Source organism: Litoreibacter sp. JB4-2 (genome assembly GCF_055693445.1).
This window is the reverse complement of record NZ_CM146334.1, coordinates 282,732-739,135: the sequence shown is the minus strand read 5'-3', so window position 1 is coordinate 739,135 and position 456,404 is coordinate 282,732. Positions and strand designations below refer to the sequence as shown.

411 protein-coding genes, 8 tRNA genes and 26 pseudogenes (1 of these 445 only partly in view) are annotated in these 456,404 nt (G+C 57.2%); 194 read left to right on the top strand and 251 right to left on the bottom strand.

From position 1 onward, the window contains the following. Both lptG and lptF read right to left on the bottom strand, forming a co-directional pair. Positions 1-484, bottom strand: the 5' end (the start) of a protein-coding gene (gene lptG, locus ACZ1G7_RS03690; protein WP_472662395.1) for an LPS export ABC transporter permease LptG. It extends 611 nt beyond the left edge of the window; the window shows 484 of its 1,095 coding nt (coding positions 1-484); it begins with the start codon at positions 482-484; its stop codon lies off the left edge, out of view. Next, on the bottom strand, positions 481-1,608 hold the full coding sequence (gene lptF, locus ACZ1G7_RS03685; protein WP_472662393.1) for an LPS export ABC transporter permease LptF: 1,128 nt from the start codon (positions 1,606-1,608) through the stop codon (positions 481-483). Before lptF ends, lptG begins: the two co-directional genes overlap by 4 nt. Before the next feature lie 129 nt (positions 1,609-1,737). Here lptF and ACZ1G7_RS03680 point away from each other — a divergent pair, with 129 nt between their 5' ends. Together ACZ1G7_RS03680 and ACZ1G7_RS03675 are read left to right on the top strand one after the other, a co-directional pair. Beyond that, a complete protein-coding gene (locus tag ACZ1G7_RS03680) occupies positions 1,738-3,210 on the top strand; it encodes a leucyl aminopeptidase (protein ID WP_472662391.1) in 1,473 nt (490 codons plus the stop codon). Next, on the top strand, positions 3,210-3,668 hold the full coding sequence (locus tag ACZ1G7_RS03675) for a DNA polymerase III subunit chi (protein ID WP_472662389.1): 459 nt from the start codon (positions 3,210-3,212) through the stop codon (positions 3,666-3,668). The genes ACZ1G7_RS03680 and ACZ1G7_RS03675 overlap by 1 nt, the downstream gene beginning before the upstream one ends. A gap of 13 nt (positions 3,669-3,681) precedes the next feature. Here ACZ1G7_RS03675 and ACZ1G7_RS03670 read toward each other — a convergent pair whose 3' ends face one another. From ACZ1G7_RS03670 to ACZ1G7_RS03655, 4 genes and pseudogenes are all read right to left on the bottom strand, one after another. Next, entirely contained in the window at positions 3,682-4,176 is a 495-nt protein-coding gene (locus ACZ1G7_RS03670; protein ID WP_472662387.1) for a DUF6505 family protein, read from the bottom strand. A gap of 1 nt (position 4,177) precedes the next feature. Further along, positions 4,178-4,882 (bottom strand): biotin/lipoate--protein ligase family protein, encoded by a 705-nt coding sequence (locus ACZ1G7_RS03665; protein ID WP_472662385.1) that lies wholly within the window; start codon positions 4,880-4,882, stop codon positions 4,178-4,180. Further along, positions 4,879-5,933 (bottom strand): annotated as a pseudogene (locus ACZ1G7_RS03660) (Mrp/NBP35 family ATP-binding protein). Before ACZ1G7_RS03660 ends, ACZ1G7_RS03665 begins: the two are co-directional and overlap by 4 nt. Further along, positions 5,934-6,125, bottom strand: a complete 192-nt coding sequence (locus ACZ1G7_RS03655) for a DUF6494 family protein (RefSeq protein ID WP_472662383.1) — start codon at positions 6,123-6,125, stop codon at positions 5,934-5,936. Positions 6,126-6,220: 95 nt separating this feature from the next. Here ACZ1G7_RS03655 and ACZ1G7_RS03650 point away from each other — a divergent pair, with 95 nt between their 5' ends. Further along, the gene (locus ACZ1G7_RS03650) at positions 6,221-6,946 is read left to right on the top strand and encodes a hypothetical protein (RefSeq protein WP_472662382.1); all 726 of its coding nucleotides are present in this window, start codon (positions 6,221-6,223) and stop codon (positions 6,944-6,946) included. On the opposite strand, the pseudogene ACZ1G7_RS03645 reads toward ACZ1G7_RS03650, so the two are convergent. Further along, positions 6,940-8,888: pseudogene (locus ACZ1G7_RS03645) on the bottom strand (4Fe-4S binding protein). The gene ACZ1G7_RS03650 and the pseudogene ACZ1G7_RS03645 overlap by 7 nt on opposite strands. A 292-nt stretch (positions 8,889-9,180) precedes the next feature. On the opposite strand from ACZ1G7_RS03645, the gene ACZ1G7_RS03640 reads away from it, so the two are divergent. The 14 genes and pseudogenes from ACZ1G7_RS03640 (at position 9,181) to ACZ1G7_RS03575 (ending at position 19,856) form a co-directional block, all read left to right on the top strand. Continuing rightward, on the top strand, positions 9,181-9,783 hold the full coding sequence (locus tag ACZ1G7_RS03640; RefSeq protein ID WP_472662380.1) for a DUF3305 domain-containing protein: 603 nt from the start codon (positions 9,181-9,183) through the stop codon (positions 9,781-9,783). Next, entirely contained in the window at positions 9,780-10,400 is a 621-nt protein-coding gene (locus ACZ1G7_RS03635) for a DUF3306 domain-containing protein (RefSeq protein WP_472662378.1), read from the top strand. Before ACZ1G7_RS03640 ends, ACZ1G7_RS03635 begins: the two co-directional genes overlap by 4 nt. Continuing rightward, positions 10,397-11,002: a TorD/DmsD family molecular chaperone gene (locus ACZ1G7_RS03630; protein ID WP_472662376.1), complete on the top strand. Its 606-nt coding sequence runs from the start codon at positions 10,397-10,399 to the stop codon at positions 11,000-11,002. Before ACZ1G7_RS03635 ends, ACZ1G7_RS03630 begins: the two co-directional genes overlap by 4 nt. Positions 11,003-11,059: 57 nt before the next feature. Continuing rightward, the gene (locus ACZ1G7_RS03625) at positions 11,060-11,248 is read left to right on the top strand and encodes a twin-arginine translocation signal domain-containing protein (RefSeq protein WP_472662375.1); all 189 of its coding nucleotides are present in this window, start codon (positions 11,060-11,062) and stop codon (positions 11,246-11,248) included. Between the two features lie 114 nt (positions 11,249-11,362). Next, positions 11,363-14,255, top strand: a pseudogene (locus ACZ1G7_RS03620) (formate dehydrogenase subunit alpha). A gap of 12 nt (positions 14,256-14,267) precedes the next feature. Beyond that, the gene (fdh3B, locus tag ACZ1G7_RS03615) at positions 14,268-14,861 is read left to right on the top strand and encodes a formate dehydrogenase FDH3 subunit beta (protein ID WP_472662374.1); all 594 of its coding nucleotides are present in this window, start codon (positions 14,268-14,270) and stop codon (positions 14,859-14,861) included. Positions 14,862-14,944: 83 nt separating this feature from the next. Continuing rightward, positions 14,945-16,141, top strand: coding sequence for a formate dehydrogenase subunit gamma (locus ACZ1G7_RS03610; protein ID WP_472662372.1), 1,197 nt, complete (start codon positions 14,945-14,947; stop codon positions 16,139-16,141). Further along, positions 16,142-16,495 (top strand): annotated as a pseudogene (locus ACZ1G7_RS03605) (WD40 repeat domain-containing protein); the annotation flags it as partial. A 104-nt stretch (positions 16,496-16,599) separates the two neighbouring features. Further along, a pseudogene (locus ACZ1G7_RS03600) lies at positions 16,600-16,647 on the top strand (hypothetical protein); the annotation flags it as partial. A 75-nt stretch (positions 16,648-16,722) separates the two neighbouring features. Then, positions 16,723-17,469 carry a c-type cytochrome gene (locus ACZ1G7_RS03595; protein ID WP_472662371.1) on the top strand — a complete coding sequence of 249 codons (747 nt, stop codon included), beginning with the start codon at positions 16,723-16,725 and terminating at the stop codon, positions 17,467-17,469. A gap of 1 nt (position 17,470) precedes the next feature. Beyond that, positions 17,471-17,599, top strand: coding sequence for a hypothetical protein (locus ACZ1G7_RS03590; RefSeq protein ID WP_472662370.1), 129 nt, complete (start codon positions 17,471-17,473; stop codon positions 17,597-17,599). Between the two features lie 46 nt (positions 17,600-17,645). Next, on the top strand, positions 17,646-18,350 hold the full coding sequence (locus tag ACZ1G7_RS03585) for an ABC transporter permease (protein ID WP_472662368.1): 705 nt from the start codon (positions 17,646-17,648) through the stop codon (positions 18,348-18,350). 88 nt (positions 18,351-18,438) lie between these two features. After that, positions 18,439-19,062, top strand: coding sequence for an energy-coupling factor ABC transporter ATP-binding protein (locus tag ACZ1G7_RS03580; RefSeq protein ID WP_472662366.1), 624 nt, complete (start codon positions 18,439-18,441; stop codon positions 19,060-19,062). Beyond that, entirely contained in the window at positions 19,059-19,856 is a 798-nt protein-coding gene (locus ACZ1G7_RS03575) for an ABC transporter substrate-binding protein (RefSeq protein WP_472662364.1), read from the top strand. The genes ACZ1G7_RS03580 and ACZ1G7_RS03575 overlap by 4 nt, the downstream gene beginning before the upstream one ends. 58 nt (positions 19,857-19,914) lie before the next feature. Here the strand turns inward: ACZ1G7_RS03575 and ACZ1G7_RS03570 are convergent, their stop codons facing one another. From ACZ1G7_RS03570 to ACZ1G7_RS03545, 6 genes and pseudogenes are all read right to left on the bottom strand, one after another. Next, on the bottom strand, positions 19,915-20,910 hold the full coding sequence (locus ACZ1G7_RS03570; RefSeq protein ID WP_472662362.1) for an ABC transporter substrate-binding protein: 996 nt from the start codon (positions 20,908-20,910) through the stop codon (positions 19,915-19,917). A 46-nt stretch (positions 20,911-20,956) separates the two neighbouring features. Next, entirely contained in the window at positions 20,957-21,799 is an 843-nt protein-coding gene (locus tag ACZ1G7_RS03565) for an ABC transporter permease (RefSeq protein ID WP_472662361.1), read from the bottom strand. After that, positions 21,796-22,716, bottom strand: a complete 921-nt coding sequence (locus tag ACZ1G7_RS03560; RefSeq protein ID WP_472662360.1) for an ABC transporter permease — start codon at positions 22,714-22,716, stop codon at positions 21,796-21,798. The genes ACZ1G7_RS03565 and ACZ1G7_RS03560 overlap by 4 nt, the downstream gene beginning before the upstream one ends. Before the next feature lie 12 nt (positions 22,717-22,728). Then, positions 22,729-23,514 (bottom strand): ABC transporter ATP-binding protein, encoded by a 786-nt coding sequence (locus tag ACZ1G7_RS03555; protein ID WP_472662358.1) that lies wholly within the window; start codon positions 23,512-23,514, stop codon positions 22,729-22,731. A 15-nt stretch (positions 23,515-23,529) separates the two neighbouring features. Further along, positions 23,530-24,983: pseudogene (gene hydA, locus ACZ1G7_RS03550) on the bottom strand (dihydropyrimidinase). Between the two features lie 59 nt (positions 24,984-25,042). Beyond that, a complete protein-coding gene (locus ACZ1G7_RS03545; protein WP_472662356.1) occupies positions 25,043-26,293 on the bottom strand; it encodes a Zn-dependent hydrolase in 1,251 nt (416 codons plus the stop codon). A gap of 154 nt (positions 26,294-26,447) precedes the next feature. Here ACZ1G7_RS03545 and ACZ1G7_RS03540 point away from each other — a divergent pair, with 154 nt between their 5' ends. Next, on the top strand, positions 26,448-27,053 hold the full coding sequence (locus ACZ1G7_RS03540; RefSeq protein WP_472662354.1) for a TetR family transcriptional regulator C-terminal domain-containing protein: 606 nt from the start codon (positions 26,448-26,450) through the stop codon (positions 27,051-27,053). Between the two features lie 5 nt (positions 27,054-27,058). On the opposite strand, the gene preA is transcribed toward ACZ1G7_RS03540, so the two are convergent. The 5 genes from preA to abc-f form a co-directional block, all read right to left on the bottom strand. Then, on the bottom strand, positions 27,059-28,363 hold the full coding sequence (gene preA / locus ACZ1G7_RS03535) for an NAD-dependent dihydropyrimidine dehydrogenase subunit PreA (RefSeq protein ID WP_472662352.1): 1,305 nt from the start codon (positions 28,361-28,363) through the stop codon (positions 27,059-27,061). A 2-nt stretch (positions 28,364-28,365) separates the two neighbouring features. Then, positions 28,366-29,700 (bottom strand): NAD(P)-dependent oxidoreductase, encoded by a 1,335-nt coding sequence (locus ACZ1G7_RS03530; protein WP_472662350.1) that lies wholly within the window; start codon positions 29,698-29,700, stop codon positions 28,366-28,368. Between the two features lie 234 nt (positions 29,701-29,934). Beyond that, a complete protein-coding gene (locus tag ACZ1G7_RS03525) occupies positions 29,935-30,516 on the bottom strand; it encodes a retropepsin-like aspartic protease family protein (RefSeq protein WP_472662348.1) in 582 nt (193 codons plus the stop codon). A gap of 34 nt (positions 30,517-30,550) precedes the next feature. Next, on the bottom strand, positions 30,551-31,168 hold the full coding sequence (locus ACZ1G7_RS03520; protein ID WP_472662347.1) for a MarC family protein: 618 nt from the start codon (positions 31,166-31,168) through the stop codon (positions 30,551-30,553). Continuing rightward, positions 31,168-33,021, bottom strand: coding sequence for a ribosomal protection-like ABC-F family protein (gene abc-f, locus ACZ1G7_RS03515; protein ID WP_472662345.1), 1,854 nt, complete (start codon positions 33,019-33,021; stop codon positions 31,168-31,170). Before abc-f ends, ACZ1G7_RS03520 begins: the two co-directional genes overlap by 1 nt. Positions 33,022-33,125: 104 nt before the next feature. On the opposite strand from abc-f, the gene ndk reads away from it, so the two are divergent. Continuing rightward, positions 33,126-33,548 (top strand): nucleoside-diphosphate kinase, encoded by a 423-nt coding sequence (ndk, locus tag ACZ1G7_RS03510; protein WP_472662343.1) that lies wholly within the window; start codon positions 33,126-33,128, stop codon positions 33,546-33,548. Between the two features lie 17 nt (positions 33,549-33,565). Here ndk and ACZ1G7_RS03505 read toward each other — a convergent pair whose 3' ends face one another. Next, positions 33,566-33,958: a DUF4112 domain-containing protein gene (locus ACZ1G7_RS03505; RefSeq protein WP_472662341.1), complete on the bottom strand. Its 393-nt coding sequence runs from the start codon at positions 33,956-33,958 to the stop codon at positions 33,566-33,568. Then, a complete protein-coding gene (locus ACZ1G7_RS03500; protein ID WP_472662340.1) occupies positions 33,955-34,284 on the bottom strand; it encodes a TfoX/Sxy family DNA transformation protein in 330 nt (109 codons plus the stop codon). The genes ACZ1G7_RS03505 and ACZ1G7_RS03500 overlap by 4 nt, the downstream gene beginning before the upstream one ends. 338 nt (positions 34,285-34,622) lie before the next feature. Here ACZ1G7_RS03500 and pseB point away from each other — a divergent pair, with 338 nt between their 5' ends. After that, a complete protein-coding gene (gene pseB, locus ACZ1G7_RS03495; RefSeq protein ID WP_472662338.1) occupies positions 34,623-35,639 on the top strand; it encodes a UDP-N-acetylglucosamine 4,6-dehydratase (inverting) in 1,017 nt (338 codons plus the stop codon). Here pseB and ACZ1G7_RS03490 read toward each other — a convergent pair. The 5 genes from ACZ1G7_RS03490 to ACZ1G7_RS03470 all read right to left on the bottom strand — a co-directional run bounded on the left by ACZ1G7_RS03490 (position 35,626) and on the right by ACZ1G7_RS03470 (position 40,246). Then, positions 35,626-36,513, bottom strand: coding sequence for a glycosyltransferase (locus ACZ1G7_RS03490; RefSeq protein ID WP_472662337.1), 888 nt, complete (start codon positions 36,511-36,513; stop codon positions 35,626-35,628). The two genes, pseB and ACZ1G7_RS03490, sit on opposite strands and share 14 nt — an antisense overlap. Before the next feature lie 71 nt (positions 36,514-36,584). After that, positions 36,585-37,979, bottom strand: coding sequence for an ATP-binding protein (locus ACZ1G7_RS03485; protein ID WP_472662335.1), 1,395 nt, complete (start codon positions 37,977-37,979; stop codon positions 36,585-36,587). Further along, positions 37,979-38,638 carry a response regulator transcription factor gene (locus tag ACZ1G7_RS03480; protein ID WP_472662334.1) on the bottom strand — a complete coding sequence of 220 codons (660 nt, stop codon included), beginning with the start codon at positions 38,636-38,638 and terminating at the stop codon, positions 37,979-37,981. Before ACZ1G7_RS03480 ends, ACZ1G7_RS03485 begins: the two co-directional genes overlap by 1 nt. A gap of 644 nt (positions 38,639-39,282) precedes the next feature. Beyond that, positions 39,283-39,357: transfer RNA gene (locus ACZ1G7_RS03475), tRNA-Asn, on the bottom strand. A gap of 61 nt (positions 39,358-39,418) precedes the next feature. Beyond that, the gene (locus ACZ1G7_RS03470; protein ID WP_472662332.1) at positions 39,419-40,246 is read right to left on the bottom strand and encodes an MBL fold metallo-hydrolase; all 828 of its coding nucleotides are present in this window, start codon (positions 40,244-40,246) and stop codon (positions 39,419-39,421) included. Positions 40,247-40,383: 137 nt separating this feature from the next. Here ACZ1G7_RS03470 and ACZ1G7_RS03465 point away from each other — a divergent pair. Next, positions 40,384-41,686 (top strand): annotated as a pseudogene (locus ACZ1G7_RS03465) (ATP-binding protein). A gap of 10 nt (positions 41,687-41,696) precedes the next feature. Here ACZ1G7_RS03465 and ACZ1G7_RS03460 read toward each other — a convergent pair. Continuing rightward, positions 41,697-41,773, bottom strand: a tRNA-Ile gene (locus tag ACZ1G7_RS03460). A 131-nt stretch (positions 41,774-41,904) separates the two neighbouring features. Here ACZ1G7_RS03460 and purM point away from each other — a divergent pair. From purM to rnd, 3 genes are all read left to right on the top strand, one after another. After that, positions 41,905-42,954, top strand: coding sequence for a phosphoribosylformylglycinamidine cyclo-ligase (gene purM / locus ACZ1G7_RS03455; RefSeq protein WP_472662331.1), 1,050 nt, complete (start codon positions 41,905-41,907; stop codon positions 42,952-42,954). 38 nt (positions 42,955-42,992) lie between these two features. Beyond that, the gene (gene purN / locus ACZ1G7_RS03450) at positions 42,993-43,544 is read left to right on the top strand and encodes a phosphoribosylglycinamide formyltransferase (RefSeq protein WP_472662329.1); all 552 of its coding nucleotides are present in this window, start codon (positions 42,993-42,995) and stop codon (positions 43,542-43,544) included. A gap of 91 nt (positions 43,545-43,635) precedes the next feature. Continuing rightward, positions 43,636-44,805: a ribonuclease D gene (rnd, locus tag ACZ1G7_RS03445; protein ID WP_472662327.1), complete on the top strand. Its 1,170-nt coding sequence runs from the start codon at positions 43,636-43,638 to the stop codon at positions 44,803-44,805. On the opposite strand, the gene ACZ1G7_RS03440 is transcribed toward rnd, so the two are convergent. Then, complete coding sequence (locus ACZ1G7_RS03440) at positions 44,806-45,261, bottom strand: hypothetical protein (protein WP_472662325.1); 456 nt, start codon at positions 45,259-45,261, stop codon at positions 44,806-44,808. Between the two features lie 149 nt (positions 45,262-45,410). Between ACZ1G7_RS03440 and ACZ1G7_RS03435 the strand changes: the two genes are divergently transcribed. Then, positions 45,411-45,818 (top strand): SufE family protein, encoded by a 408-nt coding sequence (locus ACZ1G7_RS03435; protein WP_472662324.1) that lies wholly within the window; start codon positions 45,411-45,413, stop codon positions 45,816-45,818. Here ACZ1G7_RS03435 and ACZ1G7_RS03430 read toward each other — a convergent pair. From ACZ1G7_RS03430 to ACZ1G7_RS03420, 3 genes are all read right to left on the bottom strand, one after another. Next, complete coding sequence (locus ACZ1G7_RS03430) at positions 45,815-46,441, bottom strand: DUF1638 domain-containing protein (protein ID WP_472662322.1); 627 nt, start codon at positions 46,439-46,441, stop codon at positions 45,815-45,817. The genes ACZ1G7_RS03435 and ACZ1G7_RS03430 overlap by 4 nt on opposite strands. Beyond that, a complete protein-coding gene (locus tag ACZ1G7_RS03425) occupies positions 46,431-46,622 on the bottom strand; it encodes a hypothetical protein (protein WP_472662321.1) in 192 nt (63 codons plus the stop codon). The genes ACZ1G7_RS03430 and ACZ1G7_RS03425 overlap by 11 nt, the downstream gene beginning before the upstream one ends. 93 nt (positions 46,623-46,715) lie before the next feature. Further along, entirely contained in the window at positions 46,716-47,420 is a 705-nt protein-coding gene (locus tag ACZ1G7_RS03420) for a corrinoid protein (RefSeq protein WP_472662320.1), read from the bottom strand. A 136-nt stretch (positions 47,421-47,556) separates the two neighbouring features. Between ACZ1G7_RS03420 and ACZ1G7_RS03415 the strand changes: the two genes are divergently transcribed. Next, entirely contained in the window at positions 47,557-48,639 is a 1,083-nt protein-coding gene (locus ACZ1G7_RS03415) for a PA0069 family radical SAM protein (protein ID WP_472662318.1), read from the top strand. On the opposite strand, the pseudogene bmt reads toward ACZ1G7_RS03415, so the two are convergent. The 3 genes and pseudogenes from bmt to ACZ1G7_RS03400 form a co-directional block, all read right to left on the bottom strand. Continuing rightward, positions 48,636-49,648 (bottom strand): annotated as a pseudogene (bmt, locus tag ACZ1G7_RS03410) (betaine--homocysteine S-methyltransferase). The gene ACZ1G7_RS03415 and the pseudogene bmt overlap by 4 nt on opposite strands. Further along, a complete protein-coding gene (locus ACZ1G7_RS03405; protein ID WP_472662316.1) occupies positions 49,581-51,590 on the bottom strand; it encodes a phosphatidylglycerol lysyltransferase domain-containing protein in 2,010 nt (669 codons plus the stop codon). Before ACZ1G7_RS03405 ends, bmt begins: the two are co-directional and overlap by 68 nt. Positions 51,591-51,748: 158 nt before the next feature. Continuing rightward, the gene (locus ACZ1G7_RS03400) at positions 51,749-52,063 is read right to left on the bottom strand and encodes a DUF1476 domain-containing protein (RefSeq protein WP_472662314.1); all 315 of its coding nucleotides are present in this window, start codon (positions 52,061-52,063) and stop codon (positions 51,749-51,751) included. 159 nt (positions 52,064-52,222) lie between these two features. Between ACZ1G7_RS03400 and purC the strand changes: the two genes are divergently transcribed. The 7 genes and pseudogenes from purC to ACZ1G7_RS03365 all read left to right on the top strand — a co-directional run bounded on the left by purC (position 52,223) and on the right by ACZ1G7_RS03365 (position 60,905). Then, on the top strand, positions 52,223-52,984 hold the full coding sequence (gene purC / locus ACZ1G7_RS03395; RefSeq protein WP_472662312.1) for a phosphoribosylaminoimidazolesuccinocarboxamide synthase: 762 nt from the start codon (positions 52,223-52,225) through the stop codon (positions 52,982-52,984). A gap of 20 nt (positions 52,985-53,004) precedes the next feature. Then, positions 53,005-53,238, top strand: a complete 234-nt coding sequence (purS, locus tag ACZ1G7_RS03390; RefSeq protein ID WP_472662311.1) for a phosphoribosylformylglycinamidine synthase subunit PurS — start codon at positions 53,005-53,007, stop codon at positions 53,236-53,238. 3 nt (positions 53,239-53,241) lie between these two features. Further along, on the top strand, positions 53,242-53,910 hold the full coding sequence (purQ, locus tag ACZ1G7_RS03385) for a phosphoribosylformylglycinamidine synthase subunit PurQ (RefSeq protein ID WP_472662310.1): 669 nt from the start codon (positions 53,242-53,244) through the stop codon (positions 53,908-53,910). 64 nt (positions 53,911-53,974) lie between these two features. Beyond that, positions 53,975-55,771, top strand: coding sequence for a sensor histidine kinase (locus ACZ1G7_RS03380; RefSeq protein WP_472662308.1), 1,797 nt, complete (start codon positions 53,975-53,977; stop codon positions 55,769-55,771). Between the two features lie 22 nt (positions 55,772-55,793). After that, complete coding sequence (locus ACZ1G7_RS03375; RefSeq protein WP_472662306.1) at positions 55,794-57,131, top strand: sigma-54-dependent transcriptional regulator; 1,338 nt, start codon at positions 55,794-55,796, stop codon at positions 57,129-57,131. A gap of 569 nt (positions 57,132-57,700) precedes the next feature. Further along, positions 57,701-60,473: pseudogene (locus tag ACZ1G7_RS03370) on the top strand (Rne/Rng family ribonuclease). A gap of 75 nt (positions 60,474-60,548) precedes the next feature. Continuing rightward, entirely contained in the window at positions 60,549-60,905 is a 357-nt protein-coding gene (locus ACZ1G7_RS03365; RefSeq protein ID WP_472662305.1) for a VOC family protein, read from the top strand. Here ACZ1G7_RS03365 and ACZ1G7_RS03360 read toward each other — a convergent pair. Further along, positions 60,902-61,513, bottom strand: a complete 612-nt coding sequence (locus tag ACZ1G7_RS03360; RefSeq protein WP_472662304.1) for a tetratricopeptide repeat protein — start codon at positions 61,511-61,513, stop codon at positions 60,902-60,904. The genes ACZ1G7_RS03365 and ACZ1G7_RS03360 overlap by 4 nt on opposite strands. Beyond that, the gene (locus ACZ1G7_RS03355) at positions 61,510-62,229 is read right to left on the bottom strand and encodes a M48 family metallopeptidase (protein ID WP_472662303.1); all 720 of its coding nucleotides are present in this window, start codon (positions 62,227-62,229) and stop codon (positions 61,510-61,512) included. The genes ACZ1G7_RS03360 and ACZ1G7_RS03355 overlap by 4 nt, the downstream gene beginning before the upstream one ends. A 78-nt stretch (positions 62,230-62,307) precedes the next feature. Between ACZ1G7_RS03355 and ACZ1G7_RS03350 the strand changes: the two genes are divergently transcribed. The 5 genes and pseudogenes from ACZ1G7_RS03350 (at position 62,308) to prfB (ending at position 68,552) form a co-directional block, all read left to right on the top strand. Further along, positions 62,308-63,447 (top strand): pyridoxal phosphate-dependent aminotransferase, encoded by a 1,140-nt coding sequence (locus ACZ1G7_RS03350; protein ID WP_472662301.1) that lies wholly within the window; start codon positions 62,308-62,310, stop codon positions 63,445-63,447. 69 nt (positions 63,448-63,516) lie between these two features. Further along, positions 63,517-63,996, top strand: a complete 480-nt coding sequence (locus tag ACZ1G7_RS03345) for an AMIN domain-containing protein (RefSeq protein ID WP_472662299.1) — start codon at positions 63,517-63,519, stop codon at positions 63,994-63,996. Continuing rightward, positions 63,962-64,687 carry an N-acetylmuramoyl-L-alanine amidase family protein gene (locus ACZ1G7_RS03340; protein ID WP_472662298.1) on the top strand — a complete coding sequence of 242 codons (726 nt, stop codon included), beginning with the start codon at positions 63,962-63,964 and terminating at the stop codon, positions 64,685-64,687. The genes ACZ1G7_RS03345 and ACZ1G7_RS03340 overlap by 35 nt, the downstream gene beginning before the upstream one ends. Positions 64,688-64,808: 121 nt before the next feature. Beyond that, positions 64,809-67,341 (top strand): annotated as a pseudogene (locus tag ACZ1G7_RS03335) (penicillin-binding protein 1A). An 89-nt stretch (positions 67,342-67,430) separates the two neighbouring features. Further along, on the top strand, positions 67,431-68,552 hold the full coding sequence (gene prfB, locus ACZ1G7_RS03330; RefSeq protein WP_472662297.1) for a peptide chain release factor 2: 1,122 nt from the start codon (positions 67,431-67,433) through the stop codon (positions 68,550-68,552). A 7-nt stretch (positions 68,553-68,559) separates the two neighbouring features. On the opposite strand, the gene ACZ1G7_RS03325 is transcribed toward prfB, so the two are convergent. From ACZ1G7_RS03325 to bcp, 5 genes and pseudogenes are all read right to left on the bottom strand, one after another. Next, positions 68,560-70,074 (bottom strand): MFS transporter, encoded by a 1,515-nt coding sequence (locus ACZ1G7_RS03325; RefSeq protein WP_472662296.1) that lies wholly within the window; start codon positions 70,072-70,074, stop codon positions 68,560-68,562. A 5-nt stretch (positions 70,075-70,079) separates the two neighbouring features. Continuing rightward, complete coding sequence (locus ACZ1G7_RS03320) at positions 70,080-70,583, bottom strand: bactofilin family protein (RefSeq protein ID WP_472662294.1); 504 nt, start codon at positions 70,581-70,583, stop codon at positions 70,080-70,082. Continuing rightward, positions 70,573-71,919 (bottom strand): DUF5930 domain-containing protein, encoded by a 1,347-nt coding sequence (locus ACZ1G7_RS03315; protein WP_472662292.1) that lies wholly within the window; start codon positions 71,917-71,919, stop codon positions 70,573-70,575. Before ACZ1G7_RS03315 ends, ACZ1G7_RS03320 begins: the two co-directional genes overlap by 11 nt. 176 nt (positions 71,920-72,095) lie before the next feature. Next, positions 72,096-72,921, bottom strand: a pseudogene (locus ACZ1G7_RS03310) (ferritin-like domain-containing protein). After that, positions 72,918-73,379, bottom strand: a complete 462-nt coding sequence (gene bcp / locus ACZ1G7_RS03305; RefSeq protein WP_472662290.1) for a thioredoxin-dependent thiol peroxidase — start codon at positions 73,377-73,379, stop codon at positions 72,918-72,920. Before bcp ends, ACZ1G7_RS03310 begins: the two are co-directional and overlap by 4 nt. Before the next feature lie 303 nt (positions 73,380-73,682). Here bcp and ACZ1G7_RS03300 point away from each other — a divergent pair, with 303 nt between their 5' ends. From ACZ1G7_RS03300 to uvrA, 7 genes are all read left to right on the top strand, one after another. Then, positions 73,683-76,844, top strand: coding sequence for a YhdP family protein (locus ACZ1G7_RS03300; protein ID WP_472662289.1), 3,162 nt, complete (start codon positions 73,683-73,685; stop codon positions 76,842-76,844). Between the two features lie 9 nt (positions 76,845-76,853). Then, a complete protein-coding gene (queA, locus tag ACZ1G7_RS03295; RefSeq protein WP_472662288.1) occupies positions 76,854-77,891 on the top strand; it encodes a tRNA preQ1(34) S-adenosylmethionine ribosyltransferase-isomerase QueA in 1,038 nt (345 codons plus the stop codon). Between the two features lie 110 nt (positions 77,892-78,001). After that, a complete protein-coding gene (locus ACZ1G7_RS03290; RefSeq protein ID WP_472662286.1) occupies positions 78,002-79,300 on the top strand; it encodes an MFS transporter in 1,299 nt (432 codons plus the stop codon). Between the two features lie 126 nt (positions 79,301-79,426). Then, positions 79,427-80,005 (top strand): DUF924 family protein, encoded by a 579-nt coding sequence (locus ACZ1G7_RS03285; RefSeq protein ID WP_472662284.1) that lies wholly within the window; start codon positions 79,427-79,429, stop codon positions 80,003-80,005. Between the two features lie 141 nt (positions 80,006-80,146). Next, positions 80,147-81,544 carry a dihydrolipoyl dehydrogenase gene (lpdA, locus tag ACZ1G7_RS03280; RefSeq protein WP_472662282.1) on the top strand — a complete coding sequence of 466 codons (1,398 nt, stop codon included), beginning with the start codon at positions 80,147-80,149 and terminating at the stop codon, positions 81,542-81,544. A 134-nt stretch (positions 81,545-81,678) separates the two neighbouring features. After that, positions 81,679-82,818: an MFS transporter gene (locus tag ACZ1G7_RS03275; RefSeq protein WP_472662280.1), complete on the top strand. Its 1,140-nt coding sequence runs from the start codon at positions 81,679-81,681 to the stop codon at positions 82,816-82,818. Between the two features lie 90 nt (positions 82,819-82,908). After that, the gene (uvrA, locus tag ACZ1G7_RS03270; RefSeq protein WP_472662278.1) at positions 82,909-85,782 is read left to right on the top strand and encodes an excinuclease ABC subunit UvrA; all 2,874 of its coding nucleotides are present in this window, start codon (positions 82,909-82,911) and stop codon (positions 85,780-85,782) included. Between the two features lie 77 nt (positions 85,783-85,859). Here the strand turns inward: uvrA and ACZ1G7_RS03265 are convergent, their stop codons facing one another. Next, on the bottom strand, positions 85,860-87,077 hold the full coding sequence (locus ACZ1G7_RS03265) for a bifunctional alpha/beta hydrolase/OsmC family protein (protein ID WP_472662276.1): 1,218 nt from the start codon (positions 87,075-87,077) through the stop codon (positions 85,860-85,862). Positions 87,078-87,187: 110 nt separating this feature from the next. After that, entirely contained in the window at positions 87,188-88,528 is a 1,341-nt protein-coding gene (dddP, locus tag ACZ1G7_RS03260; RefSeq protein ID WP_472662274.1) for a dimethylsulfonioproprionate lyase DddP, read from the bottom strand. A 269-nt stretch (positions 88,529-88,797) separates the two neighbouring features. Between dddP and ACZ1G7_RS03255 the strand changes: the two genes are divergently transcribed. The 4 genes from ACZ1G7_RS03255 to ACZ1G7_RS03240 all read left to right on the top strand — a co-directional run bounded on the left by ACZ1G7_RS03255 (position 88,798) and on the right by ACZ1G7_RS03240 (position 90,792). Continuing rightward, on the top strand, positions 88,798-89,223 hold the full coding sequence (locus ACZ1G7_RS03255) for an HU family DNA-binding protein (protein WP_472662272.1): 426 nt from the start codon (positions 88,798-88,800) through the stop codon (positions 89,221-89,223). 176 nt (positions 89,224-89,399) lie between these two features. Further along, positions 89,400-89,475, top strand: a tRNA-Val gene (locus ACZ1G7_RS03250). A gap of 199 nt (positions 89,476-89,674) precedes the next feature. After that, the gene (locus tag ACZ1G7_RS03245) at positions 89,675-90,613 is read left to right on the top strand and encodes a pirin family protein (protein ID WP_472662270.1); all 939 of its coding nucleotides are present in this window, start codon (positions 89,675-89,677) and stop codon (positions 90,611-90,613) included. Positions 90,614-90,715: 102 nt separating this feature from the next. Further along, positions 90,716-90,792: transfer RNA gene (locus ACZ1G7_RS03240), tRNA-Asp, on the top strand. A gap of 154 nt (positions 90,793-90,946) precedes the next feature. Here ACZ1G7_RS03240 and mmsB read toward each other — a convergent pair. The 5 genes from mmsB to ACZ1G7_RS03215 all read right to left on the bottom strand — a co-directional run bounded on the left by mmsB (position 90,947) and on the right by ACZ1G7_RS03215 (position 96,268). Beyond that, positions 90,947-91,819 carry a 3-hydroxyisobutyrate dehydrogenase gene (mmsB, locus tag ACZ1G7_RS03235; protein WP_472662268.1) on the bottom strand — a complete coding sequence of 291 codons (873 nt, stop codon included), beginning with the start codon at positions 91,817-91,819 and terminating at the stop codon, positions 90,947-90,949. Then, a complete protein-coding gene (locus tag ACZ1G7_RS03230) occupies positions 91,816-92,859 on the bottom strand; it encodes an enoyl-CoA hydratase/isomerase family protein (RefSeq protein ID WP_472662266.1) in 1,044 nt (347 codons plus the stop codon). The genes mmsB and ACZ1G7_RS03230 overlap by 4 nt, the downstream gene beginning before the upstream one ends. Further along, the gene (locus ACZ1G7_RS03225; protein WP_472662264.1) at positions 92,856-93,998 is read right to left on the bottom strand and encodes an acyl-CoA dehydrogenase family protein; all 1,143 of its coding nucleotides are present in this window, start codon (positions 93,996-93,998) and stop codon (positions 92,856-92,858) included. The genes ACZ1G7_RS03230 and ACZ1G7_RS03225 overlap by 4 nt, the downstream gene beginning before the upstream one ends. An 81-nt stretch (positions 93,999-94,079) precedes the next feature. Beyond that, the gene (locus ACZ1G7_RS03220) at positions 94,080-94,661 is read right to left on the bottom strand and encodes a L,D-transpeptidase (protein WP_472662262.1); all 582 of its coding nucleotides are present in this window, start codon (positions 94,659-94,661) and stop codon (positions 94,080-94,082) included. A 107-nt stretch (positions 94,662-94,768) separates the two neighbouring features. After that, complete coding sequence (locus ACZ1G7_RS03215) at positions 94,769-96,268, bottom strand: CoA-acylating methylmalonate-semialdehyde dehydrogenase (protein ID WP_472662261.1); 1,500 nt, start codon at positions 96,266-96,268, stop codon at positions 94,769-94,771. A 193-nt stretch (positions 96,269-96,461) separates the two neighbouring features. Between ACZ1G7_RS03215 and ACZ1G7_RS03210 the strand changes: the two genes are divergently transcribed. The 5 genes from ACZ1G7_RS03210 (at position 96,462) to ACZ1G7_RS03190 (ending at position 99,723) form a co-directional block, all read left to right on the top strand. Continuing rightward, a complete protein-coding gene (locus ACZ1G7_RS03210; RefSeq protein WP_472662260.1) occupies positions 96,462-96,896 on the top strand; it encodes a CBS domain-containing protein in 435 nt (144 codons plus the stop codon). Between the two features lie 69 nt (positions 96,897-96,965). After that, positions 96,966-97,457 (top strand): pantetheine-phosphate adenylyltransferase, encoded by a 492-nt coding sequence (gene coaD / locus ACZ1G7_RS03205; protein ID WP_472663657.1) that lies wholly within the window; start codon positions 96,966-96,968, stop codon positions 97,455-97,457. A gap of 63 nt (positions 97,458-97,520) precedes the next feature. Continuing rightward, positions 97,521-98,027, top strand: coding sequence for a peptidylprolyl isomerase (locus ACZ1G7_RS03200; protein WP_472662259.1), 507 nt, complete (start codon positions 97,521-97,523; stop codon positions 98,025-98,027). After that, positions 98,020-98,571: a peptidylprolyl isomerase gene (locus ACZ1G7_RS03195; protein ID WP_472662257.1), complete on the top strand. Its 552-nt coding sequence runs from the start codon at positions 98,020-98,022 to the stop codon at positions 98,569-98,571. Before ACZ1G7_RS03200 ends, ACZ1G7_RS03195 begins: the two co-directional genes overlap by 8 nt. Positions 98,572-98,769: 198 nt before the next feature. After that, entirely contained in the window at positions 98,770-99,723 is a 954-nt protein-coding gene (locus ACZ1G7_RS03190; RefSeq protein ID WP_472662255.1) for a DUF3179 domain-containing protein, read from the top strand. On the opposite strand, the gene ACZ1G7_RS03185 is transcribed toward ACZ1G7_RS03190, so the two are convergent. Together ACZ1G7_RS03185 and tyrS are read right to left on the bottom strand one after the other, a co-directional pair. Next, positions 99,684-100,526, bottom strand: coding sequence for a GNAT family N-acetyltransferase (locus tag ACZ1G7_RS03185; protein WP_472662253.1), 843 nt, complete (start codon positions 100,524-100,526; stop codon positions 99,684-99,686). The genes ACZ1G7_RS03190 and ACZ1G7_RS03185 overlap by 40 nt on opposite strands. 36 nt (positions 100,527-100,562) lie before the next feature. After that, on the bottom strand, positions 100,563-101,813 hold the full coding sequence (gene tyrS / locus ACZ1G7_RS03180) for a tyrosine--tRNA ligase (RefSeq protein ID WP_472662251.1): 1,251 nt from the start codon (positions 101,811-101,813) through the stop codon (positions 100,563-100,565). 95 nt (positions 101,814-101,908) lie between these two features. Between tyrS and ACZ1G7_RS03175 the strand changes: the two genes are divergently transcribed. Next, positions 101,909-102,979 carry an anhydro-N-acetylmuramic acid kinase gene (locus ACZ1G7_RS03175; RefSeq protein ID WP_472663656.1) on the top strand — a complete coding sequence of 357 codons (1,071 nt, stop codon included), beginning with the start codon at positions 101,909-101,911 and terminating at the stop codon, positions 102,977-102,979. Positions 102,980-102,981: 2 nt separating this feature from the next. On the opposite strand, the gene ACZ1G7_RS03170 is transcribed toward ACZ1G7_RS03175, so the two are convergent. Then, complete coding sequence (locus ACZ1G7_RS03170) at positions 102,982-103,401, bottom strand: cupin domain-containing protein (protein ID WP_472662250.1); 420 nt, start codon at positions 103,399-103,401, stop codon at positions 102,982-102,984. Positions 103,402-103,403: 2 nt separating this feature from the next. Then, positions 103,404-104,681 carry a phosphopyruvate hydratase gene (gene eno / locus ACZ1G7_RS03165; RefSeq protein ID WP_472662248.1) on the bottom strand — a complete coding sequence of 426 codons (1,278 nt, stop codon included), beginning with the start codon at positions 104,679-104,681 and terminating at the stop codon, positions 103,404-103,406. Positions 104,682-104,956: 275 nt separating this feature from the next. Between eno and ACZ1G7_RS03160 the strand changes: the two genes are divergently transcribed. Beyond that, positions 104,957-106,963 carry a hypothetical protein gene (locus ACZ1G7_RS03160; protein ID WP_472662246.1) on the top strand — a complete coding sequence of 669 codons (2,007 nt, stop codon included), beginning with the start codon at positions 104,957-104,959 and terminating at the stop codon, positions 106,961-106,963. Positions 106,964-106,976: 13 nt separating this feature from the next. Here ACZ1G7_RS03160 and ACZ1G7_RS03155 read toward each other — a convergent pair whose 3' ends face one another. After that, on the bottom strand, positions 106,977-107,399 hold the full coding sequence (locus ACZ1G7_RS03155) for a Fur family transcriptional regulator (protein WP_472662244.1): 423 nt from the start codon (positions 107,397-107,399) through the stop codon (positions 106,977-106,979). A 281-nt stretch (positions 107,400-107,680) separates the two neighbouring features. On the opposite strand from ACZ1G7_RS03155, the pseudogene ACZ1G7_RS03150 reads away from it, so the two are divergent. Further along, positions 107,681-109,032, top strand: a pseudogene (locus ACZ1G7_RS03150) (DEAD/DEAH box helicase). A 23-nt stretch (positions 109,033-109,055) separates the two neighbouring features. Here the strand turns inward: ACZ1G7_RS03150 and ACZ1G7_RS03145 are convergent. The 6 genes from ACZ1G7_RS03145 to ACZ1G7_RS03120 all read right to left on the bottom strand — a co-directional run bounded on the left by ACZ1G7_RS03145 (position 109,056) and on the right by ACZ1G7_RS03120 (position 114,448). Continuing rightward, complete coding sequence (locus ACZ1G7_RS03145; protein ID WP_472662242.1) at positions 109,056-109,373, bottom strand: DUF533 domain-containing protein; 318 nt, start codon at positions 109,371-109,373, stop codon at positions 109,056-109,058. Between the two features lie 17 nt (positions 109,374-109,390). Then, positions 109,391-109,741: a hypothetical protein gene (locus ACZ1G7_RS03140; RefSeq protein ID WP_472662241.1), complete on the bottom strand. Its 351-nt coding sequence runs from the start codon at positions 109,739-109,741 to the stop codon at positions 109,391-109,393. A gap of 68 nt (positions 109,742-109,809) precedes the next feature. Continuing rightward, on the bottom strand, positions 109,810-110,697 hold the full coding sequence (locus ACZ1G7_RS03135; RefSeq protein ID WP_472662239.1) for a zinc transporter ZntB: 888 nt from the start codon (positions 110,695-110,697) through the stop codon (positions 109,810-109,812). Between the two features lie 96 nt (positions 110,698-110,793). Then, positions 110,794-112,209 carry a protein adenylyltransferase SelO gene (locus ACZ1G7_RS03130; protein WP_472662237.1) on the bottom strand — a complete coding sequence of 472 codons (1,416 nt, stop codon included), beginning with the start codon at positions 112,207-112,209 and terminating at the stop codon, positions 110,794-110,796. Continuing rightward, positions 112,206-113,144, bottom strand: a complete 939-nt coding sequence (locus tag ACZ1G7_RS03125) for a nucleoside hydrolase (protein ID WP_472662235.1) — start codon at positions 113,142-113,144, stop codon at positions 112,206-112,208. The genes ACZ1G7_RS03130 and ACZ1G7_RS03125 overlap by 4 nt, the downstream gene beginning before the upstream one ends. Further along, positions 113,141-114,448, bottom strand: a complete 1,308-nt coding sequence (locus ACZ1G7_RS03120) for an HlyC/CorC family transporter (RefSeq protein ID WP_472662234.1) — start codon at positions 114,446-114,448, stop codon at positions 113,141-113,143. The genes ACZ1G7_RS03125 and ACZ1G7_RS03120 overlap by 4 nt, the downstream gene beginning before the upstream one ends. Positions 114,449-114,530: 82 nt before the next feature. Between ACZ1G7_RS03120 and ACZ1G7_RS03115 the strand changes: the two genes are divergently transcribed. Next, a complete protein-coding gene (locus ACZ1G7_RS03115; RefSeq protein WP_472662232.1) occupies positions 114,531-115,322 on the top strand; it encodes a metallophosphoesterase family protein in 792 nt (263 codons plus the stop codon). On the opposite strand, the gene ACZ1G7_RS03110 is transcribed toward ACZ1G7_RS03115, so the two are convergent. From ACZ1G7_RS03110 to ACZ1G7_RS03100, 3 genes are read right to left on the bottom strand one after another with little or no spacing between them, the layout of a single operon-like run. After that, the gene (locus tag ACZ1G7_RS03110) at positions 115,319-116,272 is read right to left on the bottom strand and encodes a site-specific tyrosine recombinase XerD (RefSeq protein WP_472662231.1); all 954 of its coding nucleotides are present in this window, start codon (positions 116,270-116,272) and stop codon (positions 115,319-115,321) included. The two genes, ACZ1G7_RS03115 and ACZ1G7_RS03110, sit on opposite strands and share 4 nt — an antisense overlap. Further along, positions 116,269-117,768: a hypothetical protein gene (locus ACZ1G7_RS03105; RefSeq protein ID WP_472662230.1), complete on the bottom strand. Its 1,500-nt coding sequence runs from the start codon at positions 117,766-117,768 to the stop codon at positions 116,269-116,271. The genes ACZ1G7_RS03110 and ACZ1G7_RS03105 overlap by 4 nt, the downstream gene beginning before the upstream one ends. 46 nt (positions 117,769-117,814) lie before the next feature. After that, positions 117,815-117,949, bottom strand: a complete 135-nt coding sequence (locus ACZ1G7_RS03100) for a hypothetical protein (RefSeq protein ID WP_472662228.1) — start codon at positions 117,947-117,949, stop codon at positions 117,815-117,817. Positions 117,950-118,078: 129 nt separating this feature from the next. On the opposite strand from ACZ1G7_RS03100, the gene ACZ1G7_RS03095 reads away from it, so the two are divergent. Continuing rightward, positions 118,079-118,630 (top strand): shikimate kinase, encoded by a 552-nt coding sequence (locus ACZ1G7_RS03095; RefSeq protein ID WP_472663655.1) that lies wholly within the window; start codon positions 118,079-118,081, stop codon positions 118,628-118,630. Next, complete coding sequence (gene aroB / locus ACZ1G7_RS03090) at positions 118,627-119,733, top strand: 3-dehydroquinate synthase (protein ID WP_472662226.1); 1,107 nt, start codon at positions 118,627-118,629, stop codon at positions 119,731-119,733. Before ACZ1G7_RS03095 ends, aroB begins: the two co-directional genes overlap by 4 nt. Before the next feature lie 106 nt (positions 119,734-119,839). On the opposite strand, the gene rpsI is transcribed toward aroB, so the two are convergent. From rpsI to ACZ1G7_RS03075, 3 genes are all read right to left on the bottom strand, one after another. Then, complete coding sequence (gene rpsI, locus ACZ1G7_RS03085; RefSeq protein WP_472662224.1) at positions 119,840-120,352, bottom strand: 30S ribosomal protein S9; 513 nt, start codon at positions 120,350-120,352, stop codon at positions 119,840-119,842. A gap of 2 nt (positions 120,353-120,354) precedes the next feature. Then, complete coding sequence (gene rplM / locus ACZ1G7_RS03080; RefSeq protein WP_472662223.1) at positions 120,355-120,816, bottom strand: 50S ribosomal protein L13; 462 nt, start codon at positions 120,814-120,816, stop codon at positions 120,355-120,357. 148 nt (positions 120,817-120,964) lie between these two features. Beyond that, positions 120,965-121,384 carry a PaaI family thioesterase gene (locus tag ACZ1G7_RS03075; RefSeq protein WP_472662222.1) on the bottom strand — a complete coding sequence of 140 codons (420 nt, stop codon included), beginning with the start codon at positions 121,382-121,384 and terminating at the stop codon, positions 120,965-120,967. A 59-nt stretch (positions 121,385-121,443) separates the two neighbouring features. Between ACZ1G7_RS03075 and ACZ1G7_RS03070 the strand changes: the two genes are divergently transcribed. Then, entirely contained in the window at positions 121,444-122,229 is a 786-nt protein-coding gene (locus tag ACZ1G7_RS03070; RefSeq protein WP_472662220.1) for an enoyl-CoA hydratase, read from the top strand. On the opposite strand, the gene ACZ1G7_RS03065 is transcribed toward ACZ1G7_RS03070, so the two are convergent. Then, positions 122,226-122,825 carry a lytic transglycosylase domain-containing protein gene (locus ACZ1G7_RS03065; protein WP_472662218.1) on the bottom strand — a complete coding sequence of 200 codons (600 nt, stop codon included), beginning with the start codon at positions 122,823-122,825 and terminating at the stop codon, positions 122,226-122,228. The genes ACZ1G7_RS03070 and ACZ1G7_RS03065 overlap by 4 nt on opposite strands. 162 nt (positions 122,826-122,987) lie before the next feature. Here ACZ1G7_RS03065 and ssb point away from each other — a divergent pair, with 162 nt between their 5' ends. The 5 genes and pseudogenes from ssb to ACZ1G7_RS03040 all read left to right on the top strand — a co-directional run bounded on the left by ssb (position 122,988) and on the right by ACZ1G7_RS03040 (position 126,327). After that, on the top strand, positions 122,988-123,497 hold the full coding sequence (gene ssb / locus ACZ1G7_RS03060) for a single-stranded DNA-binding protein (RefSeq protein WP_472662217.1): 510 nt from the start codon (positions 122,988-122,990) through the stop codon (positions 123,495-123,497). A gap of 116 nt (positions 123,498-123,613) precedes the next feature. After that, on the top strand, positions 123,614-124,432 hold the full coding sequence (locus ACZ1G7_RS03055) for an ABC transporter permease (RefSeq protein WP_472662216.1): 819 nt from the start codon (positions 123,614-123,616) through the stop codon (positions 124,430-124,432). 10 nt (positions 124,433-124,442) lie between these two features. After that, complete coding sequence (locus ACZ1G7_RS03050) at positions 124,443-125,252, top strand: ABC transporter permease (protein WP_472662215.1); 810 nt, start codon at positions 124,443-124,445, stop codon at positions 125,250-125,252. Then, a pseudogene (locus ACZ1G7_RS03045) lies at positions 125,249-125,670 on the top strand (ABC transporter ATP-binding protein); the annotation flags it as partial. The gene ACZ1G7_RS03050 and the pseudogene ACZ1G7_RS03045, both read left to right, overlap by 4 nt. 24 nt (positions 125,671-125,694) lie before the next feature. Further along, a complete protein-coding gene (locus ACZ1G7_RS03040; RefSeq protein WP_472663654.1) occupies positions 125,695-126,327 on the top strand; it encodes an ABC transporter ATP-binding protein in 633 nt (210 codons plus the stop codon). Here the strand turns inward: ACZ1G7_RS03040 and ACZ1G7_RS03035 are convergent. From ACZ1G7_RS03035 to ACZ1G7_RS02995, 9 genes are all read right to left on the bottom strand, one after another. Further along, the gene (locus tag ACZ1G7_RS03035) at positions 126,324-126,779 is read right to left on the bottom strand and encodes a hypothetical protein (RefSeq protein WP_472662214.1); all 456 of its coding nucleotides are present in this window, start codon (positions 126,777-126,779) and stop codon (positions 126,324-126,326) included. The two genes, ACZ1G7_RS03040 and ACZ1G7_RS03035, sit on opposite strands and share 4 nt — an antisense overlap. Positions 126,780-126,886: 107 nt before the next feature. Next, positions 126,887-127,504, bottom strand: coding sequence for a TetR/AcrR family transcriptional regulator (locus ACZ1G7_RS03030; protein ID WP_472662213.1), 618 nt, complete (start codon positions 127,502-127,504; stop codon positions 126,887-126,889). Further along, positions 127,497-128,366, bottom strand: a complete 870-nt coding sequence (gene ppk2, locus ACZ1G7_RS03025; RefSeq protein WP_472662211.1) for a polyphosphate kinase 2 — start codon at positions 128,364-128,366, stop codon at positions 127,497-127,499. The genes ACZ1G7_RS03030 and ppk2 overlap by 8 nt, the downstream gene beginning before the upstream one ends. Positions 128,367-128,412: 46 nt before the next feature. Continuing rightward, entirely contained in the window at positions 128,413-129,303 is an 891-nt protein-coding gene (locus ACZ1G7_RS03020) for an alpha/beta fold hydrolase (protein ID WP_472662209.1), read from the bottom strand. Between the two features lie 73 nt (positions 129,304-129,376). Beyond that, positions 129,377-130,297, bottom strand: coding sequence for a homoserine O-acetyltransferase MetA (gene metA / locus ACZ1G7_RS03015; RefSeq protein ID WP_472662207.1), 921 nt, complete (start codon positions 130,295-130,297; stop codon positions 129,377-129,379). 42 nt (positions 130,298-130,339) lie between these two features. After that, complete coding sequence (locus tag ACZ1G7_RS03010; RefSeq protein WP_472662205.1) at positions 130,340-131,200, bottom strand: ATPase; 861 nt, start codon at positions 131,198-131,200, stop codon at positions 130,340-130,342. A gap of 55 nt (positions 131,201-131,255) precedes the next feature. Next, positions 131,256-132,167 (bottom strand): DMT family transporter, encoded by a 912-nt coding sequence (locus ACZ1G7_RS03005; RefSeq protein ID WP_472662203.1) that lies wholly within the window; start codon positions 132,165-132,167, stop codon positions 131,256-131,258. A gap of 110 nt (positions 132,168-132,277) precedes the next feature. Continuing rightward, entirely contained in the window at positions 132,278-133,447 is a 1,170-nt protein-coding gene (locus ACZ1G7_RS03000) for an OmpP1/FadL family transporter (protein WP_472662201.1), read from the bottom strand. 167 nt (positions 133,448-133,614) lie between these two features. Further along, complete coding sequence (locus tag ACZ1G7_RS02995) at positions 133,615-134,499, bottom strand: DMT family transporter (protein WP_472662200.1); 885 nt, start codon at positions 134,497-134,499, stop codon at positions 133,615-133,617. A gap of 66 nt (positions 134,500-134,565) precedes the next feature. Between ACZ1G7_RS02995 and ACZ1G7_RS02990 the strand changes: the two genes are divergently transcribed. Continuing rightward, positions 134,566-135,201 carry a hypothetical protein gene (locus ACZ1G7_RS02990; protein WP_472662198.1) on the top strand — a complete coding sequence of 212 codons (636 nt, stop codon included), beginning with the start codon at positions 134,566-134,568 and terminating at the stop codon, positions 135,199-135,201. 3 nt (positions 135,202-135,204) lie between these two features. On the opposite strand, the gene guaA is transcribed toward ACZ1G7_RS02990, so the two are convergent. After that, a complete protein-coding gene (guaA, locus tag ACZ1G7_RS02985) occupies positions 135,205-136,767 on the bottom strand; it encodes a glutamine-hydrolyzing GMP synthase (RefSeq protein WP_472662196.1) in 1,563 nt (520 codons plus the stop codon). Positions 136,768-136,924: 157 nt separating this feature from the next. On the opposite strand from guaA, the gene ACZ1G7_RS02980 reads away from it, so the two are divergent. Beyond that, positions 136,925-138,469: a trimethylamine methyltransferase family protein gene (locus tag ACZ1G7_RS02980; protein WP_472662195.1), complete on the top strand. Its 1,545-nt coding sequence runs from the start codon at positions 136,925-136,927 to the stop codon at positions 138,467-138,469. Positions 138,470-138,481: 12 nt separating this feature from the next. Here ACZ1G7_RS02980 and ACZ1G7_RS02975 read toward each other — a convergent pair whose 3' ends face one another. After that, positions 138,482-138,772, bottom strand: a complete 291-nt coding sequence (locus ACZ1G7_RS02975) for a DUF6477 family protein (protein WP_472662193.1) — start codon at positions 138,770-138,772, stop codon at positions 138,482-138,484. Positions 138,773-139,253: 481 nt separating this feature from the next. On the opposite strand from ACZ1G7_RS02975, the gene ACZ1G7_RS02970 reads away from it, so the two are divergent. The 3 genes from ACZ1G7_RS02970 to ACZ1G7_RS02960 all read left to right on the top strand — a co-directional run bounded on the left by ACZ1G7_RS02970 (position 139,254) and on the right by ACZ1G7_RS02960 (position 141,614). Then, positions 139,254-140,129, top strand: a complete 876-nt coding sequence (locus ACZ1G7_RS02970) for a DUF6456 domain-containing protein (protein ID WP_472662192.1) — start codon at positions 139,254-139,256, stop codon at positions 140,127-140,129. 136 nt (positions 140,130-140,265) lie between these two features. Then, on the top strand, positions 140,266-141,222 hold the full coding sequence (gene lipA / locus ACZ1G7_RS02965) for a lipoyl synthase (RefSeq protein ID WP_472662191.1): 957 nt from the start codon (positions 140,266-140,268) through the stop codon (positions 141,220-141,222). Then, positions 141,222-141,614: an acyl-CoA thioesterase gene (locus ACZ1G7_RS02960; protein WP_472662189.1), complete on the top strand. Its 393-nt coding sequence runs from the start codon at positions 141,222-141,224 to the stop codon at positions 141,612-141,614. The genes lipA and ACZ1G7_RS02960 overlap by 1 nt, the downstream gene beginning before the upstream one ends. Positions 141,615-141,711: 97 nt before the next feature. Here ACZ1G7_RS02960 and ACZ1G7_RS02955 read toward each other — a convergent pair whose 3' ends face one another. Beyond that, complete coding sequence (locus ACZ1G7_RS02955; protein ID WP_472662187.1) at positions 141,712-141,849, bottom strand: hypothetical protein; 138 nt, start codon at positions 141,847-141,849, stop codon at positions 141,712-141,714. A gap of 481 nt (positions 141,850-142,330) precedes the next feature. Then, positions 142,331-142,867 carry a hypoxanthine phosphoribosyltransferase gene (gene hpt / locus ACZ1G7_RS02950; RefSeq protein ID WP_472662185.1) on the bottom strand — a complete coding sequence of 179 codons (537 nt, stop codon included), beginning with the start codon at positions 142,865-142,867 and terminating at the stop codon, positions 142,331-142,333. Between the two features lie 66 nt (positions 142,868-142,933). On the opposite strand from hpt, the gene ACZ1G7_RS02945 reads away from it, so the two are divergent. Further along, positions 142,934-143,377, top strand: coding sequence for a type II toxin-antitoxin system RatA family toxin (locus ACZ1G7_RS02945; RefSeq protein WP_472662184.1), 444 nt, complete (start codon positions 142,934-142,936; stop codon positions 143,375-143,377). Here the strand turns inward: ACZ1G7_RS02945 and ACZ1G7_RS02940 are convergent. From ACZ1G7_RS02940 to mnmA, 3 genes are all read right to left on the bottom strand, one after another. Then, on the bottom strand, positions 143,374-144,258 hold the full coding sequence (locus ACZ1G7_RS02940; RefSeq protein WP_472662182.1) for a c-type cytochrome: 885 nt from the start codon (positions 144,256-144,258) through the stop codon (positions 143,374-143,376). The genes ACZ1G7_RS02945 and ACZ1G7_RS02940 overlap by 4 nt on opposite strands. A gap of 6 nt (positions 144,259-144,264) precedes the next feature. Beyond that, positions 144,265-144,729, bottom strand: coding sequence for a c-type cytochrome (locus tag ACZ1G7_RS02935; protein ID WP_472662181.1), 465 nt, complete (start codon positions 144,727-144,729; stop codon positions 144,265-144,267). Positions 144,730-144,817: 88 nt separating this feature from the next. After that, on the bottom strand, positions 144,818-145,966 hold the full coding sequence (gene mnmA, locus ACZ1G7_RS02930; protein WP_472662179.1) for a tRNA 2-thiouridine(34) synthase MnmA: 1,149 nt from the start codon (positions 145,964-145,966) through the stop codon (positions 144,818-144,820). 141 nt (positions 145,967-146,107) lie between these two features. On the opposite strand from mnmA, the gene sciP reads away from it, so the two are divergent. The 5 genes and pseudogenes from sciP to ACZ1G7_RS02905 all read left to right on the top strand — a co-directional run bounded on the left by sciP (position 146,108) and on the right by ACZ1G7_RS02905 (position 151,824). Then, positions 146,108-146,401, top strand: a complete 294-nt coding sequence (gene sciP, locus ACZ1G7_RS02925) for a CtrA inhibitor SciP (RefSeq protein WP_472662177.1) — start codon at positions 146,108-146,110, stop codon at positions 146,399-146,401. A gap of 97 nt (positions 146,402-146,498) precedes the next feature. Further along, on the top strand, positions 146,499-147,218 hold the full coding sequence (ctrA, locus tag ACZ1G7_RS02920) for a response regulator transcription factor CtrA (RefSeq protein WP_472662175.1): 720 nt from the start codon (positions 146,499-146,501) through the stop codon (positions 147,216-147,218). Between the two features lie 140 nt (positions 147,219-147,358). Then, positions 147,359-149,492: pseudogene (gene ligA, locus ACZ1G7_RS02915) on the top strand (NAD-dependent DNA ligase LigA). Beyond that, complete coding sequence (gene recG, locus ACZ1G7_RS02910) at positions 149,489-151,579, top strand: ATP-dependent DNA helicase RecG (protein WP_472662173.1); 2,091 nt, start codon at positions 149,489-149,491, stop codon at positions 151,577-151,579. The pseudogene ligA and the gene recG overlap by 4 nt, the downstream one beginning before the upstream one ends. 122 nt (positions 151,580-151,701) lie before the next feature. Further along, positions 151,702-151,824: a hypothetical protein gene (locus ACZ1G7_RS02905; protein ID WP_472662171.1), complete on the top strand. Its 123-nt coding sequence runs from the start codon at positions 151,702-151,704 to the stop codon at positions 151,822-151,824. 194 nt (positions 151,825-152,018) lie between these two features. On the opposite strand, the pseudogene ACZ1G7_RS02900 reads toward ACZ1G7_RS02905, so the two are convergent. Further along, a pseudogene (locus ACZ1G7_RS02900) lies at positions 152,019-152,449 on the bottom strand (iron-sulfur cluster assembly scaffold protein). Between the two features lie 67 nt (positions 152,450-152,516). Between ACZ1G7_RS02900 and hisI the strand changes: the two are divergent. Next, a complete protein-coding gene (hisI, locus tag ACZ1G7_RS02895; RefSeq protein WP_472662169.1) occupies positions 152,517-152,876 on the top strand; it encodes a phosphoribosyl-AMP cyclohydrolase in 360 nt (119 codons plus the stop codon). 114 nt (positions 152,877-152,990) lie between these two features. Here the strand turns inward: hisI and gluQRS are convergent, their stop codons facing one another. The 8 genes from gluQRS to ACZ1G7_RS02855 form a co-directional block, all read right to left on the bottom strand. After that, positions 152,991-153,869 (bottom strand): tRNA glutamyl-Q(34) synthetase GluQRS, encoded by an 879-nt coding sequence (gene gluQRS / locus ACZ1G7_RS02890; protein ID WP_472662167.1) that lies wholly within the window; start codon positions 153,867-153,869, stop codon positions 152,991-152,993. Then, the gene (locus ACZ1G7_RS02885) at positions 153,866-154,477 is read right to left on the bottom strand and encodes a class I SAM-dependent DNA methyltransferase (protein ID WP_472662165.1); all 612 of its coding nucleotides are present in this window, start codon (positions 154,475-154,477) and stop codon (positions 153,866-153,868) included. Before ACZ1G7_RS02885 ends, gluQRS begins: the two co-directional genes overlap by 4 nt. A 21-nt stretch (positions 154,478-154,498) precedes the next feature. Beyond that, a complete protein-coding gene (trmFO, locus tag ACZ1G7_RS02880) occupies positions 154,499-155,851 on the bottom strand; it encodes a methylenetetrahydrofolate--tRNA-(uracil(54)-C(5))-methyltransferase (FADH(2)-oxidizing) TrmFO (protein ID WP_472662163.1) in 1,353 nt (450 codons plus the stop codon). A gap of 39 nt (positions 155,852-155,890) precedes the next feature. Then, positions 155,891-156,613: a porin family protein gene (locus tag ACZ1G7_RS02875; protein ID WP_472662161.1), complete on the bottom strand. Its 723-nt coding sequence runs from the start codon at positions 156,611-156,613 to the stop codon at positions 155,891-155,893. 127 nt (positions 156,614-156,740) lie between these two features. Then, positions 156,741-157,106: a DoxX family protein gene (locus tag ACZ1G7_RS02870; RefSeq protein WP_472662159.1), complete on the bottom strand. Its 366-nt coding sequence runs from the start codon at positions 157,104-157,106 to the stop codon at positions 156,741-156,743. Further along, positions 157,103-159,847, bottom strand: coding sequence for a DNA gyrase subunit A (gene gyrA / locus ACZ1G7_RS02865; RefSeq protein ID WP_472662157.1), 2,745 nt, complete (start codon positions 159,845-159,847; stop codon positions 157,103-157,105). The genes ACZ1G7_RS02870 and gyrA overlap by 4 nt, the downstream gene beginning before the upstream one ends. A 108-nt stretch (positions 159,848-159,955) precedes the next feature. After that, on the bottom strand, positions 159,956-160,420 hold the full coding sequence (locus tag ACZ1G7_RS02860; RefSeq protein WP_472662155.1) for a disulfide bond formation protein B: 465 nt from the start codon (positions 160,418-160,420) through the stop codon (positions 159,956-159,958). Then, positions 160,417-160,995: a YqaA family protein gene (locus ACZ1G7_RS02855; protein WP_472662154.1), complete on the bottom strand. Its 579-nt coding sequence runs from the start codon at positions 160,993-160,995 to the stop codon at positions 160,417-160,419. Before ACZ1G7_RS02855 ends, ACZ1G7_RS02860 begins: the two co-directional genes overlap by 4 nt. An 87-nt stretch (positions 160,996-161,082) precedes the next feature. Between ACZ1G7_RS02855 and ypfJ the strand changes: the two genes are divergently transcribed. From ypfJ to ACZ1G7_RS02840, 3 genes are read left to right on the top strand one after another with little or no spacing between them, the layout of a single operon-like run. Then, positions 161,083-161,940 carry a KPN_02809 family neutral zinc metallopeptidase gene (ypfJ, locus tag ACZ1G7_RS02850; protein WP_472662152.1) on the top strand — a complete coding sequence of 286 codons (858 nt, stop codon included), beginning with the start codon at positions 161,083-161,085 and terminating at the stop codon, positions 161,938-161,940. A 30-nt stretch (positions 161,941-161,970) separates the two neighbouring features. Then, on the top strand, positions 161,971-162,552 hold the full coding sequence (locus tag ACZ1G7_RS02845) for a TRAP transporter small permease (protein ID WP_472662150.1): 582 nt from the start codon (positions 161,971-161,973) through the stop codon (positions 162,550-162,552). Then, a complete protein-coding gene (locus ACZ1G7_RS02840; protein ID WP_472662148.1) occupies positions 162,552-163,904 on the top strand; it encodes a TRAP transporter large permease in 1,353 nt (450 codons plus the stop codon). The genes ACZ1G7_RS02845 and ACZ1G7_RS02840 overlap by 1 nt, the downstream gene beginning before the upstream one ends. On the opposite strand, the gene ACZ1G7_RS02835 is transcribed toward ACZ1G7_RS02840, so the two are convergent. Beyond that, positions 163,901-164,419 (bottom strand): glutathione peroxidase, encoded by a 519-nt coding sequence (locus ACZ1G7_RS02835; protein ID WP_472662147.1) that lies wholly within the window; start codon positions 164,417-164,419, stop codon positions 163,901-163,903. The genes ACZ1G7_RS02840 and ACZ1G7_RS02835 overlap by 4 nt on opposite strands. Positions 164,420-164,576: 157 nt before the next feature. On the opposite strand from ACZ1G7_RS02835, the gene ACZ1G7_RS02830 reads away from it, so the two are divergent. The 3 genes from ACZ1G7_RS02830 to ACZ1G7_RS02820 all read left to right on the top strand — a co-directional run bounded on the left by ACZ1G7_RS02830 (position 164,577) and on the right by ACZ1G7_RS02820 (position 169,531). Beyond that, positions 164,577-164,660 (top strand) — tRNA-Leu (locus tag ACZ1G7_RS02830). A gap of 898 nt (positions 164,661-165,558) precedes the next feature. Then, positions 165,559-167,880, top strand: a complete 2,322-nt coding sequence (locus ACZ1G7_RS02825; protein WP_472662145.1) for a Hint domain-containing protein — start codon at positions 165,559-165,561, stop codon at positions 167,878-167,880. A gap of 214 nt (positions 167,881-168,094) precedes the next feature. Continuing rightward, on the top strand, positions 168,095-169,531 hold the full coding sequence (locus tag ACZ1G7_RS02820) for a Hint domain-containing protein (RefSeq protein WP_472662143.1): 1,437 nt from the start codon (positions 168,095-168,097) through the stop codon (positions 169,529-169,531). Positions 169,532-169,597: 66 nt separating this feature from the next. Here ACZ1G7_RS02820 and ACZ1G7_RS02815 read toward each other — a convergent pair whose 3' ends face one another. From ACZ1G7_RS02815 to ACZ1G7_RS02795, 5 genes are all read right to left on the bottom strand, one after another. Continuing rightward, the gene (locus ACZ1G7_RS02815) at positions 169,598-170,185 is read right to left on the bottom strand and encodes a nucleotidyltransferase family protein (protein WP_472662141.1); all 588 of its coding nucleotides are present in this window, start codon (positions 170,183-170,185) and stop codon (positions 169,598-169,600) included. Further along, positions 170,182-170,517, bottom strand: coding sequence for a DMT family transporter (locus ACZ1G7_RS02810; RefSeq protein ID WP_472662139.1), 336 nt, complete (start codon positions 170,515-170,517; stop codon positions 170,182-170,184). Before ACZ1G7_RS02810 ends, ACZ1G7_RS02815 begins: the two co-directional genes overlap by 4 nt. 56 nt (positions 170,518-170,573) lie before the next feature. Then, positions 170,574-171,188: a YitT family protein gene (locus ACZ1G7_RS02805; protein WP_472662137.1), complete on the bottom strand. Its 615-nt coding sequence runs from the start codon at positions 171,186-171,188 to the stop codon at positions 170,574-170,576. Positions 171,189-171,256: 68 nt separating this feature from the next. After that, positions 171,257-172,465, bottom strand: coding sequence for an NADP-dependent isocitrate dehydrogenase (locus tag ACZ1G7_RS02800; protein WP_472662135.1), 1,209 nt, complete (start codon positions 172,463-172,465; stop codon positions 171,257-171,259). 113 nt (positions 172,466-172,578) lie between these two features. Further along, the gene (locus ACZ1G7_RS02795; protein ID WP_472662134.1) at positions 172,579-173,073 is read right to left on the bottom strand and encodes a flavin reductase family protein; all 495 of its coding nucleotides are present in this window, start codon (positions 173,071-173,073) and stop codon (positions 172,579-172,581) included. A 74-nt stretch (positions 173,074-173,147) separates the two neighbouring features. Between ACZ1G7_RS02795 and ACZ1G7_RS02790 the strand changes: the two genes are divergently transcribed. The 9 genes and pseudogenes from ACZ1G7_RS02790 to ACZ1G7_RS02750 all read left to right on the top strand — a co-directional run bounded on the left by ACZ1G7_RS02790 (position 173,148) and on the right by ACZ1G7_RS02750 (position 180,852). Further along, a complete protein-coding gene (locus ACZ1G7_RS02790) occupies positions 173,148-174,527 on the top strand; it encodes an aminotransferase (protein WP_472662132.1) in 1,380 nt (459 codons plus the stop codon). Between the two features lie 2 nt (positions 174,528-174,529). After that, positions 174,530-175,495 carry an agmatinase gene (speB, locus tag ACZ1G7_RS02785; RefSeq protein ID WP_472662130.1) on the top strand — a complete coding sequence of 322 codons (966 nt, stop codon included), beginning with the start codon at positions 174,530-174,532 and terminating at the stop codon, positions 175,493-175,495. A gap of 55 nt (positions 175,496-175,550) precedes the next feature. Then, positions 175,551-176,456, top strand: coding sequence for a lysophospholipid acyltransferase family protein (locus ACZ1G7_RS02780; protein WP_472662129.1), 906 nt, complete (start codon positions 175,551-175,553; stop codon positions 176,454-176,456). After that, a pseudogene (locus ACZ1G7_RS02775) lies at positions 176,437-177,248 on the top strand (glutamate racemase). The gene ACZ1G7_RS02780 and the pseudogene ACZ1G7_RS02775 overlap by 20 nt, the downstream one beginning before the upstream one ends. Positions 177,249-177,305: 57 nt before the next feature. Further along, a complete protein-coding gene (argC, locus tag ACZ1G7_RS02770; RefSeq protein ID WP_472662127.1) occupies positions 177,306-178,334 on the top strand; it encodes an N-acetyl-gamma-glutamyl-phosphate reductase in 1,029 nt (342 codons plus the stop codon). A gap of 10 nt (positions 178,335-178,344) precedes the next feature. Beyond that, positions 178,345-178,794, top strand: a complete 450-nt coding sequence (ccmE, locus tag ACZ1G7_RS02765; protein ID WP_472662125.1) for a cytochrome c maturation protein CcmE — start codon at positions 178,345-178,347, stop codon at positions 178,792-178,794. A 94-nt stretch (positions 178,795-178,888) separates the two neighbouring features. Continuing rightward, on the top strand, positions 178,889-179,500 hold the full coding sequence (locus ACZ1G7_RS02760; protein ID WP_472662123.1) for a holin-associated N-acetylmuramidase: 612 nt from the start codon (positions 178,889-178,891) through the stop codon (positions 179,498-179,500). Then, positions 179,491-179,988, top strand: a complete 498-nt coding sequence (locus ACZ1G7_RS02755) for a holin family protein (RefSeq protein WP_472662121.1) — start codon at positions 179,491-179,493, stop codon at positions 179,986-179,988. Before ACZ1G7_RS02760 ends, ACZ1G7_RS02755 begins: the two co-directional genes overlap by 10 nt. An 87-nt stretch (positions 179,989-180,075) precedes the next feature. Continuing rightward, on the top strand, positions 180,076-180,852 hold the full coding sequence (locus tag ACZ1G7_RS02750; protein WP_472662119.1) for an enoyl-CoA hydratase-related protein: 777 nt from the start codon (positions 180,076-180,078) through the stop codon (positions 180,850-180,852). On the opposite strand, the gene ACZ1G7_RS02745 is transcribed toward ACZ1G7_RS02750, so the two are convergent. The 4 genes and pseudogenes from ACZ1G7_RS02745 to gltX form a co-directional block, all read right to left on the bottom strand. Continuing rightward, the gene (locus tag ACZ1G7_RS02745; RefSeq protein ID WP_472662117.1) at positions 180,849-181,409 is read right to left on the bottom strand and encodes a DUF2087 domain-containing protein; all 561 of its coding nucleotides are present in this window, start codon (positions 181,407-181,409) and stop codon (positions 180,849-180,851) included. The genes ACZ1G7_RS02750 and ACZ1G7_RS02745 overlap by 4 nt on opposite strands. Before the next feature lie 204 nt (positions 181,410-181,613). Continuing rightward, positions 181,614-182,267 carry an alternative oxidase gene (locus tag ACZ1G7_RS02740; protein ID WP_472662115.1) on the bottom strand — a complete coding sequence of 218 codons (654 nt, stop codon included), beginning with the start codon at positions 182,265-182,267 and terminating at the stop codon, positions 181,614-181,616. 146 nt (positions 182,268-182,413) lie between these two features. Next, positions 182,414-183,704, bottom strand: a pseudogene (gltA, locus tag ACZ1G7_RS02735) (citrate synthase). 124 nt (positions 183,705-183,828) lie between these two features. Next, on the bottom strand, positions 183,829-185,232 hold the full coding sequence (gene gltX / locus ACZ1G7_RS02730) for a glutamate--tRNA ligase (RefSeq protein ID WP_472662113.1): 1,404 nt from the start codon (positions 185,230-185,232) through the stop codon (positions 183,829-183,831). A gap of 75 nt (positions 185,233-185,307) precedes the next feature. Between gltX and ACZ1G7_RS02725 the strand changes: the two genes are divergently transcribed. Next, positions 185,308-187,389 carry a ComEC/Rec2 family competence protein gene (locus ACZ1G7_RS02725; RefSeq protein WP_472662112.1) on the top strand — a complete coding sequence of 694 codons (2,082 nt, stop codon included), beginning with the start codon at positions 185,308-185,310 and terminating at the stop codon, positions 187,387-187,389. Positions 187,390-187,401: 12 nt separating this feature from the next. On the opposite strand, the pseudogene lexA reads toward ACZ1G7_RS02725, so the two are convergent. The 6 genes and pseudogenes from lexA to ACZ1G7_RS02695 form a co-directional block, all read right to left on the bottom strand. Then, positions 187,402-188,107 (bottom strand): annotated as a pseudogene (gene lexA / locus ACZ1G7_RS02720) (transcriptional repressor LexA). 81 nt (positions 188,108-188,188) lie between these two features. Continuing rightward, positions 188,189-189,364: a molybdopterin molybdotransferase MoeA gene (locus ACZ1G7_RS02715; RefSeq protein ID WP_472662110.1), complete on the bottom strand. Its 1,176-nt coding sequence runs from the start codon at positions 189,362-189,364 to the stop codon at positions 188,189-188,191. Next, on the bottom strand, positions 189,361-189,834 hold the full coding sequence (gene moaC / locus ACZ1G7_RS02710; RefSeq protein WP_472662108.1) for a cyclic pyranopterin monophosphate synthase MoaC: 474 nt from the start codon (positions 189,832-189,834) through the stop codon (positions 189,361-189,363). The genes ACZ1G7_RS02715 and moaC overlap by 4 nt, the downstream gene beginning before the upstream one ends. Further along, entirely contained in the window at positions 189,835-190,650 is an 816-nt protein-coding gene (trpC, locus tag ACZ1G7_RS02705) for an indole-3-glycerol phosphate synthase TrpC (RefSeq protein WP_472662106.1), read from the bottom strand. Then, positions 190,647-191,666 (bottom strand): anthranilate phosphoribosyltransferase, encoded by a 1,020-nt coding sequence (gene trpD, locus ACZ1G7_RS02700; RefSeq protein ID WP_472662104.1) that lies wholly within the window; start codon positions 191,664-191,666, stop codon positions 190,647-190,649. Before trpD ends, trpC begins: the two co-directional genes overlap by 4 nt. Next, a complete protein-coding gene (locus tag ACZ1G7_RS02695; protein ID WP_472662102.1) occupies positions 191,663-192,244 on the bottom strand; it encodes an anthranilate synthase component II in 582 nt (193 codons plus the stop codon). The genes trpD and ACZ1G7_RS02695 overlap by 4 nt, the downstream gene beginning before the upstream one ends. Positions 192,245-192,360: 116 nt before the next feature. Here ACZ1G7_RS02695 and ACZ1G7_RS02690 point away from each other — a divergent pair, with 116 nt between their 5' ends. Then, positions 192,361-194,127 carry a divergent polysaccharide deacetylase family protein gene (locus tag ACZ1G7_RS02690; protein ID WP_472662100.1) on the top strand — a complete coding sequence of 589 codons (1,767 nt, stop codon included), beginning with the start codon at positions 192,361-192,363 and terminating at the stop codon, positions 194,125-194,127. 4 nt (positions 194,128-194,131) lie between these two features. Here the strand turns inward: ACZ1G7_RS02690 and trpE are convergent, their stop codons facing one another. From trpE to fabI, 6 genes are all read right to left on the bottom strand, one after another. Beyond that, a complete protein-coding gene (gene trpE, locus ACZ1G7_RS02685) occupies positions 194,132-195,643 on the bottom strand; it encodes an anthranilate synthase component I (RefSeq protein WP_472662098.1) in 1,512 nt (503 codons plus the stop codon). 5 nt (positions 195,644-195,648) lie between these two features. Continuing rightward, a complete protein-coding gene (locus ACZ1G7_RS02680) occupies positions 195,649-197,556 on the bottom strand; it encodes a peptidylprolyl isomerase (protein WP_472662096.1) in 1,908 nt (635 codons plus the stop codon). 75 nt (positions 197,557-197,631) lie between these two features. Further along, complete coding sequence (locus tag ACZ1G7_RS02675) at positions 197,632-198,813, bottom strand: aminotransferase (protein WP_472662094.1); 1,182 nt, start codon at positions 198,811-198,813, stop codon at positions 197,632-197,634. A gap of 29 nt (positions 198,814-198,842) precedes the next feature. Beyond that, complete coding sequence (gpt, locus tag ACZ1G7_RS02670) at positions 198,843-199,349, bottom strand: xanthine phosphoribosyltransferase (protein ID WP_472662093.1); 507 nt, start codon at positions 199,347-199,349, stop codon at positions 198,843-198,845. 60 nt (positions 199,350-199,409) lie between these two features. Next, a complete protein-coding gene (locus ACZ1G7_RS02665) occupies positions 199,410-200,156 on the bottom strand; it encodes a L,D-transpeptidase family protein (RefSeq protein WP_472662091.1) in 747 nt (248 codons plus the stop codon). Between the two features lie 5 nt (positions 200,157-200,161). Next, complete coding sequence (gene fabI, locus ACZ1G7_RS02660; RefSeq protein WP_472662090.1) at positions 200,162-200,968, bottom strand: enoyl-ACP reductase FabI; 807 nt, start codon at positions 200,966-200,968, stop codon at positions 200,162-200,164. A gap of 163 nt (positions 200,969-201,131) precedes the next feature. Here fabI and pdxH point away from each other — a divergent pair, with 163 nt between their 5' ends. The 6 genes from pdxH (at position 201,132) to ACZ1G7_RS02630 (ending at position 208,153) form a co-directional block, all read left to right on the top strand. Continuing rightward, a complete protein-coding gene (gene pdxH / locus ACZ1G7_RS02655; RefSeq protein WP_472662089.1) occupies positions 201,132-201,737 on the top strand; it encodes a pyridoxamine 5'-phosphate oxidase in 606 nt (201 codons plus the stop codon). Positions 201,738-201,909: 172 nt separating this feature from the next. Continuing rightward, positions 201,910-202,437: a cold-shock protein gene (locus ACZ1G7_RS02650; RefSeq protein WP_472663653.1), complete on the top strand. Its 528-nt coding sequence runs from the start codon at positions 201,910-201,912 to the stop codon at positions 202,435-202,437. A gap of 19 nt (positions 202,438-202,456) precedes the next feature. Then, positions 202,457-202,912, top strand: coding sequence for a DUF192 domain-containing protein (locus tag ACZ1G7_RS02645; protein ID WP_472662087.1), 456 nt, complete (start codon positions 202,457-202,459; stop codon positions 202,910-202,912). Between the two features lie 73 nt (positions 202,913-202,985). Further along, positions 202,986-203,063, top strand: a tRNA-Pro gene (locus tag ACZ1G7_RS02640). Positions 203,064-203,823: 760 nt separating this feature from the next. After that, the gene (locus tag ACZ1G7_RS02635) at positions 203,824-207,519 is read left to right on the top strand and encodes a vitamin B12-dependent ribonucleotide reductase (protein ID WP_472662085.1); all 3,696 of its coding nucleotides are present in this window, start codon (positions 203,824-203,826) and stop codon (positions 207,517-207,519) included. 412 nt (positions 207,520-207,931) lie between these two features. Further along, the gene (locus ACZ1G7_RS02630; RefSeq protein ID WP_472662084.1) at positions 207,932-208,153 is read left to right on the top strand and encodes a hypothetical protein; all 222 of its coding nucleotides are present in this window, start codon (positions 207,932-207,934) and stop codon (positions 208,151-208,153) included. A gap of 6 nt (positions 208,154-208,159) precedes the next feature. Here the strand turns inward: ACZ1G7_RS02630 and ACZ1G7_RS02625 are convergent, their stop codons facing one another. Together ACZ1G7_RS02625 and ACZ1G7_RS02620 are read right to left on the bottom strand one after the other, a co-directional pair. Beyond that, positions 208,160-208,378 (bottom strand): hypothetical protein, encoded by a 219-nt coding sequence (locus tag ACZ1G7_RS02625; protein ID WP_472662082.1) that lies wholly within the window; start codon positions 208,376-208,378, stop codon positions 208,160-208,162. After that, positions 208,365-209,519: an aromatic ring-hydroxylating oxygenase subunit alpha gene (locus ACZ1G7_RS02620; protein ID WP_472662081.1), complete on the bottom strand. Its 1,155-nt coding sequence runs from the start codon at positions 209,517-209,519 to the stop codon at positions 208,365-208,367. Before ACZ1G7_RS02620 ends, ACZ1G7_RS02625 begins: the two co-directional genes overlap by 14 nt. Before the next feature lie 15 nt (positions 209,520-209,534). Between ACZ1G7_RS02620 and ACZ1G7_RS02615 the strand changes: the two genes are divergently transcribed. Both ACZ1G7_RS02615 and ACZ1G7_RS02610 read left to right on the top strand, forming a co-directional pair. After that, a complete protein-coding gene (locus tag ACZ1G7_RS02615; protein WP_472662079.1) occupies positions 209,535-209,864 on the top strand; it encodes a hypothetical protein in 330 nt (109 codons plus the stop codon). Between the two features lie 9 nt (positions 209,865-209,873). Beyond that, positions 209,874-210,110: an EF-hand domain-containing protein gene (locus ACZ1G7_RS02610; protein WP_472662077.1), complete on the top strand. Its 237-nt coding sequence runs from the start codon at positions 209,874-209,876 to the stop codon at positions 210,108-210,110. A 270-nt stretch (positions 210,111-210,380) separates the two neighbouring features. On the opposite strand, the gene ilvN is transcribed toward ACZ1G7_RS02610, so the two are convergent. Next, positions 210,381-210,944 carry an acetolactate synthase small subunit gene (gene ilvN, locus ACZ1G7_RS02605; protein ID WP_472662075.1) on the bottom strand — a complete coding sequence of 188 codons (564 nt, stop codon included), beginning with the start codon at positions 210,942-210,944 and terminating at the stop codon, positions 210,381-210,383. Between the two features lie 173 nt (positions 210,945-211,117). Here ilvN and ACZ1G7_RS02600 point away from each other — a divergent pair, with 173 nt between their 5' ends. Beyond that, positions 211,118-213,151: an ATP-binding protein gene (locus tag ACZ1G7_RS02600; RefSeq protein WP_472662073.1), complete on the top strand. Its 2,034-nt coding sequence runs from the start codon at positions 211,118-211,120 to the stop codon at positions 213,149-213,151. A 4-nt stretch (positions 213,152-213,155) separates the two neighbouring features. On the opposite strand, the gene ACZ1G7_RS02595 is transcribed toward ACZ1G7_RS02600, so the two are convergent. Further along, complete coding sequence (locus ACZ1G7_RS02595) at positions 213,156-214,913, bottom strand: acetolactate synthase 3 large subunit (RefSeq protein ID WP_472662071.1); 1,758 nt, start codon at positions 214,911-214,913, stop codon at positions 213,156-213,158. Between the two features lie 288 nt (positions 214,914-215,201). Between ACZ1G7_RS02595 and ACZ1G7_RS02590 the strand changes: the two genes are divergently transcribed. Genes ACZ1G7_RS02590 through ACZ1G7_RS02580 form a run of 3 tightly spaced genes read left to right on the top strand, consistent with a single transcriptional unit; the run spans position 215,202 to position 216,314 of the window. After that, positions 215,202-215,624, top strand: coding sequence for a bleomycin resistance protein (locus ACZ1G7_RS02590; RefSeq protein WP_472662070.1), 423 nt, complete (start codon positions 215,202-215,204; stop codon positions 215,622-215,624). Continuing rightward, complete coding sequence (locus ACZ1G7_RS02585; RefSeq protein ID WP_472662069.1) at positions 215,599-215,949, top strand: Lin0512 family protein; 351 nt, start codon at positions 215,599-215,601, stop codon at positions 215,947-215,949. The genes ACZ1G7_RS02590 and ACZ1G7_RS02585 overlap by 26 nt, the downstream gene beginning before the upstream one ends. Next, positions 215,946-216,314 (top strand): Lin0512 family protein, encoded by a 369-nt coding sequence (locus tag ACZ1G7_RS02580; RefSeq protein ID WP_472662068.1) that lies wholly within the window; start codon positions 215,946-215,948, stop codon positions 216,312-216,314. The genes ACZ1G7_RS02585 and ACZ1G7_RS02580 overlap by 4 nt, the downstream gene beginning before the upstream one ends. A 27-nt stretch (positions 216,315-216,341) precedes the next feature. Here ACZ1G7_RS02580 and ACZ1G7_RS02575 read toward each other — a convergent pair whose 3' ends face one another. Together ACZ1G7_RS02575 and ACZ1G7_RS02570 are read right to left on the bottom strand one after the other, a co-directional pair. Beyond that, entirely contained in the window at positions 216,342-216,977 is a 636-nt protein-coding gene (locus tag ACZ1G7_RS02575) for a response regulator transcription factor (protein WP_472662066.1), read from the bottom strand. After that, positions 216,974-218,416, bottom strand: coding sequence for a cache domain-containing protein (locus tag ACZ1G7_RS02570; protein ID WP_472663652.1), 1,443 nt, complete (start codon positions 218,414-218,416; stop codon positions 216,974-216,976). The genes ACZ1G7_RS02575 and ACZ1G7_RS02570 overlap by 4 nt, the downstream gene beginning before the upstream one ends. Before the next feature lie 198 nt (positions 218,417-218,614). Here ACZ1G7_RS02570 and ACZ1G7_RS02565 point away from each other — a divergent pair, with 198 nt between their 5' ends. The 4 genes from ACZ1G7_RS02565 (at position 218,615) to ACZ1G7_RS02550 (ending at position 223,904) form a co-directional block, all read left to right on the top strand. Then, a complete protein-coding gene (locus ACZ1G7_RS02565; RefSeq protein WP_472662064.1) occupies positions 218,615-219,700 on the top strand; it encodes a TRAP transporter substrate-binding protein in 1,086 nt (361 codons plus the stop codon). Positions 219,701-219,851: 151 nt separating this feature from the next. After that, positions 219,852-220,775, top strand: coding sequence for a TRAP transporter small permease subunit (locus tag ACZ1G7_RS02560; RefSeq protein ID WP_472662062.1), 924 nt, complete (start codon positions 219,852-219,854; stop codon positions 220,773-220,775). A gap of 12 nt (positions 220,776-220,787) precedes the next feature. After that, positions 220,788-223,142 (top strand): TRAP transporter large permease, encoded by a 2,355-nt coding sequence (locus ACZ1G7_RS02555; protein ID WP_472662060.1) that lies wholly within the window; start codon positions 220,788-220,790, stop codon positions 223,140-223,142. A 183-nt stretch (positions 223,143-223,325) separates the two neighbouring features. Then, the gene (locus tag ACZ1G7_RS02550) at positions 223,326-223,904 is read left to right on the top strand and encodes a lectin-like protein (protein WP_472662058.1); all 579 of its coding nucleotides are present in this window, start codon (positions 223,326-223,328) and stop codon (positions 223,902-223,904) included. Positions 223,905-223,979: 75 nt separating this feature from the next. On the opposite strand, the gene ACZ1G7_RS02545 is transcribed toward ACZ1G7_RS02550, so the two are convergent. The 6 genes from ACZ1G7_RS02545 to ACZ1G7_RS02520 all read right to left on the bottom strand — a co-directional run bounded on the left by ACZ1G7_RS02545 (position 223,980) and on the right by ACZ1G7_RS02520 (position 228,081). Next, a complete protein-coding gene (locus tag ACZ1G7_RS02545) occupies positions 223,980-224,804 on the bottom strand; it encodes an arginyltransferase (RefSeq protein WP_472662056.1) in 825 nt (274 codons plus the stop codon). A 109-nt stretch (positions 224,805-224,913) separates the two neighbouring features. Continuing rightward, positions 224,914-225,369: an RDD family protein gene (locus ACZ1G7_RS02540; protein ID WP_472662055.1), complete on the bottom strand. Its 456-nt coding sequence runs from the start codon at positions 225,367-225,369 to the stop codon at positions 224,914-224,916. 73 nt (positions 225,370-225,442) lie between these two features. Beyond that, entirely contained in the window at positions 225,443-225,868 is a 426-nt protein-coding gene (locus tag ACZ1G7_RS02535; RefSeq protein ID WP_472662053.1) for a DUF2852 domain-containing protein, read from the bottom strand. 125 nt (positions 225,869-225,993) lie between these two features. Next, entirely contained in the window at positions 225,994-226,473 is a 480-nt protein-coding gene (locus tag ACZ1G7_RS02530) for a CinA family protein (RefSeq protein WP_472662052.1), read from the bottom strand. Beyond that, positions 226,457-226,942: a phosphatidylglycerophosphatase A family protein gene (locus ACZ1G7_RS02525; RefSeq protein WP_472663651.1), complete on the bottom strand. Its 486-nt coding sequence runs from the start codon at positions 226,940-226,942 to the stop codon at positions 226,457-226,459. Before ACZ1G7_RS02525 ends, ACZ1G7_RS02530 begins: the two co-directional genes overlap by 17 nt. Then, positions 226,936-228,081, bottom strand: a complete 1,146-nt coding sequence (locus ACZ1G7_RS02520; RefSeq protein WP_472662050.1) for a bifunctional 2-C-methyl-D-erythritol 4-phosphate cytidylyltransferase/2-C-methyl-D-erythritol 2,4-cyclodiphosphate synthase — start codon at positions 228,079-228,081, stop codon at positions 226,936-226,938. The genes ACZ1G7_RS02525 and ACZ1G7_RS02520 overlap by 7 nt, the downstream gene beginning before the upstream one ends. Before the next feature lie 203 nt (positions 228,082-228,284). Between ACZ1G7_RS02520 and dusB the strand changes: the two genes are divergently transcribed. The 10 genes and pseudogenes from dusB to ACZ1G7_RS02470 all read left to right on the top strand — a co-directional run bounded on the left by dusB (position 228,285) and on the right by ACZ1G7_RS02470 (position 240,494). Further along, positions 228,285-229,232: a tRNA dihydrouridine synthase DusB gene (gene dusB / locus ACZ1G7_RS02515; protein ID WP_472662049.1), complete on the top strand. Its 948-nt coding sequence runs from the start codon at positions 228,285-228,287 to the stop codon at positions 229,230-229,232. Next, entirely contained in the window at positions 229,229-230,296 is a 1,068-nt protein-coding gene (locus tag ACZ1G7_RS02510; RefSeq protein ID WP_472662047.1) for a two-component system sensor histidine kinase NtrB, read from the top strand. Before dusB ends, ACZ1G7_RS02510 begins: the two co-directional genes overlap by 4 nt. Next, positions 230,297-231,675, top strand: a pseudogene (locus ACZ1G7_RS02505) (response regulator). Positions 231,676-231,759: 84 nt separating this feature from the next. Next, on the top strand, positions 231,760-234,033 hold the full coding sequence (locus tag ACZ1G7_RS02500; RefSeq protein WP_472662045.1) for a sensor histidine kinase NtrY-like: 2,274 nt from the start codon (positions 231,760-231,762) through the stop codon (positions 234,031-234,033). A 16-nt stretch (positions 234,034-234,049) separates the two neighbouring features. Further along, positions 234,050-235,468 (top strand): nitrogen assimilation response regulator NtrX, encoded by a 1,419-nt coding sequence (gene ntrX, locus ACZ1G7_RS02495; protein WP_472662043.1) that lies wholly within the window; start codon positions 234,050-234,052, stop codon positions 235,466-235,468. 69 nt (positions 235,469-235,537) lie between these two features. Next, the gene (trkA, locus tag ACZ1G7_RS02490; RefSeq protein WP_472662041.1) at positions 235,538-236,914 is read left to right on the top strand and encodes a Trk system potassium transporter TrkA; all 1,377 of its coding nucleotides are present in this window, start codon (positions 235,538-235,540) and stop codon (positions 236,912-236,914) included. A gap of 4 nt (positions 236,915-236,918) precedes the next feature. Further along, positions 236,919-238,427 (top strand): TrkH family potassium uptake protein, encoded by a 1,509-nt coding sequence (locus ACZ1G7_RS02485; RefSeq protein ID WP_472662040.1) that lies wholly within the window; start codon positions 236,919-236,921, stop codon positions 238,425-238,427. A 138-nt stretch (positions 238,428-238,565) separates the two neighbouring features. Further along, positions 238,566-238,796, top strand: a complete 231-nt coding sequence (hfq, locus tag ACZ1G7_RS02480) for an RNA chaperone Hfq (RefSeq protein ID WP_472662038.1) — start codon at positions 238,566-238,568, stop codon at positions 238,794-238,796. An 8-nt stretch (positions 238,797-238,804) separates the two neighbouring features. Further along, on the top strand, positions 238,805-240,079 hold the full coding sequence (gene hflX, locus ACZ1G7_RS02475) for a GTPase HflX (RefSeq protein ID WP_472663650.1): 1,275 nt from the start codon (positions 238,805-238,807) through the stop codon (positions 240,077-240,079). A 151-nt stretch (positions 240,080-240,230) separates the two neighbouring features. Beyond that, the gene (locus ACZ1G7_RS02470) at positions 240,231-240,494 is read left to right on the top strand and encodes a DUF2177 family protein (RefSeq protein ID WP_472662036.1); all 264 of its coding nucleotides are present in this window, start codon (positions 240,231-240,233) and stop codon (positions 240,492-240,494) included. On the opposite strand, the gene ACZ1G7_RS02465 is transcribed toward ACZ1G7_RS02470, so the two are convergent. Beyond that, the gene (locus tag ACZ1G7_RS02465) at positions 240,483-241,022 is read right to left on the bottom strand and encodes a histidine phosphatase family protein (RefSeq protein ID WP_472662035.1); all 540 of its coding nucleotides are present in this window, start codon (positions 241,020-241,022) and stop codon (positions 240,483-240,485) included. The genes ACZ1G7_RS02470 and ACZ1G7_RS02465 overlap by 12 nt on opposite strands. Next, positions 241,019-243,493, bottom strand: a complete 2,475-nt coding sequence (locus ACZ1G7_RS02460) for a penicillin acylase family protein (RefSeq protein ID WP_472662033.1) — start codon at positions 243,491-243,493, stop codon at positions 241,019-241,021. The genes ACZ1G7_RS02465 and ACZ1G7_RS02460 overlap by 4 nt, the downstream gene beginning before the upstream one ends. A gap of 79 nt (positions 243,494-243,572) precedes the next feature. Between ACZ1G7_RS02460 and ACZ1G7_RS02455 the strand changes: the two genes are divergently transcribed. Continuing rightward, positions 243,573-244,445, top strand: a complete 873-nt coding sequence (locus ACZ1G7_RS02455) for an NAD(P)-dependent oxidoreductase (protein ID WP_472662031.1) — start codon at positions 243,573-243,575, stop codon at positions 244,443-244,445. Here ACZ1G7_RS02455 and ACZ1G7_RS02450 read toward each other — a convergent pair. The 3 genes from ACZ1G7_RS02450 to hemB all read right to left on the bottom strand — a co-directional run bounded on the left by ACZ1G7_RS02450 (position 244,442) and on the right by hemB (position 247,978). Further along, positions 244,442-246,082: a peroxidase family protein gene (locus ACZ1G7_RS02450; RefSeq protein WP_472662029.1), complete on the bottom strand. Its 1,641-nt coding sequence runs from the start codon at positions 246,080-246,082 to the stop codon at positions 244,442-244,444. The two genes, ACZ1G7_RS02455 and ACZ1G7_RS02450, sit on opposite strands and share 4 nt — an antisense overlap. Before the next feature lie 187 nt (positions 246,083-246,269). After that, positions 246,270-246,842 carry a lipid-binding SYLF domain-containing protein gene (locus ACZ1G7_RS02445; RefSeq protein WP_472662027.1) on the bottom strand — a complete coding sequence of 191 codons (573 nt, stop codon included), beginning with the start codon at positions 246,840-246,842 and terminating at the stop codon, positions 246,270-246,272. A gap of 149 nt (positions 246,843-246,991) precedes the next feature. Next, on the bottom strand, positions 246,992-247,978 hold the full coding sequence (gene hemB / locus ACZ1G7_RS02440) for a porphobilinogen synthase (protein ID WP_472662025.1): 987 nt from the start codon (positions 247,976-247,978) through the stop codon (positions 246,992-246,994). A gap of 146 nt (positions 247,979-248,124) precedes the next feature. Here hemB and ACZ1G7_RS02435 point away from each other — a divergent pair, with 146 nt between their 5' ends. Together ACZ1G7_RS02435 and mfd are read left to right on the top strand one after the other, a co-directional pair. Further along, positions 248,125-248,640 (top strand): component of SufBCD complex, encoded by a 516-nt coding sequence (locus ACZ1G7_RS02435; protein WP_472662023.1) that lies wholly within the window; start codon positions 248,125-248,127, stop codon positions 248,638-248,640. 39 nt (positions 248,641-248,679) lie between these two features. Continuing rightward, positions 248,680-252,138, top strand: a complete 3,459-nt coding sequence (gene mfd, locus ACZ1G7_RS02430) for a transcription-repair coupling factor (protein ID WP_472662021.1) — start codon at positions 248,680-248,682, stop codon at positions 252,136-252,138. On the opposite strand, the gene ACZ1G7_RS02425 is transcribed toward mfd, so the two are convergent. The 5 genes from ACZ1G7_RS02425 to ACZ1G7_RS02405 form a co-directional block, all read right to left on the bottom strand. Further along, positions 252,135-252,671, bottom strand: a complete 537-nt coding sequence (locus ACZ1G7_RS02425) for a peroxiredoxin-like family protein (RefSeq protein WP_472662020.1) — start codon at positions 252,669-252,671, stop codon at positions 252,135-252,137. The two genes, mfd and ACZ1G7_RS02425, sit on opposite strands and share 4 nt — an antisense overlap. Before the next feature lie 92 nt (positions 252,672-252,763). Next, entirely contained in the window at positions 252,764-253,885 is a 1,122-nt protein-coding gene (locus ACZ1G7_RS02420) for a multidrug effflux MFS transporter (RefSeq protein WP_472663649.1), read from the bottom strand. Positions 253,886-253,944: 59 nt separating this feature from the next. After that, positions 253,945-254,418, bottom strand: a complete 474-nt coding sequence (locus ACZ1G7_RS02415; RefSeq protein WP_472662019.1) for a metal-dependent hydrolase — start codon at positions 254,416-254,418, stop codon at positions 253,945-253,947. A gap of 2 nt (positions 254,419-254,420) precedes the next feature. After that, positions 254,421-255,071 carry a DsbA family oxidoreductase gene (locus ACZ1G7_RS02410; RefSeq protein ID WP_472662017.1) on the bottom strand — a complete coding sequence of 217 codons (651 nt, stop codon included), beginning with the start codon at positions 255,069-255,071 and terminating at the stop codon, positions 254,421-254,423. Beyond that, positions 255,055-256,545 (bottom strand): class I adenylate-forming enzyme family protein, encoded by a 1,491-nt coding sequence (locus ACZ1G7_RS02405; protein WP_472662015.1) that lies wholly within the window; start codon positions 256,543-256,545, stop codon positions 255,055-255,057. Before ACZ1G7_RS02405 ends, ACZ1G7_RS02410 begins: the two co-directional genes overlap by 17 nt. Positions 256,546-256,624: 79 nt before the next feature. Here ACZ1G7_RS02405 and ACZ1G7_RS02400 point away from each other — a divergent pair, with 79 nt between their 5' ends. After that, positions 256,625-257,245 (top strand): helix-turn-helix domain-containing protein, encoded by a 621-nt coding sequence (locus tag ACZ1G7_RS02400; protein ID WP_472662014.1) that lies wholly within the window; start codon positions 256,625-256,627, stop codon positions 257,243-257,245. Here ACZ1G7_RS02400 and ACZ1G7_RS02395 read toward each other — a convergent pair. The 5 genes from ACZ1G7_RS02395 to ACZ1G7_RS02375 all read right to left on the bottom strand — a co-directional run bounded on the left by ACZ1G7_RS02395 (position 257,229) and on the right by ACZ1G7_RS02375 (position 260,551). After that, positions 257,229-257,882 carry an aquaporin gene (locus ACZ1G7_RS02395; RefSeq protein ID WP_472662013.1) on the bottom strand — a complete coding sequence of 218 codons (654 nt, stop codon included), beginning with the start codon at positions 257,880-257,882 and terminating at the stop codon, positions 257,229-257,231. The two genes, ACZ1G7_RS02400 and ACZ1G7_RS02395, sit on opposite strands and share 17 nt — an antisense overlap. Next, complete coding sequence (locus ACZ1G7_RS02390) at positions 257,879-258,334, bottom strand: arsenate reductase ArsC (protein ID WP_472662011.1); 456 nt, start codon at positions 258,332-258,334, stop codon at positions 257,879-257,881. Before ACZ1G7_RS02390 ends, ACZ1G7_RS02395 begins: the two co-directional genes overlap by 4 nt. Before the next feature lie 81 nt (positions 258,335-258,415). Further along, positions 258,416-259,447 (bottom strand): patatin-like phospholipase family protein, encoded by a 1,032-nt coding sequence (locus ACZ1G7_RS02385; RefSeq protein WP_472662009.1) that lies wholly within the window; start codon positions 259,445-259,447, stop codon positions 258,416-258,418. Then, positions 259,440-259,781, bottom strand: a complete 342-nt coding sequence (locus ACZ1G7_RS02380) for a pentapeptide repeat-containing protein (protein ID WP_472662008.1) — start codon at positions 259,779-259,781, stop codon at positions 259,440-259,442. Before ACZ1G7_RS02380 ends, ACZ1G7_RS02385 begins: the two co-directional genes overlap by 8 nt. Then, the gene (locus ACZ1G7_RS02375) at positions 259,778-260,551 is read right to left on the bottom strand and encodes a 3-hydroxybutyrate dehydrogenase (protein WP_472662007.1); all 774 of its coding nucleotides are present in this window, start codon (positions 260,549-260,551) and stop codon (positions 259,778-259,780) included. Before ACZ1G7_RS02375 ends, ACZ1G7_RS02380 begins: the two co-directional genes overlap by 4 nt. 344 nt (positions 260,552-260,895) lie before the next feature. Here ACZ1G7_RS02375 and ACZ1G7_RS02370 point away from each other — a divergent pair, with 344 nt between their 5' ends. Further along, positions 260,896-262,704 carry an extracellular solute-binding protein gene (locus ACZ1G7_RS02370; protein ID WP_472662005.1) on the top strand — a complete coding sequence of 603 codons (1,809 nt, stop codon included), beginning with the start codon at positions 260,896-260,898 and terminating at the stop codon, positions 262,702-262,704. A 157-nt stretch (positions 262,705-262,861) separates the two neighbouring features. Here the strand turns inward: ACZ1G7_RS02370 and ACZ1G7_RS02365 are convergent, their stop codons facing one another. From ACZ1G7_RS02365 to ACZ1G7_RS02355, 3 genes are all read right to left on the bottom strand, one after another. Then, the gene (locus ACZ1G7_RS02365; RefSeq protein ID WP_472662003.1) at positions 262,862-263,581 is read right to left on the bottom strand and encodes a DUF502 domain-containing protein; all 720 of its coding nucleotides are present in this window, start codon (positions 263,579-263,581) and stop codon (positions 262,862-262,864) included. Between the two features lie 102 nt (positions 263,582-263,683). Next, positions 263,684-264,595, bottom strand: coding sequence for a pseudouridine-5'-phosphate glycosidase (locus ACZ1G7_RS02360; RefSeq protein WP_472662002.1), 912 nt, complete (start codon positions 264,593-264,595; stop codon positions 263,684-263,686). Then, entirely contained in the window at positions 264,592-265,473 is an 882-nt protein-coding gene (locus ACZ1G7_RS02355) for a PfkB family carbohydrate kinase (protein WP_472662000.1), read from the bottom strand. The genes ACZ1G7_RS02360 and ACZ1G7_RS02355 overlap by 4 nt, the downstream gene beginning before the upstream one ends. Positions 265,474-265,670: 197 nt before the next feature. On the opposite strand from ACZ1G7_RS02355, the gene rpsB reads away from it, so the two are divergent. Together rpsB and tsf are read left to right on the top strand one after the other, a co-directional pair. After that, positions 265,671-266,468 (top strand): 30S ribosomal protein S2, encoded by a 798-nt coding sequence (gene rpsB / locus ACZ1G7_RS02350; protein WP_472661999.1) that lies wholly within the window; start codon positions 265,671-265,673, stop codon positions 266,466-266,468. 80 nt (positions 266,469-266,548) lie between these two features. Beyond that, positions 266,549-267,424 (top strand): translation elongation factor Ts, encoded by an 876-nt coding sequence (gene tsf, locus ACZ1G7_RS02345; RefSeq protein WP_472661997.1) that lies wholly within the window; start codon positions 266,549-266,551, stop codon positions 267,422-267,424. A 348-nt stretch (positions 267,425-267,772) separates the two neighbouring features. Here tsf and ACZ1G7_RS02340 read toward each other — a convergent pair whose 3' ends face one another. Then, entirely contained in the window at positions 267,773-268,528 is a 756-nt protein-coding gene (locus ACZ1G7_RS02340; RefSeq protein WP_472661996.1) for a LuxR family transcriptional regulator, read from the bottom strand. Beyond that, positions 268,525-268,968 (bottom strand): type II 3-dehydroquinate dehydratase, encoded by a 444-nt coding sequence (gene aroQ / locus ACZ1G7_RS02335; protein WP_472661995.1) that lies wholly within the window; start codon positions 268,966-268,968, stop codon positions 268,525-268,527. The genes ACZ1G7_RS02340 and aroQ overlap by 4 nt, the downstream gene beginning before the upstream one ends. A gap of 438 nt (positions 268,969-269,406) precedes the next feature. Here aroQ and ACZ1G7_RS02330 point away from each other — a divergent pair, with 438 nt between their 5' ends. Next, positions 269,407-271,011, top strand: a complete 1,605-nt coding sequence (locus tag ACZ1G7_RS02330) for a GMC family oxidoreductase (RefSeq protein ID WP_472661994.1) — start codon at positions 269,407-269,409, stop codon at positions 271,009-271,011. Here the strand turns inward: ACZ1G7_RS02330 and ACZ1G7_RS02325 are convergent. The 9 genes and pseudogenes from ACZ1G7_RS02325 to ACZ1G7_RS02285 all read right to left on the bottom strand — a co-directional run bounded on the left by ACZ1G7_RS02325 (position 270,966) and on the right by ACZ1G7_RS02285 (position 281,218). Then, entirely contained in the window at positions 270,966-271,307 is a 342-nt protein-coding gene (locus ACZ1G7_RS02325; RefSeq protein ID WP_472661993.1) for an SUMF1/EgtB/PvdO family nonheme iron enzyme, read from the bottom strand. The genes ACZ1G7_RS02330 and ACZ1G7_RS02325 overlap by 46 nt on opposite strands. 498 nt (positions 271,308-271,805) lie before the next feature. Then, on the bottom strand, positions 271,806-272,717 hold the full coding sequence (locus ACZ1G7_RS02320) for a mandelate racemase/muconate lactonizing enzyme family protein (protein WP_472661991.1): 912 nt from the start codon (positions 272,715-272,717) through the stop codon (positions 271,806-271,808). An 11-nt stretch (positions 272,718-272,728) separates the two neighbouring features. Then, positions 272,729-274,149: pseudogene (locus ACZ1G7_RS02315) on the bottom strand (aldehyde dehydrogenase family protein). 34 nt (positions 274,150-274,183) lie between these two features. Further along, complete coding sequence (locus ACZ1G7_RS02310) at positions 274,184-274,957, bottom strand: SDR family NAD(P)-dependent oxidoreductase (protein WP_472661990.1); 774 nt, start codon at positions 274,955-274,957, stop codon at positions 274,184-274,186. Between the two features lie 7 nt (positions 274,958-274,964). Next, positions 274,965-276,680: a thiamine pyrophosphate-binding protein gene (locus ACZ1G7_RS02305; protein WP_472661989.1), complete on the bottom strand. Its 1,716-nt coding sequence runs from the start codon at positions 276,678-276,680 to the stop codon at positions 274,965-274,967. Positions 276,681-276,727: 47 nt separating this feature from the next. Beyond that, a complete protein-coding gene (locus ACZ1G7_RS02300; RefSeq protein WP_472661988.1) occupies positions 276,728-278,221 on the bottom strand; it encodes a sulfatase family protein in 1,494 nt (497 codons plus the stop codon). A gap of 4 nt (positions 278,222-278,225) precedes the next feature. Further along, entirely contained in the window at positions 278,226-279,725 is a 1,500-nt protein-coding gene (locus ACZ1G7_RS02295) for a tripartite tricarboxylate transporter permease (RefSeq protein WP_472661987.1), read from the bottom strand. After that, positions 279,725-280,183 (bottom strand): tripartite tricarboxylate transporter TctB family protein, encoded by a 459-nt coding sequence (locus tag ACZ1G7_RS02290; RefSeq protein ID WP_472661985.1) that lies wholly within the window; start codon positions 280,181-280,183, stop codon positions 279,725-279,727. Before ACZ1G7_RS02290 ends, ACZ1G7_RS02295 begins: the two co-directional genes overlap by 1 nt. Positions 280,184-280,255: 72 nt before the next feature. Continuing rightward, complete coding sequence (locus ACZ1G7_RS02285; RefSeq protein ID WP_472661984.1) at positions 280,256-281,218, bottom strand: tripartite tricarboxylate transporter substrate binding protein; 963 nt, start codon at positions 281,216-281,218, stop codon at positions 280,256-280,258. A gap of 441 nt (positions 281,219-281,659) precedes the next feature. Between ACZ1G7_RS02285 and ACZ1G7_RS02280 the strand changes: the two genes are divergently transcribed. Together ACZ1G7_RS02280 and ACZ1G7_RS02275 are read left to right on the top strand one after the other, a co-directional pair. After that, on the top strand, positions 281,660-282,946 hold the full coding sequence (locus ACZ1G7_RS02280) for an acetoin dehydrogenase dihydrolipoyllysine-residue acetyltransferase subunit (RefSeq protein WP_472661983.1): 1,287 nt from the start codon (positions 281,660-281,662) through the stop codon (positions 282,944-282,946). 31 nt (positions 282,947-282,977) lie between these two features. Next, complete coding sequence (locus tag ACZ1G7_RS02275; RefSeq protein WP_472661982.1) at positions 282,978-285,155, top strand: alpha-ketoacid dehydrogenase subunit alpha/beta; 2,178 nt, start codon at positions 282,978-282,980, stop codon at positions 285,153-285,155. 24 nt (positions 285,156-285,179) lie between these two features. On the opposite strand, the gene ACZ1G7_RS02270 is transcribed toward ACZ1G7_RS02275, so the two are convergent. From ACZ1G7_RS02270 to ACZ1G7_RS02260, 3 genes and pseudogenes are all read right to left on the bottom strand, one after another. Next, a complete protein-coding gene (locus tag ACZ1G7_RS02270; protein ID WP_472661981.1) occupies positions 285,180-285,899 on the bottom strand; it encodes a GntR family transcriptional regulator in 720 nt (239 codons plus the stop codon). A 171-nt stretch (positions 285,900-286,070) separates the two neighbouring features. Then, positions 286,071-286,190 (bottom strand): SDR family oxidoreductase, encoded by a 120-nt coding sequence (locus tag ACZ1G7_RS02265; RefSeq protein ID WP_472661980.1) that lies wholly within the window; start codon positions 286,188-286,190, stop codon positions 286,071-286,073. A 149-nt stretch (positions 286,191-286,339) separates the two neighbouring features. Then, positions 286,340-286,831, bottom strand: a pseudogene (locus ACZ1G7_RS02260) (SDR family NAD(P)-dependent oxidoreductase); the annotation flags it as partial. A gap of 337 nt (positions 286,832-287,168) precedes the next feature. On the opposite strand from ACZ1G7_RS02260, the gene ACZ1G7_RS02255 reads away from it, so the two are divergent. The 8 genes from ACZ1G7_RS02255 to ACZ1G7_RS02220 all read left to right on the top strand — a co-directional run bounded on the left by ACZ1G7_RS02255 (position 287,169) and on the right by ACZ1G7_RS02220 (position 296,348). Then, positions 287,169-288,014 carry a GntR family transcriptional regulator gene (locus ACZ1G7_RS02255; RefSeq protein WP_472661979.1) on the top strand — a complete coding sequence of 282 codons (846 nt, stop codon included), beginning with the start codon at positions 287,169-287,171 and terminating at the stop codon, positions 288,012-288,014. A gap of 363 nt (positions 288,015-288,377) precedes the next feature. Continuing rightward, on the top strand, positions 288,378-289,148 hold the full coding sequence (locus ACZ1G7_RS02250; protein WP_472661977.1) for an SDR family NAD(P)-dependent oxidoreductase: 771 nt from the start codon (positions 288,378-288,380) through the stop codon (positions 289,146-289,148). Positions 289,149-289,178: 30 nt separating this feature from the next. Further along, on the top strand, positions 289,179-290,123 hold the full coding sequence (locus ACZ1G7_RS02245; RefSeq protein ID WP_472661976.1) for a transketolase family protein: 945 nt from the start codon (positions 289,179-289,181) through the stop codon (positions 290,121-290,123). Next, on the top strand, positions 290,123-290,998 hold the full coding sequence (locus ACZ1G7_RS02240) for a thiamine pyrophosphate-dependent enzyme (RefSeq protein ID WP_472661975.1): 876 nt from the start codon (positions 290,123-290,125) through the stop codon (positions 290,996-290,998). The genes ACZ1G7_RS02245 and ACZ1G7_RS02240 overlap by 1 nt, the downstream gene beginning before the upstream one ends. 72 nt (positions 290,999-291,070) lie before the next feature. Next, entirely contained in the window at positions 291,071-292,144 is a 1,074-nt protein-coding gene (locus tag ACZ1G7_RS02235; protein ID WP_472661974.1) for a TRAP transporter substrate-binding protein, read from the top strand. Positions 292,145-292,232: 88 nt separating this feature from the next. Further along, a complete protein-coding gene (locus tag ACZ1G7_RS02230; RefSeq protein ID WP_472661972.1) occupies positions 292,233-294,251 on the top strand; it encodes a TRAP transporter large permease subunit in 2,019 nt (672 codons plus the stop codon). 104 nt (positions 294,252-294,355) lie between these two features. Then, positions 294,356-295,540, top strand: coding sequence for an acetyl-CoA C-acyltransferase family protein (locus ACZ1G7_RS02225; protein ID WP_472661971.1), 1,185 nt, complete (start codon positions 294,356-294,358; stop codon positions 295,538-295,540). Positions 295,541-295,556: 16 nt separating this feature from the next. Beyond that, a complete protein-coding gene (locus ACZ1G7_RS02220; protein WP_472661969.1) occupies positions 295,557-296,348 on the top strand; it encodes an SDR family NAD(P)-dependent oxidoreductase in 792 nt (263 codons plus the stop codon). On the opposite strand, the gene ACZ1G7_RS02215 is transcribed toward ACZ1G7_RS02220, so the two are convergent. The 8 genes from ACZ1G7_RS02215 to ACZ1G7_RS02180 all read right to left on the bottom strand — a co-directional run bounded on the left by ACZ1G7_RS02215 (position 296,345) and on the right by ACZ1G7_RS02180 (position 305,174). After that, entirely contained in the window at positions 296,345-296,668 is a 324-nt protein-coding gene (locus tag ACZ1G7_RS02215) for an NIPSNAP family protein (RefSeq protein WP_472661968.1), read from the bottom strand. The two genes, ACZ1G7_RS02220 and ACZ1G7_RS02215, sit on opposite strands and share 4 nt — an antisense overlap. A 106-nt stretch (positions 296,669-296,774) precedes the next feature. Continuing rightward, complete coding sequence (locus ACZ1G7_RS02210; RefSeq protein ID WP_472661966.1) at positions 296,775-298,547, bottom strand: PHA/PHB synthase family protein; 1,773 nt, start codon at positions 298,545-298,547, stop codon at positions 296,775-296,777. Between the two features lie 26 nt (positions 298,548-298,573). Further along, entirely contained in the window at positions 298,574-299,932 is a 1,359-nt protein-coding gene (gene gdhA, locus ACZ1G7_RS02205) for an NADP-specific glutamate dehydrogenase (protein ID WP_472661964.1), read from the bottom strand. 192 nt (positions 299,933-300,124) lie between these two features. Continuing rightward, positions 300,125-300,916 (bottom strand): SDR family NAD(P)-dependent oxidoreductase, encoded by a 792-nt coding sequence (locus ACZ1G7_RS02200; protein WP_472661962.1) that lies wholly within the window; start codon positions 300,914-300,916, stop codon positions 300,125-300,127. Between the two features lie 124 nt (positions 300,917-301,040). Then, positions 301,041-302,969: an acyl CoA:acetate/3-ketoacid CoA transferase gene (locus ACZ1G7_RS02195; RefSeq protein ID WP_472661960.1), complete on the bottom strand. Its 1,929-nt coding sequence runs from the start codon at positions 302,967-302,969 to the stop codon at positions 301,041-301,043. 32 nt (positions 302,970-303,001) lie between these two features. Beyond that, positions 303,002-303,625 carry a 3-oxoacid CoA-transferase subunit B gene (locus ACZ1G7_RS02190; protein ID WP_472663648.1) on the bottom strand — a complete coding sequence of 208 codons (624 nt, stop codon included), beginning with the start codon at positions 303,623-303,625 and terminating at the stop codon, positions 303,002-303,004. After that, positions 303,622-304,317 (bottom strand): CoA transferase subunit A, encoded by a 696-nt coding sequence (locus ACZ1G7_RS02185; RefSeq protein ID WP_472659765.1) that lies wholly within the window; start codon positions 304,315-304,317, stop codon positions 303,622-303,624. The genes ACZ1G7_RS02190 and ACZ1G7_RS02185 overlap by 4 nt, the downstream gene beginning before the upstream one ends. A 68-nt stretch (positions 304,318-304,385) precedes the next feature. After that, the gene (locus ACZ1G7_RS02180; protein ID WP_472661958.1) at positions 304,386-305,174 is read right to left on the bottom strand and encodes an SDR family NAD(P)-dependent oxidoreductase; all 789 of its coding nucleotides are present in this window, start codon (positions 305,172-305,174) and stop codon (positions 304,386-304,388) included. Between the two features lie 492 nt (positions 305,175-305,666). Between ACZ1G7_RS02180 and ACZ1G7_RS02175 the strand changes: the two are divergent. Beyond that, a pseudogene (locus ACZ1G7_RS02175) lies at positions 305,667-307,108 on the top strand (NAD-dependent succinate-semialdehyde dehydrogenase). A gap of 18 nt (positions 307,109-307,126) precedes the next feature. Further along, positions 307,127-308,011 carry a DMT family transporter gene (locus tag ACZ1G7_RS02170; protein WP_472661956.1) on the top strand — a complete coding sequence of 295 codons (885 nt, stop codon included), beginning with the start codon at positions 307,127-307,129 and terminating at the stop codon, positions 308,009-308,011. Between the two features lie 43 nt (positions 308,012-308,054). Here the strand turns inward: ACZ1G7_RS02170 and ACZ1G7_RS02165 are convergent, their stop codons facing one another. Next, positions 308,055-308,429, bottom strand: a complete 375-nt coding sequence (locus ACZ1G7_RS02165; RefSeq protein WP_472661954.1) for a winged helix-turn-helix transcriptional regulator — start codon at positions 308,427-308,429, stop codon at positions 308,055-308,057. A 211-nt stretch (positions 308,430-308,640) separates the two neighbouring features. Between ACZ1G7_RS02165 and ACZ1G7_RS02160 the strand changes: the two genes are divergently transcribed. Then, complete coding sequence (locus ACZ1G7_RS02160) at positions 308,641-309,651, top strand: zinc-binding alcohol dehydrogenase family protein (protein WP_472661952.1); 1,011 nt, start codon at positions 308,641-308,643, stop codon at positions 309,649-309,651. A gap of 105 nt (positions 309,652-309,756) precedes the next feature. Continuing rightward, the gene (locus ACZ1G7_RS02155; protein ID WP_472661950.1) at positions 309,757-310,485 is read left to right on the top strand and encodes a glucose 1-dehydrogenase; all 729 of its coding nucleotides are present in this window, start codon (positions 309,757-309,759) and stop codon (positions 310,483-310,485) included. Between the two features lie 3 nt (positions 310,486-310,488). Here ACZ1G7_RS02155 and ACZ1G7_RS02150 read toward each other — a convergent pair whose 3' ends face one another. The 3 genes from ACZ1G7_RS02150 to ACZ1G7_RS02140 all read right to left on the bottom strand — a co-directional run bounded on the left by ACZ1G7_RS02150 (position 310,489) and on the right by ACZ1G7_RS02140 (position 314,184). After that, the gene (locus tag ACZ1G7_RS02150; RefSeq protein WP_472661948.1) at positions 310,489-311,613 is read right to left on the bottom strand and encodes a mandelate racemase/muconate lactonizing enzyme family protein; all 1,125 of its coding nucleotides are present in this window, start codon (positions 311,611-311,613) and stop codon (positions 310,489-310,491) included. Positions 311,614-311,623: 10 nt separating this feature from the next. After that, positions 311,624-313,222: a GMC family oxidoreductase gene (locus ACZ1G7_RS02145; RefSeq protein WP_472661947.1), complete on the bottom strand. Its 1,599-nt coding sequence runs from the start codon at positions 313,220-313,222 to the stop codon at positions 311,624-311,626. 80 nt (positions 313,223-313,302) lie between these two features. After that, the gene (locus ACZ1G7_RS02140) at positions 313,303-314,184 is read right to left on the bottom strand and encodes a beta-keto acid cleavage family enzyme (RefSeq protein WP_472661946.1); all 882 of its coding nucleotides are present in this window, start codon (positions 314,182-314,184) and stop codon (positions 313,303-313,305) included. 397 nt (positions 314,185-314,581) lie between these two features. Here ACZ1G7_RS02140 and ACZ1G7_RS02135 point away from each other — a divergent pair, with 397 nt between their 5' ends. After that, positions 314,582-315,346, top strand: coding sequence for an SDR family NAD(P)-dependent oxidoreductase (locus tag ACZ1G7_RS02135; RefSeq protein ID WP_472661945.1), 765 nt, complete (start codon positions 314,582-314,584; stop codon positions 315,344-315,346). A 100-nt stretch (positions 315,347-315,446) separates the two neighbouring features. Here the strand turns inward: ACZ1G7_RS02135 and ACZ1G7_RS02130 are convergent, their stop codons facing one another. The 22 genes and pseudogenes from ACZ1G7_RS02130 to ACZ1G7_RS02025 form a co-directional block, all read right to left on the bottom strand. Next, entirely contained in the window at positions 315,447-317,327 is a 1,881-nt protein-coding gene (locus tag ACZ1G7_RS02130; RefSeq protein ID WP_472661944.1) for an SLC13 family permease, read from the bottom strand. A 65-nt stretch (positions 317,328-317,392) separates the two neighbouring features. Then, entirely contained in the window at positions 317,393-317,854 is a 462-nt protein-coding gene (locus tag ACZ1G7_RS02125; protein WP_472661942.1) for a hypothetical protein, read from the bottom strand. A gap of 533 nt (positions 317,855-318,387) precedes the next feature. Further along, positions 318,388-319,077 (bottom strand): D-lyxose/D-mannose family sugar isomerase, encoded by a 690-nt coding sequence (locus tag ACZ1G7_RS02120; RefSeq protein WP_472661940.1) that lies wholly within the window; start codon positions 319,075-319,077, stop codon positions 318,388-318,390. Positions 319,078-319,093: 16 nt separating this feature from the next. Then, the gene (locus ACZ1G7_RS02115; RefSeq protein ID WP_472661938.1) at positions 319,094-319,618 is read right to left on the bottom strand and encodes an ester cyclase; all 525 of its coding nucleotides are present in this window, start codon (positions 319,616-319,618) and stop codon (positions 319,094-319,096) included. A 6-nt stretch (positions 319,619-319,624) separates the two neighbouring features. Beyond that, positions 319,625-320,311, bottom strand: a complete 687-nt coding sequence (gene phoB, locus ACZ1G7_RS02110; protein WP_472661936.1) for a phosphate regulon transcriptional regulator PhoB — start codon at positions 320,309-320,311, stop codon at positions 319,625-319,627. 13 nt (positions 320,312-320,324) lie between these two features. Beyond that, positions 320,325-321,029, bottom strand: a complete 705-nt coding sequence (gene phoU, locus ACZ1G7_RS02105) for a phosphate signaling complex protein PhoU (protein ID WP_472661934.1) — start codon at positions 321,027-321,029, stop codon at positions 320,325-320,327. An 11-nt stretch (positions 321,030-321,040) separates the two neighbouring features. Beyond that, on the bottom strand, positions 321,041-321,841 hold the full coding sequence (gene pstB, locus ACZ1G7_RS02100; RefSeq protein ID WP_472661932.1) for a phosphate ABC transporter ATP-binding protein PstB: 801 nt from the start codon (positions 321,839-321,841) through the stop codon (positions 321,041-321,043). A gap of 11 nt (positions 321,842-321,852) precedes the next feature. After that, positions 321,853-322,641, bottom strand: a pseudogene (pstA, locus tag ACZ1G7_RS02095) (phosphate ABC transporter permease PstA); the annotation flags it as partial. Positions 322,642-323,208: 567 nt separating this feature from the next. Then, positions 323,209-323,604 (bottom strand): annotated as a pseudogene (locus ACZ1G7_RS02090) (DUF3333 domain-containing protein); the annotation flags it as partial. A 39-nt stretch (positions 323,605-323,643) separates the two neighbouring features. Then, positions 323,644-325,020, bottom strand: coding sequence for a phosphate ABC transporter permease subunit PstC (gene pstC, locus ACZ1G7_RS02085; RefSeq protein ID WP_472661931.1), 1,377 nt, complete (start codon positions 325,018-325,020; stop codon positions 323,644-323,646). A gap of 89 nt (positions 325,021-325,109) precedes the next feature. Further along, entirely contained in the window at positions 325,110-326,093 is a 984-nt protein-coding gene (locus ACZ1G7_RS02080) for a PstS family phosphate ABC transporter substrate-binding protein (RefSeq protein ID WP_472661929.1), read from the bottom strand. Between the two features lie 135 nt (positions 326,094-326,228). Then, entirely contained in the window at positions 326,229-327,272 is a 1,044-nt protein-coding gene (locus tag ACZ1G7_RS02075) for a sensor histidine kinase (protein ID WP_472661927.1), read from the bottom strand. Next, positions 327,269-328,453 carry a trans-sulfuration enzyme family protein gene (locus tag ACZ1G7_RS02070; protein WP_472661925.1) on the bottom strand — a complete coding sequence of 395 codons (1,185 nt, stop codon included), beginning with the start codon at positions 328,451-328,453 and terminating at the stop codon, positions 327,269-327,271. The genes ACZ1G7_RS02075 and ACZ1G7_RS02070 overlap by 4 nt, the downstream gene beginning before the upstream one ends. Beyond that, positions 328,450-329,715: a glutamate-5-semialdehyde dehydrogenase gene (locus tag ACZ1G7_RS02065; protein WP_472661923.1), complete on the bottom strand. Its 1,266-nt coding sequence runs from the start codon at positions 329,713-329,715 to the stop codon at positions 328,450-328,452. Before ACZ1G7_RS02065 ends, ACZ1G7_RS02070 begins: the two co-directional genes overlap by 4 nt. A gap of 42 nt (positions 329,716-329,757) precedes the next feature. Then, positions 329,758-330,864, bottom strand: coding sequence for a glutamate 5-kinase (gene proB, locus ACZ1G7_RS02060; protein WP_472661922.1), 1,107 nt, complete (start codon positions 330,862-330,864; stop codon positions 329,758-329,760). Next, complete coding sequence (gene obgE, locus ACZ1G7_RS02055) at positions 330,852-331,889, bottom strand: GTPase ObgE (RefSeq protein ID WP_472661921.1); 1,038 nt, start codon at positions 331,887-331,889, stop codon at positions 330,852-330,854. The genes proB and obgE overlap by 13 nt, the downstream gene beginning before the upstream one ends. A 32-nt stretch (positions 331,890-331,921) precedes the next feature. Then, the gene (locus ACZ1G7_RS02050; protein WP_472661919.1) at positions 331,922-332,458 is read right to left on the bottom strand and encodes a GNAT family N-acetyltransferase; all 537 of its coding nucleotides are present in this window, start codon (positions 332,456-332,458) and stop codon (positions 331,922-331,924) included. Next, positions 332,455-333,057 (bottom strand): LysE family translocator, encoded by a 603-nt coding sequence (locus tag ACZ1G7_RS02045; RefSeq protein ID WP_472661917.1) that lies wholly within the window; start codon positions 333,055-333,057, stop codon positions 332,455-332,457. The genes ACZ1G7_RS02050 and ACZ1G7_RS02045 overlap by 4 nt, the downstream gene beginning before the upstream one ends. Further along, entirely contained in the window at positions 333,054-333,611 is a 558-nt protein-coding gene (locus ACZ1G7_RS02040) for a GNAT family N-acetyltransferase (RefSeq protein ID WP_472661915.1), read from the bottom strand. Before ACZ1G7_RS02040 ends, ACZ1G7_RS02045 begins: the two co-directional genes overlap by 4 nt. Before the next feature lie 76 nt (positions 333,612-333,687). Then, positions 333,688-333,957, bottom strand: a complete 270-nt coding sequence (gene rpmA / locus ACZ1G7_RS02035; protein ID WP_472661913.1) for a 50S ribosomal protein L27 — start codon at positions 333,955-333,957, stop codon at positions 333,688-333,690. 12 nt (positions 333,958-333,969) lie between these two features. Continuing rightward, positions 333,970-334,683, bottom strand: a complete 714-nt coding sequence (locus tag ACZ1G7_RS02030) for a 50S ribosomal protein L21 (RefSeq protein ID WP_472661911.1) — start codon at positions 334,681-334,683, stop codon at positions 333,970-333,972. 169 nt (positions 334,684-334,852) lie between these two features. Next, positions 334,853-335,674, bottom strand: coding sequence for a hypothetical protein (locus ACZ1G7_RS02025; RefSeq protein WP_472661909.1), 822 nt, complete (start codon positions 335,672-335,674; stop codon positions 334,853-334,855). Positions 335,675-335,842: 168 nt separating this feature from the next. On the opposite strand from ACZ1G7_RS02025, the gene ACZ1G7_RS02020 reads away from it, so the two are divergent. Both ACZ1G7_RS02020 and ACZ1G7_RS02015 read left to right on the top strand, forming a co-directional pair. Next, positions 335,843-335,932: transfer RNA gene (locus ACZ1G7_RS02020), tRNA-Ser, on the top strand. Positions 335,933-336,459: 527 nt separating this feature from the next. Beyond that, a complete protein-coding gene (locus ACZ1G7_RS02015; RefSeq protein ID WP_472661907.1) occupies positions 336,460-337,287 on the top strand; it encodes a class I SAM-dependent methyltransferase in 828 nt (275 codons plus the stop codon). A gap of 123 nt (positions 337,288-337,410) precedes the next feature. On the opposite strand, the gene ACZ1G7_RS02010 is transcribed toward ACZ1G7_RS02015, so the two are convergent. The 7 genes from ACZ1G7_RS02010 to ACZ1G7_RS01980 form a co-directional block, all read right to left on the bottom strand. Then, positions 337,411-338,391: an ABC transporter ATP-binding protein gene (locus ACZ1G7_RS02010; RefSeq protein WP_472661905.1), complete on the bottom strand. Its 981-nt coding sequence runs from the start codon at positions 338,389-338,391 to the stop codon at positions 337,411-337,413. Continuing rightward, positions 338,388-339,392, bottom strand: coding sequence for an ABC transporter ATP-binding protein (locus tag ACZ1G7_RS02005; RefSeq protein WP_472661903.1), 1,005 nt, complete (start codon positions 339,390-339,392; stop codon positions 338,388-338,390). The genes ACZ1G7_RS02010 and ACZ1G7_RS02005 overlap by 4 nt, the downstream gene beginning before the upstream one ends. A gap of 3 nt (positions 339,393-339,395) precedes the next feature. Further along, the gene (locus ACZ1G7_RS02000) at positions 339,396-339,848 is read right to left on the bottom strand and encodes a DUF2059 domain-containing protein (protein WP_472661901.1); all 453 of its coding nucleotides are present in this window, start codon (positions 339,846-339,848) and stop codon (positions 339,396-339,398) included. Positions 339,849-339,860: 12 nt separating this feature from the next. Continuing rightward, positions 339,861-340,796, bottom strand: coding sequence for an ABC transporter permease (locus ACZ1G7_RS01995; protein WP_472661899.1), 936 nt, complete (start codon positions 340,794-340,796; stop codon positions 339,861-339,863). Continuing rightward, positions 340,793-341,770 (bottom strand): ABC transporter permease, encoded by a 978-nt coding sequence (locus ACZ1G7_RS01990; protein WP_472661897.1) that lies wholly within the window; start codon positions 341,768-341,770, stop codon positions 340,793-340,795. Before ACZ1G7_RS01990 ends, ACZ1G7_RS01995 begins: the two co-directional genes overlap by 4 nt. A gap of 73 nt (positions 341,771-341,843) precedes the next feature. Beyond that, positions 341,844-342,956: a TIR domain-containing protein gene (locus ACZ1G7_RS01985; RefSeq protein WP_472661895.1), complete on the bottom strand. Its 1,113-nt coding sequence runs from the start codon at positions 342,954-342,956 to the stop codon at positions 341,844-341,846. 360 nt (positions 342,957-343,316) lie between these two features. Further along, entirely contained in the window at positions 343,317-344,882 is a 1,566-nt protein-coding gene (locus tag ACZ1G7_RS01980; protein WP_472661893.1) for an ABC transporter substrate-binding protein, read from the bottom strand. A 176-nt stretch (positions 344,883-345,058) separates the two neighbouring features. Here ACZ1G7_RS01980 and ACZ1G7_RS01975 point away from each other — a divergent pair, with 176 nt between their 5' ends. Together ACZ1G7_RS01975 and ACZ1G7_RS01970 are read left to right on the top strand one after the other, a co-directional pair. Next, positions 345,059-346,327: a tetratricopeptide repeat protein gene (locus ACZ1G7_RS01975; RefSeq protein ID WP_472661891.1), complete on the top strand. Its 1,269-nt coding sequence runs from the start codon at positions 345,059-345,061 to the stop codon at positions 346,325-346,327. A 9-nt stretch (positions 346,328-346,336) separates the two neighbouring features. Continuing rightward, on the top strand, positions 346,337-347,002 hold the full coding sequence (locus tag ACZ1G7_RS01970) for a GDSL-type esterase/lipase family protein (protein WP_472661889.1): 666 nt from the start codon (positions 346,337-346,339) through the stop codon (positions 347,000-347,002). On the opposite strand, the gene ACZ1G7_RS01965 is transcribed toward ACZ1G7_RS01970, so the two are convergent. The 3 genes from ACZ1G7_RS01965 to gloB form a co-directional block, all read right to left on the bottom strand. Continuing rightward, positions 347,003-348,988, bottom strand: a complete 1,986-nt coding sequence (locus ACZ1G7_RS01965; RefSeq protein ID WP_472661888.1) for an acyltransferase family protein — start codon at positions 348,986-348,988, stop codon at positions 347,003-347,005. Between the two features lie 185 nt (positions 348,989-349,173). Then, positions 349,174-350,751: an ABC transporter substrate-binding protein gene (locus ACZ1G7_RS01960; RefSeq protein ID WP_472661887.1), complete on the bottom strand. Its 1,578-nt coding sequence runs from the start codon at positions 350,749-350,751 to the stop codon at positions 349,174-349,176. Between the two features lie 68 nt (positions 350,752-350,819). After that, complete coding sequence (gloB, locus tag ACZ1G7_RS01955; protein ID WP_472661885.1) at positions 350,820-351,575, bottom strand: hydroxyacylglutathione hydrolase; 756 nt, start codon at positions 351,573-351,575, stop codon at positions 350,820-350,822. A 256-nt stretch (positions 351,576-351,831) separates the two neighbouring features. Here gloB and ACZ1G7_RS01950 point away from each other — a divergent pair, with 256 nt between their 5' ends. The 3 genes from ACZ1G7_RS01950 to ACZ1G7_RS01940 all read left to right on the top strand — a co-directional run bounded on the left by ACZ1G7_RS01950 (position 351,832) and on the right by ACZ1G7_RS01940 (position 354,943). Then, complete coding sequence (locus ACZ1G7_RS01950; RefSeq protein ID WP_472661883.1) at positions 351,832-352,845, top strand: C4-dicarboxylate TRAP transporter substrate-binding protein; 1,014 nt, start codon at positions 351,832-351,834, stop codon at positions 352,843-352,845. Between the two features lie 71 nt (positions 352,846-352,916). Next, on the top strand, positions 352,917-353,546 hold the full coding sequence (locus ACZ1G7_RS01945) for a TRAP transporter small permease subunit (RefSeq protein WP_472661881.1): 630 nt from the start codon (positions 352,917-352,919) through the stop codon (positions 353,544-353,546). Continuing rightward, positions 353,546-354,943, top strand: a complete 1,398-nt coding sequence (locus tag ACZ1G7_RS01940) for a TRAP transporter large permease (RefSeq protein ID WP_472661880.1) — start codon at positions 353,546-353,548, stop codon at positions 354,941-354,943. Before ACZ1G7_RS01945 ends, ACZ1G7_RS01940 begins: the two co-directional genes overlap by 1 nt. A 63-nt stretch (positions 354,944-355,006) precedes the next feature. Here the strand turns inward: ACZ1G7_RS01940 and ACZ1G7_RS01935 are convergent, their stop codons facing one another. After that, the gene (locus ACZ1G7_RS01935) at positions 355,007-356,101 is read right to left on the bottom strand and encodes a PQQ-dependent sugar dehydrogenase (protein WP_472661878.1); all 1,095 of its coding nucleotides are present in this window, start codon (positions 356,099-356,101) and stop codon (positions 355,007-355,009) included. A 187-nt stretch (positions 356,102-356,288) separates the two neighbouring features. Here ACZ1G7_RS01935 and ACZ1G7_RS01930 point away from each other — a divergent pair, with 187 nt between their 5' ends. The 8 genes from ACZ1G7_RS01930 (at position 356,289) to ACZ1G7_RS01895 (ending at position 362,543) form a co-directional block, all read left to right on the top strand. After that, positions 356,289-357,485 carry an ABC transporter substrate-binding protein gene (locus tag ACZ1G7_RS01930; protein WP_472661877.1) on the top strand — a complete coding sequence of 399 codons (1,197 nt, stop codon included), beginning with the start codon at positions 356,289-356,291 and terminating at the stop codon, positions 357,483-357,485. 73 nt (positions 357,486-357,558) lie between these two features. Continuing rightward, positions 357,559-358,338 (top strand): ABC transporter ATP-binding protein, encoded by a 780-nt coding sequence (locus ACZ1G7_RS01925; protein WP_472661875.1) that lies wholly within the window; start codon positions 357,559-357,561, stop codon positions 358,336-358,338. Beyond that, positions 358,335-359,048 (top strand): ABC transporter ATP-binding protein, encoded by a 714-nt coding sequence (locus tag ACZ1G7_RS01920; RefSeq protein ID WP_472661873.1) that lies wholly within the window; start codon positions 358,335-358,337, stop codon positions 359,046-359,048. The genes ACZ1G7_RS01925 and ACZ1G7_RS01920 overlap by 4 nt, the downstream gene beginning before the upstream one ends. Before the next feature lie 2 nt (positions 359,049-359,050). Continuing rightward, positions 359,051-359,377 carry a hypothetical protein gene (locus tag ACZ1G7_RS01915; protein ID WP_472661872.1) on the top strand — a complete coding sequence of 109 codons (327 nt, stop codon included), beginning with the start codon at positions 359,051-359,053 and terminating at the stop codon, positions 359,375-359,377. Continuing rightward, positions 359,377-360,387 carry a branched-chain amino acid ABC transporter permease gene (locus ACZ1G7_RS01910; RefSeq protein ID WP_472661870.1) on the top strand — a complete coding sequence of 337 codons (1,011 nt, stop codon included), beginning with the start codon at positions 359,377-359,379 and terminating at the stop codon, positions 360,385-360,387. Before ACZ1G7_RS01915 ends, ACZ1G7_RS01910 begins: the two co-directional genes overlap by 1 nt. Continuing rightward, on the top strand, positions 360,384-361,682 hold the full coding sequence (locus ACZ1G7_RS01905) for a branched-chain amino acid ABC transporter permease (RefSeq protein WP_472661869.1): 1,299 nt from the start codon (positions 360,384-360,386) through the stop codon (positions 361,680-361,682). The genes ACZ1G7_RS01910 and ACZ1G7_RS01905 overlap by 4 nt, the downstream gene beginning before the upstream one ends. Continuing rightward, entirely contained in the window at positions 361,679-362,149 is a 471-nt protein-coding gene (locus ACZ1G7_RS01900) for a YdeI/OmpD-associated family protein (protein WP_472661867.1), read from the top strand. The genes ACZ1G7_RS01905 and ACZ1G7_RS01900 overlap by 4 nt, the downstream gene beginning before the upstream one ends. A 31-nt stretch (positions 362,150-362,180) precedes the next feature. After that, a complete protein-coding gene (locus tag ACZ1G7_RS01895; protein ID WP_472661865.1) occupies positions 362,181-362,543 on the top strand; it encodes a DUF1304 domain-containing protein in 363 nt (120 codons plus the stop codon). Here ACZ1G7_RS01895 and ACZ1G7_RS01890 read toward each other — a convergent pair. Then, complete coding sequence (locus tag ACZ1G7_RS01890) at positions 362,540-364,951, bottom strand: GcvT family protein (protein WP_472661863.1); 2,412 nt, start codon at positions 364,949-364,951, stop codon at positions 362,540-362,542. The two genes, ACZ1G7_RS01895 and ACZ1G7_RS01890, sit on opposite strands and share 4 nt — an antisense overlap. 132 nt (positions 364,952-365,083) lie before the next feature. On the opposite strand from ACZ1G7_RS01890, the gene ACZ1G7_RS01885 reads away from it, so the two are divergent. After that, on the top strand, positions 365,084-365,845 hold the full coding sequence (locus tag ACZ1G7_RS01885; protein ID WP_472661861.1) for an HpcH/HpaI aldolase family protein: 762 nt from the start codon (positions 365,084-365,086) through the stop codon (positions 365,843-365,845). A 71-nt stretch (positions 365,846-365,916) separates the two neighbouring features. Next, the gene (locus ACZ1G7_RS01880) at positions 365,917-368,325 is read left to right on the top strand and encodes a GcvT family protein (RefSeq protein ID WP_472661860.1); all 2,409 of its coding nucleotides are present in this window, start codon (positions 365,917-365,919) and stop codon (positions 368,323-368,325) included. A gap of 106 nt (positions 368,326-368,431) precedes the next feature. Here the strand turns inward: ACZ1G7_RS01880 and ACZ1G7_RS01875 are convergent, their stop codons facing one another. From ACZ1G7_RS01875 to recA, 3 genes are all read right to left on the bottom strand, one after another. After that, positions 368,432-368,722 (bottom strand): DUF1330 domain-containing protein, encoded by a 291-nt coding sequence (locus tag ACZ1G7_RS01875; protein WP_472661858.1) that lies wholly within the window; start codon positions 368,720-368,722, stop codon positions 368,432-368,434. A 3-nt stretch (positions 368,723-368,725) separates the two neighbouring features. Further along, positions 368,726-371,374 (bottom strand): alanine--tRNA ligase, encoded by a 2,649-nt coding sequence (alaS, locus tag ACZ1G7_RS01870; protein ID WP_472661856.1) that lies wholly within the window; start codon positions 371,372-371,374, stop codon positions 368,726-368,728. 183 nt (positions 371,375-371,557) lie between these two features. Beyond that, complete coding sequence (gene recA / locus ACZ1G7_RS01865) at positions 371,558-372,652, bottom strand: recombinase RecA (RefSeq protein ID WP_472661854.1); 1,095 nt, start codon at positions 372,650-372,652, stop codon at positions 371,558-371,560. 408 nt (positions 372,653-373,060) lie between these two features. Here recA and ACZ1G7_RS01860 point away from each other — a divergent pair, with 408 nt between their 5' ends. Beyond that, a complete protein-coding gene (locus ACZ1G7_RS01860) occupies positions 373,061-373,465 on the top strand; it encodes a hypothetical protein (RefSeq protein WP_472661852.1) in 405 nt (134 codons plus the stop codon). A 3-nt stretch (positions 373,466-373,468) separates the two neighbouring features. On the opposite strand, the gene ACZ1G7_RS01855 is transcribed toward ACZ1G7_RS01860, so the two are convergent. The 3 genes from ACZ1G7_RS01855 to guaB form a co-directional block, all read right to left on the bottom strand. Continuing rightward, the gene (locus tag ACZ1G7_RS01855) at positions 373,469-375,616 is read right to left on the bottom strand and encodes a hybrid sensor histidine kinase/response regulator (RefSeq protein ID WP_472661850.1); all 2,148 of its coding nucleotides are present in this window, start codon (positions 375,614-375,616) and stop codon (positions 373,469-373,471) included. 267 nt (positions 375,617-375,883) lie between these two features. Then, entirely contained in the window at positions 375,884-376,861 is a 978-nt protein-coding gene (locus ACZ1G7_RS01850; RefSeq protein WP_472661848.1) for an RsmB/NOP family class I SAM-dependent RNA methyltransferase, read from the bottom strand. 209 nt (positions 376,862-377,070) lie between these two features. Beyond that, positions 377,071-378,522 (bottom strand): IMP dehydrogenase, encoded by a 1,452-nt coding sequence (gene guaB, locus ACZ1G7_RS01845; RefSeq protein ID WP_472661847.1) that lies wholly within the window; start codon positions 378,520-378,522, stop codon positions 377,071-377,073. Positions 378,523-378,635: 113 nt separating this feature from the next. Here guaB and speB (ACZ1G7_RS01840) point away from each other — a divergent pair, with 113 nt between their 5' ends. Together speB (ACZ1G7_RS01840) and ACZ1G7_RS01835 are read left to right on the top strand one after the other, a co-directional pair. Then, the gene (speB, locus tag ACZ1G7_RS01840) at positions 378,636-379,595 is read left to right on the top strand and encodes an agmatinase (RefSeq protein ID WP_472661845.1); all 960 of its coding nucleotides are present in this window, start codon (positions 378,636-378,638) and stop codon (positions 379,593-379,595) included. Then, complete coding sequence (locus ACZ1G7_RS01835; protein WP_472661843.1) at positions 379,592-380,044, top strand: YaiI/YqxD family protein; 453 nt, start codon at positions 379,592-379,594, stop codon at positions 380,042-380,044. Before speB (ACZ1G7_RS01840) ends, ACZ1G7_RS01835 begins: the two co-directional genes overlap by 4 nt. 2 nt (positions 380,045-380,046) lie before the next feature. Here ACZ1G7_RS01835 and ACZ1G7_RS01830 read toward each other — a convergent pair whose 3' ends face one another. Together ACZ1G7_RS01830 and ACZ1G7_RS01825 are read right to left on the bottom strand one after the other, a co-directional pair. Beyond that, positions 380,047-380,781 (bottom strand): RlmE family RNA methyltransferase, encoded by a 735-nt coding sequence (locus ACZ1G7_RS01830; protein ID WP_472661841.1) that lies wholly within the window; start codon positions 380,779-380,781, stop codon positions 380,047-380,049. Between the two features lie 75 nt (positions 380,782-380,856). Next, positions 380,857-381,987, bottom strand: coding sequence for a Ppx/GppA phosphatase family protein (locus ACZ1G7_RS01825; protein WP_472661840.1), 1,131 nt, complete (start codon positions 381,985-381,987; stop codon positions 380,857-380,859). 245 nt (positions 381,988-382,232) lie between these two features. Between ACZ1G7_RS01825 and ACZ1G7_RS01820 the strand changes: the two genes are divergently transcribed. Genes ACZ1G7_RS01820 through ACZ1G7_RS01810 form a run of 3 tightly spaced genes read left to right on the top strand, consistent with a single transcriptional unit; the run spans position 382,233 to position 384,583 of the window. Beyond that, positions 382,233-382,532, top strand: a complete 300-nt coding sequence (locus tag ACZ1G7_RS01820) for a virulence factor (protein ID WP_472661839.1) — start codon at positions 382,233-382,235, stop codon at positions 382,530-382,532. A 20-nt stretch (positions 382,533-382,552) separates the two neighbouring features. Further along, positions 382,553-383,479: a methylenetetrahydrofolate reductase gene (locus tag ACZ1G7_RS01815; RefSeq protein WP_472661838.1), complete on the top strand. Its 927-nt coding sequence runs from the start codon at positions 382,553-382,555 to the stop codon at positions 383,477-383,479. A 12-nt stretch (positions 383,480-383,491) separates the two neighbouring features. After that, positions 383,492-384,583, top strand: coding sequence for a methyltetrahydrofolate cobalamin methyltransferase (locus ACZ1G7_RS01810; RefSeq protein ID WP_472661837.1), 1,092 nt, complete (start codon positions 383,492-383,494; stop codon positions 384,581-384,583). On the opposite strand, the gene ACZ1G7_RS01805 is transcribed toward ACZ1G7_RS01810, so the two are convergent. Then, a complete protein-coding gene (locus ACZ1G7_RS01805) occupies positions 384,580-385,005 on the bottom strand; it encodes an excinuclease ABC subunit A (protein ID WP_472661835.1) in 426 nt (141 codons plus the stop codon). The genes ACZ1G7_RS01810 and ACZ1G7_RS01805 overlap by 4 nt on opposite strands. Positions 385,006-385,114: 109 nt before the next feature. Here ACZ1G7_RS01805 and ACZ1G7_RS01800 point away from each other — a divergent pair, with 109 nt between their 5' ends. The 6 genes from ACZ1G7_RS01800 (at position 385,115) to ACZ1G7_RS01775 (ending at position 390,744) form a co-directional block, all read left to right on the top strand. Beyond that, the gene (locus ACZ1G7_RS01800; protein ID WP_472661834.1) at positions 385,115-385,873 is read left to right on the top strand and encodes a helix-turn-helix domain-containing protein; all 759 of its coding nucleotides are present in this window, start codon (positions 385,115-385,117) and stop codon (positions 385,871-385,873) included. A gap of 93 nt (positions 385,874-385,966) precedes the next feature. Then, positions 385,967-387,997, top strand: a complete 2,031-nt coding sequence (locus ACZ1G7_RS01795; RefSeq protein ID WP_472661832.1) for an ASKHA domain-containing protein — start codon at positions 385,967-385,969, stop codon at positions 387,995-387,997. After that, positions 387,994-388,836, top strand: coding sequence for a class I SAM-dependent methyltransferase (locus ACZ1G7_RS01790; protein WP_472661831.1), 843 nt, complete (start codon positions 387,994-387,996; stop codon positions 388,834-388,836). Before ACZ1G7_RS01795 ends, ACZ1G7_RS01790 begins: the two co-directional genes overlap by 4 nt. 37 nt (positions 388,837-388,873) lie before the next feature. Further along, a tRNA-Gly gene (locus ACZ1G7_RS01785) sits at positions 388,874-388,947 on the top strand. A gap of 75 nt (positions 388,948-389,022) precedes the next feature. Next, positions 389,023-390,249: a DUF2235 domain-containing protein gene (locus ACZ1G7_RS01780; protein WP_472661829.1), complete on the top strand. Its 1,227-nt coding sequence runs from the start codon at positions 389,023-389,025 to the stop codon at positions 390,247-390,249. A gap of 27 nt (positions 390,250-390,276) precedes the next feature. Next, complete coding sequence (locus tag ACZ1G7_RS01775) at positions 390,277-390,744, top strand: acyl-CoA thioesterase (RefSeq protein WP_472661827.1); 468 nt, start codon at positions 390,277-390,279, stop codon at positions 390,742-390,744. Here the strand turns inward: ACZ1G7_RS01775 and pgi are convergent. The 3 genes and pseudogenes from pgi to zwf form a co-directional block, all read right to left on the bottom strand. Further along, positions 390,741-392,338 (bottom strand): annotated as a pseudogene (gene pgi, locus ACZ1G7_RS01770) (glucose-6-phosphate isomerase). The gene ACZ1G7_RS01775 and the pseudogene pgi sit on opposite strands and share 4 nt — an antisense overlap. A 14-nt stretch (positions 392,339-392,352) precedes the next feature. Next, complete coding sequence (pgl, locus tag ACZ1G7_RS01765; RefSeq protein WP_472661826.1) at positions 392,353-393,018, bottom strand: 6-phosphogluconolactonase; 666 nt, start codon at positions 393,016-393,018, stop codon at positions 392,353-392,355. Then, entirely contained in the window at positions 393,015-394,472 is a 1,458-nt protein-coding gene (gene zwf / locus ACZ1G7_RS01760) for a glucose-6-phosphate dehydrogenase (protein WP_472661824.1), read from the bottom strand. Before zwf ends, pgl begins: the two co-directional genes overlap by 4 nt. A 222-nt stretch (positions 394,473-394,694) precedes the next feature. Between zwf and ACZ1G7_RS01755 the strand changes: the two genes are divergently transcribed. Then, positions 394,695-395,654, top strand: coding sequence for a radical SAM protein (locus ACZ1G7_RS01755; protein ID WP_472661823.1), 960 nt, complete (start codon positions 394,695-394,697; stop codon positions 395,652-395,654). Here the strand turns inward: ACZ1G7_RS01755 and ACZ1G7_RS01750 are convergent. From ACZ1G7_RS01750 to ACZ1G7_RS01725, 6 genes are all read right to left on the bottom strand, one after another. Continuing rightward, positions 395,651-396,601: an agmatinase gene (locus ACZ1G7_RS01750; protein ID WP_472661821.1), complete on the bottom strand. Its 951-nt coding sequence runs from the start codon at positions 396,599-396,601 to the stop codon at positions 395,651-395,653. The two genes, ACZ1G7_RS01755 and ACZ1G7_RS01750, sit on opposite strands and share 4 nt — an antisense overlap. After that, positions 396,598-397,194: an HNH endonuclease gene (locus tag ACZ1G7_RS01745; RefSeq protein WP_472661820.1), complete on the bottom strand. Its 597-nt coding sequence runs from the start codon at positions 397,192-397,194 to the stop codon at positions 396,598-396,600. The genes ACZ1G7_RS01750 and ACZ1G7_RS01745 overlap by 4 nt, the downstream gene beginning before the upstream one ends. A gap of 185 nt (positions 397,195-397,379) precedes the next feature. After that, positions 397,380-398,051: an alpha/beta hydrolase gene (locus ACZ1G7_RS01740; RefSeq protein WP_472661819.1), complete on the bottom strand. Its 672-nt coding sequence runs from the start codon at positions 398,049-398,051 to the stop codon at positions 397,380-397,382. Then, positions 398,052-398,675: a DNA-3-methyladenine glycosylase family protein gene (locus tag ACZ1G7_RS01735; RefSeq protein WP_472661817.1), complete on the bottom strand. Its 624-nt coding sequence runs from the start codon at positions 398,673-398,675 to the stop codon at positions 398,052-398,054. Continuing rightward, positions 398,662-399,399: a cobalt-precorrin-6A reductase gene (locus tag ACZ1G7_RS01730; protein WP_472661815.1), complete on the bottom strand. Its 738-nt coding sequence runs from the start codon at positions 399,397-399,399 to the stop codon at positions 398,662-398,664. The genes ACZ1G7_RS01735 and ACZ1G7_RS01730 overlap by 14 nt, the downstream gene beginning before the upstream one ends. Continuing rightward, positions 399,399-400,454 (bottom strand): cobalt-precorrin-5B (C(1))-methyltransferase, encoded by a 1,056-nt coding sequence (locus ACZ1G7_RS01725; RefSeq protein WP_472661813.1) that lies wholly within the window; start codon positions 400,452-400,454, stop codon positions 399,399-399,401. Before ACZ1G7_RS01725 ends, ACZ1G7_RS01730 begins: the two co-directional genes overlap by 1 nt. A gap of 97 nt (positions 400,455-400,551) precedes the next feature. Here ACZ1G7_RS01725 and cobA point away from each other — a divergent pair, with 97 nt between their 5' ends. The 3 genes from cobA to ACZ1G7_RS01710 are packed head-to-tail and all read left to right on the top strand — an operon-like array spanning position 400,552 to position 403,947. Beyond that, positions 400,552-401,403, top strand: a complete 852-nt coding sequence (cobA, locus tag ACZ1G7_RS01720) for a uroporphyrinogen-III C-methyltransferase (protein ID WP_472661811.1) — start codon at positions 400,552-400,554, stop codon at positions 401,401-401,403. Positions 401,404-401,415: 12 nt separating this feature from the next. Continuing rightward, on the top strand, positions 401,416-402,687 hold the full coding sequence (locus ACZ1G7_RS01715; protein ID WP_472661810.1) for a cobyrinate a,c-diamide synthase: 1,272 nt from the start codon (positions 401,416-401,418) through the stop codon (positions 402,685-402,687). Positions 402,688-402,714: 27 nt separating this feature from the next. Next, the gene (locus ACZ1G7_RS01710; protein ID WP_472661809.1) at positions 402,715-403,947 is read left to right on the top strand and encodes an MFS transporter; all 1,233 of its coding nucleotides are present in this window, start codon (positions 402,715-402,717) and stop codon (positions 403,945-403,947) included. Here ACZ1G7_RS01710 and ACZ1G7_RS01705 read toward each other — a convergent pair. From ACZ1G7_RS01705 to cysS, 3 genes are all read right to left on the bottom strand, one after another. Then, a complete protein-coding gene (locus ACZ1G7_RS01705) occupies positions 403,944-404,711 on the bottom strand; it encodes a squalene/phytoene synthase family protein (RefSeq protein WP_472661808.1) in 768 nt (255 codons plus the stop codon). The two genes, ACZ1G7_RS01710 and ACZ1G7_RS01705, sit on opposite strands and share 4 nt — an antisense overlap. After that, a complete protein-coding gene (gene cimA / locus ACZ1G7_RS01700; protein WP_472661807.1) occupies positions 404,708-406,324 on the bottom strand; it encodes a citramalate synthase in 1,617 nt (538 codons plus the stop codon). Before cimA ends, ACZ1G7_RS01705 begins: the two co-directional genes overlap by 4 nt. Positions 406,325-406,597: 273 nt before the next feature. Continuing rightward, positions 406,598-407,986, bottom strand: coding sequence for a cysteine--tRNA ligase (gene cysS / locus ACZ1G7_RS01695; RefSeq protein WP_472661805.1), 1,389 nt, complete (start codon positions 407,984-407,986; stop codon positions 406,598-406,600). Positions 407,987-408,170: 184 nt separating this feature from the next. Between cysS and ACZ1G7_RS01690 the strand changes: the two genes are divergently transcribed. The 6 genes from ACZ1G7_RS01690 (at position 408,171) to ACZ1G7_RS01665 (ending at position 414,158) form a co-directional block, all read left to right on the top strand. Next, positions 408,171-408,521, top strand: coding sequence for an MmcQ/YjbR family DNA-binding protein (locus tag ACZ1G7_RS01690; RefSeq protein ID WP_472661804.1), 351 nt, complete (start codon positions 408,171-408,173; stop codon positions 408,519-408,521). 74 nt (positions 408,522-408,595) lie between these two features. Next, positions 408,596-409,768: a pyridoxal phosphate-dependent aminotransferase gene (locus ACZ1G7_RS01685; protein ID WP_472661803.1), complete on the top strand. Its 1,173-nt coding sequence runs from the start codon at positions 408,596-408,598 to the stop codon at positions 409,766-409,768. Continuing rightward, a complete protein-coding gene (locus ACZ1G7_RS01680; RefSeq protein WP_472661801.1) occupies positions 409,765-410,568 on the top strand; it encodes an isocitrate lyase/PEP mutase family protein in 804 nt (267 codons plus the stop codon). Before ACZ1G7_RS01685 ends, ACZ1G7_RS01680 begins: the two co-directional genes overlap by 4 nt. A 58-nt stretch (positions 410,569-410,626) precedes the next feature. Beyond that, positions 410,627-411,679 (top strand): TPM domain-containing protein, encoded by a 1,053-nt coding sequence (locus ACZ1G7_RS01675; RefSeq protein WP_472661799.1) that lies wholly within the window; start codon positions 410,627-410,629, stop codon positions 411,677-411,679. 237 nt (positions 411,680-411,916) lie between these two features. After that, positions 411,917-413,473 carry a trimethylamine methyltransferase family protein gene (locus ACZ1G7_RS01670; protein ID WP_472661797.1) on the top strand — a complete coding sequence of 519 codons (1,557 nt, stop codon included), beginning with the start codon at positions 411,917-411,919 and terminating at the stop codon, positions 413,471-413,473. A gap of 79 nt (positions 413,474-413,552) precedes the next feature. Further along, a complete protein-coding gene (locus ACZ1G7_RS01665; protein WP_472661796.1) occupies positions 413,553-414,158 on the top strand; it encodes a DUF6778 family protein in 606 nt (201 codons plus the stop codon). 18 nt (positions 414,159-414,176) lie between these two features. On the opposite strand, the gene eda is transcribed toward ACZ1G7_RS01665, so the two are convergent. Next, the gene (gene eda / locus ACZ1G7_RS01660) at positions 414,177-414,812 is read right to left on the bottom strand and encodes a bifunctional 4-hydroxy-2-oxoglutarate aldolase/2-dehydro-3-deoxy-phosphogluconate aldolase (RefSeq protein ID WP_472661794.1); all 636 of its coding nucleotides are present in this window, start codon (positions 414,810-414,812) and stop codon (positions 414,177-414,179) included. Positions 414,813-414,866: 54 nt separating this feature from the next. Next, complete coding sequence (edd, locus tag ACZ1G7_RS01655; RefSeq protein WP_472661792.1) at positions 414,867-416,672, bottom strand: phosphogluconate dehydratase; 1,806 nt, start codon at positions 416,670-416,672, stop codon at positions 414,867-414,869. Positions 416,673-416,861: 189 nt separating this feature from the next. Here edd and ACZ1G7_RS01650 point away from each other — a divergent pair, with 189 nt between their 5' ends. Beyond that, positions 416,862-417,821, top strand: coding sequence for a glycosyltransferase family 2 protein (locus ACZ1G7_RS01650; protein ID WP_472661791.1), 960 nt, complete (start codon positions 416,862-416,864; stop codon positions 417,819-417,821). A gap of 3 nt (positions 417,822-417,824) precedes the next feature. Here the strand turns inward: ACZ1G7_RS01650 and ACZ1G7_RS01645 are convergent, their stop codons facing one another. From ACZ1G7_RS01645 to ACZ1G7_RS01625, 5 genes are all read right to left on the bottom strand, one after another. Continuing rightward, entirely contained in the window at positions 417,825-418,949 is a 1,125-nt protein-coding gene (locus ACZ1G7_RS01645) for an ABC transporter ATP-binding protein (protein ID WP_472661789.1), read from the bottom strand. A gap of 16 nt (positions 418,950-418,965) precedes the next feature. Further along, positions 418,966-420,624: an alpha-amylase family glycosyl hydrolase gene (locus ACZ1G7_RS01640; RefSeq protein WP_472661787.1), complete on the bottom strand. Its 1,659-nt coding sequence runs from the start codon at positions 420,622-420,624 to the stop codon at positions 418,966-418,968. A gap of 9 nt (positions 420,625-420,633) precedes the next feature. Then, positions 420,634-421,758 (bottom strand): carbohydrate ABC transporter permease, encoded by a 1,125-nt coding sequence (locus ACZ1G7_RS01635; RefSeq protein ID WP_472661785.1) that lies wholly within the window; start codon positions 421,756-421,758, stop codon positions 420,634-420,636. Continuing rightward, entirely contained in the window at positions 421,758-422,738 is a 981-nt protein-coding gene (locus ACZ1G7_RS01630) for a carbohydrate ABC transporter permease (RefSeq protein WP_472661783.1), read from the bottom strand. The genes ACZ1G7_RS01635 and ACZ1G7_RS01630 overlap by 1 nt, the downstream gene beginning before the upstream one ends. Before the next feature lie 70 nt (positions 422,739-422,808). Next, positions 422,809-424,164, bottom strand: coding sequence for an ABC transporter substrate-binding protein (locus tag ACZ1G7_RS01625; RefSeq protein ID WP_472661781.1), 1,356 nt, complete (start codon positions 424,162-424,164; stop codon positions 422,809-422,811). Between the two features lie 234 nt (positions 424,165-424,398). On the opposite strand from ACZ1G7_RS01625, the gene ACZ1G7_RS01620 reads away from it, so the two are divergent. The 3 genes from ACZ1G7_RS01620 to ACZ1G7_RS01610 are packed head-to-tail and all read left to right on the top strand — an operon-like array spanning position 424,399 to position 427,741. Further along, on the top strand, positions 424,399-425,436 hold the full coding sequence (locus ACZ1G7_RS01620) for a LacI family DNA-binding transcriptional regulator (RefSeq protein WP_472661780.1): 1,038 nt from the start codon (positions 424,399-424,401) through the stop codon (positions 425,434-425,436). Position 425,437: 1 nt separating this feature from the next. Further along, positions 425,438-426,763, top strand: a complete 1,326-nt coding sequence (locus ACZ1G7_RS01615; protein ID WP_472661778.1) for a GH1 family beta-glucosidase — start codon at positions 425,438-425,440, stop codon at positions 426,761-426,763. Positions 426,764-426,772: 9 nt separating this feature from the next. After that, positions 426,773-427,741, top strand: coding sequence for a glucokinase (locus tag ACZ1G7_RS01610; RefSeq protein WP_472661777.1), 969 nt, complete (start codon positions 426,773-426,775; stop codon positions 427,739-427,741). On the opposite strand, the gene ACZ1G7_RS01605 is transcribed toward ACZ1G7_RS01610, so the two are convergent. Next, the gene (locus ACZ1G7_RS01605) at positions 427,738-428,919 is read right to left on the bottom strand and encodes an FAD-dependent monooxygenase (protein WP_472661776.1); all 1,182 of its coding nucleotides are present in this window, start codon (positions 428,917-428,919) and stop codon (positions 427,738-427,740) included. The two genes, ACZ1G7_RS01610 and ACZ1G7_RS01605, sit on opposite strands and share 4 nt — an antisense overlap. Continuing rightward, positions 428,916-429,671, bottom strand: a complete 756-nt coding sequence (locus ACZ1G7_RS01600; RefSeq protein ID WP_472661775.1) for an SDR family NAD(P)-dependent oxidoreductase — start codon at positions 429,669-429,671, stop codon at positions 428,916-428,918. Before ACZ1G7_RS01600 ends, ACZ1G7_RS01605 begins: the two co-directional genes overlap by 4 nt. A 39-nt stretch (positions 429,672-429,710) precedes the next feature. On the opposite strand from ACZ1G7_RS01600, the gene ACZ1G7_RS01595 reads away from it, so the two are divergent. Next, positions 429,711-430,967, top strand: coding sequence for a winged helix-turn-helix domain-containing protein (locus ACZ1G7_RS01595; RefSeq protein ID WP_472661773.1), 1,257 nt, complete (start codon positions 429,711-429,713; stop codon positions 430,965-430,967). Between the two features lie 89 nt (positions 430,968-431,056). Here ACZ1G7_RS01595 and ACZ1G7_RS01590 read toward each other — a convergent pair whose 3' ends face one another. Further along, on the bottom strand, positions 431,057-432,217 hold the full coding sequence (locus tag ACZ1G7_RS01590; RefSeq protein WP_472661772.1) for a M20 aminoacylase family protein: 1,161 nt from the start codon (positions 432,215-432,217) through the stop codon (positions 431,057-431,059). 57 nt (positions 432,218-432,274) lie between these two features. On the opposite strand from ACZ1G7_RS01590, the gene mazG reads away from it, so the two are divergent. Both mazG and ACZ1G7_RS01580 read left to right on the top strand, forming a co-directional pair. Continuing rightward, on the top strand, positions 432,275-433,084 hold the full coding sequence (mazG, locus tag ACZ1G7_RS01585; RefSeq protein ID WP_472661771.1) for a nucleoside triphosphate pyrophosphohydrolase: 810 nt from the start codon (positions 432,275-432,277) through the stop codon (positions 433,082-433,084). Further along, the gene (locus tag ACZ1G7_RS01580) at positions 433,081-433,707 is read left to right on the top strand and encodes a LysE family translocator (protein WP_472661769.1); all 627 of its coding nucleotides are present in this window, start codon (positions 433,081-433,083) and stop codon (positions 433,705-433,707) included. The genes mazG and ACZ1G7_RS01580 overlap by 4 nt, the downstream gene beginning before the upstream one ends. Positions 433,708-433,745: 38 nt before the next feature. Here ACZ1G7_RS01580 and ACZ1G7_RS01575 read toward each other — a convergent pair whose 3' ends face one another. After that, positions 433,746-435,299 carry a helicase HerA-like domain-containing protein gene (locus tag ACZ1G7_RS01575; RefSeq protein ID WP_472663647.1) on the bottom strand — a complete coding sequence of 518 codons (1,554 nt, stop codon included), beginning with the start codon at positions 435,297-435,299 and terminating at the stop codon, positions 433,746-433,748. Positions 435,300-435,738: 439 nt separating this feature from the next. On the opposite strand from ACZ1G7_RS01575, the gene ACZ1G7_RS01570 reads away from it, so the two are divergent. Next, positions 435,739-436,371, top strand: coding sequence for an invasion associated locus B family protein (locus tag ACZ1G7_RS01570; RefSeq protein WP_472661767.1), 633 nt, complete (start codon positions 435,739-435,741; stop codon positions 436,369-436,371). A gap of 55 nt (positions 436,372-436,426) precedes the next feature. Here ACZ1G7_RS01570 and ACZ1G7_RS01565 read toward each other — a convergent pair whose 3' ends face one another. Then, positions 436,427-436,705, bottom strand: coding sequence for a hypothetical protein (locus ACZ1G7_RS01565; RefSeq protein WP_472661766.1), 279 nt, complete (start codon positions 436,703-436,705; stop codon positions 436,427-436,429). Between the two features lie 21 nt (positions 436,706-436,726). Next, positions 436,727-439,525 (bottom strand): [protein-PII] uridylyltransferase family protein, encoded by a 2,799-nt coding sequence (locus tag ACZ1G7_RS01560; protein ID WP_472663646.1) that lies wholly within the window; start codon positions 439,523-439,525, stop codon positions 436,727-436,729. A gap of 79 nt (positions 439,526-439,604) precedes the next feature. Between ACZ1G7_RS01560 and ACZ1G7_RS01555 the strand changes: the two genes are divergently transcribed. Beyond that, positions 439,605-440,078 (top strand): YbaK/EbsC family protein, encoded by a 474-nt coding sequence (locus ACZ1G7_RS01555; protein WP_472661764.1) that lies wholly within the window; start codon positions 439,605-439,607, stop codon positions 440,076-440,078. On the opposite strand, the pseudogene lpxB reads toward ACZ1G7_RS01555, so the two are convergent. The 15 genes and pseudogenes from lpxB to pyrH all read right to left on the bottom strand — a co-directional run bounded on the left by lpxB (position 440,075) and on the right by pyrH (position 454,506). Beyond that, positions 440,075-441,247 (bottom strand): annotated as a pseudogene (gene lpxB, locus ACZ1G7_RS01550) (lipid-A-disaccharide synthase). The gene ACZ1G7_RS01555 and the pseudogene lpxB overlap by 4 nt on opposite strands. After that, complete coding sequence (locus tag ACZ1G7_RS01545) at positions 441,244-442,113, bottom strand: LpxI family protein (RefSeq protein WP_472661762.1); 870 nt, start codon at positions 442,111-442,113, stop codon at positions 441,244-441,246. Before ACZ1G7_RS01545 ends, lpxB begins: the two are co-directional and overlap by 4 nt. Positions 442,114-442,119: 6 nt before the next feature. Continuing rightward, on the bottom strand, positions 442,120-442,905 hold the full coding sequence (lpxA, locus tag ACZ1G7_RS01540; protein WP_472661760.1) for an acyl-ACP--UDP-N-acetylglucosamine O-acyltransferase: 786 nt from the start codon (positions 442,903-442,905) through the stop codon (positions 442,120-442,122). Continuing rightward, positions 442,902-443,366, bottom strand: a complete 465-nt coding sequence (fabZ, locus tag ACZ1G7_RS01535; protein ID WP_472661758.1) for a 3-hydroxyacyl-ACP dehydratase FabZ — start codon at positions 443,364-443,366, stop codon at positions 442,902-442,904. The genes lpxA and fabZ overlap by 4 nt, the downstream gene beginning before the upstream one ends. A gap of 72 nt (positions 443,367-443,438) precedes the next feature. Further along, the gene (locus tag ACZ1G7_RS01530; protein WP_472661756.1) at positions 443,439-444,095 is read right to left on the bottom strand and encodes an OmpH/Skp family outer membrane protein; all 657 of its coding nucleotides are present in this window, start codon (positions 444,093-444,095) and stop codon (positions 443,439-443,441) included. 4 nt (positions 444,096-444,099) lie between these two features. After that, entirely contained in the window at positions 444,100-446,331 is a 2,232-nt protein-coding gene (gene bamA / locus ACZ1G7_RS01525; RefSeq protein WP_472661754.1) for an outer membrane protein assembly factor BamA, read from the bottom strand. Positions 446,332-446,568: 237 nt separating this feature from the next. After that, the gene (locus ACZ1G7_RS01520; RefSeq protein ID WP_472661753.1) at positions 446,569-446,694 is read right to left on the bottom strand and encodes a hypothetical protein; all 126 of its coding nucleotides are present in this window, start codon (positions 446,692-446,694) and stop codon (positions 446,569-446,571) included. Positions 446,695-446,809: 115 nt separating this feature from the next. Continuing rightward, positions 446,810-448,144 (bottom strand): RIP metalloprotease RseP, encoded by a 1,335-nt coding sequence (gene rseP / locus ACZ1G7_RS01515; RefSeq protein WP_472661752.1) that lies wholly within the window; start codon positions 448,142-448,144, stop codon positions 446,810-446,812. Positions 448,145-448,156: 12 nt separating this feature from the next. Next, entirely contained in the window at positions 448,157-449,320 is a 1,164-nt protein-coding gene (dxr, locus tag ACZ1G7_RS01510; protein ID WP_472661751.1) for a 1-deoxy-D-xylulose-5-phosphate reductoisomerase, read from the bottom strand. After that, positions 449,321-450,121, bottom strand: coding sequence for a phosphatidate cytidylyltransferase (locus tag ACZ1G7_RS01505; protein ID WP_472661749.1), 801 nt, complete (start codon positions 450,119-450,121; stop codon positions 449,321-449,323). A 4-nt stretch (positions 450,122-450,125) separates the two neighbouring features. Beyond that, positions 450,126-450,851, bottom strand: a complete 726-nt coding sequence (gene uppS, locus ACZ1G7_RS01500; RefSeq protein ID WP_472661747.1) for a polyprenyl diphosphate synthase — start codon at positions 450,849-450,851, stop codon at positions 450,126-450,128. A 57-nt stretch (positions 450,852-450,908) separates the two neighbouring features. Continuing rightward, positions 450,909-451,472, bottom strand: coding sequence for a ribosome recycling factor (gene frr / locus ACZ1G7_RS01495; protein WP_472661745.1), 564 nt, complete (start codon positions 451,470-451,472; stop codon positions 450,909-450,911). 104 nt (positions 451,473-451,576) lie between these two features. Next, positions 451,577-453,265 carry a B12-binding domain-containing radical SAM protein gene (locus tag ACZ1G7_RS01490; RefSeq protein ID WP_472661743.1) on the bottom strand — a complete coding sequence of 563 codons (1,689 nt, stop codon included), beginning with the start codon at positions 453,263-453,265 and terminating at the stop codon, positions 451,577-451,579. A gap of 81 nt (positions 453,266-453,346) precedes the next feature. After that, entirely contained in the window at positions 453,347-453,667 is a 321-nt protein-coding gene (locus ACZ1G7_RS01485; RefSeq protein ID WP_472661741.1) for a hypothetical protein, read from the bottom strand. Positions 453,668-453,774: 107 nt separating this feature from the next. After that, positions 453,775-454,506: a UMP kinase gene (pyrH, locus tag ACZ1G7_RS01480; RefSeq protein WP_472661740.1), complete on the bottom strand. Its 732-nt coding sequence runs from the start codon at positions 454,504-454,506 to the stop codon at positions 453,775-453,777. Positions 454,507-454,630: 124 nt separating this feature from the next. Between pyrH and miaA the strand changes: the two genes are divergently transcribed. After that, complete coding sequence (gene miaA / locus ACZ1G7_RS01475) at positions 454,631-455,497, top strand: tRNA (adenosine(37)-N6)-dimethylallyltransferase MiaA (protein ID WP_472661738.1); 867 nt, start codon at positions 454,631-454,633, stop codon at positions 455,495-455,497. Between the two features lie 93 nt (positions 455,498-455,590). After that, positions 455,591-456,376 carry a helix-turn-helix domain-containing protein gene (locus ACZ1G7_RS01470; protein ID WP_472661736.1) on the top strand — a complete coding sequence of 262 codons (786 nt, stop codon included), beginning with the start codon at positions 455,591-455,593 and terminating at the stop codon, positions 456,374-456,376. The last annotated feature ends 28 nt before the right edge of the window (positions 456,377-456,404 follow it).

The window sequence follows — 456,404 nt, the reverse complement described above, 5'->3', positions numbered from 1 at the left end:
TCACCACTTGCCCGCCTTGGCTGGCTTGGCGCAGCCACAACCCGCGGTCGCTGACCGACAAGGTGCTGGTCGTCCCCGCATAGCGTTGGGAGGCCAGTTCAAACTGCTTCGACGTGGCCGCCACAATCGGGTTCAACGCGGCAACGCCCAAAGCGCCAAACAATGCCGCCGTAAGCACCGGCGCAAACAGCGTGCGGATGGCTGACCGTCCAGAGGCACGGGTCACCACCATTTCGGATGTCCGCGACAGGTTCAAAAACAGCATGATCGTCGACAGCACGGTCAACAGTGGTAGCATCCGGTACATCGTCGCGGGTGATTTCAGCAGGGCAAGCTCACCGGCCTCGACAATGCCCACCACCTGGCTGTCAAACCGGCGCATCTGTTCGACCATATCGATCAGGTAGACGATCCCGAAAAACACCCCGAAGACCAAGACGAAAGACCGGATGAAAAGTCGCGCGATATACCAATCCAACCTCAAGGCGCGACCTCAATCGCTTTCGCGCGGCGCAGCCGAGGCATGGTTGAAAAGGCGATAAGCGTGGCCGTCAAAATGGCCCCGATCAGCGGCGCCAGATAGGCCATCCACCACAAGGACGCGTTTGAACGCGCGATATCCTCCGACGCATTCGCGATCAGTTGCACAAAGATGATCAACACCACCGCGATGATCACCTGCCGCCACACCCCGAAGCGCGAAAACCCTCCGATCATCAGCGCAGCAAACCCCATCATCGGCACCACAATCGACAACAGGGAACGCGCAAAGCGGTCATGTCCTTCATACAGAAAATCCGGTAGCTCGCCCGCAGCGGTTGCAACGTCCTCAGGCGTCGGGTTCAGCAAGGTTAGGGTCGGCAATTCGCGCAGATCGCGCAGCCGCGTGCCGCCCTCATTGATCAGCGCGCCGATGTCATAGGCGAAGTCTCGAAACTCCACCGTCGTCAGGCTGCCTGACTTGTGGCGCAGTGTTTGTGCGAGCCCGTCAAACATCACCAATCGCGGCCCGGTTTCGGCGCGTATCAGCAGCGCTTTTTCTGCCGTGTAGGTGATTGTCGCGCTCGGGTCGCGTTCATCTTCCAAAAACAGTTCCAGCATCTCACCGCGTTCCGTGATGTCGCGGATATAGACCGTGATGCCCGATGCGGGGTGGATGAACTGGCCCTCCTTCAGGAACCGCGCGGTGATATCGCGGCTGATCTCGGCGCTGCGCCCGGCCAGCTCGCTGCGCGCGGCGGGCACCAGAAGATGCGCCAGAATGCCCACCAAAACCGCAACGATCATGCCGAAATACAAGACCCCCCGCCCAATGCGCAGGGTAGAGGCCCCCGCCGTTTGCAACACCACCATCTCCGATTCCGCCGATAGCCGGTTGGTGACATACACCGCCGCGACAAAGGCCGATATCGGCAGCACGATCATGATCACGTAAGGCAGCGCCAGCAGGGTGAATTCCAGAAAGACCAAGGCGGTTTGGCCGTCCCCGATCAATTGGTCAAACAGCGAAATCGCGCGGTTGATCCAGTAGACTGACACCAAGACCAGCGAAAAGAAGCCAAATAGCAGCAACAATTGCGACAGCATGTATCTGTCAAATCGCGCCACATTGCCCTCCTGCTCGTTTTGACGCCAGCTTAGACCATATCGCACCGCCTAAAAAGGCCCTTCTGGTCATCGCCCCATCAGCGCGCTAGGTGTAGCGTAACGCAGAACGCTCAAAAGAAGAGGCCGCCCATGACCACCCCAATCGTCCCCAGTTTCGTGCTCACCGATATCGACCAGATCAAGGAAATGTCCGGCGTCATTGCGGTGTTTGTGCCCGAAGCCGGGACGCTCGATGCCACGGCAAAGCGGGTCAACAGACTGTCGCGCGGCGCGCTTGCGCGGTTGGTCGAAAGCGACGCGTTCGGCAAGCTCGATGCGGGCAAGGCGATGATGCTGGCCTATCCGCTGAACCTGGAGGCCGAGGGCGTCATCGTCGTCAAGCTGGCCCGCCGCCCAGAGATTTCTGAGGCGCGCGCCGCCGGTGCCACGATCGCCAAAATGGCCAAGGGCAAAGAAACCCACGTGCTCTGCGGCAACCTGCGCCGCGCCGAAGACGTGGCCCTGGGCCTCGCTTTGCGCATCTACGACTTCACCGACCACTTCACGAAGGACAGCGAAGAGGCGGGCGCGGTCAGCTTCATGGTCAACAAGCCGGTTGAAACCAAATCCGCCGCCGCCGCAAACGGCGCAATCGTCGACGGCGTCTTTTTCACCCGCGATCTGGTCAATGAACCCGCCAACGTGCTCACCACCACAGAATTCGCAGCCCGGCTCGACGCGCTGTCAAAACTCGGGCTCAAGGTCAAAATCCTTGAGGAAGCCGAGCTTGAAAAGCTCGGAATGGGGTCGCTCTTATGCGTGGGGCAGGGCTCCGATAGCCCTTCCAAAATTGTGGTCATGGAATGGATGGGCGGCAACAAGGACGACAAACCGTTTGCCTTGGTCGGCAAGGGCGTCGTCTTTGACACAGGCGGCATTTCGTTGAAGCCACCGGCTGGAATGGAAGACATGACCATGGATATGGGCGGCGCGGGCGTCGTGGCAGGCGTCATGAAAACGCTCGCCACCCGCAAAGCCAAGGCCAATGTCGTGGGCCTTGTTGGGCTGGTTGAGAACATGCCGTCGGGCAACGCGGTGCGCCCGGGCGACGTCGTGACCTCGATGAAAGGCGATACGATCGAGGTGATCAACACCGATGCCGAAGGCCGCTTGGTGCTGGCGGACGTGATGTGGTACGCGCAGGAAACCTACCAGCCCATCGGCATGATCGACCTCGCCACGCTCACCGGCGCGATCATCATCGGGCTGGGCCATGACAATGCCGGGGTTTTCTCAAACAATGATGCGCTCGCCAATGCGTTCCTAAAAGCGGCAGGGGCCGAGGACGAAGGCGCATGGCGCATGCCAATGGGCAAATCTTATGACGAGCAACTGAAATCGCGCGTGGCCGACATGAAAAACGTGGGCGGCAGGCCCGCCGGGTCCATCACGGCGGCGCAGTTCCTGCAACGCTTCGTGAAGCCGGAAACTCCGTGGTGCCACCTCGATATCGCAGGCGTCGCGGCGGTGAAAACCGAAACGGCCTTCGCCCCGAAAGGCGCAACCGGCTGGGGCGTGCGGGCGCTTGACCGCCTGATCGCGGATAACTTCGAAACCGAGTGATGTCAGAGGTCTATTTCTACCATCTTACCCGCCAGCCTTTGGAGCAGGTTTTGCCCACGCTCTTGGGGCTGGCGCGCAAAGCGGGCTGGCGGATCGCGATCAGGGGCGCATCAGAAGACCGGCTTGGTTGGCTCAATGGCAAGCTGTGGGAAGGTGACGGCTTTCTGCCGCACGGCTTGGCCGGTGGGCCGCATGACAGCGATCAACCTGTATTGCTAACAACGGGGCAGGCGGGCAACGATGCCGACTGCCTGATCTGCGTCGACGGTGCAGACCTGTCGCCCGCAGAAGTTGCGACCCTTAAACGTGCGATGATCCTGTTTGACGGCAATGATGGCGACGCGCTCACCCGTGCCCGCACGCAATGGAAAGCCATCACCGACGCCGATGTTGCCGCCAAATACTGGTCGCAGGAAAGCGGGTCATGGGAAATGAAGGTCGCGCATCCCAAAGCCTAGCGGCGCGGGGCGATCAATGGCTGTGCGGCTCTTCGTCCAACGATCCGTGAATAGCGAATTGATCAAGCCCCGCATCGCGCGGCTCGATCATGCGGAAGCTTTCTTTGACACCGGCCTCGGTCAGCTCACGTGAGACAGTCAGCAAGGTGTTCGGGTCCTGCTCGTCGCAAAGCTCGACCATATGGCGCAATTCCTCTTCTGCCACATGGGACGCCGCTTCAATCGACGGGGCGCCGTACATCTGGACGAAATGCTGCGCGAGGCTTGTTTTAAGCACGTCAAACTCGCCGGGCTCGACCTGGGTCACAGCTACGACTGACACCCGCCCGAACGTCTCCACGCCCAGCCAGCCATTCGCGAAGGCCTGGCGTGCTTTGCCCGTCAAATCCGCCTCTGACCAGTTGGAAAACTCGAACCCGCCTGAGATGCACCACTCGCCCGTCCGGGCCGGGGAATGAAAGATGTTCATGTCGCTTTCATCGAAGTGAATTGCGCGCGCCAGCATCATGTCAGCTGTCCTCCAGCAGTTTTGTAAGCGGGATCAGGTGGGTGGTCTTGTCGTCGCGAACCAGCATGCCGAACCGCTCGTCAACGCCCAAATAGGTGCCCGCGTGGCCACGCATTTCAATGCTTTCGCCGATGCCATGCGCCAGACCACGCCAGTCTTTATGCAACGCGGAAACGCCCGTATCCTGCCACGTGTTGATCCCAACGAGCGTATGTTTCACCCATGATTCCAGAAGGTTATCAGCGCTGACATCCGCGCATCCTTCCGCGTAGAGCGTGGTTTGATCGGGCGTGTCTCCCGGGTCATCGCTTTCGGGCCAAAGCGGCAAGGACAGACCGACAACCAGCCAATCGGGTTCTGCGTCGGGGTCGGTGCCTGATGCCGCAACCCGCAATGTCCCGCAGGATGCGCCGTTGATCCGCACCCCGCCATCCCAATCCAGATGCACTGCGACCTCTGGCGGGGCCAAAGCGCCAAGCGCATTTTGAAAGCCCACACCGCAGAGCGGCAGCATCGCCATTGCGTCTGCCAGCACCACGTCGGGGGCAAAGATAATCGCAGCCCGTAGCGCGTTTGCGCCCAGATTATAGACGACCAACCCGGCGTCGCATCCCCGCGCGGCCTCGACGCAGGCCTTGTCGAACGGATCGATTTGCCCCTCGACCGCAAGCCCGCTGAACAGCGGTGGGAAGCTGGGCGTGGTCATGCCTTGCCGGCCTCGATCAAGGTTTTGGCCACAGTACGGAACCCCTGCGCCTGCGCAGAGTCCGGCTTGGAGACGACAATCGGCGCACCGCCATCAGCCGCCAAGCGGATATCAAGATGCAGCGGGATTTCAGCCAGCAACGGAACGCCTAGCTTTTCGGCCTCCGACTTGACGCCGCCATGACCAAACATATGTTCCTCATGCCCGCATTGCGAACAGATATGAGTGCTCATATTCTCGATCATGCCAATGATCGGCGTGTTCATCTGGTTGAACATGTCGATCCCCTTTCGGGCGTCCAGAAGCGCCACATCTTGAGGGGTGGACACGATCACAGCGCCATCCAGATGCGCCTTTTGGGCCAGCGTCATCTGCACATCGCCAGTGCCGGGCGGTAGGTCAACGATCAGCACATCCAGAGCGCCCCATTGCACTTGCGTCAGCATCTGTTGCAACGCGCCCATCAGCATCGGCCCGCGCCAAACGACGGCCTGATCCTCATTGGTCATCAACCCGATGGACATCATGGTCACGCCGTAGTTGCGCAGCGGCAGTATAAGCTTGCCATCCGGGCTTTGCGGTCTGCCGGACACGCCCAGCATGCGCGGCTGGGACGGGCCGTACACATCCGCATCCAGCATCCCGACGCGACGCCCTTCGGCAGCGAGCGCGCAGGCTAGGTTGGCCGCGACTGTGGATTTGCCGACACCGCCCTTGCCAGAGGCCACAGCGATGATCCGGTCCACGCCCGGTATTTTGGCAGGCCCCGCGGGCTCTGCCTGCCGCGATGGTTTCAGGTCGGGGGCGGGGTCGGCTTGCTATGCGCCGTCATCACGATCGAAACGGATGTGGCGCCCAAGGCGGTCAGCTTTTCCTCCGCCTCCGCCTTGGCGGGCAGGAACGGATCGGGGCTGTCGACCTCCATCACAAACCGTATCGTGGTTTCGTCCACATTCAGGGCGCGCACCAATCCGGCCTCGACCAGATCAACGCCGGAGGGCGCTTTGATCTGTTTCAGGCATTCCAGAACGTCTTCGCGGGACAGCGCCATTTACGCGCCTTCGATCTTGCCGGTGACGACATGCTCAAGCTCAATCCCGTCGATGGTCAGCACCACCTTGGCATCGAAGCTCTTGCCGGCGCTGTCGCCCGCATTGCGCATCGCTTCTTCAATGGCCTGTTGCGAGGTCACGCCGACCTGTTTGAGAAATTTGCGCATCGACATGTTGAAGTCTTCGCTCATGGCCTGGCCCCTTGGTTTACCGAAATTGTTGACGCTTCGACCCTAGCGCCCCTAGGCTGACATGCAACCTGACGCGCTTGAACGGAGCGGATGGAATGTTGAAATATCTTGCCGTGATTGCGGCGATAAGTGCGACCCCGGCCTTGTCTCAGGACAAGCGCTTCACGTTGCAAACCCCCGATGCCTTGGTCGAGACGGGGTTCTTGAAACACCTGCTGCCACGGTTTTCGCTGAAGACCGGCATTCGCATCACGACCCAGGTCGATGGCGGCGATGCCGCGCTTGGCCTTGAGGGAACGCCCGTGTTCCGGCAAGGCGACGTCATCTGGCACTACGCCAAAACCGATGGCCCGTTCACCGACGCCTTCGGCGACTGGCTGACATCTGATGTCGGCAAACGCACCATCGAAGCCTTCGCTCCAGACGGGCAGGCGCTGTTCAGCGCCGATGTCAGCGTCAAGGCCGAGGTGAAGACCGCCGCTTTGACGGGCGACGCGGCGCTTGGCGAAAAGATCAGCCTGCAGCAATGTGGCCGTTGCCATGTGGTCAACGAAAGCAACAAGATGAACGCCATCGGGTCTTCGCCATCCTTTGGGCTGATGCGCACCTTCCCGGACTGGCAGGAACGGTTTGAGACCTTCTTCATGCTCAGGCCGCACCCCGCCTTTACGCAAGTCGCCGATGTGACGGAGCCATTTGCCGACCATCTGCCATCCCCCATCGCGCCCATCGAGGTGACCTTGGAACAGATCGAGGCCATCACCGCCTATGTCGGCTCCATCGCTCCGTCTGATCTTGGGGCGCCTATGCAAACTCAGTGATCCCGTCGCTTTGACAGGTAATCCGCGGTGGTGCGCACGCGGGGGCGCTCCCCGCTTTGGAACGGGTTGTCCGTCGAATGGTACTGCGCCTGCACCCGGCAATTGTCGCACATCTGGATCATCTTTGCGGCCTCGGACGTGGCGAACATCGCGTGGTTGCCGGCCAGCTTTTCGGTGATCCGCTCTACCGTCGATTTGACCCCGAACAGCGTGCCGCATTCGATGCAAGCGAAGGGCTCTTCTTCGTGCAAAACGCGTTGGTCAAACGCGGCATCTGTCAGATCCATCTGCGGCTTCAGGGTGATCGCCTTTTCGGGGCAGATATTGGTGCACAAACCGCATTGAAGGCAGGCGTCTTCCTGAAATCTCAGCTGCGGCATATCCGGGTTGTCGCCCAGCGCGCCAGACGGGCAAAGCGACACGCAAGACAGGCATAAGGTGCAGGCGTCAGTATCCACGACCACGGCGCCATAAGGCGCGTTTTCGGGCAAGGAAATGGTCTCCGCTTCCGGTTGCAGCGCTTTCGCAGCAAGCCGAGTGACCTGTCGGCGCGAACCCATTGGCAAGATCGGATCGCATCGGACCTGCGCGGCAGTCTCGGTATATAGTGCCTCTTCCAACGCATCCGGATCACCGGGGCGCAGCACGGCCACGGCATCTGAGGTGCCTGAAAGCGCATTGGCGAGGCTGGCCTGCGCGCCGATTACATCCAGGTCAGATTTGGGGGAGGCCAGCACATCGACATGGCCAAATCCGCAAGCCAAAGCAGCAAGTGCTTCTGCGTGGCCAAATCCAGACAGGGCGTCGACCTCCAACGGGATCACATCAGCGGGTAGACCGCGCCCGAACCGTGCGGACAGCGCAATCATTTCTGCGCCAAAATCTGCATCATGAACCAGCAGGCGCGGGTCCGCGCCGCCCGCCTTGCGGTATGTGCTGGCCAGCGTCGACAGGCGTCGGAACACCGTATCCACCGGCGGCGCGTCGTAGCTAATTGCGCCCGATGGGCACACGGCAGAACACGACCCGCACCCGGCACAGACCATCGGGTCGATGGCGACATGCTCGCCCGCTGATGTGATCGCGCCCGTCGGGCAGACATTCAGGCAATTGGAACAGGCCGGTTTCTCCGCGCGGCTATGGGCGCAGATGCTGGTTTCCAAACGCACATATAGCGGCTTTTCGAAGGTGCCGATCATCTGGGACGCGCTCAGCACGGCCTTGGCGACAGACGGCGCATGGCTCGGATCGGCGCGCAGGTAGCCTTCGCGCTTTTCGGGCGCGGGGACCATTGCGGTCCCACCGCTCAGATCAAGGATAATGTCGCAGTCCGACGCCACGCCATCGACCGGTTCGCTCAACGCGAATGCGCCCCGGCCGCCTGTGATAACCTGTTGTAATTTATCTAGTTTAACGGTGAAGCCGCCCAACGCGCCCGCAACGTTGCGCACCGTGCCCACAACGCAATCGAACCGGCGATCTGTGGGCAACTCGCTAGCCTCAGAGAGTAGCACCGTCACTGCCAGCGTGTCGCTTAAATCAGATGCAGCTTCCAGCGCGGCCGTGCCGCCAATGATCAGGCAGGTGCCTTCTGATACAACATCGACGGACTTGCCGACCTGCACCGACAAAGCGGCCTCCGCTGCAAGTGCTGCCATTTTCGGGGTGGCATTGCCTTCCCCCATCCCGCGCGGTCGCGCAGGTCTACAAATCCGGGGGTGGCGACCTCCAGCTCTTCCGCCAACTCCTCAAATTGCTGACGTTCTTGCTGACAGGCGATGATCGCATCGCCGCCGGACAGCTCTTTGGCTGCGGTATCGATCTGGTCCATGCACAAGCTGGAATATACGTTCGAGCAGGGGGTGCCGCAGGCAGCTTCAATGGCGGCTGCGTCGATAGATTGGCTGCCCAAACAGTCGCACAAGATCAGCTTTTTGGTCATCAATTTCCCCTGAGATCTGGCACATAAATCAGCATCACCACGCGCCACGGTATTCGCGATTCTATTGCGCCGTAAACCCAATTCATCCCGATTGGCCTAAGATCGCAAATGCTGCAGCTGCATCTCAAAAGCACGACTAAAACACTTGGAAAATAGGGGTGACCGTTTGCCCGGTGTTAATTTCCTGAGCTTTCCGGCGAAGGTCCGGGATGCGTTTCCTATGCTGCGTTGCAGAGTGCAAAAATGGCAATTGCGCGCGTCGTAAAAACCTCTTTGAGAATTCCCCAGCGTCATGCACGGTATCTCTATTCAGGGAGAAAACCGTCAGGGGACCGTGTCGGAATTTAGCCAAAAGTCGATTTCTATACCTTTGGGGATTGTCATCCGCAAAGTGCCGGGCGTGACGCGCTGGGTCGATCACGTTTGGAAAGCAGTTGCCGTATTGCCGGGCGCCGCAGATGCCTCCTGGAAAGAACTCCGCCGCGACGGCGACGCCGTTGAATTCCATGCCGCCACCTTACCGCTGGAACTGTTTCGCACTGATACCGAAGCCTACCTGCACGGGCTTTCTGCCAAAGTGCCGTCGATCTACGTCGTGATGCGCGAAAGCGAAGGCGAAAACCCGGTTGAGGTGGTTCTGGCCACAGCCTCCCCCTACGAGGCGCAGGATTACGCAGACACAGGTGAGGAACTGGTCGAGAAAGTGCCGATGCCCGAAGGGCTCATCGCCTGGATCCGCGACTACATCACGGTGCACCACGAAGACGAAGTGTTCGTGAAACGCAAACGCAAGAACACCCGCGTCGATCTGAAAGAAGACGGGATCGGCGACGCCCGCATCCGCCAAGCCGCCGACGTCTACCGCGCGCCCTCAACCAAGGAGACAGTGCATTGAGTGGCGAGCAGACCTTCTGGTCCCGCCGAAAGGCGGCCGTGCAAGCAGAGGCTGAGGCCGAACAGACAGCGCTTGAAGCCGAAGCCTTGGCCGAGGAACACGCTGAACTTGAACAGCTCACCGACACGGAGATTTTGGCCCAGCTGGACCTGCCAGACCCTGACACCTTGAAGATGGGCGACGACTTCAAAGCCTTCATGGCGCAGGCCGTGCCAGATCGCATCCGCCGCCGTGCGCTCAGAACGTTGTGGCGGTCGAACCCCGTTTTGGCCAATGTCGATATGCTGGTCGATTATGGCGAAGACTTCACCGACAAGGCGACGGTCGTCGAAAACCTTCAGACCGCCTATCAGGTTGGCAAAGGCATGATGGCGCATGTCGAAGAAATGGCGCGACAGGCCGCGGAAAAGGATAACCCGCCTGAGCCTGAGCCTGAGCCTGAGCCGGAGCTCACCGATAGCGACGAAGAAGACGTCCTTCTCGCCGCCGCTGAGGACGCGACCGAGGACGAACCCCAAGCATTCGAAGAAGACGCGCCCGAAGACGAGGGCGAGGAACTCTATACGCTCCCAACGCCCCGCCGCATGAAATTCCGACGTGAGGAGACCGCCGCATGAGCGCAGCCGAAGACACCAAGGTCGCCTCCGAGGATCGCCTGCGCGCCGACCTGTACAACTTTCTGGGCCTGATGCTGTCCGGTCCGCCCGATCAGGTGCTGCTCGATCAATGCGCCGCGCTGTCGGGCGACGACAGCGATCTGGGCAAGGCCATTGGTGGGCTGTCCCGCGTCGCCAAGGCCACCAAACCCAAGAAAGTCGAAAGCGAATTTAACGCGCTGTTCATCGGGCTCGGGCGCGGCGAATTGTTGCCCTATGCCAGCTATTACCTGACAGGCTTCCTCAACGAAAAGCCTCTGGCCGCGCTGCGCAGCGATATGGCGTCGCGCGGTATGACCCGACCACAAAATGTCTACGAGCCGGAAGACAACATTGCCTCCCTGATGGAGATGATGGGCGGCATGATCGTCGGCCGCTTCGGTGCGCCTGCGACGCTGCAGGATCAAAAGCTGTTCTTTAACAAGCACATCGCCCCTTGGGCGGGACATTTCTATGCCGATCTGGAGGCCGCCAAGAACTCGGTCCTCTATGCCTCGCTCGGCAGCGTCGGCAAGGCATTCATGGAGATTGAGCGCGAGGCGTTCAGAATGACAGCGGGTTAGCGACCCGCGCATAACCGGCGGGGATGCCCGCCATCAACAGGGAAGGGAGACATCCCAATGACCAAGAAAAGCGAAGGCGCCAATCGCCGCGATTTTCTGAAACTGGCCGGAACCACCGCGCCGGTTGCCGCTGTGGCACTCGCCACCGGCACAACAGAGGCTGAGGCACGACCTGCAGACCTTTCGTCCGACAAGATGCAGGACACCGCGCATACGCGCGCCTACCTCGACAGCGCCCGGTTCTAGGACGACGTCAAAGACGGCCCTTAGGCGACTGGTTGCGTGACGCCCGACTGACCTGAGGTTTTTAAAAACCAAGCAAGCAAGGGGATTGCCCCAAGCACGCAAGGGAGGAAAAACATGTTAAGGAAAAAGACCAACGGGGTTGCGCGACGCCCCCAGCGGACCGGTATCCTATCTGATATTGCCGATAAATCTGTAGATCGCCGCTCATTCTTGCGCGGTAGTGGTTTGGCCATTGGGGGCCTTGCCGCAATTTCGGCCACGGGTGGCTCGGTCACTCAGGCGACGGCCCAAACAGCTGCCAATGGCGCGGTTGAACTGGTCAAATCCGTCTGCACACACTGCTCGGTCGGGTGTACCGTCATCGCAGAGGTCAGCAACGGCGTCTGGACGGGGCAGGAGCCCGGCTGGGACAGCCCGTTCAACCTTGGCGCGCATTGCGCGAAAGGCGCTGCGGTGCGTGAGCACGCACATGGCGAACGCCGCCTGAAATACCCGATGAAGAAAGAAGGCGGGGAATGGAAACGCATCAGCTGGGAACAGGCGATCGACGAGATCGGCGACGGCATGATGAACATCCGCGAAGAAAGCGGGCCAGATTCCGTCTACTGGCTGGGCTCCGCCAAGCATAATAACGAGCAGGCCTACCTGTTCCGCAAGTTCGCGGCTTATTGGGGGACGAATAACGTCGACCACCAAGCACGGATTTGTCACTCCACTACGGTGGCCGGTGTAGCAAACACATGGGGCTACGGCGCCATGACAAACAGCTACAACGACATCCACAACTCCAAGGCGATCTTCATCATCGGCGGCAATCCCGCCGAGGCGCACCCTGTTTCCCTGCTGCACCTGTTGCGGGCGAAGGAACAGAACAACGCGCCTGTGATCGTCTGCGACCCACGGTTCACCCGCACGGCGGCCCATGCTGATGAGTATGTGCGTTTCCGTCCCGGTACCGACGTCGCTCTGGTCTGGGGCATCCTGTGGCACATCTTCGACAATGGCTGGGAGGACAAAGAATTCATCCGCACCCGTGTCTGGGGGATGGACCAAATTCAGGAAGAAGTTGCCAAATGGACCCCTGAAGAAGTCGAACGCGTCACTGGCGCACCCGGCTCGCAGCTCAAACGCGTTGCGCGGACCATGGCCAATAACCGCCCCGGCACTGTGATCTGGTGCATGGGTGGCACGCAGCACACCAACGGCAACAACAACACCCGCGCCTACTGTGTGTTGCAGCTGGCGTTGGGCAACATGGGCACAAGCGGGGGTGGCACGAACATCTTCCGTGGCCATGACAACGTGCAAGGCGCTACCGACCTTGGCGTTCTGTCCCACACGCTTCCCGGCTACTACGGTCTGTCAGCCGGTTCATGGGCGCACTGGGCCCGTGTCTGGGGCGAAGATGACGATTGGCTCAAAGGCCAGTTCGCCATGACCAAAGACGCGGACGGGAAGGACAAGTCGCTTCAGCAACTCACCGGGATCCCGGTGTCGCGCTGGATCGACGGTGTGCTTGAAGACCCCGACAACATGGACAACCCCAACAAGGTGCGCGCCATGGTGCTTTGGGGCCATGCGCCGAACTCACAGACCCGGATGAAGGAAATGAAGACCGCGATGGAGCAGCTCGATATGCTGGTCGTCGTGGACCCATATCCAACGGTCTCCGCGGTGCTGCATGACAGAACGGATGGCGTCTACCTGCTGCCGGCCTGTACGCAGTTCGAAACCCGTGGCTCTGTCACGGCGTCGAACCGCTCCTTCCAATGGCGCGACAAAGTTGTCGACCCGCTGTTCGAAAGCTTGCCGGATGAGGTCATCATGGCCAAATTCGCCAACAAGTTCGGCTGGGCAGATCGTCTCTTCCGCAATATCGAGATGGAAGACGCCGAGACGCCGGTTGTTGAAAGCATCACGCGTGAATTCAACAAGGGCATGTGGACGATTGGCTATACGGGTCAGGACCCTGACCGCATCAAGATGCACATGGCCAACCAGCACACGTTTGACCGCACCACGCTGCAAGCGATTGGCGGGCCAGCTGATGGCGACTATTACGGTCTGCCATGGCCGTCCTGGGGCACTGCCGAGATGAAGCACCCCGGTACGCCGAACCTCTATGACATGTCCAAACGTGTCTCTGAGGGGGGCTAACCTTCCGCGCCCGCTTTGGTGTGGAACGTGACGGTGACAATCTGCTGGCCGAAGGCGTCTACAGCTTGGATTCGGATATTCAGGACGGATACCCCGAATTCACCATGCAGATGCTGATGGATCTGGGTTGGGATAGTGAGCTGACGGCGGAAGAACGCGCCGTCATCGACGGCATCGCCGGGCCCAAGACCAACTGGAAAACCGACCTCTCGGGCGGCATCCAGCGGGTCGCCATTGCGCATGAATGTGCGCCGTTTGGCAACGCCAAGGCCCGCGCAGTTGTGTGGACCTTCCCCGATCCGGTGCCGGTCCACCGCGAACCGCTCTACACCAACCGCCGCGATCTTGTGGCCGACTACCCGACATATGAGGACCGGAAGTTCTATCGTCTTCCAACCATGTATGCCTCGATCCAGAAAAACGACTTCTCGAAGGATTATCCAATGATCCTGACATCGGGTCGTCTGGTCGAATACGAGGGGGTGGCGACGAGTCTCGGTCCAACCCGTGGCTGGCCGAGCTGCAGCAGGACATGTTTGTCGAGATCAACACCCGCGACGCCAACAATCTGGGCGTCAGGGACGGCACGCAGGTCTGGGTCGAAGGGCCCGAGGGCGCCAAGGTCAAAGTGATGGCCATGGTGACCGAGCGGGTCGGCGAGGGCGTGGCCTTCATGCCGTTCCACTTCGGCGGGCACATGGAAGGCGTTGATCTAAGGGACAAATACCCCGATGGGGCCGACCCTTATGTGTTGGGCGAAAGCACCAACACCGCGCAAACCTATGGCTACGATTCAGTCACCCAGATGCAAGAGACGAAAGCCACTCTCTGCAAAATCTGGACAGCGTAAGGAGGAAAGATCATGGCAAGAGCAAAGTTTCTCGTCGACGCCGAACGCTGCATTGAATGCAACGCCTGTGTCACCGCCTGTAAGAACGAGCACGAGGTGCCCTGGGGCATCAACCGCCGCAAGGTCGTCACCATCAATGACGGCTCTCCGGGGGAACGCTCCATCTCGGTCGCCTGCATGCATTGCTCGGACGCGCCGTGTATGGCCGTCTGCCCGGTGGATTGCTTCTACCAGAACGACGAAGGGGTGGTGCTCCATTCAAAGGACCTCTGCATTGGCTGTGGCTATTGCTTCTACGCGTGCCCGTTTGGCGCGCCGCAATTCCCGCAAGCGGCCAACTTTGGGTCCCGCGGCAAGATGGACAAATGTACCTTCTGCGCCGGCGGTCCTGAGGAAAACCACTCCACGGCTGAGTTCCAGAAATACGGGCGCAACCGGATCGCGGAAGGCAAGCTGCCCATCTGCGCCGAGATGTGCGCGACCAAGGCGCTTCTGGCAGGCGACGGCGACGTGGTCTCCGGCATCTACCGCGAACGCGTTGTGGCGCGTGGCTTCGGCTCCGGTGCTTGGGGCTGGGGGTCGGCCTACGGTCGCCAAGACGGCTAACCGGCCCGATCTGGCAATGTGAACAGAAAGGGCGATCCAAGCGGGTCGCCCTTTTTCGCCCATCTAAAATCTGAGGATACGACATGCTGCGCACCCTGATTGCTCTGATGCTGACCCTGTCATTCATCTCAACTGCCTCCGCGCAGGAGGCCGAGGCGCCGGATCGCAGCGCAACAGGTGGCGCGCAAACGCTCGAAGACATCATGGCCCGCCAGCGTGGCGAAGAGGTCGACAATTCCTTCCGCAGCGAAGCAACGGGTGATCCGGACAATGCCGCCGGTATCGCGGCGCAGCTGGGCACGCTGGGCGGGGCCTCTGATCCAGAGCTGTGGCGCGCGTTGCGTTTCGGCTCCGCCAAAATCACCGCAACCAATTCCGGGCCCGCCGCGACGACGCTTATTCAGGATGGCGGCATGAAATGGCTGCAGTTCCGCGAAGGGCCGCTGCTTACATATGGCGGCTGGTTGCTGGTGATCACGCTGGGGCTGCTTGCGGCGTTCTTGCTGTTGCGGGGCCGGATCAGGATTGACGGGCAAAAGACAGGTCGCACGATCGAACGCTTCAAAGCGGTAGAACGTTTCGGTCACTGGCTCCTTGCGGGCTCCTTCATTTTGCTGGGGGTCACGGGGCTGGTTTCGTTGTTTGGGCGCAAATTCCTGATCCCGGCCTTTGGTCATGAAACCTTTGCCTTCTTGGCGGTGGGTTCAAAGTGGATCCACAACAACGTCTCATGGGCCTTCATGATCGCGCTGGTGATGATCTTCGTGATGTGGGTGGTGCACAATTTGCCCAGCCGCACTGACATCAACTGGCTTCTCAAAGGCGGTGGCATCTTTGGCGGTGGCCATCCACCCGCAAAGAAATTCAACGCCGGTCAAAAGCTGATCTTCTGGTCCGTCATTGTGCTTGGCACGTCTATATCTGTCTCCGGCCTCGCTTTGATTTTCCCGTTTGAGATCAACCTCTTTGCGCCCACTTTTGCCAAACTCAATAGCATCGGCGTGCCCGGTCTGCTTGGCATCGCCGAGCTTCCAGAGGTCCTCGCGCCGCATGAAGAAATGCAATATTCGCAGCTGTGGCACGCCATTGTCAGCTTCGTTTTGATGGCGATCATCCTCGCGCATATCTATATCGGCTCTGTCGGTATGGAAGGCGCCTATGACGCCATGGGCTCGGGCGAGGTCGAAGAACAATGGGCGCGTGAGCACCATTCGATCTGGGCGGATGAAGAACTGGCCAAGGCCAACAAAGCCCCTGAAAGCGCGACCCCCGCCGAATAGATGTGGCGCGCGCTGGCCATAACATGCGTGATGGCGACCCCGCTGATGGCGCAGGACTTCTTCACGCTCAAAGGCCATGGCGGACCCATCATGGACATTGCCGTCGCCCCAGACGGAACCATCGCAACCGCAAGCTTTGACAACTCCGTGGGGCTTTGGGCCGGTGACACGCCGGTCTGGCGCGACGGCCATGCAGCGGCGGTGAACACTGTAGCTTACTTTGCCGACAACCTGATCGTGTCGGGTGGCGATGACTTCGCCGTCGCTCTCTGGGACGACGCAGGCGGCGCATCCATTCTGGGACGTCATGAGGCGAAGGTAACCTCGCTGGATACATGTCAGAAAGCCGGCAACCTGATTGCCAGCGGAAGCTGGGACGCGACGGTCGCGATCTGGGACATGGGCCGATCTGTCGGTGATGTTCTGGCAGGGTTGGGGGTTGGCCCAAACGACAAACGCTGCGCGGGCATGATCAAGGCATCAACGATGTCGCGTTTTCCCAGGATTGCCAGACGCTTTTCTCTGCTGCCGCCGATGGGACCATCCGGGTTTGGGATCTGGCCTCGGGCAGCGAAGAGCATGTGTTGGTCAAACACGGGTTTGGCGTCAATGAACTGGCGTTGAACGAAGATCAGGGCTGGCTCGCCTATGGCGCCGTCGATGGCGGCACCAGACTGGTTGATCTCGAAACCGGTGATCTGATCGCGGATTTCACGCTTGATCGCCGCCCAATCCTGTCGATGGATTTTCATGCCGAAACACAGCAATTGGCGGTGGGCGACGGCGAAGGTTTCATCATGGTGATCGACACCACGGCGCGCAAAATTGCCCGCGACTTCAGGGCGGCCAAGCGTGGCCCGATCTGGGCGCTTGCCTTTTCGCCCGATGGCCAAAACATCCATGCAGGCGGCATAGAGGACATCATGTATTCATGGCCCGTTGCCACGATGGATGAACACGGGCCAATGGGCGGCACCACGCGCAGCTTTCTGGAAGATCCCAAAACGCTGCCAAATGGTGAACGGCAGTTCAAACGCAAATGCTCCATCTGCCACACGCTCAGCGCGGGCAGTGCCCGCAAGGCCGGGCCAAGCCTGCATCAGCTTTTCGGGCGCTTGGCGGGCACGGTTCCCGACTACGCCTATTCCGAAACGCTGATCCAGTCCGAAATTGTCTGGTCCCCGTCGACGATCAATGCTTTGTTTGACGAGGGGCCGGATCACTATATTCCGGGGACCAAAATGCCTATGCAGCGGATCGTGAAGCAAACGGACCGCGACGACCTGATCGACTATCTACGCGTCGCCACGGCGCAGGGGGAGAAGTGATATGAAAGCCATGCTTGCAGCCTTTGTGGCAATCGCCGTCATAGCGGTCGGGTCGAACATGATCCTCAGCGATGCGGGGTTCTCCAGCAAGGATGCGGCCACCGGACCTGACGTGCGGCTTGATAACTGACTGACGCACCGGACAGGGGCAAGGACAGGGGCAGGGCCGCAGCGATATGAATGACATTTGGGCCGGCATACAGGCGGCATTTCGGCTGATCTTCACGCTGGATGCGGACCTGGTTGAGATCACGTTGCGCTCGCTTCAGGTCAGCCTGACCGCATTGGTGATCGCCTCCGCAATCGCGCTGCCTTTTGGCACCTGGCTGGCCATTCATCGGTTCAAGTTTCGCCGGGCCACAATCGCCACGCTCAATGCAATGATGGGCCTGCCGCCGGTGGTGGTCGGCCTGATCGTCTACCTTTTGTTGTCGCGGGCGGGCCCGTTCGGTGTCCTGGGGCTGCTCTTTACGCCCACGGCGATGATCATCGCACAGGTGATCATTATCACCCCGTTGATCGCGTCGATCACCCATCAGGCCATGCGCGAGCTTTGGGCCGAATATCACGACCTGCTGATTTCGCTCAACACCACCAAGCGGCAGCGCATTGTCGCACTCATCTGGGACGGCAGGCGCACGCTTCTGACCGCCGCCCTCGCAGGCTTTGGCCGCGCCATAGGGGAGGTCGGCGCGATCATGATCGTCGGCGGCAATATTGACCACGCGACCCGGGTGCTGACCACAGCTATCGCGCTGGAAACCGGCAAGGGCGACTTCGCCCTCGCGCTGGGCTTGGGCTTCGTGCTGATCGCGCTCGCGCTGCTGGTCAATTACGCCATCCACACCCTGTCACGCACAGAGCGGGAGGGGACATGGTAAGCCCCCGGAAATATCGGTCGCCCTCAAGGACGTCGCGGTCAAGCGGCGCGGCAAGGCCGTGCTGGGGCCGCTCAATCTGAGCTTGCAGATGGCGGGTTTCGCCATCGTGCTTGGCCCCAATGGCGCGGGCAAAACCACGCTGCTGAAGGTGTTGCACGGGGTCGAGCGGGTCTCCTCCGGCAAGGTGGATTGGTCGATGACCGCCGCTGAGGCGCGTCAGGCGCAGGCCTATGTGTTCCAAAGCCCGATCATGCTGCGCCGGTCGGTGCGCCAGAATCTGGCCTATCCGTTGCAGCTTTTGGGCCATGACAAGGCCGATATCGCCGCGCGGGTCGCGGATTGGGCGGCGCGCATCGGGCTGCAGGACGCCCTTGATCGCCCCGCGCCACGCCTGTCAGGCGGAGAGCGCCAAAAGCTGGCGCTGGGCCGCGCCCTGATCCGCCAGCCGCAGGTTCTGTTTCTGGACGAGCCTTGCGCAAATCTCGATGGCCGCTCGACGCGCGAAATAGAAGCCTTGTTGATCGATGCCAGCCAATCTGGCACCAGAATACTCATGACAACACACGATCTGGGACAGGCCAAACGCCTCGCATCCGACGTGGTGTTCCTGCTCAACGGCTCCGTGCTGGAACAGGGCGCGGCGGCGGATTTCTTCGCGCGCCCGGCAACGCCTCAGGCGCAGGCCTTCCTGAAAGGGGATATCGTCGAATGATCCGCGTTCTTCTGGCCTTGCTGGCGCTGTCAGGCGCCGCCGCGCAGGCCGAAACGATGAAGTTGGCCGTCACGACTAGTTTCCACAATTCAGGCCTATCGGATGTTTTGCTGCCCGTGATCAAGCGCGACACCGGGCTCGACGTGCAGCTGCTGGTCGTTGGCACGGGGCAGGCGCTGCGGCTGGGGCAGGCCGGTGATGTCGACGCGATTTTGGTCCATTCCAAAGTTGCGGAACAGGCCTTCGTGGCCGCAGGTCACGCGACCCATCGCCGCGAAATCATGTATAATGATTTCGTCTTCATCGGCCCCATCGCCGACCCTGCGCGGGTGATGGACGCAAAGACCGCAAGCGGCGCGTTGCAACGCATCGCCAAGCGTCAGCCACCCTATGTCAGCAGGGGTGATGACAGCGGCACGCATAAGAAAGAACGCGCCCTGTGGGAGGCCGCAGGCCTCGATCCGGCGGGGTTTGGTGCGTGGTACAAAGCCGTCGGCTCAGGCATGGGCGCAAGCCTGAACATAGCCGCCGGTCTTGAGGCCTATATCATGTCCGACCGCGCAAGCTGGCTGAATTTTGGCAACAAAGGCGGCTTGGCGCTGCTCTTTGCCGGTGATCCGGATTTGTTCAATCAATACGCCTATTTGCCGGTCAATCCTGCGCGTCACACGCATATCCGCTCAGATGCGGCGCAGCTGCTCGAAACATGGCTGACCTCGCCCACGGCGCAGCAGTTGATTGATGGCTATCAGATCAATGGCGAAACGCTGTTTGTGTTCAACGCAACACCCTAAAAACGCGTATGGCGCGGGGCCCACGCGCCCCAAATACGGGGCGCATGGGCTGTGTCGTTTACTTCAGCGCTTCATCGGTGATCGCATGTGTCCAGGCGCCGGTTGGGGGCGCCGAAATCACAGGGTCGGACCCGCCAGCCAGCAATGTAGCGACGGTGCGCTCATAATCAGCCGGATCAAGCGCGCCGTTTGAACCTGCGGTCAGCTTGGCAATCTCACCCATCATGCGGACTTGGGCGGCCTCAGTTTGCGCACCTGTTTCATCATTGTCCAAGACGATGCCTGCGGCCTCTTCCGGGTTGGCCTCAGCGTATTTCCAGCCTTCCATCGAAGCGCGCACGAAGCGCACCATTTTGTCAACAAAGACCGGGTCTTCAAGCTTCTCTTCAAGCACGTAAATGCCGTCTTCCAGTGTCGCCACGCCTTGCTGTTCATATTTGAAGGTGACCAATTCGTCAGGGTTCACACCAGCATCAAGGACCTGACCGTATTCGTTATAGGTCATTGTCGAAATGCAATCCGCTTCGCGGTTCAAAAGCGGGTCCACGTTGAAACCTTGCTTCAAAACGGTCACGCCGTCATCGCCGCCATCCGTCGAAATGCCCTCTTGCGACATCCATGACAGGAACGGGTACTCATTGCCAAAGAACCAAACGCCGATGGTCTTGCCCTTGAAATCAGCGACCGAGGTAATGCCGGTGTCCTTCCAGCATGTCAGCATCAGGCCAGATGTTTTGAACGGCTGCGCGATGTTGACCACGGGCAAGCCTTTTTCACGTGCAGCCAAGGCCGACGGCATCCAGTTCAGCATCGCATCTGCGCCGCCACCTGCCAAAACCTGCGGGGGCGCAATGTCGGGGCCGCCTGCCAGAATGCTCACGTTCAGGTTTTCCGCCTCATAGAACCCCTTGTCGAGCGCAACATAGTAGCCCGCAAATTGTGCTTGTGTGACCCATTGCAACTGAAGTGTTACATCATTGGCATGGCCATCTGCATAGGCTGCCGTACTGCCAAACGCTGCGGTGAGTGTCGCCGCGATCATAGTCTTTTTCATGTTTTTTCTCCGTGTTAAGTGAATGCGCCTTTTCGACGTCGTTTTTCTACCGCTGTGACGGATGCCAGAAGGTCACCCGCTTTTCGATCAGTGTGATCGCCCCATAAAACCCACTGCCCGCTAAGGCAGCTATGACAATCTCGGCCCAGACCATGTCCAGCGCAAGTTGCCCAAAGCTGGTTGAGATCCGAAACCCCATTCCAACCGTTGGCGAGCCGAAAAATTCAGCAACAATCGCGCCGATCAGCGCAAGTGTCGTCGCAATTTTAAGCCCGTTGAAGATGAACGGCATTGCGGCGGGAAGCCTCAGCTTGAACAGCGTTGGCCAGTACCCCGCGCCATAGGTGCGCATCAGGTCGCGCTGAATTGTGCTTGTGTCCTTAAGCCCCGCAACCGTGTTCACAAGGATTGGGAAGAACACCATGACGGCGACGACCGCCGCCTTGGATTCCCAGTCGCTGCCCAGCCATTTCACAAAGATCGGCGCCGTGCCGACAATCGGCAAGGCCGCGAAAAAACCGCCAACCGGCAGAATGCCCCGGGTCAGGAAGTCCGACCGATCCGCCAGGATTGCGACCCCGAACGCGGCCAGCCCTCCCAGCACATAGCCCGTCATCGCGCCTTTGAAGATCGTTTGTTGGAAATCCGCCCACAAGCGCGGCCCTTCCATCATCATGCGCGCCCAGATGGATGAAGGTGCCGGCAGGATCACAGGGTTGATCTCAAACGCCCAGACCAAAAGCTCCCAGACGATGATGATGGTGATCCCGAAAATCGCCGGGATCAGCACGCGCATAAAAGGGTGGTCCGAGCGCGGACCATTGGCCAGCCGCACATTCAGCCACCACCCGGCGCCCCAGACGCATAATGCTCCAAACGCCGCGGTCATGATGCGCTCATCCCCATGCGTTTCAGGGTGATCCGCTGCAAGATGCTGAACAGCCCAACCAGAGCCGCAGCGGTAATGGCGGCGCCAAACAGCGCGGCCCAAGAGACCAGAGGTTGCCCATATTGATCCCCCACCAGCATCCGCGCGCCAAACCCAGCCCGCGCGCCCGTCGGCAATTCCGACACGATGGTGCCCACCAGTGACGCCGCAATCCCGATCTTGAGCGAGGCGAACAGATACGGCGTCGACGCGGGCAGCCGCAGCGCCCAAAAGCCTTGCGCCTTTGACGCGCAATAGGTGCGCAGCAGGTCTAGCTGCATGCTGTCGGGGCTGCGCAACCCTTTGACCATGCCCACCACGACCGGGAAGAAGGACAGGTAGGCTGCAATGATGGATTTGGGCAAAAGCCCCTGAATGCCCATCGACCCCAGCACCACAATCACCATCGGCGCCAAAGCAAGGATCGGGATGGTCTGGCTGACAATCGCCCAGGGCATCACCGACAGGTCCATGACGCGGCTATACACAATGCCAACCGCCAGAATGATCCCAAGGCCGGTGCCAATCACAAACCCCAGCAGCGTCGGCGCCAGCGTCACCCATCCATGATACAGCAAGCTGCGCCGCGAGGTGATCTTTTGCCCAAACACCGACTTGCTCATCTCTGCCGCGACCTGATGCGGGGAGGGCAGGTTCGGCCGCACAAACGTATAGGTCAGCGGGATCAGATGCGGGTTGCGCGCCGCCAAACCAAGCCCTGACACTTCCTGACGCGCGCTTGGCGTGTCGGGCGCAACGCTGATCTGGTCGCGCTGGGCTTGGTCGGCCACAAGATGGATGTTCATCGGCACGACGCTGGCAACCCAAAACGCAAGGATCGCGGCCACCACGCTCAGGACCGGCAGGACAGACCTCATATCACGGCGCCCCTACAGGTCATCGGCATGCCCCGCGCGCAGCCCGTCGCGGACCCGGTGGGCAATCGCGATAAATTCCGCGCTGTCGCGAATGTCCAGCGGGCGGTCGCGCGGCAGCGGGCTTTCGATCACGTCCGAAATGCGCCCCGGGCGCGGGGACATCACGACAATCTTGGTCGACAGATACACCGCCTCCGGGATCGAATGGGTCACAAAGGCGATGGTTTTCTCGGTCCGCGCCCAGAGCTGCAACAGCTGCTCATTCAGGTGGTCGCGCACGATCTCGTCCAGCGCGCCAAACGGTTCGTCCATCAGCAAGATATCGGCGTCAAAGGCCAAAGCCCGCGCGATGGAGGCGCGTTGCTGCATGCCGCCCGACAATTGCCACGGGAATTTCTTGTCAAACCCCGCCAGGTCAACCAGTTCCAGCACGCGGGCGACGCGGCTTTCTTGCTCGGCCTTTGAATATTTCATGATCTCAAGCGGCAGCTTGATATTTCCGGCAATCGTGCGCCACGGGTACAGGCCCGCGGCCTGAAACACGTAGCCGTAAGACCGTGCTTGGCGGGCCTCGTCGGGGGTCATGCCGTTGACCGAAATCGTGCCCGATGTCGGTGTCTCCAGGCCCGCGATGCAGCGCAGAAACGTGGTCTTGCCGCAGCCCGAAGGCCCGATGAAGCTGACGAAATCGCCTTTGGCGACGTCAAGATTTACGTCTTTGAGCGCATGCACAGGCCCGTCGTTGGTCTGAAACGTCAGGTCCAGATCTCGGGCCGCAATTACGGGGGTATCAGTCACGTAAGTCTACCGTCCCTAAACGCCGGTGGCCGGGATGCCGGTGCGTTCCACGGGGCGCGGTGCCGTCAGCTCTTTCCACGATGACAGGGCTTTGTTGGTCGCGGTGTTTGCCTCGCGCTTGATGAATTTGCCATGGCCTTCCTGCGTGCGGATTTCGCCGTCATGCACCGCGACTTGCCCGCGCGTCAGCGTGAAGCGCGGCAGGCCTTTGACCTCTTTGCCTTCAAACACATTGTAATCAATCGCAGATTGCTGATCGCTGGCCGTGATGGTTTTCGACTTCTCTGGATCCCACACAATAAGATCTGCGTCGGCGCCCACCAGAACCGCACCTTTCTGCGGGTAGCAATTGAGGATCTTTGCGATGTTGGTCGACGTGACGGCCACGAATTCATTCATCGTCAGCCGCCCCGTGGTGACGCCATGGGTCCACAGCATCGGCATGCGGTCTTCAAGCCCGCCCGTGCCGTTGGGGATCTTGGTGAAATCACCCACGCCGTAGCGCTTCTGCTCCGTCGTAAAGGCGCAATGGTCTGTGGCCACGACTGACAAGGTGCCCGATTGAAGGCCCGCCCAAAGGCTGTCTTGATGTTGTTTGTTGCGGAAGGGGGCGACATCACCCGGCGCGCGGCGTGGTCCCAGTCTTTGTTGAAATACTCGGATTCGTCCAAGGTCAGATGCTGGATCAGCGGCTCCCCCCAGACGCGTTTTCCCTGCATCTTTGCGCGCCGGATCGCCTCATGCGCCTCTTCGCAAGATGTGTGAACCACATAAAGCGGCACACCGGCCATATCAGCGATCATGATCGCGCGGTTCGTGGCCTCACCCTCTACCTGCGATGGGCGGGAATAGGCATGTGCTTCCGGCCCGGTATTGCCCTCGGCCAACAGCTTCGCGCTCAGCTCAGCAACAACATCGCCGTTTTCTGCGTGCACCATCGCTATGCCGCCCAATTCGCCGATGCGCCCGAAGGAGGCATAGAGCTCGTCATCATTGACCATCAACGCGCCTTTATAGGCCAGAAAGTGCTTGAACGTCGTGATCCCGCGATCCTTGATCACCGTCTCAATGTCATCAAAAACCTTCTCTCCCCACCAGGTCACAGCCATATGGAAGGAATAGTCGCAATTGGCGCGGGTCGATTTGTTGTCCCACATTTGCAGCGCGTCATGCAGACCTTGCCCGGGGGAGGGCAGGGCGAAATCCACCACCATCGTGGTGCCGCCCGCCAAAGCCGCGCGGGTGCCGCTTTCGAAATCATCGCTGGAATAGGTGCCCATAAACGGCATCTCAAGATGGGTATGGGGGTCAATGCCGCCGGGCATGACATAACATCCCGTCGCATCAAGCTGCTCATCCCCGCTCAGGTTCGGCCCGATCTCGATGATCTTGCTATCCTCGATCAGCACATCGGCTTTATAGGTCAGGTCTGCGGTGACAATTGTCCCGTTCTTGATGACTTTGCTCATAGTCTTTGCTCCCTATTGGCCAGCATGCATGGCCTCGTTTTTATGTGCTCAACAGCCGCTCACCCGACGATCTCGGCAGTCTCGACAACAGCGTGAAACAGCACATCTGTGCCCGCCGTGGCCCATTCGGGCGAAATCTCTTCGGCTTCATTATGGCTCAACCCGTCCACGCAAGGGCACATCACCATTGCGGTCGGATAGAGGTCGTTGATCCAGCAGGCATCATGACCGGCCCCGGACACGATATCCATATGGCTGTAGCCCAGCCGTTCCGCCGCATCGCGCACAGCTTTGACGCAGCCCTCATCGAATGCAGGCGGGTCAAACTGCCCCACAATCTCGCAGGAAAAATCGACGCCGATATCCGCGCAAAGCATCGGCGCGCGGTCATTGAATTCTGCAACCATCGCATTCAGCTTATCCAGCAAATGCGTGCGCATATCGACGGTGAAGACCACCTTGCCGGGGATGATGTTGCGCGAATTGGGATAGACATCGATATGGCCGATAGCACCAACCGCATTGGGTTGGTTTTTCATCGCGATCTCATGCACCAGCTCCGTCACCAGCGCCAAGCCGCGGCCTGCGTTTTTGCGCATATGCATCGGTGTCGAGCCGGTGTGGCTTTCCTTGCCCGTCACCGTGCATTCAATCCAGCGCAGCCCTTGCCCATGCGTGACCACGCCAATGTCTTTGCTTTCCGCCTCTAGAATGGGGCCTTGCTCGATATGCAGCTCGAAAAAGGCGTGCATTTTCCGGTCGCCAACTTTTTCGGGGCCTTTCCAGCCGATCCGTTCCAGCTCGTCGCCAAAGCGCTTGCCGTCGGCATCGACGCGGTCATTCGCCCAGTCCAGGCTGTGCTTGCCCGCAAAAACGCCCGAGGCCAGCATCGCGGGGGCATAGCGCGTGCCCTCTTCATTGGTCCAGTTTGTCACCACAATCGGATGCTTCGTCTGGATATCCAGATCATTCAGCGTGCGCAAAATCTCGAGCCCGCCCAAAACGCCCAGCACGCCGTCATACTTGCCGCCCGTCGGCTGCGTATCCAGATGCGAACCCACATAGACGGGCAGGGCGTCCGGATCAGCCCCCTCGCGGCGCGCAAACATATTGCCAATCTCGTCAACGCCCATGGTGCAGCCAGCCTCTTCGCACCAAGTCTGAAACAGGTGCCGCCCCTCGCTGTCCTCGTCGGTCAGGGTCTGCCGGTTGTTGCCGCCCGACACGCCGGGGCCGATCTTGGCCATCTCCATCAGGCTGTCCCACAGCCGCTCACCGTTGATTTTCAGATTCTCGCCGATGGCAGGCATTGCGTGTCCCCTTCTCGCACGTGGTCACCGTATTTTTTGACCAACTGGTAAAATGAGGCTATCAGAGGCCCGTTGGCAGTCAAGAACATTGCATGCCGTGCCCAGAAAAAGGGGCTATACGTGTATTTTCACGTCCCAGGAAAGACCCGCCAAAATGCAAAAACCTGAATCCCGCATCCAAAAGAAAAATCAGGCCGCCATCTTGGCCGCCGGGTTGCAGGTCTTTTCGCAATTCGGGTTTCGCGGCACGACCCTTGACCAGATCGCTGAGGCGGCGGGCCTGTCCAAGCCTAATCTGCTGTATTATTTCGCGTCGAAGGAGGCGATCTACACCACCCTGTTGGCGCGCCTTTTGGACGATTGGATGAAGCCGGTCTACGAGATCAACCCGGCCGGAAACCCGGTCGAGGAGATCCTCAAATATGCCAAGCTCAAGCTGGAAATGAGCAGGCTCTACCCTGCCGAAAGCCGCCTTTTCGCCAATGAAATCATCCAGGGCGCGCCGCGCATCGGGGAGGTCTTGTCGGGGGAGCTGCACGACACGATGAAAAGCCTGTCCAAGCTGGTGAACGGCTGGGTCAAGCAAGGCAAAATCCAGCCCGTCCACCCGCTCCATTTGTTTTTCTCCATCTGGTCATTGACCCAGCACTATGCCGATTTTGACATACAGGTCCGCGCCGTCTTGGGCGACGAGGACCCGTTTCCCGGCGCGGAGGCCCATCTCGAAGCCATGATCCGCCGCATGCTCACCCCGCTTTAGCGCGCCTATTCGGCGGCTGTCGCAGACGGGTTGTTGGGGTGGGTGGTCCAGTTGGCGTAAGCCTCCTGCACAACCTTACCGGTGCGCGCGTCGGTGGTTCCGGCGGCTTGCTCGACCATCGTGATGCAGCCCTCAACGGGGCAGACCTCGACGCAGAGGTTGCAGGCCACGCATTCCGCCTCAATCACGCTGAAGGTCCGATCCGCAGACATCGCAATGGCCTGATGGGAGGTATCTTCGCACGCTGCATAACAGCGGCCACAGCTGATGCAGTCACTTTGATTGATCGAGGCTTTGGCGATGTAATTCAGGTCAAGATATTGCCAATCAACGACATTGGGCACCGCCTGGCCGATGAAGTCGTCAATCGATCTGTGGCCTTTCTCATCCATCCATTGCGACAGGCCGCTGATCATCTCTTGCACAATCTTGAAGCCATAGGTCATCGCTGCGGTGCAGACCTGCACATTGCCGCAGCCCAGCGAGATATATTCAGCCGCGTCGCGCCATGTCGTGATCCCGCCAATGCCCGAAATCGGCAGGTTGGCGGTTTCAGGCGATCTTGCGATCTCCGCCACCATATTCATCGCAATCGGTTTGACCGCCGGGCCGCAATAGCCGCCATGCGATCCTTTGCCGCCAATGCTTGGCATCGGCGACATCTGATCAAGGTCGACGGAGACAATCGAATTGATCGTGTTGATCAAGGACACCGCATCGGCGCCGCCGCGTAGTGCCGCCGCTGCCGGCTGTCGAATGTCGGTGATATTCGGGGTCAGTTTCACGATAACCGGCTTGGAATAATACTGTTTGCACCAGCGGGTCACCATTTCGATATATTCGGGCACTTGGCCGACAGCCGATCCCATACCGCGTTCGGCCATCCCGTGCGGGCAGCCAAAATTCAGCTCAATACCATCTGCGCCCGTGTCCTCGACCAAGGGCAAAATCGCCTTCCAGGCCTCTTCTTCGCAGGGCACCATGATCGACACGATCATCGCCCGGTCAGGGTAGTCCGCCTTGACGCGTTTGATTTCCTCAAGGTTGGTGTAGAGGTCGCGATCCGTGATCAATTCAATATTGTTCAGCCCCAGCACTCGGCGATCCGCCCCGTGCACTGCGCCGTAACGCGGTCCGTTGACGTTGACGACCGGCGGGCCTTCGGCTCCAAGCGTTTTCCAGACAACGCCGCCCCATCCGGCCTCAAACGCGCGCCGTACATTGTATTCCTTATCTGTTGGCGGGGCCGAGGCCAGCCAGAATGGGTTGGGGCTTTTGATGCCTAAAAAGTCAGTTGTCAGATCAGCCATAACTATGCCTCTCCTGTCAGGGTTGCATGAATGTTCATGGCCGCGTCGCGACCTTCGGCGACGGCTGTCACGGTCAGGTCATCGCCGCCTGACGCGCAATCGCCGCCCGCCCAGACGCCTTCTCGGCTGGTGCGGCCCATCTCATCGACCGCGATCTTGCGACCGTCCAGCGCCAGCCCGCCATCTGTCGTCAAAACCTGTCCGATGGCCCGGAATATCTGGTTGGCGGGCAGGCGGATCGTCTCGCCGGTGCCGGTCAGTTTTCCGTCAACGACGTCCGTGTATTCCAGTTCAATCTCCGCTGCCGCCCCGTTGCCATGCACGGCCTGGGGCATCACGTTACACATCAGTTTCACGCCATGCGATGCGGCTAGGTCTTGTTCATAGCGGCTTGCGCCCATGGCCTCGCGGCCTCGGCGGTAGGCGATGGTTACTTGTTCGGCGCCTAGCAGTTTCGATTGCACGGCCGCATCAACTGCCGTCATGCCGCCACCGATCACCACGACATTGCGCCCGACCGGAAGCTGCGTCAGGTCAGAGGCCTGTCGCAGATCCTCAATAAAGCTCACCGCATCCGCGACACCGTCCAGATCTCCGCCCGTGACACCCATCGCATTCACGCCGCCAAGACCAACGCCCAGAAACACTGCGTCAAAATCCTGCGCCAGATCATCAAGTTGCAGCGTCTCGCCCAGCGCCTTGCCGGTTTCCATCGTGATCCCGCCAATTGCCATCAGCCAGTCAATCTCGCGGGCAGCAAAATCATCGGTCGATTTATAGGCGGCAATGCCATATTCATTCAGCCCGCCAGCTTTTGGGCGTGCATCATAGATCACCACATCATGGCCCAACATCGCCAGCCTATGCGCACAAGACAGCCCCGCCGGTCCCGCACCCACAACCGCGACACGTTTGCCGCTCGCCGCTGCGCGCGAAAACGGATGCGCGCCGGATGCAATCAGCGTATCGGTGGCGTAGCGCTGAAGGCGGCCAATCTCGACCGGTTTGCCCTCGGCCAATTCGCGCACACATGCCTGTTCGCATAAATCCTCAGTTGGACAGACGCGGGCGCACATGCCGCCCAGAATGTTCATATCCAAGATCGTCTTGGCCGCGGCCTCCGGCGTATCCGTGCTGATCTGACGAATGAACATCGGAATGTCGATGTCGGTCGGGCAGGCGGTCACGCAAGGCGCATCATAGCAGAAATAGCACCGATCCGCCGCGACAGAGGCCTCATGCGGGGCAAGCGGTGCATGCAAATCAGCAAAATTTGTTTCGATATCCTCGGCACTGAGCCTCGCCGCAGCAAGGCCGGGTGTGAATGGACTGTTCATGACGTCTCCGAACCAGAATGTTTCAAATATCTTGGCACAGAAAATTATTTTATCAAATGGTAAAATTTTTTATCGCAAACAGGCGCAGTCCGGTGGTTAATATCAGTGTGACCGGCAGGGGCAGCGCCCCCGTTCCCGTGGGCTGCGCGGGAGAGATTAATGTCAGGTTAAAAATTTTTAGGAATAGTTTGTAATCAGAGACTTACAAGATTCCCCGCATGCGGGGCAGCAGTTTTATCGCTGCAAAATCAGCCGATCGCCCCGGATTTCGATGCTTTGAAACCGCTCAAGATAGCTCATCCCCAGCAACGAGCCGAACAGCTCACCCTCATTCACGGAGGCCCGAACCGTCCCCTCTTCAATATCCCCGATACTGACATCGCTCAGCCGAACCTGAGCCGTCCGAACCATCCCATTCGCCGTCATCGCGCGCCCCCCGAAGAACAGGCTTTCGGGATCAATCCCCACCCGCGCCGCATCTTCCTTGCTCAGCACAACATCGCTGGCCCCGGTATCAACGATGAATTCAATCGGCACGTCACCCACATCCAAAGTCAGGTAGAAATGCCCGTCCGGCCGCCGCGGCGCCTCGATCCGCCCCGCCTCTGAATTCACCGTCTGGCGCGACATGACCGTGTTTTCGACATCCGACCACAGCCCATACGCCACGATCACGCCCACGAAGATAAACAGCCAAAGCATCGCCGCGCGGGCTTTCTCGCCGATATTCTGGCGACCCGACAGAAAGAAGTACCCACCGATCACACACAGAAGGAGCACCAGATAGATCAATTGTCCGATATCGTCGCCGGTCATAACAGGCCTCCTGATCTCCCATATAGGTGCGCGTTCAGCCCGCTGCCAGTACGCCCAGATCGCGCATCCCGTCGACCACGAATTGCACCGACAGCGCCGCCAAAAGCATGCCCATCAGCCGCGTCGCGACAATGATGCCTGTCTTGCCCAAGAGCCGCTCAATCGGCGCGGCCAGTAAAAACAACAAAAAGACGATCAAAACGACAACTGTCATCACCCCGATGACAGTCAGCGTCACGTCCCATGGCGCCCCCGAAGCCAGCAAGATCATGGTCGCCATCGAACCGGGTCCGGCAATCAACGGCATGGCCAGCGGGAAGATTGAGGGGTCATCGACGACATCATCGGCCTTCTCCTCACGCCGCGCGGAACGGCGTTCAAACAGCATGTCGAGAGCGGTGATGAACAACAAAATGCCGCCCGAGATGCGAAACGCAGCCAACGAAATGCCAACAAAGTCGAGGATTTTCTGCCCGGCGAGCGCAAAGACCAGCAAAATGACGAAGGCGCAAACACAGGCCGTAGCCGCAATCTGAAACCGCCGCGTAGCGGTCATCCCGGAGGTCATGGCCACAAACATGGGCGCCATACCGATCGGATCGATCACGACGAATAGCGTGAAGAAGACAGTTATGGCGAAGTTCAGCTCCATCACTTTTCAGCCTTTTCAAGCTTGTCCTGAGCCTTCACCCACATCGCTTCGGCGCGGTCCATGGCGTCCATCACCTCGGAATACTTCTTCTGGTAGACCTCCCGTTTCGAAGCGTTTTGGTCTTCGTAGATCTTTGGGTCGGCTAGACGCTTGGCAAGCTCTTCTTGCATCTCGGACAGTTTCTCGACGCGGGCCTCGCATTTGCGAATCTCAGCGCGCATGGCGAGGATGTCGTCTCGGCTGGCCTGCTTCTTCTTTGGTTTTTCGATTTTGTTGCCGGATTTGTCCTTGTCAGGCGGCGCAAGGAGGAGCTTTCGATAGGCCTCCAAATCTTCTGTATAGGGCGCGACGCGGCCATCCTTGACGAGCCATAGTCGGTCAGCCACCAGGCTCAGCAAGTGCATGTCATGACTGACCAAGATGACGGCGCCAGAATAGGCGGTCAGCGCCTCGACCAGGGCTTCACGGGATTCGATGTCCAAGTGGTTGGTCGGCTCATCGAGGATCAGCAGATGCGGGGCCGGAAGGGTCGCGAGCAACAGGGACAAGCGCGCCTTTTGACCGCCGGAGAGGCGTCCGACTTCTGTCTCCGCCTGATCCGCACCCAGACCGAAACCGGCGAGCCGCGCACGCAGCTTCGCCTGACCTTCGTTTGGACGTTCCTTGATGAGGTGTTCGAGTGGGGTTTGATCGATTTGCAATTCATCGACCTGATGCTGGGCAAAAAATCCAATGCGCAACTTGTTGGATGCAGTAAGACGCCCGCCCATCAGTTTAAGTCTGTTCGATAACAGCTTGGCCAGCGTTGATTTTCCTTCACCATTGCGGCCCAACAGCGCGATGCGATCATCTTGGTCGATGCGCAGGTTCAGGTGGCTGAGAATGGCTTTTTCATCATAGCCGACGGAAGCACTTTCAGTGTTGATAATCGGCGGTGACAGCTCTTCAGGTTCTGGGAAGGTAAAAACGGTGCGCGCCTGATCTTCGGGCGCCGTGATGGTTTCCATCTTCTCGAGCATCTTGACGCGGGATTGGGCTTGTTTTGCCTTGGAGGCCTTGGCTTTGAACCGATCAACGAAGGCTTGCAGATGCTCGCGCTTGGCGTCCTGCTTCTTGGCAGCGGCGGCTTGGACGGCGCGTTTGGCGGCGCGTTGCCTCGCGAATTGATCGTAGGGACCGGTGTAATACGTGAGCTGGCGGCCTTCGAGATGCAGGATCGCGTTTACGGCACGGTTCAAGAGGCCGCGGTCGTGCGAGATGATGATGACCGTATGCGGGTATTTGGCGAGGTAGGCCTCTAACCAGAGCGCGCCTTCGAGGTCAAGATAGTTGGTCGGCTCATCAAGCAGAAGATAGTCTGGTGCAGAAAAGAGCACAGCGGCGAGTGCCACGCGCATCCGCCATCCGCCTGAGAAGGCAGAACAGGGTTGGTGCTGTTCGGCATAGGTGAAGCCCAAACCAGATAGGATGGATGAGGCGCGCCCCTCCGCGGACCAGGCGTCGATGTCTGACAATCGGGTCTGGATTTCCGCGATCCGGTTTGGGTCGGTGGCGGTGTCGGCCTCCGTCAGCAGCGATGCCCGTTCGGTATCTGCGGCCAAAACGGTGTTCAGCAGGGAGACCTCATTGCCTGGCACCTCCTGCGCCACACCACCGATACGGGCACGGTCGGGCAGGGAGATCGCACCGCTTTCCAATACAAGTTCGCCTCGTATCAACTTGAACAATGTGGTTTTTCCGGCGCCGTTGCGTCCGATAAGACCGACCTTGTGGCCGGTGGGAATGGTGGCGGATGCGCCCTCTAACAAAGGGCGGCCTTCGACCGAGTAGCGCAGATCTGACATACGTAGCATGGCGCACCTGTCGCCTATGCCCGAAGCCTTGTCAATCAAGCGCTTTTCAAGCGCCAAACCCCATGCTAGACGCGCGCCAAATCCATACGCAAAGGAGCCACTTCATGGCCATTCAACGTACCTTCTCCATCATCAAGCCTGACGCCACCAAACGGAACCTGACCGGCCAAATCGCCGCCAAGTTTGAAGAGGCGGGTCTTCGCATCGTGGCCTCCAAGCGCATTCAGCTAACGCTGGCCCAAGCCCAAACATTCTACGGCGTACATTCTGAGCGCCCGTTCTTTGGTGAGCTGTGCGAATTCATGATCTCTGAGCCCATCGTTGTTCAGGTTCTCGAAGGCGAAGATGCAATTGCGAAAAATCGTGAAGTCATGGGCGCAACCAACCCTGCAGAGGCCGCTGATGGCACAATCCGCAAAGAATTCGCTCTTTCGATCGGTGAAAACTCGGTTCACGGCTCCGACGCGCCTGAGACCGCTGCGGAAGAAATCGCGTTCTTCTTCTCCGGCCTTGAATTGGTCGGCTAAGCTACGTCGCAAAAATTTTAGGAAGGGCCGCACTGATCCGTCAGGGCGGCTTTTTCTTTGCCGAGGTCTTCGCGCAGAATGCGCGTGTTTCGAATATTGGCTTGCCAGCCGAAGTCGAACAGATCGCCGACAATCGGGACCATTCCGACAACATAATCGACGCCGATGTTAAACAGCATACGACCTATGGCGTGAGATGACGCCCCGAGCCGTTTTGCCTCAACGATCACATAGAGGGAGGGCGCGAGCGCCAGTGTGTCGCCGATGACAGGCAATAGGCCAAGCACCGAATCGAGCCCTAGCGTCATGCGTGTCCCTGGAATGCGCACCAGCGCATCCATTTGCACAGCAAACCGGTCGAGTCTGTCTAGATCAGCGTCAATTGTTGACGTTTGGGTAAGGCTCGTCATCGACGTTGACCTACACCAATCGCATCAAGTTCGGCTTCTAAGGCACTGAGGTCGCTGTTGAAATGTGTGTCTTTGAGCGTATCAAACCGCTTACGCAGCTTTGCCTTCTCGGCCCCTTTGCAATCATTCCATGGCCTGCCTTGAAGGCCCATCACCAGTACATAATAGCCAATGAAATGGGGGCGCTGCCCGGCTTCAAGCAGTTTCGCATATGCCGCGTCAGCGCCAACCTCGCGCAGCGCGTCTGCCGAGTGGATGCCCACAGCGGCAAGACTTTTCTCATAGGCAGGGCCCAGATTGCGGATCGAAGAAACGGGATCGCTCATATCTCAGATATAAACGTCGACCCGTCGGGATTAAACCTAAAAGCCCTGTCAGCTCTTCTTTAGAGACTAGCCCAGTCCGAAAAACGCCAAGGCGCTTCGTTGGGTTTTGATGGCGGATTTGCGGGGGCTGGGGCGGGTTTCGGATCAGGTTTTGGCATAACAAACGCCTTTCGTTACAAGGTTACTTTACTCTGTGCCTGAGCTGACCACCCAAACGGGGCGGAATTAAGGCTCAACAAACCTAACATAAAATCAGCGATTTGTTAACTGCTTCTGGGTTTAGTGCCGTTAGTACGTGATGTCTTGCGTGTTTAAGACACGAAAACCCAGGGGATGATATGCTGCGCGACAGTGTGATTTTCGTGACCGGTGGGACCGGATCTTTTGGCACAACATTTGTGCGCCGCACCCTCAAACGGCATCGTCCCAAGAAGATTATCGTCTTTTCGCGCGATGAAATGAAGCAATGGGAAATGGCGCGTGCTTTTGCGGACGACCTGCGCGTGCAGTTCCTGATAGGGGATGTACGTGACCGCGACCGGCTATATCGCGCATTGCGCGGCGTGGATTTTGTGGTGCATGCGGCGGCTACGAAAATTGTTTCGACCGCCGAATACAACCCATTTGAATGCATCAAGACAAATGTTGTCGGTGCAATGAATTTGATTGACGCGTGTATCGACCGCGGCGTGCGCAAAGTGGTCGCTCTGTCCACCGACAAGGCATCGAATCCGACGAGTCTCTACGGTGCTTCCAAGCTTTGCGCCGACAAACTGTTTGTGACTGGCAATGCTTATGCAGGTGAACATGATACGCGGTTTTCCGTGGTGCGGTATGGCAACGTAATGGGCTCGCGCGGATCTGTCATTCCATTCTTTCAATCGATCAAAGACACGGGCGTTCTGCCAATTACCGATCCGCGCATGACCCGGTTTATGAATACGCCCGATCAGGGTGTTGAGCTGGTTTGGCATGCTTTTGGCGATATGGTGGGCGGGGAGATTTACGTCAAGAAAATTGCCTCAATGGGGATCATGGATATCGCTCGGGTCATCGCACCAGACGCGCGCCATGACATTATCGGCATGCGGCCCGGTGAAAAACTACATGAGCAGATGATCAGCCGTGAAGATGCACCTTTTACCTTTGAATATCCTGAGCATTTCAAGATCCTGCCATCTATCTACGACTGGTCCCAAAGCGCTGAACGGATCAAAGATGGCACGCCGGTGAAGGAGGGTTTCGTATATGCGTCCGACACCAATCCTGAATGGATGAGCGAGTACGAACTGAGCCTGTGGCTATCGAAGCATCAAATGGAAGGCATAGTCGGTGGCAACGTCAGATTGAACTAACAGGGCGCGCCTGCTCAAGGCGGTCTTTTCCGTAAGTGGAAATGTCAAAGTCGACGACCGCCGACAGATAAGCCATGGCTTGGGCGCGTTTTCGTTTGGACATCAGCGTCAACGGTGAGGCGAGTTTTCCAACCGCGCGTAAGAGACCGCGGAGCTTTGGGTGCGCAATCCTATGTTTGTGTTCCACATAGAGGCGCGATTGGGCGATAGCACGGGATTTAAATGCCGCGCCAGCAATCGCGTTCCCGGAGGCCGCTCCGCCGATATGGGTGACCTGCGCGCTGTGTTCCAATCGCAAGCGCCAGTCCGCTTCAAATAGACGGACGCTTAGGTCATCATCCTCATGATAGAGAAAAATCCTGGCGTCAAAACCGTCAACTGCTTCGAACGCGTCACGACGGCAGAACAGTGCGGCACCGGAGAGCATGCGTACGTCGGCACTGACCTTCGGGTCATTTTTGGCGAGCGCTTTGTCTGTCCATAGCGCGCGCGGCAGAATGCAAGATCGACGGTTTAGCCGGACTTTGCCATTAGGAGACAGGATTGCCGGGTTAAAGGCGCCTGCTTGTGGATGGGCTTCACTGGCTGCAAGCAAACTTTCGCAGCAACCGACGCTGAGCTGCGCATCAGGATTGACGAAAAACAGAAATGGAGTTTTTGCGTGGGCCGCTCCTGCATTGCAAGCTGCGCCAAAGCCAAGGTTTTCGGGCAAAGCTACAAGGTTTGCGCCATGTGCAATGACCAAGTCGCGGGTTTCATCGTGGCTGGCATTGTCGACCACAATAAGTTCGGCATTGTCGGGAACGCTGTTGAGAAACGGTGCGATCACCTCCGCGCTGTTATAGGTGACAGTGATGATAGTGATCTTGCGCATGGGCTCCCGCATCGCTTCGCCTGATGCCGGTCGTTATGGCGTGATTGGGCGGGGATGCAAAGGGCAGGTCGTTATTCAGCGGGTGCGAGGTTGAAATTTGCCGTGGTGGGAAGCGGTTCGCCCGCCGTCCGGATAAGTTTTTGCGGGATTATCACGCTGACGGCCAAGCCGCCGAGTTTGGGCGAAGTCTGGAGGCGCAGCTCTGCCCCGTAAGCGTGCAGTAGGTCCATCGCAATCGCGAGGCCAAGGCCGGTCCCGGGTTTTGAACTGTCAAGCCGCCCGCCCGAGCTGAGTGCTTCGCGGCGCGCATCTTCGGGAATACCGGGGCCGTCATCTTCGATCAGCATTTCGATGCCCTCGGAGACTTTGTGCAAGGACAGTTTGACTGCGGTGGCACAGTATTTCAATGCGTTGTCGAGCAGATTGCCCATCACCTCCTCGATGTCTTGAGCATCGATGCGCACCATGAATCCGTTCTCGCATTCAGTTATCATCGTCTTGCCGTCGCGCTCTGCCATGGCGCCAAAGAGACGCGTGAATCGCCCGACCGAAGATGAGAGGCTGGTGTTGGTCGAAGCCGCGGCACCAGAGTTTGCAGCGCGCATCCGGGCCAGTGACCTGCCAAGCTGCGCATCGACGCGCCGTAAGGCTTCGAGCGACGCGTCTACTGGCAAGCCCTGTTCGCTGAGCGTCGTCAGCTCATTGCGTAAAATCGAACTTGGGGTCTTCAATGCGTGTGCAAGATCGGCGGCTTGCCGCCGGGCGCGGCTGACGACTTCGCGGTTGCGTTCCAGCAATTCGTTGATGTCGGCCACTAGGGGTGCGACCTCCTCAGGGTATTCGTCAGCATCGAGGCCTTCTTCAGATTCCCAGCGCTTACTGACATCTTTTCTCAGCCTGTCGATTGGGTGCATAATTGCCTTTGTTTGCAGAATTGTCCCGGCAATACCTAACATTCCGACCAGCGCAAAGGCGAGCATCAGGCTGCGTCCGGTTGCGTTATGCTCGACTGCCAAGCGCTCACGCGATTCGGCGACGGTCACGCTCCATGTGCTGCCATCTGACAAGCGCACGCTTTGATGGGCTGACCGCACAGGTTCTTCGGCCAGAGCAAGCATATCGCGCAACAACGCGCCTTCTGTGACGCCGCCTGGAACGTCGAGCGTTTCACTAAGCATGGACTCAGATGTGTAGATACGTCCGTCAGGCGCTGAAACCTGCCAGTAGCGCCCTGAAAACGGGGTCCGATAGCCCGGGTCAAAGACAAGTTGATTGAGCTTTTCCGGCGCATCACGCGTGTCATTCAGTGCGACAACGAGCTGTGTGTGCCGTTCCATCAGCGCTTGATCGAACCGCGAGACGGCAATCGTGCTCATCAAAGAATACAGCATGTAGGTGCCAACCGTCACTGCGACAACGGCGCTAAAAGCACCGCCTAGAATTGCGCGTCTGCGCAGCGAGAGCATCAGGCTGCATCCACCATGTATCCACGCCCGCGAATAGTTTGGATAAATTCGGTACCAAGCTTCTTGCGAAGCCGGGTGATAAAAACAGCAATCGTGTTGCTGTCACGATCTCCATCATAGGAATAGATATGCTCCGACAGCTCAGTGCGCGAAATCAAACGGCCATTATTGTGGACGAGATAGGACAAGACGGCCACTTCCTGACTGGTCAGGTCCACCGGCATCCCGCCGACTGTAACGCGCCCATTTCGGGTGTCGAAACTGATCTCGCCTTTTTCAAAGAGTGGATTGGTTTGGCCCGTTTTGCGGCGCAACATTGCGCGTACGCGCGCTGCCAGTTCAGACATGTTGAATGGCTTGGTCATGTAGTCATCTGCGCCTGCGTCTAATCCGTCAACACGGTCCGACCAGCCGTCCCTTGCAGTGAGAATCAGAACAGGTGTGTCGATCCCACTAGCGCGCCATTTTTTGAGCACCGAAATACCGTCGCGTCCGGGCAGACCTATATCGAGAATGATCATGTCATAGGGTTCGGTATCGCCAAGGAAATGCGCTTCCTCACCGTCATGGGCGACATCAACTGCGCGCCCTTCAGAAATCAGAAGGGTTTTGATCTGATCGCTCAGAACTTGTTCGTCTTCGGCCAGTAAAATTCTCATGATTCTTTGGTACTTGCTGATTACGGAGACTTTGTGACCAGTCTTGGACCAATTGAAGTCCAGAACGCCCTTTTTTATATGGCCCAAAAAAGGAAAAGGCCGCCCTGGTGGCAGCCTTTCCCTTTTGGAGGGGACGCGATGCGATCAGCGAGCGAAAGCGTCACGTGTTGGAACTTGTGTAGCGAGAACCAAACTCTATGTACGAAGCATTTTTGCCTGCCGGGCACCGGCTTGATCTTGCGTCCGCGCGTCTCCGGCAGGTCTGAGGGCCCTGCGGTGCTGCGGAAACAGAGGCGCACGGTATCAACGGGCGCGGCAGTCAATTTGCTTCCTATCTCGTCGAGCGGCCCCTTGGAGGGTTGGAAGACCGGGCTACTCAATTTCGATGAACCAAATATGTCTGAAATGCGTTTAACCGGGAGCGAACCACTCGTTCATATTCGGTTCATCTTCGGAAAAACCACATTAAGTTTTTGTATATAAACGAAAAAATAATATTGAGTGGTTGGATTTTTACAGCTTATTGGGGCCGGTACGAGGCCAAAACACGCCTTAGTTAACGCGAATCGTACGACTTTCGCGGCATAAATTCCAGTGACCTAAGATGCGCTGCCACATTCTTAGCTTAATCTTATTTGGGATATTGGCTCCGGCGGTAGGGATCGAACCTACGACCAATTGATTAACAGTCAACTGCTCTACCGCTGAGCTACGCCGGAACGGTTTGGGCGATATAGCAAGGGAGTTTTGGCTCGGCAAGTGGGTAAGTTTGGAAAAGTCCTAGCTAAGACGAAAAACTGATTCTGCGCTCAACTCGCCCTCAGGCACGACCTTGTCGCGAGTATTGAGGTCGATAAGATGCGCCAGCACGTTGCGTGCTGCGGCAGGCAGCAAATTCGGGTCGAGATCGACATAAATTCGCGCGGCTAAATCGGCCGCTGTTCCGGAACGTTTTCCTAAAGAATCGATGATTTGCGTTTCGCGCGCAATGCGGTGTTGCGCCAACCCGTTGACGCGACCAACAGGGTCATCGATCTGCGCGCCATGTCCCGGATGATAGGTGCTGTGACCCGGCCGAGCCGCGAGCATACGCAGCGATGCCATGAAATCAGTGAGGTGCCCATCGGGCGGTGAGACAATGGATGTGGCCCACCCCATAACCATATCGCCGGTGAAGACATGGCCGCTGAACTCCTCCCAGTCGAGTTCAAAACACAGGTGGTTGCCGAGATGGCCGGGTGTATGCAGCGCACGTAGTGTCCAATCGGAGCCGCTGATTTCCTCCAAATGTTTGATGGTCACGTCTGGCAAAAAGGTTTCATCCAAGCCTTCGCCGCCGCCCAATTTGCCAAAACATGACATGATGTCGGCGCGACCGGACCGGCTAGACCCAAAAGCATGCACTTTGGCGCCGGTGAACTGCGCCAATACCATCGCAAGCGGCGAGTGATCGATATGGCTATGGGTGACGAAGATGTGGCTGATGCGTTGATGCCCTTCGAGTGCTTCCAGAATCGCCTTGAGGTGGGTCTCGTCGGGCGGACCGGGATCGATCACCGCGATGTCGCGCGTGCCCACAAGATATGTGTTGGTTCCGCGATAGGTCATTGGAGACGCGTTGGGCGCCAAAACACGCTTAATGCCCGGTGCTAATTTTTCTGCTTTTCCAATAACGGGATCAAATGATGCCTGGTCTTCCATATGTCTTTCCCTCGCCCCCTCAGGCGCTTAGTCTTTGGCGCAATATGGCCATAGTCTCTTTAAAACGTTTTTTGCCGCGTAGCCTGTACGGGCGCGCAGCTCTAATTTTGCTGGTCCCCATTGTGACCATTCAATTGGTCGTCTCCTTCGCCTTTATTCAACGTCTTTACGAAGATGTCACCGTGCAGATGACCCAGAATATGGTCCCTCAGCTTCGACTGTTACTCAAAACGGCGGAAAATCAAAGCGCGCAGATGCAGAACCGATCAGTGGAGTTGGGGATTGATGCGTCGTTTAGCGACGAGCCGCTACGTGATCGAGCGCGTTTTTATGATCTGTCGGGGCGCGCCATCCGTGACACATTGAACGCGAGATCTATCCACTCTGGAGGCAGTGGACCTAGTTGCGGACCGCAAATGGGTGCACCTGAAATTGGGCAGCGACGCGGGGCCCATCGCGCTGTCTTTCCCGCGCAGCCGGGTTTCGGCCCGTAACCCGCATCAATTGTTGGTGCTGATGCTGGCGACGGGCGTGTTGATGACGCTTATCGCTTATTTGTTTTTGCGCAATCAGTTACGCCCGATCAAGCGTCTCGCCGTCGCGGCAGAAGCGTTCGGCAAAGGGCAAATATCGCCCTATCACCCAACAGGGGCAAATGAGGTCCGCTCCGCCGGCAACGCGTTCTTGAACATGCGCTCACGCATTGAACGCCAGACACAACAGCGCACGATGATGCTTTCGGGTGTCAGCCATGATCTGCGCACGCCCTTGACCCGCATGAAGCTGGGATTGTCGATGCAGGAACCGTCGGAGGAAACAGATGCGCTTATTAACGATGTTTCGGAGATGGAAAGCCTGATCACCGCTTTTCTTGATTTTGCTCGGGCTGACGCGACAGAAGAATTGGAAGAGGTCAACCCGACCGCATTGTTGCTCGAAATCGTGGAAAACGCCAAACGGGCAGGGCGCGCTGTTGCAGTTGGGGAGGTCCCCGATGACAGAGTAGAACTGAAGCTGCGTCCTTTGGCAGTGAAGCGCGCGCTTGAAAATCTAACCGGTAATGCGACGCGCTACGGCACTAAGGCCCGACTTTCTCTAGAGTTTTTGGAAAATTCTGTGCGGTTCAGCGTTGAAGATGACGGGCCCGGCATACCTGAAGACATGCGGGAAGAGGCTTTGAAGCCCTTCGCCCGTCTTGATGCGTCGCGCAACCAAAATCAGGGCTCAGGTGTTGGGCTGGGTTTGGCGATTGCAGCCGATATTGCGCGCGTTCACGGCGGTATTTTACGACTTGGCGAAAGCGACACATTGGGCGGGTTGAAAGCCGATTTGGTTCTACCAAGATAGCGGCAAGTTTTGGTAGGCCCGGCAGGACTTGAACCCGCAACCAAAGCGTTATGAGCGCTCTGCTCTAACCAATTGAGCTACAGGCCCCCAATTTGGCGTAGCGTTTTGCTAACAGAGTGCGCGCGCGCGTCAAGGGCGCAGGTGTGAGCGGTTGCCCCGACAGGCGCTTTGCGCTACCCGAAGCGTCAAAACACGGGGCGCGTTGCGAAGGGGCTGCTATGAGCGATACCAACAAGAACGGTTTGACCTACGCGGATGCAGGGGTCGATATTGATGCAGGCAACGCGCTGGTGGACCGGATCAAGCCTGCGGCTGCAGCCACAAAACGCCCCGGCGTGATGGACGGGCTCGGCGGTTTTGGCGCTTTGTTTGATCTTAAGGCGGCCGGGTATTCGGACCCAATTTTGGTCGGCGCAACAGATGGTGTTGGCACTAAGCTGCGCATCGCGATTGATACCGGGCACTATGAAACGATCGGCATTGATCTGGTTGCGATGTGTGTAAATGATCTGGTCTGCCAAGGGGCTGAGCCTCTGTTTTTCTTGGACTATTTCGCAACCGGCAAGCTGGAGCTCGACGCTGCTGCGACAATCATTGAAGGTATCGCGGAAGGGTGTAGACGCTCCGGTTGCGCGTTGATCGGCGGGGAAACAGCTGAAATGCCGGGCATGTATAGCGAGGGTGATTTCGACCTCGCAGGTTTTGCTGTCGGTGCAATGGAGAGGGGCATGAGCCTTCCTGCCGATGTGGTTGAGGGCGATGTCTTGCTTGGTCTTGGGTCTGATGGCGTGCATTCAAACGGGTATTCGCTTGTGCGCCGGGTCGTTGATCATTCGGGTCTTTCCTGGGACAGCGCGTCGCCCTTTAGCGAGGGTAGTTTGGGGCAGGCTCTGCTGGCGCCGACGCGGCTTTACGTACGTCAAGCTTTGGACGCGGTGAGGGCAGGGGGCGTGCACGGGCTCGCGCATATCACGGGCGGCGGTTTGACTGAAAACCTGCCGCGCGTTTTACCCGAAGGCTTGGGTGTTTCAATAGATCTGGACGCGTGGGAAGCCCCGGCCGTCTTTGGCTGGCTGGCGCAGGCAGGCGGAATTTCTGAGGCCGAGATGCTGAAAACGTTCAATTCGGGCATTGGAATGGTGTTGGTCGTTGGAAAAGACCGGGCCGAAAACTTAACCGCGCAACTGCGCGAGGCCGGTGAGCAGGTCAGCAACATCGGGCACGTCACGGCGACCCCCGGCGTCACTTACTCGGGCACTCTGCTTTGAAAAAGGTGGCCATTTTGGCCTCCGGAGGTGGCTCAAACATGGTTAAGCTCGTTGAAAGCATGACGGGTGACCATCCTGCGCGGCCCTGTTTGGTGTTTTCGAACGATCCGATGGCGGGCGCTCTAAACAAGGCGGCAGAGATGGGTGTAGCGACCGCCGCTATAGATCACCGACCCTTTGGGGGTGACCGGGTAGCGTTTGAAGCGCAGATCAACACGCATCTTGAAGCGGCTCAGACGGACATTATTTGTCTCGCTGGATTTATGCGCATTCTGACGCCAAGCTTTATGAAAAAGTGGGCGGGCAAGATGCTGAACATTCACCCTTCGCTGTTGCCCAAATATAAGGGGCTTTACACTCACGCACGTGCGCTTGCCGCAGGCGATACCGTGGCCGGATGTACCGTGCATGAAGCCACGGCTGAGCTTGATGGCGGCCCGATCCTGTGTCAGGCACAGGTATCGGTGGCCACGGATGAGGACGCGGATAGCCTCGCGGCCAAAGTTCTGGTCAAAGAACATGTCATCTACCCAGCCACACTGCGCCGTTTTGCGGCAGGCGACCGGACCCGGATCGACTACGCGGGGTAAGCATGGGTGCCTCTTCCCTTTTGGGCGGTAAAGGCGTATCGATAAGCATGCCGGGGGCAGCGAAAACAAGAAAAAGAACGACCGGAACCGAATGAAAACCATCACTACGACCGAAGAGTTGGCGTCATATTGCGCCTATGCTGCGAAATTCGCCTACGTCACCGTTGATACCGAGTTTCTGCGAGAACGCACTTATTACGCCAAGCTTTGCCTGATCCAATTGGCAGTGTCCGGCGATGACCCTGAAAATGATGCGGTACTGGTTGACCCGATTGAAGGGTCTGAAATGTCGCTGGAGCCGCTTTATGATTTGTTTCGTGATGAAGCTGTGGTCAAGGTTTTCCATGCAGCCCGCCAAGATTTGGAGATTTTCTACGTCGAAGGTGGTGTGATTCCAGCACCGTTGTTCGACACGCAAGTAGCTGCCATGGTGTGCAACTTCGGCGAGCAGGTCGGGTACGAAACGTTAGTGCGCAAAATCGCGAAATCTTCCGTCGACAAGTCGTCCCGCTTCACGGATTGGTCGCGCAGACCCCTGTCTGATGGGCAGAAGAATTACGCACTTGCTGACGTGACGCATTTGCGCGTGATCTATGAGTATTTGGCTAAACGGCTTGCCAGCACCAAACGCTTGCCTTGGGTTGAAGAAGAAATGGCAGTGCTGCGCGCGCCGGAAACTTACGTAATCGAACCTGAGCATGCATGGCGCCGGGTTAAGGTACGCACCAATGCGCCCAAATTTTTGGCAATCGTGCGAGAACTGGCGCAGTTTCGTGAGGATTACGCGCAGACCAAAAATGTACCGCGTAGCCGGGTTTTCAAAGATGATGCTATGTTGGAGCTGGCCTCCACCAAACCGAAATCGATCAATGATCTGGGCAAATCGCGGCTGCTGCTGCGCGAAGCCCGCAAAGGTGATATTGCAGACGGAATTCTTGCCGCGATCCAAGCCGGCTTGAACTGCGCGCCTGACGATATGCCCCAAGTGCCTGCAGCGCGGGACAAAAGTACGATCAATGCGGCTTTGGCAGATCTTTTAAGGGTACTTTTGAAAGCCAAGGCTGAAGAAGTTGGCGTCGCACAAAAGCTGATTGCGACGGCCTCCGACCTTGACGATATCGCGATGGGCGACCGGGACGGGTTGGCCCTGTCAGGCTGGCGCGGCGAGGTTTTTGGCGAGGATGCTTTGCGGCTCTGCCGGGGCGAGGTCGCGCTGACTGCTGCAGGTTCTAGCGTCAAAATTATCGCGTTGAACGGCTAACTAGCGCCGTACAACGCGCTGTGTGCGCTGACCGCGCACGATGATTTGTCGAATATTGGCCAAAGCTGTGTTGCTCAACGATGCTGCGGCGATGATTTCACGCGATTGCTGGGTCGAAACCGCGCGCCGTCCCAAGGGTGGTGAAACGCGAAAATCATAAACCGCTACGGTCGGGTCAACCGTTGTGACGCGCACCAGTTCGGCATCCCAGAACCCTTGGGTGGGTGGCAGGCCAACCGCGCGAATGATCGCGCCGCCGGGCGTACGGTCGACGGCAAGCTCAATCACGTCGCTGACCAGGCCGCGTCTCTCTTGCGGTATCGCCTCTGAAGTATCGACCGTTTCAGCGCGGTCGCGGCCAAACCAATTGAACGGGTTGAACCGGCTTTCGGCCACGCGCCCGCAGGCGCTGATCGTCAGACACGTCGCCAAAATCACAAGTATCGTTTTGTTCACTGTCGCCCTCCCGCTGCCGCGCTTTGAGACACGCAGCATGTCGCATTTAGGGGTAGCCTATCGTTTGTGGGTTGAAAAGCCAAAGATGGTGGACCCCGGACGAGCGGGCGCTATACCTCTGCGTGGCAGGAATGAAGGACGCGAGCCCCATGGCGCAAGAAAAGTTTGAAGAGATCGTTGAGACATTCGAGTTTCTTGATGATTGGGAAGACCGCTACCGTGAGGTGATCGACATGGGGAAGGCCATGCCTCCGCTGGAGGATGCGTTGAAAGTGCCCGCAACCAAGGTAGATGGCTGCGCGTCACAAGTTTGGCTTCATCCAACGATTGAGGGTGGGACTTTCATATTTGAAGGCGAGAGCGACGCAATGATCGTACGCGGCTTGATCGCCGTACTGCATGCGCTTTATTCAGGCTTGCCCGTGGATGAGGTCGTCAAAGTGGATGCGGCTGCGGAACTTGGGCGCTTGGGACTGAATGACCATCTATCAGCGCAGCGGTCCAACGGCTTGCGGGCGATGGTTGAGCGTATTCGTCTGGTGGCCGCGCAGGCCTAAAGTGCCGCAAGCGACGTTTCCAAATCGCCATACCCTGTGAAGCGGTATTCATAAACAAGGCCCAACGCGTCGGCACACTTTCTTGCCTTTGCTTCCAAGTCCGGGTCGCGAATTTGTGCCTGATAGACCAGTTTTTCGTAGTGCTCAAAATACATGTCACGCAGTTGCGGATGACGGTCCAGGCCCAGAGGGCGTGTGACGAAAGCGTCGAACTGACGGACCAGAAAGTCGGTGAGATAGAAGGCTGTGATCTCGTCACGCGCAGCGAAAGCGTCGTTGCCTTCGAAAAAGCTGTAGCAATGCGGGCCTTGCACCATCTCGACGCCTAGTTCCTCGCACGCTGCTTGCAGCAATCCCCCCGTGCCGCAATCGGCATAGACCACAAAAATCTGATCGAAATGGTCTTTGTGCTTTACGACCGCCGCGCGCACGGCCGGGACTATTTTGTCAGGCGTGTTGTGGTAGATCGCGGGTAGGCAGGACAAAACCATATGGTCCCACCCATTGGCTTCTTTGACTGCGATGATCTCTCGGGCCAGGGCGCCACAGGCCAATAGCAGGAATTGGCCCGCTCCTTGTACCTCCAAGCCTTTGTCCGTCAGCGCCGCGTCGTCAGGTATCATCCTTGTTTAGCCTTTTGTGGAGCGCGCGAATGGCAAGCCCTGCCAGCATTGCGAGGGGTAGCATCAGCGCGCTAATCTGAGCTGCATCGCCTTGTGGTGTCAGCTGCGCAAAAAGGAACACCGTAAGCCCAGCGGCGGCGATGACATAGGCGAGCAGCAATGCAAATTTGGTAAGGGGCATGGTGCGTCTCCGATCCGTTGAAACCTAAGTGGTCCTGATCCGATTGCAATGCTCTTCGCGCGCGGCGTTTGTCGCCACACGCATACGGTTTGTTTAGCCCGCAGCCATTTGGTTATGCTTGCGTGCCATGAGTTCCTTGGCGGTTTCCACGGCGACCGCAGCATCGCGGCAATAGGCATCAGCCCCAATTGCCTTGCCGAATTCTTCGTTCAGCGGCGCGCCACCGACAAGCACGGTGTAGTCGTCGCGTATCCCTTTTTCGACCATCGTGTCGATCACGACTTTCATATACGGCATGGTGGTTGTGAGCAGGGCTGACATGCCAAGAATGTCTGGCTTTTCGGTGTCTAACGCTTCGAGGTAAGCTTCAACTGCGTTGTTAATGCCAAGATCCACGATCTCAAATCCAGCACCTTCCATCATCATGCCAACAAGGTTTTTGCCGATATCGTGAATATCGCCTTTGACGGTACCAATGACCATTTTGCCGACGCGTGGCGCGCCGGTTTCAGCTAGAAGGGGCTTCAAGATTGCCATGCCGCCTTTCATCGCATTTGCGGCTAACAAGACTTCGGGAACAAACAAAATACCGTCACGGAAATCGTTGCCAACGATGGTCATGCCACCGACAAGGGCCTCGGTCAGAACGCGATAGGGTTCCCATCCGCGTTCAAGAAGGATGTCCACGCCTTCCTCAATTTCCTCTTTCAGACCATCATAGAGGTCATCAAACATTTGGGCGACAAGCTCTTCGTCGTCCAGCTCGCTGAGGATGATGTCGTCTTCTTGATCAGACATTGGCTTTACCCTTTGGCTCCCGATATTGAGGCAGTCTTTACCGCAACCCGCTGGCCTTGCAATTGAATTTACGACATGCGCGGCTTCAGCAACGACTTGCATTGCGGATGTTCGCGTTATGTTCTAAACTTGTTAAATGGAGATTGACCCCGCAATAAATCCGGATTTGAGGCGTGGGCGCGCTGCCGCAACAAACCACACAAACAGGTTCGAGCGTTTGGTCTCAGTCGGTATTGATGACGGTTGGGGCATGCCACAAGAAGGCAATACGTTGCGCACTGAGGTCGGCCTGGAACGACCGCGCAAAGTGATCAGTTACAATCGTTCTCCTGACCTGCCGTTTGATCGTTCGCTCAATCCATATCGGGGCTGCGAACACGGCTGCATTTACTGTTTTGCGCGCCCGAGCCATGCGTATTTAGGCATGTCGCCTGGTCTTGATTTTGAAACGCGGTTGATCGCGCGGCCAGATGCCCCAAAACTGCTGGAACGCGAGCTGTCGGCGTCAGGATACGTACCCCGCGTATTGGCCTTGGGGACTAATACGGATCCTTATCAACCAATTGAAAAACAGCATAAAATCATGCGATCTGTTATCAAAGTTCTAGCCGCATTCAACCACCCCGTGGCCATTGTCACAAAGGGAAGTTTGATCGAACGCGACATAGACATTCTGGGCCCAATGGCACGCATAGGCCTCGTGAGAGTGGGCATATCCGTCACGACTTTGGACCGGAAGATTGCGCGTAAATCCGAACCGCGTGTGCCGTCGCCAGAGCGGCGTTTGCAAACTATTCGGATACTCAGTGATGCTGGCATTGATGTGCGGCTGATGGCCTCGCCTTTGATCCCGGGATTGACCGATCATGAGTTGGAAGCACTGCTCGCAGCTGGCAAGGCGGCGGGTGCCGCCAGCGCGTCAATGATCCCTTTGCGGCTTCCTTTGGAAGTATCGCAGCTGTTCCAAGATTGGTTAGCGGAGCATTTTCCGGACCGCGCAAAAGCGGTTATGGCGCGGGTGCGCGACATGCATGGTGGTCAAGATTATGATGCAAAATTTGGGCAACGGATGAAGGGCAAGGGCGCCTATGCTGATCTGCTTCAAGCCCGCTACCGCCTTGTCTGCCGGCGTTTGGGGCTCGCAGAAAAGCGGCCCCGGCTTCGGTGTGATTTGTTTGAACGCCCGGCAAAACCGGGCGATCAACTGTCGTTTTTTTAGGCGCGTGCGCGTCTGCGCCCACCTGTGCGTTCGCGCCTTTTTGGACCACCGGCCTCGGTCCCATCATGTTCGGAGGAAAACCCTCCTAGCGCAGCGGCGATAGCTTCAAGGGTTGGGGGCGTACGCTTGCTATGCTGCTCCAACGCTTCCCGCATATGGCGTAGATGTTCTGGGGTCGTGCCGCAGCAGCCGCCAATGATACGGGCGCCCGCGTCACGCGCGAGCGTGGCGTATTCGGCCATCAGTTCCGGCGTGCCGTCATAGTGGATATGTCCGTCGTGATATTTGGGGATACCCGCATTGCCTTTTGCGATGATATGTTTTGGCGTCTCGCCGAAACCAAGCACCGTGCGTAACAAATCCGAAGCACCAACACCGCAGTTCGCGCCAAATGCGAGTGGTGGGTGTTTGAGGCGATCCATCTGTGCGGCAAGGGCCGGGGCCGTGACGCCCATCATGGTCCGCCCGGCCGTGTCGAAACTCATTGTGCCGCACCAGGGCATGCCGGTCAGTGCGATTGCTTCGGCTGCCGCTTTCATTTCTTCTGGCGCAGAAATGGTTTCGACCCACAGCACGTCTGCCCCCCGGCTTTGAGACCTTCTGCTTGTTCGTGAAACATCTCAACAGCATCCGAGTGAGACAGGTTTCCAACCGGCTCCATGATATCACCGGTCGGCCCTATAGAGCCCGCGACAACGACTGGACGACCGGATTTGTCTGCGACGTCGCGACCAAGTTCTGCGGCCAGTTTGTTCAGCTCAAAAACCCGCGACTGCGCGTCATGCAGTTTCAAACGCGAGGCGTTGCCACCAAATGAATTCGTGAGAAACAAATCGGAACCGGCGTCAACCGGCCCCTGATAGAGTGCCTTGATCCGATCGGGGTGCTCTGCATTCCATAGTTCTGGGGCGTCGCCGGACTGCAGCCCCATATTGAAAAGCTCAGTGCCTGTTGCCCCATCTGCCAAAAGCCAATCGCGGTCTTGAAGAAGTTTGCTCAACGCGTCCATGTTCGCGATCCCTTATTGTCATGCGCTGAAGCGCATGACACGGGACAAGCCTTGAGGCAAATTCATAAAATTTATAATGATTATGAGTTAAGCTTCGATTGGGCCGCGAGCTATGAATAATTCGAAACAGGTCCAGACAACCTAATACTGCGGCAAACGGACCGCTTGCCACAAAATACTCTGTTCGCCATTCCGGCGCGAATGATTTTTTAAACCTTAGTAAGCCCGTGAGCTTGGGGCTTCTATCGAGAACAGACTTTGCACAGCTTACCACCAATCCCGTTGTGTTCTCACCCAGGTAACATGGTGCTGAGGCGAGGGAAAATTCGCGAATGTGTTCTGATTTAGCAGCTTCTATCGCTGTCACGACCAGTGTGTGAACCGCGCCATCGGGGCAATTGTCAGTCATGCGGATCAGGTCGAGTGTCCATTTTTCGTGCGCGGTCATGATAGAAATGAATGCGACGGGCTCTCCGTCAATGGTAGCGCACCAGATGCGTTCATGTGCAAGAAGCTGGGCGTCAAATTTTCCCATGGAAAAGCTCTTCGCGGGTCCGTTGCGGGCGCGCCAGGCGGCGTCAATCTCTGCGAGCTGTTCTGGGAACGCGAAGAACGGGGTCGCGACGACACCAGCGCTATGAGCTTTTGCTAATTTGCGCCTTAGCTGCCGTCTTTTGGCGCCCTCAAGATTGAAAAATGATGTATCAATAATGGCTTCTGAGCCAATTTTTAGGCTAACCAATCCTCTGTGGTGAGACCAATCGGCCAAATCACTTGAACACTTATAGACGCAATATGGGCGTAGAGCATCTTTCAATATGCTGTTCATTGCTGCCTCAGATGCGTCTGCGTTAGTTGCAAAGGGCGCGCCAAGAATGAGGTCGCAGTGATGTGCGGGATAGCTCAGAAATCCAGCACCAAGCGGTGCTGAGGTTTTCAATTGCAACATGTCTTGTGAAAGCAGTTGTGCTTCCGGCGGGGCGTGTGGCTGTAGCCATGATGGCATGATCTGGTGTTTGGGAGTGTCCCAGATTTGCGGGGTTACCTGTTTTTGGATTGCGAGGCTCAAGCCGGCAAATATGGCCGGTATCGCATAGTAGACAACGCGATATGCTAGGATTGCTGACAGCAATGGAGCGGCGTCAGAGCCGCCCAATAGACCGACCAAACACATTTCAAATGCACCGAGGCCGCCGGGAAGGCCTGATGTCATCCCAACTGCGAGTGCGATGAGAAAGGCAGTATAAAATGTAAAGAACGGGATGTAACCGTCTGGCAAAAATATAAAAATAACTGCTGCAGCTGCCAACGTATCAAGCAATGTATAGAAAATGACAGGCAGACTAAATGTCACGCTAGGCAGGATGGTTTGGATGCGGTTGCGCGTGCAGATCGACCAAGCGAGAGCCGTTTCCACCATAAAAAGCCCACAAAACGCGAAGACTTGAACAAAATTGGGAAACATCGGTAAGGGGGCGATGATCACTGCTCCCGCCAAAACGATAGCCCAGCCGACGAAAAAGCTACCCGTGACGGTCGCCGTCATACGCGAACACGCCCACAGCGATAGTGAATAGCTTTGCCCCAAAGCCCACCACCGGGTTAGCGATCCTGTGATGAGCCCGTATCCCAAGACTTGCGAGATTGCCGTTGCGCGCCATCCACACGCCAAAGCGTCCCCTCGCGTGATATTGAGGCCAAGTATATGTGCCGCCAAGCGATCATATTGCGCCACGGCGTAGAAACTGACCAACGTAAACAAGCAAGCGCTCAGCCAAACTGCGGTTGAATATTGTGAAACGGTTTGCACCAGGGCAGAGGTATCAACAGTCAAAATTCGGTCGCGCAACAGCCATAAAACCACCAGCGAAACCAAAACGGGCAGCGCGGCGCGCCATGCGGGCAGCGAGCGTTCAGGACGCAGGCTGGGGTTCTTTGACATTGGTTTCTCCCAAACTTGTAACCGCTTTAAGTTGAGAAGGTTCCGTGCGAGTTAACATCTAAAATTCGACGTTTTTTATTGCCTGCGCGCATAGAGTGCGTAAAAAAACCGCTCCAAAATGGAGCGGTTCAAAAAGCTTTAATTTCAGATTTTAAGTCTCAGATTTCACTTAGGATTTGGGACTTAGCCTCTGCCAAAAGATCAGTCATTTGTGCGCGAATTGTAGCGTCATCGGCAAGGTTGCCCAAATCGCCGGAGACTTTGCGCAAGACGTCGTCGTCGCCAGCTTCTTCAAAATCGGCCTTCACGACCTCTTTGGCGTAATTGTCCGCCTCATCACCAGTTTTGCCCATCAGTCCAGCGGCCCACAGGCCAAGAAGTTTATTGCGGCGCGCTTCGGCCTTGAATTGCATCTCTGCATCATGAGCGAATTTGTTTTCAAACGCATCTGAGCGATCATCGAAGCTGGACATGGCTTTCTCCTGTAGCATGTGGTGTTGAGCAAGATATGACCTCGCACATGAGGGCGCGCAAGGGGGCATGCGCCTTTGCTTGTGCGCGCGCGCGGTGTCACGTATAGGCTGGCGCATGAAAGAGGTCGGGTGAGTCCCACGCCTCGGGGGATAAAACACATGTCGCGTCGCAAGAAGCTTTATGAAGGCAAGGCCAAGACCCTCTATGAGGGCCCGGAACCGGGCACCCTGGTGCAATATTTCAAGGACGATGCGACGGCGTTTAATGCTGAAAAACGCGATGTCATCGAGGGCAAGGGCGTGTTGAACAATCGCCTGTCAGAGTTCTTTATGACCGGCCTTTCACAAATTGGGGTTCCGAACCATTTCTTGAAGCGGTTGAACATGCGAGAGCAGTTGATCCGTTCGGTCGAAATTATCCCACTGGAAGTGATTGTGCGCAACTATGCGGCGGGTTCGATGGCCAAGCGCCTGGGGATGGAAGAAGGTACGGTGCTGCCGCGCCCCATCGTCGAATTCTCTTATAAAAATGATGACCTTGGTGACCCATTGGTGCCCGAGGAATACATTATTTCGTTCGGCTGGGCTTCTCAGCAGGACTTGGACGATATGGTGGCGCTTGCGCTGCGGGTGAATGACTTTCTGTCAGGCGTCATGTATGGCGTCGGCATTAAGCTGGTCGATTTCAAGATTGAGATTGGGCGGCACTATGAGGGTGAGTATCAGCGCCTGATCGTCGCCGACGAAATTTCGCCTGACAGCTGCCGGCTGTGGGATATCGAAACCGGTCAGAAGCTGGACAAAGACGTATTCCGCCGCGACCTTGGCAATCTGGCCGATGCTTACACTGAAGTGGCGCGCCGATTGGGCGTGTTGCCGCAAAACGCCCCTCAGCCGGGCAAACCGCAACTGATAAACTAGAGACGAAGGACCCGAGCGCGATGAAAGCCAAAGTACATGTGATGCTGAAAAACGGTGTGCTGGACCCTCAAGGGGAGGCCGTGAAACACGCGCTAGGTAGCCTTGGCTTTGAAGGCGTCGATGGCGTGCGCCAAGGCAAAGTGATCGAGCTGGACCTTGCGGAAGGCACCACAGAGGCCACCGTAAAAGATATGTGCGAAAAGCTTTTGGCCAACACAGTGATCGAGAGCTACTCCATTGAAATGGCGGGTTAAACCATGAAGGCGGGTGTCATAACTTTCCCCGGTTCCAACTGCGACCGCGACTTGGCTGAGGCGTTTCGCAAAGCAGGTGCCGATGTTACCATGGTCTGGCACAAGGAAACTGAATTGCCCGCGGCGCTTGATGTGATTGGCATCCCGGGCGGTTTTTCCTTTGGCGATTACTTGCGTTGTGGTGCGATTGCGGCGCAATCGCCGATTTGCAAAGCGGTGGTCGATTTCGCCCAAAAGGGTGGCTATGTCATAGGCATTTGCAACGGGTTCCAAGTTCTGTGCGAAACGGGGTTATTGCCGGGCGTTTTGATGCGAAACGCGACGCTAAAATTCGTGTGTCGCCAACAAAAGCTTATCGTAAACACGACGCAGAGTGCCTTCACGCGTGGTTATAGCGAGCAAGCTGATATCACGGTACCAATTGCGCACCACGATGGAAATTTTTCAGCCGACGCTGATTTGGTGGCCCGGTTGCGCGGTGAAGGCCGTGTAGCATTTTCCTATGTCGACAACCCGAACGGCTCAGCGGGTGACATTGCGGGCATTTTGTCTGACAACCGCCGAGTGCTGGGCATGATGCCTCACCCCGAGCGCGCCGTAGATGCCGCACAGGGCAATACCGACGGAGCAGCGCTGTTTGCCTCGCTGGTTGGTGAGATGCAGGCGGCGTAATTCCGCCGATATCCGGTCAGTTACGCGGCTTGAGCCTGACGGGGCAAAGCCTTAGCGTAGGGCGATGAAAGCGAAACCCACAGAGCGACAAGGCCCGCCACGCCCTATTGGCGCGAAGTGGCAGGTGCGCCTGTTCGCTGTGATGGTCATCGCATTGGCGGTGACGATTGTTTGGATTTCCAATCTTTGGCTTACAGACCGGTTCACGGAACGGACCCGCTCGGCCGCCGATTTGCGCGTCGCGCTTTATTCCAACGCCATTACATCAGAACTGCAACGAAACCGTGTCGTCCCACTGCTATTGTCGCGTGACCCGGTGATGGTGGCGGCGCTTAATTCCAATGATTTCTCGGCCACTTCGCAACGCTTGATCACCTTCACCGAAGAGATCGGAACTGGCGGCCTTAGGCTTCTTGATGAAGAAGGGCGTACGGTGGCCTCGTCGGACCGCACGCAGATCAGTGAGGTGCAGCGCAACCAAAGCTTCTTTGTCGACGCGCTACGCAGCAATGATACCGTGTTCCATGTCACGATGTTGGAAAGCGGCGCGTTTCAATTCACATATTCGCGGCAGATCTCCTTTGACCAACAAAGCATTGGTGTGATCGTCGTCGATGTTGATCTGCGCCAATTTGAGGCGAGGTGGCGGTCGCCCTCAGACGCCGTGATGATAACCAATAGTGAAGGGCAGATCGTGATTGCGACAGACCCTCGCTGGCGTGGGCTGACTGTCGAAGATGCGCTTGCAAACCAATCGCCGACAGGCGCATTTCAACGGGCGTTGGATGCGACCAATAGCTATTTTGAGCTCGGTCGCTCGCCAGATGCGTATTTGCTTGGGCAGGCCGTGATGCAGGTGGATCGTCGGATCCCGTTCCGGGGCTGGCGACTGATCAGCTTTTCCTCTTACGCTTCGGTTCGGGAACGAGTGAATGGCGTGCTTGCCCTAGAAATCATGGGCTTTGCGATTATGACGACGCTGGCCTTCTATATTCTCAAGCGTCGGGCACAGTCTGCGGCGGGTTTCTTCCGGCGCGAAAGCGAACAGTTGCGCGCACTGAACATGAGATTGAGCCGCGAAATTGCGGAGCGCAAGAAGGTGCAAGAAACCTTGGCCGTGGCTGAGCAATCCCTTGCGCAGTCGCAAAAGCTTGCGGCATTGGGGGAAATGTCGGCCGCCGTGAGCCACGAATTGAACCAGCCGCTGGCGGCGATGAAGACTTATTTGGCGGGCGCAAAATTGCTGTTGCAGCGCAAGCGACCCGATGAGGCGCAAAGTTCGTTCCAGCGGATTGACGATTTGATTGAGCGGATGGGCGCGATCACCAAGCAGCTCAAGTCATATGCGCGTAAAGGCGACGAAAAGATCGGGCTTGTGGACTTGCGCGACGCGGTGTCTGGGTCGCTGTCGATGATGGAACCGCAGCTGAAACGCGGCGATGTTCACGTGCTTGTGACCCTTCCGGATAAACCCGTGATGGTATTGGCGGACCGTTTGAGGCTGGAACAGGTCATTATTAACCTGTTTAGAAACGCGCTTGATGCAACCAAAACAGTGCGCGCACCCCGTGTTGAGATCATGCTGAATGTCGGTGAAACAGCGACGCTGTCCTTGCGAGATAACGGCGAAGGCATTGAAAACCTTGAAGATTTATTTGAGCCGTTCTACACAACCAAACAACCGGGCGAGGGCGTTGGGCTAGGACTTGCAATTTCATCATCTATTGTGAACGAGCTTGGCGGGACCCTGACGGCAAGAAATGGCCAATCAGGCGGGGCCGTATTTGAAATGCAGCTGCCCATGCACCACTCTAACGGCCAATTGGCCGAATCCGCTTCCTCGATTGAAGCGGCGGAATAGGCCGGAGCCAAGGAGCAGACCCATGCCAAGCGCAAGCGCCCTCAAAATTGCCATCGTTGATGATGAGCAGGATATGCGGCAATCGATCAGCCAGTGGCTGGCCCTGTCTGGTTACGATACGGAAACCTTTGGCTCGGCCGAAGAAGCCTTGAAGGGCATTGGGTCTGACTATCCGGGTATCGTTGTCTCAGACATCAAGATGCCGGGCATGGACGGGATGCAATTCCTGAAACGTTTGATGAGCGCTGATAGCTCGCTGCCTGTCATCATGATTACGGGTCACGGTGACGTTCCAATGGCCGTTGAAGCGATGCGTGTCGGCGCGTTCGATTTTCTGGAAAAACCCTTCAATCCGGATCGAATGACGGAGCTTGCCAAGCGCGCGACAACCAACCGCCGGTTGACCTTGGATAACCGCGCGCTGCGCAAAGAGCTGAGCGACGGCACGAAGCTGATGCAAAAGCTGATCGGTTCAAGCCCGGTAATGGAACGCCTGCGCGAAGATATCTTGGACCTTGGCCAAGCGGATGGCCACGTCCTGATCGACGGTGAGACCGGGACGGGCAAGACACTTACGGCGCATGCGCTACATGCCGTGGGGCCGCGCGCCGGTAAGAAATTTGTCGCACTTAGCTGCGCCGCTTTTGATGAAGCCGCTTTGTCGACCAAACTGTTCGAACCGGTGGAGGAGGGCGAGACCCTTCCATTGGTCGAAGAAGCGCGCGGCGGTACGTTGGTGCTGGAAGATATTGAAGCCCTGCCGACGACACTACAGGCCCGGCTGCTTCAGTTTATAAACGATCAAGGCAGCCCAGCGGAGACGCGGATCATCGCGATTTGTAACACGCAGGAACAGGACAAGACTTGCGAAGATTTGATCCGGGGCGATCTGTATTACCGACTTGCGGCGATGAAGATCACTATCCCACCGCTGCGCCAGCGGGGCGAAGACATTTTATCTCTGTTCAACCGTTTCGGAGAGCAGTTCGCAGATGACTACGGCTCAGACGCGCCCGAGGTTTCCGCGCAGGAAGCGGCGCAATTGCTGCAAGCGCCTTGGCCTGGGAATGTGCGCCAGCTTATCAACGTGGCTGAGCGCGCAGTCCTGCAAAACCGCCGTGGGTCCGGCTCCATTGCATCGCTCTTGATGGCCGACAATGCTGAGATGGGCCCCGTGATCACCACAGAGGGCAAGCCGCTGAAAGAATATGTAGAAGCCTTTGAGCGGATGCTGATCGACAACACAATGCGGCGTCATAAGGGGTCAATTGCATCTGTGATGGATGAGCTCTGCCTGCCACGCCGTACGCTGAACGAGAAAATGGCGAAATACGGATTGCAGCGGTCTGACTATCTGTAATCTAAATGTGCGGCTTCGCCGCGCCCGAAGCCAGAGATGAGGGGCGCTGCCCCTCAAACTCCCCGGAATATTTTCGAAACAATGAAGAAAAATCCGCGTGCCGTGATTATTTCCAATGCGGAAACATTGAAAATGAGACCGTTTCTGCGGCGCGGCGTGGATTGCGCATTGTAATCCTTATGTAAAACCCCCTAATACGAAGATACGTACCGGTGGCCTATAGCTTGGCGCATTGGACGGTAGAGTTTCGCTGACCCCCGCCCGTAGGACAAAACGGACGCATGGTGGCCAGGATTAACGGCCTCGATTTGTTATGGGGCCTCAGAGCCGCAGGTGGCCCAGACCGCCGGCACATAAACGGGCAGCTTCCAACGTGATGCTGTCGGAGACAAGAACGCGATGAGACGCGCCGCAGACAAACAGGCCACACGGGCAAGCGCACAGCGCCTGAGCCCGGCCATAGATGTCCGCGCGTCCCAGATCGCTCAGACAAGTCATTCCGCCAACACTATCGCTCCCCCCGGGTTACCGCCCGGGACCGATACCTTTGCGGGATGCGCACGGATAACATGGCAAAAAAGATGCTTATCGACGCCACCCACCCGGAAGAGACACGGGTTGTTGTGGCTGATGGAAACAAGGTCGAGGAGTTCGACTTTGAATCAGAAAACAAGCGCCAGCTCGCTGGCAACATTTACCTCGCAAAAGTAACGCGCGTTGAGCCGTCACTGCAGGCTGCCTTTGTGGACTATGGCGGAAACCGCCACGGCTTTTTGGCGTTTAGCGAAATCCATCCTGACTATTATCAGATCCCCGTAGCCGACCGTCAGGCGCTACTGGAAGAAGAGATGGAATATGCCCGCCAGCAGGCGGAAGAGGAAGAAAAACCGAAACGCAAGTCGCGGTCGCGATCCCGTTCCCGCAGCAAGGCGGCTGAGGCAAAGACTGACGACGTCGTTGTCAGCGAAGAGCTGGCCACTGAAGACGGCGTGGAAGTGGCGGAAGCTATTCCAGGCATGGATGTGGTCGATCTGGAAGAGACAGATACGCCAGCTGAAGTCGAGGAAGGTTCCTCGCCGATGGAAACAGTCGCCGAAACGCCGGTTGAGACACCGTCCTCAGATGAAGAAGCCAGCGAAGAGGATGACGATGACAAGCTTGAGGCGACTGAGAAAGACGCCAATATCGAGTCTGTCGCGCAAGAAGATGACGCCGATGAGGTGCGTCCGGCCCGTAAGCCACGCCCGAAGCGCTACAAGATTCAGGAAGTCATCAAAGTCCGCCAGATCCTTCTGGTGCAGGTCGTCAAAGAAGAGCGCGGTAACAAAGGCGCAGCACTGACCACCTACCTGTCGCTGGCAGGGCGCTATTGTGTTTTGATGCCGAATACGGCGCGTGGCGGCGGCATCAGTCGTAAAATTACCAACGCTGCTGATCGCAAGAAACTGAAAGAGATCGCAAATGAAATCGACGTGCCAAATGGCGCGGGACTAATTGTACGCACGGCAGGAGCTAAACGGACCAAATCAGAAATCAAGCGCGATTACGAATACCTACAGCGCTATTGGGAGCAGGTCCGAGCCCTGACGCTGAAGTCCATTGCACCGGCCCCGATTTATGAAGAAGGGGATCTTATCAAACGTTCGATCCGCGACCTCTATAACCGTGAGATCGACGAGGTGCTGGTCGAAGGCGAGGCGGGCTACAAAGAAGCCAAGGCCTTCATGAAAATGATCATGCCGAGCCACGCCAAGAACGTGAAGAACTACGCCGACACGATGCCGCTTTTTGCGCGCCATCAAGTTGAAAGCTACCTGTCCGGCATGTTCAACCCGACGGTTCAGCTTCCGTCAGGCGGCTACATCGTGATCGGCATCACCGAAGCGCTTGTGGCGGTCGACGTGAACTCGGGTCGTGCTACAAAAGAAGGCTCGATTGAGCAAACCGCGTTGAAAACCAATCTTGAAGCTGCGGAAGAAGTTGCACGCCAGATGCGGCTGCGCGACCTTGCTGGCTTGATCGTGATCGACTTCATCGACATGGAAGAACGGCGCAACAACAACGCTGTTGAGAAGCGTCTCAAAGACAAGTTGAAAACAGATCGCGCGCGCATTCAGGTGGGCCGTATCTCTGGCTTCGGTCTGCTTGAGATGTCGCGTCAACGCCTGCGCCCGGGTATGTTGGAAGCCACAACACAGCCTTGCCCGTCCTGTCATGGTACCGGATTGATCCGATCTGACGACAGTCTGGCGCTGACGATCCTGCGCCAGTTGGAGGAAGAGGGTACCCGCAAGCGTACGCGTGAGGTGCTACTGACTGGTCCGGTTGCGGTGATTAACTACCTTATGAACGCCAAACGCGAGCATATCGCTGAAATCGAAGCGCGCTACGGTATGGCAGTGCGGCTTGAGGCCGATCCACATATGGTCAGCCCCGATTTCAAGCTTGAAAAGTTCAAGACCGCGACGCGCAATCTTGCGCCGGTGGTGGCCAAGACCGCCGCCATTTCGATGGACAGCATTGATATGTCTGACATTGAAGACGCGATTGAGGATGAAGAAACGCCAGAGGACGCGCCTGCGCCACGCAACGCGCAACAACAATCTAACGAGCCCGAGCTCGATGAGGAAGGCAACCCACGCAAGAAAAAGCGTCGCCGGCGGCGGGGGGCGTGGACGCAATCGCAACCGTGACCGTGACGGCGAGCAGACAGACCAGCAAGAAGCTGAGGCCAAACCCGACCAGGACGAAGATGATGATCCGCGTCCGTCGATTGCTGAGGCCGAGGCTGCCGATCAGGCCAAAACTGCAGATGAGGCCCCCGAAGCCGATACGGGAGAGAAGCCAAAACGCGCCCGTCGTTCACGCGCTAAAAAAGCGGACGTGACGGAAGCGGATGCTGTACCTACGGAAGAGGCGGCTGAAGCGCTGGAAGAAACCAAGCCGAAACGCACGCGCACACGCAAAAAGAAGGATGCACCTGCGGAGGATGTATCTCAGGCACCAGTAGAGGCTGAGGTTGCTCCGTCAGAAGCCGCGCCATCAGACGCAGAGGCGACGTCCGAAGAGGTGAAACCTGCCAAGAAGCGCCGCTCTCGTGCCAAGCCGAAAAAGGCTGAAGAGGCTGTTAAATCCGTTGCAGACGCACCTGCGGAAGCCCCGGTGGATGAGGTTGCGGATGCTGAACCTCTAGTTGAAGCCGAAGCCCCAAAGCCCAAGAAGACGCGCACGCGCACATCTGGGACGACGCCGATGGCTGCCAGCGAAGAGCCGGCAGGCGAGGTCGCAACGGAAGAAAAGCCTAAGTCGAAACGCAAGGGCTGGTGGTCTTTGGGCCGCTAAGGAATGTTTGACTTTCAAATTCAAAAGGGCGCGCCGTTGGCGCGCCCTTTTTCGATTATGTGAAGGGGCCGCGCCATGATTGACCATATGAATCTACCGGTGCGTGGCCTCGTCAAGGCACGAATTTTCTACACGTCACTCCTGGCGACGCTCGATATTGGCGTGATCGCGGAAGACGGTCCCGCACTTGGCTTTGGGACCACGCATTGGGCATTTGGCCTCATCGAGACCAAAGAGGCCTTCGCGCCCTTGCATGTTGCGTTTAACGCGTGCTCAGAAGAAGAGGTCAAAGAATTCTACACGGCGGGTCTTGCGGCAGGGGCAAGGGACAATGGGGCGCCGGGGCTGCGCCCGATCTATGGCGAAAAATACTTCGCTTGCTACCTGATCGACCCAGATGGGCATCAGATAGAGGCTGTGTTTCGGGGCTAGCGCTTGCGGGCTTTGGCCCTTTTGGCGCTCGCTAGCACATCTTGCGCGCGCAGCCATCCGCTACTGCCGCGCGGCAATTGTCCTGAGGCCCGTTTGCCATGCAGTTCTGCCTCTTTGAAGCGACCGATTACAAGGTAACGCTCGGCGGTCGCCACTGAGGCGAGTGCGTTTTGCCCGTTGCGCGCGTGTGCAAGCGCGAGATTGCGCAACAGGTTTGGATCCCCCGGGTCGCGACCGCGTGCCGTACGAAGCACCTTCAAGGCTTCGGCGTTCGAACTACGGGTGTTTTGCGCCAGCAGCGCCTGACCAAGCCCACCAAGCAACAGCGCGTTGTTGCCCCCCAAAGTGACAGCGTTTCGGTACGATGTTACAGCGGGCGCCGCATTTCCGCTTTCCAGCAAAATCTGACCTCGGAGTTCATGGTAGTAGGGATCGCGAGGGCGCATTTTCAGAAGCGCGCCCATCTCGCTAAGCGCTTTCTTTGGCTCTGGTCGACGGTGGTAGGCCACAGCGCGGCGTAGCCGAGCGAGCTCGGAATTGCCTTTGGCGTCTTTTTTGCGCAGCACGGTGCGTGGGTTGGCGAGAAACCCATCGAGCTTGGCGTTCATCCGCCCAAACCAATAAGCGGTTTCGGGGGCGTTTTCCGGGTCTTGCCTTTGTAAGCCGCCGCAAAACCGCGAACGGCGCGCAGCCTGTCGGATGTTAGCGGATGCGTGCGGGCATACGGGTCTTGCCGGCCGGGGCGCAAAGCTTCTTGCCCGCGAAACAGATCCAACACTTCCGTCATAGCATTCGGGTCAATGCCTGCGCGAGCCAGATATTGCAGCGCGGATTGGTCGGCGGATGCTTCTTCGGCGCGGGTGTGTTTGAAAAAGACCCGTTGGGCCGAACTGATCGTGCCCGCAGCCAAACCTGCCGCTGCCTGACCTTCGCCTTTGGCTGCGGCAGCGACCGAAAGGGCGAGGCCAATCGCCGCAACCCTACTGGCGACACGGGCATTGCCCGCTCGGCGCACGAGGTGCCCGTTGGCCATATGTGCGACCTCATGCGCGATGACAGCTTGAAGCGCTTCAGGCGAATTTAACCTGCGGATCAAGCCGGAATGAAGGAAGACATGCCGCCGGTCCACAACGAATGCATTGAGCGAATTGTCGCGTATCACGATAAGTCGTACCGAATTTGTGCCAAGCCCGGCAGCGCGAAGTACAGGTTTCGCGATCTCGCTTAGGGAGCGTTCAATCTCGGCGTCTCGAATGACGGTTAGGGCCTGCGCAGGCAGTGCCAAGCTTAGCACAACGATCAACGCGAAAAACCGTGCAATCATGGGGTGATGCGTCCTTTTATTGACCTTTTCGCCGAGCTACGTCATCAGCGGATCGTGCCATCAGATTGCGAGGAAGCGATGCGAAGTTCAACCCGGGGCGAGGTCGATCCTTTTATTGTGATGGACGTGATGGAAGCTGCGCGCAAACGCGAAGAAGCCGGGCACCGCGTGATCCATATGGAGGTTGGCCAACCTGGGACGCCTGCGCCCAAAGCCGCACGGGACGCATTGGTGGCGGCGATGGAACGCGATGCGTTGGGCTATACTGTCGCTTTGGGCCTGCCTGAGCTGCGTGCCGGGATCGCAGCGCTCTATGAGGAATGGTACGGGGTCAAGCTGGACCCCTCGCGGGTTGTAATTACTGCCGGTTCATCAGCAGCTTTCGTTCTCGCGTTTACAGCGCTTTTTGACGCGGGTGAGACCGTTGGCGTCACAGAACCGGGCTATCCCAGCTATCGTCAGATTTTGAAATCGCTGGACCTAAAACCACTTGGTATCCCGACCCATTCTGAGGCGCGTCATGTTCCGTCGCTGCCTGTGGAGCCGCTGGACGGGTTGATCGTGGCCTCTCCCGCTAACCCGACAGGGACAATGCTGTCGAAGCGGGATCTGGAGGCATTGATAGCTGAGTGCAACGCGGCAGGCACAGCATTCATCTCGGACGAGATTTATCACGGTGTACACTATGATGGCCGCGCGGTCAGCGCACTGGAAGTCAGTGACGACGTTTATGTGATTAACTCTTTCTCTAAGTACTTCTCGATGACCGGCTGGAGGTTGGGCTGGATGGTGGTGCCTGAAACCCATGTCCGACAGATCGAGCGTTTGGCCCAAAACATGTTCATTTGCGCTCCGCATGCCGCACAAATTGCAGCGCTCGGCGCATTGCAGGCGCGGGACGAAACGGAGGCCATGTTAGAGGTGTATGCGGAGAACCGTCGCCTTATGTTGGACGGGCTACCCAAAGCTGGCTTCGACAAGATAGCGCCGCCCGATGGGGCGTTTTACATCTATGCGGATGTATCGGATTTGACGGAGGACTCGTTGGGGTTCTGCCGCAAAGTTTTGGATGAGGCGGGCGTTGCCATCACGCCGGGTCTAGATTTCGATCCTGTTCGGGGGCATCAAACCGTGCGTTTTTCCTATGCGAGGGCAACAACGGATATTATTGAGGGGCTGTCGCGGCTGAAAATATTCATGGATAGGTTCAAAAGCTAAAATCCGGACGCGACAGAATGCCAGTTTACCGGTAAGCTATTGCAAAACAAAAAAACGTCACAGGCGGACATGATCAGGCTTTTTTCGATAGCGATGCTGGCGTTGACGCTGGCAGCCGCGGTGCAAGCGCAAGACTTGCGCGCTTTGGCGCGTCTTGATCCGGTTGGGTCGGCGATTGTTGATACCGGAAACGATGTGTCCGTCACGCTCGCGTTGACGCAAGCGGTCCCCTACCGGGTCTACACACGTGACGCGCCACGTCGTGTTGTGATTGAGTTTCGTGAGGTAAGTCTCGGGCCCGATCTGCAAAAGCTTGATCAATCGAAACAGGTGACGCGTCTTGCAGGTGGCGTCGCGCGCCCCGGCTGGTCGCAAGTGCAGATAGAGCTGGCGTCGCCTATGGCGATCACCCAAGCCGCGCTAGAAACCGATCAACAAGATGGTGATGCCGTTGTTCGCATCATGTTGGCACCGACAAACGCAGAGGCCTTTGCGCAAGCGGCGCGCGCTCCTGATGATCGGGGGCGTAACGCCAGTGCAATCCGATGACGGACGGTTGGTCGTTGTATTGGACCCGGGTCACGGCGGCGTTGATCCCGGTGCGCAGCGCGGTGGGTATGACGAGGCCGACCTGATGTTGAAATTCGCGGTTGAGCTGAAAGAAGCGTTGTTGCGTGGCGGCGTCGACGATGTCGTTTTGACCCGCACCGATGACAGTTTTATATCGCTGCCCGCGCGCATCTCAATCGCGCGAGCAGTGGGTGCTGATCTGTTTTTGTCGCTGCATGCCGACGCTTTGGCCGAAGGGCGCGCGACAGGCACGACAATCTACACGCTGTCACAAGCAGCATCTGACCGCGCCAGTGAAATTCTGGCTGAGCGCCAGGACCGACAGGACATACTTGCAGGCGTCGATCTGCGCAAACAAGACGATCAGATCGCGACGATCTTGATGGACTTGGCCCGCACTAAAACGGCGCCACGAACCGATCGACTGGCAGATGCGCTTGTCACAGGCATGCGCGAGACTTTGGGAAGTCTGCACAAACGCCCGCGGCTTCAAGCCGGGTTTTCGGTGTTGAAAGCGCCCGATATTCCTTCCGTTTTAATTGAGCTTGGCTTCATGTCCTCGCAATCTGATCTGGACAACCTGCTAGATAAAGAATGGCGCAGGAAAGCCTCTGCCGGGGTTGTGAAAGCCGTGACCGCCTGGGCGATGGACGAACGGGCGCGCAGTTGATGCGCTTGCCGCAGCGTCATGCGCACATATGTGATGCAGGCGGGCGGAAATACCCCGCTGACTGGGTGTCTGGCGTTTTGACGGGGGACACAGCAACGCCTATAGTTAGGCTGAGTTTTTAATGGGGACCGACGTGGTTTTACGTGCGATTCTATCTTTCTTTGGCTCGATTTTTAGCCTGATCACGCTCGGCACTTTGGCCGTGGCCATTATGGTGGTTGCGATCTTTGTGATGTTTGCCAATGACTTGCCAGACACAGATGAGCTTGCGCAATATTCGCCGCCTACCATCAGCCGGATTTATTCGGGCCAGGGCGAGCTGATTGACGAATTCGCAGAGGAGCGGCGCTTGTTCGCGCCCGCCGAAGAAATCCCTGACATGGTGAAGCAGGCGTTTATTTCTGCGGAAGACAAGAACTTCTACACCCATGGCGGGTACGATCCGATGGGGATGGCCAAGGCTGCGATAGATGCGGCGCAAGGTGCGCGCTTGCGCGGGGCCTCGACCATCACGCAACAGGTGATGAAGAACTTTTTGCTGGGGGGAGCGCTCTGCGGAACGCAAGATCAAGGAGATCATTCTCGCCTCACGCATCGAAGGGACGCTGAGCAAGGATAAAATCCTTGAGCTGTATTTGAACGAGATTTTCTTGGGGCAAAACAGCTTTGGCGTTGCGGCAGCGGCGCAAACCTATTTCAACAAAAACTTGCCCGAGCTGAGCACGGAGGAAGCCGCCTATCTGGCAGTGCTGCCGAAAGCGCCTTCTAATTATCACCCTGTGCGCCAGAAAGAGCGTGCCATTGGTCGTCGTAATTTTGTGCTACGTGAGATGTATGAGAACGGCTATATCGACATGGCTGAGCTTGAACGCGCACGGGAAGCGCCACTTCTGACAGTGCAGAACGGGGATTTTGACGCGTTCAAAAATCAGATCCCTGATCGGGACTATTTTACCGACGAGATTCGCCGCCAATTGTCTTCAAACTTTGGCAAGGACGAGTTTTTCGGCGGCGGTCTGACAATCCGCGCCACCGTCGACAAAGAGCTTCAAACCGAAGCCGCGGCCTCTTTGCGCAAGGCGCTCGAAGACTATGATCGGGCGCAGGGTGTTTTCCATCAGGTTGCCACCAAGATCGAACCAGAGCTCCTTGAAGGCGAAGGTTGGCGCGAGGCTTTGAACGACACAGTTTTCCCGCGTGACGTCCAAGGGTGGTCTGCTGCGGTGGTCTTGGGCTTTGACGGCGCCGACGCACGGATCGGCATAGACGGGCAGGGTGCTTCTATCTTGCGTGGATCGACCGTCGCATGGGCGCGCCCGCGCCGCGAAGACGGCTCGCTTGGCTCTGCACGCGCATCGGCTGATAACTTGTTGAATGTGGGCGACGTTATACATGTCAGTGCGCGTGATGGCGGTGACTACGCGCTGCGCCAAGTCCCACAAGTGCAAGGTGGTTTCATGGCAATGGACGTGAACACCGGCCGGGTTCTGGCGATGCAAGGTGGGTTCTCTTACCAGCATTCGGTGTTCAACCGGGCCACGCAGGCAAAGCGGCAGCCTGGGTCGTCCTTCAAACCGTTCGTTTATGCTGCGGCGCTTGATTCAGGGTTCGCACCCAACACAATCGTGGTCGACGCCCCGATTGAGATCAACACGCCGCAAGGCTTGTGGCGCCCGAAAAACGCCTCGAACACGTTCTACGGTCCCGCGCCTCTGCGGACTGGGATCGAGCGGTCGCGCAACCTGATGACCATTCGTTTAGCCGAAGAAATCGGAATGGGCACAGTCGCCCAATACGCGGAGCGCTTCGGGGTTTATGACGATATGAATCCGTTCCTGTCGAACGCGCTCGGTGCGCAAGAATCGACCCTGTTTAAGATGGTTGCGGCCTACGCGATGTTCGCCAATGGCGGCGAGCGGGTGGAACCCACGCTTGTGGACCGCGTGCAGGACCGTTGGGGCCGCACGGTCTACCGGCATGACCAACGTTTCTGCGAGGATTGCCAACAAGCCGCGCTTGAAGCCGATTTCGCGCCTCGCATCTATTCCAACCGCGAACGCGTGATGAATGCGATTACGGCTTATCAGTTGACCTCAATGATGCGCGGTGTCGTGGAACGTGGGACCGCTGCGAAAACTGTCAGCCTTGGTGTTCCGACCGCAGGCAAGACAGGCACCACCAATGACGCCAAAGATGTTTGGTTCGTGGGTTTCACGTCCAACATCGTTGCAGGCTGTTATATCGGCTATGATCGTCCGCGTTCGCTTGGGCGCGGCGCGTCTGGCGGCGGTATGTGCGGTCCTGTATTCGATCGCTTCATGGAGAAGGCGACCATCAAATATGGCGGCGGCGCGTTTGAGGTGCCCCCCGGTGGGTACTTTGTTCCGATCGACCGGTTCACCGGCGCGGTTCTGCCGCAAGGTGCGGCGGGCGACTATGTCGTTAGCGAGTACTTCCGCGACGGGGAATTGCCTGCCTACGGTATCGGCAGCATTTTGGATGGCGGCTTTGCGATGGGACAGAACCTGAACCTGATTGCGCGCGGGGATACCAGCGTCAACGCGGTGACCGAGGTGACAACCACCACGGGCAAGAAAGCGGTGATCCCGAAGAATGCGAATTTGGGCACGATCAGCTCCGGCGGATTGTATTAGCCAATACCTGACCAATACCTGAAAATCCGGTTGGACCTCGGCGCGCTCAGTGCCTATTGAGGGTGACACGTTAAAGAAAGACCGTTCCAATGCGCGCAGACGCACAAAATGCCGTTGAGGCCATCTCTAAATCGCTGGAGCTCTTGAAGTCCCGCATGGATTGGGAAACAGCCGCGCATCGGCTGGAAGAGTTCAACGCGCGTGTCGAGGATCCGACGCTGTGGGACGACCCTGAAAAGGCGCAAAAGCTGATGCGTGACCGTCAATCATTGGTCGACGCGATGGGCGCCTACACCTCCATGCAGCAAGAGCTTGACGACAATGTTGAGTTGATCGAGCTGGGTGAAATGGAGGAAGATGAGGAAGTCGTGAGCGAGGCTGAGGAGGCGCTAAAAGCGCTGGTCGAGAAAGCCGCCGCCAAAGAGTTGGAAGCATTGCTAGACGGCGAAGCAGACGCAAATGACACCTTCCTTGAGATCAACGCCGGTGCCGGTGGGACGGAATCCTGCGACTGGGCGTCAATGCTGGCGCGCATGTATGTGCGCTGGGCAGAGAAGCGCGGGTTCAAGGTCGAACTGCAATCACAGTCTGCGGGGGACGAAGCTGGAATCAAATCTGCCGCCTATAAGATCAGCGGGCATAATGCCTATGGCTGGCTGAAATCAGAAAGTGGCGTGCACCGGCTTGTACGTATCTCGCCCTTTGATAGCGCGGCGAAGCGGCACACGTCTTTTACCTCGGTCTGGGTTTACCCGGTCGTGGATGACAATATCGATATTGAAGTGAACCCGAGCGATATTCGCATTGATACTTATCGCTCGTCTGGCGCGGGTGGTCAGCACGTCAACACCACGGATTCAGCTGTTCGGATCACGCATGAGCCGACAGGTATCGTTGTGACATCTTCCGAGAAATCGCAGCACCAGAACCGCGATATTGCGATGAAAGCTTTGAAGTCGAGGCTCTACCAGATGGAGCTAGACCGCCGGAACGCGGCCATCAACGAGGCGCATGAAAACAAAGGCGATGCGGGGTGGGGCAACCAAATCCGCAGCTATGTCTTGCAGCCTTACCAGATGGTCAAAGACCTGCGTACGAACCATGAGACCTCGGACACAAAAGGCGTGCTAGACGGCGATTTGGACGGGTTCATGGCTGAAACACTTGCGCAAAATGTGGCTGGGAAAAGCCGCGCCGACGCCCAAGGATAAGTTCGTTCTAGGAGACGACGCTCGAAATATCGGTTTCGCGTTTCATGTCCGGGCGACCTTTGGTTCCGCTGAACACTGAGATGGCCGCGCTGACCACGCAAAGCATGCATGCAACCCAGGTGAAACGCGAAAAAGCGTCGTTTGAGGCGAGGGCGTGGCTGGCAAGGTCTGATCCCTCTCCAAAGCTACCGCCGCCCTCGGACGCGCCATAGGTGACAGCGATCACACTGCCCATCACGGCGACAGAAATCAGTCCAGCCATACGGGTTACAGCGTTGTTCACGCCGGATGCGGTGCCGGTCTTATGACTTTCCACAGATCCCATCACTGCAGTGGACAACGGTGCCACCACTAAAGCCATGCCGATCCCTTGCAGGATCATGGCAGGCATCACGGCCCCCCAGAAATTGTGGCTATGGGCGACGTAGGACAGAGTGCCGTAGCTGGCCGCTAGCGTGAGCGAGCCGATCACCAGAAGTGGTGCAGGGCCGTAACGATCAGCGATTTTTCCTGAGAGCCCCGACAAGGCCGCGATAAAAAAGGACAGCGGCGCGTATGCGGCGGAGGCTTCTATTTCCGTGACGCCCCAGCCGCCAACAACCGCCATAGGCAGGTACATCGCAATGGTCGAGAATGAGAAATAGATGAAAAAGCTGACGATGTTGGCAATCGTGAAGCGCGGGTTTTGAAACAGCTCTAGCGGGACCATAGGGTGTGGGCTGCGTGCCTCGACGATCAGAAACACCGCCAATGTCAGAAGTCCGGCACCGACAAAGGCAACGCCGCGCGCATCAACCAGATCGCCATGCTCCGCCCCCGTCAATCCCCACGCCAATAGCCCCAATCCCAGCGTTGCCAGGACACCGCCCGGAATATCGACGCCGCGGTCGGGCTGAGGGGGATCGCGTTCGATCTTGGTCCACAGAACGAACAGCGCAAGGCCACCAAGTGGCAAGTTGATGCCAAAGATCCAACGCCATGTGTGTAGATCGCCGTAAGTCAGTGCGAGTCCACCTATGATGGGCCCCAACGCCGCCGTAATCGCTGAGGATGCGGCCCAGATCCCAATCGCGCGGCCGCGTTCTTTGGGCGGGTAGGCGCGCGAAATTAGGGCCAGCGACCCTGGAACCATGAAGGCGGCGCCGATGCCTTGCAGTGCGCGCGCTGCGATCAAAAATTCCGGTGTTGGTGCTAAGGCGCAAGCCATGGAGGCAACAACAAACAGCATGATGCCACCCGCGAAAACGCGCGCGAGCCCGAACCGATCACCAATCGCACCGCCGACCAAAATCAACGACGATAGTGTGAGCATGTATGCGTTTGAAATCCATTGCGCCTGGATCAGCGTTGCCACCAATGAGTCGCGCATACCCGGCAGCGCAATTGCCACCATAGAGCCATCGATGAACCCAAGGCCTGAAGCGAGAATTGCAGCAAATAAAATATATTTTCGCGCCTCAGGAGCGCATAAGGTGTAAGCCCCCGAGCCTAAATCTGGCTCGGGAACAGAAGAATTGCTCATTTAGCTTAGCTTTTTGCTGTCTCGGTCTTGGCAGGGGCCACGGCCTTTGAGCTGCCAGTGTTCAAAGGATCGTCCTGGCGTTGAACGGATCCTTCAAAATGGGCACCCGATTCAATAGCGATAGTCTTGTGAATAATGTCGCCTTCAACACGGGCAGTCGATGTCAGGCGCACTTTCAGTCCGCGCACGCGGCCCACGATGCGACCGTTTACAACAACATCATCGGCGATGATTTCTCCTTTGATCACGGCAGTCTCGCCAACAGTCAAAAGGTGCGCACGAATATCGCCCTCAACCGTGCCTTCGACCTGAATGTCGCCGGTCGTCTTTAGGTTTCCTGTGATCGTCAGATCGCTCGAAAGCGTGGAAGGAGCTGCCTTTGGGCGTGGCGCACTATTGGTCAATTCCATAGGTTTGCTCGCTTTTGCACCCGCGTCAGCTGCGGGTTTTCCGGCGTCACCATCCGCGGATCCTGAGTTCGGGTCATTGATTTTGCTTTTAGAAAACATCTCGTCCTGCCTTGATATAGGTCATAGGGTTAACGGGATTGCCATTGAGCCGCACCTCATAGTGAAGATGCGTCCCGGTCACCCGGCCAGTAGCTCCCATACCACCGATGCGGTCGCCGCGCGATACCCTTTCTCCTACCTTGACATTAATTTTCGATAGATGAGCATAGCGTGTTTCGATTCCATAGGCGTGTTTGATTTTGACCAAACGGCCATATCCTGACTGCCAGCCGGCATGGGTTACAACGCCGTCCGCTGAGGAATAGATTGGCGTACCCGTGCCTGCGGCGAAGTCCACGCCTGCATGCATACGTCGCCCGGCACCTTTTGGGTCATTGCGATAGCCAAACCCAGATGTGAAACGGAACGCCGATTTTACCGGTAGGCCGACAGGCGTTTTGTCTGCGGCGATGCGGAATAGGTTGATCCGGTCAAGTTCCTTGAGCAGCAGGTTGGCGCGGTCCGTCGTTGCGTCAGGGCGCGTGATGCCGCCCGAAGTGGATTTGGTCACTGGCAAAAGTGGGCCGCCTTGGCCAGAATATCCGCGGCGCACCTCGTTTAAGATACTCTCGGTGGGCATACCGGCAGCGCGGAACATTTTGTCCAAAGGCTCAAGCGAGACGGTGACTGCTTCCTCAAGGCGCTGAAAGATGCGGTTGTTGCGGTCTTCGTTGAGCTTCATTTCAAATTCAAGATCAGCGACGATTTGTTCTGCTTCGGACGAGAACTTTAGCGCCTCGTCGCGTTCTGCCGCAGTACGCTCCAAAGCGGCGGTCAGGAAGGCGACTGAACCATCGACGGACTTCGCCCGGGCTACAAGCGGTGCGTCACCGGCTTTTTCGGCTTCCAGTTCGGCAAGCATGGTTTCGTATTCACCGCGCGAGGTGTCGCGTTCTTTGATAGTGCGCCGTAGTGTTTTCTGGATGACTTCTATGCCGGTCTCAAGTTCTGTACGGCGATCTTCTGATGCAAGGATTTCACTTTGCATCTGTGAAATTTGTTCGAGTGCAACAAAGAAGCGGTCCTGTGCCGCGGCAGCTTCCGTGGCGCGGTCGTCACGTTCCTGGCTCAGCGCGTTGAGGCGTGCTTCATAGATTGCGCGCTCCCGTTGCGACTGTTCGCGCTGATTGCCAGAACTCAGCGTGTCCATCAGGAAAATCGCAGTAACAAGGATCGTCCAGCCCATCAGAACGCAGACCCCGCCAGCGATACCAGCCATGGTCAAAGGTCGCATTCGAATGAAACGCGTACCGGTTTCAGATTTAACGAAAATGCGCTGTTCCGGCAGCTTGCGCTCAAGCGCGTGGTTGAGCTTGTCTAGCAGTCGAGTATGCAATCTTACGCCCCGTTTTCTATATCCAGCATCTGGCAGCCCGTGTCCCCACACGTCCAAACGGCCACCCCCTTGCAAATCCTTACTGTAAGCAGGCTGAAAGCTCAACAATTAGGCGCGGATTTCATGCGCGCCACGCGGAAAACTGCTGACGAAATAAGCACTTCGAAGGACACGCATCAGCTCAATGCCGGAGGTGTTTCTGTCAAAGGCCAGTAGAAATCTGGCGCTATGCCCGCCTCTGCTCGTTTTTCTTCGTTGAAGGGTGGTCTGAGCTTCGAATGGAAATAGCGTTGGACAAGATCATGAAACGCCAATTTTGGGTCGCGGTTTTCGCGCCCGCACAAGAAGTGAAACCATTTCGAACCGTAAGCCACATGCGCAACCTCTTCAGCGTAGATGGTCTCAAGTGCTGAAACGGTCTGGTGATCTTTAGCTTGCTGAAACAACCGGATCATCCCCGGGGTGACGTCAAGCCCGCGCGCTTCAAGAACCATGGGAACGACAGCGAGCCGGCCAAGAATGTCATCGGCTGTATCAGACGCCGCCTGCCACATGCCGGCATGTGCCGGAAGTGCGCCATAGTAGCTGTCATAACTGACAAGGCAATCAGACAAGAGGTTGAAGTGTTTGAGACTCTTCGTCTGCGGCTTTGACCCAGTCATCATAGAAGCCAAGCGGAAAATCAGTCTGCGGGAAGCGCGCGATGATGTCCCAATGCAGGTCAACCGCGTTGAGCTCAATATGCGCAATCGCATGCAGCATAGCTGTGCGGCCTTCGGGTTTTCCCGGCTTTCGCTTTGGCACGTCGCGTGGGTCAAGTAGGGGCGGTGCGTCGGGGCGCGCTGGAAAATCAGGTGGCGATACTGAGCCCAATTCCACGTCGTCACCCGCAGCACGCGCTGCCTTCCAATGTGCGGCATGCGCACGGCTAAGGGCGGTTTTCGATTTGGGATCGGCTGTTGAAAGAACCTCAACCGCCATAGCCCGCAGACTAAGGGTCATGCGTTTTGTACAGCCTCAAGCACGGTTTCAACGTGGCCTGGAACTTTCACTTTGCGCCATTCTTTCAATATCTTACCGTCCGAACCTACTAAAAAAGTAGAGCGTTCAATCCCCATGTAAGTCTTGCCGTACATGCTTTTTTCTTTCCAAACACCATAGGCCTCGCAGATTTCACTTTCCGCATCCGATCCCAGAATGACACCTAAATCGTGCTTTGCGAGGAACTTGTCATGCTTCGCGGCCGTATCCTTGGAAATACCGATGATTTCTGCGCCTGCGGCTCTGAATGCTTCCAGATGTTCGGTGAAGCCGATGGCCTGCTTGGTGCAGCCGGGCGTGTCGTCCTTGGGGTAAAAATAAACTACCACCTTTGCGGGTCGCAGATCAGACAGGGTGACAGTGCCGCCGCCGTCGCGTGGCAAAGTGAAGTCGGGGGCCATATCGCCTTCGGTGATCATTTTCGCGGTTCCTTTTCGGGCTTTCGAGACAAAAGTGATGTGGCGCGTAAGCTAGGGCGCTATAAGAAAAGTTAAAGGCTTAAAAGAGAGCGCAGGCAGATAAGAATGAAACAAGGCGCGCCACATCAGGTTCCGGGCGAGCAGGACGGCTTCAACACCCCGCCGCCGTTGCCCGGTGGCGCAACGTTATCGCAAAAACGACGTCGGTTTTTTGGGGTTGGCAAGCGATGGGTCTTGGCGTCTGTTTTGACAACGCTTGTTAGTATCGTCTTGGCCCTTTGTGTGGTTAGCGTGGTTTTATTGATGGGGCGATCTGTAGCCTTGCCGAACAGTGTCGCCGAGATGGTCGAGACGCGCATTAACAAAGAGTTTGACGGGCCGAATGTTGAGCTATCCGGCCTGCGTATTGGTCTTCTCGACAATGAACTTAGGCCAACAATCGAATTGCAAGGCTTGCGGCTGTCTGGCGATACGACGACTCCGCTGATGGCCTTGCCCGTCGTACAGGTCAAGCTGGACACGTCTGAGCTGATCCAAGGGCGGCTCGCACTGGAAACGCTCGACATACGCAATGCGCGGATCAATTTGGTGCGCGGTTTTGACGGGCAATTGTCCTTCTCGTTTGGTGCAGAGTTGGAGGCGAGCGACATGCCCGCGCGTTCAGTCGCCGATGTGCTGAACCTCGTCGATCAAGCCTTTGCCCATCCTGCCGCGCGCGAATTGGAAGAAGTCACGATCGGCGGTGTTGGGCTGCGGTTGACAGATTTGGAGGCCGCGCGAGATCTTGAGGTGGCTGATGGCCGTTTGGTCTTGATCAATGGCGACAATTTTCTGGCGCTGACCGTCGCGTTTGAAGCTTCCCTCGATGGTGGGAAACCGGCGCAAATTGACCTGCGCGCCGACAAGGCCAAGGGCGGCGCCGGGGGACGATTCCAAGCTGAATTCTCTGATGTGCGCGTGCGTGACGTTGCCGCGCAGGTGCGCACGCTCGATTTTCTCAACATTCTGGACGCGCCCGTCTCTGGCAATCTAACCTCCGAATTTGGCGCCGATGGGCAGCTGGTAAGCTTCGCGGGGCGGCTCGACATCGGGAAAGGAGCGGTGCAACCGGCCCCGCAAGCCAAGGCATTGCCGTTGACAAGCGCGGCAACGCGCATCCGCTACAGCGCCGCGACGGGGCGGTTGCATCTTGAGGACATAACACTCGATGCGCCCGAACTGCGCTTTGCGGGCAACGGGCATGCAGACCTGCAAGACTTCGACGCTGGCATTCCTCAAACGCTTTTGATGCAGCTGCGTCTGGCCGATATCGAAATGGACCCAGAGGGTGTTTTTGAAAACCCGGTCAGGTTTGAAGCCGCGCAGGCCGATCTACGGTACAGCCCGTCAACGCTGCGCATGGACCTAGGGCAGGCGGTTCTTCGCAATGCGGACACCGAGATAGTAACGTCCGGCGGCGTCGCGGTTGAGGAGGACGGTTGGCGTGCCTCACTTGATGCGCGTATTCGCCAGATCACGCAGTCGGAGCTGATGGCGCTGTGGCCGACATCGGCTGTTGACAAAACTCGTGAGTGGCTGACGGACAATGTGGTCTCGGGCGATCTTCGGAATGCGACGGCTGCTATTCGGGTACGTCCTGACGGCCCGCCACAAGCGGCTGTTACCTTCGACTTTGTCGATGCCAATGTGCGCTACTTGAAGACTTTGCCAATCATTCAAGGTGGGCGCGGATATTTGTCCATCATAGACGAAGAAATGACGCTCGCGCTGCATGAAGGCCATGTGATCACGCCAAACGGGCAGCGATTGGAGATGGGCGGCTCGGTGATGCAAATCCCCGAAATTGATAATAGGATTCCTGACGCAGAGATCGCCATCAACGCACGCGGGCCGTTACAGGCCGCTTTGTCACTTCTGGACGAAAAACCGTTCGAATTCATGAGTAAATCGGGCCTGCCGATAGATTTGGCGGAGGGTGAAGCTGTGGTCACAGCTCGTCTCAACCTGCCTCTTGCAAAGGATTTGAAGGTCCGTGACGTCCGCTACGATGTGGAGGCAGAACTACGCGGCGTAAGGTCAGAAAAGATTGTCGAAGGCAATGCGCTGACCGCCAAACGACTGCGCTTGGCGGCCAAGGGCGATGCGCTGACAATCGCGGGTCCTGCGCGGCTGAATGATATTCCTTTGGATGTATCATGGGCGCGTGCATTGGGGCCAGAAAGCTCTGATGGGTCGACAGCAACAGGCACGATTGCCCTTTCGCCAGCGACGCTTGAAGCGTTTGAGATTGGGCTGCCGGATGGAATTGTATCGGGCTCTGGCACCGCGAATTTTGACCTGACGCTTACTCCGGACGCTTTTCCCAAACTACGACTGACATCGGATCTCTCAGGCGTTGGTTTGGCTATTCCGGAGGTTGGATGGAACAAGTCGCCGACACAGAAAGGCGAATTGTTGGTTGATGTGACGCTGGGGGGCGAGCCAAAGATCGACGCGATCAGCCTGACCGCGCCGGGTCTTTCGACAAAAGGTTTCGCTGCGTTGAACGACGGCGGCACCTTAGACCGCGCGGTGTTTGACCCGCTCGCGATTGATGGGCGTATCAATGCAAGGGTGGAATTGACCGGGCGCGGAAAAGGCGTACCAGTTGCAGTCGCTATACGCGGCGGGGTGGTTGATATCCGAAGTTTTACCACCAGTGGCAGCGGACGAAATGCCAGTGGTGCGCCATTGGACTTAGCAATTTCAAGATTGCGGATCACAGATGAAATCAGCATCGATGGGTTCCGGGGGCGGTTCCGCAATCAAGTAGGCCTCGATGGTTCTTTCACCGGAAAGGTCAATGGCGGCACAGAGATAAACGGGACGCTGGTGCCAACCAAAGAGGGCTTGGCGATCCGTGTGTCTTCGGCAAACGGGGGCGGCGTACTGGCCTCAACGGGGCTGTTTCAAAATGCGCGCGGCGGGGAAATGTCTCTTGTTCTAAGGCCGACAGGTGGCCCGGGGCGCTACACGGGCCAGTTACGTCTTGCAAATACGCGTATCAAAAAAGCCCCCGTGCTGGCAGATTTGCTCTCGGCCTTGTCGGTCGTCGGATTGCTTGAGCAGCTTAGCGGCGACGGCATTTTGTTTTCTGAAGTCGATGCGGTTTTTGACTTGTCGCCGGGCGGGGTGACGCTGCGCGAATCCCGAGCCGTTGGCCCGTCGATGGGCATCACGATGGACGGCGTCTACGCCACGCCGACCCGGCGGATGCAGATGCAGGGAGTGGTTTCACCGATTTACCTGCTCAACCGCCCGCTTGGCTTTTTGTTCTCGAAAAAGGGCGAGGGGTTGTTCGGCTTTACCTACCAAATAAACGGGTCCGCCGAGGCGCCGCGCGTTTCCGTAAACCCGCTTTCAGTCTTTACGCCGGGCATCTTCCGCGAGATATTCCGCCGCAATCCACCCAAGCCGCAGAACTGAAGCCATTCCATGAAGCTGGACGATTTTGATTTTGATTTGCCGGAACGGCTTATCGCGACACGCCCTGTTTCGCCGCGCAGTGCGTCGAAGCTTCTTGTGGCCGAACAGGCGACGCAACGTGATTTACACGTGCATGACTTACCGGCACTTTTGGGTGCAAATGACCTGTTGGTCTTGAACAATACCAAGGTGATCCCGGCCCGATTGTTTGGGGCGCGAGATCGCGACGGCAATGTTTCCAAGATTGAAGTGACGCTGTTGCATCCCAATAGCGACGGAAATTGGCGCGCTTTAATCAAGCCATTGCGAAAAGTGAAAGACGGCGAGACCATTGTGTTCGAGGCGGGTCTGATCGCCGAGCTGATCGGACGCGATGAGGGGCAGGGCATCCTTCGGTTTAACCTGCAAGGTGAAGCCTTTGACGCTGCTTTGGCGGAAGCAGGCCAAATGCCGTTACCGCCCTATATTGCTGCCAAGCGTGCCGCCGATGCGCGAGACAAGGAAGACTACCAGACCGCATTTGCCAAACACAAAGGCGCCGTCGCGGCCCCCACTGCGTCGCTACATTTCGACGAGGATTTGCTGAAGGCCTTGCGAGCGAAAGGCGTGCAATTTACTGAAGTGACGCTGCATGTCGGTGCCGGGACTTTCTTGCCGGTAAAAGTCGATGACGTTGCCAGCCATAAAATGCATGCTGAATGGGGCCAGGTGGAAGAAGCCGCAGCGGCCAAGATCAACGCCGTCAAGTCTGCAGGCGGTCGGGTGATCCCGGTCGGCACGACGGCATTGCGCCTGATCGAAACAGCGGCGACAGCCCAGGGACAGATTGTGCCTTGGGAGGGTGAGACCGATATCTTTATCTACCCGGGCTTCAAATTCCAACTCGCTGATGCGCTGATGACAAATTTCCATCTGCCCAAATCAACGCTCATGATGCTTGTTTCAGCACTTATGGGGCAGGAGCGGATGCGGGAGGTTTACGCCCATGCAATCGCGCAGGAATATCGGTTCTTTTCCTACGGTGATAGCTCGCTCTTGATCCCTTAGAATAGGGTCTAAAATCGTCGCTATTTTGGTCGTTGCGAGACGCGCGCAACGGGCGTAAGCGGGGCAAAATTTAAGTGTCTTTGCAGATCCTTTTTTTCGGAGCGGGCCCGATGTTAAGCGTGATAAATAATGCCTGGGCATTACTGCTCGGGATGATGCTGCTGATGGTCGGGAACGGCATGCAGGGCACCATGATGGGCGTACGCGGCGATATCGAAGGCTTCTCGACGCTGGACCTGTCGCTCATCACATCAGCTTATTTTCTTGGATTTCTGGGCGGTTCGCGCATGGCGCCTGACATCATTCGGCGCGTCGGCCATGTGCGTGTTTTCGCAGCTCTCGGCTCATTCGTTTCAGCCGCGCTAATACTTTACCCCGCAATGACGCATCCGGGCGCATGGATCATCTTGCGCATCGTCGTGGGGTTTTGCTTTTCGGGGCTTTATGTGACCGCGGAAAGCTGGCTCAACAATGCCACTTCGAATGAGACGCGGGGCCAAACGTTGTCGCTTTATATGGTGGTCCAAGTGATGGGGATCGTCTTTGCGCAAGGGATGCTTAACGTTGCTGATCCGGCAGGCTGGATGTTGTTCGTGATCCCGTCTGTCCTGGTCTCGATCTCCTTTGCGCCAATTTTGTTGTCCGTTGCACCGGCACCGAGGTTTGACACGACAAAGAACATGACGTTGCGCGCGCTCTATACGCAATCCCCGCTGGGGTTTGTGGGCATGTTTTTGCTCGGAAGCATCTTTGCTGCGCAATTCGGAATGTCGGCTGTCTATGCGACCCAAATCGGTTTGACAGTTGGACAGGTCTCGATCTTCATTTCGTCGATCTTTGTGGGTGCGATGCTGCTGCAATACCCGATAGGGCTGTTGTCGGATCGTATGGATCGTCGTTGGCTTATCATCTACGTCGCGGCTTTAGGCGGCGCGTCGGCGATTTTGGGCGCTGTGTCTGGCGGGAGCTTTTGGGCGATCTGTGTGGCAGGTTTTGGACTAGGCGGAATGGCCAACCCACTTTACGCGCTACTGATTGCCTACACGAACGACTATCTCGAGCCGGACGATATGGCCGCTGCCTCGGGCGGGCTCTTATTCGTCAATGGCTTGGGCGCAGTTGGTGGCCCGTTGATGATCGGATGGGTGATGTCGCGCTTTGGGCCGGATCGCTTTTGGTGGGTTGTTTGTGTGATGATGACGTTGCTCGCCGTCTACGGACTATACCGCATCACGCAACGTCCGTCTCTTTATGCCGACGAATCCGAGGACTACGAACCAGTGCCATATGCGCCAATTACTGCGGCCGGTACGGTCATGACGGCTGATGTCGCCACCGAGTATTATGCTGAAGGGGACGTCGAGGAGACGGAGACCTCAGAGGGAATAGAGGAAAACAAAGAAACGTGACCGCCCGCAACAGTTCGAAACTATTTTCAAAACCTGCGCAACTTCCGAAAAAAAACCTTGCGCGGCCTCCGTTTGATTGTAACGCTTTTATAACACGTTAGGCAAATCAGCACGAAAGGACGCGCTGTGGCAACGCCAGAGGAAGTACTGAGTTTTTGGTTGGACGATGTTGGCCCGCAAGGGTGGTATGAGGCCTCAGATGCTTTGGATGATCAGATAAGCGACAAGTTTGGCGCGCTTTGGGAAAAGGCGCGCGAGGGCGCTCTTTCCATGTGGATGACATATCCAAGCGGCGCGCTCGCCTATATCATTCTGACAGATCAGTTTTCGCGCAACATGTTCCGCGGGCAAGCAAAAGCGTTCTCGCTGGACGGGGCCGCCTTAGCGTTGTCGAAGATCGCGGTTGAACGTGACTGGGATATGAAGATCGATGAGCCCGCGCGTCAGTTCTTTTACATGCCAATGATGCACTCAGAATGCATTACCGATCAGGAGCGCTGCATCCGGATGTTTGCGACGCGTATGCCCGAATTTGGCGCACAATCGATTTTGCATGCGCAGGCGCATCGCGACGTGATCAGAAAATTCGGCCGGTTCCCATTTCGCAACGAAGCCTTGTCGCGCAAGACATCTGAGCCTGAGTTGGCGTTCTTGAAAAACGGCGGCTACGGTCAGACGGTACGCGAGCTTCAAGCGGCTTCCTAGTAGATAACGCATTTCAAGTGCGGTCATGCTATGCGTCCCCTGCAACGCGGGGTCGCATTTAGCCCAGTTGCTTTATTGCACGTGCGCAAATAGTTTAGCGTTAAACTAATTTAAACGTCGCTTTTCGGGAGACTTACAGACATGGCTGCACCTTCATATGATCTTATTGTAATCGGCTCAGGGCCAGGCGGTTATGTTGCGGCCATTCGCGGCGCGCAGTTGGGCTTGAATGTAGCGATTGTCGAACGTGAGCATATGGGCGGCATCTGCCTCAACTGGGGGTGCATCCCGACAAAGGCCATGCTGCGCAGCTCAGAGGTGTTCCATTTGATGCATCGCGCCAAGGAATTCGGCCTTTCCGCAGACAAAATCGACTATGATTTGGATGCGGTTGTAAAGCGGTCGCGTGGTGTCGCAAACCAGCTTTCAGGCGGCGTGTCTCACTTGATGAAGAAGAACAAAGTCACTGTCGTGATGGGCGAAGCAAAGATGGTTGGCAAGGGTAAGGTTTCCGTCAAGACCGACAAGGGCACTGAGGAGCTGACCGGCAAAAACGTGATCCTCGCCACCGGCGCGCGCGCGCGCGAATTGCCGGGGCTGGAAGCAGATGGTGATCTGGTTTGGACTTACAAACACGCTTTGAGCCCGGTGCGCATGCCCAAAAAGCTGCTCGTGATCGGTTCGGGCGCTATTGGGATCGAATTTGCCAGTTTTTACAACACGCTGGGTGCTGACACCACAGTGGTTGAAGTCATGGATCGGGTGTTGCCGGTTGAGGACGAAGATATTTCGAAATTCGCCAAGAAGCAGTTTGAGAAGCAGGGCATGACCATCATGCAAAAGGCGATGGTCAAGCAGCTTGATCGTGGCAAAGGCAAGGTTACCGCGCATATTGAAACAGGTGGCAAGGTCGAGAAGCACGAATTCGACACCGTCATCTCAGCCGTAGGGATTGTCGGTAATACGGAAAACCTTGGCCTCGAAGAGTTGGGCGTCAAAATTGACCGGACACATGTGGTGGTCGACGAATATTGCCGGACTGGCGTGGACGGCGTCTTTGCGATTGGCGATATCGCGGGCGCGCCGTGGTTGGCGCATAAAGCGTCCCATGAAGGCGTGATGGTAGCCGAACTTATTGCGGGCAAAAATAAAGTTCACCCGGTCCGTCCGGAAAGCATCGCTGGATGTACTTACTGCCACCCGCAGGTCGCTTCAGTTGGCTACACGGAAGCCAAAGCGAAAGAGCTTGGCTACGACATCAAGGTTGGTCGCTTCCCGTTCATCGGCAACGGCAAAGCGATCGCGCTTGGTGAGCCGGAAGGTATAGTCAAAACAATCTTCGATGTCAAAACCGGTGAGCTATTGGGCGCACACATGGTCGGTGCGGAGGTGACTGAGCTGATCCAGGGCTACGTCGTTGGTCGCCAACTTGAGACCACCGAAGAAGATCTGATGGAAACTGTCTTCCCGCATCCGACCCTGTCTGAGATGATGCATGAAAGCGTACTAGACGCCTATGGGCGCGCGATCCACTTCTGAGTCAACCGTGATCCAACGGCGCGCGCTGCCGCGCGCCCATGATTATTGATTTGGCACGCACATCTAGCGTGGGTGCCAAATCACTGTTGGTTGCAAGGGTTGCACTCCCATCTCAATAGGCGCAAAGCCACCCTATGCCGGATCGCTTGAAAACCAATTGGGGCCTCGTGTTCCTACTGCTTCTAGCGGGGCTTTTTGCAGCCGCGCAATTTGGCAAACTGGCCCTGACGCTTCAGCTGCTGCAGCAAACCTACCCCGGTGGCGGTCTCTTCGTACCTATTCTCATATCTATTGTCGGTATGGTCGGCATCGTTTTTGGGGCGGTCGCTGGGGGCGTCGTGGCCAGTCTCGGACTGTCACGCGTCTTGCCAATTGGGCTGCTTGCTGGCGGCGCGCTATCGCTTGCGCAAATACCGCTACCATCACTGCCCATCTTCGCAGTGTTGCGCGTCCTAGAAGGGTTCTCGCACCTTGCAATCGTTGTCGCGACGCCGACTTTGATGGCGTCACTCGCATCTGATGCGGACCGGCCTTTTGTCATGGGGATTTGGGCCGCGTTTTTTGGCATGACCATGGCGCTACTGGCAGCGATCTTACCCAGTGTACTGGCATTTGGCGGCTTGCCCTTTGTCTTCATGGGGCACGGACTTGGGATGATTGCAATGGCATTGATCCTGTTCGTAATGCTTCCCAAGGTCTCAAAGTCGGATCAACCGCGCCCAAGCTACATCGCAGAACATCGGATCATCTACACCAACCCGCGCTTGATATTTCCGGGAGCCGGTTTCGTCTGCTACACGGTGATCTACATCGCCTTGCTTGCGACATTGCCGATCGAACGAGAGCTTAGTGTATGGGTTCTTACGGCTCTTCCGCTCGTGTCGATTTTCGGGACTATTCTGGGCGGCTATGTTTCAAAGTTTATTGCGCCTGACAGGGTTGTCGTCGTTGGGTTCATCGCCACGATTGGCGCCATCTTCATATCATTCCTGTTTAGCAATGCTGTCTGGCCGTTGTTTTTGCTGTTTTTGGTCATGTCGTTTATTCCGGCGGGCTCTTTTTCTGCAATTCCCTACTTCAACGCTACGGCACCCGACCGCGCACGGGCTACGGGCGGGCTCGCGCAGCTTGGCAATGTGGGGACGACTTTGGGCACGCCGCTCTTTGTTTTGGCGGGGCAGTTGGGTGGATTTTCTATGATGTGCTTCCTGACGGCGCTGTTTTGCTTGTTGGGGATCTACGCCAGCCAGTCGCTTACACGGCAGATCAAATAAACCTGTGGATGTTCCCCAATTGTTCCGGTATTGGGGTGGAACTTGCCTGTGATGGGTTTATCTCTGGCGAGACCGCATTTGGGGTGGAACATGGCCGAGCTTAAAAACATCGAAGTGCGCGGCGCGCGCGAGCACAATCTTAAAAATGTTGACGTGGATATTCCACGTGACCAGTTGGTTGTGATCACCGGGTTGTCAGGCTCGGGCAAGTCATCATTGGCGTTTGATACGATCTATGCCGAAGGGCAGCGCCGGTATGTTGAATCGCTTAGCGCCTATGCACGCCAGTTTCTTGATATGATGGAAAAGCCCGATGTCGATCACATCGCGGGGCTGTCGCCTGCGATTTCCATCGAACAGAAGACAACGTCAAAAAACCCGCGCTCGACCGTGGGCACCGTGACCGAAATCTACGACTACATGCGGCTGCTCTTCGCGCGTGTGGGAACGCCATATAGCCCTGAGACTGGCCTGCCCATTGAGGCGCAGCAGGTGCAAGACATGGTCGACCGCACTATGGCGCTGGAGGAGGGGACGCGCGGTTATCTGTTGGCCCCCATCGTGCGCGACCGCAAAGGCGAATACCGTAAAGAATTCGCAGAGCTGGCCAAGACTGGCTTTCAACGCGTCAAAGTCGATGGGGAGTTCTATGAGCTCGACAGCCCGCCGACCCTGGACAAGAAATTCCGACATGACATTGATGTGGTCGTTGACCGGATCGTGGTGCGCGAGGGGCTGGAAACGCGACTTGCGGACAGTTTCCGCACCGCTTTGGATTTGGCCGACGGCATTGCCATCCTGGAAACCGCACCGAAGGAAGGCGATCCAGAGCGTTACACGTTTTCTGAAAAATTTGCGTGCCCTGCTTCTGGCTTCACCATTCCTGAGATCGAGCCGCGCTTGTTTTCGTTCAACGCACCATTTGGAGCCTGCCCATCTTGTGACGGCCTTGGGGTCGAGCTGTTTTTTGATGAACGTCTTGTGGTGCCGGACGGCGCTTTAAAGCTTTACGACGGCGCGCTTGCGCCTTGGCGGAAGGGCAAATCGCCATACTTCCTCCAGACCATTGAGGCGATTGCAAAACACTATGAGTTCGATAAGAACACGCCTTGGAAAGACCTGCCGAAATTTGTGCAACAGGTGTTCCTCTACGGGTCCGGCGAGGAAGAAATCCCGTTTCGCTATGACGAAGGCGGGCGCGTCTACCAAGTGACCCGTAGCTTTGAGGGTGTCATCCCAAACATGGAACGCCGTTATCGCGAGACGGACTCAAGTTGGATCCGCGAAGAATTTGAGCGCTATCAGAACAATCGCAAATGTGGGACCTGCGACGGCTACCGACTGAAACCTGAAGCGCTTGCGGTCAAAATCGGCGCTGCTGATGATTTGAAACATGTCGGACAAGTGGTCGAGATGTCGATCCGTGAAGCCTATGATTGGTGCAAAACCGTCCCCGAGCATCTGACCGACCAAAAGAACGAAATCGCCCGCGCGATCTTGAAGGAAATTCGCGAACGGCTTGGGTTCCTGAATAACGTAGGGCTTGAGTATCTGACGCTATCACGCAACTCGGGAACATTGTCTGGTGGGGAGTCGCAGCGCATCCGTCTTGCCTCTCAGATCGGATCAGGACTGACGGGCGTGCTTTATGTTCTGGACGAACCTTCCATCGGCTTGCACCAGCGCGACAATGACCGGCTACTGACGACGTTGAAAAACCTCCGCGATCAGGGGAATACTGTCATCGTTGTCGAACATGACGAAGAGGCGATCCGCGAAGCGGATTATGTCTTCGACATTGGTCCCGGCGCAGGTGTTCATGGTGGCCAGATCACTGCGCATGGAACACCTGCGGAGGTTGCTTCCAACCCCAATTCGATCACCGGTGAATACCTGACGGGCAAACGCGAAATAGCGGTGCCGGCCACGCGGCGAAAGGGCAACGGCAAAAAGCTGACAGTTAAGAAAGCGACTGGCAACAACCTGCAAAAGGTCACGGCTGATTTCCCACTTGGTAAATTTGTCTGTGTGACAGGTGTGTCAGGTGGTGGGAAGTCGACGCTGACGATTGAGACGCTCTTTAAGACTGCGTCGATGCGGTTGAACGGTGCCCGCCAGACACCCGCGCCCTGCGAGACCATCGAAGGGCTGGAACTGCTCGACAAGGTGATCGATATCGACCAGCGACCGATTGGCCGTACACCGCGATCCAACCCTGCGACCTACACGGGCGCCTTCACGCCCATTCGTGAGTGGTTCGCAGGCTTGCCGGAAGCCAAGACACGCGGCTACAAGCCAGGGCGCTTTTCGTTCAACGTAAAAGGCGGGCGCTGCGAAGCGTGCCAAGGCGACGGTGTTATTAAGATTGAGATGCACTTTTTGCCGGATGTCTACGTAACCTGCGAGACTTGCCAAGGCGCACGGTACAACCGCGAAACTTTGGAAGTGAAATTCAAAGGCAAAAGCATCGCCGATGTGTTGGACATGACCGTTGAGGACGCACAAGAGTTCTTCAAGGCCGTGCCCTCGATCCGGGAGAAGATGGACGCGTTAATGCGTGTGGGGCTTGGCTACATCAAAGTGGGCCAGCAGGCGACGACACTGTCAGGCGGCGAAGCGCAGCGGGTGAAGCTGTCCAAGGAGCTTGCGAAACGATCTACCGGCAAGACGTTGTATATTCTGGATGAGCCTACCACGGGCTTGCATTTTGAAGATGTGCGTAAGCTCTTGGAAGTGCTTCATGAATTGGTGGATCAGGGCAATTCGGTCGTCGTTATCGAGCATAATCTAGACGTGGTAAAAACGGCTGACCACATTATCGATATAGGTCCTGAAGGTGGTGACGGCGGCGGAAAAATCGTGGCGAAGGGAACACCGGAGCAGGTCGCGAAAGTGAAGGCCAGCCATACAGGCCACTACTTGGCGCCGATGCTGGCACCCAAAAAGACGATTGCTGCTGAGTAAGAAATTGATTTCGTCGCGCCTCTGGCGCGCCGATCCGTTGGAGTGTTCTTGATCAAGTGGACGGCGTGGCGTGGCGCTTATTCAACGCTCGCCAGTACCGTTTTGATTTCGGCCGAGCTTTCCAGCGTCTTGTGAACAGGGCACTTATCCGCAATTTCCAGTAGCCTTTGGCGCTGCGCATCATCTAAATCGCCTTCGAGATGAATTTCGCGCAGAAACGTGTCGATCTTTGAATGGCCACCATCTGCATCTTGCGCATGCATTGCGTCGTGTTTGACGTCGACCCAAACATGGGTGAGCGGGATCTTCTTGCGCCGCGCATACATGCGGATCGTCATCGATGTACAGGCACCAAGGCCGGCGGACAGAAAGCCGTAGGGCGTCATGCCCTTGTCTGTACCGCCATAGGCGACCGGCTCATCGGCCTGCATAAAAAACTTATGGCCCAGATTAATGTCTTGCAAAAAACCATCTGGATCAGCTTCGCGTACGCGCAAAACGCCCTCTGGCGCGCCGATGGGCGGGGCTGGTGGTTTGAGGTCCAGATATTTTGAGGACCAGCTCGCAATTACATCCGCCGCGTATTCTGCGTCCTGTTCGCGTGTAATCAGGTGATCCGCGTCGCAGAGCGTGACGAAGCTTTTGGGGTGCTTTGCGTGCATAAATATCTGGGTCGCGTTTTCGACCCCGACAACATCGTCTTTTGGGGCATGCAGAACCAATAGCGATTTCTTGAGATTGCGCAGTGCGGCGTCCAGTTTCGTGGCTGCTACATCTTCAAGGAAGTGGGCACCAATTTTTATGCCGCGCCCGCCCAGCTGCACTTCGGCGACGCCTTTGGTTTTGATTTCATCGACTTGTCCGCCAAAGTTGTGGGTCACATGGTCTGGATCAAATGGCGCGCCAATGGTCACGACTGCGCGCGCCTGCGGAATCTTTTCCGCTACGGCGATGATGGCAGCTCCGCCAAGGGAATGTCCTATGAGCATATCCGGGCCCATGCCGCGCGCCTCAAGCGCTTTGGCAGCGAGCGCCAGATCTTCCACGTTGGTGCTGAAAGTGGTGTTTTCAAATTCCCCTTTTGAGTGGCCGAGCCCGGTGAAGTCAAACCGCAGGACAGCAATGCCCATATGCGCCAGACGTGCCGATATGCGGCGCGCCGCTGGGATGTCCTTGGAACAAGTGAAGCAATGCGCAAACAGCGCAGTCGCCAGGTGTGGGCCGTCTGGCAGATCCAGACGCGCTGCAAGCGCCTCGCCGGAATGCCCGGTGAAGGTTAATCGTTCGGTGGCCATACTTCTATCCTTTGTTGACACCGACGATGGGGGCAGGGGCTGCGCAAAGCAATGCGCCTGCGGCTCATCTCACACGATGGTGAGCAAGCCTGATCCTATGTGAACATTGCTTATTCGCCCATCAAACGCGGGTCGAACGGGTATTTGGTCAGGTTTTCAAAGCCGTCATCCGTGATCAAAACCTGATCTTCGAGCTTGATGGAAAAGTCGCCACCAACTTCGCCTGCCAGTACCTCGACGCAAAGTGTCATTCCGGGTTCGAGCGCATAGTCGAATGCACCGTCAACATGTTTGTCTGGGTAGGCCACCAACGGCCACTCGTCGCACAGGCCAACACCATGCATGAGGCAGCCATATTTCTGCGCCTGAAATTTGTCGTGCAACTTATGCGTGTTTGCGCTGAGTTCCGGGATCGTCACGCCGGGTTTGAGCATCTCCATATTTGTTTGGATATGTTCGACGCTGTGCTTCATCGCCTCAATCATGTCGGGCCGCGGAGCCGCGTCGCCGATCCACCAAGTGCGCGAAATGTCGCAGCAAATGCCATAGGCGCCAACCAGATCCGTGTCGAATGCGAGGATTTCATTGTCTTGGCAAATGCGCGGGCCGCATTCCTGAAACCACGGATTGGTGCGCTGCCCAGATGACAATAGGCGTGTTTCGATCCATTCACCGCCGCGACGAATGTTTTCGGCATGCAACACGGCCCAGACGTCGTCTTCCGAAATGCCGCCGCCGGGGATTTTGTCGCGCGCAAAATCTTCCATAGCATACATCGCAGCTTCGCAGGCGTGGCAGGATGCGCGCATCGCTAAGATCTCATCCGGTCCTTTGATAGATCGCGCATGTTCGGTCAGCTCTTCGCCGGGGTGGACTTTAAAACCCTGCGCCTCCAAGGCGCGCAACCCGTGGATCATAAGCTTGTCGCCGGCCAGCCGCATATTGCCGCCACCATGTTCTATGACCAGATCGCGGACCTGGGCCGCAAACACATCTGCGGCCACGTCAATCTTGTCGCCACGATCAAAGTAGAACAGATCAGCACCGGAGCGTTGCTCCCGCACCAGCGGATTGAATTTCGACAGGAAGGGAGAGTTTTTGTAGTCCCAAATCACCATATATCCATCAGCGCAGACAAGCACGGCACGGAACGGGTTGTGGGTATTCCAGAGCTGCATGTTGGTGCTGTCGGTCGCATAACGGATGTTGAGCGGATCAAACATCAACAAACCACCCATGTCGCGTTGCACAATTTGTTGGATTAGGCGTTTCCAACGGAACTCGCGCATGGCCTCGAGGTTGGGTAGCGAAAGTCCCGCATTTTCCCACTCTTTATAAGCCAAAAGGGTCGGCCCAATCTCGATCCGGTCGTTGTCATTGAGGTTGCCGTCGCCCAAAAACGCGCCCTTGCTTGGGTCGATCTTGCGGGTGTCTCGGTAATGTCGGTTCATTTAGGGCCTCCCATTTGACGCGCTCAGGATGGAAGGCTGCCGGGGCACGCGCTCTTTTAAAAGCGGCATAAAAGATGTCGCTCAAGGGCCGGAAGGGCGATTTTGGAGTGGAAAAGAAGCTTGCAACAAGCCTTGCGTGGCTCGCGGCGAAAGATTCCCCGTGGCGCGGCAAGAGCGCGCCGCTATTTACCTTTTGGAAACAATGAAACTGGCTATTAGGGATTGTCTTCGATACCTTTGGTCAGGTTATGCAAAAAAAGGGGCACCCGGTGGCTATAAAAAAAACAACAGCTAAATCGTCTAGTCCTGCTTCGCCTAAACGGGCAGCGCCGAGCCGCTCGACGACCAAGGCTGCCACCAAGCGACCCATCGCTGCGACCAAAACAGTTAGTAACACCCCTTCGACGGTTGGGAATAGCTTGGCCAATAGCGAAGTGACAAAGAAAGAACTGGTTGAGCGAATTATGCGCGAAAGTGGCATGAAGAAAGGTCAGGCACGCGGAGCCGTGGACGCCGTATTTGGCGCTATGAACCAAGTGCTTTCAGAAGGTAAAAATATCTCTGCCGCGCCGCTGGGTAAGGTTAAGATCGCGCGTAAAAAAGACACGCCAAATGGCGAACTGGTTGTGTTGCGCGTCAAGTTGAAGAAGCCAATTGCCAATGAGCCGGGCGTAGTAGCTTCCGACGAAGACTAATATCTACTTGGAAAAAAACCGCTGAGATCGGCTTGTCTGGATCGAAAAATTGACGAGGCTGAACAGCAATTGACCAATCATGTTCATCTGCTTGAAACGTCATGCGCGATAGGTCGGAAAAAACATCAAACAGGGCTTGCACGTGTCGCGGATTTCGCGGTAAACGCCTCGCTATCGGGTCGTTAGCTCAGTTGGTAGAGCGCTTCGTTTACACCGAAGATGTCGGGAGTTCGAGCCTCTCACGACCCACCAAATTCCCTCTATGTAATAGTTCGCCCAACGGTTTGAACACATGACTGGTCGCGCTCAGAGTGGCCTAAGGATCTATGGGTATTGCTTGATTGGGTGATCTCCTTGCGCAAGCGCACAGAAACTGCGCCAATTCTCCGTATTTGCGCATTTGCTTGGCTAGACTACATTTTCATCAAAGCGATGTATTGGAGGCCGAACAATGAGCTGGAACCCTGCACTCGACCCGCATTGTCCGATTGGCGACGAAGTTGACGCCATTGAGACCGTAATTGTGCCGCGCGCCCGGGATCTGGGCGGCTTCGAGGTGCGCCGCGCTTTGCCCGCACCCAAGCGCCAGATGGTCGGACCGTTTATTTTCTTTGATCAAATGGGCCCGGCAGAGTTTTTACCGACCAAAGGTCTCGATGTCCGTCCGCACCCACATATCGGCTTGGCGACGATCAGCTATCTCTACCGCGGTCGAATGCATCATCGTGACAGCCTGGGGACAGATGCGTGGATTGAACCCGGCGCAGTAAACTGGATGGTTGCCGGGCAAGGGATCACCCATTCAGAACGCACAGACGACGCGACACAAACTGACCCGATGCCGTTTTTTGGAATTCAAACATGGGTTGCACTGCCCGAAGCGCATGAAGACAGACCCGCTCAGTTTGAACATGCCCCAAAGGAGGCGCTACCGTTTCTGGAAGGTGAGGGCAAAGAACTGCGCCTGATCCTCGGCGACGCTTACGGTGAACGGGCACCGGTGGAAACGGCATCTGAGATGTTCTACGCCGATGCGGTCTTAAGGTCCGGCGCGGCAATCCCGATGCCCGACAACCACGAGGACAGAGGCGCCTATGTTGTCTCTGGCAGTATCGAAATAGCGGGTCAGAGCTTTGAGGCTGGGCAGATGATGGTGTTTCGCCCTGGGGATCAAATCTCGGCGAAAGCCGGAGCACAAGGCGCGCGTTTGATGTTGCTGGGTGGAGCGACACTGGAGGGGCCGCGGCATATCTGGTGGAATTTCGTGGCCTCCTCCAAAGACCGAATTGACGCGGCAAAAGAGGCTTGGCGCGCTGAGGATTGGAAACATGGTCGCTTCCAGCTTCCACCCGGGGACGATGCTGAATTCATTCCTTTGCCGCCACGTTGAGCTGTGTTTGAAAAAACTGCGAAAGCGGTTGTGATCGCGCTTGACGGGGCAAGCCCGGGGCCATAATACAGCCAAACATTCTGGAAACGGGATGCGCAATGGGCGGTTGTAGCTCAGTTGGTTAGAGTACCGGCCTGTCACGCCGGGGGTCGCGGGTTCGAGCCCCGTCAACCGCGCCACCATTGCCTGAAAAAAGCCCTGAGCAGTGCTCGGGGCTTTTTTGGTTTCATGCGATCGGGGTTTGCATCGTTCTGGAGAGCGGCGTTTTAAAAGGGGGCTAGCCCCCTCGGTGCCGAAGCACCTCACCCCCAGAATATTTTTGAAACAATGAAACTAGGACCGCCTGCGCGAAGTAAAGCGCGGCAGCATTGCAGAGAAGTCTTTACCTTCGCCGCTCTCTTCTTCCACAAAACGCTCGTAAAGCGCTGTTGCGGCGTGCCCCATCGGGGTGTCGGCATCCACACCTTCTGCAGCTTGCTGGCTCAGGCGAAGGTCTTTGAGCATCAGTTCGGCCGCAAAGCCTGGTTTGTAGTCATTGTCGGCCGGGCTTTCGGGACCGACGCCAGGCGCGGGGCAATAGGCGTTCATCACCCAGCTATAGCCAGAGGAAGTTGAGACGACGTCGAACATTTTTTGCCGCTCAAGACCGAGTTTATCGGCCAAGGCGAAGGCCTCGCACGTGCCAATCATTGTGACGCCTAGGATCATGTTGTTGCAAATCTTGGCAGCTTGCCCGTTTCCGGACGGGCCACAATGTACGGCTTTTTGGCCCATGACATCAAAAAGTGGTTTGACCGTTTCAAAGGCCGCAGGGCTTCCGCCGGCCATAAAAGTGAGCGTGCCCGCGCTTGCGCCACCTATGCCACCTGAGACCGGTGCGTCCGCCGCCAAAAGGCCATTGGCCTCGGCTTGCGTGGCGACAGCACGCGCGCTTTCGACATCGACGGTTGAACAGTCGAGAAAAACCGCACCTGTTTTCATGGCTGGGATGATTTCCTCGGCGACAGCTTTCAGGATCGTGCCATTGGGCAGCATTGTTATCACAACATCCGCACCAGTCACTGCGTGAGATGCGCTGTCAGCCTTGCTGATGTTTTTGGGGCAGGGGGCGGTTAGGTCAAAACCCACAACAAGGTGGCCGGCGACCGCCAAGTTGACAGCCATTGGCGCGCCCATGTTTCCAAGGCCGATGAACCCGATCTTCATGGCATGTCCTCCCAATTCAATGCATTCGTTTTCAAAGGGCGCAGCATGTTTGATACATGGACCGCAGGTACTTTGTCTGGTCCGGCATGCGACCAGTTTGGTTGCCGATCGCGATCAATTATGGCGGCTCTTATGCCTTCGATAAAGTCGCCCTGTTCGACAGCGCGATAGGTGTAGCGGAATTCCATATCCAGGGCTTGCCGGATCGATGTGGCTTCGCGCAGGCGCCGTACGATCTGTATGGCGCATTCCATGGCCAATGGCGCATTGCGCTCCACCGGTTTGAGCGACGCGGTGGAAAACGCAGCTTCGTGCGCCAAAAGGTTGCGATAGATGTCGCCTAAACCATTGCCGCAAAACAATCCATCGATCAGGTTTTGCTGGGCTTCGAATATCCCGTCAAGTGGCGTTGATGCGGCCTCATCAACGCAAGCGACGTTGCCTGTACGGCAAAGATTTTCGATCAACGTAGGCCAATCATCTTGCGGCACAAAACGGTCAGCGAACCCAGCGTAGATTGCATCTGCGGGCCCCATACGTGTACAGGTAATCCCCAAATACTCGCCCAAATGTCCGGGACACAACGCCAGCAGCAGCGAACCGCCCACGTCGGGCACCAGACCAATGCCGCATTCCGGCATTGCGATCTGACTGCTTTCACCCACAATCCGGTGGGATCCGTGGCAACCCACGCCCACGCCGCCGCCCATCGTGAACCCTTGTAGCAGGCTCACAACGGGCTTGGGGTATTCAAAAATCTTTGCGTTCAGTCGGTATTCATCACGCCAAAACTTTCGCCCGTAATCCAGGTCGCCACGCTTTCCGCTGGCATACATCTCCGCAATGTCGCCGCCCGCGCAGAAGGCTTTATCACCCTCGGCATCAAGCAAGATCAGCGCGATCGTGTCGTCATTTCGCCACCTATCCAAAGCGCTCTCAATTGCCAAAACCATTTCATAGGTCAGGGCATTCAAGGCTTCTGGCCGTTGCAATGTGATGCGGCCTGCATGGCCATCGACGCGAATGGAAATCTCACTCATCTTGCAGCCAACATGTCGCGCGCCACGATCAAGCGCATGATCTCATTCGTGCCTTCCAGAATTTCATGGACCCGCAGATCCCGCACGAGTTTCTCGATCCCATAATCGGCCAAATAGCCGTAGCCGCCATGCAGCTGCAGACAGTCATTGGCAATCTTCGAGCCCGTCTCGGTGCAGAATTTCTTTGCCATGGCGCAATGCCGCATGGCGTCGGGCGCATTAGTATCCAGCTTTGATGCGGCTTGACGCAGCATGACCCGCGCGGCTTGAAGCTCTATTTCCATATCAGCGAGACGAAATTGCAGCGCCTGGTATTGGTTGATGGGTTTCCCGAAAGTGTGCCGCTCGGCCATGTAGGTCAGCGTTTGTTCCATTGCTGCTTGCGCGCCACCAAGCGAGCAGGCGGCAATATTCAAACGACCGCCGTTAAGACCTTTCATCGCGTATGTGAAACCTTGACCTTCTTCACCGAGCAGATTGTCAGTTGGAATGTTGCAATTGTCCAATTGCACTTGGCGTGTTGGTTGCGATCGCCAGCCCATTTTGTCTTCCAAGCCGCCGAACGACAGCCCCTCGGTTCCGTCTTCGACGATCATGGCGGAAATACCCTTTGGGCCCGCGTCACCTGTGCGCGACATCACGATGTAGGCGTCCGAGTATCCGCCGCCTGAAATGAAAGCCTTGGTGCCGGTCAGCGCGTAGCCTTCGTTTGTCCGTAGCGCGCGGGTTTTCAAAGCAGCTGCGTCAGAGCCGGAACCAGGTTCAGTGAGGCAGTAAGAAAACACGGTCTCCATCGAAAGAATGCCCGGCATGAAACGGGATTTCAGGTCATCAGAACCGAACCCGTCAACCATCGCGGCGCACATGTTGTGGATCGACAAAAACGCAGCGACTGAGGGGCAGGCGGCCGATAAGGCCTCAAACACAAGTGTGGCATCAAGGCGCGACAATCCGGATCCGCCGCTGTCTTCTGAAACGTAGAGACCGCCGAACCCCAGTTCCGCCAGTTTCGGCCAAAGCGTTTTGGGGATCGTGCCTTCCGCCTCCCATTCGCGTGCGAAGGGCGCAATGTGTTCCTGACCAAACGCATGCGCCATATCAAAAATGGCTTCCTGTTCCTCCGACAATTCAAAATCCATGACATGCCTCCCGTCACGCGCTCAGGAATTGAACGCATGTTTAATTCTTAGCAAGCTCAAGGAACTTGGCAAGGGGGAGGCTCAGATCAGGCGGACCTGTGTGCCAACTGGCGAGATCGAGAACAGCTCGGCGATTTGTTCGTTGTAAAGTCCGATACAACCTGACGATGACCGTCGCCCGATCTTGCGTGTGTCATGTGTGCCGTGGATCAGATATGCAGGCCAGTCTAGATACATCGCGTGCGTACCCAGGGGGTTTTCGGGCCCTGCATCCATAAAGCTTGGCAAAGACGGATCGCGGCGGCGCATATCGGCTGTAGGGGTCCATGTCGGCCCAACGCGTTTGCGCACGATCTTGGTATAGCCGCGCCGGGTCAGTTCATCCGATTTAGGAACAGACGTTGCGAAGACGCGATAATCAGATGCGTCCGCGTTCCAGTAATGCAACGCGCGGGAGCGGGTGTCGCAGATGATCGTGGCCACGCCAAGCGTAGGAAAATGGTCACGCCAGTCTTGCACCACGAAGCTCGACGCATTGCGGCGCGTCACTGTGCCTGAGGACACAAGTGCGGCGTTGGGCGATTGCTGTGCGCGCAATACCGTTGGTGTGAACAACGCGGCTGTGGCGCTGATAAGCAAATTGCGTCTGTTCGTTTTGGTCACGTGGCTTCTCCCAATCCGGGTGCTGTGCCGGCGTTATACAGAATCGGTGCATGAAAAAAGGGGACATTGCGTCGCAAATGCCCCCTCTCACGCAAATGTGTCGTGATTTACTCCATGAGCGGGATCGAGAATTCCCCGCCTTCCTTCAGGCCAGACGGCCAACGGGAGGTCACGGTTTTGGTGCGCGTGTAGAACTTAAACGCGTCTGGCCCGTGCTGGTTCAGATCACCGAAGACGGATTTTTTCCAACCGCCGAAGGTGTGATAGGCCAATGGAACCGGGATCGGTACGTTAACACCTACCATGCCCACATTCACACGGTTTGCAAAGTCACGTGCTGTGTCGCCGTCGCGGGTAAAGATTGCCGTGCCGTTGCCGTATTCATGGTCCATCGCCATCTTCAACGCGCTCTCGTAGTTGTCGGCGCGAACTGTGGACAGAACGGGGCCGAAAATCTCGTGCTTGTAGATGTCCATGTCTGTAGTCACGCCGTCAAACAGGTGTGGGCCCACAAAGAACCCGTCCTCATAGCCCTGCAGCGAGAAGTTGCGCCCGTCGACCACCAGCTTTGCGCCTTGATCGATCCCTGTCTGCACCAGGCGTTCGATGTTTTGCTTTGCCGCGGCAGTCACAACCGGCCCGTAATCCACGTCATTGCCAGAAGTGTAGGGGCCGACTTTTAGTGCTTCGACTTTGGGCACCAGTTTTTCCAGTAACCGGTCGGCGGTGTCATCTCCGACAGCCACGGCGACGGAAATGGCCATGCACCGTTCACCTGCCGCGCCGTAGCCCGCACCAACCAGAGCGTCGGCTGCTTGGGTCATGTCCGCGTCGGGCATAATGATCATGTGGTTCTTGGCGCCCCCGAAGCATTGCACGCGTTTTCCATTGGCGCAGCCTTCAGCATAGATGTAGGCGGCAATCGGGGTTGAGCCGACAAAACCTACAGACTGGATCACCTCGTTGTGCAAGATTGCGTCCACGGCTTCCTTGTCGCCATTTACGACTTGTAGGATCCCTTTCGGCGCCCCGGCTTCCTCCATCAACTCAGCCAGCATCAGTGGAACCGAGGGGTCGCGCTCTGATGGTTTCAGGATGAATGCGTTGCCGCAGACGATGGCGGGCGCAAACATCCACATCGGGATCATAGCAGGGAAATTGAACGGCGTGATGCCCGCCGTGACACCCAAGGCCTGCCGCATCGAATACATGTCGATACCGGGGCCGGCACTGTCGGTGAACTCACCTTTGAGAAGATGTGGCGCGCCGATGCAGTACTCGACAACTTCGAGGCCGCGGATCACATCGCCTTTGGCATCAGGCAGGGTTTTGCCATGCTCACGCGACAGCGCTTCTGCCAGTTTATCCATGTCGCGGTTTAACAAATCGACAAACTTCATCATCACGCGTGCACGGCGCTGCGGGTTCACCGCAGCCCATGCCGGTTGCGCGGCTGCTGCCGCTGCAACGGCTTGATCCATTTCGGCGACGGAGGCCAACGGGCATTTCGCTTGCACCTCGCCCGTGGCTGGATTGTAAACATCGGCAAACCGGCCGGACGTGCCTTTGACATGGGCGCCGTTGATGTAGTGTGTCAGCTCTTGCATGAGAGTCTCCCTGAAGTGTTGGTCGCACCATAGCGCCGCAAAATTTTGGGTAAAAGCGGATGTTTGTTGAAAGCGTTGAGCGGACAGAAACGCGACAAACGCTTGGGCCGGAAGCCCAGACTTGACCGCAAAACCCGTTTTCCTCCAAGCTGTGAGTATAAAAACAAAGACATATCCAAAAGTGAGGGCAAAAATGTTAGTCAGCCAAGTCTTGAAGTCGAAGCCCGCGACGGGTGTCGTGACCATCGCACCCAATGCCACCGTGGCAGATGCAGCTAGCCTTTTATCAAGCAAACGGATCGGTACGGTCGTTGTGACCTCAGACGGTAAACACGCAGAAGGTGTCCTATCTGAGCGCGATATCGTGCGCGAAATCGGTAAACGCGGTCCGTCCTGCCTGGAGGATAGCGTTGCGCAGATGATGACCAAAGACCCTGTGGTCTGCGTGGTCAGTGATACAGCAGACGCAATCTTGTCGCGCATGACAGAAGGCCGTTTTCGCCACATGCCCGTGGTCGAGGATGGCAAAATGATAGGTTTGATCACCTTGGGCGATGTTGTGAAATCGCGTCTGACGGAGTTGGCGATGGAAAAGGACGCGCTCGAGGGCATGATCATGGGGCACTAACGCCTGTTTTGACCCTTGCACTGACCGGCGCAATATTGTTGCGTAGAGCCGTGAATGAAAGGCCTGCCTATGCGCGTTGGATTGTACCCCGGAACCTTTGACCCGATTACCTTGGGCCATAGCGATATTATCCGGCGCGCTTGTTCGTTGGTCGACAAACTGGTGATTGGAGTTGCGATCAACCGTGACAAGGGCCCGCTTTTTTCACTTGATGAACGCGTTGCGATGATTGAGGCCGAATGCGTCGGGTTGTCGGATCAGACCGGCTGCGAGATCGTTGCCCACCCATTTGAAAACCTCCTGATCCACTGCGCCAAAGACGTCGGTGCCTCACTCATCGTACGTGGTTTGCGCGCGGTTGCCGATTTTGAATATGAATACCAAATGGTTGGTATGAACCGGGCGATGGACGACAGTGTCGAGACGGTCTTTTTGATGGCCGAGGCGCAACATCAAGCAATTGCGTCAAAACTGGTGAAGGAAATTGCACGGCTCGATGGTGACATTTCCGGCTTCGTGTCGCCCGCTGTGCAGCGCGCCTTGAAAGAACGTCTCGGATAACCGCTTTTCCTTCGTGGCGCGCCGCATTATGTGTTTCCCAAAGCATATGATAGGAGCAGCCAAATGGCCGAAATCAAAGACCCCGAAAACACCATCCTGATGGAACTCAAAGACGGTACCGTCACCATCGCGCTGCTGCCTGACGTGGCACCGCAGCACGTTGAGCGGATGAAAACACTGGTACGCGCGGGCGAGTATGACAATGTCTGTTTTCACCGCGTGATTGACGGCTTTATGGCGCAGACCGGCGATGTTGAGCATGGCGATATGGAAGATGGTTTCAACATTGGCCGTGCGGGCACGGGCGGTTCGTCCCATCCTGACGTACCTGCTGAATTTTCAAAGCTGCCGCATGCACGTGGATCAATCGGCGCGGCGCGCTCGTCCAACCCTAACTCCGCCAACTCGCAGTTCTTTATCAACTTTAAAGATAACGATTTCCTGAATGGGCAATACACAGTCTACGGACAGGTCATCGAGGGCATGGAGCATGTCGACGCTATCGTGCGTGGCGAGCCGCCTGCGAACCCTGACCGCATGATTTCCATGAAAGTCGCCGCAGATGCGTAATGCATTGATCGCGTCGCTGTTTGTGCTGGCGGCGCCTGCGCACTCGGCTGGTATTGAGATCACCGTTGAGGGTGCGCATACCAGTGGCGTCATCAAAGTCGATCTGCTGGAAGACGTCGCCCCTAACCATGTGGCTCAGATAACGCAGCTGGCCTCGGAAGGCTTCTATGACAACGTGTACTTTCACCGCGTGATCGACGGGTTCATGGCCCAAACAGGCGATGGTGAAATGGGCAAGGTTGGCGGCAATACGTCGCGCGCGGGCACCGGCGGATCGGAGCTTGATAATATTGAAGCTGAGTTTTCGGACATCCCGTTTGAGCGTGGCGTGGTCGGTATGGCCCGTTCGCAGAGCCCTAACTCAGCCAATTCGCAGTTCTTCATCATGTTCGATGAAGGCGCGTTCCTGAACGGTCAATACACTGTCGTTGGCCGCGTGACTGAGGGGCTCGACGTGCTTGACAATATCAAGCGTGGTGACGCCTCGACAGCTCAGGTCACCGGGGAGCCTGACCGTATGGTCAAAGTGATTGTCGCCGAATAGGCAACAGTCTTACAGTTTGTCAGTGAATGTTTCCAAAAGCCCAGCTGCGACTTGCGCGGCTGGGCTTTTGAATTTGGCGCTTAGAAACACAGTTCGCTCCTAGAGCAGAACCGATGACATCAGTTGAACCCTGCGTGAGGCGGGATGACTTATTGATACACTGCGGGCCATGATGCCCTCCAAAATAGGAGGTATTTTATGGCCCGTATCCTTTGTGTATTGCTCTTATTGCTCGCTTGTCCTGCGCTTGCACAAAATCCATTTCTGGGCGCGCAATGGCCCAATACGGATTTTGAAAAACGCACTGTAGACTTGCGCGAAATCCGCTCCGGTGGTCCGGGGAAAGACGGCATTCCGTCAGTTGATGACCCTCGTTTCATAAAAGTCTCAGACGAAACCCGGCTTTCACACCGAGAACCCGTCATTGCGCTTGAAATTGACGGTCCGGCGCGCGCCTACCCGATCCGCTATTTCATGGTGCATGAAATCGTCAATGACACGATCAACGGGAAGCCTGTCGCAGTCACATTTTGCCCGCTTTGCAACTCGGCTATGGTGTTTGATGCACGGGTCGGCGGCAAACACTTGCAATTCGGCGTGACGGGAAATCTGCGCAATTCCGATATGGTTATGTATGATCGTCAGACGGAATCGTGGTGGCAGCAAGCAGTCGGGCAGGGGATTGTAGGCCATTTCGCTGGTTCTGAGCTAAAGCAACTGCCCAGTTGGATGGAAAGCTGGGCGGAGTTCAAATCGCGCAACCCCGATGGGATTGTTCAGGACGCGCCAACCCGAAACCTCAACTACGGCTCAAACCCCTATGTCAAATATGACAGTGCCGCGCGACCTTTCCTGTATGATGGCGCGTTGCCGCCCGGTGGCATCGACCCGATGGAGCGAGTGGTGCGTGTCGGCGAAAATGCTTGGCCTTTGACACGCATTGTGGCGGAGAAGCGCATTTCAGAGGCTGGCGTTGTTCTGTCCTATACAGGCAATCAAGCGTCAGCCTTGGACACCCGCAACATAGGCAAGGGGCGTAGTGTTGCTGGAGTGCGCGTACGCGACACCCGGGGGCGTGACGTCCCGCATGACGTGATGTTTGCCTTCGCTTTTCATGCGTTCTGGCCGGACGGCACATGGCGTCTGAGGTGACGTCGCATTCGACCCATACCGGGCAATGACACCCAAGTACCGCCTAGCTGCCGAGCCTGCGCGCCGGTGCCCAGCTTGAATTGAGCAAGCCCTGGTGCTGACGCACGATCGATCGTGCCCAGATCAAGACGCGACACTCCGCGCATCTTGAAATGAGTCGCCGCGCGCCAAAGCATTGCGCGATGCGCATCGAACCGTTTGCCTAGATCGTTTGCGTGGGAAATATGGTAGCTTGCCACATCGCCATGCCGCAGGAAGACCATGCCACCCGCGATCTCACCCTTATGGCGCGCTTCGATTAAAACCGCGTCTTTCGGGTGCAGGCTGGCCCACGCGCGGGTGATCCAGAGTGGCAAAGCCTGATAGCGACGCTCTTTCGCTTGGGTTTGTTCGGCCCGCAACAGCCAGTGATCGGCGTCGCTGGGCATGTTGGTAACCGATAGCTTCAGCGCCGATACTTCTGCTTTGTTAAGCGCATGGCGCCACGTGTTGCGCATGGCTTGGGCCAGATCAGGTAGGGGTGGCTCCAAGGACCATTCCACGACCTCCATCCCAGCGCGTAGCTGCCGGTAGCCGCATTGGCTAAGCGGACCAATAAAGCCTTCTTCTGCATTAAAAATCTTGGTCGTCATGCGCGGGGCCGGGGCAGGCAACATGGCGCGCGATCCGCGGGAAATAAGCCCGACTTTCAACCCTGCAAAGCGGCGCATCAACATGTTGCCATGTTCGGTTTCAATGACGTCCTTACCGCCTGCGCGCAGGCAGGCGGAGAAATGCGGGTGTTGTTGAAGTGGTCTGAGCATGGGCGCAACTCTGTGCCCATGATGGTTAAACTGAGGTTAACCTAATTTCACCAAAGCGTGCCGTTTCTTGCCAGCTGAAAGCTTGATCGGCTCGGCCAAATCATTCGGTGCCATAAACAGCCCGGCATCGGTCAGATCCGCATCATTCAGTTTGGCGCCGCCCTCCGCAATAAGGCGTTTTGCTTCCTTGCCTGAGCCGGCAAGACCAGAGCGTACGATCAGCTGCACCACGGAAATCCCGTCGCCCAACTCGCCCGCGTCCAAAGTCAGTGTGGGGAGATCATCACCGGTGCCGCCCTTCTCGAACACCTCACGCGCTGTCGCTTCGGCGGCCTGCGCCGCGTCCGCCCCGTGCAAAAGCGTTGTCACTTCATTGGCGAGGATGATCTTGGCCGCATTGATCTCGGACCCTTCGAGCGCGCCCAAACGGTCGCATTCAGCCACATCCAACTCAGTGAATAGCTTCAGGAATTTGCCAGTATCCGCGTCCGTGGTGTTGCGCCAGAACTGCCAGAATTCGTAAGGCGAAAGCATGTCGCCGTTCAACCAGACAGCGCCACCCTGTGACTTGCCCATCTTGCGCCCGTCGCTGGTGGTTAGCAACGGTGTCGTCAGCCCATAAATCTCATGATCCAAGACGCGCCGTGTCAGGTCAATGCCATTGACGATATTGCCCCATTGGTCTGAGCCACCCATCTGCAGCAAACAGCCGTAACGCCGGTTCAGCTCAAGGAAGTCGTAGGCTTGCAGGATCATATAGTTGAATTCCAGAAAGCTTAGCGACTGCTCCCGGTCGAGCCGCGATTTGACGCTTTCAAAGGACAGCATCCGGTTGACGGAAAAATGCCGCCCGATATCGCGTAAGAATTCTAGGTAGTTGAGACCGTCCAGCCATTCTGCATTGTTGAGCATAATCGCATCAGTAGCCCCTTCGCCGTAGCTGAGGTATTTCGCAAAAACCTGCTGCATCCCGTCGATATTGGCTGCAATCGCTGCATCATCGAGCAAAGGGCGTTCATCCGCCCGAAAACTTGGATCGCCCACTTTCGTTGTTCCGCCGCCCATCAGGGTGATCGGCTTGCCGCCTGTTTTTTGAAACCAGCGCAGCACCATGACATTCATTAAATGCCCGACATGCAGCGACTTGGCGGTCGCGTCATAGCCGATATAGGCGGGTACCACTCCTGCAATTAACGCCTCGTCGAGGCCCTGATAATCGGTGCAGTCGGCCAAAAAGCCGCGCTCGATCATCACGCGCAAAAATTCTGATTTGGGGTGGTACGTCATGTCGTTTCCGTCCAGTCTTTTGGCCACGGTATAGCCACCGGGCGGCATAAGGGGAAGCGGTGAAAATAACGGAGCCAATCTGGGCCTTGGGCGCCATGTCCGGCACCTCGTTGGACGGGGTTGATGCCGCTATGGTCTTGACCAATGGTGAGACGATATTTGAGTTCGGCGAAACAGGGTTTCGTCCCTACAGCGCTGCGGAGCAAGACGTATTGCGCGCCGCACTTGGACAGTGGCCTGGCCACGACAATGTTGCGGCGGCGCAAGAAGTGGTCGAAACAGCGCATGCGTCGCTTCTGAGCAAGTTTTCTGGCGCTCAATTGGTCGGTTTTCATGGGCAAACGTTGGCGCATGAGCCTGCCGGACGCGGCACACATCAAACCGGAGACGGGGCGCTGATGGCGGAGCTGTTACAAAAACCGGTGGCCTGGGACTTCCGCAGCAATGACATTGAACTAGGCGGGCAGGGCGCGCCACTTGCGCCTTTCTACCACTTTGCCTGCGCGCGGTTTATCGGAGCGAAAGAACCGCTGGTGATGCTCAATCTTGGCGGGGTCGGCAACGTGACCTTCGTTGATCCACGCAAGTCAGAACCGACCGACGACGGAGCGCTTTTGGCGTTTGATACCGGTCCGGCCAATGCGCCGCTCAATGATTTAATGCAGATGCGTTGTGAGAAACCTTTTGATGAAAACGGTGTGCTCGCGACTCGGGGAACGGTTGACGAGGGCAAGGTCGCGCAGTTTCTTAAGCACGCTTACTTCCACAAAATGCCGCCCAAATCGCTTGATCGGGACGATTTCCCGGGCCTTTTAGATTTGGTTGCAGATCTTTGCGATGCCGATGCGGTAGCAACGCTTGCGGCATGCGTGGCAGCGTCCGTCGCCCGCGGTCTGGAATATGCCCCGGGTGCGCCGACAGAGGTGCTGGTGACAGGTGGCGGACGCAGAAACCCCATTCTTATGGCTTTGCTGGAAACCTACACGAAGCTGCCCGTAAAAAAAATTGATGATACTGGCTTGAATGGCGACATGCTGGAGGCGCAGGCCTTTGGATTTCTGGCGGTACGTGTCGCCCGTGGGTTGCCTACCTCTTGCCCAACCACAACTGGCGTGGCGGCCAGCGTCGGTGGCGGGCGGATAAGCTACCCGGACAATAAGCTCTAAGCTTAGCGCGGGATGTCAAACCCATCCGCGGCCAGCTCAAACCCGTCGAATTGGAACCCGGGCGAAACAGTGCATCCTACTAAAGCCCAGCCGTCAGGCGCGTATGCCGCCTGCCACCAGCCTTTGTGCACCACCAATTGCGGAGCGTGGCCCACTAGAACATCAGACCCCAAAATATGGTCGATGGCAGGGCCTGCCTCAGATTTCGCAATCGACACGATCAGCGGCGATCCGGCATAGAAATGCCAAATTTCGTCAGCGTCAATACGGTGCCAATGAGACCGCTCGCCCTGCTTTAGCAGAAAGTAAATGCAGGTTCCTGAAGGCCGCCCAACGCCTGAGGCGGCCCAAGTCTGGCGGTACCAGCCGCCTTCTGGATGTGGGCTCAGTTGCAGCTTTGCGATAAGTGCATCGGCACTCATGCTTAGCTTTTCAAGATCGACTTACCTGCATAAACCGCGCTGTCACCCAGCGCTTCATCGATGCGGATAAGCTGGTTGTATTTGGCTAACCGATCCGAGCGCGACAGCGAGCCGGTTTTGATCTGCCCGCAATTTGTCGCAACGGCCAGATCGGCGATGGTTGCGTCTTCGGTCTCGCCTGAACGGTGCGACATCACGTTTGTGAAGCCCGCGCGATGCGCCATATCAACAGCGCGTAGGGTTTCGGTTAGGGTGCCGATCTGGTTCACTTTCACAAGCATCGAGTTGGCCGAGCCAAGTTTGATCCCTTCGGCAAGGCGTGCCGGGTTGGTGACGAACAAATCATCGCCGACCAGTTGAATTTTGTCGCCCAACGCGCCAGTCAAAGCGGCCCAGCCGTCCCAGTCATCTTCGCCCATGCCATCCTCGATGGAGATAATGGGGTAGTCGGCAACAAGTGCGGACAGGTAGGCGACATTCTCGTCGGAAGTCAGGACTTTACCTTCGCCTTTCATGTCGTATTTGCCGTCTCGGTAGTATTCCGTCGCCGCGCAATCAAGCGCCAGATAGATATCTTCACCTGGCGTGTAGCCTGCTTTTTCGACGGCTTTCAGGATGAAATCCAAGGCTTCGCGGGAGGAGGAAATATTTGGCGCAAAGCCACCCTCATCGCCAATGCCGGTCGAATAGCCGCCAGCTGACAGCTCTTTCTTGAGCACGTGGAATACCTCAGCGCCCATGCGAACCGCGTCGCGGATATTACCCGCGCTCACAGGCATGATCATGAATTCCTGAATGTCGATCGGGTTATCGGCATGCTCGCCGCCATTGATGATGTTCATCATCGGCACAGGCAAAACGCGGGCAGAGGTGCCGCCGACATAGCGATAGAGCGGCATCGTTGTGAAATCAGCAGCTGCTTTGGCTGCGGCCAGCGACACACCAAGAATTGCGTTCGCGCCAAGGCGCGCCTTGTTCTCGGTTCCGTCCAGTTCGATCATCAGCTCGTCGATGGAGACCTGATCGGTCGCATCCTCGCCAAGCAAGTTTTCAGCAATCTCGCCGTTTACAGCGGCCACGGCTTCCAGCACGCCTTTGCCCATGTAGCGGCCCTTGTCGCCGTCGCGCTTTTCATTGGCCTCATAAGCGCCGGTCGACGCACCCGACGGCACAGCTGCCCGCCCCATCGTGCCGTCTTCAAGGATGACATCCACTTCCACCGTAGGGTTTCCCCGGCTGTCAAGAATTTCGCGTGCGTGAATGTCAATGATCGTGCTCATGGGAGGTCGTCCTTACGTAAAGAAATCCGGTTGTGGCGGGTATAAGCGGGAAGTGTGACGGGAGCAAGAAGGCCTCCGTTAGCGATAACATTGGCTGTTTGGAAATGCGTTTCTTGGGTTCGAAACTAGTATAACAGCGGCACTGCCAAACCGTGATTTTTAAAGTTTTAGCTGAAACTGGGTAAATAACCCACTGTAATATTGATGCAAAATTCTTGGAAACGACTAGAAGTGTAAGAGGTGTAAATAAATTAAAACCCCTTGAGGGAAGCAGTATGACCAGTGCCACTTATTCCTACGCGTTCGACGTGCCAACTGGCGTGGATGACGTCCAAATTGTAACCGAAGACCATTTTGGCGGCATCTATACGGGATACCGAAATTTTAAACGTTTCGAGACGGCGGACGCCGAAATCGGACTGACCTCCGTCCGTTGGCCAGGCGGCGCGGCCGCTGAAAACGCCAGTTGGTATGGCCTGGAATTTGACAATCTCGTGGACCCCAATTCCAATAAAATTGGACTTCGCGAAATGAGCGCTTTCGCAGTTGAAGAAGGGTTGCCGCTTAACATAATCTTGCCCACTGCTTCCTACGCGAATGATCATGCGTCGCTGCAAAACGATGTTTTGGCGCTTCTCGAGCGAATGGCGTCAGGTGAAATGGGGCCAATGCCTCAGGAGATCACATTCGAGATCGGCAATGAGTATTACGCCACATCTGAATTCCAGAATGACCCTGAAGCCTACGGCGATATTGTCAGTGTAGTGGCTCAGGCTTTTGCAGAATTCCGTAGCGAAAATCCTGATGCGTTTGAAGGCGTTGAAATCGACCTTGCGGCCCAAATCGGTAAAGGGAGTGGGGACAATAGCGCGATCCTGAACGCGCTTTCGCCCAGCGATTTGGCTGAGATCGATATGCTCATTTTCCACCGCTTTGGCTGGAACATAGAGGATGCGAATGCGCTGCAAGACACGGTTGAAGACAGCATGGCTGCGTGGCTCGATGCGGGTCTGCGCAGCGACTACGAAGCCTATATGTCTGGTTGGAACGTGGCGTCTTGGACGCGGAACGAAGCTTTGACGCAATATGAAAAGCAGATGCTGGCAGAGTATGGCGAAGTCGTCGACCGCAATCTGATTGATCTTGAGACCCGCAACCACGTTGATTTTGAGAGTTTTTGGCAAACCGGCGTCATCACCTCAGCCGCAGGCGCCGTCACAGCGACGAAATGGGGGTTGGCCAATCGCGATTATGGGCTCGCCCAAGCCGCAGCAATGATCGAGCTTTTCACGATGGGATTGGAGTTGGGCGTCGATGCGGCTGCGATCTACGGTGTCGACACGCCCTATGCTGCGCATTTGAGTTTTGGCGACGACGTGTTTGTCGGCGGCACCATGTTCCAGATGATGGCGGACTCGTTGATGGGCGCATGGGTGATTGATACCGATGCCGCAAATGAACGCGACGGCGAAATGAACATCCATGCCTTCGAGGATGAGGATCAAGTCATTTTGTATCTCTCCGCCGATGCTCTCGCATTGGGCTTGGAAGGTGGCATGGACGCCTCAATTGATCTTAGTGCTTTGGGGTATGAGTACAGCGATATTTCGGCCCGCAGCCTGACATCTATCCTCGACGCAGATTGGATGGAGATATACGGCGTTGTTGACAACGCAGACGTTGATGAAACCCCAGAGGGCGGGTTGTATGAGAAGGGCGTTATCTCAGAAAAATCGGTCCTGTTGGAAGGCGCACATCTAAGCTTTACCTTTGAGCAAAGCTATGAGGTCGTGGAGGTGATCCTAACCAAGTCAAACGCGCTAACACTTGTAGGAACTGATGCGGCCGATACGCTCACGGGTGGCGCGTATGATGACGACATCGACGGTGGCGCAGGCGATGATGTGATCGACGGCGGGGTGGGCGGCGCTGATACTTTGACGGGCGGGCTTGGCCAAGATAGTTTCGTCTTCACCAATGATGGCGCCGTCGGCACGGTGACAGATTTCACTGTCGGCGAGGACAAGTTAGACCTGCGCGGGATTGCCGCGGATATCGACGTCCTGCGGTTAGAAGTTGGTCTCGAGCAACAAATTCGTATCGGTGATACAGGCGACGATACATGGTTGTCAGCTTCTATTATTTTTGAACAAGTCGGCGATGATGTCGCCATCCGCCTGCTAACCAGTCCCGGTCTGCGCGAAGAAGAGCAGACAGAAGATATCGCAATGCTGACAGGGGTTTCAGCGTCCAGCCTGAGCATGAGTGACTTGATCGTATAATACGGGGCCGGTGCTAGCTCGCGCCGTCGTCATGTCGCTTGACGCCATAGAGCTCGAGCCGGTGGCCTTTCAGCGTGTAGCCTAGGCGTTTAGCAATGGCCTCTTGCAAGGCTTCGATTTCCGGGTCGATAAATTCAATGATCTCGCCAGTTTGAACATCAATCAGATGGTCATGGTGGTCGCGCTCAGCATCTTCATACCGCGCGCGCCCGTCGCCAAATTCATGGCGCTCCAATAGTCCCGACTCCTCAAAAAGTTTGACGGTGCGGTAAACGGTGGCAATGGAAATGCCCGGATCGCGTGCATTAGCACGAACATGCAGTTCCTCCACATCAGGATGATCCTGCGCCTCTTCCAGCACTTCGGCAATCACAACCCTTTGTCCGGTCATGCGAAGCCCTTTTTTGGCGGAACGCTCGATTAGTGTTTCTGGCATGTCTTCTCCATACTCACGGGCATTTAAGACAAATCGGGTACAGGGCTCCATAGCAAAATGCACCCCGAGCATTGACTTATCTCAACTGAGCGCGCATGTGACAAACATCTGAACGCAAGATGTGCTGCGTGAAACCTGCTGAACAGGTCAAAGCACCGCGATCCAGAAACGTTCCCATTTTTCACGCGAAAGGGTCCGGCGAAGCATTCGGCTCCGCACCCTATTTAACGCGACTCGTCCCCGAAACAGGGGCGGCATGGCATGTCTTGAAAGGACAGCAGTTGAACAAATTCGAAGCCTTGGGCGTGAGCCCGAAATTGGCCGTCAAACTTGATGAGAACAGTATAACGACGCCAACCCCAATTCAGCAGGAAGCGATCCCAATCATTTTGGGCGGGCGCGACGTGATGGGCCTTGCGCAAACGGGTACGGGTAAAACGCTCGCCTTCGGCTTGCCGATCATTCACAACCTGATCAAAATCGGGACCAAACCTGATCCAAAAACTGTCCGGGCGCTTGTGTTGGCGCCCACGCGGGAGTTGGCGGGCCAAATCCGCGACAACCTGAAAATGTTCCAAGGCGGCGGTCACCTGAAAATTAACATGGTGGTTGGTGGACTTTCCATGAACACGCAACGCAAGGCGCTAGAGCGCGGCACAGACGTGCTTGTCGCCACGCCGGGGCGCTTGATCGACCTGATGGAGCAGGGCGCCGTGAGGCTGAACGAGGTGGAATATCTCGTTCTCGATGAGGCCGATCAGATGCTCGATATGGGCTTCATCCATGCGCTACGCCAGATTGCCAAAGTGATCCCGGAAGAGCGCCAGACGCTGCTGTTCTCGGCCACCATGCCTAAGCTAATGGAAGAACTGGCTGCGACCTATCTCAATCACCCGCGCAAAGTACAGGTCGCCCGGGCTGGCAAGGCTGCCGACAAGATCACCCAATCGGTGCACTATATCGCCAAAGCCGCGAAAACGGACCTGCTGGTCGAGCTGTTGGACAAGCATCGTGATGATCTGGCGCTGGTTTTTTCGCGGACGAAACATGGCGCTGAAAAGCTCAAAAAATTGCTTGAGAAGAAAGGCTTCGCGGCGGGCTCAATTCACGGTAACAAGTCGCAAAACCAGCGTGACCGATCGCTGGCCGCGTTCAAATCGGGTGAGCTACGCATTCTTGTCGCGACAGATGTTGCCGCGCGCGGTATCGACATTCCTGATGTAGGCTTTGTTTACAATTACGATCTCCCCAACGTGCCCGAAAACTATGTCCATCGTATTGGCCGCACCGCGCGTGCGGGCAAAGAGGGCGAGGCGATTGCTTTCTGCGCGCCAGACGACATGGCGGAGCTGAAGGACATCGAAAAGGTCTTGAAGATGGAAATCCCGGTGGCCGGTGGCCGCCGGTGGAGCCCATCTGAGGAAGAAGACAAACCGAAACGTGGAGGCGGCGGCGGGGGCGCGGCCGCGGTCGTCCGGGGCAAAGATCAGGTGGTGGGAAGTCGGACGGTCAAAAGTCGCGCGGACAAGGCGGAAAACCATCTGGCGGGGCGCAGGACGGTAAGCCGTCCGGGCCGCCAAAGCGTCGCCGCAATCGTCGCAGGCGCGGGCAGGGGCCCAAGACCGCAGCCTAGGGCCCCTGAACAGTTCGGGGCGCCTAGCTATAAAGCCGCGGTACACCGAAGCTGTCATGGATCTCATTCACTGTGGCTTGACCTATCCCTAAGGCGGTAGCCAGCTCATGCAGGTATTTTGCCTCTTCCGGGTGGTCCGGTTCAATCGCCATTACGGACATTGAATAAACCTGGGTCTCCATGCCTTGTGGCGTGTCTTGAGCCAAAGCCCGCGCATCCACTGGCGCGTCCATCGCGTCGCGAACGAAGGCCATGTCCTCAGGTGTCGCATCCTCGCCGATGGTGCCCATCAAGGTCTCTCGCTCATTGGCGTCGATTTTACCGTCACAACGCGCAGACATGATCATCGCGCGTATCATTAGCCCGGCACTTTGTTCAGCGGGGGCTCTTCAACCGGGTTGTCGCGGCTCAGCAGCTCTTCGAGGCTGTTGCCATTGGATGTCTCACCGCTGCGCGTCGCGGCCATTCCGCCCAGCAAACCACCAAGCCCGCCGAGACCACCGGCTGCCGCACCGCTGCCGCCTAGGCTGCCCATGATATCACTCAAGCCGCCTGTGCCACCCGATTGGGCCTTTCCCAACGCATCGCGACCGGCGCCTTTCATGGATTCCATGGCTTTGCCAATACCGCCGGATTTTTGAACCGCACTAATGCCCTTGGCGATAGCGAAACCCAGCGCCACTTTCGTGGCCATTCTCATAAGTGACATAGAAATCTCCCAAACCTGTTTGACTTTATGTTGCCATCAATAAAGTGGCCCGGCTAGCGCTTTGATGGTTATAGCCACTTGCTGGCACGAAAGAGCAAGTAGAGCCCGATCCCGATGGCTGCCATGATGGCGCTGACGGCGACAAACCCGTGCGCCCAATCCGTCCAGGGCAAACCGCCGACATTCATCCCAAACAGCCCCGTTAGGAAGCCCAAAGGAAGAAAAATTGCCGCAAAGACCGATAGTATGTAGGAGTTCCGACCGATCTTATTGGCCGTGATCGCATCAAGCTGGTCGGCAACCGCGGTAAGCCTATCGCCAACTGCCAAAATTTCTTCGACGCTGCGATCCATCCGGTTCGCGCTTTCACGCAGGAGCGTGCTTTCGTCTGACCCGATTTGCGGTGTTTCAGGCGAGGCTAGCACATGCATAGCATCCCTTGATGGGATGATATGGCGACGCAATCGGATTGCTTTGCGTCGGGTTGTCGCCAAAATTTTCGCGTCGACATCATTGTGGTCGAGGAGCCCGTCTTCAATGGCGTCGGCCTCATCTTCGAGTTTCAGTGACACGTCTTCGATGCGGTTCGTCAAACCGTGGCAAATCTCAACAACAAGCCCCGCCGGGGTTGCCGGCGCTTGCCCAGCCTCGGCCAGTTTCACCAAATCATCGACTGCAAAAACTCTGCGAAAGCGTCCAGTGACGAGCAAGTTTTTGGTCATCCACATGCGCAGAGAAACCATGTCGTCCTCATCTTGTCCGGTGTTGAGATTGATCCCGCGCAGATTAATCAGGACTCCATCTTCAAACAGGTTTGATCGCGGGCGTGTTTCGGTCTGAACCATTGCAGCAGCTGGAATTGCGGGCAGGTGCTTGGCCATCCAATCACCCGCTGCGGCTGAGTTTACATCGAAATGCAGCCAGCGATAGGCCGCGCCATTCTTAGGGGTAGGCATGCTATCTTCCACTACGACGGCCCTACCGTCAGCGAAGACGTCATATCCACAAACAAGTTCCAGAACAGGCATAAGCCGCGTCCTCCGGTTTTGATATCAGGTGCCGCAAAATGTTTGTTGTACAAGTTCCTGCGCGTCGGGTGGTGCTTGCAAATCCGTGGCCTCTGATTGCGCCTCATAGGGTCGTGATAGGACATCAACCATGCGGTGAAACGGGGCCACATCACCTGCTACGCCCGCTGCAATCGCCCGTTCAATCTGATGATTGCGTGGAATGAAAGCAGGATTTGTCTTTTCCATGATTTGGGTGTCGGGTTTGCGCGGCTGCCACTTCGCAGCCCACGCATCAAAGGCTGTCGGGTCGACAAACTGATCGCGCGCAGATCCATCGAGCAAGCCTCGAAACGTCAGCGTGAAATCGGCTTGATTGTCCGCCATCCGCTCCAGCAGGTCTTGGACCAAAGCAATGTCGTCATCCGTGCCGTCTTCTATCCCGATCTTTGCGAAGAACACCTGCTTCCAACATTGCGTATAGGCTGGTCCGTATCCTTGAAGGACCTCTTGTGCTGCCGCGACGGCCTTGTTCATGTCTTCGTCAATCAGCGGCAAAAGCGCACTTGCGAGCTGCGCGAGGTTCCAAACCAATATTTCCGGTTGCGCGCCGTAAGCGTAACGCCCGAATTGGTCGATGGACGAGAATACTTTCGACGGATGGTAGGCATCCAGAAAGGCGCAAGGGCCATAGTCGATGGTCAGACCGCCGATATGGCAATTATCGGTATTCATCACGCCGTGGATGAACCCAAGTCCCATCCATTTGGCTACAAGCAGCGCCTGAGCCTCTACTACAGCTTGTAGAAACCCCAACGCGTCATGGGATGCGAGGGTTGGGTAGTGGCGTTCGATTGCGAAGGCCAGCAATTTGCTTAGCGCTTCGTTGTCCTTTTGCGACGCGAAATACTGAAACGTGCCGACCCTAATATGGCTACTGGCAACACGCGTCAGGATCGCGCCGGGAAGCCGTGTTTCGCGCAACACATCCTCGCCCGTGCTGACTGCAGCAAGCGCACGCGTTGTTGGCACGCCGAGGGCCGCCATTGCTTCGCTGACGATGTACTCGCGCATTACGGGACCAAGCCAAGCGCGACCGTCACCGGCGCGTGAATAAGGTGTGGGGCCAGAACCTTTGAGCTGAATATCCCAACGCGCCCCATCCGGGCCCTTGATTTCGCCCAACAGCAGAGCACGCCCATCGCCCAGACGTGGAGACCATCCGCCAAACTGATGGCCCGCATAAACCTGCGCAAGAGGATCGGCGCCCTCTGGCATCGCATTGCCAGATAACATGTCGAGCCCGGTTTCGCTCGTGAGCCAATCGGGGTCGAGACCGATCTCATTCGCAAATCCGGTATTAAGCTTCAATAGCGTTGGTTTTGCGACGGGCGTGGCTTGCTGTTTGTTAAAAAATCGTTCCGGCAATCCGGAATACTGGTTGTCAAAATGCGGGGTCACAGCCGCGCGATCCGGTCTGTCAGCAACGAAAAGAACCCGTCCGCGTCCAGATCGCCCATAAACAGCGCATTGGGCGAGCGTTCAGTGACGCCCCACCAATCAGCGACTGTCATGCCCATGGTCAGCTCTGACGTCGTCTCAATTTCAACATTGATATGACGTCCCGAAAACAGCTCGGGCTGCAAGAGATAGGCGATTACGCAAGGGTCATGCAACGGCGCCCCGGCAGAGCCATATTTCTCTTTGTCGAAACGTTCAAAAAAATCTGTCCATTCTGCAACCATGCGCCCGGGTTCCGTCCCGAGCGCACGAAACGCTTCAACCCGTGGTCGTGTCGTCAACGCCTTGTGGGTGACATCCAACCCCATAACCACAATCGGAATGCCGGATTTAAAAACAATATCAGCGGCTTTTGGGTCGACATAGATGTTAAATTCCGCAGCCGGGGTGATGTTGCCGACCTGAAAATACGCGCCGCCCATCAAAACGATCTCGGCTACTTTCGCGGCAATATCCGGCGCGCGTTCCAATGCCGCAGCGATGTTAGTCAACGGCCCGAGCGGACACAGCGTCAGACTGCCCGCAGGTTCTGCACGCAAGGTCTCAATTAGAAAATCAACGGCATGCTCATCTTGAAGCGACATCACCGGATCGGGCAATTGGGGGCCATCGAGGCCGGACTGGCCATGGACGTGCTCTGCCGTAACCAATTCGCGCGTCATTGGTGCCTCGCAACCCGCGAAGACTTTCATATCTGGTCGCCCAGCTAATTCGCATACGATCCGGGCGTTACGTTCGGTAAGCGGCAGTGGCACATTTCCCGCCACAACTGTAATGCCGAGCACGTCCAGTTCCGGCGATGCCAAGGCCAGCAAAATCGCAACAGCATCGTCCTGTCCTGGATCTGTGTCGATGATGATTTTGCGAGGCGTCATAGGGGGCGGACTTTCAGGTTGGTGATGCGGTTTTCCGATTTTCCAGTGACTTCAAAGCGGTAGCCGTGAAAGCTAAACACCTGACCAACCAATGGTATGGATTGCGCCTCGTGGATAACAAGGCCCGCTACCGTGTTGGCTTCTTCGTCTGGCAAGTTCCAATCGAGCTGGCGGTTGAGGTCACGAATGGTCATCGCACCTTCGATATCATAATTTCCATCAGCGCCTGCTTCGGGGCGTTGTTCATCTTCAATATCAAATTCATCAGTGATTTCACCGACGATCTCCTCCAGGATATCTTCCAGAGTGATCAGGCCCTGCAAGCCGCCATATTCATCCACTACTAACGCAAAATGGGTGCTTTGTGCCAAAAATTGGCGCATTTGCTCTTCAAGGGTGGTTGTCTCGGGCACAAAATAGGGTTTGCGCATGACTTGGGTGACGTCAAAATCTTCGAGCGTACCAGTCTCGCCTTTAGGTTTGCGTATCGCTTTGTCGACGGCCCGCAGCAGGTCTTTCGCGTGCAATACACCGACAATGTTTTCGGGGTCGTCGCGAAAGACGGGCAGGCGCGTATAAGCCGATTTCAAAGACTGATCTATGATGGCCTCTGGGCTGTCCGCGACATTGATAACCTCAATTTCGGAACGGTGAAGCATGATCTCTTCGACGTCGCGGTCATGCAAGTCCAGTGCGCCGAGCAGCCGATCGCGTTGCTCCTTCTGCACGACACCCTCTTGGCGGCCCAGCTCAAGCGCACCGGCGATTTCTTCATGCACCGACAAAATATGTGTGTCGGGGTCTGTCTCGACGCCAAAGAGACGCAACAATTGGCGCACCAAGGCGCGTACTACATTCACAACAGGGGCAAAGACCAAAACAACCAGTTTGATCGGTGCAGATACTTTGGCTGCTGCTGTTTCTGCATTGGTGATTGCGTAGGTTTTTGGCAAAACTTCAGCAAAGATCAGCACCAACAAAGTCATAACCAAAGTAGCCAAAGCGACCCCGGATTCGCCAAACAGCCTCGTAAACAGGGCCGTAGCCAAGGAGGTTGCAAGAATATTTACAAGGTTGTTGCCCAGAAGGACGGAGCCGATCAGGCGCTCATTGTCCTCGGTGATCTCCAAAGCGCGTTCAGCGCCTGCTGATCCTTTGTCTGCCTGCGCCCGAAGTTTACCGCGAGACGCAGCCGTCAGGGCCGTTTCAGAACCGGAGAAAAAGCCCGACATCACCAATAGTAGGATGATCGCCCCGGCGGTCAGCCAAGAGGCGGTTTCAATCACAGATGTAGGGTCGTCCATTTGGGGTGTTTTTCCGGCGCAAATGTGAGCTATCACAATGTTATGGGGCCAAGGCAGGTTTGGTTCAAGGGCAGGGCGATCTATGACGGCAGGAATACAACAGGATCTGGGCGTTCTAACGGGTGATGTTTTGCTGTTTGGCGGGCCTTATTCGAACTTGCAGGCGACCGAGGCTTTATTCGCGCAGACATCCCATATCAAACAGAAAAACCGCATCTGCACAGGCGACATGGTTGCCTATTGCGCCGACCCGCGCCCAACTACAGAAGTCGTCTTGGCGAATTGCGGGGCGGTTGTCGCCGGCAATTGTGAGCTTCAATTGGCCGAAGACGCGCTTGATTGCGGCTGCGGCTTTGAGGCGGGAACCGCGTGCGACATCGCATCAAAAAGCTGGTTTTCCTACGCCCGCGAACAAATGGCACCTTTGCGTGTCAAACTGGCCAGCCTGCCGCAACGTGTCACCTTTCGTCACAATGGTTTAAACTATGCGGTCATTCATGGTGGCGTAAGCGACGTATCGCGGTTCATTTGGGAAACTGACAACGATTCTGTTTTCCATTACGAAATCAATCTTCTACCGCCGGAAATTGATGTTGTTATCGCCGGGCATTCCGGCATTCCATTCTCACGCAAGGTCGGCGAAACAAAGTGGATCAATTCCGGTGTCATCGGAATGCCGCCGCATAACGGCAAGCCAGAGACAAATTATGTGATCTTGTCTAACGGCGGGGTTAACTTCCACACGCTGTCATATGATCACAAAGCCGCGGCGGAACGGATGATCGATGCCGGGCTGACCCAAGGCTATGAATTGGGGCTCACAACCGGATTTTGGCCGTCTGAGGACGTATTGCCGTTAAACATGCGTCGCTAGCTGTCCTCGGGGCCTGCCAGAGGATGGTTTTCTAACACCAGCTCTTTTAGGCGCTCATCCAATACATGCGTGTAGATCTCTGTCGTTGAAATATCGGCATGCCCTAGCATGGTCTGGATCGCCCGCAAATCAGCGCCGCCTGCCAGAAGGTGGGTAGCAAAGGCATGCCGCAACGTGTGCGGCGTCACATCCGCTGGCGAAACACCACCCGCAACAGCAAGTTCTTTGATGAGCAAGTAAAAGCGATGACGCGTCATATGTCCCGATTTGCCGCGCGACGGGAATAGAAACTTGGACGGCATGGCGCCTTTCTTGCGCGCAGCCTCGTCCAGCCGGTCACGGGTTTCGACCCATACTGCAAGCGCATCCCGCGCGGCGGGCGACAAGGGCACCATCCGTTCTTTGTCGCCTTTGCCGCGTACCAAGACCATCCGTGGGTCACCTCTTACGGCCGAAACAGGTAGGCTGACCAGTTCGCTCACGCGCATGCCGGTTGCGTAAAGCAGTTCCATCATACAGGTGTTGCGCAAGCGGTCATCTTGGCTACGGGCGGAGCTTTGAGCGGCACCCAACAGTCGGTCGACCTGTTCTAGGGAAAGCGTTTTCGGCAAGGATTTTTTGCGGCCCGGACCCTTCACCTGGATCGCAGGATTGTCAGCACGCCAACCTTCTTCATAGGCAAAGCGGTAGAGCTGTTTGATCGCGGATAATCGCCGGGCGCGCGTGGATTGGGCCAGGCCGGCTGTGTCGCAATCAATTAAGTAGTCTTCGACATGCGCGCGCGATGCTGTTTGAAAATCGATAGCTTTGCGATCCAACCAATGCGCCCAGTCGATCAAATCGCGGCCATAGGCGAGACGGGTGTTTTCAGCGGCGTCCAACTCGGCGGCCTGAGCTTCCAAGAACACCTCGATCCAGTTGGTTGCCCAGTTGGGAACCGCTCCGCTCATGCGCGCGGTCGCGTCAGCAGCATATACAGCGCTGTCTGTCGTGCGACGTCTTCGAGGCCAAGATGCACTAGGACAGAAAGCCCGCGTTCAATGTCAATCGGGTCGGTCCGCGCGCCATCAGCCATCAGCCCGATGGCTTTTAAGGCTGTTTCGCCCAAACGGCGCTCTGCAATCAGTTTTTCGAATTGAGCGGGCGGGTTGATCGCAGCAAAGCCAGAAATAATCGCGCTTTCGAGTGCGTCTTCGCTTTGTGTTGCAGCGGCGTCGCCTTTGGCGACGGCCCTCCAAAAGCTCGGCTCGGTACCGAATGTCGCGGACATGGCGATCTGTTCGTAGTCTTTTGACATAAGTCCGGCCCGCAACGCGTCGTGCCGGGCGGTGTCGTTCAAGTCCAGTACAGCAACTGTCGGACCAAAGCTTTGTGCGAAGGCATACTCCAACCCAGCGCTGCGCATCGCCCTCATTGTTTTTGGGAGTTCAAAGGACACGGCCTTCGTATCGGATTGCGCGAGGGCTGCTTCAAACGCCTGCACTGCGGCAACCCTATCCCACGCCCCACCGGAGGCCGCAGGCTTTCGTTCGTTGTACAGCGCGAATAGCTGTTGGTGTGGTATTGCATTGACGCGTGAGAGCCGCTCTGCGGCGGAGATGCGAGCCTTCCAGCCACTGCGATCCGACAATTCAGCATATGAGAATGCATTTGGCAGACCTGCTGGGCTGAGCGGCTCTCCGATTGCTTCATGCATGCGGAAATTCAGCGGTGTGATGCGATCGGGGATAGGTAATAGCGGCGCGCCCTCGAACAGCTCGGGGTCAAGGAACCGCGCTAATAGGTTAGCATCTTTCGTCGAAATCGCCCCGCTTTCTATCGCTTGTTTGAGCGTGTCGGCGGCTGTTTCCCAATCACCCTTGCGGGCCTGACAAAACACTTGGGCTGCGTAAGTTGGCGCGATATCGGGGGCTTGGGACATGGACGCGCATGCGCGGTCTTCCTGGCCAGTTAAAAGGCTCACATCGAACCAACGGCCGAAGACGGCTCTATGCGCCGGGCCTGCACGACTGAGAAGCGCTTCTGCTTGATCCAACGCACCAAGTTCTAAAAATTTGTCGACGCGTGCGAGAAATAGCTCAGCTCCGTCAGAGCTGTCAGCAGGGGCTGGAAGTTCTGCCAGTAGCAAGCGAGTCAAGAATTGCGCCAGGGGTGGCGGCAAATCGGTGCGCAGGTCTCTAATCTCGGACGCCAGTTGCGTCGCTGAGGAGCGTGACCAAAAATCAGAAGGTAGCCCTGTCACGCTTCGAGGTAATATGCCGACCGCGTCGAGTTTGGTTTGCCCAAGCGGCGTTGTCGTGACCGCTGAAACTATTGCCGATTGCGCAATGTCGTCTTGCGTATTTTGTGTGTCTGGCGCGTCCTGTGCGGAGACAACATTCGACAGCCAATCGATCGCTGAAAGCGGTGCTGCGCCTTGTTCCGTAGCATCAGCGGCACCGATCATAGCGCCGAGCGCAAATAAACTTGCAGATACAACTAAGGTAGGGGCGTTAATTCGCATCAAGCTCCACCGGTTGATTAACTTCCACGCGGTTGGGCGACAGGTCGCCAAGATAAGCGTACCCAATGACCGAAAAAATGCCCACCACGATCAAGAAAACCAAGAGCTTGATTAGCCGCCCCATATGCATTCGTCCTTTTGATGCTCTGCCTGTTCTGGAGCGATGCCGCTTCGTGAGCCCCGCCGCATTTATATATGGCATTTAGGGCGATATCACGCCATTGAAGCAACAGAAAAAAATTTGAGCGAGAGAATGCCAGCCAAATCAACCCGTTTGACCAAGCCCGTCGTCCTTGTCGGTATGATGGGGGCAGGAAAAAGTGCTGTGGGGCTGGCGCTGTCGCGCTTGTTGAATGTCTCGTTTTTGGATTCAGATGAGGCTTTAACCAAGGCTGCCAATATGAGCATTGCTGAGATTTTCGAACGCGACGGTGAGGGGTTCTTCCGAGAACGCGAAACCGAAGTGATTGATCGGTTACTGACGGGCGCTCCAGCGATCCTGTCAACCGGTGGCGGTGCTTTCATGGCGGAACGGAACCGGTCACTGATCTCGCAAAAGGGAGTTTCAGTTTGGTTGAAGGCAGATCTGGAGTTGCTCTGGAATCGCGTGAAACACAAAACCACGCGGCCATTGTTGCGCACTGATAATCCGCGCGCCACGTTGTCGGAGATTTACGATACGCGAAGCCCGATTTATGCGCTTGCCGACCTGTTTGTAGAAGCGCGAGACGACTATTCCATTGAGGAAATGGCTCAGGCTGTATGTGACCGATTGGTCGACGCGGGAATAGTGGAGGCAAAATGATGGAAAAACTGCGCGTTGAATTGGCCGAGCGGTCATATGACATTCTGATCGGGCAGGGCCTGCTGGCGCGTGCAGGTCAGGCGATCAGTGACCTCAGCGCGCCGGGGCGCGTGGCTGTTGTGACAGATGAAAACGTAGCTGCGCTTCATCTTGATGCCTTACGAACGGGACTGGCGGACGCTGGGTTCTCGATGGAGCATCTTGTTCTGCCTGCTGGCGAAGCCACAAAAAGCTGGCCGCACTTTTCACGCACGGTCGATTGGATGCTCGCCCAGAAGGTTGAGCGCGGCGATCTGGTGATTGCGCTTGGTGGTGGCGTGATAGGTGATCTTGTTGGCTTTGCTGCTGCAGTCCTACGTCGGGGCGTACGTTACGTGCAGATCCCGACTTCGCTTCTGGCGCAGGTCGACAGCTCTGTCGGCGGCAAAACGGCCATCAATTCGGAACACGGTAAAAACCTGATCGGGGCGTTTCACCAGCCAACATTGGTGTTGGCCGATGTCGACGCATTGGGCACCTTGTCGGAGCGAGACTTTTTGGCGGGCTACGGTGAGGTCATGAAATACGGACTGCTGGGCGACGCCGCGTTTTTTGAGTGGTTGGAAGAAAACGCACCTGACATGGCGGCCGGCGACGTGGAAAAGCGCATTTACGCGGTTCGGCGGTCATGTGAAATGAAGGCTGCAATCGTGGCGCGGGACGAAACAGAGCAGGGCGAACGCGCGCTGCTGAATTTAGGTCATACCTTCTGTCACGCGCTCGAAGCTGCGACCGGTTATACCGAACGGCTGCTGCACGGCGAAGGGGTTGCCATTGGCTGCGCGCTTGCCTTCGAGGTTTCGTCGCGTATGGGGCTTTGTAGCCAGGAAGACCCAAGCCGCGTGCGTGCGCATCTCGAACAGATGGGGTTAAAACGCGACCTGCGTGACATTGAGGGCGAGTTGCCGCCGGCAGAGGTGCTGATCGATCTGATGGGACAGGACAAGAAGGTTGTGCGCGGCACACTGAATTTCATCATGGCACGCGGGTTTGGGGAGGCATTTGTGACCTCTGATGTTGACCTAGAAATTGTGAAATCTGTGCTTGAGGAGAGTGTAGCTTAACGGAGCCTGCTGGCGCAGGCGCTATTTGTGCAACGCTCTTTAGCTGACGCGAAACGAAAAAGGGCCGCTCTTCCGAGCGGCCCTTTTGCAAATTGTGCAAAGCAGCTTAACGCTTAGAGAACTGGAAGCTCTTACGCGCTTTGGCCTTACCGTATTTCTTCCGTTCAACAACGCGGCTATCGCGGGTCAGGAAGCCTGCCGCTTTCAGCGCACCGCGCAGGCTTGGGTCATAGAGCTGCAGCGCTTTCGAGATGCCATGCTTAACCGCACCGGCCTGACCGGACAGGCCGCCGCCTTTTACAGTCGCCATCACGTCGAACTGGTCTTCAGTACCAGAGACAGTGAAAGGCTGGCGAAGGATCATCTGCAGCACGGGGCGTGCAAAATATGTGTTTTGCTCTTTGCCGTTTACTGTGACCTTGCCTGAGCCTGGTTTGATCCAGACACGGGCAACAGCGTCTTTCCGTTTGCCGGTCGCGTAGGCGCGCCCCAGCTCGTCACGGACAGGCTCACGTGTGATTGCAGCCGATACGGTCTCCGCGGCGCTTGGCGCTTCAGCCAGCTCAGCAGTGTCGACGACGTCTTTCAGATCGTCGAGGGATTTTACTTCATCAGCCATCGTTATGCGCTCCGCGTGTTTTTCGGGTTCATGGCTTTGACGTCCAGAACCTCAGGAGATTGTGCTTCATGCGGGTGCTCTGCACCTGCGTAGACGCGAAGATTTGTCATTTGTTGACGCGACAGAACACCGCCGGGCAACATGCGCTTGACGGCCATGGTCACGACACGCTCAGGGTGCTTGCCGTCCAGAATTTGCTGCTTGGTGCGCGACTTGATCCCGCCGGGGTGGCCGGTATGCCAGTAAAAGTTCTCTTCACGCTTCTTGCCAGTCATCTGGATTTTGTCAGCGTTAATGATGATCACGTTGTCGCCCATATCCATGTGCGGCGTGAAAGAAGGCTTATGCTTGCCACGCAGGCGCATAGCCACGATAGACGCAAGACGGCCCAGAACAACGCCTTCAGCGTCGATCAGGATCCATTTCTTGTCGATATCGCTTGGTGTAGCGGTAAAGGTTTTCATGGGTCATCCTCAGAATCTTTAGCCTTTGGGCAGCGGCCCGCAGGGATTGCGCTGTTCTAAGGGTTCTGGATGCACAGTCAATGCATTGCGTCGTGTTTTAAATGTTTGAAAACAATAGTTTAAAAATAAGGTAATATAATACCCCAAATTATGAGGACGGAATTGAGTAAGTCAGAGACGCCCGCGCGACATATTTCTCGGGTTCTGCCTCAGAATAGAGGCGACCTTCAGTAACGGCCAAGGTGCGACCAAGCTTTAGAAGCTCCATGCGGCACAAGATACGGCCTGGCGCAGGTTTGCGCATGAAATCAATCGAGCAGTTTGTCGTCACCGCCAATGCAACTGGGCCCAGCCGGGAAAGAATACAAAAATAAGCGCAAACATCCGCAAGGCCAAACATTGAAGGCCCAGAAACAGTGCCGCCGGGGCGCAGATGTTTTTGCGATGCCGAAAGTGCCATTATGACATGTCGTTCGCTTACTTCGACGAAATCAAAATCATCGGCGACCTGCGTGAACTCCTGATCCAGAAACACCTCAAGATCATCCGCCGTCATTTTAAGTGTCATGACTTTCCTTCATCGTAACTTCACGGTTAACTAAGCCCAAAGATTGAGGGGCTTGCAATATGGACGACGCTTATCTTTTGCGCGACGATCGTGATGGCGTTGCGTGGCTCACGATGAACCGTCCTGAAAAGTTGAACGCTTTGTCGGATGAAATGTTGGCGGCGTTGCAGGCGAGCTTTGATGAGATTGCGCAGAGCGCTGACATTAAGGCGGTGGTCTTGCGCGGCGCAGGTAAGGCCTTTTGCGCGGGTCACGATCTAAAGCAAATGACGGCCGCGCGACAGGCAGAGGATGGCGGCGCTGCTGCGTTCAAGGACTTGTTTGACCGATGTGCGGCCATGATGCTGACGATCAAGAAAATGCCGCAACCGGTCATAGCCTCAGTCCATGGGATCGCAACAGCAGCAGGCTGCCAGCTTGTGGCATCTTGCGATTTGGCGGTCGCGGAGGAGGGGACGCGTTTTGGCGTTAACGGCGTCAATATTGGTCTGTTTTGCTCAACGCCAATGGTTGCTTTGTCGCGCAACATTCACGCCAAACAGGCGTTCGAGATGTTGGTCACAGGCGAGTTTGTCGACGCCGCGCGTGCGCGAGAGTTAGGTTTGATCAACCGGGTCGCGAGCAATTTGGAGGATGAGACGGATGAGTTGGCGCAGATCGTCGCATCAAAACTGGGCGTCGCAGTCCGCTACGGAAAATCCGCGTTTTACCAACAACTCGAAATGGGTCAAAGCGATGCATACGCTTTTACTGGCGATGTCATGGTCGCCAATATGGCCGAACGGGATACGGAAGAGGGGATAGCAGCATTTTTGGAAAAACGCCCGCCGAACTGGGAGGTCTAACTGCCCAAAATCTTGCGAACGTAGTTTTTTGTCTCTTTGAAGGGCGGCACGCCGTTGTATTTCTCAACTGCTCCAGGGCCGGCATTGTAGGCCGCAAGGGCAAGTCGCCAACTGCCAAACTTACGATACATCTGGCGCAGATAGCGTGCGCCGCCTTCCAGATTCTGGTTCGGGTCATGCGGGTCCACGCGCAAAGTGCGCGCGGTTTGGGGCATCAATTGCGCAAGGCCAATCGCGCCTTTGTGGGAACGCGCGCGTGGATTGAATCCGCTTTCCTGTTGGACAAGGCGCAAGAACAAATCCTCGGGAATACCATGTTTTCGCGCCGCTGACTTGGCGGCGTTCAGATACACGCCCCGGTAGCTTCCGCGATAACGTGGGATGCTGCTGGCCCCGACAGTGTAGTCTTTCTTACCGGGCGTATATTTCGTCGAGGCTTTGTATTGCGATGACAATCGGCCATCCAGCAGCCGCGATTGCGACTTGAAAACCCGGTCGCGAGCAGAGCTTGAACCTGAGCCGCTGACACCATCTGCGAATACCGGTGCGCTAATCACAGGTCCCATCGTCAAAGCCATCACCAACAGCACACGCATCTTGAAACCGACCCACCTATTCCTGTTGAGCGCAATATAGCGATTTGTGCGAAAGGGACCAGTCCCGGCGCTATGACAGCAGATTTTGCGCCTTGGGCACTGTTTGTTAACCATCTCTCGCTGTATCTAGAGGTCTAAACTGAGATTCGGGAGAGGTCCAATATGGCTGGTTCGGTTAACAAAGTAATTCTTATCGGCAATCTTGGGCGCGACCCTGAGGTCCGTACATTCCAAAATGGCGGCAAAGTATGCAACCTACGCATCGCAACCTCCGAGACTTGGAAAGACCGCAATTCGGGCGAACGGCGCGAACGGACCGAATGGCACTCGGTCGCTATTTTTTCAGAACCTCTGGCGCGTGTCGCTGAGCAGTATTTGAAAAAAGGCTCTAAAGTATATCTTGAGGGCCAGCTTGAAACCCGCAAATGGCAAGATCAATCCGGTCAGGATCGCTATTCAACTGAGGTGGTTTTGCGGCCTTATACGTCGACACTGACCATGCTCGACGGGCGCGGCGAAGGCGGCGGCGGTGGATCCTACGGCGGCGGCAATCAAGGCGGCGGTTATAGCGATGATCCGATGGGCGGCGGCGGAAGTCAGGGCGGCGGATCGTTTGGCGGCGGGGCTCAAGGCGGCGGGTCCAGCGATCTCGACGACGAAATCCCGTTCTAATCAAAGCGGGGCCTTGCCCCTTTTGAGCATTCGTTTCAAACTCACCCCCGGAGCTGAACCCCGGGGGTCACAACATCGCCAAGTCACTGGATATAGAGGCCAAAAGAGGCCTGCTGTTGGTGTCACCCACAGCCGTATATGTCTTGTTGCTACTTGCGGCACCCTTGGCTGCCGTCCTGACATTTAGCTTTTGGACGCAAGACTTTCTGACGATAGACAAGACCCTGACGCTCGCAAACTATCGGGAGGCTTTCTCGGAACCGCTCTACCGTGTTCTGATGGTCCGCTCACTGATTATTTCGGGTGTCGTAACGGTCGTGACCGTCGTACTGGCTTTCCCGATAGCCTATTTTGTCTCTTTCTATGTCGAGCCTTCGCGCAAGGCACTTTGGATCTTTTTGATCACCATTCCGTTCTGGACCAGCTACCTGCTGCGTGTGTTCCTTTGGAAAGTGATTTTGGGCTTCAACGGTGTATTGAATTCAGGGCTCTTGTCGTTAGGTTTGATCGACGAGCCGATCACCTTTATCCTGTATAACGCCAATGCGGTCGTGATCACGCTCGCGCATGCTTTTGCGCCTTTCACCATCCTGCCGATATACGTAGCGCTTGAGAAGATTGACCGTTCATTGTTGGAAGCGTCACGCGACCTTGGCGAAAACCGATTGACCACGTTTTTCCGCGTCACCTTGCCTTTGGCGATGCCCGGTGTGGTTGCCGCTACACTAATTGTGTTTATCCCGACCATTGGTGACTATGTCACGCCGCGCCTTGTCGGCGGGCCAAACGGTCTAATGATCTCGAATATGATTCAGACGCAGTTTCTAAAACTAAACAACGCACCGATGGGGGCGGCGCTAGCCATTTTGGCGATGTGCGCCGTGACAGCGATTTCGCTGATCTTCGTGCTGATGAACCGGCGATATCTGCGATGATGGGGCAAGCATGAAAGGCGGCTGGCTGCGCATCTATGCCATCGGGTATTTGGTCTTTTTGTACCTGCCTGTCGTGCTTCTTCCGCTTTTTGCGTTCAATTCCGGCACTGTGATGGCGTTCCCTCTGAAGGGCTTCACGACCGAGTGGTTTGTGCAGTTGATGGGGATTGAGGCGCTACATGGTGCGTTGCTGAACTCTGTCTTCATTGCCTTCACGACGGCCTGTCTGTCAGTAATACTTGGCATTTGCGCGGCGCGCGCCTCGACCCGGTTCAGCTTTCCGTTCAAGGCGCCAATCATGGGGGCGATCATGGTGCCACTGGTCTTGCCCGAAATTATCGTTGCCGTCTCGTTGCTCGTCGTCGTCGTGCAGGTTTTGGGCTTGCCACTCTCCGCCTGGACCGTTGTCGCTGGGCACACACTGATCTGCACCCCCTTTGCTATTGCGATTTTGACTTCCGCTTTCAAAGGCCTCGACCAGTCCTTGGAAGAGGCCGCAGTTGATTTGGGCGAAACGCGATGGGGGGCATTTACTTCGATCATTCTGCCGCTGGTCAGCCCCGGTATCGTCGCGTCATTTTTGATTTGCTTCACGATCTCGCTCGACGAGTTCATTATTGCGTTCTTCCTGACGGGTGCTGAACCCACCTTGCCGGTCTACATTTGGAGCCAGCTGAGGTTTCCAACCAAAATCCCAGCCGTGATGGCATTGGGCACACTGATGCTGGTGGCATCGTTGATTATTTTAAGCGTCGCTGAATACTACCGGCGACGGGGCGTTGCCCGCGTCGGCGGCAAAGATAGCGGGGGCTTTCTGTGAGTATTATTTCCCTCAAAGGTATCGAGAAATTCTATGGCGACTATCATGCGCTGCGTGGAATCGATTGTGAGATCGCGGAAGGTGAGTTTTTCTCCCTTTTAGGCCCGTCTGGCTGCGGCAAGACCACCCTTCTGCGGGTTATCGCGGGATTTGAAGATGTCTCCGACGGGACAGTTGTGATCGCTGAACAAAACATGGCTGGCGTTCCTGCCAATAAGCGGCCCACAAATATGGTGTTTCAAAGCTACGCCATATTCCCGCATCTCAGCGTAGCAGAGAACGTGGGCTACGGTTTGCGCAAAGCGCGCCTGCCTGCATCTGTGCTTTCAGAAAAAGTCGAAAACGCCCTAAAAATGGTTGGGCTCGAAGGGTTCGGCGCACGCAGCTCGCATGCGTTATCGGGGGGCAGCGCCAACGGGTTGCTCTTGCTAGAGCGCTGATTTTGGAACCAAAGGTCTTGCTTCTGGACGAACCGCTTTCCGCGCTGGACAAAAAGATGCGTGAACAGATGCAGACCGAACTGCGCCGCTTGCAACGGCAAGTTGGGATCACATTCATTCTGGTTACCCATGATCAGGAAGAAGCGTTGATCATGTCGGACAGAATTGCAGTGATGTTTGAAGGCGAAATCGCGCAGCTCGCGAGCCCGCAAGAGCTGTATCGCCGACCCGTGACGCGGCGTGTCGGTGAATTTATTGGCGTTATGAATTTTCTGGACGCGCGCCAGATCGACACTGGCAGCTCAGACATACGCTTCGATGTGGACGGGCTTGGCGAGGCACGGATTAACCCCGAACAACTGCCGCGCGATGCGCGTGCATTCGCGCCTGTGGTCGGGCTGCGGCCTGAGGCATTGACGATTGTCTACGACAGCGCCGAGAAAAACGTGGTCGCTGGTGAGGTTGTTGACCTCAGCTACTACGGCGACATGACCTATTATGAGGTACGTCTAGAAGGCACCACGACCCCCGTGACCATTTCTATGAAAAACCTGACAAGCCGCCCCGTTCTGGAACGCGGGGCGCAGACGCGGATCAGTTGGGACGAAGGGTCGCTCGTCGTCTTTTCGGCTTAGCCGTATTCCAGTTCGCGCGTCTCTTCGATATCGAGAGTTTCTTCAACGCTTGGCTTGGGCAGCGCTAAGCGTTTCGAATTTATCTCAAGCGCGGATCCGGTCATGCTGGCGACGCCTAACGTTTTGATCAGATCGAGCGGCATATCTTCGCCCAGGATCGAATAGAGCGACGGCAGCAATTCATAAAGTTCGTAAAGGTCGCCGTCTTTGCGCGATGACAGAATGATAGTCGAAACATATGGGCTATGACGCTCCGCGGACAGGGCCACGGAATGCGCAAGCTCATCTTCGATCCGTTCTGACATGATCAGCAAGTCGAGCGCGCCGCGTCGCGCAAAGGCAAGCCCGCTTTCAATTTCCAAAGCGGTGAGGACATGAAACCCCTGTTTCAACAGGGCAAAGGACAGGTTGGTCTGAAACGTAGCATTTTCGTGGACGATCAAGGCACGCATGGCAGGGCTCCCAGGTTGGCTCGCCCGATCACTGTCTCTGAGTCGTTCTAACGCTTTCCTAAAATTTGTAGGGTTTTTGATAGAATTCCGACTTATCCCGAGAAATCTCAGCTATCGGGCCGGATCAAACCTAAACCGCGCAGGTAAATGCCGATCCCGGTCTCCAATAAATCCTCGGGCGGGAAGGGAGTTTTTGCCCCGGGCGTGCCGCGTGCAAATAGCTCGACGACGCCGTGACTCATCGCCCAAATATGGGCTGAGAACATGGAAGGAGGCGGGCGTTTGTCTGCTGGGATATGCTCTGACAAAGCGGTCGCTGCGCGTTCTAAGACACCGCTGGACCGTTCGGCGGCGCGCGCCAGATCAGCATTGGATTGAAGCGACAATCCGCTTTCGAACATCGCAACATAGTGGCCTGGAAACTTGCGCGCAAAGGCAAGATAGGCGCGACCTGTCGCCTCAAACGCGGCCAAAGCGGAAGGGTGGCCATCGGCATACGCATGTTCCATCAGATCGCCAAAGATGCGGTGCCCCTGCAAAGCGCATTCGGCAATCAGGCTCTCGCGCCCGTCAAAATGGCGATAGACGGCGGCTGGCGTAACTCCTGCCGATTTCGCCGCCTCGGCCACGGTGAACCCTTGCGGGCCCTTTGCTTCGATCAATTGCAATGCTGCGTCAACGAGCGCTTGCTTGAGATTGCCATGATGATAGCCGCGTTTAGGCATGCCAGATATCTGGGCCTCCGCAAATCTTCGCATCGGGGGCGTCAAGCAGTTTGTCGTCGCGCCCTTTGTATTCAGAGGTCCATAAAACGGTCTTGAGTGCCGCAATGCGCGCCCGCCGTTTGTCATCTGTGCGGATCACGGTCCATGGCGCATGTGCAGAATGCGTGCGCTCGAACGTCTCGGCAATCGCGTCGGTATAGGCGTCCCAACGGTTCAAACCTTCAACGTCAATCCAGCTGAGTTTCCACTGTTTCAATGGGTCTTTCTCTCGGTCAAGAAAACGGCGCAGCTGTTCTGCCCGACCAACATTGAGCCAGAGTTTGACCAGTGTGATGCCTTCTTCCGAAATCATCTGTTCAAATTGCGGGGCTTGGGTGAAAAACTTTTCTCTTTGTTTGTCTGTGCAAAACTCAAAAACCTTCTCGACGACGGCGCGATTATACCAGCTGCGGTCAAACAGAACCATTTCTCCCGCGCTTGGGAAGTGGTCGATGTAGCGCTGGAAATACCATTCGCCTTGTTCGCGGTCGGAGGGTTTGGATAGCGCAACAGTGCGTGTCACGCGTGGGTTCATATTCTCGCGCAGCCGCTTGATCGTTCCGCCTTTTCCCGCCGCGTCACGGCCTTCAAAGACGACGATGACGCGATCACCGGATTCCTTGATGTGTGACTGCAGCTTCACCAGTTCGATCTGAAGCGCCTCAAGCGTCTCCTCATAATCGTCCTTATCCATACGGGTGTCGTACGGGTAACTGGCATCAAGTATCCGGCCCTTCTTGGCCCCTTTGATCGCGTCGCGCACCGCATCTGGTGCAGTCTCCTCAAAGAACGTGCTTATCGCGCCGTCAAAGGGTAGGGACATGGAGGCTCTCCTGATCGTGGTCGTCGCAGGACTATGCAGGCTTTGCTTAACGCAGGCCAGCCCGAACTGCGGCGCGCTTGATCGCTGCCAAAGCAGCCGGTTCGTTCGCGTGATGGGGCATATGGCCGATCCCAGGCAGTTCCGTCAGGTTTGCGCTTGCAACTTGGGAGGCCAGCACCCTTGCATGTACCGCGATCGGCACTGTCGTGTCCGCGGTTCCATGGACGATTTCCACTGGGATTTTGATCCCAGGATAGTGTTTTTGCATCTCGACAATATGCGGCTTCACAAATCCAACCTGCTGCGTGGTTGCTTGCAAAGTGACCGTCGATTTCGACAGGGCGGGCCCCATATGATCGAGGTATCCTGCGGGCACTGGGTCGGGTTTGAAGATACCGTTCGTTGTGCCTTCCAACCGCTGCCGCGACGCAAGTGCCGACAAAGTCGGAACTAGAATATTGCGCCCCAAAAATCCGGTTGTGGTTGTGTACCAGCTGTCTAGCTCGCCTTGCCACTCATTCGAGACACCTGCGAGCAAAACCAGTGCGCGTGCTTGCTCTGGATGATTTAGGACCCAGGACAAGGCGACAGCACCGCCAAAAGAATGCCCGACTATGACGGCATTCGTCACGCCCAATTGCTTGGCTGCCGCCGACAGCAGGGCTGCTTGTTCGGCTGGCGTTTCACCAAGACCGGCGCGGTTTTCTATTCGTTCGGTATATCCGTGGCCGGGGCGATCAAAAGCGATAACGCGGAAATCGTCGGTGAGCTTTTCAACCATCGAAAGTGTGAAGTCGCGCAGGTTCCCACCGGCGCCGTGGATCAAGATCAGGTCGGGGCCGGCCCCTTCAACCAAAACATGAACCTGTGTACCATCAACATCTAAGAACTGACCGACAGGAGGCGTCTCGCGCATTGCGGTTGAGTTGTTGCGCAAGTGGGAACCCTCTACAAATGCGGCGCAGGCGCCGAGCAGCACGAAGACCGCGATGAGACAGAGTTTCGCAGCCCTATGCACCGATCTGCTCTAGATCGAATGGAGTCGTCTGGTAGATCTCGTTGATCCAGTTGCCGTAGAGCAGATGTGCGTGGCTGCGCCAGCGGTTATAGGGCTTCTGGCTTGGGTCGTCGTCTGGATAGTAATTCATTGGAACATTGATGGGCGTGCCAACGGCGATGTCTCGGTCGTATTCCTGCTTTAACGTGTCTTTGTCGTATTCAAAATGATTAAAGATATAGAGCGCGCGATGGGCGGGATCCTCAATAAGGCAAGGCCCGGTTTCGTCACTGCCAAGCAGTGTCTTCAATCCGTTTCCGGCAGCGTCCACTTCGCTCTGTTTCACCTCCGTCCAGCGGGAAACAGGGATCACACACTCATCAGAGAACCCGCGCAAAAACGGCGACGCCTCGTCTAGGTTGTTTTGTTTGAAGCAGCCAAACGCCTTTGCGTTGAGCATATGTTTGTCGATCCCGTGGAAGTGTTTCAGCATTGCCATTGCGCCCCAACAGACCCCAAATGTGGAATGCACATGGGTCTGAGTCCAAGCCATAACGTCGAGCAGCTCATCCCAATATGTGACCTCCTCAAAAGGCAAATGTTCTATCGGGGCTCCCGTGATCAGAAGACCGTCAAAGCGTTCATTTTTCACGTCTTGGAAGGGGCGATAAAACTCTTCCATATGTGCCGCCGAGGTGTTTTTGGTCTGATGCTCCGTCATGCGGATCAGGGTTAGATCAATCTGCAAAGGCGTAGCGCCGATCAACCGGGCAAACTGGTTTTCGGTCTGCACTTTCATCGGCATCAGATTCAAAAGCGCAATGCGCAATGGTCTAATGTCCTGCCGGTCCGCCTCGGCCAATCCCATAACCATCACACCTTCGCGCTGAAGCACGTCAAAGGCGGGTAGGTTGGATGGCAGGCGGATCGGCATCGAAAAATTCCTTAGCTTCGGGCTGGTTAGATAGGCCGCGCCTTACGTCTTGCCAAGGGTTGCTTCGATCAACTCATCGAGAAGCGCGGGTGATGTACATTTAGCGAGATCAAGATGCGACACGCTGATACCAAAATTCTCTTCAATAGCCCGGTAGCGCGGGTCGCGGCCAGAAATGGCGCGCGCATAGGTGAATGTCATGAAGTCGTTGGGATCGACGTCTTCTTCTTGCAGTTTGTTCGTGTCTAGATACTCGTCCCAGATCGCGCTCAGAAATTCAGGCCGGTAGCACATCGGTTTCGGCGCGCGCTTGAATCGGTGGATCAGTTCCGCCTCATGCTCTGGCGAGCCTTCAATACGCACCATCAAATGGTTTTCGGCTAAAGCGTTCAACAGCGCGTCGTCTGGGTCGAAAGGGTCGACCACTTCGCAAGTAGAACCGCCACTGTCGCACACAAAATTGTCGTAACCATATAGGTCCTTTGCTCGCGCGATAAAATGCGCCGTGTCATAAAGCGCGGAAACTTCGGCGCGGTGATGCTGGGCCTGCCGTTTTTGGTATTCCTCAAAGCTGAGACCACCTTTGGTCGGATCGCCTGGCTTGCCCAGATAGGTGGACAATGGCGACAGGTCCTCAAAAGTCAGGTTCGAAGCGATGTAGATTGAATCCGAGCGCAGCAGTTCCGCCAGAAACGGATCCTGCATGGCGCGGCGCTTAAAATTGTCGGTGATATACTCGCCCATGTAGCGCGTCCCGATGCGGTAATCGGCGGAGTAATGGAACCACTCACCTGAGGCACGCAGCATGTTGGAGACATGCGTCTTGCCGAGCCCAGACATCCCAAAAAACAGGATCCGTTTGGACGGGCTCGCACGCCAGTCTTTCGCTGAATTGTAAAGCATCGCACCGTCCTTGCCGCGTTTCGGCTTGTTAGGTAGCGCTGAAAACCGGGCCTGCCTAGGGCGGTCTGCGCAAAAGCGCGAAGATGCGACCATCGAGTACCAGCAGCCCCAATGCTAAAACCCCAAAGCCGATCAAGGCGTTTGACGACAATGCCTCGCCGAGAACAACTGCACCGAGGATGATCGCGACGGGAACGATCAAAAGAGTGCACAGCATCAGATTGCCCGACCCAGCCATAGCAAGGACGCGGTAATAGAGTAGATATGCTCCTGCAGTTGCGATGATGGCGTAGTATGCAATCGCGACAAAAGTGTCGATCTGCAGGTCTGTGCTAGGCACACCATCAATAATCAAAGCGGCCGGGACCATAATCAATGAAGCGCCGGTCACCATTCCTGCCGCTGCCATCTGCGGGGGTAAACCAGCCATTGTTTTACGCGCCCATGCTCCTGCAAGTGCGTAAGACACGGTGCCTGCAAGAACTGCCAATTGCGCAAGAGACCGCAAATCGAAATTGCGTAAGTTATCGAGCCCGATGGCAATCGTCACACCTGCAAAACCGATCAGCGCGCCTGCCAGCCTGTTGGCCGTTAGGCGTTCATCAGTGAACACCAGTGCCGCGACCAGAACCCCAAAAATCGCCGTTGCCGCATTGAAAATTGACGTCAACCCTGTCTCGATATGCAGCTGACCCCAGGCCATGAGTGAGAAGGGGATCACGTTGTTTAGCAACCCCATGACCAGAAACGCTCCCCAAACTTTTGGGTTTCTGGGAAGCGGCAACCCTTTCAGAGCAATATAGAGCCATAGGATCAAGGCCGCCCAGAACACGCGATGCGCCACGGTTGTGACGAATGGCACCTGATCCAATGCGACGCGGATGGAAAGGAAGGACGCCCCCCAAATGACAGAAAGCAGGATCAGTTCGCCCCAGGCGCGCGTGGAAAGAGTTTTTTGATCGGGCATGAGCGCTTTCTAGCGTGGCGCCGCACGCGACCGCGACCCGAAACATGCGCAAGAAACAAAAAAAGCCCCGCCAAAATTCGGCGAGGCTTTTTGTTCGTTTGTCGATGGCTTTAGAAGCTGTAGCCGACCTTTAGACCGACTGCGACGGCCTTGTTGTCGGTGAAGTTGCCCGCTGCCAATCCGCTTGCCGCGCTCAACGTGGTATCTGCATCGCCAATTTTAATGTAGCGCACACCACCGGTTACCTTGATGGGCCCATTTGTGTATGTGCCGCCAAGGCCAATGCTGATATTGCCATCTGTTGGCCCTAGGTTGGATGAAAACCCACCATTGGACTTTTCATAACCTAGCGAAACAGCACCTGACCAGTTTTCGTTGAACCTGCGGCCAACACCCAGGTTATAAGTAATCACGTCATTTCGGTATGATACGAGCGAGCTGCCGGTCGGGTTTGTCGCGCTGGTTGTCGCGATTCGGTAGCCGGTCGGTGATACGTCGAAATCGCTCCAATCAACCCAACGAATGGATCCGAAAAGCAGGGTATCCGCTGCGATCCCAGTTTGAAAATCCAAGTTTATAGATTGTGGCGTTTCAACATTTGTGACCGTGCTAAGCGGACCAGCAGGCCCATTTTCAACCGTGCCAAAAGAATGCGCAATTTCGGAAGAGTAGGTTAACGCCACCCGTAACGCGATTTCGGGACGTTCATAGGCTGCGCCCGCAACAAAACCTAAGCCATAGTCTTTGTCACCGCGCGCAGTGTAAGTGATACCTGCTGTTGGCCCCGCGGGTGCCACGATGAACGGGACATCAGCTTGTGCCTGAAAGGACTGATACCGAAGCCCACCATGAACAGAAAACTTTTCGTCAATTTCGTATCGCAGTAGGCCTGTTATCGCGTCCGACGTAAGTTCTGCTACAGAACCACCTGCGAAGTATCCTGTGCCTGTTGGATAGTTCACGTCGGCACCAAAGGGCTGATCGAAAATTAGAGAAAATGAAAGCTTGTCGTTGAATTGATGTTTATAACCTAAGCCAAACAGGGAATAGCTTTCGCTCATGTTGCCGCTAGAAGCACCCGGTGTTGGCTGTGCGGGGTTGGCTGCAGCACCAGCACCGACGCCAGACACTGTTGGCGAGACGTGGCCATAGGAAAATTCGACGTAGCTTCCTTCTTCAAAGATGATGCCGATATTCTGGCCGGAGCGATCAACGCCACCCGCGTGGGCGGCAACGCTCGACAGCGCAATCACGGCTGTTGATGTTGTCAAAAGTTTCATCTGAGTCCCTCCCGAAGACTTTTTCTTATTCTCACGCACAGTTAGCGTCCTGCCTTTGACTGCGTCAATTTGTGACCCTGCGTCAGAACGTTGTGACGTCTTGCACCGTGTGTTTTTCCGTCCGTTTCGTGGCGAAAACCCCACAGGTGCCCTTAGGTAACAATGGTTTATGAAACCTTAACGTTTCTGCGTTCAGCCGCAATATTAAGGTAGTTTGCGCCGAAAATGATACATGCGCCGAGGATAACTTGCCACTCCAAGAGCTCGCCATAAAGCCAAACGCCGATAAGAGCGATGACCGGTAAGCGCGCGAAATCGCACGGCATCACGATGGAGGCCGGCGCAAGCTGCAATGCGCTCGTAAGGCAGAAATGCGCCAGCAAACCAGTGACAGACACGACACCGACCCATCCCATGATCGTGGAACTCGGGAAGGCCACGTCGCCATCATAGATCGAGAAAAGCGTACCGAGGACCGCTTGCATCACAACAAGCCAGAACAAGATTGAGGTTATCTTTTGGGTGCGTGTGAGGATCTTGGTAAAAATGGCTGAGCCTGCAAACCCAATCGCAGCCCCTGCGGCAAGCAGCACGCCCGGCTCGATATTTGAAAAGTCGGGACGCGCGACAATCATAGCACCGGCGAAGCCCAAAATTGCCACGAAGATCCGCAGCGCTGTCAATTTCTCAGCCAAAAAAATGGGGGCCAGAAGCGCAATCCAGATTGGTGAGGTGAATTCCAATGCAACGACTTGTGCAAGCGGGGCTATTGCGATCGCCGCGAACCACAGGTTCTGACCTGCGAAATGTGACAGGTTGCGCGCCAGATGCAGATCCAGCCGCGTGGTTTGAATGTCTTTCAGCGTCCCGACAGCGGCGCCAATGCAAACGACCAGCACAATGCCAATAAAGGAGCGGTACATCATCAACTCAAACGTATCGAGTTCTGCCACAACGGCCCGCCCGGCGACAGCCATCGTGGAAAAGGACACAATCGCCCCTATCATCCAGATTGCGGCTTTAAAGGGCTGGCTTTGATCAGGGGCGGACACGGATAATTGCCTGTGGTGGTTGTTCCGGGCTGACGGTAGCCTTGGGGTTTAAAGGGATGGAATGCAATGCGATATCTTGTTCAGGTGCTCGTTTTGATTGTGTTGGCAACCGGTGCCGTTGCTGAAACCCAGCGCGTCTACCGTCAAACAGCTGAGCCGATCCTGCGCACCGCACACCAGTTGTTTCGTGACATGCCGCTTTTTGATGAAGCCATGGGGGTCGAAGGGCACTGCGGCGCCGACGCGCATGTCCATGCGCAAATGGCTTATTGCACCAGCACGAACTCGATCCTTTACGATCTTAGTACCGAGTTTTCGGAACGCGAATATTACGAACTGGCCCATTTGCTGGGTCATGCAGTCCAAGTGCGCCACGGTGTCGCTGATATCGCCCTGAAACAAATCCGCGCACGCCGTGATGAAGAGGCCAAGCTGCGCGGCTGGGTTACACAACAGGTTGAATGTATCGCCGGTTTTATTCACGGTGCGTCCGGCGCGGACCCGTTTGTACTGGCGCAGCACTACGACAGTGAGCCGTTTACTGGCAGCCATTGGGGGCGGAACCCTTTGTCAAAAGGACCACGGGTTTCCATCGGGCTGAAGACACGTCAGCAGTGGTTCGATATAGGTCGCAAAGGCGAACTTGCAGCTTGCGCGCCGGGTGAATTCGGGTCCGAACTGCTGCTCAAAGCGCTACGCTAGCGACTATTCCCACTCAATCGTTCCGGGCGGTTTCGATGTGATGTCATAGGTTACACGGTTGATGCCGGGCACTTCATTGATAATCCGCGTTGCGGTTTCACCCAGAAATTCGTGGTTGAAGGGGAAGTAATCGGCAGTCATGCCGTCAACGGATGTGACCGCACGTAGAGCACAGGCATAGTCATAGGTGCGCCCGTCACCCATCACCCCCACTGTCTTGACCGGCAAAATGGCAACGAAAGCCTGCCAAATGTCATCATAGAGCCCATGTTTGCGGATCTGGTCGATATAAACCGCGTCGGCCTCGCGCAGAATGTCGAGCTTGGCGCGGGTGATCTCGCCCGGGCAGCGTATCGCAAGACCCGGTCCCGGGAACGGGTGGCGTCCTATGAAGCTGGCGGGCAAACCTAGTTCGCGGCCCAAGGCACGGACTTCGTCTTTGAAAAGCTCGCGCAAGGGTTCGACCAACTGCATCCCCATTTTCTCGGGCAAACCGCCAACATTGTGGTGCGATTTGATTGTCACCGACGGCCCGCCGGAAAAACTAACAGATTCGATGACATCCGGGTAAAGCGTGCCTTGCGCCAGAAAATCTGCGCCGCCGATCTCCTTGGCTTTTTGTTCGAACACGTCGATGAACAGCTTGCCAATGATTTTACGTTTGGTCTCAGGGTCGGAAACGCCCTCCAACTGCCCTAAGAAAAGTTCGCTCTCATCGGCATGGATCAACGGCAAGTTATAGTGTTCGCGGAACATACCCACGACTTCGTCGCTTTCATTTTTGCGCATCAACCCGTGGTCAACGTAAACACAGGTCAGCTGCTCGCCGATGGCTTCATGGATCAAGACCGCCGCGACGGAACTGTCAACGCCGCCAGACAGGGCACAAATGACCTTGCCGTCGCCGACTTGGGCGCGGATCGCTTCAATCGCTTGTTCACGGTAGGCGCCCATGGTCCAATCGCCGCTAAAGCCCGCCAAACGAATAAAGTTTTCGTAAAGCGTGGCGCCGTTGGGCGTGTGGTGCACCTCGGGGTGGAACTGCACAGCATAGAAGTTTCGCTCGGCGTCCGCGGTTATCGCAAATGGCGCGTTGGGGGAGGTGCCATAGACTTCAAACCCCGGAGCAATCTGGGCGACATGGTCACCATGGCTCATCCAGACTTGTTCTTTGTCGTCTTTGAACCAGCCTTTTAGCAGCTCGGTTTTGTCCGATGACGGCGTGACATAGGCGCGGCCGAACTCCGCCGTGCCGTGGCCGCGTTCAACTTGGCCACCTAGCATTTGCATCATGACCTGTTGGCCGTAGCAAATGCCAAGGATTGGCACGCCAAGATCGTACACTCTAGCCGGTGGGCGCGGGCTGTCCTCATCAATGACAGAACAGGGACCGCCCGAGAAGATGACCGCTTTAGGCGCAAATGCGGCCAGAAAAGCGTCATCGACAAGGTTGAAGGGGTGAATTTCGCAATAGACGTTCAACTCACGTAACCGGCGCGCAATAAGCTGCGTCACCTGAGAGCCGAAATCGATGATGAGGAGGCGGTCGTGGCTTTGTTCTGACATGGTTTCCTCTACGATTCCTCACGCGAGACTTCAAGCCGGGGCAGAGGCCGTTTTTAGGCAGCTATGTCGCTTTCCCGCCTAGATGGCCGAATTTTGGCCGTAACCCGTGCTGGCTTGCCTGTATGACAGAACAGGGTTGGCAACAGGGATGGCACCAATGAGCGAAACAACAGCAGCACCAAGACGCAGAACGCGCGGCGGCGGCGGGGCGGCTCGGCGTGCGGAACGCACAGCTGTTAGCGTCGAAACCGCAAAATATATCGAACGTAATATTCCTGACTTCGAAGTCCTCAATGAGGAGGCTTTGGAAATTATCGAGGCAAATGCCGAAACGGTGCTGGCAGAGATTGGTGTCAATTTTGTCGACAATCCCGATGCCTTGGTCCGTTGGCGTGAGGCCGGCGCAGAAGTCGAAGGCGAACGTGTCCGCATCCCGCGTGGTTTGGCGCGTGAGCTTTGCAAAACTGCGCCATCAACCATCACCCAGCACGCGCGCAACCCAAACCGGAATGTTGAAATCGGTGGGCGCAATCTGGTAATCGCACCGGTTTACGGCCCGCCCTTCGTGCGCGACACCGAGGGTGGTCGCCGGTATGCGACGATCGATGATTTCCAAAAGTTCGTTAAGCTGGGCTACATGTCCAAATGGTTGCACCATTCCGGCGGCACAGTTTGTGAACCCACAGATATTCCGGTCAACAAACGCCATCTCGACATGCTCTACGCGCATATGTCGCTCAGTGATAAACCATTCATGGGCTCTGTGACGGAGCCAGAGCGCGCGCAAGATTCGGTAGATATGTGCGAAATCCTGTTTGGCGGTTTAGACGGCCGAACTGTGATGACCTCGCTAATCAACATCAATTCACCGCTGACATTCGATTCAATCATGATGGGCGCGTTGGAGGTCTATGCAAAAGCCAATCAGGCCTGCATCGTGTCGCCTTTCATCGTGGGCGGGGCAATGGCGCCGGTCTCTGTTGCGGGAACGCTCACGCAGGTTTTGGCAGAGGTCCTAGCCGGCGTAGCCTATAGCCAACTAATACGAAAAGGCGCGCCGGTGATCATGGGCGCGTTTGTGACATCGATTGATATGAACTCGGGTGCTCCGACATTTGGGACACCGGAGGCGGCACATATCACTTATGGGGCGGGGCAACTGGCACGGCGGCTGGGACTGCCCTACCGCTCCGCGGGGTCTTTCTGCGGATCGAAATTGCCCGATGCACAGGCAGCCTACGAGACGGCAAATTCGCTTAATGTTGGGCTGCTGGCTGGGGTGAATTTCATGCTGCATGGCTGCGGCTGGCTCGAAGGTGGGCTGGTATCGTCCTTCGAAAAATTTGTGATGGACGCCGACCAATTGGGCACATTGCACGGGCTCGCAAAGGGGGTCGCGGTTGATGAGAATGCGCAAGCTATGGATGCCCTGCGCGAAGTTGGGCCGGGCGGGCATTTCTTAGGTTGCGCGCATACGCAAGCCAATTTCAAAGAAGCGTTCTGGCGCTCCGATTTGCTGGACTACAAACCATTTGAAACATGGTCCGACGAAGGCGCGCGGGACACGCAAGCTTTGTCGAGCGCGCGTGTTGAGAAACTTTTGAACGACTATCAGCAGCCCCATTTGGACCCAAGTGTTGATGAGGCGTTGAAGGAATATATCGCAAAGAAAAAGGCGTCGATGCCCGACGCCTTCATCTGATGTGATCATATCTTAGGCGCGCAACGTCAGCGGCAACAAACGGCATTCGGCGATTAGTGCGACCAAAAGTTCAATATGTTTGGAGGCGCGGTAGCCCGCGTCGCCCGATTTGCGGGTCTCTTCTAGGGCTTCTTCCTGAGCGATAAGGTTTTCAACAATGGCTTTTGTTGCGTTGCGCGGGCTCTGGCCCGTCAGTCGTGCCAGGTCACGTGTACGATTGTAGTCGCCAATCCCAAATCGGGCGGCGCGAACAAGAAGACGTGGCCTGCGAAGTGTTGCGAGAAAGCCATTTAGCTGGTGCATTCGAAGTATTCCTTTTGAGAGCAGATATCAGTGTCCCGCAGAAATTATCTCCATATTTTAAAGCGTTGCGGCGCGGCGTGTGCATCGTGCGCAGTGGATAAACTTGTTTATAAAAAATAAACTAAATCGTTAGAAATAGCGTCGCGTTAACCAACATTAAAGAAATGAGTCGCAGTTTTTGCGGTGTAAATTTCGCGACGGGGGTTGCTGACAGATGGAAATTATTCCGAAAAATCAAGCGATAGAGGGCGTTCCAACTTGGGTGCCTGCCCCAGTTCAACGGTATTTGAAACATGTAGAATACGGTTTGTCGTTAAGAGATGTCGCAAAGGGGGAGGGCTGCCATGCCTCAACCGTGTTGCGTCAGGTCCGTCGGTTTGAAAATCGTCGGGATGACCCTCTTATCGACGAAGCATTGGATGGTTTAGGGGCCCTTATGCAGCCCTTGGATCAGCAAATGATTGAGAGAGGACAGACATCAATGAACGCCTATGCCCGACCCAAGGCCCTGCCTGACGAAGAAACCTTGGCCCGTGAGGCAAGACGCATTTTGCGCCGGTTGTGTGAAACGGGTGCGGTTCTTGCGCTTGCGCCCGAACTTGGGAAAGCGGTTGTGCTGCGCAGCCGCGCTGAAGACCCAGAAGCCCCACCCGTTCGTACTGCGGTGATCGACCGCGACATTGCGCAAGCTTTCGCATTGAAGGATTGGATATCCTGTACGGGCACCGGGCGCATTGCCCGCTACGCGATCACTTCCGCTGGCCGTGCTGCGGTGAAACGCTACCTCTCTGAGGATTCTGCGCGCCGCCGTGATCGGCCTGACGATCAAGTCGATTCATTTCAGGAACAACATATCGAATGGGGCACCAAGGATGTGCCGTCCCCTGACGCCTCCACTGGCAAGTCCGCGATGCGATACAACGTCGCCGAAAGCCCGTTGACCATGCTGTCACGGCGTAAGGACCGAGATGGAAAGCCGTTTCTTGATAACGATCTAGTTCAGGCCGGTGAGCGGTTCCGGGAAGATTTTGAGCTGGCGCAGATGGGGCCACGCGTGGCGCAAAACTGGGAACGATTCATGACCTCGGGTGACCGTGGCGCCTTTGGCTCCGACAATGGTGTCGCCGAGGGGCCGCGCGCCGCCCGCGAACGTATCACGTCTGCCCTTGACGATCTGGGGCCGGGCCTTGGCGACATTATCATGCGCTGTTGCTGCTTCTTGGAAGGATTGGAAGCCGCCGAAAAACGCATGGGGTGGTCGGCGCGCTCAGGCAAGGTCGTGTTGCGGATCGCGTTACAGCGCCTGCGTCGGCATTACATCGACAAACATGGCTCGGTCAGTGCGTTAATCGGTTAAGTCCCAGCGATCATATGGAAATAAGAAGGCGCGCCTAGTGTGGCGCGCCTTTTTCGTGCAAAGCTGCTATGCACTCCCTGTGCTTGCTCTCTCTAGGTCAACGCCCTAAGTTTGATGTAACCAAAAGGACGTATATATGGCCACCCGTGACCTGAAAATACCTGCGCAGCGCCACCCCGAAAAGGCGCGCAATCCCGACAATGTCCAGCCCAAAAAACCCAAATGGATTCGCGTCAAGGCGCCGGTCAGTGAAGGCTACAAAACGACGGCAAAAATCATGCGGGACAACAAGCTCGTTACCGTGTGCGAAGAGGCCGGTTGCCCCAATGTTGGCGAATGCTGGTCGCAAGGCCACGCCACCATGATGATCATGGGGGAGGTCTGCACGCGGGCCTGTACATTCTGCAACATCGCGACGGGCAAGCCGCCGGAAGACCTCGATGTGTTCGAACCGGGTCGCGTGGCGGCGGCTGTCGAAAAGCTAGGTCTCAACCATGTGGTGGTTACCTCCGTCGACCGCGACGATATCGAAGACGGCGGCGCCGAGCATTTTGCGCAGACCATCCGGGCGATCCGAAAACGGTCCCCTGCAACCACCATCGAAATTCTGACGCCGGATTTTATTCGCTGCAAAGACAGTGTGTTGGAAACTGTAGTTGAAGCGCGCCCCGACGTATTTAACCACAATCTTGAAACCGTGCCGGGGCTCTACCCCGAGGTGCGGCCAGGTGCCCGCTATTTTCACTCGCTGCGGTTGTTGCAGCGGGTGAAAGAGCTGGACCCGTCGATGTTCACGAAATCCGGTATCATGGTTGGGCTGGGCGAGGATCGTCAATCTGTCATTCAGGTCATGGAAGACATGCGCGCGGCAGATATCGATTTCCTGACGATCGGGCAATATTTGCAACCGACACCCAAGCACCACGCGGTGGACCGGTTTGTGACACCAGAGGAATTTGCTTCCTATGAAAAAGCGGCCTTCGGAAAAGGTTTCTTGATGGTGTCTGCAACGCCTTTAACGCGTTCCAGCTACCATGCAGGCGATGATTTTGCCCGGCTGCGCGAAGCGCGGTCGAAAAAGCTGGGCGCGTAGTGCAAGCCGCGCCAGAGGGCGATCTTACAATCCAAACCGTGGCTTTCCCGGCCGATACGAATTCGGGCGGTGACATCTTTGGGGGGTGGGTAATCAGCCAGATGGATATCGCGGCTGGTACCTGTGCGGCGCAACGCGCAAAAGGTCGGTGCAGTACTGTGGCAATTGAGGCGATGCGCTTTCACGCGCCAATCAACGTGGGCGATCTGGTGTCGGTCTACACGCAGATTGTGAAGACGGGACGGACGTCTATCACCATGCATGTAGAAGCCTGGGTCCGTCGTCAGCGGACTGGTGAATTCCTGTTGGTGACCGAGGGCGACTTCACCTTTGTTGCGATTGAAAGTTCTGGCAAGAAAAGAATGCTGCCTCCGTTAGACGAAACGGGTTAGGAAGCGATCTAGCGTCTCCGGCGATGAAATGTCGTGAAGGCCCCTTGGCGAAAAAGGGGCCTCAACCTGAGATCATGGAAGAAAGCGACGCCGCCAACTAGAAAAAGTGAACGTTGCCGTAGCACTGATCCGCCATGTAAGGCAGGTGCAGCGGTAGAATCCCGATCATGTCATAGAGCGGTTCGGTGATCACATTGTCGCCCGACACGGCCGCGGAGACGATGGATGGCTCCATAATGCTGCCCGTCGATACTACTGGCTTCGACCATTTCGGTGTGCCGAAAACCGATTGATGCAATCCCAGTGATGTCGAAATTGGTTCCGTTGCCTCCGCCAGTGGCTGTTGTTTGAAGGGGCACTGTAAATGTTTCCAATTGGTAGTGTGGTATTGGGGTGCAAAGGCGACGCCGCGCCAGCTTTGCGCGTTCTTTGCGCCGGGCCGCCTTTTATTGTTCCCGGTGGAGAGTTTTTTTCATTCGTAGAATGAAAGGTGGCGATGTCCGCTAGAAAAGCCGCTTAGTTGCGATCGAAAGCCCACCGCTACCGAGGCAGGCGCGGGACGCGCTCGGTCTTAGCCCAATCGGGCCACCCGATGTAGTGTTCGACGAAACCCACGGTTAGGCAGACTAGCAGGATCGCCGCGAAGAATTTTACTTTCGCAGGTGACGGCGGGTTGCGCACCCACATCGTAGCTCGGATCAGCCAGCGAAACCCGTTCACGTAAAGCGCACCTTGCCGATGAACGGCAGGTTACGGTTGCGTTGTGCGTAGTCGATCCCGTAGCCCACAACAAATTCGTCGGGGATCTCAAACCCGGTCCATGAGGCCTTTATATCCACCTCGCGCCGCGACGGTTTATCGAGCAGGGCAACGGTTTCCATCCGTGCAGGTTCACGCGCCTGCAGTAGCTTGATCACATGGCTGAGCGTGAAGCCGGTATCGACAATGTCTTCGACGACCAATACATCGCGTCCACCGATCTCCCCGCGCAGATCTTTCAAGATTCTTACCTCGCGCGAACTTTCTGTGCTGTTGCCGTAGCTTGACGCCTCCAGAAAATCGACCTCAACCGGCAGGTCCAACTCACGTACCAGGTCGGCAATAAAGACGAACGAGCCACGCAGCAGCCCGACGATAACCAACTTATCCGTGCCCTCAAAATGGTCGTGGATTTCACGCGCCAGATCTTCAATCCGGGCCGCAATCGACTTTGCCGAAATCATCTGGTCGATTTGATAAGGTGGATGTGACATGGAACCCTCTTGAACTTGGCGCTTTATGCAACGAAAAGCTTTCCCACGTCGAGTAAAGGTTTGTGAATGCCCACCCACTCTGAGACCCGCACGCTGCCCTACAGTGCGCAACAAATGTATGATCTCGTGGCCGATGTTGCGTCCTACCCGGAGTTTCTACCCTGGACTGCTGCCGCGCGCATCAAGTCGCGCGAACAGCAAGGCGAGGTGGAGGTGATGATCGCGGATCTGGTGATCAGCTTCAAAGTGTTTCGCGAGCGGTTCACATCAAAGGTCGAGATGTTTTCCGGCGAACGCCGGATCGAAACCCAATACTTGGATGGCCCAGTAAAGCACCTACGTTCAACCTGGGTGTTTTCCGAGATTGAAGACGGCAGTGTGGTAAGCTTCGACGTCGATTTCGAGTTTAAATCCCGCATCTTGCAGGGCGCAGCCGGCATATTTTTTCACGAAGCAATGCAACGCGTCGTGCGCGCCTTCGAAGCGCGCGCGCGCGAGCTTTACGGCTAATTAGGCAAGTTTAGTAGGTAGGCCGCGATTGCCTCACGGTCTTCTTGCGGCAATTGCGCTGTGTTCTCGATCACATTCACCATATGCCCGCCTGCGGTGTCGAATTCCGGCGTAAAACCAGAAGTCAGGTACTCCACTATATCCGCTTCGACCCAGCCCAAAAGTGCCGGGGTAATCCCGGGCACACGCCCCTTACCAGACGGATCAGGCGCCCCGGTCATCCATCGCGCGCGGTCAAGCCCGCCAAGCGCGTTGCGCGGCGTATGGCATTCGGCGCAATGGCCCAGCGCTTCAACAAGGTAGCGGCCTCGGTCAATTGCGTCTGTATCGGCCTGCGCGACCCAATCTGTTGAGGCGAATAGAAACTTCCACCCACCCAGATTGCGACGGATGTTGAAAGGAAACGCGACTTCATGGGGCAGGGATGCTGTATCGCTGACAGGCAGCGTTTGAAAATACGCCCATAAGTCGACGCCATCCTGCAACGTCATTTTGTTGTAACTTGTATAGGGGAAAGCCGGGAAATAGTGCTGTCCTTCGGGGGAAACACCTTGCGTCACAGCTCTCAAAAAATCCTGCTGTGTCCAGCTGCCGATTCCGTGTTCGGTGTCCATGCTAATATTCGGCGCAATAAATGTTCCGAACTCTGACGGGAACCGCTGGCCACCTGCGAGGACCAGCTTGGCTTCTCCGCTTGCGTCATCAGCTGCGTGGCAAGACGCACATCCTGATGCCGTAAAGACCAGTGCGCCGCTTGTAGCGTCACCCTCAAGCCCCACCGCGGCGTCAGCAGAGAGAGTATTTGGGCGTGTGATAACCCAATACACGCCAAGCCCGATCAGGGCGAGAAACACGCCCCAGCGAAAGAGTTTTCCCAGCATCAGGGTCTAGTTACGTGGGCCGCGATACGCTTTGTGGCATGCACCGCAAGCCGCGCCTGCATCGCCAATGCCGCCCTGCAAAGCTTCCAGACCATTGCCCGCTACGACCGCGAGCGAGGCCGCGCCGTCTTCCATCATTTTCAACTTTTCGGCCCAACCGGCGGCATCAGACCAAATTTCGGCCTTTGCGCGTGATCCTGGCACAGCACCCTGTTCCGTGCCTTCAACCCAATATGCAGATTGATCAAAAGCTGCGAGCGCTGCGAGATTGCTTGCTGCCACCGATGCTGTTGCGGGGTCATACTCAGTGGTTCCTTTGGCCATGTCGCCAAGGATCCCAAGATTAAATCCATAAAGCGACATATGTGCGTTGCGTGCGGAAACCGCAGGATTCCCGGCATGTCCGCCCGCAAGGGCGATGGTTGCTGTGCTGAGGGCTGCGGCTGCCAAAACAATAATCTTGTGGTGCATGAGACTCTCCCAAACTGTAAATTAATGTTTACAGCCTAGCACGCACCAGCCTAGGTCTGTCATCACATTTTTGAAAAACGTGGTCGTGCTACGCGCCGCGCCAAATCCAACCGCCGCCAAGTATCCGGCTTGTTCCATCCTCGTAAAACACGCAAGCTTGCCCGGGCGAGACACCTTCCTCAGGCGACAGCAGTTCAACTTGAGCTTCTGTCGCGGAAATAGGGCGGATAACCGCGGGCATCGGTGTCTTGGTGGAACGGACACGGACATTTACGTGATGCTCCGCGCAAGCGTCGAAGGCCTCGTCGCCCAACCAGTTGATTTCACGCACTGGCACTTGCCGCGTTGCAAGGGCTTCTTTCGGCCCCACGACGACATGCTTTTTGTCCACGTCCAGTTTGACGACATAAAGTGGTGTCTCCAGACCACCGATGCCCAAACCGCGGCGCTGACCGATTGTGTAGTGAATGACGCCTTTGTGGTGTCCTAAAACAGCCCCCTCCAAATCAACGATCTCGCCTGGATCACCGGCGCCGGGGCGCAGTTTTTCGATCACTGAGGCGTAGTCGCCGTTTGGCACGAAGCAAATATCCTGACTGTCGGGTTTGTCGGCAACGCTTAGCCCATATTTCGACGCAAGCGCCCGGGTTTCCGCTTTCGAAGGCAAATGGCCCAACGGGAACCGAAGATAGCTCAATTGATCGGGCGTGGTCGAAAACAGGAAATAGCTTTGATCGCGATTGGCGTCCGCCGCCGAATGTAGCTCGGGCCCCGACGCGCCCATTTTGCGCTGAATGTAGTGACCGGTGGCCATACAATCTGCGTCCAAATCCTTCGCAGTTTCAAGCAGGTCTTTGAACTTTACCCGCTCGTTGCAGCGAATACAGGGTACAGGCGTCGCCCCTGCTAAGTAACTATCAGCAAACTCGTCTATCACCGCGTCTTTAAAGACATTTTCATAGTCGAGCACATAGTGCGGAAAGCCCATATCTTCCGCCACGCGGCGGGCGTCATGAATGTCGCGCCCTGCGCAACATGCACCTTTTTTTGCAAGGGCAGCACCATGGTCATAAAGCTGCAAAGTGACGCCAACCACGTCATAGCCTTCTTCCGCCAGCATCGCCGCAACAACGGAAGAATCAACACCGCCGGACATGGCAACAACCACGCGTGTATCGGCCGGTGCTTTCGCAAATCCTAGCGAATTCAGGGTGCCTTCTGTCCAGTCGAGAGCCATGGGAGCTGTCCTAAAACCTCGGCAAACTGCGCCGATAAGGCGGAATATAGGAAAATCTTAGACGTCTACAACCGGTAGCTTCACCCCTCTTTAAGTCTCTTGGGGTTTGATGGCGCAAATGTGTTGAAACGGATGTGAAAAATGTATCTCAAACGTCCACAGGGCCCGGTAGCGGTGACCCTTCCAGACGGTACCCAGTTGAATCGGTCCGATCTTCCCAGCCCGAATACATCGCGTTGGGTGGCTAGCCGCAAAGCATTGGTCGTGAAAGCAGTCGAAGGCTCTCTGATATCAGAAGAAGAAGCCTGCGAAACCTACAATTTGTCGCCCGAAGAGCTCGATAGCTGGCGTTCTGCTGTTTCTGAATATGGGGTTAGCGCTCTCAAAACGACAGCCTTGCAACGGTTCCGTCAGACCGAATTACGTTCTGATTAAAATTGATACGCGATAATGGTCTTGGTAACATAAAATTAACCTTTTTGCTTAATTGTTAATTTTGAGTGTTCCGAGGGGGCCTATCGGAGTTAATCATATGCGCGTCCTTCTAGTCGAAGACGATCCAACGACGGCAAAATCGATCACGATGATGCTGACCCATGCGAACCTGAACGTATACACAACCGACCTTGGTGAAGAAGGGATCGATCTTGCGAAGCTGTATGATTATGATCTCATTCTTCTCGATTTGAACCTACCCGATATCACGGGGCATGAGGTGCTTCGCCAGCTAAGGCTAAGCCGCATCGATACACCAATTCTTATACTGTCAGGCGCTGACGATACAGAAAACAAGCTCAAAGGGTTCGGGTTCGGGGCAGACGACTATCTCACCAAACCGTTTCACCGTGAAGAACTGGTTGCGCGCATTCATGCGATTATCCGTCGATCTAAAGGGCACTCGCAATCCATTATCAAAACGGGCGATATTGCTGTAAATCTCGACGCCAAAACTGTTGAGGTTGATGACAAGTCGGTGCATTTGACAGGCAAAGAATATCAAATGCTCGAGCTATTGTCGTTGCGCAAAGGCACGACGCTCACCAAAGAGATGTTCCTAAACCATCTCTACGGCGGCATGGATGAGCCTGAGCTGAAAATCATCGACGTTTTCATCTGCAAACTGCGTAAGAAACTGGCAACAGCCACCGGCGGTGAAAGTCATATTGAAACGGTATGGGGCCGTGGATATGTTCTACGCGATCCCGTCCAACAAGAAGACAGCGATCCACAAAGAATGGCGATCGGCGCCTGATCACGCTCACAGAACCTTCCTGAAAAGCGTCCCAGAAATGGGGCGTTTTTTTCGTTTTAGGCGCGTCTCCGAACGCTGGACGAAGGATGCGATGCAGCGTATCTGTTGACGCGAATGACGCGGAAACAATTGGGTGACATATGGCCGAGCGTGCCACGGTTGCGGTTGACGAATTGACGGCGGAGGAGGCGCAGGCAGAACTGGAAGTGCTCGAACGTCAACTCACAGCGGCCAATCGTTCTTATCACACCAATGACGCTCCTGACATTTCTGACGCTGAATATGACCGCCTCAAGCGCCGCAATGTCGAGATTGAGACAGCCTTTCCTAACCTCAAACGCGCGAATTCTGCGACAGATCAAGTCGGTGGTCCGTTGGCGGAAGGCTTCTCGAAAATCACGCATGAAGTCAAAATGCTGTCCCTTGGCAATGCGTTTGATGAAGATGATGTCACTGAGTTCGACGCTCGCATTCGAAAGTATTTGGCGCTGAACGCGGACGCAAAGCTGATCTACTCGGCTGAGCCAAAGATTGATGGGCTATCGCTTTCTTTGCGCTACGAAGGCGGTGATCTGGTCTACGCCGCGACGCGCGGCGACGGCACGGTGGGCGAAAACGTCACCGCCAATGCCAAGATGATTCGAACGATCCCGCAACATCTCAAACAAGCTCCGGAAATTTTAGAGGTGCGTGGCGAAGTCTATATGTCGCACGCGGATTTTGCGGCATTGAACGAGGCGCAAACTCGCAAAGGGCAAAAAGTTTTCTCGAGATCCGCGCAATGCCGCCGCTGGGTCCCTCAGGCAGCTTGATCCGACGATAACAAAGTCGCGGCCGCTGAAATTCTTTGCCTATGCGTGGGGTGCGCTCAGTGCACCGCTTGCGCAGACACAAATGGACGCAATCGAGCGTTTGAAATCGCTTGGATTTGACACAAATCCGCTCACAAAAACATGCGACGGTCCGGACGCGCTGATCGCGCATTATCGGTCTATCGAACAACAGCGTGCGGATCTGGGCTATGACATCGACGGTGTCGTCTACAAGGTTGACGACCTTGGATTTCAATCCCGGCTCGGGTTTCGGTCGACGACGCCACGTTGGGCGATTGCGCATAAGTTTCCAGCTGAGCTGGCCTGGACACGGCTCGAAGCCATCGAAATTCAGGTGGGTCGTACAGGTGCTTTGTCACCGGTGGCACGCTTGCAGGCTGTGACCGTTGGCGGTGTTGTGGTGTCGAACGCCACGTTGCACAACGAAGACTATATCGCAGGACGCGACGCGAAAGGCCATGTGATCCGTGACGGCAAGGATTTTAGGGAAGGCGACTGGGTTCAGGTTTATCGTGCAGGCGATGTTATCCCAAAGATCGCGGATGTCGATTTGTCGAAACGCCCGGATACGGCTAATGTTTTCGCTTTCCCAACAAGCTGCCCGGAATGCAATTCAGACGCGATCCGCGAGACGGGCGATGCCGTCCGGCGCTGTACAGGCGGCATCATCTGTCCTGCACAGGCCGTTGAGAAACTGAAACACTTTGTCTCCCGCGCGGCGTTCGATATCGAAGGTCTCGGCGCCAAACAAGTAGAAGCCTTCTACCACGACCCTCAACTTCCGATCAAAGAACCAGCCGATATTTTTACGCTGCAAAGCCGTGATGAGGCGCAATTGGCCAAGCTCAAGAACCGCGATGGTTGGGGCGATAGGTCCGCTAGCAACCTTTTTGCTGCAATCGAAGAGAAACGAAACATCCCTCTCAACCGTTTGCTTTTTGCGCTTGGCCTGCGCCATGTTGGCGAAAGCGCATCGAACCTGCTGGCAAATCATTATGGTCGTTGGTCTGTTTTTGAGGATGCAATGCGCGCCGCTGCCGATCATGAAAGTGCTGCGTGGCTGGAATTGATCGATATCGATGGCGTCGGCGAGGTCATGGCGCGTTCGGTAACGGAGGCGTTCGCGCAAGAAAACGAACGCGCAGCTATCGACCGATTGGTAGCGCAACTCAACGTAACGGACATGCCGAAGCGCGATACGTCTTCCAGCCCGGTGGCCGGGAAAACCCTGGTCTTCACCGGTAGCCTTGAAAAAATGACCCGTGCCGAAGCAAAGGCGCGCGCCGAAAGTTTGGGCGCGAAAGTGTCAGGCTCTGTATCTGCGAAGACGGATTTGTTGGTTGCGGGCCCCGGTGCCGGGTCCAAGGCAAAGAAAGCGGCGGAACTGGGCGTCGAGACGATCGATGAAGATGCCTGGATCGACCTGATTGACGGGCTATGAGCACGCGGCCCGACCTGCTTTTCCCGCTTTTTGGCGCACTTACGCAGCTTGATGGTGTCGGTCCAAAGACCGCGAACAATTTTTCGGGCCTCCATATCGAAAAGCCACGTGACTTGCTGTTTACGTTGCCTGTTTCTGGAATTGATCGGGCCAGAAAGCCTTCCATTCGACATGTCGTGCTGCCAGCTATTGTGACCGTGGAGGTTGAGATCGGGATGCATGTACCGGCACGCCAAAAGGGGCGCCCGTACCATGTTCATGTCCGCGATGCCGAAACGGAATTCAGGCTCGTGTTCTTTCATGCCCGGGGCGACTATTTACAAAAACAATTGCCGACGGGGCAGCGTCGTGTGGTGTCCGGCAAGGTCGAGATGTTCGAGACAATGGCCCAGATGGTACATCCCGAGCACATGGTGCCAATCTCGCAAGCTGAAACGATCCCGGAGTTTGAACCTGTCTACCCGCTCACCCATGGGGTCACGCAAAAGGTGATGCATCGGGCAGCGCTCGCGGCTTTGGATATGTTGCCCGACTTTGAGGAATGGATCGATCCGGGACAGAAAGCCAAACAAGACTGGCCTGGTTTCAACGCCGCATTGATTGCGGCCCACAAGCCGCAAAGCGCGTCGGACATCTCCGCGACGACGCCGGTCCGTGAACGCTTGGCTTATGACGAATTGTTTGCGCATCAGTTGACCCTGTCTCTGGCGCGCGCATCCGTACGAGCCAAACCGGGCATTTCAAGCAAAGCGACGGGGCATCTGCAATCGCGGGTCTTGGATGCTTTGCCTTATCGACCAACCGGTGCCCAAGAACGTGCGATCTCAGAAATTTCGCAAGACATGGCAGCTCCGACACGGATGAACCGGCTGTTGCAAGGTGACGTGGGCTCCGGAAAGACGCTTGTTGCTTTCATGGCGCTTCTAGGTGCGGTTGAGGCCGGAGGGCAGGGCGTGCTGATGGCCCCGACTGAAATTCTTGCGCGCCAGCATCTCGAAACATTGCAACCATTGGCTCAGGATGCTGGCGTTAGAATTGATATTCTAACAGGCCGCGACAAAGGTCAGGATCGTGCAGAAAAACTGTCAGCGCTCGTTACCGGAGACCTTAATATTCTGGTGGGCACGCATGCCGTTTTCCAAAAGGATGTGTTTTTCAAAGACCTGAGGCTTGCCATCGTTGATGAACAACACCGGTTTGGCGTGTCACAACGTATGGAGTTGGGAGCAAAAGGCGACGCTGTAGATGTCCTTGTTATGACCGCGACGCCAATACCCCGCAGTCTTGCGCTTGCGCAGTATGGGGACATGGACGTCTCTGTGCTTGATGAAAAACCGCCGGGTCGCAAGCCTGTGACGACTGTGACGGTTTCAACCACACGTATGGATGAAGTTGTTGAGAAGCTGCGCAGTGCAATTTCCGAAGGGCGCCAGGCATACTGGGTTTGCCCGTTGGTCGAAGAGAGCGAGGTCTCGGATAAGACAGCCGCAGAGGAGCGTTTCAAACGCTTGCGCGCTGCGTTGGGCGAAGGTGTCGTAGGCCTGGTACATGGACAGATGCCCATCGCCGACAAAGACACAGCAATGCAAAAATTTGTGGCGGGCGAAACGTCCGTCTTGGTTGCGACAACGGTAATTGAGGTGGGCGTAAACGTCCCCAACGCAACCATAATGGTGATAGAGCGGGCGGAAGGATTTGGCCTGGCCCAATTGCATCAGTTACGCGGTCGTGTTGGACGCGGTGAGGGTGCATCGACCTGCGTGTTGATGTTCCAGGAACCTTTGAACGATACCGCCATAAGACGATTGAATATCTTGCGCGAAACAGAGGACGGGTTCCGGATTTCCGACGAGGACCTACAAATTCGTGGCGCCGGCGATCTCATCGGTACGGCACAATCAGGCTTGCCGCGGTTTCGTATTGCAGACTTAGAACGTCAGACGGCATTGATGGCAATTGCGCAAAGCGATGCGCGGTCGCTCCTGACGCAAGACCCAACGTTAACATCACCACGCGGCAAAGCAGCGCGCGTGCTTCTTTGGCTTATGGAACAAGATCGCGCAATACGTTTGATATCAGTGGGTTAAACGGCGACCTTAATCGTCGCACGCAAAAAGTTCACAAATGTTCTTAAAAAGTTCTTTACTTGCGTTAACCAAAATGAGAACAAAGAGGCAACAAAAGAACATGAATTGAGGAGGTCGCCACCATGATCGCAGATGTAAAAGAAATTCTGACTCGCTCACCGAAGACCGTTGTCCAGGACGCGTTGGGGGTGGCTGCGATTGGCGTGATCATGTGTGTCACGCTGTACCTTCCGCAATTGTTTTGAATACTGAGAGATAACTGCCTGCTGTCTGACGCCCGTTGAACGGTTTCCTGCTTCTGTCCCGTCGCTTGAAATCACCCGGCACGCCTTGTCCCCAACCTGTCCACCGGATTGCCTTTTCCCCGGTGTTTTGCGTACCGGACCAACCCAGACAAGCTGACTGCCGCCGCGTTTCTGTCCCGAAACGCGGCGGTTTTTTACGTGGTGGTGGCCTCAACCAGCGCGTCGAGCGTGAGCATGATGGACGCATGCCGGTTCTTGTAGTCGCGTGCTGGCAGAAGAACTTTCAGATCACTGAACGGCGCGTCGGGCTCGGGGCCGTCCTGTTTGAGCATGGCCTTGAGTTGGTCGCGTGCCGTTAAAATTTCGGCGGGGCTGCGTCCGACAATATTTGCCCCAACAACAGAGGCGGCGGCTTGGCCGAGGGCGCAGGCTTTGACGTCTTGTCCGAACGCGGTGACTTTTCCGTCGGTGAGGGACACATCAACCGTGACAGTGGAGCCACAGAGGGGGAGCGCTTCTTGACCGTGGCGTCCGGCGCGGTGAGCCGGTCGAGATGCGGGATATCTGCGGCGAGGGCCAGGATCTGGCCGGAATAGAGTTTGATCAGGTCGCCGTCGGTGCTCATCTTACTTGTCCTTGCGGTGCGCCACCCATAGATAAGGTTGTCTCGGCCAGATGCAAAAGGAAACGACATGGCTTTCGACCCTGCGACTTTAAAGCTCAACGAGGCTGGGTTGATCCCTTGCATTGCCCAGCAGGAGGGGACGGGCGAGGTTTTGATGATGGCGTGGATGAATGTCGATGCTGTGATGAAGACTCTGGAGACCGGGAAGGTGACCTATTGGTCGCGGTCGCGGCAGGCGTTCTGGGTGAAGGGAGAAAGCTCGGGGAATACGCAGGAGCTGGTGGATTTGCGGGTGGATTGTGATCGTGATTGCTTGCTGGCCGTGGTCCGTCAAACCGGGCCTGCTTGTCATACAAATCGACGGGTTTGTTTTTATACGGCCCTTCGGGATGGTGAAGAAATCGAACTGATGGCGCCTGAAACCTAGGATCGGATTTGAGTATTTTTGACCAAATGGAGACCCGGCGCGGCGCGGCCCCGCATGCGGGGAATTTGGTAGCATATTGATATCAAATGGTTTTCGAAAATTTTTTACGGAATTTTAACCTGCCAAACCGACCATTTTGCGAATATCTTTGGGGGTATAGCCCTCAGCCCTGTATTTAGAGATCGCGCGGGCGTCGTCGCGTTTTGCCAGCCGTTTTCCGGCGTCATCGCGGATCAGCCTGTGGTGATGATATCGCGGTGTTGGAAGGTCAAATAGGCGTTGCAGGACCACGTGGATTTTTGTGGCATCGAACAGGTCTTGGCCGCGAATAACATGCGTGATGCCTTGCGCCGCATCGTCGAGAACGACGGAGAGGTGATAGGATGTGCCCATATCACGGCGGGCCAGAACAATATCGCCGATGTCGCGATTGACCTCATGGGCGGCGAAACTGATGTGACCTGTTTGGCCGTCGGGGCCTGCGCCTGTTTCGGTGAAGGAGAAACCGTCAGTCGCCGCAAGCGTCGCGTATTTCATCTTGAGCCGGAGCGCCGCGCCGGATGGCATGGGTTGCGTCAGGTCTTCAGCCGTTTGAGTTTTGCGACAGGTCCCCGGGTAGACTGGCCCGTCAGGGCCAATGAGGGGCACACCTTCTTGCGGCGCGGCCAATGCTGCCGCGATGTCTTTGCGGTTGCAGCTACACGGGTAGAGCAATTTGCGATCCCAAAGTGCGGCAAGCTGCGTCTCATACTGCGCGAGGCGGTCGGATTGCCGCACAACCGGGCTGGACCATGTCAGCCCGAGCCAGTCGAGATCGTCGTAGATTTGCTGTTCCCATTCGGGGCGCGCTCGGCTTTGGTCGATATCTTCGATGCGCAGCAGGAATTCACCGCCGCGCTCCATCGCCATGTCATGGGCTAGCATAGCGGAATAAGCGTGGCCCAGATGCAAAGGCCCGGTTGGGCTGGGCGCAAACCGGGTCCGAAATGTCATGCCTTCTCAAACAGATAGATCGTGCTTTTGAGGCCGATGCCCGGCAAATGCGTGCCGTGTTCTTCAGCGTGGCAGATATGGCCAGCGTCTTTCAGGCGCGCGATGCCTGCCGGGTAATCCGGGTCGGCCAATGCATGATCATTGAGTGACAGGCCGAAAAACCCGCCGCTGGGCAGCAATGCGATCAGATCATCCATCAGGCTTGCGGGTCCGGCACCTGTGGAAATCACGCCGACCGCCATGATGGCCGCATATTGCGCCGAGGCGATGGGCAAGGGCGCGTCGAGGTCGAGCAAAATGAGATCGCGGTACAGGTTTTTCGCGCGGCATTTTTCGAGCATGCCTTCCGACGGGTCCATGCCGTCGATGGTTGTGAACCCGGCTTCCACAAAGGCTTGCCCTGACAGGCCGGTGCCGCAGCCATAATCGAGAATGGGCGTGTCAGTGTCTGTGAGGACGCGGCGCAATGCGGATGCGAGCCGGGCGGGCATGGCGTAGCCATTCTCACCGACCTCTTGTTCGTAACTGTCGGCCCAGTCGTTATAAAGGTCGCGCATCGCCTCAGCGCCGGAGGTTTTATAGGTCTTGTCGAGAAATTTTTTCGCCATGACGGGAGCTTGGCAAAAAGCCTAAGCTGCGTCCAGTCGCGCGTGATCAAGCCATTGCGACCAATTGTGTTTGGCGCGGTCGGTATACATCTTATACCGCGTGGCGCGGTTTTTGCGGCCGGTTTTGGCGTCGACCACTGGCGGGAACAGCCCGAAATTGACGTTCATCGGCTGGAAGGTCTTTGCCTCAGCCCCGCCGGTGATATGGGTGATCAGCGCGCCCATTGCGGTTTCAGGCGCGGGGGTCGGCAGGCTTTGACCCAGAATTTCGGCGGCTGCGAAGCGACCTGCAAGCAGACCCATTGCAGCGCTTTCGACATAGCCTTCGACGCCTGTGATCTGGCCTGCAAAGCGTAAATGCGGCTTGGATTTCAACCGCATCTGCGGGTCGAGAAGCGTGGGCGAGTTGATGAATGTGTTGCGGTGAATGCCGCCGAGGCGGGCGAATTCGGCCTCTTCCAGACCCGGGATCATGCGCAGCACTTCTTTTTGGGCGCCGTATTTCATCTTGGTCTGAAAGCCCACGATGTTGAACAGGGTACCCAGTGCATTGTCGCGTCTCAGCTGCACGATGGCATGCGCTTTGATGTCTGGTTGGTGCGGATTGGTCAGGCCCACGGGTTTCATCGGGCCGAAACGCAGGGTTTCGCGACCGCGTTCCGCCATGACTTCTATCGGGAGACACCCGTCAAAATATTTGGCCGTTTCGCCGGGCTTGAATTCGGTCTTTTCGGCTGCGAGCAATGCGTCGATGAAGGCCTCATAGGTGGGCTTGTCCATCGGGCAGTTGAGGTAGGCGGTGCGCTCTTCCTCCGTCTCGCCCTTGTCGTAACGAGACTGAAACCACGCCTTGTCCATATTGATCGTGTCGAAATACAGAATCGGCGCGATTGCGTCGAAAAAGGCAAGCGCGTCCTGGCCGGTTTCCTTGGCGATTGCCTCTGCGAGCGTACCGGAGGTAAGCGGCCCTGTGGCGATGATCCAGTTGCCGTCTTCGGGCAAAGCTGTGATCTCATCATAGCTGATGGTGATGTTTTTATGCGCTTTGAGCCGGGCGGTGACGGTTTCCGCAAACGGATCGCGATCCACGGCGAGCGCGCCACCCGCGGGCAGGGCATGTGTGTCAGCGCAGGCCATGATCAGCCCGTTTGCTTGACGCATTTCCCAGTGCAATAGGCCGACCGCGTTCTGTTCATCATCATCGGAGCGGAAGGAGTTCGAGCAGACCATTTCGCCCAGATTACCGGTGCGATGCGCGAAGGTTTCGACCTTCGGGCGCATCTCATGGATCGTGACTTTGACGCCCATATTTGCGGCCTGCCATGCGGCCTCCGCCCCGGCCATGCCGCCGCCTATGATGTTGAGATGTTCCATAGGGGGCGATGTAGCGCGGCCGGGCGGCGTTGGAAAGGGTTAGCCGCCGGGAAGGATCGTGCTGAGCCCGCGTTGCCCGAAGGTTGTGCGGCCCTTATTGCCGAAATGCACGGTCAGCCCGATGGTGGCGAAGTTATCGTCAAGGTTGCCGAAGCGGGAGCCGAGCTCGACCTTGCCGTATTCGGCGTTGATGCTGGCGCGATCGCTGACGCGGTAGCTGGCCTTGACGGAATGGCGCGACACATCGCGCGGCCCGGTGATTTCAAAGCGGCCGTAGTCGAGCCCGATGTCGAGACGCTGGGTGACAGAGGCGGTTGCGGAGATGCCGAACATGGAGGCTGCGCGTTCATTGCCGCCGACGAATTGGGCGGCGTAGGCCTCGGCGCGGATCGCGCCTTTTTCGACGGCGGCCTCAACCCCGTAATAGCCCGCGCTTTGATTTGAGACGCGTTCCGTGCCGACGAAGGCGCCAAGGGCGAGCGTGTCGTTAGAGCGGCGGATGATGTGGGCGGCGAGGTTATAGGCGCCGGCGTCGGCCTCGTTAAATTCGAACGTGTTGGCATCGATCTGGTAGGCGTAGCGGTCGGTGACGTCATATTGCAGCCCGCCGATGAGACCGGTCTTGCGGATCGTGTCGCGCTCCGAGAACTGGGCGTGGCTGAAGGACAGGTAGCCGTCGCTGAAGGACTGGGCGTGAAGGGGAGCTGCCAGCGTGATGGCGGCGGCGGAAATTGCAAATGCTTTCGTTAAAATGCGTGTCACAACGCTTACCTCGCAGTTAAATGCCCCGAGGTGTGTTTACGAAAAAGTAATTAAAATTACTATTTTATATTAACGGTTTGGTTAACACTGTTAATGTTAACCAATTAAGATTTCTTAACGATACGGGTCAGCTGGGGCGCAGCGCAAGGCGGCCGGGGCCGTGGGCGGCGAGTATCAGGAAACCGCCTGCAAGGGACCAGTTTTTGACGAAGATTGTCATCTGCCAAGGGTCGTCGGGCAGGTAGTGAAAGAGCGATGTCGCGACGCAATAGAGCGCGGCCAGAAGCGCCATTGGACGGGTGTAGAGACCAGCGAGGATGGCCGCACCTGCGACAAGGTTGAAGGCGAGGGCGGGCCAGACCAGTGCTGCGGGGAAACCGCGATCTGAGAGAAGGTCCATCACGGGGCCTGCGTCACCCAGTTTTTGGAAACCACCCAAAAGCAACAAGAGCGAAAGCAATGCCCGGCCTGCGAGGGCCAGGGCATCGGTCATTCGTCAGTTGCCTCAGACGCCTCAGGCGCGCCGTCTTCATCTTCGTCGCTTTGGTCCGCGATACGGGCGACGGAGGAGACTGTTTCGCCTTTGCCAGTGTCAAACACCTTCACGCCGCCCGCTGAACGCGAGCGGAAGGAAATGCCGTCAACGGGGCAGCGGATCGATTGGCCTTTGGAGGTTGCGAGCATGATTTGATCGTCCATCTCGACCGGGAAGGAGGCGACGATGTCGCCCGCTTTCATCGACATGGCTTGCACGCCCATCCCGCCGCGACCGCGGACCGGGTAGTCATGGGCAGAGCTGATCTTGCCTGCGCCTTGCGCTGTGATGGTCAGGATCAGGTCTTCGGCGGCCGACATTTCTGCGTAGCGGTCTTGGCTGAAATTCGGGTCTGCCGGTGCGTCATCTTCGCTGTCGTCGTCGGTCAGACCGGCCATAGCACGCCGCATTTTAAGGTATGCGGTGCGTTCTTCGGGCGTTGCGACGAAATGGCGGATCACGGACATGGAGACAACGGATTGGCCGTCTTGCAGCTTGATGCCGCGCACGCCGGTCGAGTTGCGTGATGAGAAGACACGCACATCCGTCGATGGGAAACGGATCGCGCGGCCCGCGTTTGACATGAGCATGACGTCATCATTTTCGTCGCAAATGCGGGCGTTCACCAGTTCAACCCCTTCGGGCAGTTTCATGGCGATTTTGCCGTTGCGCATGACATTGGTGAAGTCGCTGAGCGCGTTGCGGCGCACATCGCCTGCGGTTGTCGCGAAGACGATTTGCAAATCGCCCCAATCTTCTTCGTCGCGGTCAACAGGCATGATCGCGGCGATGGAAACGCCTGCCGGGATCGGCAGAATGTTCACGATCGCTTTGCCCTTGGCAGTGCGGCCACCTTGCGGCAGGCGCCATGTCTTGAGCTTGTAAACCATGCCGTCAGTGGTGAAGAACAGCAGCTGGGTATGCGTGTTGGCCACAAAGAGCGTGGTCACGACATCGTCTTCTTTGGTCGACATGCCCGACAGGCCCTTGCCGCCGCGCCGCTGGGCGCGAAATTCGGCCAAAGGCGTGCGTTTGATCCAGCCGGTCTGGGTCACAGTGACGACGACATCTTCTTTTTCGATCAGGTCTTCGTCTTCCATGTCGCCGGACCAATCCACGATCTCGGAGCGACGTGGGACGGCGAACTGGTCTTTGACCTCTTTCAGCTCGTTCGAGATGATCTCCATGATCCGCTCGCGGGAGCGCAGGATATCAAGATATTCCTTAATTTTGGCTGCCAGTTCTTCCAGCTCATCGGTGACTTCCTTAACGCCGATCTGGGTCAGGCGCTGCAGACGCAGATCAAGAATGGCGCGGGCCTGAGTTTCCGACAGGTGGTAAGTGCCATCGTCGTTAACCGTATGGGTCGGGTCATCGATCAGTTTGATATACTGCGCGATGTCTTGCGCGGGCCACGCGCGGTTCATCAAACGGGAGCGGGCTTCTGCGGCATCGGCGGAGCTGCGGATGGTTTGCACAACCTCGTCGATATTGGTGACGGCCACGGCCAGACCACACAGAATATGGGAGCGTTCGCGCGCTTTGCGCAGCTTAAACGCGGTGCGTCGCGCGACGACTTCTTCGCGGAAGGCCACGAAATTCGTCAGGAAACTGCGCAGTGTCAGTGTTTCGGGCTTGCCGCCATTCAGCGCAAGCATGTTGCACGGGAAGCTGGTCTGCATCGGCGTGAAGCGGAAGAGCTGGTTCAACACGACCTCAGCCGTGGCGTCGCGCTTCAGCTCGATCACCACGCGCACGCCGACACGGTCGGATTCGTCCTGCACATGGGCGATGCCCTCGATGCGTTTTTCGCGCGCTGTCTCGGCGATCTTTTCGATCATCGTGGCCTTGTTCACTTGATAGGGGATCTCGTCGATGACGATAGCAAAGCGGTCTTTTCGAATTTCTTCGACATGAGTTTTGGAGCGGATGATGACCGAGCCGCGTGATTCCGTGTAGGCCTTGCGTGCGCCCGTGCGGCCCAGAATGATACCGCCGGTTGGGAAATCAGGTGCCGGGATGTAGTCCATCAGCTGGATATCGTCGAGATCAGGGCTTTCAATCAGCGCGAGGGTCGCATCCACGACTTCACCCAGATTGTGCGGCGGAATGTTGGTGGCCATGCCGACCGCGATGCCGCCGGCGCCATTGACAAGCATGTTCGGGAAACGCGACGGCAGCACCGTGGGTTCCTGCTGCTTGCCGTCGTAATTGTCCTGAAAATCGACCGTGTCCATGTCGATATCGGCGAGGATAAAGCCCGCGGGCTTGTCCATCCGGACCTCGGTGTAGCGCATGGCGGCGGGATTGTCGCCGTCCATCGAGCCAAAGTTGCCTTGACCGTCCAAGAGCGGCAGCGACATGGAGAAATCCTGCGCCATCCGTACCAGCGCGTCGTAGATCGCGCCGTCACCATGCGGGTGATATTGGCCCATCACATCGCCGACCGGACGGGCGGATTTGCGGTAGGATTTGTCATGCGTGTTGTTGGTCTCATGCATGGCGTAGAGGATGCGCCGGTGCACCGGTTTCAACCCATCGCGCAAGTCGGGGATCGCGCGGCTGATGATCACCGACATCGCATAGTCGAGGAACGAGGTTTTCATCTCATCGGTGATGGAGACCTGCGGGCCGTCATATTCCATGCGCTGAGGCGTGTTTTCGTCTTCGTTTTCAGGGGTTTCCGGCGTGTCGTTCACGTGAGGTCCGATCTTGCTTTTGGGCCCGCTTGGCCGGGGCCTATATCTTGTTGTCGGAACTATAGCCTAAGCTAGGTTTGGGGCGCAATGGGGGTGTTTTGGCGGGTTTTAGCCGCGTTTATGCGCAAGCGCCGCGATCAGCCAAAGCGCCGCCAAAGCGAGCGAGAAAATCGCGTTCCACCCGGCCATGGAGATGCCCAGCAGCTGCCAGGCGACCTCATCACAGCGGACCACCGGGGCGGCGAGGATTTTGTCGAGCAGCTCATCGACGCTGAGGCCGCCAATGCCGCCGGATGTGCAGCTGGAGGGCCCCTCCCACCACTGCATTTCGACGCCCGCGTGATACATGCCCACGGCGGAGGTTGTGAGCGCGGCCAGCATGCCGAGCCAGAGGATGACGCGTGCCTTCAGCGCGTAGAAGGCGAGGCCAAGAAGCGCGGCGGCAGCATGCGGGTAGCGCTGCCAGAGGCACATTTTGCACGGCGCGTAGCCCAGGTATTGGAAGATGAACGCGCCTGCCAGCAGCGCAGCGGAGCCTGCGGCGGCGATATAGGCGAGGTGGATCGGCCTCATAGGAACTTCACCGCATAGAAGCCGCCGACCAGTAGGATGACGAGCGCGGTGAAGACCAGCCCCAGCCGCTTTTCGATGAAGGTTTGGATCGGCGCGCCGTATTTCCAAAGGAGGCCCGCGATGATGAAGAACCGGATGCCGCGCGCCAGAATGGAGGTAGCGATGAACGTGCCCAGCGGCATGCCGGTCCAGCCGGACATGATGGTGATGACCTTGTAGGGGAAGGGCGTGATGCCGGCGGTGAGCACGGCCCAGAAGCCCAGATCGTTGAACCGTTCGGAGAATTCGGCCATGCGGTCGGCCTTACCCAAGGCCTGCAGGATCGGCTGGCCCAGCCAGTCAAAGGCCAAAGCGCCGATGGCGTAGCCGAGCAGCCCGCCCAGGACGGAGGCAAAGAGGCACACACCCGCGATCAGAAACGCGCGGTTGGGCCGCGCGATGATCATCGGGATCATCAGCAGGTCAGGCGGGATCGGGAAGACCGAGCTTTCGATGAAGGCCACGAAGGCGAGGGCCCAGAGCGCGTTGGGATGCGCCGAAAGCGACATTGTCCAGTTATAGAGACGCTTAATCATTGGCCTGCCTACTATTTTTTAGTCTAGGTTTTCTTTTTAGGCTATATGCAATGCGCCGGGCGACCGGGCAAGCAAAAGGAGTGTGCCATGCAGTGGCGGGGACGGCGGGGCAGCCGCAATATTGAAGATCGGCGCGGCAGACGCTCGGTTGGGAAAACAGGCGGCATCAGCGGGCTGGGCCTGATCGCGGTGCTGGTGATCGGATATTTCCTTGGGATTGATGTCACACCCTTGCTGCAAGGCGGCGGCGTTCAGGGCGGCGGCAACCAAACGGTCAGCCAGGAAATCACGCCGGCGGACCAACAGGCCGGACAATTCGTGTCAGTCGTACTGGCCGACACGGAAGAGGTCTGGACCGAGATCTTCCGCGACCAAGTCGGCAAGCCCTACAATCCTGCGACTTTGGTGCTGTTCAAAGGCGCGACCCAAAGCCCGTGCGGCGGAGCCAATGGGGCGTCGGGGCCATTCTACTGCCCGGCCGATAAGAAAGCCTATCTGGACACAGATTTCTTCGTCACGCTGGAGCGGCGCATGGGCGCAGGCGGGGATTTCGCGGCGGCCTATGTGGTGGCGCATGAGATTGCGCATCACGTACAAAACGAGCTTGGCATTTTAATGCAGGCAAATCGCATTCGCCAGCAAAGCAGCCAAGAGCGGAGCAACCAGATCTCGGTGCGCATTGAATTGCAGGCAGATTGCCTGTCAGGCGTCTGGGCGCGCTACGCGCAGGCGCGGTTCAACTCGCTTGAGCGTGGCGATTTGCAGGAGGCGGTCAACGCCGCCAAGCAGATCGGCGATGATACATTGCAGCGCAATGCCGGGCGCAGGCCGAACCCGCATACATTTACGCATGGCACGTCTGAGCAGCGGCAACGCTGGTTCGCACGCGGCTATGAAAACCCGGAAATTCAAAGCTGCGACACTTTCGGTGCGCAGCAGTTGTAACCCAGCGCGGCGCTTGGCATAGGGGCAGCTATGCAGTTTGCCCTGACGATAGAACGCCGCACTGAGCGCGTGCTTGAAAGCGCGTCGCGGATTGCGGCCTATTTTGGCGGCGCGATCCTGATCGCTCTGGCGGTGATGACGGTTGTGTCCGTTATCGGTCGCGCTTTTACCTTTGCGGGTCTGCGGCCCATTCGCGGCGATTTTGAACTGGTCGAGGCAGGCACGGCGATTGCGGTTTTTATGTTTCTGCCGTGGTGTCAGATGCAACGCGGCCATGTGACGGTCGATTTGGTGGTCAACCGCATGAGCGCCGGGTTGAAGGCGTTCTGGGGGCTGATGGGCGATCTGGCGTTGTGCCTGATCGCGGGGCTGATCCTGTGGCGGCTCTATCTGGGGTTTGGAGAAAAATTCCCCTTCTTTGAACAACCGATGCGCAACGCGCTTTCCATGGGGTTCAAACCGTTTTTTCCAGAAACCAGCTATGAGCTGCAATTCCCGATCTGGGTGCCGTTCGGGCTCGCGCTAGTGGGGGCTGCGCTGTTTTTTGCGACAAGCCTGTTTTCGGTCTGGCGCAGCCTGTCTGCGCTGATACGCGGTGGAGAGGCGGGCTAATGTCAGGATTGGAATTGGCCTTATCGGGCTTCGGCTTGATGCTGCTTGCGATATTTTTGCGGATGCCGATTGGCGCTGCGATGTTTTTGACCGGGTTTGTCGGCACGTGGGTGGTTTTGGGCCGCCCAAGCGCGGTTCTGAGCCAGATGAAAACGCTGACCTATGACACGTTTTCGAGCTATTCGCTGAGCATCATCCCGCTATTTTTGTTGATGGGGCAATTCGCCACTAAATCAGGGATGAGCCGGGCGTTGTTCAACGCAGCCTCTGAATGGCTGGGGCACAAGCGGGGCGGCGTCGCCATGGCGGCTGTGGGTGCGTGTGCCGGGTTTGGCGCGGTCTGTGGATCATCGCTGGCGACGGCTTCAACCATGGGGCAGGTGGCTTTGCCGGAGATGCGCAAGCGCGGCTATTCGGACGCGCTCAGCACCGGCGTTCTGGCCGCGGGCGGCACGCTTGGTATTTTGATCCCGCCTTCCGTTATCTTGGTGCTCTACGCCATCCTGACAGAGCAGAATATCGTCAAAATGTTTCTGGCGGCGCTGATCCCGGGGCTGCTGGCGACGTTTGGATATATGCTGACGGTTGCGATCTACGTGCGCCTGCGCCCCGATGCCGGACCGGTGTCAGAACGCGCGCCGCTGTCGCGCCGCCTGCGCGCGCTGTGGCAGACATGGCCGGTGATCTTAATCTTCGGGCTGGTGATGGGCGGCATCATTGCCGACTGGAACTGGGTGCGCCCGGGCGTTCAAGCGCTGTTCACACCGACCGAAGGAGCTGCCGTCGGTGCGGTGATCACCGGGTTATACGGGGCTGCGACGGGCGGGCTTGGCTGGCAGGCGTTGAAAGAGTCTATTCTGGAAACTGCGCAAGCCTCCGCCATGATTTTCTTCATCCTGTTTGGCGCGCAGGTGTTCAATTCCTTCCTGGCCTTCACCCAAGCGCCGCAAGCTTTGGCCGAATGGGTGACGATGCTGGGCGTCGCGCCGATGATCGTGCTTGTGGGCATGTTGGCCTGCTATCTGGTGTTTGGCTGCGTGATGGATTCGTTGTCGATGATCCTTTTGACCATCCCGGTGTTCTTTCCGATCATTGAGGCGCTGGATTTCGGGTTGAGCCCGGAAGAGACCGCGATCTGGTTTGGCATTCTGGCACTGATCGTTGTTGAGGTGGGCCTGATTACCCCGCCGGTGGGGCTGAACCTGTTCATCATCAACAAGGTGGATGAAGACATCCCGATGGTCGCGACCTACCGGGGCGTGCTGCCCTTTGTGGCGTCTGATCTGGTGCGGGTGGTGATCCTTGTGGCCTTCCCGGCGCTGTCACTGTGGCTGGTGGGCGCGGTGTTTTAGCCACCAGCGAGCATGGCCTCGACCCGCTTTGTGATGCGGGGGCTGGTCGGTTCAGTCGTGGCGCGCCACGTGCCTGCGATGCTGCCATCGGGCGCGATCAGGACCTTGTTGAAATTCCAGTTGGGCACGAAGCGGGTTTCCTGCGCGACCCATTTGTAGAACGGGTGTGCGGTGCGGCCCGCGACCGCATTCAGATCCGTCATCGGGAAGTCGAGCGCGAAGTTGACCGCGCAGAATTCCTTTACCTTCGCTTCATCTGACAGCTCCTGCTTGAAGCTGTTGGAGGGCACGCCCAGCACGATCAGGCCCTGGTCGCGGTACCGGTCGTAAAGCGCCTGTAGCCCGTCATATTGCGGGGTGAAGCCGCAGCGCGACGCGGTGTTGACCACCAGGATCGGTTTGCCCTTCCACCGGTCGAGGGAGATCGTGCCGCCATCGATACTGCCGAAGGTGAAGGCCGCGGCGGGCAGCAGGCCGAGGATAATGAAAAGGGACGTTATGAGGGCGAGGCGCATGGAAAGCTCCGATTTGTATGTCCTAAATACGCGCAGAACGGGCAATTGGTTTCAAGTCAGCGAAAGAAATCCAAGAAGGAGAATTGACGCGCGCGGCTGGCCTCGTTACACCGCCGCTACCTCCCACGGTGGCTACCTCGCCGTGACATGATACGGGGCCCGAGTGGTGGAATGGTAGACACGATGGATTCAAAATCCATTGCCGCGAGGCGTGCCGGTTCAAGTCCGGCCTCGGGTACCAACTTTTCCCAATATGAACGCGCGCAGTGAAATGCGGTGGAACTGTGGCCGCTTTTTTAGCAGGCGAGACAATGCAGGGTGCCGGGCGGGATTGATGCGGATAGCTGAACAATGTCAGCGGGTTACGGCTGACGGCTCGGCCGATTCTTGCCGGGCAGGGCGCGTTGATTCGACGCGATTGGGTGCGGTTTCAAAACAGTGGGCGCATGGGCCGGGGATTGTCGCGCGGTGCGGCGAACGGTGTCGAAAATCTGGCAAGCTTGGTTAAGGGGCGGATGGGTGGCGGCGATCGGCCCGGTTTGACGGTGGTGCAACTCTAGTCGGGGGCGAAACGAATTTTGAAACAATGCGGCTGGCCGGTCTTGCTGTGTTGGGCGTCGATGGCTGTAGGTCGGAAACAATCAAGGTCTTCCGCGCGTCAGAGGCATCCGTTCCAGGCGCCTTTTTGCGGCGCTGTGACGGGCGGATCAGGCGCGGGTTTTCAGGCTCCCGCCATCACAATCTCGCCTTAATCATGAATTTTCGCCTAATTTTTGCTTTTTTTGAAACGATGCCGGGGGTAATTTCTATGAACACCCGTCTGGGGGGTGGATATAGGCTTGGGGCGGCCGCACATGTCACTCTGCGTTTTGCAGGGGAGATGGTGCGACGTGGATGGGAGCTTCCTGTTCGGCCCGCTGCGGGCCATGCGCACCCCGATCCCCATACGCATCACCCAGCACGTACATTTGCGGTTCGCATCATTGGCCTGTGCCCATTTCGGGTGGTTGGTAACGAGGTAGGATAATGACTTCGATTGTAATGAGTACGCTCTTGATCGCTTGTGTAGCGGCGATCGCGCATGTGGCCTTTTGCGCCACTCAGAAGGCCCATGCGCATGAGCCAGTGAGGATAACGCGATGACCAATGTTTTGCTGAGCTTTGACGATCTTGATGCGGGCGACTTGGTAAATAATCAGTTCCAAAGCCAAGGTGTGACGATTTCTACGTTGAATGTCTGCACCCCGGCGATGGTGTTTGACACGTCGAACCCGACCGGTGGCGATCACGACTTGGCGACGTCGAACATGGGCAATGTGTTGATCCTGTCTGAGGATCGCGACAGCACTGATCCAGATGACAATGCGGGCGGCGGCACGTTTGTGTTTGATTTCGACGCACCCACCCGCGTGCTGAATTTCGCGACATTGGACATTGAAGAAGCGGGCGGCGAGGTGCGTTTGTATAACGCAGATGGGCATCTGATAAAGACGGTCCCAATCGGAACAACGGGCGACAACGGGCAGGGCGTCGTCAACCTGTTCACTGATGACGTCGCGCGGATGGAGGTCGAGTTGCCGGGCTCCGGCGCGATTGACAGTGTTTGTTTCGTGGAGATCGACCCGTCAGATGCGCTTGACGGCGTTGTCGAGGGAAGCAACGACGATGATCTGATCGACTTTTCCTACATTGGCGATCCCGAAGGCGACATGATCGATGCGGGCGACGCGGTGTTGCCCGGTCAGTTTGGTGATGAGGACATCGTCGACGCATTTGGCGGTGATGACACGATCTTTTCAGGCGCGGCCGATGATGTGATCTATGCGGGTTCTGGCGCGGACGTCGTGGACGCGGGCGCCGGCAATGACACTATTTATGGCGACAGCAATTATTCTGGACCCGGGGCAGGTGTTTCGTCTCGCGAGAGCTTGAACTGGTCCGAAAACCGCATGGATATCGACGGGTTCACGCAGGACACCGGCACCGTTGAGGTTACATTTACGATCCTTGATGAGGACGCGCAGGTCAAAAACGGCTTCAACCATCGCGACCAGTTTGTTGACGGAATTGACGGTGGCGATGAGACCGTGTCTGAAAACAGCGCCTTTGTAAGCGTTGCCAATGGTAGTGGGAATGAGGCGACCTACGAGCTTGGCTTCTCTGACCCGGTTGAGAATGTGTCATTCCGGATCAACGATATTGACGGCGACGGGATTGTGTCGGTCCGCGCCTATGACGCTGATGGAAACGAAATTCCGGTCATTCTGAGCGGCGGCGACCGGTTGACCTTGTCTGATACAGATGCGGTTGCGGGTGCCGACACGGCCGACAGCAATGGTGGCTACGCGCCGTTCACATCACCTGACTACTCCGCCCTGGTTGAGATCGCAGGACCCGTCGCACGGATCGAAATTGAGCATATGCAAGATGGTCCGCGCAATTCCGGCGTGACCTTCACCGACGTGTTTTTCGACGTGCCATTGGTTGATGACGGCGAAGATGGCGATGACATTCTGTCCGGTGGGTCGGGCAATGATATGATCTTTGGCGAAGGCGGGGATGACACGATCTTCGGCGGTGTTGGCGACGATACCATCACCGGTGGTGCTGGTGCTGACACGCAATCAGGCGGGGATGACGCGGATACGTTTCTGGTCAGCGATGCGGATGACGGCATCGGCGACATCATTGATGGCGGCACTGGCGGTGACGACAACGACATATTGGATCTGCGTGGGGCAGGGCCATTGCGCATCGTGAACCGTACCGTTGATCCGGATGGCGATTCCATTTCTGGCACGGTTGAGTTTCTGGATGGTGTCGGTGGACCCGTCATGGGCACAATGGATTTTGCCGAGATTGAGACGATTGTGCCATGTTTTACACCCGGCACCGCCATTGCCACCCCGCGCGGCGAAATTCCTGCAGAAGAGCTGCAGGTCGGCGACAAAGTGATCACCCGCGACAATGGCATTCAGGAAATCCGCTGGGTCGGTGCCAAGCGCATGGATGCACGTGTGCTGCAATCGAACCCGCATCTGCAACCGGTGCTGGTGCAACGCGGCGCCTTGGGCAACGGCCTGCCCGAACGCGACATGCTGGTCAGCCCAAATCACCGTTTGCTGGTCAATAATGACCGGGTGAGCCTGTATTTTGAGGAAAACGAGGTGCTGGTGTCTGCCAAACATCTGGTGAGCCCGCGCGACGGCATTCAGTCGATCCAATCGATGGGCACAAGCTACATTCATTTCATGTTCGACAATCACGAAGTGGTTCTGTCCAATGGTGCCTGGAGCGAAAGCTTTCAACCCGGGGATCGCGCGTTGAAAGCCGTGGGCAACGCGCAACGCAATGAAATCTTTGAACTCTTCCCTGAGTTGCAGGGCGCGAGGGGCCGTGAGGCCTATGTCTCTGCCCGGCTGTCGCTGAAAAAACACGAAGCGCAGATGCTGTTTCGCTGAAACGCGCTATGTTGTTTTTGAGCTGTCGTATTCTTTGATCGCGAGCGTTAACGCGTCAGCAAAAAACGGCCTTATGGCAAAACAAACGCCAATTTGATTTTTATTGCTACGATTGTTCGTTTTAATAGTGTTTTATCTGTTTGATTAACCCTTTTTTAGTGGACGCCGCGCAGACCCGACCGGCAGCCATTGTGGATGTAAGGAATGCGAAGCCATGGCCGATATTGAAGGGTCCGACGACGACGATATCCTGAACGGCACCAACCAGAGTGACACGATCTCCGGCAAGGGGGGCAATGACACGATCTCGGGCGGCAACAGCCGCGACCGGTTGTTTGGCAACGCAGGCAATGACACGATCTCTGGTGGCAATGGCGAAGACGAGATCGAGGGCGGCGACGGCAATGACACGCTGAATGGCGATCAAAGCCAGGACACCATTTCAGGTGGCGACGGCGATGATGTGATCGACGGCGGTCAGGGCGATGACCGGCTCGATGGCGATGACGGCAATGACCGCATTGAAGGTGGGCAGGGCCAGGACCGGATCAACGGCGGCGACGGGCGCGATGAACTGTCGGGCGGGCAAGGTGACGACCGCATCAATGGCGGCGACGGCAATGACGCCATTTTTGGCGGGCAGGGACAGGATCGGCTCTCAGGCGATGACGGCGATGACCTGATTTCTGGCGGCACGGGCGACGACCGCATCAAGGGCGGTGAGGGCAACGATTTTCTTGAAGGCGGTGACGGCAATGACCGCATGGCGGGCGGCGCCGGGGATGACGTGTTCATCGGCGGCGCGGGCAATGACCGGATGCTGGGCGGCGATGACCGTGACACGTTCATCATTGAGGGCGCGCAAAACGCCAATGGCGACTTTATTGACGGCGGCACCGGCGGCGAAGATTTTGACACGCTTGATCTGCGGGAAACGGGGCCGTACCGGCTGAGAAACCTGCGCACCGACGCGGATGGCGACAGCCAGTCGGGGCGGGTTGAACTGCTTGGTGACAACGGGCAGGTCATTGGCGGGTTCGAGTTCCGCGAGATTGAGAGCATTGTGCCGTGCTTCACCTCCGGCACCATGATTGCCACCCCGCGCGGCGAGATTGCGATTGAAGCCTTGCGTGAGGGCGACAAGGTGATCACCCGTGACAATGGCATGCAGGAAATCCGCTGGATTGGCCGCAAAACCGTTGAGGCTGACATGATCGCGGATCTGCCGCAGCTTCGCCCGGTTCTGGTGCGCGCGGGGGCTCTGGGGCAGGGCTTGCCGGAACGCGACCTGCTGCTGTCGCCCAATCATCGCGTGCTGCTGATGGAGGACCGCGTCGGCATGCTGTTTGACGAGCGCGAAGTTCTGTCTGCCGTCAAACATCTTGAAGGCCGGGAGGGAATTTGCACCGTTCAGGCCAGCAGTGTGACCTATTGGCATATCCTATTTGACCGCCATGAGGTTGTCTTGTCCAACGGGGCGTGGAGCGAGAGCTTCCAGCCGGGCGACTATGCGTTGAAAGGGATTGGTGCGGCGCAGCGCAACGAGGTTTTGACCTTGTTCCCGCATTTGGCAAGCCGGGCCGGGATTGAAGGGTTTGAAGCCGCCCGGATGACGCTGAAACGCTATGAGGCGGAATTGCTGAGCGATTAACCCCCGGCGGATTTTTGAGTATTTTTGACCAAATGGAGACAGAGCCGCGCGTCGGAGGGGCGAGCGCTAGCTTTGCGACGCCCGCCAAGCGGCCCAGTCTTCGGGCGTATCAAGATCGGTCAGGGCGCGCGTGCCTTTGAGCTTGATATGCTGGACCGCCTGCGAATGCGCTTTGATCACGGCGCGGGCGCCTTGATCGCCTGTGATGGCGCCAAGCGCTGGGAAGAACGCACTGGGAAAGATCACGGGATGGCCGGGCGTGCCATCAGCGCTGCACGCGCGGGTGATGGTGTCGGGCGTGGCGGCGGCGGCAAGCCTGTTGATGTCCAGCGCGTCGATTTCTGGCATGTCGGCGGGGAGGATCAGGATCGCTTGCGCGCCTTTAGCGGATTGAACCCCCAGCCGAATTGAGCTGGCCATGCCGCGCGCGGGATCAGGGTTTTCGACGAGTGCGACTGGCAGGTCGGCGACTGCGTTGCGCCGTGCATCCGCCTGAGACGGTAAGACAAGTGCGACCGCATCCACATCGCTGGCCAGCAACATTTGGACCCGGTCGCGCAGCAGGGGACTGCCCGCGATGGGTTCCATCAGCTTGTCACGCCCGCGCATCCGCGATGAGGCGCCTGCCGCTAAAAGCAGCGCCGTGATTTTCAATGCAGGCTGCTTTTGGAAAAGACGTTGATCATGACGATGCCAGCCACGATGAGTGCCAAGCCAATAAAGGCCGGCGCGTCGAGCTTTTGGCCGAAATAGAAATACCCGATGCAGGCGATGAAGATAATGCCAAGCCCAGACCAAAGCGCGTACATGATCCCGACAGGCATGTATTTCAGCGTTAGCGCCAGCAGGTAAAACGAGATCGCGTAAGCCACGACGACGATGACCGATGGCCAGAGTTTGGTAAATTGCTGGCTGGCTTGCAGCGCCGTGGTGCCGATGGTTTCAGCAATCACGGCAGCGATCAGGTAGATGAAATGCTTGGGCATGCGGCGCACCTTCGTTTTCACCATCCAACACGAGAAATTGCGCGGGCGAAAGAGGCTTAGCGACCGACATATCGGTCTTTGCGGTGGTTAAAGCCTACGACGATATTGACCATGAAGGCGCCAAGTAGGGACAGCGCAACAATGGGCGTCTCCAGCACGATGAAGGCTGCGGCAAACAAAACCGCGTCGAAGCCCAGTTGTACCCAGCCCGCCTGGATGTTTGTCCGTTCTTGCAAAAACAGAGCAAGCACCCCGATCCCCCCGAGACTGGCGCCATGACGAAAGAGCACGATCAGGCCGATCCCGATCACAGCACCCGCAAACAAAGCCCCGAAAATCGGGTCCAGCGTTGCGATGCTGAAAAGTGGTGGCATCACTTCTGACATCACGGACAAAAGTGCTACGGCAATGAAGCTTTTGACGGTGAAGCGCGGGCCCATTTGCACCCAAGCAAGAGCATAGAATGGAAGGTTTATGACGAAGAACCAGAGGCCAAAGGACCATCCGGTGACATAAGACAAGAGCACTCCCAAGCCCGCAGTTTGACCGGTAATGAGGCCCAAATGGGAAAGAAATTGCAGCCCGAGCGCGCAGAGTGCGGTTCCCATCAGGAAGGCGAGCGCGTCTTCAAGCAGCGAATGATCTGTCGGGTTATGCGGTTCGTTGGTCATGATGGGTCAACAAAAAAGGCCGGGCTGCGATATGCGGGCCCGGCCTTGATAGCTGTGATGGCTGCGATTTACATCGCTTTGTTCAGGTTCTCGTCGATTTTTTCCAAGAACCCTTCGGTGGTGAGCCATTTTTGATCGGGGCCGACCAGAAGCGCCAGATCTTTGGTCATCGAACCGCTTTCGACAGTGTCGACCACAACGGTTTCGAGCGTGGTCGCGAACTTCATCAGCTGCTCATTGTTGTCGAGTTTGGCGCGGTGCTTCAAGCCACCTGTCCAAGCGTAGATCGAGGCGATGGAGTTGGTCGAGGTGGCCTCGCCCTTCTGGTGCTGACGGTAGTGGCGGGTGACGGTGCCATGGGCGGCCTCTGCCTCAACCACTTTTCCATCTGGCGTCATCAGTTGGGAGGTCATCAGGCCCAGCGAGCCGAAGCCCTGCGCCACAGTGTCGGACTGCACATCGCCATCGTAGTTCTTACAGGCCCAGACGAATTTGCCGGACCATTTCATCGCGGCGGCGACCATGTCGTCGATCAGGCGGTGCTCATAGGTGATGCCGGCAGCTTCGAACTTTTCGGCGAATTCTTCGTCATAGACCTTCTGGAACAGATCCTTGAAGCGGCCGTCATAGGCTTTCAGGATGGTGTTTTTGGTCGACAGATAGACCGGCCAGCCAAGGTTCAGCCCGTAATTCATCGAAGCGCGCGCGAAGTCGATGATGGACTGGTCAAGGTTGTACATGCCCATGGCGACGCCTGCGGCAGGGCTGTCAAAGACCTCTTTCTCGATGACGGCGCCGTCTTCGCCGACGAATTTCATCGTCAGCTTGCCGGGGCCAGGCATCAGGAAGTCAGTGGCTTTATACTGGTCGCCAAAGGCGTGACGGCCAATGACAATCGGGTCGGTCCAGCCGGGCACCAGACGCGGCACGTTGGAGCAGATGATCGGCGCGCGGAACACAACGCCGCCCAGGATGTTGCGGATCGTGCCGTTGGGGGAGCGCCACATTTGCTTGAGGTTGAATTCCTCAACGCGCTGCTCATCGGGGGTGATGGTGGCGCATTTGACGCCGACGCCGACCTCTTTGATCTTTTCAGCTGCGTCGATGGTGATTTGGTCGTTGGTCTCGTCGCGGACTTCCATGCCGAGGTCATAATAGAGCAGATCGACGTCCAGATAGGGCAGGATCAACTTCTGTTTGATGAAATCCCAGATGATGCGGGTCATTTCATCGCCGTCGAGTTCGACGACGGGGTTTTCTACCTTGATCTTAGTCATGGGGGCCTCCGGCTACGTTTGGATTCGATTGAGGGCGTCTTAGACCAGTCGGTTCGGCTTGGGAAGGCAGTATGCGAATGTATACCGCGTTCACCGCGGCGAATTTTACGAAATCACGCCAGATCGCGATAGGCGCGGTTGCCATAGAGCAGCGGCGCGCCTTCAGCGGAACGCACGGCGCGCACCTCGCCGATCATGACGTGATGGGTGCCGATCCTTTCATGGCTTTTCAGGCGGCAGTCGAAAGACGCAAGCGATGAGACAAGCGCGGGCGCCCCGGTGCGCAATGTTTCAAACGGGGCCGACGCGAATTTATCGCCGCCCGGAGGCGTTTTGCGCGACGCGAAGACATTGGCAATGTCTTGTTGGTCGGCGCTGAGCACGTTGACGCAAAAACACGCGTTTTCGAGGATCTTTGCCGTGGCCGACGCTTCGTGATGCAGGCAGACCAGCAATGTGGGAGCGTCGCCATCGGCGGACACGCTGGACATGGCCGAAACGGTTGCCCCGGCTTTGCCTGTGTCGCCGTCAGTCGTGACGATGGTCACAGTGGAGACAAGGGTGCTCATTGCGTCGATGAAGTCGGATTTAAGCTGCGTGTCTGGCATAGCGTCTCTTTGCCCGGGACGCGGCGCGCGCGCAAGGCTTGCCAAGCGCTTTTCGCTGCCACATGGTGCGGCATATGACGCATCCGATCAATGACATAGCGGCGCTTGACCAAGCCCATGCGCTGCATCCCTGGACCCATTTCGACAGTTTCGCAGCCCAAGCCCCTTTGGTGATAGAGCGCGGTGAGGGGTGTCTTTTGTGGGACCGCGACGGGCACGAATATCTGGATGCGGTCGGCGGGTTGTGGTGCACCAATATTGGGCTGGGCCGGCGCGAGATGGCGGAGGCAATCGCAGAGCAGGCCGAGCGTTTGGCGTTTTCGAACAGTTTTGTCGACATGACGCATGGGCCCGCTGCATTACTGGCGGCCAAACTGGCGGAGATTGCGCCGGGGGATCTGAACCGGGTGCATTGCACGACGGGCGGTTCGACCGCCATCGATAGCGCTTACCGGATGGCGATTTACTACCATCGCTGCAGGGGCGAGATGGAGCGCACGCATGTGATTGCGCGCGATGACAGCTATCATGGATCGACTTTTGCCAGCATCTCCATCGGGAAGCGGTCTGGCGACAAGGTGCCCGAATTTCACTATAAAGAAGACGGCATTCACCATATTTCGACGCCCAATACGTATCGCCGCCCCGAGGGGATGAGCGAGGCGGAATTCTGCGACCATCTGGTGGCAGAGTTCGAAGTGAAGATTGCTCAGATCGGGCCTGAAAAGGTCGCGGCGTTCTTTGCGGAACCTATTCAGGCGTCGGGCGGGGTCATTATGCCGCCAGAAGGCTATTTGGCGGCCATGGCGGCAGTCTGTAAGGCACACGGGATCCTGTTTATCGCGGATGAGGTCGTCACGGGCTTTGGGCGGCTGGGAAAATGGTTTGCATCGAAGGATGTGTTTGGCGCGCAGCCAGACATTATCTGTTGCGCGAAAGGCTTGAGCTCCGGCTACCAACCCATTGGGGCTGTTATATTTTCTGATCAAATCTATGACGCGATGCAAGGCGATCGTTGGTACGCGTCTGGCTTTACATATTCGGGCCATCCGGTCGCCTGTGCCGCGGCTTTGAAGAATATCGAGATCATAGAACGAGAGGGTTTGCTGGGCCATGCCGCGGAAATTGGCCGCTATTTTCAAACGCAGCTTGCAACGCTGTCAGAGCTGCCTTTTGTCGGATCGGTCCGAGGACAGGGCTTGATTGCCTGTGTTGAAAACGTCGCTGACAAATCCACCAAAGCGCTTTTGCCTGACGCGCTGGATATCGGGAAACGCATTTCAGACGCGGCGGAGGTGAAGGGACTTATGGTGCGACCGATTGGGCATCTGAATGTGATGTCGCCGCCTTTGGTGATCACGAAAACACAGGTGGATTTCGTGGTCGAAACACTGGGCGCGTCTATAGGGGAAGTGGCGGATCAACTGACCCGCGAAGGCATTAAAGAAGGTTAAGAATGGCACTGACAGACGCAGCAAATGAAGTAGACAAGGCCGTTACGCGCGATGGGCATCGCGGCATGTCTTTTGAGAACGCGTTCGGTGGCGCGCTGTCATTTCTACGCCGGACCTACACTAAGGATTTGACTGGGGTTGATCTGGCTGTGACCGGTGTGCCGTTTGATCAGGCGGTGACAAACAGACCGGGCACACGGTTCGGGCCGCGCGCGATACGGGAGGCATCGAGCCTACAGGCAATGGACGCGCCCTACGGGTGGGATATCAACCCGATGACGGATTTCAACGTGATCGACTATGGCGATTTAGCGTTTGATTACGCAGATATACCAAGCTTTCCTCAAACTCTAACGGATCATATTTCCGGGATCTTGAATGCGGGCGCGGGGTCGTTGGTTCTGGGCGGTGATCATTATATCAGCTTTCCTATTTTGCGCGCCTATGTTGCCAAGTTTGGCCCGCTGAGCCTGCTGCAATTCGATGCGCATTCGGACACTTGGCCCGATGATGACATGTCGCGCGTCGATCATGGCACGATGTTTTATAAGGCGGTCAAAGAAGGTTTGATTGATCCTGCGCGCTCCGTACAGGTCGGGATCCGGACGCATTGCGAGGACTATCTGGGCGTTAACATTATCGACGCGCCTGAAGTTCATGCGATTGGGCCCGAAAAGACGGTTGAGAAGATCAAATCGATCCTTGGGGAGCGTCAAACTTATCTGACCTTTGACATTGATTGCCTTGATCCGGCCTTCGCGCCGGGCACCGGGACGCCTGTATCTGGCGGGTTGAGCAGTGCGCAGGCCTTTGCCATTTTGCGGGGGCTCAAAGGCATGAACATGGTGGGCGGCGACGTTGTCGAGGTCTCTCCGCAATATGACACAACGGGGGCCACGGCGGTCGCGGGCGCGCATGTTGCAACCGAGCTGATGTGTCTTTATTGCGCGAACCTGTCACAAAGCTGAAACCCTTTTGTTATAACACTACGGGCCAGCAAAATGAGTGGGCTCGGAGGGCATCGTGAAACACGCAACGCGCGAAATCAGCTACGCCCATTCGGCCAAGACCAAGGCCGGTCGGGCGGTGATCCGGACCATGGAAAACACGACCGGGCGGATCAAGCTGATCAAACAAGCCAAAGGCTATGAGCATGAGGTCGCGGCCGGCGCAAATTTCTGGACCGTGATGACGCAACGCTACGGGCTGAGCCTTGAGATTGTCGGCGGCAGTTTGGAGAACATCCCACGTGACGGACCGTTGATCTCAATCGCGAACCACCCTTACGGGATCCTTGATGGTTTGGTGATGGGCCATATCCTGAGCCAGATTCGCGGCGATTTCCGTATTTTGGCAAATCGCGTGTTTCGCAAAGCCGAAGAGATTAACAAAGTCATCTTGCCAGTCAGCTTTGATGACACCAAGGCTGCCGTGGCGCAGAACCTTGCGACCCGCCGCGCCGCATTGGACTATATGCAAGCGGGCGGCGCGATTGGGATTTTTCCGGGCGGCACGGTGTCGACCTCCGCCAAACCGTTTGGGGCGCCGTTGGACCCAGGCTGGCGCAGTTTCACCGCCAAATTGGTTACCAGATCGGATGCAACCGTTGTGCCGATCTACTTTGACGGCGCAAATTCGCGCCTGTTCCAGCTTGCCAGCCACGCGCATGTTACCTTGCGGATGGGGCTGTTGATCAACGAATTCAAACGCAAGGCGGGCAAACCTGTGCGCCTGGTGATTGGAAATCCGATCCCGCGTGCGCAATTGGACACATACAGCCGCGACCCGAAAGGAATGATGGATTTCCTGCGCCAGTCCACCTATGACCTGTCCCCAACGCCCGTCGCGCCAGCCAACCAGCCGGTGCCGCATGGGTTTGAATTTGAGGACAAGCATAGAAGGGCTGCAGATGGCGGTCGGCATATTTGACAGCGGATTGGGCGGGCTGACCGTTTACAATCAGATCGCGCAGGACCTGCCTGATCTGCCGGTGTGCTATTTCGCCGACAGCGCCAACACGCCCTATGGGACCCGCACCGCGGACAATATCTATGAGCTGACCTGCGACGCTGTGGGCGCGATGTTCGACCAGGGGTGCAATCTGGTTATCCTGGCGTGCAACACGGCCTCTGCTGCGGCGTTGCGGCGGATGCAGGAGCATTGGATACCACGCGACAAGCGGGTGCTTGGGGTGTTCGTACCTATGATCGAGGCGCTGACGGAACGCAAATGGGGTGACAACTCCCCCCACGCGAGGTCGATGTGAAACATGTGGCACTGTTTGCGACGCCGGCGACCGTGTCGAGCCGCGCCTTTCAAAGAGAATTAGCGTTTAGAGCCATAGGGGTAGATGTCGAAGCTCAACCATGTGGCGGGCTTGTTGATGCGTTGGAGGATGGCGATGAGATGCTCGCGGAAGCGCTGGTGCGGTCGCATGTCGACGCGCTGAAACGGCGGATGCCACACCCGCAAGCGGCCATTTTGGGCTGCACACATTACCCGTTGATGCAGGATGCGTTTCAGGACGCTTTGGGCGCGGATGTGAAAGTGTTCAGCCAGGCCGATCTGGTGTCCGCGTCGTTGGACGATTACCTGAAGCGCCATCCTGATATGCTAGGCGACGGCACTGAGACACGGTTTCTGACGACGGGCGACCCGCGCCAAGTTACCGACCGCGCGACACAGTTTTTGCGACGAAAGATCGAATTTGAAGCGGCCTGATTGCCGCGCGACCATCTTTCTTTTAAGCCTACGTAAATTCTGACTGTGAGTGTTCTCATGACCCATAAAATCGCCATTCTTGGTGCGTCCGGCTACACCGGTGCCGAGCTTGTCCGGCTGATCGCCACCCATCCCACTATGTCGATTGCGGCGCTGTCGGCAGATCGCAAAGCGGGCATGGCTATGGCCGATGTATTCCCGCATCTGCGCCATTTGAGCCTGCCGACGCTGGTAAAAATCGACGAGATTGATTTCTCGGATATTGATCTTTGTTTTTGCGCCTTGCCGCATAAGACGTCGCAGGAGGTGATCTCCAAACTGCCCGCTGATTTGAAAGTTGTCGATCTGTCGGCTGATTTCCGGCTTCGCGACCCTGCGGAGTACGAAAAATGGTATGGCAATCCGCATAGCGCCCTGGCGCAGCAAGCGGAGGCGGTTTACGGGCTGACGGAATTCTACCGTGAGCAGATTAAATCTGCGCGGTTGGTGGCGGGCACGGGCTGCAACGCAGCGACCGGTCAATATGCGTTGCGGCCGTTGATTGAGGCGGAGTTGATTGATCTTGATGAGATCATCATTGATCTGAAAACCGGTGTGTCCGGGGCCGGGCGGTCGTTGAAGGAAAACCTGCTGCATGCGGAGCTGTCCGAAGGCGCGCATCCTTACGCTGTTGGTGGGACCCATCGGCATCTGGGGGAGTTTGATCAAGAATTCAGCGCGATTGCAGGGCGGCCTGTGAAGGTTCAGTTCACGCCGCACCTGTTGCCGTCGAACCGGGGTATCGTGGCCACGATCTATGTAAAAGGTGACGCGCAAGCCATTCATAACGCCTTTGAAAATTCGTATGCGGGTGAGCCGTTCATTGAGCTGCTGCCCATGGGCGGCGTGCCGTCGACGCGCCATATTCGTGGGTCAAACTTCGTGCATCTGAGCGTGGTGGCCGACCGGATTGATGGGCGTGCGATTGTGATCTGCGCGCTCGACAACCTCACTAAAGGGTCATCGGGGCAGGCATTGCAAAACGCCAATCTGATGCTAGGTGAGGATGAGACGGCGGGCCTGATGTTGGCCCCTGTCTTTCCGTAAGAGGGCATAGATGCGCGGGCTGAAAAAACAACGTCGGATCCAGATCATCGCCATGGCGGTGGTCGGGCTTTTGATTGCCACAGTCACGATTGGCTATGCGCTGCGGGACGGGATCAACTTTTTCTATTCGCCCACACAAGTGGTCGAAAGCCCGCCCAGTGCCAATGAAGAATTTCGGATCGGCGGCCTGGTTGTTGAGGACAGCATCGTCAATGGCGAAGGGTTCGCGTTTACCTTTACCGTGACGGACGGCAATGCTGAGGTGCCTGTCGCCTATGTAGGAAATGAGCCGCGCCCCGATCTGTTCAAAGAGGGTGAGGGCACGGTGGCTACCGGAAAATACGTCAACAACGTCTTCCAAGCCCATACAATCTTTGCCAAACATGACGAAACCTATATGCCCGTCGAGGTGATCGACGCGCTGAAAGAGCAAGGCGTCTACCAAGACCCTGACGCTTAACAGCTGTTTAACAGGCAGGCACCGCGCGGCCCGGTTTCAGCGCGTTAACCAATTCAAGGCAATCTCCGCTCGCATTCATCGAGGGGATATTGCCATGATCAATGTCGAAGACATCACCGCAGAAATTCTCAGGGCCGAGGGTGGCTATGTAAACGACCCTGACGATCCGGGTGGGGCGACAAATTTTGGAGTCACGATCCACACGATGCGCCGGTTGGGGCTGGACGTGACCGGCGACGGGCGCGTCTCGGTCGCGGATGTGAAAGCTCTGACACGCGAACAAGCGGGCGAGATCTTTGAGGATCACTATTATCGTCGTCCGCGTATCGACGCCTTGCCGGGGCCAATTCAGGCCAGCGTTTACGACATGTATGTCAATGCGGGGTCAAATGCGGTGAGGATCCTGCAAGGCCTGCTGCAGGAAATGGGCTATGACGTGTCTAAGGATGGCGTGATTGGCCCGCAGACGATCCGTGTGAGTTTTGAAGCGCATGGCGCGGCCAATGATTTTCTGGTCGACGCTTATGGTATCGCGCGGCGCAATTACTATTACGCCATTGGCGATCGCCGCAAAGCGTCGCGCAAATACGCGCGGCGCCGGGATGGAGGCAAGGGCGGTTGGATCACGCGGGCCGAAAAATTCATGGATACAGCCTATCATTTGACGCTGAAGCAGCACCAAGCGCGGACGAAGAAATGGGCTTGATTGGCCGTATTTTGGGCGGCGGGGTAGGCGAAGTTGGCCGCGCTGTCACCAATGTTGCCGATGGATTTCGACCCAACGCGACGAAAGCGATGATCCTTGGGCATAACAGCTACCGGGCTGCGCTTGATCAGCATGGCAAGGAGTTTCAATACGGCCGGATTGGCTGGTTTGACAGCATTATGAATGGGTTGAACCGGTTGCCGCGCCCGTTTTTGGCGATGGGAACGCTGGGTCTGTTCGTTTTTGCGATGGTTGATCCTGAAGGGTTTGCGCCGCGCATGGTGGGGTTGAATTCGGTGCCGGAACCTTTGTGGTGGTTGCTGGGCGCGATTGTCAGTTTCTACTTTGGAGCGCGGGAGCTGCATTATGCGCGTGGCCCGGGCAGCGGGTTGCGCCCACCAAAACCGGGCGCCGCACCAATTGAAAAAGTCGTCACGCGGGAGGGGAACGCAGCGCTTGAGGCCTGGCGCGCGCGGCGTGGCGGGTAAAATAAACCACGTGTGACGGGAGGTTCCTCTTTTCTAAACCGTTTAGTTCGCTATTTTGCGAGCAATGGCAGGAAAGAGGGCCCTTTGATGCAATATGAAACCCTGAAATATTCGGTGCGCAACCATATGGCCGTGATCGAATTCGCGCGGCCCGAGGTGATGAATGCGCTGAACACGCAAATGCGGGCTGAGATCTTGCATGCGGTCAAAGCGGCTGAGAAGGAGGCGCGGGTGATCGTGCTGACGGGCCGAGGGCGGGCGTTTTGTTCGGGCCAGGATTTAGGCGATCGCGCGACCGTGGCGCGTATCGATCTGGAACGCACGTTGCGCGATGAATACATTCCAATGCTGCGCGCCATTATTGACTGCCAACTGCCTGTTATTGCCGCCGTAAACGGCCCTGCGGCAGGGGCGGGCGCCAATTTGGCGCTGTCGGCGGATGTAGTTATTGCGACCGAAAGCGCGGTGTTCTTGCAGGCCTTCACGCGGATCGGGTTGATCCCGGATGCGGGTGGGACTTACTTTTTGCCGCGCCAGATCGGCATGGCAAAGGCGATGGGTGCGGCGTTGTTTGCGGAGCCGGTTACGGCCAAACAGGCGTCGGACTGGGGTATGATCTGGGAAGCGGTGCCGGATGAAGACTTCGCGACCGTCTGGAAAGACCGCGCGTCGCAATTGGCCAACGGACCCACAGCGGCTTATTCGCGCGCCAAGCAAGCGATCCGCAAAGGATATGAGAACGGTTTGGAAAAGCAGCTTTTGCTTGAGGCGAAACTACAAGGTGAGTTGGGCAAGACCCACGACTTTCGCGAGGGGGTCTTGGCCTTTCTTGATAAACGTGCAGCGGGATTTGAAGGCCGTTAGGGCCTTCCGCTGCCAATTGGCGCGCGCAAGGCCGCTTGACGCCGTTCCGAGATGGCTTTGATCAAATGCCGTTCGAGCGGGGTTGGTTTGCGTTCCACCCGCCTGTAGCGCGATCCATCGATTTGCCGCGTCACCATGTCATGCTCAATGAGTGAGCGGCGGATCAGGACGTGATCACCAAAGCATTCCCCTGCTTGGATCGCGACATTGACCTCTTTCTCGGAGAGGTCTTTGCGTGCGGGCAGCGAGGTCCAGAACGCCGCTAGGCAAAGCCCCTGAACAGAGGTTTTCAAAGGCCAGCGGGTCATGCGGCCCTCAACATCGAAGACACGCAGCGCGTCGCGCAAACGGCGCGTCTCAAGATCAGACAATGCAGCCTCAGGTTGAGGGGCACCGATATCGGCCTTCAACGTTTGATGGTTCCGATAGCCGGCTGCGCGGGCAATCAAAGTAAGCGTTTGCGCCTGTCCCGGCGTGTCCGCAGGCCAGTTTTCACGCAAAGCACGCGCAAATTTAGACAGATCCTCGATCACGAGGGGTAGGGGTGAAGTGGACATAAGCCTCTCCCTTTCAGATCGCGTCAGATTGGGGTCGAGAGCCGTCCTTGTCGACCGTGACGCCATGAAAGTAAGGCTTCAGGTCTTGATCAATGGCAAGGTTTAGCATGGCCCATTTGGGCTGACGGCGTCTGGGTTCTTGCCGACCCGTGGGCGCGTCATACGCATGCGGGCCTCGTTTGCCAAGGCCCGCATGTGAAAAACTTAACTCATCTCGCCTTTGACGCTCTGGTTGGCGAAATGGTGGTTTGTGTCGCGGTGTTCGGCCTCATCAGCGCGGATCACCAAGACCACCTCGCGCAGCCGTGCATCGTCAGGCAGGTTCCAATAGTCTTTTGCGATCTGCGGCGCGGGCACGTTTTCAACATTCCCGGCGTCGATCTGTTCAAGATATTGCGTGTAGCTGACGACGGCTTCTTCTTCGAGATATCCGACGACGCGATGCGCAACCTTGGGTGCCAGCAGGTAGAGGAAGAAGTAGGCGTTATAGAACACCAGCTGCGTGATCATGATCAAAGCGCGCTCAAACCGGGAGGGCTGTGCAATGTGGATGAAGGTCATGAGGTGCATGCGTTCATTGTCGGCTTCTTCGATCAGCTCCTTGATCCAGCCCTGATCGTCGCGAATGTGGCGAATGGCTTTGAGGTGCTGCAACAGCCCGCCAACCATACCGGGCACGGCGGCAACGGTTTCCAACACAACGGCGCGATGCCCGTAACGTCCCGCGAAGAACTTATCCGCGAATACGCGCATGAATTTCACAAGGCGATAGGCAAATTTATCGCTGAAATTTTGCGGTGCATGGTGGACGGTTTGAAATTCGGCTTCAGCTGTCTTGAAGTCGGTTGTGTGTTTCATCGCGGGGGTTCGTGCTCCTATCTGTTACACTCCATAGATAGGCTTGCCCCAGCGCATTCGTAGGGTTCCGAACTGCGACAAATACGCCGGCACAAACGAAAAAAGCCGCCCTTGAAAGAGCGGCTTTTAATCAGGTTTTCAGCGGTTTAGCGCTTTTCGATGTCGACATAGTCACGCAGCGTCTCGCCCATATAGAGCTGACGCGGGCGGCCGATTTTCAGTTTCGGATCGGCAAGCTGTTCTTTCCACTGCGAAATCCAGCCGACGGTGCGCGCAAGTGCGAAGATCGGCGTGAACATGGAGGTTGGGAACCCCATCGCTTCCAGAATGATGCCGGAATAGAAATCGACATTTGGGAACAGTTTCTTCTCGGTGAAATACGGGTCTTCCAGCGCGGCTTTTTCCAAAGCCTTAGCGACCTGCAACTTGGGGTTGTTTTCAACGCCAAGCAGATCCAGCACCTCATCGGCGGACTTTTTCATGACCTTGGCGCGCGGGTCGAAGTTTTTGTAGACGCGGTGCCCAAAGCCCATCAGGCGGAACGGATCGTCCTTGTCCTTGGCGCGGGCGATATACTCGGGGATCCGGTCAACAGTGCCGATTTCTTCCAGCATTTCGAGGCAGGCCTGGTTTGCGCCGCCATGCGCCGGGCCCCAAAGGCAGGCGATACCAGCGGCGATACAGGCAAACGGGTTCGCACCCGAGGAGGACGCAAGACGCACGGTCGAGGTCGATGCGTTCTGCTCATGATCCGCGTGCAGCGTGAAGATGCGGTCCATGGCGCGGCTGAGGATCGGATTGACCTGATAATCCTCGGCGGGGACGGCGAAACACATGCGCAAGAAGTTAGACGCATAGTCCAGATCATTGCGCGGGTAGATGAACGGCTGCCCGATGGAAAATTTGTAGGCCCAGGCAGCGATGGTCGGCATTTTTGCGATCAGGCGGATCGAGGCGACCTCCCGCTGATGCGGGTCGGAAATGTCGGTACTGTCGTGGTAGAAAGCGGACATGGCGCCGACCACACCGGTCATGATCGCCATCGGATGCGCGTCACGGCGGAAACCACGGTAGAAATACACCATCTGCTCATGCAGCATGGTGTGGTTGGTTACCAGAGTTTCAAAATCTTCAAGCTGCTGGGCGGAGGGCAAGTCGCCGTAAAGCAGCACGTAGCAAACTTCTAAGTAATGCGAGATCTTCGGCCAGCTGGTCAATTGGGTAGCCGCGATGCAAAAGCTCACCCTTGATGCCGTCGATGAAGGTGATCGTGCTGTCGCAGGCCGCCGTCGACGTGAAGCCGGGGTCATAGGTGAAGACGCCACCTTGCGCATAGAGCTTGGTGATATCCAAGACATCAGGGCCGGCGGTGGGCGACAGGATTGGCAATTCAATTTCCTTGCCGTCGAAGGTTAATTTCGCGGATCTATCTGCCATTCTGACACCTCTTCGAATTTTGCGGGACGCTGTTGGCGATCCGTCCCGGTCCTGTTGGATCGGGCCGCAGACGGCCCAAGTTTATGTTTCAAACCGGGCGGACCCGAGTTGACGCAAGGAGGCGCTACCCCTGAGCGTCTTGAAGGCGGGCCAGAGTTTCCTCCTGCCCGATCAGCATCATCATGTCGAAGACACTGGGAGACACAGCACGCCCGGACAGCGCAGCACGCAGCGGCCCGGCTAACTTACCGAAACCCATCTCCTTGGATGCGGCGAATTCGTTCAAAACGCTTTCGAGCGTTTCACGCGCCCAAGTAGCAGTTTGCAACTGCGGCGTCAATTCCTTCAGTATACCACGGGATACAGAATTTAGATGCTTTTCGGCCTTCTCGTCGGGCGTGAAGGGCCGGCTGCCCAGCGCGAAATGCGCCTTATCCAAAAGGGCGCCAAGCGTTTTTGCGTTGCCTTTCAGCACCGGCAAGGCCGCACGCAACGCATCTTTCTGCGGTTGCGAAAGATTGGGCGCATCGCTTTGCGAAATAAAGGCGTCAATGTCATGCATCAAAGTGTTGTCATCGCTCATGGCGATGTGGTGCCCGCAAATGTTTTCCATTTTCTTAAAATCCAGCCGGGCAGGGGCTTTGCCGATCCCCGACAGGTCAAACCAATCCAGAGCCTGCGCGTCGGTGAAGACCTCATCATCGCCGTGGCTCCAGCCCAAGCGCGCGAGATAATTGCGCAGCCCGGCGGGCGTGTAGCCCATGGCCGCGTATTCCTCGACGCCCAACGCGCCGTGGCGTTTGCTGAGCTTTTTGCCGTCGGGCCCGTGGATCAAAGGGATATGCGAAAATGTCGGCAGGTCCCATCCCATCGCTGTGTAGATCATCGACTGACGCGCGGCATTGGCCAGGTGATCATCGCCCCGGATCACGTGGGTCACACCCATATCATGGTCATCGACAACAACCGCCAACATGTAAACCGGTGTGCCATCGGAGCGTAACAGGATCATGTCATCCAGCGTCTCGGCCTTCCACGTCACTGCGCCTTGCACTGCGTCGTTGATGCTGATTGCGCCGGTTTGCGGGGCTTTGATGCGGATCGCGAAGGGCAGGTCGGGGTGGTCCGCCGCGTCCACGTCACGCCAGGGGGAGCGGAACAGTGTTGACTTGCCTTCCGCCTTGGCGGCTTCGCGGAATGCGGCGATTTCGTCCTGGGTTGAGAAGCATTTATAGGCTTTGCCCTGATCCAGCAGGTGATTGGCGATCTCCACGTGGCGCGCGGCGGCTTCAAATTGCGATGTGGCGTCGCCGTCCCAATCAAGGCCCAACCATGTCAGCCCATCAAGGATCGCCTGCGTGGCCTCGGGCGTCGATCTGGCGCGGTCCGTGTCTTCGATGCGCAGCAGGAATTTTCCGCCACGCCCGCGCGCATAGAGCCAGTTGAACAACGCAGTGCGCGCGCCGCCAATATGCAGAAAGCCGGTGGGGGACGGGGCGAAACGGGTGACGACCGGTGTGTCAGACATCTGGATGCTTAACCTTTTGGAAACCAAGAAATCGCTACTATCAGCGATGTTTAGCAGGGTGTTTAGGCCGGTCTTATGACGGAAACAAGTCCAGCCCACGGGACAGTTTCGACGAGATTTGCGTCAAGCGGCGTGCAAAACGGGCTGGCCTTGCAATATATGGCCCGCAATCAGGTGTTTTTGTGGCTGCCGATCTATTTTGGCGCGGGCGTCGGCACGTATTTCTCGCTGAGATCTGAGCCACCTGAGACGCTGTTCTGGACCCTGATTGTCGCGGGCGCGCTTCTTCCGATGCTGCTGCGGATGCAACCGCGCGCACTGCCACTGGCATGGGCCTTATGCTTCGCCAGCATCGGCTTTGGGATGGCCGGGCTGCATAGCCAAAGGATTGCGGCACCTGTTTTGGAATATCGCTATTACGGCCCGATTGAAGGCCGGGTCGTGGCGATAGACCGTTCCGCGTCAGAGGCGTTGCGGGTCACGCTCGATCAGGTACGTTTGGACCGTATCGCGCCGGCAAAGCGGCCCAAGCGTGTGCGGGTGTCGTTTCATGGCGAACAGCCCTTTGTGGACCCGAAACCGGGCCAGATCCTGATGATGACGGGCCATCTTTCGCCGCCATCCGGCCCGGTCGAACCCGGCGGTTTCGACTTTCAGCGCCATGCGTGGTTCATGCAATTAGGCGCGGTAGGCTACACCCGTGTGCCTGTATTGCTGCAAAGCCCCGCGGAGCTGCGCAGTTTTTCCATGCGGCTTTTTGCGTTCCGGATGCGCTTGTCGGAGGCGATCAAATCGCGCATGTCCCCTCGCGAAGGCGCCTTTGCGAGCGCGATCATCACAGGCGACCGATCAGACATAGACAAGAAGGCGTTGGAGGCATTGAGGGCGTCGAACCTTGCGCATCTACTGGCCATCTCAGGTATGCATATGGGGATGCTGACGGGGGTGGTTTTCGCGCTGATCAGGTTGGGGTTTGCCTTTCGGCCCTCGATTGCGATGCGCTGCCAGCCAAAAAAGATCGCGGCCATTGCGGCATTTGTCGCGGCGTTTTGCTATTTGGGCATTTCAGGCGCCAGCGTGGCCACGCAGCGCGCCTTCATTATGGTTGCTGTCATGTTGCTAGCGGTCTGTTTGGACAAGCGTGCGCTGACCTTGCGTGCTGTTGCGATTGCGGCGCTGATTGTGTTGGGAATCCGGCCCGACAGCCTTGCGGGGCCGGGGTTTCAAATGTCGTTTGCCGCGACAACCGCGCTGGTGGCCGTGTTTGCCGAGATCCGCGACCGTCAATTGATGTTGGGCTGGCCGAGATGGTTCCGAAACTTTGCCTCTTTGGTGATTTCATCCGCGATTGCGGGGCTGGCGACGGCACCTTTTGGTGCGCTGCATTTCAACCAAATGGCGCAATGGGGCCTCGTCGCGAATCTGGCATCGGTGCCCGTTATGGGGATGGTGGTGATGCCCGGCGCCGTGTTGGCTGCGGTGTTGTCACCCTTCGGTCTGGAAGGTGCAGGTTTGCACATCATGCAGCTGGGCGTGCGCTGGATCATCTTTGTCGCGGAAACCGTGGCGGGCTGGGACAGCGCGTTGCGCCTTTACCCGTCGCCGCGCCCTTGGGTGTTGCCGCTGCTGGGCTTGGGCGGCGCGCTATTGTGTTTGTTGCGTACCAAGTGGCGGCTGTCTGGCGGTGTCGTGCTCGCCGCGGCATTCGGGTTATGGGCAAGCACGGAGCGGCCGGTGCTGTTGGTGGCCGATACGGGCACCTTGTTTGGCATTTTGACGACGGAGGGCCGCGCCGTGAACAAACCCAAGGGCGAGGGATTTCTGGCTGGCGCTTGGCTGGAAAATGATGGCGACGCGGCCGATCAAACGATGTCTTGGGAACGCGCGGGGTTTGATCGCAACGAGGCGATGCTGTCGGTGGGAGACGCGCAGATTCTATTTGTGAACGACAAAAACATGGAAGCGCGCGCGGCGGAACGTCTTTGCGGCAAGGCCGATCTACTGGTTTTACCGCGCTTGAAGGCTGATCTGCCTTGCGATGCGATCACGGCCACAAGCCTGCGCAGATCAGGTGCGCTTGCTATCAGCCCGACCGAGACTGGTTTGAATATAGTTACGACGCGCGACCTGCGGGGCGCGCGCCTGTGGTCTGATTAGTGCGGGGTTAACTCAGTAAGAGCGGATCAACCCGACCAAACGCCCCTGCACTTTGACCATGTCATCCGGCAGGACGCGCGTCTCATAGTTCACATTGGCAGGTTCTAACGCAATCGATGACCCATGGCGGCGGAAGCGTTTCAGCGTGGCTTCAGCGTCTTCGACCAAGGCCACAACGATGTCGCCGTTATTGGCGGTGTTTTGTTCCCGGATCACCACGACGTCGCCATCATTGATGCCGGCTTCAATCATCAGAATCGCCCTTAACTTCAAGTGCATAGTGATGCCCGTTGCCCGACAGCATCGTGCCGGGGACAGCGACATGGGATGACACCTCGCTGATCGCTTCAATCGGCGTACCGGCAGCAATCCGGCCCATGACGGGCAATTCCATCGCGTGGATGTCGGAGACCGGCATGGAGGAGCGCGGCGCATCGACCTTGTCGCCCTCGATCACTTTGGGGCGGAACCCTTTCGGCTGCGCCAAGACGCCGCCATCGATTGCATCGGGCAGCTTCACAATCTCAATCGCGCGGGCCCGGTGGGCAAGACGTTGGATGAAGCCGCGTTCTTCAAGCGCCGTGATCAACCGATGGATGCCAGATTTGGAGCGCAGATCCAGCGCATCTTTCATCTCGTCAAAGCTTGGGGTCACCCCGTCGCGTTGCACGCGGGTATGGATAAATCTCAACAGGTCCAGCTGTTTCTTTGTCAGCATTGCTCGAACTCCCTCATGGACAGTGTTCACGAATGTTCTACCCACGTTCTTGTTTTGTGTCAACGAATAGGTAAACAAACCCTAAACAGGAATGTAGTCCACCAGTTCGTCCACCAGCCGCGCCCTGTCATTGGGCGGGCGCACGATCAGAGCGTTAGCTTCCGACAGAACGGTTAACAAAGAGCTATCTTGACGCTCAAAAGCTTGGACCTGAGCGGTATCAGGGTGATGGCGGGCGCGCATGTAGTGTTCTCGCGGTCCATTGGCGGGCAGGTCTTTGGTCAAACGCCCGCGTGTGCGGCGCCGGGGTTCAGCCTTGAAGCCTTGCATTTTTTTGAGTAGTGGAAGGATGAATACCTCGCCGCAAACCATTGAAGACACGGGGTTTCCGGGAAGTCCGATTAGGACGGATGATCCAATACGCCCGGCCATGAGCGGTTTTCCGGGGCGCATGGCGACTTTGTAGAAGGCACGCTGCAGCCCTTGATTTTGGGCGACGCGTCCGACGATGTCATGATCGCCGACGGAGGCCCCGCCGATGGTGATGATCAGGTCATTGCCTTGCGCCAATTCTAATGCCTGCGCGAGCGAGCTATCAGTGTCCTTGGCAATCGGGATCATGCGCACCTGCGCACCGGCGGCTTCAAACATAGCGCGAAGCCCGAATGTGTTGGAGGCTATGATTTGGTCGCGGGCCGGGGCTTCACCCGGCATCACCAGCTCATCGCCTGTGGCAATCAGGGCAATTGTCGGGCGGCGTTTCACCTGAACCTCGGCGCAGTTCATGGATGCCAGCAGGGCGAGCCGCGCAGGGCTCAAAAATAGTGGCGCTTCAAGTCGCGCGCCGGTGAGAAAGTCGCCGCCAGCGGGCCTGATATGCTTGTTGTTATCCAGCTTTGGGCCAAGGGTGATGAAGTCGCCATCCCGCGTCACATCTTCCTGAATGATCACGCGTGAACCGCCATCGGGTACCAGCGCGCCAGTAAAGATGCGCACCGTTTCACCGGCACTGATTTGGCCTGTGAAGTGGTGGCCTGCTGCGGCCTCACCAATCAGTTTGAATGTCTTTCCTGGAACGGCACGGTCAGAGATCACGTAGCCATCCATGGCCGATACAGCGAATGGCGGCTGCGCGCGGGTCGCAACCGCGTCTTTGGCAAGCACGCGGCCTGCGGCGTCATGGAGCGAAATGGTTTCCAAAGGCAGCGGTGTCACGAGTGCAAAAAGCGCGTTCAATGCCTCGGAGACGGTGATCACGCCTCAAACCGTCCTGATTTGCCGCCGTCTTTGAGAACGACCTTCACTTGCGTGATTTCCATCGTCTTTTCAGCGGCTTTGAGCATGTCATAGACGGTCAGGGCGGATGTTGAGACGGCGGTCAGGGCCTCCATCTCGACCCCGGTTTGGCCGGTGGTTTTGACGGTCGCTTCAATCCGGATGCCGGGCAGGGCCGGGTCAGGGGTCAATTCAACAGCGACCTTCGTGATTGGCAAAGGGTGGCACAACGGGATCAGATCGCCGCATTTCTTCGCGCCCATGATGCCTGCCAGCCGCGCGACGCCCAACACGTCACCTTTTTTGGCGGTGCCTTCAGTGACCAGCGCCAGCGTGTCCGCCTGCATGATCACAGCGCCATGTGCAACGGCGATACGGTCGGTGACGTTCTTGTCGGATACATCGACCATATGGGCGTCACCCTTACCGTCAAAATGGGTAAGCTTTGCCATCTACATGCCTCTGGTAAAAGGTTTTTTGCTGAGGATGTGTCGCGTGGCACCGGCTACATCATCCTGTCGCATCAGGCTTTCGCCGATCAGGAAGGAGCGCGCGCCATATTGCGCAAGCTCGGCCAGATCATCCGGTTCAAAAATGCCGCTTTCTGCGATGATCAACTTGTCGGCTGGGACGCGTTTGGCCAGCGTTCGGGTGGTGTCGAGCGTGACGTCAAACGTGTTCAGATCGCGGTTGTTGATGCCCAGCATCGGGCTTTTCAGAACGCCTGCGCGGTCAAGTTCCTCGGCATTGTGGACTTCCACCAATACGTCGAGCCCCATGCCCGTGGCCGCGTCTTCCAGCTCAACCGCTTGCGCGTCTGAGACGGAAGCCATGATGATCAGAATGCAATCAGCGCCCAAGGCACGCGCTTCGACCACCTGATAGGGATCGTACATGAAGTCCTTGCGCAGGATCGGCAGTTCAACGACGTCGCGTGCCGCCATCAGGTAGCTGTCATCGCCCTGGAAAGACGGGCCATCGGTCAGGATAGACAGGCAGGCTGCGCCACCTTCTTTGTAAGCTTCTGCCAAGCTAGGCACGTCGAAATCTTCGCGGATCAAGCCTTTGGACGGGCTGGCTTTCTTAATCTCGGCGATTAGCCCGTAGTCGCGAGAGGCGGCCTCGCTCAGCTGGTCGTAAAAACCACGTGGGGCAGGGGTTGCCTGTGCCTCGGCCAAGATATCCTCGTATGACTTGGCAGCTTTGCACTGCGCGACATGGTCAAGCTTATAGGCTTTGATTTTTTCCAGAATGCTGGGGATGCTCATGCGGCCTCCGACGTCAGGTGTGCGAGGTTGACGACTTTGGTTTTGGCGGCGCCACTGTCGATGCTTTCTTTTGCAAGTTCAACACCTTCTGGTAGGGAGCTTGCCTTATCTGCAACGACGAGCGCCGCGGCCGCGTTGAGCAAAACCGCCTCGCGATAGGCTGATGCGGCTCCATCCAAAAGGGCCGTAAAGGCGGCGGCGTTTTCTTGTGGCGTTCCGCCGATGATTTCTTCGAACGGGCGCGGGGCGAGGCCAGCATCTTCTGGCGCAATTTCAGCCATCGTGACGCGACCATCTTCGAGCTTTGCCACTTGGGAGGGCGCGGAGATTGATAGCTCATCCGTGCCGTCGCCACCATGGACGAGCCAGGCTTTCTCTGACCCCAAGGCCTGCAGCGTTTGTGCCATAGGTCCGATCAAATCGGCAGAAAACGCGCCGGTCAGCTGGCGTTTCACGCCCGCCGGGTTGGTCAGCGGGCCGAGGATGTTGAAAATAGTGCGTGTGCCAAGCTCCGCCCGGGTTGGCATCACATGCGCGATCGCGGGGTGATGCATGGGCGCCATCATGAACCCGATACCGATCTCGTTAATGGCGCGTTCAACAACATCTGCGCCGACCATGACATTGACCCCCATCGCGCCGAGCGCGTCTGCCGCGCCGGATTTTGACGACAGGTTGCGGTTGCCGTGTTTGGCGACGGTCACACCGGCACCTGCCACCACAAACGCCGTGGCGGTGGAAATATTCAAGGTGCCTTTGCCGTCGCCGCCGGTGCCAACAATGTCCATCGCCCCCACAGGGGCCACGACCGGGTTGCATTTGGCGCGCATGACGGCTGCTGCTGCGGCGTATTCTTCGACCGTTTCGCCACGCGTACGCAAAGCCATCAAAAATCCGCCGATCTGCGAGGGTGTTGCTGCGCCTTCGAACAGGATCGAGAAAGCGCGCTCCGCTTCGTCACGGCTGAGCGTACGTTCAGCGGCCGCACCGATCAGCGGCTTTAACCCATCGCTCATGCCGGAACCTTCATTGCGTTGAGGAAGTTTTGCAGCAATTGGTGACCATGCTCAGAGGCGATGCTTTCAGGGTGAAACTGCACCCCGTGGATTGGTTTGCTGCGATGCTGCAGGCCCATGATCGTGCCGTCATCAAGCTCTGCCGTGACCTTAAGCGCGTCGGGCAGGCCTTCGCGGTCCACGACGAGCGAATGGTAGCGGGTTGCTTCAAAACCTTGCGGCAAGCCTTTGAAGACGCTTGTATTATTGTGATTGATGGTGCCCATCTTGCCATGCACGATCTCACTATGGCGCACCACTTTGCCGCCAAAGGCCTGACCGATAGATTGGTGACCAAGGCAGACCCCAAAGAGCGGCATGTTCGTTTCGGCCGCAGCCTCAACCATCGCAAGGCAAATGCCCGCCTGGCTCGGGTCGCACGGACCGGGCGACAGCACCACGCCAGCAGGCTTCATCGCCATGGCTTGCTGCACATCTATTGCGTCATTGCGCTTTACGACGACCTCGGCCCCCAATTCGCCCAGGTAGTGAACCAAATTGTAAGTAAAGCTGTCGTAGTTATCGATGAGTAGCAGCATATATGTCTCTGTTTTGGGACGGTGGCATGCCCCGATGTGGCTTGTCGGCAAAAAAGGTTTCGGCACCCTGCCTGTCGCGGTATAAATGCTCAGAGCCACGCGTCGGGGTCAAGGGCATGCGCCCGCTGATCGCGCTAGAAAATGAACGGGGCCGCACCAAATTTTGGGTGCAATTGAAACGAGGAGCAGATTTCATGGGCAAAGGCTTTCTTTCCGGTGCCATATGGGGCGGCGTCACTGGCGCAGTTGTTTTGGCCGTTTTGTCGCTATATGCGCCGCTTTCCGCCGAGCGCAGCGCCGAGATCAACCAAGAAGATGACGCGGTCGAGAAACTGCCCGCGGCGAGCACCGATGCCGTAGCGCCAGTTGAGACGCAGGAAGATGCGGCTGTTGAGCCGGTTGTTGTGGTCGAACCGCAAGAGGATGTGGCAGAAGCACCGGAACCCATTCAGGAAACGCCGGAGGTCGAGATCGTCGAAGCACCGAAAGCAGTTGTTGAAGAGACGGCTGAGGAGCTTGCTGAGGCAAGCGAGGCGCCTGCAGCCAAAGAACCGCTTATCATCATTCATGAACCCGTGAACGAAGTTGCAGCGGATGCGCCGGATGCTCAGGCGGAGGCACCGGCAACATTGGCCGAGGTCGCACCGACCAAACCCTACGTCCCGACAGAGGTCAGCGAGGTCACGATTGACCCGGCGCCTGCGCCCGAACTGGTCGCGGAACCGGCTGCGGAATTGGCCGGTAGTATTGGTGAAAGCCCTGTTGACCCGGCTGTCGACCCCGCAGCTCCTGCGGCGCTTGCCGAGAGCACTGATAATTCCCAAGACGCACCGCTTTTCGTGGCGCGGGCAGACACCGAACTGACATCACCGAGCCCGCAGCCGGTTGATATTCCGTCAATCAGTGGCGCGTTGAGCGAGGAAGGCAGCACCGCCCCCTTGATCGAAATCACGGCTGCAGGTCAAAAACGGTCGGCTTTGCCATCGATCACTCAAGAGCCGGAAGAAGACGCCCCGGCTGATGACACAGCGGAACCCGAAGCAGTACCTGAGCCGTCATCTGGTGCCGGGATCACGATTGGTGTTCCAAAAACCGTGCGCCCGTCCGCGGGGGTTGTCACCGGGCGGCTTCCGTCGCTTGGCGGGGGTGACGCGCCTGAGAGCGATGACGCGGCGGCCCCTGTAGCCGCTGCACCCGCATCCGGCGCTTTGCGTGCCTATGCCGCCAGTGGGTTTGAAATCAGCCCGGATCAGGGCCTGCTCAGCGTGATTTTGATTGATGCGGGCGAGGCGGGTATGTCGGTTGATCAACTGACGGATCTGGCCTTTCCATTCTCGGTCGCGATTGATCCTGTGGCGTCCGACGCTGGCGCCCGTGCGGCAGCCTACCGCGCCGCCGGGATCGAGGTCTTGGCCATGCCTGCAGACCTGCCTACGAGCGCCGCACCCAGCGATGTTGAGGTCGCGATGGACAGCTATTTCAGCACTTTGCCGGAAGCAATCGCCGTGCTCGACACCCTTGATGGGCGTTTGCAGTCAAGCCGGGGATTGCTGGATTCAGTCTTGGGGCGCTTGCAACAATCGGGTCATGGCTTGGTCACGTTCAGCCGCGGGTTGAATTCCGCACAGCAGACCGCGCGCCGCGCAGACGTCGAAGCTGGCTCTGTGTTCCGTGTTCTGGATGCGAAGTCTGAAAGCGGGCCGACGATCAAACGCACGTTGGATCGTGCCGGGTTTAACGCATCAAAGGATGGCAGCGTCATCGTGTTGGGGCACACCTATCCCGAGACCGTAACGACGCTGTTGGAATGGTCGCTGAGCGCTAAAAACAACGCGCTGAGCATTGTTCCTGTGTCGAAAATCCTTATCGACGACGCGTCTTAACTGCCTATGCGTTGCCGCGCCGGGTGAAGTTTTCGGCCTGCGCGGCGGCCATGCGGATGGCTTTGGCTTTGTTGACGGTTTCTTCGAACTCGGCTTCAGGGTCGCTGTCAAAGACAACGCCGCCACCCGCCTGAGTGTAGAGCTTTTGGTCTTTGACAACGGCAGTTCTGAGCGCGATGCACATATCCATATCGCCCCCGGCTGAGAAATAGCCGCACCCGCCACCATAGATGCCGCGCTTTTCTGGCTCCAACTCGTCAATGATTTCCATGGCGCGGACTTTTGGCGCGCCTGAAACGGTACCCGCAGGCAGGCCTGACAGCAGCGCGGACAGCGCATCCTGGTCATCCGACAATTCACCAACAACGTTTGAGACTATGTGCATCACGTGGCTGTAGCGTTCGATGATGAATTTTTCTGTCGGATGGACGGTGCCGATCTTGGAGACTTTGCCAGTGTCATTGCGACCCAGATCGAGCAGCATCAGATGTTCTGCCAGCTCCTTCTGGTCGGCAAGCAGGTCTTCTTCGAGCGCTTTGTCTTCCGCGGGGGTCGCGCCGCGTTTGCGGGTGCCTGCGATCGGGCGGATGGTGACTTCCTTGCCGAAGACGCGGACGAGGATTTCGGGGCTGGCGCCGACGATGTCGAAACCGTCCATGTTGAAGTAGAACATGAATGGGGACGGGTTCGTCCGACGCAGGGCGCGGTAGAGCGAAAACGGCGGCAACGTGAAATCTTGCGTCCAGCGTTGCGACGGGACAACCTGAAAAATGTCGCCCGCGCGGATATAGTCTTTCGCGGCCTCCACAGCAGCGTGATAGCCCGCTTGCGTGAAATTCGAGACGGGTTCGGCTGTTGCCGCTTCATCATTCAGGTCTTGCGGCATCGCGCGCGGTGCACGGTCGAGATCGCGCACGGCATCCATCACGCGTTCCGCTGCCTGGGCATAGGCGGCCTTGGCAGAGATACCGGGTGCGGTCCATGCGGGGGAGCAAATGATCACCTCCCCCTTGACCCCGTCCAGCACGGCCACGACAGACGGGCGCATGAGCACCGCATCGGGCACGCCTAGTACGTCTGGGTTTACGTTTGGCAGATGTTCGACCAACCGGATCATGTCATAGCCGAGATAGCCAAAAAGGCCTGCGGCGGCGGCGGGCAGCTCTGTTGGTAGGTCGATCTTGCTTTCAGCCAACAGCGCGCGAATGGCGCTGAGCGGGTCATCTGCGCAAGGTTCAAAGGCGGCGCGATCAAAACGGGCTTGGCGGTTCAACTCTGACGTTTGCCCGTGGCAGCGCCAGATCAGGTCCGGTTTCATCCCGATGATCGAATAGCGCCCGCGCACCTCACCGCCAGTCACGGATTCTAAGATGAAACTGTCCGGCTGGGCATCGGCGAGCTTGAGCATCAGTGAGACAGGCGTGTCCAGATCGGCAGCCAGGCGTGTGTAGACAAGCTGGTTTTGCCCCGCGTCAAAGGCGGCGGAAAACGCGTCAAACGATGGAAGGATCGCCATGCTGCTTAGTTCCCGCCGTGTCCGCCGCCGCCCAGCTGAGACAGCACGGCGTTGATCGCGGTTTGATCAAGGGTCAGACCGTGACGGGCACGAACCGCCTCACTGAACACTGCGAAGACATCAGCGGCGATGCCTTGGGAGGCTGACGCGTTCAATTGCGCCGCAAAATTTGCTGCCGCGTCAGTCGTCATGTCCGGCATTGCGATATCTGTCAGCTCAACCAGGGCGGAGCGACCATCTGGCCCTTGCACGAATGTCACGCCGCCGGGTTCGAGGTCAAAAATCTCAGTGACCATTCCAACCGGCGCGCCGTCGATGAAATCGCCACGGTTGATGTTGCGTTCCGCTGTCGCTGCGAGGTCCATGGACGCCATGCGGGTGCCTGCGCGCAGCTGCTCTGCCATGTCGGTGCCCAATGCGGCCAGTTTTTGCGCTGTTTGATCTGCGACCCAAGCCTCAGCCACTTGATCGCGAATATCGGCCAAAGGCGGTGTTGACGGCGGGACAATTTCGTCGAGACGCACGGCGAAAATGCCGCCATCTGTCAGCTCCCGTACTTCCGGGAAATCGCCGTCACTGAGGCGCGCCACTTCTTCGCGGAACACGTCATAGGCAGCGATGTCGTCAGTTGTGTCAGCCGCCATGTTGAGCGTGCCCAACTGCATCGGCGTCTCATCAGCCAGTTCTTCCAGCGTCGCGCCGCCGACTAGAAGGTCATCGATCACGGTTATTTCTTCTTCGATGATCCGACGGGCGCGGTCGGCTGTGTATTCGGCGGTCAGGCCAAGACGCGCTTGTTCGAACGTCGTGGTAGAGGCTTCAAGAACGGCGTTGATGCGGTAGAGCACTGGGCCGAGGGAGGTTTGAACCGGCGCGCTGATGCCGGGCTCATCCAAGGCAAACACAGCCTCGGCGATATTGCCTGCCAAATCTTCACGCGAGACTTCGCCTTGGTCCACATCGTCCAGCGTCAGGCCACGCTCGTCAACGAGCCGTTCAAACGTGGTCTCCCCTGCGTCAAGCTGCGCTTTGGCGCCCTCGGCCGCGGCCATGTCCTGAAAGCCCAGACGTTCGACGAGGCGGCGTTCGGGGCGGTTAAAATCGCTGGCGCGTTCGTCGTAAAGCTCTCGTAGCGCAGTTTCGTCCACCTCGATGGTTTCCAGTAGCATTTCGGGTGTGAGCCATGCGTAAGTCACGCGGCGCAGCTCGGGCGTGAGGAACAAGGCGCCCTGAGTGTCGTGGAATTCTACCAGATCGGCATCGGTCGGCTCGGTGATCTCATCAGCCACAAGGCTTGCGTCGATTGGGGCCCAGCGGAAGCTGCGTTCCTCCGCCACGTAATTGTAGAGCGTTTGGGCGTAAGTTTCGGACACGGTCAGCCCGCCGGTCACGCTTTGCTGCATCAAGGTGCGTGCTGCGCCGACGCGCAATTCTTCTTCAAAATCCGCGGCGTTGACGCCGTTTTGGCGCAATGCGAATTCGTAGCTGTCGCGATTGAACTGCCCGCCTGCGCCTTGGAAGGCGGGAATTGTGCGCAGTTGGTTGGCGACCTCTTCGTCGCCGACGGAAATGCCAAGCTCTTTGGTTTCTTCCGACAGCGCAGCGGTGCCGGCGAGCACTTCGATGACGCGTTGGTCAACGCCTTCCGCGCGGGCCTGTTGCAGGCTGAGCGGCGCGCCACGACGGCGGGATTCGAAATTAATCTCTTGCTGCAATGCGCGTTGGAAGTCTTGCACGGTGATCTCGGTCTTGCCGACCGACCCGATAGAGGTGATCGAGCCGCCAAGGCTATTGGCCCCAAAGCCCGCCAGCCCCAGGATCAGCAGCACCAGAATGATCCACACAAAAACCCTGCCCGCACTGCCGCGCCGCATCGAGCTGCCGGGGGCTTTGATATCCGATTTTTTGGCCATAACTGCGCTGCCTTCCACTGCGGTTTCGGCGTTGGTAAACCGTTGCGGGGAAGGGGGCAAGCGCCCGATTGCGTGCTAGGCTTTCAACGCGGCCAGACGGGTGTAAAGTGCCTCGATCCCGGCGCGGTCGATATTGGCAAAAGCAATGCGCAATGCGGAGTCACCGCTGCGATCCCCTTCGGGCACAAACATGGTGCCGGGCAGGCATAGCACGCCAATATCGCGCACCATCTTCTGGGCCAGCTGATCAGACGGCATGTCAAACGGGTGCCGCATCCACGCGAAATAAGCGCCGCAGCCTTCAAGCTGCCAGCCTTTTTCGGCCAGCACCGGAAAGCCATCTTGAATGGCGGCGGCCCGATCAAGGATTTCAAGGCGTTGTTCGGCCAGCCATGGGCCGAGATTTTGCATGCCCCAAAGCGCCGCGCGCTGACCAAGTTGGTTGGGGCAGATCGCGACCGTGTCGAGGAACTTTTCCGCCTCGGCCAGCCGGTCAGGATGCGCGACCATGGCGCCGACCCGGTGACCTGTCAGCCGGTAGGCTTTGGAAAAACTGTAGAGCTGAATAAGCGTGCCGTCCCAATAGGAGTCCCGAAAGAGTGTGTGCGGCGCGCCTTCACGGCTGTCGAAATCGCGGTAGGTTTCATCGACGATCAACGCGATGCCTTGTGCACGGCAGAGGTCGCGGAACGCGCTGAGCGTCTCGGACGGATATTCCACGCCGCCCGGATTGTTTGGCGATACCAATGCTATAGCGCGTGTCTTTGATGTGATAAGTTGGGCTGCATCATCAGCGGAAGGGACCAGACCGGGGCCGGTGTGCAATGGCACAGAGGTGATGCCCCCCATGTCGAGCCACATCTTGTGATTGAAATACCAAGGCGTCGGTAGGATGACCTCATCACCGGGGGCGGCGAGTGTCGCGATGGTGGCAGCAAAGGCCTGATTGCACCCGGAGGTGATCGCGACCTGATCCGGTGAAATTGCGCCGCCATAAGCCGCCGCCCATTGCGATGCGACCTCGGCGCGCAAGCCCGGCAAGCCAAGAACCGGCCCGTATAAATGCGTCTCGTCGTCTTCCAGCACGAATTGCGCCATGGCGGCGCGCAGCTCAGAGGGTGGCGGGTCAACCGGGGCGGCCTGGCTGACATTGATCAAGGGCTGGTTGTCGGGGAAAGTGACGCCATCAACCCAGCGACGCGCCTCCATGACCGGGGGCGGGAATGTAGCGGCCATGTTCGGGTTGAGAAGCGTCATATTCAGGTCCAATCGCTAAGCATCAGAAGTTATTCGCCGCGATACGGCTTCACATATTGCATCGCCATGTCCCATGGAAAGAAGATCCACGTGTCTTGGCTGACCTCGGTAATGAACGTGTCGACCTGCGGGCGTCCTTTCGGTTTGGCATAGACTGTGGCGAAATGCGCATTGGGGTAGAGGGCGCGTACGACCTCAAGAGTTTTGCCGCTATCGACCAGATCGTCGATGATCAGAATGCCTGTGCCGTCGCCCATCATCGTATCATCGGGCTTTTTGAGAACTTTTGCCTCCGATTGCGACTGATGGTCGTAGGATTTGATCGAAATCGTGTCGACCGTGCGGATGTCGAGCTCCCGCGCGGCAATCATTGCGGGCGCCATGCCGCCCCGGGTGATCGCCACAACCGCTTTCCATGCCCCATCATCCGGCCCATGCCCATCGAGCCGCCATGCAAGCGCGCGGCTGTCGCGGTGGATCTGGTCCCAGCTGATATGGAAGCCTTTTTCATGGGGCAGGCGGTTGGTGTCGGTCATGGCGCTCCCTTTCATCGGTTTGGGGATGTGATATTTCGAATTGAGCGGCGTGGGAAGCCTTCATTGGAGGACGTAGCGGCCTTGGCGTTGCGCGATCTTGGGCGGCTCGCCGGTTTGTTCAAATGCCAGATAGGCGGGCTGCAATTCCTTCCAGAAACCAAACCATTCGTTGTCCTGTGCCCGCGTCATGCGTTGCGGGGTCATCCTAAACGGGAAGGCGTGCACCGGGACGCTGTCCTGGCCCGCGCGCAAAGCGGCCTCGACTAGCACGTAGATTTGTTCAATCGCCGGGTCGGTCATCGCGTAGCAGCCGACCGAGCGGCAATCGCCATGCACCATCAAATAGCTGCCGGTGCGCAATTTGGCGCGGTCATATGGATTTGGGAAGCCCAGATTGAATGACAGATGGTAGCTGGAATTGGGGTTCAGCGCGGCGAGCCCAACCTTGTAGAACCCTTCCGGCGACTGTCGATCACCTTCGCGTAATTTTGGCCCCAGATCGCCTGAGAAATTGCAGATCGGATAGGTCTTCCAAAGCTTGTAGCCCGTATCGTCGCGGAGCCAGACTTCGAGTTCTGCCTCTTCCTTGAATATCCGCAGGTAGGTGGGTGCACCAAAGCTAAGTCCTTTGGCGTTCAACTTAGGTGTCAGGAAAGCTTTTTGCGCGACACGGATTTCAGCGATGTTGGCGTCGCGCCCGAGATAGTCTTCGATGTCATCGCGCAAGCTGCTTTGTCCCAGAAAAAGCGCCACCCCAATTGCGCCAAGACAGATCAGCGTCAGAGCAGCCGATGCGACATGGCGCAACGCCGCTAGCCCTTTTCGATGTCTGGCGCGTCAACGGCTTTCATACCGACCACGTGGTAGCCAGAATCGACGTGCAACACCTCGCCGGTGACAGCTGTGCTGAGGTCCGAGAGCAGGTAGAGCGCGGAATTTCCGACCTCTTCCTGCGTCACGGTGCGGCGCAATGGGGCGTTATATTCGTTCCACTTCATGATGTAGCGGAAATCCCCGATGCCGGAAGCTGCGAGCGTTTTGATGGTTCCGGCTGAGATCGCGTTGACGCGAATATTGTCCTTGCCCAGATCTTCGGCCAGATATTTGACCGATGCCTCTAGCGCCGCCTTGGCAACGCCCATCACGTTGTAATGGGGCATGACCTTTTCCGCGCCGTAATAGGTGAGCGTCAGCAGGGAGCCGCCATTTGGCATCATTTTCTCGGCGCGCTGCGCGACAGCTGTGAAGGAGAAGACCGAGATGTCCATGGACATGCGGAAATTCTCAGGGCTGGTGTCGACGTAACGACCGCGGAGTTCATTTTTATCAGAAAAACCAATAGCATGAACGACGAAGTCAAGGTCACCCCAGTCTTCTTTCAGAACCGCAAACAGCGCGTCAATCGAAGCGGGGTCACCTACATCGCAAGGCAGCACATGTTTCGCGCCAATGCTATCGGCCAGCGGGCGTACGCGTTTCAGCAGCGCCTCGCCCTGATAGGAAAACGCAATCTCCGCGCCCGCATCGGCGCAGGCTTTCGCAATGCCCCAAGCGATAGATTTGTCATTGGCGACGCCCATTATTAGGCCGCGTTTTCCCGCCATCAAACCATTCGACATTACTGCTCCTCGCGTGAATTTTCTGGTTCAATTTGGTGTAGGGCAAAGCAAGCAGGGCTTCAAGCGCATGGGCAGACGTGGCGTCACGGTTGTTTTCATATCAACTTTGGGTCAATAGTTGCCGATACGTCTGGGGGGACGGCTATCGTGAGGTTTCTTAACCATGTCTGACAGATCTGGCATCTTTTCGGGTGACAACCCGTTTGAGATCTTTCGGTCGTGGCTGAGCGAGGCCGAGGCTTCGGAGCCAAATGATCCCAACGCAATTGCGCTCGCGACTGTCGACGGCGGCGGCTTGCCGAATGTGCGCATGGTGCTTCTAAAGGATATCGAGAACGACGCTTTTGTGTTTTACACCAACTATGACGGGACCAAAGCTCATGAACTTGAGGCCTCTGGGAAAGCGGCCTTTGTTGTCCATTGGAAGTCACTTCGGCGCCAAGTGCGCGTCCGTGGTACTGTGAGCAAGGAAGACGGCGCTGCGGCGGATGCATACTACGCGTCGCGTTCGCTCAAAAGTCGGATCGGGGCCTGGGCGTCGGACCAATCGCGGCCTTTGAAATCGCGCGCCGCGTTGATGGCAAAAGTCGCAAAAATGACCGCCGAAAAGGGCGCCAATCCAGAGCGCCCGCCGCATTGGGGAGGCTACCGCTTGGTTCCGACAGAGATCGAATTCTGGGCTGATGGTGCCTTTAGGTTACACGACAGGTTTAGGTGGAAACGCGCTTTACCTGAAGAAAAGTGGGAGATTTTGCGGTTAAATCCATGACGACTGCGCAATCTTTCACGAAGTCTGTGCTTTTTTGCACATAAAAACTCGCAGGACAGGAAATACGTACCTATCTTAAAATGCAATTCCGTGGGAAAATGCCACACATATATAAAAAGTGAGGATGCTCATGGGCAGGCTTGGGGGTGTCGATTCTTTCGACACATCTTGGATGACAGAAACACTAGAAATCGCGGGCGACTCAACCCGCGTAACTGGACAAGTTAAGTGGTTTGACGCCGCAAAGGGATTTGGCTTCGTGGTCGCAGATGCGGGCGGGCCAGATATATTGTTGCACGCCAACGTTTTGCGCAACTTCGGACAGGGATCAGTGGCAGACGCTTCGGCGGTCGAGCTGGAAGTGCAACGCACAGAGCGCGGCTTGCAGGCGATTGAGGTGATCTCAGTCACACCACCGGCGACGACAGAAGCTTCGGGCTTTGATATCACCGCTGACAATCTTGATGACGTTGCACTTACGCCGGCGCGCGTAAAATGGTTCGACAAAGCCAAAGGGTTTGGCTTCGCCAATGCGTTTGGCGAGAAGAACGACATCTTCCTGCATATTGAAGTCCTGCGCAGCTGTGGTTTGGCGGATCTGGAAGCGGGCGAGGCGGTCAGCCTACGCATCGTCGACGGTGAACGCGGCCAGATGGCAGCTGAAGTGCACGCCTGGGATTATGCGATCACCAACGATTAAACTAGCGGCATGGGCTGCAATGGTGTGGGCGTCTACTGCGGTAGGCGCTCCTGCTTTGTGCAGTGTCGAGCATGTTGACCTACGCGGCGACTGGGGCAAGGTCCGCTTTAAGGTTGAAATTGCTGATGATCCGGGCGAGCGCGCACGCGGGTTGATGCACCGCGAAAGCATGCCACGCATGTCCGGTATGCTGTTTATCTACGAAACAGCGCAGCCCTTGGCCTTTTGGATGCGCAACACACTTATACCGCTGGATATGCTGTTCATAGATACCAGCGGCACGGTTGTTCATATCCATGAAAACGCGATCCCGCTGGATGAGACGCCGATTTCAGGTGGACGGGAACCGCTTTTGTCGGTTTTAGAGCTGAATGGCGGTATGAGCGCCCGACTTGGCATCACCACCGGGTCGCAATTGCGCCATCCTGACATGCCACAGGAGGCGGCCGCTTGGCCCTGTGAGGAGAGCTCGTAATTCTCTTCGCCTGACACCAAGTTAGGACTTTCCAAACGCGGCAATCGGGTTTAGGAAGCCTCTCACAGATGGACGGGGCGTGGCGCAGCCTGGTAGCGCACCTGTTTTGGGTACAGGGGGTCGGAAGTTCAGAATCTTCTCGCCCCGACCATCTGTAAATCTCTCACATAAAAATAGTTTCTTTCCGGTTGCCCGCGCATCGCGGAGGTAGCGCTGCGCGTTGCGGAACGTCCGCCGCACTTTGGCAGGTGATCGGGATCCGATGGCACGAATGAACGGGGCGAAAACGCGTTTTCTCTCGCATCATCTTCACATCGCTGATTCTTCGACAATGACTAGATATAGACATTGCGGGCGTCCGTATAACTAAACTGAGTGGTTTGAAATTAACCCAATCCGCGGGCAGCGCTGCCATTTGGTAACACTTTTGCGACACCCCCATATCTTGTGTGAAAAATTTTTGGAGCCACTAGGAAGGGGAAAACACTGGGAACGAATCTGTGGATTGTTCAAGCGATCTTGCAGCTGAAACCGGTAAGTATGCCTCTTGCCTTTGTTTTTTTCCCGCTCATCAGGTTAAGAAAGGGTTACCATTTTTTGCCCGAATTATCGACCCACTTGGTCAACCGGTAAAACGCCAAACTTGTGGTAAAAATTACGTTGACGCTGGGCCTGCAAATCCCGCAAGTTGTGCGGGCTGATAAGGCAGCCACCACATTTAGTTATCTTGTACAGAGCACGGTGGCGACAGGGACGGGGACAAATCCAATCAAGTGAGCATCGTACAGGTGCCATGACGGCCTTTCTGGGCCGGCAACGGAAAGCCTTTCTCTGACATCGACCCGAGGCCCGCATGAGGCAGGCCAAATAGACAAAGATTAGGCGCAAGCCATGCAGGTAAGGATGTATTGATGAAAATCGACCGTAAGCTGACGGAAGCAGGGAAAGACGCGTATTCTGCGTTGGAATTTACCACAACCACTTCTGAAATCCGCAATCCAGATGGCACCATCGTGTTCAAGCTGGACGAGGTCGAGATACCTGCGAGCTGGAGCCAAGTTGCCTCCGATGTCATCGCACAGAAATATTTTCGCAAAGCAGGCGTTCCTGCTCGACTGAAGAAGGTGAAAGAAAAAGGTGTACCAGCCTTCCTTCAACGGTCCGTCGCGGATGAGGCTGCTTTGAAGAAGTTGCCAGAAGATCAACGTGTTGGTGGCGAAAGCTCAGCCAAACAAGTGTTCGACCGCTTGGCCGGGGCATGGTGCTACTGGGGCTGGAAAGGTGGCTACTTCACCACTGAAGAAGACGCCCAAGCTTACTATGACGAGATGCGCGTTATGCTGGCCAAACAAATGGCCGCGCCGAATTCGCCACAGTGGTTCAACACCGGTTTGCACTGGGCCTATGGAATCGACGGTCCGGCCCAAGGTCACCACTATGTTGACTTTGAAACTGGTAAGTTGACGAAGTCGAAATCCTCATACGAGCACCCGCAGCCGCATGCCTGCTTTATCCAGTCTGTCTCGGATGACTTGGTAAACGATGGCGGCATCATGGACCTTTGGGTCCGCGAGGCGCGCTTGTTTAAATACGGCTCTGGCACGGGCACCAACTTCTCAAGCCTGCGCGCCGCGAATGAGCCGCTGTCGGGCGGTGGTAAATCGTCAGGCTTGATGGGCTTTCTGAAAATCGGCGACCGCGCCGCTGGTGCGATCAAATCGGGCGGCACAACGCGCCGCGCGGCCAAGATGGTGATTGTCGACGCGGACCACCCGGATATCGAAGAATTCATCGACTGGAAGGTGCTAGAAGAGCAGAAGGTAGCGTCCATCGTCGCGGGCTCGAAAATGCACGAGCAGAAGCTGAACGAGATTTTCAAGGCGATCAAAGCCTGGGACGGTAAACTGGAAGATGCGGTTGACCCGAAAACCAACGAAACACTTAAAGGCGCGATCCGCGAAGCCAAAAAAGTCGCGATCCCAGAGACTTACGTTAAGCGCGTGCTGGACTACGCAAAGCAGGGCTACACATCGATTGAATTCCCGACCTACGACACAGACTGGGACTCCGAAGCGTATAATTCGGTCTCTGGCCAGAATTCCAACAACTCGATCCGGGTGACGGATGCGTTCTTGAAAGCGGTCGAGGCTGATGGCGATTGGGAATTGCTGTCTCGTACAACCGGCAAGCCCACAAAAACCATCAAAGCCCGCGATTTGTGGGAAAAGGTGGGCCACGCCGCATGGGCCTGTGCCGATCCAGGCATCCAGTATCACGACACTGTCAATGACTGGCACACATGCCCAGAAGATGGCGCGATCCGTGGTTCGAACCCGTGCTCGGAATATATGTTCCTTGACGATACGGCCTGTAACCTTGCTTCGATGAACCTGCTGACCTTCTACACAGACGGCAAGTTCAATGCTGAGCTTTACATGCACGCCACGCGCCTGTGGACCGTGACGCTGGAAATCTCTGTGATGATGGCGCAATTCCCGTCGCCTGCGATTGCGCAGCGGTCCTACGACTTCCGCACGTTGGGTCTGGGCTACGCCAATATCGGCGGATTGCTGATGAATATGGGCTACGGCTACGATTCAGATGAAGGTCGGTCCATGTGCGGCGCACTGACTGCGCTGTTGACCGGCGTGTCTTACGCGACTTCCGCTGAGATCGCCAAAGAGCTGGGCCCGTTCCCGGGTTACGCCAAGAACGCTGAGCATATGCTGCGTGTGATCCGCAACCACCGCAACGCGGCGCATGGCAATGATGAAGGCTACGAGAAGCTGGCGACAAACCCGCTGGCGCTGGACCACGCATCCTGCCCCGACACGGACCTGATTGCTTTGGCGACGGCCGCTTGGGACGAGGCGCTCGCACTGGGTGAGAAACACGGCTACCGCAACGCGCAGGTCTCCGTCATCGCGCCAACCGGCACGATCGGTCTGGTCATGGATTGTGACACCACAGGTATTGAACCAGACTTCGCGCTGGTGAAGTTCAAAAAGCTTGCGGGCGGCGGTTACTTCAAGATCATCAACCGTTCCGTTCCGGCAGCGTTGGAAACGCTTGGCTACAAGTCGAGCGAAGTGGAAGAGATCATCTCCTACGCTGTGGGCCATGCGACACTGGGCAACGCACCGGGCATCAACCATACATCCTTGGTGGGTCACGGGTTCGGGGAGGCTGAGCTGGCCAAGATCGAAGCTGCCTTGCCAAGTGCCTTCGACATCCGCTTTGTGTTCAACCAATGGACGCTGGGTGAGGAATTCTGCACCGGCACGCTGGGCATCCCGGCTGAAAAGCTGAACGATCCGGGCTTCGACATGCTGACGCATCTGGGGTTCTCGAAAGAGCAAATCACCCATGCCAATGACCATGTCTGCGGGACGATGACGCTGGAAGGCGCGCCGCATCTGCAAGAAAAGCACTACAGCGTGTTCGATTGCGCCAACCCATGCGGCAAGATCGGCAAACGCTACCTGAGCGTCGACAGCCACATCTATATGATGGCTGCGGCACAAAGCTTCATCTCCGGCGCGATTTCCAAGACGATCAACATGCCGAATGACGCGACCATTGAAGATTGCCAGAAGGCCTATGAGCTCAGCTGGTCACTGGCGATCAAGGCGAATGCTTTGTACCGCGACGGCTCGAAGCTGTCGCAACCTCTGGCGGCGGCACTTGTCGAAGACGACGACGACGCGGCTGAGGTGCTGGAAAGCGGCTCACCGATGGAGAAGGCAGAAGTTCTGGCCGAGAAGATCATCGAGAAGATCGTGATTAAAGAGGTCGAGAAGGCGCAAGCCCGCACACGCATGCCGCACCGCCGGAAGGGCTATACCCAGAAGGCCAATGTCGGCGGGCACAAGGTCTACCTGCGCACCGGCGAGTACGAAGACGGCCAACTGGGCGAGATCTTCATCGACATGCATAAGGAAGGCGCAGGCTTCCGGGCGATGATGAACAACTTCGCAATCGCGGTCTCCGTCGGTCTTCAATACGGCGTACCGTTGGAGGAGTTCGTGGACGCCTTCACCTTCACCAAGTTTGAGCCTGCAGGCATGGTTCAAGGCAACGACTCGATCAAGAACGCGACGTCGGTGCTGGACTACATCTTCCGTGAGCTGGCCGTGTCCTATCTGGATCGCACCGATCTGGCGCATGTGAAGCCGACCGGTGAGACTTTCGACGATCTGGGCCGTGGCGAGGATGAGGGCAAAGTCAACATCGCTGAGCTTGGTGAAAACGCGGCGTCCAAATCCTTGGAAGTGCTGAAGCAAATCAGCTCTACCGGTTATCTGCGGAAGCGGGTCCCGCAAGAACTGCAGGTTCTGCAGGGCGGGCTGGCCGGGGCCATGGCGCTGGACAGCTCCAGCGATCCGGTGGCAACGCTGCAGACCTTGGTGCCCGAGGTGTCGACGACACCGCCCTTGGGCGCCAGCACGGCAGTGGCGTCTGGCGGCGTTTCAATGGACGCGAGGACCAAAGCGAAGATGCAAGGCTATGAAGGCGAGGCCTGTGGCGAGTGCGGAAACTACACACTGGTGCGCAACGGCACCTGCATGAAGTGCAACACTTGTGGTGGGACCAGCGGGTGTAGCTAAAAGGAACACCGCGGCGGGTTCGCCTGCCGCGCGACGAGGATCAGGCCGCAGGCAATTAAGATACCGGGCGGTACTAACGATGAGCCTGATCAGCGAGACTAGAGGGCACCTTCGGGTGCCCTTTTTTTCTTTAATATAAAGGGGATTTAGGAGAGTGAGCGGAATTTCGCTTATGATATTAATATTGTCTTAATTGGTAACGAAATGCCGCCTTTCCCCTAGTGCGACGGTAGCGCCCAGCGTAGGGTAAACCCAGAGGGTTAGTGCTGTGATTAAATCGGAAAAACAAACCATACGTGGTATGATTGTAACGTCGGAGGGTGACCGGATCCCGACTTTGGTGGTTCTGCACTGCGCCCATCGGCGGGACGATTGTTCTCATATCGGCCGGGTCGACATACCGGAGGTTTGGATGGACGATTTCCTAAAAAACCCGACCAGTTTCATGTTCCGCAGCGATGCGGGTGAGTGTTTCACACAGATACACGTCGTTGACGAAATTGGATGCCCGTCACAGGAGACGCGGCTTGAAGGCGCGATCTATTTGCTGCGCGAGGTCGAAATTGACGCCGCAATCGCCGCAAAGGTCTTGTCCGGGCAATATATGCCGTTGTCGCATGTCGCAGGCGAATAGAGCGCTCTAGCTGTTTCGACCCATCTCCTGCAATTGCGTATCGAGTTCTGTGGCTCGCCTGTCACCAGCTTCAAGCGCAAAGATATAGGCATGGGTTAGATAGAACCCGCGCGCCTCCTCAGTGCTGGCTTGATGTGCGGCCTCACGATAGAGCGTGATCAGCGTTGCACCGTCGCCGGCAAGATGCGCCGCAATCAATGCCGCGTCGAGATCACTGCGCGGCATGCGCGCGCGATGTCCGGTAGGCCGTGATCTGATCCGCCACCCAAGCGTGGAAGCAATGTGTCGGCCCATCCATCGCCGGGCTGAAGCGCCCGCCATCAAACCCCGGTCCGTAGCGGCCTTTCTGCATGCCTTCGACCACGAAAATGTCTTCCTCAAACACCTCTTTCCAGAGCGCTGTGTTTTTGGCCAGCATGTCCGCGTTGACCTTGGGCGCTGCGTAGTAGAGGTGGATATGCTCGACAGTGTGATCGACAGCGCGCGGTTCCAACACGATGGCAAAAGCATGATCGCGTTGCGCGCCCATCAACACGTTGGGGTAGACGGTGATATATTCAGCCCCCTCATCCCAGCTATCGCTGAGCCCCGCGAAATCCGGGAACTTTTTGCCGCCATCCCCTTCGAACTGGCGGTAGACCAGTGTGCCTTGGCCGGAAAACTTGCCCGGCTCTGAGATATTGTAGTGATCCTCCAGCCGTGAATAGCTGTTCAGGCCGGGATGCACCCAAGGCAGGTGATAACTTTCGCAGTAGTTCTCAACGGCTAGCTTGTAGTTGGTTTGTACGGAAAGCTCGAATTTAGAGCCGGACCCGCCGTGATACATTGGTTGGTCAAACTCTGCCCATCGTTTGATGAGGTCGGCATGCACGTCTTCAAACGGGGCGGCGGTACCGCTGACATTGATAAAGACCACGTCGCGCCAGATATGGCTGCGCAGCTCGATCAGGCCCAAAGTATCGCGATCCATGTCGGGATGCGCGTTTTGACCCGGCCCGCCAACATGCGGGGTCGCAACCAGCTTGCCCTTGGTCGAGTAGCACCACGAGTGATAGGGGCAGCGGATCGCGCCTTCGATCTTGCGCGGCTCGGAGACCAGGATCATACCGCGATGCCGACAGGTGTTTTGAAACACCCGGACCTGGCCATCCTTGTCCCGGATGAGCAGCAATGGCAGCCCAAGAAACGTGATCGGCTTGGCATCACCCGGCTCGGGCACATCGGCGCCCACAGCCAACCCAGCCCAATTGGCAAAAAGCACCGCATCGCATTCCTCTGCAAACACTTGTTCGTCGATGTAATGGGCGTTGGGCAGACCATTTGCCTGCGCGATGGGGCGGTTTACGCCTGACAGATCTGTGGACATGCAAAGCTCCGGCGGTTGAGATTTGCTTATTCAAGCCCGATTTACCCTGAAAAACTTTTCGCACTGCGACAAATTGAATTCCCATGGCGACTCGCAGCATTTGCGGCGCCCGGACAGAACTTGCCGGTTGCGCGGGCGGCGATACGACATTTCCCGCCGATATGGCGGCGGGCGGAAAAGACCCCCTTTTTTGGCAATCTGGCGCTTGAAAAAATGGCCGCAACCGGCAGCTCCCAGCGGATTTTCATGCCCGAACCACTGCCCCCTGACTTAGCCGGTTCGCGACGCCACATTACCGTCATGGCGGCCAAACAGGCACGCCTGCACTTTAAACAAGCACTCTAGGAGGCTGTTATGACTAAGTTTTTGACCACTTTTGCCATGGGCGCATTACTGGCTGGCGGGGCATTCGCTGCGGTTGCTGATCTCGACACGGATGGTGACGGGGTCGCATCTTTTACCGAACTGCTGGCGGTCTACCCGACACTGACCGAAGAAGGTTTTGGCGCAATTGACGTCAACGGCGACGGCGTTGTCGATGAGGCGGAAATGGCTGCGGCCATCGACGCGGGCCTGATCCCAGAAGCCTAAGGCGTTGAAAAAACGCAACCTCTGACTTTGCGGAGGTTGCGGGTTGCGGTCGTCGCTTTTGATGATCTGCCTCGGGCGAAGCGCCGACCGCAACTTTGAAAACAGCCCCCTGGACACGCTCTGAACCTCCCCAGTGCGTGTCCGGGCCATGTTGCGAATGCACATCGCCCCCAGCGACCCAACGAGGTCACGCACCCGATGCTGTATTCGCGGGGCCAAGGGCCAAAAGCCCTTGGCCCTTTCTTTAATTTTGATTGGTCTCGTCTTCGTTCAAGTCGCGCCGCGTGACAAAGCGGCGACGCCGGTCCGGGCCAGCTCAACCAACCCCAAGGGCCGCATCAAATCGGCAAAAGCGTCAATTTTTTCCGACGTACCGGTCATCTCGAAAACAAAGCTTTCCAAGGTGCTATCAACGACATTAGCGCGGAAGATCTCTGCCAAACGCAGCATTTCGATACGTTTTTCACCAGATCCCGCAACCTTGAAAAGGGCCAGCTCGCGTTCCACAGATGCGCCTTCTTCGGTGAGATCATGCACGTCATAAACCGGCACCATACGGCCCAGCTGCGCCTTGATTTGCTGGATAACTTCGGGCGTACCCGTGGTAACAACCGTGATACGCGACCGGTGCCCTTCATGATCAATTTCAGCGACAGTAAGGCTTTCGATATTGTAGCCGCGCCCCGAAAACAGCCCGATCACCCGCGCCAAGACACCCGCTTCGTTTGACACGATACAAGCCAAGGTATGGCGTTCGATCACATCTGCATGCGGGTCTTTTAAATCATAGGCCGACTTCCGCGACGTGCCTTTTTTGATGTTCAACGGGGACATTGCATTTCCGGTCTTTAAGTTCAGCGTTTGCGTGAGACTACGCATTTGATGTGGCAGGAGCCAGTCAAACTCGTCCAATTGCTAAGCGTTTCTTCACTTTTTTCAGCGTATTCCCGGCATACCGATAGTGAGAGTCTCCTTTGCAAACACCTTTGCCAGATCAAAAGCTCAGCATGCGCCAATTGCTTGAAGAGCAAAGCCGGAGCCAGTTGCATGATCTCGCGCGGTCTTTGCCGATCTGGTTTTGGGAAACGGATGGCAACTACAACCTGACCTTTGCAAGCGAGAGCTTGCGCCGCGTGACAAGTTTTTCGCCAGAGGACCTTGTCGGCGTTAACATCCTCAACCCGCAATTTGGGCGTGGAGATACCGAAGGTGGGCTGGCCGAGTATCACGACCTTCTGCGGAAACGCTTGCCCGTTGAAGCTGTCAATTATGAACGGATCATGATTTCAGGGGAAAGCGCAATTCTGTTGGACAGCGCTTATCCGCAATACGATCCAAGTGGGGCATTCACGGGTTATAGTGGCGTTACGTTTCATCTGACCCGAGCCATGCAGATGGCCGAAGAAAACGGCTCGCTTCTGTCTTCCCTTCAAAACCGGACTGTTGAGTTGGAGGCGGCGCTCTCGCAGCGTAACGCTGATCTTGCGGCATCAAACCGGTTGCTGGCCGAGATTTTGGAAGCTTTGGGGGAGGGGCTTCTGGTCACTAGCCACACCAATATGCGCGACCCGGAAAACGAGATACAGTTTCTCAATCCTGCCTATCGCAAGCTGATGAACCTAGCCGAAAATGAAGCGTATCCCGGCATGCGCGTCAGTGATCTCAGCGCGTTTTTGAGCGCACGCGGCGATATTGCACAAGAACATCTGAACACTGATCCGGATGCTTTGTTTAGTGGCGACGTGTTCGAATTGAACCTTGCCTCGAACGGACTCAGCCTTGAGGTGAAGGGCATTCCGCGCCCGGAAGGCGGCACAGTCATTGTTCATAGTGATGTGACGAAGCTGCGTGCCCGTACCGAACTTCTTGAAAACGCGCGCCGCGATGCCGAACTGGCCAACAAAGCAAAATCAAACTTTCTTGCCACGATGAGCCACGAGATCAGAACTCCGATGAATGGCATCGTTGGCGTCGCCGATCTGCTTGAAAGCACTGATCTGAATGACGAACAAATAGAGTATGTGGAAACCATTCGTCGGTCAGCGACTGCGCTGACCGAACTGATCGGCGATATTTTGGATTTCTCGAAGATTGAAGCGGGCAGGCTGGCCCTGGCCAATGAAGCATTGGATTTACCCGACCTGGCACGCGAGGTGCATCAATTGATGAAGCCGATCACGCGCCTGAAAGGGATCGCGTTGAATTTGGACCTGGACCCCAACATTGCGCCCGTGGTGACCGGCGACAAACAGCGGCTTCGTCAGATCTTGGTCAACCTAATGGGGAACGCTGTCAAATTTACCCTTGAGGGATCCGTTACTTTGAAAGTGCGCCGCGATGGGCCGTTCATGGTCGAATTTGAAGTCTCAGACACTGGCATCGGAATCCCGGCCGACAAAATTGACAAGATTTTCAATTCTTTTGAACAGGTTCAAACAGGCTTGCACCGAGAGTTTGAAGGCACAGGCCTAGGACTTGCGATTACCAAAAACCTCATTGAGACGATGAAGGGGCAAGTTGAAGTGACCTCCGTCGATGGCGAGGGCACAAGCTTCAAGGCGACCATTCCGTTGCCCGAAAGCAAACTGCCAATCGCGCCCGGCAAACGCGAGAGCGACACGGCTTTGATCCAGCTCCCAGAGTGTCGTGTCTTGCTGGCGGAGGACAACAAAACAAACCAATTTGTTGCGAAAAAAATGCTGGAACGACACGGCATCAGCCCAGAAATCGTTTCAAATGGCAAAGATGCCTGTATGCGCCTCAATGACGCTCAGTTCGACATTGTCTTCATGGACCTGTCGATGCCTGAAATGAGTGGATTAGACGCGGCCCGTACGATCCGAGAAAATGAACGGACCACCAACCGTACGCCGACCAAAATAGTTGCCTTGACGGGCAATGCGTTTGAAAGCGACCGTCAAAGCTGTTTTGACGCTGGAATGGATGATTTTTTGACGAAACCGATCCGCTTAGAGGATCTTTCAAGATGCTTGAACGCCCTTGTCGTGGAACCAGACGCGCCGCTGTCGCAGCGCGCCTGACCTCTTAAACAAGCACCGCGCCGCTGTCGCCAATAGCGTCTTCGACATTGGCATCCCCCAACAACATCTCGTTGTGAGGCGCACCAGATGGGATCATAGGGAAACAGTTTTCGTGCTTCTCGACCAGACAATCAAAAATAACCGGCCCATCATGGTTGAGCATCTCCATGATCGCGTCATCCATATCGGACGGATCAGAAACCAGAATGCCTTTCGCCCCAAAGGCCTGCGCCAAGAGCATGAAGTCCGGCAGGGCTTCTGACCAGCTATGCGAATACCGATTGCCATGCAGCAAGTCCTGCCACTGGCGAACCATGCCAAGCCGTTCATTATTCAAGATAAACTGTTTGACCGGCAAGTTGAACTGCCGCGCTGTACCCATTTCTTGCATATTCATCAGCCAAGATGCTTCGCCCGCCACGTTGATGACCAACGCGTCCGGATGCGCGACCTGAACCCCGATTGATGCGGGCAAGCCGTATCCCATCGTACCCAACCCGCCGGATGTCATCCAACGATTAGGATCGTCAAAACCTAAGTATTGCGCAGCCCACATCTGATGCTGGCCAACTTCGGTCGTAATGTAGCGGTCCTTGCGATCTTTGGTCAGCGCTTCAAGGCGTTGCAGCGCATATTGCGGTTTGATGACGGTCTCGGAGTTTTTGTAATCCAAGCACCGGATCGCACGCCATTTCTCAATTTGCTCCCACCATTTAGTCAGGCCTTCGACATTGGTTTTGCGCCCGTTCGATTTCCAAACGCGCAGCAAGTCCTCAAGCACATGAGCAACATCGCCAATGATCGGTACATCAACATGGATCACCTTGTTGATCGAAGACGGATCGATATCGATATGAGCCTTTTTGGATTTCGGGCTGAACGCATCGATGCGTCCGGTAATCCGGTCGTCAAACCGCGCGCCAATGTTGATCATCAGGTCGCAATCATGCATCGCCAAGTTGGCTTCGTAGAGGCCGTGCATCCCCAGCATGCCCATCCATTGCGGCCCGGAAGCCGGGTAGCAGCCAAGCCCCATCAGGGTTGAAGTGACGGGGAAATTCGTCTCCTTCGCCAGTTCACGCAGCAATGCTGTCGCGCTGTCGCCCGAGTTGATCACGCCGCCGCCCGAATAGATGATCGGGCGCTTGGCGGTTTCCATCAATTTGGCGAGCTTTTGGATCTGATCCAGATCACCCTTGAGTTTTGGGGCGTAATGTCCGGTCGACGCCTTGTTTTTGGGCGAATACACTCCCTTCGCGAACTGAACATCCTTGGGGATATCAATCAAAACCGGACCGGGGCGCCCGTTTGTGGCAACGTGAAAGGCTTGGTGGACAACCTCCGCCAAACCTTCTGTATCCTTCACAAGGTAATTGTGTTTCGTGCAAGGACGGGTGATGCCGACGGTGTCGGCTTCCTGAAACGCATCGGTCCCAATCATAAAGGTTGGAACTTGCGCCGTCAGCACGATCATCGGAACGGAATCGAGCAGCGCATCCGTCAGACCTGTCACAGTATTGGTCGCACCCGGTCCAGAGGTCACAAGAACAACACCGGGTTTGCCGGTTGATCGCGCGTAGCCCTCAGCCATATGCGCCGCACCTTGTTCGTGACGCACGAGGATATGTTTGATTTTGTCTTGCTGAAACAGCTCGTCGTAAATCGGTAGAGCGGCGCCGCCAGGATAGCCAAAGATCGTGTCCACACCCTGATCGATCAAGGCTTGGACAATGATTTCTGCTCCGGTCATTTGACGTGTCATCTGTTCTCTCCGTTTACGTCCTGTGTTCCATAAAAAAGCCCCCGATCTTGGCGGGGGCGCATGGGGTACCGAAATGGTTGTCGCGTTAACGACCCATGCGCCAATATCCTAGAATGACGACCACCTCGGTCATGTCAGGCTCCTTAATAAGTGCAGCGACATTATCAGTGCGGGGCAGGGCGTCAACAGCCAAAACGCTGAATAATATGTCGCGTGGTGCTTTTTTGTGGTATTTTTATTGCGCAATGACCGCCACAATCAAAAGAACGCGAAAGAGGAATGCCAAAAATGCCCCGAATGACCCAGATCACACCATTTCTGCATTGCAACGACATCGACGCACAGATCGCTTTCTTTCGTGATCGGCTGGGGTTTGAGCTGGGGTTTCAAAGCGATGAGCCGGGCTATGCATTCATGCGTCGTGACGGGGCGGCGATCAGGCTGTTGGAAACGGACCAAGACCTGAGTGATGAACGCCGCCAACAGATGGTCTATATTGACGTCGATGATATTGATGCGCTTTGGGATGATGTCGCGCCGCGTTTGGCCGATTTGCCCGATGGACGTGTTCGGGTGCCGTTCAATCAGTTTTACAATCAACGCGAATTCCATGTGATCGACGAAGGGGCTTGCCTTCTGCTTTTTGGTATGGCCCATCCTTATGACAGCAGTCAGGAGGGCGGTGATGGCCAAGACACGGGTACTGAATGAGTTTGGCATGGGCAGCTCGCTGCGGCGGATGGACTATACCGAAGCCGCGTTGCGCGCGATCAAAGATGCGCTTTGGCACAATTCAGTTAGCGTGGCGCCCGCCTTTGGGTTCCCCAAGGAGGCGATGTTGATCGACGTTGAAATCGGGGTTCAAGAACCAGACGCGATTGATACAGCGAAACTTCTGGACGTCTTTCCCTACGGGCAACCGCAGATAAAAGTGGTCAAAGGCGGGCTGGATATCCCCAAACCAGATGGCACCGGTGTGACCGTGATCGCAAATGCGGCGATCTGTGTGAGCTTTGATATGGAGCCCGCAGCATGAGCGAGCAACGGTTGATCCTTGAAATGGGCACGGGCAATGACCTTTACGGTATGGACTATACCAAGGCCGCGAAGCGCGCGATCCAGGACGCACTACATCATTCGTCCATCGTTTTGTTCAAATCTCTTGGGCTCAGCCACGACGAGATGCGCGTCTCCGTGACCATCGGCGTACAAGAACCTGACAAGCTAGACTTGGAGGTTCTCACAGCTGAACTTCCGCGCGGCAACGCGCAGGTGACAGGGGTTCTTGGCGGGCTAAATGTGCATGACCCGGAAAATGACCAAACCCATGTCATCGCGACTGCCGCCATCGAAGCTTACTTGCCCATTGACCAGACGAAGTGGCGGTTGAGCGACAGCTGAACCCTGAGGTTCGGGTCGTTGCCGTTTTTAAAACTCGGCGCCAGTGCCTTGCAACACACCATGCTCCAGCGCGTAGCGTGTAAGACCCGCCGTCGAATTAATCCCAAGTTTGCGCTTGATGTTCTTGCGGTGGGTTTCGACCGTGTGGATTGAGATATCCAACTCATGCGCGACAATCTTGTTTGATTTTCCCTGCGCCAGTTGAAGGAGGATTGTCTGCTCGCGCGCGGTCAACACGTCCTGCCCGGTGTCGGGCGTCAAGGCCACCGATGCGCCGGTGCACAGATAGGTTTCACCTTTCATCACGGTGACGATGGCGGTGTAGATTTCTTCCGTCGGCACGTCTTTCAGGATATAGCCCCGCGCGCCGTAGCGCATCGCGGTCGACACATATTCAGGCGCGTCATGCATTGAGAGAATTAGGACCCGCCGGTTGGCATCTTGTTCGAGCAAGATCTCCGTGGCGGAGAGCCCGCCCAGAAGCGGCATATTCAAATCCATCAAGATAACATCGGGGGCCAGCTCTTCGATCTGGTCAAGCACTTCTTGACCGTTGGACAACGTCGCAACGACGTCAATGTCGTCATAAGTCTCCAAGATGGCCCGAATGCCATCTGCGACCATCGGATGGTCGTCGACGATCAGAACACGAATAGGGGTCATGCGCGTTTCCTGTTATCCTTGCTTTGTGGCGGCAGCATATGGCTCAACGGAACGGAAGCTTCAATCGTGGTGCCTTCATCCGTGCTGAGCACCCGTAGGCTGCCACCCAATTGGTCGATGCGTTCTTGCATGTTGCGCAGCCCCAGACCACCACTGCGGGACCCTTGCGCCATGCCGCGACCATTGTCTTGGATCCGCATTGTAGCACCACGCCGATGTCCTGCTACGTCAATGGCGACTTTGCTGGCCTCCGCGTGGCGTTCAACATTGGTCAGCGCTTCTTGTGCGATGCGGTAGAGCGCAATCTTTGCGTCCTTATCGAGCCGGTTGCGGAACACGACCGTTGTGAAATTGGTGTCCATTCCCGTGCGTTCCGCAAATTCATCGATCAATGCCTTCAAGGCAGGGCCAAGCCCCAAATCGTCCAGAACGCCGGGGCGCAGATCGGCTGAGATCCGGCGGACCTCATGGATCGCCTCGGTCAGCCCATCGATACCTTTGTTGAGATCATCCTCCGCACGGGCGTCGCCGGTCCCGACACGCCGTCGCGCCAGCTCCAACGTATAACGGATACCAACAAGGATTTGACTAATGGAATCATGTAGTTCCCGAGCGACCCTGCCACGTTCTTCTTCTTGCGTGTCAAAGATCCGTTCGGTCAAAGCCTTCAATTTTGTATCCGCGAGCTTGCGTTCGCGAAAATTCAGCAGCAAGCCAGTGACAAAGACCGCAAAAAGCGCAGCAATTGTGATTGCCGCAATCTGCAGGAACGTGTTGCGGATCCGGTCTTCTGTAGCGGCGCGCGCGGCGGCCACAGTTGCTAAAACATCATCGATGAAGATGCCGGTACCAACAGCCCAGCGCCAGCTTTGAAACCCGGTAACATAGGTGACCATCATCGCTTCCTCGCCGGTCGAGGGTTTTGGCCACATATAGGAATGATATCCCGCACCTGAACGCGCAGTGTCGATCAAGGCGTCGACAATGGGCGTGCCTTCGCTATCGGTCAGCCCGGTCCAATTGCGCCCGATAAATTCGGTTTGGCGCGGATGGACGATGTTGTTGCCGTCATAATCGTAGACAAAAAAGGACCCGTCCGAGCCGTAGATCATTGCTGAGAGGATTTGCGTCACCCGTTCCTTCGCCTCCTCATCATCGGGGGAGGCATTGCCGTAAATATAGTAAAATCCGTTGCGCGCCTGGGTGACGTAGTTGCGCAGCTCTTGCTTTTTCGCTTCGATCAACTGGTTTTCTAGCGAACGGATTTCGTTTTCGGCCAGTTGCCGCGATTGGTTTGTGACCAGCAATGCGATTGCGGCCACGGCAATGATCAGAGGCAATGTCGCCAGAAGAAAAACCTTCTGACGGTAGTCGAGCTTCAGCTCGAAACGACTGCCGCGCGGCTGCTTCACTGGTTCAAGGCCTCCCTGATGCGCCATAGTTTGCGTGACCATTCATGGGGCGTCAATTCCCGCCAAAGGTCAAAATTTTTGCTTAATTACAAGTTTTTCGGCGTTTCTACCGGGGAGTGGGTATTTACAGCAGATGTATCCCCGCTAACTATTCGCACACTTTAGGGGCGCTTCGCGGATGTGTTTGCGGAAATTTTGCGCCCAATTGACCTAGGGAGGACTAAAATGGACCGTCGTTCATTTCTAAAGAATACTGCTATTGGTGGGACCGCTGCTGCGGCGTCCACATTGGCCGCACCGGCTTACGCTGCGGGTCATCGCACACTGACTATGGTAACATCCTGGCCGCGCGGGTTTGCCGTTCTTGATGACGCTGCGAGCTATTTCAACGAGGCCGTCAACGCGATGTCCGGTGGTGATCTGACCATCGACAAAAAGGCTCCGGGTGAGCTTGTGGGCGCTTTCGAAGTTTTTGATGCGGTTTCTGCTGGTCAGGCCGACCTGTACCACTCCGCTGACTACTACTTCATCGGTCAGCACCCAGCATACGCGTATTACACAGCTGTTCCGTTCGGTGCGACAGCGCAAGAGCTGACCAACTGGTACTACCATGGCGGCGGCCAGGAGCTGCATGACGAGCTGGGCTCGATCTTCGGCCTGAAATCCTTCCAGTGCGGTAACTCCGGTTCGCAGTCTGGTGGTTGGTTCCGCAAAGAGATCAACTCGGCTTCCGACCTTCAGGGCCTGCGCTTCCGTATGCCTGGTCTGGGCGGCAAGGTTCTGGGTGAGCTTGGCGCATCCGTGCAAAACATCCCTGGCGGCGAGCTGTACCAAGCCCTGTCTTCTGGTGCTTTGGATGGTCTGGAGTGGGTTGGCCCATTTGCAGATGAGCGTGCAGGCTTCCAAGAAGTTGCAAAAATCTACTACACAGCTGGTTTCCACGAGCCAGGCTCCGGCCTTGCATGTGGCATGAACCTCGACGTGTGGGAATCGCTGTCTGATCAGCACAAAGCCATCATCGACAACGCCACCAAAGCGACAACCGCCTATCAGCTGTCGCAAACGCTCGCCAATAACGGTGCGGCCCTTGCACGTCTGCAGGCACAGGGCGTTAAAACCCTGCAGTTCCCAGATGATGTTTGGGATGCGTTTGGCGCGGCCTCCAAGAAGGTCATGGATGAAAACATGGATGACGAGCTGTTCGCACGCACACGCGAAAGCTTCGAGGCAAGCCTCGCGTCTTCCGCATCCTGGATCCAGAAATCTGACGGCTACTACGTTGAGCAGCGCACACGCGTTCTTGGCGGCTAATTAGCTGATTTAGATCAAAGTTTGGGGCCATCCTTCGTTTTAAGGGTGGCCCCATCCGACGCCGTGTACACGCACCGGGGGAGGTGTGGCGGCACTTACGATTTCGGGCTGACAGGCGGTGACGCCGCGCCCAGATGGGGGACATATCATCATGGACGGCATCAGTTGGTTTTTCGGCAACCTGATTCAGGCTTTCGCGAACATCTTTAACGCGATCTTCCAACCAAACCTGTGGCTGTCCTGGGTTCCCTATATCAATCAGACAATTCCCGAGACCGAACAAAAACAGGCGCTGATGCGCTTTGTCTACTACGGCGGCTCGGTCGAGTTTTTCTTTGCCATCTTGGTGCTGTTCATCATCCTGACAATCATAGGGTTGCTCAGTAATCGGTTCATGTGGGGCTGTGTGCAGTTGCTCGAAGGGTTTGCGAACTCAGTCGGGCGCCTCTTTGCGTGGGCAGGCCTGTTTATGGTGCTGCAACAGGTGGTCATCATCTTCATCCAACGGATTTTCGCTCAGGCGCAGATCTCGATGGGGTTTGGTATGAGCTTTGCCAAGGACATCAGCTGGTGGGCGGAGGAATTGAAGTTCTACAATGCCCTCGTCGTATGCCTGTGCTGTACCTACACCTTCGTGCAGGGCGGGCATGTGCGTGTCGATCTGGTCTATTCAGCGGTGTCCTACCGCACCAAGCGCATCATCGATATGTGCGGCGCGCTTTTGTTCATGATGCCAGCGGCGGTGCTAACCTGGATGTATTCGTGGTATTTCCTGTGGCGTCATCTGATCACGCCCAAACCATCGGCGTCCGACACGCTGGAGCGGCTCTTGGCCAAATCACGCGCGGTGCGTTGGAATATTGAAACCATCGGCTTCTCGCCCAACGGGTTCAACGCATATTTCCTATTCAAAATCCTTCTGATCGCGCTGACCGCAATGATCTTTTTGCAGGCAATCGCATTCTTCTACCGCTCCTACCTTGAGTTCAAGGAAGGGCCGGATTCGGAAGGCAAATATCTCGACAAAGACACGCTGGGCGACGCGGAAGCCGAGCTGGCTGCAGAAATTCACTAGGGGGCCAGGGACATGCTTTTCGGTTTAGACGGCGTAGAAATTGGCCTGATCATTGTTGCGCTTTGCCTGTTTGGCGGCATTCTATCGGGTTTCCCGGTGGCCTTTGCGATCAGCGGTGCGGCGGTGATTTCTTTTGGGATCATTGCGGCTTTGGACAGTGCAGGGCTGCTGATCCATCAGGCGATTGACACCAGCACCGCCGAATACGCAGCTATCGTTGCCGAAGGCGTAAAGGCCGAGACGATATCGATTTTCAGGTATCCTGACTTGCCGCGCGCGGCAGAGGCCGTGTTCCCGCAAGGCTGGGAAACCGCGTTGGATCGCAACGTCTCCTTCCTTGTGAACCGCATCAATGAACGCGTGCTCGCGGGTCAATCGATTGAAACCCTGCTGGCGGTTTTGATGTTCGTTTTGATGGGCATCACGCTGGAACGCTCCAAAATCGCGAACGATCTGCTAACCACGATGGCGCGCGTCTTCGGCCCGCTTCCCGGCGGTCTGGCTGTGTCGGTCGTTGTTGTGGGCGCGTTCCTGGCGGCTTCAACAGGCATCGTTGGCGCCACGGTTGTGACGATGGGCCTGCTCAGCCTTCCAACCATGCTGCGCAACGGTTATTCGCCGGAGCTGGCCACGGGCGTGATCGCGGCCTCAGGCACGCTGGGCCAGATCATTCCACCATCCATTGTAATCGTTCTATTGGGCACGCTTGCGGGTGATTTGTATTCTGCGGCGCAGGAAGCGCGCGCGCTGGAAGTGGGTTGTACCGACGCACTGACCTATCTGGGTGAGCCCGCCGTTGTGTCCGTGGGGACCTTGTTCCAAGCGGCCCTTTTGCCGGGTATCCTGTTGGCGGGGCTCTATGCCTCCTACGCGTTTGGCTACGCGCTGTTTAACCCATCCAAAGCACCGGCGGTGCAGTTGGGCGAATCGACGGGCGAGGCGGTCTCACGCTCTGAATCCATGACATGGTTCTTGTTCGCACCCATCGGCCTGATCGCGGGCCTGATCTTGTTGTTGAACGTGAACATCATTGGGTCGCAGTCCGCAAATGTAGACAGCTTCTCGGACGCGGGGCAGGCGGCGTCATTGCGCACCAATGTCTCCGAAAGCTGTCAGGAGGCGATGATCGATCTGCATGGGATCGAGGCTTGGGAGGCCGCCTTGGCCGAACAGCAGGCGATCAATGACGCAGGCGGTTTGGCGCAATCCGAACGGCTGAGCGAAGAGGAAATGATCCAAGCGATCAAAGACAAGGTCGCGGCTGCAGCACCTTTAGGCACCGGTTTGAGCATCGGTTTCCTGCTGATGGCATTGGTTTTCACAACGGCACGCGGCGTCTCGCCGTCATCTGATCCAAAGCCGCTGATCATAGGGGCAGGGGGTATCCTGCTGGGGCTGTTAATTGACACGCTACTGATCTCGCCGCTGACATCGCCGGGCAACACGTTCCTACTGATGATTTTGCCGCTGATCATGATGGGCTATGGTGCGACGCATGCGGTCAAGCGGCTGGGCCAAAACGATCTGCTGCGCGTGGTCTTCCCGCCGCTTGTGTTGATCGTTGCGGTGCTTGGGTCGATCCTAGGCGGCATCACCAATCCAACACCTGCTGCGGCCCTTGGTGCTGCTGGTGCGATCATGCTGGCCGCCTATCGCAAGCTGAAGGATGAAGGACAATCCGGCAAACTTATCATTATGGCGACTTTTGCCGTCGTGATCATGATCCTGGTTGGCGTGAACTTTGACCTGCGCTTCACCGATGACGGGATGAGCTTTGAAAACCTGCTGGGCTTCATCGTCGCGAAATCCGCCTATCTGTTTGCCATGTTCGGCCTGTTGTTTGGCTGCTGGGTGTTGTTCAGCAACGGCGTGCTCAGCCCTGTTGTTCGGGAAACGGCGAAGGTCACATCTATGGTGTTCACGATCCTAATTGGGTCACAGCTATTGAACCTGGTGGTGATCTCCTTCGGGGGCGAGCACTATATCCAGCAGTTCCTGAAGAGCTTCGACAATGAATTCACGGTGTTCATCATCGTTATGTTGGTGTTGTTCGTGCTCGGCTTCGTGCTCGACTTCTTGGAAATCATCTACATCGTGATCCCGATTGTTGGGCCGGTTATTTATGGCGGCACGATGGACCCGAAATGGGTAACGATAATGATCGCGGTCAACTTGCAGACTTCGTTCCTGACGCCTCCATTTGGCTTCGCGCTGTTCTATCTGCGCGGCGTTGCGCCTAAGGAAGTGACCACCGGGCACATCTATCGGGGCATCATTCCGTTCGTCCTGATCCAAGTTCTGGGGCTGGCGCTGTTGGCACTTTTCCCGGGCGTTGTGACGATTGTTCCAAATCTATTGGGTAACTAATCACGCCAAATTGTTCCTCGCTGAGCCACTAAAAACCGGCAAAGCGGGGGACCGTTTCCGCATTGGAACCAAGTCTACGTGTTTTCCCAAAACCGTCTGACTTGCCCAAGAATAAAACTAAAATTCGCCTCAATTCCTCACCATCAGCGGTAGCGACGTTTATGAAATTGTGAGGACAACAGTATGAAGACCCTAGTGATATCTGCCATTGCTTTGGCTGCTGCCTGCACCGCCGTGCAAGCTGCCCCAGTCCAATGGAACACCGGTCCCGGCGCAAATGGGCACTACTACGAAGTCGTGCGCACACACATGACCTTCGAGCAGGCTGAGGCTGCCGCCGCTGCAAGCACCCATAACGGCATCCAAGGCCACTTGGCCACCGTGACCAGCGCGGAAGAAAACGCGTTTATCTTTTCTATGACAAAGGGCTCTTGGAGCTGGCTTGGCGGCGAACGGATCGGTCGCACGAACGAGTTCCAGTGGACCCAAGGCCCGGAAGCCGGAACGACTTTCTACAATAACGGCCCTGTCGCCGGTGCATTCGAGAATTTCCCTTCGAATGAACCAAACAATGCCGGTGGCCGCGAAAATGCGATCCACATCTGGCACTCCGCTGGATGGAACGATCTGTCCAACAGCGGTCGCATCTATTCCGTTGTTGAATATAGCCCCGTTTCTGCGGTCCCTGTACCAGCCTCAGGCCTGCTGCTATTGGCAGGTATTGGCGGTCTTGCGCTGCGCGGTCGCAAAAAGCGCGCATAGCACCCGATCACATGATTGAACGAAAAGAACCTGCGGGCATTTGTCCGCGGGTTTTTCTATTTAACGGTTAAAAATTCAGTCTTGCGCGCGCGTGTCCGGAAGTGAAATACGCGCGACCTGTTCGGCAATCGGGTCAACTGCCAGCGGATGCGTTTCCGCTGTGTAGTCGTGGCCGTCTTCAATGCTGTGCCAATCGCCCGCGCGGAACACTTCAAGGGCAGAAAACCCGGATTTATATCCCATCTTCGGCGAGCCCGGCACCCAATAGCCAAGGTAGACGTAAGGCAACCCAGCATTCTTTGCGATCTCAATATGATCGAGGATAATGTAGGTGCCCAGAGAGTTGCGCGCCATGTCAGGGCGGTAAAACGAGTAGACCATCGATAGCCCGTCATCGAGCACATCGGTCAGACACGTCGCGATCAGACTTTCCTCGTCGCCGCTGCGATCCCAATATTCGATCACCCGACTTTTGACAGGCGTTTCTTCGATCATCGCGGCGAATTCAAAAATATCCATATCCGCCATACCGCCATCGGCGTGGCGCGATTCTAGATAGAGGCGGAACAAATCAAATTGTTCTTCCGTGGCCCATGGGCTGGTGGCTTCACGCTGCAGCACTTTGTTGCGTTTGAGCACGCGCCGCTGCGACTTGGACGGTTCAAAATCCTCAACGCGAATACGTGCCGACAGGCAGGCAGAACACTCTGCACAAGACGGGCGATACAAGACATTTTGCGACCGCCGAAACCCTTGCTTTGACAGGGTATTGTTGAGCGTTGTCGCGTGTTCACCTTGCAAAGCGGTGAATAATTTACGCTCACGCCTGCCCTCAAGATAAGGACAGGACTGAGGCGCAGTCACATAGAACTGCGGAGCAATCGGAAGCGTGTGGCGCATAGCTGTGGTAGAGTTCCTTAATACATGCAGAGCCTAGCAATCTGGACCCGGCACGACAAACTCTTTTTGATTAGGATTAAGAGGTAGTTAACGCGAACGTCACTTTTGGTTAATACCGTGACGGTGTGCGAATAGCCGCCGTACCGCAGAGCAGGTCATGCAGCGCCTGACCACGCTCCGACACCAACATCAAAATAATCGAAATGACCTGCGGCAGAAAGAAACCGGCGGCAATCATATAGCCGGCGGTGTGCAGCACGGCTTCGCTTGTCTCAAGCCGCGCACCGTCTTTGTTGCGTAGCTCAATATTGAGAACCCGCATTCCCCACGTCGCGGAGCGCGCGTTGATGGTTGTGACACGGTAGATGAAGTTCAAAACCACAAACAAAAGCGGGAAGAAGAACCATCCAATAAAAAACGGCAAGGTCGCAACAACCGCCGTCATCAACACAATCACGAACGTATCAATGATCCAGGCAAACAGACGTTTGATCGCCACACCAGAGTAAAACTCCGACTGGGTCACTGGGTCTGGCAGGCGTGTCGCGGTCATGGTGTCGAACATGGCTCTTTCAGTCTGATAAAGAAAGGGGAGGGCGCGCGTTGATGAATGACGCGCGCCTGAATGGTTTTTTGTTTTAGGCGCTTTTTGCTTCGTCCGGCGCTTCATCGACCGGGGCCTTTGCCGCATCGGCACGTTCGTCCATGAATGCGTCAAATTCGGACTTGTCTTTGGCTTCACGCAAACGTTCTAAGAAGCTTTCAAACGCGTGCTGTTCGTCTTCCAGACGCTTCAACATGTCTGCCTTATAGCTGTCAAAGGCAGTATTGCCGGACGTCTTGAAACCAGCGGCACGGGCCGGGGATTTTGTACGACGGGTGGCGCAAGAACCTGAAAACATGCGTTTACTCCATATCATATAGGCGAGAAGGGCGAGACCAACGGGCCAGAAAAAAATGAAACCCAGAACCATAGCGGCGATCCAAGCGCCTTTCCCGCGCTCATCGAGCCACATTTCAGCACGTGCAAACCAAGAAGGTCGCGAGTGGGTGAGAGTGGTCATCAGTATCTCCTGTTGTTTAAGTTAATGTAATTCACATTTACATATTTGGGTATTCAAAGCGCGCATTCAAGTTAATTCGCGTAACATCTTCGGAAAAAATTCGAATAGTCTTTTATTACAGAGACTTAAATGGCGGCTAGAAGTAAGCGCAGCGCGTGCTCAACAGTTGCTTGACGCACATTTCTGCGTCCCAGAGCGCCAAATTCAACGGTTTCAGCCACTGTTTTGCCAGAAGCGCGCGCAATGCCAAAGCAGACCCGTCCTTCAGGTTTGTGGTCAGAGCCTCCAGGACCAGCAATCCCGGTGACAGAAACCGCAAGGGAGGCATCTGAGCGGTTCAATGCACCGTCCGCCATCTCAGCTGCGATCTGTTCTGACACGGCGCCAAAACTTTCCAACGTTTCTGATTGAACACCAAGCATCTGCATCTTGGCGGCATTAGAGTAGGTCACGAAGCCACGATCGACGACGTCAGAACTGCCGGCGATCTCAGTCAACGCGCCGACAATCAACCCACCGGTGCAACTTTCCGCAGTCGCGATGATTGCCCCCTGTGCCCGTGCCGCGGACAAAACACGCGCTGCGAGGTCATCCATGCGCGACATAGGCAAACACCATGACAACGCACGCCGCTGCGATCCCGGCAAACACGTCATCGAGCATAACACCAAGCGCGTCACCGCGCCGGTCAGCCCATCCAATTGGCCCCGGTTTCCAGATGTCAAAGACGCGGAACGCAACAAAGGCTGTTAACACTCCGGGCCATAGCGCAGAGAAAGAAGCACCCGCATGACTTGCGCCGATGGCAACCGGTAACAGCGCTATCCATTGGCCCACCAATTCGTCAACGACCACTTCAGATGGGTCATGATCGTCCCCCTCAGCGATGATTTGACCGGTTGCCCACCATCCCTTGAGGAAGGCAGAGACGCATCCGACCAGCAAAAGCACCCAACCGCCGATTAGCCAAAGCAACCAAGCAAAAGGGATTGCGACGGCGGATCCCCAAGTGCCCGGGGCAGGGCGCAAATGACCGACATAACAGACGGTCCCGATGAGCCGCGCAATCACGATTTCACCAGTGTTACAGTGGCAAGGCACGCGATGCCTTCGCCCCGTCCGGTAAAGCCTAAACGCTCTGACGTTGTTGCTTTCACGCTGATGCGGTCAAGATCAATAGCAAGCAATTTCTGTAGCTTATCGCGCATAGTTGATGTGTGTGGTCCGATTTTGGGGAACTCGCATATCAACGTGCAATCGACATGTGTGATGTCAAAACCGCGTGCAGTGGCTAAGTCGCGGGCGTGGGTCAGAAAAATATGACTCTCTGCGCCTTTCCATTGTGGATCTGATGGCGGGAAATGCTGGCCAATATCCCCCTCCGCCAGTGCGCCATATATCGCGTCTGTGATCGTATGCAGCCCGACGTCGGCATCGGAATGCCCTTGAAGCCCGCGGTCATGCGCAATCGGTACGCCGCAGAGCATTACATGGTCGCCCGGTCCAAAGCGGTGCACGTCAAAGCCGTTTCCGGTTCTGATATCCATTTTTTCGGGCTCCAAATACTGGGCAGCACGCGCGAAATCGGCGGGCCGCGTGATCTTTAGGTTGCACTCTTCGCCCAGTACAATCTTGACCTCGATGCCTGCGGCGCGTGCGACTTCGACATCATCGGCGGCGTCGCCATCAAAAGAGGTATGAGCGTCGAAAATAGCTTGCCGGTCAAAGCCTTGCGGGGTTTGGGCACGAAACAACCCGTTTCTGCTTTGGGTGCCGGTCACGAAATCATTTCCGCGCCAAAGCGCGTCTGTGACCTCAAGCGCGGGTGCAGCGGCCCCATGGGTTTTGACGGCAGAAATAACATCGGAAATCAGGCTCCCAGTAAGCGTCGCGCGTGCTACATCATGGATTAACACGATCCCATAAGGGACGGAAGCCAGACCTGCGCGAACGGAGGCCGCTCGCGTTGCGCCACCATCGACAATCGAAAGCCCAGACGGCAGCTGGGCCGCTGCCAAATGTTCGGCGTCATCCGGATGTGTTACCAAAACGATTTCATCAATCTCTGGGTGCTCTGCAAACCGCGTTACCGTCCATTCCAGAACTGTGCGCCCTGACAAAGCCTGCCATTGTTTCGGACCGTCCCGGCCTGCACGCACTCCACGCCCTGCGGCGACGATCAATGCGGTAACATGTGGGGCAGTGGCTGACATAGTTATTGTGTCTAGAATCTAGATGCAGGCAGAGCAATGGCTCGTTTAGATGCCTAAATTTTAATCAACTGCGCAATCGTGACCCAATTTGAGTTATTTCTTTATTTACTTTGCTTGCGCAGCAGATGGCGCATGGGCAGAAATGGTGCAATTGCTCAAGGATTAAGCAGCTGACCATTTCACTGGCACATACGCAGATCGACATGCCTGTTTTCCTAGCGCCATTGGCCGGGATTACGGATTTGCCGTTCCGAAATCTCGTTTCAAGCTTTGGCGCCGGGCTGGTGGTGTCAGAGATGGTTGCGAGCCAAGAAATGGTTCAAGCCAAGCCTGGCATGCGCGAAAAGGCCGAACTTGGCTTTGACAGCACAAACACTGCCGTCCAGCTGGCTGGTCGCGACGCGCATTGGATGTCGGAGGCTGCGCGCATGGTTGCGGCAAATGGCGCCAAGATCATCGACATCAATATGGGATGCCCGGCCAAAAAGGTAGTGAACGGGTATTCAGGGTCCGCACTGTTGCGTGACCTAGACGACGCCTTGACGTTGATTGAAGCCGTTGTCGAAGCGACAGAGCTACCAGTCACGCTGAAAACACGGCTTGGCTGGGATGACGCCACGCTCAATGCGCCTGAACTCGCCAAGCGAGCAGAGGCCGCCGGCATCAAAATGATCACCATCCATGGACGTACACGTTGTCAGTTTTACAAAGGACACGCCGATTGGGCTGCGATCCGCGCCGTGAAGCGCGCGGTCAGCATCCCCGTAATCGCGAATGGTGACATCACCGATGCGGTGCGCGCCAAAACCGCATTGCAGCAATCTGGCGCCGATGGCGTCATGATCGGGCGCGGCGCGCAGGGACGGCCATGGGTTTTGGCGCAAGTGGCGGCAGAGCTATCGGGAGGATCTGCACCAGCGGCGCCAACTGGCAGCGCTTTGGTGGACCTTGTTGCGACCCATTACGAGGCAATGTTGGCCTTCTACGGCGCAGAACTTGGCGGGCGTGTCTCGCGTAAACATTTGGGCTGGTACATGGATGCCGCCAACACGCCGTCTGATATCAGGCGCGCCGTTTTGACCGCTAAGTCACCAAAAACTGTGTTGTCATTGTTGGATGACGCGCTCAGCGACACGCAGGTGGCGGCATGAATGAGAGCTTTTTTGAAACCCTTTGGGGATCACTTCCGCTGCCGGGTCTTGTGATTGATGCCGAAAACATCGTCACACAGGTTAACACGTCGATGGAGACCTTCCTGAACCTGTCTGCCCGCTCGATGATTGGGGAGCCGGTTTGGGACAAGGTTCATGTTAACGCGCCCCTTGATGAAGCCATCACCCGCATTCGCCGCGACGACGCTCCGCTTTTCGTCAATAATGTTGATGTCGGGTCCGGCGAGCGCCCGCCGACGCAATGCAATATTCAGTTTTCGACGATTATTGATCGTCCGGGGTTCGTGCTTGTGCTTCTCAAGCCCCGCGAGATTGCGGACAAAATGGGGCAGGCGCTGCAGACCAAGTCAGCTGCCAAGTCTGCCATCGGAATGGCCGAAATGCTGGCGCATGAAATCAAAAACCCGCTGGCGGGCATAACCGGTGCGGCGCAGCTTTTGTCGATGGGACTCGACCCGCAGGACCAAGAGCTTACCGACCTGATCGTGGCGGAGAGCCGCCGCATCGTGAAACTGCTCGAACAGGTAGAACAGTTCGGCAACCTGCGCCCGCCACAGCGCCGCTCAGTGAACCTCCACGATATTCTCGATCGCGTGCGCAAATCTGCTGCCGTTGGGTTTGCGGCCCATATGCGACTGGAGGAGCTTTACGATCCGTCGCTGCCGCCAACCTATGCCGACCCCGATCAACTGGTACAGGTCTTCATGAACTTGGTGAAAAACGCCGCTGAGGCGCAGCTCATGGGCGGGCGAATTGTGGTCAAAACCTTCTACGAACAATCCCTGCGTGTTAGCCGCCCAGATGGGTCACGCGTCGCGGTGCCGCTCAATGTCGAAATCATCGATGATGGCCCGGGCCTGCCAGACGATCTGGCGGGAGATGTCTTTGAGCCCTTTGTGTCAGGCCATGAAAATGGGACCGGCTTAGGGCTCGCCCTCGTATCGAAAATTGTATCCGAGCATGATGGATGGATCGCGGTGAATTCAGCACCGGGCAAAACCGTCTTTCGTATCTCGCTCCCCGTTGCCCCCAAGGAGGACTAAATGGACGGAACCGTATTGGTCGCAGATGACGACCGCACAATCCGCACCGTGCTTACGCAAGCGCTTACGCGCGCAGGGTGCAAAGTGCACGCGACCTCTTCGCTGACCACACTGCTGAGATGGGTGGATGAAGGGAAAGGCGATCTGGTCATTTCAGACGTGATGATGCCTGACGGAAACGGCATTGAGGCGTTGCCTGATATTTTGGAAAAGCGCCCAAGCCTTCCGGTGATCGTCATTTCCGCACAGAACACGATCACCACGGCAATCGCGGCGAATGAGGCCGACGCATATGACTATTTGCCCAAGCCGTTCGACCTGCCAGACCTGATGAAACGCGCAAACCGCGCTTTGGAACGCAAGCGCAGCACCGTGCGCCCTGTTTCTGAGGAAAGCGGCACATCGGATGCGCAGGCGGGCGACGAGCTACCCTTGATTGGCCGCACACCCGCAATGCAGGCGCTTTACAAGCTCGTCGCGCAGGTCGTGAACACTGAGCTGCCTGTGATGATTACAGGCGAAAGCGGCACCGGCAAAAGCCTGATTGCGCGTGCCGTTCATGACTTTTCCGACCGGCGGACGCTGCCATTTGTTACCGCCACGCCAACTGATCTGGCCGACATCAACGGGCCCGCCATGATCTTGAGCCGCGCAAAGGGCGGATCAATTCTGTTTGACGAGGTGGGTGATTTGGACTCGGACGCCCAGGCACGGGTTGTCCGTATGCTCGACAGCCTGACCGACGACGCGCCGCGCATTATGGCCACCAGCCAGCAAGACCTGATGGAGAAGCTTGAGTCCGGTGAAATGCGGCAAGATTTGTTCTACCGGCTCAGTGGTGTAACGATTGCGATCCCATCTTTACGCGAACGCGTCGATGACATCCCGCTCTTGTCCGAACATTTCCTAGCAAAGGCAGAGCGTGACGGTGCCCCACGCAAAGAAATGTCGAAAGGTGCTGTCGAGATGATCCGCGCCTACAGCTGGCCCGGCAATGTGCGCCAACTTGAAAACACTGTCCGTCGTCTGATCGTTACATCCCCGGAGGAAGAAATCGGGCGAAGTGATGTCGAGATGGTTCTTGGCAATCAGCCCGAGATCGAACCGCTGATTGGCGGGGGTGACAGTGAAAAGCTGTCAGCGTCCGTCGCCAAGCACTTACGACGCTATTTTGACCTGCACGGGGGCGTATTGCCGCCGCCCGGTCTGTATTCCCGAATCCTGCGCGAGGTGGAATTGCCGCTCTTGGAAATCGCCTTGGACGCAACGGCCGGAAATCAGGCAAAATGTGCCGACCTTCTGGGCATCAATCGAAATACGCTCAGAAAAAAGTGACAGAGCTCGATATTCGCGTGACACGTCGCCGCAAATTGATGTAAAATCGCCACAGTCACCGTGGCAGATGGACAGCACTGTTGTTCACAGATCACATCAAAAAAGAGTGGCAAGGTGGTAGAAAGCAGATGAAATCCGGAACCGGGTATGCGTCCTGGGACAGGCTGAATCACTTGCGCAAACAGCGTAAGATCAAGAACCTGACGACCCTCGGATTGGTCGTCTTGGGTCCTATTCTTGCGATTGTCACCTATCTGGGCTTCGGACCTTATGAACTGGATCCGACCTCCAGCGGTATTCGTCTGATCCTTTTGGCCGATCTGGTATACGTCTTGCTGATCGCGGGTCTCGTGCTGGTCAGCGTTATGCGGATATACACCAAACGCCGTTCCAAAACCGCCGGATCCCAACTTCACTTGCGGCTGACAGGGGTTTTCGCGGTTGTAGCGCTGGTACCCACAATCATCGTAGCGGTGTTTGCCGTCATTACGCTGAATTTTGGCCTCGAAGGGTGGTTTTCAGACCGTGTGCGCAACGTGGTTGGCAGTTCACTCAGTGCGGCGCAAGCCTATGAAGATGAACAACGCGATACGCTGGCCGCTGACACGCGCTTACTGGCGGATTACCTGAGGGTCGCCCGAGAAGCCAATGTTTCTACTAATGATAACAGCCTTCCAGAGGTCTTGTCTCAGGTCCAGGAGCAGGTTCAACGCGGGCTGAAAGAAGCCTTTGTCATTGACGGCACGGGGGATTTGCGGGCCCGCGGTGCGCGAAGCTATCTTTTTGATTTCGAAACGCCGCCCGACGATGCTTTGGACCGCGCCCGAGCCGGTGAACTGGTCGTTATCGAAGATTGGAACAACAACGAATTTCGCGCGCTGGTTGAAATGGACGGTTTTATTGACCGTTACCTATATGTCTCGCGCGCCGTAGACGGTGAAATCCTCGCGCTATTGGATGATACACAACAAAACGTTCGGCTCTATGAACAACTGGAACAAGATCGCGGTCGGCTGCTGTTTGAGTTCGGTGTGCTCTATTTAGGCTTTGCCGCCATCTTAATCCTTTCGGCTATCTGGCTTGGGCTGTGGTTTGCCGAACGACTCGCGCGACCTGTTGGACGGCTGGCGGAAGCGGCCGAACAGGTTGGGGATGGAAATCTGGATGTTCAGGTCATCCCGGCCGATAGCAATGATGAGATTGCGGTTTTAGGCAAACTTTTCAATCAGATGACGCGACAACTAAAGGGGCAACGCGCCACTCTGTTGGAAAACACAGCGCAGATTGAACGCAGACGACGGCTGTTTGATTCCGTGTTGTCGTCTATCACTGCGGGCGTCATCGGCTTGGACGCTGCCGGGCAGGTCACAATTGTGAATAGGTCCGCTCGCCGCTTGCTGGACTTAGGCGAAGAAGACCTCACTGGTAAAATGCTGTCAGATATTGTCCCGGAATTTGGGGACCTACTGGATAAGCTGCGCGGACATCATAGTGACACCGCACAAGAAGAGGTCAAGGTAACCCGGCGTGGGCAGCTGGAAAGCCTGTTGGTTCGGATGGCGACGCGCCTGCGCGACGATGAGACGCCAGAAGGCTACGTTGTAGCCTTTGACGACGTGACCGACCTAGTCTCGGCTCAGAAAATGGCAGCCTGGGGCGATGTTGCGCGCCGCATCGCGCACGAGATCAAGAACCCGCTGACACCGATCCAACTGTCGGCGGAACGTATCAAGCGCAAGTTCGGTCCGATGGCAGGGGATGAGCGCGAAGGCCTTGAACAATATACAGATGTCATTGTGCGCAAGACAGATGATTTGCGACGCATCGTGGATGAATTTTCAAAATTCGCACGCATGCCAGAGCCGGAAATGCGGAAAGCAGATCTGATGCAACTCGTGCGCGACGCGGTTGTTCTGCAGCGTTCGGGCCAGCCAGATGTCAAGATTTTGCTAAGCGCTGAAGCGGACACGATCCCGACAGAACTGGACCAGACCATGATCGGGCAGGCTCTGACCAATATAATTAAAAACGCTGGCGAAGCGATTGAAAGCTATCGGGAAAAAGGTGCACATGAGGCCCATGCGCCGCAGATACGTGTCAACGTCTCTGTTGATGAAAAGACGGCCCAGATTGTTGTCGCTGACAACGGAATAGGCCTGCCTGAGGATCGTGCCCGCCTGTTTGAACCCTATGTAACGACGCGCGAAAAGGGCACCGGACTGGGGCTGCCAATTGTACGTAAAATCGTTGAAGAACATGGCGGCAGCTTGGCCCTGCAAGACGCCGAATGCTTCGATGCAACAGACCATTCCGGGGCGCAGGTTGTGATCACCTTGCCGCGCCTCGGAACCGAGAAACCCCAAAAACAAAAGAACGCGCGGCAGAAAACAGCCGCGGCATGAGAGCGAGGAGAGACAGATGAGCGATATACTGATTGTGGATGATGAGCGTGACATCCGGGAATTGATTTCGGATATTCTCAAAGATGAAGGTTTCACCACGCGTCTGGCGGGCACGTCCGACGAGTGTATGGCAGAATTGAACGCAGAGCCGCCGGGCCTGATGATCCTTGATATCTGGCTCAAAGACAGCGCCATGGACGGGATTGATATCCTCAAACATGTCAAACGCGACACGCCCGAGATCCCAGTCGTTATCATCTCGGGCCACGGCAATATTGAGATCGCTGTCGCGGCCATCAAACAAGGCGCTTACGACTTTATCGAAAAGCCCTTCAATATTGATCAACTGATGGTTGTGATCAGTCGGGCGATGGAAACTTCACGCCTACGTGCCGAGAACAGCCAACTCAAACGTGGCGAGGTCGCCAATGCAGAAATGGTCGGCGAAAGCGCCGCCTATCGAAACCTTCAAAGCCAGCTTGATAAGGTCACCAACTCGAACGGACGTGTGATGCTGACAGGGCCTGCTGGGTCAGGCAAGGACGTGGCGGCGCGCTATATTCACGCCAATTCGAACCGCTCTCATGCGTCTTTTATCACGGTCAATTGCGCCACAGTCGAACCGGATCGAATGGAAGAAGTGCTATTCGGGCGCGAATCCAATGAAGGCGGCATCGAACCTGGGCTTTTGGAACAAGCGCATGGCGGTGTGATTTTCTTTGACGAGGTCGCGGATATGCCTCTCGGCACCCAATCCAAAATTCTGCGTGTACTGGTCGAGCAAAGCTTCACGCGTGTCGGGGGCAGCGACAAGGTCAAAGTTGATCTGCGTGTGATCTCTTCAACCAACAAAAATCTCGAAGCCGAAATCAAAGCCGGGAACTTCCGTGAAGAGCTGTATCACCGGCTTAATGTCGTCCCAATAGACGTGCCAAGTCTGGAAGAGCGCCGCGAAGATATCCCACGGCTAGCCGACTTCTTTGTTGAGAGCTTCAACAAGGTGCAAGGCCTGCCTTTGCGCCAAATCTCGGAAGATGCGGCCGCGCTTTTGCAGACCATGCCTTGGCCTGGCAATATTCGGCAGCTTAAGAACATTGTTGAACGCGTTCTGATCCTGGGGCCAAGCTCGGGCGACGTGCAGGTCAAAGAACTGCCCAGCGCCGATGGTGGAGAAGAGCAGGGCGAAGGCCTCAAGATCGGCGGCACGCTCGCAACCTTGCCATTGCGCGAGGCGCGCGAGCTGTTTGAGCGTGAATACCTGATGACGCAGATCAACCGGTTTGGCGGCAATATTTCCCGTACAGCCGCCTTTGTCGGCATGGAACGCTCCGCGCTTCACCGAAAGCTAAAATCACTTGGCGTGGTAACTTCCAACAAGGCCGGGGCACGCGTGGCCGAAGTGCAAGATGATCTTGAACCCACCGGGGCGAGCTAGGTTCGCAAGAGATTGACCCTGCAGGCGCCTTCTGCCATGCAAATGCTCTGAGAAAAGGGACCCAGACGCATGAAAGTGATCATCTGTGGCGCAGGCCAGGTAGGCTGGCAGATTGCGCGCCATTTGTCGGGTGAAAACAACGCGGTAACCGTTGTCGATAACAACCCTGATCTGGTGGCCCGCGCAACCGAGACCCTTGATGTGCAAGGCATCACCGGCAACGCGAGCTACCCCAACATCCTTGACGCGGCGGGAGCACGCGACGCGGATATGGTGATCGCTGCAACCTTCTCGGATGAGGTCAATATGGTGACCTGCCAGGTCGCCCACTCGATCTTCGCCGTGCCGCGCAAGATCGCGCGGCTCAGATCGCAATCTTACCTGACAGCGATTTATTCAGACCTGTACCGCCGCGACCACCTACCGATTGACGTCGTGATCTCGCCCGAAAAAGAAGTGGCAGAAGCCGCACTTCAGCGCCTTGCGAGCCCGGCTGCGTTCGATACGGAGAGCTTTCTTGGCGGCGCGATTCAGCTTTTGGGCATCCAGCTGGATGAAGATTGCCCGGTCCTGAACACGCCTTTGCGCCAGCTCACAGACCTGTTCTCAACGTTGCGCGCGACGGTCGTGGGGATCCGCCGCGAAAAGCGCCTCTTTGCGCCAAGCGCAGGTGATCAGCTTTTTGCCAGCGATCAGATTTATCTGGCCACCCACCGCGAAGATATCACCCGGTCATTGGAGATATTCGGCAAAACCGCGAAAAAACAAGAGCGCGTCGTCGTGATCGGTGGGGGCAATGTGGGGCTTGCCGTGGCGCGTGCGCTTGAGGCCCGCACTGAACGCGTCCGCGCCAAGGTGATCGAAAAGAACCGGCGCTGCGCAGAGCTTGCCGCAGACGCGCTGGAACGCACGATTGTGCTGCATGGAGACGGGCTCAACGGCGAACTTTTGAAGGAAGCAAATATCAGCCGCGCGGATGCGGTATTAGCCGTGACCGATGACGACAAAACTAACATGCTGGCAGCCGTCCGCGCCAAGGCTGAGGGCTGCCCAATGGCGATTTGCCTGATCAACGATCCGACGCTGATCCCGTTGATGGAACCCTTAGGGATCGACGCCTATATAAACCCGCGTGCCACGACAGTTTCGTCGATCCTGCGCCACATACGCCACGGTCGCGTGCGCCAGATCTATTCCATTGGTGACGCGGAGGCAGAGGTGATCGAAGCGCAAGTTCTGTCAACCTCACCGATTGCCGGACAGGCGATCCGCGATATCAGCTTCCCTGAAGGCGTGCTGGTCGGCGCCATTGAGAAAAACGGCAAGGTGTTGCGCCCGAAAGGCGAAACCCGGGTAGAGGAGGGCGACGTGATCGTGCTATTCTCGCTGGCGCAGGATGTGCCTGAGGTCGAGCAGCTCTTGCAAGTCTCCATCCAGTTCTTCTAGGCACATGCGGCTTTTCCAGAAATTGCCGCTCTTCGTCAATTTGATGGCGGTGTGCTGCGCGGCAATGCTGGTGCCTGCGATCCACGCAACATATCTGGACCTTCACCGAACCGCACAGCCGTTTTTCTATTGCGCGATCTTGTTTGGCGTCATGACAGCGTCGATAGGGCTCGCGACCTATGGTGCAAAGCCCCGCAATTTGGCACGCAGCCAGCTGGTCACGCTTGCGGCAGCATTTGCGGTGCTTCCGGCGATGCTTGCTGTGCCAATGCGCGAGGCAGTAGGCAGCCTGACCTTCTTCGAAATCTACTTCGAAATGGTGTCCTCTTTCACCACGACGGGCGCGAGCATTATTGATCCGCCATCACGCGTCGTATCGCCAGTGCATCTATGGCGCGCGCTCGTTGGCTGGATGGGCGGGTTCTTAATGCTGATGGCGGCCGCCGCGATTTTGGCCCCCATGACGCTGGGTGGGTTTGAGGTGCTGCGCCCGGTCAAACGCTCGTCCTCAGTTGACGGTATGATCCGAACGGCAGACCCGAACCAACGGTTGATGCGGGTCACCTTTCAGCTCTTACCTGTCTATTTGGCCGCCACTGGCGTGCTTTGGGTTTTGTTGATCATGGCAGGAACAACGCCGTTTCTGGCCATCAATCTGGCCATGTCCACGATCGCCACCAGCGGAATAACACCCTCCGGCGGGCTCAACCCATGGCAGGTGCGGATCTACGCCGAACTTGTGATCTTCTTTTTCCTGTTCCTCGCAGTATCGCGTCAGACCTTTACCAATGAAGCAGGCCTCCCTGTCTGGAAACGCCTAGAGCAGGACCGTGAGTTACGGATCGCGCTTATCTTCGTCGTTGTCCTGCCGGCGGCGTTGTTTCTACGTCATTGGTTGGGCGCTTTTGAGGGTGAGGATCAGGGCGATCTCGCAGCCGCGTTACGCGCTTTCTGGGGCGCTTTGTTCACGGTACTGTCTTTCCTGACCACGACCGGGTTTGCCAGCCACGATTGGGAAGCCGCACGCGCGTGGTCGGGGTTGCCGACACCGGGGTTGGTGTTGGCGGGCCTTGCAATCATAGGCGGCGGCGTTGCGACAACTGCAGGTGGGGTCAAATTGCTCCGGGTCTACGCGCTTTATAAACACTCAACCCGAGAAATGGGGCGGCTGGTGCATCCAAATTCTGTCGGCGGGGCAGGCAAGCTGGGCCGAGAAGTACGTCGCGAGGGCGCTTTCATTGCCTGGGTCTTCTTCATGCTTTTCGCTTTATCGCTGGCTTTGGTAATTTTCTTGCTAGGTGCAACCGGGCTCAATTTTGAGGCGGCATCCGCATTTGCAATATCGGCCCTGTCCACGACTGGCCCGCTGGCCAATATCGCCCTAGGCGGCGAGATCACATATGCCGATTTACCGCGATCCGCGCAGTGGATTTTGATCGGCGCAATGGTTGTTGGGCGGCTTGAGGCGCTTGCGATTATCGCCTTGTTTAACCCCGATTTTTGGCGCACCTGACACAGTGAAACAGCGCTTCTAAAAAGGGGGTGGAAGTTTCTTTTCCCCCGCGTCATAATTTGGCAAGACGTGGGACAGCAGTGCCGCCATAAGCGGTGCCCGACCATCAAATAAGAACCGATTAAAAGGCAAGATGTTATGGCCGAAAAACAGAACCTTCAGGACGTGTTCCTCAATCATGTGCGCAAAGAAAAAATCCCGGTAACGATCTTTTTGATCAACGGGGTGAAGCTGCAAGGCGTCATCACATGGTTTGACAATTTCTGTGTGCTTTTGCGTCGCGACGGCCAGTCCCAGCTGGTCTTTAAAGGGGCGATCTCAACGATCATGCCTTCAGCGCCGATCAGCCTATATGAAGGCGACGAGTAATTCACGAAATTGACACGCCGCGCACCACCCGCGCATGGGTGCTGCATCCCGACCTGAAAAACCGTGAAACTGCGTCCGGCCGAGCGCCGGATGAGGCTCTGGCCGAAGCAGTTGCATTGGGCGTTGCTTTGCCTGGGCTTGAAGTCGTGGGCCACGAAGTGGTGCCACTGCCCAAAACCCGTGCAGGCACGTTGTTTGGTACCGGCAAAATCGATGAACTGCGCACGCGCTTTCACGACGAAGAGGTCGAGCTGGTTCTCATAGACGGCCCCGTCACGCCGGTTCAACAGCGCAATCTTGAAAAGGAGTGGAAGGTCAAAATCCTCGACCGGACGGGTTTGATCCTTGAGATCTTTTCCGATCGGGCGGCCACGCGGGAGGGCGTGTTGCAGGTCGAACTGGCCGCTTTGTCTTACCAACGCACAAGACTGGTCCGCGCCTGGACCCACCTTGAACGACAACGCGGTGGTTTGGGCTTTGTCGGTGGTCCGGGCGAGACGCAGATTGAGGCCGACCGGCGCGCAATCGATGAAGCGATCAACCGGATCAAAAAGCAGCTCGAAAAAACCGTTAAAACGCGTGAGCTACACCGCGCCGCCCGCGCCAAAGTGCCGTTCCCGATTGTGGCCTTGGTGGGCTACACCAACGCAGGAAAATCGACCCTGTTTAACCGCACAACCGGCGCCGATGTCATGGTCAAGGACATGCTCTTTGCGACGCTAGACCCCACCATGCGGTCGGTCGAATTACCCGATGGCGTCGAAATTATCATGTCCGACACGGTGGGTTTTATTTCAGACCTGCCAACACAGCTTGTCGCGGCCTTCCGCGCGACGTTGGAGGAAGTGCTCTCGGCCGATCTGATCCTCCATGTGCGTGATATCTCGCACGCTGAGACCGACAATCAAGCCGATGACGTGCGTCGCATCCTTGCCGATCTTGGCGTCGACGAAGGCGTAAAAACCATCGAGGTTTGGAATAAGCTCGACAAGCTCAGCGCGGGCGATCTGGAAACGCGCGAAAACATGGCCGCGCGCGATGACGCGATTTTCGTTACCTCTGCGTTGACCGGCGCAGGGTTGGACACACTTTTGGCTGCCATCTCCGAACAGGTGACCGAGGCCACTACATCCGAGGCGCTGACGCTCGGCTTTGACGAAGGCCGCAAGCGTGCGTGGTTGTTCGAGCAGGAAGTCGTCGACAGAGAAGAGGCGACAGAACAGGGTTTCGCTCTATCTGTCACGTGGAGCGCAAAGCAAAAGGCGCGCTACGAAAAACTCTAGGGCCCAGCAATGACCTATCTGATCCTCTACGCCGCGACTTTCATCGTCTTTCTGGGCATTGATTTCTTCGGTCTGGGCGTCGTCGTGAAACCTGTCTTTGAGAAATACATCCCACATCTGTTGCTAGAACTCCCCGCGCATTGGCCCGGCTTTGCTGTTCTACGCCTTCTATGTGGTCGGGATTTTGTGGTTTGTTTCCGCGCCAGCTTTGGCAGGGGACAAATCCCTGCTCTGGGTTGCCGGAAACGCCGCGATCCTGGGCGCATTGGCGTTTGGCACCTACGAATTCACCTCGCTTGCCGTCACAAAGGGGTGGAGCTGGCATATGGTGGTTGTGGATGTGACATGGGGCACCGTGATGACCGCAACATCAGCAGCCGCAGGCATCGCGATCACCCGCGCTCTACCGCTTTAGTTCAGCGATTTCGCAATTGTCCGGATCGTCTACGCCGGTCACTTCTTCCATCACATACCCGTGGCACACCAACGCGACATGCGCGTGGGGCAGGGCAAGCAATGCGCGGCGTAGCTCCGCCATGCGGGCACGAAACAACTCGTCGGGCTCAACCGCGACACCGATGTCATTCTTTTCGCCCTGATATCCCCAAGGGTTCGGTAAATCGTCAAATGACAGCTCTGGAAAATCCTGCGCCAACAGATCAGCGGAGCGCCCAACATCGCAGCTATGTTCCTGGTGTTCCTGTGCAAGTGGCCAAACCTGCGGGATCATGTCCGGGAAACCCAGTCGCGCGGTTTGGATCGCGCGGGTCAATGGCGAACAATAAAGATGCGTGATACCCAAATCGCGCACCCGGTCCCGCAATCCAATCGCTTGCGTTTGACCTTTCTCTGTCAACGGCGCGTCCCAAATCAACGGGTCGCCGTCGCCCGTGTAGGCTGCATTGAATTCAGATTGACCGTGGCGGATCAGGTAAATGCTCACTGCAGAGGCTCCAATTTGTTCACGCCCACTGCGCCCGCGCGCGCAAGGGCTGGATCAAGGGTCATCGGTATAAATTCGCCACGACGCCACAAGACGCCAAGATCGTCATAGTGCCGCGAGATCGGATGCCCCGATTGCCCCGTCGACATCACAAAAACCGAACTTTCGGGGTCATCAAAGTCATAAACCCCGCGGTAGCCCGCCGCATGCACGTTTTGGAACGGATCCGGCCCCGAGCCGCGGGTCTTGCCACGCAGCAACGTGTTGTCACCACCTGATGTCGACTGGCGAATATTCACGAACCAATTCAACACTGGAATCGTGCCCAAAACCTGATGATCATGCGTCGCTTCATGCGCGTCGCCCCAGCGCCAGCTTTCGATATTTGGCCCGTATTTTTCGGTGAGCCACAACACCGCCTCATCCAACGCCATCCGCGCTGTATCAGTGCAAGTCTCCACGGCGGCTGATTGAACCACGTCGCACCAGACCGCAGCGCCGTCGATATCACGGTAAACCCGTTCAATAAACAAGGGCGAGACATGTTTGAAATCGGAACTGAGCGGGCCAATCTCGTCGCGGATCAACCGCTGCTGCAAGCTTCGCATCCAAGCGGCGTAAATTAGCGGTTCGGGCAAATGTTCCGACATCTCACCATTCCAACTGGCCAGCAATTCTAGCGCGCGCTGTCTTTGCCGTTCGGGCGTACCGTCTGGGGCGGGCTCGCCGGTGAACCAAAGGTCCGCTGCCACCAATGGCAGCAACGACCGCGCGGTAAACGACACTGTGTCCAGCTGCGCTTCGATAAAACTGTCGCGCGTATGGACCTGCCGGTTCTGCATCAAACGCCGCCAGCGTTGCACGCGTTGCGTGTCACCGTAAGCGTAGCTGACGTGGTCAGGGAAAGGGCGGTCGACCATCTTGTTATTGGTGTTGCCAACAATGCCGCCCGGTGGGTCTACAAATAACGGATTGGTCGCATCCGGCATCACACCCTGCCAACGGTTCTCGGCCAACCATCCGGGCGACGGGATCCGGCCCCGCGATTGATGATTTGGATTGCGGCGCGGGATGTAGCCGATGGTTTTTATGGCGATCCGGTTGCTGTCTGCCAGTGTCAGATTTTGTGCCGGAGCTACATGGTCGGCTGTAGCCGCAATCATCTCGTCAAGATTGCCCGCCATCATCAGTTTCAACCCGGCCTGCATTGACGTGTTGGTGTCCGTCAAAGCTGTCCAATTGACCGACGTGACATGGCCCGCTGGTGTCACACTGCCAAGCTCGGAATGGTAGTCGGGCAGCACAGGGCCGTTTTCTGTCCAGCGCAAGGTAATCGTAACCGGGGCGCCTTCGGCGACCGAAATGATCGACTGGCGGGTTCGAAATGGTTTGTAGCCATCCGGCGTCAGGTATTCATTCGGGTTGTCGGGGTTCAGCTTCTCGATATGGACATCTTGATCATCGACATAGGCGGTGGTGGTCCCCCAGCCCGTGGTTTCGCTACGACCGCTCAGAACCAGCGGGATACCGGGAATAGTGCCGCCAATCACGCCACCGGAGGCAAGCTCTAGACGCGCCAGATACCAAATTGATGGCGCGGTCAGACCAAGATGTGGGTCATTGGCAAGGAGGGTCCCCCCTGCCGCCGACCGTTTTGGCGCAGCGGCAAAGCCGTTCGATGCCCCGGCGAGTTCATGCGCTTTGAACGGCGACAGGGCGGCCACAAGCGGATCCGCCTCCCTCTGAAACGGTTTGGGCGACGGGAAGCTTTCTTGCGGAAATAGTGCGGCAAAATCCAACGCTGCAATGCCTTTAGACGGATCATCTGGCAGCAGGTCGCGTACCCGTTCCGCAGGCAGCAATAAAGAGGCGCGTGCGCGTGTAACTTCACGGCCCAGACTGCCGGTCAGTTGTACCGCCATAAGGTTGATCACGGCCAAACTGTCTGCGGGTTGCCAAGGCGCAATTTCAGGCGAAAATAGAAAGAACTCCGGCGCACCGCGCCCCAGGGCGTCGCTGTTAACCGTACGGATCCAAGCGTTTACCCCGTCCGAATAGGCAGTCAGCATCGCACGGGTGGGCGCGTCTTGGGCCGCCACCGACCGCTGCGCGTGCCCGTAAATGTCATAGCGACGCAATAGCTCGTCTGTGCGGAGCGTTCGTTCACCAAACAACTCAGACAAGCGCCCTTGTGCGGTGCGTCGCAGCATTGTCATCTGCCACAAACGGTCCTGCGCATGGGCAAACCCCAGCGCATAAAACACATCGGCATCACTGCGCCCAAAGATATGCGGCACACCGGAATTATTGCGTACAATCTCGACTGGGGCGCTCAGACCCGGCAGTTCAAACGACGCGTCATAATCAGGCAACGAGCGCGAGGCGAGGTAGTAAAACACCAAGATCGCGAGCCAAAACAGCAGCACCAATGCCAAAAATAGCCGCATCGACCATTGGAACACCTTTGCCATGTTTTGCCCTGCTCTTGACCCTTGGTGTTCGGTGTATCATCCGTGTCTGGCGAAGTTCAATCAAACAGCGAGGCGCGACATGGCGAAAGTAAGTTTTCTGGGGCTGGGGGTCATGGGCTACCCTATGGCAGGTCATTTGGTGAAAGCGGGCCATGACGTTACGGTATATAACCGGACCACGGCGAAGGCGCAGGCCTGGGTGTCTGAACATGGCGGCGCAATGGGCACCACCCCGCGTGAGGCTGCCGAAGGCAGTGACTTCGTTATGGCCTGTGTCGGCAATGATGACGATCTGCGCGCTGTCTGTTTGGGCGAAGACGGCGCTTTGGGCGCTATGAACGCTGGTACGGTTTTTGTCGATCACACCACGGTGTCGGCCAAAGTTACGCGGGAGCTATACACAACCGCCGACGCGAAACAGGTCAGCTTTGTGGACGCCCCTGTTTCAGGCGGTCAAGCAGGGGCGGAAAACGGCCAGCTGGGCGTGATGTGTGGCGGTGATGCCGGCGCATACGCCCGCGCCGAGCCTATCATCGACGCCTATGCCAAAGCCTGCAAACGGCTGGGCGAAAGCGGGGCAGGGCAGTTGACCAAGATGGTGAACCAAATCTGTATCGCCGGGCTCGTTCAAGGCCTATCCGAAGGCCTTCACTTTGCAGAAAAAGCAGGGCTCGACGGAAAAGCCGTGGTTGAGGTGATCAGCCAAGGGGCCGCCGGCTCCTGGCAAATGGCGAATAGGTTTGAGACGATGCTCGACGGCGAATTCAACCATGGTTTTGCGGTCGACTGGATGCGCAAGGACCTTGAAATTTGTCTGGATACCGCTGATGAAAACGGCGCATCTTTGCCCGTCACTGCGTTGGTGGATCAGTTCTACAAAGAGGTCCAAAAAATGGGAGGTGCCCGTTGGGACACCTCCGCGTTGATTGAACGGCTTAGAAAGCTAGACTAGGCGCGCTTGAGACGGCGCAACGCGCCGAACCCGCCCAGACCTGCCAGCAGAAAGGCCAAGCTGGCAGGCAGCGGCACCGGTGCAAGAAACGCGCTCGCACCAAAGTCTGATGCCTTGAGCGATGTGTTATTCGCAATCAGGCTGGCCATTGTCATGCCGTCAAAATAGCTGTCCCAGCGGGTATCAAACAACAGGCCTGACGTTGACCGCAACTGTTCGAACTGCAGCGCCCACAAGGCCTTACCAGTCTCGCCAAGGTAGTCGCCGGGATCACGCTTTTCAGCAAAAAGGGCGACAAGCAGATCGACATTGCCCGTTGGATACAGGTCGATCAGGTCTTGGCTCAGCAAATCTGTCAAAAGCGATGGGGCAAAGCCCAGCGCTTCGCGGACCGCCAGAAAATCAGCCAAGCCATGGTCGCGACCGCGGTTGATATTCGTCGCAAGTAAATCGATCAGGATTGTTTGACCAAAGCCGTTAACCTGCCCATTGCGCAGACCATCAGTAACATTTGTATCAACCGCCGCAGCTTTGAGCGTGCCCGCGCCGTAGAGCATTTCATCCAGGCTGGCTCCGCCAACACAGGTGCGGCTGAACAGGCAATCTTCGATTTTGTCTTCACGCATCGGTCCACCCGGCAAACCAGCTGTGATCGTGTCAGGCACTTGGGTATGGCCAATGCGTCCTGCGGCTGCGGTGAATTCGTTCAGCACCGCGGCTGGTCTGTTCAGCAGGCTCGCGTCGGGGATCAGTTTTGTAAGGTCAGCCTCACCCAGAAAGATCGGCAAAAATTCGTCATAGAAAATCTTTTCCTGAGTGGCAGCGACGATACCGCGTGCGCCTTGGAAGATTTCTTCACCAGAACAGTCACGACCCTCGGCGGCGCAGCCCTGTGCGATCACCTCGGCCAGACGGTTGTGTTCTTGCACGAACAGAACATGCAGCGATTGCAGCGCGACATTTTCGTCGGCGCGTACGTCACCGGCTGTGGGGCGCCCCCCAAATTCAGGCAACCCACCATCGGCACTGGTTTTCATCTTGCCGGTTCCATCAAGGGTCCGCAGCATGTCTTCGCGCGTTTTGTTGCTGCCATAAACGGTCGAGCCGTCGAAGGCTTGCGTGACATCATTGAGCTGTTCGCGCGGTGTGCCTGCGACGCCCGTACCGGGTGCGGCCGTTGAACGTTGTTGAAACATAACAGGCGTGCCGCTGCCGGTTTGTGCAACCGGATCGCTTGGGTCGACGGCTATGGCGATAGAGTTCGCGGGCCCCGCATCGGTGGGCGATTTTGCGATTTCGTGACTGGCGATCAATTGCGAGAAAGCGACCGCCATATTTGACAATGGTACTGCGTCGGTTTTCTTGAATTTGACGTCGGCAAGCGCGTTCGAAAGGGCGCGCGGGTTGGGTGCTTGCGCATTGCCGGGGCTGCCAATGCCGTCATCATAGGCCGAAGGAGCAACTCGTTCGAGCTGCGTGAGTGCCGAGGTCGCAGGCAGGTTTGGACCGGCTGGAACGCCGTTCGCGACCGCCTCAAAGTAAAAGCTCGGCAACGTCGCGGCTTGTGCAGCCGTGCAGATCAGCGTAGCGGAAGCGCTCGCCAACAAAACAGATTTCACTACGGATTGGGTCTTCATCAGGACAACCTCACACTCATTAAAAACACTGGATAACGACCCGCTCACGGGTTTGTGATGAGAAGATTGCCTAGAAAAAGTCTTAATTCAACGGAAAACGATTGGATGCGTCAAAATAACCTGACGCATCCTCAAATTGTTCGAAAAACCGGCCAAATCCGTGCAGATTAAGGCAATTGCCTAAAAACTAAGGGATAATCCGCGTGAATTTATTGCCTTCGATTGTGGCTCCGGCAATCAAACCGGCCTGACCAAAAATCACAGCAATCACCGGGCTAAGCGCCGTCGTTGTGTCCACACCCAGATTTCCAGCCTCATTCGAGACCACATATTCCGCATCCGCGCCAAGTGTCCAACCGGGCGACCGACGGAAGTCAGCAAGTGCTTCTTCGGTCATGAAGAACAATGCATTCGAATATTGCTGCGCGCCCAGCTGGAAGCCAAAAGTGGCAGAGGTGGTCGAGTAGTAGTCAACCGTTGTATCATTGATCCGCAGCGCACCACGGCCGTAGGACCCACCGGGGCCGATCAAACCGACCTTGGAGACGACCGGCATCATCAAGACCCCAACCGCTTTGCTTGCCAGATCCTGCGTCCCGGGAATGTTGGTGTACATGAAGTTAAAGGCTTGATCGACACGAGCGTCGATTTTTGCGCCCCCCTGGCTGCCTACACCATTTCCGCAGGCCGCAAGCCCGCCCAAGGCTGCGCCAGTGAACACAAAATTGCGCCGTGAAAGGCCCGATGAAATTTTACCCATGATATCCGCCCGTATTTTACTTTATGACTGCTCTGTCCATTGCCCGCGTTTCGCGGTGCATTGGGGATAACTTAAGCCATAAACACAGCGCTGTCACGGAATTTGCGCGCTAAGCCGCTCGGCGATAGGCAAGCTCCCGCGCAATTGCATTACCCTGCAAGCAACCGAGCCGCTTTCGGTGCAAAATAGCTCAGCACCCCATCACAGCCGGCGCGTTTAAAGGCCATCAGACTTTCCATCATGACGGCGTCGCCTTCCAGCCAGCCATTTTGCGCCGCGGCCATCAACATCGCGTATTCGCCGGAGACTTGGTAGGCAAATGTCGGCGCGCCAAACGCGTCTTTAACATCGCGGCAAATATCCAAGTAAGCCATGCCCGGCTTCACCATTACCATATCCGCGCCTTCATCCAGATCGCGCGCGACCAACCGCACCGCTTCGTCGCGGTTGGCAGGGTTCATCTGATACGTCTTCTTGTCGCCCGTCAGCGCCCCGGACGCACCGACCGCATCGCGGAATGGGCCATAGAAAGCGGACGCATATTTCGCCGCATAGCTAAGGATCGCCGTATCTGTGTGGCCCGTGCCTTCAAGCGCATCTCGCATCGCGCCGATCCGGCCATCCATCATGTCGGACGGCCCCAAGATATCCGCGCCTGCCTCAGCCTGCGCCAGCGCCATCTTGACCAAAGCCTCAACGCTTTCATCGTTCACAATCACGCCGTCACGCACAATGCCATCATGCCCGTTGATGTTATACGGGTCGAGCGCGACATCCGTCATCACCGCGACCTCAGGCACTGCATCTTTAATCGCCTTGGTGGCGCGGTTTGACAGATTATCGGAGTTCCATGCTTCCTCGCACCCTTGCGTTTTCAACACGGGGTCGGTGTAGGGAAACAGGCAGACCGCCGGGATGCCCAATGACTTGGCTTCTCGTGCGGCCTCGACAATCAAATCCACGCTTAATCGCTCTACACCTGGCATAGACGGCACCGGGTCCCGCTGGTTTTGACCACCGGTGACAAACATCGGCCAGATCAGGTCGGCGGGCGTTAGTGTGTTTTGCTGCACCATGGCCCGCAGCGCCGATGTTCGTTTGGTGCGTCTGAAGCGCGTGGCGATCTGCTGCGTCATCTTTTGGTCCATTCTCTTTACGTTAATTGTCTGCGTGCCATGTTTTTCGTAGCGTCTCAAGCGCACAGAGCTCTGGCACTCAAGAGCCGTGCCCGCTAATGTGCCCCGGTGCGAACAGACAAGATCAGCCAAGAGGCACCCGAAGTTTGGATTTCTACGTAACGGCTTTTGAGCTGATTGACCTGCGCTCCTTCTCCAATTTGTGGTTTTGGATCATGTTGGCCGTGTTTTGGTCGACGGCCTCGCACTACGTGTTGGGGGTGCCATTTGACATGGTCAGCCGCGCGGCAAAACAGGGCGGTCAGGCGGAACAGGATCTGCAAGACTTGGTACGGATCAATGCGAACCGGCTGACCTATATCGCAGATGAGGCGGGCACCTGGCTGACCGTTTTCGCCGCATTCATCGTGACTGTTTTGGTGGTCAGCGGTTTTTTTCATGGGGTGGAGTTTTGTCAGGCACTAACCTTGATTCTTGTGCCGATGCTGTTGATCTTTGCGCTGTCAATCTACAACGCGCGTAAGGCTAAGCATCTACGGGGCGAAGAGCTGTTCCGCATCTTGCGCAGGCACCGTGTCACGATACAGGCAATGGGCATGGTGGCGATTTTGGTCAGCTCAATGTGGGGGATGTACGTCAATATCTCCGCGGGCGTGCTCTGAGCGCTTGACCTGACGGCTCGGGGGCGTATGTCAGCGGGAATGTCACAGCCTCTAGATCATGTTACCATTTCCGGCGCGCCCGAAGGGTTCGATGCCAAGCTGATCCTGAAGGAGTTGGAGCGCACAGACGCGCATATCCATGTGGCCCGCGATGACCGAAGGTTAGCCGCGATCCAAAGCGCGCTTGCGTTTTTTGCTCCGGGCATTCCCGTGTTGACCTTCCCGGCTTGGGATTGCCTGCCATTTGATCGCACTTCGCCAAATTCAGATGTCTCGGCAACCCGCATGGCAACGCTTGCAGCGCTGTCGCAAGGTGTCGCTGGCCCATTCATTTTGCTGACAACGCTGTCGGCCGCAACCCAACGCGTTCCCGCCCGCGCCATTCTGGAGCAATCAAGTTTCACAGCCGAGGTTGGCAAAACCGTTGATGAGGCCGCATTGCGCGGCTTTTTGGTTCGCATGGGCTTTACCCAAAGCCCAACCGTTATGGAGCCCGGCGATTACGCCGTGCGCGGCGGTATCATTGACATCTACCCGCCCGGCGAAAGCGGCCCGGTTCGGCTCGATCTGTTTGGCGATGTGTTGGACGGCGCGCGCCGCTTTGATCCAGCCAGCCAGCGGACCACCGAAAAACTGACCCGTGTGGAACTTGCGCCAGTTTCCGAGGTCATCTTGGACGAGGCATCGATCACGCGGTTCCGCCAGAACTACCGGATCGAATTCGGCGCAGCGGGCACTGATGACCCGCTTTATGAAGCCGTTAGCGCAGGGCGCAAGCATCAAGGTATCGAGCATTGGCTGCCGTTTTTCCACGACAGGTTGGAACATCTTTTCGACTACTTGCCTGAAGCGTCGATCAGCCTTGATGATCAAATGACGCCGGCGCGCCTATCGCGTTGGGAAACGATTGCCGACCAATACGACAACCGCGTCGAGGCGATGAAGTCAAAAGCGCGGATCGACACGGTCTATAAACCAGTCCCACCCGGCTTGCTGTATCTTGATGATGCGGCGTGGGAGGCGATGGTGACCGACCGGCGCGTTCTGCAATTCGCGATCTTGCAGCAAGCAACCGGCCCGGGTGTCACAGATGCGGGCGGGCGCGACGGGCGCAATTTTGCGCCAGAGCGTCAGTCCGAAAACCTAAATCTCTTTGGGGCCTTGGCGGACCATATCGACAAGCTGCGCGCCACAAAACCTGTCGTCATCGCCAGTTTTTCCGACGGTGCGCGCGAACGGCTCACCGGGCTTCTGGCCGATCACGATTTGCATGATGCCAAGCAGATCAATTCCGCGCGCGACATCACACCCGGTGGCGTCCACCTGACGGTTTGGGGGCTTGAGCAGGGTTTCGTCACGCCCGATCTGGCCGTCATTTCCGAACAGGATGTTCTTGGCGACCGCTTGATACGCGGTGCACGCAAGAAAAAGCGCGCAGAGAATTTCCTGACTGAGACGCAATCGCTCAGCCCCGGCGACCTGGTGGTCCATGTCGATCACGGCATCGGACGGTTTACCGGCATGGAAACCGTGACTGCCGCTGGCGCGCCGCATGAATGCATTCTGCTCGAATATGCGGGCGGTGACCGGCTGTTTCTACCTGTCGAGAATGTCGAACTGCTCAGCCGGTATGGGCATGAAGAAGGGCTGCTCGACAAACTGGGCGGGGGCGCATGGCAGGCCAAGAAAGCACGGCTCAAGCAGCGCATCAAAGATATGGCAGACCGCCTCATCAGGGTGGCGGCGGAGCGCGAATTGCGACGCGCCCCGATCCTAGAACCCAATGACGAGATGTGGGAGGCGTTCTGCGCCCGCTTCCCTTACGAGGAAACCGAGGACCAACTCACGACAATCGAAGCTGTCATCGACGATCTGGCCAAGGGCCGCCCGATGGACCGGCTCGTTTGCGGCGACGTGGGCTTTGGCAAAACCGAAGTCGCGATGCGCGCCGCCTTTGTAGCTGCCGCTGCCGGATTGCAAGTCGCGGTGGTCGCGCCCACCACGCTGCTCAGTCGCCAGCACACCCAAAGCTTCGCGGAACGCTTCCGCGGGTTCCCACTAAACGTCAAACAGCTGTCGCGCTTTGTTGGCACGAAAGAAGCCGCACAAACCCGCGACGGGATCGCGCGCGGCGAGGTCGATATCGCCATCGGCACCCACGCGCTTTTGTCTCAGCAGGTGAAGTTCAAGAACCTTGGGCTACTGATCATCGATGAAGAACAGCATTTCGGCGTGCAGCACAAAGAAAAGCTCAAGCAGATGCGCTCTGACATCCATGTGCTAACATTGTCCGCCACACCAATCCCGCGCACGTTGCAGCTAAGCCTGTCGGGCGTGCGTGAGCTTTCTATCATTGGCACGCCCCCGGTCGACCGGCTTGCCATCCGCACCTATGTGTCCGAATTCGACGCCGTCACGATCCGCGAAGCGCTGTTGCGCGAACACTATCGCGGCGGGCAAAGTTTTTACGTCGTGCCGCGCGTCGCCGACCTGCCTGACATTGAAGAATTCCTCAAAGAGCACGTGCCGGAGGTCAGCTATGTCGTCGCCAATGGTCAGATGGCGCCGGGCGAACTAGATACCCGTATGAACGCGTTTTATGACGGTAAATATGACGTGTTGCTGGCCACAACGATTGTTGAGTCTGGCATCGACATTCCTACCGCGAACACAATGGTGATCCACCGTGCAGACATGTTCGGGCTGAGCCAACTCTACCAAATTCGGGGCAGGGTGGGCCGATCTAAGACCCGCGCCTATGCCTATCTGACGACCAAGCCGCGCACAAAACTGACCCCCACTGCGGAGAAACGACTACGCGTGTTGGGCTCGCTCGACAGTCTTGGTGCGGGCTTTAACATCGCCAGCCAAGACCTTGATATCAGGGGCGCAGGCAATGTTTTGGGGGAGGAGCAATCCGGATCGGTCAGGGAAGTCGGCTATGAGCTGTACCAATCCATGTTGGAGGAAGCGATTGCCAAGATCCGCTCCGGCCAGATGGAAGGCCTGACCGAGGCAGATGATCAATGGGCGCCCACCATCAACCTCGGCGTGCCAGTCTTGATCCCAGAAACCTATGTCAGCGATCTCGACGTGCGGTTGGGCCTTTATCGTCGCCTGTCAAACCTCACCACCAAGGTCGAGTTGGAAGGTTTCGCGGCAGAATTGATTGATCGGTTCGGTACATTGCCAAAAGAGGTCAATACGCTGCTTCTGGTCGTGCGCATCAAAGCGATGTGCAAGCGGGCAGGGATTTCCAAGCTGAATGCCGGGGAACGTGGCGCGACAATAGAATTCCACGAAAACAAATTTGCCCGTCCCGAAGGCCTTGTCGAATACCTGCAAGAACCAAGCAATTTGGCCAAGATGAAAGACAATAAGGTCGTGGTGCGTCGTGACTGGAAGAAAGATGCCGACAAGATCAAGGGTGCTTTCGCAATTGCCCGTGATCTTGCCGAGAAGGCCGGAAAATTCAAACCGGCTAAGAAAGCCAGCTAGACGGCGCCCTCATATTCGCCCCGTGCCGGGTAATTATTTGCAATCGCGAAGTCCAAAGCACCCAGCAACTCATTGAAATGCGGACGCACGAACGGCATCGTTTGCACCGACATGTAGTAGAGGGTTTGATCCGAGTTCACCAAGAACAGACCTGGTTCAGAGAAAAGCGCGGGTTCTTCGATACCAATCGACGTTTTGCCGCGAGACGTGGAAATATAGAGCCCCCAATCGCGGGCCTCGCTCAGCGGCAAATCATAGGCGTAGCGCAATGTGTCGCCGCCCACTTTGTCTTTCATCGCTTGCGCGCGTTCTTGGGTGTCGGATGATACTGCAATTGTATCGACGCCACGTTCGGCGAATTCGGGTGTCAGGCGCTCTAGCTCTTTGAGATAGGTCGCGCAGATAGGGCAATGCAACCCGCGATAGAAGCACACGACCGTGCCGCGTTCACTGGTGGCCGATGACAGATCAAACGTGCTGCCGTCCAGCATGGGAAGTGTCAGATTTGGGGTTTTCTTGCGGGGCATTAACATGGCACCGGTCCTTTAAAATGAGTTTATCAAGTGCTTCTAGAGTCAAACAGAATGTCGCAACATGCAGTTTACCGCACACCACCTGTGCGTCGCTACTGCATCCCGCGCCTGACCACCCAGAAGGCAAGTGCCGAGAGCAGCATGATACCCCCCGCAAGCGGGATTGCGGTGCCGTTGAAAAGCAACCCCAACGGGGCGGCGATCAGCACTGACAGAACCGTTGCAATCGACCCCATAACGGATGCCGCCAATCCGGCAATATGCCCCACCGCCTCCATCGCGAGCGCGTTAAGATTGCCGATGACAAATCCGACCATGAAAAACACAGATGTGGTCCATGCAACAAAAGCCCAAAACGGCAATCCAACCGATAACCCAAGCGCTAGGACACAAGCCGACAGCAAGACCTGTCCGCCTAGCCCAATCTCGACCATCCGACGCATGCCCAGACGTATCACCAGCGAGGCGTTCAAAATGCTTGCAGTCCCGCCGACCAATGCGATCACGGCAAACCATCGCGGGAAATTGTCAGCACGCGCATAAGTCACGTCAAAAATTTGTTGGACCGAGCTAAGCACGCCAAAGAGCATCCCAAAGGTCAGCACCTGCGCCGCGACAGACAGTGTGAACACGCGATGATTGAAGCAGGTTTGCGTCGCATCCCACAATGCGCTCAGCTTGAGCGAGCGTCTTTTGTCACGCGGAAGTGTCTCGGGCTGGCGGATCGTCAGCCAGCCGGTTGAAATTGTGCAAAACACAATGCAGGCAACAAAAATCCCGCGCCACCCGAACCCGTCAATGATGACCTCACCCAGCAAGGGCGCAATCGCCGGGACCAGTGTGAAAATAAGCATGGCGTATGACATGATTTGCGCCATACGGCGGCCTTCATAAATGTCACGAATGATCGCCATCGCGACGATCCGTGGCCCCGCCACGCCAAGACCTTGTAGCGCCCGTGCGGAAAGCAATTCCGTCAACGTGTCTGCCTGCGCGGCCCAACCGGCACCTATCATATACACGGCCGCACCGACCAAAATCACAGGTTTGCGGCCAAAACGGTCGGACAAGGGTCCTGTAAAGAACGTCCCAACACCCATACCCAACACGAAGGCGCTGATCACCAGCTGCGCACGGTTGCGATCCAGCGGGCTGACCTCCTGCGCGATCTCAGGCAAGGCGGGTAACATCGCATCAATAGAGAACGCAACCATCGCAAAATTAAGCGCAATAATCGCGATAAACTCTGGCGTTTGCAGGCGTTTGGCTGCGGTCACGATGCAGACCTTTTCCAATAGAGCGCTCCTGCGGCGCACCAAATCAGGATTTCCAGCAAGAAGGTCCAATGCGCCATGAAGGAAAGAACATAGTGGCTATGAGTCGGTTGAACCTCGAACAGGTGAAACAATTGATGGGAAAACGGCCAAAGCCACATAATCTCACCCACAATCGTATCTAAACACAGATGCAAAAACCACGCCGCGAAAAAGACAAGCACCGCTTTCCGCACTACTCCTTGCAACCAGACGATAGTCGGCGCGGCAACAACTAAACACATGACCAAGAAACCCGGGGCATGCACCCAATAGCGATGGTGGTGGATGGCACGGTCATCAACGAAGAAAAACCATATCAAATCCAGATCAGGCCACGCGGCACCAATTATTGCCGTCAAAATCAACGGCCATGTTCTTGGCCGGATCAGATGAGACAGAACATATCCCGAAGGAAGATGGGCTGTGATCACCCCTAGGTCTCGGCAGCTTTCACGCGCAGCTCATCAAGCACGCGTTCCCAAAGATCGGGTGGCTGAGCGCCGGGTAGGACATGTTGGTTTGCCACCACGAAGGTCGGCACGCCGGTGACACCGCGCTCGCGCGCATGGGCATCGCGCGCTTTGACGTCTTCAAGGTCGCTGTCGCTGTTCAAAAGGCGGCTTACCATATCGGTATTCATCTCGGCGGCCCCCGCGATTTCAACCAGAACACTGTGATCGCCTATATCGCGGCCTTCCACGAAATACGCTTTGAACAGTTTCGACACGATGGCGGTCTGGCGACCCTCAAGCCCGGCCCAATGGATCAGGCGATGTGCATCTATGGTATTTGGTGTTTTTTCAATGGCTTCAAAGTTGATCTTTAACCCAGCAGCTTCAGCGGCATCCGCAATCTGCCCGTAGACACGTATGGCGTTTTCTTTGCCGCCAAATTTGGTTTCCAAATAGGTGCGGCGGTCCATGCCGTCGCGCGGCATGTCAGGGTTAAGCTGGAACGGGTGCCACTCGACCTCAAAGGGATGATCGGGGTTCTTCTCAAGCGCTCGGTCAAGGCCGGATTTGCCGATATAGCACCAAGGGCAAATCGGGTCAGAAATGATATCTAGCTTAATTTTGCCTGACATTTTGGGCCTCATATGCGTCGCGCAAGGCGCGTCTGTTTAACTTTCCGGTGGCGCTATATGGAAGCGCCTCACGGGGGATGTAAACCCGCGGTTGTTTGTAGCGGGCCAGATTGGTCTGCGCATGCGCGCGCAGTGCGTGTTCATCTATGTCACCGCTATAAATCAAGGCAATTACACTAGCATCGGCCTTAATCTGTACCTCAATTGCAGCGCAGGCGGAAAGGCCGGACAGAGCCGAAAAACATGCCTCAACTTCCAGCGGAGAGACCCGAAATCCACCCGCATTCATCATATCATCCGCGCGCCCCAAATAGGTGATTAAACCGTCCTTAGACATTGACGCGATGTCGCCTGTCATAAACCACGCCCCCTCGAGCGCGGGCCCACCAAGATAGCCGATCATCAAGCCCGGATCCTGCGTAGAAATCGCCAGTTCGCCCGGTGCGCCAAACGGCACGGGCGTCCCACCATCCAGAATGGCCACGCGCCGTCCGGGTTGTGGCCTCCCACTGCTACCAGGCAATGCAGGGTCGCTGGGACAGGATGATATGAAGGTTGAGCATTCCGACATCCCCAAAGCTTGATGCACTTCTGTGCCGGTCCGTATGCGCCATTGGTCGCGCAAATTGTCTGAAAGGTGTTCCCCTGCGGATAACCCATGTCGCAGCTCTGGCAGATTCGGGACATCCGACATCAACACCTGTCGATAAACCCCCGGCGCTGCTGCAAAAAGTGCAACATCATGTTCCGCCGCCAAAGCCATCAGGTCGCTGCTTTTTGTCCCGGGTGCCGGAATTATGGCCGTCGCGCCAACACTCCACGGGTCCATCAAACCAGTGCCAAGCGTGTAGGTCCAATTGAACGCGCCCGCATGCATCACCCGGTCCTGCGCGCCAATGCCGTACCATCCGTAATGCATCATCCGCCGCGCCCAAATCGCACGATGCGCATGGCACACACCGCGTGGGGTGCCGGACGTTCCAGAAGTAAATACAATATAGGCCAGCCGGTCAGGTGAGCCCAATTCAGCCTGGATCGGCGCGCCTTTCGGCAGCGTAGCCAGAACCCACGCTCGGCTGTCTTTCGGCAAGCTGACACCCTGAGCCGTCAGAATTGCGGACGGCTGCACCTGCCGATCAATTTCATCGACTTCGGGTTGCGTCAGCGCGGCAGATGCAGGCACGGGGACGATCCCAGCCCAGATACAAGCAAGGTATGCGATAGGAAATTCAACGCTGTTGCCCAGCCGAAACAGCACCCGGTCACCTGGCTGCAACCCCGCCGCGCGTAGCCCGCCCGCACAAGCGCGAACGCGAGATTTGAGCGCATGAAAGCTTAGGGTTTGAGCCTCATCCCCGGTGATAATCAGGGCCGGTTTATCGCCAAACCGGTCTGCTTGCGCCAACACGTATTGCGCCATATTGAATGGCGTAGGGCAGGGCGTGGGCGGGCCTTGATCGAACACAGAAACCATGCCTCGTCGCTACGCCGCGCCCCGGCTTATTGCAAGTGGGCCATTGTCGCGACCAAAAGTGCGCGGTATTCACTCATTCATGTCCTTTGAAGAAATGCAATCGCTCAACATCACCCGCGAAGATGGCTCGGTAAGCCCGGCTGAACAGCTAGATCTGGGCCGCCGCGTCCGGGAGCTGCGCAAAGAACGTGACTGGACGTTAGAACGCGCTGCCAAAGAGGCCGGGCTCGCGCGCTCGACCTTATCCAAAATCGAAAACGACCAGATGTCGCCGACCTTTGAGTTGATGAAAAAGCTGGCTATCGGGCTTGGCATCGACGTGCCGCAGCTATTTACACCGCCCAAACGGGATCAGGTCTCAGGCCGTATGGACGTGACGCGCTCCGACACCGGAAAACCGCTGGTTACGACGACCTATGAGCATGAGCTGCTCGCGTCAGGCCTTATCAAAAAGTCGATGCTGCCTTACCGGACCAAAATCCGGGCACGCAGCTTCGACGAATTTGACGGATGGGTCCGCCATGACGGCGAAGAATTCGTGTTTGTCCTCACTGGCAAGATCAGGTTCTTTAGCGAATTCTATGAACCCGTGGATATGGTCCGCGGCGACAGCGCTTATTATGACGCGTCAATGGGGCACAACCTGATCTCGACCAGTTCCGAAGATGCCAGCGTGTTGTGGGTTACGTCTCTGGGCTGAACAGCCATTTCAATGCGAATGTTCCCAGCACAGCGGCAATCAACTGCATCGCAATGAACATTGGGACATGCGCGGGGTCGATGCCCGCAAATGTGTCGCTGAACCCGCGCGCGATTGTGACGGCCGGATTTGCAAAGCTCGTCGATGACGTGAACCAATACGCGCCGGTGATATAGAGCGCGACAAGCGCCGGAACGGCGGAGGCCTTGGACGCGATTCCGCCGAAAATCACGAAAAGCAGTCCGAATGTCGCGATCAATTCAGACACGTATTGGGCGGTGCCCGTGCGGGCCGTTGTTGATGACTGCAAAACGGGAAGGTCAAACATGATATGGGTAAGCCAAACGCCAATGATGCCACCGACGATTTGCACCGCAACGAATAAGATCGCTGTCATCAGGGCGATTTCACCGCGCAGTAAGAACGCCAAAGTCACCGCTGGATTGAAATGTGCGCCCGACACTGGGCCCAAGATGGTAATCAGGAAATACAGTGCGCAGCCCGTGGCAATCGCATTGGCCAGAAGCGCCACGGCAGTGTTTCCATCCGCAAGGCCCTCGCCCATGATGCCGGAGCCCACAACCGCGATCAGCAGGAAGGCGGTTCCCAATCCTTCGGACACCAGTTTCCGGATCACGCCAGTGTTCCGATCTGCGCTAGTGCGTCTTTGTTCCGCGCATCGCTCGGCAAAGCGTGAAACGCGGCAGCGCGACGTTTGAGAATTTGGTACGCAGTTTCAAAGACTCGTTCCTGATCCTCAGACGAAGCGGCAGCAGGATCTTCTACCCCCCAATGCACCTGCATCGGTGCGCCAAACCAGATCGGGCAGGTCTCATTCGCCGCATTTCCGCAGACCGTGATCACCAACTGCATTTCAATGCCGGAGGCCTGATCGAATTCATCCCAAGACTTTGAGCGTGGCGCGTCAGGCGTGATCCCATGTCTGGCAAGCGTGCTGAGAGCAACCGGATGAACCGTCCCAGCGGGGTTGGACCCAGCAGAATAGCTACGATAGCCCATGTCGGCCAAAATCGCCTCCAACAAGATCGATCGCGCGGAATTACCCGTGCACAAAACAAGAATGTTCATCGCCCCTCCTGCAGTTTTTGGGCGGGATACGCGAACCTTGTAACGGATTTGTAACTGAACACCGAAATCGACGCGCAAAGATCAAGAAAACATGTCCCGCAAGGTGACAGAGGAGGTTTCGTTCAGATCGTCCCAATGCGCGCCTAAGAAACGCTCAGCAGCCGCGCGTCCCGCCATCTTCAATCGGTCCAGGATAACGGCGTTCGGTACCGTTTTTGTAGCCACCGACAATTGACGCATCAGGCTGTCGTCAGAGATCATGTGGATCAACACATCCTCCATCGTGCCCGGCTTCACAGCGCCTTTGGCAAGCAGATCGCGCACGAACTGGATCGCGCGCAATTCGCGGAACAGCGAACCGTTGAAGCTGATCTCATTAATACGGTTCTGAATATCTTGCGGGGTCTTGGGGATGTCTTCGCGGTACAGCGGGTTGATATTGACGATCACAATGTCGCGCGTCGCGTTCGGAAACAAAGGAAAGAGCGCAGGGTTGCCCATATAGCCGCCGTCCCAATAGGCCTCTACGCGTTTGGTTTTCTTGTCGTAAATCCCAACCGCTTTGAACAAGGTTGGCAAACAGCCCGAGGCCAGGATCGCATCCGTCGTGATGTCCTCACCTGAGAATATCTTGATCTTGCCACTGCGCACATTGGTCGCGCAAATATACAGCTCAGGGCCATCGGCAGCGCAGACCCGGTCATACGAGAAATTCTCTACAATGCGTTTCAGCGGGTGCGGCAGCAACGCGGCAAATTGATAAGGCGTTGACATACGGCTGAGCATATCAAGGGCCATAAACCCCGGCGACAGCTCCATTGATTTACTGAACAGCTCGGGCGGCAAGCCGGCCATCCAAACGGGCAGGGCCTCATGCTCGACCGCACCGATCTCTGACCAAAGCCAGTCGAGCTTTTCTTTCGCGGCTGTACGCCCGCCCAAGACCAGTCCGGACTTCAGCGCAGCACCGTTTAATGCCCCCGCTGACGTGCCCGAAACACCAGAAATTTCAAGGCGTTCTTCTTCCAACAGGCAATCCAACACGCCCCATGTAAAAGCACCATGCGCGCCGCCACCTTGAAGGGCCAAATTGATGGATTTGGTTTTACCCATTGCCCTGTTGCGCCTCGTAAGCTGCCAGCAGATCGGTCAGCTTAATTCCATTCAAAGTGGCATCGGTAATGTTGGCATCACTAATCGCGAGCCTGGCCAGATTGGCATTGCGGATGTCGACACCCGACATATTCACGTTGTGAAACCGGCTGTCCGCAAGGTTCGTGTTTTCAAACTGCATCGACGCGGCGTTCACATCGTCCAATTGCGCCTCCATCAGATGCGCATCGCTGAAACGCGCTCCCTTCAAGCTGACCCGCGAAAAGGTCGACCCGCACAAAAACATGTTGTCGATTTCTAGAAGGTCGCGACCGGCTTCGTTTTCTCCGCTCATAACGCAGTCCACCCGCCATCGACCGACAAGGTCGTACCGGTGATCTGCGTAGCCGCGTCCGAGCACAAGAATGCAGCAACGCCGCCAAGCTGCTTCGTCGTTGCAAATTCCTTCGATGGCTGACGTTCCAGCATGACTTCTTTTATCACCGTTTCACGGTCCATGTCGTATTTCTTCATTGTGTCAGGGATTTGGCTCTCAACCAGCGGTGTCATCACGTAGCCTGGACAGATGGCGTTTGCGGTGATCGGTTCTTGCGCGGTTTCCAAGGCAACCACTTTGGTCATTCCGACAACGCCGTGTTTGGCCGCAACATAGGCAGATTTGTAGGGCGAGGCGGTCAAGCCATGCGCCGAGGCCACATTGATGACCCGGCCCCAACCTGATTTGCGCATCATTGGCAGTGCTGCTGCGGTAGTATGGAAGACCGATGACAGCATGATCGCCATGATCATGTCCCACTTTTCGACTGGGAAATCTTCGATCGGTGCGACATGCTGGATGCCTGCATTGTTGATGAGGATATCGACCGCGCCCGCTTTCTCAATCAAGGCGCGCGACTGTTCGGCATTCGACAGATCGGCCTGGATATAGCGCGCATTGGTACCTGTCGCGTCGCTGATGGACTTGGCAAGCGCATGGTCTTCATCCGTATCTGAGTAGGAGTTCAAAACGACATGTGCGCCCTGTTCAGCCAACTCTTGCGCGATCCCAAGTCCGATGCCTGAATTCGATCCTGTAATGACGGCGGTTTTCCCGGCGATTGACATGGTGTGTCCTCCTAATTTGGGATCAATGCTGCACCTGCATCCTAACGCGCCCTAGGACACGTTACCATCGAATTGACCACTGTGCGCGGCGTCACAAGGTCAACAGGCCAATGGTCGTCTTTTGCGATGATGCCTTGCAAGCAAAGCTCTGGGCCAAAAAAAACACCAGCCGAAGCTGGTGTTAAGTTATTGAGGCAGGTTTCATACAGGCAAGAAACCTATCGAGCAGTAACCTCTTTATAAGCAATGACTTGCGCGCAGCCAAGCATAAAGTTTGAATTCCCCCAAAAGCCACTTTAGCGTTAAACCCAATAATAATAGGCGCATGAGGGAGCGTTGCCAAAATGAGATCAGTGTTTTTCCGAGCCGCCTTTGCAGCAGGCCTCGCAAGCGCCGTTTTCGCCACATTGGCGCAAGCGGAGCCAAACCATGGCATAGCTATGTATGGTGAACCGGCACTCCCCCCAGATTTTGTGTCGCTACCCTACGCAAATCCTGATGCGCCCAAGGGCGGAACGGTTTCAGCAGGGGAAGTGGGCAGCTTTGATTCGCTTAACCCACATATCCAGAAAGGCCGCGTTCCTTGGCAACTGCGCTTCCTTGCCTATGAAAGCCTGATGGGGCGCTCAATCGATGAGCCGTTCACGCTCTACGGGCTTTTGGCCGAATCGATAGATGTCAGCCCCGCCGGAGACAGTGTCGAATTTGTGCTGCGCGAAGAAGCGCGGTTTTCAGATGGCACACCTGTCACGGTTGAAGACGTGATCTGGTCATATGAAACCTTGGGCACCGAAGGCCATGGGCGCTACCGGGGCAGTTGGGCGAAAGTCGCCTCAGCCGAACAAACCGGTCCGCGTTCCGTCAAATTCACCTTCAATGTCGAAGACCGCGAGTTGGCGCTTATCATGGGGCTGCGCCCGATCCTGAAAAAGGCCCAATGGGAGGGCAAGGATTTCGCCGAAAGCGGGCTGACGGAGATCCCGATCTCATCGGCGCCATACGTGATCGATGATTTCGAAGCTGGCCGTTTTGTGTCCCTTAAACGCAACCCTGACTATTGGGGGGCGGACATTCCATTTCGGCGCGGCACCAATAATGTCGATGAAATCCGCATGGAATTTTTCGCGGACGCGACGGCCATGTTCGAAGCCTTCAAAGCAGGTGAGCTTACGTCGCACCGCGAAACCAACGCCCAGAAATGGGACCAGCAATTTGATTTTCCACGCGTCACTTCCGGCGAAGTCGTCAAATCAGAAATCCCGCATGCACGTCCCTCAGGTATTACCGGCTTTGCAATGAATACGCGGCGTGAGATTTTCAGTGATTGGCGCGTGCGCGAAGCGATGATCCAAGCCTTCAACTTTGAGTTTATCAACGAAAAGCTCAATGGCGGGGATCAGCCGCGTATCACCTCTTACTTCTCGAATTCGGTTTTGGGCATGGATCACGAAGCGGCATCTGGCCGGGTTTTGGAACTATTAGAGGCCCAAAGCGAAACCCTGCTGCCCGGCGCGATAGAAGGCTACAGTTTGCCTGTCTCTGATGGCACCGCGCGCAATCGCGCGGGCATAGTTGCAGCCCAGGATCTGCTGGCCGAAGCGGGCTGGCAAATCAAAGACGGGGTCATGACGTCTGATGCGGGGAAACCACTCAACTTCACGATCCTGATGCAAACCGGCAGTTCTGAAAATCAGGCGATCCTAAATATCTACACGCAAGCCCTTGAACGCATTGGTATCTTTGCGACCGTCGATACTATTGACGGCGCCCAGTACCGCGAACGCATCGACAATTTCGACTTCGACATGACCTATACAACACGGGGCCTGTCGCTTAGCCCTGGCAATGAACAGCTGGCTTATTGGGGCATGGATGCCGCCGATACTTCCGGTTCGCGCAACATCGCGGGGATCAAAAACCCGGCGATTGATGCCATGGTGCAAGAGATGCTGACCTCCGAAAGCCGGGAGGACTATCTTGCCGCCGTCAAAGCGCTCGACCGATTGCTGCTGACAGGGCGCTACGTGATCCCGCTTTGGTTCTCACCGATCTCACGGTTGGCGCATGATAAATCCATGAAACGTCCCGACGAGACACCTGCTTATGGCGATTGGCCGGGTTATCTGCCAGATGTCTGGTGGATCGAAGAATAAACAGCCCAAAACGGGCATCTGAGGAATGAGCAGAATGAAACGATTTGCATTTTTCGTCGCGGCCTGTGCCGCATTGGCCGCGTGCAACACGGTGGAGGGCGTCGCCGAAGACGTAAAACAAACCAGCCAAGCCGTGCGGCGCGCGCTCTAGCGGGGACTACTCAGCAGCGAGTTTTGGCGGCTCGGACGGGTTCTTCTCGTTCGGATACACCAGCCCCGCCGAGATCACCAATTTCGCGGCGTCTTCGACGCTCATATCCAACTCAATAATGTCGGATTTCGGCACGAAAAGTAGGAAGCCAGACGTTGGGTTCGGCGTCGTCGGAAGGAAGACAGAAACCTTCTGCTCTTCCACCGGGATACCGCTTGAAATCTCGCCTTTGGCCGTGGTCGACACAAACGCGATCGCCCAGATGCCACGGCGCGGGTATTCAACCAAGCATGCCTTGTCGAAAGATGTGTCACGCTGGGAAAACACCGTCTCGGCGATTTGTTTCACACCGGAATAAACCGACCGCACAATCGGCATGCGGCTCACAAGACCCTCGGCCCAGCGCAGGAATGAACGGCCCAAGAACCCTTTCGTGATCCAGCCAACGATGACGGTAAAGATCAGGAAGATAATGACGCCGATCCCACGCACATTAACTTTGATGCGTTCTTCAGGGTATCCAAGCGCCCAATTGACCAAAGCCTCGGGCTGATATCCGGCCGGCACGAAGGGCCAGACCCAGCTGTCGATCCAACCTACGACGGTCCAGATCAGCCAGAGCGTCAGGCCAATCGGCGCAATCACGATCAAACCGGCAAGGAAATTACCACGGAACCGTGAGAAAAAGCCGGGACGGCGCGGCGTTGGATTTGGGTCTTCAGACATCGAAAGGTGCACTACCCTAATATACTTGCATGTCTACTTATGCCGTGGGCCACACACGTACAAGCAAACCGCGCGTGAACGGTGTGTTTTGACTTTGGCGATTTATTGTTTGCCCATCTCAACGGCGATTTGTGCCGCCAGCCGCGCGTTGTTGCGCACTAGGGCAATGTTCGTCACCAGCGAGCGTCCTTCCGTCAGTTCAAAAATCCGCTGCAATAAGAAAGGTGTGACGGCTTTTGCGGCAATCCCTTGGGTCTGCGCTTCCTCCAAGGCTTGCAAAACGATCGGCTCAATCTCGACCCGTGGGATCTCATCGGCCAGCGGTACCGGGTTGGCCACCAACTGCCCGCCGGGGATCTGCATCACTGTGCGCATCCGGTGCGCAGCCGCGATTTGGGTGGGTGTATCAAGGCGCTGCGGGGCAGGGTAGTCGCTTTGCGCCGACCAAAAGGCGGGTAGGCTGTCTTGCCCAAAGGCAATGACCGGTACGCCGAGCGTTTCGAGCACTTCCAGTGTCTTGGGGATGTCCAAAATGGCTTTGGCTCCCGCCGCCACAACAGTGACAGGACTCTGCGCCAGTTCTTGCAGATCCGCCGAGATATCAAAGCTCAGCTCCGCGCCCCGATGCACGCCGCCAATGCCGCCTGTGGCAAATACTTCGATCCCCGCCAGACGCGCGCCGATCATAGTAGCGGCAACCGTCGTGGCTCCGGTCCCGCCAGTTGCGATGCACAGCGCCATATCTGCACGCGACAGTTTCGCTGCGTCGTGCCGCTGCGCCAGCGTTTCAAGCATCGCGTCCTCAAGCCCAATATGCAGCGTGCCATCAATGACCGCTATGGTCGCGGGCACCGCGCCAGTTTCTCGGATCAGCTGCTCCACGCCGCGCGCCATCTCCAGATTTTGCGGATAAGGCATACCATGTGTGATGATCGTGCTTTCAAGCGCCACAACGGCACGGCCCGCAGCTTGCGCTGCCGCAACTTCGGATGATCTTAAAAGGGGCAGGGTCATTGGTAACTTTCGCCAGATATGTAAATCGCCGCGGCCTCAAGCGCGCTTTGCAATGCGTCGTCGGCGCTTGCTCCGCTGGCTTCTGCTGCAATATGGGCCGCCATGAACGTGTCGCCGGCCCCCGTGACGCGCGTCACCAGGACTTCGGGCGGGGTCAGTGTCACGACGTTTTGCGCGGTTGCGACGCTGGCCGGGTTTGGACCGTCCGTTACCACGGCCCGGCGCAGCCCGCCAGAAATGAGCCCTTCTGCAGCCGCCTCGCTGCTGCCGACCTTGCGGTGTAGAAGCAAGTTGGCTTCTTCTAGGTTGACGTAAATCGTCGCGCGTTCATGGCTTAGAAACGGGCTTAGCCGTTCCGCCTTGCCGGGGGAGGCGGGAGCTACCCGTAAATCGCACCTGTCAAACATCGGATCATGCGCGATCTGTTCCAACAAACTGACGGTCAAGTTCCCGTCCAATGCCACCAGTCCGGACCAGCCTTCAAATGCGCCATCTTTCATAGCGCGCAAGATTTTGTCGCCGGCTGCTTCCAAGGAATGCGCATCCGCGACGGCCGCGATCAACCCGTTGCCGCCTTCGACGGCCATATAGCGATCCGTTGGCAAATCTTCCGACCGGTAGGCATGCGAGGCATCGACCCCAAGCCGCGCGCAGGCACGGATCAGCTCCTCACCTTCATCATCCTGGCCAATCGCGGCCAAAACGGCGGGCGACATACCGTAGGCTTTCAGCGCCATGGCGATGTTCATAGCGACGCCACCCGGCAACCGCGTAATCCGACCAGGAACATCCGATCCCACCCGCATATGCGCGGTCGCGCGACCTATAATATCCCACAGGACGGCCCCGATGCATAGAATGTCTGTCTGTGTGTTCATGGTTCCCTTTTGGCGTTAGAAGAAAGCCCGTGCAAGCGCATTGCCAACAAAGGCTTGCAGGGCAGGGGGATTGGTCTATAGCGCGCTTACTTCGCAGGCGGGGTCGGGCACGACGGGGAGACATCCCGAAGGGTCCACCGGTTGAACCACATGGTTCTGACACCCCGCCGAGGCTTAAACCGGAAAGGAAAACGGACATGGCTTTGCCAGAATTTTCGCTCCGTCAGCTCTTGGAAGCTGGCGTACACTTTGGTCACCAGACCCAACGTTGGAACCCGCGCATGGAGCCGTATATCTACGGCGCCAAGAACGGCATCCATATCATGGACCTCACCCAAACCGTGCCAATGCTGGACCAGGCATTGCAGGTTGTGCGCGACACCACCGCAAAGGGCGGTCGCGTACTGTTCGTGGGCACCAAGCGTCAAGCGCAACGCCCGATCGCGGAAGCTGCTGAAAAATGCGCACAATACTATATGAACCACCGTTGGCTCGGCGGAACGCTGACCAACTGGAAGACCGTGTCGAACTCGATCTCTCGCCTGAAGAAGATTGACGAGGCTATGGCAGAAGGTTTCACCGGCCTGACCAAGAAAGAACGTCTCGGCATGGAGCGCGACCAAGGCAAGCTTCAAGCCTCCTTGGGCGGTATCCGTGAAATGGGCGGCACGCCTGACCTGCTTTTCGTGGTCGATGTGAACAAAGAAGACCTAGCCATTGCCGAAGCTAAAAAGCTGGGCATCCCGGTGATTGCCGTGGTCGACACCAACTGCTCGCCCGACGGCATCGACTTCTTGATCCCAGGTAATGACGACGCGTCGCGCGCGATTGCTCTGTATTGCGATCTGGTTGCCCGTGCGGCTCTGGACGGCATGCAGGCACAGATGGGCGCTGCTGGCGTTGATCTTGGCGCAATGGACGAAGCTCCGGTAGAAGAAGCGGTTGCTGAAGAAGCACCTGCTGAGGCTCCTGCGGAAGAAGCCGAAGCCGAATAAACCGTCATTTGACTGTTACCGAAGGCTGGTCTTACCCGGCCTTCGGAGACCGAAACCACATTTTACAGGAGATCCATGAGATGGCGATTACCGCTGCAATGGTGAAAGAACTGCGCGACAGCACCGGCGCAGGCATGATGGACGCAAAAAAAGCGCTGACAGAGAACGACGGCGACATGGAAGCTGCCGTTGATTGGCTGCGTACCAAGGGCCTGGCGAAAGCCGCGAAGAAATCCGGCCGTACTGCCGCCGAAGGTCTTGTGGCAGTGGCCGTATCCGGCGGCAAAGGTGTCGCCGTTGAGGTGAATTCCGAGACCGACTTCGTTGGCAAAAACGCAGAATTCCAGGAAATGGTTGGCGGCATCGCCAATATTGCGCTGACAGCTGCGGACTATGACGCTTTGCTGGGCTCCGATATGGGCGGTAAAACCGTTGAGCAAGTCGTCGCGGAAAAAGTGGGCACGATCGGTGAAAACATGTCGGTGCGCCGCATGGCTTCGTTGGAAAGCGCGACCGTTGTATCCTATGTCCACAATGCTGCCACTGATGGCATGGGCAAGATTGGCGTGTTGGTCGGCCTCTCGGGCGCCAACGAAGCCTTTGGCAAACAGGTCGCGATGCATGTCGCTGCTGTGAACCCAGCTTCGCTGTCTGAGGATGATCTTGACCCAGCTGTCGTCGAAAAAGAGAAGCAGGTTCAAATGGACATCGCGCGCGAAAGCGGCAAGCCAGAAGCTGTTATCGAAAAGATGATCGTGGGCCGGATGAAGAAATACATGGCCGAAGTGACACTGCTGAACCAAGCCTTTGTTGTAAATCCTGACCTGACCGTCGGCGCAGCTGCCAAAGAAGCAGGCGTTGAGATTACTGGTTTCGTGCGCCTCGAAGTGGGCGAGGGGATTGAGAAAAAAGAAGAAAACTTCGCTGAGGAAGTTGCAGCTCAGCTGAAAGGCTAAGCGGACCAACACGAAGATTAGAAAATGCAAGCGGCGCTGGGGATAAACCTCAGCGCCGCTCTTTTTCGACCGCAGGCCCCGACAGGTCATGCTGGGGAGCCGGGATGGCGGGGCCTTAGGTTGAAAGGTTGTCGTTCAGCAGGCCGACTATAAACCCGCTGAACGACGATCCGGAAAACCGGAACGCGAGTTCTCATCTTGCAATTTCAAGCTGACAACCCCCGCTTAAAGTCCCATGGCAAAAGCCACCACTCACGGAACCCTTCCAATTTCTCGCAAACTCTATGGAAAGACAAGGTAAGAAAAAACTTACCTAAATTTGTTAACCATTTGTTAACTCTTGGAAAATCAACGCTCAATCAGGAAGAACTGATTTTGGGAAGAGGCTTTCAAAATTGCTTGCGCCGTTGTGTCTACGTCCAATGATTCCCGGGCAAGGCGCAAATGCTTTTCGATTGTTGCCGGGTTGAGCCCCATAATCGTCGCTGTGTCCTGTATGGTTTTACCATCCGCTACCCATTCCAGCACCTCGCGCTGTCGGGCAGTGAGGGGACGTCTTTGCCCGGTCGTATGCGGCAGTTGAACAACTTTCAGATGCAAAATCTTGTTCGCCAACTCAATGTCGGAGCCATGCTCGGACCAAATCTCATCGACATCAGCCTGTGTTAAGCCACGTCGCGCCGTCAGCCCAATCGCACCTTTGGCGCGCAACGAAACCTCGTGAAAGCTGATCGTATAGCCGGCAACGACATCCATTTTCTGGTTGAAGGCCATGGCCTCCATCATATCCGGTGTAACGGTGCCCGAGGCAATCAAATCATGAACCATCTTCCACGAACACGCACCGGTATTGGCTGTGGCCCAGGCCACCATCGGCCCCTTGGCGTACATACCTTGGCCAACGAATTCATCAACATAGGCAGGGTCATGATTGGTCAAAACCAACGCATCTTGCGGGTCACCCAAGGACGAGCCGGTACCAAAACGTGTATAGGCGTAGAGCAAACGGTCAAAACCCAGCTCATCCATCCGTTCCGTGTGCACTTCCCACGCATCCTGGATGGAATTGGCATCCGTCATCTTATGCAGGTATTCAGCAATCATGTGTCATGCCCAAGATGGCTCAGCGCAGCGTCCATTGCCAACGTGTAGCCGCGTGCACCAAACCCGCAAATCGTGCCCAGACACACCTTCGCCATGTAGGAATGCCCGCGGAATGCCTCCCGCGCGTGCACATTTGACAGGTGCAATTCGATCACCGGAAGCTCGACCGCGCTAATCGCATCCATGATGGCGATAGAGCTGTGCGTGTAAGCGCCGGCGTTCATAACAATCGCGTCGTGCGTCCCACGCGCCGCGTGAATAAGGTCCACCAACGCACCTTCGTGATTTGATTGAGCGAATTCAACGCTGACGTCACGCGCTTCGGCATAGTCGCGACACATCACTTCGATATCGCTCAGCGTAACGCGACCGTAAACGTCAGGCTGTCGCGTCCCCAGCAAATTAAGATTGGGTCCGTTAAGGATCAATAAGGAAGGCATGGCTTTGCTCTTTGAATGGTGAGCGGAGCCTACGCCGCAAACCACAAACTGTCGAGCCAAGCTTGAAACAATTTATACAAAAAACATAAGCTTGTCGCGCTTTGCGCCAAAATCTCTACTCATTTTGTATAGGTTTTTGGCTTTCCATGACACACTGGCGATTGAATTTGGGAACTCCTTTGGAATTCAATACTTCGTTGAGCAATAGCTCTGAAAGCCTCCGTTTGAGGCGATTTTTGGATTTGGTCTGGGACGGACAACTGCGTCATAATTCGACGCGAGTTGAAACATTCCCTAAGACTTGAATTCTCTCTCGCATAGCCGTGTTAAGACCTTCATTCTCGATTTAACCTTCTAAATTTTTCCCACTACCGCGAAGCCTTGCTTGCAATCTTGGTGTTTGTAATCCTGCACATATTGAGAGGCGGTCAGAAGACAATGTCGAGAACCGAAGAGTATAACTATGTGATCGTTGGTTCTGGCACGGCAGGAGCGACATTGGCGAGCCGGCTCACTGAAGATGAAACCTGTAAGGTGCTTGTTTTCGAAGCAGGCGGATCGGACAAGCAGTTTTGGCTGCGATTGCCGGTTGGGTATTTCAAATCGATCTATAATTCCGATGTATCACATCTGTATCGTTCTGAGCCTGATGAAGGAATTGGCGGGCGCCAGATGGATTGTCCCAGAGGTCGCGTCTTGGGTGGGTCGAGTTCGATCAATGGCCTCATCTTCATTCGTGGCCAACAAGCTGATTTTGACGATTGGGAAGCGCTTGGGGCAACCGGTTGGGGCTACAAGGATGTATTGCCACACTTTAGAAATCTGGAAACTTTCTCAGGTTTACCCTCACAATTTCGCGGGTCACATGGCCCGGTCCAAGTATCCGAATTACGATCGGACAACGGCGCCTGCCGGGATTGGATGGAAGCGGCCGCGCAGTGGGGATTACCGAGGAATGAAGACTTCAACGGGGCAGATACTTACGGCGTCGGGCGGTATGATCTGACACTAAGGGGGCGTTGGCGAGAAAGCGCCGCGACGGCGTTTTTGCGGCCAGCTTTGGCGCGACCTAATTTGACACTCAAGACACGGGCAACTGTAACGCGTCTAGTCTTCGACGGCGACCGCGTGACCGGTGTTGAATACATTCAGCATGGCAAGCGACAGGTGATTCAAGCATCAGAAGAAGTTATCTTAAGTGCAGGCGCCGTACAGTCACCGCAATTACTGCAGCTCTCAGGCATTGGTCCGGAAGCTGTTCTGTCAAAGCACGGGATCAAGGTCCGGCACGCGGCACCGGAAGTCGGTGAGAACCTTCAAGATCATCTGCAGATGCGCACAATCGTGGAAATGTCTGATGGGCGGGATTCATTGAACCGGCATATCCGCAACCCTTTGAAACTGGCCGAGATGGCGCTGCAATGGGTATTTGGCTCAAGAGGTCCGCTTACGGTTGGGGCAGGGCAGGTGGGTGGCGCTGTTTGCTCAAAATACGCGCAAGGGGGTCGGCCCGACCTGCAGCTCTTTGTGATGCCGCTATCAGTAGACAAACCCGGCACACCGCTACATCGCTATCCGGGCTTCACGACCTCTTTTTGGCAATGCCATCCGGAAAGCCGTGGGAACATCTCTATTCAAAGCGATGATCCCACCAAGGACCCGCGCATCGTTCTGAACTATCTCAGCTCGGAATTAGATCAAAAGGTCATGGCCGAGGGACTTAAGATTGTCCGAGAGATTTACCAACAGCCCGCGTTTCGAGAACGATGGAGCCGTGAAGTTATTCCGGGCGCCGAGTACCAGTCTGAGGCTGAAATCCTTTCTGCGCTTAGACAATACGCAAGCACCGTCTACCACCTTTCCGGCACATGCCGGATGGGAAGCGATGACTTGTCAGTGACGACGCCAGACCTGCGCGTAAATGGCGTCCGTGGCCTGCGCGTTGTCGACGCGTCGGTGATGCCCAAGATGACATCCGCCAACACAAATGCGGCCACCTACATGATCGCAGAAAAGGCTGCTACACTGATCCGTAAAACGTAAAAAGGGATGAATCGCGCTAGACTGAGAGAAGTTTCAATACCGCCATTTGGTTGAGCATCCCATTTCGCGCCATCAACTTCGTGCCACCACTCGCCGCCCGGCACGGCAGTCGTCGGCCAGATGGTTTCGGGCACGTCCAGCCAGAAAACAAAAGACCATGCATAGCGTTCTGCCTCAGTCTTGTACCCGGTGGCGTCGACAAAGACCGCAAACTCCGCGTTGGTGACGGTCGTTGGACTGATCCTGAACGGATCAAGCCGCTTTCGCCCAAGAGGTGCCTCTTCATCTTCGGGCATTGGCGACAGGGATGTTCCGCTGAGACCAACACCACCCGCGATAGCCGCAGTCGCAAATGGGGTTGAGCATTGGCCCTCTAGTAAGGGCGTTTTTGCAAGCGCACTGAACGAACGCATAGGCACACAACAGATCGCTTTCGTTTCCTCACCACAAGAGATGCTTCACCCTCATCGAAACGATAGCCGCAGTCATGTCTTCGTCCTGTCGATCATCGAAAAACCTATGGCGATATCATTCATAGGTTCGATGGCCCGCTCTGTATCAGTGCGCTTCAGTGAATTTTGTCAACATGGCTGGGGTTGGCGGGACGACAAGGCCAGGCTCTCTAGCAAGATCAGTCTGGCCGTGCGCGATGGACAAGCTGTCGCTGCAAAGTTCAGATCTGAGCGGGTTGGAATTTACGTCCATTTCGCAAACAGCGCCGGAACCCAAAGCGCCCGTAATCGAAAGCGCCGCCATTTGCCCAAGGGCCGTGCCCATGAAATGTGGCCAGATTTTTACCGATGCAGGGGCATGCCGCGCGAGGTCGAGTGCACCGGACACGCCCCCCATTTGGCGACGTCGGGCTGCAGATAGGCCACGCCCGCATCCGCCATGGCAAGAAAAGCTTCTTCGCCATACAGGTTTTCACCTGTGGCCAATGGAATGCTGGATGCAGCGGCAAGGGCCTCCCATGTGGCGAGTGGGGCGTTGGCCGGGATCGGTTCTTCAGCAAAAAGCAAATCGCAGGGCGCAAGACGATCGAGCATTTGGGTTGCTTGCTCTGGTGTCCATTTCTGGTTGCTGTCGATCATCAGACGTGCGTTTTTCGGGCGCTTCGAGAACGCTTTCTCGACAAAGGCAACATCCTCGTCATCGCCAAAGCCGAGCTTGAGCTTGAATGCCGATTGTCCATAACCTGAATGTTCGGTGAATTTGGCCTCAAGGTCGGACGGATTAATCGAGCTGGCGTAACTTGGCGCCGTTGGAGCCAAGCCAAAATGCTCGGCAAAGGAGTTGCCGGCACTTCGCAATGACAGGTCCCAAAGTGCGGCGTCCAACCCGGCAAGGATATGTTCAAACACGCGGTCTTGGCCGATATGGAGGAAATAGACTGAAAGCTCGGCCCGTAATTGCGCATCGACTTCGCGCGGGTCGGTATATGAAACGCCGCCCAGTTTCGGCGCGACGATATCCTCGATCAAGTGAGCCTTGTGGATATTTGCGCGCGGGGGGAAATTGGCCCAGACTTCGCCCCAACCGGTGCAGCCTTGAGTGTCGGTGACAGAAATAAGCAGTGCGGGCCGCGTCGGCATGGTTCCCAGCGCCATGGAAGGGCTGACGCCCCCAGCGGCGCGCAAAGGATGCACATTGACCTTTTCCAGGGTCAGCGCGCGATTAAATTCCTTGCTTTCCAGAACGGTTTCCACAGCGGCCACGCCTACCACGTCACATAGGCGGCGTGCTCAGAGGTGTAGAAGTTCACGGCAGTAGGCCCCACGGAATACGCCCCAACGCCAGAATTCTTGACGCCGCCAAAGGGCATGTTGTTGTCCGGGATCGTTCCGTGATTCACATGCAGCATCCCGTTCTGGCTTTCGCGCAGGAAGCGCTGGACATATGCATTGTTGTTGGAAAACAGCGCGGAGGTCAGGCCGAACTCCGTGCCATTCAACATCTCCATGGCCTGATCGAAGTTGTCATATTCCAGCACCGACAGAACCGGGCCAAAAATTTCAACCTGCGACCCGGTGCTTTCATGCGCCACATCCCCAAGGATCGTAGGCTTGTAGAAATACCCGCCGTCCGGGCCTGCACCGTCAGCAGCAGCGCCACCCGCGAGAGGCTTTGCCCCTCGCTGATTGCTTTTGCGGTGTTGTCGCACACGCCTTGCCAGTGGGGCAAATTGCACAGCGGGCCCATTTGCGTGCCGTCTTTCATACCGTCGCCCAGCACAATGCCGTCGGCCTTTTCGGCGAGCAATTCGCCAGCGGCTTTCGCAAGGTCCTTATGGACGAGCACGCGGCTGATCGAGGTGCAGCGCTGACCTCCGGTCTGGAACGCAGCACCTGCGATCTGTGTGATCGTGCTGTCCAAATCATCGGTGTCGTTGATGATCACGGCATTCTTGCCGCCCAGTTCCAATTGCACCGGAATAAGGTTTTGCGCAGCAGCGGCATAGACCAGCCGCCCGACCTCAACTGAGCCGGTGAAGCTGAGGCCGTGAATATCGCCTTCTGAAATCACTTTGCTGGCGGCGCGTCCCGAGATCATCGCGATTTGAAAGAGATTCTCTGGGAAGAACTCCTTCGCGATGTCGGCCAAGATGAATGCAGCGGCAGGCGTGAACTGCGACGGTTTCATCACGACGGCGTTGCCAAACGCAATCGCCGGGCACATCTTACGCAGGGGGGTCATGGCCGGAAAGTTCCATGGCGAAATGCAGAAGATCACGCCACGTGGTCGCCGAAGAATTTGGTTCGAAAAATCCGGTCGGCCCGTTGCAATAGGTATGGCCCCCATGCGCGCGGCTTCACCCACCATGAAGCGCCCTTCGGCGCAGCCTTTGAGCGTTTCGGCCTTGGCTTCCGCCAGCACTTTGCCCTGCTCAAGCGTGATTGCTTTGGCGACCTCATCGGCACGGGCCACCACAGCATCCAGAAAAGCGTCCAACCGCTGGCTGCGTTCCAGCCCCGGCACGCGTGCCCATTCAGCGGCAGCGACATTGGCGCGCGCGATGATTGCGGCGGTCTCGGCCTCGTCCGGGATTGCGTAGCGGCCAATACCGTGGCCCGGGTTGGCTGGGTTGTGGGTGTCGTAAGCCTGCCCGTCTTTAGATGCAAAATCGTAGTGAATGCTCATTCGTCAATCTCCGTTTCGGCGCAAATGCGCAGTATTAAAGCGGCCGACGGGCCAGCGAGAACGTCTGCCCGGTTGGGCCGCCCTTGGGCATGGACACCAGCCAAAAGGCAAGATCGGCAACCTCGTCAGGGTGTTTGACGCGCTCCCATCTTGGCAGGCCATTCGGAACCTCTGTTTTGTATTTCTCCAAAAGCTCTTCGGGTGTGCTGCGGTTGGCAGGGTCTTCGCGACTAAAAGTTGTGGTCGCAACTGGTCCGGGAATGATGTTGTTTACGTCTATTTCACGCGGCCAAAGCTCATTGGCCAGACAGCCCGTGAAAATATGCAGTCCCGCCTTCGCCACATGGTAAGACGATGCATCATTGCCGGGGTTCAGTGCCTTGCCGGTTGAAAAATTGACAATCTTGCCGCCGTCATTGATGCCTTCCAACAGGTAGCGCGTGACCAGATAGGGCGCGTGCAGGTTGATCACAACGTTCGCGATCCAGGTGTCCGGGTCACTCTCCGCGATCTTGCCGCGATCCAGATAAACGCCAGCATTGTTTACCAGAATGTCGACGGTGCCATAGTTTTGCAGGACCGCTTCGCAGAAGGCCTTGGTGCTGGCGTGATCCGACAGGTCGGTTTCAACTGCGAGGCAATTGCGCCCAAGCGCTTCCACTGCCGCTTTGGTATCATCGAGGTCCCTTTGCGTGCGCGCGCAGATCGCAATGTCGGCGCCTTCGCGCGCGAAACGCTCAGCAATGGCGCGTCCAATACCCCGCCCCCCGCCGGTAATAACCGCAACTTTTCCTGAGAGAGTTGTCATGACATCCTCATTTGAAAGATTGCAGACTGACGCGCTCGGGGATGGCGTCATCATCAATGCGCACGTCGATCACGGTGGTTTTTAGGGTGGCCTTGGCTTCCGCAAAGGCTGCGTCCAGATCGCCACTGACATCCACGCGGATGCCATGGCAGCCAAAGCCGCGGGCGATCACGGCATAGTCAAGTTCGGAGAATTCGGTCGAAATATAACGACCCTCGAAAAACAAGCGTTGATTGTCGCGGATGAATTGCATGTTCGAATTGTTCATCACGACAATGGTCAGCTTCGCGCCGCTGCGCGCGGCCGTCTCCAACTCCTGAATGACCATGGCAAAGCCGCCATCCCCGGTCAGGCACACGACGTTTTCCTGCGGTTTGGTCAAGGCGCGCGATATCGCGGCAGGGGTGCCATAGCCCATGACGCCAAAACCACGGGGGCCAAGGTAGCACCGCCCAGAACTGCGCACCTCAAAGCACTGCCCGCCCCAGATTTGGTTGAACCCACTGTCGCAGACAAGAACGTCGTCATCGGCCATCGACTCGCGCATAGCGCGGATCACCTGAATGGGATGCACTGGCTTGGTCGTCATGTCGCGGGCGAGGTCTGACTCAATCCCTTTTTCCCGACGCCATTTGGCGGTCAGGGCAGACACCTCAGCTCGCTGTGTCGTTTTTGAAGTGACCCGTGGGTCTGCACGCAGCTTATTCAGCATCACCCGCAGTACTGATCTGAGGTCACCAGCCAGGGCCATCTCGACCGGGTAGGTCCGACCGATCTGCGTCGGCTCGATGTCGATCTGAACCAGCTTCGTGCCTTTGGCTGGGATTTGCCAGGCTGCGGTCACCACATTGTTGAAGCGGGTGCCGAGCGCCAAACCGAAATCGGCCTTGAGGATGTATTCATTGGAGGCTGGACGCCCAAGAACGCCGTATGGACCAAGGGCCAGCGGATGGTTCTCCGGCAGGCTGCCCTTGCCCATGTAGGAAGTCGTGACAGGCATATCGAGTATTTCGGCCAGTGCCTGCACCTCCGCCATTGCGCCTGAGGCCATGACGCCGCCGCCTGCAAATATCATTGGGCGCTCGCTGCCCAGTATCAGGTCAATCACGGCATCTATGTCCGCCTCGGGCGGGACAGGGCGATTTGCGGGGTAGCGGGCGTAGCGGGTGTCAACGAATAGGTCGTCTTCGCTAAAGGCATGGCTAGCGCGCAAAGTTGTCATTGGACAACTCAGCAGAACCGGGCCGGGGCGGCCTGTCGTGGCGATCTGAAAAGCGCGGCGGATGAATTCCGGTACACGTTCGATGTGATCGACCGAAAACACCGCCTTGGTGATGGGTCGAAACACGTTGATCTGGTCAATCTCCTGAAAGCTGTCACGCCCGCGCCAGTCGGCGCGTACGTCGGACACGATAGCAACGACCGGCACACCGGACAGGTATGCCTCCGCAATGCCTGCGATCAGGTTGGTGGCGCCCGGGCCTACGGTTGCGTCGCAGACCCCGACCTTTCCCGTGGCGCGGGCATGGCTGTCAGCCATTTTGGAGGCCGCTTGCTCATGCCGCACCAGCACATGGCGGATATCGTTTCGCCGATAGATCGCGTCATGAATATGGGTCTGCTCGCCGGGCAGACCGAACATCATTTCCACGTCGAACCGGCGCAGCATTTCGACGATAACCTCGCCGCCGTTGAAGGTTTGCGTTTGATTATCTGAGGCCATCGGAGCCACAAATGTTAGCAAGCCTATGTAACCTGAAGCGTGTCATCTCAAGCGACCTCTATCGCGTTGGGCAGAAGAACTTCTTCTAGGTGTTTTTTTGCATCCGCATGGGTGATCCAATCTGGCGGCGGGAAACTGGCGGACATCTCCCAATCATCGCCCGTGGCCTCCATATGCGCGGCGATCCGGGCGTCGAACTCGTCCATCATTTTGGCGTAGGCCGGATCATTGACGAGGTTGTTCTGTTCATCCGGATCAGCGCGCTCATCAAACAACAGCACGCGCTTGTCCTTATGACGCATATACATCCAGTCTTTGGTGCGCAGACCGCGTTCTCCGAATGGGGCGAACTCATGTGGATTGCCGCCGGTCTGCGTAAAGACCTGATACCAGATCGTATCGCGGTGCTCGTCCGCCTCACCGTCCAGCACAGATAGATAGCTTTGCCCATCTATCCCGTCAGGGATTTCAACCCCCGCGATGTCAAGAATAGTCGGCATCATGTCGGGGCCGACATCGACCAATGCCGCGGATTTCTGTGGTTTGAACCGTTCTGGGTAGCGCACGATGAATGGGACATGCATCGCCGCACGATAGGCCTGGTTTTTTATCCCGCAATAGTGGCCGTGCTGCCCGCACATGTCGCCATGATCACTGAAGAACATCACCACAGTGTCCTCTGCCACGCCTTGGGTATCGAGCGCATTCAGAATGCGCCCCAAGTTCCAGTCTATGTTGTGGATCATGCCGTAATACTCCGCGATGAATTCGCGAATGTCGGCTTCGGTCTCGGGTTCGCCCTTGGGGATCGTGTCCTGCCGGGCGTGGCTGGTATGCCCCGACCGCGAATCGCCGCCGCACCAGACCGTATTGCGAATATGCTGGAATTGCCGCTGCAGCGCCATGTTGGGCACGCCGGGGGGCAGGGGTACTTCGTCAGGTTTGTAGATGGTGCGCAAGTAGTCCGGCATGTCCATCGGGAAATGCGGCGGGCCATAGCTGACATAGCCGATCCAGGGTTTGCCATCCTCGGCCGTGCTGGCGTGACCGATAAAGTCGATAAGCTGATCCGTCTGGTAGTCAGGCTCGTATCGCTTGGAATGATAGGGTTGTCCTGCGTCATCGTAGTAGATCGACGACATATAGTCGTGCCCTCGATTGAACCCCACGAAGTGGTCCCAGCCAAAGCGGCGCTCTGGCGGGACGAACCCGGGCTTCGGGCCGCCTTCTAGATGCCATTTGCCAACATAGCCCGTGCGATACCCTGCCTGTTTCATCAGATCGCCGAGGAAGGTCTGATCTCCGCGAAGCGGGAAGTGGTTCTGGATCATCCCGTGGTTCTGGGCGTATTTACCCGTCATCACGGAGGCCCGAAACGGGCAGCAGATAGGGTAGGAAGTGTAGGCCTCTGTAAATTGGACGCCCTCGCTGGCCAGTCGGTCGATCTGCGGCGTCTTGATCACGGGATTGCCCGCGCAGCCCATGGCGTCGTAGCGCATCTGGTCGGCGTAGATCAGAAGGATGTTCGGTTGTTTGGTCATTGTCCTATCCTACGTTCTTCTTCCCGCCCCAAATCATCTGCGATAACGGTCCCCACATGATGGTCAGGAATAAAGCGGCATAAATGAAGAGGCCAATCGGCGTGTTGAAGAATTCCGCTACACTGCCATCTGCGATGGTGATTGACTGGCGCAGCGCGTTTTCGAGGATGTGGCCTAGAACAAACCCGATGGAGAGCGGCGCGATTGAGAACCCTAGCTTGCGCAGCACGTAACCCAGCACGCCGGCACCCAACAAAATACCAACGCTAAACAGGCTATTGGACACCGAATAGATCCCAGTCACGCTCAGCAACAGAACTGTCGGCACGATCACCGACATCGGCACCATGATCAGTTTGGCCGCAAACCGAATGGCGACCAGCCCGATGAAAAGCAGCAGTATGTTGATCAGAAACAGACCCAGAAACAGCGAGAACATAATGTCGGGCCGTTCCTCAAACAGCGTCGGCCCGGGAGCCAGACCCTGGATCAGGAAGGCCCCCAGTAGCACAGCAGCAGCCGGGCTACCCGGAACGCCAAGGGTCAATGTTGGGATGAGAGCACCGCCAACAGTGGCATTGTTGGCCGACTCAGGGGCAACGATCCCCTCAGGGATTCCCGTGCCGAATTTCTCAGGCGTTTTGGAGCGGCGCTTCTCTTCGGAATACGCAAAGAAGGCGGCAACAGCAGCCCCTTCACCGGGAATGATGCCGATGATTGTACCCAGCAACGAAGAGCGCATAAGGTTGCCCTTGAGGCGTGACAGCATCGCCATCCCCGGCAGTTTTACCGTCATGCTGGTGGCGTCAAACTTTACCTTTTTCAGCGCCGTTTCCGCACCAATCAGAACTTCCGATACGGCGAAGATACCAACAAGGAAGGGCACCAGTGGAATGCCTTCGTAAAGGTGGTAAGTGCCAAAGGTGTAACGTTCGGCTCCGTTCAGCTCGTCAAGCCCCCAGGTTGTTAGCCAGATCCCCAGACAGCCTGCCAAAAGACCTTTAAACAGACTTGCACCCGCCACACGGACAACAACGACGAGGCCGAAGATGCTTATGGCAAGATATTCTCGAGGCCCGAACTTGATGGCGAACTCTGCCAGTATGGGCGCGATGAAAGTCAAGGCGATCACGCTGATCAGGCCACCGATGATAGAGGCAGTCAACGACAGGCCCAGTGCCTCGCCGCCACGGCCTTGTTTGAACATCTGGTTGCCGTCCAGAACCGTCGCAATAGCCGCCCCCGTTCCAGGGATCCCGACCGATACGGCGGAAATAGAGCCCCCGTAAATCGCGGCATTATAGATCGCGAGTAAAAGCACCAGCGACGGGATTGCATCCATGTAAAACGTGAAGGGCAGGGCAAGCGCGATTGCGATGGGTGGCCCAAGGCCCGGCAAAATTCCGATAACCAGCCCGAGAACAATACCCAGAACCAGCATAAGCAGCGTAAAAGGATCAGCCAGATTGCTGAAAGCAGCGCCGATTGCGACAAGATCAAACATCAGAACTGTGTCCCCAAAAGCTGCGAAAAGACGAGGTAGATAACGGCGGCGAGCGCCAGCACAACGACGTAGATAATCGGGTTGCGCACGCCCATCGTGGCGAGCGTTGCGGGCCCAATGAAAGCCGTCATGGCGACGTAGCCAACATTGCGCCAGATCACATAGGCAATCAGAACCGCAACAAGCGTCATAAGCCCGCGCAAGGCTTCGATAGGTGCGCCGTAGACGGTCTGTCCTTCGTCAGCGCCAGCTGATCCCTTGGTGATATAGGTCAGCAGTACAATCACCGCGCATCCCGCGATCAGGCCCAGCAGAAGCTGAGGAAAGAATTTGGAAGGCAGGCCAGAGGAGGCCAGCAATCCCGCGGCTTCAAACCCTTCAGCGAGCCAGGCAAAATAGGCCGCAGCAATTAGAACAAGAATGAGAAAGACGATGTTCGCCATGCGCTGAGAGAGCATGTAACTTCTCCGCTGAAAAACTAATGGTAGGCGCCCGGTGCCACCTTGGTCGAACCGGGCGCTTGGTACGTCTTACTTTTTGAGCAAGCCAAGCCCATCCAAGATCGGGGAATAAAGATCAACACCACCCTGAATAATGGCAGGGACGCTGCCACCTTCTACGTAGTCGATATCAATTCCCGGCGGCACTTTGGCCGCAAACTCTGGTGATCCCAACGCGGATGACGCTTCGATCAACCGATCGACAATCTCCTGCGGCGTGCCGGCTTTCACGGCAAAACCACCACGGACCCAAACACCGGCGTTCTTGCCTGGGAATGCTTCGCCAACGGTACGAACGCCAGGCAGACGCGTTTCAAAATAGGGCAGGCGATTGTTGTCCAGAATGATCAACGGGCGCACTTTGTCTTTGAAATTGGAGAACGACGCGAGCTGGCCTACGGCTACATCAACCTGACCACCTACAAGCCCCGTCATCGTTGCAGGAACGGTCTTCAAAGCAATCGTCTTGAATTCCAAACCAAATTCGCTGGCAAGCTGAACGGCGCTAAGATTGGGCGGGGCGCCCAGATTATTGACGCCCATGGCCAACTTGGTTTCTTTAGCCCCTTCGACGAATTCCTCGAAGGTCTGATAAGGGCTGTCACTGCGCACGTAGAGCGCGTTTGATGCTGTCGCGAGCGCGTAGATTGGGACGAAATCTTCCTGCACGTTGTAAGGAACCGCGCGTGTCAAAGGCACAACCATAAAGTTGGGCGGGGCCCAATTCAGGATGGTGTAACCATCCGCCGGGGCTTCCTTTACACTCATTGTTGCAGGGATATGCGCGCCACCAGGTTTGTTGATTACGTTGACGGGCACACCCAGATCTGCACTCATTGCCTCAGCGGACAGGCGCGCAAGTATGTCAGCGTTGCCGCCAGCAGCGAATGATACGACAACATTGATTGGCTTGTCAGGGTAATCGGCCACCGCTGCGCCAGCTGTCAGGCAAAGCGCCGCTGCGGCTGCCCTGACCAGTGTTGTAAATTTCATGATTCTCCTCCCATTTGGCTCTAGCATCATTAAAGTGCTAGATGTCTAAACCTTTTATAAGTGGGTTGCCCTTGTCAAGTTTTAACTTTTGGACGTTGAGAGCATGTCCAGAGAAGATTGCGTTGACAATGAAATTGCAATAGGTCTAAACGTCTAGCAATATAAAAATATGTGCAGTTAGCGCAAATAACAAACGTGCGGCGGCTCGCGGCATCTGACTTTGCTCTGCTACGTTAACTGTGCCATGGGAAAGTTGATCACCTTGGACGCTAAAATGAAATTGGCGATACGTGCCTGCCAGTTGCCTGTGACGGGCGATCACTTCTCAAAGAAAACTCAACCGCTTCGCTATTGCCGTCATATTCTCGCAGGCCTTTACCGGCAGGCATTCGCGACGACGAAAATAGCTAGAAGAAACAGCCTTTCGGAGAGATCCCAATAATGCCGACTTCTGTCACTTTCCCGAAAGCCAACCTGGAAAAGACCAGCGGAGAAATCTCCAATTGGATCGTTTCAGCGGGGGACAAGGTTGCGACAGGTGACGCCCTGTTCGAAGTCGAAGACGACAAGGCCGTCATCGAGGTTGAAAGTCCGGCAGACGGCTTCATCGATGGATTAGCAGGAATCGGCGAAGAAATTGACGTCGGAGACGTTGTTGCGACGATCTATGATACGCGCGAGGAGATGGAAGCCGCGGCGGCAATGCCGAAGCCAGACGTGGCACCGCCAGTACCGCCTAAGCCAAAATCAGAACCGTCACCGGCGGCTTTGACGCCGCAGCCTGACTTGACTTCACCGCAGTCGGGTCGGGTGAAATCCACACCTCTTGCCCGTCGGATCGCGCGTGAAAACGGCGTCTCGCTTGATCATATAAAAGGGACCGGGCCAAATGGCCGGGTGCAAAAGAAAGACGTTCTGGCTGCGCTTGCGGCGTCTCCGGCGGCAATCGCACCGGTTGGTACATCGGTCAGCCCGCTGAATACAGTCTGGTATCAAAAGGGGGACGGTCTGCCCGTCGTATTCCTTCATGGTTTTTCGGCGGATGCCACGGCTTGGGGGGCCATGTTGTCCGGGGCCCGCTACGATTGGCCCGCGATAGCGGTTGATCTGCCGGGCCATGGCGCTTCTGGACCGCAGGTGCCTGCCGATCTGGATGGAATTGCCGCTGCAGTGGAAGCTACCCTTCAGGCTGAAGGCATCACAGACCTTATGATCGCCGCGCACTCTTTTGGCGGCGCCGTTGCCGCGCGCTTAGCCAGTCGTGGTGTGCTGCGCATTCGGGCGCTTTGCCTCTATGCACCTGCGGGCCTTTCGCCCGAAATCAACCCGAGCTTTGTATCTGCCATGCAACGCGCGCGCAGTGCAGATAGCCTTTATCCTTGGCTGACCCAGTTGGTCGATGATCCCGCGATCATCTCTGACCTATTTGTCGAGCGCACTGTTCAGTCGCGCACCTCCGACGAGATGTTTGCAGCCCTTCAAGGGTTCGCACAGACCTTCTTCCCTGATGGAACGCAAAGGTTCAACGTGCTGGATGATCTTGCAGCCTATCTCGGCCCTCTCCGCGTCATTTTTGGCCGGCAGGACCAGATCCTGCCAGTAGAAGCGACCCGCAACCTTCCCGGCAATGCCGCGCTGCACCTGTGGGACAGCTGCGGGCATCTACCGCATTTCGAACACCGTCGAGACGCGCTGCGCATTCTCGAAGAAGTTCGCCGCAGCGCCTAATCTCAAGACCTTTCCGAACAAGGACACACCAATGCCCAAGCGCAAGACCCTGACCCCCCAAGCCCTTTGGATCGAACTTGAGACAACCATGGCGGATTGGAAGAAGGCCGATCCGGACAAGCTGGTGCAATGGTATTGCCAAATGATGTTGGTGCGCCGGTTCGAACAAAAGCTGCTGGAACTTGATAAGCTGGGTCTGATCCACGGCCCGGCCCATGCCAGTATCGGGCAGGAGGTCGGCGCGGTAGGGGCGATGTCTGTGCTGACCAAGGACGACAGCATGAACGGCACGCACCGGGCGCACCACCAGGTGCTGATGAAGCTGATAACTGCCGTCACACCCGATGGGTTTGACCCGTTGAGCGACGATTTCACGCCGGAGATGAACGATACCGTCTATCGCTTCATGGCTGAGATCATGGGGCTGGAGCCCGGCTATTGCGGGGGGCGCGGCGGGTCCATGCACATGCGCTATTCTGAAGCGGGTGTCATGGGAACTTCGGCCATAGTGGGCGGCAACCCGCCTCAGGCGGCGGGGTATGGCCTGGCCGACAAAGTGCTTGGGCGAGACCGCGTCTCAGTTGCCTTTTTTGGCGATGGGGCGACCCAGAATGGCGCCAGCTATGAGGCGATTAACATTGCGGGCGCCCATGGTCTGCCGACGATCTTTTTTGTTGAAAATAATATGATGGGCGTTTCGACCCGGCTCGAAGAAGTCACGCGCGAAGTCCGGCTATCCTCACGCGGGGCAATGCTGGGCGTACCGTCTATCACGGTTGATGGCATGGACATCGTTGCTGTGAACCTTGCCATGCAGGAGGCCCGCAAGATCATCCGCGACGGAGGCGGACCAGTCGTGATCGAAGCCATTGTCTTCCGCCACTATCACCAGTCGAGCGACAAGCTCGGCAGCGATCTAGGCTACCGCACCAAAGAGGAAGAGGCCGAATGGTGGGCCAAAGACGGCGTTCTGCGCACCGAGGCGCGTTTGCGCGAAATGGGCCTGCTCGATGACGCAAAATTTGCGCGTATCGATGAGCTTGTTTCTGGCGCGGTTTCTTCTGCGGCATCTCAGGTCGCAGAACCCAAACCCGGCAGCAACACTTTGCAAATCCCCGAACAGCTCTGGCCTGACCCGGCGACGGTTGATCATGGTATTTTGGGTGATCTGAGCGAGTTGAATGATGCCGAGTTCATCGACCATGCAGATCTAGCCAATATGGAAACCGAAAATCTCAAACTGGTGGCAGCTGCATCAGATGTCATCGTCGATGCCATGCAACGTGACCCAACGATCATCGTCTACGGCGAGGATGTTCACAAGATGAGCGGCGGGGTCAGCGGGATGACCAAAGGCGTGATCAACAATTTCCCGGATCGCATTCTGCCGATGCCGATTGCCGAGAACGGGTTCACCGGCGTTGCGTTAGGGGCCGCCTTAAACGGGTTGCGGCCGGTCGCTGAGATCATGTTTGGCGACTTCTGCTTCACAGCCGCCGATCAGATCGCCCATGGCGCCGGCAAGGCGCGGCACATGTTCGGTGGCGATTTTCCGGTGCCCGTAGTTCTGCGTGTACGGATTTCACCGCATACGGGATACGGGTCCCAACACTCCTGCGATCCATCAGCGCTCTTTGACCTCTTTCCAGGCTGGCGCATCTTTTCACCAACAAACGCATTTGACTACATCGGTATGATGAACGCAGCGCTGCGGTGCAATGACCCGGTCGCGGTCATCGAGCATACGGGCCTCTACCAAAAATCACATCTGGTTCCCAAAGGTCGGCGCGACTACTGCATTCCGTTTGGAAAAGCGCATATCGTGCGAGAGGGGTCTGCCTGCACCGTCATTGCGACGTCGACGATGGTAGAAACCTCCGTCAAGGCGGCCAATGAAATCGGCGTAGATGCCGAAGTGATTGATGTACGCAACACGGACTATCACGGCGTGGATTGGGATCTGATTGGTGCTTCAATCGAAAAGACCGGGCGTGTCATGATTGCAGAGGAATCCGCAAGCAGCATGGCCTTGGCCGGGCGCTGGGCCGGCGAGATCCAGGAGCGGTTCTTTGACATGCTGGATTTTGAGGTGCTGCGCGCGACCGGCGGTCTGGCCGCGCCGACTGTCTCACGCGTGTTGAATGAAGCGGCAATCGCTTCCAAGGCGGATGTGGCGCAGATGATGACTAGGCTGACAGAGACGGCTTAACTTAGGGTGTCGAGCCGAGTCTGATCAGGCGGTCGGCAGAGTAAAATCGATTTCCAGTTCCAACAGATCGCCGGGATAAGCGAGTATGGCCGAATATAGCAACTTGCCATCCTGATCGAAGAAGTCACGTTTGACCCGAAACACCGCTGAATTGACAGCAACACCGAGCGCCGCAGCCAGAGAAAAATCCGCATAGGATATCGTAATCTTCTGATTGGCTGACGCGACCGGCGCGCCGATATCTTTCAGGACCATCACGGCGATCTCATGTGCAAAGCGATCCGGCGCGCCTTCAAAGACTTCCTTGTCCACTTTCAATTCGACATAGCAGAAAGGCTTGTCGTCTTTCAGGTGGATGCGTTGCATCATGCGGTACTCGCGCCCGTCCACTATGCATATTTCCAGATCGGAATGATCGTCCCGAACATCGACCTTCAGCTGAGAAACCATCGCATAGACCTGCGAGATGTCGGCTTGCACTTTCAGGGTGTACCTGTCGGTCAACTCTACCTTGCGCACAAAGGTGCCGCGGCCAGAATACCGCTCGATCAGCCCTTCTTCCTCCAAGGTGTTCATCGCCTGGATCACCGTCATCCGCGCAACGCCAAGCGTTTCGGTCAATTCGCGCAATGCAGGCAGCTTTGCACCATGAGCAAGCTCACCAGACCGGATTTGGTGCCGCAATACTGCGGCCACTTCCGCATGAAGGGGCACATCTTGACGGCGCATTGATTGCAGGTTCATGGCAACCGCTCCTTACGATCTAGTTCAAACGTCTAGACCTAAGTTACAACGTAGGCGAACGGTATCACAAGCTTCTTGACGCGTTTGGACCACTAATTTGGGGAGCACGTCGTTTGAATGCAATGCCATCACGGCGTTGCAGGTAATATCAGGCCATTTTGATGCTTTAGCTTAGTACTGAACGCCCAAAGTTAGGGCACCATCGACAAGTAGGTTCGTACCGGACACAAAACTCGCCGCTGGGCTTGCCAAATACACGGCAGCATTTGCAACTTCTTCTGGCGTTCCCATTCGACCGAAAGGGTTGGAGGCCACCTGTTTTTCAAAAAACTCAGGATTGTTACGCTCAACCTTTCCCCATACGCCGTCTTCGAAATAGATGTTTCCGGGGAGATCGCATTCACCCGAACCCCGTCCGATGCGAGTGACCGCGCAAGCCCTTTGGCATAGTTGATCACTGCCGCTTTCATGGCGCCGTAAGGCTTGGCTCCGCCAGGCACGTGCAACGCGGCGATGGAGGCAATCAGGACCATCGCACCCGCCTGAGACTTTTGCAGGTGAGGGACAGCAGCATCAACACCGTTAAACGTCGCCATCATGTCCACTTCAAAACTTTGCCGCCAGGCATCTTCGTCCGAACCCTGATTGAGCGCGCTGACATTGGCGATGAAAATATCGAGCCCGCCAAGTTTTTCGGCGCTATCATTGATCCATGCAGCTTGTGACTGCCTGTCGGTTGCATCGACGGAAGCGCCCATGGCCGTCACACCGTAGTCAGTCAGGCCGGATACCACTTTTTCGACCTCCGCTCCGTTGCGTGCACAGATCGAAACATTGCAGCCTTCGGCAGCCAACAGCTCGGCAATCGCTTTCCCGATTCCGCGCGTCGCCCCTGCGATCGCTGCGTTCTTACCCTTCAAATTCAGATCCATGTGACACTTTCCTGTTCCGCATATCGATTTTTAGACGGCCCCACGCGCAGACGCGCGACTTTACTCGTGACGGACGCGTCGCTTCAGTTTTACTGACGGCTGCTCGCATACTGATCGTCATCTTGCTTTACGAACAAAAACGGTGGTTAGCGCGTAATCCGCCTGTACTTGCTGCATGGCGCTAAGGCAACTTTTTGTCAATGTCGTCGAGGCGCAGGGCGTTATTCCCCTTTAAGCAGCACTGGCGGATGTCGCCGCAGACGTCCGATACTTGATTGCCAGGCTGCACTGCTGTAGTCCGAACAGGTCAGACCTCGTAGGGCCGCTGACGCTGTTCTTGACGATCCGCGAGGGGAAAGTGCTGAACGATCCAACCGATATAACCTTGCGCCTGCGGACTATGATCGAGGCTGATTTCAAAGATGGCGACAGGTTGCCATCCGAAATCAAATTGTCAGAAAGCATGGGGGTCAGTCGCGCCAAACTGCGCGAAGCGTTCGGCAGCCTATGGCAAGCGGGACTGATCGAAAAGAAGTGGGGCGTTGGTACGATTGTACGAAAGCCGGCCGAAGCCCAACCGGTCATTGTCCCATTGCCCCATATTCGCAGTGCACCTGCCTTGATCCGCGAAAGCGGGCAGGTGCCCACGGTGACGGACCTTTCGATCAAGCGCCGCAAGGCTGATGCAAAGGTCGCGGGTCTGCTGAATACCGATGAAAACGCCGGATATTGGTTTGTTGATCGCGTGTTTTGTGCGGATGGCGTCGCAATCCAACGGACGATTGACGCGGTGCGCGCAGATGTCGACGGCAAAACATTCGATGCCAGCGGCTTTGATGTGGACGACAACACACTTGTCGCCATGTACGAAGACCAGCTTCGCAGCAGGGTAATGCGCGCTGATGGGCGACTGACCGTAGTTCCGGCTCCCGCAGACACTGCGCGCCGATTGCGGCTGCGCGAGGCAGACCCAGTCATGCTTGTTGAGTATGGCACGCACTTGGAAAGCGGTAGCTCGCTTAGCTACTCGGTCACTTGGTACAACACTGCGCATGTCGATATCCGCTTTGCCGCCGAACGGCCCGCGCTTGCGACAGCAGAGAACCAACAATCCCCGGTCGCGTCAAAACCCCTCCCGCCGACCATTGTCAGTGCGCATTTGAGCGGGATGACCAACAGCTAATCCCTGGAATCCCCTTACTCACCCTTACTTACAAAAATGTGGGTACTTGCGTAAATTCTTATAGCCCCGCATTTTTTTGTTATCGACGGTAGTTGGCCGCCCGTCGGCAAAGGGAGAGTCACTACATCGTTTGCCGGAGCCGCCATCTAACCGCCGCACTCGGAGGGTGGATCTAATGCCGACAGAACAGACTGTCACAACGACAATTGCGGGAGGAAGTTTCTCGGGTGTTGACTCTAAAGGTCTAAACTTCTACTCCTTTTTCAGAGGTCAGACCTCTGACCTTAAGCCTTTTAGGTCGAAGCGCCCATAAATGCGCATGTCTAACGGGCCAGGGGAGGGAAGTTTCATGAGAAGATCCGCATGACAGCGCATTGCTTGATAACGGGCGGGGCCAGCGGCATGGGCGCTGCCACAGCGCGGCTTGCTGCGCGGCACGGCCATGCTATTTCGATTGTCTCCCTTGAAGAAGAACGCGAATTTGCAAATCAATTGGTTCAGGAAATAGAGCAGGGCGGCGGGCACGCCGTGTTTTTCCCTGCAGATATTGCTTTAGAGAATGAAGTCGTCGCGGCTTACCAGGCGGCCAACGACGCGTTCGGGCCACCTACCGGGGTCGTCCATTCAGCTGGTATCTTTGTCGGCGCGCCGGTGCGCGAAATCAATTTTGAAAAGATTTCGCGGATGATCGCGATCAACGTGACCGGGCTCATGATCGGGTGCCGGGAGGCCGTCAAACTTATGTCGCCCGCGACGGGTGGCAAGGGCGGTTCGATCGTAAATATAGCCTCAATGGCATCCACTATCGGCGGCCGGCCGGGCCATGCGGTTTATGCTGCCTCAAAGGGGGCCGTTGATGTCTTTACCAAAGGGATCGCCAAAGAGGTCGCGATAGATGGGATCCGGGTGAACTCCATTCGACCCGGGGCAGTGGCCAGCCCGATGACAGCCGGTCTCGAAGCAAATGCGGACCTCAAGAAAGCGGTCGAAAACTCCATACCCAACGGGCGTCTGGGAACCACGCAGGAAATAGCAAACATCGCGTACTGGCTGATGTCACCAGAAGCTTCGCTGGTCACTGGCGCGCACTTAGACGCGGGCGGCGGAGGATTTCATGTCGCCGGTGCACTCTGAACACCTCGCAATAACAAGGACCGTTTCCACATGCTGCTAGAAAAAGACAAACGCGAGATGGTTCCGTCAGCCTTTGACGACATCAGCTTTGATCTATGCAAACGCCGCGAAAATGTCATCATGATGAGCGCGGATCTCAGCCAGTATGTCGACCTGTTCAAGGTCACAAAGGACCTGCCGGATCAATATGTGGATGCTGGCATGGCGGAACAGAACCAGGTCGGCATTGCAGCGGGTCTTGCAAAGGCGGGGTTCGTGCCAATCACATCGACCTTTGCCAGCTACGCATCGCGGCGCGCCTTCGATCAGATGGTGATCTGTATGGGCACCAGCAAGAATACTGGCATTTGTCTGGGCTTCACGCCGGGCATCTCCAGTCCGGCCCCGATCCATCATCAGTCAACCGAAGACCTTGGGATGACCCGTGCGATTGCTCATGCCACGGTTATCGACCCGATGGATGTCACGGACTTTGCTCAGGCGCTCGATGCAGCCTGTGACCGGCCCGGCCTGATCTACATGCGCGGACATCGCGGGACAACGCCCAAGTGGCTGGATCCGGACACGTTCAAATTTGAGATCGGAAAAACTTATCCGCTACGGACCGGCTCCAAAGTCGGCATTATTTCCTGCGGGCACGCTTCGCAATGGGCCGTTGAAGCATCGGATATTCTTGTGGATCGCGGCTTTGACCATTCGCTGCTGCATGTGCCCACGCTCAAGCCAGTCAATGAGCAGGAAATCATCGATTACTGCTTTGCGCATGACGAGATCGTCACGGTCGAAAACCACCAAATCTCCACAGGTCTTGGTGGGTTGGTGAGCGAGATCATCTGCTCGGTCGGGCGCGGGCCGCGTGTGACGCGCATCGGGCTTCCCAACACCTGGGCGCCGGGCGGATCCATCAAACATATCCGCAGTGTTTTCGGCCTAGACGCCGAAACCCTTGCCAAGCGCATTGAGGAGGTAATCTGATGACAAGTAACTCCGATAAGCGCATCAAAACACTGGAACTTTGGGCTGCTAAACTGCGCCGCAACGTGGTCGATGTCTGCATGCAACGCGGCGGCTATGCGGGGCAGGGCGTCGCACTGTCCGACTTTGGGGCGTGTCTTTACTTCGATGAAATGCGTTCCGACGGAGCGGACTGGTATCATGACCGGTTCATCAACTCCAACGGGCACGACACGATCATAAATTTTGCTGCCATGGCGGAAATGGGCATCTACACAATGGAGGAGCTTCGCACGATGGGCGCGGATGGCTCCCCAATCGACCAAAGCCCGATTGAAGGCGCGCGCGGTTTTGAAATCACGTCCGGCTCGCTAGGCACGGGCGTGTCACAGGCCGCCGGGATCGCGCTGGGCGAGCGCATGAAGGGTAGCGACAAGCGCATCTATTGCCTTTTGTCGGATGGTGAGTTGCACGAAGGATCGGTTTGGGAGGCCTTCATGTTCGCTGCCCATCACAAGCTGTCGAACTTCATGATCATCATCGACAACAATGATCTCGGTGCCACTGGTAAAACTTCGGATGTGCTGGCGGTAGAGCCGGTCCCAGAAAAGCTGGAGGCCTTCGGCTTTCACGCGCGCCGGATCAACGGAAATTCAATCCCGGAAGTCCTCGACGCCTTCGCAGAGGCCAAAACGATCAAGGACAAGCCCTATGCGATGGTGGCCGACACCAAGATTTTTGAAGGCATCAAAGTCTATCGCGACGCAATCCCATTCGCCCATTTCGTCGGTGCGAACGGTCGCTGGGACACCGGGTTCCTGGAGTGGGAGCCAGGCTGGAAAGAAATCCTAGGCACTATCGAAAGGCTCGAAAACGAACTCGCAGCGATGGGGTGAATATAGGAGGCCATCTCGTCGCCAAGACCTGAAAAAACACAGGCATAACTGAACAACTTGGAGGAGAAACAAATGAAACACACAAATTGGATCAAGGCGCTTGCGGTATCTGCCGTGGCAGCCACGTTCACCGCACCAGCGGCATCGGCTTTGGAGCTGAAAGTAGGCAGTTACGAGCCTGAAAGCCATTACCTCGTAGAGTATGCCTATAAGCGCTATTTCGATGAAATCACGCGCCGGACCGATGGGGAGATCACGTTCAAGTGGTTCCATGGCGGCACGCTGGTCAAAGCGCCACAAACTGTTGATGGCCTGAAATCCGGGCTTGTCGATGTAGTCGTGACCACCGGCATTTTCACGCAGGAAAGCCTGTTTCCAACCACGCATGTCATGACATTGCCGTTCCAGTTCGACAGCACGGTCGAAGCGAACCACGTGTTCCAGAAGATGTATCACAACATTCCCGAAGTGCAGGCCGAGTTCGAGGGATTGGTGCCTCTTGGCTTCCACGTATCGGACTTTTTCAACCTGCATATTCACAAAGATGTCGACGCGGTTGAAACGTTGGAAGACCTGCAAGGTCTTGAGATCGGCTCCTTCTCGAAGTCTGGGGTAACATATAGCGAGCTGCTCGGCGCAACGCCGCGCAACATCAAGCTGGAAGACCTCTACGTGTCCCTGCAACGTAAGGCGATCGACGGCATCTGGTTCCCAACCGCGCCGATGATCAAGTGGAAGATGACGGACCATACATCCAACCACTCGCTTGTCGGCGGTCCGTTTGTGATGATCCCAATGGCAATGGCGAAACCTGTTTGGGACGAGCTGACACCTGAGCAGCAGGACATTTTCAAGTCCATGGAAAATGAACTGACCAACTACACGGCAGCCCTTGTCGACAATCGTCGCCAGTCCTCTGTGAGCAAAATGGAAGGCCGCGGCGACAAGATTGTGCGCCTCTCGGACGAAGAAAAGGCCAAGTGGGTTGCGAAAGCGCAGCCCGCCTATGACACTTGGATGGCTCTGATGGCTGAGAAGGGCAATGACGGCGAGGCCATTCTGGCAAGCGTCCGCGAGTACACAGCCGAGTTCAAAGGCATGGAGTACACACCCGCCGATTGGTGGGGCGACGACTGGCAGGAGTAAATCCAGTCTGGGGGCGGGCCTAGTAGGGCCAGCCCCCAACAAAAACGCCGATACATGAACACGAGAAAAGTCTCGGGAGAAACAGAGCATGGCCAAGCAAGACTCAGACGACGACACCCCTGTCAGCATCGCAGAGCTTGAAGGTGGCGGCCTTCCGCAGGCCCAGGCAGGCGACGACGGGTTCGGCAATTTTGCCCGTGCCATGCACCGCGTTCTGGACCCGATTTGCAAATATCTCTGTTATGCGGCGGCTGTTGTTACGTTGCTGATGTCGCTTGCAATGGTGGTCGACTTGGCCAGCCGCATGATCTTCAACAGCCCGCTTTCAGGCATGATCGAACTGCAAACCTTCATGCTGGTCTTCATGGCTTTCTTCAGCATTGCCTATACGATGCTCAAAAATCAGCATGTATCTGTCGATCTGATCACCTCTATGATGTCTGCGCATACCAATAGCGCGCTGCAATCTGTGTTCAGCATCTGGGGCGCCTTCATTTTCGGCGCGATGAGTTTGCTGACCGCATCGCGCTCCATGGAAGCGCTGAGGCGGGAAGAAATTTCCGACATCATCCAAATGCCTTATTGGTTGCTCTATGGCGTCGTCTCGCTGGGCACACTGCTTTTGGCGTTCGTTCTGGTGGCGCTGCTCTTCTCCCATCTGTCGGGCCTTTACCAACATCACAAGGAACGGGGCACATTCATTCCCATGCTGGTCGGGATTATTGTCGTGGCCGCACTTGGGATCTATTCCGCAGATATTTTGAAGCTGATCTCACCTGATTTAAGTTCGCCAACTATCGGGATTTTCTACACGATTTTCCTGATGATCATTCTTCTCCTGGGGTTCCCGGTAGGGTTCTCCATGGCCTTTGCCGGGCTTACTGGTTTGTTCTACCTGATCGGCAGCGATGTCGCGTTCAACGTGGCCAAGATCAACACCTACGATTCCGTTGCGGTCTACTTCTTTGTGGTCATCCCATTCTTCCTTTTGATGGGCTTCCTCATCCTTCATGCAGGCATAGGCGCGAAGCTTTACAATGCCGGGATCAAGGTCTTCGGACGGCTACCGGGTGGTCTTGCCGTCGGGACCGTCGCGGGCTGCGGCGGGTTTGCCGCGATCTGCGGAGATTCCGTGGCCTCCGCCGCGACCATGGGATCAGTCTCGATCCCGGAGATGAAGAAATACAACTACGACGATTCACTCGCGACCGGAGCCGTCGCGGCAGGTGGAACGCTCGGCATTTTGATCCCACCCAGCATTGGCTTTGTTGTGTACGGGATCATCACCGAGCAATCGATTGGTAAGATGTTCATGGCCGGGATCATCCCCGGCATCATCCTGACCGTAGGATTTGCGCTTGCAGCTTACGTGCAGTGCCTCATCAATCCTGCGCTTGGCCCAAAGTCAGAAAAGTTCACGGCCCGTCAGGTCGCCCAATCGATCTTTGACATCTGGCCCGTGGGCGCACTTTTCGCTGCTGTGATCGGCGGTATCTATTCGGGTATTTTGACCCCAACGGAGGCCGGTGGCGTGGGCGCAAGTGGCGCGCTTGTGATCGCGCTCTTCTCAAAAGGATTCAACCGCCACAAGCTATTTGATGCTATGCTCGAGGCAACCACCACCAGCGCCATGATCTTTACAATCCTGATCGGCGTCGGACTTCTGGGCTATTTCATTACGCTGACAGATCTACCGTTGTCTTTTGCCAACTTCCTCAACACGCTCGAAGTATCTCGTTATGTGATCTACGTTCTTATCCTGCTGCTCTATCTGGTGTTGGGGATGGTGATGAACATCATCCCAATGATGATGCTAACCCTTCCGATCCTGTTTCCAACCGTGGTTGGCCTTGGGTTTGATCCGATCTGGTTCGGCGTGATCATGGTCATCATGATGGAGATGGGACAGATCACGCCGCCAGTCGGCATCAATGTCTTCGTAATCCACGGCGTGGCCAAGAAGTACAACGTCTCCATGGCGACGATCTACCGTGGGATTGTACCCTTCGTGATCGTCGAGGTATTGGTGATTATTCTACTCACGGTCTTTCCGGAGATTGTGTTGTGGTTGCCGAACTCCATGGATGTACTCGCACCACTTGATTGATGGGGTCCGTAGATGAAACGCCGGATCGAACGGGCCGTTCCGTTGTCTCACTACGACCTCACATTCAGCGCAAGCGCTTCGGGAAATTTCAAGGAACTTAAGTCATGACAAACATTGTAATCGCGTCGGCGGCGCGCACCGCCGTTGGCGATTTTGGTGGATCGCTCAAAGGGTTCACCCCCACGCAATTGGGTGTCGAAACCGCCAAAACCGCAATCGCGCGCGCCGGGATCGCGGCACAGGATGTGCAGCAGGTCTTCTACGGTAATGTGATCCATACCGAACCGCGCGACATGTATGTCTCGCGCACGATCGGGATCGAGGCGGGCGTGCCTCAGGCCGCGCCCGCGCTGACTGTGAACCGCCTGTGCGGGTCTGGCCTGCAAGCGATTGTTTCGGGCATTCAGGCGATTGGTATGGGAGATGCTGAAATTGCCCTTGCTGGTGGCACTGAAAGCATGAGCCGTGCGCCACACATGTTGCCGGCCGGTCGCTGGGGGCAGAAGATGGGCGATGTGTCAGCGGTCGACATGATGATCGCGGTGCTGCACGACCCCTTTGGGCACGGACATATGGGTGTGACCGCTGAAAACGTCGCCGAGAAATACAGCATTGATCGTGAGGCGCAGGATGTCTTCGCAGCAGAAAGCCACAGGCGGGCTGCCGCAGCCGTTAAGGCTGGGTATTTTGATGAACAGATCGTGCCTATGACCATTAAGTCGCGCAAAGGCGAGGTTGATTTTGTGACCGACGAACATATCCGCAGCGCGGTCAGCGTCGAAGACATGGCGCGCCTGCGCGCCGCGTTCAAAAAGGACGGATCGGTTACTGCGGGTAATGCTTCGGGGATCAATGACGGAGCGGCATCCGTTGTCTTGATGACGGAGGAGGCCGCCGCCAACAGCGGGTCAAAACCCATGGCGCGGGTCCTGTCCTATGGTCACGCTGGCGTTGACCCCAAATACATGGGGATCGGGCCTGTTCCTGCGATGAAGAACGCGCTGAGCAAGGCCGGGCTGACGGTCGCCGACCTTGACGTGATCGAGTCCAATGAGGCTTTTGCCGCCCAAGCCTGCGCGGTGAACGCGGAACTGGGCCTTGATCCTGCCAAGGTCAATCCGAACGGAGGAGCCGTTGCCATTGGCCATCCCATCGGGGCCAGCGGGGCGATCATCACCACCAAGCTGCTTTACGAATTGCAGCGCACAGGCGGCAAATACGGCGCCGCGACGATGTGCATTGGGGGCGGGCAGGGGATCGCACTGATTGTGGAGAACCTGAGCGCATGAACGACCTCAAGATGACATGACACAAAACACTGCCATCGTTACCGGAGCTGGGTCGGGCATAGGCTTGTCGATTGCGCATGCCTTGGCCGTAACAGGGAACGATGTCGCGATCATTGACCTGAACGCAAACGCTGCTGAGGTGGCAAGCAACACGATTGCTGACGAGACGGGGCAAAAATCCTGTTGGCATGCTGCGGATGTGACGGATCCTAACGCGTGCAAACGGGCCTATGAGCATGTTGTTAAAACTCTGGGTCCGGCGTCTGTACTGGTCAACAACGCAGGCATCGTCGTGCGCCAGAAAGGCCGGTTGGAAGACCTGTCTATGGGGCATATCGACGAGATGATGGACATTCATGTGGGGGGCACGCTCAATTGGTCGCGTGCGGTTCTTCCCGACATGCGCAAGGCGGGCTATGGGCGGATCATCAACATCTCATCTGTAAATGCGATTGCCGCTGTGCCGTATCGGATCGGATATGTGACGGCCAAGAAGGCCGTCCAGGGCGTGACAGAGGCGCTCGCGCTGGAGACCGCCCGCGCCGGCATCACGGTAAATGCAATCGCACCGGGTTATGTGCTGACCGATGTACTGAAACAGCGCGCCGAGGCAGGTATCCTTGACCGCGACGCCATTGCCGAACGCACGCCGGTCGGGCGGTGGGCAAGGCCGGAGGAAATTGCGAGCGTTGCGGCTTTCCTGGCCTCTGAAGCAGCGGCTTATATCACCGGTACAACCCTGGTGGTAGATGGTGGGCTGTCAATCCGCGGCGATGCCGGCGAAAACCTGATCAACCCACCTGGTTAGGTAAGTGGCGAACCTACGGTTTCCTCCATGACATGGATGACCGAGTTCTCAACATCGACCAACCGGCGCACGGTGGGCTTGTAATTGGCCTGCCATTCCTCTGAGCCATAGACGGCCTCAGTCGCCGTCACACGATGCGCAGCGTCATCAAAACGGCGGATGAAGATGTATCTGTCTGGATCTTCGATCCCGCGAAACATGGCTTCGACCTTCATGCCTTTGGACTCAATGAAAGGACGAACGTGATCGTGCATGAACGCCACCCATTCATCCATGCCGCCTTCCTTGACGGGGTAGATACGTACTTCAAATATTGCCATATCAGGGCTCCTTTTGCTCTTGTCCTCAGTGGACAGGCTTTATGCCCTTAGTGCAATTACGCACGTTTCTGTTTGTTACCGACATGATTGATAGAAATGGCTTCCCTCAGCGCGCGCGCACATAGCTGCCGGGCGCGGGTTCAATAGATTTATACTTGCCGCGTGTGGCAACCTTGCGCGCGGGCCCCAGCGCGCCGCTCAAACCCTCGACCCAGCCCGCCCAGTGCGGCCACCAACTACCTTCGTGCTTTTCTGCAATTTCCAAAAACTCGTCGCGCGATGCGGGATAAGTATCCGCCGTTAAATACCCGTATTTGGGACGCGTCTCCGAGGGTGGATTAATTACACCGGCAATATGGCCCGAGCCGCCGAGCACGAATTGAACCTCGCCGCCCAGCAATCCGGTCGTCGGATAAACTGAAGTCCAAGGTGCAATGTGGTCCTCTACCGTGGCGAGGATGAAGCAAGGCGTCTTGATCTTCGCGAGGTCAATCTTGACCCCGTTCATTTCCAGCCCGCCGGGCCGGCGCAGGCGGTTTTCGAGATAAATTTGCTCCAGATACCACAGCAGCATCGCTGCAGGCAGGCGCGTGGAATCCGAGTTCCAATAAAGCAAATCAAAGGCGCGTGGTTTGGTGCCGCGCAGATAGTTGGATTCGTAGAACGACCAGATCAAGTCATTCTCCCGCAGCATCGAAAACATGTCTTGCAGATGATGCGACTCCAGATACCCTTTCTCAGCCATGTGCCCGCGCAGGATTTCCAGCCGGTTGTCGTCGATGAACACGCCAATCTCGCCGACGTCTTCGAAATCCACCATCGTGGCCAGTGTCGTCGCCGAATTGATCCGGTCATCCTTGATTGCCGCCAAGTAAGCCAATGTTGCAGTCACCAGAATGCCACCGATGCAAAAGCCAAGAATGTTGGCCTTGTCATGCTTTGTGATGTCGCGGATTGCATCCAGCGCCGCCAGTGGGCCCAGTGTCATGTAGTCTGAAAAATCGTCTTCGGCATGTTCTTTGGTTGGGTTCACCCAAGAGATCACAAAGACCGAATGCCCGCGGTCCAGCATGTAGCGGATCAGGCTGTTCTTGGGCTGCATGTCGAGGATGTAGAACTTGTTGATCCACGCAGGGACGAACAAAAACGGCACCTCATGCTGTTTTTCAGTGCGCGGGTGATACTGGATCAACTGCATCAGCTCATTCTGAAACACCACCTCTCCCTCGGTCGTGCCCAAATCTTCGCCCACGGTGAAAGCTGTCTGATCATTTGTCGCGACATCCAACCTGCCATCACCGCGCTCCAAATCGTTCAGCAGATTTTCCAAACCATCCAGCAGGCTGTCCCCGCCACTTTCCACAAACCGCTTTTGAGCAGCGGCATTGGTGGCAAAGTAGTTTGACGGCGAAAGCACACTCAGCATCTGGCGGCTGTAGAATTTCACGCGCAGTTGATCGCGAGATTGGGAATCCAGACGATCCAGCAACGTGCCGACCGTGTCCTCAAACACCCGGTACACCTCGCGATAAACCCGGGCGGTCGGGTCTTCATTCCAGCTTTTGTCTTTGAAACGGCGGTCCGCATCTCGGGCCTCAGTTTCGCCAGCGGTCATGGCTTCCCACAAACGCGTCATAGCGGTGCCAGCTTCCATCTGCACTTGCAGCAAATCTGCTGGTTTTGAGATCAGGTCAAACCATGTATTGGCATAGGCAGTGGCCAAGGTCTGTCCGTCCATCAACGAAAACTCAGAACCCGAGGCCTTAGCCAAAGACATGGTCTGAATCTTTTGCCCGATGACGGCGGCACGCTGGGTCAGCAGCATCAACCGCGTCATCTTTTTCGCGATTTCACCCGTGTCGATTTCAATATTGTCCATTCTGTCCTCCTACCAACCCTGACACATCAGACGACGCCGTATGCAAGCATCGCGTCAGCGACTTTCTTAAATCCCGCTATGTTCGCGCCTTTAACGTAGTCGCAATACTCCGCCCCGTCTTCCCCGCCGTAGTCAGTGCACTTGCTATGAATACCCGTCATCAACTGACGCAGGCGTTCCTGCAGCTCGTCTTCAGTCCATGCAAGGCGGGCAGCGTTCTGGCTCATTTCAAGACCAGACAGCGCAACGCCCCCCGCGTTTGCTGCTTTGCCGGGACCAAAGAGGATGCGTGCCTCCTTGAATATCGACACACCATCCAGATCGGTCGGCATATTGGCACCCTCCACCACGGCCTTGCATCCGTTGGCGACAAGCGTTTTTGCGTCCGCGCCACTAATCTCATTCTGTGTGGCACAAGGGGCCGCGACATCGCAGGGTACACCCCAAGGGCGCGCGCCCGCATGATACGTGGCTGATGGATATGCCTCGACATAGTCCGCAATCCGTCCCCTGCGCTGGGTCTTGTGGGCTTTGACCCAATTGATCTTGCCTAGATCGAACCCGTCCGGATCATGCACAAAGCCCTGCGAATCTGACAGTGTTAGAACCTTTCCGCCAAGCTGCACGATCTTCTCAGCGGCATGGGTAGCGACATTGCCAGAGCCTGAGACAATCGCCGTCTTGCCCTCAAGGCAGTCGCCCACGCGGGACAGCATTTCCTGCAGAAAATAGATCGCACCGTATCCCGTTGCCTCTGTTCGCACCAGGCTGCCGCCGAACTCCAATCCCTTGCCCGTCAGCACGCCAGAGAAACGATTGGTGATGCGTTTGTACTGCCCAAACATATAAGCAATCTCGCGCCCGCCCACGCCGATATCACCAGCCGGAACATCAATGTCGTCGCCGACATGTCGGTAAAGCTCTGTCATGAAGGACTGACAGAACCGCATAACCTCGTGATCGGATTTACCCTTGGGATTGAAGTTTGAGCCGCCCTTGCCGCCACCCAGCGGCAGGCCGGTCAGGCTGTTCTTGAAGGTCTGCTCAAACGCCAGAAATTTCAGGACGCTTTCCGTAACGCTGGGATGGAACCGGATGCCGCCTTTGTAGGGTCCGATGGAGTTGTTGTTCTGCACTCGCCAGCCGCGCTGCACGCGGATGTTATTGTCGTCATCTTCCCAGCAGACCCGAAAGCTAACGACACGGTCCGGCTCTGCGATACGGCGGAGGATCTGATATTCGTGGTATTCTTCCTTGTCCTCGATGAAGCCAAATATATCCTGCGCTACCTCATGGATGGCTTGAACAAATTCGGTCTGCCCGGGATTGCGCTTTTCAACACCAGCCATGAAATCAGTGAAACCAACGTGATCTGAGACGGCCATGGGGTCCTCCTTAGCTTATCAGGTTCAGCAGCTTGTCAGGGCTCTCCCCAAGGACCTAACTGAATAGGCTGTCCTTCCTTCTGATCCGCACCGTGCTCGGTCAGCCGATGGCTGCGAACAGGCTGTACCACACAGCTTCGCGGTCCACTCAGATACGGTATCCTCACTCGAACGAGTCGATGAGCAGTTGTGTCAGGCCGGGGTGAACCCGCCGTCAATCGTGTAGGTGCTCCCGTTGATGAAGCTCGCTTCGTCCCGTCCAAGGAAGGAAACAAGTGCAGCAACTTCTTCTGGTGTTCCGTATCGGCCAGCAGGGATGGCGGCGATCACCTTTTTGCGCGCCTCTTCGACGCCGCCCGCATTGGGGTCATCCTTGGTCGCTTCCATCATGTCTTGTTCGACCGCAGCCAGCATATCGGTGTCGATCTGACCGGGGCAGATCACATTGACCCGGATATTGTCCCCGCCATGGGCTTTGGCCGCGACGCGGGTCAGGCCCACGATGGCATGTTTGCTGATGCAATAAACCGGCATTGTTACCCGGCCGGCCTGCACGGAAGCGGCAGAGCCGACGTTCACAACCGATCCCCCGCCAAATTTTCGCAGCACGGGGATGGCATGTTTCATAACCAGAAAGCTGCCGGTGACGTTGATGTCCATCACCTTGTGATAGTTCGCCATATCCTGATCTTCGATCAGGGCGTTGTCGCCCGTAATACCGGCTCCGTTGAACACGATGTCCAGTCTGCCAAAGGTGTCGACTGCGCGGTCGATCATGGCGCGCACGTGGTCTTCGTTTGAGACGTCCGTGATCTGTGAAACGATGCCCGGGGTTTCCGCGGCCAGGGCGTCAAGCTTGCCTTCGCTGCGTCCTGCAGCAACAACTTTGGCGCCGTCTGCAGCTAGTCGTCTGGCTGTCGCCTGTCCAATCCCGCCAGTTGCCCCTGCAACGATGGCGACCTTCCCCTCCAACGGCTTGTCCATACGGAGTTACTCTCTTTATTTATCCGACTAAAACGCTGCTCTTTCATGAAATAAAATGCAAGTACCTACAATTATGTAAGTAATATGTTTGCGTGCCTGATCCTCACCTTGGAGACTGCGGCGATCACTTTTTGGGGTGGTCGAGAAAAGCGCGGGCCTGTTCTCTGGTTTCAAACAAATGCATCCGGGATTTGTCGAATACCTTATCCAGCTTCATCCGCATAAAGGCCGAACCGGAATAACGCGTAACTTCGCGATAATACCGGCTCGTGACATCCTCAACCATCTCGGCCCAGGCGGTCTCAAGCGTGTCATCAATGCGAAATCCGTCATAGTTTGCGATCACGTCCACAGGTCGGCCATGGGCTTCGCAGATGCGCACGACCAGATCACGCACCTTTCTGACGTCCTCGGCGGTCCGCACGCGCATCTTCTCAAAATTGAGAAACAGCTGGTCGTTCTTGTCATGCAGCGCAATGCGGTCGGGCAGGTCGAGCTGCAAAAGATCCGTGCGCAAATCCATCTCGCCCTCGGCAAAGATGCGCGCGTCCATCTCGATCACTTCGTCCATTGAGGGCCGTGTTTCCATCTGGTTCAGAATATCCCGTTCCAGATCTATGCCCGGCGCAACCTCGGTCAGCTTCACACCTGCTTCGGTCAGCTCAAAGACGCATCGCTCCGTCACATAGAGCACTTTTTGCCCCAATCGCGCGGCGCGCGCGCCAGAGAAGGTCACTTGCTCAACCGCGCTCAGGAATTTCCGGGCCTTGCCCTCCTGCGTGATCCTCAAACCCACCTCTGTGATAGCTATGTCCAACCCTCCGGTTGTAAACGTCCCCGTAAAGACCAGAGCGCGCGCGTTCTGCGAAATGTTGATGAAGCCGCCCGCACCAGCCAGCCGGAGTCCAAAGCGGGAGACATTGACGTTGCCCATCTGATCCACCTGCGCCATGCCGAGACACGCCAAATCAAGCCCGCCGCCATCGTAGAAATCAAACTGATTGTTCTGCGGGATGATCGCATCCGTATTAACAGCCGCGCCAAAGTCGAGGCCGGAGGCCGGTTGCCCGCCAACCACCCCGGGTTCAGCGGTCAGGGTCAGATGAGATATCAAACCTTCCTCCGCCGCCACGGCTGCAACACCCTCCGGCATGCCGATGCCCAGATTAACGACGCCATTGATCGGCAGTTCAAAGGCCGCGCGCCGCGCGATGATCTTGCGCGCATCAAGCGGCATTGGCGCAATTTCCCCCTGGGGGGAGCGCATTCGATTGGTAAAGGCTTGGCTGAACGCGGTGCCATAGGTCTGCGGGTGATACTCAGGACGTGCGACCACAACCGCATCGACCAGAACACCCGGAATATGCACGTCACGCGCTGGAAGCGTGCCGCTGGCCGCAATCCGCTCCACCTGAACGATCACCACACCACCGGAGTTCTTCGCCGCCATAGCTTGCGCAAGATTGTCCAACAACAACGCCTCGCGCTCCATCATGACATTCCCCGCCTCATCAGCGGTCGTTCCGCGCAACAGCGCGACAGAGATCGGGCGGGCAGGGTAGAACAGCATGTCCTCGCCGCGCATCGGCATCAACTCAACCTGCGCCTCGGTGCTTTGCTCGTTGACAGCCCCGCCGCCGTTGCGCGGGTCTACAAATGTCTCCAACCCCACCTTGGTCAGCAGGCCCGGCTTGCCCGCCGCGATATCGCGGTAGAGCTGGCTGATCACCCCTTGCGGCAGGTTCCAGCCCTTGATTTTACCTTCCACGGCGAGAGCCGCGACTTTTGGGATCAGCCCCCAATGGCCACCAATCACCTGTTCCAGCAGCCTTTCGTGGCCTAGCCGGTTCAATCCGCGCGTCTTGCCGTCGCCCTGACCTGCGGCAAAGAAAAGCGTTAGGTCGCACGGTTCCTGCGTTTCGAGAAAGCGGGTTTCGATGGCGGCGAGTAATTCGTCCGGCACGCCAGTTCCAACAAAACCAGAGGTTGTGATCGTATCGCCGTCCTTGATCAGGGCGGCAGCGTCGGCGGGGCTGATGACTTTTCTGCGCATGGTCTCACCCTACCTCTTGTTTGCAACTTCACTCAAACAATCTTCGCTTCCGTCGCCGCCCTCAGCTGCTCCTCAGAGACGCCGTCGGCCAGCTCGAGGATTTTCAACCCGCCCTCGACCACCTCCAGAACGCCGAGGTTGGTGATGATCATATCGACCACCCCTTTGCCCGTCAGCGGCAGGGTGCAGGCTTTCAAAAGCTTGCTGTCGCCATGCTTGTTCGTGTGGTCCATCACCACGATCACCCGGCCGACACCCGCCACCAGGTCCATCGCGCCGCCCATGCCTTTGACCAGCTTTCCGGGGATCATCCAGTTCGCCAGGTCACCGTTTTCAGCGACCTCCATTGCCCCCAGAATCGCCGCCGCGATCTTGCCGCCTCGGATCATCCCAAACGAGGTCGCGCTGTCGAAGTAAGAGGTCCGGTTCAGCTCCGTGATCGTCTGCTTGCCCGCATTGATCAGGTCCGGGTCTTCCTCGCCCTCAATCGGGAACGGGCCCATGCCCAGCATCCCGTTTTCCGACTGCAGCGTGATGTCCTTATCGCCCACATAATTCGCCACCAGCGTCGGGATCCCGATGCCAAGGTTCACATACATGCCGTCTTCCAGCTCCGCGGCGGCCCGCTCGGCCATTTGATTGCGATCCCACATTATGCTGCCCTCGTCGTGCGTTGTTCGATACGTTTTTCATGCGTGCCCTGGATCAAGCGATGCACATAGATGCCCGGCACATGGATCAGGTCCGGGTCAAGGCTGCCCGTCGGTACGATTTCCTCGACCTCCGCCACGCAGACCTTGCCGCACATCGCCGCCGGAGGGTTAAAGTTCCGCGCCGTCTTGCGGAAGATCAGGTTGCCCGTCTCATCGGCCTTCCACGCCTTCACGATGGAAAGATCAGCAAAGATGCCTTCCTCCATAATGTAGGTCTCGCCGTTGAACTCCTTATGCTCCTTGCCCTCGGCAATCACCGTGCCGACGCCGGTCTTGGTGTAAAACCCCGGAATACCCGCACCGCCCGCGCGCATCCGCTCCGCCAGAGTGCCCTGCGGGTTGAACTCGATCTCCAGCTCACCCGCCAGATACTGCCGCATGAACTCGTCATTCTCGCCCACATAGGAGGACATCATCTTGCTGATCTGCCGCGTGTCGAGCAGCTTGCCCAAGCCAAACCCGTCAACCCCGCAATTGTTCGACGCAATCGTCAAACCCGTCACCCCACTCGCCACAATCGCATCAATCAACAACTCCGGGATCCCGCACAAACCAAACCCACCAGCCGCTATCTGAATGTTGTCTTGCAACAAACCGTCAAGGGCTGACGCCGCATCAGCGTAAATCTTATTCATGCCATATCCTCTAAAAGTCTGGACGCCTCACCGCGTCAATTAAGCCCTGAAAATTGTAATGCTCGCGCTCACCCCAGCGGACGCCGCGCGAGGGAAAAATCCTGACCATTCGGGCCGCCAATGGGCCGTGTCGCCATATAGACCGCCAATTCGCCGATCTCATCGGGGTGTTTCAAGCGCTCCCAAGGCGGGAAACGTTCGGGCGGGTTTTCGGCAAACTTCGCAAGAATTTCTTCTGACGTCGTTTTCTGCCCGGTCACCGCATCCCGGTTTAGCATCCCCGTCGCAACGGGGCCGGGGATCAGATTGTTGACGTCGATCTTGCGTTGCCACAGCTCGTTTGCAAGCGCGCCCGTGAACATGTTCATCGCCGCCTTGGAGATGTGGTAGGCGCTGTTATCCGTCCCTGCAGCCTTGCCCATACCCGAGGTTACGTTGATGATCTTCCCCCCGTCCGCGAAACCCTCAAGCAAGAAGCGCGTCACCAAGTAAGGGCCCCGCACGTTGATCTCAATTGTTTTCCACCAACGGTCGGGGTCGGATTCTGCAATGGGGCGAATTTCCAACTCGGCACCTGCGTTATTGACCAAAACGTCAACTTTGCCAAACTCTAACAAGATGCTGTCGCAAAAACTTTTGGTGACATCGGGATCAGACAGGTCGACCGCCCCAACAAGGCAGCGTGCCCCCAAAGCTTCGACCTCGGCTTTGACCGCGTCCAACTCTGACTGGGTGCGCGAACAAATCGCAAGGTCCGCACCCGCGCCAGCCAATGACAAAGCAATGGAGCGCCCCAGTCCACGCCCAGCACCGGTAACAACCGCGAGTTTTCCTGATAGCTCATGTCCGTCGCTCATGATCTCTCCTCTTGTTAGGTGACCGGTGCCGCGAGTGGCCTGCGCCGCCCATCAGACGAAACCGGCGCTGGTTTGCGTCTTTAGGCCACCACATTTTTCAAAGGGTGCCGACTGTTGTGCAAATGCGCAAGTACATACAATTTTGTAAGTATTGTTGAGAGTCCAGACGCGCGCTTCGGTTTCTTTCGGGCTCGCGGCGCGGCGAATTCTCTACAGACGGTACGGGCGAATAGACTACTCTCCTTCTTGCAGCCATCACTATAATTCATGTGCCTATTGGCAGGAATTGTACGTACTTGTGCAGATCACTGTGCCTTGTAGGTAATGGACTGGGATTGAAAATCGACGGTCATTGGCTCCGTCGCCACTGCCATTGGATGTTGATCGGAAGTCAACGCCAAGGCTTTGCATTGATGACCACGCCCCGCCAACTGATCGGATGCCGCTTCCTTGTGACGGGAAGCACGGACCTGACCCGCAAAGGACACTGACATGACCCGATACCCCGAACTGAACCTTCTGATTGACGGTGAATGGCGCAAGGCATCCGACGGCAAGACGCAACCGGTGATCAACCCATCCAACGAGGCGGTACTTGCTCAATTGCCGGCGGCCTCTCCCGATGATCTGGACGCGGCCCTCGCATCGTCCAAGCGGGGCTTTGAGACATGGCGGGCGATGTCGCCCTATGACCGGGCGCGCATCCTGATTGACGCCGCGAACCTTGTGCGCGCACGTGCCGATAAGATCGCCATTGCAGTCACCCTTGAGAATGGCAAACCGTTGGCCGAGGCGAAGGCAGAAGTTGGCACGGTATCAGACATCATCGAATTTAGCGCCGAGCAGGGCAAACGCATGCATGGTCGCATCGTAGAGGGCCGCGCGCCGGGCACGACACATTACGTCACCCATGCGCCGGTCGGTCCCTGCCTTGCGGTCACGCCCTGGAACTTTCCGATCAACACCGTCTCAAAGAAAGTGGGCGCATCGCTTGCCGCGGGCTGTTCTGTGATCGTGAAAGCCTCCAACGAAACACCCGCCTCAGCGATCCTGCTGACCCAGGCATTGATGGATGCAGGCCTGCCCAAAGGGGTTGTAAACGTGGTCTTTGGCCCCTCAGCGCTGCTGACCAAGCACCTGTTGGATTCCGATGTCATCCGCAAAATCTCTTTGACCGGATCGGTGCCTGTGGGCAAGCAGCTGTCCAAAATGGCTGCAGATCGCATGCAGCGGGTCACGATGGAACTGGGCGGCCATGCGCCAGTCGTGGTCTGGGATGACGTGGATATCGCGAAGGCGGCGGACCTGATGGTCATGGGCGCTTTCCGCAACGCGGGACAAATCTGCATCTCACCCACGCGCTTTTTGTGCAAGACAAAATCTATGGCGACTTCGTTGATGCCTTTACCGAACGCGCAACCAAACTTGTGGTGGGTGACGGCATGGACCCTGCGTCTCAGATGGGGCCGCTGGCGAACCCACGGCGTCTGGGCGCGATGGAGGAGTTCGTCGACGACGCTCGCAATCGCGGCGCCACAATAACCACGGGCGGTGAACGGATCGGCAATCAAGGCTATTTCTTCGCCCCAACCGTGGTCAAGGACGCGCCTGATGACTGCATGCTGATGACCGAAGAGCCCTTTGGCCCGGTGGCCCCAATGACCCGTTTCAGCGATTTGAACGACGTCGCGGCCCGGGCCAACGCATTGGAGCTGGGACTCGCGTCCTACGCGCTGACCAACTCGATGGAACGCGCCCACGCCACGGCAGACGCTTTGGAGGCGGGCATGGTCGGGATCAACACCGTCGGCGTGGCCATTCCTGAAACGCCCTTTGGCGGCGTGAAGGAAAGCGGCTACGGCGTCGAGGGCGGCCCGGAAAGCCTTGAGCATTACCTGGTACCGAAATCCATAGCACAGAAGGCATTTCTTTAATCAGGCGAGGGTGCCCGAGTGAGACAACCAAACACGGTTGAGTACCAGAACGGCCGTGGGTTGCTGATGATGGCACTTGGCTTCTTTTGTTTTGCCAGCAGTGACACGTTGACCAAGCTGCTGACCGATACGGCGCATCCGGTACAGATTGTTTGGGCACGCCAAGCCGGATTGGTCGCCGTAGTGCTGATCCTCGCGATGCGGCGGGGATTTGGTTTTTTCAAAACCGCGTTCCCCAAGCTTCAGATCACGCGCGGGGCGTTGGCTGTTCTTGCCCCTTTATGCAACGCGGTGGCCTTTGCCTTTGTCCCACTGGCTGAGGCCATGGCAGTCACCTTCGTCGCGCCTTTGATCGTCACTATTCTGGGGGCTTTCTACCTCAGGGAATATGTCGGTCCAAAATTGTGGATAGCGACGGCGCTGGGGTTTGTTGGTGCGATCATTGTGGTTCGCCCGGGCGGCGGCGTGCTTCATCCAGCGATCTTTCTGGTGTTTGTCGCCGCGTCCTTGTTCGCGGTGCGACAGGTTATGGGCCGCGTGCTGGCTACGAAAGACAGCACGCATGTCACGCTCGCCTATACCGCCTTTGTCGGATTTCTGGTACTTTGCATACCGTTGCCGTTCTTTTGGAAAACCCCTGAGACGGGGCTGACGGCGCTGGTCTTCGTCGCGATGGCGCTTTTCGCCGCTCTGGGGGAGGTGTTGATCATCCGCGCGGTCGAGATTTCGAGAACGTCGGTTGTGGCCCCAATGCAGTACTCGACCATCATCTGGGCCACGCTTTTTGGCTGGTTGATCTTTGCGCAATTCCCCGATGGCTGGACCGGTGTCGGGACCGCAATCATCATAGCGACTGGGATCTACATCATCCGATCCGAAAGCCGCAGCGGCTCCAAAACGTGACCTGATTTACCGGCACGCTGATCGAATAACCCGACGGATCAAACTATGCTGCGGTTTCCGATTTTGCGCTGGATTTGCCTTTTTCTTCTTCGAGGCGTTCTTTCTTGAACTGAATGCCCCACTCGCGCATGACTTCCAACACAGGCTGGAGCGATCTTCCGAATTCGGTCAGCTCATATTCCACGCGCGGCGGAACCTCAGCATAGACATGGCGCTTGATAACGCCATCGGCTTCAAGTTCGCGAAGTTGCAAGGTGATCATGCGTTGGGTGGCGTTTGGCATATTGCGGCACAATTCGCCGAACCGCTGTCGTTCCACCAGCAAGTTGCACAGGATCACTGGCTTCCAGCGACCGCCGATAACGCTAAGCGTCGCTTCGACATTGCTGCCGGTTCTCCAATCATACTTTCTTGCCATGTCGTACCTCTTATTCGTTCACTTCACCGAGTCATACTCGCAGGATTACCCTGCACGTAGATGCAGACACTGAAATAGTCAATACATGCGAAATGAAGCACTACTATAATTATTGATCCTATAGTTAGGTACAAAAATGTTGGTACTTGTGTTTTTTTGCCTCGAAACGCAGTTTGCGCGTTAACCTCGATGCAACAAACTCGGAGAGAACATGAAGGCAATTGGTTACACAGAAAAGGGCCCGGTGACTGCTGACGCGGCAGCCGTGGAATTCGAAACAGCTGACCCAACACCCGGTGCCAACGACCTTCTTGTAGAAGTGCGCGGCGTGTCGGTGAACCCGGTTGACGTCAAGGTACGCAACAACCGTCCGCCGCCCGAAGGTGAGCCGCGCATCCTGGGCTTTGACGCCGCGGGCGTGGTGCGCGAAGTGGGCTCGGACGTGACTGGCCTTCAGGCCGGTGACGAAGTGTTTTACGCAGGCGAATTCACCCGCGATGGCAGCAATGCGCAGTTGCAATGCGTGGATGAACGCCTTGTTGGCAAGAAACCGTCATCGCTTGATTTTGCCGAAGCTGCAGGATTGCCGCTGACCAGTATCACCGCATGGGAAATGTTGTTTGACAGCTTTGGCATTGCCGAAGGCGAAGGCGCTGGCGAAGCGCTTTTGGTGATCGGCGGGGCAGGCGGAGTCGGTTCCATCATGATCCAGCTTGCCAAGAAGCTGACTGGCCTGACAGTGGTTGCGACCGCTTCGCGCCCGGACACAGTCGATTGGGTTAAGAAGATGGGCGCGGATCACGTCGTCAACCACCGCAACCCGCTGAATGAAGAAATGGCTGCGATTGGCATTGCGCCCAAATATGTGGCCTCTTTGACCGGAACAGAAGGCCACTGGGACGCGATCATCGAGATGATGAAGCCACGGGGCCATATCGGCATGATCGACGACCCGGCAAACATCAATTGGCAGGCGCTGAAGATGAAAGCCTTGAGCTTTAGCTGGGAATTCATGTTCGCACGTTCGATGTTCAAGGCTGATGACATGGACGCACAGGCCAAGCTCCTGAGCCGTGTCTCTGCATTGGTAGATGCGGGCGACGTAGTCTCGACCGTGAACAAGAAGATGGGTCCACTCACAGCAGAAAGTCTGAGAGAAGCTTTGGTGCACCAAGACAGTGGTGCCGCCGTCGGCAAGACCGTACTCGACGGCATTAGCTGATAACGCTTTTTGGGAAGGCTTTTCGGGCCTTCCCATTTTTCTGGCGACCGGCACATATTCCAACTGGACCCGGTCTAACGCTCAGTCCCGAACAAGGAACCCGCCATGAACCGACTGGATGACAAGATTGCTTTGATCACCGGTGGTGCGGCCGGGCAGGGCGCCGACGAGGCCGAGCTTTTCATTGAAGCCGGCGCGCAGGTTGTCATCACAGACATCAACGCTGACTTGGGCGCAGAGACTTCTGCTCGTCTCGGCGATGCCTGCCACTTCGTCAAACATGATGTCGCCTCAGAAGACGATTGGGACAACGTTATCGCGGAAGTTGCTCGGTTGCATGGTCGGTTGGACGTGCTGGTCAACAACGCTGGTATCTTCCGGGTGCTGACATTGGAAGAAACGACGCTCAAAGACTGGAACCAGACTGTGGCGATCAACCAGACGGGCGTGTTTCTGGGCATGCAAAAGGCCGCACCACTAATGAAGCAGGCCAAGTGCGGCAGCATCATCAATATCTCGTCGGTCGCGGGGCTTTGGGGCGCTAAAGCTCATGCCTACTGCGCAACAAAATGGGCGCTGCGCGGCATGACCAAATCCGCGGCGAAAGAGCTTGGCGCATACGGTATCCGCGTCAATTCCGTGCATCCCGGTTTCATCGACACGCCGATGCTTGAAGCGCATGGCGTCTCGGGCGCGGACTTGGCGGCGAAGGTGCCATTGGGCCATCTGGCCGAGGTCAGGGACGTCGCCAATATGGTACTGTTTCTCGCGTCAGACGATTCCGCCTATTGTACCGGCCATGAATTTGTCGTGGACGGCGCGCTCAGTTCTTGAGCGTCAAGAAAAGGATCGGTCCAACAGGTCCGTGTCCGCACCCAAGCCCGGGGCGTCAGATAGCGTAACAATCCCGTCTTGTAAGGGTAGCGGAAAGACCTGATCGCGAAACGCGTTTTCGTTCACATCGCATTCCAGCAATCCCGGCCCACCTGCAGCCGCCAGCAAATGGGCTGAAGCCGCAAGCGCGACCCCGCCGCCCAGCGAATGCGGGCAATAGGTCAGCCCGTTTGCCACTACGCTGCGCGCAACCGGAAGGCACTCAGAAAACCCGCCCCACTTGGCAATATCGGGCTGGATGATGTCGAGCCATTTTTGTTCGATAACTGCGTCGTACTCCGCGCCTGTGATAAAATTCTCTGCTCCGGCAATCGGCACGGTCGTTGCCTCTTTGAGGGCGAACCACTGCTCAGGCGGTGTGTCCACCGGCATCGGCTCTTCGATCCAATAAGGGGCGAAAGGCTCGATCCACTCCATGGCTTCGATAGCCGCCTGGGGCGTCCATCCTTGATTGGCATCCAGAAGGAAGACCTCATCCCCCGAGATATCGCCAGCAACCGCTGCGACATTGGCTTTGTCCGTCTCGTCCCCAAAACCAACCTTTACTTTGAACTTCCTATGTCCGCGCGCTCGTGCCGCTGCCACCGTATCAAGCACCCCGGCAGGGTTGATCCCACTGGCATAGGCCGGGATGACGTTCCGCTCAGATCCCAGCAGCGCATAAACAGGCAGGCCCGCGCGGCGTGCAACCATGTCCCAAACCGCGATGTCGACCCCGGCAATGGCCTGGGCAATCGGTCCCGGCTCCCCGGTTTGCAAACGCAGGATATGCAGCATCTCATTCATCGCCGCATAGCAGTCCTGCGGCGAGCCAAAGCTTTGCCCGGCCAGCCGGGTGGCAAGTTCCGTCTCGACCAATTGCTGACGGTGCGGCGCGCCGCAGACCGGAAAGTTGCACCAGATCTCACCATAGCCCATGACGCCCGAGGCATCGGTCACGCGGACCAGTAATGTGGGCCGGTCATACATAATGCCAAAGGAGGTACGCACAGGGGTTTCGATTTTGGTGCGCACCAAAACGGCCTCGACCTTGTTCAGTGTCAGGCTCATATCGACGCTTGCGGTCATTGCGTGTCTCCTAACCCTTGGCGTCCTGAAGGATCATGTCGCTAGCCTTTTCACTGATCATGATCGCACCTGCGTTGGTATTGCCAGATACGATCTGAGGCATGATGGCGCAATCTGCCACGCGCAACCCCTTTATGCCATGCACGCGCAAGCGGTCGTCCACAACGGCCATCGGGTCAGACCCCATCTTGCACGAGCCGGTCGGGTGATACACGGTCGTTGAATTGCCCCGGATCCAATCCAAGACCGCGTCGTGATCATCGCTGTCCAGATTCGCAGGCGGGCGAAACTCTTCACTGATTTCCGCTGCCAGCGGATCCTGCCGAGCGATCCGGCGTGAAATGCGAACGCCTTCGACAGCTTTGCGCTGGTCGTTTTCGGTGGCCAGATAGTTCGGAACAATATGCGGGTGTTTGAGCGGGTCGGCACTGGCCAGCCGTACTTCGCCCGTGCTTTCAGGACGCAGCACACAGACCGTTGCGGTAAACGCGGAAAACGGATGAACACCCTCGGCAGGGCTGTCTGCGGACCAAGGATTGATATGAAACTGGATGTCGGGCAGGTCCAGATCATCGGACGTGCGCAGAAACCCAAAGGCCATGCTGGCCCCCATCGTCATCGGCCCCTTGCGGGTCAGGGCATATTGCATCGCCACCTTGGCCTGGCTGAACAGGCCCCGGACATCATCGTTGACCGTGCGGTTGCGGGTCTTGAAGGACGTGCGGGCCTGCAGATGGTCCTGTAGGTTTTTGCCAACACCGGGCAAGTTATGCACCGGCGTCACACCCTTGTCCTGCAAAGCCTCGGCATCCCCAACGCCCGACAACATCAAAATGTGGGGCGATCCAACAGCACCTGCCGACAAGACCACCTCGCACCGCGCTTTGATAATGCGCGTGCCGCCTTTCCCGATCACTTCGATGCCAGTCGCCTGATTGTCCTCAATGATCACCTTTGACACTTGCGTATTGGTCAAAATATCAAGGTTCGAGCGGCTGCGGACAGGGTTGAGATACCCCACAGCGGTGCTGGAGCGGCGCCCGTTCTTGGTGGTCAGCTGAAAGAAGCCAACACCTTCCTGCTGCGCACCGTTGTAATCCGGGTTCTCCGGGTAGCCCGCATTCTTGGCCGCTGCAATCCACGCCTCGCAAATCGGGTGTTTGTAAACAGGGTCAGAGACGGACAAAGGCCCGTCATCGCCATGAAACTCATCCGCGCCGCGCTCATTGCTTTCGGCCCGCTTGAACAGCGGCAGCACGTCCTCCCACGCCCAACCGACATTGCCAAGTTGGCGCCAATGGTCGTAGTCCTCCTGCTGGCCACGGACGTAGAGCAATCCGTTCAGGGCGGAACTGCCGCCCAGAACCTTACCGCGCGGCCAGGGTACCTCCTTACCCTTCAGCTCAGGGCAGGGATCAGTCTTATAACACCAATCGTAGCCGGGATTGTTCATGGTCTTGAAGTACCCGACAGGCACGTGAATCCACGGGTATAGGTCCCTTGGCCCGGCCTCAATCAGGATCACCTTGTTCTTGGGGTCCGCACTCAGCCGATTTGCCAGCACGCACCCCGCCGACCCGGCCCCTACAACTATATAATCTGCTTCCATGAAACGTCCTGATCGTTGCCCAACAGTACTTGGGCCGAACCGTGCGGGAGAAACACGGCCCGGCCTTCAGGGGGAATGGCCTAGAGCGGTTTGAGGCCAAGCATCTGACGCGCCTCTGCCGCTGTCGCCATCGTTCCCCCCAGTTGATCGACAATGTGCACGGCTTTCTCCACCAGTTGTGCGTTGCTTTTTGCCAACTCGCCTTTGGCGACATAAACGGTGTCTTCCATGCCGATCCGAACGTGACCGCCCAAAAGATATGACTGCGCCAGCATCGGAAACGACATTCGGCCGATCCCGAAAGCCGCCCAGATAGCACCGTCGGGCAATTGTGAAACCAGATAGGCGAGCGTCTGGGTATTGGCCGCTGCGCCGAAATTAATCCCCATCACAAACTGGAACATCACCGGGGGCGTCAGAAGCCCGCGTTTGATAAAATCCTTCGCCATGTTCAGGTCGCCTGAATCGAAGATCTCGATCTCCGGCTTGGTTCCGGCCTCGTCCACGATCTTTGCCATCACCTCCAGCGTCGGCGGCGTGTTGATCACGGTCCAAGTCTTGTTGACCATCGTGTTGAAATCGAGCGTACAGATCTCAGGCTTCAGCTCTTTGACATGGGCCGCGCGCAGGGCAGGGTGGGCGAGTGTGGTGCCCGGACCTGCGACGCTTGGGTCGTCCTCGCTTGGGACAAACCGTTGGCCCTCTCCGGTTGTGAGATTGATGATAACGTCCGAACCCGCTTCCCGGATGCGGTCAACGACCTCCCGGTAAAGGTTGATGTCCATCGACCCTTTGGCTGTTTCGGGGTCACGCACATGCATATGCGCAATGGCGGCCCCGGCCTTGCCAGCGTCGACCGCCGCTTGCGCGATTTGCTCTGGCGTAACCGGCAGATTTTCGTTCTGCGACGGCATCGTGCCATTTCCCGTAACAGCGCAGGTCAGAATGGTTTTCTGTGGCAATTCAATATCCCCTATCAGTGCTCATCCGGCTTCAAAAACTATTGGCAACCCCGTCGCCCACGCCATGTGTCTGCCAAGCGCAAAACAGAACCCCGTCCCGGTGAATCCCCTACACGTGTTTGCAGCGAGTGCTTCTTTGTGGGGCCTGCCGGTTTGCATTTTGAATACTAGGCCAAACTCAGCTTCAGACTAGGAGTTCACAGAGTTAACACCAAGTACCTACATTTTTGTAAGTAAATGAATATAATAACTGTACATGACTTTAAGTCATGAAAATTGCTATTGAAAAGCTGGCATCTTGCAGACGCCTAATAGATGCGCGTTCAGCACGTCACACGGTGTGATCCCGCAACTGAGAAACACCCTTGGTACAACACGTAGATATCGGAGAGGCACTATGCAAAGTCAGGATCTAACGGGGCGCCGCGCGCTTGTCACAGGGGGTGCGTCGGGCATTGGTCTAGCGACTGTTACCATGCTTGCCAGCCGGGGCGCGAAGGTTGCGATGAACCACCTCGATGGCGATCCCGCCGGGGCTGAGCAGATCGACAAGTTAATGGCACAAGGCCTTGATGTCATCGCAGCCCCCGGCAACGTGTCTGTCCCCGGGAATGCCGAAAACATGGTTGAACAGGCAATCGCTGATCTTGGCGGGCTCGACTATCTGGTGAACAACGCAGGTATCTCAGGCACAAAAGACCCCATTCCTCCGTCCGATCTGGGCGGTATTTCGGAAGAGCTTTGGCAGGCGCTGCTCAGCACCAATTTGATCAGCGTCTTCCGCGTGTCGAAGGCCGCAGCCGACGCGCTGAAAGCCTCCGAGGGAGCGATTGTGAACACGGCCTCAACCTCAGGCGTTGGTTTGCAGGGCAGCAGCACGCCCTATGCCGCAACCAAATCCGGGGTGGTCAGCGTTACGCGTTCGCTCGCACGCGGCTTGGCACCTGGCGTGCGCGTCAATGCAGTGGCACCGGGGCAGGTCGCCACGCCGTGGACGGCGGACTGGCCAGAAGAACGCAAGCAAGCCGCGCTCGACAAATCCCTGATCAAACGCCATGTGCAGCCCGAGGATGTGGCGGAATTGATTTCCTTCCTTTTGACAGGGGCCGCGATGATCACAGGCCAGACGATCATCATAGATGGCGGTATGACCGTCTCCTGAGAGATATCTGTGCCAAACCAGTCCCTCGTCGGTCTTCGGGCGCAGCTCTCCTAACGCTTAAAGGCGGAGGCGAGGGGGCCTTGCCTGTTATTGAGGCAGGTCAGAATACGATCCCCATCATGGTCATCGAGACAACCAAAAAGATCACGGTCATGATCCCGCCACTGCGGATAAAATCGGTAACCTTGTAACCCGCAGGGCCCATGATCAGCGCGTTCACCTGATGGGTCGGGATGAGGAATGAGTTGGACGTGGCAATCGCCACCGTCAATGCAAAAACCGCCGGATCGCCGCCCGCGGCGACTGCAATGGAAACTGCTAGCGGCACAAGCAGGACCGTTGCTCCGACATTCGACATTACCAGCGTGAACGCTGTAGCCAGAACGGCGATACCAATCTGCAAGCCAAAGATGGGTACGCCATCCATCAGGCGCAGGATTTCCTGCGCGATCCATGCGGCGGTCCCTGTGTTCTGAACCGCCTGTCCCAGCGGAATGAGGCAGGCCAGCAGGAACACCGTGCTCCAACTCACAGCCCCATAGGCTTCCTCGATCGAGACAACTTTTGTCATGATCATACCCACCGCCCCAACCAACAGGCTAAGCGATAGCCGGATATCGGTGAACAGGATCAGCACCAACGCAATGAGGAAACAAATCAGCGCGTGCAGGACCTTCTGCGGACGCAAATCCTCACGCGGGAAATCTTGGGTCACGACGACAAAATCGCGGTCCTCCGTCAGCCGGGCCAGACGCTCCCATTTGGTGAATGCCACAATCGTGTCACCGGCCTGCAGCGGCACGAGGGCAGCTTTGGTCATTTCCCCATCATGTTCCAGCGTGGTCAGGGTGTCCTGGCCACGGTGGATCGCCATCAGGTTCAATCCATAGGTCTTTCGCATCAGCACATCACGTGCGGTTTTGCCAATCAGGCTGGAGCCGGGCGGGATAACCGCCTCTGCAATTCCTGAATTGGTCAGCGCCAGTTCTTCCCCGAATATCTCAAGCTGCGGCAAGATCCGTGCGCCATATTGTTCAGCAATCTTTTCCACCGCGCCCCGCTCTCCGATCATGGCCAGACGGCAGGGGGTGATCAGCTCGGTCGACACCAATGGCGCAAAAAACCGCGACCCTTTGTGATAGGTTCCGATAATGGTGACATGGCCCTCATGGGTGAGGTCCAAAATCGTGGTCCCATCGACACCGCAATTCTCTGGCATCTCAACCTCGAACACATCAGTGTCGAACCCGTAGGTGTTGTGGAAGTATTCCTTAATGGACCGTGGGTTCGCTCCATCATCACGATCAGCCTGCGCGGGAAGCACAAATCGTCCCAGAACAACAAAATAGATGATCCCGGACAGTACCAGTGCGACGCCAATCGGGGTCACCGCGAACAACCCGAACGTGTCCATCTTTTGGCCCTCCGGTAGGCCCGCATTTGCCGTCAGGATCAGATCATTCAGCAAGATCAGTGGCGACGAGCCCACCATCGTCATCGTGCCGCCAAGGATCGCACAAAACCCCATCGGCATCAGCAGCCGGCTAAGCGGAAGCCCGGTGCGCACCGAAATGCGGCTGACCACCGGCAGGAAAAGCGCCGCCGCCCCGACATTCTGCATGAAAGAGGAGATCACCCCAACGGTGCCCGAGATGATCGGAATGACACGCGCCTCCGAAGACCCGCCATGCTTCAGGATCAAGCCAGCGACCTTGCTCATCAATCCGGTTTTATCCAGCCCGGCGCCAATGATCATGACTGCAATTATAGAAATGACCGCGTTGGATGCGAACCCATCAAACAGGTGGGCGGTATCTGCGATGTTTCCCAATCCGGGAAGTTGCGACAGCAAGCCAAGTGTGACCATGACAACCATCGCCGTGAAATCAATGCGAAACACTTCCGTCACGAACAGGGCGATGGTGATCCCCAGCACGCTCAGAACGACGATCATTTCCGTGGTCAGTTCAATGAGTGGCACTGTCGTACTCTGCCTCTTAATCCAATTTTACGCGCTTGCCCCAAGCGAGATGAGGCTCGGCATAGTCACTTCGCCTTAATCTCATCGATAGTGTCGCGCGCTTGGGCGGAGACTTTCTGAAACACCTCTTCGGATGCGACACGCGTTTCTTCGGCCATCACCTGCATCAACTCGACGGCCTTTTCATAGGCTTGAGTGTACACTTCCAAGTTCTTTTGCTGGCTCTCGGGCGACAGAGGTGTCTCCAAACGCTTGGCATGGTCCTGAGCTGCCTGCATCAGGTCGTTGAAAATTTGTGACTGTCGCATCGAATGGGCACGGACAATCTCGGCAGTGGATTCATTGGCTTTCTTCAACGCCTCAAGTTGCTTCTGGCTCTTACCGACAAGGCCAAGGGGATCCGTCGCGCCAAAGCCGGGTAGGGGGTCAAACTTCGGAAACATATCGGCGGAAATGTTCGGCGGCGACATCGCATCCGCAAAGGTTCGGAAGATATCCAGAAATTCTACTTTTTTGGTTTTTGACATCGTTTTCCCTCCGCGATCATGGTCTGCGCACCGGGATCCCAAAAGGTTCATGACGTCTGGCGGCTCAGCCGCTGACAGCATGGCAGGTCCCGCAAAATGGTTCGATCTTCATCCGCGCAATCCATATCAAACTGCGATTGCTCTACGTTTTTAGCAAGTACCTACATTTTTTATAGTAAGAGTTGGCAAAGTACGCAGTCCCCGAGGTGATAGATCGCACGATATGATGAAAGTACCAGGCCTTAGTCTCATTGCCCAAGCTGGCGCCGGTATGGGACACCATCCGTGTGGAACAGGATTCTGACATCACGGTCGAACTTGGGCTTCCGGTACTGTCTGGCACGAAGCGGCGGGACAATAATCTCTTAATCGGTATTATGGTAAATTACCTCAATACTCCGTCATGCCCGCAAAGCAAAGAGTTTGCTCGAAAATCATTTTAAAAGAACGACATACCACGCTCTTTGAAAGTAAAAAGCAAACGAACAGACAGATTAAAACCGCGCGCGAAGCGCGGCTTGGGCACATGTCTGCTAAAGGCCAAAATAGCTTTTGTAGTCCGAGACCAGTAGATGCACCGGGTCTTCATCTTCCTCGATGCCGGCAAACCGATCCAGCGGCGGATGGAAGATATTGTCGGTCTCGTCGTCATTGACGGCGGAGACCTCGCCGATCAGCACGTCGCCACCCTCGCCCCAGAACTTGTGCCAGTTGCCGGGCATCAGCGTCACGCTTTCACCCGGCGCAAGCATCAGCACGTCACCAGCCTTTTGCGTCCGCGTAATCCCGTCGCACGCCACTGTGACGTCCAGATGCTCATCCAGCGTCCCATCCGGCGCGCTTTCATGCATCTGAATTGCAAGCGTCGCGCCGCCACGGTTGATGATGTCTTCGGCCTTCACGACGTGACGGTGCATCGGGCTGATCTGGTCATGGCGCGAGATCATGATCTTTTCCGCGTAGCACATGCCGCCACCGGCCTTCAGGTCAGATTGCCGACCGTTGCGTGTGGTGAACAGAAACAGGCCCATTTTCTCAAAATCGCCGTCCCCGTAATCGGTGATATCCCAACCCAAACGCGCGTCCAGAATGCCCTGAATGCTGCTCTGCCGGTCTTTCATCTCTGACGGGGTCCAATAGGCAAAAGGCGGCAGGATATGGCCAAAGGATCTAATAAAGGCGTCACCCTGCAAAAGGGTTTCGTTCACGAAGGAGCGTTTCATAATCTGTATCTTTCTTTCAGGGCTTTGGCGGCTCTTTTTGACCGCTGTCAAAGGCCTCCCAGCCTTCGCCGTTAAATACGTCTACGCCAAGCTGTGCAAGCACATGCGGGAAATCAACCATGACCCAATTGTCGACAATCTTGCCGTCAACAACCTTCCAGAAATCCATATAACGAATTTCTACGCGTTTACCGGTCGCGGCAACGCCCATAAACGTGCCGCCATGCGTCGCTTCTTGACGCCCAAAGGCAGCGGCCCATTCGCCCATGTAAAGCCGGGCCTCATCTACGCAGGTTTTGTCGTGAAATGCGGCTTGAAACGGCTTTTGCCAATTGCTCTGGAACTCCCGCACACCCTCTTTGGTGCCGCAGCCCGTGTTGCCCATCCAACGGAAGGTTTCAGAGAAGAAATCGCCAATATCGGCAATCCGGTGGTCATTCAAACCGTCAACCATGCCCTCAATAACGGCGCGCGTCGCCTCGGTCTTGGACATATCTGTGTCGCGGCTAAGCACCGCTTGTTCGGGCCGTGAGCCTTTCATGGCAAATTATCCTAGCGCATACCCCGCGCCGCGCACGGTGCGCAGCGGATCATCACCGCCTTGGCTTGTCAGCACTTTGCGAAGCCGGCCGACATGCACGTCAACGGTGCGGGTATCGACATAGATATCGCGTCCCCAGACACGGTCAAGCAGCTGTTCGCGCGACCAGACACGACCCGGGCGTTCCATGAAAGTTGTAAGCAACCGGTACTCTGTCGGGCCCAGTTTCAAGGCCGTATCGCCACGTGTGACACGGTGTTCTTCAATGTCGACAATGATGTCGTCAAATTCGAGCCGTTCGCCCATGGCAGCGGGCCGCGTACGGCGCAGTTGCGTGCGGATACGTGCCAGCAGTTCTGCCACGGAATAGGGTTTGATGATGTAGTCGTCAGCACCGGTTTCGAGCCCCCTCACCCGGTCATCTTCTTCTGATCGCGCCGACAGCATGATCACCGGCAGCTTGGCCAGTGACGCGTCTTTCTTGATCTGGCGGCAGACCTCAATCCCTGAGACATTGGGCAGCATCCAGTCCAGCACAACCAGATCCGGCTGCTCTTCGCGCACGCTCAAAAGAGCTTCATCGCCATTGTCGGCGGTCAAGACCTGATAGCCCTCTGCCTGGATATTATAGGCCAGAACCTCGCGCTGCGAAGGATCATCTTCTACAACTAAAACAACAGGTTCGCGTGACATCTTAAAGCTCCTGTTAGGTGGCCACGTATGAGGTTCTGTCCGCCTTGTCGCGTTCATCATCCGGTGCTTCGCCGGTGACAAGGTAAATCACCTGTTCCGCGATTGAGGTCACATGGTCCCCCATACGTTCAATGTTCTTGGCAATAAAATGAAGATGCATGCACGGTGTGATGTTGCGCGGGTCTTCCATCATGTGGGTCAGAAATTCGCGAAACAGCGCGTTATACATCTGGTCAACTTCGGTGTCGCGTGCGCGCACATCTTCCGCCAGCTCGACATCGCGCTGAATATAGGCATCCAGTGCGTCTTTCATCATCACGTTGACCAGTTTGGTCATCCGCCGGATCGAGGCGCCGGTGCCGTTCACAGGCTGCATTTCCGACAAAACGGTCGTGCGCTTGGCCATGTTTTTGGCGTAGTCGCCGACCCGCTCCAGATTACCGGAAATCTTCATCACTGAAAGAACCGTGCGCAAATCGCCCGCTGTGGGCGCGCGCATAGCAATCACTCGCGCTACTTCGGAGGCAACTTCCTCCTCCAGCGCGTCAATTGCCTTGTCATTCTTGCGTACAATCGCCGCAAGCTCTGAATCGCGCATGTCCAACGCACGGGCGGAATCTGAGATAGCCGTCTCGACCAGCCCGCCCATTTTCATAATCAGCGCCTGAATGCCTTCCAGGTCGCGGTCGAAGGCGGACGCAATATGTGCATCATTCATTTCAAATATCCTTAACCGATCCGGCCGGTGATGTAGCTTTCCGTGCGCGGATCTTCGGGGTTTGTGAAAATCTTATCCGTCTCGCCATATTCCACCAAATCGCCGAGATGGAAGAAGGCCGTCTTCTGGCTCACGCGGGCCGCCTGCTGCATGGAGTGGGTCACAATCACAACCGTGAAGTCCTGTCGCAGCTCATCGATCAACTCTTCGACCTGCGCGGTCGCAATCGGGTCCAACGCGGAACATGGCTCATCCATCAACAGAACCTCGGGCGCGGTCGCAATGGCACGACCAATGCACAAACGCTGTTGCTGGCCACCGGACAACCCGGTGCCGGGCGCGTCCAAGCGGTCTTTAACCTCATCCCAAATCGCCGCGCGGCGCAGCGATTTTTCGACGATCTCGTCCAGCTCGGCTTTGTTCTTGGCCAGCCCGTGAATTTTGGGCCCATAAGCCACATTGTCATAGATCGATTTCGGGAACGGATTTGGCTTTTGAAACACCATCCCAATGCGCGCGCGCAGCTGCACCGGGTCGACGTCCTTGGCGTAAATATCTTGCCCATCAAGGCGCATATCGCCCGTCACACGGCACACATCAATCGTGTCATTCATCCGGTTCAGGCAGCGCAAAAACGTTGACTTGCCGCAGCCTGACGGGCCGATAAACGCCGTCACCGCGCGGTTTTGAATGTCGACGCTCACGTCTTTGATTGCGTGGTTGTCGCCGTAAAAAACGTCGACGCCATTCGCTTTGATTTTGATGTCGTCGTCGGCCATCACGCGCTCCATAGATTTTAGGTCGTCCAGCATAGTCATAACTCCTACCAACGGCGCTCAAAGCGTTTGCGAAGGAAAACTGCAATTGCGTTCATGATCACCAGAAACAGGAGCAAGACGCAAATTGCGGCGGCGGTGCGCGCCTCAAACGCGCGTTCAGGGAAGTCGGACCAACGGAACACCTGCACCGGCAGGACCGATGCACTGTCCGTGATCCCTTGTGGAATGTCGACAATAAACGCGACCATCCCGATCATGATCAGCGGCGCGGTTTCGCCCAGCGCCTGCGCCATCCCAATGATCGTGCCGGTCAAAATGCCGGGCATCGCCAAGGGCAGCACGTGGTGCATGCTGGCCTGCAACGGGCTGGCGCCCAGCCCCACAGCCGCGTCGCGAATGGACGGTGGCACAGCACGGATCGCCGCGCGCGATGCGATGATGATGGTGGGCAGCGTCATCAGCGCCAACACCAGACCACCGGCAATCGGCGCGGATCGCGGCACCCCAAAGACGCCCAGAAACAGGGACAGCCCCAACAAACCAAAAACAATCGACGGCACGGCCGCGAGGTTGTTAATATTGACCTCCACGAAGTCGGTGAACTTGTTCTTCGGCGCAAATTCTTCAAGGTAGATCGCCGCGGCCACCCCAATCGGGAAAGCAAGCGCGAAGGTCACAACCATGGTCCAGAAGGACCCCACGGCCGCACCCAAGATACCCGCCAATTCAGGCTCGCGCGAGTCGCCCGCCGTGAAGAAACGAGTATTGAACACCACATCGACCTGCCCGCGTTCGCGCAGCGTTTCGATCCAAATGATCTGATTGTCCGAAACTTTGCGCGCATTGGCTGGCAAATCAGTGACAAACAGCCCCCACGCGTTCGATGCCGTCACTTCGCGCGCCATCGGGATCACAGGTTCAGCAATGCCGCCCGTGGGCGTGATCCGCGTCATCTTCAACCAACCATCTGCGACGCTGATGAAGACCGACCGGTTCTCATCGCTCAGCATCTCATCGCCGCCCGGCGCCTCCGAACGCGCTTCCAGATCATCCGCCTGCGCCAGCAACGCATCGCGTTGCGCGCTGCGTTGCGATGCAAGCGTCAGGTTCTTTTCGCGGACCTCATCAGTCTCGGCGGCCTCGGCCCGGCGGGTAAATTCGCGCACACCGTTGTCTTGCAAGGCTGCCTGACGGCGCAACACCTTGGCCTGCACGACGAGCGCCTCCTTGACGCGTTCTAGCGCAGCCGCGAAATCATCCTCGCTGGAGCTGACAAGATACCCGTCACCCTCAGGCGTCAAAGTGATGTTGCCGGAGGTGTCTTTTTTCAAAAGCTCTCCAAAATCGCCCTTCAAATACAAGTCCGTCACGTCGGATGCCAGGAACGGGTACTCAATCGTCTCGCCCACCAGCGACGGGTTCGCCGCCACTTTGTCCGCAAGCTCATATGCCGCCCCGGCTGAGGTCAGGTCATACAGCTCCCGGCGCGTCGTGCGTCCTTTGGCGCTGGGGAACTCGGCCTTCAGCATGTCTTTGGTCAGCCCCGTGAAATTCCCGCGACGAATGATCTTCGGATCGCCTGTCCCGTCCGGGTCGATCTCGGACGCCTCAAGGGTGACGGGCAGCGTCAGGTAGGTTTCCGTCAGCGCACCTGTGGCCTTGCCCAGCACCGACGACAGCAACGCCACAAGTGCTGCACCCGCCAAAAAGATCGCGATGATCCCGTATAACTTCAGCCGGAATTCGGCGGCCCGGCGCCGCGCGGTCCGCTTCGCAGCAGAGGCACCTGAATGCATGCCCGTCAATTCTGTCATATCAACCATGTCGAGCAGCCCTCAGTCGTAAAGTTCGCGGTATTTGCGCACGATGCGCTGCGCCACGACGTTCATCAAAAGTGTGACGCAGAACAATGTGAAGCCCAGCGTGAATGCGGGTCCTGCCGCTGTCGATGCTTCCGTGTCGCCCGTAATCAGCATCACGATTTGCACCGTCACGGTGGTCACGGCCTCCAGCGGGTTGGCCGTCAGATTGGCCCCCTGCCCGGCTGCCATCACCACGATCATTGTCTCGCCCACGGCGCGCGAAATGCCCAGCAGCACCGCTGAGACGATCCCAGGTAAAGCCGCTGGCAAAACAACCTGCCGAATGGTTTCCGCCTTAGTCGCGCCCAACCCGTAGGAGCCGTCGCGCAAGCTTTGCGGGACCGCGTTGATCACGTCATCCGACAGCGACGACACGAACGGAATGATCATGATCCCCATGACAATCCCCGCTGCAAGCGCGGACTCTGAGGCAATCGACAGCCCGATGGCCTCCCCGCTATTGCGCAGGAACGGCGCCAAAGTGATCGCGGCAAAGAAGCCGTACACAACCGTCGGGATACCGGCCAAAATTTCCATCATCGGCTTGGCCCAGGACCGCGTGCGGGCGGAGGCAAAGTCAGACAGGTAAATCGCGGCGAATAATCCGATAGGTGTGGCAACCAACATGGCAATCACGGTGATCAGCAAAGTCCCTGCGAAAAGCGGGATTGCGCCCACCTTGTCTGGGTCAAGCTTACCCGCTTGGACCCCCGACAAGGGCGACCACGTCGTGCCAAACAGGAATTTATGAACCTGCCATTCGATATTGTTGAAGAAATTCAGCGTCTCAAAGATCAGCGACAAGACGATGCCAGCGGTTGTGGCGACGGCGATGATCGCCATCAATGCCAGCAGACGCAGAATAATCGCCTCCGACCGGTTCCGCGCCCGCCATCCCAGCGTGGCCGATTTCAGACACCAAAAACCCGCGCCAGCCGCGGCCAGCAGTGACAAGATCATCGTGCCGTAATGGTGTAGCGCCGTCTGGCCCGAGATTTCGGACGCGATTTGTTCGCGCAGCGCATCTGTGGTTGATGCGATGCCGCCCCCCGCCAAAGCGCGGGCGTCATTCAGGACCAGCTCAACTTGGATTGGGCTTAGCTCGGGTTTCGCCTCAAGGATATGGGCGATAAATCGGCTTTCAATCCAGGCACCCCACACGGTCCAGACGACCAGCAAGACGGCCACACCGGCGACAACCGACATAAGAAAGGCCAGAAGGCCATGATAATTCGGGCGGGAATGCAGCGTTTGCGGCGCGTCGCCGGCAATCGCAAAGGCCTTATTGCGGGCAGTGACGTATAGAACCGCACCAAGCGCAAATACGGCTAGCAGAGTAAGACCAAACATATGCCCCCGGCAATTATCAGCTGTGTTGGCTAGAAAAAGCGAACGCGCGGGGCAGAAAAGCCGCCCCGCGCAATGTCTTCAAAGGAAGCTTACTTCCACTCTTGTCCGGTCATCGCAGTCAGGTTCGCAACATTGCCCGACACGGTGGAGAACATGTCTTCTGGCAGCGGGATCAGACCTTTGTCGACAAGGTAACCCTCTTCGCCAGCAGCGTCTTCGGACATAAATTCATTCGCGAATTCCTGGATGCCCGGGATCACGCCAACATGCGCTTGTTTGATGTAGAAATACAGCGAGCGGGAGACTGGATAGTCACCAGCGGCAATGTTGTCGAAAGTCGGCTCAACGCCGTCCACTTTGGAACCCTGCAGCGCGTCTGCGTTCTGATCGAGGAAGGAGAAGCCAAAAACGCCCAGAGCGTTCGGGTTGGCTTCCAGCTTGGACACGATCAGGTTGTCGTTTTCGCCAGCTTCGATATAGGCGCCGTCTTCACGGATTTCGATGCCTTCGCATTCGATGCCTGCGCCTTCGCAGCCCTCTTCCATGACCAGTTCGTTGAACGCGTCACGTGTGCCCGAGGATGGGGGTGGGCCAAGCACTTCGATTTTGATCGCTGGCAGGGATGGGTCAACTTCGTCCCATGTCATTGGCATGTTGTCTTGCGCGGCAAGCGCCATGACCAACTGCTCGCGTGTCAGCGAGAAAACCGGGCCGCCTTTGGCGTTCGCAACAACGATGCCGTCATAGCCGACGACAGCTTCTGTTACATCGGTCACGCCGTTGTCTTGGCACAGCTTGAATTCTTTTTCTTTCATGCGGCGCGAGGCGTTTGTGATGTCCGGGTGGCTGGTGCCAACACCGGCGCAGAACAGTTTCATACCGCCGCCGGAACCGGTCGATTCAACAACAGGTGTCTGAAAATCTGTGGACCGGCCAAATTGCTCAGCAACGGCGGTCGAGAATGGGAAAACGGTGGATGATCCGACGATGCGGATTTGGTCACGTGCAGTGGCCACGGAAGATGCGGCGGCGACCAGGATGGCAGCAGAAGCAGCAGTTTTGATGAACGACATTTAGTCACTCCCTCAGTGTTAATGTGTGGAGAACGCCCCCTCGGCGCAACTCCGATACCGGGGACACCTAGGCTCCACCTGCTGGGCTTTTGTGACAGTTTTGTAAGAGTTTTATGACAGTAGACAAATTATCTGTCAGGCCTTCGGAAGAATGGTTGAAAAACAACTTCCAACGCCTTGATTAGAAGTAATTTTAAGGCGTCCACGATGTCGATTTACAATATGTTTCACAATCGACAACCCAAGCCCGGTCCCGCCCATCTCGCGGCTGCGGTGGTCATCGACACGATAAAATCTCTCGGTCAAACGGGGCAAATGTAATACGTCGATTCCCTCGCCTTCGTCGCGTATGTCGATTCTATATGCGGGCATGCGAAGGGTGCGGTCGCGCTCTAACTCGGTCAGCTCAATCGTGATCGTCCGGTCCGGCCCGCCGTATTTGATCGCGTTTTCAAGCAGGTTCAGAAACAGCTGGGTCAGTTGGTCCTGATCGCCCAAAACCTCCGCCACACCTTCAATGCCGCTGGCCGCAATCGTGACATTTGCGCTTTTCAGCTTGCCCTCCAGCGTCGCCACAACAGATCGCACCACCGCGCTCACATTGACCCGGTCACGCGGGCGCACACGTTCATCCGCCTGTACACGGCTCAAAGACAACAGGTCAGAGACCATCCGGCTCATCCGGTGGGCCTCATTCTCCATGATCCCCAGAAACCGGTCGCGCGCCGCCGGGTCGTCGCGGGCCGCAGTGCGCAAGGTTTCAATAAACCCCGTCAGCGCCGTCAATGGCGTGCGCAGCTCATGTGAAATATTGGCCACGAAATCGCGCCGGATCGTCTCGGATTCCTCCGCCTGGCTCCGATCTTCAAAGCTCAGGACAGCGCCTTTGACGCGCCCGCCCTCTTCCAGCGGCGTCGCCGTGAATTGATAGGACACCTCGCCCGACAGCCCGTTGAACAAGAACCGCGCGGTCGCGGGCGTATTCTCCCGCAATGCCGTGTCCATCGCAGCCAAAACGGGCGCTTGACGCAGCAACGTCACCGCATTCATGCCACCCGGGTCATGCCCAAACAGCTCCAACAAGCGCGGGTTGGTCATGAAAATCGTGTATTTCGCGTCGATCAGCATCACCGGCAGCGGGATCCCCGCAATGATCGGTTTTGCGTCCCAGTCGCTCACAGCGCGGCGAACCCTTTGCTGAATTCGTCTTTCAGAAGGCCGATATCCTCGACGCCAACGGACACGCGGAAGAACCCTTCGGTGATCCCCAGTGCCGCGCGTCCCTCCGGGGTAAGCCCGCGATGCGACGAGGAGGCTGCATGGCTGACCGTCGTGCCAATATCGCCCAAGGTGGGCGCGAACGCCATCTCCGGCATCGCGCGCGTCAAAGCATTTGCCGCCGCGCGCCCGCCCTCAATCGTGAAGCTCACCATATTGCCAAAGCGCGGCCCCAGAAGCGCGCCCGCCCGGTTGTGGTCCGGGTGGTCCGGTCTGCCGGGATAGAGAGCTTTCGCCCCCAATCCCGCAATGTGATCGGCCAAAGCCGCCGCGTTTTCTTCAGCCCGGTCATATCGCAGATGAAACGACATCAACCCGCGCTCCGCCATCCACGCGTCATAGGGGCTGCCCGTCAGCCCCAGCGTGATGATCGTGTCGCGAATGGACAGCGCATGCGCCGGATCCTTTGCCGCGACATAGCCCAGCATCGCGTCCGAATGCCCGGCCAAGAGCTTGGTGATCGAATGGATCACCACATCCGCACCGTGATCAAACGGGCGATACGCGCGCGGCGTGGTAAACGTGTTGTCAACGACCAGGATCAGCCCCCGCGCCTTCGCAAGCGCTGCAATCCCGTCCATATCGGCAACCCGCAAAGTCGGGTTCGAGACGACCTCAACAAGGATCATCTTTGTCGCCGGTGTGATCGCCGCTTCAACGGCCGCCACATCTGTCGGGTCCACCAGACTATGCGAAATACCATAGCGCGGCAGTTCTTGGCTCAGCATCCGCAAGGACCGCCCGTAAAGCTGGTTCCCACCAATCACGTGATCACCCTGCCCTAGCAGCCCCAGCATCGTGGCCGTCACCGCAGACATGCCGGTCGAGGTGATGAACCCGCCGGTCACCCCTTCCATGGCATCAATCTTGGCCGCCAAAACGCTGGCATTGGGATGCCCTTCGCGCGAATATGTATAGCCGAATTCGGACCCATCATATTGCGCGTCCAGCGTATCAGGGTCAGGCGAGGCATAGACCACAGACGGCTGCAACGGCGTAACCACCGCCCGACTGACTGAGCCCGGAAACCCCTCACGTCGCACCAGATTGTCGGGAATATCTCTATTTGTATCGGAGCTCATGCGCGCACCGTCCCGTCACCAGTGACGACATATTTGAAACTGGTCAGTTGTTCCGCCCCGACAGGGCCGCGCGCATGCATCTTGCCCGTTGCGATCCCAATCTCTGCGCCCATGCCAAATTCACCGCCATCGGCAAATTGCGTCGACGCATTATGCATCAAAATCGCGCTGTCCAGCTCATGCGTGAACCGATCCGCAGCGCCTTGGTCTTCGGCCATAATACAATCGGTATGGTTCGAGCCGAACCGCCGGATATGCGCCATGGCCGCGTCGATATCGGGCACCGCTTTCGCGGCAATCGCCATGTCCAGATATTCGTGGCCCCAGCTGTCATCCGTCGCGGCTTTGGTGCCCGAAAAATCGTGCAACACCGTATCAGCTTCAACCATCACGCCTTTTTCAACCAAGGCGGCAATCACCGGGCGCCCAATGCTGTCGATCACATCTTCATGGATCAACAAGCATTCCGCCGCGCCGCAAATTCCCGTGCGCCGGATTTTGGCGTTCAAGACAACATTCAGCGTCTTTTCAGGATCCGCCGATTTGTCGATATAGATATGCACGACCCCCTCAAGATGGGCGAAGACCGGCACCCGTGCCTCCCGCTGCACAAGGCCGACAAGACCCTTCCCGCCACGCGGTACGATGACGTCAATAAAATCCGTCGCGGTCAGCATCTCGGACACCGCAGCCCGGTCGCGCGTCGGCACCAGCTGAACCGCGTCTTCGGGCAGACCAGCATCCAACAGCCCTTTTTGCAGCGCCTTGTGAATAGCGCCCGAGCTGTGAAAACTCTCCGAGCCGCCCCGCAAGATCACCGCATTGCCAGACTTCAAACACAGCGCGCCCGCATCCGCAGTGACATTGGGCCGGCTTTCATAGATCACACCGATTACGCCCAAAGGTGTGCGCACCCGCTTGATATGCAACCCTGTTGGCCGGTCCCATTCCGCGATCACCTCGCCCACGGGATCCGTTTGTTCCGCAACAGCGCGCAGCCCGTCGACGATGCCACGAATGCGATCCTCATCCAGCATCAAGCGGTCCATCATCGCGGGGCTCAGGCCCTTATTCGCGCCAAACTCCAGATCCAGCTTGTTGGCTTCAATGATCTCCGCCCTGCGTGCCCAAACCGCTTCCGCCGCGCCGATCAGGGCCGCGTGTTTGCGCTCCGCCGAAGCCGTCGCCAGCACCGTCGCCGCAGCCTTCGCGCGCGCGCCAATATCGGCCATCAAACTTGGGATATCGTCGAGATCTTTCATTGTCTTATGCCTATCGCAGGTTTGTCACAGTTTTTTATGGGTTTAGAGCACCATATCGTCCCGGTGCACAAGCGCCGCCCGGCCCGGGTAGCCCAACAGCGCTTCAATCTGGGATGACTTGCGCCCAAGGATTTTGCGCGCCTCATCCGCGCCGTAGCGGGTCAAGCCGTGGCCCAGCACATGGCCCGACGCATCGCACAAAGCCACAGGATCGCCGCGCCCAAACGCGCCTGACACATCCGTCACGCCCGCAGGAAGCAGCGACTTACCGGCGCGCAACGCCTGTTCCGCCCCGCTATCCAGCACAAGGCTGCCCTGCGGCTTCATCGCCGCAATCCAGCGTTTGCGCGCGGCTTTTGGATCGTCCTTCGCAACAAACCAGGTCGCATTCGCGCCTTGTCCAAGCGCGCGCAACGGCCGCAAAACATCGCCTTGCGTAATCACCAAACCCGCGCCGCTGGCCGTCGCCGTCCGCGCCGCCATCAGCTTGGTTTTCATGCCGCCCTTCGACAGGCCCGACCCAGCGTCGCCCGCCGCATCTTCCATCTCGGACGTGATCTCTGTCACGATGTCGTAGCGCGACGCGCTCGGGTCCTCGGATGGGTTGGCCGTGTAAAGCCCGTCCACATCCGACAGCAGCACCACAAGATCGGCGCCCACTGTAACCGCCACTTGCGCGGCCAGCCGGTCATTGTCTCCGTAGCGGATTTCATCCGTGGCCACGGTGTCATTCTCATTCACAATCGGCACCACACCCAGCCCCAAAAGCTGCTCCAACGTCGCGCGGGAATTCAGGTAGCGGCGCCGGTCCTGGCTGTCTTCCAAGGTCACCAACACCTGCGCCGTCGTGATCCCATGCGGGCCCAGCGCTTCTTCATAGGCGCGCGCCAGCCGGATTTGCCCCACGGCCGCCGCTGCCTGTGATTGCTCCAACGGCAGTGCCGCTGCAGGCAGGCCCAAAGCCCCCCGCCCCAACGCGATCGAGCCGGAGGAGACCAGCACCACATCCTGCCCCCGCGCCTTCGCCGCCGCCACATCTTCGGCCAAAGCCCGCAGCCAATCGACGCGCAACGCCCCGCTGTCGCGGTCCACCAAAAGCGCGGACCCGATCTTGACGACCAGACGTTTCGCGTCCGTCAGGGACGCCATGGCTCTGGCTCCTCCGCGCTGCGTTTCTCGCGCAGGCGGTCGTCGTCAATTTGCCCCCGCAAGGCGCGCAAAACCTCCTGCACGCCGTCGCGCGCGACGCCCGACATCATCAAGACCGGGCCGCCCGTCGCCGCCTCAAGCGCTGCTTTCTTTTCCGCCTGCTCATCCGCGTCCAGCGCATCGATCTTGTTCAACGCCGTCACGCGCGGCTTGTCGGCAAGTGCGCCCGCGTAGTTTTCCAACTCATTGATAATGATCTCATAATCGCCCACCACGTCGTCTGAGGTCCCATCCACCAGATGCAACAAAACCGCGCAGCGCTCGACATGGCCCAAGAACCTGTCGCCGATCCCTTTGCCTTCAGACGCACCCGCGATCAGACCCGGAATATCGGCAATCACGAACTCGGCCCCATCCACGCCCACAACGCCCAAATTGGGGTGCAACGTGGTAAACGGGTAATCCGCAATCTTGGGCCTTGCATTGGATGTCGCCGCCAAAAACGTCGACTTCCCGGCATTGGGCAGCCCCAAAAGTCCGGCATCCGCAATCAGTTTCAAGCGCAGCCAAATCGTGCGCTCCACGCCCGGCTGGCCCGGGTTGGCGCGTCGTGGCGCTTGGTTGGTGGCGGATTTGAAATGCAGGTTGCCCCAGCCGCCATTCCCACCTTGCGCCAAAACAAAGGTCTGCCCCAGCTCGGTCATATCGGCCAGAACGGTTTCCTCGTCCTCGTCCAAAATCTCCGTTCCAACCGGAACGCGCAGAACGATATCGGCGCCATCTTTGCCCGTGCGCTGACGCCCCATGCCCGCCTGACCATTCTTGGCAAAGAAATGCTGCTGGTAGCGGAAATCGATGAGCGTGTTCAGCCCGTCGACCGTCTCGATGATCACATCGCCGCCGGCACCGCCGTCGCCGCCATCAGGGCCGCCATATTCGATGTATTTTTCACGTCGAAAGGACACGGCCCCGCCGCCGCCCGCGCCGGAGCGAATATAAACCTTTGTAAGGTCGAGGAATTTCATGTCATCAGTCCAATCGGCGCGCGAAAATGTGGTTAATCGAGCGCCTTGATATAGGTCCAGGTGGGCACCGTCACCCCTCGGGCGACGGAAAAGCTCTCAGCTTCGCCAATATAGTCGAAGCCGCAATTGGTCAGCACGCGCGCGGAGGCCGGGTTATCCTGAAAAACGGACCCGAATATCGTCCGGCACGCCTGCGGGTTCGCCTTGATAAGCGCTTCAACCGCCAAAGAGGCAATACCGCTGTTCCAAAGCGCAGGCACAATCCAATAGCCAATCTCGGACTGGCTGCGATCCATGCGCTGCAAGGCAATCGCGCCCATCACTTCGTCGCGGCTTTCAGACGGGTCAATGACCCAGACATCTTCCGTGCGGTCCGGCGCAAGGCAGCGGGCAATAAAGTTCTCCGTCACGCCATCGGGCAACGGGTGCGGGATCGTCGTCGTATTCTCCGCCACGCGCTTATCACTGGCATGCAGCGTCAATGCACCCGCATCCGCAGGCGTTACCGGGCGCAAGGTAAAGCGGTCGGTGACTATCACAGGTTGCGTGATCTCAGTGGTAATACTCATGACGTCGCTCCTCCAAACAACACAAACAGAACCGTCGCCACCGTCAGGGCAGCGAGGCTCCACATCAAATACCGTTCCTGCGGCGTGCCCGCGACGGTGCGCGCGATGCGCTCCCCGCCATAGGTCCAGATCGGGTGCAGAACCGCTTGAACGGCCAGCAATACAGCCGCAATGGTAAACGTGGCCTCAAAAACCGGGGTGCCGGGCGCGGTAAACGCCGTGAACCCGGCTGTAATCATCGCCCAGGCCTTGGGGTTGAGCGGGTGAACGATGAGGCCAGCCATAAAGCCCGGCGCCTTGGCCGCGACATCCGTGTTCAGACGCAAATTCGCGACGCGCCAGGCCAGCCAAATGATATAGGCGGCAGAGATGTATTTCAGCGTCGTGAAGACCCAAGGGGCGGTCTCAGCCAATTGCATCAGCCCAAAGCCCACGGGCCAGATCACCAGCTGTTTGCCCAAGGCCACGCCCGCCACAAAGGGCAAAGCCGCACGCAGGCCGTAGCGCGCGCCCGTTGACAGCAAGGCCATATTGGCCGGTCCCGGCGTGCCCACCTGGCTGGCCGCGAAAACCGCAAAACTGGTGACCGCAACGCTCACGCCGCGTCCTCGACCGACAGATCGCTGGCCAGCAGCCCCATCAGAATATCGTCATACCACACACCTTCGATGAAGGCGCTTTCGCGCTCCCTGCCTTCCTCCACGAAGCCGACTTTGCGGTAGGCCGCAATCGCGCGCGTGTTGAATTCCAGAACCCGCAAAGAAATCCGGTGCAGACCCATTGGGCCAAACGCATGTTCTGCGACCAGCCGCATCGCCTCGACCCCGATCCCCCGACCCAGATGCGTGTTGTCCAAAATGCCAATCGCCAGCACGGCGCGGTGATCGGCATAGTTCACGCTATGCAGTCGAACGGCCCCGATCAGCCGCTGATCCACTTCGATCACCCAGGCGAACCGTTCCTTCATCTGCGTTTCAACCCATGCTTTCGCGGCATCTTCCGTCAGCGCGCGAAACTGCGACGGGTCGCCGCCGAACATGCGATGCAGCTCAGGCGAATTGCCAAGCGCGTAGCGCCCGGCCCAGTCCTCTGGCTCGGGGCTGCGAAGACGGACCTGCGGGCCCGTTAAGATCGGAAGGCTGCGGGATGACATGGCCTTCTCCTTGCTGAAACGAAAAAGGGGACCGGTTTGCACCGATCCCCCCAATTTTCTTTTTGAAGCGTTCGGCTTACTCGGCGGCCTCCACCGCTGGGAGAACCGATACAAATGTGCGGCCCTTGAGACCCTTGTGGAATTTCACATTGCCTTCGACGGTTGCGAAAATCGTGTGGTCTTTGCCCATGCCAACACCTGTGCCCGGCCATTTGACCGTGCCGCGCTGACGCACAATGATGTTGCCTGGGATGACGACTTCGCCACCATATTTTTTCACGCCAAGGCGACGACCTGCGGAGTCGCGGCCGTTTCTGGACGAACCACCTGCTTTTTTATGTGCCATCTCGTATTCTCCTTAGCCTTTAGCCAAATCGGCTGCTTGCTTGAGCCAGTCATCGCGGTCGATGCGGCCTTTGAAGTTCAGTTTCTCGTCCATAGCAGCAACGTCCTCTGGGGTCCATGCTGCGATCTGGGCGAATGTGGTTACGCCAAGGTCGTGAAGCTTTTTCACGATGACCGGGCCGACGCCGCTGATCTGTGTCAGGTCGTCGCCGTCGGACTTGGCAGCTGCCTTTTTCGGAGCGGCCTTCTTAGGGGCAGCTTCTTTCTTGGCAGGCGCTTCGGCCTTTGGTGCGGCTTTCTTCGGCGCAGCCTTCTTAGGCTCGGCCTTCTTGGCCGGCGCTTTCTTCGGCGCCGCGGCGTCCAAAGCGGCAACCGACACACCGGCCCCGCCCAACGCGGCTTTCACGCCGGACTTGCCTGCACCTTTTTCCAGAATGTCGGTCACGCGCAGCAGCGTCAGTTGCTGACGGTGCCCCTTGGTCCGCTTGGAAGAGTGCTTACGGCGGCGTTTCACGAAGTTAATCGTTTTGACGCCTTTGATCTGGTCGATGACCTCGGCTTGTACGCCAGCGTCTTCCACCAGCGGAGCGCCGATCTTGTCGCCAACCATCAGGATTTCGTTGAATTGGACTTTGTCGCCAGCGGCGGCGTCCAGCTTTTCGACGCGCAAAACGTCGCCTGAGGCGACTTTATATTGCTTGCCGCCGGTTTTTAGAACCGCGAACATATCGCATACCTTTTTTCATCCGCGTCCTGTGGTCCCGCTAAAGCGCGGCGTTATCAAGGGGTTAGCCTTACCTCGGACAGCGCGCCCCCGGATCGGAGCGTCTGTTTCAAAAACCCAGGCAAAGCCCGGAGACGCGCATATGCGACAGCGCCCGTTTCAAGTCAAGCCTTTAGGTCTCGTCGCCCGCCATAAATTCGCCCATCGCGCGGCCCAGCTCATAGCTGTGATATTCGAACACTTGGTCAAATCCTGCAAACAGTGCCGTGTTCAACGCCTGCCCCGACGCCGTGTCAGAGGACTGTATATAGGCCTCCATCTCTTCGGGGGTCAGAATGCTATAGGCCAAAACCGAAAAATTCATCGTCCAGTCGACCATGTCTTCGCGAAGCCCTTCGGCCTGCTGATACACCTGTTCAAACATGGTGCTTTCATCCAAAGGTCCGAAATCGGGGGTGCTGGCCAAGCCGCGGTAAAAAGCCAGGTTTGAATTCAACGCCCCGGCCAGGTTATTCTCTATGAACCCGTTGATCTCAATAAACTTTTCATAGGCCTCAATCCGGTCCGGATTGCTTTCGCGCAGGGCTTCCGCTTCTTCGCGCACGGCGTCTTCCACGGCCTCATCCGACAAAGATTTGCGCGCATGGATTTCGATCTCGACAATCCGCTGCCCCAACTCCGTCTCCAGAAAATCCAACGCTTCCTCAGCCTCGGCGACCTTTTCCGCGTCCATCACCGCCTGCGCAAACAGGCGCTCCATCCGGTCCACCGAATAAATCCGGTCCATCCGCGCGCTCCAGGCCGGTGATGGCGAGAGCGCCGCATCTTCCTGAACCAGCTCTTCAGCCGCTTCGATCCCTTCTGCGCGCAAGATCTCGAAAATCTCGTTCAGTTTCAGGCTGTCATAAAACCGATCCGCCAAAGCGGTCTGTTCCGCATAAGCGGCGCCCACAAATAACTGCGCCGCAGCGAGCCATGTCAAAACCAGTCGCATAGTGACCCTTTTCATATCGTCTTCACTCTAAGATAGGCCCCCGAGTGCAAACAAACAATTGAGACGCGTTGAATTCGCAGTGATCGGCGTATTTGAGCATGAATTGACCCTTGCATGGGCGATACCCCTTCGCTAAACCCCGCCCACCTGATCACATATCAGCGGTGCGGAGAGGTGCCGGAGTGGTCGAACGGGACGGTTTCGAAAACCGTTGAGCTCGAGAGGGTTCCCAGGGTTCGAATCCCTGTCTCTCCGCCAACTCAACTGAGTATTCTAGAGTTGCTTTTTACTTGTCTTATTTCGAAAGACGACAAGCACCGATTTGATAACGCCTCATTGCATTGGGCCACCCGCGGAAACTCGGTGCCTACTGAATATTCGAAGTATCAATAAAGGTCGACTTCTCAGTGTCAGGACCTAGATTTACGCTACTTTATCAAGTTGTGTATTTAGGCCAGCTCTTGAAATCGACGAAGAAAATCTGCGGCACGAGGCTCTATATTTTGTGAAATTGCGGGCACAAAATCACTACATTGCTCTATTTGATGATCCGTACGGATGGCATACTTGAAAACGAGGCTGACATATACGCAAAATCCCGCACGCGAAACGAGCGAGTCCAATATGTCGAGACGCATCCTGATGGTTTGGGCCTAGTTATTCGGCGGTCTAGACAAAGTGCATGGGGGAGCTTCAAACGATCAGGTTGCAAGTCGTTGTTTGTCTTTGACGAGTTTCCGATTTTCTGCTCTACGCTCCGAAATGTCACGAGATAAAAAGACAAGATGAACAATAATATAGCTGATCGTTATTTGAACCCGCGCCGCAAGCTAGGTGCGACGGGAAGCGCCAGGTGGTTTTTCGCATGGCAAGTTCCAAAGCAGATGCTTTCATTTCTTAACAGACTTCGCAAAGGACGCGAAGTTCGGCGCCACACGACACGTAGCCACGAAGAATACCAGTCATACGATGATTGGGAATTGCAGGTTTACGAACGAGGGAGCGTTTATACGTACAATCATGGGCAGATGAAACAGACTAGCCTAAGAGATACGCGCGCCGCAGCTCTTGCCCCAATCAAAACAGAAATACGCAAATTGTTGGACGCAGGTGCAACAAAACTCAGTATTCTTGAGATTGGCTCCGGGAACGGTGTCAACTTGGTCTTGTTGGACGAAGAATTTGGGTCCGAACTAAAGATCAAAGGTATTGAGCTTTCAGCCGAGCGGATGAATGTTGGCCGTGAATACTGGGGAGAACGCTTAGCCAATGTCACTATGGTCGAAGATAGCGCACTTACCTTGCATACAGTTGAAGACAACAGTTTCGATGTCGTGTTTTCCACACATTGCCTTGAACAACTTCCCTATAATACAGCCCAAGCAGTTTCGATGATGCAGCGCGTCAGTCGTAATCGTGTCATATTTTTCGAGCCTGTCTTTGAGTTCTGCAACATGGCTCAAAAATTGTTCGCCATCTTCACAGATTACCAACGCACCCTGTTGCCGGAGGTCGAAGCATCTGGCCTGAAGATTTTGGACTGTTATCCAAGCGAGATATTGGCGAACCCCCTCAACAAGAGTGGCGTCATTATTGCCAAAGTCACTGACTGACAGGTTCAGACCAATTCTCGTTGGTCAGATGCGGCGACCATTGTCTGTTTTAAACGCATATGGGTTTAACTAGGCAATTTCGCTAAGACAATGTTTGTTGCTCATCGTAGTTTCTACAGCAGCCTACCCCGCGCTTTGTGTCGCAAGAAAGCACGCCACGCGTCTGTTTTCATTACTACTTTCTAGTTCAGGGCGTTCCTTGGCACAGCGATCAATCGCGATCGGGCAGCGCGGGTGAAAGGCGCAGCCTGTCGGCGGATTGATCGGGTCCGGTATCTCGCCCTCCGGCGGCACAACCTCCCGCCCGAACCCATCCATGCGGGGCGCGGCCTCTAGCAGCATTTGTGTGTATGGATGCTGCGGGCTTTCAAACAGGTCCTGCGGCGTCGCCTCTTCCACAAGTCGTCCCAGATAAAGAACCCCAATCCGGTCGGCCATATGCTGGATCACGGTCAGGTCATGCGAGATGAACAGATAGGTCAGACCAAATTCGTCCTTCAGATCCGACATCAGGTTCAGCACCTGCGCCTGCACCGACACATCAAGGGCTGAGGTCGGCTCGTCACACACAATCAGTTTCGGCTCTGAGGCAAGCGCGCGCGCTACACAGATACGCTGCCGCTGCCCACCAGAAAACTCATGCGGGAATTTATTTATATCAGAAGCACTTAGACCGACTTGTTCAAGTAGTCTCTCTGCCAAACCAACCGTGGGATCGCCATTCGCAACTGCGGGCTCTTCAATGATATTACCAACCTTCCAGCGCGGGTTGAGCGAGGCATAGGGATCCTGAAACACCATCTGAATATCTGAACGCACAATGTCGATCTTGGCCGCATCGGTCTCAGTCGCAAGGTTCACGCCTTCAATCTCAACCGCCCCGCCAGAGGGCGGCAACAGGCCCACAACCATCTTGCCAATGGTCGATTTGCCGGACCCGGATTCGCCCACCAGCGCATAGACCGTGTTTTCCTCAACCTCGAATGAGACATCGGAGACTGCGGTCAATTTGCGCTTCGGCAGCCGTTCAATCACACGGTTGAGCCACGGCTTTGAGACGTCAAAGACCCGCGTCAGGTTCTTCACTGAGACAATGATGCTCATGCGGCGCCCTGCCCCGACTTTTGGCCAGCTTGCTCACCTGTCAACGGGAACCAGCACGCCGCCCGCCCGTCACAACTTTGCAACCGTGGCCCGGGATCAGTGCGGCATTTGTCCTGCGTATAGGGGCAGCGCGGATGAAAGGCGCACCCACCCGGCAATTTACCAAGACGCGGCATGTTGCCGGGGATCTGGTGTAGCCGCTTTTTGCCCTTTGACGCCAATGGGGTGGAGCCCATCAACCCGTCCGTATACGGGTGGCGTGGCGTCGTGATCACGTCGCGCACGGGCCCCAGCTCCGCCAGTTTGCCCGCATACATCACGGCCACCCGGTCCGCCGTCTCCGCAATCACGCCCATATCATGGGTGACCAGCATCACCGCCATGCCACGCTCCCGGCAGAGCCGTTTCAAAAGCGCGATGATTTGCGCCTGCACGGACACATCCAGCGCAGTCGTCGGCTCATCGGCAATCACCAAGGACGGCTCCGCGCATAGCGCCAAAGCAATCACAACCCGTTGCCGCATCCCGCCCGAAAACTCATGCGGGTAGCTTCCGATCCGTTCCGCTGCAGCCGGAATGCCAACTTCCTCCAGAGCATGCACGGCGCGCTTTTCGGCCTCCGCGCCCGACACTCCAAGATGTTCCTGAATGGTCTCAGTCAACTGGTCGCCAATCGGCAGCAGCGGGTTCAGCGACGTCAGCGGGTCCTGAAACACCATCCCGATCTGCTTGCCGCGATACCGGCGCAGCTGCGACAGCGTTAGGTGGTCGATCCGCTCACCGTTGAGATGGATTTCGCCCGACGCAATCCGCGCGGGCCGGTCCAGCAAGCCAATCACCGCGTTACCCGTCATCGACTTTCCCGCGCCGCTTTCGCCAACAACGCCCAGGATTTCGCCCGGCGCGATGTCATAGCTGACCCCGTCCACAGGTTTCAAAACCCCATGGCGCGTTGGGATCTCCACGACCAGGTCGCGCACGGAGAGGACAGGTTCACTCATCGCCTATTGCAGCGCTTCCTGCGCCCGGCGGGCAATGTTTTGCTGCATGGCCTGAATGTTGGGCCCAAGTGTGCCCATCGTTTTCTGCATGTAGGGCGTCATCTTGCTCATGGCGGAGCCGCCAAGTTCCGAATTGTAAAATTCGCTCAACGCATTGATCTCCTCGATGGTGAACGCCTCAGCAGCGCCCTCAATCATCGCGCGCTCCATCTCGGGGCGTATGGCGTTCAGCTCCTCGGTGACAATCTCAACAAGAATGTCGATCTGCGCCTGCGTCAGCTGCCCGCCGGAATTGGCCTGCATCTGCGCCAGTACCATCTCCGGGCTGAGCATGTCGTCAAGCAGCGTCTGCTGCACCGGGGAGTTGATGAAATCCGTCGCCACCTGCGTGGCGTCCTGTGCCACAGCCGGGCCGGTCAAAATCAATGCCGCAACGGCGGCGCGCAACATGGTCATCGTCAGTATCCTTTAACGCAGTTTCGGATTGAGCGCGTCGCGCAGCCAATCGCCAAGAAGATTTACGGCCAGGGCCAGCGTCAGCAGGGTGACCGCCGGGAACAGCAGGATCCACCACTCGCCCGAATACAGATAGCCCTGCCCAATGCGAATAAGCGTGCCAAGGCTCGGCTGCGTCGGCGGCGCGCCCACGCCCAGAAAGCTCAGCGTGGCCTCTGCAATAATCGCAAGCGCCAGTGAGATCGTGGCGATCACCAGCACCGGGCTCAGCACGTTGGGCAGGATGTGGCGCAGCATGATCAGGTAGGGCGACCGCCCGATCAGTTTGGCCGCCTGCACGTATTCCTTGTTCTTCTCCACAAGGGTGGAGCCCCGCACGACGCGCGCAAATTGCACCCAGTCGCTCAGCCCAATGGCCACGATCAGCACGATAATCGCCATCTGGTCGCGGTATTCAACCGGCGTGAAACCCTTGGCCACCCCGGTGATCAGCATCGCCACCAGAATGGACGGAAAGGTCAGCTGCACGTCGGCGATCCGCATAATAATCGTCTCGGTCCAGCCGCCAACATAGCCCGCGATCAGGCCCAGCGTAATCCCCAGGATCATCGCAAAGGCAACAGCCGCAAACCCTACAAATAATGAGATCCGCATCCCATACAGGATTGTCGAAAACACGTCCCTGCCCTGATCATCCGTGCCCAGCATGAACTGGTCGCCGGTGAACTGGTTCGGGGTATTTGGCGGCGTGAAGCCGTTCATCAGGTTCAGGCTCGCTGGGTTGAACGGGTCGAACGGCGCAATCACAGGCGCAAAAATGGCCGATAGCAGCAGCAGCACGGTAATCCCCGCCGACACCATCGCCACGGGCGAGCTGCGGAACTGATACGCAAAGTCGCTTTCCCACATCTTGGCAAGGCGCGACGGCTCGTGGCTCAGATCGCTCATGCGTGCCTCCCGTCGATGCGCAGGCGCGGGTCAATCGCGAAATACAGCAGATCCACAATCAGGTTGATCGCCACAAACATCACCGAGATCAGCATCAGATAAGCGGCCATCACCGGGATATCGACGAACTGAATGGCGTTGATGAACAAAAGCCCCACGCCCGGCCACTGAAACACCGTCTCCGTAATGATGGCGAAGGCAATGATCGCGCCCAGTTGCAGGCCCACCACCGTGATCACGGGCACCATCGTGTTCTTCAAGGCGTGCCGGAAATTGACCGACCGCTCCTTCAGCCCGCGCGCGCGGGCAAAGCGGATATAGTCCTGCCGCAGCACTTCCAGCATCTCAGAGCGCACCAACCGCATGATCAGCGTCATCTGGAACAAGCCAAGCGTAATTGACGGCAATATCAACGCCTTACGGCCCGAAGCTGTCAAAAACCCTGTGGACCAACCGCCAATCTGCGTGGTCTCCCCGCGCCCAAAGCTCGGCAGCCACCCCAATGTGACCGAGAACACGTAGATCAACAAAATCCCGATCAAAAACGTGGGCAATGACACCCCAATCAAACTGGTTGTCATGATCAGGTTCGACACGATCCCCCCGCGCCTGATCGCGGTGAAGACACCCAGTCCAATCCCGACAACCAGCGCCAATGTGCCCGACACCAGGGCCAGCTCCAACGTTGCGGGTGCCCGCTCGGCAATGATCGTGGCCACGGGCCGGCCCTGACGGTAACTGACACCAAAATTGCCCTGCGCCGCATTGCCCAGAAACTTGGCATATTGCACCACAAACGGCTGATCGAGCCCCAAAACCTCGCGCAGCCGCTCAATATCCGCCTGCGTGCGCTCCTGCCCCAACATGTTGTCAATCGGGTCGCCCACAAAGCGAAACATCGAAAACGCCACAAGCCCCACGACCAGCAGGACGAGGAAGGATTGCAGAACACGACGGATGATATAGGCGAGCATTTGCGCCAGTCTTTGCCAAGCGCGATTTGCGGTCAAGCGGGAAGTACAACTCGCGCCCACAATTGAACAAGTATTAGATTAGTCCTTCGCGTTCGAGTACAGCCCTCACCTCTTCAAAGGCTGCGGCGATGTTACTTTTTGGAAAGCGAACTTGACCAAGGCCTTGAATGTTCGAGAACTCCTCGCACCCTTCTTCCAGCACTACGATAGCTTTGGTAAATCCCAATCGCCCTTGGAAGAGTCCAACTTCATGAATTACATTCATCCTAGCTTGCATCGTGCCGTCAGCTTTCTCGTCTTCTGCGGTCAAGAGTATGAGTGCACAACTGGCCCCGTCCAGCATCTCGGATAACCGAGCTATGTTTGTAACTCCTGCAACGGGCACTCGGTTGAATTCCTCGTAAGGAAGCTTCAGCCGGTCAACGACAAAGTCTTTCAGTTCCCGCCACAACAATGAGCGACCATGCCCAATGAAAACGTTCGTGCCAATCCTCTCCGAACGATGTGCGGTTCTCTTCATCCGTGACATATGGGACCCGGCTTTTCTGATGATTGCTGCCAGATCGGACGCCACATCACAAGGCACCTGAAGCGCTGCGGTTTCCGCGATGATTTCTTGGTGCGGCGCGACCTGAACACCGGCGAGCAATGCGTTGCTGTCCCGAGACATCATCTGGCCATTCGGAAGCATTGCTCTGCACATATTAGAAAAACTTTGAATCTTGATGCCTTCAGCCTCTTCTTTGAGACGTTCGAGGAAGGAATCTTCACGATCATCCAGTGCGACTGTTAGGACTGATAAAATTTCACCACGCGCTCGATTTACAAGAGATGTCAAATCCGAGCTCACTTTTTTGACGACGGTCAAATCGGGATTATTTGCCTGCTTGAGGATTGCATTTTTGACGACATCGGCAGGGTACTCACACCATGAACCTACAGAACCCATACTCGTGTAGCTCATATCTTTGAGACCCCACTCTGCGCTGAATTGAGCTCCGGGAGGTCTTGGAGCCAAGTTTTCATAGTAAACCAATGCGTGATATCCGAGGTTCGATCCACTCCACGATTTATGGACTTCCGCGGCGGCGTCAGTTAGCGATTTTAGCGCTTTTTTATGGTTTTCTTGAAAATCATTGGCTGCAGTCTCTAACTGATCGGCCAGCTCCAAAAGCTCGGTTGACAACTCTTCATTCCCTTACCAAGCGGCACTTTGCGTATGTGCAGCTTTTGACGTGTAGATTTCTCTGTTGACGTCTATAGCAGACATCGGTGCAAGTCACAGCAATAGAGATTAGCACTCAAAGCGGACATCCAATCTGCGTCAGATCAAAGTCAAAACCCGATCAATGCAGCTCAATTCGCGCCCAGAGGTACCTAGTCCAAAAGGCGCATGCTCGGCGAGCGCGAGACTCTTACCAAATCATTAAAATTTTCTAACTTCTCTTCTATTTCAATACCTTACCAGATTCCCCGCATGCGGGGCGTCGCGTAGAAATGAAAAAGGCCGGGCAAAACCCGGCCTTTCAGAGTGGATTTTGGGGGATCAGTTCACCGTCACCCAGCGCAGGATAAAGAAGTTATCCGGGCGCTGCGTCAGCTCGATATTGGTCCCCGTCCCCCAGACCAGCGGCTGGATATAAAGCGGCACATAGGCCATCTCATCCTGAATGATCTTCGTCGCCTCATCGATGTAGCCCTGCCGGGTCGCATCGTTCACCTCCGATTGCATCAGCGGCAGCAATTCATCCACGCGCGCGTTCGAGAAATCCCCGAAATTCCACGATCCCAGCTTTTTCTCCGCATTCGGAGTGGTGGCCAGGAAGCGGATCGGATGCTCCGCATCAAACGTGCCCGGCGACCAGCCCAGCAGATACATGTCGTAATTGTCTTCACGCAGCTCCGGCCAGTAATTCTGCACGGGCATCGCGTCCAGCTCAGCCGTGATCCCAACCTGCGCCAGCATGCCGGTCACGGCCTGGCAGACCGCCTCATCATTCAGGTAGCGATCATTGGGGCATTTCAACCCGAAGGAGAAGCCGTCAGCATAGCCCGCCTCCGCCAGAAGCGCCTTGGCCGCTTCAGGATCAAATGCCGGACGCGCCGCAAGGGCTTCCGAGTAGCCGCGCATCGCCGGGCTCACCAACTGGCTTGCCGGCTCCGCATTGCCACGCATGATGGTTTGCAGGATCGCAGGCACATTGACAGCATGGGCGACGGCCTTGCGAACGCGCACATCCAAGAACGGGTTCGGTTTACCCGCATCAGCCGTGTATTTGAGCTTAGGTGCTGCATGCGGGAAGCCCAGCATGATCACACGCGCCTCAATCCCCTTGATCACGGTCGCGCCGCCACCAGCGGCCAACCGTTCGGCATCCTGAATGGGCACCGGGTTGATCATATCAACATCGCCAGACAACAGCGCCGCTACGGCGGTCGCGGGGTTCTGGATCGGCGTAAATTCAGCGCGGGTGACGTTATGCTCCGCCTCGCCCCACCAGCCGTCAAACGGCTCAAGAACGGTTTTCAGCCCCGGTTGACGCTCGACCAATTGAAACGCCGCGGTACCGTTCGCGTTCAGCGTCGCGAAGTTTTCAGCGTCTTTGGCGGGGCGTTCAGCGCCATTCGCAGCGCTCCAGCCACTATCCATGATCATCCAGTTGGCGATGCTGTCGGGAAAGATCGGGTTGGGCGCGGAGGTCATGATGTCAATGGTATAGTCGTCGACCACCTTTACTTCGGAGACCGGCGCGAACCAGCTGGATGTGTCCGCTTCTTCCGAGGAGGCGCGCTGGTAGGAGAACATCACATCCTCAGCCGTAAAGTCCTCGCCGCCATGAAATTTAACGCCCTCACGCAAAGTGAACCGCCAGCCTTCGCCGGCGCCAATCGGCTCCCAGCTGGTGGCAAGCGCGGGCTCAATCGCCATGTCCTTGCCCCGGCGGACAAGCCCTTCATAGACGTTGTTCAAAAACCCCAGAACGGGCGCGGAGTTGACCGCATGCGGGTCCATTGTCTGCGGGTCGGTGGTGCCCGCCCAGCGGAACTCTGCTGCGGCGGCAGGCATGGCAAGTGCCAATACCAGCGCCGAGACGGAAGTCAGTCTCAACATCTATTTATCCTTTCGAAAACCGGCTGGGCGACATGCCCCCCAAATGTCTCACGTAAGCGTGACCTTAGCGTAGATCGGCGTCACATCAAATCGGCGTGATCACCGTAAACTGACAAAAGCATTTCAGCCGTCCGATTTTGCCTGCTAGGCTGACACAAATCAAAGGAGCGCCGCGCATGGAAGACCGCTACGGCAATAAATTGAGCACAAAATCGGACACGGCATCGGCGTGCTACGTCAAAGGGGTTGATCACATATTGTCCGCCACATTCGGAGCAGCGGATGCCTTTGCGGCGGCTTTGGACGCTGACCCAAATTTTTCCTTGGCGGAAGTCGGGCTGGCACGGGCCAAAATGTATGACGGCGACATGCCCGCGGCCAAAGCCGCGATTGCCCGTGCGCAAGCTCTGAGCCCGTCCCTGACCGATCGCGAACGCGCTCATATTGAAATTTTTTCCGACATGTTGACCGGCAACCCGGTCGGCGCGCGCGCCAAAACCCGCGCCCATGTGCTTGAACACCCCCGTGACGCATTGGCGGCGCAGGCCTGTACCAGCGTGTTCGGGTTGATCGGGTTTTCGGGCTGCGCCGGGCGCGAGGCAGATTTGCTGGCCTATACCGGGTGGCTTGCTCCGCATTACGGCGACGATTGGTGGGCGATGAGCATGCATGCCCTGTCCTTATGCGAGGTTGGCCGTATCGGGCCGTCGCTGGAACTTATGGAACGCTCCCTTGAGATCAACAACGACAATTCAAACGCATCTCATTTCAAAGCGCATGCGCAATATGAAGCCGGGATGACGGATGAGGGGCTCGCCTATCTGACGGACTGGGTGAAGGGCTATGATCGGCGCGGTATCATGCAGGGGCATTTGTCCTGGCATATCGCACTTTGGGCGTTACAGACTAGGGATCTGGATCTGATGTGGCAAATGGTGGACGACAGTATCGCGCCCGGAACATCTCAAAGCCCGTCACTCAATGTCGTCACGGACACCGCAGCCCTTTATTGGCGCGCGGAATTGGCGGGCGTCGAGGTCGCACCGGATCGTTGGGCCACGCTCAGCAAATTTGCCACCAAGGCCTTCCCAAAATCGGGCCAAAGCTTCGCTGATATGCACGCGGCCTTGGCCCATGCCATGGCGGGCGACGGCGCGGAACTGGACCGTTTGGCCCGCACAACAAATGGCTTCGCAGGCGATCTGGTCGCCCCCGTCGCCCGCGCATGGCAGGCGATCGCAGCTCAGGACTGGGCGCGCGCTTTGGAAGACCTGACCCCCGTGATGGTCGACCATGCCCGGTTTGGCGGCAGCCGCGCGCAACGCGACCTGTTGGAGCTGAGCTTTTTCAATGTGCTGATGAAACTGGGACGTCGCGAGGAAGCAAATCGCATGATTGCGATGCGCAGACCCGTATTTGGCGATAACATCCCGGTAGCGGCTTAGGGCTGTTTGGTGTCACACAAGCCTTCGATACTTTGCTTTGGCGACTCCCTGACCTGGGGGTTTAACGCAGATTGGCAGGAAACAGGTGAGCCCCGCTACGATTGGCCTGACCGTTGGCCGGGCGTGATGGCCCAAGCCTTACCCAGCACCTACAACGTTGTCGAAGAAGGGTTGAACGGGCGCACGCTTGGCTACAACGAGACAGGTGAGATCACCCTGAGTGCGCGCGACATTCTTCCCACTGTACTTGCCTCGCATACCCCGCTGGCGCTTGTGATCATTGCGTTGGGCACCAATGACGCGAAAGCCCCTTATGGGCGCAGTGACGCGGATATAAGGGCTGATATGGAAGAACTTATCGCGCAAGTGAACCGCTCGGCGGGAGATGACGCCTCTTACTATGACCCACCAAAAATCCTGCTTGTTGCCCCCTCGCCCATCTCGGACACTTGCAATACCGACCCCGAGCACCGCTTCTTTGGCGCCAATGCCAAACTGCAAAGATGGCAAACACTCTATCAGCAGATCGCGAAGGCACACCAAATCCCGCTGCTGTACGCGGGCGATCATTTGCAGGCTCAGGGCGGCGACGGCATCCATTTCAGCAGTGAAGACAATGCCGTTTTGGGTCGCGAGATTGCCAGCCATGTGGCGCGCATCTTGGGTGGCGATTGATCAACGAAGCGCTGCGTGCAATTTCGGTTCAATCAGTTTGGCTCCGTCGCTGGACAGGTGGTCATCGTCAAAATAGAGCGCGCCCCTAGCGGTCCCGATCAGGCAGGTCGTCGCATCGCAAAGCAGATCGTCGAGCGTGATCAGAGTAATCTCCTCGCGCGCTTCATACGTCGCAAATTGTTCCATGACAAAGCTCTGCAGCCGTTCATGGCGTGCGCGGTCGACGGAAGCTGCGTGTAGTGCTGCATCTATCGCCGGGGCGTCGTTCAGGCGTGCAAAGAGCCGTGGATACAGAATTTTCGCGTCGAGCAGCTGCTCGGGCGTCTGGCCAAGGATCACCACTTCAACCCCAATTTCACGGTAGCGCCTGACAGTCTCAGCCAACCCTTCGGCAAACGCCGCCCGGCTGGACTCCTTGCTGCGGGCCTCGCCAGCATCAAGTCTTAAGTATTGGAAATTCGCTCCATCATAGCCGCCATCAGTATAAAAACTCCACCGAGCGATCAGAAAAACCATCTTGATCCCAGCGTCGCGCACATAGTTGAAGCCACGCTCATTGAGCGCACGACAATCAATGGAACGTCCAAACCGGCTGGAGGCGGTGACACCAAGTAAGGGCGGACATCCCCCCGCCCCCGCCGCAACGCCGCTTTGGCCCAGCGACATGGCAACGCGATCAAACGCGGCCAGAGATACCGCAGCATGGGAGTCGCCGAAAACAGCGAATTGCGCCGCGTCTTTGTCTGCGCCTAGGTCGCAAAGCCACGGCTCTCGTTCATGCATAAAACGCACATCGAAACAGGCACGGCCAATTTGTGGACGAACCAGCGTTGCATTGACCTCTGGCGGGAAAGCGTTGAACCGATCTTTGTATCCTGCCTGCCCAAGACCGATTGCCGCAAACGCTGCGATACATAGGGTCGTCACAGCTATTGCCCCGACGAGAGCCTTCCGCGAAACGCCTCCCGGTTTGCGAAAAGGCTGTTCGACAAAGCGCCAAGTCAAGTAGGCCAAAGGGATGCTGAATGCAGCCAGAGAAAGCAACACGTGCGCAGGTGCATGCCCGAAATAGACGTATTTCGCCAAAGCAAGCAGTGGCTGATGCCAGAGATACAAGCTGTAGCTGATCAATCCGATCCCGACCATAGCGCGCTGCACCAAAAGCCAATGGGCTGCTGTGCCCGGGCGCGCGAAAGCAATGACGAGGGCCGCACCACATGTCGGGATCAGCGTTGACGCGCCCGGCGTCAGCGTCTGCGCGTCAAACGCAAAGACAGCATATGCGATCAGTCCAAGCCCGGCGGCGCCGCTAATTTGCGCAATGATTGGGCCTGAAAAGAGATCAGGTTCGCGCTTCATCATGAAGAAAGCCAAAATCGCGCCAATTAGCAACTCCCACGCGCGCGTGGGAAGCATGAAGAAGGCAAAGCTGGGTTCTTGCCCGATCAAGAGAATTGCCAGTGAAAGGCTAAGAGAAAGCAGTACGATCAGAACCGCCACTATTGCTCGGGTGCCAAACCGCCAAAGCGCCATCAACAGAAGCGGAAAGACAATGTAATACTGTTCTTCGACGGCAAGGCTCCAGGTGTGGAGCAGCGGTTTCAGCTCGGCGGCGGCCTCAAAATACCCCGTTTCGTACCAAAACAGGATGTTGGAGGAAAAGCTGAGCACAGCCAGCAGACTTTGCAAGTAGTCCACCATCTCGCTGGGCATCAGAACGGCCCACGCACCGAAGGAAGCCACAGGCGCCACGCACCAAAGCGCAGGCAAAAGTCGCCGCGCACGACGCTCGTAAAAGGTCAGAAGGCTGAACCGATCCTCCGCCATCTCGGAGGCCAAAAGTGTGGTGATGAGATAGCCGCTGATCACAAAGAACACGTCCACCCCAACGAAACCGCCTTGGAAAAAGGCAACATCGGCGTGGAACAAGATCACCGGGACCACGGCTATAGCGCGCAAACCGTCAATTTCTGGGCGATATTGCAATCGGGGGCCTTGGTGCTCGTGTCTGTTTGAAAAGCCTAGATCAGGCAACGGCGCGGGGACAACGCCCGGCCGGATTGCATCAGGATTTGTTGCCTTTGTGCAAACCCTGGATTGAACCATCGCTGATATCAAAAGGCCCCCGGGTTTAACCGGAGGCCTTTCGTTTCAAAACAGTCGGTTGCGACTTAATTGAGCGTGAAGAATTTGATCTTCGGGTTGTCCTCAGGCTCAACAATCGTGCCAACATTGGACTTCATGCCCCAGTTCAGCACTTGGTGGTGGATTGGGATATAAAGCGCTTCATCCTGCACAACCTGCCAGATTTCATTGATATCGGCGTTGCGCGCTTCCAGGTCGGTGTTGGAGGCAAGCGACTGGATCTTCGCGTTCAGCTCAGGGTTGTTGTAACGCACCGCATTCCAAGAGCCGTATTTGTCATCCCGGCCGTGCACCAGGAAGTTGAAGATATACTCAGAGTCGTAGGTCGGAACGCCCCAGCCCAGCATGTAGAAATCGGTCTCATAATTGCTGAGCAGCGGGAAGTGCTGGGCCTTTGGCTTGGCGTCAAGATTTACGGTCACGCCGATCTGACCAAACATCCCGACAGCAGCCTGACAGATGCCTTCGTCGTTGACATAACGGTCATTTGGGCAATCGAGCTGAATGGTGAAACCGTCCGGATAGCCCGCCTCGGTCAGGAGTGCCTTGGCCGCCTCGATGTCGGTTTTTGACGCGCTGTCCATTTCTTCGTTCCAGCCATTTACAAATGGCGGTGCGATCATCCCTGCCGGGAAGGATTGTCCCCGCATAACCACTTGCTTGATGGCGTCACGGTTGATGGCCAGGTTCATCGCCCGGCGTACGCGTACATCGGCGAATGGGTTGGTGCCTTCGATGTTGTCGTTCACAAGGTCTTCGTCACCCATATTCATGCCGAAGAAAATGACCCGGTTTTGCGGCGCGGTGCGCACGTCCAGACCATCCGTTTCATCAACGCGCGCCAAGTCTTGCACCGGCACGTCCTGGATGAAATCAACCTCGCCTGACAACAAGGCCGCCACACGTGTCGCCGCATTCTGGATCGGGGTGTAGATGATCTCTGTCACATCGAGAGGATATTCATCGATGCCCCAATAATTCTCATTCAGCGTCAAGACGGTTTTGACATCGGGTTCGCGCGAAACCAGCTTATAGGGCCCGGTGCCGTTGGCATTTTTGGCCGCGTATGTGTCTTCACCGCCCTCGTAATCCTGCACTTTGACGGCATTGTTCGCCTCCGCCCATTCCTTGTCCATGATGAACATGTTGGTCAGGTTGTTGGGCATGATCGGGTTCGGGCCGCCGGTTTCAATTTCGACGGTGTAATCATCAACGGCGCGCACATCGACGACTGAGGCGAGCAGTTCTTTATAGTCGCTATCGGGTGACATGGACCGGTTCAGCGAAAAGATCACGTCATCCGCCGTGAATGCAGACCCATCATGGAAGGTCACACCTTCGCGCAGTTTGAAGACCCAGACATTGGGGTTTTCTTCCGACGGCGCCCATTCTGTTGCAAGTGCCGGGGTCATCTCACCTTCATGGTTGCGAATGATCAGCGGCTCCATGATCTGGTGCGCCAGAGTTGAAGTTGGCCCCTCGTTTTGAGCATGTGGATCGAGCGTCAGCGAGTCGCCAGCCCGCGCCCAGCGCAGCGTTTCGGCCGAGGTCGCCAATGTGGTCGTGGCCAACAAGGCCGCCGCCAATACGGTTACCGTTTTCATAATGCTTCTCCCAAGAATTTTGATTTTCTGAATTTATGTTTGCTGCCTGCGCGGCGAATTGCAAGTGGTTAGAACCTGTCTTTGCGCGCGCGTATTTCGGTAAAAACCTCGGCATCGCTCGCCTGCATCATGCCAAGATGGGCCCGGATGTCCGGGTCGTCCGGGCGCAAAAACGGGTTTGTCGCCAGTTCAGTCGCTAAATCTGTTGGCACGGTCGGCTCGCCCGCCGCGCGCATCATGCGGACGCGGCCAATCTGTGCCTTTAGCGCGGGATTGTCAGGGTCCACACTGAGCGCAAATTCAGCATTGGCCAGCGTATATTCATGCGCGCAATAGATCACGGTGTTCGGCGGTAGCGCCATCAGCTTTTGCAGGCTCGCCCACATCATTGGCCCATCGCCTTCAAAGAGCCGCCCACACCCCAGCACAAACAGGCTGTCACCTGTAAATACCGTCGCCGCAGCAGGGATATGGTAGTTCAGCATGTCCAGCGTGTGGCCGGGCGTGTGGATCAACTGAACTTTCTGACCCGCAAATTCGAAGCTGTCGCCGCCCGCAACAACACGGTCAACACCTTTGATCCCATCAGGGCCGGTCACTTTGCACCCTGTCGCTGCTTTGACTTCGGCCAAACCGTCAACATGATCCCAGTGATGATGCGTGATCCACAACTCCGACAATTGCCAACCTGTCGCCGCAAGCGCATCCATAATCGCGCCTGCATCACCTGCATCTATGCAGGCGGTTTGACCGCTATCTGGATCATGCACCAAGACGCCGTAATTGTCCGAATTATAGCTGAACTGCTGGAATTTCAGAGCCATGGCCCCTCCGCTTCAAAACTGATTTGGGCGCAAGGTCGCACGGCGCAGACGTGGAAGCAATCAGCCGGAAACCGTGCGCTTTTCCGCACATAGGTAAGCACAATTACGACCGCAGAAATATTTTCAATAATTAATTCAGCTAGTTAGATGAAAAATCACAAAAACCGGAGGTCGGCTGTTGAACAAACCCTGTAGGCGAATAACACTTCAAGGCATAATTTATGTTTGCCCATAAGGGCATATCTGGGAGGACCTCATGAATAAATATTTGACCACAGCCTGTGGTGTCGCTTTGTCCGTCGCTTTCGTCACGGAAGCTGCTGCAACAGAATGGAATGTCTCCGTTTGGGGCAAGCGCCGCGCCTTTACTGAGCATGTCGAAAAGCTTGCAGAATTGGTTTCTGAGAAAACCGGCGGCGAGTTCACAATGAACATTTCCTATGGTGGCCTGTCGAAAAACCGCGAAAACCTCGACGGCATTTCCATTGGCGCATTTGAAATGGCGCAGTTCTGCGCGGGCTACCACCGCGACAAAAACCGCGTTGTGACCGTGCTTGAGTTGCCATTCCTTGGTGTTTCCAACCTTGAGGAAGAGGTTGCTGTCTCGAAAGCCGTTTACGCGCACCCTGCCGCGACAGAAGAAATGGCGCAGTGGAACGCCAAGCTGCTGATGACTTCCCCAATGCCGCAATACAACCTGGTAGGCACCGGTGATCCACGTGCCACACTGGCCGACATGGAAGGCATGCGGGTTCGCGCAACAGGCGGTTTGGGCAAAGCCTTTGAAGCGGTTGGCGCCGTTCCAACATCGGTAACGGCAACCGAAGCTTACCAAGCCATGGAGTCGGGCGTTGTCGACACAGTAGCATTTGCTCAGCACGCGCATCTATCCTTTGGCACGATCAACCAGGCCGACTGGTGGACAGCAAACTTGAACCCCGGCACCGTAAACTGCCCGGTTGTTGTCAATATCGACGCCTATGAAAGCCTGAGCGACGCCGAGCGTGAAGCGCTGGATAGCTCGGTCGATGAGGCACTGGACCACTATCTGGCAAACTATGCCGAGCTGCTCGAAAAGTGGGATGGCGTCTTGGCGGAAAAAGGCGTGCAAAAGGTTGAGATCGACCAAGCCGTGTTGGACGAGTTCCGCACAATTGCTGCAGACCCGGCCCGTGAAGCTTGGATCGCTGAAATGGAAGCCCAGGGCATGCCAGGTCAAGAGCTCTATGATCTTGTGATTAAGACGCTCAACGATCACCGCGGCAGCTAAGCTGTTGATTTAAGATTGCCGCGCCCCTTTTTCTGAGGGGCGCGGCCTTTTTCCATTTGGGGGGCTCACCGATGGCAGGTTCATCCGCCGTGCTGGAAGATTCCAGCCTATTGTCACGACTGGACCGCGCGTTGCTACCGATTGAGCGTATCATGGCGCTTATCTCGGGCCTTGCGGTTTTTTCATTGATGTTCTTGGCCGCCTATTCGGTCACCGGGCGCAAATTCTTCGCCTCCCCCATGATGGGTTATGTCGACTATATCGAGGCCGCGATGCCGATCATCGCGATCATGGGCGTATCCTACGTGCAGCGCGACGGCAGCCATATCCGTATGGACATGCTGGTTGGGGCGCTGAGTGGGCGCATTTTGTGGTTTTTCGAGCTGGTCTCCATCCTCTTAATCTTATTGCTGATTTTGGCCCTTACCTATGGCGCATGGGAACATTTCGACCGTTCCTTTGATTGCGCGCGCCCTTTGTGCAGCCGCGATAGCTCAATCGATGTGGGTATTCCGATCTGGCCCAGCAAATTGGTCGTGCCGATTGCCTTCGGCGTGCTTGTCCTGCGCCTTTTGCTGCAGGCCTGGGGCTACACGCGCGCGCTGATCAAAGGGTTGGAAAACCCTGTAGCGGTGCCGCTCACACTGTCTGTCGCAGAACAGGCGCGTCTGGAAGCTGAATCACTCGAAGGGTCTGATTGATGGAACCGATCACAATTGGCCTATGGGTCTCCGGCGGGATGCTGGTGTTCGTTATTTTGGGCATGCGTGTTGCCTTTGCCGCCGGGCTTGCCGGGTTTGTTGGCCTTTGCTGGCTGCGCTGGAACGGGTTCGACTATGACCCGGAACGGTTTTGGAAAGCCATAGAGATCAGCGTCAAGATTGCAGGCCTGACCCCGCATTCGAAAGTCTCGGCGCAGGTACTGAGCCTGATTCCGGTCTTCATCATGATCGGTTATCTGGCCTACCATGCCAAGCTGACGACCGCGCTGTTTGAGGCCTGTAAGCGCTGGTTTGCGTGGGTGCCGGGCGGTTTGGCTGTGTCGACCGTTTTTGCGACAGCGGGCTTTGCCGCAGTATCGGGTGCGTCGGTGGCCACGGCTGCTGTGTTTGCCCGGATTGCGATCCCAGAAATGCTAAAAGTTGGCTACAACAAACAATTCGCGGCCGGTGTTGTCGCGGCTGGCGGCACTTTGGCGTCGCTCATTCCGCCATCGGCAATTCTGGTGATCTACGCGATCATCGTTGAACAAGACGTCGGCAAATTGCTTCTGGCGGGCTTCATCCCCGGCGCGTTTTCGGCAGTCGTCTATGCGGGTCTGATCATCGGCATGGCGGTGATGTTCAAGACCGTGGGCCCGCCTGTAACCGGCTTCACATGGAAGCAGCGCTTTGAAAGCTTGCCGCCTGCCCTGCCCATTGTGGCCGTCGTCGTGATCATCATCTTCTTCGTCTACAACCCGTTCGGTGATGCCTGGGGCACGCCGACCGAGGGCGGCGCAGTGGGCGCGTTCATCGTCTTCCTGATGGCTTTGTACAAAGGCATGCGCTGGGCCAAGCTGAAAGAGGCCCTGCTGGAGACGGCCAAGCTGACGGTGATGATCTTCTCGATCATCTGGGGCGTGTTGATCTATGTGCGCTTCCTGGGCTTCGCCGAGTTGCCAGACGCGTTTGCGGCGTGGATCACCTCGCTGGAGATGTCGCCGATGCTGATCCTGATCTGCATCCTGCTGGCCTACGCGGTTCTGGGCATGTTCATGGACGCCATTGGAATGCTTTTGCTGACCTTGCCCGTGGTCTACCCGGCGGTGATGGCGCTGAATGGCGGTGAAACTGTAGCTGCCGCGGACAGTGCGTTCGGCATGTCGGGCACAATGTGCGCGATCTGGTTCGGGATATTGGTGGTGAAGATGGCGGAGTTCTGCCTGATCACGCCCCCCATCGGGCTGAACTGCTTTGTTGTCGCCGGCGTGCGCGACGATCTGACGGTGCAAGATGTGTTCAAGGGTGTGACCCCGTTCTTCATCGCAGACGGGATCACGATTGCATTGCTCGTCGCTTTTCCCGGAATCGTGTTGTGGCTGCCGTCGCTTGTGTGACGGCAGGCATGCCAATTTGAGTATTTCTGACAGAACGAAGCAGCGGCGTCATGCCTTTGTAACCTATGGCGTGACCTTGTAGAGCGCTCCATTTTCAACCGAGAGGAACCAGATTGCGCCATCTGGCCCTTCAACGATGTCGCGAACGCGCCCGGTTTCTCTGCTTGAAAGCTGCTCCACCTCATCAAGGTCTTCGCCAGATAACCGGGAAATATAGTCGAACTTGAGCGATCCGACAAAGATGTCGCCCTCCCATTCCGGCCAAAGCGCGCCGGAATAGATCATCATCCCCGATGGCGCGATAGAGGGGTCCCAGTAGTGCTGCGGTTGCTCCATCCCGACCTTTTCCGTCCCTTCCCCAATCTTGTCGCCTGAATAATGCCGCCCGTAGCTGATCACAGGCCAGCCGTAATTAGCGCCTGGAGTAATCTTGTTGACCTCGTCGCCGCCGCGCGCTCCGTGCTCGACGACCCAAAGGTTGCCTTGCAGATCAAGCGCCGCACCTTGCGGGTTGCGGTGACCGTAGGAATAAATAGCTGGCTCTGCCTCAGCAACACCTACCAACGGGTTGTCCTCGGGCACCAATCCCGTGCGGTTCAAGCGGATCACTGCACCATTGTGGTTGGTCAGTTCTTGAGCCGACGGCCTGTCGCCGCGATCACCTGTCGTCAGGTAAATATGACCATCCAATCCCTCAACAATCCGGGAACCGAAATGTCGTCCCTCGCCTGGGTGCGGCGCCATTTGCCAGAGCTTTTTGAAACCATCAAAGCCAGTGCCGTCGGCGTTCAAACGACCAACACCCAGCGCCGTTCCAACGCCGCCGGCTTCTTGCGCAACATAGGAAAGAAAAACCTCCCTGCTTTGAGCAAAATCACGCGGGATCATGACATCGAGTAACCCGCCCTGCCCGTCAGCGACCACCTCGGGCACACCGCTGAGAGAGACGCGGGAGCCACCTGGGCGCAGATGAATAACTGCACCGTCGCGCTCAGTAACGAGAACACCACCGTTCGGCAGATGGCCAATACCCCAGGGTTCATCAAAATCACCGGCAATCTGTGTCACCATCAAGGACCCTTGGGTGCTGTCCATAGCAAGTGCTGGGAACGCGCCCGCAGCGGCGATGGTTGCGAAAATCAAAGGTATCCGGGTCATAGCGTGCTCCTGCGTGTTGGCTAACTGAGGACTTAGTGCGAATGAAGAGAACAAAAACCACTGTAAACGTCTCGTGAACAGTGAATTTCACCGCCGCTTGACCCTATGTTGGGCTTTCCAAGTGGCTGGCTTCGTCCTAGATTATTCGCCATTAAAGACCACTCAAGGTCTAACTGGGAGAGAGAGAATGAAAAAACTGCTACTTGCGAGTACCGCAACGGCAATGATGGTAAACGGCGCATTCGCTGACGGCCACGCAAATGACATCAAACTGGGCGTTATGCTGGGCTTTACGGGTCCTGCTGAATCGCTGGCCCCTGACATGGCCGCAGGCGCGGAGGCCGCAATGGCCGAAGTCACTGAGGGCGGTATGCTGATGGACGGTGCGAAAGTGACGCCGGTGCGCGGCGACTCTACATGTATCGACGCAACCGCTGCTACGGCTGTAGCTGAACGCCTTGTGACGTCTGACGGTGTATCCGGCATCGTCGGCGCGCTGTGTTCCGGCGCGACTGGTGCGGCCTTCGCCAACGTTGCCTTGGCAAACGGCATGGTGATGATTTCGCCTTCGGCCACATCGCCTGCATTGTCGACGATCGAAGACAACGACCTGTTCTTCCGCACCGCACCGTCGGATGCGCGCCAAGGCGTCGTGATGACCGAAGTTCTGATGGAGCAAGGCATCAAGGAAGTCGCAGTAACCTTCACCAACAATGATTATGGCAAAGGTCTGGCCGACAGCTTTGAGGCTGCATTTACAGCGGCGGGTGGCACAGTAACGATCAACGCAGCCCATGAAGATGGTAAAGCGGACTATTCGGCTGAGGTCGGCGCATTGGCATCTGCGGGCGGCGAGCGTCTGGTTGTCGCGGGCTACATTGACCAAGGTGGGCCGGGCATCATCCAAGCGGCACTGGACACAGGCGCGTTCGACACGTTCCACTTGCCAGACGGTATGATCGGCGACTCGCTGGAAGCACGTTTTGGCGACCAAATCGAAGGCTCGACCGGTCAGGTACCGGGCTCAGACGGCCCCGGTGCTTCGAAACTGGCGGCCATCGGCGAAGCTGGCGGCTTTAACGGCTCAGGCCCGTTTGCTGCAGAAAGCTATGACGCAGCGGCACTGATCATGCTGGCGATGCAGGCAGCAGGCTCCACCGACCCGGCGGAATACAAAGGCAAGGTCATGGATGTGGCAAACGCGCCGGGCGAAAAAATCTACCCGGGCGAGCTGACCAAAGCTTTGGAAATCCTCAAGAATGGCGGCGAGGTAGATTTTGAAGGCGCATCGGCTGTTGAGCTGATTGGGCCGGGCGAATCTGCTGGCAACTACCGCCAGATCGAAGTCAAAGGCGGCAAGATCACAACGGTTCAATACCGCTGATCTGACCGACTGACGCGTAAAAGCAGCCCGGATGCGACATGTGCACCGGGCTGTTTTTTGAGGGGACGCTCCTATGATTGAAGTGCAGGACTTGCACAAGCATTTCGGTGGATTCCACGCCGTTGACGGGTCGAGCTTGCGCATCGAGACCGGCTCCATCACCGGGTTGATCGGGCCTAACGGGGCGGGAAAAACCACGCTGTTCAACGTCATCGCGGGCGTGTTGGAGCCGACCTCGGGCAAGGTTTTTATGGACGGCGAGGACATCACAGGCCTGCCGCCGCATACGCTTTTCGGCAAAGGGCTGTTGCGCACGTTTCAAATTGCGCATGAGTTCCATTCGATGACCCTGCGCGAAAACCTGATGATGGTCCCGGGCGGGCAATCAGGCGAAAAGCTGTGGAACACTTGGTTTGGGCGCAAACGCATCGCAGATGAAGAACGCGCCCTCGCCGCCAAGGCCGATGAGGTGCTGGAGTTTCTGACGATTGACCACATCTCAGACGAACGGGCGGGCAACATTTCCGGCGGGCAAAAGAAGTTGTTGGAGCTGGGCCGCACCATGATGGTCGACGCAAAGATCGTCTTCCTTGATGAGGTGGGCGCGGGCGTGAACCGCACACTGCTGAGCACCATCGGCGACGCGATCCTGCGGCTCAACAAGGAGCGTGGCTACACGTTCTGCGTGATCGAGCATGACATGGATTTCATCGGCCGACTTTGCGACCCCGTTATCTGCATGGCGGAAGGCCGCGTTTTGGCGCAAGGCACGCTGGATGAAATCAAGGCCAATGAGCAGGTGATCGAGGCCTATTTGGGCACGGGCTTGAAGAATAAAGAGAAAACAGCATGAGCGAGCCGGTCCTAATTGGCGACACAATGTCGGGCGGCTATGGTCAAGGTCCCGATATTTTGCACGACTGCACGATTGCTGTCGACAAGGGTGAGATCGCGGTGATCGTGGGCCCAAATGGCGCGGGCAAATCAACGGCGATGAAAGCCGTTTTTGGCATGCTCGATGTCCGGCAAGGCGCGGTGCGGCTGTTTGGCGAAGACATCACCAAACTCAGCCCGCAAGCGCGCGTTGCTAAGGGCATGGCTTTCGTTCCGCAGACATCAAATATTTTCACCTCAATGAGCGTCGAGGAAAACCTGGAAATGGGCGGTTTCCTGCGCCGCGACGACCTGCGCAAAACGATTGATGAGATTTACGCGCTGTTTCCGATCCTGGGCGAGAAACGCAATCAGGCGGCGGGTGAGTTATCGGGTGGACAACGCCAACAAGTGGCCGTCGGTCGTGCGCTGATGACCCAGCCGCAGGTCTTGATGCTTGATGAACCGACCGCGGGTGTTTCACCGATTGTGATGGATGAACTGTTTGACCGCATTATCGAGGTTGCGCGCACTGGCATTTCTATTCTGATGGTCGAACAAAACGCGCGCCAAGCGCTTGAAATCGCGGATAAAGGCTATGTGCTTGTGCAAGGCCGCAACCGTTTCACGGATACCGGGCAAGCGCTTTTGGCCGACCCTGATGTCCGCAAGTCTTTCTTAGGAGGTTAACCATGAAAAAGTATCTACTTCTGGCCACGGTGATGGCTGCATCCCCCGCTTTGGCGGAAACCTGCACATTCACCACTGAGTGTTACGAGGGCGAGGCCTGCGCCGACACCAACTACAGCGTCGAAATCGACTTTGAAAACGCCAACATAATCACACCGGCAGAAACGATCCCGGTCAATATAGGCGGCTCCCCAACATTGAACGTTTTCGCGGGCTTTACGCAAAGCGCCTTTCACACTTTGACGCGGGAGAAAAATGGTCAGGCGCGATATTCGACGCATCTGTTTAGCGGCCCCGAAATGGTGAATTACATGGGCACCTGCAAATAATGGATTTCCTCAACGCTATTGTGGCTTTTGCCAATTTCGTGCTGATCCCCGGTACAGCTTACGGCGCACAATTGGCGTTGGGCGCGTTAGGCGTCACGCTCATCTACGGCATATTGCGGTTTTCTAACTTCGCGCATGGCGACACGATGGCCTTTGGAACCATGTTCGTGATCCTGATCACTTGGGGGTTTCAGAGCGCTGGTATCAGCGCTGGGCCACTGCCCACGGCTCTGTTTGCGCTGCCATTCGGGATCGCTGCCTGCGCGCTGTTTTTGCTGGGCACCGATCGCATGGTCTACCGTTTCTACAGACGCGAACGCGTCAAACCGGTGGTCTTCGTGATGGTGTCCTTGGGCGTGATGTTCATCATGAACGGGCTGGTCCGGCTCGTCATTGGCCCGGGCGATCAGCGCTTTGCCGATGGTGAGCGTTTCATCATTGGGGTGCGTGACTTCCGCGAAATGACCGGCCTACGCGAGGGGTTGGCGATAAAAACCACACAAGGCCTAACTGTCGTCACAGCAGTGATCGTCGTGGTGATCTTGTTCTGGTTTCTCAACAAAACCCGCACCGGAAAGTCCATGCGCGCTTTTTCGGACAATGAGGATTTGGCTCTGCTTTCCGGCATCAACCCCGAACGTGTGGTGATGTATACTTGGCTGATCGTAGCGGCGCTCGCGACCATTGCAGGCACGCTCTACGGGCTCGATAAAAGCTTCAAACCGTTCACCTATTTCCAGCTGCTACTGCCAATTTTTGCCGCCGCGATTGTGGGCGGGCTGGGCAGCCCGGTCGGTGCAATTGCAGGCGGGTTTGTCATCGCCTTTTCAGAAGTTGTGATTACCTACGCCTACAAGAAAGTCTTCGGCTACATTTTGCCTGAGGCGATGAAGCCCGACGGTTTGGCCCAACTTCTCAGCACGGACTACAAATTTGCGGTCAGCTTCGTGATCCTGATTGTCGTGCTGCTGTTCAAACCCACAGGGCTGTTCAAGGGGCAATCGGTATGAACCTACGCGCTATATTGCTGTTCGTCGCCATGGCCGGGCTGATCGTGTTCACGGGCATGACGTCATCGTGGAACTCAGCTTTGTTCATTCTGAATTTTGGACTGATCTCGGCCGTCATGGCATTGGGCGTGAACTTGCAATGGGGGCTCGCAGGGCTGTTCAATGTGGGCATCATGGGCTTCACGGCTTTGGGCGGTCTGGCCGTCGTGCTGACATCTATGCCGCCCGTGACGGAGGCATGGCGCGCCGGAGGGCTGGGCGTGATCGCAGGTTTGACCTTGGGCGCATTGACGCTGGCCGCCGTGATCTTCACGCGATCCAAGATGGCTATGGGAAATAAGCGCGCACTAGTGACATGGGTGATCCTGGGCATCGGCTTTGTGCTTTATCGTGGGGTGTTTGATAGCGGCGTCGCCGCCGTTGAAGCCGTAAATCCAGCCGGAACCGGCTATCTTGGCGGATTGGGCCTGCCTGTGATCCTGTCATGGCCCGTGGGCGGACTTCTGGCCGCGGGCGCTGCATGGATCATCGGGAAGACCGCACTGGGATTGCGATCCGACTACCTTGCAATTGCAACACTGGGCATTGCGGAAATCATCATCTTTATCCTGAAGAACGAAGACTGGCTCGCGCGCGGAGTCAAAAACGTGGTCGGCCTGCCCCGCCCTGTTCCTTATGAAATCGATCTGCAAAACAACGCGGGCTTCGTCGAACGCGCGACAGGGTTCGGTTTGGAGCCCGCAATTGCGTCTTCTCTCTACGTGAAGCTCAGCTATTCGTTGCTGTTCACCGCCGTTTTGATCCTTTTGTTGGTGCTGTCACAGCTTGCGCTCAGCTCGCCCTGGGGCCGGATGATGCGTGCGATCCGCGACAATGAGGTCGCCGCGGAAGCAATGGGCAAAGACGTCACCGCCCGGCATTTGCAGGTCTTTATCCTCGGGTCCGCGATTTGCGGGATCGCGGGCGCTATGCTGACCACATTGGACGGACAACTGACACCCACCAGCTATCAGCCGCTGCGCTTTACCTTCCTGATTTGGGTCATGGTGATCGTCGGTGGGTCGGGCAATAATTATGGCGCCGTTCTGGGGGGGCTGCTTGTGGCGTTCCTCTGGGTGCAGGTCGAAGTGTACGGCCAAGCCTTTATGGAGCTGGTCACGGCCGGCATGACCGATGGCTACTGGCTGAAAGATCACCTGCTGGATAGCACCGCGCATATGCGGTTGCTAACGATGGGGGTCATTTTGCTGTTGGTGCTGAGGTTCAGTCCGCGCGGGCTCATCCCCGAGAAATGATGGAATTCTACCCGTTTGATTTTGAAACTGAGGTCACGATCCGCGACTTCGGCAAATACCACTATGTCTGCGTCAACCTACCAGCCGAAATGGAAGCCGCCCTTCCCTTTGGCGCACATCCTCGCCTGCGCGTGAAAGGCGAGATGGCGGGTTTCGATTTTGAGGGCGCATGGCAGCCGCAAAAAGGCGGGCCGAGGTGGTTAATGATCCCGAAGGACATCCAGAAAGCCGCCGGTTTGAACATTGGCGACAGGCTGCGCGTGGCCTTCGGCGTGGCAGATCAGAACGCTGTGTCAGAGCCGCCCGAGCTGGTCGACGCGCTCAATGAGGACCCGGAAATGCGGGAGGTGTGGGATGCGCTGACGCCCGGCAAAAGGCGCGGATTGTGCTACACGGTCGAGAAAGCAAAGGCGCACAGCACGAAACAAAAGCGGATCGCAGAAATTTTTGATATGCTGTCTGAATGATCGCGCCCGGCCAAACTTCTGGAGAAGTCTCATGTCTATGATCGCAACTATTCTGATCGCCCTGATCGCGCTGCTGCACATCTACATCATGTGGTTTGAGATGTTCGCCTGGACCTCACGTGGCCCGAAAATCTTCAGGAGCTTTCCGAAGGACCTTTTCGAACCGACGAAATCCATGGCCGCGAACCAAGGCCTTTATAATGGCTTCTTGGCCGCAGGTCTCATCTGGTCGCTTCTGATTGGCGACCCCGTTTGGGCATCAAATGTCGCAATCTTTTTCTTGCTTTGCGTCGCAGTTGCAGGGGCTTACGGCGCGGCGACGGCCTCTCGACGCATCTTGTTTGTGCAAACCGTTCCGGCAATCTTGGCACTTGCGGCGCTTTACGTTTTCTAAGCGCGCAGCTTCACACCTTTCGGATCGAAAGGTGGCTCCGCCAAGACGACACCACGATGCGGGCGGCCAAGGATCATCACATCGACCTCGGCACCCGGCACGACATCTTTCAAAAACCCAAGCGCGAGCGATTTGTTGACCGTATACCCGTAGGTCCCAGAACTCACGCGGCCCACGGGTGTCCCATCTGGTAAGAAAATCGGCTCCCCGCCCGTTGCGTCCGCCTGGTCGACCTCAAGCACTTCAACAATCGACAATTGCTCTCGCGGCGCGTTGTCTTTCAAACCAAGATAGGCATCTTTGTTGAGGAAGTCTTTTTCGAGCTTAATCAAACGATCCAGCCCGACTTCCTGCGGCCAATATTCGGGCGAATATTCTCGGCTCCACGATCCATAGCCCTTTTCAACCCTCAGCGACATGAGCGCGCGCGACCCAACGGGCCCAGCGCCGACTTCTTTGCCCGCCTCTATCAATGCTTTGTAGAGCCGGGATTGATCCTCGGTTCTGCAATGCAGTTCCCATCCCAAGTCACCAGTGAAGGACACGCGCAGCGCGACAAGATCAACACCCGCGAGGGTTATTTTCTGGCTTCGCATGAAGGGAAAATCTTCCGTCGCCAAGCTCGCATTGGTGAGGCGTTCTAGCAGCGCTCGGCTTTTCGGACCCGCAACGTTGAAGCCGCACATAGCCTCTGTCTGGCTTTCAAAGCTGACAGCCCCCGGCCGCGCAACCGCGTTGAAGAACCGCAGGTGATACCGCTCCGCCATGCCGGACCCGATGATCAGAAAGTCCTCATCTGCCAGTTTGGTGACGGTAAAGTCCCCAGCAATGCCGCCACGCACCCCAATCAGTGGCGTCAAGCAGGACCGACCCACCGCCTTTGGCATGTTGTTGGCAAAGACGCTATCCAGCCAATCAGAGGCACCTGCCCCGCGCACCCGGTATTTGGCGAAATTCGAGATGTCGATGATACCGGCGGCATCACGCAACATGCGGCATTCGGTACCAACCGGCTCGAACCAGTTTTGACGCGTAAATCCGTTGGTGTCTTCGGTGCCCCGGGTGTCGGAAAACCAAAGCGGATGTTCCCAACCGTAATTCAGGCCAAAGACCGCGCCCATATCGCGCTGCGTTTCATAGACAGGTCGCGTTCGCGCAGGCCGCCCGGCGGAGCGTTCCTCATTCGGGAAATGAATTGAAAACCGATTGGCATATTGATCGCCGACGCGCGCTTTGGTGAATTTTTTGTCAGCCCACGCACCGAACCGCGCCATATCCCACGGGAACATATCAAGATTCGGCTCGCCTGTGACAATCCATTCTGCTGTCAGGCTGCCAAGGCCGCCGGATTGCGAAAAGCCCGGAATGATGCCGTTGCAACAAAAATACCCTTTCAACTCTGGCACCGGTCCGAAAAGTGCATTGCTATCGGGTGACCAGATCATCGGGCCGTTGATCACCCGTTTGATACCCGCTGTTCCCACAACTGGCACGCGGTCTATGGCGCGCATCATGTTGGGTTCAATCCGTTCCAGATCGTCGGCGAACAGCTCATGGCCGAAGCCTTGCGGGGTGCCGTCCTCAGCCCAGAACCGCAAGTCTTTCTCATAGGCCCCCACCAACAGGCCCTGCCCTTCTTGGCGCAGGTAGTATTCCCCATCGCGGTCTGCGACCGAGGGCAAGCGTTGAGACATAGCATCAATTTCTGGGATCGTTTCAGTCACGAAGTACTGGTGCTCTGTCGGTTGCAACGGCAGATCAATCCCGGCCAATGCCGCGACCTCGCGCCCCCAAAGCCCGGCGGCGTTGACTACGACGGGTGTCACAATGTCGCCCTTCGGCGTTTTCACCACCCAGGTTCCGTCTGATTGCTGATCCGTCGCAGTGACAGGCGTAAAACGGTAGATCTCCGCACCGTTCTGGCGCGCGCCAGTGGCATAGGCGTTGGTCACACCCGATGGGTCAACATTCCCGCCGGAGGGTTCATACATGATGCAGCGAATACCGTCATAATTGACCAGCGGGTGCAGGCGTTCGGCCTCGTCGCGGGTTACCTCATAGAAGTTGAGGCCGTAGTATTTCGCTTTGGCGGCTTGCAGGCGCAGCTGATGTTCGCGTGCCTCAGTTTGCGCCAAGTAAAGCGAGCCGGGCTGGAAAACACCGCAGCTTTGCCCCGTCTCGGCCTCCAATCTATTGTACAGATCCATTGTGTAATTTTGAATCCGCGTGATGTTGTTGTTGTCATGCAACCCGTGAATATTCGCCGCCGCATGCCAGGTGGAGCCGGAGGTCAATTCATCGCGTTCCAGAAGAACAACATCGGTCCAACCAAGCTTGGTCAGATGGTACAGGATCGAACATCCAATCACCCCGCCCCCGATGACTACCGCCTGTGCGTGGGTCTTCACTTTGCCGTCCTTTGAATTGCGCTGCCCCACTTCACGTTACGCGCGCGCGGCTATGCAATCCTTTTCGCAAGCCGACAAAAGCTTTCCTCACCGCGACATTGCTGCCAGTCTTGCCCAAAATGGGAGACAACAATGCCAAGTTTCAAAGAAAAGCTTAGAGGGACCGACAAATTAACAATGCATATGTGCACGATCCCGTCTGCGGCAGTCACGCAAGCCATGGCTGCGGCGGGCGCAGATGCAGTATTCATCGACCTTGAACACGGCGCGGTCGACTATGAAAGCGCACATGCAATGATCGCCGCAACCACCGGCACTGACTGTGCGCCCTTTGTACGGATCGCGGAAAACACAGCTCCGCTGACCAAGCGCGCATTGGATTTGGGCGCGGAAGGCATTGTGTTCCCGCTTATCCGCACAGCGCAGGATGCAAAGCAAGCCGTCGCGAATATGCGCTACCCGCCCAACGGCACACGCGGCTTTGGACCTTTTTTAGCGCAAGCCCGTTGGCAAACCGGGTTAATGGCCTACCGAGAAACGATTGAGCCCGATCTGTGTTGCGTCTTGCTTGTCGAAACGAAGGACGCTGTTGAAAATATCGACGCAATCTGTGCGGTCGAGGGGATTGATCTGCTCGTACCCGCGCCGTTTGATCTTTCGACGGATTTGGGCATCTCTGGTCAATTCGACCATCCTGACTTTGTCGCCGCAGTCTCAAAAATTGAAGCCGCCGCAAAGAAGGCAAAGCTGCCGCTGGGCGGCATAGGACTGCAAAAGTCGCAGGCAAGTGCGTTGTTTGCGCGCGGCTACCGGGTCATCGCAGGTGTTGACGTGTTGTGGTTGCAACAGTCTGTGGCGGAGGCGCAAAGCTGGGTCAAAGATACGACAGGTTAGGTCGTTTTCTGACTTGATGTGACCCCTGTCTCGCGTGAAAAATTTACGCAAGCCAAAGGGAATGTATACCAATGAATACCACTACTCGGGTCGCTGTGATTGGCGGCGGCGTTGTCGGCTGCTCCGTCTTGTATCACCTGACCAAGCTGGGTTGGTCGGACGTGATGTTGATCGAACGCTCCGAGTTAACGTCAGGATCGACCTGGCATGCTGCAGGCGGGTTTCATACGCTCAATGGTGACACCAACATGGCGGCCCTTCAGGGCTACACCATTCGCCTGTACAAAGAACTTGAAGCCATCACGGGCATGTCGTGTGGGCTGCACCACGTAGGCGGGATCACCCTGGCTGACAACAAAGACCGGTTTGACATGCTCGTCGCGGAACGCGCCAAACACCGCTACATGGGGCTGGAGACACAAATTGTAAGCCCTGCGGAGATCGCAAAGATCGCCCCCGTGACCAATCTCGACGGTATTGTCGGTGGGTTATACGACCCGCTTGATGGCCACCTGGATCCATCCGGGACCACACACGCCTATGCCAAGGCCGCACGTATGGGCGGTGCCACGATTGAAACGCATTGCATGGTACGTGAGACCAACCAGCGCCCTGATGGCAGCTGGGATGTGGTCACCGACAAGGGCACAATCCATGCTGAACATGTCGTCAATGCCGGCGGTCTTTGGGCACGAGAAGTCGGCGCAATGGCGGGCGTGTATCTGCCGTTGCACCCAATGCAACACCAGTATCTGGTGACCGAAGATATCGCCGAAATCTACGAGCGTGACACAGAGCATCCACATGTCATGGACCCGGCAGGCGAAAGCTATCTGCGCCAGGAAGGCCGCGGGTTGTGCATCGGGTTCTATGAACAGCCTTGTGAACCTTGGGCCGTCGATGGCACCCCTTGGGATTTTGGCCACGAGCTGCTTCCCGACAACTTGGACAAAATAGAAGACAGCGTGGCTTTTGCCTATAAGCGCTTTCCAGTCCTCGAACGCGCCGGTATTAAATCGGTGATCCACGGGCCCTTCACCTTCGCACCGGACGGCAACCCATTGGTCGGTCCGGTACCCGGTATGCGTAACTATTGGTCGGCTTGCGGGGTGATGGCCGGGTTCAGCCAGGGCGGCGGCGTTGGGTTGATGCTGGCGCAATGGATGATCGAAGGCGAATGCGAGCGCGATACATTCGCCATGGATGTCGCCCGTTTCGGTGACTGGATCACGCCGGGCTACACGCGTCCCAAAGTTGTTGAGAACTACCAGCGCCGTTTCTCGATCAGCTATCCGAATGAAGAGCTACCAGCCGCCCGCCCTCACGCCACGACGCCAATGTATGACATCTTTTCAGGCATGGGTGCAGTCTGGGGGCAGCAATATGGGTTGGAGGTCGTCAATTATTTCGCCACCGACGATGAGCCCCGTATTGAAGAGCCGAGCTTCCGCCGCTCTAACGCCTTCGCCGCAACCGCGCGCGAGGTCAAAGCCGTGCGCGAAGCGGCAGGCATCAACGAGGTGCAAAATTTCGGAAAATACCGCGTCACTGGTCCGCAGGCGCACGACTGGCTGGATGTGGTCATGGCAGGCCGTATTCCAACCGAAGGCCGCCTGTCCCTGACGCCCATGCTGTCCGAGAAAAGCCGGTTGATCGGCGACTTCACCGTTTCGTGCCTCGGCCCGGAAGAGTTCCAATTGACAGCGAGCTACGGCGCCCAAGCCTATCACATGCGTTGGTTTGAAAGACGCGCAGACGAAGGTGTTCACATCGAAAACGTCTCAGACCGACTGACCGGATTTCAGGTCGCAGGTCCAAAGTCGCGCGACATCGTGCAGGCCTGCACCCGCTCTGATCTGTCCGAAATGCGCTTCATGGATGTACGTCGCATGACGATTGGGGCGGTCGACTGTATCGTTCAACGCCTCAGCTACACTGGTGACTTAGGGTTTGAGATCTATTGCGACCCGATGCATCAGCGTGCGCTTTGGTCCGTTTTGTGGGCGGCGGGCGCGCCCTTGGGAATGACACCATTCGGCATGCGCGCAATGATGAGCTTGCGCCTCGACAAGTTCTTCGGCTCTTGGCTGTCAGAATTTTCGCCTGATTACACCGCAGCCGAAACGGGCATGGACCGTTTCATTTCCTTCAAGAAAGACGCGCCTTTTATCGGTCGCAACGCGGCCGAGGTCGAACGCGAAACACCACCAGCACGCAAGCTTTGCGCGTTCATTGTTGAGGCCGATGATGCTGACGTCACAGCCTATGAACCGATCTTCATCGACAGCGACGTCGTGGGGTTCTGCACGTCAGGAGGTTTCTCGCATCATGCAGGCGTCTCTGTGGCGCAAGGGTTCGTGCCGCGCGAAAAAGCGGTTCCGGGGTTAGAGGTCGAAATCGAAATATTGGGGCAAATGCGCAAGGCGGTACTGGTTGCTGAGCCGCTGTTTGACCCGGACGGCGCACGCATGCGGGGTTGAGGGGGCGATTCAAACAAATGTAAGAAGGGGGCTAGCCCCCTCGGAACTTGCGTTCCTAACCCCCAGAATATTTTTGAAACAATGAAGGAAGAGCGGTGCGGCTAGCTTATTCCAGCTCTTCCACAATCACCAGATCGCGCTCGGATGCGTTTTTGGCGAAGCTGAGCGCTTTTTGGTACCCGTCCGAGTTATAACAATCATGCGCAGCTTGCAGGCTCGGGAACCGCGCGACCACGTTGCGGGCGCGGTCATTGCCTTCAAGCTGTTCATAGGCGCCGTTACGCACGATGAACATTCCCCCAAACTGCGGGATCACCTCCGTCGCAAGTGCTGCATACTTCATGTAGCTGTCTTGATCCGTCACCTTTACATGGGCGATCCAAAGCGCTGATGGCATAGTCTATCCTCCGATGATTTTTTCTGCAGCCGCAATCGCGGCATCGGCATTAGACGCATCAGCGCCGCCGCCTTGTGCCATATCCGCTCTGCCGCCGCCGCCTTTGCCACCGAGCTCGATCACGGCGGCCTTAACCAAGTCGACGGCCGACAGTGTGTCTGTCAAATCAGACGTGACACCAGCGGCCACGGCCGCTTTGCCGCCCGTGTCCGCGATCAACAACACCGCGCCCGAGCCCATGCGAGTTTTATGCTCATCAATCAAGCCGGGCAGGTCTTTGCCGCTGACACCTTGCAACGCCTGCGCGAAGAACTTGAGGCCACCGATTTCTTTGTCCGCAACCTCAGCAGCACCGCCGCCCATAGCAACCTCGCGCCGAAGTTGCGCGATTTCGTTCTGAAGCGCTTTGCGTTCTTCTTGCAGCGCTTTGACCCGGTCCGCGACCTCCTCGGGGCGGGCCTTCAATGCCAAAGCCACCTGGCCCAAACGCTGGTCCTGCGCGCGCAAGTAATCCATCGCTGCCTGGCCAGTCAAAGCCTCGATCCGGCGCACACCTGACGACGATGCGCTGTCACCCAATGCCACAAACGCCCCGATATCGCCGGTTTGGCGCACATGTGTCCCGCCGCATAGCTCCAGCGAATAGGTCTGGCCGTCACTGCCTTTGCCTGTATCCGCTGCGCCCATGGACACGACACGCACCTCATCGCCGTATTTCTCACCAAACAACGCCTGAGCCCCAATCGCACGTGCATCGTCTGGCGTCATAATCCGTGTTTCAACAGCTGTGTTCTGGCGGATAAAAGCGTTCACCTCTGCTTCAACTTGGCTCAGCTCGCTTGGGTTCAGTGCGCTGTTGTGGCTGAAATCAAACCTCAACCGGTCCGGCGCATTGAGCGATCCGCGCTGCGCCACATGCTCACCCAGCGCGTTGCGCAGGGCTTCATGCAGCAGGTGTGTGGCCGAATGATTGGCTCGGATGGTGCTCCGGCGCCCGTGATCGACACGCATTTCGACACCTTCGCCTTTCGCAAAAGCCCCAGTTTCGACAGTCGCAAAGTGTATGAATACGTCCGCCACTTTGCGCGTGTCCATCACAAGGGCGCGGGTCTCACCTGATTGCAGAACGCCTGTGTCGCCAACCTGCCCGCCGCTCTCGGCATAAAACGGCGTCTGGTTGGTCACGATCTGAACGGCGTCACCGGCCTGAGCACTTTCGACCTGCGCACCGTCTTTCACGATCGCCACTATCTGACCTTCTGCATTCTCTGTGTCATAGCCAAGAAAATCCGTCGCGCCATTTGCGTCAGCAATGTCAAACCAAATGCTTGCATCTGCCGCATCGCCGGACCCGGACCAAGCGGCACGTGCGGTCGCCTTTTGATCTTCCATCGCGGCGTCAAAGCCAGCCACATCAACCTCACGCCCTTTTTCGCGCAAGGCGTCCTGCGTCAGATCAAGCGGGAAACCGAATGTGTCATAGAGCTTGAATGCAGCTTTGCCCGGAAGCTCAGCGCCTTCTGGCAGCGTGCTCAACTCATCATCGAGCAGTTTCAAGCCGCGGTCCAAAGTTTCACGGAACCGTGTCTCTTCGGCGCGCAATGTTTCTTCTATCATCGGTTGGGCTTGCCGCAGTTCAGGGTAAGCTGCGCCCATTTGCGTGACCAATTCCGGCACCAAACGATACATGACCGGGTCTTTGGCCCCCAGCAAATGCGCATGGCGCATCGCGCGGCGCATGATGCGACGCAGCACATAGCCGCGCCCGTCTTTCGATGGCAGCACCCCGTCCGCGATCAAAAATGAGGTAGAGCGCAAATGATCGGCAATCACCCGGTGATGCACGTTTTGATCGCCGTAGGGATCGACACCTGTCGCATTTGCGGACGCTTCAATCAGTGCTTTGAAGAGGTCAGTGTCGTAATTGTCATGGCTTCCCTGCATCAGCGCAGCGATACGTTCCAACCCCATGCCGGTGTCGATCGATTGCATGTCTAAAGCGCGCATCGAGCCGTCTTCGAACTGCTCGTTTTGCATGAAGACGATGTTCCAGATCTCGATAAACCTATCGCCATCTTCCTCAGGGCTGCCGGGCGGGCCGCCCCAGATATGCTCACCGTGGTCGTAGAAAATCTCGGTGCATGGCCCGCATGGCCCTGTTGGCCCCATCTGCCAGAAATTGTCAGAGGTCGCGATGCGGATGATCCGTTCTTCTGGAACGCCCAGCTTTTTCCAGATGTCAAAGGCCTCGTCATCGGTGTGATAGACGGTAACAGACAGCCGGTTCTTATCGATCCCAAACTCTTCGGAGATCAGCTTCCACGCAAACGGGATCGCCTCATGCTTGAAATAGTCTCCGAAGCTGAAATTGCCCAACATCTCGAAAAACGTGTGGTGGCGCGCGGTGTAGCCGACATTGTCGAGATCGTTGTGCTTGCCGCCCGCCCGGACACATTTCTGCGCCGTGGTCGCGCGGGTGTAGTCGCGTGTTTCTAGCCCAGTGAACAGGTTCTTGAACTGAACCATACCAGAGTTGACGAACATCAACGTCGGATCATTGCGCGGCACCAACGGGCTGGAGGGTTGAACGGAATGACCGTTCGCCTCGAAATAGCTCAGAAAGGTGGACCGGATATCATTCAGGCTGGTCATGGGGCGCGTCCATTGGCGAAAAATTCAAGTTAGGACTCGGTTTAGCCCTGCCTTTTGGCGCTGTCCACAGCGGGTGGGCTGAAACGAGAAAAGGGCGGCCCCAGCAGCCGCCCTTTTCCCGAGATATTCTCGATCCGTCTGGAGCGGATCGGGGGCTTTTAGGAGTGCCCGTCTCCGACGGAATTATTCCTCCGGCGTATCGCCGTCATCCTCAACCAAATCGATGTCGGGATCATTTTCTGGCATATCGAAATCCAGACCGTGGGCTGCGCGGATTTTATCCTCGATCTCATAAGCGAAGCGCTTATTTTCCTTCAGGAAGGTCTTTGCGTTTTCACGCCCCTGCCCGATCCGTTCGTCACCATAGCTGAACCATGCACCGGATTTATCCACAACGCCGGCTTTCACGCCAAGATCCAACAACTCACCCATTTTAGAGATGCCTTCGCCATACATGATGTCGAATTCCACCTGCTTGAAAGGCGGCGCAACCTTGTTCTTAACTACCTTCACGCGGGTTGCGTTGCCGACCACCTCGTCACGATCTTTGATCGCGCCAATGCGCCGAATATCGAGCCGCACGGAGGAGTAGAATTTCAACGCATTGCCGCCTGTCGTGGTTTCGGGCGAACCAAACATGACGCCAATCTTCATCCGAATTTGGTTGATAAAGATCACCATACAGTTCGAACGTGAGATCGAACCGGTCAGTTTACGCATTGCCTGGCTCATCAAGCGGGCATGTACGCCAACACTCGAATCGCCCATGTCGCCTTCAAGCTCAGACTTGGGTGTCAGCGCCGCAACCGAGTCGACCACGATCATGTTGACCGCGCCGGAACGTACAAGCGTGTCGACGATCTCCAAAGCTTGCTCGCCAGTATCGGGCTGCGAAATCAGCAACTCGTCTAAGTCAACGCCCAGCTTCTTGGCATATTGAGGGTCAAGCGCGTGTTCGGCGTCCACAAAGGCACAAACGCCACCTTTTTTCTGCTCTTCAGCGACCGTATGCAGTGTCAGGGTCGTCTTGCCAGAGCTTTCCGGACCATAAATTTCAACGATGCGACCTTTCGGCAGACCGCCTATACCAAGAGCAATATCAAGCCCCAGCGAGCCGGTCGATGTTGCCTCAATCTCCTGCACGGCATTGCCGTCGCCTAGCTTCATGATCGAGCCTTTGCCAAACTGGCGCTCAATCTGTGCAAGGGCGGAATCCAACGCCTTTTGCTTATTCGTGTCGTTCTTGCTGCTCATGCTCAAAAGTTCTGCTGTTGCCATTGTTCCAACCCTTATTTCATGCCCTAATTCAGAGGACAATCGCTGCGTTTGTTCTTTTATTGTTCTCATGTATGAGATCAAAACAAGAACACTTCAAGTAAAATCTGAAATGTAGCTTTATGCATCGGGGTTAAAGCTGGGTTTAAAATTTATGCGCAATTTTAGACAAGCCAGAAAAAACAAAGCGAACGAGCTCCTGAAATGATGATTTTTTTCAAAGAACGACTCGCCTATTTGGCTGTCCCTAAGACCGGCACTAGCGCTATTGAGCGCGCCCTGCACCGCAAAGCCTCAGCAGTTTTTCGTGACCCACCCGGATTAAAGCACACAAACGCAAAGGCTTACGAGCGGAAGTTCCGACAGATCTTTGACCGACCAAAATTACCCCCGATAGAAACCGTCGCGGTGATGCGCGAGCCTATCTCCTGGCTGGGCAGTTGGTATCGCTATCGGCAACGGCCCGCACTTTCGGGCCACAAAAATAGTACTCAAGACGTCACTTTTGACAAATTCATCGAAAGTTACCTTTCCGACGAACAACCACACTATGCCAATCTTGGCGCCCAATCGCGCTTTGTCGGCGCCGAGGATGGAACAGTTTTGGTGTCACATCTGTATTGCTACGAGAAAATCGACGACTTTCTATTGTTCCTCTTTGGCCGATTGGGCCTCACCGCCACGCTTGATCAAGTCAATGTCTCGCCAGCAGGTGACATGCCACTTTCGCGCGAGATTGAAGATCGGTTGCGCGGAGCCTACGCGCGTGACTTCGAGTTGTATGAACAGGTTAGCAAAGGGCCGATCACGCGCTGAAGCCTATGCCGCCATGTCCGACAATTGCCCACGCACGGTCGACGTCAGTTCATTGAGCGAGAACGGCTTGGGCAAGAAGATTGAATTCGGTATCTCTGATTGGTCATGATTGAAATTCTCTTCGGCATAGCCAGAGACGAATATCACTTTCAGATTGGGGCGCTCCAACCGCGCCTGTTTGACCCAGCTTGGTCCATCAAGGCCGGGCATCACCACATCCGTCACAACAATATCGACGCTCAGGTTGTCTTCCTTCAACACCGCAAGCGCTTCTTCACCCGAAGCCGCCTCCAGCACTTTGAAGCCCCGCAGCTGCAACGCACGACTGGCGAAGGCACGCACCGGGGCCTCATCCTCAACCAGCAGGACAACACCATCTACGGGGCCCACGTCCGGGTTGGAAGGTTTATCTTGGCTCGGCTCTTCGCGCGCCTCTGGCCGGTCATAGGTCGGGAAGAAAATGGTGAACTCGGTTCCGGTGCCCATATTGCTGTCGACAAAGATGAAACCACCTGATTGTTTGACGATCCCATACGCAGTCGACAGCCCCAACCCGGTGCCCTCACCGGTGCGTTTTGTGGTGAAGAACGGCTCAAAAATCTTGCTCAGCTTGTCATGCGAAATGCCCGAGCCATTGTCGCGCACCTTTACCACCACATAGTCGCCGCGCGGCACCACCGCGCGGTCGCGCTTCATGTCGCTTTGCAGCTTGGCGTTGCGCGTCTCAATTGTGATCTCGCCGCCCTGCCCGTCCATCGCATCGCGCGCGTTCACGACCAGGTTCATGATCACCTGCTCTAGTTGCCGGCGATCAGCGCGTACAGATTGCAGTTGCGGATCGTGGGTCAGTGTCAACGAGATCTGCGCGCCCACTAACCGGTTCAAAAGATGCGTCAGATCAGACAGCGTATCGCGCATGTCCAGCACTTCGAGTTGCAGGTTTTGCTTCCGCGAAAACGCCAGAAGTTGGCTGACCAACGATGCTGCACGATTGGCATTTTGATTTATTTGCTCAAGATCGCTGTAATCCATATCGCCCGGGTCATGGCGCAACATCAGCAGGTCACAATGCCCTGAAATCGCGGTCAGCAAGTTGTTAAAATCATGCGCCACACCGCCAGCAAGTTGCCCAATCGCCTGCATTTTTTGGCTTTGCACAAATTGCGCCTCTAGTGTTTTCAGTTCAGTAGCATCGGTGATCATTGCAACAAGCGTGACATCGCCATCTTCAATTTCGCGACCAAGCGTAATTTGCAGATACCGTTCTTCATCCTCGCGTTTGGCGCGGATCACCTCTGTTTGGTGCAAAGCGCGACCTTCAACAGCGTCGGCCAACCAATCGCTGACCGGCCGGCCAAGCCCGCCAATTAAATCAGTGAATTGGTCTTGAGCGCCCCTGTCAATCGCCAGCAACTTGCGAGCGAGCTTATTGGCTTGCCGAACCTGCCCATTGGGCCTGAGACGCACCAAAGCAACCGGAAAGTCTTCTAGTAGCTCAAAGTTGCTAAGCCCCGCCCGAACGGTGCTTTCAGCATCATGCGGCGCAAAGAAATACTCTGCGCGCCCGCTCGCGGCTTTTTTGACAATGACCTGAACTGTCGTGTCGCCATCCTCGGTTTTGATCTTGTGGATCTCACCGCTGCTTTCCGGCAGCTTGGCAAAAAGACGGTCGATGGATTTAAAACGGACGCCTATCAAGCCGCGCATTGCCTCGTTCATATAGAGAATGGTGCCACTGCCACTGGCTGTCAGCATCGGCAAGCTAAGCTTATCCGCCCCGCCGGAATTGCCCGGTCGGTCTTGACCATCCTCGATAGCCCAGAAAAACCGGTCATCTGGTAATCGGTGGACACCTACCAGAAAGCGGGCGTCGCGTGTGGCGACTTCTTCTTGCGCAGCAGCCTCTCGTGTTGCTTTCGCCTGCAGCCGGAACACAAGCGTGCTGGCATTAGGGATCTTGTCCGCAAGGATTGCCTCCAGCACATCCGCCTTACCATCGCCAAAAACGCGGCGCGCAGCGCTGTTGCGGGTCAAAACTTCACCGCTTGCGGCGCTTACAAACACGCTCCGCGCGTCATTGAAAATGATGTTTCGGAATTCATTCGCGCCCGACTTATCGGCGCCTTGCCGTTGCATCAGCCAAATGGACACCAGCCCGAGGACAAGTCCAAGCCCCGCCAAGCCATAGGAAAGTTGTGTTTCCGAAGCAAAAATACCTGCGGCTAATGAACCAAGGGCACATACCACCAACAGTATAGTCGACCAGTTTCCTGGCAGCGCTTTAGCACTGTCTCCTGTTTCGGGTTCCTCGCCCTTAGACACGCGCGCCGCCTCCAATAGTCTGCCTTTTCAATCACCTTGGCCAAAAAAGCGTTAATCTATTATTAACCGCCTAAAAAATTCCTGTCGTTGTTGAGGTTAGGCAGGGGCATTTCGTAACGTCAAGTGCGCGTAATAAAACCCATCGCCTTCCGGGCCGGGTGTGAAACGACGCTCAACGGTGCGTGAAAACTCAGGCCTTCGTGCAAGAAATGCGTCTACGCGCTTCGCATTTTCGCGTTCAAGGACGGAACATGTCATGTATGCAAGACACCCGCCCGAAGCGACCAGCCGCGCGGATTGATCCAAGATGTTGTCTTGTAACGCATTTAGCGCGTCCAACTTGTCAGGCGTCAGCAGCCATTTGCCCTCCGGCGCGCGTCGCCATGTGCCGCTGCCCGAACAAGGCACGTCAGTCACGACCAGATCAAACGGCCCGGCTTGTTCAAGCTGAGACGTATCCAAATGACCAATGCGCACGCCCGCGCGGCGTGCCCTGTCGGACAGGTTCTTCAGACGCGCGGGGATCGCGTCATGCGCGTAGAGATCAGCGTCTTGTAGTGCCGCATAAGCCAACACTTTCCCGCCCCCACCCGCGCAGAAATCTAGCATCCGCTCTGCCCCCGGCAAAGCAAGGCAGGCGGCCTGTGACGCCACATCCTGCAACTCGATCTGTCCGCTCAGGAATACTTTTGAGCCCGCAACCCGACGTGGATTTTCTGTGACCTCTAACGCGGTCTCAACAGATGGATGGGCCCGCGTCTCTATCCCTTCTGCCTGCAGCGCCGTTTGTGCCTGCGCGCGCGAGGCGTTGCGAAGGTTCACGCGTAAAAACACAGGCGCGCGGTCGCGCAAGACTTGAGCCACCTCTTCCGCTTGAGACCCAAACGCCAACTCAAAATCTGGCACTAACCAGTCAGGAAGGTCAAAACGCTCCGCACCTGAAAAACTGAGCTTTGGGTCGTAAGCCTTTGCTATCTCATCCGATGTCAACGCCGCAGGCGAGTGCCCTACGCCCGAAAACAAGGCGCGCAGCTCTGGCTCAGCATGTTGGGCAGCCCCCCAAGAGATAACCAATCCACGCCCGGAAAGCCCGCCCCCCTTGCAGCAAAGCTCGCCCGGTTGCGGACGCAATCAAATACGATATCTCGGACCGCCGCTCGGTCCTTGGAGCCCGCAAAGCGCGACCGCCGCGCCCAATTGGTCAGTGACTTTTCAAGGGGCGCGCCGGCAAGATAGCGATCCAGCACTTCAATCGCGGCAGAGAGCCGCGCCGCAGGGATCATCTACCCGATCCGGTAGTTCGGGGCCTCACGGGTGATTTGCACATCATGCACATGGCTTTCTTTCAACCCGGCCCCGGTGATCCGAACAAAATTGGCGCGGCTGTGCATATCTTCAATCGTCGCAGCGCCCGTGTAACCCATAGCCGCGCGCAAACCGCCAACCAATTGATGCACAACCGTACCAGCTGAGCCTTTGTACGGAACTTGGCCCTCGATCCCTTCCGGTACCAGCTTATCCGACGCGGCGTCCTTCTGAAAATACCGGTCCGCTGACCCGCGCGCCATGGCCCCCAAGGACCCCATCCCGCGATAAGACTTAAAGCTGCGGCCTTGATACAAGATGACCTCCCCCGGGCTTTCATCCGTACCTGCAATCATCGAGCCCACCATCGCGCAGGATGCACCTGCCGCGATTGCTTTTGCAAAATCGCCCGAAAATTTTATGCCGCCATCAGCTATCACAGGCGTGCCGGTTTCACGCGCGCCCTCGGCGCAATCCATGATCGCTGTTAGTTGCGGCACGCCGACCCCGGCGACCATCCGCGTGGTGCAGATCGACCCTGGCCCGATACCCACTTTCACAGCATCCGCTCCCGCACCTATCAGCGCGCGTGTGGCTTCCGATGTGGCAACATTGCCCGCTATCACCTGAACTTCATTCGATAATTTCTTTGCGCGTTCGACGGCAATGGCCACGCCTTCGGAATGCCCATGTGCCGTATCAATCACAATCAGATCGACGCCCGCATCGACCAAAGCCTCTGAACGTTCGAACCCTGCATCGCCCACAGTCGTGGCCGCCGCCACACGCAACCGACCCAGCTGGTCTTTGCATGCCTGCGGGTTCAAAACGGCCTGCTCGAGATCTTTCAGAGTCAAAAGCCCAGTCAGCTTGCCCTCTTTAACGACGAGAAGCTTCTCGATCCGGCGGGCTTGCATCAGCGATTTGGCCTCACCCAAATCGGCAGGCTCTTCTAGCATCGCAAGATTGTCCGACGACATCATTGCGTGCACTGGCGTCGCATCATCCGAGGCAAAGCGCATGTCGCGGTTTGTGACGATTCCCACGACATGGCCGTTGGGGCCGACAACAGGGAAACCTGACACTTTGTACCGCTCCTGCAAGGCCTTCGCATCCGCCAGCGTTTGGTCGGCTGTCAGAGTAATCGGGTTGTAGACGATACCCGACTCGAACCGTTTTACACGGCGAATTTGCTGGGCTTGTTCTTCAATGCTCAGGTTGCGGTGTACGACGCCGATACCGCCTGCCTGCGCCATGGCGATCGCCATACGCGCCTCGGTGACCGTGTCCATTGCTGAGGACAAAAGCGGGATGTTCATTGCTACCGATTTGGTCACAAAGGTGCGCGTATCGGCGTCCGATGGCAGCACGGCTGAAGCGCCGGGCACCAGCAAGACGTCGTCAAATGTGAGGGCCTCACGAATCTGCATCGAACTCTCCTTGCAGCGGGTCTCGTTTGGCAGTTTGCTATGTCATGGATTGGGGGGTGTGAAAGTGCGTATTTTGTGCCAAATCGAAGCAGCACCACCATGAGAGGGAAAAAATGAGCGGACACGGCTATGATGCGGGGCGGTTAAATCTTCCTTTTGTAGGCATCGCGACATTCGGCAAGCGCCCCTATGTCGAGGATTGGTCGAAAATCGAAGCCGATGTCGCGATTCTTGGCGCGCCCTTCGATGGGGGCACTCAATACCGCCCCGGTGCACGGTTCGGCCCGCGAGCGGTGCGCGAAGCGTCAACCCTCTTTTCCTTTGGCCATGCGGGCGCCTATGACCATGAAGATGACGCCACATACCTTCCCGCCGATGTCCGCATTGTCGATCTGGGCGACGCCGATATCATTCATACCGATACGGATGGGTCCCACAGAAATATTGAGGCGGGCGTCAAAGCCGCTTTGAAGGCTGGTGCGTTACCCGTCACCATCGGCGGCGATCATTCGATCAACATTCCCTGCATTAAGGCGTTTGCAGATCAGGGCGACATTCACATCCTGCAAATCGACGCGCATCTGGATTTCGTCGACGAACGCCACGGCGTGCGAAACGGTCATGGCAACCCGATGCGCCGCGCCGCTGAAAAGCCCTATGTCACCGGGCTGACGCAGTTGGGCATTCGCAATGTCAGCTCAACAGCCAAGGAAGGCTACGCCGATGCGCGCGCCATGGGCTCGGATATTTTGTCCGTACGCCAGTGCCGTGCCATCGGGCCTGACGAGTTGATCGCACGCATCCCACAAGGTGCAAATGTCTATGTCACCATCGACATTGATGCGTTTTGTCCGTCAATTGCGCCAGGAACAGGCACGCCAAGCCATGGCGGTTTTTTGTACTATGAGGTGTTGGAGCTGCTTCAGCATGTGGCCTACCGCAACCATATCGTCGGCATCGATCTGGTCGAGGTCGCGCCTGACTACGACCCAACAGACAGCACCGGGATCTTGGCCGCACAACTTTTGCTGAACCTGCTTGGTTTCATCTTCCACGCGCGCGCGAATTCATGAGCGCGCATATTCTGGTCGACGCCGATGCCTGCCCGGTGAAAGAGGAAATCTACAAAACCGTTTACCGGCTAAAGACGCCCGTCACCTTGGTCGCCAACAGCTACCTGCGCACGCCGGATCATCCGTTGATCTCAATGCAGGTGGTCTCAGACGGGTTCGATGCCGCCGACGATTGGATCGCTGAACGCGCTGTCGCCTCAAGCCTGGTCGTGACCGCCGATATCCTGCTGGCCGGTCGCTGTATTGAAGTTGGCGCGACGGTGCTGGCCCCGACCGGCAAACCATTCAACACATCCAATATCGGGGGTGCGATTGCCACCCGCGCGATCATGGCCGATCTGCGCGGCGGGATGGAGCAAACAGGTGGCCCACCACCATTCTCAGCCAAACAACGCTCTGAATTCCTGAACGCACTGGATCGCGAGTTGAACCGACTTCTTAAACTTTAAGGTCAGCCACGAAACCCTTGCGCAACAACAAATTTCTCTGAGCTATCGGACCGGCTGGCACCGGGTTTGAAATTTGCCACTTTGCTGAATTTCTGCTTCAAAAGTTTCTGCAAATCGCCTTCGGCACCGCCAGCCAAGACCTTCGCCACGAAGGTCCCGCCGTCGTCCAACACATCAAACGCGAAATAAGCTGCCGCTTCGCATAGCGCCATTATGCGCAAGTGGTCGGTTTGCTTATGGCCTGAGGACGCCGCCGCCATGTCGCTCATCACTACATCAGCTGTGCCGCCGAGCCATGCTTTGACCTGATCATCCGCACCGTCATCCATAAAGTCGAGCACGTGCAGCTCGCATCCCGGGATCGGCTCGACCTCCTGTAGATCAATTCCCAAGACGGTCCCAACGCGTTTGCCTGTGCGTTCTCCCAGCGCATTTACACGTTTGGACGCAACCTGACACCACCCGCCCGGCGCGCAACCAAGGTCAACGACGCGCGCACCGGGAACCAAAAACCGATATTTATCGTCAGTCTCAAGGATTTTATACGCCGCTCGCCCGCGCATCCCTTCGGCCTGTGCGCGTTTGACATAGGGGTCATTCAGTTGACGCTGCAGCCACAAGGTCGAGGAGAGTTTGCGCCCACGCGCAGTTTTCACCTTCACCGTCAGGTCGCGCTGCCCGCGCCCCGATGTGTTCTTACCCTTGCTGCCTTTCGGCCCGGTTGGTGATCTGGCCATGACGCCCGCTCTTCATTGTTTTAGAAATATTCCCGCCGGAGGCTCCCTACCCCTCAAGCCGCGCAAAGGCCAGCCTCAGTAGGGCCCTTCTTCCAACACGCCATCAGACGACATCTGTGCATACAGCAGCCCTTCGCGCAGGCCGCGATCCGCAACGGTCAAACGGTCCGTCGGCCAAATTCGTAGCAAAGCCTGCAAAATCGCGGCCCCGGACATGATCAACGCATGGCGGTCGCGGCCGATACGCGGGTCGGCACGGCGTCCTTCTGGCCCCATATGCAGATAGCTCTGGATCACATGGTCGATCTGATCGGAGGTCATCCGAAGCCCATCCACCTTATTGCGATCATAGCGCTTCAGCCCAAGATGGGACGCCGCAACAGTTGTCACTGTGCCACTCGTCCCCACGATCTGGAACCCCTCGCGAACCTGATCAGTGTCCTGATAAGGCGTAAACTCAGCGAGGTTTTCTTCAAAGAACCAACTCATCAGTGCAAAGCGCGCCGCATCATCGTCCACATCATTAAACTGGTCCCGCAAGGTCGACACGCCAAGAGGCACCGAAATCCAATCAACAACCTTCGCCCCGGGAAATTCGCTGTCTTTGGGATCAAATCCAGTATGCAGCCGCATGATCGCGCGCGGACGGTCCACGCGGGCCACACGGGAAATGTCGATCCAAACAAGCTCAGTCGATCCGCCGCCAATATCGACGACCAGCAACTGTTCTGTCTTCACCGACACCAGCGGCGCGCAGGAAATGACAGCCAGCCGTGCTTCCTCCTCCGGCTCAATGATCTCTAGCTCCAGGCCCGTTTCCCGCGTCACCAGTTTGATGAACTGATCCGCGTTGCCGGCGCGTCGGCAAGCCTCTGTCGCCACCAGACGCATCCGCTTCACAGCATGATGCCGTAGCTTTTTCTGGCAAATCTTCAAAGCGCCAACAGTTCGCGCCATGGACTGACGCGACAATTGCCCTGTGGCCTCAAGCCCCAACCCAAGCTGGACGGATTTCGAAAAGCTGTCGACCACGTGAAATTGGCTGCCTTTGGGTTGCGCAATCAACATCCGGCAGGAATTTGTCCCAAGATCCAGAGCTGCGTACAGGTCCGCTGGGTCCGGCTTTGATGCCACAACGGGCGCGCGCGCAGCTGGTGCCACGGGGTTGAGATGTTTGGGTCTATGTTTCGGCGGCGTTTTCGCCATGGGGCATCGCCTCGAATAACGGGTTAAATTCAACCTAGGCCGCGCGGCCTGCCCGCGCAAGCGTTCTGCATCTCCTTCATATCTTTGATGAAACGAATGATCGTTACGTGGGGTTTCACGCGCAATCGCTGCGGATTATTAAACAGCAGTCGTTCCTGAGATGCATTTTGTCGAAATTCGTCCGTGTCCAATTCACTGGCGCGCTATGTTTGCTCAGCTAAACTAAAATTGAAAAGGCTGTTCACATGCCCGACGTCACCATCGTTTTCTGGCGCGACATCCCCGCGCAGGTCATCGTCGGCAAAGGCCGCCGCGGCTCTAAAATGCCGCTGCCTGAACGGTTCGAGCAAGCTATTGATCGCTGCGCCATGAAGGTCGGTGCCAAAGACGACGATGCTTACATGGCGTCATGGCGCAAAGCGCCCGCCTTTAGTGTCGAAGGCGACCCCGATGACGTCGCAAAAGCCCAAGCGGAGCGGCTTGATCAAGAATACGACGCAGAGAAGATCAAAGCCCTGATTGCCAATGACGGCCATGACGCGTGATCTCTTGGAGGGATAAATTGATGGCATTGCTGAATTTCAAGAAACCCGCTGCAGCGGAAACGACCGTCACCCCTGAGATGGAGGCCTTCCTGAAAGGCTACTCGATCGAGGTTATGCCTCGCACAGCCGAAAAGGTAGACGATTTCCGCGCACTTCTGCCCAAAGGCACGCGCGTCTATATCGCCCATATCGAAGGTACCCCTATTGAAGACATGGTCAAAACAGCCGCTCGGCTCGCCAAGGATGGCTACGCAGTGATGCCCCATTTCCCGGCGCGTATCATTGCGGATGAGGCCATGCTCAGCGATTGGATCTCTCGCTACCAAGGCGAAGCTGATGTGAAACAAGCGCTGTTGCTGGCGGGCGGCGTCGACACGCCGTTTGGTGCATTTGAAAGTTCGATGCAGCTTCTGGAGACCGGGCTCTTTGACAAAGCCGGGTTTGAACGCCTGCATGTCGCAGGTCACCCTGAGGGCAACAAAGACATCGACCCTGACGGTAGTATGAAGAACGTCGACGAAGCGCTTCAATGGAAACAGAAATTCTCTGATCGAACCGATGCACAGATGGCGCTCGCCACCCAATTTGCCTTTGAGGCCGGCCCGATTATCGAATGGGCCAATGCAATCAAAGCCGCGGGCGTCGATATTCCGGTCCATATTGGCATCGCTGGCCCTGCCAAACTGCAAACACTGATCAAATTCGCCATTGCCTGCGGCGTCGGCCCATCCCTGAAAGTGCTACAAAAACGCGCGATGGACGTCACTAAGCTGCTTTTGCCGTATGAGCCGACCGAAGTCCTATCTGAGCTGGCCGCCCACAAGGCTGCCAACCCGGATTTCAACATCGAAAGCGTCCACTTTTTCCCGCTCGGCGGGATCAAAACAAATGCAAACTGGGCCATCGATCACGGCGGCTCCTCCACCGTTCCAGCCGCGAACGCATAGGAAAGAACGTCAATGACCCGTACGGTACTGGAATCAAAAACAAAATCGGTCACTATCGGCTTTGATGAGCCGTTTTGCGTAATCGGTGAACGCATCAACCCAACGGGCCGCAAAATCCTGAATGAAGAGCTTGAGCGCGGTGATTTCTCCCGCGTGGAAGCTGACGCTATTGCTCAGACGATGGCAGGCGCAAACGTGCTCGACATCAATTCCGGCGCGGTGTTTTCCAACAAAATGGCCGAAGATCCGCGCTACGCGGATAACAATTTCGTCGAGCCCATGTTGATGAAGGAATTGGTCGAGCGGGTCCAAAAAGTGTCCGACATTCCGCTTTGCATCGACAGCTCCGTGCCCGGCGCGTTGGAAAACGGCTTAGCTGCCGCTGAGGGGCGTCCGCTGTTGAACTCCGTGACCGGTGAAGAAGAACGGCTGGAACTGGTTTTGCCACTAGTCAAGAAATACAACGTTCCTGTCGTGGCGATATCCAATGACGACACCGGTATCTCAGAAGACCCAGATGTCCGGTTCGCCGTTGCTAAAAAAATCGTGGAACGTGCCGCTGATTTCGGCATTCCCGCGCATGACATCGTGGTCGACCCGCTGGTCATGCCGATCGGCGCCATGGGTACGGCTGGCTTGCAAGTTTTCACCCTCGTGCGCCGCCTACGCGAAGAACTGGGCGTCAACACCACCTGCGGGGCGTCAAACATTTCCTTTGGACTTCCGAACCGCCACGGGATCAACAACGCATTCCTTCCAATGGCTATGGCTGCAGGCATGACATCCGCCATCATGAACCCGGTCGCCCTGCCCGTTGGCCCGAAAAAGCTACAAGAAAAGCGCGACGCACTTGCAGCCGCTGGCATCATCGTGCCCGACGACATCGATATTGAAATCCTTGCTCAATTGACGGGAATGGGGTCCACGAAGCCGCAACCCGGCAAGGAGATGGAGGCAATCCGAGCCGCCAATTTCCTGTCCAACCAGGACCCGTCAGGCGGCGCATGGATCTCTTTCAACAAACCCAAAAATGCTGACGGGTCTGAGGCAGCTGCCCGGGGTGGTCGTGCGGGCCGTGCCGGTGGCAGGCGCCGCCGCGCCTAAGTCGTAACCGCTGTGGGCGCTTGACGTAGCGGCCACAGCAAAACCGCCAAAAACCCGATATTTCCAACAACGTTCGAAGCCGCACCGGCCAGAACGGAGGCCGTGCTATCGACGACAAACCACGTCAGCGTTGCAATAATCAAAAGCCTGCGCATCTGATGCGGTGCCGCCCGGTAAACATCACCACAGACAATCCAGAGCACACCATAAGCTGTGAAAATTCCGCCACCAATGGCCAACATAAGCTGTGCGGTTGAGTCCGTGCCCGTCTGCGCGCCGTCAATGGGCCAGACCAGAATGTCCGCAAGTGCCATGATGAACCCGTTCAACGGCGGATAAGCCGCGAGCGCTGTCAGAAGACCAAACCCTGCAGTGATTGCCCCAACGATCCGGATGCCCTTTATTTGTTTTTCAATGTCCATATCTCTTGCTCCACAATTTGGTTTCGCAAGAGATGACCGTGTCGACAGCGCAAAACAATTACCTCATAGGTAAGTGAAATGCGGCGCGTCCAAGTATATGCTCCTTCATATGACCCAATTCGGCGATCAGCTCAAAACATGGCGGAAAACCCGGCGCCTAAGCCAATTGCAATTGGCGATTGAGGCCGACGTCTCGTCGCGCCACATCTCCTTTCTTGAATCAGGGCGAGCTGGACCGAGCCGGCAGATGGTCCTGCATCTGTCTGATATTCTCGAAATCCCTAAGAACAATCGCAACATCATGCTTCAAGCTGCTGGTTTTGCGGCGCTTTACCCCCAATCGCACCTCGACGATGACCATATGGAAAGCGTTAAGTTTGCAATGCAGTCCCTATTGGCCAAACACAATCCTTATCCGGCCCTTGTGATGGACAAACTTTGGCGATTGGTGGCACTTAATGACACAGCCGCCAAGCTGCTGGGCGTCGCAGGATTGGGCCAGGGCGACAGCCTGCTGGATTGGACTATGAACACCGATATGGCCGCCCAGGTGATCGAGAATTGGGCGGAGGTCGGCCATCATGCTATGACCCGGCTCCGCAACGAAAGCCGCACCCAAGGTGGAATCGCGGAGCTTGAACAGGCCGCCGAGACGCTTGCCAAAGACCCCACCATTGCCGGTTTCACACCAGAGCCCAGTCTGTCGCCTGTGATAAGCACAATTTACCGCATGGGTCCGATGCGCATCCAGATGTTTTCGACCTATGCCAGTTTTGGCGGGGCGGAGGATTTGGCAATCTCCGATCTGAAGATTGAGCTGATGTTCCCGGCGACGCCAGAGGCAGATTCTTTGTTACAATCCCTCTAGGCCGTTCTCCGCCCGCTCGACGTCGCAGACAGCCATTGCGCCGCTGCCCCAAAGCCCTACAAATACGTAAGAATTCTGAACGGCTGGGACCTCATGAGCACTGATCCTTTGGTGATTTTTACGCCCTCGGGCAAACGCGGACATTTTGCGAAAGGTACGCCGGTTTTGACTGCGGCGCGCCAGCTCGGCGTTGATCTGGACTCGGTCTGCGGCGGGCGCGGGATCTGCTCTAAGTGCCAGGTTCAACCTTCCTTTGGGGACTTCCCCAAGCACGGTGTCACTGCCAAAGAAGATGCGCTTTCTGAATGGAACAGCGTCGAGCAGCGTTATGACGATAAACGCGGGCTGCCCAAAGGACGGCGTCTGGGATGTCAGGCGACGGTACAAGGCGATATCGTCATCGACGTCCCCGAAAGCAGTCAGGTCCATAAGCAGGTCGTCCGCAAACGCGTGGAGGCGCGCGATATCACCCTGAACCCGGCCGTGAAGCTCTACTACGTTGAGGTGCGCGAGCCGGACATGCATGATCCATCCGGCGATTTGCAACGTTTGACTGATGCGTTGAAAAAAGAATGGGGCGTCGAAGGCGTCAAGGCCGACCTGACGATCTTGAAAACGCTGCAGCCAACTTTGCGTAAGGGCGAATGGAAGGTCACCTGCGCCATTCATCACAGCCGCGACGAGCTGCCGCCGACATTGGCAGCTATCTGGCCCGGCTATTATGAAGGTTCAATCTATGGCATGGCCGTGGATCTGGGGTCGACCACCATTGCCGGGCACCTATGCGACTTGCAAACCGGCGAAGTCGTCGCCTCCTCCGGTCTCATGAACCCACAAATCCGCTTTGGTGAGGATTTGATGAGCCGCGTTAGCTATTCAATGATGAACGCTGGCGGCGCCGATGAAATGACGCAAGCCGTGCGCGAAGGCATGAACGCGCTTTTCACACAGGTTGCGGCTGAGGCTGAAATCGACAAATCCTTGATCTTTGACGCGGTCTTCGTGTGCAACCCAGTCATGCACCACTTGTTTTTAGGCATCGACCCGTTTGAGCTGGGACAGGCCCCCTTTGCGCTCGCGACCTCGGACGCTGTCACCTTGCCAGCAGCTGAGCTGGAATTGACCCTGCCAAGCACGGCGCAGGCATATCTGCTGCCCTGTATCGCGGGCCATGTCGGCGCAGATGCCGCGGCAGTTGCGTTGTCCGAAGCGCCCGACAAATCCGAAAACCTCTTGTTGGTGGTTGATGTCGGAACCAATGCTGAAATTTTGCTGGGAAATACTGAAAAGGTTCTGGCCTGTTCCTCACCTACCGGACCGGCGTTTGAAGGCGCGCAAATATCATCCGGGCAGCGTGCCGCACCGGGCGCGATCGAGCGCGTTGAAATCGATCCCATCACCAAAGAGCCGCGCTTCCGCGTCATCGGCTCTGAGCTTTGGTCCAATGAAGATGGTTTCAAAGACGCCACCCAAGCCACTGGTATCACAGGTATTTGCGGGTCTGGAATTATTGAAATGGTCGCTGAAATGCGTTTGGCGGGGATCGTCGATGGCCCAGGCCTAATCGGATCGCCTGAGCAGACCGGGACCACCCGATGCTTTCAAGACGGACGCACCTATTCCTACCTTGTCTGGGAGGACGGTGAACGCAAGATAACGGTCACAAACCGAGATATCCGCGAGATCCAGATGGCCAAAGCCGCGCTGTATTCCGGTGCGCGGTTGTTGATGGACAAGTTCGGCACTGACGAGGTGGACCGCGTTGTCCTGGCTGGTGCGTTCGGGGCACATATCTCGCCAAAGCATGCGATGGTCTTGGGCATGATCCCCGATTGCCCACTCGACCGCGTGACCTCGGCTGGCAATGCTGCCGGTACGGGTGCAAGGATCGCGCTTCTGAACAAAGATGCGCGGCGCGAGATTGAACAGACCGTCGGCGAAATCCAAAAGATCGAGACCGCAATCGAGCCGCGTTTTCAAGAACACTTCGTCAATGCCTCCGCCATTCCGAATTCGGCAGAACCATTCCCGATCCTGAATTCCATCGTGAGCCTGCCGGACGTCAACTACAATACTGGCGGCGGCGATACCGGTGGCGGACGCAGACGGCGGCGACGCGGATGAACGACGACCAGCGCACATTCTGGGCAGATCAAGCCGGGCCCGCATGGGTCGCGCAACAGGCCCGAATGGACCACCTTCTAGCACCCGTATTAGATGGCGTGTTGCAACGGGCTGACCTGAAACCGGGTGAGGCTGTGATCGATATTGGCTGTGGTGCGGGCACATCCAGCCTTTTGGCCGGAAAAGCCGTTGGCCCTAGCGGGTCGGCGTTAGGTGTCGATATCTCCGCGACATTGCTCGACGTCGCGCAAAAAAACGTCCCAGAAAACGTGACCTATGCCCTCGCCGATGCTGCGACGTATTCGTTTGAGGTGCGCTGCTTTGATCACCTGATCTCTCGGTTCGGGGTGATGTTCTTCGAAGAACCTACCGAAGCTTTTATCAACATTGCCAAAGCCTTGCGCCCCAACGCTAAAGTCACTTTTGCTTGCTGGGGTCAGATAGAAAACAACCCATATTTTACACATGCAGCCCGCGCGGCGCGGGGCGTCTTGGGACCGATAGAGAAATCTGACCCTGACGGTCCTGGACCGTTTGCATTTCGAAACCCCGATCGCGTACTCACAATTCTTGAAAAAGCGGGTTTCGAAGATTGCGCTGTTGATGTGGTTCAAGAAAACCTGACTGCCGTGGGCGACCTGTCCGAATTCTCTGACCTTTGCTTGTCAATTGGCCCGGCCCAATCAGCTGCAAAGCACCTAGAGGCGAGCGCGGGCCAAATCGAACATATTCATGCGGCTCTGCAAGATGTGTTCCGGGAATTTGACGGGCCAGATGGGTTACGCATCCCAGCCGAGATTAACTATTTCACCGCGCATATGCCCCAGAAATCGGCTTGACCATCACGCGGTGGGCGGATAGCTCTCAGCCTCCCAAGCGGGTATGGTGAAAAGGTATCACGCGAGCTTCCCAAGCTTAAGTTACGGGTTCAATTCCCGTTACCCGCTCCAAAAGCTTTCCTTGAAATGGTTAACGCAACGCGACATGCTAACAGCATTTAAGTAGCGTACCCAAGGAGCGTATTCATGCCCCGCAACCTGATCGTCCTGTTGGACGGAACTGGCAACGAGGTCGGCGACCAGCAAACCAATATATTGCGTCTTTACAGGTGCTTGCACAAAGACGGACCAGATCAGAAGACAATCTACATCCCCGGCGTCGGAACCAATGACAGCCCCAATCAGGCGGGCAAATGGATTCAAAAAGTACGCTCCGTTTTTGGGTTGGCCTTTGGCCTGGGACTGGAAGACGACGTGATGCAGGCCTACAGATTTCTCTGCGCTGAATATGATCCACCCTCAAAGATAGACGACACAAAGCGGGACGATATCCTTATTTTTGGGTTCTCACGCGGTGCCTATGCAGCACGTGTTCTTGCGGGGTTCATTCATAATGTGGGCCTGATGCCGGTACATCAACTGCACCTCGCGCCACAGGTATTTCGTGCCTATCGTGAAATCACGGATGCAGGCGCAGACGCAAATAATGACGACACCTATCAACGCATGCGCGAATATGCCCAAGTGATCGACCAGGAGCTGGTCCCGATCCGGTTTTTGGGTTTGTTTGACACTGTCAGTTCCATGGTGCGCTTCCGGCGTTTTCTCAACAATATCAAGAAACACGGCTCACTTCTCGAACTTGGCACACATGCAAATGTTGACAGCAACACGTCGGTCCAGATGATACGGCACGCCTTGGCAGTTGATGAGCGACGCTCAATGTTTCGCGCCCAAACCTGGGTGCCGACGGAATACAAACCGAACCGTTTCGCCGACGCTGAGGGTCCACAGGACGTCAAGCAGGTCTGGTTTCCGGGATATCACAGTGACATTGGCGGCTCCCCCTTGGAGGACCGCGCAGGTATCGGAAAGCTCACTCTGAAATGGATGCTCGATGATCTAGAAGAAGCTGGTGTCACGCTGAGCTATAAGCGCGGTGCGATCAAACGCTACGTGCTGGGCGGGGTCGAGGATGCACGCACCATGGGCGGGCTTCCCTATTCCAAGCCTGACCCGTTAGCACCTATCCACAATTCACTGAAAGGCGCGTGGCGACTGTTGGAAGGGTTCCCCAAATCTGAGACCCGGCGCGAATGGCCCAAAGGGCGGCCCGGATTCATCTGGTATTTACCTCTTTCGGAGCCGCGTAAAATCCCGCTCGACAAGCCCGACTTGCAGCATGAAATCTCAAACGCGGCCTATACTCGCCGGTCCGAAGACAAAAAATATAACCCGCCCAACTTGCCATAAAGGCCGCTCTGGCGTAGCCCGCTGCATATGAAATATCACACGCCCTTCGCCGCTGATGAGTTGCGCGCCTTCGGCATACCAGCACCTTGGTCTTACGGCACCGCTGACCGCGTTCGCTTTGGCGAGATTGACGCGCTCAACCATGTCAATCACACCGCTTACCTGCGCTGGTTTGAAAGCTTTCGCATCAACTATTTTCGCGACTATGGCCTGTCGAACTATGACGCGGATAGCCCGCGCATCGTGCTAAAATCCATCGCGGCCGAATTCATCAAGGAAATGGTGATCGGGCAGGATTACATCGTAACCGGGCGCACAAGCAGCTTTCGCAACACGTCCTGGGTCATGGACTATGGCGTGTGGACGGACAAAGGCTTGCAAGCAACCGGCAGCAGCGTGATTGTCCAACTACATCCGAAAACCGGTGAAAAGCTGGCGTTGTCGGATGCTGCGCGCGACGCCATGGTCACGCGCGACGGAGCGTCTCAAGCCTAAGCCTTGATCCGCGCCAGCAGCATTTGTGTAGAGCCGTCTTTGCCCGCATCGCTTTGTTCGCCGCGCAGGATTGGGGTCAGCGCATTGGCCAGTTCCTTGCCAAGCTCGACGCCCCACTGGTCGTAGGAATTGATGCCCAGCATCACTCCTTCGACAAAAACGCGGTGCTCATAGAGCGCGATGATCATGCCCAAAACCTCAGGTGTCAGCTGCGGATACAGCAGCGTTGTCGATGGCCGGTCGCCGGGGAACACACGGTGTTTGGCTTGGCGATCACGCTCAGCGCCCTCCAGCCCTTTGGCCGCCATAAGCGCTTGGGCTTGCTCGAAGCTGCGCCCAACCATCAAAGCTTCTGATTGGGCGAGGCAATTTGCGACCAGAAGCTCGTGATGGTGCACGAGGTCATCCTCATGACCATGTGCCGCAACCAGGAATTCACATGGGATCACGCGTGTCCCTTGATGGATCAGCTGATAAAAGGCGTGCTGCCCGTTCGTACCGGGCTCCCCCAGACGACAGGGCCGGAATTGACGGGTAAATCGCCACCATCCATGGCGACAGATTTGCCGTTACTCTCCATTTCCAACTGCTGCAGATAGGCGGGCAATCGTGACAGTCGGTTGTCGTAAGGCAGCACGGCGCGGGTCGCGTGCCCGCAGCCTTGGTTGTGCCAAATGCCCACCAAAGCCAGCAAGACGGGCATGTTTTCCGCCAGGGGCGCCGTTTGAAAGTGCTGGTCCATTGCAGCTCCGCCGGACAGGAAAGCGTCGAAATCATCGGGACCGATGCCAATCATCAAGGCCAGCCCGATTGGTCCCCACATTGAATAGCGACCGCCGACCCAGTCCTCGAACCCGAAGACGCGCGAAGGGGCGATACCGAACGCGGCTGTTTTGTCTTCCGCCGTGGACACAGCCGCAAACTGCGCGCCGGGATCGTCCACTTTGGCGCCCATCCAATCATAGGCGGTGCGCGCGTTCGTCATCGTTTCAATAGTCGTGAAGGTCTTTGACGCCACGATCACCAGCGTCGTCTCAGGGTTCAACCCGGCAAGCGTGTCGGCAATATCCGCGCCGTCAACATTTGAAACGAAATGCAGCCGCGGCCCATCATGGAAAGGCGCCAAAGCAAGTGCGGCCATGGCCGGCCCAAGATCAGAACCGCCAATGCCGATATTGATCACATCGGTGATCGCACCGCCCTGCCCTGAAAATTGTCCGCCGCGCACTGCGTTCGAAAAAGTCGCCATATCGGCACGAATGCGGGCAACCTCTGCCAGCTCATCTGCAAGCCCGGTCGGCGCTGCGGTCTGGGTGCGCAGCAGCGTATGCAGCACAGCACGGCCTTCGGTTTCGTTGATCTTTTCGCCGGCAAACATTGCGTCGCGTTTGGCTTCAACACCCGCCGCTTGCGCCATTGAAACCAGAAATTCACGCGTGGCTGGCGTGATCTGCGTCTTGGAATAATCGAACAGCATCGCGCCTAGTTGGGTCGAAAAATCTTCCGCGCGATCTGCGTCTTTTGCGAATAGGTCCGTGATTTTCGGTTTCGTCGCAGCAATACGCGTCAACTCATCCCAGAGAGCAGCATCCATAGTCGTGGTCCTCGTTATGGGGCCCAATGCACGGTGGCATTAGCCAATACGGTGTTGATCGGTGCCTCATGCGGGCTGAGGCCCTTGGCGCGGTCCAAAGCTGCGCGTTTCTCGTCACCGGTGATTAGAATATGGGTACTCATAGCACCCGACAGCGCCGGTCCCGTAAGCGTCACGCGTGTTTCCTGGCCTTCGGGATGGATCGCCATCAAAGGCGCGTCTGACGCAAGCGCCGCATCCAGTTCGGGCGCACCGGGAAAGAGCGATGCCGTGTGCATATCCGCCCCCATGCCCAGTAGAAGAACCGATATCGGCAACTCAGCAGCAAGGGTTTCACCAACCTCCGCCATGGCGTCATCAGCGTCTTGTCCATCACGGAAAAACGGCACAAACTCAGCCGCTGTAGCGCGGTCTTGCAATAGTCGCGACTTGACCAAGGCAGTGTTCGAACGGTCCGAAGTTTCCGGGACCCAGCGTTCATCACTGAGCATCACATGCACCCGCGCCCAGTCCAGATCAGCAGCGCAGAGCACATCGAAAACCGGGCCCGGCGTCGTCCCACCAGGAACCACAAAACTCACATGGTCATGGTTCAACAGACTACTCTTCAATTCACCGGCCAAGTGCTGGGCCAGATCAATCATCATCATGTCGCGGTCCGGATACTCGACAAACTTCATTTGCGGATCTCCCGCCAACGACGGCCATCCCGGTGCAATAGCATCAACGCATCTTCTGGCCCCGAGCTGCCCGGCTCATAGGTTTTGGGGGTGTCGCCACGGCTGGTCCAGGCCTCAATGATCGGGTCGGTCCATTTCCATGCGGCCTCCACCTCGTCACCACGCATAAACAGTGTTTGGTTGCCCCGGATCACATCCATGATCAGCCGTTCATAGGCGTCCGGCACGTCTTCGGCCTCAGGCCCCAGCGCGTCAGCGAAGGTCATATCCAGCGGCACATCGACCAGACGCATCCCGCCCGGGCCCGGCTCCTTGATGGTCACGCGCATATCCATGCCTTCATCGGGCTGCAGGCGGATGGTCAGAACGTTGGCGTGGCTGCCAGCGTCCTCGTCAAAAATCGAATGCGGTGTTTCCTTGAAATGGATCACGATCTCCGACATCCGCGCTTTCAGCCGCTTGCCTGTGCGCAGATAGAACGGCGTGCCTTTCCAGCGCCAGTTTGAGATATCGACCTTCATCGCGATGAAGCTTTCGGTCTTTGTGTCAGGCTTTTCCGAATGCTCCACGTAGGAGGCAACACCGTCATCACCAGCCCCATACTGCCCGCGCACAATGTTGTCTTGCGGCACGGCATCAAGCGCACGAATAACCTTAAGTTTTTCGTCGCGCACCGCGTCTGGGTCAAACTTCGAAGGCGGTTCCATCGCCGTCAGACACAGCAGTTGCATCAGGTGGTTTTGCACCATGTCCCGCATTGCGCCCGACTTGTCGTAATAGGCCCCGCGCCCGTCCACACTGACAGTTTCGGCTACAGTGATCTGTACGTGGTCAATGTACTGGGCGTTCCAAAGCGGCTCAAACAACACATTGGCAAAGCGCACAGCCATCAGGTTTTGCACTGTTTCTTTACCAAGATAGTGGTCAATGCGGTAAATCTGACTCTCGTCAAAACTATCCGCGAGAACCGCGTTCAAAGCCTTTGCACTTTCAAGGTCACGACCGAACGGCTTTTCGACGACAATACGTGACGTGTCAGTCGCAATTTTATGTTTGTGCAAACGTGTCGCCAGATCGCCAAACAACCCCGGCCCGACGGAGAAATAGAAAGCTTGAATGACGTCCTTGCGGACCAACTTAGCCAGGTCCGCCCAACCATTCTCACCGCGCGCATCAATCGCGACATAGTGTAAGGTTTCGCAGAAACTTTTGATGGTTTTTGCGTCGCGTCGGTCTTTGGGAACAAATTCACTAATCGCGTCGGACACCAATTTGCGAAAGCCCGCATCATCCAAATCGCCGCGCGCCGCGCCAATGATCCGTGATGCTTCAGGCATTTGTCCGGCGCAGAACCGTCTGTACAGGCCTGGCAGGATTTTTCGGCGTGCAAGATCACCCGTCCCGCCAAAAATCACCAAATCAAAGCTACCGACCGGAATGACGCGTGAAACCATCGTGATTTACCTTTGGTCTGCGGACGCCAAATGCGCGCCCAAGTTGCTGTTACCGCAAATGTTAGCGTTAACATGGGTGATCTAACCCCGGCTCTGCGCAATGTCTAGCATGGCCAGAAAACACCACAAGTCTTCACATCACCGTCACCGCTATAACACGATGCTTTTATCTCAGTGTCACTCGGATTAGACACGACGGAACGGCCAAGATCGGAGACCCGGATGAAAGACCAAACGACAGCTGCACCGGCAGCAAACATCGGGAAATTCGTCGATCCGTTGACCACCGCAAAGGGCGATGCACGCGCCTCCGTTGCGCTAACCAACCCGCAAACCCTTTGGTTCAACACGGGAACGCTCTGCAATATCGAATGCGCGAATTGCTATATCCTGTCTTCGCCTACGAATGACGCATTGGTCTACATCTCTGAGGCTGAGGTGCGTGATTACCTCGACCAGCTCGAAACCCGTAATTGGGGCGTGCGCGAGATCGCGTTCACTGGCGGCGAGCCATACATGAACCCCGAAATGAACGCGATGACCCGCGCTGCCTTAGAGCGCGGCTATGAGGTGTTGGTTCTGAGCAATGCAATGCGCCCGATGATGCGTAAATCCGTGCGCGCGGGCATCGCCGAGCTGATTGCTGAATTCGGTGACAAGCTCACCTTCCGCATCTCTGTCGATCATTGGTCGGAGACCTTGCATGACGAAGAACGCGGCGCAGGTGCATTTGCCAAGACAATCGAAGGCATGGAATGGCTACGCGATCAAGGTGCGCGGATGGCAATCGCAGGCCGCTCCATGTGGGACGAAACGCAGGCGGAGGCGCGGGTGGGTTACGCCAAACTTTTTGCCGAGCATGACTTTAAGATCGATGCACAAAATTCTGGTACAACAGTCATTTTCCCAGAAATGGATGAAACGATTGAGGTCCCGGAAATTACGACAGCCTGTTGGGGCATTCTGGACAAATCTCCCGATGCGATGATGTGTTCATCATCGCGCATGGTCGTCAAACGCCGCGGCGCTGAGACGCCCGCTGTGCTGGCCTGCACCCTGCTGCCCTATTCACCAGAATTCGAACTAGGGGAGACACTGGAACACGCCGAAGGCGCTGTGCAACTCAATCACCCCCATTGCGCAAAGTTCTGCGTCTTGGGTGGCGCGAGCTGTTCCGCCTAAGGCGCCATCAGGCACAGCATTTCAAACATCACCGATACGCCCAGCCAAGACGTGATCCCGTTGTTGTCAAAGGGCGGTGATACTTCGACCAGATCCGCTCCAATGAAGTTCAAACCCTGCGCAGCGCGGATCATGTCCAATGCCTGCGCGGATGTCGGGCCACCCACCTCAGGCGTCCCGGTGCCGGGGGCAAAAGCCGGATCAATGAAGTCGATATCGAAGCTGAAATAGGTCGGTGCATCACCCATGATGCCCTTCGCGCGTTCAACGCTGGCAACAAGCCCCGCTTCAAACGCCTCATGCATCGGGATGATTGTGATCCCGTGCTTGGCGCCAAACTGCCGGTCATCATCGTCATACATCGTACCGCGCATTCCGATCATCACGGAGCGTTCGCAATCAATCAAACCTTCCTCAACCGCCATGCGGAACGGGTTACCATGCGTCAGCACAGGGCTGCCAAAATAGGGCGGGAACAGATCCGTATGACTGTCATAGAGCAGCAGCGCAGGCTTGGTGCCTGACCCAGCAATCGCGCGGAGCACCGGCAATGTGCACAGATGATCACCCGCCACACCAAATGGACGCGTTCCGCGACCAAGCATCTCCCCAACAAAACGCGTAATTTCAGCCAAAGTGGTGTCTTGTTCTACCGGGTTCACAGAAACATCGCCCAGATCGGCGCAATTCATCGCTTCAAAAGGGCGCACATTGGTCACGGCATGCTGAGCACGGATCATCGTTGAAGCGTCGCGCAGGGCCCGCGGCCCATGGCGCGCACCGGGCCGATTGGACGTACCCCCATCCCAAGGCATGCCATAAAAGCCCAGTTCAACCTCCGCAATGCGCGGGTGGTCAGCCGTCAGATAGGGTAGCCGCATAAAGCTGGGCAGGCCCGCGAAACGGGGAAGAACGGTCCCCGCGACCGGATGGAAAAAATCGCTCATTCCTGAAGTTCGGCGTCCCAATACAGGAAGTCAATCCAGCTTTCGTGCAAATGGTTCGGCGGAAATTTCCGCCCCATGTTGCGCAGCTGCTCGGATTCAGGTTTGCGCGGCGGTTTACGCAGCGAAAGCCCGGAATTTTTCAGCAATTTTGAGCCCTTGGACAGATTGCACCGCGAACAGGCGGCAACGACATTTTCCCAGCTAGTGATCCCGCCCCGCGCACGTGGCAAAACGTGGTCAAAGGTCAAATCCCCACGCGAGCCACAATATTGGCAGCAGAACTCGTCGCGCAAAAACAGATTGAAACGGGTAAACGCCACTTTTTTTTGCGGTTTCACATAGTCTTTCAGCACCACAACGGACGGAATCTTGATCTCCGTCGTGGGGGAACGAACCACATCTTCATATTCCGACAAGATTGTCACACGGTCGAGGAAAGCGGCTTTCACGGCCTCCTGCCACGTCCAAAGTGATAGCGGGTAGTAAGACAATGGCCGGTAATCGGCATTCAACACCAAGGCCGGATTGTGCTTCAGGCTGCCGGGCTCACGCACAAAATCATGCCGAAACTCGTGAACTGCGTGGTCTTGCATGGGTGACTCGTCTCCCGCCCTGTAACGCCTTGTATCAGACACCAGAGCAGGACCCCCTGCCCTTGCCTTAACGGAAACTATATATCGTATGTCCCGCCTGACAACCCCCGCTATATCGGGGTTTGGGAGCAAGCTCTCAGATTCGCGTGACAGCCCTGTGACAGTTATCCACAGGGCGCGCGCGACTATCCCAGGTCGATATTGAACTGCTTGCCGATAAAGCTGAGCGCGACGCCCAACCCATCTGGTGCGATCCCGTGGCCGGTGCCTTCCATGACATGGCCAAACACCTCGAAGCCCGCGTTTTGCAGCGCGTCGCCGGCCTCGGGCATCGATATCGGTGGCACCACCTCATCTTGATCACCGTGGATCAAAAGTACGGGCGGTTTACACTTCACTTCGTCCTCAAGCAGCTCAGGACGCAACAAACGTCCCGAAATACCGACAATGCCCGCCACCGGGTCCTCGCGGCGCGGCAACACATGCAAGGCCATCATGGTGCCCTGCGAAAAGCCGATAACCACCACCTGTTCCGGCAAAACATCCTCATCCACCATGACCCGGTCTAGATAAGCGTTGAGGTCTTCAACCGCCAAATCCATGCCCGCCTCGGCCTCTTCCTCGGACGAGCCGTCGATCCATGGGATCGGGAACCATTGATACCCCATCGGGTTGCCGATGCAGCGTTCCGGCGCGTTGGGCGCGTAAAACACCGTGTCAGGCAAGTGCTGTGCCAATGGGTCGGCCAGCCCCAGAAGGTCATTGCCATCCGCGCCGTAGCCATGCAGGAAAATCACCACTGTCGAAACTTCGCCCGATGCTGACGCTTTGCGTCCGCCTTCCAGAATACGTGCCATTTAAGAAAGCCCCTCGCGCCCTTTGATATGATGGTAATAGGCAAAGAGCGCGCGGGCCGCAACGGCGCGCCAGGGCGACCAGTTTTCAGCCAGTGCCCGTAGCTCTTTTTCCTTGGGGCGCACTGGCAAATTGAACACATGTTGCGCCGCGATTTGTAGCGCCAAATCGTTCGGCGCGAACACATCTGCATGCCCCAACGAGAACATCGCGTATATCTCCGCCGTCCAATGGCCAATGCCTGGTACAGCGGTCAATGTTTCAACAACCGTTTCGCTATCCGCGCTGCGCAAGCCGTCATAGTCAATCCGCGCCCGCGCCAGTTCTCCGGCGTAGCGAATTTTCTGCCGCGACAAACCACATGCGCGCAAATCATCCTCGCTCGCGGCAGCTACAGCGTCTTCGGACAGCAATCCTGCGTCCTCCAACCGTCCTGATATGGCGCGGGCAGAGGCGACACTTACCTGCTGGGACATGATCGCGCTCAGAAGTTGGCCAAACCCATCGGGACGCAATCGCAATGGCAACGGTTCGACATCAGGCAGGATCGCCGCAAATTCAGGGTGGGTCTCGGCCAACCAGGCCGCGCCTTCGGCCACACAGGCATCGGTCTCAATTCGCCTCAAACTTTGCCACCCATGCGAGCGCCTCCTCTACCGCTTGCACCCGTTCGGCTGCAGGCATTTCAGGCCGTGCGAGCATCAGCACGGGTATCCCAAGCTTTTCTGCCGCCACAATTTTCGAATAGGATGCCGCGCCGCCGGCGTTTTTTACGACAAGCCAATCAATTTGTTCCTGTTTGAATAACGCGACCTCATCTTCAACCGAAAACGGTGGCCGCCCGATAAGGTATTTTCCATTTGGAAAAGGAAACGGCCCATCAGGCGGATCAATCTGGCGGCAAATCAGTGTGCAGTGATCAAATCCAGAAAAATCTTGAAGCGTCTGACGTCCGGTCGCCAGAAAAATCCGCGCGCCGGGCTGGATCATCTGTTTGGCCTGCGCCGCGTCAGATACTTCAAATATCTGGCGCGTGGTGTCGGGCACCCAAGCAGGTCTGAGAAGTTGCAGGTAAGGCATTGACCTTTCGTCACAAATACCAATCGTACGCCGCGATATGCGATGCGCAAAAGGATGCGTTGCGTCGATCACCAGATCGGGTTTGAACGTGTCTAGGAATTCTGAAAACCCCTGCGACCCGCCAAACCCACCGATACGCGTGGCGCAGGGCAACGGCTTCGGCGCGCGTGTCGCCCCCGCCAGCGATGCGGTTATATCATGCCCCAAATCGACCAAGGATTTGGCAAGCAACGTGGCCTCCCCCGTCCCGGCAAGCAACAAAATCCGCATCAGCCCGCCCGCGCCAAAATCTTGCCCGCGCGGTCAATCACGACAACATCAATGCCCATGCCAGTGCCGTCAAGAAACTGCCTCGCATGCGCGCACGCGTGCCGCGCCACGATCTGGCACAGCTCTTCCCCGGCAATTTCCGACGCTTCCAAGGCAGTGTTTGCGTCACGCACATCCGGCAATCCGGCCTCAACAGACCAGTCCCCCAGCAGATCAAAATCAACCTGAGACCGTTTCGAATGCAGATCCCGCGCGCCTTGCGCAAATTTCGTCAGTTTGCCGATGCCGCCGCCTAAAGTGAAATGCGCAACCGGGTGTTTGGCCAGATATTTCAGCAAACCCCCTGCAAAATCCCCCATATCAAGCATCGCGTGATCGGGCAGCCCGTGCAGGTCCTGCACGACGCGTTCACTGGTTGATCCGGTACAGCCGGCGACATGGCCCGTGCCTGTCGCAACCGCCACATCAATCCCCCGGTGGATGGAGGCGATCCACGCGGCGCAGGAAAACGGCCGAACTATGCCAGTTGTGCCAAGGATCGAAAGGCCGCCTTCAATCCCCAGACGCGGGTTCCATGTTTTCAGCGCAAGCGCGCGCCCATTTTGGACAGAAACTGTGATCTCGACATTCGCCGCTTGGCCGTATTCGACAGCCATTTCCTCGACCACACCTCTCATCATCTGACGCGGCACTGGATTGATCGACGGCTCACCGACGTCAATTGGCAGGCCCGGCTTGGTTACGGTACCAACCCCTTCGCCTGCTTTGAAAACAACGCCGCTTGGTGATGCTTGCACACGGGCTTCGATGATCGCGCCATGGGTTACATCAGGATCATCGCCCGCGTCCTTTTCGATGCCCACACGCGCCCATCCCGAACCGCGCTCCGAGCTGTGCACCGCAAAAACCGGCGTCTCGCCTTTCGGCAAGGTGATCCCGACCGTGTCAGGCGTCACACCGCCCCACAGCATCTGCAAGGCCGCCTTCGTGGCCGCTGTCGCGCAAGCGCCCGTGGTCCATCCGCGTTTAAGCCGGGTTGCAGGGTCATTCGTCATAAGGCGCGACTATAGTGGCAAAATTCGCGCCGCCAATGAACGATTGCCGGTCGTTCTTTCGCTTTCCCTAGGCGCGCTCTGCTTGCAATATAGCGACATGACCGACTCGCTTTCCCTTCCCGGCACCGACTGGCCCCGCCTCGAGGCGGGGTGGGTGTGGTTATGCGGCGCAGGCCCGGGCGATCCGGGACTATTGACCTTGCATGCGGTCAATGCGCTCAGGCAGGCCGATGTCGTGATTTACGACGCATTGGTGCAAGAAGCCATATTGGATTGGGCGCCGCAGGCGCAGCATGAATATGCAGGCAAACGCGGCGGCAAGCCGTCCGCCAAGCAACGCGACATTTCGCTTAGGCTGGTAGAACTCGCCCGCCAAGGCAAGAAAGTGCTGCGCCTCAAAGGCGGTGATCCATTCGTCTTCGGGCGTGGCGGCGAAGAAGCCCAAACTTTGGTGCAGCACGGTGTCCCGATCCGCATCATCCCAGGGATTTCCGCAGGCATCGGTGGGCTTGCCTATGCAGGCATCCCCGTGACCCATCGCGACGTCAATCAATCAGTCACATTTGTCACCGGGCACGACCAGTCGGGCAATGCTACGGGCTCACTTGATTGGCCTGCGATTGCGCGCGGCAGTCAGGTCATCGTGATCTACATGGGTATGAAGCACATCGCCCGTATCTCTTCTGAATTACTCAAGGCAGGGCGCTCAAGCGCGGAACCTGTGGCGATTGTTACAACCGCCACGACGCAAGAACAGCGCGTCTTGGAAACGACGCTGGGCACCTGCGTCGCGGATATTGAAACTGCTGGAATGGCACCGCCCGCAATCATTTGCATCGGTCGGTCTGTCCTGATGCGGCAAGTCCTCGATTGGCAAGCGCAGGCCGAGGGTACAGCCCCGCGCAATCTCGACCCGCTGGGGCGTGGCCGCCCGGCAGAAAGCGCGTAAACGGGTCCCTTTATGCCCGGTTTCATCATTGCAGCGCCAAGTTCCGGCAGCGGAAAGACGACGATAACGCTTGGCCTGTTGCGCGCAATCCGGGACAAAAAGATTGCGGTGCGCGGTGCCAAATCCGGGCCCGACTATATCGACCCCAAATTTCACGAAGCCGCTTGCGGCGCGCCCTGCCTGAACCTAGACGCCTGGGCCATGACGCCCGACCGGATCGCGGAGCTGGCAAGCGGCAACGATCTTCTGCTGATCGAAGGCGCGATGGGTCTCTTTGATGGAGCCCCGCCCCATGGAAAGGGCGCCGTAGCCGACCTGGCGCGCCAATTGAATCTGCCGGTGATCTTGGTGGTCGATGCGTCTAAAACGGCGCAATCCATCGCGCCCTTGGTTGCAGGGTTTGCCCAGTTCGACCCGGCAGTCCGCATCGCAGGTGTGATCCTCAACAAGGTTGGCAGCGCGCGCCATGTTCGCATGTTGACGACTGCCTTGGAACCACTCGGTATTCCCGTACTGGGTTGCGTGATGCGCGATGCAGGGCTTGAGATCCCGTCGCGCCATTTGGGTTTGGTGCAAGCACAAGAACACGCAGATCTCGAAACGTTCCTTGACGGTGCCGCCGCACAGATGTGCGAGGAGGTCGACATTGACGCTCTGCTCCGCCTAAGCGCGCCGCTGCCTGATCATGTAGCGAACCGTCCGATCCCACCCCAACGGCGTCATATCGCAATCGCCCAAGACGCGGCATTTTCCTTCATCTACCCCCATCTTCTGCGCGGCTGGATTGAGGCCGGTATTACGATAAGCACATTCTCCCCCCTGAATGACGATCCTGTGCCGCCTGCTGACCTGGTCTACCTGCCGGGCGGCTATCCCGAGCTGCATGCCGCAAACCTAGCCGCGGCAAAAACCTTTCTTGAAAGCCTAAGAAAAACCGCGAAACACACTGATATTTATGGGGAATGCGGCGGCTACATGGTTCTGGGTGACAGCCTGACCGACGCGCATGGCACATCCCATCGGATGGCCGGCCTTCTGCGCCTTGAAACCAGTTTCGCGCAGCGCAAACTGCATCTGGGCTACCGAGAACTCGCTGCAAAAAAAGGCCCCCTCAAAGGCCAGTTTAAAGGCCACGAGTTCCACTATGCGACCACATTGCGCGCTGAAGGCACCCCGCTGTTTCAAGCCCATGACGCAGAAGGCAATTCGCTACCGGCCATGGGGTTGGTCGAAGGACGGGTATCAGGCTCATTCGCCCATATCATCGACCGCGTCTTGCCATGACCGGCACGTGGGCGTAGGGCAAAGAGCATGACCGATCACGCCATCAATCCCGAGACCGACGATAGCCGCGCCCGGCGCAATGTGTGGGTCCTTGTATTGGCCCAAGCGATCCTTGGCGCGCAGATGCCCATGATCTTTGTCACCGGCGGTCTGGCCGGAAATATGTTGTCGACAAACCCGTGCCTGGCGACCCTGCCAATTTCAATGATCGTCTTCAGCTCAATGACCACTGCGCCTTGGCTCAGCCCGTTCATGCAACGCAACGGACGGCGTGCGGGCTTCATTTTGGGCGCTATTGCGGGTGCAGCTGGTGCGGCGCTTGCCGCATACGGGCTCTATATTGGTTCGTTCATTACACTCCTCGCAGGCAGCTATCTTACGGGTATCTACATGTCCGCGCAGGGCTTTTACCGCTTCGCGGCGACGGACATGGCATCAGACAGCTATAAACCCAAAGCAATTTCCTATGTGATGGCGGGCGGGCTTTTGTCGGCCATCATCGGCCCGCAGCTGAACAAGGGCGTTATGGAAGCGTGGATGATCCCATTCTTCGGCACCTACGCCGCAGTGGTCGTCCTGAACCTCGTAGGCCTTTTCCTTTTCTTCGCGCTTGATCTACCCGGTAAGGTCACGCAGCAGGTCAGCGCAACCGCAAGCGCCGCGCGCACAAAAATGGAGCTGCTCAAGGACCCGCGCATCGCAGTTGCCGTCATCTGCGCCATGGTCGCCTATGCCCTTATGAATCTGGTGATGACATCGACGCCTTTGGCCGTTGTCGGCTGCGGGTTCACCAATGACAACGCGAATGACATCGTCTCGGCCCACGTGCTGGCGATGTTTGCGCCATCCTTCTTTACTGGGCACCTGATCGCGCGGTTTGGGGTCGAAAAAATCATCGGCGCGGGGCTGGTAATTTTGGGATTTGCCGGGGTGGTGGCCCTGTCGGGCGTCGAGCTCACCAACTTTTTCGGCGCGCTGATCTTGCTGGGTCTCGGCTGGAACTTCGGCTTTATCGGCGCCACGACGCTCTTGGCATCGTCCCACAGCGCGGCAGAGCGCGGTCGCGTCCAAGGCCTCAATGACGCTTTAGTCTTTGGCTGCGTGACCGTCGCCTCGCTGGCCTCCGGCGGGTTGATGAATTGCTCAGGTGGTACACCGGTCGAAGGATGGAACGCAGTCAACTACGCAATGGGACCGTTTTTGGCGCTTGCAGGCGGCGCTTTGGTCTGGCTTGTGATCGACCGCAGCAAAACGGCCTAACGCCACCATCCAAGCATTGAAAGCTTCAAAAGCCGCAACCTCTTTGAGAATTCAGAGCTGGCAAAACCCTGTTCCAACGCGCCCTTCGGATCGTTGATCGCGTGCTGCAAGATCGGCAAAGCCTGCCAGCCCGACAACATCAAACCCGCATGTTCCTTTGATACTTCACGACGGCCGGAGCGGGAAAAATCCAAGGCTTTTAGAGCGTCCCCAGCAAGGTCACGATACCCATCTGCGTCACCCACCGGCAAAGGCCGTTTGCCCCGCGCCGCCAGCTCGGGCGCTGCCCGCAGCATCGCAGCCACGCCGCAGCCATAGGCAAATTTGGCAATGATCTCGACATCCACCGGCCCAATCAGCCGCGCTGCCGTCCCGATCAATGCTCCATAGGTCGCGTCAATATAAGCATCAAACGCCTGCCGGTGCGGGAACGGGTCGCTGTAGATATCCCACGCGCGCGCCTGTACCAGCCGATCCAGTACCATCGCGCCCTCCGCATCCAAAACCTCTGCCAATGGGACGGTCACAGCATGTGACCGCACGGCGCGTCCTTCACGGATTTCTTCTAACGCATCGCGCCACCATTGCAGCCGGATTTCAGCGATCATGGTTTCGTGCGTGACCCATGGCGCACGCGTGACCTCAACGTTGAACGCGTAAAGCGGCCAAAGGATGCGTTGAACCCGCTCGGATGCCAACTGCGCGGTGACAAAGCGATCCGGGTCCGCATTTTCAACGATCTCGGCGCAGGCCTCAAGGCTCACGCCGTCGCACCTTCTTGGATGAGCTTCCAGTTGATGGCATCAAGAAGCGCTTCGAACGAAGCGTCCACAATATTTGGCGACACACCCACGGTTGACCAACGCCGCCCGGCGCTATCGGCGCTGTCAATAATGACCCGCGTGACCGCCGCCGTGCCGCCTTGGGTGATACGCACCTTGAAATCGACCAGATGCATGTCTTCCAAAACCGACGTGTAGCTGCCCAGATCCTTGGCAAGCGCTTTCCAAAGCGCGTTGACCGGCCCGCGATCCGATCCGCTTTCATCCATGGATTCCGAGACGCTCAGCATCTTTTGATCCCCGACTTTCACCACCACCACGGCCTCGGACAACGACACCATTTTGTTGTATTTGTTTTTCCGCCGTTCGACCGTCACCTTGTATCGTTTAACGTCAAAGAAGTCCGGGATCAGCCCGAGTTCTGCACGGGCCAGCATTTCAAAAGACGCCTGCGCGGTGTCATAGGAATAGCCTTTGTCTTCCTCTCGCTTGATCCGATCAAGAATACGCGGCAGTGCCGATTTATCGACCTCGCCCAATCCCATTTCAGCCAGCCTCTTGCGCAGATTAGACTGCCCGGCCTGATTGGACATCGGAATGATGCGTGCATTGCCGACCGCGGCAGGGTCGACATGCTCATAGGTGGTCGGGTCTTTCAGAATGGCCGAAGCATGCAACCCCGCCTTATGTGCAAAGGCGGAGGCTCCGACGTATGGCGCTTGCCGGTTCGGGACGCGGTTCAGGATGTCGTCAAGCTTGCGGGAGGCGAGCGTCAGCATGGGCAGGTTTTCGACAGCGATCCCGGTCTCGAAGCGTTCCGCGAAGTTGGGTTTCAGAAGCAGCGTCGGGATGATTGATGTCAGATTGGCATTGCCGCAGCGTTCCCCAAGCCCGTTTAGCGTGCCCTGGATTTGGCGCGCACCGGCCTCGACCGCTGCGAGGCTGCCGGCTACGGCGTTTTCCGTGTCGTTATGTGTGTGGATGCCAAGGTTTGTGCCGGGGATGCCGGAAGTGATGACGGCCTCAACGATACCCGAAATCTCGGACGGCAGCGTGCCGCCATTGGTGTCGCACAGCGCGATCCAGCGGCAGCCGGCTTCATAGGCAGCGTGGATGGCTTGCAGAGCGTAGTCGGGGTTGGATTTGTAGCCGTCAAAGAAATGTTCCGCGTCAAAAATCGCTTCGCGGCCCTGGGCCGCGATATGTTTGAAGGAGGCGGCGATGTTTTCGGTGTTCTCCTCAAGGGAGATGCCAAGCGCGGTCTTTACGTGGAAATCATGGGTCTTTCCCACCAGACAGACCGACGGGGTGCCGGCGTTGAGCACGGCGGCGAGGACGTCATCATTTTCGGCGGAGCGGCCGGATCGCTTGGTCATCCCGAAGGCGGTCATCGTGGCGTTTGTCTGGGGAGCGTTCTCAAAAAATTCGCTGTCGGTCGGGTTCGCGCCGGGCCAGCCGCCTTCGATGTGATCGATCCCGATCGCGTCCAGCATTTCGGCGATCTGGACCTTTTCGGGGGTCGAGAACTGGACCCCTTGGGTCTGCTGGCCGTCACGCAGGGTGGTATCGAAAAGAAAGAGGCGCTCGCGGGTCATGGGCTGGCTTTCACTGTCGCCCCGCATGCGGGGAATCTTGTAAGATGTTGTTTTTGATGCCTTACGGCTGCGGGGTTAACGAATTGGAAAGGGTCCGAAAACGGCCCATAAAAATCGTCCCGCCCGGCATCGCCGGGCCACGCCCGACCTCCCCCGGAGGGCGTGTTGTTGGGTCATTCGCAAAACTTGATCGATCAAAGCTTGAGAGTGCAGCGCGATATACTTTCGTCGCAAGCGCCCTCCAGGTCGGGCGCGGCCCTTGTGTTGGAGATATCATTTAAGGGCCTCCAACTTGGAGGGATCAAAGCCGGGCAGTATCTCTGCATGCGGGCTTGTGCCTGAGACGCTGACTTTGAGACCAGTTTCTTCTAAGCGGTTCTTATATTTATCTGCTTCCTCGAAACGCTTCTCTTTTCGAAGTTCCATCCAGAAAGAAAGAAACGGCAAGAGTTCTCGCGAAACCCCATCGTAACCACCCTTTGTTGATGCGATAGAACTCGGGTACTTTGAAAGCCAGTCAATTTCTTCGGCTTTTCCAAAACCCAATAGCATAAGCGCCTTTTTGAGTGCCCCTAGTTCTTTGCCTTTAGCAAAGCCATGCATGTCGGCAATGAAGCCCGGTACATTCAAGTCATTTCGAAGCTTCTCAATTGCAAAATCTGGGAGCGGCGTCGTATCGACGTCAAGCGTCGCAATGTACCATTTGTAGAGAGTTGATTCCGCCTCCTCACGCTTCTTCTCCGTCCAGTCCATCGGCTTGCGGTAATGTGTGGACAGCATCACGAAGCGGATGACTTCGCCCGGCACGCCTTGGTCCAGCAGGTCGCGGACAGTGAAGAAATTGCCCAAGGATTTGGACATTTTCTTGCCTTCGACCTGAAGCATTTCGTTGTGCATCCAGATCTTCGCAAAGCCGTGGCCTGCGCATTTGCTTTGGGCGATTTCATTTTCATGATGCGGGAAGGTCAGGTCGTTGCCGCCGCCATGTATGTCGAACTCGGACCCCAGCCGGTCAAAGGCCATGGCGGAGCATTCGATATGCCAGCCGGGCCGCCCCCTGCCCCAAGGGCTGTCCCAGCCCGGCGTATTTTCGTCCGAGGGTTTCCAAAGCACGAAATCCATCGGGTCTTCTTTATAAGGCGCGACCTCAACCCGTGCGCCTGCGATCATGTCATCAACGGAGCGGCCCGACAGCTTGCCGTAATCTTCATAGCTGCGCACGCGGAACAAGGCGTGCCCCTCAGCAGCGTAGGCGTGCCCTTTTTCGATCAGGTCTTCGATCATCGCCACCATTTGCGGGATATACCCCGTGGCGCGCGGCATATCTGTCGGCTCTAACGCGCCAACAGCGGCCATATCGTCCAGAAACCATTGCGTCGTTTCAGCGGTGATGTCGCCGATATCGCGGCCTGTCTGGGCTGCGCGCGCGTTGATCTTGTCGTCTATGTCTGTGAAGTTTCGCACGTAATTCACTGAATCTACGCCATATTCATGGCGCAACAGGCGGAACAACATGTCAAACACCATCACAGCCCGGGCATTGCCCAGATGCGCGCGATCATAGACCGTGGGCCCGCAGACATACATGCTGACCTCATCCTTTTTGATGGGGTCCAGCACCTCTTTCGAGCGGGTCGCGGTGTTGTAGAGTTTGATCGTCATAAAGCCTCACGCGCAGGTGTCCCGGCGGGGCTTAGCAACTCAATCTTGGTATTGAAATGGTAAAGACCCGCCTGATTGATATCAGAAGGTAATGCAGCAGCAGATAATGATGCAGGTCTTGGTCATTTCGCTTGAGTAGCAGCGAAAACTGGATCGGCCAAGAGTTTTGTGCAAGCCTGCCTTTATGAGCCGTGAGATCATCAACCAATTTTGCCAAACCCTGCCCGGCGCGGAATGCACCGATCCGTGGGGCGGCGGGCATGATGCATGGAAAATCGGCGGCAAGATGTTTGCGATGATCGGCGTCATGGATGATGGCGTCTCTGTCAAAACCGCTGACGTGGCGAGCGCGGAGATGCTGATCGATATGGAACGTGCGATTAAAGCGCCGTATTTTCACCGCAGCTGGGTGCGTATTCCGTGGGGCCATGTGCCCGATGACGAGCTGCGTGAGCGCGTCGAGACATCCTACCAGCTGATCCTGTCGAAGCTTCCCAAAAAGGTTCAAAATACGTTGCGTGAGGCCGACAAATAGCGATTTGACACGGGGCTGCGCGCCGGGACAGATCTGGGCCAGATCAGCCCAAAGCGAAGACAGGATGGCGGCGCATGAAACTTTCGGAACGTATCAGCAATTTGAACGGTGGCGGCTCAGACGGGTGGGACGTTTTTTACCGTGCACGCAAGATGTTAGAGGACGGCGTTGATGTTGTTGAGCTGACCATTGGGGAGCATGACATTGGCACCGACGCCTCGATCCTAGAAGCGATGCACAAGGCCGCTTTGGGCGGGCATACGGGATATGCCATCGTTCCGGGCACCAGCGCTTTGCGCGACACCGTAGCGGAGCGACTGTCCGAGCGGACCGGCGTGGCCACAACCCGCGACAACATTTTGATCACCCCGGGCGGGCAAGCGGGGCTTTTCGCGGCCCATCATGCCACCTGCGACGAGGGCGACGTAGCCCTGCATTGCGACCCGTTTTACGCCACCTACCCCGGTACCATTCGCGGCGTGGGCGCGGTGCCGCGCCGGATCCCAACGCGGCCGGAAGCGGCGTTTCAACCGAGCTTTACCGACATCGCCAAGCAGTCGCGCGGGGCGCGGTCGATCCTGGTGAACACACCCAACAACCCGACAGGTGTGGTCTATAGCGAAGAGACAGTGAACGGCATCGCGCGGGCCTGCTGCGAATACGACCTGTGGTGCATCTCGGACGAGGTCTACGACACCCAAGTCTGGGAAGGCACGCATCTGAGCCCAAGGGCGGCGGACGGCATGGCGGCGCGCACCTTGGTGGTCGGCTCCATGTCGAAAAGCCACGCCATGACCGGCAGCCGCGTGGGCTGGGTCGCGGGGCCTGCGGAGGTGATCGAGACCATGATCAACCTCGCGACCTACACCACCTACGGCGTGCCGGGCTACATTCAGGACGCCGCCGTTTTCGCGCTGACCGCCGGGCCGGAGCTGGAGGCCCGCGTCGGCGCCCCGTTTGAACGGCGCCGCGCCATCGGGCAGCGGCTGATCGCGGGGCAAAACCTTGTGAAATTAGTGCCCTCGGGCGGCGCGATGTACATGATGCTGGATTTGCGTGCCACGGGCCTGTCGGGCGAAGAGTTTGCCAACCGGCTGCTGGACGCGCACCACATCGCGGTGATGCCGGGCGAAAGCTTTGGCGACGCCGCCGCCGGCCATATCCGTGTGGCGATGACGGTGGAAGACGCGGCGTTCGAGCGCGCCTTGGGCACCGTGTTGAGCTTTGCACAGGAGATGGCGCCATGAGCTTCCGCGCGCTGCACCGCCCCGGCGATCCGTTCATTCTGGCCAATGCCTGGGACGTGGGATCGGCGAAGATGCTGGAGGGGCTGGGCGCGGCAGCGATTGCGACCTCATCAGCGGCATTTGCCTTTACCCGCGGGCTGCCGGATGGCGGGCACACCTCGCGCGACGAGAACCTGGCGCATGCGCAGGAGCTGGTGGCGGCCGTGAACGTGCCGGTGTCGGGCGATTTTGAGGACGGGTTCGGCGCGGACCCGGATATGTGTGCGGAGACGGTACGGCTGTCGGGCGAGATTGGGCTGGCGGGGATTTGCATTGAGGACACGATTGGCGCGTCTGATCAGGTTTATGAGTTAGAGCTGGCGGTAGAGCGGATGCGCGCGGCGAGTGCTGCGGCGCGGGCCTTGAAAGACGACTTCTTCTTTGTGGCGCGGGCCGACGGGGTGATGACGGGCGGCTACGACATGGATGAGGCGATCCGGCGGGTGCAGGCCTTTGACGCGGCGGGGGCCGATGGGATTTACGTGCCGCTGCCGCCGACGATGGAGGATTTGAAGCGGGTTGTGGCGGCGACCAGCAAGCCGGTGAATGTGTTGGCTGCCGGGCGATTTACCAAGTTCAGCCGAGCGGAGTTCGCGGCCGCGGGTGTCGCGCGCATCTCCCTTGGCTCAGCGCTTGCGCGGGTGACGCATCGCGCGATCTTTGAGGCCAGCGAGGCGATGTTCGGCGCGGGTGATTTTTCACCTTTGGGTCAGGCGATGTCGGGTGATAAGGTCGATGCCCTGCTAAAACCCAAGCTTTGAAAGGAAAACAAAGACCTTGCTTTATCGTTTTTTATTAGCATTTTACGTCACTCTCCTAATGTCATTCAGCGCGGGCGCGCAATCGCTGCCGGACTACCAATCGGTGCTGGTCAATGATTTTGCGGACATCTTGTCGCCTGAGACGGAGGCCGAGCTGTCGGCAATGCTGCAAGAAGCGCGTGATACGCGCGATCATGAAATGACGGTCGTGACGATCAACAATCGCAGCGACTACGGGCAGTTTCGCGATATTGCAGAGTTTTCAAAAGACCTGTTCAACAAATGGGGCGTCGGCAATGCCGAGCGCAATGATGGGATCATGATGGTTGTCGCGGTGAAAGACCGCGATGTGCGCATTGCGCTGGGATCAGGCTACCCGGCGCGTTGGGACGGGATCGCGAAGCGCATCATTGACCGCGATATGCTACCGCGCTTTCGGGACAACGCCTATGAGCAAGGCATAATTGACGGCACGCGCGCGAGCCTGAGCCAGCTGGATATGGCGTCAAATGAGCTTCCCGAAATGAGCTTTGGGAATCGGATTTCATACTGGATCGACAACAACAAAGGCATTGCGATCCCGGTCATCATTGTTCTTGTGATGACATTTCCCTTTATCGGGTTAGCCGCGCCTTTTGCCGTGTTCTATGCCATTCGCGGCATCATCCGCCGCCGTCCTAAAAAATGCCCCGAATGCGGGCGCATCATGCTGCGCTTGGGCGATGTTCAGGAAGATCAGTACCTGACTGCCGGGCAAATTCTGGAAGAAGAGCTCGATTCAAAGAATTACGGCGTCTGGTTTTGCGAGCATGACGAGCACCTGACAATTGTAGGCTATCCAAAGTTCCGTAAACGGCACTCCGCCTGTCCAAACTGCAAATACCACACCTATGAGACGCGACGGACGACGCTTCAGGCCGCAACTTATTCAAGTGGCGGGCGTGACAGGCTGGACAGCGAATGCGAAAATTGCGGCCACACCGCGACGCGTGAAGTGTCAACACCGATGCGCGTGCGCTCAAGCGCGTCCTCCAGTGGTGGGTCAAGCGGGTCGTCTTCCAGCTTTGGCGGCGGTTCCTCGTCCGGCGGGGGCGGCTCGGGCAGCTGGTAAGCCTGCTGCCGCAAACAGACCTCTGTGACGCAAATGAGATAGAATTCACTGGCCTGCCGGATCCAACATATCCACAGGGAGGCCGTGTGATGCAAAAATCGCGCTGCAAAATGAGTTTGGTTCTGCGCACCATCGGCGCGCGCCGTGGGCGTGCGGCCCGGGGACGACCACAGATTTGATGCAAGCCCATGCCCTTTTCAACAAGGGCCCCATCAAATCAAGTGAAAGACCAAACCCATGACAGAACAAATCCGCACACGCCGTTCCGGTGGACGCGCCGCACGCATGGCCTTGCGCGCCGCACCGTTGGCCGAAGACAAACGCCCGATCCGCCCCGGCATGGAGGGCGGCACCTACAAGCCTATGACCGACGCGCAATTGCAGCGCATCCATGAAACCGCGCTCGATGCGTTGGAACAGATCGGATTGGCGGATGCGCCGCCCTCCGGCGTAGACATCCTGACCAAGGCAGGAGCCATTCTGGGCGATGACGGGCGGCTGCGTTTCCCGCGCGCCTTGGTTGAAGATATGCTTGCAAAGGCCTGTAAGGAGGTGGTTTTGCATGGACGAGACCCGGTGCATGACCTCAATCTTTCGGGCACAAAAGTGCATTATGGCACCGCCGGGGCCGCCGTGCATGTGGTTGATGTCGAGGGCATAGACTACCGCGAAAGCACGGTTCAAGACCTGTTTGATGCCGCCAAGATTGCCAACACGCTGGACAATATTCATTTCCTGCAACGCCCGATGGTCTGCCGCGACATCCCCAATAATGAAGAGATGGACCACAATTCCATTTATGCCTGCGCGCGTGGCACCACCAAACATATCGGCACGTCGTTCACCGAACCGGGCTTCGTCAAAGGCGGCATTGAGCTGCTGCATATGATTGCGGGCGGCGAAGACAAATGGCGCGCCCGGCCCTTCGTGTCCAACACCAACTGCTTCGTCGTGCCACCGATGAAATTTGCCACCGAGAGCTGTCAGGTGATGGAGGAATGCATCAAACATGGCATGCCGGTGTTGCTGCTGTCAGCGGGCATGGCGGGCGCGACCGCGCCGCCGACCGTTGCAGGCGCCATCGTGCAGGCCGTCGCCGAATGTCTGGCGGGCGTCGTCTATGTGAACGCGATCAAACCGGGCCACCCGGCGGTGTTTGGGACCTGGCCTTTCGGGCTGGACCTACGCACAGGCGCAATGTCCGTGGGATCGGGCGAGCAGGCGCTTTTGACCGCCGGATGCGCCCAGATGCACCATTTCTACGGCATCCCCGGAGGCGCCGCCGCAGGCGCGTCGGACAGCAAACTGCCCGACATGCAGGCCGGATGGGAGCAGATGTGTTCCAACGTGATGGCCGGGCTGTCGGGGCTGAATATGGTCTATGAGGCAGCGGGCATGCATGCGTCTTTGTTGGGCTTCTGCCACGAGTCGCTGATCCTGGGCGATGATTTGATCGGACAGGCGCAACGCTGCGTGCGCGGCATCGAAGTGACCGACGACACGCTGGGGCTGGAAGAGATTCGCGCAACATGCCTGGGCACCGACGGATCGGGCCTTGGCCCGGGGCATTATTTGGGCACCGACCAGACGCTGGGACTGATGGAAAGCAACTACGTGTACCCTGCCCTGGGCGACCGCACCTCACCCAAAGAATGGGCCGAAAATGACAAACCGGACCTGATTGCCAAGGCCGTTGCGCGCAAGGATGCGATACTTGCAGCCCCCTCCACGGCGGAGTTTGACCCGATTTTGGACACAGCCATTAGGGAAAAGTTCAACATTCATCTGAAATAATTGCGCCGCAGCCCATGTTTTTGCTAGAGTCCCCGCGAGCGGGGGCTCGTTGATGTGTTTAAAAGTCAGGTAGACAGATATGAAATTTACTTCCTCCGCCCTTGCGGGCTTGGCCCTTTTGGCCCTTGGCGCGTGCAGCAGCACATGGAAGACCGACTACGACGAACCTTTGTCGCCCAGCGTGACCAAGAACTGGCGCGTGACCACCGTTCAGATCGAAGTGCCCGACGCGCTGACCACATCAGAGCAGAACAGCTACGCCCCGAATTTTGACATCGTCTGGCACGGCGAACGCGAGGGCGACCGGCGCGTGCAAGTGGCCGACATCCTGCGCGAGGGCGTGACCCGCGGCGCGAAAGATTTGCGTGGCCGCAAGCCGGTGACGATCCAGCTGGTGCTGGCGCAGTTTCACGCCGTGACGCCCGCCGCCGTTCAACGCGCGCCCGCTGCGGTACATGACATTCGCTACACGATGACCGTGTTCGACAAGGCCGGCAACGCCCTGACGGAGCCGGAGCTGATCCGCGCCGACCTGCCCGCAAACGTTGGCAGCCAAGCCTATATCGCGGCCCAGGAAGGGCAAACCCAGAAGGTGCGGATCACCGACCACATTGCCAAAGTCACCGCCGGGTGGCTGGGCATTGGCCCGGACCCGCGCGTGACCTTCACCAGCATTGGACGATAAGTTAGAGCGGGCGGTAAGCTAGAGCGCTGCGGCCTCACGGGCGAGCGCTTCGATACCGGCCCAATCACCGCTTGTGACCTTGTCCTTCGGGGCAACCCAGGAGCCGCCTGCGCAGACCACGTTTGGCAGGCTTAGATAGTCGCGCGCATTCTTGATCGACACACCACCGGTGGGGCAAAAGCTGATCTGCGGGATCGGGGCGCCGATGGCTTTGAGCGCGGGCGCGCCGCCAGATGCCTCAGCGGGGAAGAATTTCAGCATCGAATAGCCGCGTTCCAAAAGCCGCATCGCCTCTGTCGCCGTGGCCGCACCGGGCAGCAGCGGCAGATCGGCATCCTCACACGCATCAAGCAGCCGGTCGGTGGCACCGGGCGAGACCCCGAATGTGGCGCCTGCCTCTTTGGCGGCGATCACGTCGGCGGGGGTCATCAACGTACCGGCGCCCACGACGCCGCCCTCGACCTTGGCCATCTCGGCGATCACCTCCAAGGCGGATGGCGTGCGCAATGTGACCTCCAAGGCGGGCAGCCCGCCAGTGACCAGAGCCTGCGCGAGCGGCTGCGCATGCGCCGCGTCATCAACGACGAGCACGGGCACAATCGGCGCCATTTGGCAAATCTTGATGGCGGCATTGCTGGCCTCAAACGGTGTCATAGTGGTGTTCCTTATCAATTTCTGGTGGCGCGGAGCCGATCTTAGACGACAACCTTAAACGACAACGCCGGCCCCGGTATCCGCGCGGCCCACGGTTTGGCGAAAGACGTCAAACAGCTCCCGCCCGATGCCATGGCCATTGTCAGACAGGTCCGGTTGCGCCGCCACGCGGTTTTCCACGCCTTCGGTCAACACTTCCAATGTCCCTGCCTTGGCGTCAACGCGAATGATATCGCCATCTTCGATTTTGGCGATCAACCCGCCGTCAACGGCCTCGGGTGAGACATGAATCGCCGCCGGGACTTTGCCCGACGCCCCGGACATCCGGCCATCCGTCACAAGGGCCACGTTGAAGCCGCGATCTTGCAGCACCGATAAGGTCGGCGTCAGCCCGTGCAGTTCGGGCATGCCATTGGCTTTGGGGCCTTGGAAACGCACAACGATGACGCAGTCGCGATCCAGTTTGTGGGCGCGCCATGCGTCTTTGACGGCCTGTTGGCCGGAGAACACGCGCGCAGGCGCTTCGATCACATGCCGATCAGGATCGACGGCGGATACTTTGATCACGGCGCGCCCAAGATTTCCGGTCAACTGCTTCAAACCACCTGTTGCCTGGAACGGGTCTGATGCTGGACGCAGGATCTTCTCATTCTCAGATTTGGCAGCTCCCGGCCCCCAGAAAATCTGACCTTTCTTTAGATGAGGTTCGGCATGGTAGTCCTTGAGACCATTGCCATAAACTGTCTTGGTGTCTGGGTGCAGCAGCCCTGCGGAGAGAAGCTCCCCGATCATATATCCCAGCCCACCAGCCGCGTGAAAATGGTTCACATCGGCCAACCCGTTCGGGTAAACGCGCGCCATCAAGGGCACGACATCGGACAGATCTGAAAGGTCTTGCAGATCGAGCTGAACACCGGCCGCGCGGGCCATGGCGATGATATGGATGATCAGATTGGTCGAGCCGCCCGTCGCCATCAGCCCCACCAGACCGTTGACGAATGTGCGTTCGTCCAGAATGTCGCAAACAGGGCGATAGTCATTGCCGAGCTTGGTAATCTCAAGGGCGCGTTGCGTCCCGGCCTCTGTCAGCGCATCGCGCAGCTCGGTGCCCGGGTTGACGAAGGACGCGCCGGGCAAGTGCAAACCCATAAATTCCATGAGCATTTGGTTCGAATTCGCAGTGCCATAGAAGGTGCAGGTTCCCGGACCGTGGTAAGACGCCATCTCTGCCTTCATCAATTCGGGACGGTCGACCTCGCCCTTCGCGAATTTCTTGCGCACGGCGGTCTTTTCGTCATTTGGAATGCCTGATGTCATCGGCCCGGCGGGCAAAAACACCCCCGGCAAGTAGCCAAATGTCGCGGCCGCGATGATCAACCCCGGCACGATCTTGTCGCAAACACCCAGATAAACCGCCGCATCAAACGTGTTGTGGCTGAGGCCCACACCCGCTGAAAGCGCAATGACATCGCGCGAAAACAGCGACAGTTCCATCCCGACCTGACCTTGCGTGACCCCGTCACACATTGCGGGCACCCCGCCTGCAACCTGCGCCGTGGCGCCGGATTTGCGGGCGACGTCTTTGATAAAGTTAGGATAGGTTTCAAACGGTTGATGCGCCGACAGCATGTCATTGTAGCTGGTGATGATGCCCAGATTGGGCGCTTGTTCGGCAACCAAAGCGTCCTTGTCAGCGCCCATTGCCGCGTAGGCATGGGCCTGATTTCCGCAGGTCAAATGACCACGGCGCGGGCCTTCTTCCGCAGCCTGCGCCATGCGCGACAGGTAAGTTTTGCGGCTTTCTTGCGACCGTTTCACGATGCGATCCGTGATCTGCGCGATAGCTGGGTTCAGTGCCATTGAGCGAGTGCCTCCATTTGGCGTGCAGATAGCAATGTTAGCGCTAACAGTCCAGCCATAGTTTTATGACAGCACGATTTGACGCAGCCCTCATGGAGCTGTGGCAAAGGTAAAGGATTTGTAAGCAATTTGTCAGATAAACTGCTCCCGCCACGCTTTTTATATGCGCATTTGGACCGAGCCCATTTGATGAAGACCACCCTTGTCACCACCGCCAAGAATGAGGGCCCCTACATTCTGGAATGGGTCGCCCATCATAAATTGCTGGGTTTTGACGACATTATTTTCTTCCAAAACGATTCCGACGATTACACCCACCAGACGCTGAAACTGTTGGAACGGCTGGGCGCGGTTCAGTATTTCTACAACCGCGCCGGGCGCGGCCAGCATCAGGTCAAAGCCTATAAACGCGCGGCGCGCAGCGACACGTTTCGCAAAGCCGATTGGGCGATTGCGCTTGATCTGGACGAATTCCTGACCATCCACACCGGTACCGGCAAAATCCATGACCTGATTGCGGCAATGCCCGACAGCGACCAGATCGTGGTGAACTGGAAGCTGTTTGGCAATGACGGGCAGGATGCGCTGAGCGACGACCTAGTGACAGGGCGGTTTACCCGCGCAGAGCCGGAGGCGCAGATTGCCAAGGATTTCTCCGGCTTCAAATCGCTGTTCAAACCCGCCAGCTTTGAACGCCCCGGCATTCACAACCCGCGTGGCAGCCGGTTTGGCGACCGCTCGGTGCGGCTGACGAATGGCTCCGGGCTTGCGCCGGGGAAATTCAAGATGAAGAACTGGCGCAGCTCTGACCCGGGGCGGCGTAAGCTGGCGCAGGTGAACCATTACGCGGTGAAGGACACGGCCAGTTATGTGGTGAAGAACGCGCGCGGCAGCGCCCATCAGGACAACCGCGGGCTGGAGACGCGGTATTGGGCGGTGAACAACTTCAATTCTGAGACGGACCTGTCGCTTGTACGCCGCTCCGGCGCTATTCTGGACGAAATGCACCGGATGGATGCGCTGACTGACGGGCGGCTGATGCACAATCGCAAGAAGGCGATCAACACCCACCGCGCCCGGTTTGACCAGCTGATGGCTTTGCCGCAAAACGTTGATCTGTTTGACAGCTGCCGCGCGATTTCAAAGTAGTGCCTAGCGGTAGAGCAGCGATTTGCCCTCCGCGAACAGGTGCAGCTTGGCAGGATCAGCCGACATCTTCAGGGTCTTGCCGCGCATATCGGTGTGGATGCCGGGCAGCTTGGCGATCACCGTGTCAGTGTCTTTACTGGAGCTAGGTGCCGCGAAATAAAGCTGCGTCACCTCCCCCAAGGCCTCTGCGATTGTGACGGTGTCGGAGAAGGCGTAATTGTCGCTGTCCGTCGCGACCATATCCTCGGGCCGGATGCCGACATTGACCTTCAGCCCCATATCATCGGCAGTGGTGGGGATATTCGCCTCGATCACCCCTGCCCCGTCATGGACCTTCACACCGGTGACGGCCCCGGTGCTGACGACCTCGCCAGCCAGCAAATTCATTGCAGGGGAGCCGATGAACTTGGCGACGAATTCATTTTCGGGCGTCTCATACAGCTCCAGTGGGGTGCCGACCTGCGCGATGGAATGGCTGTACCCATTGTCTTTCAGCGCATCGAGCACCACGATACGGGAGGCCAGCGTCATCGCTTCGACCTGATCATGGGTGACGTAAATCATTGTCGAATTCGGCATGGATTCCTTGAGCTGGGCGATCTCGATCCGGGTGGCCACGCGCAAGCTGGCATCCAGATTGGAAAGCGGCTCATCGAAAAGATAGACCTTGGGATCGCGCACGATGGAACGGCCAATGGCCACGCGTTGACGCTGCCCACCGGACAGCGCTTTGGGCAGACGGTCGAGATACTCGTCAAGCTGCAGGACTTTCGCGGCGCGGTTCACGGCCTCATCAATCTGGGCCGGGGTTTTCTTGGCCAGCTTCAGCGCGAAGGCCATGTTGTCGCGCACCGTCATATGCGGGTAGAGCGCGTAGCTTTGGAACACCATCGCGATGCCGCGCTGCGCGGGCGGGACGTCATTCATCAGATCGCCGTCGATGGTCAGCGTGCCACCGGTGATCTTCTCCAGCCCCGCGATCATGCGCAGCAATGTGGATTTGCCACAGCCGGAGGGGCCGACGAAAACGATCAGCTCGCCGGTTTTGATGTCGAGATTGATGTCTTTGAGCACATCAACCGTGCCGCCATAGGTCTTCGCAACATCGGTTAGCTTGAGATCAGCCATTGTTTTCCTCTCCCCCTCAGGCGCGGATCGCGCGCGCGAAACAGGGCTGCCAGGGCCCCAAGTTCAAAATTCCATCGGCGCCCGGATTTGCACCGCCAAGCTCGGCGCCAATCGGTTCCCATTGGCCTTGCGGCATCATCACGGTGGCCGCTGCGTCCGACAGGTTGAAGGCGCAGAATAGCTGCGTGTCGCCATCACCGCGCACAAAGCTGAGCACGTCGCCGTCGCTGCGCAATTGGCTATGCGCCCCATGGATCAACGCCGGATTGCCATGCCGGAAAGCAATGGCGCGCCGGTAGTGATGGAGCGGCGCATCCGGGTCGGCCTCCTGCCCCGCAACGCTACGCGACAGGTGGTCGGCGGAGACCGGCAGCCACGGCGTGCCGGAAGAAAAGCCACCATTTTGATTGGAGGGCTGCCACACCATCGGTGTTCGGCAGCCGTCCCGTCCTTTGAATTCGGGCCAGAATTCAATGCCATAGGGATCTTGCAGGTCCTCAAAGGCGACATCGGCCTCAAAGAGGCCAAGTTCTTCGCCCTGATACAGACAGGCGGAACCGCGCAGCGCCATCAACATCGTGATGAACATTTTTTGCGCCGCCGGGCTGAGATCCCACCGCGAGGCGTGGCGCATCACGTCATGGTTCGAGAACGCCCAGCAGGCCCAGCCTTCGGGCGCAATCTCATCGAGATGCGACAGGACTTCGACCACACGTGCGGCTGTCAGCTTGTCTTTGGCCAGAAATTCGAACGCGTAGCACATATGCACGCGGTCAGGGCCTTTGGTGTATTCGCCCAACAGTTCCAACCCGCGCTGGGCATCGCCAACCTCGCCCACAGCAGCGCGGCCCGGATATTCGTCCAGCAGCGCACGGAAGCGTTTCAGGAAGGCGATATTTTCAGGCCGGTTCTTGGAATAGAGATGTTCCTGATGGTTATACGGGTTCACCGACGGCGCGATGGTGGCATTACGTTGTTCGGGCGGCAGCGCCGGGTTATCGCGCAGGTCTTTGTCGGCGAAATAGAAGTTGATCGTATCAAGGCGGAAACCGTCCACGCCGCGTTCCAACCAAAAGCGGGTGACATCGAGCAATGCTTGCTGGACCGCTTCGGAGTGAAAGTTCAGATCGGGCTGACTGGTCAGGAAGTTGTGAAGATAATACTGCTCCCTCCCCGCATGCCATTGCCAGGCCGGGCCACCGAAAATTGACAGCCAATTGTTGGGTGGCGTGCCGTCGGGTTTTGGATCGGCCCAGACATACCAATCAGATTTTTCGCCGTCGCGGCTTTGCTGGCTTTGCTGAAACCAAGGATGCTGGTTCGATGTATGGCTGAGCACCAGATCGATCATGATTTTCAGACCAAGCTTATGTGCCGTCGCGATCAGAGTATCGAAATCTGACAGCGTGCCGAACATTGGATCGACATCGCAATAATCGCTGACATCATAGCCGAAGTCTTTCATCGGCGAGGTGAAAAACGGCGAGATCCAGATCGCATCCACGCCCAGCGATTTGATGTAGGGCAGACGTTCCGTGATGCCCGGCAGATCGCCGATCCCGTCGCCATTGCTGTCTTGGTAAGAGCGCGGATAGATCTGATAGATCACTGCACCGCGCCACCAATCGGCCTCCGACTTGGCTTGGGTTTGCAGGTTCGGGTCTTGTTGCGTCATGGCGTTTCTCTACTTAACGGAGCCGGCCAAAAGGCCGCGCACCAGATAGCGTTGCATGGTGAAGAACACGATCAGCGGGATCGCGATGGAGATGAAGGCCGCAGCGGCCAGAATGCCCCAATCCCCGCCGCGAGAACCCAGAAGGTCGTCGGCGATTTTGACCGTCATCACCCAGCTTTCGGAATTTGACGGTAGGAACACTTTGGCGACCAGCAGGTCGTTCCACGTCCACAGGAATTGGAAAATAGCGAAGCTGGCAAGCGCCGGGAAGCTGAGCGGCAGCACGATCTTCGTGAAGACCTGAAAATCTGTGGCCCCGTCGACCTTGGCGCTTTCGATAATGTCGCGCGGCAGGCCGACCATGTAGTTGCGCAAGAGGTAAATCGCCAGCGGCAGCCCAAAGCCGGTATGTGCCATCCAGATGCCAAGGAAACTTTGCCCGACCCCCATCAGGTTGTGCAGTTTCAGCATCGGCACCAGTGCCAATTGCAGCGGCACCACCAGCAGGCCGACCACCATTGCGATCAAAAGCCCCCTGCCCGGGAATTCCATCCATGCAAGCGCATAGGCCGCAAAAGCCGCGATCAGAATGGGGATGATCGTGGCCGGGATCGTCACCGTCAGCGTGTTGATGAAGGCCCGGTCCATATTGTCTGAGGTCATGATCTGCTCGTAATTGGCGAGCGAGAAATCAGGCGGCGTAGAAGACGCGAAATAGATCGAGGGCGGGCGCTTGATCTCAGCCGGTGAGGTGTAGGTGAAATCGCCGTTGGCGGCGACGGTGAGCGTGCGGTCTTTCGTCAGCTCCCCCAGATCACCGGGGGCGAAGGCGTCGGGGGCCGCGCGGCGGCCGCCGAAACGCTCGACCTTGCCCGATCCGTCCGCGCCGAAGATGTTGCCTTCCAGAACGTAAAGCCCGTCTTTTTCCACCGGGTCGCCCTCGGCCTTCACGGCGAAGTTTTGCACCACAGGCAGCGCAGAGGCCCACCAGCCCTGCGCCGTGATCTGGTCCCGGTCGCGGAAGCTGGACACCAGCAGGCCGATGGTGGGCACCAGCCACAAAAGCACGAGGAAGACGACCGACAGGTGGACGGCCCATGTGAGCGATGATTTGGTTCCGGCAATGTTGTCCATCAGCGCATCTCCTGCCGGGCTTGGCGAATGTTCCAGATCATCACCGGCAGCACGATCAGCATGATCACGAAGGCCACAGCGGTCGCCCGCCCGTCATCGCGGAACATGTAGGACATCATGTAGCTGGGCAGAATCTCCGTGCCGAAATTGCCGCCGGTCATGGTGTAGACGATGTCGAACACCTTCAGGACCAGAATGGTGATCGTGGTCCAGACCACCACAATGGTGCCCATGATCTGCGGCACCTTGATCTTGAAGAAGATTTGGAACGGGTTGGCCCCGTCGATGATCGCGGCCTCGATGGTTTCCTCAGGGATGCCACGCAGGGCGGCGGACAGGATCACCATGGCGAAGCCCGTCTGGATCCAGATCAGGATGACCATCAGGAAGAAATTATTCCAGAACCGCAGCTGCAGCACGTCCAGCGTTTCGGTCGCGCCAAAGGCGAAGCGGATCGCGTTGATCATGCCGATGTCAGGGTTGTTGGCGTAAACGAATTTCCAGATCAGCGACGCACCGACGAAGGAAATGGCCATCGGCATGAAGATCAGCGACTTGGCGATATTGCCCCATGCGATGCGATCCGTCAGCTGCGCGACCAACAGGCCCAGGAAGGTGGAGGCGGCAGGGACAACAATCATCCACAGGACGTTGTTCCAGAACGCGGTGCCGAAGCCCGGATCGTTCCACAGCGAGACGTAGTTGCCGAAGGCAATGAATTCATCGCCCGACCGGTTGAAAAGCGAGCGGTAGAAGGAGCCTACGACCGGGTAGAGCAAATAAAGGCTCAGCGCGAACATGGCCGGGAACAGGAACAGCCACGGGCGCACCATATTGGCGCGGTTGATGTTGCGGCCCGGATTATCGGCCTGCGGGGGGAAGATGAATTTGTCGAGGATCAGGTTGGAGGCGAAAAAGTAGCCGACACAGCCGCCCACCCCGATCACGATTGTCAAAATGCCTTGAAGAATGGGTGACATGAACGATCCCTCCCCGATCGAGCGTGAAGCCCCGGCGCATCCGCCGGGGCCATTTTTGTGTCTGCGTCGCTTAGTTCAAAGCGTCCCAGCGTTCCTGAATGCCTTTGGCGACCGCAGCGGCGTCCTTGCCGGTGGCGTAATCCACCATGCCGGTCCAGAACGCGCCCGCGCCGATCTCGGCTGGCATCAGGTCTGACGCGTCAAAGCGGAAGGTTGTTGCGTTTTGCAAGATCGCACCCTGCGCGCGCAGGCTGTCATCGGCATATGTGTCGAGGTTCACGCCGCCATGCGCTGTCAGGAACCCGCCTTGCGCCATCCACAGCTCATGCGCGATGGGCAGTTTCAGGAACTCGACGAAGGCGTTTGCCGCGTCCGACGGGTTGGTGATCGCGAATAATGTGCCCGCGCCCAGAACCGGCTTGCCGAGGTCTTTTTCAGCAAATGCTGGGAAGTAGAAGAAATCCACATCCTCACCCACGACAGTGCCTTCTGGGAAGAAGGCCGGGATGAACGACGCCTGACGGTGCATGTAGCATTTTGGCGGAATTTCAAACAATCCGGTCGGGCTATCACGGAAATCCGTGTTGGCCACGGCGGAGGCGCCGCCATCGACAAACGCATCGTTGCGGGCGAATTCGCCAAAGGCGTCAATGGCTTCGATGACCTTGGGATCATCAAATTTCATCTCATTGGCGACCCATGCGTCATAATCCGCGGGCGATTGCGTGCGCAGCATCATGTCTTCAACCCAGTCGGTCGCAGGCCAGCCGGTGGCGGCCCCTGATCCCAGACCGATGCACCATGGTGTCTCACCTGCATCAGCGATTTCCTGGGTCAGCGCTTGCAGTTCTTCCATTGTCTCAGGAATCTCATAGCCGCCTTCGTCAAAGGCCTCGGGAGAGTACCAGACCAGAGATTTCACATCGACGCGGTAGAAAATGCCGTAGAGCTGATCAGCGCCGCTGGCATCTGCATAAGTGCCCAGATCGACCCAAGATTGCCCAGCGGCGAAATTGTCTCTGATCCAATCTGCAGTGCCATCAGCGAGCGGCGTCAACAGGCCTTGGCTGGCCATATCAGCGGCGAGGCCCGGCTGTGGGAAAACCGCAAGGTTCGGCGCAGAGCCTGCGCGCGCGGACACAACGATATCCTGCTCGAAGCTGTCAGAACCGGAATAATTTACATCGGCGCCAGTCGCATCTTCGAAATAGGCGATCACTTTGTCGACTTTTTCTTTTTCATTGCCGGTCCAAGGGCCAGTAATGGTCAGCGTCTGGCCGCTAAGATCGGTGATGTCGGCAAAGGCGCTCAGCGCATCCCAGCCGAATCCGCCCTCACCGGGCGCGAAGGGCAAGTGGCCATCGGCCAATGCCGTGCTGCTCATGAGCGAAAGCGCGGCAAAGCTGGTTAGAATATGTGTTTTCATGGTGTCCTCCCAAGTGTTGCGCGTTTAATGCGCGACTCCATCTCTTGTCGCTTTGGGAATCATTTCCAAAGCGCTTTGGATGCGCGGAACGTGCCGGTTTTCCCTCGGCCTGTCAATTCATCCATTCCATACCTTTAGATTATTTCTTATTTTTTAGCATTGAGCCTTTGACCCGCAGATATTTTGTCGCTACCAATCCATTCCAGTTTCAAAGCGCTTTGAAGACCTGATACAATGAACTTGCGTGATCTTTCAGACAAGTTGGGCCTGTCCCAAACGACGGTAAGCCGTGCGCTGAACGGCTACCCCGAGGTCAGTGAAGCAACGCGCAAACGTGTGCAGGACGCGGCACTTGCGCATGGCTACCGCCCCAATCAACGCGCCAAATCATTGGCCACAGGGCGGTCAATGCAAATTGGCCATGTGATTCCTGTGTCGATCCAGCACGAAATGATGAACGTGGTTTTTGCCGACTTCATCTCCGGCGCGGGCGAGGTTTACGGCCGCAATGGCTATGACATGCTGATGTCGATTGTGTCCGATGACGATGAGGTGAAAGCCTATGAGGAACTCGCCCGAAAAGGGTCCGTCGACGGGTTCATCGTGCACGGGCCGACAGATGATGACCCACGGATTGCGCTGCTGCAGGAATTGAACATCCCCTTCATGGTGCATGGCCGCTCTACCGATGTAAGAACGCCTTACAACCATCTGGATGTAAACAACAAACGCGCCTTCACGCGTGCCGCAGAATTCCTACTTGATCTGGGCCATGAACGCATCGCTCTGATCAACGGGCTGGAACGGATGGATTTTGCGCAACGGCGCAGGCAGGGGTTTGAGGCGGCGCTGAACGCGCGTGGCATCGCCCCTGACCCTGCCCTGATGCGCAGTGATGAGATGACAGAGCCCTATGGCTATGCCGCAGCGCGCGAGATGCTGGGCAAAACGCGCCCGCCGACGGCGTTTATTGCCGCGTCCATCGTGCCTGCGTTGGGCATCCGACGGGCGATTGAAGAACGTGGTTTGAAAGTGGGAAAGGACGTGTCGATCATTTGCTTTGATGACGCGATCTCCTACCTGCCCAACGGCGCGGGTGAGCCGATCTTCACCGCGACAAGGTCATCCGTGCGCGACGCGGGCAAACGCTGCGCCGAGATCCTAATCGACGTCATCAACGCGCCCCCCGCCACACCTATCGCTGAGCTGTGGGAGGCGGAACTTGTTGTTGGCCATTCCACCGGCCCGGCACCGTCCCTAGTGAAAGACTAGCATGCAGTTCAAACGATCCGATTTCCCGGAGGGCTTTTTGTTTTCCGCTGCGACCTCCGCCTACCAGATCGAAGGCCATGGGTTCGGCGGCGCGGGCAAGACCCATTGGGACACGTTCGCGGCGACGCCCGGAAATGTTGTGCGCGCCGAACATGGGCAGCGGGCCTGCGACCACTATCACCGCTTTGAAGAGGATCTGGACCTCGCCCGGAATATGGGGCTTGATGCCTACCGTTTTTCGACCTCCTGGGCGCGGGTGATGCCTGAGGGGCGTGGCAGGATCAACACAGAAGGCCTTGATTTTTATGACCGTTTGGTCGACGCGATGCTGGAACGCGGGTTGAAGCCACAAGCCACCCTGTATCATTGGGAACTGCCCGTGCCGCTGGCCGATCTTGGGGGCTGGCGCAACCCGGACTTGCCAAACTGGTTCGCTGATTTTGCGCAGGTGATCATGGGCCGAATTGGCGACCGCGTCTATTCCTGCGCGCCAATCAATGAGCCCTGGTGCGTGGGTTGGCTCAGCCATTTCGCGGGACATCACGCCCCGGGCCTGCGCGATATTCGCGCGACGGCGCATGCGATGCATCACGTGCTGGTTGCCCATGGCAAGGCCATTGAGGTGATGCGCGGGCTGGGGATGACCAACCTTGGGGCGGTGTGCAATTTTGAATATGCCGCGCCGGTCGATGACAGCCCGGATGCCGCGAAAGCCGCCCAGCTTTATGACGGCTATTACAACCGCTTCTTTCTGGGCGGGCTGTTCAAAGGCGCCTACCCCGACGATGTGATGGCGGGGCTAGAGCCGCATATGCCGACCGGATGGCAGGATGATTTTGACCTTATCAGAGCGCCCGTCGACTGGCTGGGGCTGAACTATTACACCCGCAAGGTGATCGCGCCGAATGACGGCGCCTGGCCCTCCCATGACGAAGTCGACGGCCCGCTGCCCAAGACTCAAATGGGCTGGGAGATTTACCCCGACGGGCTGCATCATTTCTTGACCTGGGTGCATGAAAACTACACCAAGGGCCTGCCGCTGTTTGTGACCGAAAACGGCATGGCCAATGCCGATGAGATCGGGCGCATGGACGCCGAGCGGATCGACTATCTTGACGCCCATCTGGCAGCAGTCGCGCGCGCCGCGCATGAGGGCGTGCCGGTCAAGGGCTACACATTCTGGTCCCTGCTCGACAATTACGAATGGGCGCTTGGCTATGAAAAACGGTTCGGGTTGATCCATGTGGATTTCGACACGCTTGAGCGCACGCCGAAAGCGTCTTATCACGCGATAGCGCGCGCCCTTGCCACCCCGCAGGCGCAATAAGGAAGACCTATGCCCACCCACACGCCCGACACTTACAGCCTGGTTGCCGATATTGGCGGCACAAATACCCGCGTCGCTTTGGCATTGGGCCGGCGGGTTCTGACCGAAACCGTGCGCCGCTATCCAAACAAGGACCACCCCGGGCTTGAAACCGTGCTGCGCCTGTTCATCGAGGAACAAGGCGGCGTTGATTGCAAAGGTGCCTGCGTGGCGCTTGCCGGTCCCGTAAAGGATGGTCGTGGCACGCTGACCAATCTGGATTGGGAAATTGATGAGGCCAGCTTGTCTGGCGCCACAGGGGCCGAAAAAACACGCATTCTCAATGACCTGCAAGCACAAGGTCATGCGATCGGACACTTGGCGGACGGCTCCGTCAGAACGCTGGTCAGCGGCCCGCAAGCCGGGGATGAGGCCACAAAGCTTGTGATCGGGGTTGGCACCGGTTTCAACATCGCGCCGGTTTTTGAAACCCCGGCCGGGCGCTACGTTCCGGCCTCTGAAGCCGGTCACGCGAACCTTCCGATCCGCACCGAAGACGAGCTGGCCTTGATGCGGTTCTTTGAGACGGCGCATGGGTTCCCGGCAGTTGAAGATATGCTGTCAGGGCGCGGCCTGGAGCGGGTCTATCTGTGGCTGTCCGAAAACGCGGGCGCCCGGACTGAGAAATCAGCCGCCCAAATCATGGCCGGGTTCGAAGACGCATCAGACCCGAACGCGCAGGAGGCCGCACAAATGTTCGTGCGCATGTTGGGCACCGTTTCGGGCAACCTGTCATTGATCCACCTGCCCTTCGGCGGCGTCTATTTCGCAGGTGGCGTCGCGCGCGCCTTCGCGCGTCATTTCGAAGGCTTGGGCTTTCTCGATGCGTTCCGCGACAAGGGCCGATTTGCGGGGTTCATGCAGAATTTTGGCGTCCATGTGATCGAAGATGACTATGCCGCGCTGACCGGTTGCGCGAGCGTTCTGGAAGCAAGCTAGACCTGCTTGGTCGGATCGTAGCTGTAAATCCAATCCTGACGCCGATGGATCAGCGCAGGCGAAAGCCGCGCCGCCGCCCAAATCGGCGCATAGGCCGCGATCTGCCCCAGACCCGATTTGTGAAAAAGCCGTAAATTCTGCGCCGAGCGGCGTTGCACCTGCGCCGTGCGCGCACGTCTGAGCCCTTCATAGCGGCTTAGCGCTGCAAGCGGATCGGGCTCTACCGAGACACAATCTGCCAAGACACAGGCATCTTCCAACGCCTGCACCGCGCCTTGCGCCATGGACGGCAACATCGGGTGCGCTGCGTCGCCCAGCAATGTCACCGGACCGTCCGACCATGTCGCCAAAGGCGGGCGGTCAAACAAGGCCCAGCGGTTGATCTGGCGCGCCGAGGATAAGATCGAGGTGATCTGCGGCACCCAATCGCGAAAGTCTTTCAAAGCGTCTTCGCGGCTGCCCTGCACGCTCCACCCTTCTTCGCGCCAGCTGTCTTGCTCGACAATACCCACGAAATTCACCTCCGCGCCTGCGCGGACCCGTGTTGTCACCGCGTGTTTGCCCGCGCCTGCCCAAATGCAGCCCTCAGCTGGTGGCGCGTCGGCGCGCAGGGTCTCCTCCGGGACCACGCAGCGCCAGGCGACATTGCCGGTAAAGCGCGCGCGATCTGGCCCCGCAATCTGGGCGCGGATCACAGAATGCAACCCGTCAGCGCCAATCACCAGATCGCCAAAAATGCGCCCGCCCCGCGCCAGATACAGGCTGGCACCGCCGCGCTCGCGCACATATCCGGTGACATGTGCACCGGTGCGCAGCACGACACCCGCCTCAACGCAAGCGCTGCGCAGCACTTGCTGCAAATCGGCGCGATGGACCTGTACGAACCGTGCACCCCAACGCTTCTGGGCATAGCCCTGCATCGGCAAGGAGAAAATCTTTCGCCCGCTTTTGCCCATCCTCATCGAAATTGCCGGCGGCTCAAAAACAAAGGGTTCGAGCGCAGTGGCCACGTCAAGATGGGACAGGGCACGCATGCCGTTCGGGCTGATTTGCAACCCCGCGCCGACCTCAGCAATCTCAGGCGCCTGTTCGCATATTTCGACATCGTGCCCCGCGCGCGCAAGCGCAAGCGCTGCCGCAAGCCCGCCAATCCCCGCCCCTGAGATCACGGCCTTCATGGTAGGCGGATACCCCCATCAAGCCGGATGACCGAGCCGTTCAAATAGGGCTGCGCGATGATTGTGTTGACCATCGCACCGAATTCCTCAGGCCGTCCCAGACGGTTGGGAAACAGCGGCTGTGAGGCGAGCGCCTCTTGCGCGGCCTCGGGCAATCCTTCCAGCATCGGGGTTAGAAAAAGGCCCGGCGCAATCGCCATGACCCGGACGCCAATGCTGGCCAAATCGCGCGCCATCGGAAGCACCATCCCAACGATCCCGCCCTTTGACGCGGCATAGGCGGGTTGGCCTTTTTGCCCCTCAAAAGCGGCGACAGAAGCGGTATGAATGATCACCCCGCGCTGCCCATCCGCGTCGGGGGCATTTTGCGCCATAGCCTCCGCGCCCAGACGCGCAACGTTGAAGCTGCCCACCAGATTGATGTCGATTGAGCGCTGAAAATCGGCCAATGGATGCGCGCCGTCGCGCCCCACGGTTTTTGAAGCAACCGCGATCCCGGCGCAATTGACCACCGCCGTGACGCTGCCAAATTCGCTCAGCGCCCAGTCGCGCGCCGTTTGCACGGAACCTTCATCGGTGACATCTGTTTGCGCAAAACGGGCGTTTTCGCCAAGCTCAGCCGCCAAAGCGTTCCCCCGCTCCGCATCGCGGTCCAGCAAAACGACCTTGCCGCCTGCCCCCACGATTGCACGTGCCGACGCGGCCCCAAGCCCTGAGGCCCCGCCGCTCACCAATGCCACCACCTGTTCCATATGCGCCCCTAGATTTTTTACGAATTTAGCAGGTTCCGGGTGGCGGAACAGGCCCCCTCGGCGCAATATCGTGGGAAATGTCGGAAGCTCGCCTATGACCCCCGCCCACGCCTCAACAATCTGGACGCCCGCCGCCTGTTTTTGGACCATCACGGCTTGGCCACACGGCCCAGCGGGACCGGCAAAGGCGCCGATCTTGCGGGGGTTATTGACGATTTGGGGTTCGTGCAGCTTGACAGCATCAACACCGTCGCGCGGGCCCATCACATGATCTTGCACGCGCGGCGCCAAAGCTACCGGCAAAACCACCTCGACCCGGTGGTCAGCCGCGACCGCAAAGCCTTTGAGCATTGGACGCATGACGCGTCGATCATTTCGATGCAATTTTTCCCGCATTGGCGCCACAAAATGGACCGGGAGGCCGAACGCATCCGTACCAATTGGACCGCCTGGCGGCGCGACGGGTTTGAAGAAAAGATGGACGGCGTGCTGCACCAAATCGCGGATCACGGCGTGTGTTGTTCGGCCGATGTCGGCGGCGACGAGGCGCGCAGTTCAGGCGGATGGTGGGATTGGCACCCGTCCAAAACCGCGCTCGAATATCTGTGGCGCAAGGGCGATGTGGCCGTGTGTCACCGCAAGGGGTTTCGCAAATATTACGACCTGACGGAACGGGTGATCCCGCCCGAATACCTCAACGCGCGTACCTATTTGGCAGACACAGTGGACTGGGCCTGCGACGCGGCACTGGACCGGTTGGGCTTTGGCACGTCGGGCGAAATCGCCAATTTCTGGGACCTGACGACCAAACAAGAAGCTAAGGATTGGTGCGCCCGCGGTATCGCGGAGGGATCATTGATCGAGATCGACATCAAAGACGCAACCGGCCAGAGCCGCGCGGCTTACGCGCGCCCGGGTGTCATCGACCGCGCCAAGGACGCACCAGAGCCGCCGGGCATGATCCGCATCCTGTCGCCATTTGATCCCGCCTTGCGCGACCGAAAACGCGCAGAGCGGTTGTTCGGCTTTCACTACCGGATTGAGATTTTCGTCCCCGAAGCGAAACGCCAATATGGCTATTACGTTTTTCCGGTCATGGAAGGGGCCAAAATCATCGGGCGCATCGATATGAAATGCGACCGCGCGTCCGAGACCATGACCGTGCGCGCCTTTTGGCCCGAGCGCGGCGTCAAGCTCGGCCCCGGCCGCCGCGCGCGTTTGACATCAGCGCTGGAGCGCACGGCCCGCCTCGCAAACTCAAAACATATCGACTTCGCTCAAGACTGGATGCGCTGAGCTGACGCCTTCATTGTTTCAAAAATATTCCGGGGGAGGCGCGCACGCGCCGGGGGCAGAGCCCCCTCCGCCATTTCAAGTCAGCTGATTCAAATCGGCTGTGCCGCCTCAACCAGCTTGGCAAAGAAACTGGCTCCAATCGGGGCGACCTCATCGTTGAAATCGTAGCTGGGGTGATGCAGCCCCGGGCCGTCCCCCTGCCCCAAAAACAAATATGCCCCCGGGCGCGCTTCCAGCATATAGGCGAAATCCTCGGCGCCCATTTCAGGCGGTGCGTTGTCAATTACAGCGCCTTCGCCCACGATATCGCGCGCCACATCGGCGGCGAAGGACGCTTGCGCGGCGTGATTGATCGTCGCGGGGTAGCCCGCCTCAAAAACAAATTCTGCCGCAACCCCGTAAGCTGCCGCAATACCTGCGCAAATCGCCGCCATCCGGGTTTTGACCATGGCTTGCACGGCGGGATCAAATGTGCGGATTGTGCCGTTGATATAGGCCTTGTCGGGGATGACATTATCGATCGTGCCCGTGTGGATTTGCGTCACGGAGATCACCAAATCCTCCAGCCCATGCCGGTCGCGTGAGACAATGGTCTGGATCGCGTTGCAAATCGCAAGGCAGGCCACCACCGGGTCCTTGCACTCGCTGGGATAAGCGCCATGCCCGCCCTCGCCCGTTATGTGAATATGGAACGTGTCGGCGGCCGCCATGATCGGTCCTGGCGTGGTATAAATCGCGCCTTCTTTGGCCTGCGGTGTATTGTGCAGCGCGTAGACCTGCGCGATGTCAAACCGCTCCATGATGCCCTCTTCCACCATCACGCCCGCCCCGCCGCCACCTTCTTCAGCGGGCTGAAAGATCAGTGCGACGCGGCCTTTGAAATTGCGCGTCTCAGCCAGATAGCGCGCAGCGCCCAGCAGCATGGTTGTATGTCCGTCATGCCCGCACGCATGCATCTTGCCCTCCACAACTGAGGCATAGTCCGCGCCGGTTGCTTCGACAATCGGCAGGGCGTCCATATCGGCGCGCAGACCAATGGTCGGCCCTTGCCCCTGGCCTTCAATGATCGCCACAACGCCGGTTTTGGCGATCCCTTCATGAATCTCTGAAATGCCAAACTCCCGCAAACGCGCCACCACAAAAGCCGCCGTCTCGTGACAGTCAAACTGCAGCTCGGGATGCATGTGCAGATGCCGCCGCCAGGTCTTCATATCCTCGGCAAAATCGGCGATGCGGTTGATGGGTGGCATCCGGCGCTCCTGTGTGATCTGGTGCGCCAACCCTCGCTGAAACCGGACCCGCGCGCAATGACCGAGCTGATTTACGACACGACTCGCCCGATGGAGCGCTTGATCGAGATTATGCGCCGCCTGCGGGACCCGGACACTGGCTGCCCTTGGGATATCGAGCAGGATTTTGGCACCATCGCCCCCTACACAATCGAGGAAGCCTATGAGGTCGCCGACGCCATCGAGCGCGCCGATTGGGGTGAGCTGGAAGGCGAGCTTGGCGATTTGCTGCTGCAAACTGTCTACCACACCCAGATGGGCAGCGAGGCGGGGCATTTCGATTTCGCCTCCGTCGCCAACAACATCTCGGACAAAATGGTCGCGCGCCACCCGCATGTTTTTGGTGATGAAAGCCGGGACAAGAGCGCAGACCAGCAAACCGCGGATTGGGAAAAGATCAAAGCCGCCGAACGCGCGGGCAAAGATCAGGGCGGCACCCTGGACGGGGTCGCCATTGGCCTGCCCGCCCTGATGCGCGCGGTGAAGCTGCAAAAACGGGCCGCGCGGGTAGGGTTTGATTGGCCCTCCACGACCCAAGTGCTCGACAAACTGAACGAAGAATCTGCTGAGTTGGTTGAGGCACGTGACACGCTCACCCAGACGGAGGTGGCGGAGGAATTCGGCGACCTTCTTTTTGTTATGGCCAATCTCGGACGGCATCTGAAGGTCGATCCCGAAGAAGCCCTGCGCGCCGCAAACGCCAAATTCACGCGCCGGTTTGAACAGGTAGAGGCGCTTTTGGCGCAACGCGGCAAGACGCCCGCGCAATCCGATCTGGCCGAGATGGACGCGCTTTGGGACGAAGCCAAACGGCGGGAACGTCAATGATTTCAATCGACACGGCCCTTCTTTTCATCGTGGCTGCGACCGCGCTCGCCGCCGTGCCCGGGCCCGACAATATCTTTGTGCTGACCCAATCCGCGCTGCATGGCCGCTTGGCGGGCTTTTGCGTCACTTTGGGGCTGGCCTCTGGTTTGTTGGTGCACACAACCGCCGCGGCACTGGGCGTCGCTGTCATTTTTCAGACTTCCGAGCTGGCCTTCGCGGTGCTGAAATATGCGGGCGCTGCCTATCTGCTCTACCTTGCCTGGGGCGCATTGAGCGCGGGTCAGACCGTATTAGAAGGCGAAGCACGGCCGAAAACGGCTGCAAGCAAGCTTTATCTGCGCGGCTTCATCATGAACGTTGCCAACCCGAAAGTAACCATTTTCATGCTGGCTTTTTTGCCGCAGTTCGTGGACCCGGATTTGGGGTCACTGGTGGCGCAATTCTACCAGCTGGGTGCGTTGATGTTTGTGGTCACGCTTGTGGTGTTTGGCGGGATCGCGGTCGCGGCGGGAAGCTTGGGCCAATGGCTCAGCGGCTCACCCACCGTCCAGGTCTGGCTCAACCGGATTGCGGGCATGGTCTTTGTCGCGCTTGCGCTGAAACTGGTCACCGCGCAGCGTTAGATCGGGGGCGCAAGCCGCCTGCGCCACTCGCACTCTGCTTACCGGCCTTTAAACAAGCTGCCCATAACACCGCGCACGATGGCTGTGCCTGCTTTCGTGCCAATCGAACGCATCATCGATTTGGTGAAGGCTTGCATTGATGTATCGCCACGCCGCGACCGGGTCCGTTTCGCGGTGGAGCGTTTCACCCGCGTGCCGGAATAGCGGCGACCGGTTTGATATTCGCGCTCGCGGGCTTCCATGTCTTCTTCTTTGGCCTCGGCCTCTTCAGCCTCCTTAGCGGCTTTGGCGGCGCGTTCGGCCAGCATCTCAAACGCGCTGTCGCGATCAAGTGCGGTCTCGTATTTCCCGGCGACGGGCGAGTCCATGATCACGGCTTTGCGCTCGATCTTGGTGATCGGGCCCAATTGCGAGGATGGCGGACGGATCAACGTGCGTTCGGCCACGCCCGGCATGCCTTTTTTGACAAGAAAGGAGGTCACAGCCTCGCCGACGCCGACTTCTTTGATCGCGTCTTCGATATCGAAACGCGGGTTTTCGCGGTAGGTGTCGGCAGCCGCACGCAGGTCTTTCTGGTCGCGACGCGTGAAGGCGCGCAGGGCATGCTGAACGCGATTGCCAAGCTGGCCCAAAATATCCTCCGGCACGTCGGCCGGGTTTTGCGTGACGAAATAGACGCCCACCCCTTTGGAACGGATCAGCCGCGCGACCTGTTCGACCTTGTCGACAAGCGCTTTGGGCGCACCGTCAAACAAGAGATGCGCCTCGTCAAAGAAGAACACGAAGCGCGGTTTGTCAGGATCGCCAATCTCTGGCAGGGTCTCAAACAGCTCAGAGAGCAGCCATAGAAGAAAAGTCGCATAGAGCTTTGGCGCGGCCATCAGCTTGTCGGCGGCCAGAATATTGATCTGCCCCCGGCCATCCGCATCGGTGAGGAACATATCCTCCAAATCAAGCGCCGGTTCGCCGAAGAAATCCGCAGCGCCCTGATTTTCCAGCACCAGCAGGCGGCGTTGGATCGCGCCGACAGAGTTCGGAGACACGAAGCCGTAGCGCAGCGCAAGCTCCTTGGCATGCTCACCAACGAAAACCAAAAGCGCTTGCAGGTCTTTGAGATCCAGCAATGGCAGCGCTTCTTCATCGGCCACGCGGAAAGCAATATTGAGGATGCCTTCCTGCGCTTCCGTCAGTTCCAGCAAGCGCGACAACAGCAAGGGGCCCATCTCGGAGACGGTGGTGCGCACCGGGTGGCCCTGATCACCGTAGAGATCCCAGAAGGTGACGGGGAACGCCTCGTATTGATAGCTGTCAAAGCCGATCTTTTTGGCGCGATCCATAAAAGGGGCGTGCAATTTATGCGCCGTTGTTCCAGCGGCGGCCAACCCCGACAGATCGCCTTTCACGTCGGACATGAAGACGGGCACGCCTGCGTTTGAAAAACTCTCCGCGAGAATTTGCAGTGTTACGGTTTTGCCAGTGCCCGTGGCGCCAGCGATCAGCCCATGCCGGTTGGCATATTTGAGCAAAAGGTGCTGCGCCTCTCCATAGCCGTCACCACCGCCACCTACAAAAATTACGCCATCATCCGACATGCCGCGCCCCCGCATCAAAACAATTCTGGGCTTGAACATACATTGTTAACCTGCCTGTGCCAGTATGTTCGCGTTGCCATGATGCCTGAGCAAGGTGTTTTGGCACTCTTCCTCCCTGTCGACTGGCCGTGTCTTTGCGACACGGCCTTTTTTTGCCTGAACTGCTGACCGCAACCGCTTAAAAACGTGATATGTTTTGGCTATTTTGACTGTTGACCTGTGTGCGGGGCTGCCTTAGCGTCTCCCCAATAAGTCGGCCAGTCCGACGGGGAGAAAATAGGAAAGAGGGTCTTTAACAAGGCCCTTTTTTCAATTTTGGCACCTGCTGCCAAATGTAACAGTGTCGGCAAGCCTTCGCCAGAACACCCACCAAAATGCCCCTGACACCAGACCCGCATCGTGTTAACCAACGGGCAAGACAAACGAGTATGGAAAATCAATGTCGATCCTTTTAAAAACCGCAGGCTTTGCGCTTGTTTTGGCCCTGGCTGGCCCTGCTTTTGCGCAAACGACCGATACCACAGAAACACCGGCTGAAACGGGCGCTGAGACCGGCGATGCTGCACCGCGTGCCGATGGGCTGTCCACCGGGACAGAGGAAAACCCGATTGGTGAGACTTACGTGAAATCGGAACATGGCGACTGGGACCTGCGCTGCATTCGCGCACCAGAAGGCCAGCCGGAGAACTGTCAGCTGTATCAGCTTTTGGAAGACCAGAACGGCCAATCGGTGGCCGAGATCAACATGTTCCCGCTACCAGCAGATGATCAATTGTCCGCAGGCGCCACAATCGTCACCCCGCTTGAGACACTTTTGACGCAGCAATTGCGGCTTTCGGTTGATAGCGGCAAAGCGAAGATTTACCCCTTCACCTTCTGCACCGAAATCGGGTGTTTTTCGCGCATCGGCCTGACCGATGAGGACATCGCGTCTTTCAAGCGCGGCAATGCTGGCAAGATCGTCGTGGTTCCGATGCGTGCGCCGGATCAACGCGTTGAGCTATCGGTTTCGCTGACAGGTTTCACAGCCGCTTTCGACGCAGCCCAGGCCGAGCTTCCGGCAGCACAATAAACCTGAGACTTCAGATTTGAGAAGCCCGGTTGCCCCGCAGCCGGGCTTTTTTCATTCAGGAAGAGCGGTTCAACCGCGCGGCCCGTCCACCGCGCCGTTTGGCTTGCGGACCTGCGCCCAGCCCGTCGGTCAAAACCCGCGTCATGGGATGGTCCGCCGCCCCGCCGTAATGCGCCAAAAGCGCCTTGATCAGCGCGGTTTGGTCATCGCCCATCGGCACATTTAACGCCCAGTCCAGAAAGATCGAGCGGCATTCACCCGCGGTGATGCCGTCGATCTGATAGGCCTCATGGATCAGCCCCTTGGGGTCTTGCGGTTGATACTGTTGTGCCACGATGCGACCTGTCTTTTACCTTTACTCACCCGCGCTTACCACGGCGCCCAACGCACAAAGTGCCGTTTCGATCACCGTTTTTGCGTGTTTGCGACATTTTGCGAGATCATTCTCAAGTTGGTCCAAGCGATCCGCCCCCAAGTCACGCAAAACCATCGCCTGAGCGCCCTGCCCCAGTGCGTTTGGCTCAAACGCATCATCGCTCAGAAGGCGGCCCAGCTGCATGATCCCAAGGTACCGGTCGCGGGTATCTCGCAGCGCAGTCGCGTCCGCCTCGGGCAGCAAACCGGCGGCCGCCGCATAGGCCAATTGCGTACCCGTGTCACGGCTGGCGCTGCCGGCCAAAAGCCCCAAGCCTTGCGCCAAAAGGTCGATGTCCTGCGCCCCGCCCGGGCCATCCTTGACCTGCCATGTGCTGCCGTGGCGACCCGCCTCAGAAAGGCGCGCGCGCATATCCTGGGTTTCCTGCGCGCATTTGGCACTGTCGCGGTTCATCGCAATGATCGCGGCGCGGATGGTTTCGACCCGCGTAGCAATACCTGCGTCACCTGCCACCGGGCGGGCGCGGGTCAGGGCCATATGTTCCCAAAACCACGCATCATTTTGCTGGTAGTTTTCAAACGACAGCAGTGATGTAGCGACCGGACCTGACTGCCCTGAGGGGCGCAGGCGCATATCGACCTCATAAAGCTTGCCTTCCGCCGTGGGCGCGGTGAAGGCGGTAACCAAGGCCTGCGTCAGGCGCGCGAAATACGCGCGGGTCGCCAGCGGGCGGGGCCCGTCAGAACTGTCGACGCCATCCGCGTCATAAATCACGATCAGGTCCAGATCAGAGCGCGCCGTCAACGTCCCCGACCCAAGCGAGCCCATCGCCAGAACGCAGGCGCCATGCCCGGGTGCCGCCCCATGTTTGCGCGCAAACTGCGCCACGACCGCCGGGTAAAGCGCGCCCAGCACCGCTTGCGCCAGATCCGCATATTCGCGCCCTGCATCTTTTGGCGTGACCAACCCACGCAGCAAATGCACCCCGATCCGGAAATGCCATTCCTTCTGCCAACGGCGCGCCAGATCAAGCTGCGCCTCATAGTCCTGGGTCTGTTCCAACGCCTGCGTGAGCTGCGCCTCCAACTGCGCGGCACCGGGCCACGGGTCAAAAAAATCACCCGCCAAAACCGCATCAAACACCTGCGCATTTCGCGCGAGATACCCCGCCAGATCGCCCGAAGCGGTGCAAATATCGACGAAAAGCTGCGTTAGCTGCGGGTTGGCCTCAAACATCGAAAAGACCTGCACGCCCGCAGGCAGCCCGGACAGAAACCGCTCAAACGCTTGCAGCGCCTCATCGGGGCGCGGGGCGTCTTGCATGCACGTCAAAATCTCTGGGAAGAGCCGTTTGAATATTTCGACCGAACGCGGGCTGCGCAGCGCCGGAAAGCTACGCCATTTTTCCAAATAAGTGCTGATCTCATGCTGATCTTGGTGATCTTCGCTGGCCAGATCAGGGGCGAAAAACGCCTCCGTCGCTTGGGCGGTTTCACGCAGATCATGGGTCAGCCTATCGCGCAGGTCGGGCACGGTGGTGTCCATGAAGGCGGCCAGCCGATCAAAGCCTTCGGGTGCTGCGGGCAGCGTGTGGGTTTGCTGATCGCCGATCATCTGCAGCCGGTGTTCGACCTCGCGAAACCAGGTGTAATTGGTTTTCAGCTGCGCGCTTGCGCCCGCTTCGACCCATCCGGCCTGGGCCAGCTGATCGAGCCCGTCTTTGGTGCCGCGCACCCGCAGATTAGGGTCGCGCCCACCGGCAATGATTTGACGCGTCTGCGTGAAAAATTCGATCTCGCGAATGCCGCCCTGCCCAAGCTTCATGTTGTGCCCTTCAAGCGTCAGCGCCCCGCCAAGACCCTTGTGATCGCGAATGCGCAGCCGCATGTCATGGGCGTCCTCAATCGCCGCGAAATCGAGATGCTTGCGCCACACGAACGGCGTCAAACGCTGCAGAAATTTTTCGCCCGCCGCAATATCGCCGCCGCAGGCGCGCGCCTTGATGAAGGCGGCGCGTTCCCATGTGCGCCCGACACTTTCGTAGTAGCGCTCCGCCGTTTCCATGGCGATGCAGACCGGCGTCACAGAGGCGTCAGGTCGCAGTCGCAGATCAGTGCGAAACACGTAGCCCTCCGATGTCACATCGGACAGCAAGCGCGCCAATTTGCGGGTGACGCGCACGAAACCGGCGCGCGCTTCGGCGTAGTCGCTTGCCTCGAACCGGGTCTCATCAAAGAGGAAAATCAGGTCGATATCGGAAGAATAGTTCAGCTCCCCCGCGCCCATTTTGCCCATTGCCAGCACGCTCATCCCGCCCGCGGTTGCCGCCGCATCCTCAGTCAGGCCCGGCAGTTTTCCGCGTACGATCTCGGCGCCGACCAAGGCTTTTGCGGCTTGATCGACGCAGGTATCTGCAAGCACGGTCAAGGCGCCGGTGACCGCTTCTAAGGTCCAAACACCGCCTAGATCAGCGAGCGCGGTCAGTACGGCAACGCGGCGTTTGGCCTGTCGGAAGACGCGACTTTGTTCAGACAGCTCGGTCGCGCGCAGGTTTGACAATTCGCTGTCCAACAGCGCTTCGGGCGTCTCATCGCTGAGGCGCTGTATCCAGTCGCGTTCCTTGGCCAACAACCCCGCAAGATACGGGCTGCAACCGGCGGCCCCAGCGACGAGCTCCCGAAACGCAGGCTCCATATCGCTGTAATGTTGCGCAGTCTCGCGCCCAATATCGGGTTGATACGGGCGCGGGCAGCGGGTCAGGCGGGAGGTGAAACTCATAACACTCAGTTTGCGCGCCCGGCCCTTGCGGTCAACCAGAGTTTGCGCGCAGATACCGCCCAAAGAGTTGGAGATGATCATGAGCAAAAGTTTAAAGCGCGTGAAAGCAGCGCTGGATGCGGCGGGTCTTTCCGTTGAGATCATGGAAACCGGCGCCGACACGCGCACCGCGCAACAGGCCGCGGATGTGGCGGGGTGCCATCTGGATCAGATCGCGAAATCCATCATCTTTCGCGGCGAAGATAGCGGCACCGCGATCCTGTTTTTGACCGCAGGTGGCAACCGGGTGGACGCGGCCAAAGCGTCCCATGTCGCGGGTGAGCCGCTTGGCAAGGCAGACGCCGCCCTGATCCGCGCCCAGACCGGATTTGCCATTGGCGGCGTATCACCGGTGGGCCATCTGAACCCGATCCGGGCCTTTGTCGATCCGCGTTTGCTGGCGTTTGACGTGATATGGGCAGCGGCCGGGACACCGCACCACATTTTCCCAATCGCGCCGGCTGCGCTTCTTCCGCTGACCGGCGCCACAGAGGCCGAATTCACAGAAACCTAGCGGTCCAACACATCGAATATTGAAAGTGCTGCGCGCAGGCCGGGGGGCTCGTCGCCCTGCCCCAAGGCCTGCATGGTCCGCGCGCAGGCATCAAGCTGGCGGGCCCGCGCTTCTGGGTCGTGCATCAGTTCTTTCAGCGCACGCGCAATGCCCGGCGGTTTGCAGTTTTCGCTTAGGAACTCAGGGATGACATGGGATTTGGTCACGATATTGACCAGCGTCACCGTATCGATCAGCGCTTTGGACGCGATGATACGGCGCGACAGCCAATTCATGTCATAGGCGATGACCATCGGCGTTTCGCTGGCAGCCAGCTCAAGCGAGACCGTGCCCGATGCCGCCAAAGCGACATGCGCCGCCTTGAAAGCCGCACTTTTGGCGCGGGCGAAATCCTCCGCCACCATGTCACGTGGGTCCAGCACAATCGGGTGGCCCGGCCAGCGGGCGGTGATCTCATGAATTTTGCCTGCGACACCGGCCACTGTCGGCACCACGATCCGCGCATCGGGGTAGCTGTCGAGCACTTCTGCAAGCGCCTGTCCGAACCGGTCGCCCAGCCGCGTGTGACCTCCCCCAGACGGGACCCGGGCAGCGCCAAAATCACCGGCGCGCGGCCAAGCCCGTATTGGCGGCGGAAGGCGTCGACCTCCAAATCCGTCGCGATAGGTTCGGCCACGATGGGATGGCCTACAAAATCGCAGCTCATCCCGGCGGCTTCCATATAGGGCGGCTCGAACGGGAATAGCGCCAGGACGTGGTCGATGGAGCCTGCCATTTTCTCTGCCCGTTCAGGCCGCCATGCCCAGACCGTTGGCGCGACGTAATGCGCGGTCGCAATGTCGGGCGCGCGTGCGCGGACCTTGCGCGCGACGCGCAGGCAAAAGTCGGGGCTGTCGATGGTGATCAGAATGTCGGGCTTGGCCAACGTGATCTGATCAACCAACTGATCGCGACGTTTGAACAAATGCCGCAGCTTTGGCAGCACTTCCGCCAACCCCATGACCGACAATTCCGACATGGGAAACTGACTGACGAGGCCATGCGACTCCATCATCGGGCCGCCGACACCAGCAAAGCCGATCTCTGGCTGCAACTGGGCGCAACCCCGTCATCAGCGCAGCGCCCAGGCGGTCGCCCGACGGCTCTCCCGCGATCAGGAATGCGTTCATCCTTTGACCCAGATAAACAGGTCGTGGCGATTGGCGATGTCGATGCAACGCGGCGCATCCAGCATCACTACGCGCCCGGCTTCGATGACGATGCCGTCAAGTTGCACCTGAACGGCGCGGCGGATGGTTTCGGGCCCGACCACCGGCATGTCGGTGCGCAATTCCTGCCCAGGCTTGGACGCCTTGATCAACACACCGCCCGGCGGCAGCAAACGCGACCGTTGTAGCCCGCCGCCATAGCCCACCACATTGGCGATGATATCGGGATTGAGCGGTTGGTTTTGGACCATCAAGGATTGCAGCATCCAGTCGGTTCCCGGCAAAGCCTCGATCGCAAGCGCCTGTCCATGGGCGACGATGCACGACTGCCCCACATCTGCGACGGCCATGGCCGCGATAATCTCCGCCCCGCGTGCGGCGTCGTTTTCATGGTGGTCTGCCGGTTTCGCTTTGGTCAAAATACCGGGTTCCGGCAGCAGGTCCGGGCGCAGTTCATGCGCGCCAACGGCTGTGATGCCGCGTTCTTCGAAAAAGCCCAGAACAGAACGCAGCATCGCGTCATCGCCCAGTCGCATCGCCGCCATAAACCGCGGCACCAGCGGCTTGGTTTCATCATCCAGATACGCCACGTCCAGCGCCGGACGATGCACCCGCCCCGCCATGCAGACGCGGGTGACGCCCAATGACTTCAAATCACCAATGAAGCTGCCAAGGGTTTCGACGCGAAACCGGATCAGGGGGCGATCGCCGCGCCCCTCGCAGGGGTGACCCTCCATCTCGCAGAGGTGGAACGCCTCGCCTGCGTCATCAAGGGCTTCAAACAACAACGGGGGCAACGCCCCCTCGCCTGCAATAATCGCCAACATCTGTGACTACCTCGGCGCTAGAAATGAACGGTCGCTTCGTCCCAGAATAAAATCGACGACCTCATGGACGTAGGCGCTGTCGGTCTCTTCCTTTAGCCGCTGGGCGCGGTCCTGAAACGCACCGTCACCTTGGCGCAGCATTTGGTAAGCCGCCCGCAGCGCGGTGATGTCAGCGCGCGCCACGCCCGCCCGTTTGAGACCCACATAGTTGAGCCCATCAAGTTCACCGCGCGGGGCTTGCACCAGACCATATGGGATCACATCATTGGTCACCATGGTGACCGCACCGATGATCGCGCCACGCCCAATACGCACAAATTGGTGGATACCGGCAAGCCCGCCGATGATCACCTTGTCTTCAATGATGCAATGCCCCGCCAGAGCAGCCTGATTGGCCATAATCACGCCATTGCCAACAATCGCATCATGGCCAACATGCGCGCCTGTCATGAACAGGCAATCGTCGCCAACCTTCGTCAACCCACCGCCACCTGTCGTGCCAGTGTTCATCGTAGCGCCTTCGCGAATGCGGTTGCGCGCGCCTATTTCCAGCCGCGTTTCCTCACCGTCGAATTTCAGGTCCTGCGGAATTTCACCGATCACCGCGAAGGGAAAGATCACCGTCTCCGCGCCAATTGTGGTCTTGCCAGTGACCACCACATGGCTTTTTAGCTCTACGCCCGGGCCAATTTCGACCTTGGGCCCGACCGTACAAAACGGACCGATCTTGGCGCTGGGGTCGATCTGTGCGCCCGGCTCAACCACGGCAGAGGGATGCACGAAACCGCTCATTCTGCAGGCAGGTCCATCATCGCCGTAAATTCAGCCTGCGCAGCCATTTCGCCGGCGACATGGCCCACGCCCTTGAATTTCCAAACCTTGCCGCCGGGCTTGCCGCGCGTGACCTCGACATCCAGTCGCAGCACATCGCCAGGGACAACTTTGCGGCGGAATTTGCAGCCATCAATTGCCATGAAATAGACAAGCAAATCCTTGTCAGCCATGTCCATCGTCACGCCTACCATTACAGCAGCAGTTTGCGCCATAGCCTCGATGATCGTCACACCCGGCATGATCGGCGCGCCCGGGAAATGGCCTTGGAAATGCGGCTCATTGAACGTCACGTTCTTGATGCCTGTCGCCGAAACGCCGTGCTCAATATCCACCACTTTGTCGATCAACAAGAACGGGTAGCGGTGCGGGATGATCCGTTGGATCAGGTCGATATCGGCGCTGGTGGGTTGGTCGGTCATTTGGCTGTGCTCTTGTTGTTATAGGTCTGAGAATTAGCAGCGCACCAAAGGCGGCACAAGCCACAGAGCGTTTCACTCTGTGTCAGTGTCGGGGGCCCCATCTGGGACTGCTTCTGGGGCCACATTTTCGCTGGGCGGTTCCGGGCGCGGCTGCGGTGCGGTCGGCGCATCGGGGGGCAAAGGCGACGCCCCGATGACCGTGTTGACGCGTTCAATTGCCAGCTCGGTCACGTCAATGGAGCGCGAAGACAAGATCACCGCGTTTTGGTTGAGAATTGCAAGCGCACCGGTTTCTTCCACCAACTGGAATAGCACCGGGAAAGCCAGCTCATAAAACCGTGCGCGCTCGCTATCGGCTTTAGCTTGCAACGCATTGCGTTTGTCGACCTGCGCCTTACGAATGCCCGTGACCCGAATGTCGAAATCTTCTGCAAGGGCGCGAAATTCCACCGGATCCATCGTCGCACGATCTTCGGTAAGTTGGCCTTCTTCCGCGATCAGTGTCGCCTCGATCTGGCGGTTTTCAGTGGCAAGCGCGACGGAATCGCGCTCCAAAGTTTGCCGCACACGCGCCGCGAAAAGGGACTGCGCATAGAGACGCTCCTGATTGAGCGTCAAAATCGGCGGCGGCAAGATTGCCTGTTCGGGGGCGGGCTCCTGATCCTGCGCTGACGCCGCAACCGTCACGGCGGCGCAAACCATGCACAACGCAAGGGCGCGCAGCCACATCGCGCTAGAACCGGGTGAAGACGGTCAGATCGAAACTACGCGAACGGTCATAAGGCTCTTCGATCAGCGGCTGCGAGAAGTTGAACCGCAGCGGCCCGATCTGCGTGTCCCAGAAAATCGACACACCGATTGTGGCGCGCAGATTTGCGCTGTCATCGACAACGCCCGTTGCTCCGTTCACATCATCAAGCCCCCAAAGAGAGCCGACATCCAAGAACGCACCGCCGGAAATCCCATACTCCTCAGGCAAACCCAACGGAAATTCCGCTTCGAACCGTGCAACCGCATAGTAGTTGCCGCCCAACGCATCTTGGTTAGTCGACCCCAAATCGCGCGGCCCAATCCCGTCACTGTCAAAGCCGCGCAAACGGCGTGAGCCAAGGAAGAAACGTTCTGTGATCCGGCTGTTTCCGGTCAGTTGTGTGTGGGCACCAACCTCTAGCTCGGCGCGTAGCGTGACTTCCTCACGTGCAACCTTGGTCTGGGCGGACGCAAGGGCAGTCGTGCGAATGAACTCACGGTCGCCGCCGACACCCGCAAATTCCTGTCCAAACCGCAAAAGCACACCTGCATTTGGGTTCAGCCCGGTGCGGCGCGTATCATAGCTATATTCATAGCCAATACTGGAGGTGACGGCTTTACCCTCGTCACGCGCAATGATCGGGGTCAGCGTTGGACTGACATTTTTGATCTGATCTTCCGAAAGTCTATAGCTGAGACGCAGCCGCCCGTTTTCAGACACAGGGAAGCCGATACTAGCGCCAATCCCAATATTCTGGGTATCAAAATCGGCGACGTCGGAATCTGTCGTGCGATAAAACAAATCAATGCCAAATCTAAGATCGCGTCCCAGAAAGGCCGGCTCGACGAAAGAGAGCGACGTGTCTTGCGTACTTGTCCCTGTATCAAAAGAGAAAGACAGCGCTTGCCCGCGACCAAGGAAATTTCGTTCTGTAAAGCTGACATTGAAGCCAACCCCAGCCTCGCTGCCATAGCTGACCCCGAAACCCAATGATCCTGTTGTTGTTTCCTCCAGATCGACATCGACCACAACCTGATCCGGACCCGATCCTTCGCGTGTGTTCACGTCGGCGGTTGTAAAGTAATTCAGCGCCCGAATGCGCTCAGCCGCGTCGCGAATTTCGCGCGGGTTGAACGGGTCGCCTTCGACAGTGCGGAACTGACGGCGAACCACACGGTCAAGCGTGGTTTCATTGCCTTCGATGTCGATACGCTCAACAAACACGCGCGGCCCGCGGATCACCTGGAATTCGACGTCCAGTGTCAGGTCGGCGTCATTGCGCGTCAAACGTGGCTCGACCCTGATAAAATCAAGACCTTGTTGAATGGCCAGACGTTCCATCCGCGTAATCGTGTTTTCAACCCGAATTGGCGAATAGACGCTGCCCTCTTTGATCCTGGAGACGGCCTGAAATTCATCGGTATCAATCACCGGCAAATCACTTACAGTCGTAATCTTTCCAAAGCGGAATTGCTGGCCTTCCTGCACTTTGAAGGTCAGGAAAAACGCGTCGCGTTGCCGGGCCAATTCAGGCGCTGCGGACAGAACCTGGAAATCAACGTAGCCGCGCGACAGATAGAAATCGCGCAGCAATTGCCGGTCGAAGGCAATGCGATCTGAAATAAATGTGTCCGACGAGACCAAAGCCCGAAAAATCCCGGCCTGTTTGCTTTCGATGACACGGCGCAGACGGCGGTCGGAATAAGCGCGGTTGCCGACGAAACTGATGCGTTCCACCTCGACCACGCGGCCCTCCGCCACTTCAAACACCAGATCGACACGGTTGTTGGACCGCCGGATAATGCGCGGCGTAACAGTTGCGGCCAAACGCCCGGCCTGGCGGTAGCCTTCCGTCAGCGTTGCCGCATCCGCCTCAGCTGTGGCGGGGTTGTAGACCCGGCGCGATTGGGATTGCAGAAGCGGCAGCAGGTCTTCGTCCTTGAGGCGGCGGTTGCCTTCGATGTTGACCCGGTTGATCGTCGGATATTCCGTGACATTAACCACAAGCGTATTGCCAGCGGGTACAAGCTCAACCGTTTCAAAAAGCCCGGAGCGTTGCAGCCGCTGTAACGCGTCATTCAGTTGAGCGGCATTGACTGAGCCACCGGCGGGCAGCGCCAGGTAGCTCAGGATGGTTGCGTTATCGATCCGCTGATTGCCTTCGATCGACACCGCGCCGACAGAAAAATTCTGTGAATAGGCGATGTTAGTCATAGGGGGCGCGATGCTGACGCCTGCCCCCAAAACGCATATCACGCTGACACGCTTGATGCTCTTCGCCAATTGCTTCGCTAGAATTGCGAACACCATGTCCCCACCGCCCTGATAAGTCTCATTTCTTATCCGTTTGTGGTACCGCGAGTCCCCGGCGTTGTCAAAAGCCCAAACAGCAAAAACGGCCCTCATTCTGGGGGCCGCTTTGACAAAACCGCATGATGTAGTTGTTTTTCGCTAGAACCCGGCGACAAATCCGCCAAACATCAGCGAGGCCGCAATGGCCGCAGGCCATAAAACGCGATCCCAGTTCATGCGCACGATCAAACTCAGCCCGCGATATCCGTTTTGAATGGTTTGCATATGCCCACATGCCCATTGGTTGGTTCAGATGAACCGAAAATGAACAGTAATCATGGCAAGATTGGGGCAGCAGTAAGGTCAAACTCGGGTGATTGCAGTGCGCGCGCCTGCGAACTTACGGACAGAAAAGATCATTGCTGAGCGCGAAGACCATCAGCGACAACAGCAAGACCAAGCCGGTGGTCATCATCACATTGAGCACTTTGTCGCTGGGCGGGCGACCTGCAACGCCTTCATAGGCGTGGAACACCAAGTGACCGCCATCAAGGACGGGAATTGGGAACAGGTTCAAAAGCCCAACCGCCGTCGACAAAACAGCAATAAACCAGATAAATTCCTGAACCCCTTGGCTCGCCATATCGCCGGAGGTCTGCGCGATGCCAATAGGACCTTGAATATTGCAGGAGCTGATCGCCCCCGTGATCATATGCCATAGCCCAGACAGGCTAGAGGTCATGACGAACAGGGTTTGCTGCGCCCCGCCGGTCAGCGCGTCCCACGCGCCCAGCGTCACGCGGGGCGGTTCAAAAAACGCGCCGCCCGAAAACCCGATCAACCAGCGCGTTTCAAACCCGCCATCCACCGGCAGGTCCGTCTTGCGTGGGGTCAGAGTGATCGCAATGCTTTCGCCGTCGCGCCACACAGTCAGCGCGGCCGGGGCGCCTTCGCCTGCCTGCACGGCCTGTTGAACTTCGCTTAGCGACCAAACCGGGGTGCCGTCGACCGCTGTGATCACGTCGCCGACCTGCAAGCCTGCGCTCATCGCAGCCGATTGCGGCTGTAGCTGGTCCAAAACCGGTGGGAATGGGTAGACACTGTCGAAAGCAACTTCGCGGCCGTCGCGCTGCACCACATAGCCGACAACTTCCGCCGGGGCTGTGTCACGAGCCACTTCGTAAAAGCGCGCCAAATCTGGGGTCTCGACCCCTCCCACGCTCAACAATCGGTCGCCGGGTTCAAACAGCTCTTCCTGGCCCGGGTTCGGCTTCACTTCGCCAATCACCGCGTCATCTGTCACGGTGCCCGCGAACAAGAAAATCCCTGCAAACACCAGAATTGACAGGATAAAATTGAACACAGGCCCCGCCGCCACAGTCGCGGAGCGTTTCCACAGCGCAGCGCCATGCATGGTGCGGGCAAGCTCTGCCTCAGACAGGCCGGACATCGCTTCACCGTCTTTGCCGGACGCCGCATCCGCGTCGCCCAGAAATTTCACGTAGCCGCCAAAGGGCAAAGCCGCGAGCTGCCATTTGGTGCCGCGCTTGTCGTAGCGCGAATAGATCACCGGACCAAAGCCAAGCGAGAACACTTCTGCGTGGATGCCGCACCAGCGGCCGACGATATAATGGCCATATTCATGGATCGCCACGATCACCGACAGCGCGACAACGAAGGCCACAATTGTGCCTGCGAACCCGCCCACGCTTGGGATCATGCCTAAAACATCCATAAATGCGCCTCTTTACTTGGTCTCGATGATCCGAATGGCCGTGTTACGTGCCAGATGGTCCGCTGCTAGCACAGAATCAAGTGTAATGTCTGAAGATGCGGCAATCTCACCCGAAAGTGTCGAGAGCGTGGCGTCCACCACCTCTGCCATCTGGGTAAATCCAATCTGGCGCGCAATAAACGCATCAAGCGCGGCCTCTTTGGCTGCAGTGAAGACACTGCCAGCGAGCCCACCCGCTTCCATCACCTCCCGCGCCAGCCTCAGCGCGGGGTAGCGCGCGGGATCAGCTGCGCGGAAATTCAGCTGGGCGATCTTGGCCAGATCGAGCCGCTCTACCGGGACATGGCCGCGTTCTGGCCAATGCAGCGCATAGCCAATCGCGTGGCGCATATCATGCGCGCCGAGATGTGCCATCAAGGCGCCGTCTTTGAAGCCGACCAGCGCGTGGATCAGGCTTTCTGGGTGCACGACGGCCTCTATCTGATCAGGTTTGACGCCGAAAAACTCTTTTGTTTCAATTAGCTCCATGGCTTTGTTGAACAAGGACGCCGAGTCAATCGTGATCCGCTGGCCCATGTCCCAGTTTGGGTGCGTGCAGGCGTCTTCCAGCGTTGCTTCCGCCAGCTTGTCCGTTGGCCAGTCACGAAACGCCCCGCCTGAGGCGGTGATGACGATCCGTTCCACGGCGGCGATATCTTCACCCACCAAAGCCTGAAACACCGCCGAATGTTCGCTATCGACGGGCAACACGGTGGCGCCATGTGCCTTTGCAGCCCCCAACAGGATCGGCCCGGCGGTCACAAGCGATTCCTTGTTGGCAAGCGCCAGGGTTTTGCCCTGCTTGACCGCCTCCAGCCCCGGTAGCAGCCCGGCAGCCCCGACGATGGCTGACATGACCCAGTCGGCAGGCCGTGCGGCAGCCTCGACAATCGCGCTGTCGCCAGCAGCCACCTCGATACCCGTTCCGGACAAAGCAGTTTTCAATGCGTCAAAACAGTCGTCAAACGCGGTCACGGCCAGCTTCGCGCGGTGCGTCACGGCAAGTTCGGCCAACCGCGCCACATTGCGCCCGCCGGTCAATGCGACGACATCATAGGCGTCTGGATCGCGGCCGATCAGATCAAGTGTATTTTCCCCGATGGAGCCCGTCGCCCCGAAAATAGAAACCGTTCGCATCTAGAAAACGATGGACGGTACTGGCGGGAAATCCACAATCTGTTCGATCAGCAGCAAGAAGACCGAGGCGCCCAGCATCCCGTCAAACCGGTCAAACACCCCGCCATGGCCTGGGATCAGGTTTGAGCTGTCCTTGACGCCCATCTTCCGCTTCATCGCGCTTTCCGCAATGTCGCCCATTTGGGACGCCATCGACAGCGCGATGGAAATGCCCACGACCTCTGGCCCGACGCCGGGAATGCGCATGAAATATGCGCCCACCAGCCCTGCGCCCACCCAACCTGCAATCGTGCCGGACCAAGTTTTCTTGGGGCTGACGCGGGGCCAGAACTTGGGCCCGCCAAACACGCGACCCGCGAAATAGCCCGCAACGTCTGTGACGATCACAACCAGCGCGAGCCAGAGCATCCAGGTGAAGCCAAAATCATTGCGCTGCACCGCCAGCCCGTAGGCCGCGATGATGATCAGCGCCGTAAAAACCATGTAGAGCGTGCGATTGCGCGGCAAAAGCGCGATGCCCGCAATGGATGGCAGCAAGATGAACGGAAGCCCTACGCCCAAAGGCAGCAACCGTGCTGCCAGAAACGCAGCCGCGGCGCCGGCGCCCAGCATCAGGGCGCGTTTTGGCCCGCCGCCAAGCATCGTGACCAGTTCCCACACCAGCGCGCCGGTCAAGGCGCAGCACAGCGCCAGAAACGCAGCACCACCGAGCCAAACGCAGGTCAGCCCGATCACAGCAATCACAGCGCCCGAGCCCATACGGACCCAAAGGTCGGAAAACTTCTCCGCCTGGAGGCTCAACCTGTCAGGCCTTCACAGCGCCGAAACGGCGGTCGCGGCTGGAGAACCGCCCGACCACATCGGCAAAAACGTCTGGGCTAAAATCCGGCCACAGCGTGTCGATAAATTCGTATTCCGCGTAGGCCGATTGCCAGAGCAAAAAGTTGGAAATGCGCGCCTCGCCCGAAGTGCGGATCACCAGATCTGGGTCTGGCAGCATGCATGTGTCCAAAAACGACGACAGCACTTCGCTGTTCACCTGTTCAGGGCGCAAACGCTTTTCGGCGATTTCAACGGCGAGGCGCTGCGTGGCGCGTGTCACCTCGTCGCGCGCGCCGTAATTCAGCGCAATGGTCAGATGCGTTTCGTCGTTATTCTCGGTCAGCTTTTCGAGGTAATCCATGAGCTTTTGCAGCTTGCTGTCCAGCTTTTCGCGCTCACCGATGAAACGCACCCGCGTGCCAAGCTGATGCAGATAATTCGCCTCGCGCTGAATGTAGCGGCGAAACAGCGCCATAAGACCGGCCACTTCGGATTGCGTGCGTTTCCAGTTTTCGGTCGAGAAGGCAAAAATAGTCAGGTATTTGACGCCCAGCTCCGGACATTTCGACACCACCTGGCGGACGCGTTTCGCCCCGGCCTGGTGCCCAAACAAGCGCGGTCGTCCGCGTTGGGTGGCCCAACGCCCGTTGCCGTCCATAATAATGGCAACATGGTTTGGTCCAGCCGGATTTATAGGTGTCACATTCATATTTCTGCCCTCAAATACGATTTAAAAAACCCGCCTGGGCGGGTTTTCAGTGCGGTTTTACACCTGCATAATTTCTTCTTGTTTTGTCACCAATGCGGCATCAACGGCTTTTATTTGTGCATCAATCATTTCCTGCACCTCCGCTTCCCAAAGCTTCTGGTCATCTTCCGACATCCCGTCCGCCTTGGCCTTCTTGATCTGGTCCATGGCGTCGCGGCGAATATTGCGCACCGAAACGCGCGCGTTTTCGGCATAAGTGCCTGCGACTTTGGTCAGTTCGCGGCGACGTTCTTCGTTCAGCTCAGGGATCGGCAGCATGATGATTGTGCCGTTGAGCTGCGGGTTGATGCCCAGTCCGCTTTCGCGGATCGCTTTTTCGACCTTGCCGACAAGCCCTTTGTCCCAGACGTTGATCGTCACCATACGTGGCTCTGGCACATTGACGGTGCCCACTTGGTTCACCGGCGTCATTGACCCGTAGGCGTCGACCATCACCGGCTCCAACATCGAGGCAGAGGCGCGGCCGGTACGCAGCGAGGCAAATTCGGAACGGAGCGAGTTCATCGAGCCGTCCATGCGGCGTTGGATGTCGTCGGTGTCGAGCATGAAATCGTCTGACATGAGAAGTCCTGTGGCGTGTTCTTGTTTGTTGCCCACATCTTTAGCCCAGCCGCGCAGTCAACGCCAGTTGAAGATTTCATGCGCCTGTTTGCAATTCTCGCCTATCACCGCGCGCCGACACCTTGGGTTTCCCAAGCGGCACTTTCACCGGCGGTCCAACTGTTTTCGAACCCGCCGAGCAGACCATCATGACGGGCGCGCCGCCGCGCCTGCCGCGCCCCATCCGTCCAAAAGCCGTGCAATTGCTGCGTAAGAACCGCCTGCTCGTGCAATTCGCGCGCGCTGAGTGCGGCCAAAAACCCTTCATAGACAACAATATCGTCAAGCGCGGTGCGCTCAAAGTAATCGACCGCCTGCAGGATCGCCGTCACCGCCGACCGGTTGGCACGCGCCGCAATGTATTGCAGCCAGCGGGTCTCCTCCTCGGTCATCCAGCGGGTCAAATCCGATTGCAACCGGCTTTCAAAGATCATCGCGCGCAGCAGATGTGCCAGCCCCTCATTGGTGAAATTGCGGGTGTGGAACGTCTCAAGCATCCACGCGTAAAACCGGTCCAACTTTGGATCGAGAAACTTGTAATCGGGCTCAAACCCGGTGCCTTCCAATCGCCCTTCGCCCTGCAATTTACGCTCAACCGGGGTGCCGGAATAGGGCAACATCCGGCAGAAGCTGGCGATGGACCAGCCGTCACCAACGAAGCGTTCCAAAAACTTGGCGTTCTCGCGGATCATCCGAAAATCTGACCACGGATCCATCAGCATGAAGCCAAAATCAAACGACAGACCAGCGGCGCGCAGCATGTCGCCCGCCTCAAGATGCTTTTGCGGCGACATCATCTTGTTCATATTTTTCAGGCCCTGAACGTCGCCGCTTTCGACGCCCATATAGACATGGGTCAGCCCGCCACGAACCATGCGTTCTATGATATCAGGGCGCAGCTCATCCGAACGGCACGACATTTTCCAAGACACTTTGCCGCCGATATCGCTTTCAAAAATCAGGTCTGACAGCTCTCCCGCCCAGTTCCGCGCCCGCGCGCCCGTGGCCAGAAAATCATCGTCCTGAAACAAAAACAGCGAGACATGGCGGTCATGATAAAGATGCCGCATTTCTTCCATCACGTCTTTGGGGCTGCGCAACCGGCGCAAACTGCCTTCTTGCGCCTCATAAAAAGGCCGGATCGAACAGAAATCGCAATTCCACGGACACCCGCGCGACCCCAGTATGGCCGCCGTTGGCTGCGCCGCCGCCTCATAGGGAATGTCGGCGCGGTGCGGCCAGGCGATGCTGTCCAGATCCATGATCTGTTTGCGCAACGGGTTGGCGTGAATTTTGCCATCATCGAGCCGCGCAACCAGTCCCGGAATGCGCTGCCATGCCTCACCTTTGGACAGCGCGGCAAGAAGCGTGGTCAAGGTCTCCTCCCCCTCAAAGCGGACAACGCTGTCGGCACCTTGGACCTGTTTCAGCACGGTGTCATAGTCAAAGCTTGGGAAATGCCCGCCAATTGAAATATGCGCCCGCACACCTGCTTGACGCAAAGCCGCGACAACTTCGGCAAATTGCCCGGTCATATACTGAAAAATCAGGGAAAAACCGATGAAGTCCGGCTGCTCCGCCAAGACCCGGCGCAACAGCCCTTCGGGGTTTTTGTCATAGGTCTCGATCCCGGTCTCATGCCCGGCACTTTTCGCCGCGCCCATGAGGTATCTCAGCCCCAGATTGTCCTGATCCTGAAATCCAACAAACAGAGTTTTCAGTGGACGCACCCGCGCCTCAGACGCATCCAACATCGTGGCGCCCTCCATAAAAATACATCAAAAAATTTTAAGCCACGCACCCGTAAAAATCAGGCGCGTGGTGACACTGTTCAGTTAAAGCTTTTTCAAAGCGCCGGTGAACATCTCTTCCAACGTGTCCAGCTTTTTGCGGTTGAACTGGATGTCGGCAAGCCGCGTTTCCAACTGCACTTTGCTGAGCTTGCCAAGGTCAACCGGGGACGGGTCCGCAATCGGCCCAATTCCGCCGCCCACGATGACGCCGCCGCCCAAACCACCGCCCAATCCGCCGCCATCGGGGGGCGGGTCGGCCACCGTGCCGATGTCAAACCGTCCGCTGGTGATCAAAGCCTCTATCGCGGTCAAACGCGATGTAATTAAAGCATTTTGGGCTAAAACTGCGCGCAATGCGTCCATAACAATCTCCAATTAAACTACTAAAATAGACGTTAAGCGTAGCACAAATTGCAGATTCGATTAAGGGCGCAGCCGCCCTCAAAGCTTTTTCGGACCGGATCGGCCCTTTAGTCGCGCACAATCGTATAGGTGCCCTCACCCGCCAAGATGCCCTTGAACCCGCCGGGTTCATCCAGGCCAAACACAATAATCGGCAGGTCATTGTCGCGCGCAAGCGCAATGGCGGAGGCGTCCATAACCTTCAAGCGCTTTGCCAAAACATCATCATAGCTGACCGTGTCATAGCGCACAGCGTCGTCATGGATCGCCGGGTCCTTGTCGTAAATCCCGTCAACGCCGTTCTTGCCCATGAAGATCGCCTGACACGACATTTCATTGGCGCGCAGCGCGCAGGCTGTGTCGGTGGTGAAATAGGGATTGCCAGTCCCGGCTGCAAAAATGCAAATCCGTTTCTTTTCGAGGTGGCGCACCGCGCGGCGGCGGATATAGGGCTCGCAGACCTGATCCATCGGGATGGCTGAGATCACCCGCGTGTGCAGACCCAGCGCTTCCAACGCACCTTGCATCGCGAGCGCGTTCATCACCGTCGCCAGCATCCCCATGTAATCAGCCGTGGTGCGTTCCATCCCCTGCGCGCTGCCTTGAAGCCCGCGGAAAATATTGCCGCCGCCGATCACCATGCAAACCTCAACGCCCATCTCGTGAACGGTCTGGATTTCGCGCGCGATCCGCTCAACAGTTGGCGGATGCAGCCCAAACCCCTGATCCCCCATCAGCGCCTCGCCGGAAATTTTCAGAAGGACGCGGTTATAGGTGGTTTGTGGGGCGGTGTCGCTCATGAAGGGGGCCTCTTCCTGGCTGCTTGCAAATTGGCGGCAAAATGTCGGAAAACCGGGGCGGTTTCAACGGCTATGCGCAAGACGCGCGGGCCGCACCACAAAGGGATGGCCTAAACTGCTGAAATTGCTCGAAACAATCGACCCGGAAAAACCGGTTCTGATCGCGGGACCGACCGCATCTGGCAAATCGTCGCTGGCGCTTGGCATTGCCGAGGCGCAGGGCGGGGTTATCGTCAACGCGGACGCGTTGCAGGTGTTTGACTGCTGGCAGCTGTTATCCGCGCGCCCGGACGCGGCCGATCTGGCGCGCGCGCCGCATCTGCTTTACGGGCATGTCCCCTATGCGCAGCCCTATTCCACCGGGCATTGGTTGCGCGATGTGACCCCGCTGCTGGATGGCGCGCGCCCCATCATCGTTGGCGGCACCGGCTTGAATTTCACCGCCCTGACCGAAGGGCTGGCCGACATCCCTGCCACACCTGACGCGATCCGTGAAAAGGCAAACGCCCTGCCCCTAGACGACATGCTGGCCGTTCTGGATGACGCCACCCGCGCACGGATCGACACCGCCAACCCCGCCCGCATTCGTCGCGCCTGGGAGGTGTTCACAAATACCGGAAAACAGATCGCGGCCTGGCAGGATGAAACCCCGCCGCCTGTTCTACCGCTGGAGGCCACCACCGCGATTGTTCTGGATAGTCCGAAAGACTGGCTGAGCCCGCGCATAGAGCGGCGTTTCGACCTGATGTTGGACGGCGGCGCGCTAAAAGAGGTGCGCGCGCTTCAACACGACTGGGATCCAACGCGCCCGTCTGCCAAAGCCATCGGCGCGCCTGAGCTTATGGCCCATCTAAATGGCGAGATTTCGCTGCCTGAGGCGCGCGCCCGTTCCATTATCGCCTCGCGTCAATATGCTAAACGGCAGCGCACCTGGTTCAGGGCGCGTATGAAAAACTGGCGCTGGGTTGGGGCAAATTTGCTGCAGACTTGACCTTTTGCAACCTTTGACTCTGCCAAACCGGGCGTTTAAGCAATGGAACCTGAGACTTTCGAACCAAGAGCCAAATCGTGTGGGGACGATCTGATGCCGAATAAACGCCTGCCGCGTGTTGAAACGCTGGCGACCGCTCTGCGCGCCGAAGCGTGGAAATCAGATGCGGCACGCGCTCTGGAGCACCCTGTTCTGTTTTGGATTACCCGCGGCCAAGGCCGGTTCATGGTCGATTGCCGTCTGCGGGGTATCGGGCCAAACACCGCCGTTTTCGTGCCTGCCCACACGCTGTTCAGCTATGATATGTTTGCGCAGCCGCAAGGTATGGTCATCTCGCTGCCCAATGATGACAGCGCAGGCTTTCCACGCAGACCCGCCATTGTGCGCGCCGCGCAGATGCAAACGCAGGCGGAACTTACCGGGCTGATCGACACCCTGTCGCGCGAATTGTTGGAGCTGCGCACCGGGCAGCGTCGCGCCATTCAAGCGCATGTGATGATGATCGCCGTCTGGCTGGATCGCCTTTTGTCTGAACAGCCCACAGAAAAACTGGGAAAATCTGACCGGTTGTTGAGCAAATTTAGCCACGTCGTGTCGATCAATCACCGTGATGGCAAATCCATCGGTGGCTTTGCGGCTGACCTTAAGGTCACGCCGACGCATCTGACACGGTTGACGCAAGGCGCCGTTGGCAAACCTGCCTCAACGCTGCTGAACGAACGGATCATCAACGCGGCCTGCGAAGCGCTATTGCATACCGATCAGCCTGTCAAAATCATCGCGGAGCGGCTTGGGTTTTCCTCCGCCGCCTATTTCACCCGAGCCTTTCAGGCGCAAACTGGCGAAAACCCGACGACGTTTCGCAAGTCTCGCGGATAGACCAAACTAACCTAGCGTAAACTTTCAG

What these genes read in the sequence shown, in the direction of transcription:
- ACZ1G7_RS03680 (WP_472662391.1), top strand. Translation starts at nt 1,738, where the DNA reads ATGACCACCCCAATCGTCCCCAGTTTCGTGCTCACCGATATCGACCAG.
- ACZ1G7_RS03675 (WP_472662389.1), top strand. Translation starts at nt 3,210, where the DNA reads ATGTCAGAGGTCTATTTCTACCATCTTACCCGCCAGCCTTTGGAGCAG.
- ACZ1G7_RS03670 (WP_472662387.1), bottom strand. Translation starts at nt 4,176, where the DNA reads ATGATGCTGGCGCGCGCAATTCACTTCGATGAAAGCGACATGAACATC.
- ACZ1G7_RS03665 (WP_472662385.1), bottom strand. Translation starts at nt 4,882, where the DNA reads ATGACCACGCCCAGCTTCCCACCGCTGTTCAGCGGGCTTGCGGTCGAG.
- ACZ1G7_RS03655 (WP_472662383.1), bottom strand. Translation starts at nt 6,125, where the DNA reads ATGAGCGAAGACTTCAACATGTCGATGCGCAAATTTCTCAAACAGGTC.
- ACZ1G7_RS03650 (WP_472662382.1), top strand. Translation starts at nt 6,221, where the DNA reads ATGTTGAAATATCTTGCCGTGATTGCGGCGATAAGTGCGACCCCGGCC.
- ACZ1G7_RS03640 (WP_472662380.1), top strand. Translation starts at nt 9,181, where the DNA reads ATGCACGGTATCTCTATTCAGGGAGAAAACCGTCAGGGGACCGTGTCG.
- ACZ1G7_RS03630 (WP_472662376.1), top strand. Translation starts at nt 10,397, where the DNA reads ATGAGCGCAGCCGAAGACACCAAGGTCGCCTCCGAGGATCGCCTGCGC.
- ACZ1G7_RS03625 (WP_472662375.1), top strand. Translation starts at nt 11,060, where the DNA reads ATGACCAAGAAAAGCGAAGGCGCCAATCGCCGCGATTTTCTGAAACTG.
- fdh3B (WP_472662374.1), top strand. Translation starts at nt 14,268, where the DNA reads ATGGCAAGAGCAAAGTTTCTCGTCGACGCCGAACGCTGCATTGAATGC.
- ACZ1G7_RS03610 (WP_472662372.1), top strand. Translation starts at nt 14,945, where the DNA reads ATGCTGCGCACCCTGATTGCTCTGATGCTGACCCTGTCATTCATCTCA.
- ACZ1G7_RS03590 (WP_472662370.1), top strand. Translation starts at nt 17,471, where the DNA reads ATGAAAGCCATGCTTGCAGCCTTTGTGGCAATCGCCGTCATAGCGGTC.
- ACZ1G7_RS03585 (WP_472662368.1), top strand. Translation starts at nt 17,646, where the DNA reads ATGAATGACATTTGGGCCGGCATACAGGCGGCATTTCGGCTGATCTTC.
- ACZ1G7_RS03580 (WP_472662366.1), top strand. Translation starts at nt 18,439, where the DNA reads ATGGCGGGTTTCGCCATCGTGCTTGGCCCCAATGGCGCGGGCAAAACC.
- ACZ1G7_RS03575 (WP_472662364.1), top strand. Translation starts at nt 19,059, where the DNA reads ATGATCCGCGTTCTTCTGGCCTTGCTGGCGCTGTCAGGCGCCGCCGCG.
- ACZ1G7_RS03570 (WP_472662362.1), bottom strand. Translation starts at nt 20,910, where the DNA reads ATGAAAAAGACTATGATCGCGGCGACACTCACCGCAGCGTTTGGCAGT.
- ACZ1G7_RS03565 (WP_472662361.1), bottom strand. Translation starts at nt 21,799, where the DNA reads ATGACCGCGGCGTTTGGAGCATTATGCGTCTGGGGCGCCGGGTGGTGG.
- ACZ1G7_RS03560 (WP_472662360.1), bottom strand. Translation starts at nt 22,716, where the DNA reads ATGAGGTCTGTCCTGCCGGTCCTGAGCGTGGTGGCCGCGATCCTTGCG.
- ACZ1G7_RS03545 (WP_472662356.1), bottom strand. Translation starts at nt 26,293, where the DNA reads ATGCCTGCCATCGGCGAGAATCTGAAAATCAACGGTGAGCGGCTGTGG.
- ACZ1G7_RS03540 (WP_472662354.1), top strand. Translation starts at nt 26,448, where the DNA reads ATGCAAAAACCTGAATCCCGCATCCAAAAGAAAAATCAGGCCGCCATC.
- preA (WP_472662352.1), bottom strand. Translation starts at nt 28,363, where the DNA reads ATGGCTGATCTGACAACTGACTTTTTAGGCATCAAAAGCCCCAACCCA.
- ACZ1G7_RS03530 (WP_472662350.1), bottom strand. Translation starts at nt 29,700, where the DNA reads ATGAACAGTCCATTCACACCCGGCCTTGCTGCGGCGAGGCTCAGTGCC.
- ACZ1G7_RS03525 (WP_472662348.1), bottom strand. Translation starts at nt 30,516, where the DNA reads ATGACCGGCGACGATATCGGACAATTGATCTATCTGGTGCTCCTTCTG.
- ACZ1G7_RS03520 (WP_472662347.1), bottom strand. Translation starts at nt 31,168, where the DNA reads ATGGAGCTGAACTTCGCCATAACTGTCTTCTTCACGCTATTCGTCGTG.
- abc-f (WP_472662345.1), bottom strand. Translation starts at nt 33,021, where the DNA reads ATGCTACGTATGTCAGATCTGCGCTACTCGGTCGAAGGCCGCCCTTTG.
- ndk (WP_472662343.1), top strand. Translation starts at nt 33,126, where the DNA reads ATGGCCATTCAACGTACCTTCTCCATCATCAAGCCTGACGCCACCAAA.
- ACZ1G7_RS03505 (WP_472662341.1), bottom strand. Translation starts at nt 33,958, where the DNA reads ATGACGAGCCTTACCCAAACGTCAACAATTGACGCTGATCTAGACAGA.
- ACZ1G7_RS03500 (WP_472662340.1), bottom strand. Translation starts at nt 34,284, where the DNA reads ATGAGCGATCCCGTTTCTTCGATCCGCAATCTGGGCCCTGCCTATGAG.
- pseB (WP_472662338.1), top strand. Translation starts at nt 34,623, where the DNA reads ATGCTGCGCGACAGTGTGATTTTCGTGACCGGTGGGACCGGATCTTTT.
- ACZ1G7_RS03490 (WP_472662337.1), bottom strand. Translation starts at nt 36,513, where the DNA reads ATGCGCAAGATCACTATCATCACTGTCACCTATAACAGCGCGGAGGTG.
- ACZ1G7_RS03485 (WP_472662335.1), bottom strand. Translation starts at nt 37,979, where the DNA reads ATGCTCTCGCTGCGCAGACGCGCAATTCTAGGCGGTGCTTTTAGCGCC.
- ACZ1G7_RS03480 (WP_472662334.1), bottom strand. Translation starts at nt 38,638, where the DNA reads ATGAGAATTTTACTGGCCGAAGACGAACAAGTTCTGAGCGATCAGATC.
- ACZ1G7_RS03470 (WP_472662332.1), bottom strand. Translation starts at nt 40,246, where the DNA reads ATGACCTATCGCGGAACCAACACATATCTTGTGGGCACGCGCGACATC.
- purM (WP_472662331.1), top strand. Translation starts at nt 41,905, where the DNA reads ATGAGCGATACCAACAAGAACGGTTTGACCTACGCGGATGCAGGGGTC.
- purN (WP_472662329.1), top strand. Translation starts at nt 42,993, where the DNA reads ATGGTTAAGCTCGTTGAAAGCATGACGGGTGACCATCCTGCGCGGCCC.
- rnd (WP_472662327.1), top strand. Translation starts at nt 43,636, where the DNA reads ATGAAAACCATCACTACGACCGAAGAGTTGGCGTCATATTGCGCCTAT.
- ACZ1G7_RS03435 (WP_472662324.1), top strand. Translation starts at nt 45,411, where the DNA reads ATGGCGCAAGAAAAGTTTGAAGAGATCGTTGAGACATTCGAGTTTCTT.
- ACZ1G7_RS03430 (WP_472662322.1), bottom strand. Translation starts at nt 46,441, where the DNA reads ATGATACCTGACGACGCGGCGCTGACGGACAAAGGCTTGGAGGTACAA.
- ACZ1G7_RS03425 (WP_472662321.1), bottom strand. Translation starts at nt 46,622, where the DNA reads ATGCCCCTTACCAAATTTGCATTGCTGCTCGCCTATGTCATCGCCGCC.
- ACZ1G7_RS03420 (WP_472662320.1), bottom strand. Translation starts at nt 47,420, where the DNA reads ATGTCTGATCAAGAAGACGACATCATCCTCAGCGAGCTGGACGACGAA.
- ACZ1G7_RS03415 (WP_472662318.1), top strand. Translation starts at nt 47,557, where the DNA reads ATGGAGATTGACCCCGCAATAAATCCGGATTTGAGGCGTGGGCGCGCT.
- ACZ1G7_RS03405 (WP_472662316.1), bottom strand. Translation starts at nt 51,590, where the DNA reads ATGTCAAAGAACCCCAGCCTGCGTCCTGAACGCTCGCTGCCCGCATGG.
- ACZ1G7_RS03400 (WP_472662314.1), bottom strand. Translation starts at nt 52,063, where the DNA reads ATGTCCAGCTTCGATGATCGCTCAGATGCGTTTGAAAACAAATTCGCT.
- purC (WP_472662312.1), top strand. Translation starts at nt 52,223, where the DNA reads ATGTCGCGTCGCAAGAAGCTTTATGAAGGCAAGGCCAAGACCCTCTAT.
- purS (WP_472662311.1), top strand. Translation starts at nt 53,005, where the DNA reads ATGAAAGCCAAAGTACATGTGATGCTGAAAAACGGTGTGCTGGACCCT.
- purQ (WP_472662310.1), top strand. Translation starts at nt 53,242, where the DNA reads ATGAAGGCGGGTGTCATAACTTTCCCCGGTTCCAACTGCGACCGCGAC.
- ACZ1G7_RS03380 (WP_472662308.1), top strand. Translation starts at nt 53,975, where the DNA reads ATGAAAGCGAAACCCACAGAGCGACAAGGCCCGCCACGCCCTATTGGC.
- ACZ1G7_RS03375 (WP_472662306.1), top strand. Translation starts at nt 55,794, where the DNA reads ATGCCAAGCGCAAGCGCCCTCAAAATTGCCATCGTTGATGATGAGCAG.
- ACZ1G7_RS03365 (WP_472662305.1), top strand. Translation starts at nt 60,549, where the DNA reads ATGATTGACCATATGAATCTACCGGTGCGTGGCCTCGTCAAGGCACGA.
- ACZ1G7_RS03360 (WP_472662304.1), bottom strand. Translation starts at nt 61,513, where the DNA reads ATGAACGCCAAGCTCGATGGGTTTCTCGCCAACCCACGCACCGTGCTG.
- ACZ1G7_RS03355 (WP_472662303.1), bottom strand. Translation starts at nt 62,229, where the DNA reads ATGATTGCACGGTTTTTCGCGTTGATCGTTGTGCTAAGCTTGGCACTG.
- ACZ1G7_RS03350 (WP_472662301.1), top strand. Translation starts at nt 62,308, where the DNA reads ATGCGAAGTTCAACCCGGGGCGAGGTCGATCCTTTTATTGTGATGGAC.
- ACZ1G7_RS03345 (WP_472662299.1), top strand. Translation starts at nt 63,517, where the DNA reads ATGATCAGGCTTTTTTCGATAGCGATGCTGGCGTTGACGCTGGCAGCC.
- ACZ1G7_RS03340 (WP_472662298.1), top strand. Translation starts at nt 63,962, where the DNA reads ATGATCGGGGGCGTAACGCCAGTGCAATCCGATGACGGACGGTTGGTC.
- prfB (WP_472662297.1), top strand. Translation starts at nt 67,431, where the DNA reads ATGCGCGCAGACGCACAAAATGCCGTTGAGGCCATCTCTAAATCGCTG.
- ACZ1G7_RS03325 (WP_472662296.1), bottom strand. Translation starts at nt 70,074, where the DNA reads ATGAGCAATTCTTCTGTTCCCGAGCCAGATTTAGGCTCGGGGGCTTAC.
- ACZ1G7_RS03320 (WP_472662294.1), bottom strand. Translation starts at nt 70,583, where the DNA reads ATGTTTTCTAAAAGCAAAATCAATGACCCGAACTCAGGATCCGCGGAT.
- bcp (WP_472662290.1), bottom strand. Translation starts at nt 73,379, where the DNA reads ATGATCACCGAAGGCGATATGGCCCCCGACTTCACTTTGCCACGCGAC.
- ACZ1G7_RS03300 (WP_472662289.1), top strand. Translation starts at nt 73,683, where the DNA reads ATGGGGCGATCTGTAGCCTTGCCGAACAGTGTCGCCGAGATGGTCGAG.
- queA (WP_472662288.1), top strand. Translation starts at nt 76,854, where the DNA reads ATGAAGCTGGACGATTTTGATTTTGATTTGCCGGAACGGCTTATCGCG.
- ACZ1G7_RS03290 (WP_472662286.1), top strand. Translation starts at nt 78,002, where the DNA reads ATGTTAAGCGTGATAAATAATGCCTGGGCATTACTGCTCGGGATGATG.
- lpdA (WP_472662282.1), top strand. Translation starts at nt 80,147, where the DNA reads ATGGCTGCACCTTCATATGATCTTATTGTAATCGGCTCAGGGCCAGGC.
- ACZ1G7_RS03275 (WP_472662280.1), top strand. Translation starts at nt 81,679, where the DNA reads ATGCCGGATCGCTTGAAAACCAATTGGGGCCTCGTGTTCCTACTGCTT.
- uvrA (WP_472662278.1), top strand. Translation starts at nt 82,909, where the DNA reads ATGGCCGAGCTTAAAAACATCGAAGTGCGCGGCGCGCGCGAGCACAAT.
- ACZ1G7_RS03265 (WP_472662276.1), bottom strand. Translation starts at nt 87,077, where the DNA reads ATGGCCACCGAACGATTAACCTTCACCGGGCATTCCGGCGAGGCGCTT.
- dddP (WP_472662274.1), bottom strand. Translation starts at nt 88,528, where the DNA reads ATGAACCGACATTACCGAGACACCCGCAAGATCGACCCAAGCAAGGGC.
- ACZ1G7_RS03245 (WP_472662270.1), top strand. Translation starts at nt 89,675, where the DNA reads ATGAGCTGGAACCCTGCACTCGACCCGCATTGTCCGATTGGCGACGAA.
- mmsB (WP_472662268.1), bottom strand. Translation starts at nt 91,819, where the DNA reads ATGAAGATCGGGTTCATCGGCCTTGGAAACATGGGCGCGCCAATGGCT.
- ACZ1G7_RS03230 (WP_472662266.1), bottom strand. Translation starts at nt 92,859, where the DNA reads ATGAGTGAGATTTCCATTCGCGTCGATGGCCATGCAGGCCGCATCACA.
- ACZ1G7_RS03225 (WP_472662264.1), bottom strand. Translation starts at nt 93,998, where the DNA reads ATGGATTTTGAATTGTCGGAGGAACAGGAAGCCATTTTTGATATGGCG.
- ACZ1G7_RS03215 (WP_472662261.1), bottom strand. Translation starts at nt 96,268, where the DNA reads ATGCAAGAGCTGACACACTACATCAACGGCGCCCATGTCAAAGGCACG.
- ACZ1G7_RS03210 (WP_472662260.1), top strand. Translation starts at nt 96,462, where the DNA reads ATGTTAGTCAGCCAAGTCTTGAAGTCGAAGCCCGCGACGGGTGTCGTG.
- coaD (WP_472663657.1), top strand. Translation starts at nt 96,966, where the DNA reads ATGCGCGTTGGATTGTACCCCGGAACCTTTGACCCGATTACCTTGGGC.
- ACZ1G7_RS03200 (WP_472662259.1), top strand. Translation starts at nt 97,521, where the DNA reads ATGGCCGAAATCAAAGACCCCGAAAACACCATCCTGATGGAACTCAAA.
- ACZ1G7_RS03195 (WP_472662257.1), top strand. Translation starts at nt 98,020, where the DNA reads ATGCGTAATGCATTGATCGCGTCGCTGTTTGTGCTGGCGGCGCCTGCG.
- ACZ1G7_RS03190 (WP_472662255.1), top strand. Translation starts at nt 98,770, where the DNA reads ATGGCCCGTATCCTTTGTGTATTGCTCTTATTGCTCGCTTGTCCTGCG.
- ACZ1G7_RS03185 (WP_472662253.1), bottom strand. Translation starts at nt 100,526, where the DNA reads ATGCTCAGACCACTTCAACAACACCCGCATTTCTCCGCCTGCCTGCGC.
- tyrS (WP_472662251.1), bottom strand. Translation starts at nt 101,813, where the DNA reads ATGACGTACCACCCCAAATCAGAATTTTTGCGCGTGATGATCGAGCGC.
- ACZ1G7_RS03175 (WP_472663656.1), top strand. Translation starts at nt 101,909, where the DNA reads ATGTCCGGCACCTCGTTGGACGGGGTTGATGCCGCTATGGTCTTGACC.
- ACZ1G7_RS03170 (WP_472662250.1), bottom strand. Translation starts at nt 103,401, where the DNA reads ATGAGTGCCGATGCACTTATCGCAAAGCTGCAACTGAGCCCACATCCA.
- eno (WP_472662248.1), bottom strand. Translation starts at nt 104,681, where the DNA reads ATGAGCACGATCATTGACATTCACGCACGCGAAATTCTTGACAGCCGG.
- ACZ1G7_RS03160 (WP_472662246.1), top strand. Translation starts at nt 104,957, where the DNA reads ATGACCAGTGCCACTTATTCCTACGCGTTCGACGTGCCAACTGGCGTG.
- ACZ1G7_RS03155 (WP_472662244.1), bottom strand. Translation starts at nt 107,399, where the DNA reads ATGCCAGAAACACTAATCGAGCGTTCCGCCAAAAAAGGGCTTCGCATG.
- ACZ1G7_RS03145 (WP_472662242.1), bottom strand. Translation starts at nt 109,373, where the DNA reads ATGTCTGCGCGTTGTGACGGTAAAATCGACGCCAATGAGCGAGAGACC.
- ACZ1G7_RS03140 (WP_472662241.1), bottom strand. Translation starts at nt 109,741, where the DNA reads ATGTCACTTATGAGAATGGCCACGAAAGTGGCGCTGGGTTTCGCTATC.
- ACZ1G7_RS03135 (WP_472662239.1), bottom strand. Translation starts at nt 110,697, where the DNA reads ATGCCTACCCCTAAGAATGGCGCGGCCTATCGCTGGCTGCATTTCGAT.
- ACZ1G7_RS03125 (WP_472662235.1), bottom strand. Translation starts at nt 113,144, where the DNA reads ATGACGCCTCGCAAAATCATCATCGACACAGATCCAGGACAGGACGAT.
- ACZ1G7_RS03120 (WP_472662234.1), bottom strand. Translation starts at nt 114,448, where the DNA reads ATGGACGACCCTACATCTGTGATTGAAACCGCCTCTTGGCTGACCGCC.
- ACZ1G7_RS03115 (WP_472662232.1), top strand. Translation starts at nt 114,531, where the DNA reads ATGACGGCAGGAATACAACAGGATCTGGGCGTTCTAACGGGTGATGTT.
- ACZ1G7_RS03110 (WP_472662231.1), bottom strand. Translation starts at nt 116,272, where the DNA reads ATGAGCGGAGCGGTTCCCAACTGGGCAACCAACTGGATCGAGGTGTTC.
- ACZ1G7_RS03105 (WP_472662230.1), bottom strand. Translation starts at nt 117,768, where the DNA reads ATGATCGGTGCCGCTGATGCTACGGAACAAGGCGCAGCACCGCTTTCA.
- ACZ1G7_RS03100 (WP_472662228.1), bottom strand. Translation starts at nt 117,949, where the DNA reads ATGGGGCGGCTAATCAAGCTCTTGGTTTTCTTGATCGTGGTGGGCATT.
- ACZ1G7_RS03095 (WP_472663655.1), top strand. Translation starts at nt 118,079, where the DNA reads ATGCCAGCCAAATCAACCCGTTTGACCAAGCCCGTCGTCCTTGTCGGT.
- aroB (WP_472662226.1), top strand. Translation starts at nt 118,627, where the DNA reads ATGATGGAAAAACTGCGCGTTGAATTGGCCGAGCGGTCATATGACATT.
- rpsI (WP_472662224.1), bottom strand. Translation starts at nt 120,352, where the DNA reads ATGGCTGATGAAGTAAAATCCCTCGACGATCTGAAAGACGTCGTCGAC.
- rplM (WP_472662223.1), bottom strand. Translation starts at nt 120,816, where the DNA reads ATGAAAACCTTTACCGCTACACCAAGCGATATCGACAAGAAATGGATC.
- ACZ1G7_RS03075 (WP_472662222.1), bottom strand. Translation starts at nt 121,384, where the DNA reads ATGACACTTAAAATGACGGCGGATGATCTTGAGGTGTTTCTGGATCAG.
- ACZ1G7_RS03070 (WP_472662220.1), top strand. Translation starts at nt 121,444, where the DNA reads ATGGACGACGCTTATCTTTTGCGCGACGATCGTGATGGCGTTGCGTGG.
- ACZ1G7_RS03065 (WP_472662218.1), bottom strand. Translation starts at nt 122,825, where the DNA reads ATGCGTGTGCTGTTGGTGATGGCTTTGACGATGGGACCTGTGATTAGC.
- ssb (WP_472662217.1), top strand. Translation starts at nt 122,988, where the DNA reads ATGGCTGGTTCGGTTAACAAAGTAATTCTTATCGGCAATCTTGGGCGC.
- ACZ1G7_RS03050 (WP_472662215.1), top strand. Translation starts at nt 124,443, where the DNA reads ATGAAAGGCGGCTGGCTGCGCATCTATGCCATCGGGTATTTGGTCTTT.
- ACZ1G7_RS03035 (WP_472662214.1), bottom strand. Translation starts at nt 126,779, where the DNA reads ATGCGTGCCTTGATCGTCCACGAAAATGCTACGTTTCAGACCAACCTG.
- ACZ1G7_RS03030 (WP_472662213.1), bottom strand. Translation starts at nt 127,504, where the DNA reads ATGCCTAAACGCGGCTATCATCATGGCAATCTCAAGCAAGCGCTCGTT.
- ppk2 (WP_472662211.1), bottom strand. Translation starts at nt 128,366, where the DNA reads ATGTCCCTACCCTTTGACGGCGCGATAAGCACGTTCTTTGAGGAGACT.
- metA (WP_472662207.1), bottom strand. Translation starts at nt 130,297, where the DNA reads ATGCCGATCCGCCTGCCATCCAACCTACCCGCCTTTGACGTGCTTCAG.
- ACZ1G7_RS03010 (WP_472662205.1), bottom strand. Translation starts at nt 131,200, where the DNA reads ATGCTTTACAATTCAGCGAAAGACTGGCGTGCGAGCCCGTCCAAACGG.
- ACZ1G7_RS03005 (WP_472662203.1), bottom strand. Translation starts at nt 132,167, where the DNA reads ATGCCCGATCAAAAAACTCTTTCCACGCGCGCCTGGGGCGAACTGATC.
- ACZ1G7_RS03000 (WP_472662201.1), bottom strand. Translation starts at nt 133,447, where the DNA reads ATGAAACTTTTGACAACATCAACAGCCGTGATTGCGCTGTCGAGCGTT.
- ACZ1G7_RS02990 (WP_472662198.1), top strand. Translation starts at nt 134,566, where the DNA reads ATGCGATATCTTGTTCAGGTGCTCGTTTTGATTGTGTTGGCAACCGGT.
- guaA (WP_472662196.1), bottom strand. Translation starts at nt 136,767, where the DNA reads ATGTCAGAACAAAGCCACGACCGCCTCCTCATCATCGATTTCGGCTCT.
- ACZ1G7_RS02980 (WP_472662195.1), top strand. Translation starts at nt 136,925, where the DNA reads ATGAGCGAAACAACAGCAGCACCAAGACGCAGAACGCGCGGCGGCGGC.
- ACZ1G7_RS02975 (WP_472662193.1), bottom strand. Translation starts at nt 138,772, where the DNA reads ATGCACCAGCTAAATGGCTTTCTCGCAACACTTCGCAGGCCACGTCTT.
- ACZ1G7_RS02970 (WP_472662192.1), top strand. Translation starts at nt 139,254, where the DNA reads ATGAACGCCTATGCCCGACCCAAGGCCCTGCCTGACGAAGAAACCTTG.
- lipA (WP_472662191.1), top strand. Translation starts at nt 140,266, where the DNA reads ATGGCCACCCGTGACCTGAAAATACCTGCGCAGCGCCACCCCGAAAAG.
- ACZ1G7_RS02955 (WP_472662187.1), bottom strand. Translation starts at nt 141,849, where the DNA reads ATGGAGCCATCCATCGTCTCCGCGGCCGTGTCGGGCGACAATGTGATC.
- hpt (WP_472662185.1), bottom strand. Translation starts at nt 142,867, where the DNA reads ATGTCACATCCACCTTATCAAATCGACCAGATGATTTCGGCAAAGTCG.
- ACZ1G7_RS02945 (WP_472662184.1), top strand. Translation starts at nt 142,934, where the DNA reads ATGCCCACCCACTCTGAGACCCGCACGCTGCCCTACAGTGCGCAACAA.
- ACZ1G7_RS02940 (WP_472662182.1), bottom strand. Translation starts at nt 144,258, where the DNA reads ATGCTGGGAAAACTCTTTCGCTGGGGCGTGTTTCTCGCCCTGATCGGG.
- ACZ1G7_RS02935 (WP_472662181.1), bottom strand. Translation starts at nt 144,729, where the DNA reads ATGCACCACAAGATTATTGTTTTGGCAGCCGCAGCCCTCAGCACAGCA.
- mnmA (WP_472662179.1), bottom strand. Translation starts at nt 145,966, where the DNA reads ATGGCTCTCGACTGGACAGAAGGCACCCTGAATTCGCTAGGATTTGCG.
- sciP (WP_472662177.1), top strand. Translation starts at nt 146,108, where the DNA reads ATGTATCTCAAACGTCCACAGGGCCCGGTAGCGGTGACCCTTCCAGAC.
- ctrA (WP_472662175.1), top strand. Translation starts at nt 146,499, where the DNA reads ATGCGCGTCCTTCTAGTCGAAGACGATCCAACGACGGCAAAATCGATC.
- recG (WP_472662173.1), top strand. Translation starts at nt 149,489, where the DNA reads ATGAGCACGCGGCCCGACCTGCTTTTCCCGCTTTTTGGCGCACTTACG.
- ACZ1G7_RS02905 (WP_472662171.1), top strand. Translation starts at nt 151,702, where the DNA reads ATGATCGCAGATGTAAAAGAAATTCTGACTCGCTCACCGAAGACCGTT.
- hisI (WP_472662169.1), top strand. Translation starts at nt 152,517, where the DNA reads ATGGCTTTCGACCCTGCGACTTTAAAGCTCAACGAGGCTGGGTTGATC.
- gluQRS (WP_472662167.1), bottom strand. Translation starts at nt 153,869, where the DNA reads ATGACATTTCGGACCCGGTTTGCGCCCAGCCCAACCGGGCCTTTGCAT.
- ACZ1G7_RS02885 (WP_472662165.1), bottom strand. Translation starts at nt 154,477, where the DNA reads ATGGCGAAAAAATTTCTCGACAAGACCTATAAAACCTCCGGCGCTGAG.
- trmFO (WP_472662163.1), bottom strand. Translation starts at nt 155,851, where the DNA reads ATGGAACATCTCAACATCATAGGCGGCGGCATGGCCGGGGCGGAGGCC.
- ACZ1G7_RS02870 (WP_472662159.1), bottom strand. Translation starts at nt 157,106, where the DNA reads ATGACCGATGCCCTGGCCCTCGCAGGCCGGGCATTGCTTTCGCTCTTG.
- ACZ1G7_RS02860 (WP_472662155.1), bottom strand. Translation starts at nt 160,420, where the DNA reads ATGAGGCCGATCCACCTCGCCTATATCGCCGCCGCAGGCTCCGCTGCG.
- ACZ1G7_RS02855 (WP_472662154.1), bottom strand. Translation starts at nt 160,995, where the DNA reads ATGATTAAGCGTCTCTATAACTGGACAATGTCGCTTTCGGCGCATCCC.
- ypfJ (WP_472662152.1), top strand. Translation starts at nt 161,083, where the DNA reads ATGCAGTGGCGGGGACGGCGGGGCAGCCGCAATATTGAAGATCGGCGC.
- ACZ1G7_RS02845 (WP_472662150.1), top strand. Translation starts at nt 161,971, where the DNA reads ATGCAGTTTGCCCTGACGATAGAACGCCGCACTGAGCGCGTGCTTGAA.
- ACZ1G7_RS02840 (WP_472662148.1), top strand. Translation starts at nt 162,552, where the DNA reads ATGTCAGGATTGGAATTGGCCTTATCGGGCTTCGGCTTGATGCTGCTT.
- ACZ1G7_RS02835 (WP_472662147.1), bottom strand. Translation starts at nt 164,419, where the DNA reads ATGCGCCTCGCCCTCATAACGTCCCTTTTCATTATCCTCGGCCTGCTG.
- ACZ1G7_RS02825 (WP_472662145.1), top strand. Translation starts at nt 165,559, where the DNA reads ATGACCAATGTTTTGCTGAGCTTTGACGATCTTGATGCGGGCGACTTG.
- ACZ1G7_RS02820 (WP_472662143.1), top strand. Translation starts at nt 168,095, where the DNA reads ATGGCCGATATTGAAGGGTCCGACGACGACGATATCCTGAACGGCACC.
- ACZ1G7_RS02810 (WP_472662139.1), bottom strand. Translation starts at nt 170,517, where the DNA reads ATGCCCAAGCATTTCATCTACCTGATCGCTGCCGTGATTGCTGAAACC.
- ACZ1G7_RS02805 (WP_472662137.1), bottom strand. Translation starts at nt 171,188, where the DNA reads ATGACCAACGAACCGCATAACCCGACAGATCATTCGCTGCTTGAAGAC.
- ACZ1G7_RS02800 (WP_472662135.1), bottom strand. Translation starts at nt 172,465, where the DNA reads ATGACTAAGATCAAGGTAGAAAACCCCGTCGTCGAACTCGACGGCGAT.
- ACZ1G7_RS02795 (WP_472662134.1), bottom strand. Translation starts at nt 173,073, where the DNA reads ATGCCAGACACGCAGCTTAAATCCGACTTCATCGACGCAATGAGCACC.
- ACZ1G7_RS02790 (WP_472662132.1), top strand. Translation starts at nt 173,148, where the DNA reads ATGACGCATCCGATCAATGACATAGCGGCGCTTGACCAAGCCCATGCG.
- speB (WP_472662130.1), top strand. Translation starts at nt 174,530, where the DNA reads ATGGCACTGACAGACGCAGCAAATGAAGTAGACAAGGCCGTTACGCGC.
- argC (WP_472662127.1), top strand. Translation starts at nt 177,306, where the DNA reads ATGACCCATAAAATCGCCATTCTTGGTGCGTCCGGCTACACCGGTGCC.
- ccmE (WP_472662125.1), top strand. Translation starts at nt 178,345, where the DNA reads ATGCGCGGGCTGAAAAAACAACGTCGGATCCAGATCATCGCCATGGCG.
- ACZ1G7_RS02760 (WP_472662123.1), top strand. Translation starts at nt 178,889, where the DNA reads ATGATCAATGTCGAAGACATCACCGCAGAAATTCTCAGGGCCGAGGGT.
- ACZ1G7_RS02755 (WP_472662121.1), top strand. Translation starts at nt 179,491, where the DNA reads ATGGGCTTGATTGGCCGTATTTTGGGCGGCGGGGTAGGCGAAGTTGGC.
- ACZ1G7_RS02750 (WP_472662119.1), top strand. Translation starts at nt 180,076, where the DNA reads ATGCAATATGAAACCCTGAAATATTCGGTGCGCAACCATATGGCCGTG.
- ACZ1G7_RS02745 (WP_472662117.1), bottom strand. Translation starts at nt 181,409, where the DNA reads ATGTCCACTTCACCCCTACCCCTCGTGATCGAGGATCTGTCTAAATTT.
- ACZ1G7_RS02740 (WP_472662115.1), bottom strand. Translation starts at nt 182,267, where the DNA reads ATGAAACACACAACCGACTTCAAGACAGCTGAAGCCGAATTTCAAACC.
- gltX (WP_472662113.1), bottom strand. Translation starts at nt 185,232, where the DNA reads ATGTCTGACACACCGGTCGTCACCCGTTTCGCCCCGTCCCCCACCGGC.
- ACZ1G7_RS02725 (WP_472662112.1), top strand. Translation starts at nt 185,308, where the DNA reads ATGACGGAAACAAGTCCAGCCCACGGGACAGTTTCGACGAGATTTGCG.
- moaC (WP_472662108.1), bottom strand. Translation starts at nt 189,834, where the DNA reads ATGGCAAAGCTTACCCATTTTGACGGTAAGGGTGACGCCCATATGGTC.
- trpC (WP_472662106.1), bottom strand. Translation starts at nt 190,650, where the DNA reads ATGAGCATCCCCAGCATTCTGGAAAAAATCAAAGCCTATAAGCTTGAC.
- trpD (WP_472662104.1), bottom strand. Translation starts at nt 191,666, where the DNA reads ATGAGCGATGGGTTAAAGCCGCTGATCGGTGCGGCCGCTGAACGTACG.
- ACZ1G7_RS02695 (WP_472662102.1), bottom strand. Translation starts at nt 192,244, where the DNA reads ATGCTGCTACTCATCGATAACTACGACAGCTTTACTTACAATTTGGTT.
- ACZ1G7_RS02690 (WP_472662100.1), top strand. Translation starts at nt 192,361, where the DNA reads ATGCGCCCGCTGATCGCGCTAGAAAATGAACGGGGCCGCACCAAATTT.
- trpE (WP_472662098.1), bottom strand. Translation starts at nt 195,643, where the DNA reads ATGGCGATCCTTCCATCGTTTGACGCGTTTTCCGCCGCCTTTGACGCG.
- ACZ1G7_RS02680 (WP_472662096.1), bottom strand. Translation starts at nt 197,556, where the DNA reads ATGGCCAAAAAATCGGATATCAAAGCCCCCGGCAGCTCGATGCGGCGC.
- ACZ1G7_RS02675 (WP_472662094.1), bottom strand. Translation starts at nt 198,813, where the DNA reads ATGACGCTTCTCAACCCGAACATGGCCGCTACATTCCCGCCCCCGGTC.
- gpt (WP_472662093.1), bottom strand. Translation starts at nt 199,349, where the DNA reads ATGACCGACACCAACCGCCTGCCCCATGAAAAAGGCTTCCATATCAGC.
- fabI (WP_472662090.1), bottom strand. Translation starts at nt 200,968, where the DNA reads ATGTCGAATGGTTTGATGGCGGGAAAACGCGGCCTAATAATGGGCGTC.
- pdxH (WP_472662089.1), top strand. Translation starts at nt 201,132, where the DNA reads ATGTCTGACAGATCTGGCATCTTTTCGGGTGACAACCCGTTTGAGATC.
- ACZ1G7_RS02650 (WP_472663653.1), top strand. Translation starts at nt 201,910, where the DNA reads ATGACAGAAACACTAGAAATCGCGGGCGACTCAACCCGCGTAACTGGA.
- ACZ1G7_RS02645 (WP_472662087.1), top strand. Translation starts at nt 202,457, where the DNA reads ATGGTGTGGGCGTCTACTGCGGTAGGCGCTCCTGCTTTGTGCAGTGTC.
- ACZ1G7_RS02635 (WP_472662085.1), top strand. Translation starts at nt 203,824, where the DNA reads ATGAAAATCGACCGTAAGCTGACGGAAGCAGGGAAAGACGCGTATTCT.
- ACZ1G7_RS02630 (WP_472662084.1), top strand. Translation starts at nt 207,932, where the DNA reads ATGGACGATTTCCTAAAAAACCCGACCAGTTTCATGTTCCGCAGCGAT.
- ACZ1G7_RS02625 (WP_472662082.1), bottom strand. Translation starts at nt 208,378, where the DNA reads ATGCCGCGCAGTGATCTCGACGCGGCATTGATTGCGGCGCATCTTGCC.
- ACZ1G7_RS02620 (WP_472662081.1), bottom strand. Translation starts at nt 209,519, where the DNA reads ATGTCCACAGATCTGTCAGGCGTAAACCGCCCCATCGCGCAGGCAAAT.
- ACZ1G7_RS02610 (WP_472662077.1), top strand. Translation starts at nt 209,874, where the DNA reads ATGACTAAGTTTTTGACCACTTTTGCCATGGGCGCATTACTGGCTGGC.
- ilvN (WP_472662075.1), bottom strand. Translation starts at nt 210,944, where the DNA reads ATGTCCCCGTTGAACATCAAAAAAGGCACGTCGCGGAAGTCGGCCTAT.
- ACZ1G7_RS02600 (WP_472662073.1), top strand. Translation starts at nt 211,118, where the DNA reads ATGCGCCAATTGCTTGAAGAGCAAAGCCGGAGCCAGTTGCATGATCTC.
- ACZ1G7_RS02595 (WP_472662071.1), bottom strand. Translation starts at nt 214,913, where the DNA reads ATGACACGTCAAATGACCGGAGCAGAAATCATTGTCCAAGCCTTGATC.
- ACZ1G7_RS02590 (WP_472662070.1), top strand. Translation starts at nt 215,202, where the DNA reads ATGCCCCGAATGACCCAGATCACACCATTTCTGCATTGCAACGACATC.
- ACZ1G7_RS02585 (WP_472662069.1), top strand. Translation starts at nt 215,599, where the DNA reads ATGGCCAAGACACGGGTACTGAATGAGTTTGGCATGGGCAGCTCGCTG.
- ACZ1G7_RS02580 (WP_472662068.1), top strand. Translation starts at nt 215,946, where the DNA reads ATGAGCGAGCAACGGTTGATCCTTGAAATGGGCACGGGCAATGACCTT.
- ACZ1G7_RS02575 (WP_472662066.1), bottom strand. Translation starts at nt 216,977, where the DNA reads ATGACCCCTATTCGTGTTCTGATCGTCGACGACCATCCGATGGTCGCA.
- ACZ1G7_RS02570 (WP_472663652.1), bottom strand. Translation starts at nt 218,416, where the DNA reads ATGGCGCATCAGGGAGGCCTTGAACCAGTGAAGCAGCCGCGCGGCAGT.
- ACZ1G7_RS02565 (WP_472662064.1), top strand. Translation starts at nt 218,615, where the DNA reads ATGGACCGTCGTTCATTTCTAAAGAATACTGCTATTGGTGGGACCGCT.
- ACZ1G7_RS02560 (WP_472662062.1), top strand. Translation starts at nt 219,852, where the DNA reads ATGGACGGCATCAGTTGGTTTTTCGGCAACCTGATTCAGGCTTTCGCG.
- ACZ1G7_RS02555 (WP_472662060.1), top strand. Translation starts at nt 220,788, where the DNA reads ATGCTTTTCGGTTTAGACGGCGTAGAAATTGGCCTGATCATTGTTGCG.
- ACZ1G7_RS02550 (WP_472662058.1), top strand. Translation starts at nt 223,326, where the DNA reads ATGAAGACCCTAGTGATATCTGCCATTGCTTTGGCTGCTGCCTGCACC.
- ACZ1G7_RS02545 (WP_472662056.1), bottom strand. Translation starts at nt 224,804, where the DNA reads ATGCGCCACACGCTTCCGATTGCTCCGCAGTTCTATGTGACTGCGCCT.
- ACZ1G7_RS02540 (WP_472662055.1), bottom strand. Translation starts at nt 225,369, where the DNA reads ATGTTCGACACCATGACCGCGACACGCCTGCCAGACCCAGTGACCCAG.
- ACZ1G7_RS02535 (WP_472662053.1), bottom strand. Translation starts at nt 225,868, where the DNA reads ATGACCACTCTCACCCACTCGCGACCTTCTTGGTTTGCACGTGCTGAA.
- ACZ1G7_RS02530 (WP_472662052.1), bottom strand. Translation starts at nt 226,473, where the DNA reads ATGTCGCGCATGGATGACCTCGCAGCGCGTGTTTTGTCCGCGGCACGG.
- ACZ1G7_RS02520 (WP_472662050.1), bottom strand. Translation starts at nt 228,081, where the DNA reads ATGTCAGCCACTGCCCCACATGTTACCGCATTGATCGTCGCCGCAGGG.
- dusB (WP_472662049.1), top strand. Translation starts at nt 228,285, where the DNA reads ATGCCTGTTTTCCTAGCGCCATTGGCCGGGATTACGGATTTGCCGTTC.
- ACZ1G7_RS02510 (WP_472662047.1), top strand. Translation starts at nt 229,229, where the DNA reads ATGAATGAGAGCTTTTTTGAAACCCTTTGGGGATCACTTCCGCTGCCG.
- ACZ1G7_RS02500 (WP_472662045.1), top strand. Translation starts at nt 231,760, where the DNA reads ATGAAATCCGGAACCGGGTATGCGTCCTGGGACAGGCTGAATCACTTG.
- ntrX (WP_472662043.1), top strand. Translation starts at nt 234,050, where the DNA reads ATGAGCGATATACTGATTGTGGATGATGAGCGTGACATCCGGGAATTG.
- trkA (WP_472662041.1), top strand. Translation starts at nt 235,538, where the DNA reads ATGAAAGTGATCATCTGTGGCGCAGGCCAGGTAGGCTGGCAGATTGCG.
- ACZ1G7_RS02485 (WP_472662040.1), top strand. Translation starts at nt 236,919, where the DNA reads ATGCGGCTTTTCCAGAAATTGCCGCTCTTCGTCAATTTGATGGCGGTG.
- hfq (WP_472662038.1), top strand. Translation starts at nt 238,566, where the DNA reads ATGGCCGAAAAACAGAACCTTCAGGACGTGTTCCTCAATCATGTGCGC.
- ACZ1G7_RS02460 (WP_472662033.1), bottom strand. Translation starts at nt 243,493, where the DNA reads ATGGCAAAGGTGTTCCAATGGTCGATGCGGCTATTTTTGGCATTGGTG.
- ACZ1G7_RS02455 (WP_472662031.1), top strand. Translation starts at nt 243,573, where the DNA reads ATGGCGAAAGTAAGTTTTCTGGGGCTGGGGGTCATGGGCTACCCTATG.
- ACZ1G7_RS02450 (WP_472662029.1), bottom strand. Translation starts at nt 246,082, where the DNA reads ATGAAGACCCAATCCGTAGTGAAATCTGTTTTGTTGGCGAGCGCTTCC.
- ACZ1G7_RS02445 (WP_472662027.1), bottom strand. Translation starts at nt 246,842, where the DNA reads ATGGGTAAAATTTCATCGGGCCTTTCACGGCGCAATTTTGTGTTCACT.
- hemB (WP_472662025.1), bottom strand. Translation starts at nt 247,978, where the DNA reads ATGACGCAGCAGATCGCCACGCGCTTCAGACGCACCAAACGAACATCG.
- mfd (WP_472662021.1), top strand. Translation starts at nt 248,680, where the DNA reads ATGTCACAGCCTCTAGATCATGTTACCATTTCCGGCGCGCCCGAAGGG.
- ACZ1G7_RS02425 (WP_472662020.1), bottom strand. Translation starts at nt 252,671, where the DNA reads ATGTTAATGCCCCGCAAGAAAACCCCAAATCTGACACTTCCCATGCTG.
- ACZ1G7_RS02420 (WP_472663649.1), bottom strand. Translation starts at nt 253,885, where the DNA reads ATGGTTGCGTTCTCTATTGATGCGATGTTACCCGCCTTGCCTGAGATC.
- ACZ1G7_RS02410 (WP_472662017.1), bottom strand. Translation starts at nt 255,071, where the DNA reads ATGTCAGGCAAAATTAAGCTAGATATCATTTCTGACCCGATTTGCCCT.
- ACZ1G7_RS02405 (WP_472662015.1), bottom strand. Translation starts at nt 256,545, where the DNA reads ATGGTTTCTGTGTTCGATCAAGGCCCGCCCACGCCCTGCCCTACGCCA.
- ACZ1G7_RS02400 (WP_472662014.1), top strand. Translation starts at nt 256,625, where the DNA reads ATGTCCTTTGAAGAAATGCAATCGCTCAACATCACCCGCGAAGATGGC.
- ACZ1G7_RS02390 (WP_472662011.1), bottom strand. Translation starts at nt 258,334, where the DNA reads ATGAACATTCTTGTTTTGTGCACGGGTAATTCCGCGCGATCGATCTTG.
- ACZ1G7_RS02385 (WP_472662009.1), bottom strand. Translation starts at nt 259,447, where the DNA reads ATGGGTAAAACCAAATCCATCAATTTGGCCCTTCAAGGTGGCGGCGCG.
- ACZ1G7_RS02380 (WP_472662008.1), bottom strand. Translation starts at nt 259,781, where the DNA reads ATGAGCGGAGAAAACGAAGCCGGTCGCGACCTTCTAGAAATCGACAAC.
- ACZ1G7_RS02375 (WP_472662007.1), bottom strand. Translation starts at nt 260,551, where the DNA reads ATGTCAATCGCCGGGAAAACCGCCGTCATTACAGGATCGAATTCAGGC.
- ACZ1G7_RS02370 (WP_472662005.1), top strand. Translation starts at nt 260,896, where the DNA reads ATGAGATCAGTGTTTTTCCGAGCCGCCTTTGCAGCAGGCCTCGCAAGC.
- ACZ1G7_RS02365 (WP_472662003.1), bottom strand. Translation starts at nt 263,581, where the DNA reads ATGTCTGAAGACCCAAATCCAACGCCGCGCCGTCCCGGCTTTTTCTCA.
- ACZ1G7_RS02360 (WP_472662002.1), bottom strand. Translation starts at nt 264,595, where the DNA reads ATGACCCTGCCCCTTTTAAGATCATCCGAAGTTGCGGCAGCGCAAGCT.
- ACZ1G7_RS02355 (WP_472662000.1), bottom strand. Translation starts at nt 265,473, where the DNA reads ATGAACACACAGACAGACATTCTATGCATCGGGGCCGTCCTGTGGGAT.
- rpsB (WP_472661999.1), top strand. Translation starts at nt 265,671, where the DNA reads ATGGCTTTGCCAGAATTTTCGCTCCGTCAGCTCTTGGAAGCTGGCGTA.
- tsf (WP_472661997.1), top strand. Translation starts at nt 266,549, where the DNA reads ATGGCGATTACCGCTGCAATGGTGAAAGAACTGCGCGACAGCACCGGC.
- ACZ1G7_RS02340 (WP_472661996.1), bottom strand. Translation starts at nt 268,528, where the DNA reads ATGATTGCTGAATACCTGCATAAGATGACGGATGCCAATTCCATCCAG.
- aroQ (WP_472661995.1), bottom strand. Translation starts at nt 268,968, where the DNA reads ATGCCTTCCTTATTGATCCTTAACGGACCCAATCTTAATTTGCTGGGG.
- ACZ1G7_RS02330 (WP_472661994.1), top strand. Translation starts at nt 269,407, where the DNA reads ATGTCGAGAACCGAAGAGTATAACTATGTGATCGTTGGTTCTGGCACG.
- ACZ1G7_RS02325 (WP_472661993.1), bottom strand. Translation starts at nt 271,307, where the DNA reads ATGCCCGAAGATGAAGAGGCACCTCTTGGGCGAAAGCGGCTTGATCCG.
- ACZ1G7_RS02310 (WP_472661990.1), bottom strand. Translation starts at nt 274,957, where the DNA reads ATGACAACTCTCTCAGGAAAAGTTGCGGTTATTACCGGCGGGGGGCGG.
- ACZ1G7_RS02305 (WP_472661989.1), bottom strand. Translation starts at nt 276,680, where the DNA reads ATGGCCTCAGATAATCAAACGCAAACCTTCAACGGCGGCGAGGTTATC.
- ACZ1G7_RS02300 (WP_472661988.1), bottom strand. Translation starts at nt 278,221, where the DNA reads ATGACCAAACAACCGAACATCCTTCTGATCTACGCCGACCAGATGCGC.
- ACZ1G7_RS02295 (WP_472661987.1), bottom strand. Translation starts at nt 279,725, where the DNA reads ATGTTTGATCTTGTCGCAATCGGCGCTGCTTTCAGCAATCTGGCTGAT.
- ACZ1G7_RS02290 (WP_472661985.1), bottom strand. Translation starts at nt 280,183, where the DNA reads ATGCTCTCTCAGCGCATGGCGAACATCGTCTTTCTCATTCTTGTTCTA.
- ACZ1G7_RS02285 (WP_472661984.1), bottom strand. Translation starts at nt 281,218, where the DNA reads ATGAAATTTACAACACTGGTCAGGGCAGCCGCAGCGGCGCTTTGCCTG.
- ACZ1G7_RS02280 (WP_472661983.1), top strand. Translation starts at nt 281,660, where the DNA reads ATGCCGACTTCTGTCACTTTCCCGAAAGCCAACCTGGAAAAGACCAGC.
- ACZ1G7_RS02275 (WP_472661982.1), top strand. Translation starts at nt 282,978, where the DNA reads ATGCCCAAGCGCAAGACCCTGACCCCCCAAGCCCTTTGGATCGAACTT.
- ACZ1G7_RS02270 (WP_472661981.1), bottom strand. Translation starts at nt 285,899, where the DNA reads ATGAACCTGCAATCAATGCGCCGTCAAGATGTGCCCCTTCATGCGGAA.
- ACZ1G7_RS02265 (WP_472661980.1), bottom strand. Translation starts at nt 286,190, where the DNA reads ATGGGAACGCCAGAAGAAGTTGCAAATGCTGCCGTGTATTTGGCAAGC.
- ACZ1G7_RS02250 (WP_472661977.1), top strand. Translation starts at nt 288,378, where the DNA reads ATGACAGCGCATTGCTTGATAACGGGCGGGGCCAGCGGCATGGGCGCT.
- ACZ1G7_RS02245 (WP_472661976.1), top strand. Translation starts at nt 289,179, where the DNA reads ATGCTGCTAGAAAAAGACAAACGCGAGATGGTTCCGTCAGCCTTTGAC.
- ACZ1G7_RS02240 (WP_472661975.1), top strand. Translation starts at nt 290,123, where the DNA reads ATGACAAGTAACTCCGATAAGCGCATCAAAACACTGGAACTTTGGGCT.
- ACZ1G7_RS02235 (WP_472661974.1), top strand. Translation starts at nt 291,071, where the DNA reads ATGAAACACACAAATTGGATCAAGGCGCTTGCGGTATCTGCCGTGGCA.
- ACZ1G7_RS02230 (WP_472661972.1), top strand. Translation starts at nt 292,233, where the DNA reads ATGGCCAAGCAAGACTCAGACGACGACACCCCTGTCAGCATCGCAGAG.
- ACZ1G7_RS02225 (WP_472661971.1), top strand. Translation starts at nt 294,356, where the DNA reads ATGACAAACATTGTAATCGCGTCGGCGGCGCGCACCGCCGTTGGCGAT.
- ACZ1G7_RS02220 (WP_472661969.1), top strand. Translation starts at nt 295,557, where the DNA reads ATGACACAAAACACTGCCATCGTTACCGGAGCTGGGTCGGGCATAGGC.
- ACZ1G7_RS02215 (WP_472661968.1), bottom strand. Translation starts at nt 296,668, where the DNA reads ATGGCAATATTTGAAGTACGTATCTACCCCGTCAAGGAAGGCGGCATG.
- ACZ1G7_RS02210 (WP_472661966.1), bottom strand. Translation starts at nt 298,547, where the DNA reads ATGGACAATATTGAAATCGACACGGGTGAAATCGCGAAAAAGATGACG.
- gdhA (WP_472661964.1), bottom strand. Translation starts at nt 299,932, where the DNA reads ATGGCCGTCTCAGATCACGTTGGTTTCACTGATTTCATGGCTGGTGTT.
- ACZ1G7_RS02200 (WP_472661962.1), bottom strand. Translation starts at nt 300,916, where the DNA reads ATGGACAAGCCGTTGGAGGGGAAGGTCGCCATCGTTGCAGGGGCAACT.
- ACZ1G7_RS02195 (WP_472661960.1), bottom strand. Translation starts at nt 302,969, where the DNA reads ATGCGCAGAAAAGTCATCAGCCCCGCCGACGCTGCCGCCCTGATCAAG.
- ACZ1G7_RS02185 (WP_472659765.1), bottom strand. Translation starts at nt 304,317, where the DNA reads ATGAATAAGATTTACGCTGATGCGGCGTCAGCCCTTGACGGTTTGTTG.
- ACZ1G7_RS02180 (WP_472661958.1), bottom strand. Translation starts at nt 305,174, where the DNA reads ATGAGCGACGGACATGAGCTATCAGGAAAACTCGCGGTTGTTACCGGT.
- ACZ1G7_RS02165 (WP_472661954.1), bottom strand. Translation starts at nt 308,429, where the DNA reads ATGGCAAGAAAGTATGATTGGAGAACCGGCAGCAATGTCGAAGCGACG.
- ACZ1G7_RS02160 (WP_472661952.1), top strand. Translation starts at nt 308,641, where the DNA reads ATGAAGGCAATTGGTTACACAGAAAAGGGCCCGGTGACTGCTGACGCG.
- ACZ1G7_RS02155 (WP_472661950.1), top strand. Translation starts at nt 309,757, where the DNA reads ATGAACCGACTGGATGACAAGATTGCTTTGATCACCGGTGGTGCGGCC.
- ACZ1G7_RS02150 (WP_472661948.1), bottom strand. Translation starts at nt 311,613, where the DNA reads ATGACCGCAAGCGTCGATATGAGCCTGACACTGAACAAGGTCGAGGCC.
- ACZ1G7_RS02145 (WP_472661947.1), bottom strand. Translation starts at nt 313,222, where the DNA reads ATGGAAGCAGATTATATAGTTGTAGGGGCCGGGTCGGCGGGGTGCGTG.
- ACZ1G7_RS02135 (WP_472661945.1), top strand. Translation starts at nt 314,582, where the DNA reads ATGCAAAGTCAGGATCTAACGGGGCGCCGCGCGCTTGTCACAGGGGGT.
- ACZ1G7_RS02125 (WP_472661942.1), bottom strand. Translation starts at nt 317,854, where the DNA reads ATGTCAAAAACCAAAAAAGTAGAATTTCTGGATATCTTCCGAACCTTT.
- ACZ1G7_RS02120 (WP_472661940.1), bottom strand. Translation starts at nt 319,077, where the DNA reads ATGAAACGCTCCTTCGTGAACGAAACCCTTTTGCAGGGTGACGCCTTT.
- ACZ1G7_RS02115 (WP_472661938.1), bottom strand. Translation starts at nt 319,618, where the DNA reads ATGAAAGGCTCACGGCCCGAACAAGCGGTGCTTAGCCGCGACACAGAT.
- phoB (WP_472661936.1), bottom strand. Translation starts at nt 320,311, where the DNA reads ATGTCACGCGAACCTGTTGTTTTAGTTGTAGAAGATGATCCTTCGCAG.
- phoU (WP_472661934.1), bottom strand. Translation starts at nt 321,029, where the DNA reads ATGAATGATGCACATATTGCGTCCGCCTTCGACCGCGACCTGGAAGGC.
- pstB (WP_472661932.1), bottom strand. Translation starts at nt 321,841, where the DNA reads ATGCTGGACGACCTAAAATCTATGGAGCGCGTGATGGCCGACGACGAC.
- pstC (WP_472661931.1), bottom strand. Translation starts at nt 325,020, where the DNA reads ATGTTTGGTCTTACTCTGCTAGCCGTATTTGCGCTTGGTGCGGTTCTA.
- ACZ1G7_RS02080 (WP_472661929.1), bottom strand. Translation starts at nt 326,093, where the DNA reads ATGTCGTTCATCAAAACTGCTGCTTCTGCTGCCATCCTGGTCGCCGCC.
- ACZ1G7_RS02070 (WP_472661925.1), bottom strand. Translation starts at nt 328,453, where the DNA reads ATGAGCTCCGATACAAATAGAGATATTCCCGACAATCTGGTGCGACGT.
- ACZ1G7_RS02065 (WP_472661923.1), bottom strand. Translation starts at nt 329,715, where the DNA reads ATGAAAGATCTCGACGATATCCCAAGTTTGATGGCCGATATTGGCGCG.
- proB (WP_472661922.1), bottom strand. Translation starts at nt 330,864, where the DNA reads ATGGCGTCCCTGACGGACGCGAAACGTCTGGTCGTCAAGATCGGGTCC.
- obgE (WP_472661921.1), bottom strand. Translation starts at nt 331,889, where the DNA reads ATGAAATTCCTCGACCTTACAAAGGTTTATATTCGCTCCGGCGCGGGC.
- ACZ1G7_RS02050 (WP_472661919.1), bottom strand. Translation starts at nt 332,458, where the DNA reads ATGAGTATTACCACTGAGATCACGCAACCTGTGATAGTCACCGACCGC.
- ACZ1G7_RS02040 (WP_472661915.1), bottom strand. Translation starts at nt 333,611, where the DNA reads ATGTCATCCCGCAGCCTTCCGATCTTAACGGGCCCGCAGGTCCGTCTT.
- rpmA (WP_472661913.1), bottom strand. Translation starts at nt 333,957, where the DNA reads ATGGCACATAAAAAAGCAGGTGGTTCGTCCAGAAACGGCCGCGACTCC.
- ACZ1G7_RS02030 (WP_472661911.1), bottom strand. Translation starts at nt 334,683, where the DNA reads ATGTTCGCGGTTCTAAAAACCGGCGGCAAGCAATATAAAGTCGCCTCA.
- ACZ1G7_RS02025 (WP_472661909.1), bottom strand. Translation starts at nt 335,674, where the DNA reads ATGCGACTGGTTTTGACATGGCTCGCTGCGGCGCAGTTATTTGTGGGC.
- ACZ1G7_RS02015 (WP_472661907.1), top strand. Translation starts at nt 336,460, where the DNA reads ATGAACAATAATATAGCTGATCGTTATTTGAACCCGCGCCGCAAGCTA.
- ACZ1G7_RS02010 (WP_472661905.1), bottom strand. Translation starts at nt 338,391, where the DNA reads ATGAGCATCATTGTCTCAGTGAAGAACCTGACGCGGGTCTTTGACGTC.
- ACZ1G7_RS02005 (WP_472661903.1), bottom strand. Translation starts at nt 339,392, where the DNA reads ATGAGTGAACCTGTCCTCTCCGTGCGCGACCTGGTCGTGGAGATCCCA.
- ACZ1G7_RS02000 (WP_472661901.1), bottom strand. Translation starts at nt 339,848, where the DNA reads ATGACCATGTTGCGCGCCGCCGTTGCGGCATTGATTTTGACCGGCCCG.
- ACZ1G7_RS01995 (WP_472661899.1), bottom strand. Translation starts at nt 340,796, where the DNA reads ATGAGCGATCTGAGCCACGAGCCGTCGCGCCTTGCCAAGATGTGGGAA.
- ACZ1G7_RS01990 (WP_472661897.1), bottom strand. Translation starts at nt 341,770, where the DNA reads ATGCTCGCCTATATCATCCGTCGTGTTCTGCAATCCTTCCTCGTCCTG.
- ACZ1G7_RS01980 (WP_472661893.1), bottom strand. Translation starts at nt 344,882, where the DNA reads ATGTTGAGACTGACTTCCGTCTCGGCGCTGGTATTGGCACTTGCCATG.
- ACZ1G7_RS01975 (WP_472661891.1), top strand. Translation starts at nt 345,059, where the DNA reads ATGGAAGACCGCTACGGCAATAAATTGAGCACAAAATCGGACACGGCA.
- ACZ1G7_RS01960 (WP_472661887.1), bottom strand. Translation starts at nt 350,751, where the DNA reads ATGAAAACGGTAACCGTATTGGCGGCGGCCTTGTTGGCCACGACCACA.
- gloB (WP_472661885.1), bottom strand. Translation starts at nt 351,575, where the DNA reads ATGGCTCTGAAATTCCAGCAGTTCAGCTATAATTCGGACAATTACGGC.
- ACZ1G7_RS01950 (WP_472661883.1), top strand. Translation starts at nt 351,832, where the DNA reads ATGAATAAATATTTGACCACAGCCTGTGGTGTCGCTTTGTCCGTCGCT.
- ACZ1G7_RS01945 (WP_472661881.1), top strand. Translation starts at nt 352,917, where the DNA reads ATGGCAGGTTCATCCGCCGTGCTGGAAGATTCCAGCCTATTGTCACGA.
- ACZ1G7_RS01940 (WP_472661880.1), top strand. Translation starts at nt 353,546, where the DNA reads ATGGAACCGATCACAATTGGCCTATGGGTCTCCGGCGGGATGCTGGTG.
- ACZ1G7_RS01935 (WP_472661878.1), bottom strand. Translation starts at nt 356,101, where the DNA reads ATGACCCGGATACCTTTGATTTTCGCAACCATCGCCGCTGCGGGCGCG.
- ACZ1G7_RS01930 (WP_472661877.1), top strand. Translation starts at nt 356,289, where the DNA reads ATGAAAAAACTGCTACTTGCGAGTACCGCAACGGCAATGATGGTAAAC.
- ACZ1G7_RS01925 (WP_472661875.1), top strand. Translation starts at nt 357,559, where the DNA reads ATGATTGAAGTGCAGGACTTGCACAAGCATTTCGGTGGATTCCACGCC.
- ACZ1G7_RS01920 (WP_472661873.1), top strand. Translation starts at nt 358,335, where the DNA reads ATGAGCGAGCCGGTCCTAATTGGCGACACAATGTCGGGCGGCTATGGT.
- ACZ1G7_RS01915 (WP_472661872.1), top strand. Translation starts at nt 359,051, where the DNA reads ATGAAAAAGTATCTACTTCTGGCCACGGTGATGGCTGCATCCCCCGCT.
- ACZ1G7_RS01910 (WP_472661870.1), top strand. Translation starts at nt 359,377, where the DNA reads ATGGATTTCCTCAACGCTATTGTGGCTTTTGCCAATTTCGTGCTGATC.
- ACZ1G7_RS01905 (WP_472661869.1), top strand. Translation starts at nt 360,384, where the DNA reads ATGAACCTACGCGCTATATTGCTGTTCGTCGCCATGGCCGGGCTGATC.
- ACZ1G7_RS01900 (WP_472661867.1), top strand. Translation starts at nt 361,679, where the DNA reads ATGATGGAATTCTACCCGTTTGATTTTGAAACTGAGGTCACGATCCGC.
- ACZ1G7_RS01895 (WP_472661865.1), top strand. Translation starts at nt 362,181, where the DNA reads ATGTCTATGATCGCAACTATTCTGATCGCCCTGATCGCGCTGCTGCAC.
- ACZ1G7_RS01885 (WP_472661861.1), top strand. Translation starts at nt 365,084, where the DNA reads ATGCCAAGTTTCAAAGAAAAGCTTAGAGGGACCGACAAATTAACAATG.
- ACZ1G7_RS01880 (WP_472661860.1), top strand. Translation starts at nt 365,917, where the DNA reads ATGAATACCACTACTCGGGTCGCTGTGATTGGCGGCGGCGTTGTCGGC.
- ACZ1G7_RS01875 (WP_472661858.1), bottom strand. Translation starts at nt 368,722, where the DNA reads ATGCCATCAGCGCTTTGGATCGCCCATGTAAAGGTGACGGATCAAGAC.
- alaS (WP_472661856.1), bottom strand. Translation starts at nt 371,374, where the DNA reads ATGACCAGCCTGAATGATATCCGGTCCACCTTTCTGAGCTATTTCGAG.
- recA (WP_472661854.1), bottom strand. Translation starts at nt 372,652, where the DNA reads ATGGCAACAGCAGAACTTTTGAGCATGAGCAGCAAGAACGACACGAAT.
- ACZ1G7_RS01860 (WP_472661852.1), top strand. Translation starts at nt 373,061, where the DNA reads ATGCGCGAGCCTATCTCCTGGCTGGGCAGTTGGTATCGCTATCGGCAA.
- guaB (WP_472661847.1), bottom strand. Translation starts at nt 378,522, where the DNA reads ATGCAGATTCGTGAGGCCCTCACATTTGACGACGTCTTGCTGGTGCCC.
- speB (WP_472661845.1), top strand. Translation starts at nt 378,636, where the DNA reads ATGAGCGGACACGGCTATGATGCGGGGCGGTTAAATCTTCCTTTTGTA.
- ACZ1G7_RS01835 (WP_472661843.1), top strand. Translation starts at nt 379,592, where the DNA reads ATGAGCGCGCATATTCTGGTCGACGCCGATGCCTGCCCGGTGAAAGAG.
- ACZ1G7_RS01830 (WP_472661841.1), bottom strand. Translation starts at nt 380,781, where the DNA reads ATGGCCAGATCACCAACCGGGCCGAAAGGCAGCAAGGGTAAGAACACA.
- ACZ1G7_RS01825 (WP_472661840.1), bottom strand. Translation starts at nt 381,987, where the DNA reads ATGGCGAAAACGCCGCCGAAACATAGACCCAAACATCTCAACCCCGTG.
- ACZ1G7_RS01820 (WP_472661839.1), top strand. Translation starts at nt 382,233, where the DNA reads ATGCCCGACGTCACCATCGTTTTCTGGCGCGACATCCCCGCGCAGGTC.
- ACZ1G7_RS01815 (WP_472661838.1), top strand. Translation starts at nt 382,553, where the DNA reads ATGGCATTGCTGAATTTCAAGAAACCCGCTGCAGCGGAAACGACCGTC.
- ACZ1G7_RS01810 (WP_472661837.1), top strand. Translation starts at nt 383,492, where the DNA reads ATGACCCGTACGGTACTGGAATCAAAAACAAAATCGGTCACTATCGGC.
- ACZ1G7_RS01805 (WP_472661835.1), bottom strand. Translation starts at nt 385,005, where the DNA reads ATGGACATTGAAAAACAAATAAAGGGCATCCGGATCGTTGGGGCAATC.
- ACZ1G7_RS01800 (WP_472661834.1), top strand. Translation starts at nt 385,115, where the DNA reads ATGACCCAATTCGGCGATCAGCTCAAAACATGGCGGAAAACCCGGCGC.
- ACZ1G7_RS01795 (WP_472661832.1), top strand. Translation starts at nt 385,967, where the DNA reads ATGAGCACTGATCCTTTGGTGATTTTTACGCCCTCGGGCAAACGCGGA.
- ACZ1G7_RS01790 (WP_472661831.1), top strand. Translation starts at nt 387,994, where the DNA reads ATGAACGACGACCAGCGCACATTCTGGGCAGATCAAGCCGGGCCCGCA.
- ACZ1G7_RS01780 (WP_472661829.1), top strand. Translation starts at nt 389,023, where the DNA reads ATGCCCCGCAACCTGATCGTCCTGTTGGACGGAACTGGCAACGAGGTC.
- ACZ1G7_RS01775 (WP_472661827.1), top strand. Translation starts at nt 390,277, where the DNA reads ATGAAATATCACACGCCCTTCGCCGCTGATGAGTTGCGCGCCTTCGGC.
- pgl (WP_472661826.1), bottom strand. Translation starts at nt 393,018, where the DNA reads ATGAAGTTTGTCGAGTATCCGGACCGCGACATGATGATGATTGATCTG.
- zwf (WP_472661824.1), bottom strand. Translation starts at nt 394,472, where the DNA reads ATGGTTTCACGCGTCATTCCGGTCGGTAGCTTTGATTTGGTGATTTTT.
- ACZ1G7_RS01755 (WP_472661823.1), top strand. Translation starts at nt 394,695, where the DNA reads ATGAAAGACCAAACGACAGCTGCACCGGCAGCAAACATCGGGAAATTC.
- ACZ1G7_RS01750 (WP_472661821.1), bottom strand. Translation starts at nt 396,601, where the DNA reads ATGAGCGATTTTTTCCATCCGGTCGCGGGGACCGTTCTTCCCCGTTTC.
- ACZ1G7_RS01745 (WP_472661820.1), bottom strand. Translation starts at nt 397,194, where the DNA reads ATGCAAGACCACGCAGTTCACGAGTTTCGGCATGATTTTGTGCGTGAG.
- ACZ1G7_RS01740 (WP_472661819.1), bottom strand. Translation starts at nt 398,051, where the DNA reads ATGGCACGTATTCTGGAAGGCGGACGCAAAGCGTCAGCATCGGGCGAA.
- ACZ1G7_RS01730 (WP_472661815.1), bottom strand. Translation starts at nt 399,399, where the DNA reads ATGCGGATTTTGTTGCTTGCCGGGACGGGGGAGGCCACGTTGCTTGCC.
- ACZ1G7_RS01725 (WP_472661813.1), bottom strand. Translation starts at nt 400,454, where the DNA reads ATGACGAATGACCCTGCAACCCGGCTTAAACGCGGATGGACCACGGGC.
- cobA (WP_472661811.1), top strand. Translation starts at nt 400,552, where the DNA reads ATGACCGACTCGCTTTCCCTTCCCGGCACCGACTGGCCCCGCCTCGAG.
- ACZ1G7_RS01715 (WP_472661810.1), top strand. Translation starts at nt 401,416, where the DNA reads ATGCCCGGTTTCATCATTGCAGCGCCAAGTTCCGGCAGCGGAAAGACG.
- ACZ1G7_RS01710 (WP_472661809.1), top strand. Translation starts at nt 402,715, where the DNA reads ATGACCGATCACGCCATCAATCCCGAGACCGACGATAGCCGCGCCCGG.
- cimA (WP_472661807.1), bottom strand. Translation starts at nt 406,324, where the DNA reads ATGACCCGCGAGCGCCTCTTTCTTTTCGATACCACCCTGCGTGACGGC.
- cysS (WP_472661805.1), bottom strand. Translation starts at nt 407,986, where the DNA reads ATGACGATCAAACTCTACAACACCGCGACCCGCTCGAAAGAGGTGCTG.
- ACZ1G7_RS01690 (WP_472661804.1), top strand. Translation starts at nt 408,171, where the DNA reads ATGAGCCGTGAGATCATCAACCAATTTTGCCAAACCCTGCCCGGCGCG.
- ACZ1G7_RS01685 (WP_472661803.1), top strand. Translation starts at nt 408,596, where the DNA reads ATGAAACTTTCGGAACGTATCAGCAATTTGAACGGTGGCGGCTCAGAC.
- ACZ1G7_RS01680 (WP_472661801.1), top strand. Translation starts at nt 409,765, where the DNA reads ATGAGCTTCCGCGCGCTGCACCGCCCCGGCGATCCGTTCATTCTGGCC.
- ACZ1G7_RS01675 (WP_472661799.1), top strand. Translation starts at nt 410,627, where the DNA reads ATGTCATTCAGCGCGGGCGCGCAATCGCTGCCGGACTACCAATCGGTG.
- ACZ1G7_RS01670 (WP_472661797.1), top strand. Translation starts at nt 411,917, where the DNA reads ATGACAGAACAAATCCGCACACGCCGTTCCGGTGGACGCGCCGCACGC.
- ACZ1G7_RS01665 (WP_472661796.1), top strand. Translation starts at nt 413,553, where the DNA reads ATGAAATTTACTTCCTCCGCCCTTGCGGGCTTGGCCCTTTTGGCCCTT.
- eda (WP_472661794.1), bottom strand. Translation starts at nt 414,812, where the DNA reads ATGACACCGTTTGAGGCCAGCAATGCCGCCATCAAGATTTGCCAAATG.
- edd (WP_472661792.1), bottom strand. Translation starts at nt 416,672, where the DNA reads ATGGCACTGAACCCAGCTATCGCGCAGATCACGGATCGCATCGTGAAA.
- ACZ1G7_RS01650 (WP_472661791.1), top strand. Translation starts at nt 416,862, where the DNA reads ATGAAGACCACCCTTGTCACCACCGCCAAGAATGAGGGCCCCTACATT.
- ACZ1G7_RS01645 (WP_472661789.1), bottom strand. Translation starts at nt 418,949, where the DNA reads ATGGCTGATCTCAAGCTAACCGATGTTGCGAAGACCTATGGCGGCACG.
- ACZ1G7_RS01640 (WP_472661787.1), bottom strand. Translation starts at nt 420,624, where the DNA reads ATGACGCAACAAGACCCGAACCTGCAAACCCAAGCCAAGTCGGAGGCC.
- ACZ1G7_RS01635 (WP_472661785.1), bottom strand. Translation starts at nt 421,758, where the DNA reads ATGGACAACATTGCCGGAACCAAATCATCGCTCACATGGGCCGTCCAC.
- ACZ1G7_RS01630 (WP_472661783.1), bottom strand. Translation starts at nt 422,738, where the DNA reads ATGTCACCCATTCTTCAAGGCATTTTGACAATCGTGATCGGGGTGGGC.
- ACZ1G7_RS01625 (WP_472661781.1), bottom strand. Translation starts at nt 424,164, where the DNA reads ATGAAAACACATATTCTAACCAGCTTTGCCGCGCTTTCGCTCATGAGC.
- ACZ1G7_RS01620 (WP_472661780.1), top strand. Translation starts at nt 424,399, where the DNA reads ATGAACTTGCGTGATCTTTCAGACAAGTTGGGCCTGTCCCAAACGACG.
- ACZ1G7_RS01615 (WP_472661778.1), top strand. Translation starts at nt 425,438, where the DNA reads ATGCAGTTCAAACGATCCGATTTCCCGGAGGGCTTTTTGTTTTCCGCT.
- ACZ1G7_RS01610 (WP_472661777.1), top strand. Translation starts at nt 426,773, where the DNA reads ATGCCCACCCACACGCCCGACACTTACAGCCTGGTTGCCGATATTGGC.
- ACZ1G7_RS01605 (WP_472661776.1), bottom strand. Translation starts at nt 428,919, where the DNA reads ATGAAGGCCGTGATCTCAGGGGCGGGGATTGGCGGGCTTGCGGCAGCG.
- ACZ1G7_RS01600 (WP_472661775.1), bottom strand. Translation starts at nt 429,671, where the DNA reads ATGGAACAGGTGGTGGCATTGGTGAGCGGCGGGGCCTCAGGGCTTGGG.
- ACZ1G7_RS01590 (WP_472661772.1), bottom strand. Translation starts at nt 432,217, where the DNA reads ATGCCACCCATCAACCGCATCGCCGATTTTGCCGAGGATATGAAGACC.
- mazG (WP_472661771.1), top strand. Translation starts at nt 432,275, where the DNA reads ATGACCGAGCTGATTTACGACACGACTCGCCCGATGGAGCGCTTGATC.
- ACZ1G7_RS01580 (WP_472661769.1), top strand. Translation starts at nt 433,081, where the DNA reads ATGATTTCAATCGACACGGCCCTTCTTTTCATCGTGGCTGCGACCGCG.
- ACZ1G7_RS01575 (WP_472663647.1), bottom strand. Translation starts at nt 435,299, where the DNA reads ATGTCGGATGATGGCGTAATTTTTGTAGGTGGCGGTGGTGACGGCTAT.
- ACZ1G7_RS01570 (WP_472661767.1), top strand. Translation starts at nt 435,739, where the DNA reads ATGTCGATCCTTTTAAAAACCGCAGGCTTTGCGCTTGTTTTGGCCCTG.
- ACZ1G7_RS01560 (WP_472663646.1), bottom strand. Translation starts at nt 439,525, where the DNA reads ATGAGTTTCACCTCCCGCCTGACCCGCTGCCCGCGCCCGTATCAACCC.
- ACZ1G7_RS01555 (WP_472661764.1), top strand. Translation starts at nt 439,605, where the DNA reads ATGAGCAAAAGTTTAAAGCGCGTGAAAGCAGCGCTGGATGCGGCGGGT.
- ACZ1G7_RS01545 (WP_472661762.1), bottom strand. Translation starts at nt 442,113, where the DNA reads ATGTTGGCGATTATTGCAGGCGAGGGGGCGTTGCCCCCGTTGTTGTTT.
- lpxA (WP_472661760.1), bottom strand. Translation starts at nt 442,905, where the DNA reads ATGAGCGGTTTCGTGCATCCCTCTGCCGTGGTTGAGCCGGGCGCACAG.
- fabZ (WP_472661758.1), bottom strand. Translation starts at nt 443,366, where the DNA reads ATGACCGACCAACCCACCAGCGCCGATATCGACCTGATCCAACGGATC.
- ACZ1G7_RS01530 (WP_472661756.1), bottom strand. Translation starts at nt 444,095, where the DNA reads ATGTGGCTGCGCGCCCTTGCGTTGTGCATGGTTTGCGCCGCCGTGACG.
- bamA (WP_472661754.1), bottom strand. Translation starts at nt 446,331, where the DNA reads ATGACTAACATCGCCTATTCACAGAATTTTTCTGTCGGCGCGGTGTCG.
- ACZ1G7_RS01520 (WP_472661753.1), bottom strand. Translation starts at nt 446,694, where the DNA reads ATGCAAACCATTCAAAACGGATATCGCGGGCTGAGTTTGATCGTGCGC.
- rseP (WP_472661752.1), bottom strand. Translation starts at nt 448,144, where the DNA reads ATGGATGTTTTAGGCATGATCCCAAGCGTGGGCGGGTTCGCAGGCACA.
- dxr (WP_472661751.1), bottom strand. Translation starts at nt 449,320, where the DNA reads ATGCGAACGGTTTCTATTTTCGGGGCGACGGGCTCCATCGGGGAAAAT.
- uppS (WP_472661747.1), bottom strand. Translation starts at nt 450,851, where the DNA reads ATGAATGTGACACCTATAAATCCGGCTGGACCAAACCATGTTGCCATT.
- frr (WP_472661745.1), bottom strand. Translation starts at nt 451,472, where the DNA reads ATGTCAGACGATTTCATGCTCGACACCGACGACATCCAACGCCGCATG.
- ACZ1G7_RS01490 (WP_472661743.1), bottom strand. Translation starts at nt 453,265, where the DNA reads ATGTTGGATGCGTCTGAGGCGCGGGTGCGTCCACTGAAAACTCTGTTT.
- ACZ1G7_RS01485 (WP_472661741.1), bottom strand. Translation starts at nt 453,667, where the DNA reads ATGGACGCATTGCGCGCAGTTTTAGCCCAAAATGCTTTAATTACATCG.
- pyrH (WP_472661740.1), bottom strand. Translation starts at nt 454,506, where the DNA reads ATGAGCGACACCGCCCCACAAACCACCTATAACCGCGTCCTTCTGAAA.
- ACZ1G7_RS01470 (WP_472661736.1), top strand. Translation starts at nt 455,591, where the DNA reads ATGCCGAATAAACGCCTGCCGCGTGTTGAAACGCTGGCGACCGCTCTG.